The sequence below is a fragment of the Kineococcus anabasis genome, from assembly GCF_054590795.1.
The window spans coordinates 1-358495 of the sequence record NZ_BAAIHU010000002.1; the positions used below are offsets into that span (position 1 = coordinate 1).

290 protein-coding genes, 4 tRNA genes, 5 pseudogenes and 2 riboswitches are annotated in these 358495 nt (G+C 76.3%); of the genes and pseudogenes, 178 read left to right on the forward strand and 121 right to left on the reverse strand.

From position 1 onward, the window contains the following. Nucleotides 1-296, forward strand: a pseudogene (locus ACYQBY_RS03605) (C4-dicarboxylate transporter DctA); the annotation flags it as partial. 118 nt (nucleotides 297-414) lie between these two features. After that, nucleotides 415-1230: an HpcH/HpaI aldolase/citrate lyase family protein gene (locus ACYQBY_RS03610; protein WP_459643102.1), complete on the forward strand. Its 816-nt coding sequence runs from the start codon at nucleotides 415-417 to the stop codon at nucleotides 1228-1230. Between the two features lie 65 nt (nucleotides 1231-1295). On the opposite strand, the gene nicT is transcribed toward ACYQBY_RS03610, so the two are convergent. The 3 genes from nicT to xylA all read right to left on the reverse strand — a co-directional run bounded on the left by nicT (nucleotide 1296) and on the right by xylA (nucleotide 5330). Then, nucleotides 1296-2441: a Nickel transporter NicT gene (gene nicT / locus ACYQBY_RS03615; protein ID WP_459642468.1), complete on the reverse strand. Its 1146-nt coding sequence runs from the start codon at nucleotides 2439-2441 to the stop codon at nucleotides 1296-1298. Nucleotides 2442-2688: 247 nt separating this feature from the next. Then, nucleotides 2689-4101: a xylulokinase gene (locus tag ACYQBY_RS03620; RefSeq protein ID WP_459642469.1), complete on the reverse strand. Its 1413-nt coding sequence runs from the start codon at nucleotides 4099-4101 to the stop codon at nucleotides 2689-2691. Between the two features lie 41 nt (nucleotides 4102-4142). Next, entirely contained in the window at nucleotides 4143-5330 is a 1188-nt protein-coding gene (gene xylA / locus ACYQBY_RS03625) for a xylose isomerase (protein ID WP_459642470.1), read from the reverse strand. An 85-nt stretch (nucleotides 5331-5415) separates the two neighbouring features. Between xylA and ACYQBY_RS03630 the strand changes: the two genes are divergently transcribed. Further along, entirely contained in the window at nucleotides 5416-6666 is a 1251-nt protein-coding gene (locus tag ACYQBY_RS03630) for an ROK family protein (protein ID WP_459642471.1), read from the forward strand. A 157-nt stretch (nucleotides 6667-6823) separates the two neighbouring features. Continuing rightward, nucleotides 6824-8905, forward strand: coding sequence for a PQQ-dependent sugar dehydrogenase (locus ACYQBY_RS03635; protein WP_459642472.1), 2082 nt, complete (start codon nucleotides 6824-6826; stop codon nucleotides 8903-8905). Nucleotides 8906-8949: 44 nt separating this feature from the next. On the opposite strand, the gene ACYQBY_RS03640 is transcribed toward ACYQBY_RS03635, so the two are convergent. Together ACYQBY_RS03640 and ACYQBY_RS03645 are read right to left on the reverse strand one after the other, a co-directional pair. Then, on the reverse strand, nucleotides 8950-9852 hold the full coding sequence (locus ACYQBY_RS03640; protein WP_459642473.1) for an alpha/beta hydrolase: 903 nt from the start codon (nucleotides 9850-9852) through the stop codon (nucleotides 8950-8952). Nucleotides 9853-9857: 5 nt separating this feature from the next. Beyond that, nucleotides 9858-10244, reverse strand: coding sequence for a DUF2200 domain-containing protein (locus ACYQBY_RS03645; protein WP_459642474.1), 387 nt, complete (start codon nucleotides 10242-10244; stop codon nucleotides 9858-9860). A gap of 137 nt (nucleotides 10245-10381) precedes the next feature. Between ACYQBY_RS03645 and ACYQBY_RS03650 the strand changes: the two genes are divergently transcribed. Then, on the forward strand, nucleotides 10382-11233 hold the full coding sequence (locus tag ACYQBY_RS03650) for a phosphotransferase enzyme family protein (protein ID WP_459643103.1): 852 nt from the start codon (nucleotides 10382-10384) through the stop codon (nucleotides 11231-11233). 38 nt (nucleotides 11234-11271) lie between these two features. On the opposite strand, the gene ACYQBY_RS03655 is transcribed toward ACYQBY_RS03650, so the two are convergent. Together ACYQBY_RS03655 and ACYQBY_RS03660 are read right to left on the reverse strand one after the other, a co-directional pair. After that, on the reverse strand, nucleotides 11272-11910 hold the full coding sequence (locus tag ACYQBY_RS03655) for a cysteine hydrolase family protein (protein ID WP_459642475.1): 639 nt from the start codon (nucleotides 11908-11910) through the stop codon (nucleotides 11272-11274). 67 nt (nucleotides 11911-11977) lie between these two features. Beyond that, the gene (locus ACYQBY_RS03660) at nucleotides 11978-12838 is read right to left on the reverse strand and encodes an aldo/keto reductase (RefSeq protein ID WP_459642476.1); all 861 of its coding nucleotides are present in this window, start codon (nucleotides 12836-12838) and stop codon (nucleotides 11978-11980) included. Between the two features lie 75 nt (nucleotides 12839-12913). Here ACYQBY_RS03660 and ACYQBY_RS03665 point away from each other — a divergent pair, with 75 nt between their 5' ends. Continuing rightward, a complete protein-coding gene (locus ACYQBY_RS03665) occupies nucleotides 12914-13342 on the forward strand; it encodes a DUF1772 domain-containing protein (RefSeq protein WP_459642477.1) in 429 nt (142 codons plus the stop codon). Between the two features lie 3 nt (nucleotides 13343-13345). Here the strand turns inward: ACYQBY_RS03665 and ACYQBY_RS03670 are convergent, their stop codons facing one another. Further along, entirely contained in the window at nucleotides 13346-14470 is a 1125-nt protein-coding gene (locus tag ACYQBY_RS03670; RefSeq protein WP_459642478.1) for an oxygenase MpaB family protein, read from the reverse strand. 247 nt (nucleotides 14471-14717) lie between these two features. Between ACYQBY_RS03670 and ACYQBY_RS03675 the strand changes: the two genes are divergently transcribed. The 4 genes from ACYQBY_RS03675 to ACYQBY_RS03690 all read left to right on the forward strand — a co-directional run bounded on the left by ACYQBY_RS03675 (nucleotide 14718) and on the right by ACYQBY_RS03690 (nucleotide 19652). After that, entirely contained in the window at nucleotides 14718-15368 is a 651-nt protein-coding gene (locus ACYQBY_RS03675) for a hypothetical protein (RefSeq protein ID WP_459642479.1), read from the forward strand. Nucleotides 15369-15416: 48 nt separating this feature from the next. Next, nucleotides 15417-17786, forward strand: coding sequence for a protein translocase subunit SecD (secD, locus tag ACYQBY_RS03680; protein ID WP_459642480.1), 2370 nt, complete (start codon nucleotides 15417-15419; stop codon nucleotides 17784-17786). After that, complete coding sequence (locus tag ACYQBY_RS03685) at nucleotides 17783-18886, forward strand: calcium:cation antiporter (protein WP_459642481.1); 1104 nt, start codon at nucleotides 17783-17785, stop codon at nucleotides 18884-18886. Before secD ends, ACYQBY_RS03685 begins: the two co-directional genes overlap by 4 nt. A 97-nt stretch (nucleotides 18887-18983) precedes the next feature. Continuing rightward, on the forward strand, nucleotides 18984-19652 hold the full coding sequence (locus tag ACYQBY_RS03690) for an alpha/beta hydrolase (protein ID WP_459642482.1): 669 nt from the start codon (nucleotides 18984-18986) through the stop codon (nucleotides 19650-19652). A gap of 50 nt (nucleotides 19653-19702) precedes the next feature. On the opposite strand, the gene helR is transcribed toward ACYQBY_RS03690, so the two are convergent. The 4 genes and pseudogenes from helR to ACYQBY_RS03710 all read right to left on the reverse strand — a co-directional run. After that, entirely contained in the window at nucleotides 19703-21886 is a 2184-nt protein-coding gene (gene helR / locus ACYQBY_RS03695) for an RNA polymerase recycling motor ATPase HelR (protein ID WP_459642483.1), read from the reverse strand. A 174-nt stretch (nucleotides 21887-22060) separates the two neighbouring features. Then, on the reverse strand, nucleotides 22061-23374 hold the full coding sequence (locus ACYQBY_RS03700; RefSeq protein WP_459642484.1) for an FUSC family protein: 1314 nt from the start codon (nucleotides 23372-23374) through the stop codon (nucleotides 22061-22063). Between the two features lie 113 nt (nucleotides 23375-23487). After that, nucleotides 23488-24912 (reverse strand): ATP-binding protein, encoded by a 1425-nt coding sequence (locus ACYQBY_RS03705; protein WP_459643104.1) that lies wholly within the window; start codon nucleotides 24910-24912, stop codon nucleotides 23488-23490. A 120-nt stretch (nucleotides 24913-25032) separates the two neighbouring features. Beyond that, nucleotides 25033-25845: pseudogene (locus ACYQBY_RS03710) on the reverse strand (nucleotidyltransferase family protein); the annotation flags it as partial. A gap of 170 nt (nucleotides 25846-26015) precedes the next feature. On the opposite strand from ACYQBY_RS03710, the gene ACYQBY_RS03715 reads away from it, so the two are divergent. After that, nucleotides 26016-27023 (forward strand): phosphotransferase enzyme family protein, encoded by a 1008-nt coding sequence (locus tag ACYQBY_RS03715; RefSeq protein ID WP_459642485.1) that lies wholly within the window; start codon nucleotides 26016-26018, stop codon nucleotides 27021-27023. A 711-nt stretch (nucleotides 27024-27734) separates the two neighbouring features. Here ACYQBY_RS03715 and ACYQBY_RS03720 read toward each other — a convergent pair. Then, nucleotides 27735-28298, reverse strand: coding sequence for a hypothetical protein (locus tag ACYQBY_RS03720; RefSeq protein ID WP_459642486.1), 564 nt, complete (start codon nucleotides 28296-28298; stop codon nucleotides 27735-27737). Nucleotides 28299-28492: 194 nt separating this feature from the next. Here ACYQBY_RS03720 and ACYQBY_RS03725 point away from each other — a divergent pair, with 194 nt between their 5' ends. Further along, nucleotides 28493-28801, forward strand: coding sequence for a hypothetical protein (locus ACYQBY_RS03725; protein WP_459642487.1), 309 nt, complete (start codon nucleotides 28493-28495; stop codon nucleotides 28799-28801). Between the two features lie 24 nt (nucleotides 28802-28825). On the opposite strand, the gene ACYQBY_RS03730 is transcribed toward ACYQBY_RS03725, so the two are convergent. Further along, complete coding sequence (locus ACYQBY_RS03730; RefSeq protein WP_459642488.1) at nucleotides 28826-31801, reverse strand: AfsR/SARP family transcriptional regulator; 2976 nt, start codon at nucleotides 31799-31801, stop codon at nucleotides 28826-28828. Nucleotides 31802-32074: 273 nt separating this feature from the next. Here ACYQBY_RS03730 and ACYQBY_RS03735 point away from each other — a divergent pair, with 273 nt between their 5' ends. From ACYQBY_RS03735 to ACYQBY_RS03755, 5 genes and pseudogenes are all read left to right on the forward strand, one after another. Continuing rightward, nucleotides 32075-32224 (forward strand): hypothetical protein, encoded by a 150-nt coding sequence (locus ACYQBY_RS03735; RefSeq protein WP_459642489.1) that lies wholly within the window; start codon nucleotides 32075-32077, stop codon nucleotides 32222-32224. A 137-nt stretch (nucleotides 32225-32361) separates the two neighbouring features. After that, the gene (locus ACYQBY_RS03740; RefSeq protein ID WP_459642490.1) at nucleotides 32362-33393 is read left to right on the forward strand and encodes a hypothetical protein; all 1032 of its coding nucleotides are present in this window, start codon (nucleotides 32362-32364) and stop codon (nucleotides 33391-33393) included. Then, entirely contained in the window at nucleotides 33353-34438 is a 1086-nt protein-coding gene (locus ACYQBY_RS03745) for a TIGR04500 family putative peptide maturation system protein (RefSeq protein WP_459642491.1), read from the forward strand. The genes ACYQBY_RS03740 and ACYQBY_RS03745 overlap by 41 nt, the downstream gene beginning before the upstream one ends. A gap of 37 nt (nucleotides 34439-34475) precedes the next feature. After that, nucleotides 34476-35711 (forward strand): annotated as a pseudogene (locus ACYQBY_RS03750) (cysteine peptidase family C39 domain-containing protein); the annotation flags it as partial. Nucleotides 35712-35939: 228 nt separating this feature from the next. Then, nucleotides 35940-36378: pseudogene (locus ACYQBY_RS03755) on the forward strand (ATP-binding cassette domain-containing protein); the annotation flags it as partial. Nucleotides 36379-36609: 231 nt separating this feature from the next. Here the strand turns inward: ACYQBY_RS03755 and pdxH are convergent. Further along, nucleotides 36610-37290, reverse strand: a complete 681-nt coding sequence (pdxH, locus tag ACYQBY_RS03760) for a pyridoxamine 5'-phosphate oxidase (protein WP_459642492.1) — start codon at nucleotides 37288-37290, stop codon at nucleotides 36610-36612. 525 nt (nucleotides 37291-37815) lie between these two features. On the opposite strand from pdxH, the gene ACYQBY_RS03765 reads away from it, so the two are divergent. Next, nucleotides 37816-38655, forward strand: coding sequence for a nitroreductase/quinone reductase family protein (locus ACYQBY_RS03765; protein WP_459642493.1), 840 nt, complete (start codon nucleotides 37816-37818; stop codon nucleotides 38653-38655). A 57-nt stretch (nucleotides 38656-38712) separates the two neighbouring features. Then, nucleotides 38713-39747: an ion channel gene (locus tag ACYQBY_RS03770; RefSeq protein ID WP_459642494.1), complete on the forward strand. Its 1035-nt coding sequence runs from the start codon at nucleotides 38713-38715 to the stop codon at nucleotides 39745-39747. A 4-nt stretch (nucleotides 39748-39751) separates the two neighbouring features. Here ACYQBY_RS03770 and ACYQBY_RS03775 read toward each other — a convergent pair whose 3' ends face one another. After that, nucleotides 39752-41128, reverse strand: a complete 1377-nt coding sequence (locus ACYQBY_RS03775; protein WP_459642495.1) for an FAD-dependent oxidoreductase — start codon at nucleotides 41126-41128, stop codon at nucleotides 39752-39754. Between the two features lie 43 nt (nucleotides 41129-41171). Between ACYQBY_RS03775 and ACYQBY_RS03780 the strand changes: the two are divergent. Then, nucleotides 41172-41615, forward strand: a pseudogene (locus tag ACYQBY_RS03780) (formate/nitrite transporter family protein); the annotation flags it as partial. A 96-nt stretch (nucleotides 41616-41711) separates the two neighbouring features. On the opposite strand, the gene ACYQBY_RS03785 reads toward ACYQBY_RS03780, so the two are convergent. Together ACYQBY_RS03785 and ACYQBY_RS03790 are read right to left on the reverse strand one after the other, a co-directional pair. Further along, on the reverse strand, nucleotides 41712-42338 hold the full coding sequence (locus tag ACYQBY_RS03785) for an SRPBCC family protein (RefSeq protein ID WP_459642496.1): 627 nt from the start codon (nucleotides 42336-42338) through the stop codon (nucleotides 41712-41714). Nucleotides 42339-42453: 115 nt separating this feature from the next. Continuing rightward, complete coding sequence (locus ACYQBY_RS03790) at nucleotides 42454-43770, reverse strand: DUF2252 domain-containing protein (RefSeq protein ID WP_459642497.1); 1317 nt, start codon at nucleotides 43768-43770, stop codon at nucleotides 42454-42456. Between the two features lie 137 nt (nucleotides 43771-43907). Between ACYQBY_RS03790 and ACYQBY_RS03795 the strand changes: the two genes are divergently transcribed. Beyond that, nucleotides 43908-52586, forward strand: coding sequence for a DUF7507 domain-containing protein (locus ACYQBY_RS03795; protein ID WP_459642498.1), 8679 nt, complete (start codon nucleotides 43908-43910; stop codon nucleotides 52584-52586). Between the two features lie 28 nt (nucleotides 52587-52614). Here ACYQBY_RS03795 and ACYQBY_RS03800 read toward each other — a convergent pair whose 3' ends face one another. The 7 genes from ACYQBY_RS03800 to ACYQBY_RS03830 are packed head-to-tail and all read right to left on the reverse strand — an operon-like array spanning nucleotide 52615 to nucleotide 59492. Next, nucleotides 52615-53760, reverse strand: coding sequence for an ABC transporter substrate-binding protein (locus ACYQBY_RS03800; RefSeq protein ID WP_459642499.1), 1146 nt, complete (start codon nucleotides 53758-53760; stop codon nucleotides 52615-52617). Further along, entirely contained in the window at nucleotides 53757-54542 is a 786-nt protein-coding gene (locus ACYQBY_RS03805; protein WP_459642500.1) for an ABC transporter permease, read from the reverse strand. The genes ACYQBY_RS03800 and ACYQBY_RS03805 overlap by 4 nt, the downstream gene beginning before the upstream one ends. Continuing rightward, on the reverse strand, nucleotides 54539-55309 hold the full coding sequence (locus ACYQBY_RS03810) for an ABC transporter ATP-binding protein (RefSeq protein WP_459642501.1): 771 nt from the start codon (nucleotides 55307-55309) through the stop codon (nucleotides 54539-54541). The genes ACYQBY_RS03805 and ACYQBY_RS03810 overlap by 4 nt, the downstream gene beginning before the upstream one ends. Next, nucleotides 55306-56184: an ABC transporter permease subunit gene (locus ACYQBY_RS03815; RefSeq protein ID WP_459642502.1), complete on the reverse strand. Its 879-nt coding sequence runs from the start codon at nucleotides 56182-56184 to the stop codon at nucleotides 55306-55308. Before ACYQBY_RS03815 ends, ACYQBY_RS03810 begins: the two co-directional genes overlap by 4 nt. Beyond that, entirely contained in the window at nucleotides 56181-57215 is a 1035-nt protein-coding gene (locus ACYQBY_RS03820) for a TIGR03842 family LLM class F420-dependent oxidoreductase (RefSeq protein WP_459642503.1), read from the reverse strand. The genes ACYQBY_RS03815 and ACYQBY_RS03820 overlap by 4 nt, the downstream gene beginning before the upstream one ends. Before the next feature lie 22 nt (nucleotides 57216-57237). Next, nucleotides 57238-58659 carry a dihydropyrimidinase gene (gene hydA / locus ACYQBY_RS03825; protein WP_459642504.1) on the reverse strand — a complete coding sequence of 474 codons (1422 nt, stop codon included), beginning with the start codon at nucleotides 58657-58659 and terminating at the stop codon, nucleotides 57238-57240. Then, entirely contained in the window at nucleotides 58656-59492 is an 837-nt protein-coding gene (locus ACYQBY_RS03830; RefSeq protein WP_459642505.1) for a nitrilase-related carbon-nitrogen hydrolase, read from the reverse strand. The genes hydA and ACYQBY_RS03830 overlap by 4 nt, the downstream gene beginning before the upstream one ends. 175 nt (nucleotides 59493-59667) lie before the next feature. Between ACYQBY_RS03830 and ACYQBY_RS03835 the strand changes: the two genes are divergently transcribed. The 3 genes from ACYQBY_RS03835 (at nucleotide 59668) to ACYQBY_RS03845 (ending at nucleotide 62577) form a co-directional block, all read left to right on the forward strand. Next, on the forward strand, nucleotides 59668-60888 hold the full coding sequence (locus ACYQBY_RS03835; RefSeq protein ID WP_459642506.1) for a helix-turn-helix domain-containing protein: 1221 nt from the start codon (nucleotides 59668-59670) through the stop codon (nucleotides 60886-60888). 51 nt (nucleotides 60889-60939) lie between these two features. Then, the gene (serC, locus tag ACYQBY_RS03840) at nucleotides 60940-62097 is read left to right on the forward strand and encodes a phosphoserine transaminase (protein WP_459642507.1); all 1158 of its coding nucleotides are present in this window, start codon (nucleotides 60940-60942) and stop codon (nucleotides 62095-62097) included. Nucleotides 62098-62277: 180 nt separating this feature from the next. Beyond that, nucleotides 62278-62577: a DUF1540 domain-containing protein gene (locus ACYQBY_RS03845; RefSeq protein WP_459642508.1), complete on the forward strand. Its 300-nt coding sequence runs from the start codon at nucleotides 62278-62280 to the stop codon at nucleotides 62575-62577. A gap of 66 nt (nucleotides 62578-62643) precedes the next feature. Here ACYQBY_RS03845 and ACYQBY_RS03850 read toward each other — a convergent pair whose 3' ends face one another. The 4 genes from ACYQBY_RS03850 to ACYQBY_RS03865 all read right to left on the reverse strand — a co-directional run bounded on the left by ACYQBY_RS03850 (nucleotide 62644) and on the right by ACYQBY_RS03865 (nucleotide 67509). Beyond that, nucleotides 62644-63846: a class I SAM-dependent methyltransferase gene (locus ACYQBY_RS03850; protein ID WP_459642509.1), complete on the reverse strand. Its 1203-nt coding sequence runs from the start codon at nucleotides 63844-63846 to the stop codon at nucleotides 62644-62646. 250 nt (nucleotides 63847-64096) lie between these two features. Beyond that, a complete protein-coding gene (locus tag ACYQBY_RS03855; RefSeq protein ID WP_459642510.1) occupies nucleotides 64097-65404 on the reverse strand; it encodes an MFS transporter in 1308 nt (435 codons plus the stop codon). Further along, the gene (locus ACYQBY_RS03860; protein WP_459642511.1) at nucleotides 65401-65874 is read right to left on the reverse strand and encodes a MarR family transcriptional regulator; all 474 of its coding nucleotides are present in this window, start codon (nucleotides 65872-65874) and stop codon (nucleotides 65401-65403) included. The genes ACYQBY_RS03855 and ACYQBY_RS03860 overlap by 4 nt, the downstream gene beginning before the upstream one ends. 147 nt (nucleotides 65875-66021) lie before the next feature. Beyond that, the gene (locus ACYQBY_RS03865; RefSeq protein WP_459642512.1) at nucleotides 66022-67509 is read right to left on the reverse strand and encodes an NCS2 family permease; all 1488 of its coding nucleotides are present in this window, start codon (nucleotides 67507-67509) and stop codon (nucleotides 66022-66024) included. 224 nt (nucleotides 67510-67733) lie between these two features. Here ACYQBY_RS03865 and ACYQBY_RS03870 point away from each other — a divergent pair, with 224 nt between their 5' ends. After that, nucleotides 67734-69917, forward strand: a complete 2184-nt coding sequence (locus ACYQBY_RS03870) for a putative bifunctional diguanylate cyclase/phosphodiesterase (protein WP_459642513.1) — start codon at nucleotides 67734-67736, stop codon at nucleotides 69915-69917. A 37-nt stretch (nucleotides 69918-69954) separates the two neighbouring features. On the opposite strand, the gene ACYQBY_RS03875 is transcribed toward ACYQBY_RS03870, so the two are convergent. Further along, a complete protein-coding gene (locus ACYQBY_RS03875) occupies nucleotides 69955-70740 on the reverse strand; it encodes an SDR family NAD(P)-dependent oxidoreductase (RefSeq protein ID WP_459642514.1) in 786 nt (261 codons plus the stop codon). Between the two features lie 66 nt (nucleotides 70741-70806). Here ACYQBY_RS03875 and ACYQBY_RS03880 point away from each other — a divergent pair, with 66 nt between their 5' ends. Further along, nucleotides 70807-71043 (forward strand): DUF2530 domain-containing protein, encoded by a 237-nt coding sequence (locus ACYQBY_RS03880; protein ID WP_459642515.1) that lies wholly within the window; start codon nucleotides 70807-70809, stop codon nucleotides 71041-71043. A 56-nt stretch (nucleotides 71044-71099) separates the two neighbouring features. Here the strand turns inward: ACYQBY_RS03880 and ACYQBY_RS03885 are convergent, their stop codons facing one another. The 4 genes from ACYQBY_RS03885 to larE all read right to left on the reverse strand — a co-directional run bounded on the left by ACYQBY_RS03885 (nucleotide 71100) and on the right by larE (nucleotide 77489). After that, nucleotides 71100-74261, reverse strand: a complete 3162-nt coding sequence (locus tag ACYQBY_RS03885) for a sacsin N-terminal ATP-binding-like domain-containing protein (RefSeq protein ID WP_459642516.1) — start codon at nucleotides 74259-74261, stop codon at nucleotides 71100-71102. Nucleotides 74262-74413: 152 nt separating this feature from the next. Beyond that, the gene (locus ACYQBY_RS03890) at nucleotides 74414-75361 is read right to left on the reverse strand and encodes a DUF3027 domain-containing protein (protein WP_459642517.1); all 948 of its coding nucleotides are present in this window, start codon (nucleotides 75359-75361) and stop codon (nucleotides 74414-74416) included. Continuing rightward, the gene (locus ACYQBY_RS03895) at nucleotides 75361-75744 is read right to left on the reverse strand and encodes a cold-shock protein (protein WP_459642518.1); all 384 of its coding nucleotides are present in this window, start codon (nucleotides 75742-75744) and stop codon (nucleotides 75361-75363) included. Before ACYQBY_RS03895 ends, ACYQBY_RS03890 begins: the two co-directional genes overlap by 1 nt. A gap of 167 nt (nucleotides 75745-75911) precedes the next feature. Next, nucleotides 75912-77489 (reverse strand): ATP-dependent sacrificial sulfur transferase LarE, encoded by a 1578-nt coding sequence (gene larE, locus ACYQBY_RS03900; RefSeq protein WP_459642519.1) that lies wholly within the window; start codon nucleotides 77487-77489, stop codon nucleotides 75912-75914. Between the two features lie 206 nt (nucleotides 77490-77695). Here larE and ACYQBY_RS03905 point away from each other — a divergent pair, with 206 nt between their 5' ends. The 6 genes from ACYQBY_RS03905 (at nucleotide 77696) to ACYQBY_RS03930 (ending at nucleotide 87383) form a co-directional block, all read left to right on the forward strand. Then, entirely contained in the window at nucleotides 77696-78322 is a 627-nt protein-coding gene (locus ACYQBY_RS03905; RefSeq protein ID WP_459642520.1) for a superoxide dismutase, read from the forward strand. Between the two features lie 734 nt (nucleotides 78323-79056). Then, nucleotides 79057-81978, forward strand: a complete 2922-nt coding sequence (locus tag ACYQBY_RS03910; RefSeq protein WP_459642521.1) for a ribonucleoside-diphosphate reductase subunit alpha — start codon at nucleotides 79057-79059, stop codon at nucleotides 81976-81978. A gap of 95 nt (nucleotides 81979-82073) precedes the next feature. After that, the gene (locus tag ACYQBY_RS03915; RefSeq protein ID WP_459643105.1) at nucleotides 82074-83150 is read left to right on the forward strand and encodes a ribonucleotide-diphosphate reductase subunit beta; all 1077 of its coding nucleotides are present in this window, start codon (nucleotides 82074-82076) and stop codon (nucleotides 83148-83150) included. A 218-nt stretch (nucleotides 83151-83368) separates the two neighbouring features. Further along, entirely contained in the window at nucleotides 83369-86410 is a 3042-nt protein-coding gene (locus ACYQBY_RS03920) for a S8 family peptidase (protein WP_459642522.1), read from the forward strand. A gap of 111 nt (nucleotides 86411-86521) precedes the next feature. Then, a complete protein-coding gene (locus tag ACYQBY_RS03925) occupies nucleotides 86522-86845 on the forward strand; it encodes a hypothetical protein (protein WP_459642523.1) in 324 nt (107 codons plus the stop codon). Between the two features lies 1 nt (nucleotide 86846). Continuing rightward, complete coding sequence (locus tag ACYQBY_RS03930; protein WP_459642524.1) at nucleotides 86847-87383, forward strand: 2'-5' RNA ligase family protein; 537 nt, start codon at nucleotides 86847-86849, stop codon at nucleotides 87381-87383. A 75-nt stretch (nucleotides 87384-87458) separates the two neighbouring features. Here ACYQBY_RS03930 and ACYQBY_RS03935 read toward each other — a convergent pair whose 3' ends face one another. The 3 genes from ACYQBY_RS03935 to ACYQBY_RS03945 form a co-directional block, all read right to left on the reverse strand. Next, the gene (locus ACYQBY_RS03935) at nucleotides 87459-88871 is read right to left on the reverse strand and encodes a diguanylate cyclase domain-containing protein (RefSeq protein WP_459642525.1); all 1413 of its coding nucleotides are present in this window, start codon (nucleotides 88869-88871) and stop codon (nucleotides 87459-87461) included. Between the two features lie 16 nt (nucleotides 88872-88887). Beyond that, nucleotides 88888-90084, reverse strand: coding sequence for an FIST signal transduction protein (locus ACYQBY_RS03940; RefSeq protein ID WP_459642526.1), 1197 nt, complete (start codon nucleotides 90082-90084; stop codon nucleotides 88888-88890). A gap of 259 nt (nucleotides 90085-90343) precedes the next feature. Then, complete coding sequence (locus ACYQBY_RS03945; protein WP_459642527.1) at nucleotides 90344-90829, reverse strand: MarR family winged helix-turn-helix transcriptional regulator; 486 nt, start codon at nucleotides 90827-90829, stop codon at nucleotides 90344-90346. 119 nt (nucleotides 90830-90948) lie between these two features. Between ACYQBY_RS03945 and ACYQBY_RS03950 the strand changes: the two genes are divergently transcribed. Then, nucleotides 90949-91986, forward strand: coding sequence for an NADP-dependent oxidoreductase (locus ACYQBY_RS03950; protein WP_459642528.1), 1038 nt, complete (start codon nucleotides 90949-90951; stop codon nucleotides 91984-91986). After that, nucleotides 91983-92831: an NmrA family NAD(P)-binding protein gene (locus ACYQBY_RS03955; protein WP_459642529.1), complete on the forward strand. Its 849-nt coding sequence runs from the start codon at nucleotides 91983-91985 to the stop codon at nucleotides 92829-92831. The genes ACYQBY_RS03950 and ACYQBY_RS03955 overlap by 4 nt, the downstream gene beginning before the upstream one ends. Nucleotides 92832-92843: 12 nt before the next feature. On the opposite strand, the gene ACYQBY_RS03960 is transcribed toward ACYQBY_RS03955, so the two are convergent. The 7 genes from ACYQBY_RS03960 to ACYQBY_RS03990 all read right to left on the reverse strand — a co-directional run bounded on the left by ACYQBY_RS03960 (nucleotide 92844) and on the right by ACYQBY_RS03990 (nucleotide 101372). Next, nucleotides 92844-93974 carry a cysteine desulfurase family protein gene (locus ACYQBY_RS03960; RefSeq protein WP_459642530.1) on the reverse strand — a complete coding sequence of 377 codons (1131 nt, stop codon included), beginning with the start codon at nucleotides 93972-93974 and terminating at the stop codon, nucleotides 92844-92846. A gap of 3 nt (nucleotides 93975-93977) precedes the next feature. After that, the gene (gene nadC, locus ACYQBY_RS03965) at nucleotides 93978-94904 is read right to left on the reverse strand and encodes a carboxylating nicotinate-nucleotide diphosphorylase (protein WP_459642531.1); all 927 of its coding nucleotides are present in this window, start codon (nucleotides 94902-94904) and stop codon (nucleotides 93978-93980) included. Further along, the gene (nadB, locus tag ACYQBY_RS03970; protein ID WP_459642532.1) at nucleotides 94901-96484 is read right to left on the reverse strand and encodes an L-aspartate oxidase; all 1584 of its coding nucleotides are present in this window, start codon (nucleotides 96482-96484) and stop codon (nucleotides 94901-94903) included. The genes nadC and nadB overlap by 4 nt, the downstream gene beginning before the upstream one ends. Then, nucleotides 96481-97791 carry a quinolinate synthase NadA gene (nadA, locus tag ACYQBY_RS03975; RefSeq protein ID WP_459642533.1) on the reverse strand — a complete coding sequence of 437 codons (1311 nt, stop codon included), beginning with the start codon at nucleotides 97789-97791 and terminating at the stop codon, nucleotides 96481-96483. Before nadA ends, nadB begins: the two co-directional genes overlap by 4 nt. A 199-nt stretch (nucleotides 97792-97990) precedes the next feature. Beyond that, complete coding sequence (locus ACYQBY_RS03980; RefSeq protein ID WP_459642534.1) at nucleotides 97991-98689, reverse strand: NUDIX hydrolase; 699 nt, start codon at nucleotides 98687-98689, stop codon at nucleotides 97991-97993. 611 nt (nucleotides 98690-99300) lie between these two features. Then, on the reverse strand, nucleotides 99301-99927 hold the full coding sequence (locus ACYQBY_RS03985) for a malonic semialdehyde reductase (RefSeq protein ID WP_459642535.1): 627 nt from the start codon (nucleotides 99925-99927) through the stop codon (nucleotides 99301-99303). A gap of 68 nt (nucleotides 99928-99995) precedes the next feature. Then, complete coding sequence (locus ACYQBY_RS03990; protein ID WP_459642536.1) at nucleotides 99996-101372, reverse strand: cryptochrome/photolyase family protein; 1377 nt, start codon at nucleotides 101370-101372, stop codon at nucleotides 99996-99998. 89 nt (nucleotides 101373-101461) lie between these two features. Between ACYQBY_RS03990 and ACYQBY_RS03995 the strand changes: the two genes are divergently transcribed. The 7 genes from ACYQBY_RS03995 to ACYQBY_RS04025 all read left to right on the forward strand — a co-directional run bounded on the left by ACYQBY_RS03995 (nucleotide 101462) and on the right by ACYQBY_RS04025 (nucleotide 109119). Continuing rightward, nucleotides 101462-102154, forward strand: coding sequence for a metal-dependent transcriptional regulator (locus ACYQBY_RS03995; RefSeq protein WP_459642537.1), 693 nt, complete (start codon nucleotides 101462-101464; stop codon nucleotides 102152-102154). 206 nt (nucleotides 102155-102360) lie between these two features. After that, nucleotides 102361-102489: riboswitch (cyclic di-AMP (ydaO/yuaA leader) on the forward strand. Between the two features lie 5 nt (nucleotides 102490-102494). Beyond that, on the forward strand, nucleotides 102495-103391 hold the full coding sequence (locus ACYQBY_RS04000) for a C40 family peptidase (RefSeq protein WP_459642538.1): 897 nt from the start codon (nucleotides 102495-102497) through the stop codon (nucleotides 103389-103391). A gap of 386 nt (nucleotides 103392-103777) precedes the next feature. Beyond that, a complete protein-coding gene (locus tag ACYQBY_RS04005) occupies nucleotides 103778-104272 on the forward strand; it encodes an HNH endonuclease (RefSeq protein ID WP_459642539.1) in 495 nt (164 codons plus the stop codon). A 126-nt stretch (nucleotides 104273-104398) separates the two neighbouring features. Beyond that, a complete protein-coding gene (wrbA, locus tag ACYQBY_RS04010) occupies nucleotides 104399-105010 on the forward strand; it encodes an NAD(P)H:quinone oxidoreductase (protein ID WP_459642540.1) in 612 nt (203 codons plus the stop codon). Between the two features lie 116 nt (nucleotides 105011-105126). Continuing rightward, nucleotides 105127-106176 carry a LacI family DNA-binding transcriptional regulator gene (locus tag ACYQBY_RS04015; RefSeq protein WP_459642541.1) on the forward strand — a complete coding sequence of 350 codons (1050 nt, stop codon included), beginning with the start codon at nucleotides 105127-105129 and terminating at the stop codon, nucleotides 106174-106176. 138 nt (nucleotides 106177-106314) lie between these two features. Continuing rightward, nucleotides 106315-108210, forward strand: a complete 1896-nt coding sequence (locus ACYQBY_RS04020; protein ID WP_459642542.1) for an adenylyl cyclase — start codon at nucleotides 106315-106317, stop codon at nucleotides 108208-108210. A 336-nt stretch (nucleotides 108211-108546) separates the two neighbouring features. Then, entirely contained in the window at nucleotides 108547-109119 is a 573-nt protein-coding gene (locus ACYQBY_RS04025; RefSeq protein WP_459642543.1) for a hypothetical protein, read from the forward strand. Between the two features lie 51 nt (nucleotides 109120-109170). Here ACYQBY_RS04025 and ACYQBY_RS04030 read toward each other — a convergent pair whose 3' ends face one another. Further along, nucleotides 109171-109548 carry a GntR family transcriptional regulator gene (locus ACYQBY_RS04030; protein WP_459642544.1) on the reverse strand — a complete coding sequence of 126 codons (378 nt, stop codon included), beginning with the start codon at nucleotides 109546-109548 and terminating at the stop codon, nucleotides 109171-109173. A 128-nt stretch (nucleotides 109549-109676) separates the two neighbouring features. Between ACYQBY_RS04030 and ACYQBY_RS04035 the strand changes: the two genes are divergently transcribed. The 5 genes from ACYQBY_RS04035 (at nucleotide 109677) to ACYQBY_RS04055 (ending at nucleotide 113629) form a co-directional block, all read left to right on the forward strand. Continuing rightward, nucleotides 109677-110129, forward strand: coding sequence for a hypothetical protein (locus tag ACYQBY_RS04035; protein ID WP_459642545.1), 453 nt, complete (start codon nucleotides 109677-109679; stop codon nucleotides 110127-110129). A 79-nt stretch (nucleotides 110130-110208) separates the two neighbouring features. Further along, nucleotides 110209-110415, forward strand: a complete 207-nt coding sequence (locus tag ACYQBY_RS04040; protein ID WP_459642546.1) for an RNA-binding S4 domain-containing protein — start codon at nucleotides 110209-110211, stop codon at nucleotides 110413-110415. A gap of 193 nt (nucleotides 110416-110608) precedes the next feature. After that, entirely contained in the window at nucleotides 110609-112030 is a 1422-nt protein-coding gene (locus ACYQBY_RS04045; RefSeq protein ID WP_459643106.1) for a malate:quinone oxidoreductase, read from the forward strand. A gap of 158 nt (nucleotides 112031-112188) precedes the next feature. Beyond that, complete coding sequence (locus ACYQBY_RS04050; RefSeq protein WP_459642547.1) at nucleotides 112189-112815, forward strand: hypothetical protein; 627 nt, start codon at nucleotides 112189-112191, stop codon at nucleotides 112813-112815. A gap of 55 nt (nucleotides 112816-112870) precedes the next feature. Then, nucleotides 112871-113629, forward strand: a complete 759-nt coding sequence (locus ACYQBY_RS04055) for a TetR/AcrR family transcriptional regulator (RefSeq protein ID WP_459642548.1) — start codon at nucleotides 112871-112873, stop codon at nucleotides 113627-113629. A gap of 50 nt (nucleotides 113630-113679) precedes the next feature. On the opposite strand, the gene ACYQBY_RS04060 is transcribed toward ACYQBY_RS04055, so the two are convergent. Together ACYQBY_RS04060 and map are read right to left on the reverse strand one after the other, a co-directional pair. Next, nucleotides 113680-114882 (reverse strand): aminotransferase-like domain-containing protein, encoded by a 1203-nt coding sequence (locus tag ACYQBY_RS04060; RefSeq protein WP_459642549.1) that lies wholly within the window; start codon nucleotides 114880-114882, stop codon nucleotides 113680-113682. 121 nt (nucleotides 114883-115003) lie between these two features. Then, nucleotides 115004-115786, reverse strand: a complete 783-nt coding sequence (map, locus tag ACYQBY_RS04065) for a type I methionyl aminopeptidase (RefSeq protein WP_459642550.1) — start codon at nucleotides 115784-115786, stop codon at nucleotides 115004-115006. Nucleotides 115787-115891: 105 nt separating this feature from the next. Here map and ACYQBY_RS04070 point away from each other — a divergent pair, with 105 nt between their 5' ends. After that, a complete protein-coding gene (locus tag ACYQBY_RS04070) occupies nucleotides 115892-116617 on the forward strand; it encodes an alpha/beta fold hydrolase (protein ID WP_459642551.1) in 726 nt (241 codons plus the stop codon). A 31-nt stretch (nucleotides 116618-116648) separates the two neighbouring features. On the opposite strand, the gene ACYQBY_RS04075 is transcribed toward ACYQBY_RS04070, so the two are convergent. Then, nucleotides 116649-116987, reverse strand: a complete 339-nt coding sequence (locus tag ACYQBY_RS04075; RefSeq protein WP_459642552.1) for a hypothetical protein — start codon at nucleotides 116985-116987, stop codon at nucleotides 116649-116651. A gap of 340 nt (nucleotides 116988-117327) precedes the next feature. Here ACYQBY_RS04075 and ACYQBY_RS04080 point away from each other — a divergent pair, with 340 nt between their 5' ends. Beyond that, complete coding sequence (locus ACYQBY_RS04080; protein ID WP_459643107.1) at nucleotides 117328-118185, forward strand: MerR family transcriptional regulator; 858 nt, start codon at nucleotides 117328-117330, stop codon at nucleotides 118183-118185. A gap of 67 nt (nucleotides 118186-118252) precedes the next feature. On the opposite strand, the gene ACYQBY_RS04085 is transcribed toward ACYQBY_RS04080, so the two are convergent. Further along, nucleotides 118253-119890: a sensor histidine kinase gene (locus tag ACYQBY_RS04085; protein ID WP_459642553.1), complete on the reverse strand. Its 1638-nt coding sequence runs from the start codon at nucleotides 119888-119890 to the stop codon at nucleotides 118253-118255. Nucleotides 119891-119949: 59 nt separating this feature from the next. Here ACYQBY_RS04085 and ACYQBY_RS04090 point away from each other — a divergent pair, with 59 nt between their 5' ends. Next, on the forward strand, nucleotides 119950-120873 hold the full coding sequence (locus ACYQBY_RS04090; protein WP_459642554.1) for an EamA family transporter: 924 nt from the start codon (nucleotides 119950-119952) through the stop codon (nucleotides 120871-120873). A gap of 13 nt (nucleotides 120874-120886) precedes the next feature. Here the strand turns inward: ACYQBY_RS04090 and ACYQBY_RS04095 are convergent, their stop codons facing one another. Beyond that, complete coding sequence (locus ACYQBY_RS04095; RefSeq protein ID WP_459642555.1) at nucleotides 120887-121186, reverse strand: hypothetical protein; 300 nt, start codon at nucleotides 121184-121186, stop codon at nucleotides 120887-120889. 98 nt (nucleotides 121187-121284) lie between these two features. Between ACYQBY_RS04095 and ACYQBY_RS04100 the strand changes: the two genes are divergently transcribed. The 5 genes from ACYQBY_RS04100 (at nucleotide 121285) to ACYQBY_RS04120 (ending at nucleotide 127279) form a co-directional block, all read left to right on the forward strand. After that, complete coding sequence (locus ACYQBY_RS04100; protein WP_459642556.1) at nucleotides 121285-121746, forward strand: MarR family winged helix-turn-helix transcriptional regulator; 462 nt, start codon at nucleotides 121285-121287, stop codon at nucleotides 121744-121746. Between the two features lie 119 nt (nucleotides 121747-121865). Further along, complete coding sequence (locus ACYQBY_RS04105; RefSeq protein WP_459642557.1) at nucleotides 121866-123470, forward strand: methyl-accepting chemotaxis protein; 1605 nt, start codon at nucleotides 121866-121868, stop codon at nucleotides 123468-123470. A 275-nt stretch (nucleotides 123471-123745) separates the two neighbouring features. Beyond that, on the forward strand, nucleotides 123746-124165 hold the full coding sequence (locus ACYQBY_RS04110; RefSeq protein WP_459643108.1) for a nuclear transport factor 2 family protein: 420 nt from the start codon (nucleotides 123746-123748) through the stop codon (nucleotides 124163-124165). Between the two features lie 149 nt (nucleotides 124166-124314). After that, the gene (locus ACYQBY_RS04115) at nucleotides 124315-126207 is read left to right on the forward strand and encodes a putative bifunctional diguanylate cyclase/phosphodiesterase (RefSeq protein WP_459642558.1); all 1893 of its coding nucleotides are present in this window, start codon (nucleotides 124315-124317) and stop codon (nucleotides 126205-126207) included. A gap of 76 nt (nucleotides 126208-126283) precedes the next feature. Then, nucleotides 126284-127279: an NAD-dependent epimerase/dehydratase family protein gene (locus ACYQBY_RS04120; RefSeq protein ID WP_459642559.1), complete on the forward strand. Its 996-nt coding sequence runs from the start codon at nucleotides 126284-126286 to the stop codon at nucleotides 127277-127279. Nucleotides 127280-127317: 38 nt separating this feature from the next. On the opposite strand, the gene ACYQBY_RS04125 is transcribed toward ACYQBY_RS04120, so the two are convergent. After that, on the reverse strand, nucleotides 127318-128382 hold the full coding sequence (locus ACYQBY_RS04125; protein WP_459642560.1) for a LacI family DNA-binding transcriptional regulator: 1065 nt from the start codon (nucleotides 128380-128382) through the stop codon (nucleotides 127318-127320). Nucleotides 128383-128488: 106 nt separating this feature from the next. Here ACYQBY_RS04125 and ACYQBY_RS04130 point away from each other — a divergent pair, with 106 nt between their 5' ends. Then, nucleotides 128489-129631, forward strand: a complete 1143-nt coding sequence (locus tag ACYQBY_RS04130; RefSeq protein WP_459642561.1) for an MFS transporter — start codon at nucleotides 128489-128491, stop codon at nucleotides 129629-129631. Between the two features lie 104 nt (nucleotides 129632-129735). On the opposite strand, the gene ACYQBY_RS04135 is transcribed toward ACYQBY_RS04130, so the two are convergent. After that, entirely contained in the window at nucleotides 129736-130476 is a 741-nt protein-coding gene (locus ACYQBY_RS04135; protein ID WP_459642562.1) for a TSUP family transporter, read from the reverse strand. 507 nt (nucleotides 130477-130983) lie between these two features. Here ACYQBY_RS04135 and ACYQBY_RS04140 point away from each other — a divergent pair. Beyond that, nucleotides 130984-131757: an ANTAR domain-containing protein gene (locus ACYQBY_RS04140; protein WP_459642563.1), complete on the forward strand. Its 774-nt coding sequence runs from the start codon at nucleotides 130984-130986 to the stop codon at nucleotides 131755-131757. Between the two features lie 144 nt (nucleotides 131758-131901). After that, a complete protein-coding gene (locus tag ACYQBY_RS04145) occupies nucleotides 131902-134565 on the forward strand; it encodes a SpoIIE family protein phosphatase (RefSeq protein WP_459642564.1) in 2664 nt (887 codons plus the stop codon). 10 nt (nucleotides 134566-134575) lie between these two features. Here the strand turns inward: ACYQBY_RS04145 and ACYQBY_RS04150 are convergent, their stop codons facing one another. Next, nucleotides 134576-135337: an alpha/beta fold hydrolase gene (locus ACYQBY_RS04150; RefSeq protein WP_459642565.1), complete on the reverse strand. Its 762-nt coding sequence runs from the start codon at nucleotides 135335-135337 to the stop codon at nucleotides 134576-134578. A 67-nt stretch (nucleotides 135338-135404) separates the two neighbouring features. Between ACYQBY_RS04150 and ACYQBY_RS04155 the strand changes: the two genes are divergently transcribed. After that, complete coding sequence (locus ACYQBY_RS04155; protein ID WP_459642566.1) at nucleotides 135405-136415, forward strand: helix-turn-helix transcriptional regulator; 1011 nt, start codon at nucleotides 135405-135407, stop codon at nucleotides 136413-136415. Nucleotides 136416-136456: 41 nt separating this feature from the next. Here the strand turns inward: ACYQBY_RS04155 and ACYQBY_RS04160 are convergent. Both ACYQBY_RS04160 and ACYQBY_RS04165 read right to left on the reverse strand, forming a co-directional pair. Further along, nucleotides 136457-136529: transfer RNA gene (locus ACYQBY_RS04160), tRNA-Arg, on the reverse strand. Between the two features lie 100 nt (nucleotides 136530-136629). Then, nucleotides 136630-137910, reverse strand: a complete 1281-nt coding sequence (locus tag ACYQBY_RS04165) for a hypothetical protein (RefSeq protein ID WP_459642567.1) — start codon at nucleotides 137908-137910, stop codon at nucleotides 136630-136632. A 227-nt stretch (nucleotides 137911-138137) separates the two neighbouring features. Between ACYQBY_RS04165 and ACYQBY_RS04170 the strand changes: the two genes are divergently transcribed. Continuing rightward, the gene (locus tag ACYQBY_RS04170; RefSeq protein ID WP_459642568.1) at nucleotides 138138-138545 is read left to right on the forward strand and encodes a hypothetical protein; all 408 of its coding nucleotides are present in this window, start codon (nucleotides 138138-138140) and stop codon (nucleotides 138543-138545) included. Nucleotides 138546-138597: 52 nt separating this feature from the next. Here ACYQBY_RS04170 and ACYQBY_RS04175 read toward each other — a convergent pair whose 3' ends face one another. Then, the gene (locus ACYQBY_RS04175; protein ID WP_459642569.1) at nucleotides 138598-139512 is read right to left on the reverse strand and encodes an NAD(P)H-hydrate dehydratase; all 915 of its coding nucleotides are present in this window, start codon (nucleotides 139510-139512) and stop codon (nucleotides 138598-138600) included. Next, a complete protein-coding gene (locus ACYQBY_RS04180) occupies nucleotides 139509-140333 on the reverse strand; it encodes a histidine phosphatase family protein (RefSeq protein ID WP_459642570.1) in 825 nt (274 codons plus the stop codon). The genes ACYQBY_RS04175 and ACYQBY_RS04180 overlap by 4 nt, the downstream gene beginning before the upstream one ends. A 210-nt stretch (nucleotides 140334-140543) precedes the next feature. Between ACYQBY_RS04180 and ACYQBY_RS04185 the strand changes: the two genes are divergently transcribed. From ACYQBY_RS04185 to ACYQBY_RS04195, 3 genes are all read left to right on the forward strand, one after another. Then, the gene (locus ACYQBY_RS04185) at nucleotides 140544-142181 is read left to right on the forward strand and encodes a PP2C family protein-serine/threonine phosphatase (protein ID WP_459642571.1); all 1638 of its coding nucleotides are present in this window, start codon (nucleotides 140544-140546) and stop codon (nucleotides 142179-142181) included. A gap of 122 nt (nucleotides 142182-142303) precedes the next feature. Continuing rightward, a complete protein-coding gene (locus ACYQBY_RS04190) occupies nucleotides 142304-146134 on the forward strand; it encodes a hypothetical protein (RefSeq protein WP_459642572.1) in 3831 nt (1276 codons plus the stop codon). Further along, nucleotides 146131-146310 (forward strand): hypothetical protein, encoded by a 180-nt coding sequence (locus tag ACYQBY_RS04195; protein WP_459642573.1) that lies wholly within the window; start codon nucleotides 146131-146133, stop codon nucleotides 146308-146310. Before ACYQBY_RS04190 ends, ACYQBY_RS04195 begins: the two co-directional genes overlap by 4 nt. Nucleotides 146311-146349: 39 nt before the next feature. On the opposite strand, the gene ACYQBY_RS04200 is transcribed toward ACYQBY_RS04195, so the two are convergent. Both ACYQBY_RS04200 and ACYQBY_RS04205 read right to left on the reverse strand, forming a co-directional pair. Beyond that, nucleotides 146350-147024 carry an SAF domain-containing protein gene (locus tag ACYQBY_RS04200; RefSeq protein WP_459642574.1) on the reverse strand — a complete coding sequence of 225 codons (675 nt, stop codon included), beginning with the start codon at nucleotides 147022-147024 and terminating at the stop codon, nucleotides 146350-146352. 91 nt (nucleotides 147025-147115) lie between these two features. After that, on the reverse strand, nucleotides 147116-147502 hold the full coding sequence (locus ACYQBY_RS04205) for an FmdB family zinc ribbon protein (RefSeq protein ID WP_459642575.1): 387 nt from the start codon (nucleotides 147500-147502) through the stop codon (nucleotides 147116-147118). 138 nt (nucleotides 147503-147640) lie between these two features. Here ACYQBY_RS04205 and ACYQBY_RS04210 point away from each other — a divergent pair, with 138 nt between their 5' ends. Beyond that, nucleotides 147641-148603 (forward strand): glycosyltransferase family 2 protein, encoded by a 963-nt coding sequence (locus tag ACYQBY_RS04210; RefSeq protein ID WP_459642576.1) that lies wholly within the window; start codon nucleotides 147641-147643, stop codon nucleotides 148601-148603. 54 nt (nucleotides 148604-148657) lie between these two features. Here ACYQBY_RS04210 and ACYQBY_RS04215 read toward each other — a convergent pair whose 3' ends face one another. After that, a complete protein-coding gene (locus tag ACYQBY_RS04215; protein WP_459642577.1) occupies nucleotides 148658-150163 on the reverse strand; it encodes a potassium/proton antiporter in 1506 nt (501 codons plus the stop codon). A 98-nt stretch (nucleotides 150164-150261) separates the two neighbouring features. After that, complete coding sequence (locus tag ACYQBY_RS04220) at nucleotides 150262-151083, reverse strand: 5-formyltetrahydrofolate cyclo-ligase (RefSeq protein WP_459642578.1); 822 nt, start codon at nucleotides 151081-151083, stop codon at nucleotides 150262-150264. A gap of 203 nt (nucleotides 151084-151286) precedes the next feature. On the opposite strand from ACYQBY_RS04220, the gene galU reads away from it, so the two are divergent. The 8 genes from galU to ACYQBY_RS04260 all read left to right on the forward strand — a co-directional run bounded on the left by galU (nucleotide 151287) and on the right by ACYQBY_RS04260 (nucleotide 158028). Then, on the forward strand, nucleotides 151287-152213 hold the full coding sequence (galU, locus tag ACYQBY_RS04225; RefSeq protein WP_459642579.1) for a UTP--glucose-1-phosphate uridylyltransferase GalU: 927 nt from the start codon (nucleotides 151287-151289) through the stop codon (nucleotides 152211-152213). A 7-nt stretch (nucleotides 152214-152220) separates the two neighbouring features. After that, nucleotides 152221-153504: a molybdotransferase-like divisome protein Glp gene (gene glp, locus ACYQBY_RS04230; RefSeq protein ID WP_459642580.1), complete on the forward strand. Its 1284-nt coding sequence runs from the start codon at nucleotides 152221-152223 to the stop codon at nucleotides 153502-153504. Continuing rightward, complete coding sequence (moaC, locus tag ACYQBY_RS04235; protein ID WP_459642581.1) at nucleotides 153477-153998, forward strand: cyclic pyranopterin monophosphate synthase MoaC; 522 nt, start codon at nucleotides 153477-153479, stop codon at nucleotides 153996-153998. The genes glp and moaC overlap by 28 nt, the downstream gene beginning before the upstream one ends. After that, a complete protein-coding gene (locus ACYQBY_RS04240) occupies nucleotides 153973-154503 on the forward strand; it encodes a MogA/MoaB family molybdenum cofactor biosynthesis protein (RefSeq protein WP_459642582.1) in 531 nt (176 codons plus the stop codon). The genes moaC and ACYQBY_RS04240 overlap by 26 nt, the downstream gene beginning before the upstream one ends. 2 nt (nucleotides 154504-154505) lie before the next feature. Then, complete coding sequence (locus ACYQBY_RS04245; protein ID WP_459642583.1) at nucleotides 154506-155114, forward strand: GNAT family N-acetyltransferase; 609 nt, start codon at nucleotides 154506-154508, stop codon at nucleotides 155112-155114. Nucleotides 155115-155199: 85 nt separating this feature from the next. Beyond that, entirely contained in the window at nucleotides 155200-156114 is a 915-nt protein-coding gene (locus ACYQBY_RS04250; protein ID WP_459642584.1) for a hypothetical protein, read from the forward strand. Between the two features lie 74 nt (nucleotides 156115-156188). Beyond that, a tRNA-Ala gene (locus ACYQBY_RS04255) sits at nucleotides 156189-156261 on the forward strand. 204 nt (nucleotides 156262-156465) lie between these two features. After that, a complete protein-coding gene (locus ACYQBY_RS04260) occupies nucleotides 156466-158028 on the forward strand; it encodes a sugar transferase (protein ID WP_459642585.1) in 1563 nt (520 codons plus the stop codon). Nucleotides 158029-158117: 89 nt separating this feature from the next. On the opposite strand, the gene ACYQBY_RS04265 is transcribed toward ACYQBY_RS04260, so the two are convergent. From ACYQBY_RS04265 to ACYQBY_RS04280, 4 genes are all read right to left on the reverse strand, one after another. Next, on the reverse strand, nucleotides 158118-159323 hold the full coding sequence (locus ACYQBY_RS04265; protein ID WP_459642586.1) for a right-handed parallel beta-helix repeat-containing protein: 1206 nt from the start codon (nucleotides 159321-159323) through the stop codon (nucleotides 158118-158120). Nucleotides 159324-159567: 244 nt separating this feature from the next. After that, nucleotides 159568-160056, reverse strand: coding sequence for an acyltransferase (locus tag ACYQBY_RS04270; protein ID WP_459642587.1), 489 nt, complete (start codon nucleotides 160054-160056; stop codon nucleotides 159568-159570). A 39-nt stretch (nucleotides 160057-160095) separates the two neighbouring features. Beyond that, nucleotides 160096-160956 carry a glycosyltransferase family 2 protein gene (locus ACYQBY_RS04275; protein WP_459642588.1) on the reverse strand — a complete coding sequence of 287 codons (861 nt, stop codon included), beginning with the start codon at nucleotides 160954-160956 and terminating at the stop codon, nucleotides 160096-160098. Nucleotides 160957-161020: 64 nt separating this feature from the next. Beyond that, the gene (locus ACYQBY_RS04280; RefSeq protein ID WP_459642589.1) at nucleotides 161021-161971 is read right to left on the reverse strand and encodes a hypothetical protein; all 951 of its coding nucleotides are present in this window, start codon (nucleotides 161969-161971) and stop codon (nucleotides 161021-161023) included. Nucleotides 161972-162142: 171 nt separating this feature from the next. Between ACYQBY_RS04280 and ACYQBY_RS04285 the strand changes: the two genes are divergently transcribed. From ACYQBY_RS04285 to ACYQBY_RS04295, 3 genes are all read left to right on the forward strand, one after another. Continuing rightward, nucleotides 162143-162946 carry a hypothetical protein gene (locus ACYQBY_RS04285; protein WP_459642590.1) on the forward strand — a complete coding sequence of 268 codons (804 nt, stop codon included), beginning with the start codon at nucleotides 162143-162145 and terminating at the stop codon, nucleotides 162944-162946. A 2-nt stretch (nucleotides 162947-162948) separates the two neighbouring features. Then, on the forward strand, nucleotides 162949-164313 hold the full coding sequence (locus ACYQBY_RS04290; protein WP_459642591.1) for an O-antigen ligase family protein: 1365 nt from the start codon (nucleotides 162949-162951) through the stop codon (nucleotides 164311-164313). 149 nt (nucleotides 164314-164462) lie between these two features. Then, on the forward strand, nucleotides 164463-165962 hold the full coding sequence (locus tag ACYQBY_RS04295) for a glycosyltransferase family 39 protein (protein ID WP_459642592.1): 1500 nt from the start codon (nucleotides 164463-164465) through the stop codon (nucleotides 165960-165962). Between the two features lie 66 nt (nucleotides 165963-166028). Here the strand turns inward: ACYQBY_RS04295 and ACYQBY_RS04300 are convergent, their stop codons facing one another. The 4 genes from ACYQBY_RS04300 to ACYQBY_RS04315 form a co-directional block, all read right to left on the reverse strand. Continuing rightward, a complete protein-coding gene (locus ACYQBY_RS04300) occupies nucleotides 166029-167279 on the reverse strand; it encodes a glycosyltransferase (RefSeq protein WP_459642593.1) in 1251 nt (416 codons plus the stop codon). Next, nucleotides 167276-168901, reverse strand: coding sequence for a lipopolysaccharide biosynthesis protein (locus ACYQBY_RS04305; protein ID WP_459642594.1), 1626 nt, complete (start codon nucleotides 168899-168901; stop codon nucleotides 167276-167278). Before ACYQBY_RS04305 ends, ACYQBY_RS04300 begins: the two co-directional genes overlap by 4 nt. Before the next feature lie 186 nt (nucleotides 168902-169087). Next, nucleotides 169088-170200, reverse strand: a complete 1113-nt coding sequence (locus tag ACYQBY_RS04310; RefSeq protein ID WP_459642595.1) for a nucleotidyltransferase family protein — start codon at nucleotides 170198-170200, stop codon at nucleotides 169088-169090. Nucleotides 170201-170289: 89 nt separating this feature from the next. Then, complete coding sequence (locus ACYQBY_RS04315) at nucleotides 170290-170427, reverse strand: lasso RiPP family leader peptide-containing protein (RefSeq protein ID WP_459642596.1); 138 nt, start codon at nucleotides 170425-170427, stop codon at nucleotides 170290-170292. Nucleotides 170428-170619: 192 nt separating this feature from the next. Between ACYQBY_RS04315 and ACYQBY_RS04320 the strand changes: the two genes are divergently transcribed. After that, entirely contained in the window at nucleotides 170620-171534 is a 915-nt protein-coding gene (locus tag ACYQBY_RS04320; RefSeq protein ID WP_459642597.1) for a hypothetical protein, read from the forward strand. Here ACYQBY_RS04320 and ACYQBY_RS04325 read toward each other — a convergent pair. The 5 genes from ACYQBY_RS04325 to ACYQBY_RS04345 are packed head-to-tail and all read right to left on the reverse strand — an operon-like array spanning nucleotide 171419 to nucleotide 176266. After that, a complete protein-coding gene (locus ACYQBY_RS04325) occupies nucleotides 171419-172663 on the reverse strand; it encodes an asparagine synthase-related protein (RefSeq protein WP_459642598.1) in 1245 nt (414 codons plus the stop codon). The genes ACYQBY_RS04320 and ACYQBY_RS04325 overlap by 116 nt on opposite strands. Then, nucleotides 172660-173103: a lasso peptide biosynthesis protein gene (locus ACYQBY_RS04330; protein ID WP_459642599.1), complete on the reverse strand. Its 444-nt coding sequence runs from the start codon at nucleotides 173101-173103 to the stop codon at nucleotides 172660-172662. The genes ACYQBY_RS04325 and ACYQBY_RS04330 overlap by 4 nt, the downstream gene beginning before the upstream one ends. Next, nucleotides 173100-173375: a PqqD family protein gene (locus ACYQBY_RS04335; protein WP_459642600.1), complete on the reverse strand. Its 276-nt coding sequence runs from the start codon at nucleotides 173373-173375 to the stop codon at nucleotides 173100-173102. The genes ACYQBY_RS04330 and ACYQBY_RS04335 overlap by 4 nt, the downstream gene beginning before the upstream one ends. After that, entirely contained in the window at nucleotides 173356-175392 is a 2037-nt protein-coding gene (locus tag ACYQBY_RS04340; protein WP_459642601.1) for an ABC transporter ATP-binding protein, read from the reverse strand. The genes ACYQBY_RS04335 and ACYQBY_RS04340 overlap by 20 nt, the downstream gene beginning before the upstream one ends. Before the next feature lie 25 nt (nucleotides 175393-175417). Continuing rightward, nucleotides 175418-176266: a glycosyltransferase family 2 protein gene (locus ACYQBY_RS04345; RefSeq protein ID WP_459642602.1), complete on the reverse strand. Its 849-nt coding sequence runs from the start codon at nucleotides 176264-176266 to the stop codon at nucleotides 175418-175420. Between the two features lie 159 nt (nucleotides 176267-176425). Here ACYQBY_RS04345 and ACYQBY_RS04350 point away from each other — a divergent pair, with 159 nt between their 5' ends. Together ACYQBY_RS04350 and ACYQBY_RS04355 are read left to right on the forward strand one after the other, a co-directional pair. Then, on the forward strand, nucleotides 176426-177460 hold the full coding sequence (locus tag ACYQBY_RS04350) for a glycosyltransferase family 4 protein (protein WP_459642603.1): 1035 nt from the start codon (nucleotides 176426-176428) through the stop codon (nucleotides 177458-177460). Beyond that, complete coding sequence (locus ACYQBY_RS04355; protein WP_459642604.1) at nucleotides 177457-178641, forward strand: glycosyltransferase; 1185 nt, start codon at nucleotides 177457-177459, stop codon at nucleotides 178639-178641. Before ACYQBY_RS04350 ends, ACYQBY_RS04355 begins: the two co-directional genes overlap by 4 nt. Here ACYQBY_RS04355 and ACYQBY_RS04360 read toward each other — a convergent pair. Together ACYQBY_RS04360 and ACYQBY_RS04365 are read right to left on the reverse strand one after the other, a co-directional pair. Further along, on the reverse strand, nucleotides 178622-179734 hold the full coding sequence (locus ACYQBY_RS04360; protein WP_459642605.1) for a glycosyltransferase family 4 protein: 1113 nt from the start codon (nucleotides 179732-179734) through the stop codon (nucleotides 178622-178624). The two genes, ACYQBY_RS04355 and ACYQBY_RS04360, sit on opposite strands and share 20 nt — an antisense overlap. Nucleotides 179735-179789: 55 nt before the next feature. Next, nucleotides 179790-180428, reverse strand: coding sequence for a dTDP-4-dehydrorhamnose 3,5-epimerase family protein (locus ACYQBY_RS04365; protein WP_459642606.1), 639 nt, complete (start codon nucleotides 180426-180428; stop codon nucleotides 179790-179792). Between the two features lie 134 nt (nucleotides 180429-180562). Between ACYQBY_RS04365 and rfbD the strand changes: the two genes are divergently transcribed. Beyond that, nucleotides 180563-181423, forward strand: coding sequence for a dTDP-4-dehydrorhamnose reductase (rfbD, locus tag ACYQBY_RS04370; protein ID WP_459642607.1), 861 nt, complete (start codon nucleotides 180563-180565; stop codon nucleotides 181421-181423). Between the two features lie 84 nt (nucleotides 181424-181507). On the opposite strand, the gene rfbA is transcribed toward rfbD, so the two are convergent. Continuing rightward, nucleotides 181508-182380, reverse strand: a complete 873-nt coding sequence (rfbA, locus tag ACYQBY_RS04375) for a glucose-1-phosphate thymidylyltransferase RfbA (protein ID WP_459642608.1) — start codon at nucleotides 182378-182380, stop codon at nucleotides 181508-181510. A gap of 62 nt (nucleotides 182381-182442) precedes the next feature. On the opposite strand from rfbA, the gene rfbB reads away from it, so the two are divergent. Next, entirely contained in the window at nucleotides 182443-183426 is a 984-nt protein-coding gene (rfbB, locus tag ACYQBY_RS04380; RefSeq protein ID WP_459642609.1) for a dTDP-glucose 4,6-dehydratase, read from the forward strand. Between the two features lie 307 nt (nucleotides 183427-183733). Here the strand turns inward: rfbB and ACYQBY_RS04385 are convergent, their stop codons facing one another. Further along, complete coding sequence (locus tag ACYQBY_RS04385; RefSeq protein ID WP_459642610.1) at nucleotides 183734-184675, reverse strand: glycosyltransferase; 942 nt, start codon at nucleotides 184673-184675, stop codon at nucleotides 183734-183736. 125 nt (nucleotides 184676-184800) lie between these two features. Continuing rightward, the gene (locus ACYQBY_RS04390; protein ID WP_459642611.1) at nucleotides 184801-186501 is read right to left on the reverse strand and encodes a dolichyl-phosphate-mannose--protein mannosyltransferase; all 1701 of its coding nucleotides are present in this window, start codon (nucleotides 186499-186501) and stop codon (nucleotides 184801-184803) included. Between the two features lie 142 nt (nucleotides 186502-186643). Between ACYQBY_RS04390 and rsmI the strand changes: the two genes are divergently transcribed. Continuing rightward, a complete protein-coding gene (rsmI, locus tag ACYQBY_RS04395; protein ID WP_459642612.1) occupies nucleotides 186644-187522 on the forward strand; it encodes a 16S rRNA (cytidine(1402)-2'-O)-methyltransferase in 879 nt (292 codons plus the stop codon). 148 nt (nucleotides 187523-187670) lie between these two features. On the opposite strand, the gene ACYQBY_RS04400 is transcribed toward rsmI, so the two are convergent. Both ACYQBY_RS04400 and ACYQBY_RS04405 read right to left on the reverse strand, forming a co-directional pair. Continuing rightward, a complete protein-coding gene (locus ACYQBY_RS04400) occupies nucleotides 187671-189323 on the reverse strand; it encodes a solute symporter family protein (protein WP_459642613.1) in 1653 nt (550 codons plus the stop codon). After that, nucleotides 189323-189685, reverse strand: a complete 363-nt coding sequence (locus tag ACYQBY_RS04405; RefSeq protein WP_459643109.1) for a DUF485 domain-containing protein — start codon at nucleotides 189683-189685, stop codon at nucleotides 189323-189325. Before ACYQBY_RS04405 ends, ACYQBY_RS04400 begins: the two co-directional genes overlap by 1 nt. 328 nt (nucleotides 189686-190013) lie before the next feature. After that, nucleotides 190014-190108: riboswitch (SAM riboswitch) on the forward strand. A gap of 54 nt (nucleotides 190109-190162) precedes the next feature. Here ACYQBY_RS04405 and ACYQBY_RS04410 point away from each other — a divergent pair. From ACYQBY_RS04410 to ACYQBY_RS04420, 3 genes are all read left to right on the forward strand, one after another. Then, nucleotides 190163-191209, forward strand: coding sequence for a methylenetetrahydrofolate reductase (locus ACYQBY_RS04410; RefSeq protein ID WP_459642614.1), 1047 nt, complete (start codon nucleotides 190163-190165; stop codon nucleotides 191207-191209). A gap of 2 nt (nucleotides 191210-191211) precedes the next feature. Next, nucleotides 191212-193542 (forward strand): 5-methyltetrahydropteroyltriglutamate--homocysteine S-methyltransferase, encoded by a 2331-nt coding sequence (gene metE / locus ACYQBY_RS04415; RefSeq protein ID WP_459642615.1) that lies wholly within the window; start codon nucleotides 191212-191214, stop codon nucleotides 193540-193542. A gap of 120 nt (nucleotides 193543-193662) precedes the next feature. Then, on the forward strand, nucleotides 193663-193956 hold the full coding sequence (locus ACYQBY_RS04420; protein ID WP_459642616.1) for a hypothetical protein: 294 nt from the start codon (nucleotides 193663-193665) through the stop codon (nucleotides 193954-193956). A gap of 6 nt (nucleotides 193957-193962) precedes the next feature. Here the strand turns inward: ACYQBY_RS04420 and ACYQBY_RS04425 are convergent, their stop codons facing one another. From ACYQBY_RS04425 to ACYQBY_RS04440, 4 genes are read right to left on the reverse strand one after another with little or no spacing between them, the layout of a single operon-like run. Next, entirely contained in the window at nucleotides 193963-194721 is a 759-nt protein-coding gene (locus ACYQBY_RS04425; RefSeq protein ID WP_459642617.1) for a VOC family protein, read from the reverse strand. A gap of 8 nt (nucleotides 194722-194729) precedes the next feature. Further along, entirely contained in the window at nucleotides 194730-194987 is a 258-nt protein-coding gene (locus ACYQBY_RS04430; protein WP_459642618.1) for a DUF3072 domain-containing protein, read from the reverse strand. A gap of 59 nt (nucleotides 194988-195046) precedes the next feature. Next, nucleotides 195047-195592 carry a Uma2 family endonuclease gene (locus tag ACYQBY_RS04435; protein ID WP_459642619.1) on the reverse strand — a complete coding sequence of 182 codons (546 nt, stop codon included), beginning with the start codon at nucleotides 195590-195592 and terminating at the stop codon, nucleotides 195047-195049. Between the two features lie 5 nt (nucleotides 195593-195597). Continuing rightward, the gene (locus tag ACYQBY_RS04440) at nucleotides 195598-196335 is read right to left on the reverse strand and encodes a TetR/AcrR family transcriptional regulator (RefSeq protein WP_459642620.1); all 738 of its coding nucleotides are present in this window, start codon (nucleotides 196333-196335) and stop codon (nucleotides 195598-195600) included. Nucleotides 196336-196547: 212 nt separating this feature from the next. On the opposite strand from ACYQBY_RS04440, the gene ACYQBY_RS04445 reads away from it, so the two are divergent. From ACYQBY_RS04445 to ACYQBY_RS04475, 7 genes are all read left to right on the forward strand, one after another. Then, the gene (locus ACYQBY_RS04445; RefSeq protein WP_459642621.1) at nucleotides 196548-198104 is read left to right on the forward strand and encodes an amino acid permease; all 1557 of its coding nucleotides are present in this window, start codon (nucleotides 196548-196550) and stop codon (nucleotides 198102-198104) included. Then, nucleotides 198101-198883: a DUF1989 domain-containing protein gene (locus tag ACYQBY_RS04450; protein WP_459642622.1), complete on the forward strand. Its 783-nt coding sequence runs from the start codon at nucleotides 198101-198103 to the stop codon at nucleotides 198881-198883. Before ACYQBY_RS04445 ends, ACYQBY_RS04450 begins: the two co-directional genes overlap by 4 nt. After that, nucleotides 198880-199539, forward strand: a complete 660-nt coding sequence (locus ACYQBY_RS04455) for an urea amidolyase associated protein UAAP2 (protein ID WP_459642623.1) — start codon at nucleotides 198880-198882, stop codon at nucleotides 199537-199539. Before ACYQBY_RS04450 ends, ACYQBY_RS04455 begins: the two co-directional genes overlap by 4 nt. A gap of 41 nt (nucleotides 199540-199580) precedes the next feature. Further along, nucleotides 199581-203147, forward strand: a complete 3567-nt coding sequence (uca, locus tag ACYQBY_RS04460) for an urea carboxylase (protein WP_459642624.1) — start codon at nucleotides 199581-199583, stop codon at nucleotides 203145-203147. Further along, the gene (atzF, locus tag ACYQBY_RS04465; protein ID WP_459642625.1) at nucleotides 203144-204868 is read left to right on the forward strand and encodes an allophanate hydrolase; all 1725 of its coding nucleotides are present in this window, start codon (nucleotides 203144-203146) and stop codon (nucleotides 204866-204868) included. Before uca ends, atzF begins: the two co-directional genes overlap by 4 nt. Nucleotides 204869-205162: 294 nt before the next feature. Next, nucleotides 205163-206353 carry an aminotransferase class I/II-fold pyridoxal phosphate-dependent enzyme gene (locus tag ACYQBY_RS04470; RefSeq protein WP_459642626.1) on the forward strand — a complete coding sequence of 397 codons (1191 nt, stop codon included), beginning with the start codon at nucleotides 205163-205165 and terminating at the stop codon, nucleotides 206351-206353. Nucleotides 206354-206365: 12 nt separating this feature from the next. Further along, nucleotides 206366-207538, forward strand: a complete 1173-nt coding sequence (locus tag ACYQBY_RS04475; RefSeq protein WP_459642627.1) for an acyltransferase family protein — start codon at nucleotides 206366-206368, stop codon at nucleotides 207536-207538. A gap of 15 nt (nucleotides 207539-207553) precedes the next feature. Here the strand turns inward: ACYQBY_RS04475 and ACYQBY_RS04480 are convergent, their stop codons facing one another. Continuing rightward, the gene (locus tag ACYQBY_RS04480) at nucleotides 207554-208078 is read right to left on the reverse strand and encodes a hypothetical protein (protein ID WP_459642628.1); all 525 of its coding nucleotides are present in this window, start codon (nucleotides 208076-208078) and stop codon (nucleotides 207554-207556) included. A 164-nt stretch (nucleotides 208079-208242) separates the two neighbouring features. Further along, a complete protein-coding gene (locus tag ACYQBY_RS04485) occupies nucleotides 208243-209238 on the reverse strand; it encodes a DMT family transporter (RefSeq protein WP_459642629.1) in 996 nt (331 codons plus the stop codon). A 115-nt stretch (nucleotides 209239-209353) separates the two neighbouring features. Between ACYQBY_RS04485 and metG the strand changes: the two genes are divergently transcribed. From metG to ACYQBY_RS04520, 7 genes are all read left to right on the forward strand, one after another. After that, entirely contained in the window at nucleotides 209354-211174 is a 1821-nt protein-coding gene (gene metG, locus ACYQBY_RS04490) for a methionine--tRNA ligase (RefSeq protein ID WP_459642630.1), read from the forward strand. Next, entirely contained in the window at nucleotides 211171-212052 is an 882-nt protein-coding gene (locus ACYQBY_RS04495) for a TatD family hydrolase (protein ID WP_459642631.1), read from the forward strand. Before metG ends, ACYQBY_RS04495 begins: the two co-directional genes overlap by 4 nt. A 192-nt stretch (nucleotides 212053-212244) precedes the next feature. Beyond that, nucleotides 212245-213429 (forward strand): ubiquitin-like domain-containing protein, encoded by a 1185-nt coding sequence (locus tag ACYQBY_RS04500; protein WP_459642632.1) that lies wholly within the window; start codon nucleotides 212245-212247, stop codon nucleotides 213427-213429. Next, nucleotides 213402-214337, forward strand: coding sequence for a 16S rRNA (adenine(1518)-N(6)/adenine(1519)-N(6))-dimethyltransferase RsmA (gene rsmA / locus ACYQBY_RS04505; RefSeq protein WP_459642633.1), 936 nt, complete (start codon nucleotides 213402-213404; stop codon nucleotides 214335-214337). Before ACYQBY_RS04500 ends, rsmA begins: the two co-directional genes overlap by 28 nt. 136 nt (nucleotides 214338-214473) lie before the next feature. Continuing rightward, on the forward strand, nucleotides 214474-215496 hold the full coding sequence (locus tag ACYQBY_RS04510) for a 4-(cytidine 5'-diphospho)-2-C-methyl-D-erythritol kinase (protein WP_459642634.1): 1023 nt from the start codon (nucleotides 214474-214476) through the stop codon (nucleotides 215494-215496). Nucleotides 215497-215553: 57 nt separating this feature from the next. Continuing rightward, nucleotides 215554-217398 (forward strand): ABC-F family ATP-binding cassette domain-containing protein, encoded by a 1845-nt coding sequence (locus ACYQBY_RS04515; protein ID WP_459642635.1) that lies wholly within the window; start codon nucleotides 215554-215556, stop codon nucleotides 217396-217398. Nucleotides 217399-217646: 248 nt separating this feature from the next. Next, nucleotides 217647-219275 (forward strand): sugar transferase, encoded by a 1629-nt coding sequence (locus ACYQBY_RS04520; protein ID WP_459642636.1) that lies wholly within the window; start codon nucleotides 217647-217649, stop codon nucleotides 219273-219275. 108 nt (nucleotides 219276-219383) lie between these two features. Here the strand turns inward: ACYQBY_RS04520 and ACYQBY_RS04525 are convergent, their stop codons facing one another. Together ACYQBY_RS04525 and ACYQBY_RS04530 are read right to left on the reverse strand one after the other, a co-directional pair. Further along, entirely contained in the window at nucleotides 219384-219863 is a 480-nt protein-coding gene (locus ACYQBY_RS04525) for a MarR family winged helix-turn-helix transcriptional regulator (RefSeq protein WP_459643110.1), read from the reverse strand. Nucleotides 219864-219937: 74 nt separating this feature from the next. Next, nucleotides 219938-220648, reverse strand: a complete 711-nt coding sequence (locus ACYQBY_RS04530; protein WP_459642637.1) for a TetR/AcrR family transcriptional regulator — start codon at nucleotides 220646-220648, stop codon at nucleotides 219938-219940. Between the two features lie 95 nt (nucleotides 220649-220743). On the opposite strand from ACYQBY_RS04530, the gene ACYQBY_RS04535 reads away from it, so the two are divergent. The 5 genes from ACYQBY_RS04535 to pth all read left to right on the forward strand — a co-directional run bounded on the left by ACYQBY_RS04535 (nucleotide 220744) and on the right by pth (nucleotide 224963). Beyond that, nucleotides 220744-220815, forward strand: a tRNA-Gln gene (locus ACYQBY_RS04535). Between the two features lie 115 nt (nucleotides 220816-220930). After that, entirely contained in the window at nucleotides 220931-222454 is a 1524-nt protein-coding gene (gene glmU / locus ACYQBY_RS04540) for a bifunctional UDP-N-acetylglucosamine diphosphorylase/glucosamine-1-phosphate N-acetyltransferase GlmU (RefSeq protein WP_459642638.1), read from the forward strand. Continuing rightward, entirely contained in the window at nucleotides 222451-223428 is a 978-nt protein-coding gene (locus tag ACYQBY_RS04545; protein WP_459642639.1) for a ribose-phosphate diphosphokinase, read from the forward strand. Before glmU ends, ACYQBY_RS04545 begins: the two co-directional genes overlap by 4 nt. A gap of 244 nt (nucleotides 223429-223672) precedes the next feature. After that, nucleotides 223673-224335, forward strand: a complete 663-nt coding sequence (locus ACYQBY_RS04550) for a 50S ribosomal protein L25/general stress protein Ctc (RefSeq protein WP_459642640.1) — start codon at nucleotides 223673-223675, stop codon at nucleotides 224333-224335. Nucleotides 224336-224366: 31 nt separating this feature from the next. Then, a complete protein-coding gene (gene pth, locus ACYQBY_RS04555; RefSeq protein ID WP_459642641.1) occupies nucleotides 224367-224963 on the forward strand; it encodes an aminoacyl-tRNA hydrolase in 597 nt (198 codons plus the stop codon). A gap of 128 nt (nucleotides 224964-225091) precedes the next feature. On the opposite strand, the gene ACYQBY_RS04560 is transcribed toward pth, so the two are convergent. Both ACYQBY_RS04560 and ACYQBY_RS04565 read right to left on the reverse strand, forming a co-directional pair. Continuing rightward, a complete protein-coding gene (locus ACYQBY_RS04560) occupies nucleotides 225092-225454 on the reverse strand; it encodes a hypothetical protein (RefSeq protein WP_459642642.1) in 363 nt (120 codons plus the stop codon). Between the two features lie 174 nt (nucleotides 225455-225628). Further along, a complete protein-coding gene (locus tag ACYQBY_RS04565; protein WP_459642643.1) occupies nucleotides 225629-227434 on the reverse strand; it encodes a DUF4012 domain-containing protein in 1806 nt (601 codons plus the stop codon). 243 nt (nucleotides 227435-227677) lie between these two features. Between ACYQBY_RS04565 and mfd the strand changes: the two genes are divergently transcribed. The 6 genes from mfd to ACYQBY_RS04595 all read left to right on the forward strand — a co-directional run bounded on the left by mfd (nucleotide 227678) and on the right by ACYQBY_RS04595 (nucleotide 236221). Further along, nucleotides 227678-231262, forward strand: a complete 3585-nt coding sequence (mfd, locus tag ACYQBY_RS04570; protein WP_459642644.1) for a transcription-repair coupling factor — start codon at nucleotides 227678-227680, stop codon at nucleotides 231260-231262. Beyond that, entirely contained in the window at nucleotides 231259-231987 is a 729-nt protein-coding gene (locus tag ACYQBY_RS04575; protein WP_459642645.1) for a nucleoside triphosphate pyrophosphohydrolase, read from the forward strand. Before mfd ends, ACYQBY_RS04575 begins: the two co-directional genes overlap by 4 nt. Nucleotides 231988-232083: 96 nt before the next feature. Next, nucleotides 232084-233721 (forward strand): DUF885 family protein, encoded by a 1638-nt coding sequence (locus ACYQBY_RS04580; protein WP_459642646.1) that lies wholly within the window; start codon nucleotides 232084-232086, stop codon nucleotides 233719-233721. A gap of 81 nt (nucleotides 233722-233802) precedes the next feature. Beyond that, the gene (gene eno, locus ACYQBY_RS04585) at nucleotides 233803-235083 is read left to right on the forward strand and encodes a phosphopyruvate hydratase (RefSeq protein ID WP_459642647.1); all 1281 of its coding nucleotides are present in this window, start codon (nucleotides 233803-233805) and stop codon (nucleotides 235081-235083) included. A gap of 11 nt (nucleotides 235084-235094) precedes the next feature. Beyond that, nucleotides 235095-235721: an FtsB family cell division protein gene (locus ACYQBY_RS04590; RefSeq protein WP_459642648.1), complete on the forward strand. Its 627-nt coding sequence runs from the start codon at nucleotides 235095-235097 to the stop codon at nucleotides 235719-235721. Beyond that, entirely contained in the window at nucleotides 235721-236221 is a 501-nt protein-coding gene (locus tag ACYQBY_RS04595) for a DUF501 domain-containing protein (RefSeq protein WP_459643111.1), read from the forward strand. Before ACYQBY_RS04590 ends, ACYQBY_RS04595 begins: the two co-directional genes overlap by 1 nt. Nucleotides 236222-236508: 287 nt before the next feature. Here the strand turns inward: ACYQBY_RS04595 and ACYQBY_RS04600 are convergent, their stop codons facing one another. Then, on the reverse strand, nucleotides 236509-237999 hold the full coding sequence (locus ACYQBY_RS04600) for a phytoene desaturase family protein (RefSeq protein WP_459642649.1): 1491 nt from the start codon (nucleotides 237997-237999) through the stop codon (nucleotides 236509-236511). An 89-nt stretch (nucleotides 238000-238088) separates the two neighbouring features. On the opposite strand from ACYQBY_RS04600, the gene ACYQBY_RS04605 reads away from it, so the two are divergent. The 9 genes from ACYQBY_RS04605 (at nucleotide 238089) to ACYQBY_RS04645 (ending at nucleotide 245484) form a co-directional block, all read left to right on the forward strand. Beyond that, a complete protein-coding gene (locus tag ACYQBY_RS04605) occupies nucleotides 238089-239087 on the forward strand; it encodes a Ppx/GppA phosphatase family protein (RefSeq protein ID WP_459642650.1) in 999 nt (332 codons plus the stop codon). Nucleotides 239088-239184: 97 nt separating this feature from the next. Continuing rightward, a complete protein-coding gene (locus ACYQBY_RS04610; protein ID WP_459642651.1) occupies nucleotides 239185-239631 on the forward strand; it encodes an SRPBCC family protein in 447 nt (148 codons plus the stop codon). Further along, the gene (locus ACYQBY_RS04615) at nucleotides 239628-240470 is read left to right on the forward strand and encodes a uracil-DNA glycosylase (RefSeq protein ID WP_459642652.1); all 843 of its coding nucleotides are present in this window, start codon (nucleotides 239628-239630) and stop codon (nucleotides 240468-240470) included. The genes ACYQBY_RS04610 and ACYQBY_RS04615 overlap by 4 nt, the downstream gene beginning before the upstream one ends. Before the next feature lie 69 nt (nucleotides 240471-240539). Continuing rightward, complete coding sequence (locus tag ACYQBY_RS04620; RefSeq protein ID WP_459642653.1) at nucleotides 240540-241889, forward strand: NAD(P)/FAD-dependent oxidoreductase; 1350 nt, start codon at nucleotides 240540-240542, stop codon at nucleotides 241887-241889. A 59-nt stretch (nucleotides 241890-241948) separates the two neighbouring features. Beyond that, nucleotides 241949-242032: transfer RNA gene (locus ACYQBY_RS04625), tRNA-Leu, on the forward strand. A gap of 113 nt (nucleotides 242033-242145) precedes the next feature. Continuing rightward, nucleotides 242146-242943 (forward strand): Bax inhibitor-1/YccA family protein, encoded by a 798-nt coding sequence (locus ACYQBY_RS04630; RefSeq protein ID WP_459642654.1) that lies wholly within the window; start codon nucleotides 242146-242148, stop codon nucleotides 242941-242943. A 71-nt stretch (nucleotides 242944-243014) separates the two neighbouring features. Further along, complete coding sequence (locus ACYQBY_RS04635; protein WP_459642655.1) at nucleotides 243015-243290, forward strand: hypothetical protein; 276 nt, start codon at nucleotides 243015-243017, stop codon at nucleotides 243288-243290. Between the two features lie 347 nt (nucleotides 243291-243637). Then, the gene (locus ACYQBY_RS04640) at nucleotides 243638-245014 is read left to right on the forward strand and encodes a cystathionine beta-synthase (RefSeq protein ID WP_459642656.1); all 1377 of its coding nucleotides are present in this window, start codon (nucleotides 243638-243640) and stop codon (nucleotides 245012-245014) included. Continuing rightward, nucleotides 245011-245484 carry an anthrone oxygenase family protein gene (locus tag ACYQBY_RS04645; RefSeq protein ID WP_459642657.1) on the forward strand — a complete coding sequence of 158 codons (474 nt, stop codon included), beginning with the start codon at nucleotides 245011-245013 and terminating at the stop codon, nucleotides 245482-245484. The genes ACYQBY_RS04640 and ACYQBY_RS04645 overlap by 4 nt, the downstream gene beginning before the upstream one ends. Before the next feature lie 11 nt (nucleotides 245485-245495). Here ACYQBY_RS04645 and ACYQBY_RS04650 read toward each other — a convergent pair whose 3' ends face one another. The 6 genes from ACYQBY_RS04650 to ACYQBY_RS04675 form a co-directional block, all read right to left on the reverse strand. Then, nucleotides 245496-246143 (reverse strand): cyclase family protein, encoded by a 648-nt coding sequence (locus ACYQBY_RS04650; protein ID WP_459642658.1) that lies wholly within the window; start codon nucleotides 246141-246143, stop codon nucleotides 245496-245498. 21 nt (nucleotides 246144-246164) lie between these two features. After that, nucleotides 246165-246968, reverse strand: a complete 804-nt coding sequence (locus ACYQBY_RS04655; RefSeq protein WP_459642659.1) for an alpha/beta fold hydrolase — start codon at nucleotides 246966-246968, stop codon at nucleotides 246165-246167. 114 nt (nucleotides 246969-247082) lie between these two features. Next, the gene (locus ACYQBY_RS04660) at nucleotides 247083-248306 is read right to left on the reverse strand and encodes an ABC transporter permease (protein ID WP_459642660.1); all 1224 of its coding nucleotides are present in this window, start codon (nucleotides 248304-248306) and stop codon (nucleotides 247083-247085) included. Then, on the reverse strand, nucleotides 248303-249028 hold the full coding sequence (locus ACYQBY_RS04665; RefSeq protein WP_459642661.1) for an ABC transporter ATP-binding protein: 726 nt from the start codon (nucleotides 249026-249028) through the stop codon (nucleotides 248303-248305). Before ACYQBY_RS04665 ends, ACYQBY_RS04660 begins: the two co-directional genes overlap by 4 nt. Beyond that, nucleotides 249028-250089: a secretion protein HlyD gene (locus tag ACYQBY_RS04670; RefSeq protein WP_459642662.1), complete on the reverse strand. Its 1062-nt coding sequence runs from the start codon at nucleotides 250087-250089 to the stop codon at nucleotides 249028-249030. Before ACYQBY_RS04670 ends, ACYQBY_RS04665 begins: the two co-directional genes overlap by 1 nt. Before the next feature lie 170 nt (nucleotides 250090-250259). After that, a complete protein-coding gene (locus ACYQBY_RS04675) occupies nucleotides 250260-251294 on the reverse strand; it encodes a LacI family DNA-binding transcriptional regulator (RefSeq protein ID WP_459642663.1) in 1035 nt (344 codons plus the stop codon). Between the two features lie 268 nt (nucleotides 251295-251562). On the opposite strand from ACYQBY_RS04675, the gene ACYQBY_RS04680 reads away from it, so the two are divergent. Genes ACYQBY_RS04680 through ACYQBY_RS04690 form a run of 3 tightly spaced genes read left to right on the forward strand, consistent with a single transcriptional unit; the run spans nucleotide 251563 to nucleotide 254797 of the window. Beyond that, nucleotides 251563-252711, forward strand: a complete 1149-nt coding sequence (locus tag ACYQBY_RS04680) for a Gfo/Idh/MocA family protein (protein WP_459642664.1) — start codon at nucleotides 251563-251565, stop codon at nucleotides 252709-252711. Then, nucleotides 252708-253883 (forward strand): dihydrodipicolinate synthase family protein, encoded by a 1176-nt coding sequence (locus tag ACYQBY_RS04685; protein WP_459642665.1) that lies wholly within the window; start codon nucleotides 252708-252710, stop codon nucleotides 253881-253883. The genes ACYQBY_RS04680 and ACYQBY_RS04685 overlap by 4 nt, the downstream gene beginning before the upstream one ends. Continuing rightward, nucleotides 253880-254797, forward strand: coding sequence for a sugar phosphate isomerase/epimerase family protein (locus tag ACYQBY_RS04690; protein WP_459642666.1), 918 nt, complete (start codon nucleotides 253880-253882; stop codon nucleotides 254795-254797). The genes ACYQBY_RS04685 and ACYQBY_RS04690 overlap by 4 nt, the downstream gene beginning before the upstream one ends. A 141-nt stretch (nucleotides 254798-254938) precedes the next feature. On the opposite strand, the gene ACYQBY_RS04695 is transcribed toward ACYQBY_RS04690, so the two are convergent. Then, the gene (locus tag ACYQBY_RS04695; protein ID WP_459642667.1) at nucleotides 254939-255259 is read right to left on the reverse strand and encodes a hypothetical protein; all 321 of its coding nucleotides are present in this window, start codon (nucleotides 255257-255259) and stop codon (nucleotides 254939-254941) included. Nucleotides 255260-255561: 302 nt separating this feature from the next. Between ACYQBY_RS04695 and ACYQBY_RS04700 the strand changes: the two genes are divergently transcribed. Both ACYQBY_RS04700 and ACYQBY_RS04705 read left to right on the forward strand, forming a co-directional pair. Continuing rightward, nucleotides 255562-256530 (forward strand): HD domain-containing protein, encoded by a 969-nt coding sequence (locus ACYQBY_RS04700; RefSeq protein WP_459642668.1) that lies wholly within the window; start codon nucleotides 255562-255564, stop codon nucleotides 256528-256530. Between the two features lie 71 nt (nucleotides 256531-256601). After that, nucleotides 256602-258767, forward strand: coding sequence for a transglycosylase domain-containing protein (locus ACYQBY_RS04705; protein ID WP_459642669.1), 2166 nt, complete (start codon nucleotides 256602-256604; stop codon nucleotides 258765-258767). A gap of 51 nt (nucleotides 258768-258818) precedes the next feature. On the opposite strand, the gene msrA is transcribed toward ACYQBY_RS04705, so the two are convergent. Beyond that, on the reverse strand, nucleotides 258819-259487 hold the full coding sequence (msrA, locus tag ACYQBY_RS04710; protein WP_459642670.1) for a peptide-methionine (S)-S-oxide reductase MsrA: 669 nt from the start codon (nucleotides 259485-259487) through the stop codon (nucleotides 258819-258821). 74 nt (nucleotides 259488-259561) lie between these two features. Between msrA and ACYQBY_RS04715 the strand changes: the two genes are divergently transcribed. Continuing rightward, on the forward strand, nucleotides 259562-260779 hold the full coding sequence (locus ACYQBY_RS04715; RefSeq protein ID WP_459642671.1) for a cystathionine gamma-synthase: 1218 nt from the start codon (nucleotides 259562-259564) through the stop codon (nucleotides 260777-260779). A gap of 225 nt (nucleotides 260780-261004) precedes the next feature. Here the strand turns inward: ACYQBY_RS04715 and ACYQBY_RS04720 are convergent, their stop codons facing one another. Both ACYQBY_RS04720 and ACYQBY_RS04725 read right to left on the reverse strand, forming a co-directional pair. Further along, entirely contained in the window at nucleotides 261005-262999 is a 1995-nt protein-coding gene (locus ACYQBY_RS04720) for a hypothetical protein (RefSeq protein WP_459642672.1), read from the reverse strand. Nucleotides 263000-263330: 331 nt separating this feature from the next. Beyond that, complete coding sequence (locus ACYQBY_RS04725) at nucleotides 263331-265055, reverse strand: PucR family transcriptional regulator (RefSeq protein WP_459642673.1); 1725 nt, start codon at nucleotides 265053-265055, stop codon at nucleotides 263331-263333. 199 nt (nucleotides 265056-265254) lie between these two features. Here ACYQBY_RS04725 and ACYQBY_RS04730 point away from each other — a divergent pair, with 199 nt between their 5' ends. From ACYQBY_RS04730 to ACYQBY_RS04740, 3 genes are all read left to right on the forward strand, one after another. Further along, nucleotides 265255-266736: a CoA-acylating methylmalonate-semialdehyde dehydrogenase gene (locus tag ACYQBY_RS04730; protein ID WP_459643112.1), complete on the forward strand. Its 1482-nt coding sequence runs from the start codon at nucleotides 265255-265257 to the stop codon at nucleotides 266734-266736. A 51-nt stretch (nucleotides 266737-266787) separates the two neighbouring features. Then, complete coding sequence (locus ACYQBY_RS04735; protein ID WP_459642674.1) at nucleotides 266788-268137, forward strand: aminotransferase class III-fold pyridoxal phosphate-dependent enzyme; 1350 nt, start codon at nucleotides 266788-266790, stop codon at nucleotides 268135-268137. Nucleotides 268138-268219: 82 nt separating this feature from the next. Further along, nucleotides 268220-268555, forward strand: a complete 336-nt coding sequence (locus tag ACYQBY_RS04740) for a hypothetical protein (RefSeq protein WP_459642675.1) — start codon at nucleotides 268220-268222, stop codon at nucleotides 268553-268555. A gap of 30 nt (nucleotides 268556-268585) precedes the next feature. Here ACYQBY_RS04740 and ACYQBY_RS04745 read toward each other — a convergent pair whose 3' ends face one another. Then, on the reverse strand, nucleotides 268586-270031 hold the full coding sequence (locus ACYQBY_RS04745) for a sigma 54-interacting transcriptional regulator (RefSeq protein WP_459642676.1): 1446 nt from the start codon (nucleotides 270029-270031) through the stop codon (nucleotides 268586-268588). 107 nt (nucleotides 270032-270138) lie between these two features. On the opposite strand from ACYQBY_RS04745, the gene ACYQBY_RS04750 reads away from it, so the two are divergent. Both ACYQBY_RS04750 and ilvA read left to right on the forward strand, forming a co-directional pair. Next, entirely contained in the window at nucleotides 270139-271389 is a 1251-nt protein-coding gene (locus ACYQBY_RS04750) for an AI-2E family transporter (protein WP_459642677.1), read from the forward strand. Next, a complete protein-coding gene (ilvA, locus tag ACYQBY_RS04755; RefSeq protein ID WP_459642678.1) occupies nucleotides 271386-272606 on the forward strand; it encodes a threonine ammonia-lyase in 1221 nt (406 codons plus the stop codon). The genes ACYQBY_RS04750 and ilvA overlap by 4 nt, the downstream gene beginning before the upstream one ends. A 6-nt stretch (nucleotides 272607-272612) precedes the next feature. Here ilvA and greA read toward each other — a convergent pair whose 3' ends face one another. Together greA and ACYQBY_RS04765 are read right to left on the reverse strand one after the other, a co-directional pair. Beyond that, entirely contained in the window at nucleotides 272613-273110 is a 498-nt protein-coding gene (greA, locus tag ACYQBY_RS04760; RefSeq protein WP_459642679.1) for a transcription elongation factor GreA, read from the reverse strand. 203 nt (nucleotides 273111-273313) lie between these two features. Then, nucleotides 273314-273784, reverse strand: a complete 471-nt coding sequence (locus ACYQBY_RS04765; RefSeq protein ID WP_459642680.1) for a DUF4307 domain-containing protein — start codon at nucleotides 273782-273784, stop codon at nucleotides 273314-273316. 114 nt (nucleotides 273785-273898) lie between these two features. On the opposite strand from ACYQBY_RS04765, the gene mca reads away from it, so the two are divergent. Both mca and ACYQBY_RS04775 read left to right on the forward strand, forming a co-directional pair. After that, nucleotides 273899-274786, forward strand: a complete 888-nt coding sequence (gene mca, locus ACYQBY_RS04770; RefSeq protein WP_459642681.1) for a mycothiol conjugate amidase Mca — start codon at nucleotides 273899-273901, stop codon at nucleotides 274784-274786. Beyond that, nucleotides 274783-275034, forward strand: coding sequence for a hypothetical protein (locus tag ACYQBY_RS04775; protein WP_459642682.1), 252 nt, complete (start codon nucleotides 274783-274785; stop codon nucleotides 275032-275034). The genes mca and ACYQBY_RS04775 overlap by 4 nt, the downstream gene beginning before the upstream one ends. Nucleotides 275035-275038: 4 nt before the next feature. Here the strand turns inward: ACYQBY_RS04775 and ACYQBY_RS04780 are convergent, their stop codons facing one another. Next, nucleotides 275039-275968, reverse strand: a complete 930-nt coding sequence (locus ACYQBY_RS04780; RefSeq protein WP_459642683.1) for a Gfo/Idh/MocA family protein — start codon at nucleotides 275966-275968, stop codon at nucleotides 275039-275041. A gap of 323 nt (nucleotides 275969-276291) precedes the next feature. On the opposite strand from ACYQBY_RS04780, the gene ACYQBY_RS04785 reads away from it, so the two are divergent. The 8 genes from ACYQBY_RS04785 (at nucleotide 276292) to ACYQBY_RS04820 (ending at nucleotide 295080) form a co-directional block, all read left to right on the forward strand. Next, on the forward strand, nucleotides 276292-281493 hold the full coding sequence (locus ACYQBY_RS04785; RefSeq protein ID WP_459642684.1) for a DEAD/DEAH box helicase: 5202 nt from the start codon (nucleotides 276292-276294) through the stop codon (nucleotides 281491-281493). Beyond that, nucleotides 281490-284342: a helicase-related protein gene (locus ACYQBY_RS04790; protein ID WP_459642685.1), complete on the forward strand. Its 2853-nt coding sequence runs from the start codon at nucleotides 281490-281492 to the stop codon at nucleotides 284340-284342. The genes ACYQBY_RS04785 and ACYQBY_RS04790 overlap by 4 nt, the downstream gene beginning before the upstream one ends. Beyond that, nucleotides 284339-288334 carry an Eco57I restriction-modification methylase domain-containing protein gene (locus ACYQBY_RS04795; protein WP_459642686.1) on the forward strand — a complete coding sequence of 1332 codons (3996 nt, stop codon included), beginning with the start codon at nucleotides 284339-284341 and terminating at the stop codon, nucleotides 288332-288334. Before ACYQBY_RS04790 ends, ACYQBY_RS04795 begins: the two co-directional genes overlap by 4 nt. Continuing rightward, nucleotides 288331-290424 carry an AAA family ATPase gene (locus tag ACYQBY_RS04800; RefSeq protein ID WP_459642687.1) on the forward strand — a complete coding sequence of 698 codons (2094 nt, stop codon included), beginning with the start codon at nucleotides 288331-288333 and terminating at the stop codon, nucleotides 290422-290424. The genes ACYQBY_RS04795 and ACYQBY_RS04800 overlap by 4 nt, the downstream gene beginning before the upstream one ends. Further along, a complete protein-coding gene (locus ACYQBY_RS04805) occupies nucleotides 290421-291608 on the forward strand; it encodes an McrC family protein (protein WP_459642688.1) in 1188 nt (395 codons plus the stop codon). Before ACYQBY_RS04800 ends, ACYQBY_RS04805 begins: the two co-directional genes overlap by 4 nt. A 669-nt stretch (nucleotides 291609-292277) precedes the next feature. Beyond that, the gene (locus ACYQBY_RS04810) at nucleotides 292278-293462 is read left to right on the forward strand and encodes a hypothetical protein (RefSeq protein WP_459642689.1); all 1185 of its coding nucleotides are present in this window, start codon (nucleotides 292278-292280) and stop codon (nucleotides 293460-293462) included. 48 nt (nucleotides 293463-293510) lie between these two features. After that, nucleotides 293511-293891 carry a hypothetical protein gene (locus tag ACYQBY_RS04815; protein ID WP_459642690.1) on the forward strand — a complete coding sequence of 127 codons (381 nt, stop codon included), beginning with the start codon at nucleotides 293511-293513 and terminating at the stop codon, nucleotides 293889-293891. Nucleotides 293892-294459: 568 nt separating this feature from the next. Then, nucleotides 294460-295080 (forward strand): hypothetical protein, encoded by a 621-nt coding sequence (locus ACYQBY_RS04820; RefSeq protein ID WP_459642691.1) that lies wholly within the window; start codon nucleotides 294460-294462, stop codon nucleotides 295078-295080. Nucleotides 295081-295741: 661 nt separating this feature from the next. Here the strand turns inward: ACYQBY_RS04820 and trhA are convergent. Continuing rightward, nucleotides 295742-296431, reverse strand: coding sequence for a PAQR family membrane homeostasis protein TrhA (gene trhA, locus ACYQBY_RS04825; RefSeq protein WP_459642692.1), 690 nt, complete (start codon nucleotides 296429-296431; stop codon nucleotides 295742-295744). Between the two features lie 85 nt (nucleotides 296432-296516). Here trhA and ACYQBY_RS04830 point away from each other — a divergent pair, with 85 nt between their 5' ends. From ACYQBY_RS04830 to ACYQBY_RS04840, 3 genes are all read left to right on the forward strand, one after another. Then, on the forward strand, nucleotides 296517-297278 hold the full coding sequence (locus ACYQBY_RS04830; RefSeq protein ID WP_459642693.1) for an isoprenyl transferase: 762 nt from the start codon (nucleotides 296517-296519) through the stop codon (nucleotides 297276-297278). A 237-nt stretch (nucleotides 297279-297515) separates the two neighbouring features. Continuing rightward, the gene (locus ACYQBY_RS04835) at nucleotides 297516-298880 is read left to right on the forward strand and encodes a PhoH family protein (protein WP_459643113.1); all 1365 of its coding nucleotides are present in this window, start codon (nucleotides 297516-297518) and stop codon (nucleotides 298878-298880) included. 335 nt (nucleotides 298881-299215) lie between these two features. Further along, nucleotides 299216-299947 carry an aggregation-promoting factor C-terminal-like domain-containing protein gene (locus ACYQBY_RS04840; RefSeq protein WP_459642694.1) on the forward strand — a complete coding sequence of 244 codons (732 nt, stop codon included), beginning with the start codon at nucleotides 299216-299218 and terminating at the stop codon, nucleotides 299945-299947. Nucleotides 299948-300023: 76 nt separating this feature from the next. Here ACYQBY_RS04840 and ACYQBY_RS04845 read toward each other — a convergent pair whose 3' ends face one another. Next, entirely contained in the window at nucleotides 300024-300935 is a 912-nt protein-coding gene (locus ACYQBY_RS04845) for a DUF2470 domain-containing protein (RefSeq protein WP_459642695.1), read from the reverse strand. A gap of 118 nt (nucleotides 300936-301053) precedes the next feature. On the opposite strand from ACYQBY_RS04845, the gene rpsD reads away from it, so the two are divergent. Next, on the forward strand, nucleotides 301054-301662 hold the full coding sequence (gene rpsD / locus ACYQBY_RS04850) for a 30S ribosomal protein S4 (protein ID WP_459642696.1): 609 nt from the start codon (nucleotides 301054-301056) through the stop codon (nucleotides 301660-301662). After that, a complete protein-coding gene (locus ACYQBY_RS04855) occupies nucleotides 301662-302198 on the forward strand; it encodes a ferritin (protein ID WP_459642697.1) in 537 nt (178 codons plus the stop codon). The genes rpsD and ACYQBY_RS04855 overlap by 1 nt, the downstream gene beginning before the upstream one ends. A 92-nt stretch (nucleotides 302199-302290) precedes the next feature. Here ACYQBY_RS04855 and ACYQBY_RS04860 read toward each other — a convergent pair whose 3' ends face one another. Then, nucleotides 302291-303697, reverse strand: a complete 1407-nt coding sequence (locus tag ACYQBY_RS04860) for a class II fumarate hydratase (RefSeq protein WP_459643114.1) — start codon at nucleotides 303695-303697, stop codon at nucleotides 302291-302293. 1002 nt (nucleotides 303698-304699) lie between these two features. Between ACYQBY_RS04860 and ACYQBY_RS04865 the strand changes: the two genes are divergently transcribed. Continuing rightward, nucleotides 304700-306055 (forward strand): GNAT family N-acetyltransferase, encoded by a 1356-nt coding sequence (locus ACYQBY_RS04865; RefSeq protein ID WP_459642698.1) that lies wholly within the window; start codon nucleotides 304700-304702, stop codon nucleotides 306053-306055. A 97-nt stretch (nucleotides 306056-306152) separates the two neighbouring features. On the opposite strand, the gene ACYQBY_RS04870 is transcribed toward ACYQBY_RS04865, so the two are convergent. Both ACYQBY_RS04870 and glpX read right to left on the reverse strand, forming a co-directional pair. Next, nucleotides 306153-307133 (reverse strand): carbohydrate kinase family protein, encoded by a 981-nt coding sequence (locus ACYQBY_RS04870; RefSeq protein ID WP_459642699.1) that lies wholly within the window; start codon nucleotides 307131-307133, stop codon nucleotides 306153-306155. After that, nucleotides 307130-308167 (reverse strand): class II fructose-bisphosphatase, encoded by a 1038-nt coding sequence (glpX, locus tag ACYQBY_RS04875; protein WP_459642700.1) that lies wholly within the window; start codon nucleotides 308165-308167, stop codon nucleotides 307130-307132. Before glpX ends, ACYQBY_RS04870 begins: the two co-directional genes overlap by 4 nt. Nucleotides 308168-308323: 156 nt before the next feature. Here glpX and ACYQBY_RS04880 point away from each other — a divergent pair, with 156 nt between their 5' ends. After that, nucleotides 308324-309028, forward strand: a complete 705-nt coding sequence (locus ACYQBY_RS04880; protein WP_459642701.1) for a DUF4245 domain-containing protein — start codon at nucleotides 308324-308326, stop codon at nucleotides 309026-309028. Between the two features lie 46 nt (nucleotides 309029-309074). Here the strand turns inward: ACYQBY_RS04880 and ACYQBY_RS04885 are convergent, their stop codons facing one another. Both ACYQBY_RS04885 and xseA read right to left on the reverse strand, forming a co-directional pair. Next, nucleotides 309075-309323 carry an exodeoxyribonuclease VII small subunit gene (locus ACYQBY_RS04885; RefSeq protein WP_459642702.1) on the reverse strand — a complete coding sequence of 83 codons (249 nt, stop codon included), beginning with the start codon at nucleotides 309321-309323 and terminating at the stop codon, nucleotides 309075-309077. Between the two features lie 9 nt (nucleotides 309324-309332). Next, complete coding sequence (gene xseA / locus ACYQBY_RS04890; protein ID WP_459642703.1) at nucleotides 309333-310613, reverse strand: exodeoxyribonuclease VII large subunit; 1281 nt, start codon at nucleotides 310611-310613, stop codon at nucleotides 309333-309335. Between the two features lie 39 nt (nucleotides 310614-310652). Between xseA and ACYQBY_RS04895 the strand changes: the two genes are divergently transcribed. Next, nucleotides 310653-311714 carry a 4-hydroxy-3-methylbut-2-enyl diphosphate reductase gene (locus ACYQBY_RS04895; RefSeq protein ID WP_459642704.1) on the forward strand — a complete coding sequence of 354 codons (1062 nt, stop codon included), beginning with the start codon at nucleotides 310653-310655 and terminating at the stop codon, nucleotides 311712-311714. On the opposite strand, the gene ACYQBY_RS04900 is transcribed toward ACYQBY_RS04895, so the two are convergent. After that, nucleotides 311701-312861: a DNA recombination protein RmuC gene (locus ACYQBY_RS04900; RefSeq protein WP_459642705.1), complete on the reverse strand. Its 1161-nt coding sequence runs from the start codon at nucleotides 312859-312861 to the stop codon at nucleotides 311701-311703. The genes ACYQBY_RS04895 and ACYQBY_RS04900 overlap by 14 nt on opposite strands. Before the next feature lie 93 nt (nucleotides 312862-312954). On the opposite strand from ACYQBY_RS04900, the gene ychF reads away from it, so the two are divergent. Together ychF and ACYQBY_RS04910 are read left to right on the forward strand one after the other, a co-directional pair. Then, nucleotides 312955-314040, forward strand: coding sequence for a redox-regulated ATPase YchF (gene ychF / locus ACYQBY_RS04905; RefSeq protein ID WP_459642706.1), 1086 nt, complete (start codon nucleotides 312955-312957; stop codon nucleotides 314038-314040). Nucleotides 314041-314120: 80 nt separating this feature from the next. After that, complete coding sequence (locus ACYQBY_RS04910) at nucleotides 314121-314468, forward strand: hypothetical protein (RefSeq protein WP_459642707.1); 348 nt, start codon at nucleotides 314121-314123, stop codon at nucleotides 314466-314468. Between the two features lie 45 nt (nucleotides 314469-314513). On the opposite strand, the gene ACYQBY_RS04915 is transcribed toward ACYQBY_RS04910, so the two are convergent. After that, on the reverse strand, nucleotides 314514-315776 hold the full coding sequence (locus ACYQBY_RS04915) for a PP2C family protein-serine/threonine phosphatase (RefSeq protein WP_459642708.1): 1263 nt from the start codon (nucleotides 315774-315776) through the stop codon (nucleotides 314514-314516). After that, nucleotides 315763-316785, reverse strand: a complete 1023-nt coding sequence (locus ACYQBY_RS04920) for a TetR/AcrR family transcriptional regulator C-terminal domain-containing protein (RefSeq protein WP_459642709.1) — start codon at nucleotides 316783-316785, stop codon at nucleotides 315763-315765. Before ACYQBY_RS04920 ends, ACYQBY_RS04915 begins: the two co-directional genes overlap by 14 nt. A 180-nt stretch (nucleotides 316786-316965) precedes the next feature. Here ACYQBY_RS04920 and ACYQBY_RS04925 point away from each other — a divergent pair, with 180 nt between their 5' ends. Next, nucleotides 316966-318225 (forward strand): FAD-dependent monooxygenase, encoded by a 1260-nt coding sequence (locus ACYQBY_RS04925; RefSeq protein WP_459642710.1) that lies wholly within the window; start codon nucleotides 316966-316968, stop codon nucleotides 318223-318225. A 291-nt stretch (nucleotides 318226-318516) separates the two neighbouring features. Beyond that, a complete protein-coding gene (locus ACYQBY_RS04930; protein WP_459642711.1) occupies nucleotides 318517-319212 on the forward strand; it encodes a hypothetical protein in 696 nt (231 codons plus the stop codon). Between the two features lie 25 nt (nucleotides 319213-319237). Here the strand turns inward: ACYQBY_RS04930 and ACYQBY_RS04935 are convergent, their stop codons facing one another. Further along, complete coding sequence (locus tag ACYQBY_RS04935; RefSeq protein ID WP_459642712.1) at nucleotides 319238-321085, reverse strand: phosphoenolpyruvate carboxykinase (GTP); 1848 nt, start codon at nucleotides 321083-321085, stop codon at nucleotides 319238-319240. Nucleotides 321086-321296: 211 nt separating this feature from the next. On the opposite strand from ACYQBY_RS04935, the gene ACYQBY_RS04940 reads away from it, so the two are divergent. Genes ACYQBY_RS04940 through ACYQBY_RS04950 form a run of 3 tightly spaced genes read left to right on the forward strand, consistent with a single transcriptional unit; the run spans nucleotide 321297 to nucleotide 325336 of the window. Beyond that, complete coding sequence (locus ACYQBY_RS04940) at nucleotides 321297-322412, forward strand: PucR family transcriptional regulator (RefSeq protein ID WP_459642713.1); 1116 nt, start codon at nucleotides 321297-321299, stop codon at nucleotides 322410-322412. After that, a complete protein-coding gene (locus tag ACYQBY_RS04945; RefSeq protein WP_459642714.1) occupies nucleotides 322409-323968 on the forward strand; it encodes a PucR family transcriptional regulator in 1560 nt (519 codons plus the stop codon). The genes ACYQBY_RS04940 and ACYQBY_RS04945 overlap by 4 nt, the downstream gene beginning before the upstream one ends. A 30-nt stretch (nucleotides 323969-323998) precedes the next feature. Further along, nucleotides 323999-325336 (forward strand): M14 family zinc carboxypeptidase, encoded by a 1338-nt coding sequence (locus tag ACYQBY_RS04950; RefSeq protein WP_459642715.1) that lies wholly within the window; start codon nucleotides 323999-324001, stop codon nucleotides 325334-325336. A gap of 102 nt (nucleotides 325337-325438) precedes the next feature. Here the strand turns inward: ACYQBY_RS04950 and ACYQBY_RS04955 are convergent, their stop codons facing one another. After that, nucleotides 325439-326065 carry a rhamnogalacturonan acetylesterase gene (locus ACYQBY_RS04955; RefSeq protein WP_459642716.1) on the reverse strand — a complete coding sequence of 209 codons (627 nt, stop codon included), beginning with the start codon at nucleotides 326063-326065 and terminating at the stop codon, nucleotides 325439-325441. A gap of 162 nt (nucleotides 326066-326227) precedes the next feature. On the opposite strand from ACYQBY_RS04955, the gene ACYQBY_RS04960 reads away from it, so the two are divergent. From ACYQBY_RS04960 to ACYQBY_RS05020, 13 genes are all read left to right on the forward strand, one after another. After that, complete coding sequence (locus ACYQBY_RS04960) at nucleotides 326228-327538, forward strand: multidrug effflux MFS transporter (protein ID WP_459642717.1); 1311 nt, start codon at nucleotides 326228-326230, stop codon at nucleotides 327536-327538. 399 nt (nucleotides 327539-327937) lie between these two features. Then, nucleotides 327938-332644, forward strand: coding sequence for an OmpL47-type beta-barrel domain-containing protein (locus tag ACYQBY_RS04965; protein WP_459642718.1), 4707 nt, complete (start codon nucleotides 327938-327940; stop codon nucleotides 332642-332644). A gap of 455 nt (nucleotides 332645-333099) precedes the next feature. Then, nucleotides 333100-334767, forward strand: coding sequence for a peptide ABC transporter substrate-binding protein (locus ACYQBY_RS04970; RefSeq protein WP_459643115.1), 1668 nt, complete (start codon nucleotides 333100-333102; stop codon nucleotides 334765-334767). Between the two features lie 149 nt (nucleotides 334768-334916). Further along, complete coding sequence (locus ACYQBY_RS04975) at nucleotides 334917-335843, forward strand: ABC transporter permease (RefSeq protein WP_459642719.1); 927 nt, start codon at nucleotides 334917-334919, stop codon at nucleotides 335841-335843. Continuing rightward, a complete protein-coding gene (locus ACYQBY_RS04980) occupies nucleotides 335836-336807 on the forward strand; it encodes an ABC transporter permease (RefSeq protein ID WP_459642720.1) in 972 nt (323 codons plus the stop codon). Before ACYQBY_RS04975 ends, ACYQBY_RS04980 begins: the two co-directional genes overlap by 8 nt. Then, complete coding sequence (locus ACYQBY_RS04985; protein ID WP_459642721.1) at nucleotides 336804-338561, forward strand: dipeptide ABC transporter ATP-binding protein; 1758 nt, start codon at nucleotides 336804-336806, stop codon at nucleotides 338559-338561. Before ACYQBY_RS04980 ends, ACYQBY_RS04985 begins: the two co-directional genes overlap by 4 nt. 152 nt (nucleotides 338562-338713) lie before the next feature. Continuing rightward, on the forward strand, nucleotides 338714-339370 hold the full coding sequence (locus ACYQBY_RS04990) for a DUF3105 domain-containing protein (protein ID WP_459642722.1): 657 nt from the start codon (nucleotides 338714-338716) through the stop codon (nucleotides 339368-339370). Beyond that, nucleotides 339367-340008 carry a DUF305 domain-containing protein gene (locus tag ACYQBY_RS04995; protein WP_459642723.1) on the forward strand — a complete coding sequence of 214 codons (642 nt, stop codon included), beginning with the start codon at nucleotides 339367-339369 and terminating at the stop codon, nucleotides 340006-340008. Before ACYQBY_RS04990 ends, ACYQBY_RS04995 begins: the two co-directional genes overlap by 4 nt. Then, nucleotides 340005-340553, forward strand: a complete 549-nt coding sequence (locus ACYQBY_RS05000) for a (deoxy)nucleoside triphosphate pyrophosphohydrolase (protein ID WP_459642724.1) — start codon at nucleotides 340005-340007, stop codon at nucleotides 340551-340553. The genes ACYQBY_RS04995 and ACYQBY_RS05000 overlap by 4 nt, the downstream gene beginning before the upstream one ends. Beyond that, nucleotides 340550-342469, forward strand: a complete 1920-nt coding sequence (gene typA / locus ACYQBY_RS05005; RefSeq protein WP_459642725.1) for a translational GTPase TypA — start codon at nucleotides 340550-340552, stop codon at nucleotides 342467-342469. The genes ACYQBY_RS05000 and typA overlap by 4 nt, the downstream gene beginning before the upstream one ends. 55 nt (nucleotides 342470-342524) lie before the next feature. Then, nucleotides 342525-343076 (forward strand): Uma2 family endonuclease, encoded by a 552-nt coding sequence (locus ACYQBY_RS05010; RefSeq protein WP_459642726.1) that lies wholly within the window; start codon nucleotides 342525-342527, stop codon nucleotides 343074-343076. 165 nt (nucleotides 343077-343241) lie between these two features. Next, nucleotides 343242-344186, forward strand: coding sequence for an N-acetyl-1-D-myo-inositol-2-amino-2-deoxy-alpha-D-glucopyranoside deacetylase (gene mshB / locus ACYQBY_RS05015; RefSeq protein ID WP_459643116.1), 945 nt, complete (start codon nucleotides 343242-343244; stop codon nucleotides 344184-344186). A gap of 145 nt (nucleotides 344187-344331) precedes the next feature. Beyond that, nucleotides 344332-346362 (forward strand): AAA family ATPase, encoded by a 2031-nt coding sequence (locus ACYQBY_RS05020; RefSeq protein WP_459642727.1) that lies wholly within the window; start codon nucleotides 344332-344334, stop codon nucleotides 346360-346362. A gap of 49 nt (nucleotides 346363-346411) precedes the next feature. Here the strand turns inward: ACYQBY_RS05020 and ACYQBY_RS05025 are convergent, their stop codons facing one another. Further along, on the reverse strand, nucleotides 346412-347443 hold the full coding sequence (locus ACYQBY_RS05025; RefSeq protein WP_459642728.1) for a GNAT family N-acetyltransferase: 1032 nt from the start codon (nucleotides 347441-347443) through the stop codon (nucleotides 346412-346414). 221 nt (nucleotides 347444-347664) lie between these two features. On the opposite strand from ACYQBY_RS05025, the gene fdxA reads away from it, so the two are divergent. The 3 genes from fdxA to ACYQBY_RS05040 all read left to right on the forward strand — a co-directional run bounded on the left by fdxA (nucleotide 347665) and on the right by ACYQBY_RS05040 (nucleotide 350476). Next, nucleotides 347665-347991: a ferredoxin gene (gene fdxA / locus ACYQBY_RS05030; protein ID WP_459642729.1), complete on the forward strand. Its 327-nt coding sequence runs from the start codon at nucleotides 347665-347667 to the stop codon at nucleotides 347989-347991. 32 nt (nucleotides 347992-348023) lie between these two features. Beyond that, on the forward strand, nucleotides 348024-349112 hold the full coding sequence (gene dapC, locus ACYQBY_RS05035; protein WP_459642730.1) for a succinyldiaminopimelate transaminase: 1089 nt from the start codon (nucleotides 348024-348026) through the stop codon (nucleotides 349110-349112). Nucleotides 349113-349186: 74 nt separating this feature from the next. After that, nucleotides 349187-350476: a citrate synthase gene (locus tag ACYQBY_RS05040; protein ID WP_459642731.1), complete on the forward strand. Its 1290-nt coding sequence runs from the start codon at nucleotides 349187-349189 to the stop codon at nucleotides 350474-350476. Between the two features lie 56 nt (nucleotides 350477-350532). On the opposite strand, the gene ACYQBY_RS05045 is transcribed toward ACYQBY_RS05040, so the two are convergent. Both ACYQBY_RS05045 and dapD read right to left on the reverse strand, forming a co-directional pair. Beyond that, nucleotides 350533-351486 (reverse strand): hypothetical protein, encoded by a 954-nt coding sequence (locus ACYQBY_RS05045; RefSeq protein ID WP_459642732.1) that lies wholly within the window; start codon nucleotides 351484-351486, stop codon nucleotides 350533-350535. A gap of 8 nt (nucleotides 351487-351494) precedes the next feature. Next, nucleotides 351495-352484: a 2,3,4,5-tetrahydropyridine-2,6-dicarboxylate N-succinyltransferase gene (dapD, locus tag ACYQBY_RS05050; protein WP_459642733.1), complete on the reverse strand. Its 990-nt coding sequence runs from the start codon at nucleotides 352482-352484 to the stop codon at nucleotides 351495-351497. Between the two features lie 158 nt (nucleotides 352485-352642). On the opposite strand from dapD, the gene ACYQBY_RS05055 reads away from it, so the two are divergent. From ACYQBY_RS05055 to ACYQBY_RS05095, 9 genes are all read left to right on the forward strand, one after another. Continuing rightward, a complete protein-coding gene (locus ACYQBY_RS05055; protein WP_459642734.1) occupies nucleotides 352643-353404 on the forward strand; it encodes a CPBP family intramembrane glutamic endopeptidase in 762 nt (253 codons plus the stop codon). Beyond that, complete coding sequence (locus ACYQBY_RS05060) at nucleotides 353401-353604, forward strand: helix-turn-helix transcriptional regulator (protein WP_459642735.1); 204 nt, start codon at nucleotides 353401-353403, stop codon at nucleotides 353602-353604. The genes ACYQBY_RS05055 and ACYQBY_RS05060 overlap by 4 nt, the downstream gene beginning before the upstream one ends. Continuing rightward, a complete protein-coding gene (locus ACYQBY_RS05065; protein WP_459642736.1) occupies nucleotides 353601-354047 on the forward strand; it encodes a hypothetical protein in 447 nt (148 codons plus the stop codon). Before ACYQBY_RS05060 ends, ACYQBY_RS05065 begins: the two co-directional genes overlap by 4 nt. Before the next feature lie 192 nt (nucleotides 354048-354239). Beyond that, nucleotides 354240-355394, forward strand: coding sequence for a succinyl-diaminopimelate desuccinylase (dapE, locus tag ACYQBY_RS05070; protein ID WP_459642737.1), 1155 nt, complete (start codon nucleotides 354240-354242; stop codon nucleotides 355392-355394). Then, on the forward strand, nucleotides 355391-356002 hold the full coding sequence (locus ACYQBY_RS05075; RefSeq protein ID WP_459642738.1) for an LOG family protein: 612 nt from the start codon (nucleotides 355391-355393) through the stop codon (nucleotides 356000-356002). The genes dapE and ACYQBY_RS05075 overlap by 4 nt, the downstream gene beginning before the upstream one ends. After that, a complete protein-coding gene (locus tag ACYQBY_RS05080) occupies nucleotides 355999-356313 on the forward strand; it encodes a DivIVA domain-containing protein (RefSeq protein WP_459642739.1) in 315 nt (104 codons plus the stop codon). The genes ACYQBY_RS05075 and ACYQBY_RS05080 overlap by 4 nt, the downstream gene beginning before the upstream one ends. A gap of 7 nt (nucleotides 356314-356320) precedes the next feature. Beyond that, a complete protein-coding gene (locus ACYQBY_RS05085; protein WP_459642740.1) occupies nucleotides 356321-356815 on the forward strand; it encodes an SRPBCC family protein in 495 nt (164 codons plus the stop codon). Nucleotides 356816-356888: 73 nt separating this feature from the next. Beyond that, a complete protein-coding gene (locus ACYQBY_RS05090) occupies nucleotides 356889-358154 on the forward strand; it encodes a hypothetical protein (protein ID WP_459642741.1) in 1266 nt (421 codons plus the stop codon). A gap of 156 nt (nucleotides 358155-358310) precedes the next feature. Continuing rightward, nucleotides 358311-358478 carry a DUF3117 domain-containing protein gene (locus tag ACYQBY_RS05095; protein WP_345714375.1) on the forward strand — a complete coding sequence of 56 codons (168 nt, stop codon included), beginning with the start codon at nucleotides 358311-358313 and terminating at the stop codon, nucleotides 358476-358478. Nucleotides 358479-358495 lie beyond the last annotated feature (17 nt).

Below are 358495 nucleotides of genomic sequence, written 5' to 3' on the forward strand. Positions count from 1 at the left end.
CCGGGGGCCTGTCCAGCCACCGCCCGGACCTGCTGGACGGGGTCGGGCTCATCGTGGGCATCGACCGCTTCATGTCCGAGGCCCGCGCCGTCACCAACTTCACCGGCAACGCCGTGGCCACCCTCGTCATCGGCGCCTGGACGGGCCAGGTCGACGCCGGCCGCACCCGCCGCGTCCTGGCCGGGGAACTGCCCTTCGACGAGTCCACGATGAGCACCGACGCCCACGGCGCCCACGCCGGCGACGACGGGAGCGGTGCGCAGAGCCCGGCACCCGCGCGCGTCCCCGCGCACTGACCACCGCACACCGACGTCCCCGGAGGAACCGACCGTGACCTGGACCGCCCCGAACCCCCCGACGATCCCGGCCACCCGGCCGCTCGACGGCACCGCCGCGCGGCTCCCCGCAGCGGGGGTGGCCCCCCGCTACGGGCGCACGTGGCTGCTGGTGCCCGCCACGCAGCCGCAGCGTTTCGGCCCGGCGCTCTCCTCGCGCGCCGACCACGTCGTCCTGGACCTGGAGGACGCCGTCGACCCCCGGCGCAAGGCGGGGGCGCGCGAGGACGTCCTGGCGTGGTTCTCCGGCGGCGGGCGGGCGTGGGTGCGGATCAACGACCGCGGCACGCCGTACTGGGCGGACGACGTGGAGGCGCTGCGCGGGGTTCCCGGCCTGGCCGGGGTGGTGCTGGCGAAGACGGAGTCGGCGGGGCACGTCGAGGACACCGCCGCGGTGCTCGGGACCGGGACACCGGTCGTCGCCCTCGTGGAGTCCGCGCTCGGGATCGAGGAGGCGCGCGCCATCGCCTGCGCCCGCGGCACCTTCCGCCTCGCGTTCGGCTCCGGCGACTACCGCCGGGACACCGGCGCGAGCGCCGACGACCTCGCGATGGCCTACCCGCGCTCGCGCCTCGTCACCGCCAGCAGGATCGGCGGCCTGCCCGGCCCGGTCGACGGCCCCACCGTCGGCGGTGGCATGCCGGAGCTGCGCGAGCAGACCGCCGTGGCCGTCTCCCTCGGCATGACCGGCAAGCTCTGCCTCGACCCCGCCCACGCCCCCGTCGTGAACGAGGCGATGAGCCCGACCGGCACGGACGTGGCGTGGGCGCTGGACGTCCTCGCCGAGTTCGAGGCCTCGGGCGGGCTGGTGCGCGACGGCAGCGACCTGCCCCGCATCGGCCGCGCCCGCCGCATCCGGGAGCTCGCCGAGGCCCTCGGCGTCGAACCCGTCTGAGGGACCCGGCTCCGCCCCGGCGGGTGCACCCGCCGGGGCGGGGCAGTTCCCGGGAGGGGCCGCGCCTACTCCGCGACGGTCGCGGCCCCACCGCCCCCCGTGCCGCCCGACCACCGCTCCTCGACGCGGCCGAACCGCCACACCGCCAGGGCCGCGGCCCAGATGAGGACGAAGAGCCCGACGACACCGAACCCGACGAAGGTGAGGTCCAGGGACGCCACCCACGACAGCGGCCCGGTCCCGAGGGCGAGGCGCTCGGTGAGGAGCCCGAGGAGGACCACGACCCCGACGGCCAGGGCGACGACGACGGACAGGACGGTCACGGTGAGGCTGTAGAAGACCTTCCGGACCGGGTTCAGGAAGGCCCACCCGTAGGCCCTGGACATGAACACGCCGTCCGCGGCGTCGAACAGGCTCATGCCCGCGGCGAAGAGGACGGGCAGGACGAGGATGGCGTACCAGGGCAGGACGAAGGCCGCGGAGCCGGCGGCGAGCACGAGCAGCGCGACCTGCGTGGCGGTGTCGAAACCCAGGCCCATGAGCAGGCCGACGGGGTAGAGGTGCCACGCCCGGCTGACGCGCCTGGTCGCGCGCCGGAGCAGCCGGGCCAGGAACCCGCGGTTGTCGAGGTGCTGCTCCAGCTGGGCCTCGTCGTACTCACCGCTGCGCATCCGGCGGAAGACCCTCGCGATGCCGAAGACCGCGGCCAGGTTGGTGAGCCCGATGAGCACCAGGAAGGTGCCGGCGACGAACGTGCCGATCGTGCCGAGGAGCCGGCCGACCTCGGAGCCCTCGTCCTGCACGACCGCCGCGACCGAGCGGACCCCGATCGCGAGGAGCAGGCCGGCGGCGAAGACGACCGAGGAGTGGCCGAGGGAGAACCAGAAGCCGGCGCTGACCGACGGCTTGCCCTCGCCGACGAGCTTGCGCGTGGTGTTGTCGATGGAGGCGATGTGGTCGGCGTCGAAGGCGTGCCGCACGCCGAGCATGTAGGCGGTCAGGCCGACCCCGGCCCCCAGGACGCCCGTGCTCCCCAGCGAGTACTCGTGCGGTGCCACGACGAGGAGCAGCACCCCCCAGCCGAGGACGTGCAGGAGGAGGACGAAACCGGCCATCCCGGCGATCGAGCGCCGCTCGCGGGCGGTGAACGCCGTCCGGAACCCTCCCCCGGGAGGTCGTGCGGCGGCTCCTGACGATGTGTCGCAGACCATGGGTCCCCAGGGGTTCTCGTGGTGGTCCGGCCGGTCGGCGGCCGCGACGGGCCCGCGGACCGCCCCGGCCGGTGGCTTCGTTGTTGCAACCTAGTTGCAGCAAGGAAGGCCGGGCAACACACCACCCCCGGGGCCGCGACCCCGGCCCCGCGGCCCGACGCGACGGCCCCCCGCCGCCCGGTGTCCCGGGTGGTGGGGGGCCGTCTCACGGGGGCCGTCTCACGGGGGCCGTCTCACGCGGGCCGTCTCACGCGGGCCGGTCGAGCACCCTCTCGCGCGCCTCGGCGTACCGGCCGCGCACCGCCGGGGTGGCCGCGGCCTCGTACGTCTGCGCGCCGGCGGCCGACCACGCCGGCGGGGTGTCCCCACCGGAGAGCACCCACGCCGCCTGCCGGGCCGCGCCGTCCGCGACGTACTCACCCGGCGCGGGCACCACCACGGGCCGCCCGAGCACCGCCGGGGCGATGCGGCGCACGGCCTCGGAGCGGGCGCCGCCGCCGACGAGCAGGACGCGCCCGACGACCGCGCCGTGCGCCACGAGCGCGTCGATGCCGTCCACCAGGCCGCACAGCAGCCCCTCCACCGCCGCGCGCGCCAGGTGCGCGGGGGTGGCGTTGCCCAGGCGCAGCCCGTGCACGGCGCCGGTGGCGTCGGGCCGGTCCGGGGTGCGCTCGCCCTCCAGGTAGGGCACGAGGACGAGCCCGTCCGCGCCCGCCGGGGCCGACAGCGCCAGCCGGGAGAGCTCCGCGTGGTCCACCCCGAGCATCGCGGCCGCCGCGTCCAGCACCCGCGCGGCGTTCAGGGTGCAGACCAGCGGCAGGAACCGCCCGGTGGCGTCGGCGAAACCCGCCACGGTGCCCGAGGCGTCCTCCGCGGGGACGTCGGCCACGGCGCACGCCACGCCGGAGGTGCCGATGGAGACGACGACGTCACCGGGCCCGGCGCTCACCCCGAGCGTGGCGGCGGCGTTGTCCCCGGCCCCCGGGCCCAGCAGGGCGCCCGAGGGCGTGCTGCCGCCCGCCTCCGCCGGGCCCAGCACCCGCGGCAGCAGGGCCGGGTGGCCGAGCGCGAGCTCCAGCAGGTCCAGCCGGTAGCCGCCGGTGCGCGGGCACCAGTAGCCGGTGCCGCTGGCGTCGCTGCGGTCGGTGGTCAGCGCGTCCAGGTCCCGCGAGCCGGACAGCCGCCAGGTCAGCCAGTCGTGGGGGAGGGCCACCGCCGCCGTCCGCTTGGCGTGCAGCGGCTCGTGCTGCGCGAGCCAGCGCAGCTTCGTCACCGTGAACGAGGCCACCGGCACCGAGCCGACCGCCTCCGCCCACGCCCGCCGTCCGGCCTCGCCGCCGCCGAGGTCGGCGACGAGGTCGGCGGCGGCCCCGGCGGAGCGGGTGTCGTTCCACAGCAGGGCGGGGCGCACGACCTCCCCGTCCTCGTCGAGGCAGACCATGCCGTGCTGCTGGCCGCCGACGGCCACGGCCGCCACGTCGTCCAGCCCGCCGGCCGCGGCCACGGCGGCGTCGAGGGCCTCCTCCCACGCGGAGGGGTGCACCTCGGTGCCGTCGGGGTGCGACGCCCTGCCCTCGCGGACGAGGGCGCCGGACCCCGCGTCCCGGACGACGACCTTGCAGGACTGCGTCGAGGAGTCGACGCCCGCGACGAGCGGCATGGTCCGGACCTCCTTGTGCTGCGGTGGGCGGGGGCGGAGGGTCAGCGTGCGCCGGTGAGGTGCTGCACGACGAGCTGGTTGAGGCGGGTGTAGGGGTAGCCGCGGCGCGCCTCGCCCTCCACGTCGTAGTCCTCGAAGGCGCTGCGGTCGGCGAGCAGGTCCTGCCAGGTCTCGCCCTCGGACAGGGTGGGCTGCTTCAGCTGCGGGGCGCGCACGGCCTCCAGGGCCGCCTGCACCTCGGGGTCGGCGCGGAAGGCCGCGGCGCGCTCCTTGAGGAGCAGGTAGGTCTCCATGCAGGCCTTCGCGGAGTCCCACACGCCGTCGAGGTCCTCCACGCGCAGCGGCTTGTAGTCGAAGTGGCGCGGGCCGGTGTAGGCCTGGCCGCCGTCGGGGCCGCCGTTCTCCAGCAGGTCCACGAGCGCGAAGGCGTTGAGCAGGTCCCCGTGCCCGAAGACGAGGTCCTGGTCGAAGCGGGGGCCGTGCTGGCCGTTGAGGTCGATGTGGAACAGCTTGCCCTGCCAGATGGCCTGCGCGATGCCGTGGGCGAAGTCGAGGCCGGCCATCTGCTCGTGGCCGGTCTCGGGGTTGAGGCCCACGATGTCCTCGTTCTCCAGGGTGGAGATGAAGCCGAGGGCGTGCCCGACGGTCGGCAGCAGGATGTTGCCGCGGGGCTCGTTCGGCTTGGGCTCCAGGGCCAGGCGCAGGCCGAGGTCCTTGTCCTTGGAGTACTGCGCGAGCAGGTCGACGCCCTCGCGGTAGCGCTCCAGCGCGGCCTGCACGTCCTTGCCGGCCTCGGTCTCGGAGCCCTCGCGCCCGCCCCACAGCACGTACGTCTCGGCGCCGAGCTCCGCGGCGAGGTCCATGTTGCGCAGGGTCTTGCGCAGCGCGTAGCGGCGCACGGCGCGGTCGTTGCTGGTGAGCGCGCCGTCCTTGAAGATCGGGTGGCTGAAGAGGTTCGTGGTGACCATCGGGACCTTCATCCCGGTGGTCTCCAGGCCCTTGGTGAACCGCTCGATGATGGAGTCGCGGGTGTGCTCGTCGCTGCCGAAGGGCACGAGGTCGTCGTCGTGGAACGTGATGCCGTAGGCGCCGAGCTCGGCGAGCTTCTCCAGCGCGACGACGGGGTCGAGCTCGTCGCGGGTGCCGTCGCCGAACATGTCACGGGCCTGCCACCCGATCGTCCAGAGGCCGAAGGTGAACTTGTCTGCGGGGGTGGGCTGCGCTGCCACGGGTTCCTCCAGGAACGGCGGGGTGGGCCGGACGGGTTTGTTTGGTGATTGAACTTAGGGGGGCGGTGTGGCACTGTCAAGCGCCATGACGTCCTCCTCCGCCGCTGCGGTGCAGCCCCACCGCGCCGCCCGGGCGGCGGGCACCCCGGCGCGGCAGGGGAGCCTGCGCGACGCCAACCTGGCCCTGGCGCTCGGCCTCATCGCCGCTGCGCCGGAGGCGATCTCGCGCGCCGGCATCGCCGCCGCGACGGGTGTCACCCGCGCCACGGCCTCCACCCTCGTCGACGCCCTCGTCGCCGCCGGGCTCGTCACCGAGGTCGGCACCCGCCCGCGCGCCGGGGGAGGGCGCCCCGCCACCGGGCTGCGGCTGTCCCCCGACGGGCCCGCCGGTCTCGGCCTGGAGGTCGGCGTCGACTACGCCGCCGCGTGCGTCGTGGACCTCACCGGCGCCGTGCGTCACCTGCGCGTCGTCGCCCACGACTGCCGCGGCGGGCCCCCCGAGCAGGTGCTGCGCGCGCTGGCGCGGCTGGGCGCACAGGCCCTGGCCGCCACGGAGCTGCCCGTGCACGCCGCCACCCTCGCCGTCCCCGGCCTGGTGCGCGCCCCCTCCGGTCCCGTGCAGCTCGCCCCGAACCTCGGCTGGCGCGACCTCGACGTCCTGGCCCTGCTCGGCCGCGAGCCGGCGCTGGCCGCCCTCGAGCTCAGCGTCGGCAACGAGGCGGACCTCGCGGCCCTGGCCGAGCTGGACACCTCGCCCACCGACAGCTTCGTCCACGTCTCCGGCGAGACCGGTGTCGGCGCGGGCATCGTCCTGGACGGGCGGATCTTCCGCGGCCGGCACGGCTGGAGCGGGGAGCTCGGGCACGTGCCCGTCGACCCCGACGGCCCGCCCTGCAACTGCGGCTCGCGCGGCTGCCTGGAGCAGTTCGCCGGGCAGGAGGCCATCCTGCACGCCGCGGGCGTCCCCGCGCCCGTCAGCACCGCCCTGGGCGGCTCGCCCACCAGCGCCCGCCTCGTGGAGCTCGCCCGGCGCGGGGAGCCGCGCGTCGTGGCCGCCCTGGCGCGGGCCGGGACGGCGCTGGGCACCAGCCTCGCCGGGGCGATGAACCTCCTCGACGTGGACACCGTCGTCCTCGGCGGGGTCTACCGCGACCTCGCGCCGTGGATCGCCCCGGAGGTGGAGCGCGAGGTGCGCGAGCGCGTCGTCGCCGCCCCCTGGGCGCCGCCCGTGGTGCGGGTCTCCCTGCTGGGTGCCGAGGCCGCGGTCGTCGGGGCTGCCACGTCCGTGGTGCGCGACATCGTCGCCGCGCCCGCGCGGTGGGTCCCCGCCTCCTGAGGACCACCGGGTCCCGGCTCGACCTGTGCCTCGGCGGCGCGCCGGGTTACCGTGGCGGAGGGTGGTGTCGCGGGAGCATCCGGTGACCGGATGCGCCGCGACCGCGCGCCCGTGAGCGGCGCCGAGGCCGCCACCCCTCCGGCACGGGGAGCCCCGCATGTCCGCGTCCACGAGAGCGAACCCGCGCCGGCCCGCCGGCCTCCTCCCCGCGGCGGGAACCGCCCTGGTGCTCGCGGGCGCCGTCCTGGTCGCCGGGCAGCTCCCCGCGGCCGCGGCCACCGGCACACCCGTCGTCGGGGTCGCCTCCGGGCGCTGCCTGGACGTGGCGCGTGGGAGCACCGCCCCCAGGGCCGCCGTGATCGTCTACCGCTGCCACGGGGGCGACAACCAGGCGTGGACCCTCACCACCGCCGGTGAGCTGCGCGTCCACCCCGCGCCGCTGTGCCTCGACGTCACCGGCGCCGCCACGACGTCCCCGGCGGCCGTGCAGACCTACCCCTGCCACGGCGGCGCGAACCAGCGCTGGCGGGTCGGCGCCGACGAGTCGATCCGGGGCGCCGGCTCCGGCCTCTGCCTCGACGTGGCCGGCGGCGGCACCGCCGACAGGACCCCGGTCCTCGTCGCCACCTGCACCGGGAGCGTGAGCCAGCGCTGGCGCCGGTTCCGCCCACCGGGGGACACCCGCCCACCCGGCGTGCCGGGCAACCCCCGCGTCGACGAGCTGACCTGCACCTCCGCGCGGTTCTCCTGGGACGCCGCGGGCGACGACGTGGGGATCTCGGCCTACGACGTCTACCACGACGGCCAGCAGATGACGTCCGTGCCCGGGACCGCGCTGTCCGTGCGGCTCACCCTCGTCCCGGGCGCGGTGTGGGGGCTGTACGTCAACGCGCGCGACCCCGCGGGCAACGTCTCCCAGGCCAGCCGGACCGTGCCGGTCACCGTTCCGCAGTGCGGCACCGACACCACCGCGCCGAGCGTGCCGACGGGGCTGGCCGCCACCGCCTCCGGGACGACGGTGACCCTCACGTGGGACGCCTCCCGCGACGACACCGGCGTGCGCGGCTACGACGTCCTGCGCGACGGCGTGCGGATCACCACCCTCACCGGTTCCCCGCCGCCGACCCGTTTCACCGACGCCGGGCTGGCGGCCGGCACCGCCTACTCGTACTCGGTGGCGGCGCGGGACGCGCGGGGCAACACCTCGGCCCCGGCCCTCGCGCGCACCGCCACCACGGGGGCCTCCTGCACCACCGCGGTGTGCGGCGTGCGCCAGGTCGCCCGCGACACCGACGTCCCCTGGGGGCTGGCCACCCTGCCCGACGGCACCGTCCTGCACACCAGGCGCGACGCCCACGACGTCGTCCGCCTCGACCCGGCGACCGGCGTGCGGACGAGCGTGGGCAGGGTGCCCGGCGTGGCGAGCACCGACGGGGAGGGCGGCCTCATGGGGCTGGCCGTCTCACCCGGGTTCGCGGAGGACCGCTGGGTGTACCTCCTGCACACCTCGCCCACCGACAACCGCATCGTCCGCGTGCGGCTCGTCGGGAACCGGCTGGACACGGCGAGCCTGCAGGTCCTCGTGCAGGGCATCCGGCGCAACAAATACCACAACGGGGGCCGGCTGCGGTTCGGCCCCGACGGCAAGCTCTACGCCGCCACCGGCGACGCCCAGAACGGCAGCTGGGCGCAGGACGTGAACGCCCTGGAGGGCAAGGTCCTGCGGCTGAACCCCGACGGCACGGTCCCCGCCGACAACCCCTTCGGAAACCTCGTGTGGAGCTACGGCCACCGCAACCCCCAGGGCCTGGCGTTCGACTCCCGGGGCAGGCTGTGGGAGCAGGAGTTCGGCAACTCCCGGATGGACGAGACGAACCTGATCACCCGGGGCGGGAACTACGGCTGGCCCGCCTGCGAGGGGACGGCCGGCACCTGCGGAACCCCGGGGTTCATCGCGCCGAGGCGGACGTACTCCACCGCGGACGGGTCGTGCTCGGGGATCGCCGTCGTCCGGGACGCGCTCTACATCGCCTGCGCCCGCGGCGCGCGCATGTTCCGCGCGGTCATCAGCGGCAACGACCTCGTGGACCTGCAGACGTGGTTCCCCGGCCGGTACGGCCGGCTGCGCACGGTGGAACCCGCACCCGGCGGCCTGTGGCTGACCACCACCAACACCGGCGACAAGGACAGCGTGCCCGACAACAGCGACGAGCGGGTCCTGCACGTCACCCTGGGCTGAGCGCGCCGGGTGCGAGCGGTCCGCCCGGCCACCCCGGACCCGGGTCAGAGGCGCCGGAGCCAGGCCCTGATGTCGTCCACCGCGGCCGCCGCCATGGACGTGGGGTGGCCGGTGAAGGCGTGCGGTGAGGCCGGGTAGACGCGCAGGTCGACGTCGACACCGGCCGCCGAGAGCCGCGCGGCCATCTGCACGTTGTCCTCGAGCAGGATGTCGTCGGCACCGACGACGAGGAGGACCGGCGGCAGGCCCGCGAGGTCGGCGTGGACCGGCGAGAGGTCGGGATGGCTCCGGTCCACGGCCGCTCCGGCGTAGGCCTCGAGGAAGTACTCCCCGGCGATCAGGCGCCCCGCCGGGGTCTGCCCGCTGAGGTCGTACGTCCCGAACTGCAGGACGGCGCCGCCGTAGCCCCCGGTGCCCCGGTCGCGCAACCTCAGCAGCGTGCTCGCCGCCAGGGTCGCCCCCGCCGAGAACCCGCCGAGCGAGAGCCTCGTCGCACCGAAGCGCCGCTCGGCGTTCTCGGCGAGCCACAGGGCCGCCACCTCGCAGTCGTCGGGCGCGGCGGGCCAGGGGTTCTCGGGGGCGAGCCGGTACCCGGGGCTGACCACCACGAGGCCGAGGGCGTCCGCGAGGGCCCGGTTGCGCACGTCGTCCCCGGCCGCCGAGCCCAGGAAGAACCCGCCGCCGTGGATCTCCAGGTGTGCGCCGGTGACCGCGTCCTGGGCCGGTGCGTGGATGCGCACCGGGACGTCGCGACCGCCGGCGCGGACCACCTCGACGACGGCCGGCGGCTGCGACGGCACGGGCGCGGGCGCCGCGGCCCTGGCGGCCCGGAGCTCCGCGAGGTCCCCCGGGCCGCGCCGCACCGCGCGCCGGGCGTAGAAGGCGCGCGACTCCGCGACGAGCCCCGCCAGGCGGAGACCGGGGGATCGCACCTGCGCGGGCCCCACGGCCCTCAGGCGCCCGGCGCGACCGGGGTGCTGAGCGCTCCGCCGCCGCGCAGGATCGACGACATCTTCTTCCCCCTGGCCAGCTCGTCGACGAGCTTGTCCATCCAGCGGATCCGCTGCATCAGCGGGTCCCCGATCTCCTCCACGCGGTGCCCGCAGATCACCCCGCGGATCTCCGGCGCGTGCGGGTTCATGCGGGGGGCCTCGGCGAAGAAGGTCTCCAGGTCGACGCCGTCCGCCACGACCCTCTCCAGCCCGGCCGCGTCGTAGCCCGTGAGCCAGCAGATGACCTCGTCCACCTCCTCCCTGGTGCGGTTCTTCTTCTCCGCCTTGGTGAGGTAGTGCGGGTAGATGCTGGCGAAGCTCGTGCCGAAGATCCGGTGTCGTGTCACGGTGGGGCTCCAGGACGTCGTTCGGCGGGGCGTCGACCCGCCCCCGGGGGGAGGCTAACGCGTACGCTGCGCCGGGCGTGTGGGATCGGGCCGGGGATCGGGCTGGGTATCGGACGGGGGATCGGGGGCGGCCGGTGGTGCTGGGTCCGGAGCTCCCGCGCGCGGTGGCCGCGGCGAGGGCGGTCTGCGCCCCGCTCGGCCTGGCGGTCGAGGACGCGATCGTCCTGCACGCCTCGAACAAGCTCACCCTGCGCCTCCTCCCGTGCGACGTGGTGGCCCGGGTGGTGCCCCGGTCGCCCGAGGCGCACCGGGTCGCGGTGTTCGAGCTCGAGGTGGCCCGGCGGCTCGCGGAGCGCGGGAGCCCGGTGGCGCGGCCCGAGCCCCGGGTCGCGCCGGTCGCCCACGAGCACGACGGTCTCGTGGTCACGCTGTGGACCGCCTACGACCCCGCACCGAACCACGCGATCGACCCGGCCGGCTACGCCGCGGCGCTGCGGCGGCTGCACGCCGGCATGCGCGGGCTCGACGTGCCGGCGCCCGACGTCGCGGAGCGCACCGGGCAGGCCGCGCGGCTGCTCGCCGACCGGGAGCGCACCCCGGCGCTCGGCGACGCGGACCGGGAGGTCCTGAGCAGCACGGTGCGCAACCTGGGCCGGGTGGTGGCCGGGTCCGGCGGGCGGCAGTTCCTGCACGGTGAGCCGCACCCGGGGAACCTGCTCGCCACGGGGGAGGAACTGCTGTTCGTCGACTTCGAGACGTGCTGCCACGGGCCCGTCGAGTTCGACCTCGCCCACGCGCCCGACGACGTCGCCGCGCACTACCCCGGTGCCGACCCGGTCCTGCTGCGCCGGTGCCGGATGCTCGTGCTGGCGATGATCTGCACGTGGCGCTGGGACCGGGAGGACCGGTTCCCGGACGGGCGCCGGCTGGGGGAGGAGTGGCTGGGCGAGCTGCGGGCGATGCGGGAGCGCCACGGCCCCGACGGCTGAGCGCGGCCCCGCGCCCGCCCTCCGGTGCGCCGCCCCGGTCAGCCGCCGAAGGCGGCCACCACGTCCGCGGCGGAACCCCGGTAGGACGCGAACGTGTAGTCCAGGGCCTCCAGCGAGCGCTGCGCGGCCGCCTCGTCCACCACGCCGCAGGCGTCCTCCACGACGACGGGCAGGAACCCCAGGTCCGCGGCGTGCCGGGCCGTCGGCTCGATGCCGATCTCCAGCACCGCGCCCACCAGCACCACCGTGGTCACGCCCCGGTCGCGCAGCACCGCCTCCAGCGGGGTTCCCACGAACGCGGACATCCCCAGCTTGTCGAGCACCGGCTCCCCGCCCACCGGCGCCAGTTCCGCCACGAGCTGGGTGTGCGGGGCGTCCGGCGGGAAGACCGCGCGCACGTCGGCGGCCCGCTCGGTGCGCTGCCAGGCCATCGCCGTCCGCAGCCCCGCCACCCCCAGGTGCGACGGGGGCAGCGACACGTGCCGCACGTAGAGGACCGGCACCTGCGCGGCGCGGGCTGCGGCCAGGACCGCGCAGATGCGTTCCGTCAGCGCCTCGCGCTCCCGCACGTGGGCGAGGATGCCGGCCTGCGCGTCGTACACGAGGACCGCGCTCGTCGCGGGCCGGCACATCTCGGCGAGGTTCTCGGGCACCGCCAGCCCGTGGGCGTGCTGCACGCCGGCCAGCATGTCAGCCGGGTGCCGCCACGACCAGAGCCGCCGGTGAACTCCTGCGCCGGTGGTCTCAGCCCTGCGAGAGCTGCGCGACCTCCTCCGCGCTGAGCCGCAGCTCCGCCGCGCGGGCGGAGTCGGTGATGCTCTGCGGGCGCGAGGACCCGGGGATGGGGACGACCACGGGGGCCAGCGACAGCTCCCAGGCGAGGGCGACCTGCTGGACGCTGACGCCGTGGGCGTCGGCGACCTGCTGGAACGCGGCGTGCCGGCTGCCGAGCTCGGCGGCGTTGCTGATCCCGCCGAGCGGGCTCCACGGCAGGAAGGCGATGCCGAGCCGGGCGCAGTGCTCCAGCTCGCCGAGGCTGGAGCGGAACGCGGGGGAGAACTGGTTCTGCACGGAGACCAGGCGCCCGCCGAGGACCTCGTTCGCCTCGTCGATCTGCGCGACGTCGGCGTTGGAGATGCCGGCCAGCTCGATGACGCCCTCGTCGAGCAGTTCGCGCAGCGCGCCGACCGACTCCGCGTAGGGAACCTCCGGGTCCGGGCGGTGGAACTGGTACAGGCCGATCGCCTCCACCCCCAGGCGCTTCGCCGAGGCGCGGGCGGCCTCCTTGAGGTGCTCGGGGCGCCCGTTCTTCGTCCACGACCCGTCGCCGGGGCGCAGGTGGCCGCCCTTGGTGGCGACGAGCACCTGCGAGGCGTCCCCGCCCCAGCTGCGCAGGGCGCGCGCGACGAGCTCCTCGTTGTGGCCGACCTCGTCGGCGTGCTGGTGGTAGGCGTCGGCGGTGTCGATCAGCGTGACCCCGGCCTCCAGCGCCGCGTGGATCGTGGCGATGGACCTGTCCTCGTCGGGCCTGCCCTCGATGGACATGGGCATCGCGCCCAGTCCGATGGCCGAGACCGTGCGGTTGCCGATGCTGCGCTGCTCCATGGGAGCCGAGGGTAGGAACCCCTCGGGCCGACGGCCACCGGAGGAGTTCCGGAACACCGGCGGCACACTGGCGGCGTGGATGCCGTCCTGCTCGCACACCTGGCCGCCGCCTGCGCCTACGCGGGTTTCCAGTGGACGGTGCGGGTGGTGGTGTACCCGCAGCTCGGGGACGCCGGGCGCGCCGAGCCCTCCGGGTTCCCGGCGCTCTCCGCGGGGCACCGGCGGCGCGTCACCGGGCTGGTGGGGCCGCTGTTCGCGGCGCTGGTGGCCGCCACGGCCCTCCTCGTCGCCGCGGCGCCCGGCTCCGCCCTCGCGTGGGCGTGCGCGGGGGCCACCGCGGTCGTGCTCGGCGTCACCGCCGTCGGGGCCGTGCCGCAGCACCGGGTGCTCGCCGCGCGCTGGGACGCCGTCGCCCACCGCCGCCTGCTGGCCTGGGACGGGGTGCGCGTCGCCGCCGCGAGCGCCCAGGTGGCCGGCGCCGTGCTCCTCGCCGCCCGGGGGTAGCGGTCAGACCCGCACGCGAGGGTCCGCCGGAGCCGGGACGCGGGGGCGTGCGGCCCTGCCGCGCGGGGGTGGCGGCTGCCCGCCGGAGCGCACGAACTCCTCGCCGGCGGCGATGTTGCGGTCCACCGCCGCCCGCCACGCGACCGGGTCGCGCCGGCGCCACGCCCGGTGGGTGCGCAGGACCACCGCGACCAGCGGCACCAGCCGGTGCGCCCCGCCGGCGCGGGGGATGCCGAGGGCGTCGGAGACCTCCCGCCCGTGCATGGCGCGCGCCACCACCTGCACGGCGAGCAGGGATGCCCGGGGCGGCAGGCGCGTCATGTCGCCCAGGCCGGTGGCGACGGCCGTCAGCCCGGCCAGGGTGAGGCGCCGGGAGTCCTCCGACGGCGGCGGGTACAGGGCGACGACCCGCGCCTCCAGGTCCTCCGCGCTGCGGCGGTCCACCGCCTGCGCGAGCAGGTCGGGGTCCGCGCCCAGCAGCTCCCCGAGCAGGCGCCAGTACCGCAGCAGCGCGACGTGCTCCGCCTCGGTGAGACCCAGGCCGAGGCGCGCCGCGCAGCGCGGGGCGACGAGCGTGAAGTCCAGCCAGGTGCGGACCACGTCGAGCTGGGAGACCTCCAGGCGCCCGGGCGCGGAGGCCTGCCGCCGCACGACGGCGTGGGCGAGGCGGACGTGGCCGGTGGCGACGTAGCCGGGGCGGCCGGGGCGCAGCCAGCCCGGGACCGAGGCGGCGTTGAGCCAGCCGGCGGTGTCGAGCAGGCGCCGGTAGGTGTCGTCGAGGAGCCGGCCCGTCCCCACCAGCACGGCGGCCGCTCCGGGCGGGCGGTAGGAGTTCACGAGCGCCCCGGCGCCCACGTCGAAGGCGTGCGCGGCGATCGGGACCGTGTGGGCGGCGCGCGCGTCCTCCAGCACGACGCTGTCGGGTGCGCCGGCGGCGGCGCGCTCCATCTGCTCCACCAGCGCGCGCACCGCGGCCGAGGTGACGGCGGGCGCGTCGCTCCCCGCGGTCAGCGCGGCGGCGAACTGCCGGCGCACCGAGCGGTCCGCGAGGACCTCGGCCGCCACGGCGTCGGCGAGCGGGTCGCCCTCGGTCGAGGCGCGCAGCAGGGCGGGGTCGGGGGCGCTCACCACCGCAGTGTGCGGCGGCGCGGGCGGGAGCGCGCGGGCGGGCGGGCGCCCCCGGGGCGGCTGTTAGCGTGGTTCCCGGGTACCGGCGGTGCCCGCCCCGACCGATCCGGCCCTGGGAGCGACCGTGCCCGCGCGCCCCGCACGCGACACCGTGGCCCCCGCTGCGCTCCGCGCGGCCGTGGTTCCCGCTGCGCTCCGCGCGGCCGTGGCGCCCGGGCTGCCGGTGCGGCGCACGTGGCGTCCGCGGGTGCTGCTCACCGCCCTCTCCGTCGTGCCGGCGCTGGCGGCCCTGCTGCTCGCCGTCCTCGCCGGTGTCCCCTCCGGTTCCGCCGCCGCGGCGGGGCAGGGGGCGCTGTTCGTGCACACCGCACCGCAGGCGGCCGTGGCGGGGACCGACCCCCGCCGCGCCGGGTCCCCGGCACGGCCACCCGTCGAGCGCACCGAGCGCTCCGCCGCGCGGCAGGTCCACGCCGTCCGCCGGGACCGGGCGGCGGCGCTCGCGCGGGTGTGCGCGGCCCTGGCGCGCGCCGTCTGCTCCGCCGCGTCGAGCGGTGCCCTCGACGCGCGCGCCCGCTCCGCGGTGCGGTCCGGGGCCGCGCAGGACGAGGACCCCGCCCCGGCCGCTGCCGCGCTCACCTCCGCGCCCGCCGCCGCGGGCGACGACGGCTCCGGCGGTACCCCCGCGGCCGGCACCGCCGCCGGGGACGGCCCCACCGGGCACTGCGCCCTCCCGCGGTGGTGGAGCGCGCCGGCGCCCGTCCTGCGCGCCCACGGCTCGCGCCCCGTCCACCTCGCCGCGCCCTCCGGCGTGCCCGCGCCGCCGGCGGCGTGCGCCGCTCCCCGTGCTCCTCCCGTGGCGGCTGCTCCCTCACCGACGCAGCCCACCCGCACCGCCTGACGCCTCCGCGCGCTCCGGTGGTGCACACCCCACCGGAGGAGAACCCCGATGTTCCGCGCACCCCTGCTGCGGGCCCTGCTCGCGGCGGCAGTCCTGGCAGCCGCCCTGTTCTACGCCGTCACCACACCGGCCCGCCTCGGCCTCGACCTGCGCGGCGGCACGCAGATCGTGCTGGAGACCCGCTCCACCGACCGGGTCACCGCCGACGCCGAGACCACCGACCGGACGCTGGAGGTGCTGCGCGGGCGCGTCGACGCCCTCGGCGTCGCCGAGCCGACCCTGACCCGCGCCGGGGAGCGGCGCATCGTCGTCGAGCTGCCCGGGCTGCAGGACCCCCGGGAGGCCGCGGAGGTCATCGGCCGCACCGCCCAGCTCACCTTCCACCCCGTCACCGGCGCCCCCGACCCCGCCGCCCCGGCACCCACCGGGGAACCGGCCGGGGACGTGCCGCTGGAGGAGCGGGAGGACCTGCGCGACGAGGACGGGCGGCCCCTGGAGGTCGGCCCGGCCGCGATGACGGGCGAGGAGGTCACCGACGCCGCGGCGCTCATCGACACCGAGGGCGTCGGCGCCTGGTACGTCTCGCTGGAGTTCCGCAACGGCGGCCGCGCCTGGGAGGAGCTGACCGGTCAGGCCGCCTGCGCGCCGCCGGGGGACCCGGCCCGGCGGGTGGCGATCGCGCTGGACGGGCAGGTCATCACCTCGCCCCAGGTGGACGAGTCCCTGCCGTGCGGGGCGGGCATCGCCGGGGGCAGCACCCGCATCACCGGGCAGTTCACCCCCGAGGAGGCCCAGGACCTCGCCGCCCTCGTCAAGGGCGGCGCGCTGCCCGTGCCGGTGGAGGTGATCGAGCAGCGCACCGTCGGGCCCACGCTGGGCGCCGACGCCATCGACGCCTCCCTGCGGGCCGGGATCATCGGCCTGCTGCTCACCGGCGCCTTCATCACCGTCGTCTACCGCCTCGCCGGCTTCCTCGCGACCCTCGCGCTGGCCTGCTACGCGCTCATCTCCTACGCGGTGCTCGTCGCCCTGGGCGCCACCCTCACCCTGCCCGGGCTGGCCGGTTTCGTCCTCGCGGTCGGCATGGCGATCGACGCCAACGTCCTCGTGTTCGAGCGGGCCCGGGAACGCCACGCCTCGATGCCGCCCGCCTCCCGGGGCTCGCGGACGGCGCTGCCCGCGGCGCTGGCCACGGGTTTCTCCCGCGCGTGGAGCGCGATCCTCGACAGCAACGTCACCACCCTCATCGCGGCGGGGCTGCTGTTCCTCCTGGCCTCCGGCCCGGTCCGCGGTTTCGGGGTGACCCTGAGCATCGGGGTGCTGGCCTCGATGTTCTCCGCCCTGGTGATCGCCCGGGTGTTCACGGAGTGGGCGCTGCGGCGGCGGTCCGTGGCCCGGCACCCCGGCGTGAGCGGCATCTCGGGGATCGGCCGGCTGCGCACGTGGCTGGAGGCGGCCCGGCCGCAGCTCATGCGCCGCAGCCGCACCTGGCTCGCCCTCTCCGCCGCCGTCGTGGTCCTGGCCGGGACGGGCATCGCGGTGCGGGGGCTGAACCTGGGCGTGGAGTTCACCGGCGGCCGGCTCCTGCAGTACTCCACCAGCACCCCGCTCGGCGTGGAGGAGGCCCGCGCGGCCGTGGCCGCGGCCGGGGTGGAGGACGCGGTGGTGCAGACCTCCGGCGGTGCGGGGGGCGCCGAGGACATCAGCGTGCGCACCCCGCCGCTGAGCAACGAGGAGGCCTTCGCCGTCGAGGAGGCGCTGCGCGGGATCGGGGGGGAGGTCACCAAGGAGCGCGACGAGCTGATCGGGCCGAGCCTGGGCGCGGAGCTGAGCCGCAACGCCCTCATCGCCCTCGGGGTGGCGCTGGCGGCGCAGATGCTCTACCTGGCGGTCCGCTTCCGCTGGACGATGGGCCTGGCCGCGGTGCTGGCCATGTTCCACGACGTCCTCGCCGTCGTCGGTGTCTTCGCCTGGCTGGGCAAGCCCGTCGACGGGGTGTTCCTCGCCGCCGCGCTGACCGTCGTCGGCCTGTCCGTCAACGACACCGTCGTCGTCTTCGACCGCGTCCGCGAGCTGCGCCGGGCCCGTCCCGGCGACACCTGGCGCGACGTCGTGGACGACGCGGTCCTGCAGACCGTGCCGCGCACCGTGAACACCGGCCTCGGGTCCATGTTCGTCCTCGCCGCCCTGCTGGTCCTCGGCGGGGACACCCTCGCCGACTTCGCCCTGGCCCTGCTGCTGGGGCTGGTCGTGGGCACCTTCTCCTCCGTCTTCACCGCCTCGCCCCTGGCCATCGCCCTCGAGCAGCGCTGGCCCCGCCGGCACACCGCCGCGGGCGCGGGGACCGGCAGCGGTGACCCGGCCGACCCGTACGCCTTCGTCGACGCGTCCCCGCGCGGCGGGGAGGACCGGCCGTGACGGCGGAGGACCTCCGCCGGGTCGCGGGGAGCTGGACGGGCGTCGTGCCGCCGCTCGCCGTCGTGACCCTGGCCGCCGCCTGGGGGCGGGACCTGGGCACCGCGGCCGTGGTGCTCGTGGGCGTGGTGCTGGCCGCCGCGGTGCTCGCCGCGGTGCACCACGCGGAGGTGGTGGCCCACCGGGTCGGGGAACCCTTCGGGTCCCTGGTCCTCGCCGTCGCGGTCACCGTCATCGAGGTGGCCCTCATCGTGACGCTGATGGTCTCCGGCGGCCCGGGGACCGCCTCCCTCGCCCGGGACACCGTCTTCGCCGCCGTGATGATCACCTGCAACGGGATCCTGGGCCTGTCGCTGCTGGTGGCGGCGCGCCGGCACGGCATGGCGGTGTTCAACGCCGAGGGCACCGGTGCGGCGCTGGCCACCGTGGCGGCGCTGGCCACCCTGGCCCTGGTGCTGCCCACCTTCACCACCGCCCGCAGCGGCCCGGAGTTCTCCCCGGCCCAGCTGGCGTTCGCCGCGGCGGCGTCGCTGGCGCTGTACGCGATGTTCGTCGTGACGCAGACGGTGCGGCACCGCGACTTCTTCCTCCCCGTCCGCACCGCCGGCGCGGACGGGGAACCGGAGGAACACGCGCCCCCGCCGGGTTCCCGGGCCGCCTGGACGAGCCTGGCGCTGCTCGTGGTCGCCCTGGTGGCCGTCGTCGGCCTGGCGAAGGTGGAGTCCCCGGCGATCGAGGCGGGCGTCGGCCGGCTGGGTTTCCCGCACTCCTTCGTCGGGGTGGTGATCGCCCTGCTGGTGCTGCTGCCCGAGACGCTGGCCGCGGTGAACGCCGCGCGGCGCAACCGGACCCAGGTCAGCCTGAACCTGGCGCTGGGCTCGGCGATGGCCAGCATCGGGCTGACCATCCCGGCGATCGCGGTGGCCTCGGTGTGGCTGGAGGGGCCGCTGCTGCTGGGCCTGGGACCCACCCAGATCGTGCTGCTGGCGGTCACCGCCTTCGTGGGCGCCCTCACCGTCGTGCCCGGCCGGGCGACCCGGCTGCACGGGGGGGTGCACCTGGTGCTGCTCGCCGCGTTCCTGTTCCTCGCCGCCAGCCCCTGACCCGCCCGCACCCCGGGGACCCGGCGCCCCGGGGTGCGGGCGCGCGCGCCTGCGGCATGATCCTGCCGCTGGCCCACGACCGACAGGAGGCCCCTCCGTGAGCACGTTCGTCCTGGTCCCCGGCGCCTGGCACGGCGGCTGGTGGTACGACCCGGTCGTCGCCGGGCTCAGCGCCCGCGGGCACCGGGCCGTCGCGCTGACCCCGGCGGGACTCGGCCCGGACGACGACCTCACGCGCACGGTGGTCACCCTCGACACGCACATCGCGCAGGTCACCGCCGAGGTCGAGCGCCACACCGGTGCCGGACCGGTCGTCCTGGTGGGCCACAGCTACGGCGGCGCCCTCGTCACCGCCGCCGCCGACCGGGTCCCCGGGGCCGTCGCCGCCCTCGTGCACCTGGACTCCGACATCCCGGGGGACGGGCAGTCCCTGTGGGACATCACCCCCCAGCACAACCGGGAGTGGTTCATCGAGGGCGCCGCCGGGAACGGTGTCGGCGTCGCACCCCTGCCGTTCTTCGACGCCCGCGCCCGGCCGCACCCCCTGGCCACCTTCCTGCAGCGCTTCTCCCTCACGGGCGCGTGGCAGGAGGTGCCGGTCAAGCGCTACGCGGCGGCGCTGGAGACCCCGGGAGGGCTGCAGGCCCCGGCCACGATGGCCGCGGTCCGGGACGACCCGCGGTGGGAGTACCAGGAGTGGCCCACCACCCACGACGTCCTGCGCGACGGGCCGGAACGCGTCCTCGCCCTCCTCGGGGACCTCTGAGCGCAAACCCCCGCGCGGTGGGATCCCGCACCCGCCGCCGGGCCCGGGCGTCAGGAGCGGGTGAGCACGACGAGCTGCCTGGTCGCCCGGGTCATCGCGACGTAGCGGTCCACCGCTCCGGGGATCCCCCCGCCGAACGCCTCCGGCCCGACGAGGACGACCAGGTCGAACTCCAGCCCCTTCGTCAGCTCCGGGGGCAGCGAGCGGACGCGGGGCGTCTCGCGGAAACCGGGATCGCCGACGACGCAGACGGTGCCCTCGGCGTGCGCGGCCAGCCACCCCGCCACGATCCGGCCGAGTTCCGCGACGGAGCCGTGGACGACGGGGGCGCCGCTGCGGACGGAGACCGGCACGTCGGCGTCCGGGAGCACCGCCCGGATGACGGGTTCCGCCTCCGCCACCACCTCCCGGGGCGTCCGGTAGTTGACGCCCAGGGTCACCCGGCGCACCCGGCCGAGCCCGACCCGCGCGAGCCGTTCCTCCCACGGCTCCGGGAAACCGCGCCTGGCCTGGGCGCGGTCCCCGGCGACGGTGAGGCTGCGGGAGGGGCAGCGGCGCAGCACCATCCCCCACTCCGCGTCGGTCAGCTCCTGCGCCTCGTCCACGACGACGTGCGCGAACGGTCCCGCCAGCAGGTCCGGGCCGGCGGTGGGCAGCGCCGACCCGTCGACCAGGGCGTCGCGCAGGTCCTGGTGGAGCAGGCTGGTCAGCACGCCCTCGCCGTCGTCGTAGGTGTGGGCCTCGACCAGGTCGTCGAGGACCACGGCCATGCGCTCGCGCTCGGCGGCGAGGGCGGCGTCGCGCCGCTGCCGGCGGCGGAACGCGCCGGGGTCCCCGAGGCGGTGCCGCGCCGCGTCCAGGAACGGCAGGTCCGACACGGTCCACGCCCGCGGGTCCGCGCGCCGCAGCCGGCGGAGGTCCTGCGCGTCCAGCCAGGGGGCGCACCTGCGCAGGTAGGCGGGGACGGACCACAGGTCGCCGACGACGTCGGTCGCCTCGAGCACCGGCCACGCCCGGTCGAAGGCCCCGCGCAGCTCCGCGTCGCGCTGCAGCGACCTGCGCAGCGGGCCGGGCGGGGCGCCGCTGCCGTCGCCGTCCACCAGGACCGTCAGCAGTTCCTCCCACACCGCCTCGCGGGCCTCGTTGTGCGGGGTCCCGGGTTCCGCCGCGCTGAACGCCGCGGCCCACTCCGCGGGGCCCACGCGCACGTCGCACCAGTCGGTGCTGAGCGTCGTCACCCGCGCGGGTGGCTCCTCGTAGAACCGCACGGCGGCCTCGACGGCTCCCACGAGCCGCGCGGACGACTTCAGGCGGGCCACCTCCGGGTCCTCCTCGGCTCCCGCCGAGGCGCCCTCGGGAACCAGGTCGCGCAGGGTGCAGGTCCGCACCCCGTCCTCCCCGAGGCTCGGGAGGACGTCGGCGACGTAGGCCAGGTAGGGCCGGTGCGGACCGATGAACAGCACCCCACCGCGGCGGGGTGCCAGGCGCGGGTCGGAGTGCAGGAGATAGGCGGCGCGGTGCAGGGCGACGACGGTCTTGCCGGTGCCGGGGCCGCCGTCGACGACGAGGGTGCCGCGGGAACCCGCGCGCACGGCGGCGTCCTGGTCGGCCCGGATGGTCCCGAGCACGTCCCGCATCCGGGGCGAGCGACCGGCGGCCAGTTCGGCGAGGAACGCGGACTGGTCGTCCAGCGCGGCACGCCCCGCCGGCCCCCCGAGCCCGCCGGGGGTGAACACCTCGTCCCAGTAGTCGCTCACCCGGCCGCGGGTCCAGCGGTACCTGCGGCGGCTGAGGAGGCCCATCGGTTCCGCGTGGGTGGCGCCGAAGAACGGCGCCGCCGCGGGGGAGCGCCAGTCCAGCAGCAGCCTGCGGCCCGCACCGTCGGTGAGGCCGAGCCGCCCGACGTAGACGGGTGCGGGGCCGTCGGCGGCGACCATCCGCCCGAGGCACAGGTCGAGGCCGAACCGGCGCAGCACGCGCAGCCGGGCGGTCAGCCGGTGGACCTCCAGGTCGCGGTCCAGCGCCTCCTGCCCACCTCCGCCGGGTGCCCGCCGCGCGGCGTCGAGCCGCTCGCCCAGCGCGGCGACGGAACGCCGGAGGTTCTCCGCGACGGCCGCGAGGTGCCGCTCGTCGTCGGCGACCAGCGCCGGATCGGCCTTGGCGGCGAGGTGGGCGGGGAGGTCGAACACCGGGGACGGGTTCTGCCCGGGGGGCGCGGTGGTGAGGGGGTGCACGTCGTCAGCTCCGGTCCGTGGTCGCTCGTGGCGGGTACGTCGGGCCGTCGATCCTGCTGCGCGACAGGGGTCTTGCCGCAAGACCCGGGGTGCGCTATACGTTGGGGACGGCGAGGAGAGCGGTGCTCCCTCGCCGTCGTCATGTCCCGTGCCGCGGTTCCCGCGCAGCCGCGCTCAGCGCCGCAGCCACCGCCGGGCCCACCGGCGCACCGGGCGCCGGGCGCGCCGCCAGGTGCGCACCACGAGGTGGCGCAGCCCGGAACGGTCGCGGGGCAGCATCCGGCGCACGACGGGAACCAGGACCGCCGGGGGAGCGGGATCGCGGGTGCGCCGGAGCTCGCGGCGCTGCCGTGCCCGGTTCTCCAGGTCCAGCGGTTCGAGCACGTGCTCGACCGCCGCGAGGACCGAGCCGCGCAGCAGCCACAGGGAGGTCTCCGCGCGCGGGTCGACGAACATCAGCTCGGTGAGGATCGCGCGCGCCTCGCGGGCGTCCTCCAGGCTCTCCGCGAGGGTGGCCTCCACCTCCGCCTCCCGGCCCGCCGTCTCGGCCTCCACCAGGGCCCCGAACGCCTGCAGGCACGCAGCGACCTCGGTGAGCACCACGGAGAACGCCTCGCGGACCTCGTGGCCGTAGCCGTCGTCCGGCGTGGGGTGCTGCGGGGCCTCCCGCAGGACGAGGGCGAACAGGGTTCGGATGGCGAGCACCGAGCGGTCCAGGGCCTCCAGGCCGGTGCGCAGCGCCGGTTCCACGTCCGCGGTCCCCAGCGCCCGCGCGTTCAGGCGGCGCACGTCCTTGACGGTGCGGACGGTCTCCGCGGCCTGCTCGGCGAGCGCGGCGACCTCCCGCGCCTCCGCCAGCCACGTCGCCGCCTCCGCACGCGTGACCGGCCGCTGCGACATCGAGTCGGCGGCGGCGAGGAGGCACCCGGCCTGCGCGGCGGCGACGTCGCGGACCCCGGTGACCGCCGCCCGCGTCGGCACCGGCGGGGGCAGCAGCAGGTTGAACGCCACCCCCACCCCGGCACCGATGAGGGTCGTCACGACCCGCGTCTCCGCGGCGATCCCCTGACCACCCACCGCCAGGACCAGCATGGCGCTGATCGGGGTCTCCAGGGCCTGCTCGCCCAGGCGCAGCACGGCGGCCAGCAGCAGTGACGCCGCGACCGCCAGGGCCAGGCTCCACCAGGTCAGGCCCACCCAGGAGGACAGCACGACGGCGATGAGGACGCCGGTGAGGACGGCGCCGACGCGGACGAGGCCCATCCGCACGGTGGAGTACGCGGACGCCTGGATGACCAGCAGCGCCGTGAGCGCACCGGTCAGGTCCACCGGCCCGTCGGTGAGCCACAGCGTCAGCAGGTAGGCCGTGACGCTCGCCGAGGTCAGGCGGGCCGTGGTGGCCGCGGTCGGCAGCACCCGCGGCACGAGCCCTCGCCAGGTGGCGGGCGTGCGCAGGCGCTGCAGGGCGGAGCGGTGGGGAGGTGTCACCCGTCCTCCCGCCCCGGGGCGGCGGCCGGCGCGGTCGTGCGCGGTGGTCCCCCCGGTACCCGACGATCCCACCGCGGCCGCCGCAGCGCGAGGAGGAGGTTGCCGCTGTGGGATCAGGAACCCGCGTGCGCCTCGTCCGTGCCGCCGGTCACCGGCTCGATCCACGCCAGGTACAGCGAGCGCCCCGCCGGGGCCGGCCGGCGCTCGATCACGAACGAGCACGGCACCTCGGAGCCGTCCGCGTGCAGCACCGGCAGCGTCAGCGGGACACCGAGCACGTGCGCCTCGCCGGTGCTCAGGTGCCGGGAGAAACCCGCCACGTGGGCCTCGCGCAGGGCAGGGGGGATGAGGGCGACCAGGCGGCGGCCCGTGAGGTCCTCCACCGTCCAGCCCAGCGCCGCCGCCAGGGGTGCGCTGACGGCGAGGATGCGGTTGCCCTCGTCGGCGGCGACGACCCCGCGCCCGCTCGCCAGGGCCTCCGCCAGCGCCGGGGCCAGCTCGGCGTCCGTGGCGTGCTCACGTGCCGCGGCCCGCTCGAAGCGCGGCTGCGCCGCACCCGCCCACGGCCGCGGGGCGACCCCGGCGAGCTGGCTCTGCACCTGCTCGCACAGCCAGTCCCGCACCGCGACGACCTCCGGCTGGCCGGGGAAGGCGAGCAGCTCCCCGGCGGCGGCGAGGCGCTCGGCGGTGTCCAGGGCGTCCTGCAGCACCGCCGCCGCCTTGCCCACCTCCGCGCCCAGGAGCAGCACCAGCTCCAGGGAGCGCGGCACGCCCGGCAGCGCGCCCGGGTGCCCAGCCGGCAGCGGGGAGGTCGTGGTCCCCTCGCGCTGCGCCCGCTCCACGGCGGCGACGACCGGGTCGGAGAACGCCTGCCGGGCCCGGTCCGCGGTGGCCAGGTCGACGGCGGTGCCGGGGTGCCGCGCCGCGTAGAGCGCGAGCTCGCGCAGCAGCGCGTCGTGGTGCTGGCGGGCCGCGAGCCACAGGGACGCGGGGATCTCCGACAGGCGCACCTCGTGCAGCTCCGAGGGCCCACCTGCGCCCGCCGTGCCCGCGTCCCCGGCGAGCTCGTCGAGGTCCCACTCCCCGCCGAACGAGGCCAGCAGCTCGTCCTCGGAGGGTTCGGCACCGGGCAGCTCGAACCACACGACCTTGCCGTCGGGCAGGGGCGTCACACCGCACCCGGAGGTCAGGGCCGCCACCAGCGACATCCCGCGGCCGGTGGTGGCCTGGGCGCCGTACGCGCGCTGCTGCGGCAGGACGGTGCTGTAGTCGCGGACCTCCACGCGGGCCCGGTCCGGCCACGTGGTGACCGTCACCTCCACGTCGGTGTGGGCGTGCAGGGCGGCGTTGGTGACCAGCTCGCTGACGGCGAGCTCCGCGGCGTCGGCCCAGTCCTCACGTCCCGCGGCGGTCAGCGCCTCGCGCACGGTGCGCCGCGCGCGCCCGGCCGCGGTGGTGACGCCCTCCAGGCGCAGGTGCCGGCGGATGCCCTCCGCGGGCGCGTCGCCGGCCGCCACGGGCAGCGTGGTGCTGGTCATCCTGCGGCCCTCCTGTCGGCACGCGTGCGGAGCCGACCCCGTGCCGGCCCTCCCAGCCAGGATCGGTTGAGAGGACAAGGACCTTGAGGGCGGGGGAGGGACCGGCGGGCGGGCGCCCCGGCACGCCGCCGTCGTCTCGGCGACCAGCGCCGCGGCCGCGTCCACGGCGGCCCCCAGGGAGACCGCGTCCGTCCCCGGCCGCGCCAGGACGGCGTGCGCCCGCTCCGCGAACCCCTCCGGCGCGCCGGGCAGGCGGCCGGCGGTGGCGACCGCGCCCTTCTCGTTGACCACCCAGCGGCCCGCGGACGCACAGACCGCGTGCGCGCACAGCAGGACCGCGCGGAACAGGCAGCCCGCGACGTACGCGGTGTCCGCCCGGGGGACCGCCTTGCGGGCGCCGTCCACGGAGAACGACGCCTCCCACAGCGCGTCCACCACGGCTTCGCGCAGGCGCGGCGGGTAGCCGCTGGTCGCCCGCCGCAGCGCGGTCAGCTCCCCGGAGGGGTCGGCCAGCACCACCCCGAGCGCGACCTCCCCGGCGTAGGCGAAGTCCGGCACGCCCAGGGGGTGCCCGGCCTGGGTGTGGAACGCGAACCGTCCCTCCTGCGCGTCCCGCCAGCACCGGTGGACGCGGTCGAGGTCCCGGTAGACCCAGTCCACGGCGGTGCCGTCCACCCGCAGCCACGCGCCGCCGTCGACCCACGGGCCCCACCCGCCGGGGAGGGTGACCCGCGCCTCCCCGCCCGCGACCTGCCGCGCCAGGTCCCCGAGCGCGCCGACGTCCAGCGGGGGGCGGTAGTACAGGCCCAGGTCGACGTCGGAGTCCGGCGTGTGGTCACCGCGCGCCCTGCTGCCGCCGAGGAGCACCGCCCGCACACCGCCGACGGCGCACAGCCGCCCGGCCAGGTCCCGCAGACGTCCCTCGTCCAGCACCCTCCCATCCTGCGGCACGCCGCCCGGATCCGGCGGTCGGCGCCGGACGGTCCCCGCTCCGCGGAGGCCGTCGCCGGTGCCTGCGCCGCCCGGGACGGACGACGCGGTGCTCGCCGTCCGGCGCGGAAAACCGGTGGGCGGCGGTGCCCGGCTCCGCGAGACTCCGCGCGATGCTGCCGCTCGCCGAGATCCACCGCCTCGCCCGCACCGTCGACGACGACTGGCGCTCCCCGGTCGCGGACGCCGCCGCCGCGGCCTGGGGCCACCCGGCCGGGACCGCCCGCTGGTGGCGCTCCAGCGCCGGGCACGTCTTCGTGCTCCCCGAGCGGGAGGGCCGCCCGCGCGCCTACCTGCGCCTGCGACCGGCGGAGCGGGTGGGCGCGGGCCGGGTCCACGCCGTCGCCGCGCTCACCCGGGGTCTGCACGGGCGCGGGGTCCCCGTCGCGCCCCCTCTCCCCTCGCGGGGAGGCAACCTCGTGGAGACCGTCGCCACGGACCTCGGCGTCGTGCACGTGACCTGTGTCGAGGCCGCGCCCGGCGAGCAGCTCGACGCCGGCGGGATCTCCCCCGCGCAGGCGCACGCCTGGGGTGCCGCCCTGGCCACCGTGCACCGGGAGGCGGCCGGCGTCGTGGTGGAGCTGCCCCGGGCGCTCGCCGCGGAGCTGCCGCACGCCGGGGACCGGCTGCCCGCGGCGGTGACGTCGCTGCGCACGGACCCGCCCGCCGCGGCCGCCGCCCGCGAGGTGGCCGCCGCCCTCGCCGCCCTCCCGCGCGATCCCGGCCGCTACGGCGTGGTCCACGGCGACTTCGAGCCGGACAACCTGGCCTGGGTCGGCGACAGCCCCACCTCCTTCGACTACGACGAGGCGGCGCTGTCCTGGTACGTCGCGGACGTCGCGCACGCCGCCCGCGACCTCGTCTCCCGCGCGCAGCCCACGGCGGAGCACCGCGAGCGCTACGACGCCCTCCTGGCCGGGTACCTTTCCGTGCGGCCGGAGGCCGCACGGCACCTCGCGACCCTGCCGCTGTTCGCGCGGGCCCACGCCGCGGTGGGCCTCGCGCAGCTCCGCGACCTCCTGGCCGCGGCGGCGCCCCCGGAGCCGGACGTGCTCCCGGAACTGCGCTCCGACCTCACCGCCCTCGCCCGGCACCACCGCGAGCAGCTCCTCGCCCCCTGAGCGGAGGCCGGCCCTGGCCGGCGGGCCGGCCGGGGAGCATGCTGCGGGCAGCGCCGACGCCCGCAGGAGGACCACCGTGGACTTCTTCCCCGAACCGCCCGAGCCCTCCCGCGAGGAGCCCGAGGAACCGCCGCAGCCGGCGTGGCACGGGCCACCGGAGGACGTCCTGCCCGGGGTCGTCCCCGTCGAGCTCGTCCTCGGTCGCTCCGGCAGCGCCGTGGTGCTCCTCACCGGGATGCGCGCGTTCCCGACGGGCCTGGCCATGACCCTGGGGGTGCGGGTGCGCGGCCCGGTCGCGCGCGGCGACCTGCACGCCGAGGTGTTCGACGGGCCGTACGGGCACGCGGCGGACGCGGCGTGGCGGGCGGGGCGGCTGAAGTGGGGTTTCGAGCTCGCCGACGGCCGGCGGGTGACCAACGTCGACCCGAGCCCGTGGGAGGAGCACCCGGACCGCGAGCACTCCCGGCCGCACGGCCCCGAGGACCTGCTGTGGCAGCCCGACCACCCCGTGCTCACCGGTGGCGGCGGAGGAGGCGGCCCGCGCTCGGTGGACTGCGACCAGTGGCTCTGGCCGCTGCCGCCGCCCGGGCGGCTGCGGGTGGTCTGCCAGTGGCCGGACCAGGGATCGACACCACGGTGCACGACCTGGACGCCGGGCCCCTCCTCGCCGCCGCCGCCCGCGCACGCCCGGTCTGGGAGGGCTGAGACCGCTCACCGCGGTGTCAGCGCCGCCCCGGCCGCGTGCCCGGCGAGGAGCTTGGCGAAGAACACCGGCCCGAACCACGGCGCGCTGCGGGAACGCCCCAGCGACGCGTCCAGCGCCACCCCCGCGGCGGTCGCGGCGACCCCCGCGACCCGGCGCGCACGCCCGGTGCAGGCCCGCACCGCCAGCGTCGCGCCCTGCAGGTAGGCGTACCGCAGGGCGGCGGCGCGCCACGCACCGGGGACGCCCGCGCGGGCGTCGAGAGCCGCGACGGCGAACGGGTGCAGGTGCGCCAGGGAGAACACCAGGTGCTCGCGCGTCCCCTGGCCCGGCCGCTCGTACCAGCGGGCGCACGCCGCGGTGTTGTTGCACCACGCGCCGCCCCACAGGTCCAGCGCCAGGACGGACAGGACGGCCGCCGCGCCCCGGCCCGGCCGCCCGCGCGCGAGGCGGGGTGCGAGCACGGCACCCGCCGCGGCGCTCGCCAGCGTCCCCGCGGTCTCCGCCGCGCCCGCGCCCGGCCCGGTGAACTCGTCCCAGTGCCGCAGCATCCCGTCACGAGGTTCCACCACGGACGGCACGCTACCCACGGCCCCGTGTTTCGGGGAGGTTCCGTCCGCCGAACGTCCCGGCAACCGGACGCGGCCCCCCGGGAAGATCGGGTTTCGGTCCGCGCACGGTCCTGGCCGGGGGGCGCCCGGGCGTGGTCCGGTGGGAGGGCGCCGCTCCCGGCGTTCCGCAGACCGTCGCGCTCCCGGAGGTCCCCGTGCCCGAGTTCACCGCCACCGACCTCGACGTCCTGGCGCACGTCGCCGCCTGGTACCGCGACCACCGCGGCGCCCTCGGCGCGCAGGCGGTGTCCGACGCGACCGGCATCCCGTGCTCGCAGGTGTCGGCCAGCGCCGCGGTCCTGGCGGCGGCAGGCCGGGTCCGCACCTACAGCCCGCCCGGTCCCCAGGGGGCAGGGCGGGAGGTCGTCTTCGTCGGGCTGATGTCCGCCGAACCACGCGTGGTGGACCTCACCGCCCTGGCCTCCTGGGGCCCGCGCGCACGTCGGGTCACGGCGCGGGCCTGAGCGGGCGCAGGCGGACCCCCGCCCTCAGGGGCGCTCGCCGTGCGACTGCGACAGCGCGCCGCGGGCGCCCGCGGCCACCCACGCCGCGAGGTCGCCGGCGCTCGCGCCCCGGCCGCGCTCGGCGGCGGCCGCGTACTCGGCGGCAGGCAGGTCCGCCATGAGCGCGTCGGCGTACCCCGCGAGCTCCGGGTCCATCAGCTCGGGCACGAAACCGATGCGCCCGCCCTGCCACGCGACCGCGCCCGCCAGCTCGGCCGCCGTGTGCGGGTGGCCGCGCAGGTGCTCCACGCGGCTGAGCGTCGCCAGGCCCACCAGCCAGGACGTCGTCTCGCCCGTGGCGTGGCTGCGCTCCAGCGTCGCGAGCACCGCGGTGCGCGCGGCGTCGAGGCGGCCCCGGCCGATCTCCACCTTGCTGCGGATCCACTGCGCGGAGATCTCCGCCCACGTGTAGCCGCACCGCCGCGCCAGCGCGCAGGCCTGTTCGCAACGGGCCACCGCCTCGTCCGCGTTCCCGTCCTGGCGCTCCACCTCGCCGAGCACCATCGCGACCTCCGCCAGGGCCGGGGGTGAGCCCACGGCGGTCGCCAGCCGCAGCGCCTCCTCGACGTGGGCCCGGGCCTGCGCCACCTGCCCGGAGCGGGCCTCGAAGTAGGCCACCGTCGACAGCACGTTCGCCAGGACACCCGGGCGGCCGCTGGCCGATGCGTGCACGGCGGCCTGGCCCAGCGCGTCCCGCACCCGCGCCAGATCGCCCAGGAGGTAGCCGAGCAGCGCGACGCCCATGTGCGCCACCGCGCGCGTGGCGTGGTCCGCCTCGGCCGTCTCGTCGCCGTCCGTGGCCTCCAGCGCCGGCAGCAACCGGCTCAGGCCCTCCCCGACGAGCCCCTCGCGGTACCAGAACCAGTAGAAACCCGCGCAGATGCGCAGCACCGTCCACGGGTCGGCCGCATCCAGGGCGGCGCGGATGTTGCCCGCCTCCTCGTGCAGCCGTCGCGTCGCGGCGCTGCCGAGGTGGCCGCGCAGGGCGGCGTCGGAGGTGTCCGCGAGGGAGACCACCCACTCCAGGTGGCGACGGGTCCACCGCTCGCGCTGACCGGGGTCGGCGTGCTGGGCGGCATACTGCCGCAACGTCTCCAGCATCCGGTAGCGGCACGGGTCACCGCCGGCGACGACGACGAGGGACTTCGACACGAGCCGGGTGAGGACGTGCACGACGTCGCGCCGGCCGGTCACGGCCACCGCGGCGTCCAGGACGAAACCCCCCTCGAACACCGAGAGCGCGTCGAACACCTCCCGCTCCTCGGCGGACAGCCGCCGGCAGGACCAGTCCACGGCGGCGAGCAGCGTGGCGTGGCGCGAGTTCGTGCGGCGGCCGCCGTTCAGCAGGGCGAACCTGTCGTCCAGCATCTCGTGGATCTGCCGTGCCGACAGGGCCCGCATCTGGCCCGCGGCCAGCTCGATCGCGAGGGGCATCCCGTCGAGGTCGGCGCACAGCCGGGCGACCAGCGCGGCGTCCTCCTGCACCCCGCGCCCGGCCGCCGAGGCCGCGCGCTCCAGGAACAGCTGCACGGCCTCGCCGCCCGGCCCGCCGGACAGCGGCGGCACCTCGTAGCAGCGCTCGCCCTCCGCCCGCAGGGGCTCGCGGCTGGTCGCCAGGACCCGCAGCCCGGGGCACCTGCCGAGCAGCCCCTCCACCAGCGCGGCCACCTCGTCGAGGAGGTGCTCGCAGTTGTCCAGGACCAGCAGCGTCCGGCGGGCGCGCAGCGCGGCGACCAGGCCGGAGGTGCCCGTGCCGGGGGCCAGCGCCATCGTGGTCGCGACGGCCTCCGCGAGCCGCTCCCCGCTGCGCACCCCGGACAGCTCCACCCACCAGGGCCCGTCCTCGCCGGCGCGGCAGCGGGCGACCTCCTGGGCCAGGCGGGTCTTGCCCATGCCGCCCATACCCGTCAGGGTGACCAGCCGGTGCGCGCGCAGGAGCGCGGCCACGTCGTCCACCTGCTCCTGCCGGCCCACGAGGGAGGACGACGGGACCGGGACGTTGCAGGCGGGCGGAGCCGCCGGGATGGCCTGCGCCGCAGCGGTTCCCGGGGTCGGGACAGGTCCCGCGGCCGCAACGGGCCCCGGGGTCGCCACGGGTTCCGGGGCCGCGGGAGGGGTGTCCGGGGTCGCCGCGCGCCGGGCCGCCGCGCCGGCAGCCGGCCGGTCCGCGGGGACCGCCCGGGGCCGGGGCAGCAGGGCCGGGTCCTGCGTGAGGATCGCCCCGTGCAGGGCGGCCAGCGCGGGCCCCGGGTCCGCGCCCAGCTCCTCGGCGAGCACCTCCCGCACGGTGCGCAGCGACTCCAGCGCCTCCGCCTGGCGGCCCTGCCGGTACAGCGCGAGCGCCAGCAGCTCCCACGCCCGCTCCCGCAGCGGGTGGACGGCGGTGAACGCCTGCAGGGCGGCGACCGCGCTGCCGTCACCGAGCTCGACCCGCGCGCCGAGGTGCTGCTCGGTGACCGTCGCACGCAGCTCGTCCAGCCGGGACGCCTCGGCGACGGCGAAGTCCCGCTCGGCGCAGTCGGCGTACGCCCGGCCCCGCCACAGCTCCAGCGCGCGGCCCAGCAGGTCCGCGGCCCCCTCCGCGTCGCGGGCGGCCAGGGCGGCGGCACCCCGGCGGGCCAGGTCGGCGAACCGGTCGGCGTCCACCGCGCCGGCGGGCAGGCGCAGCGCGTAGCTGCCGGGCAGGCGCACCAGCACCTCCTCGCGGGCGGCCCGCGCGGGGGTCAGGGCGGAGCGCAGCCTGGAGACGTGCGCGTGCAGGGTGGTCGCCGCAGAAGCCGGCTGCGACGCGCCCCAGACGTCCTCCAGCAGCGTGTCCACCGCCACCGCCTGCCCGCCGGCGACGAGCAGGCGGCTCAGCAGCGCCCGCGGGACGGGGCCGCCCACGGGCCGTTCCACGCCGTCCACGCACACCAGCAGCGGCCCCAGCACGCTGATCCGCACGGATCTGTCCCCACCCATCGCCACTCCTCGCCCGCGGCGGGACCGGGACCGGGACCCGATCCGGTCCGTGCCTGCAGCAACCGCATCCTGCCAGCGCCACCCCGCCGCGCGCCGGGATTCCGCGGAGCAGGCCCGAACCCGCCGCAAGGGACCCGCAAGCGACCGGCAAGGGAACTGCAAGCCCTGCCCGCGATGGTCCTCCCACGCCGCAGGACAGCGGCGGCGGGACGGGGGGGACCGGCCGGCGGCCGGACGACCGTCCCGCACGACACAGGGGAAGAGGAAGACACCGTGAAGATCACCATCGAGAACCTGCCCGTCGACGCGATCGACCTGGCCGACGCCGAGCTCGACCTGCTGGGCGGCATCCGCGCCGAGATGAAGCCGGGCAGCGGCTACGTCTGCACCGCGTCGCAGGCCGGCGACTGCTGGATGTCCTGAGCCCGCAGTCCCGCACCGCGGCCGCCGCGTCCACACCCGGGGGGGAACAGGACGCGGCGGCACGGGCGGGAGGCGACGGGACGGGGCCCGCGACGCGGGCCCCGTCCCGTCCGGCGGGCCCGACGGAGGGAGCCGACGTGCACCTGCTCATCATCAGCTCCGCGCGCGACGACTCGGTGCGCACGCTCGTGCCGAAGCTGCACGAGCGGGGAGTTCCGTTCACGTGGTGGGACGAGGCCGACTACCCGGCCACGAGCACCCTCACCACCCGCTTCACGGGCGGGCGCCACCGGCAGGTCCTCCGCGGCGACGGGTGGTCCCTGGACCTGGGGACGGTCACGACGGTCTGGCACCGCCGGCCCGGGCGCCCGAGCAGCCCCGGCGTGGCCGACGCCGGCCAGCGCGCGTACGCGGAGTTCGTCGCCCAGCGCGTCCTGGAGGGCGCGTACGACCTCATGACCGGTGCGCGCTGGATGCCGGCACCGCCCCAGCACGCCCGCCGCGTGGACAACAAGCTGCTGCACCTGCGCACGGCGGCGGACCTCGGCCTGCGCATCCCCGAGACGCTCGTCGGCAACGACCCCGAGGCCCTCGTGGAGCTCTGGGGCGAGTTCCCCGGCGGCTGCATCACCAAGAACCCCGAGGTGCACCCGTTCGAGGTCGAGGGGGAGGCGCGGCACAGCTACACCACGCGCGTGCACCGGCGGCACCTCGCCGGGCGGCACCGGCTGCGGCACGCCCCGGTCATCGCCCAGCCGAACCTCGTCAAGGCCTACGAGGTCCGGGCCACCGTCGTGGGGGAGCGCGTGCTCGGCGCCCGGATCGACTCCCAGGGTTCCCGCCTCACCGCCCAGGACTGGCGCCACTACGACGACCACGGCGTGCGCTACGAGCCGCTGGAGCTGCCCGCCGACGTCGCCGCGCGGGTCGTGGCCCTCGTGCGGGCCCTCGGCCTCACCTTCGCCACCGTCGACCTCGTCGCCGACGGGGCCGGGGGCTTCACCTTCCTGGACCTGAACGTCAACGGGCAGTGGGCGTTCGTCGAGATGCTCTGCGGCCTGCCCATCGGCGACGCCATCGCGGACTGGCTCGCCCTCGACCCCGCGTCACGCACCCCGGAGGAGACCGATGAGCACCACCGTCCACGCCCCTGCGCCGTCCCCGCCTGACGCGGCGGGGTTCCCGGACGACCTCGCCGCGGCGGTGGCGCTGCTGCGGGCCCTGCCCACCGCCCGCAGGCGCGTCGAGGAGGCCCGGCGGCAGGTGCGCGCGTGGGCGCGGCAGCGCCCCCACCTGCGCGCCCAGCTCGTCGTCGACGCCGAGCCCGGCACCACCGAGGTCGGGTACGACCTGCTGCTGGAGCACCCCGGCGGGGGCACCGTCGCGCTGTCGGCGCAGGTCGAGGACGGCGTGCCGTGGACGGTCGACCACTCCACCCACTGGGCCGCCGGGCAGGTGCTCACCGTCGACGGCGCGGGGCTCTCCGTCGCCACCGCCCTCTACGCGCTGCGCTCCACCGGCGCCCGCGACCCGCGCCTGCTGGAGCAGCTCGTCGACCACCGCATCCTGCTCGACGAGGTCGCCGCCGACGAGGTCCCCGTCACGCCGGAGGAGCTGCAGCACGCGGCCGACGAGTTCCGCCGGCGCCGGGGCCTGCACAGCCGGGAGCGGTTCCTCGCCTGGACCCGGGAGATGGGCCTGGACGACGCCGCCCTCCAGGACCACCTGGAGGTGCAGGCGCGGACCGCCCGCCTGCGCGCCCGCTTCGCGGGGGAGCCCGCGCGCCGTTACCTCGCCGAGCACCCCGGGGAGTTCCGCAGCGCCCACGTCGTCGTCGTCACGGGCCACGACGGCGCGGCCCTGCGCGAGCTGGCGCGGCTGCCCGCCGCGGACCTGCCGGGCGCCGCGCTGGAGCGGCAGCGGGGCGGCGCCGCGCTCGGCGTCAGCAGCCGGTGGGTCCCGCTCGCCGAGCTTCCCGAACCCCTCGACCCCCCGGTCGCCGGTCTGGTCGTCGGTCCCGTCGGCATCGACGGGGAGCCCGCGGTCGCGGCGGTCACCGCCCTCACCGAGCCCCTCGCCGACCCCCTCGCCGACCTGGACCGGCTCCCCGCCCCGGAGGCCGGGCGCCTGCTCGCCGCCGCCGCGGACGCCGCCCACCGCGCCTGGCTCGCCTCCCGCCGCGCCGCCGCGGACGTGCGCTGGCACTGGCTGTGAGGACCGCGCCGTGAGGTTCCCGCTGCGGCACCCCCGCGTGCCCGTCGAGCTCCAGGTCACCCAGACCGACTGCGGCGCAGCGTGCCTGGCGATGCTGCTGAGCGCCCTGGGGCGGCGCACCCGGGCCGCGGAGATGCGGGCGGCGCTGCCGCCCTCGGTGGACGGCGTGAGCCTGCGCGACCTCGTCACGACCGCCGCCGGGTTCGGCCTGCCGCTGCGGGCGGTGCGGCTGCCCGCCGCCTCCCTCGCCGGCAGGAGGACCCCCGCCATCGCGTGGTGGCGGGGCAACCACTACGTGGTCGTCGAGCGCGCGGACGCCGCGCACGTCCACGTCGTGGACCCCGCCGAGGGCCGCCGCCGCCTCACCGCCGGGGAGTTCGCCGCGGGCTACTCCGGTGTCCTCCTCCTCCTCGCCGCGCCCCCGGACCTCGCCCCCGCCGCGCGGACGCCCTCGTCCTGGCAGCTCGTCCGGCCCCTCGTGCTGGACTCCCTGCGCCGGCCCCGCCTGCTCGCCGCGGTGCTCGTGGCCTCGCTCCTGGCCCAGCTCGTCGGCCTCGGCGTGCCCCTGCTCACCCGCGCCGTGGTGTCCGCGCCCCTGGAGGTGGACCTGCGGGGCCTGGGGGTGGCGGCGGTCCTCACCGCGGTGTTCGGTGCCGCCGTGTCCTGGGTGCGCTCGGCGGCGCTCGTGCGGTTGCAGACGCTGGCCGCGGGACGCGTCGTCGGTTCGCTGGTGGAGCGGACGCTGTCCCTGCCGTACGCCTTCTTCCAGCGCCGCCCCAGCGGTGACCTGCTGGCACGGCTCAGCGGGGTCGCGATGCTGCGCGAGCTGGTGACCGAGCGCTCGGCGGGTTTCGCCTTCGACCTCGTCACCGGGCTGTCGTACCTCGTGCTGCTCGCGCTCGCCTCCCCGCCCGTCGCGCTGGCGACCCTGCTGGCGGGCCTGCTGCAGGGCGCGGTGGTCGTGTTCACGGCGCGGCGGGGCCTCGCGCTGTCCCTCGCCGCGACCCAGGCCGGGGCCGCGGGCGGCTCCGCCCTCGTGGAGACCCTCACGGGCATCGAGGGCGTGAAGTCCACCGGCGGGGAGGACCTGGCCCTGCGCCGCTGGCGTGCCCGGCACCGCACCGAGCTGGCCCTGACCGCGCAGCGCGACCGGCACGTCGCCGCCGTGCAGGCCGTGACCGACGCGGTGCGGCTGCTGCTGTCGGCGGGGCTGCTGCTCGTGGTGGCCGCGCAGGTCCGCGACGGTGGACGGCTGGCGGACCTGCTCGCCCTCACCGCCCTCGCCGGTGCCGCCGTGGCGCCGCTGTCGTCCCTGCTCGGGATCGTCCACCAGGTGCACGCCGCCGCGGCGTACCTGGACCGCGTCGCCGACATCTGGTCCGCCGAACCGGAGCGGCGCGGGGCCGTACCCTCCCGGCCGCTGCGCGGGGCGGTGGAGCTGGTGGGTGTGAGCGCGGGCTACGACCCCCGCCGCCCGGTGCTGCGGGACGTGTCGCTGCGGGTGGCGCCGGGGCAGCGGGTCGCCGTCGTCGGGGCCTCCGGTTCCGGCAAGACCACCCTGGGCAGGGTCCTGCTCGGCCTCCTCGAACCCGCCGCGGGGGAGGTGCGCTACGACGGCGTCCCGCTGAGCGGGCTCGACGTGCGCTGGGTGCGCCGGCAGGTGGGGGTGGTCACCCAGCAGGCGCAGCTGCTGTCCGGGACGGTGCTGGAGGCCATCGCGGACGGCGACCCCTCCGTCGGTGTGGACGAGGCCCGCGAGGCGGCCGTCCTCGCCGGGCTCCACGAGGAGCTGGCGGCGCTGCCCATGGGGTACGCCACCGACATCGGCGAGGGCGGGGGGCGCCTCTCCGGCGGCCAGCGCCAGCGCCTCGCGCTGGCCCGTGCGCTGGCGCGCCGGCCGGCCCTGCTGCTGCTGGACGAGCCGACGGCGAACCTGGACCCGCTCGTGGAGGAACGCATCCGCCGCAACCTGCGGGATCTCGGCTGCGCGCAGATCGTCATCGCGCACCGGCTGAGCACCGTCCGCGACGCCGACCTCGTCGTGGTCCTCGACGCCGGCACCGTGGTCGAGGCGGGTGCACCCGACGAGCTGCTGGGCCGGGACGGGACCTTCCGGGCGCTGTGGGAGGCACAGATGGGCGCGCCGGTGCCGCGCTGAGCGGGCGCGGCCCTCAGGGCTGGCGGCGCTGCACCCGCCAGCCCGCGGGGTCGTCCAGCGCGGGGGCGGCGGACAGCGCCACGAACACGAGCCGGTCGTGCAGCCGCGAGGGGCGGCCCTGCCAGAACTCCACCTCGCGGGGGCGGACGAGGTAACCGCCCCAGTGCTCCGGCAGGGGCACGTCGTCCGGTGAGCCGGTGTCGGGCCAGCGCTGCGCCAGTTCCAGCCACCGCCGCCGCACCTGGTCGGCGTCCGCGGCCGGCGCGGACTGCGCGCTGGCCCACGCCCCGATCCGCGAGCCGTGCGGGCGGGCGGAGAAGTACGCCCACGACTCCTCGCGCGGGACCTCCTCCACGTCGCCCACCACGCCCACCTGCCGCTGCGCCGCGATCCACGGGAACACCAGTCCCACGCGCGGCTCGGCGGCCATCGCCCGCGCCTTGCGGGAGGTGCGGTTGGTGTAGAGGACGAACCCGCGGGCGTCGGCGCCCTTGAGCAGCACCGTCCGCGCGCTCGGGCCGTCCGGGCCGGCGGTGGCGAGGACCATCGCGTTCGGCTCGGGGATCCGCGCGGCGACGGCCTCGGTGTACCAGCGGTCGAACTGCGCCAGGGGCGTGGCCGCGAGGGCGTTCTCCAGCAGGGGTGTGTCGTCGTACGCGACGCGGCGCGCGGCGGGGTCCTCCACGCGGACCATCCTGCCCCCTGCCCCGCCCTGCTCCGGCCCGGCCCGGCCCGGCCCGGCCGGGGTGGGGACGTTCCGCGCGCGCCGCGCGGGCGTGTCGCGGCGCAACGTCCCCGCGGGGGCCCCGCCCGGCCGGGGGCGGGGACGTTCCGCGCGCGCCGCGCGGGCGTGTCGCGGCGCAACGTCCCCGCGCAGCGGGTGCGGCCGCGCCCGGCACGAGCACCCCGCGCGCCCCTTGCCACGGCGGGCGGGACGCCCCTAGCGTCGTCCCCGTGACTGCCGGGTCGGCCATGGGCCACGCACGAGGAAGTCGCCCGGCCGGAGCGTGAGAACCGGGTGGGCCCGCGGCCCACCCCCCACGGCACGGCACGGCACGGCACCGCTCCGCCCCACCGGGGCGTCGAGCACACCCCACCACCCGCGCCCACCGCGGGCGCCCACGAACCCGACGGGTTCCACCCCCGGCCCGCGCCCACCGCGCGGAACCCCTGCCTGCCCGCGCACGCCGCGCGGGCCACCGCACCCCTGGAGACGCCCGTGCCCCACCCCTTCAACCAGCAGGTCGTCGAGGAGTTCCGCGCCAACGCCGGCCGCGTCGGCGGGATGTTCGAGGACGCCCGCCTGCTCCTGCTCACCACCACCGGCGCCCGCACCGGCGCCCGCCACACCACCCCGCTCGCCTACCTGCCCGACGAGCAGGACCGCCTCCTCGTCATCGCCTCCGCCGGGGGCTCGCCGCGGCACCCGCAGTGGTTCCGCAACGTGCTGGCCGATCCGCGCGTCACCGTCGAGGACGGCGTCTTCACGTACCCCGCGCGCGCCGTCGTCCTGGCGGGCGCCGAGCGGGACGCCCTGTTCCGCCGCGCCGCCGAGGCCGAGCCCGGGTGGGCGCGGTACCAGGAGCAGGCGGGCCGCCTCCTGCCCGTCGTCGCCCTGCAGCGCACCGGCGTCCCGAGCCCGAACGCGACGTCGTGGGGCCAGGCCCTGCGGCTGGTCCACGACGCGTTCCGCCGGGAGCTGGCCCTGGTGCGCGCGGAGGTGGCGCGCTCGGGCCCGGGCCTCGGCGCCCAGCTGCGCGTCAACTGCCTCACCGTCTGCCAGGGGCTGGAGTTCCACCACTCGGTGGAGGACCGGGGCATGTTCCCCGCCCTCGCCCAGCAGCACCCGGAGCTGGCGGGGACCATCGACCGGCTGGGCGCGGAGCACGTTCGCGTCGCGGAGCTGCTGGCGCAGCTGCGGGCCGCCCTCGACGGCCCGGGTGGGCGGGAGGCCGTCCTGGCCTCCGTCGACCGCCTCGTGGAACAGCTGCTCACCCACCTGGCGTACGAGGAGGCGCAGCTCGTCCCCGTTCTCGACGCCGCCGGCGCGCACTTCTGAGAGGATGCGGGCAGGTGGGGCGAGGGGTCCCGCGACGGCGCGGAGGAGGCCGACGGCGTGCTGTTCCTCGTCCGCCGCCTCCAGTGCCTCCTGCGGGCCCGCCTGACCGGGTGGCGGCTGCCGCTGCTGATCGGCCTCGGGGTGTTCCTGACGAGCTGGGCCGCGATGGCGCTGCTGGAGCCCGGCGGCGACATCGCGCGGCCGGGGAACTTCTGGTGGTACTTCGTCGTGACCGCGGCGACCGTGGGCTACGGCGACCTGTTCCCGCAGACCACGGGCGGCCGCCTCGTCGGCGTCTACGTCATCGTGGGCGGCATCGTGACGCTCACGGTGCTGTTCACCCGGCTCGCGGAGCACATCACGACGTCGAGGGGGAGGCGCATGAGGGGTGTCCTGGACCTGGACCTGGCGGACCACGTCGTCCTGCTGGGGTACACCGCGGGGCGCAGCGAGCGCATCGTCGCCGAGCTGACCGCCGAGGGCCGCCTGCACGTGGCGCTGTGCGCGTGGGAGGACGACGTCGCCACGGACCCCCTGGCGGAGGACCCGGACGTGCACTTCGTGCGCGGGGAGCTCACCACCGCGGACGTCATGCGCCGCGCCTGCGTGGAGCGGGCGCGCACGGTCGTCGTCGACGGCCACGACGACAACGAGACCCTCGCGATCGCCGTGGCCGTCGACCACGCCAACCCGGACGTGCACCTGGTCGCCGCGCTGCGGGACATGGGCCGCAGCGAGCACTTCGGCTACGTCAACCCCGCCGTGCAGTGCGTGCAGTGGCACATGCCGTACCTCATCACGGAGGAGGCCCTGGACCCCGGGATCACGCAGGTGTACTCGGACCTGATGCGCAGCGGCGGGCACGGCAGCACCTACTCGCTGCGGCTGCCGGAGTCGTTCGCGCGCAGGGGGTTCGGGGACTGCCAGGTCCACGTCGGGCGGGGTTTCGGGGCGACGCTGCTGGCGCTGCGCACCCGCGGGGGCCTGCGGGTCAGCCCCGGCTGGGACACCCCGGTCAGCGGCGGGGACGTCCTCTACTACGTCGGCAGCCGGCGCCTGGCACCGCAGGACCTGGAGGGCCCGCGGGCCTGAGGGCTCACAGCTCCCGGACGTCGGCCTCCACGGCCTCGAACGCCTTGCGGGCGGTGATGAGGACCGGGTCCCACACGGGGGAGAACGGCGGCGCGTAGGCCAGGTCGAGGGAGAGGACCTCCTCGACGGTCATCCCGTTCCAGATGCACACCGCGAGGGTGTCGATCCGCTTTGCGGAGTTCTGCCGCCCGACGATCTGCGCGCCGAGCAGCCGCCCGCTGCGCCGCTCGGCGAGCATCTTGACGCGGATCGGCGCCGCCCCGGGGAAGTAGCCGGCGCGGGTGGTGGAGTCCACGGACGCGGTGACGAAGGAGAAACCGGCCCGTTCCGCCTCCGCGCTGGACAGCCCGGTGCGCGCGACCTCCAGGTCGCACACCTTCGTCACGGCGGTGCCGATGACCCCGGGGAACGTCGCGTACCCGCCGGCGATGTTGATGCCGGCGACGCGGCCCTGCTTGTTGGCGTGGGTGCCGAGCGCGATGACGGCCCGCTGCCCGGACAGGCGGTGCCAGGACTCCACGCAGTCCCCGGCCGCCCAGACGCCCTCCGCGCCGGTGCGCATGCGCGCGTCGACCGCGATGCCGCCGGAGGGTCCCAGCGGGATGCCGGCCTCCCGCGCCAGGGCCACGTCCGGCCGCACCCCCAGCCCCAGGACCACCAGGTCCGCCGGCAGCCGCCGCCCGCTCGCGGTGAGCACGGCGTCCGCCCACCCGTCCGGGCCGGTGCCGACGGCGGCCACCGCGTCCGACATCACCAGCTCGATGCCCATGTCCCGCACCGCCTCGGCGATGGCCTGCCCGACGTCGGGGTCGAAGGTGCCGACCGGGGTGGCGGAGCGGTCCACGACGGTGACCTCGAGGTCGCGTACCCGGCACGCCTCGGCGATCTCCAGGCCGATGTAGCCGCCGCCCACCACGACGACCCTGCGCACCTCCCGGCCGGTGAGCGCGGCGCGCAGCGCGGCCCCGTCGTCCAGGGTCTGCACGCCGTGCACGCCCGGCGCGTCGATCCCGGGCACCGGGGGGCGCATCGGCACGCTGCCGGTGGCGTACACGAGGTCGTCGAAGCCGTCGCTGCCCTCCTGCCCGTCGGTGAGGTCCCGCCAGGTGACCTCCCGCCGGTCCAGGTCGATCGAGGTCACCTCGGTGCGCATCCGCACGTCGATGCCGGCGGCCCGGTGCTCGTCGGGGGTGCGGGCGATCAGGGCGGACTCCTCGCCGACGGTGCCGGCGATCCAGTAGGGGATCCCACAGGCGGAGTAGGACGTGGCCCGGCCGCGCTCGAACACCACCACCTCGAGGTCGGGTGCCCGTTTCCTCGCCTGCGAGGCGGCGCTGGCGCCCGCCGCGTCGCCCCCGATCACGACCAGTCGCCGGCCCATGGAGCGACCGTAGACCACCCGGCCGGCACCCGGTCCTCACCCCCGCGACCCCGTGATCCGGGCCTGCACGGCGGGCGCCGTGCTCGCGCTGTCCGCGGCGTTCGCGGTCACCGTGACCGTCCGGACCGGGCAGCCGCTCCTGGGTGCCCTGCCCTTCCCGATCGGGTTCTCCCTGCCGCCGGACGAGGTGGGGCAGCGGCGCGGCGCGACCGGCGAGGGCCGCACCCCGGGTCACGTCGAGCACGGCGCCGCCGGGATGCTGACGCCGTTCGTGCGGGCGGTGCTGTGCAACCGGATGGTCTCCACGGGTTTCGAACACTCCATCGTGGACGTGTTCCTCTTCCCCTCCGGGCTGATCCTGGGCGGCGACTTCTCCGTCGTGGACCACCTGCTGTGGAACGAGATCCCCGCCGTCCCGGGCAACCTGGTGGGCGGCCTCGCGGTCGTCGGCCTCACCCTGTACGCCACGCACGCCCGCACCGGCGCCGGCCACCCCGACGGCGACCGGGTCGTGGTCACCTCCGGCGGCGAGTTCCTGGACCACCGCTGGTGGGGCGGGGGCCGGGCGCCGGGTGACCCCCGCTCAGCGGGCCGCGCCGCTGCGGCGCTCGGCCTCCGCCTCGAGGTTGTGCAGCCAGGCGTCGAGGGACTCGTCCAGCACGTGCTGGGCCCAGGCGACGTCGGCCTCGACGGGCGCCCCGCTCCAGGACTCCTCGGTGTGCACGTGGACGCCGTCGGGGCGGGGCGTGAACGTCCAGACGTGGACCGCGTCGATGCTGTTGCCCGGCCCGCCCCAGACGATCCGGCGGTTGGGGCGGACCTGCCGCACCGTGGAGGTGACGTCGAGGCCCTCGACGAGCCAGTGGAACCGCGATCCGGCGCGCAGCGGCCCGCCCGTGAGCTTCTCGAGCGCCGTGACGCCGGGTTGCCAGGAGGGCCAGCCCTCGACGTCGGTCTGCACCTCCCAGACGGTGTGCAGCGGGGCGTCGATGACGATGTCGTCGCGGGTGATGACGGGGGCCGAGGCGTCGATGCGGACGTCGCGCTGCGGCGGGGCCGCGGCCGCCGCCGTGGTGGGCAGGGCGACGGCGAGGGCGGTCGCCGCCGCCACGAGGGCGCCCCCGGTGCGGCGGACGGCGGTGCGGGAGGCAGCGGTGCGGCGGACGGCGGTGCGGGGGGCGGCGGTGCGGGGGGTGCTGGTGCGGGACACGGGGGGAACTCCTCGGCGGGTGCTGGACGGGCTCTTGTGAGTGAGTAGACAGTCACAAGCGATGGATGTCAACCCGCCCGGAGCCGGCCACCCGCGGGGCGCCGCGGGCGGAGGGCTACCCGATCCGCCCGGAGCGGAAGGCGTCCACGAACAGGACGTGGTCGGTCCGGGCCCGCAGGCCGTACTCGTGGGCGAACGCCACGACGTCCTCGACGAACTCGTCCTCCCGCCCGGAGACCGCCTCGACGACCGCGTCCTCCACCTGGAAGTCCACGAGCGGTGTGGTCGGGTCGTCCACGTCGGACACGCAGTGGGCCTTGGCCGTGGCCCGGCCCAGCTGCGCCAGCACCTCCGCCAGGTCCGCCACCTCCGTCAGCTGCGACCAGTCCAGGTCCGCCTCGTAGGGGGAGAACTCCGCCACCACGAAACCCACCCCGTCGTGCGGGCCGCCCTCCATGCGGCACCAGCCCGACCACGGGTCGGCGTGCGCCTGCAGCGCCCGCCGCGACACCGTCGTGCGGTGGCCCTGGTGCTCGAAGCACTCCGCGGGCCGCGGGTCGTCCACCACCCGGCTCGCCGCGGGCACACCGCCCTGCTTCACGGTGAGGACCACGTCGTTCTCCAGCGCCTCGCTGGCCCCCTCCACCAGCAGGCTGTACGCGGGCAGCCCCGCGCTGCCGATCCCGAACCCGCTCCTGCCGACGACGTCCTTGAGCGTGTAGGTGCCGCTGCGGAACCGCTTCGCCGCGGGGATGGTGTCGAGGTAGCGCCCGTAGGCGGCCTCCACCACGGCGCGCTCGCCGTCCTCCAGCGACCGCACGCCCGGGCCGTGCCGGAACCGGCGCTCGTAGTCGTCCACCACGGTCACCCTCTCCAGCAGTCCCACCCGCGTCGACAGCTGCGCCTCCAGCAGCGCGAGGCGCACCGCGCCGGTGGCGGTGCCCAGCCGCAGGGACCACTCCTCGTCCGGCTCGCCGGCGGCGTAGACGTGGACCTGGTCCAGGTAGGCGCGCACGTACACCTCGACGAGGCCGGTGATGACCAGGTCGGGCAGCGCCTTCGTCCAGCCCAGCAGGGCGACGCTGGCCGCCAGGCGCCGCAGGTCCCACGTGAAGTGCCCCAGGTAGGCCTCGTCGAAGTCGTTGACGTCGAACACCAGCCGGCCCGTGCCGTCCATCGCGGTGCCGAAGTTCTGCGCGTGCAGGTCGCCCTGGATCCACACCCTGCCGGTGCGGGCGTCCGCCCACGGGTCCTCGCGCGCCGCGACGTCCCGGAAGAACAGGCAGGCCGTGCCCCGGTAGAACGCGAACGGGTCGGCGGCCATCTTGCGGTACTTGTGCCGGAAGGCCGCGGGGTCGGCGGCCACCAGGTCCGCGAAGGCCTCGGTGAGGACGTCGACGATCACGGCGGTGCGCGCTTCGGCGGAGGTCACCCCGGCAGCCTGCCACCGGTCCGCCGGACCCGGCCAGGGACCGGCGCGGGGCCGCCACGCCCCGGTGTCTCAGGTCCCGCCCCCGGCCGCCGATGGGAGGGGCGACCTGGTCACGTCGCTGGAGCGGGGGAGTGCGCGTGGGGTCCGAGCCGCCGAGGAGCGGGGCCGCGAGGCTCCTCACCGCCGCGCTGCTGGTGACGCTGCTGACGAGCCTGCTGGTGGCGGTCCCCGCGGCCCCGGCGACGGCGGCGCAGAACCCGGCCTCCTGCCCCGTCGGCGCGACCCTGGTCAACGGCGGCTTCGAGCAGCCCGTCCTGCCGGGCAGCAGGAGCTACGGCACCCGCAGCCACGACGACGTCCCCGGCTGGCGCACCACCGCGGGCGACAAGCAGATCGAGATCTGGCAGGACGGCTTCAACAACGTCCCTGCGGGCTCGGGCGGGCAGTTCGTCGAGCTCAACGCCAACCAGGTCTCGACCCTCTACCAGGACGTCGCCACCGTACCGGGGCAGCCGCTGCGCTGGCAGCTGCAGCACCGCGGCCGCTCCGGCACCGACACCATGGCCCTGGAGATCGGCGCGCCGGGCGGGCTCGCCGTGCGACAGCGCCAGATGGCCACCGGTACCTCCGGCTGGGCCACGTACAGCGGCACCTACCTCGTCCCGCCGGGGCAGACGACCACCCGGTTCGCGTTCGTGTCCCTCAGCCCCGGCAGCAGCGCCACGGTCGGCAACTTCCTCGACGGCATCTCCTTCGGCACGAGCCCGTGCGTCATCACCTCGGCGACCGTCACCACGCCCTCGGGCACCGCGACCGCCGACGTGGGCGACGTGCTCACCTACACCGCCACCGCCACCAACCACGGCGGCAACCCCGCGAACGCCTCCGTGGTGAGCGACGTGCTGCCGCCCGGCACCACCTACGTGCCGAACTCGCTGCGGGTCACCAGCGGCTCGACGACCACGGCGCTCACCGACGGCGCGGGCAACGACGCCGGCGAGCACGACGCCGCGAACCGCACCGTGCGCGTGCGGATCGGCACCGGCGCCACGGCGAGCGCCGGGGGCTCGCTCGCGCCCGGGGAGAGCCGCACCGTGTCCTACAAGGTGCAGGTGGGTGCCTCCACCGCCGGGACGACGATCACCAACGACCTCACGACGACGTACACCGACCCCCTCACCGCCGCGTCCGCCACCTCCACGTCGCAGCCGCTGAGCACGGCCGTGAACCCCTCCGCCGACCTGGCCGTCACCGTCGCGCAGACCACCGCGCAGCTCCTCGCCGGCCGGCCGGTCCAGTACACCGCGACGGTCGCCAACACCGGCCCCAGCACGGCCACGGCCACGCGCCTGAGCGCGCAGCTGCCCGCCGGGCTCACGGGCGCCGCGGCGGGTGCGCCGGGCGGGACGTGCACCGTCTCCGGGACGGCGCTCACCTGCGACCTCGCCTCGCTGCCCGTGGGGGAGCAGCGCACCGTCACCGTCTCCGGCGCCGTCCCCGCCGGCGCGGCGGCGGGCACCCAGTACGCCTTCTCCGCCTCCGCGACGAGCGCGGCCCGCGACCCCGACCCCGCCGACAGCTCGGCCTCGCTGACCCGCGCGGTGACGACGTCCGCCGACCTCGGGGTCGTCCTGAGCCACGCCCCGGCGACCCCCGTGGCCGGGCAGGACGTCACCTACACCGCGCGGATCACCAACGCCGGCCCCTCCCTGGCGCGCGGCATCTCCCTGACCGACCCCATCGCCACCGGCGCGACCTTCCGCAGCGCCTCGGTGCCCGGGGGCACGTGCACGCTCGTGACCACCGGCGCCGGGACGGGGACGGTGAACCGCACGGTGGAGTGCACGGCGCCGGACCTCGCCCCGGGCGCCTCGACGGACGTGACGATCGTCGTGGGCCTGTCCCCGGACGGGGGCGGCGCGGTGAACAACGGCGTCGCCGTGGCGGCCTCGACCCCCGACCCGAGCAGCGCCGACAACACCTCCTCGGTGCAGTCCGGCGGCACCGCCGTGGCCGACGTGGGCGTCGACCTGGAGATCCCCCGGACGACCGCGCGGCCGGGGGAGTCCGTGCCGTTCACGCTCACCGTCGTCAACCGCGGCCCCTCCACGGCCAGGGACGTGTCCTTCCGCACCGTGGTGCCACCGGGCGTGACGATCGTGCGCTCACCCAGCCCGTTCTGCACCGCCACCGCCTGCACCCTGCCCTACCTGGCGCCGTACGACCCCACGAAGAGCGGCCTGGACGGCGGTGCGGTGCGGATCTCCGGCACGGCCGTGTTCGCGCCGGACGTGCAGGCCGGCCCCCAGCGGGCGAGCACGACCGTGGTGTCCCCGACGACGGACACGAACCCCGGCAACGACAGCGACGCGGTGGACTTCTCGATCGAGCTGGAGTCCGACCTGTCGCTCACCCAGACCACCACGGACCCCGACGCCGCCGACCCGACCGCCGAGGCGGTCGCCGGTGGCCGCGTCCGCCAGCGCCTGGTCGTGACCAACGCCGGCCCGACCCGCGCCGAGGGGGTCGTGCTGCGCTCGCCCGTGCCCGCCGGGCAGCCCGTGCCCACGATCACCACCGGCGCCGGCGCCTGCGCCTTCTCCGGGAACACCACCACCGGCGGCAGCGTCGTCTGCACGAGGGACCTCCTGGCCTCCGCCGCGACCTGGGAGGTGGTGCTGGACACCACCCTGCCGGCCTCCTACCGGGAGACGAGCTTCACCCGGACCGCGCGGGTCGGCGCCTCCTCGCCCGACCCGGTGGCGGGCGACGACGCGGTGACCACCGCCCTCGGCGTGGTCCAGCGGGCCGACCTCGGGGTGACGCTGGCGCGGACCACCGCGCAGGTCGTGGCCGGCCGGCCGGTGGAGTACACCGCGACGCTGCGCAACGCCGGCCCCAGCGACGCGCCCGCGGCCCGGCTGAGCCTGCGGCCGCCCGCGGCGCTCACCGGTGTCAGCGCCTCCTCGCCCGGCGGCACCTGCACCGTCAGCGGCCCCGACGTCGTGTGCGAGCACTCCTCGCTCGCGGCGGGGGAGAGCCGGACGGTCACCCTCTCCGGGGACGTTCCCGCCGACGCGGCGCCCGGCACGCAGTACGTGCTCTCGGCGACGGCGTCGAGCGCGGCGGGCGACCCGGCCACGGCCGACAACACGGCCTCGGTGTCCAGCTCGGTCTCCGCGTCGGCCGACCTGTCCGTGTCCCTCGCGCACTCCCCGCAGGCCCCCTCCGCGGGCCAGGACGTCACCTACACCGCGACGGTCACGAACACGGGTCCCTCGGTGTCGCGCGGCGTCGTCCTCACCGACCCCGTCGCCACGGGCTCGACGTTCCGCAGCGCCTCGGTGCCCGGGGGCACCTGCACCTGGTCGGGCACCACCCGCACCGTGCGCTGCGCCGTGCCCGACCTCGCACCCGGCGCCGCCACCGACGTCACGGTCGTGCTGCGGCTCGACCCCGCAGGCAGCGGGCAGCTCGCCAACGCCGTCTCGGTGACCGCCACGACACCGGACCCGCAGGCGGGGAACAACGGTGCCTCGGTCCACTCGGCCGGCAGCGCGGTGGCGGACCTGGCGGTGGACCTGGACATCCCCGCGGCGACGGCCCGCCCGGGGGACTCGGTGCCGTTCACGCTGACGGTGACCAACCGCGGCCCGTCCACGGCCACGGACGTCTCATTCGGCACGGTGGTCCCGGCCGGGGTGAGCATCGTGCGCCCGGCCAGCCCGTACTGCTCGGCCACCACGTGCACCCTGCCGGTCCTGCCGCCGCACGACCCCTCCGGCCCGGCCGAGCCCGCCAACGGCGTCGTCGTCATCACCGGCACCGCCGTGTTCGGGCAGGACGTGGAGGAGGGCCCCGCCCGGGCGAGCACCGCCGTCACGTCCCCGACCGCGGACGGCGAGCCGGCGGACAACTCCGACACCGTGGAGTTCACCGTCCTGCTGGAGGGCGACCTGTCCGTCGCGCAGACGCTCACGAACCCGGACACCGGCGGCAACGCCGTGCCCGGAGGACGCGTGCGCGACCGGCTCGTCGTCACCAACGCCGGCCCGACCCGCGCGGAGGGCGTCGTCCTGCGCTCGGCGGTACCCGCCGGCCAGCCGGTCCCCGAGGTCACGACCGGCGCCCAGCACTGCGCCTTCTCCGGCGCCACGACCCCCGACGGGCTGTCCGCCGACGGCGGCAGCGTCGTCTGCACCCTGGACTCCCTCGCCGCCGGCGCCGCGTGGGAGGTCGTCCTCGACACCACCCTGCCGGTCTCCTGGACCGGCTCGGCGTTCACCCGGACCGCGCGGGTGAGCGCCTCCTCACCCGACCCCGTGGCGGGCGGCGACGAGGTGACCACCTCCCTGCCGGTCGACGCGGCGGCGGACCTGGCCGTCGCCGTGGCCCGGGCCACGGCCCAGGTCGTGGCCGGCCGGCCGGTCGTGCACACCGTCACGGTCACCAACTCCGGGCCCGCCGCGGCCCCGGCCACCCGCGTCCGGGTGCGGCTGCCGGCGACGCTCACCGGTGCGGGCGCCACCTCGGCGGGCGGTACCTGCACCGTCACCGGCGCCGACGTGGTGTGCGACCACGCCTCCCTCGCGCCGGGGGAGGAGCGGACCGTGACCGTGACCGGCACCGTCGCCTCCTCCGCGACGCCCGGCGCGCAGCACACCGTGTCCGCGTCGGTCTCCAGCACCGTCCACGACCCGGACCCGTCGGACGACTCCGCCTCCGTCTCCGGGGCGGTCACCGCGTCCGCGGACCTGACGGTCGGCCTCACCAGCACCCCGGACCCGCCCGTGACGGGCCAGGACGTCACCTACACCGCCACCATCCGCAACGCCGGGCCCTCGGTGTCGCGCGGCATCGTGCTCACCGACACGATCCCCACCGGCTCCACGTTCCGCAGCGCCTCGGTGCCCGGCGGCACGTGCGCCTACACCGACGCCACCCGGACGGTGGAGTGCACCGTGCCGGACGTCGCCCCCGGCGCGGCGGCGGACGTGGCCGTCGTCGTGCGCCTCACCGCGAGCGGGTCCGGCGCGGTGAGCAACGCCGTCTCGGTGACCTCCACCACGCCCGACCCCCACGCCGGGGACAACAGCCGGGCGATCTCGGCCACGGGCAGCGCGGTGGCGGACCTGGCGGTGGACCTGGACATCCCCGCCACCACGGCCCGCCCGGGTCAGTCGGTGCCGTTCACGCTGACCGTGACCAACCACGGGCCCTCCACGGCCACGGACGTCTCCTTCGGCACGGTCGTCCCGGCCGGGGTGACGATCGTGCGTCCCGCCAGCCCGTACTGCTCGGCCACCACGTGCACCCTGCCGGTCCTGCCGCCGCACGACCCCTCCGGCCCGGCCGAGCCCGCCAACGGCGTCGTCGTCATCACCGGCACCGCCGTCATCGGCGCCGACGCCGCGGCGGGCCCCGCCCGCGCCAGCACCACCGTCGTCTCGCCCACCGCGGACCCGGACACGTCGGACAACTCCGACGCGGTGGACTTCACCATCGCGCTGGCCGCGGACCTCGCCGTCACCCAGACCGTCGTCAACCCCGACTCCGCCGACCCCGGCGCCGAGGCCGTCGCCGGCGGCCGGGTCCGCCAGCGCGTCGTCGTCACCAACACCGGTCCCACCCGCGCCGAGGGCGTCGTGCTGCGCCAGGTGGTGCCCGCGGGGCAGCCCGTCCCGCTCGTCACCACGGCCACCGGCACCTGCGCGTTCAGCGGTGCGGTGACCCCCGACGGGCGTTCCGCCGACGGCGGCAGCCTCGTGTGCGGCCGGGACGTCCTGGCCGACGGCGCGACGTGGGAGCTGACCCTCGACTCCACCCTGCCCACCTCCACCCTCGACGCGGCGTTCACCCGCACGGTGCGGGTGAGCGCCACCTCCCCCGACCCCGACCCGGCCGACGACCAGGCGGGCGGCTCCCTCGCCATCGGCCGCCGCGCCGACCTCGCCGTCACCGCCGCGCAGGTGGACCCGCGCCCGGTGGCGGGCCGCCCGGTGCGGTACGAGGCCACGGTCACGAACACCGGTCCGAGCGCGGCACCGGACGCGCGCGTGGTGGCGCAGGTCCCCGCGGCGCTCAGCGGCGTGAGCGCCACCTCCCCGGGCGGGACGTGCTCGGTCGCCGGGACGAGCGTGACCTGCGGCTACGGCTCCCTCGCCGTGGGAGAGGCCCGGACGGTGACGGTGACCGGGGACGTCCCCGCCGAGGCGGAGCCCGGCACCCGGTACGCCTTCTCCGCGGCGGCCGGCAGCGCGGTCGTCGACCCGGACCCCGCCGACAGCTCCGCCTCCGTGTCGGCGGCGGTGTCGGCCTCGGCCGGGCTCGGCGTCACCCTGGCGCACTCCCCGGCCACGCCCGTCGCCGGCGCCGAGGTCACGTACACCGCGCGGATCACGAACACCGGCCCGTCGTCGGCGCGGGGGATCTCCCTCACCGACCCGATCACCTCCGGTGCGACGTTCCGCAGCGCCTCGGTGCCCGGCGGGACGTGCGTCCTCGACCCCGGCGGCACCGGCATCCTGGAGTGCCGCGTCCCCGAGCTGGCACCAGGCGCGACCACGGACGTGACGATCGTCGTGGCCCTGTCCCCCTCCGGTGGCGGCGCGGTGAACAACACCGTCGCGGTGGCCGCGACCACGCCCGACCCGGACCCCGCGGACAACGTCGCGGCGGTGCGCTCCACCGGCACCGCCTCGGCGGACGTCGGTGTCACCCTCGCGCTGCCCACGACGACCGCGCGGCCGGGCGACTCCGTGCCGTTCACGCTCACGGTGGTGAACCAGGGGCCCTCGACCGCGACGGACGTGTCCTTCCGCACCGTGCTGCCCCCGGGCGTGACGATCGTGCGCACGGCGAACCCGTTCTGCACCCCGGCCGCGTGCCGGCTGCCCCACCTGGCGCCGTACGACCCGCTGGCGGTGCACCCGCCGACGGCCTCGCCGCTGGACCGCGGCGCCGTGCAGATCACCGGGACCGCCGTGATCTCGGCGGACGCGGAGGAGGGTCCCGCCCGCGCCAGCACGACGGCGGTCTCCGGGACCGCCGACGCCGACCCCTCCGACGACAGCGGCGTCGTGGACTTCACGATCGAGCTGGAGTCCGGCCTGTCGCTCACCCACACGATCACCAACCTCTCCGGCCCCGGTGCGGACGCGGAGGCCGGCGACCGGGTGCGCCAGCGCCTCGTCGTCGCCAACGCCGGCCCCACCCGCGCCGAGGGCGTCGTGCTGCGCTCCGCGGTGCCCGCCGGGCAGCCGGTCCCGGACACCGGGAGCGCGCCCGGCTGCGCGTTCTCCGGTGCGGTCGGCGCGGAGGGGCTGACCCCGGACGGCGGCGCGGTCGTCTGCGCCCGCGACACCCTGGCGCCCGGGGCCACGTGGGAGGTCGTGCTGGACTCCACCCTGCCGCTCACCTACGCCGCCACCACCTTCGCCCGCACCGCGCGGGTCGGGGCGTCCTCGCCGGACCCGCAGGCGGGCGACGACGAGGCGGGCGCGACGCTGCGCGTCGTCCCCGCCGCCCCGCGGCTCGGCCTCACGACGACGGCCACGCTGTCGGCCGGCGCGGGGCGGACCCCCGCGCGTCCCGCCGCCCTCGCGGCCCCGCGCGCCGTGCGGCCGCTCTCGGCGGCACCCGCCGCGGTGGTGGCGGCACCCGCGGCGGTGGTGGCGCTGTCCGGCGCCCGCGCCGGCGACGACGTGACGTTCACCTACGTGGTGACCAACACCGGCAACGTGCCGATGAGCGCCGTCGCCGTCGAGGACGACCTCGTGGGCACCGGCACCTGCCTGCGGACCACCCTCGCGCCGGGGGAGTCCACGACGTGCACCGCTCCCCGGATCCACCCGGTGACGCAGGCGGACGTGGACACCGGGCTCGGGATCGCCAACGCGGCGCGCGCCGTGGGCGTGTGGGCGCAGGCCGGTGTCCCGGTGACCTCCGCACCGGCCACGGACCGGGTGCCGGTGGTCGCCGCGGCACCGGCCCTGAGCGCGGCGCAGAGCACCGCCTGGGCCGACGCCGACGGGGACCGCGCGCTGGACGCCGGCGAGACGCTGCGCTGGACGGTCGTGGTGACCAACAGCGGCAACGTGACGGTCGCGGACGTGCAGGTCAGCGGCCTGCCGGCGCCCGTCACCTGCCCGCCGGGCCCGCTGGCCCCCGGTGCGCGGGCCACGTGCACCTCCGGGTTCTACGCGCTCACCGCCGCGGACGTGGCGGCCGGGGGCCGCACGGACACGGCCACCGCCTCGGCGGACCCGCCGCAGGGCAGCACCCGCACGACCGCCACCGCGACGACGACGGTCGCGGCGCCTCCCGCACCGCCACCGCCCGCGAACCCCGCGCCGACCACGGCCCCGACCACCGCGCCGACGACGGCCCCGACCACCGCGCCGACGACGGCCCCGACCACCGCGCCGACGACGGCCCCGACGACGGCGCCGACGACGGTTCCGACGACGGTTCCGACGACGGTTCCGACGACGGCGCCGACCACGGCGCCGGGTCGGCCCCCGGTGCCCACCGCAGCGCCGACGGCCCGTCCGACGACCGCGCCGACCGCCACCCCGAGCGCCGGACCGACCCGGGAGCGCACCCCCGGTCCGGTCCCCGCGCCCACGACGGGGCCGCGGACCGCCTCGCCGGGCACCCGCACGCCCGCGACCACCCCGGCCCCGGGCGCCGGGCGCCGCCTCGCGCGGACGGGCACCGACACCGCCCCCCTGCTCACCCTCGCGGCCCTGCTGCTGCTCACCGGTGGCGGCGCCCTGCTCGCCGGGCGCCGGCGCCGGGGGGCGCACCGGCCCTGACCCGGGTCCGCCCGGGCGCGTGCCGCGCTCACACCCCGCCCTCCGCGAGGGTCACGGTCAGCGGGGAGAACCTCTCGCCCGTCACGTCCACCCCGTCCGCCCGCAGCGCGTCCAGCGCCTTCTCCACGTACTCGGTGGTGAACGCGGAGCCGTCCGGCTCGGCCGTGATGACGCTCTGCCCGTCGGCGTTGCGGGTTCCCCGGGCCACCTCCACGGTCTGCCGCCACGCCGCCTCGTCGAGCACCCCCGCCCCCGCGGGCGCCGGCCAGATGAGCTTGTTGACCTCGTTGACCTGCCACAGCTGGTGGCTGGCGCCGAGGGTGGAGCCGCCCGCCACCACCACGTCGCGCGCGGCCTCGGGCTCGTCGCGGGCGTACGCCCAGCCGCGCAGGCTGGCCTTGACGAAGCGCACGGTGGTGTCCTGGTACGCGGCGTCGCCGAGGCGCTCGGTGTTCGCCCAGATCGCGTCCTGGAGCATGGCGGTGCCCAGGGTGTTCCAGTCCAGGACCGTGAAGTCGTCGGCGGTGTACAGCTCGCCGGTCGCGGGGTCCACCGCCTCCAGCAGCTGGGCGTACTCGTTGTACGTCATGGCCTGCGCCGCGTCGAGGTCGCCCTGCAGCAGGCCGAGCATGTCGAACTGCTGCTGCACGAGGGTCACGTCGCGCGCCGGGTCCAGCCCCGCCCGGGTCATCGCCGCGAACAGCTCGAACTCGTTGCCGTAACCCCAGTTCCCCACCTTCCTGCCGCGCAGGTCCGCCGGTGCGGTGATGCCCGCCTCCCTGGCGGACACCTGCAGGGTGCCGGAGCGCCGGAACACCTGGGCGACGTTCGTGATGCCCGCGCCCTGCTCCCGCGACGCCAGCGCCTTGGGCACCCACGCGATCGCGTAGTCCGCCTGCCCCTGCGCCAGGACGGTCTGCGGGACGATGTCCGTGCCGCCCTCCAGGATCTGCACGTCGAGGCCCTCGTCGCGGTAGAAACCCTGCGCGAGGGCCGCGAAGTACCCGGCGAACTGCCCCTGGGTGACCCACTGCAGCTGCAGCCGGACAGGGGTGAGGCCACCGCCTGCCGCGGTCGCGCCGGGTGCGGGTCCCCCGGCGGTGCCGCAGGCGGCGAGCAGGCCGGTGCCGGCGGCGGCGGACAGCAGGAGGCGGCGGGACACTGCTCTGCTCACGGGTTCTCCTTCACGAGGGGGTCCCGCCCGGACGGGGCGGGGGAGGGGGACAGCAGCCGCTCCAGCAGCAGCGCGGTCAGGTAGAACAGCAGGCCGAGCACGACGGCCCCCACCACGTACGCCCACGCCCGCGGGTAGGCGGTGCTGCTGGCGGCGGAGGTGATGGCCGAGCCCAGGCCGTCCTGCAGGCCGCCGAAGTACTCGGCGACGACCGCGGCGACCACCGCGACCGAGGAGGCCAGCCGCAGCCCGGTGAAGACGTGCGGCAGCGCCGAGGGCAGCCGCACGTGCCGGGTGAGGGCCCAGCCGCCCACCGCGTAGGAGCGCATCAGCTCCAGGTGGGTCGCGGACACCTGCCGCAGCCCGCGCGCGGTGTTGACGAAGACGGGGAAGAACACCGCCACGGCCACCACGAGGCGGCGCGGCACCGGGCTGGTGGAGCCGAACATCGCGTTGAACACCGGGGCCAGCGCGATGATCGGCATGGTGTTCGCCGCCGCCGCCAGCGGGGACAGCACCTCGTCCAGCAGCCGTGCCCGCACCGCCAGCACGGCCGCCGCCACCCCCGCCAGCGCCCCGGCCAGCAGGCCCACCAGCGCGGTGGTGCCGGCGGCGCCCGCGGCGGACACCACCTGCGCCGCCGAGCCGCCCAGCGCGCCCGCCACGGCCAGGGGGGCGGGCAGCACGAACGAGGCGACCCGCCCCAGCACCACCACCGCCTGCCAGGCCAGCAGCACCACGGCGCCGAACAGCAGCGGCGGCAGCACCGTGCGGGCGCTCACCGCTCCACCGCCGCCAGGCCCGGCCCGCGCAGCGCCTCGCGGACCTGCGTGACCGCGGCGAAGAACGCCGGGTCGCTGCGCACCGCCTCCCCGCGCCCCGGCAGGTCCACGTCCACCACCCGCACGACCCGTCCCGGCCGCGCCGACATCACCACCACCTGTGTGGACAGGAACACCGCCTCGGCGATGGAGTGCGTGACGAACACGACGGTGGTGGCGGTGCGGGCGCACAGGGCGAGCAGTTCCGCCTGCAGCCGCTCGCGGGTCATCTCGTCCAGCGCCCCGAACGGCTCGTCCATGAGCAGCAGCGGCGGTTCCTCCGCCAACGCCCGGGCGATCGCGACCCGCTGCTGCATCCCCCCGGACAGCTGCGAGGGCCGCATCCGCGCCATGTCCGCCAGGCCCACCAGCGCCAGCAGGTGCCGGGCGCGCTCGCGCCGCTCCCGGGCCGGCACCCCGTGCAGCTCCAGGGGCAGCTCCACGTTGCGCTGCACCGAGCGCCACTCCAGCAGCCCCGCCGCCTGGAACGCGATGCCGTAGGTGTGCGCCAGCCGCGCCTGACGGGCGCCGCGCCCCCCGACGAGGACCTCCCCGGCGGTCGGGGTCACCAGGTCCGCGATGCAGCGCAGCAGGGTCGACTTGCCGCAGCCGGAGGGCCCGATGAGGGACGTGAAACCTCCCGCGGGCACGTCCAGGTCGATCCCGGCGAGGGCCTGCACGGCCCCGAAGCGCTGCTCCAGCCCGCGCACGCGGACGGCGGCGCTCACGGGCGGGCCCCCGCGGGTAGGAACCCGTTGCGGCGCAGCGGCACGGCGAGCAGGGCCACCAACCCCGCCGCGGCCAGGCCGAGCAGCGCCGCACCCGCGATCGCCACGTACAGCCGCCCCGGCTGCGACGTCGACTGCTGCGCGTAGGTCAGCAGCAGGCGCCCGATGCCGCCGCGGGTCCCGGTGGCGATCTCCGCCACCACCGCGCCGACGACGGCCTGCGCGGCGGCCAGGCGCAGCGCCGGCAGCAGGAACGGCACGCTCGCGGGCAGCTGCAGCCCCAGCAGCGTCCGCGCCCGGCCCGCCGCGCAGGCGCGGAACAGCTCCACCGCGGCCGGCGCGGGGGAGTGCAGCCCGCGCAGCACCCCCACCGCGACCGGGCAGAACGCCAGGAACGCCGAGAGCACCACCACCGACATCCACGGCTGCCAGGCACCGCCACCGGGCAGCGGCAACCGCCCGCCCCACCCGGCCACCAGGGGCGCCACCGCCACGACCGGCACGGTCTGGCTCAGCACCACGTACGGCAGGACCGCCCGCTCCACGAACCGGGCGCGGTGCATCCCGACCGCCAGCGCCACCCCGAGCGCCGCGCCGAGCAGCCAGCCGCCCAGCGCGGTGCGCAGCGTCCCGGCGCAGGCCGCCAGGACGGCGGTGGTGACGCTGCGCGAGCCGGGCAGCGCCACCTCCGGGGCCGCGGCGGCGGCCAGCACGTCCGCCACGCCGGGCATGGAGCGCGGGTCCGCGCGCGGCAGCAGCCGTTCCCCGCCCACGAGGAGCCCGCCGGCCGGGCCCAGCGCCCGGTACGCCTCCCACGCCAGGACCAGCACCACCACGCCGGCCAGCGCCGCGCCGGTGCTGCGCGCGGCCCTCACGACAGCGCCCGCGCGGGTGCGGCCAGCGCCGGGATCACCACGTCGCCGTAGGCGCGCAGCGTGGCCTCCTTCGCGTCGTGCTGCAGGTACAGCGCGAACTGGTCCACGCCCAGGGACTGCAGGTCCCGCAGCCGCTCCACGTGCCTGCGCGGCGGGCCCAGCAGGCAGAACCGGTCCACGACCGCGTCGGGCACGAACGCCGCGTGCGAGTTGCCCGCCCGCCCGTGCTCGTTGTAGTCGTAGCCGGTGCGGCCGGCGATGTAGTCGGTGAGCGCCGCGGGCACCGCCCCGTCGCTGCCGTACCGGCCGACGAGGTCCGCGACGTGGTTGCCGACCATCCCGCCGAACCAGCGGCACTGCTCCCGCATGTGGGGCAGGTCCGCCTCGTCGCCGGTGTAGGCGGGTGCGGCGACGCAGATCCGCACGGACGCCGGGTCGCGCCCGGCCCGCTCGGCGGCCTCCCGCACCGCCTTGATGGTCCACGCCGCGATGTCGGGGTCCGCCAGCTGCAGGATGAACCCGTCGGCGACCTCACCGGTGAGCTGCAGCGCCTTCGGGCCGTACGCGGCGACCCAGACCTCGGTGCGGTTCCCCTCGTGCGTGACCGGCGCCCACGGCAGGCGCAGCCGCTGCCCGCGGTGCTCCACCTCGCGGCCGTTGGCGAGCTCGCGGATGACGTGGACGCTCTCGCGCAGGGTCGCCAGCGTCGTCGGCTCCCCGGCCAGGGTGCGCACGGCGGAGTCGCCCCGCCCGATCCCGCAGACGGTGCGGGGGCCGTACATCTCGTTGAGAGTGGCGAACGTGGACGCGGTCACCGACCACTCCCGCGTCGCGGGGTTCGTCACCATCGGCCCCACCACGACCTTGCGGGTCGCGCCGAGGATCGCGGAGTGCACCACGTACGGCTCCTCCCACAGCACGTGGGAGTCGAACGTCCAGACGTGGCTGAAACCGTGCAGCTCCGCCTGGCGGGCGAGCTCCACCACCCTCGCGGCCGGGGGCACGGTCTGGAAGACGGCACCGAACTGCACGGCAGCTCCTCTCGGTCGGCGCTCAGCGCAGGTACTGGGACGGGCCGCGGCGCAGGTAGCGCCCGTGCCCGGGGCGGCCGGAGTACACGCCGCGGTCGAGGACGACCGTGCCGCGCGAGAGCACCGTCCGGACCCCGCCGGTCAGCACGAACCCCTCGAACGCGGAGTGGTCGACCGCGCTGTGGTGCGTCGCGGCGCTGACCCGGGTGGTCGCGTGCGGGTCGTACACGACGATGTCGGCGTCCGAGCCGGGGGCGATCACCCCCTTCTGCGGGTACATCCCGAACATCCGCGCGGGTGTGGTGGAGCACGTCTCCACCCAGCGCTGGAGGCTGAGCCGGCCGTCCACGACACCCTGGTGGACCAGGTCCAGGCGGTGCTCCACACCGCCCGTGCCGTTGGGGATCCGCGCGAAGTTCCCCCGGCCCAGCTCCTTCTGGTCCTCGAAGCAGAACGGGCAGTGGTCGGTGGACACCACGGCCAGGTCGTCGGTGCGCAGGGCCTTCCACAGGTCGGCCCGGTGGTTCTCGTGCTTGCTGCGCAGCGGTGTGGAGAACACGTACTTGGCGCCCTCGAAGCCCGGGGCGGCCAGGTGGTCCTCCAGGGTGAGGTACAGGTACTGCGGGCACGTCTCGGCGAACACGTTGCGCCCCTCGCTGCGTGCCTCCGCGATCCGCCGCACCGCCTGGGAGGCGGAGACGTGCACGATGTACAGGGGGGTGTCGCCGGCGACCTCGGCCAGCGCGACGGCCCGGTTCACCGCCTCGCCCTCCAGCGCCGCCGGGCGGGTGAGGCCGTGGTGCACGGGGTCGACGTCCCCGCGCGCCAGGGCCTGCGCGACGAGCACGTCGATCGCCGAGCCGTTCTCCGCGTGCATCATGATCGTGGAGCCGCTGGCCGTGGCCTGCTGCATCGCGCGCAGGATCTGCCCGTCGTCGGAGAGGAACACCCCGGGGTAGGCCATGAACAGCTTGAAGCTGGAGATGCCCTCGTGCTCGGCGAGGTGGTCCATCGCCTTCAGGGCGTCGTCGTCCACCCCGCCGAGGATCATGTGGAAGCCGTAGTCGACGGCGCAGTTGCCCGCGGCCTTCTCGTGCCAGGCGGCCAGCGACTCCTGCACGACCTCCCCGGCGCGCTGCACCGCGAAGTCGACGATCGTCGTGGTGCCGCCCCACACCGCCGCGCGGGTCCCCGTCTCGAACGTGTCGGCGGACTCGGTGCCCCCGAAGGGGAGCTGCATGTGGGTGTGGACGTCCACCCCGCCGGGCACGACGTACATGCCGGTGGCGTCGACCGTGGCGTCGACCGTGAAACCCGCGGCCAGGCCGGGGGTGAGCAGCGCGGCGACCTTCTCCCCCTCCACCAGGACGTCCGCCGGCGCGGCCCCGGTGGCGGAGACCACGGTGCCGCCGGACACGAGGGTGCGCCGCGGCGCGAGGATCACGGCACCACCAGGTCGCCGTAGGCCTCCGGGCGGCGGTCGCGGTAGAACTGCCAGCGGTGGCGCACCTCCCGCAGCAGGTCCATGTCCAGCTCGCGCACCACGACCTCGTCCGAGCCGCGGGAGGCGGGTTCCCCGACCGTCCTGCCCTCCGGGTCGCAGAAGTACGACTGCCCGTAGAAGTCGTCGTCGCCGAGTTCCTCCACCCCGACGCGGTTGATGGTGCCCACGTAGTACTCGTTGGCCACCGCCGCGGCGCGCTGCTCCAGGTTCCACAGGTACTCCGACAGCCCCGCGCTGGTCGCGGAGGGGTTGAACACGATCTCCGCGCCGTTCAGGCCCAGCGCCCGCCAGCCCTCGGGGAAGTGCCGGTCGTAGCAGATGTAGACGCCGACCTTCCCGACGGCGGTGTCGAACACCGGGTAGCCGAGGTTCCCCGGGCGGAAGTAGAACTTCTCCCAGAACCCCTGCACGTGCGGGATCATCGTCTTGCGGTACTTGCCGAGGTACCGGCCGTCGGCGTCGATCACCGCGGCGGTGTTGTAGAGCACCCCGGGGCGCTCCTCCTCGTAGACCGGCAGCACCACGACCATGCCCGTCTCGGCGGCGACCGCCTGGAACCGCTCGACCGTCGGGCCGGGGACGGACTCGGCGTAGGCGTAGAACCGGGCGTCCTGCACCTGGCAGAAGTACGGCCCGTAGAACAGCTCCTGGAAGCACACGACCTGCGCGCCCATCCCGGCGGCCTGCCGGGCGTACTCCTCGTGGGCCTTGACCATGCTCTCCTTGTCGCCCGTCCAGGCGGCCTGCACCAGTGCCGCGCGCACGCTCGTCATGTGTTCCCCTCCCAGGGGTGCGTCGGTGGTCCCCGCGGACCCGGCCCGGCGGGGACCCGAGCCTCGCCCGGCCGGGCACCGTGCGGCAAGGCGCCCGCTGTACCGTTTCGGCCTCCCCCGGTGGGCATCGGCACAACGGGGGAAACCCGCGCGAAACACGGGAGGGAGGCGAAACGTGGGCGACACCGGACCGGCCCGTGCGGTGCTCGTGGAGCTGCTCGGCGACGTGGACGCGCTCGCCGCCGGCTTCGTCGCGGAACTGTCCACCACCGCCCCGTACAGCACCGGCGTGATCGACCGCGACACCCTCCTCGCCGACGCCGTCGGGAGCTACGAGCGCATCCTGCGCCGGATGCTCGGCATGCCGGTGCCCATCCGCCTCACCGAGCTGTCCCGCGACATCGGCCGGCGCCGTGCCGCCCTCGAGGTGCCGCTGGCCGCCGTCTCCCGCGGCACCCGCCTGCACTTCCGGATCGTCTGGTCCGCCCTGGCCGGGCACCGGCACCCGGGCAGGGACGGCAGGGACGGCGGGGACGGCGGGGACGGTGCGCAGGGCACGGGGGACGCGGCCTGGCACGACCTGCCCCTGGTGCTGTGGGAGGCGGTGGAGGAGCACTCCACCGACGTGCAGGCCGGTTACGCCGAGGCCGCCGCTGCCCTGGCGCACGAGCGCGAGCGCGACCGGCGCCGCACCGTGGAGCAGCTCCTGGACTCCGACGGCGGCGACGAGGTCCTCGTCGGGCAGGCCGCCGCCGTGCTCGGCGTGGACCGCGATGCCGACGTCGTCGTGGCGTTCGTGCCCGCCGCCGCGCAGGCGGCCCTCGCCGCGGCGCTGCGCGCGCGCCGCGGCGGACCCTCCGTCCACGTCCACGAGTGGCGCGGCGGCAGCGTGGTGCTGCTGCGGGCGGCGGGGTCGGCCGCGCGGGTCCCGCCGCCGGTGCCGCTGCTGCTGCGGGACGTGCCCTGCGCGCTCGTGCCCCTCGCCCGCGGCCTCGCACAGGTGCCGCCCGCCGCGCACGTCGCCGCCGAGGTCGCCGCCACCCTGCCGCGCACCGCCCGCGGCCCGCACACCCTGCCGGGTACCGCCCTGGACGTGGCGGCGGCCCGGCTGGGGGACGTGCGCGGCCAGCTCGTGCGGGAGGTCCTCGCCGGGCTGCACGCCCTGCCCGCGCCCGAGCGGCTGCGGGTCCTGGAGGTCGCCGACGCCTACGCGGCGACCGGGACCGTGGCGGGGGCCGCCGCGGGCGCCTACTGCCACCGCAACACCGTCCTCAACCGCCTGCGCCGGCTGCAGGAGGTGACCGGCCTGGACCTGACCGTCCCCGCGCAGGGGGCGGTGCTGCTGCTGGCGCTGGCCGCCGCGGGGCACCGGCTGCAGCGGCCCGCACCCCGCTGAGCCGCCGCCACGCCGGGCCCGCCGTCCCCGCCGGCCTGGGACGATGGGCCGGTGACCGCCCCCACCGCCGCCGACATCACCATCCCCGCGGACCTGCTGCCCGCCGACGGCCGCTTCGGCTCCGGCCCCAGCAAGGTCCGCCCCGAGCAGGTCGAGGCCGTCGCCCGCGGGGCGCGCACCCTGATGGGCACCTCCCACCGCCAGCAGCCCGTCAGGGACGTCGTCCGGCGCGTGCGGGAGGGGCTGGCGGAGCTGTTCTCCCTGCCCGCGGGCTACGAGGTGGCCCTCGGCAACGGCGGCAGCACCGCCTTCTGGGACGTCGCGGTGTGCGGGCTGGTGCGCCGCCGCGCGCAGCACCTGGTCCTGGGGGAGTTCTCCGCGAAGTTCGCCGCCGCCACGGCCGCCGCCCCGTTCCTCGACGAGCCGGTCGTGGTGCGCGGGGAGCCGGGGACCCTGCCGGAGCTGGGGGAGGTCGCCGAGGACGCCGACGTCGTGGCGTGGCCCCACAACGAGACGTCCACGGGGGTGATGGCCCCCGTGCGGCGCCCGGCGGGGGTGCCCTCCGCCGCCGACGGCGGGCCGCTGCTGCTCGTCGACGCCACCTCCGGTGCCGGGGGGCTGCCCGTGGACGTGGCGGAGGTGGACGCCTACTACTTCGCGCCGCAGAAGTCCTTCGGCGCCGACGGGGGCCTGTGGCTGGCGCTGCTGTCCCCGGCGGCCGTGGCGCGGGCGGAGGAGGTCGCCGCCTCGGGCCGGTGGATCCCGGAGTCGCTGAACCTGCTCACCGCGCTGGCGAACTCCCGCAAGGACCAGACGTACAACACCCCGGCGGTGGCGACCCTGGTGCTGCTGGCCGAGCAGGTGGAGTGGCTCCTCGCGCAGGGCGGTCTGGGCTGGGCGGTGCGCCGCACCGCGGAGTCCTCGGGCCGGCTCTACGCGTGGGCCGCCGAGCGCGACTGGGCGACGCCGTTCGTCGCGGACCCCGCCGCCCGCAGCCAGGTCGTCGGCACCGTCGACCTCGACACCTCCGTGCACGCCCCCACGGTCTCCGCCGTGCTGCGCCGGCACGGGGTCGTGGACGTCGACCCGTACCGCAGCCTGGGCCGCAACCAGCTGCGCGTGGGGATGTTCCCCGCCGTGGAGCCGGACGACGTGACGGCCCTGACCCGGTGCGTGGACCACGTCGCCGCACTGCTTCGGAAAGGCTAGCCTTCCTTTTCCCGGGAAATGAGGTTTGCCTTTCCTGATCCACCGCAAATGCTTGCAGCAGTAAGGGCTTCCTGCCTGGCGGGGATATCCGGGACGTGGCTACAGTGGTTTCAGCAGGTCGTTCCGCGAAATGCGGGACCACCCTTCCTGCCGATCTTCAGACCGAGAGGAGCCAGGACCATGGCGACCGTCCACCTCGACCTCGCACCCGTCCACACCTGTTCCGCCACCGGCTGCGCCTTCAACGAGGACGTCTCCTGCCACGCGCCCGCCATCACGGTCGGCGACCACGGGCAGAACCACTGCGGCACCTTCCTCGGGATGCCCACCAAGGCCCGCCACGGCAAGCCCGGCGGCCACGTCGGCGCCTGCCAGCTCGCCGACTGCGTGCACAACTCCGAGCTCACCTGCCACGCCGACTCCATCGAGGTCGCCTCGGAGTCCGACGGCTCGAAGTGCCTCACCTACTCGGCGGCCTGAGCCCTCTGCCGACGCCTCCCGGAGGTCCCCCGGACGCCCGACGCGGGTGACCGGGGGATCCTCGTCTCAGCGGCCCAGGACGCCGCGCAGCTCGGGCTCCAGCATCCGCGCCAGGGCCGGCTCCACCTGCCACGCGCCGGTCAGCTCCCGGTACTCCGCCACCAGCTCCGCGCTCGCCGGTGCCCCCGTGCGCACCGCCCGCAGCAGCGCGTTGCGCGGGGTGTGCCGGGAGTCCACGAACTCCACGACGTCCGTGCGGTAGCCCAGCAGGCGCAGCAGCAGCGCCCGCAGCGAGTCCGTCAGCACGTCCGCGAACCGCTCGCGCAGGATCGGGTGCCGCACCAGCGCCGGGGCGGGGGCCGAGCCCGCGGCCTTGAGCTGCTCCTGCACGTCGTGGTGGCAGCACGGCGCGGCCAGCACCACCGGCGCCCCCCAGCGCACCGCACGGGCCAGCGCCTCGTCCGTCGCCGTGTCGCACGCGTGCAGCGCCAGCACCACGTCCGGCGCCTCGTCCCCGAACGGGACGGCGCCCGCGATCGTGCCCGTCGCGAAGTCCAGCCCCTCCAGGCCCGCCTCCTGCGCCAGGCGGCGGCTGCGCGCGACCACGTCCTCGCGCACGTCCACCCCCACCGTGCGCAGCCCCGTGCCGGCCTCCGCGGCGCGCTCCCCGAGCCAGCGGTGCGCCGCGAACGTCAGGTAGGCGTTGCCGCAGCCCAGGTCCGTCATCCGCACCTCCCGGCCCGCCGCGTCCGCCACGAGCCGGCCGGACAGCGGGGCCAGCAGCCGCACGAAGGCGTCCACCTGGCGGCGCTTGTCCGCCCCCGCCCCCAGCACCGTGAACAGCGGGTCCGCCGGGTCGACGAGGCGCTGCTTGACCCGGTCGTGCGCCACGGGCCCGGCGGCGACGTCCCGCCTCGACGTGGCCGCCCGGTGCACCTGCGCCTCCCCGCGCTTGGTGACCCGCAGCTGCACGACCTCCGCGGCCGTCTCCACGTGCCAGTTGCCGAACGGCAGCGCCAGCAGCTCCTCCACCAGGGCCTGCGCCTCCGCACCCAGAGCCGCGTTGCGGGTGGAGACCCGCGGGCCCGAGCGCGCCACCGCCTGCAGGTGCACCCCGGAGCGCAGCGCCACCGGGCGCACCTCCACCCGCTCGTGCTCCGGCGGCTCCTGCCCGCGGCGGCGGCCCGAGGCGACCGCCCGCACGAGGGCGCCGGCGTCGAGCAGCAGGGGCCGCAGTTCCTCCAGGGCGGTGGTCAGGGGGTGCGGCACGGGCCCATCGTCCCACCGCGGCGCGGCACCCCCTCCCGCCCGTGCGGCGCCCCTCCCCCCGCCGCGCGACCCCGTCCTCCCGCCGCGCAACCCCGCCTCACCCGCCGCGCGACCCCGTCCTCCCGCCCATCTCCGGGTCCGGGTGATGAGCAACCGCTTGCCGGACGCCCGAACCCGGAGATGGGCAGGGGCGGGGGAGGCGCGGGCGCGGCGGGGGAGGCGCGGGCGCGGCGGGGGAGGGGGTGCGCCCTCAGGCCGCGGCGCTGTCCCGCTCGTCGCGGCCGGCGACGGGCACCACCACGAGGTGGGGGGAGCTGCGCAGGCGGTAGCGCACCCGCACCCCGCCCCGGCGCAGGGCGATCGCGGAGGCGACGACCGCGACGGCGAGCGCGGACAGCGAGCCGACGAGGATCGACCAGCGCGGCCCCACCGCCTCGCCGACCCAGCCCACGAGCGGCCCGCCGACGACGGTCCCGCCCTGGAAGAGCGCCATGTAGATGCCCATGACCCGCCCCCGCAGCGCCGGGTCCGTGCCGAGCTGGATCGTCGCGTTCGCCGCCGTCATGAGCGTCAGGGCCGTCAGCCCGACCGGCACGAGGGCGATGGCGAACAGGGTGTACGTCGGCATGAGCGCGGCCGCCGTGGCGGAGAGGCCGAACGCCACGGCGGCGCCGACGACGAGGCGCAGGCGCGGCCGGTCGCGGCGGGCGGCGAGCAGCGCCCCGGCGAGGGACCCGATCGCCATGATCGACCCGAGCAGCCCGTACTTCTCCGGGCCCTCCCCGAACTCGATGCGGGCCATCAGGGCGGTCGTGAGCTGGTAGTTGAGCCCGAGGGTGCCGACCACCCCGATGATCGTGAGGACGGCCAGCAGGTCGGGCCGGGTGCGCAGGTAGCGCAGGGCCTCGCGGGTGCCGCCGCTGCCGGGGGCGGGTGGCTCCCCGGCGGCGCGGGCGCGGGCCGCGGCCTCCCCGGCGGGGCGGATCCGCAGCAGCACCGCCACGGGCGCGGCGAACGTCAGGGCGTTGAGGAGGAACACCGGCCCGGTGCCCCACAGGGCGATGAGCAGCCCCGCGAGCCCGGGGCCGATGAGGCGGGCGGCGTTGAAGGAGGCGCTGTTGAGGCCGACGGCGTTGGGCAGGTCCTCGCGGGGGACGAGGTCGGCGACGAACGTCTGCCGCGCGGGGCCGTCGACGGCGGTGACGATGCCCAGCAGCAGCGCGAACCCGTAGACGTGCCAGAGCTGCGCGGCGCCCGAGAGGACGAGCGCGCCGAGGCCGAGCCCCAGCAGGGCCATGGCGGTCTGGGTGCACAGCAGCACCTTGCGCCGGGAGAAGCGGTCGGCGATGTTCCCCGCCAGCGGCGCGAGCAGCAGGATGGGCCCGAACTGCAGGCCGGTGGTGATCCCGACGGCGGTGCCGGACTCGTCGGTGAGCTCGGTGAGGACGAGCCAGTCCTGCGCGACGCGCTGCATCCAGGTGCCGACGTTGGAGACGATCGCCCCGCTCGCCCACAGCCGGTACGGCCGGTGTCCCAGCGAGCGGAACATCGCGGTCACGGGGCGACCACCCGCCGCAGGAGGGCGGCGGCCTCGGCCAGCACGGCGCGCTCGGCGGGGGTCAGCAGGGACAGGCGCCCGGCGAGCCAGGCGTCGCGGCGCCTGCGCGTCTCCTCGACGGTGCCGGTGCCCTCGGGGGTGAGCCGCACGAGGAGCTGGCGCCGGTCGGCCGGGTGGGCGGTGCGCTCCAGCAGGCCGCGCCGGGCGAGGCAGTCGAGGGTGCGGGTCATCGACGGGGGCTGCACGTGCTCGGCGTCGGCGAGCTCGCCCGGGGTGAGGGGGCCGCCGCGGTCGAGCAGGGCCAGGACGGAGAACTGGGCGTCGGAGAGGTCCTCGTCGCCGCGGGTGGCGCGCAGGCGGCGGGTGCTGCGCATGAGCGCCACGCGCAGCTCGGCGGCCAGGGCGGCGGGCTCGGCGGTGGGGCTCTCCTCCGGCGGGCGGTCGGGTGCGCTGGTGGGGGAGGGGTTCACGTGCCCAGGGTAAAAGTTAGCCTCGCTAACGACCAGTCGGTTCCCCGGGGCCGGCGACCGGTCGCTTCCCGGGAGCCGGCGACCGGCCGGTCCCCCGGACGCGGGGGGGGGGGGGGGGGGGGGNCCCCCGCGCCGGGCCGCGTCCGCTCAGGCCAGCGCCTCGCGGATCGGGTTCACCGCGAAGTACGCCACGAACAGGACGGCCACCCCCCACAGCAGCGGGTGCACCGCGGACGCCTTGCCGCGCACCACCTTGATGAGCACGTAGGAGACGAACCCCGCGCCGATGCCCGCGGTGATCGAGTACGAGAACGGCATGATGACGATCGTCAGGAACGCCGGCAGCGCGATCTCCACGTCCTTCCAGTCGATCTCCGCGACCTGCTGCATCATCAGGAAGCCGACGATGAGCAGGGCGGGGGTGGCCGCCTCGTAGGGCACCACCGTCACCAGGGGCGAGAGGAACATCGCGACGAGGAACAGCACCCCGGTGACCACGGACGCCAGGCCCGTGCGGGCGCCCTCGCCGACACCGGCGGCGGACTCGATGTAGGAGGTGTTGCTGGAGATCCCGGCGGCGCCGCCGGCGACCGCGGCCACGGAGTCCACCACGAGGATCCGCTGGGTGTTCGGCGGGTTGCCCTCCTCGTCGAGCAGGCCGGCCTCGGCCCCGATGGCGACCATCGTGCCCATCGTGTCGAAGAAGTCCGCCAGCAGCAGGGTGAAGACGAGCAGCACGACGCTCACGACGCCGATCGCCTGGAACGAGCCGAGCAGGTCGAACTCCCCGAGCAGCCCGAGGCGGGGCAGCGCCGCCACCTCCCCGGGGAGGGTGGGGACGTTCAGGCCCCAGCCGGTGGGGTTCACCGCGCCGTCCGCGCCGATCTTCGGGCCGATGCGCAGCAGCGCCTCCAGGGCGACCGCGAGCAGCGTGGCGGCGACGATGCCGATGAGCAGGGCGCCGCGCACCCGGCGCACCATGAGGGCGATCATCAGCGCGAGGCCCAGGACGAACACCACGGTCGGCCAGCCCCGCAGCGAACCGCCGACGCCCAGCTCCAGCGGGACCGCCGCGCCCGCCGGGGTGCGCACGATGCCGGCGTCGACCAGGCCGATGATGGTGATGAACAGGCCGATGCCGACGCTGATCGCGACCTTGAGCTGCGGCGGGATCGCGTGGAAAACCGCCTTGCGGAACCCGGTCAGGACGAGCACCAGGATGATGAGGCCCTCCAGCACCACCAGGCCCATCGCGTCGGCCCACGTCATCCCGGGCAGGGCGGCGATGCCGAAGGCGACCACCGCGTTGAGGCCGAGGCCGGTGGCCAGGGCCAGGGGGTAGTTGGCCACCACCCCCATGAGGATGGTGAGGACGCCCGCGACGAGGGCGGTGGCGGAGGCGATGAGCGCGAGGTCCGGTGCGGTGCCGCCGCCGAGGTAGGCGCCGCTGCCGTCCTTCGTGCCGCCGAGGATGAGCGGGTTGAGCACGACGATGTAGGCCATCGCGAAGAAGGTGACGAGCCCGCCGCGCACCTCGCGGCCGACGGTCGAGCCCCGGTCGCTGATGCGGAAGAAGCGGTCGAGGGCGGAACCCCCGCCGGGTCTGGTCGTGGTCTCGGGCGTGGTCTGGGCCACGGGGCGCCTCCGGGGGAGCGGGGATCGGGCAGGCCCACCGCCCCCGGCGCCAGGCCGTCGCGGAGCGGTGCGCGCCTGTACGCGGACGGATCCTCCCAGATGCCGCGGCGCCGGCACGGCACGTGCACGGTGGTGTCGTTGGGCCGAACGGGGGCTCCGGCTCGCCAGAAATCACTCTGCGGTTAACATCCCTCACGTTGAGTGAGACCTGGGGGAGGTGGCGCGTGGACGACCCCGTCGGCGTGCAGGAGAACGGCACCGGCGAGCTGCACGCGGCCCTCGCCGCGGCCGGCGCACCGGCTCCGTGGCCCGCGGCCGTCCCGCCCCCCGCCCCCGACCCCTGGGCGCTGCTCCAGCGCACCCAGGCCGCGCTCCTCGCCTGCCCCGACGCCCCCGCCGTCGCCGCCGCGCTCGCCGCCGCGCTCACCGCCACCGGCCTGGCGGACCTCCTGGTCCTGGCCCCGCCGACCGCGGGGCGGCGCCCCGTCCTCGCCGCCGCGGGCAGGGCCCTGCCCCCCGCCGGCACTGCTCTCAGCGCCGCCGACCTCGCCGCCCTGCGCCCCGCCCGCACCACACCCCTCGACCCGGCCGACCCCGACGGCGCCCTCCTCGTCCTGCTCGACGCCTCCCGCGCCGCCCGGCCCGTCGTCGCCGCCCTCTGCGCCGCCGCGGCCCTCGCCCTGACCCGCACCACCGAGGCCACCGCCCGGCGCGCCGCCGAGCGCGAGCGGGCCGCCACCTCCGCCCTCCTCGACGGTGCCCGCTCCCTCAGCGGCCTCGGCACCTGGCACGTCGAGCCCGCCACCGGGCGCGTCCACCTCGACGAGCGCCTGCGCGACATGCTCGGCCTGGGCGCCGGCACCACCTCCGTCGACCTCGACACCTGGTGCGGGTGGGTCCACGCCGACGACCGCGGGCGCTTCACCGCCGGGGCCGCCGCCGGCGGGCCCGCCACCTACCCGCTGCGCCTGCACACCCCCGACGGGCAGGAGCACACCCTCCTCGGCTGGAGCGCGGGCGAGAACCCGGCGACCGGCCCGGCGGCCGCCTGCACCGCGCCGCGCGGCCTGGCCCTCGACCTCACCGCCGACGGCGGCCGCACCGGCGAGCTCGTCCGGCTGGCCCACAGCGACAGCCTCACCGGCCTGCCCAACCGCACCCTCCTCGACACCCGCCTCGCCGCCGCCCTGCGCACCGCCGCCCCCGACCGTGCCGTCGTCCTCGTCATGCTGGACCTCGACCGCTTCAAGCTCGTCAACGACACCCTCGGCCACCAGGTCGGCGACGCACTCCTGCGCCAGGTCGCCGACCGCCTGCGGCACGCCGCCCCACCGGGCGCCACCCTCGCCCGCCTCGGCGGCGACGAGTTCGTCGTCTGCATCCCCGGCGTCGACCGGCCCGAGGCCGCCTACGCCCTCGCCCGCAACCTCGTCCGCAGCCTGCGCGCGCCCTACCAGCTGCCCGGCACCGCCGAGCCGCTCGTCTGCACCGCCAGCGCCGGGGTGGCCGTCGCCACGGGCGGCAGCACCGAGGACCTCCTGCGCTCCGCCGACATGGCCCTCTACCGGGCCAAGGACGACGGCCGCGACCGCTGCGCCCTCTACGACAGCGCCATGCGCGAGGACGCCCAGGCCCGGCTCGACTCCGAGCGCATGCTGCGCCGCGCCCTGCGGGAGGACGGGCTGCGGCTCGTGTGGCAGCCCATCGTGGACCTGCGCGACCGCCGCCTCGTCGCCGCCGAGTGCCTGGTGCGCCTGCAGGACCCCACCGAGGGCCTCCTGATGCCCGCCACGTTCGTCGACACCGCCGAGGACACCGGCCTCATCGTGGACGTGGACTCCTGGGTGCTCACCGCCGCCCTGGAGCAGCTGGAGCGCTGGCGCAGCACCGGCAGCGACGTGCAGGTCTCGGTCAACGTCTCCGGTCGCACCCTGGAGCACCCCGCCTTCGCGCACCGCCTCGCGCACAGCGTGCAGCGCAGCGGCGCCGCCGGCAGCAGCCTCCTCGCGGAGGTCACCGAGCGCACGCTCATCGACCTCACCGTCCCCACCCGCGCCAGCCTCCACGAGCTGCAGAGCTGCGGGGCGCGCGTCGGGCTCGACGACTTCGGCACCGGCTACTCGTCCCTGGCCTACCTGGAGCGCTTCCCGCTGAACTTCCTGAAGATCGACCGCTCGTTCGTCACGCCCCTGGGCACCAGCGAGCGGGCCGACGCCGTCGTGGAGGCCGTCATCGCCCTGGCCCACGCCCACGGGATGGTCGTCACCGCCGAGGGCGTGGAGACGGAGCTGCAGGCCGAGCGCCTCACGCAGATGGGCTGCGACCGGGCGCAGGGCTGGCTGTTCGGGCGGCCGGTGCCGGCCGAGCAGCTCGCGCTGCTGCCGCCGCCGCCGCTGCCGCTGCCCTGACGGCCCGGCCCGGCGCCGGTCCGGCCCGCCCGGTGGCTCAGCCCGCCCGGTGCACGTGTGCCGCGTCGGCCTGCGCCACCGGCCGCACCACGACGTGGTCCAGGTCCACGTGCGGCGGGCGGGTCACCGCGAAGGCGATGACGTCCGCGACGTCCTCCGCGCTCAGCGGCGTCAGGCCCCGGTACACGCCCGCCGCCGCGTCCGCGTCCCCGAGGCGGACCAGGGAGAACTCCGTCTCCACCATGCCCGGTGCCACCTCGGTGACCCGCACCGGCTCGCCCAGCAGCTCCAGCCGCAGCGTGCGGCACAGCGCGTGCACCCCGTGCTTCACGGCGGTGTACCCGCCACCGCCGGGGTAGACCTCGAAACCCGCGATCGAGCCCAGCACCACGACGTGGCCGTTGCCGCTGCGGCGCAGCGCCGGCAGCAGCGCCCGGTGCACCCGCGCGACGCCGAGGACGTTCGTCTCGTACATCCAGCGCCAGCCCTCCGGGTCGAGGTCCTCCACCCGGTCCACCCCGAGCGCGCCCCCGGCGCTGTGCACGACGACCGCCGCGTCCGGCACGGCCTCCGCCAGCGCCGCCACCGAGTCCGGGTCCGTCACGTCCAGCCGCACCGCGCGCCCGCCGACCTGCGCGGCCAGCTCCTCGCAGCGCTCCACCCGGCGCGCGGCCGCCACCGTCTCGAACCCCGCCGCCGCCAGCGCCCGCACCGTCGCCGCGCCGATACCGCTGCTGGCGCCGGTCACCACGGCCACCCGGCCCTGTGCGCCGCCCCCGCGGGCCCGCGCCGCCACCTGCTCCGCCGACTGTTCCTGAGGCATGGGCCCCATCCGACCAGACGCCGGCGCGGGCGGGCGCCAGGGGGGGCGCGCGCCTACCCTGGCGGGGTGCGCCTGTTCCTGCGCCCGTCCGAGGCCAAGCCCCCACCGGAGCCGCTGCGCACCGACGACCGCACCGCGGTGCTCGTGGGCACGGCCGTGTGGGCGGTGCTGCTCCTCGTCGCGCTGCTGGTGCCCGAGGCGCGGGCGTACGGCCGGGGCCGGTGGGTGGGGTCCTGCCTGGCGGGGCTGTGCCTGGGCGGGCTGGCCCTGCTGTACCTGCACCGGCGCGACCGCGCCCGCTGAGGTGACGGCGCGACCGCGCCCGCTGAGGTGACGGCGCGTCGGCGTCCGGCGGTGGCTCAGCCGGGGAGGGCGGCCGCGAGGACGGCCGCCCGCGCCGCCGCGTCCGGCGCCGCCAGCAGGGCCGCCACGTCGTGCCGCAGCTCCCAGCGGCCCGCGGCCAGGGCCAGCCCGCACGCCGCGCCGCCGGCCGCGGTCGCGCACACCGCCGCCGGGCCCCGCGCGGGGTCCGGCCCGACCCACCAGCCGACGTCCTCCCCGTCCACCCGCACCCGCGCGGCGCGCTGCCACGAGGACGGCGCACCCGGCAGCAGCACGCCCACCTCCGCCGGCACCGCGACCTCCTCGCCGCCCGTGGTGCGCACCGCCCCCTCGGCCCTCTCGGAGGCCAGGTCCAGCTCCAGCGCCTCCGCGACGTCCCCCGCCGAGGCGGCGGGCACCAGCAGCAGCGGACCGAGGCCGGAGCGCTGGGCCCACGCCGGGGAGTCCGCGACCGCCACGTCCTCCGCGGCCACCACGGCCGTGCCGCCGGAGGCCGCGTCCAGCACCCGCAGCCGCTCGGGCAGGCCGTCCGGCCACGCCAGGCGCCGCGCGTGTGCGGCGAGCAGCCGCCACAGCCACAGCAGCGCCGCGGGCGGCACCCGCCGGGCCTCCTCGGCGCTCAGCGCGAGCAGCGCCGTCACCGCCTCGGGGTCGGCGTCCGCGGGCTCGTCCAGCACCCCCAGCGCGTGCCGCACCTGCGGGTCCAGCTCCGCCACCCAGCCCGGCGCCGGGTCCAGCCAGCCCAGCAGCGCCCCGGCCGCGGGCCCCCGCGTGACCGGAGGCAGCGGACCCCGGCGGCGCAGCCACCACGCCGGGTGCCCCAGGACGTCCAGCACGACCCCGCCGCCCGAGGCGGGCCCGGCGCCGCGCAGCGCCCAGCGCTCCACCAGCGCCCGGCGCGTGGCCGGCCGCGCGCAGAGCACCGGCAGCACCCGCGGCCAGGCGTCCGGGCGCACGAGGTCCAGGTCCCGCACGAGCAGCACGTCCGCGGCGGCGAGCGGCACGGCCGGGCCCCCGGCCTCCGCCGCGGCCTCCACCACGGCGGCCAGCCCGGCCAGGTAGCGCGCCCACCCCGGCGGCCGCACACCCGTCCCGTCGACGCCCGTCCCGCCGTCCGCGGCGTCGTGGCCGGAAGTGTCGTGGCGGGCGTCGTGGCCGGGGTCGTCGCCGGTGTCGTGGGCGGTGTCGTGGGTGGGGTCCTCCGGGTCGACGAGCACCTCCGCCAGGCGCAGCGTGCCCGGCTCGTCCAGCACCCCGACGGCCACCAGCGGCGCCGCACCCCGCCCGGCCAGCAGCTCCGGGTGCACGAGACCCACCTCGGCCTCGTCCAGCACCTGCGCCGCCAGGCTCCCCGGCAGCGCCAGCGCCGACGCCGGGGCGAGCTCGTCGTCGGAGTCCGGCAGGGCCAGCTCGCCCAGCCACGGCAGGCGCTCGGCCAGCTCCCGCGCGGCGTCCACCGCGGCGGCGCCGTCCACCTCCGGCAGGCAGGCGGCCACCACCTCCAGCACCGCCTCCGCCAGCTCGTCCGGGTCCTCGGCGTCCGGTGAGGCCAGCACCGCCGCCCGCACCGCCGGGTCGCCCAGCAGCGCCGAGGCGGGGCCGCCGCGCGCGCCGAGCAGCTCCAGCAGTTCGTGCGCCGCGTCCGGGTGCACCACCCGCAGCCCGTACGGCGCGAGCACCGCCAGGGCGTCCGGTGCCACCCGCGAGCCCGCCGCGAGCTGCACCAGGCCGCGGGGCCCGCGCACCACCCGCCCGTCGGCCAGCGGCACCGGCAGCGCCGCCAGCGCCTCCCGGGCGGTGGGGTCGGCCGCCAGCGGGCGCAGCGCCGCGTACAGCCGCGCCCACCCGGCGGGCGTCGTGCCGTGGGTGGGCAGCTCCTCCACCACGTCGGCGAGCGGCACCCGCGTCACGTCGAGCAGCCGCAGCAGCGGCAGGTGCCGGCGCGGGGCCGCCACGAGGGTGGGCAGCACGGGCGCCAGCGCGCGCAGCACCGCCTCGTCCTCGCCCGCCGGGGCGTCCAGCACCACCGCGTCCCGGGGGCGCACCCGCGCCGGGGCGCCGTCGGCGTCCGCGACCGCGCGCAGCAGCGGCACCTCCGGCAGCAGCGCCAGCACCCGCGTGCGCAGGTCCGCGTCCACCTCCCCGGCGGCCAGGCCGTGCGGCACGAGGTCGAGCACGTCGGCGCCGAGCGCCGCACCCGGCACGGCGCCGCCCGACGCGCCCGGCTCGTCGGCGTCCGCGGCGACCTGCACGAGCAGGTCCACGTAGGCGTGCGCCGCGGCGTCGAGCACGGCGTCCCGGGCCGGCCCGGGGGCGGTGCGGCGCCGGTCGGGCTGCAGCGGCACCGTCGCCAGCAGCAGCGCCGGCCAGGGCAGCGGTTCCTCCGTGGGGGTGGGCGCGCACAGCACCCCCGGGCCGGCCACCGCGGGCCGCCCGGTGCCGGGCGCCGCGAGCCGCTCCGCGCCGTCCACCGGCCGGGGCAGCGCCCACGTCAGCTCCCACGCCCGCCGCGCGCGCTCCTCCACGCCGCGCCCGGCAAGGGCCTCCTCTGCGTGGGATCCGCTGCGGCGCAAGGTGTGCCAGCGCGAGGCCACGTCCGCCAGGCGCCGCGGCGGCCGCCCCGGCAGCTCCACCACGACCTCGGCGAGCGCGGGCAGGGCCAGCAGCAGGACGTCGTCCGCCGCGGCGAGCAGCTCCCGCGCCAGGTGCTCGGCGCCCGCGTCGCGCAGGGGCAGCTCCACGAGGGTGTCGTACCCCGCGGGCACGGCGGCGGTGTGCGGGAAGGGCAGCCGCAGGACGGGCACCGCGCCGTCGCGGCGGGCGACCTCGGCGGCCAGCCCTGGGGAGGACGCGGCGCGCCCGGCCAGGAGGTCCAGGGTGCCGGCGCGGCTGAAGCGCACTCCGCCGCCACGGCTGGCGACGGCCGGGGAGTCGGTGACGGCCAGCACGGCGGAGAACCCCAGGCCGAAGCGGCCCACGACCGCGCCGGTGTCGTCCCGCTTGCCGGAGGCGCGCAGGGTGGCCAGGCCCTGCACCCCGGCGGCGTCCAGGGGAGCGCCGGTGTTGGCGGCCAGCAGGGTGCCGGGCGCACCGCCGGTGCCGGGGAGCAGGCGCAGCAGCAGCCGGCCCCCGACCCCGGCGCGGGCGGCCGCGTCGGCGGCGTTCTGCGCCAGCTCCACGACGAGCCGGTCGCGGTACCCGCCGAGGGCCGCGTCCTCCTCGGCGTTGGCGTCCTCGCGCAGCCTCGACGGGGAGGCCGCCCAGGCGTCCAGGACGTGCGAGCGCAGCGCGGCGGTGCCGAAGGGGTCGGCGCCGCCGGGGTCGTGCGCTCTCAGGCGCCCGTCCCGTCCTCTGCGACGGGCTCCTCGGGAGCGTCGGCGGGGGCGTCGGCGGGAGCGGGCTCCTCGGGGGCGTCGGTGGGCGCGGGCTCCCCGGCGGTGACCGGCTCCCCGGGTGCCTCGGCGGCGGCGAGCTCGGCGGTGGGCACGAGCTCCAGCACACCGGGGGAGAGGTCGTCCACGACCAGCGGCACGACCTCCGCGGTGAACTGCTCCACGTCCGTCTCGCTGTGCGCGCCGCAGCCGTGGTCCAGGCTGACCACGCGCCCGTCGTCGGGGGACCACTCGTTGGCGCACACCCCGAACACCTGGCGCATCGACCCGGCCACCAGGAGCAGGTAGCCGCACGTGGAGCACGGGGCGGGTGCGTTCTCCGCGACCTCGCCGCGGGGGCCGCGGTCGCCCTCGTACCAGCGCGCGGCGGCCTCGGCGCGGCCGAGCTGGGACAGCACCCGGCGCCTGCCGAGGCCGAGCTCCCACAGCGCCAGGCGGTCGGTCTCCTCCTCGCCGGTGGCCTCGTACCCCTGGTCCAGCAGCGGGTCGTCCGCCTTGTAGGGCAGCACGTCCTGCGGCCCGACGTCGCCGGGCCGGATGCGCTGGTCCCAGGGCAGCCACTCCGGTGCCCGCAGCGCGCCGTCGCCGGGCAGCAGGCACGCCTCGCTGACCGTGACGTTGCGGGCGCGGGAGGCGCGGGTGACGGTGACGACCCACTGCCAGCCGCGGTAGCCGCGCAGCAGGCAGGCGAAGGAGTGCGCCACGATCCGGTCGCCCTCGACGGCCGCGCCGAGGTGCTCCCCGACGGAGCCCGGCTCCGCGACCTCCTCGGCCGCGGCCCGCGCGAGGTCGACGGCGGCGGCCGCGGCCGTGTCGAGGACGGGCTTGCGCGCCCGGCGTGCCCGGGCGGGGGCGGCGTCGTCCACCGCGGTCCGTGCTGCGGGCATCACGCCTCCAGGTCGTCGGCCACGGCGCGCAGCACGGTCGCGACCTTCTGCGCTGCGCCCTTCTCCGGGTAGCGCCCGCGCCGCAGCGAGCCGGAGACGCCGTCGAGGAGCTTGATGAGGTCCTCCACGATGACGACCATCTCGTCCGCAGGCTTGCGGGTGGCGCGCGCCACGGACGGCAGCGGGTCCAGGACGCGCACGGACAGCGCCTGCGCGCCGCGCTTGCCCTGCACGATGCCGAACTCCACGCGCCCGCCGGGCTTGAGGGCCGCCGTGCCCGCGGGCAGCGCGGAGGCGTGCACGAAGACCTCGCCGCCGTCCTCGTCTGCGAGGAAGCCGAAACCCTTCTCGGCGTCGAACCACTTGACCTTGCCAGTCGGCACGGGAACCTTCTCGGATGTCGGGGGGCCGCCGGGGGCGGCCTGTGTCGCTACGTCTCGTCCTGCTGCGTGCGGTGCTGCTGCGTGCGGTGTTCCTGCGTCCTGTGAGCGCTGCTCGGGTGGCGCTGCCTCCGTCGGGGGCGCCGCCCGGCGCGACTCGTGGGTCAAGGTTAGTCCCGTGGGGCGCTGCCCACGTGCCCAGCCGTGCCGCCGGGGGTGCGCGCGGGCGCTCCCGCGCCGGGCCGGGGCGCGGGGGCGGGCAGGGCGACGGGTGCGGGCGGGCCGGCGGACGCGGGGGCCGGGGCCTCGTTCATCGAGCCGGAGCGGAAGCCGCGCGGGTCGACGGCGACCTCGCCGAACCCGGCCGCCCGCACGGCCTGCGCGGCGGCGGGCAGCGACGCCACCCGCGCCACCGCGCCGGCGTCCACCTCCACGCGGGCGCGGCCGGCGCCCAGGTCGCGCACCCGCAGGTCCCGCACCGCCACCCCGGCCCCGGCCAGCGCCGCCCGCAGGGCCGTCTCGGCGGCCTCGACACGGGCGAGCGCGGCGGCGGTGACGGGCGTGCCGTAGGCGATGCGGCTGGCCAGGCAGGCCGCGGCGGGCTTGTCGGCGGTGGGCAGGCCGAGGCGGGCGGAGGCGGCGCGCACCTGGTCCTTGGTGAGGCCGGCGTCGAGCAGGGGGGTCACGGCACCGCGCTCGGCCGCCGCGCGGATGCCGGGGCGGAACCCGGCGACGGCGTCGTCGGCGTTGGTGCCGGTCGCCACGTGCGCCAGGCCCAGCTCCGCGGCCAGCGGCAGCAGCGTCTCCGTCAGCTCCGCCTTGCAGTGGTAGCAGCGGTCGGTGCCGTTGGCGGTGTACCCGGCGCGCGCCAGCTCGGCGGTGCGGGGCGTCAGGAGGCGCACCCCGAGGCGGCCGGCCAGCGCGCGGGCACCGTCCAGCTCCACCGCGGGCAGGGAGGCGGAGACGGCGGTGGCGGCGGCCACCCGCTCCGGCCCGAGGGTGCGCACGGCCTCGGCGAGCAGCAGCGCGGAGTCCGCCCCGCCGGAGAGGGCCACGAGCACGGAGCCCAGTTCGGCGAGGCGGTGCCGCAGGGCGGCGGTGCGCAGGTCCAGGACGTGCCCGGCCAGCCAGCCCGGCAGCTCCCGCAGGCCGGGCAGGACGACGTCGGCACCGGCGGCGCGCAGGGCGCCCGCGTCGTGCGCGCCCGTCGTGACGGCCACGGACACCGCCCCGGCGCGGCGGGCGGCGGCGACGTCCCCGGGGTGGTCGCCGACGTAGGCGGTCGCGCCGGCCGCGGCGAGGAAGGGGCCCTTGGCGTCGCCGAACAGCCCCCCGGCGACGTCCCGCGGGTCCAGGGCCGCGGCCAGCGACGTCGCGGCGAGGACGCGGTGGACGCTCGGGGTGTGCTTGGCGCTGACGACGACGCTGCGCCCGCCGTGCGCGGCCGGCGCCGCCAGGGCCTGCGCGGCACCGGGCAGCGGCACGACCGAGGCGACGCCGAGGTCGGGGTAGAGGGCGCGGTAGCGCTCGGCGACGGCCGGCACCCGCTCCGGCGGCAGGTCCGGGGCCAGGCCCGCCACGATCGTCTCCAGGGGCAGGCCCGCGAACGGCCAGGTGTCGGCCTCCGCGACGTGCACCCCGGCCTCGGCGAGCGCCGCGCGCAGGGTGGCCGCGATGCCGTCCCGGGAGTCCACGAGGGTCATGTCGAGGTCGAATCCGACGACGGGCGCGGTCGGGGGGGTCGGCACGCGGCCAGCGTAGGCGGGGGCGCCGACGGGTGCCCGCGGCGCGAGGGCGATCATGTGCGCACCGCACTCTTGCGGCGGGCCGTGGCCTGCGCGAGGGTCGCGGTGCACCCGGCGACGCGCCGACGCGACGCGCCACCGGCAGGAGGGGGTGGGTCGTCCCGCGACGGGCCGCCCCGACGGGCACGAACGATCTGACGAGGAGAGCCGTGGCGAACTACACGCTGCCGGACCTGCCCTACGACTACTCGGCGCTGGCGCCCCACATCTCGGGCGCGATCATGGAGCTGCACCACAGCAAGCACCACCAGGCCTACGTCACCGGCGCCAACACGGCGCTGGAGAAGCTGGCCGCGGCCCGCGACGCCGACGACCTGGCGGCGGTGAACCTGCACGAGAAGAACCTGGCGTTCAACCTCGGCGGGCACGTCAACCACTCGGCGTTCTGGACGAACCTGTCCCCGGACGGCGGGGACGCCCCGACCGGTGAGCTCGCCGCGGCCATCGACGAGGACTTCGGCTCCTTCGAGAAGTTCCGCGCGCACTTCGCCGCCGTGGCGGCGGGTGTGCAGGGCTCGGGCTGGGCGATCCTGGCCTGGGACTCCGTCGGCCAGCGGCTGATCATCGTCCAGCTGTACGACCAGCAGGGCAACATCGCGCTCGGCCTGGTGCCGATCGTGCTGCTGGACTGCTGGGAGCACGCGTACTACCTGGACTACAAGAACGTGCGCGCCGACTACGTCAAGGCGTGGTGGAACGTCGTGAACTGGGCGGACGCCGCGGAGCGCTTCCAGCGCGCCCGCACGCAGACCGCCGGGCTCATCGTGCCCGCCTGAGCACGTCCGCTCCCGCGAGGGGCGCCCCCGGCCGAGGCCGGGGGCGCCCCTCGTGCGTTGCGCAGGGTGCTCCGGCGGGTGCGTGTCCGAGGCCGGTGCGACCGTGGGGGGAGCGTGCGGGCGGTGGCGGGAGGTGGTCGGGGTGTGCCGGTGGGGGACGGGCGGCTGCCCGGGCGCGGCGCGACACGCCGGGGCGCGCGGCGGTCCGCGGAACTTCTCCCGCCCGTCCTCCACAGGCAGTGGAGGAGCCCGCGCACAGGGGTGCACAGCCCCTGACGTGCGGTTCTCCGCCGTCGTCCACAGATCGGCCGCGGGTGGTCCACACGTCCCGGGTGCAGCGGCGGCGGCGACACGGAAAACACAACATGTCGGAGCGCGCGACGTGCCGGTCCCTAGATGTAGTGTCGGGCCACTGGTTGACCACCGGGACGGACGGGGCTGGAGAGGCTCCGGCGCACCGGTGGGGACGGTTCCCGAGGACCGGGGGGAACCACTTCGGCAGAGGGTTGCGGCAACGACCGGCGTCCCGTGGGGAAGCGGGGAAGACGGCGGCCGCCGACGGGGAGCACGACGCCCCGGCGTGGCACCGCCATGCCCTCGACGAGCGAGCGCGCAGCTTCGGCGCGCCCGCAGCCGGACGACCTGTCGCCCACCCGCACCCGGTCGACGCAGCACGACGTGGCGAGGAGAGCGCAGTGACAGACCTTTCGACCGAAGCTCCTGACAGGCTGAGCGTGAACGGCGCACCCGGCCAGCGGCGGGCCGGCTCCGGGGGCACCCCCGAGGACCGGGCCCAGCTCGAGCTCACCGTCCTGCGGCGCGACGGGACCCCGGTGCCCTTCGACCAGTCCCGCATCGCGACCGCCCTGCACAAGGCGTTCATCGCAGTGGAGGGCGAGGCCTCCGGTGCCTCCGCCCGCGTCCGCGACCTCGTCTCGACCCTGACCGCCCAGGTCGTCGACGTCATCCGCCGCCGCGCGGTGGCCGACCGCCACATCGACGTCGAGGTCATCCAGGACCAGGTCGAGCTGGCCCTCATGCGCGGCGGGCACCGCGAGATCGCCCGCTCCTACATCCTCTACCGCGAGGAGCACGCCCGGGCCCGCGCCAGCCGCGGCGAGCTGCCCCCGCCGCCGGCGGCCCTGGAGCGCGCCGCCCGCACCACGGTCAAGCTGCCCGACGGCACCCGCCGGCCCCTGGACGTGGCCCGCCTGCAGCGCGTCGTGGTCGACGCCTGCACCGGGCTGGAGGGCGTGGACGCCGACGCGGTGCTCACCGAGACCGCCCGCAGCCTCTACGACGGCATGGGCCTGGACGAGCTGGACTCGGCGCCCGTCATGGCGGCGCGCACGCTCGTGGAGACCGAGCCGAACTACACCTACGTCGCCGCCCGGCTGCTGCTGGACGTCCTGCAGCGCGAGGTGTTCGAGGGCCTGGGCATGTCCGAGGACGGCCTGGACCGCCAGCGGGTCGCCGAGCTGTACCCGGCGTACTTCCGCCGCTACATCGAGCACGGCGTGTCCACCGGCGCCCTGGACCCGCGCCTGGCGGAGTTCGACCTGGAGCGCCTCGGCGCCTCGATCCGCCCCGAGCGGGACCTCGACTTCACCTTCCTGGGCCTGCAGACCCTCTTCGACCGCTACCTCCTGCACACCGACGGGGTGCGCTACGAGCTGCCGCAGGCGTTCTTCCTGCGCGTGGCGATGGGCCTGGCCCTGGCGGAGGAGCACCGCGACGAGCGCGCGCAGCAGTTCTACGACGCCATGTCGTCCTTCGACGTGATGGCCTCCACGCCGACCCTGTTCAACTCCGGCACCACCCGGCCGCAGATGTCGTCGTGCTTCCTGACGACCGTGCCGGACGACCTGGACGGCATCTTCTCCGCGATCCGCGACAACGCGCTCCTGGCGAAGTACTCCGGCGGCCTCGGCAACGACTGGACCCCGGTGCGCGGCCTCGGGGCCCACATCCGCGGCACCAACGGCACCTCCCAGGGCGTCGTGCCCTTCCTGAAGATCGCCAACGACACGGCCGTGGCGGTCAACCAGGGCGGCAAGCGCAAGGGCGCGGTCTGCGCGTACATCGAGACCTGGCACATCGACGTCGAGCAGTTCCTGGACCTGCGCAAGAACACCGGCGACGACCGCCGGCGCACCCACGACATGAACACCGCGAACTGGGTGCCGGACCTCTTCCTCCAGCGGGTGGAGGCCGACGGGCAGTGGACGCTGTTCTCCCCGGACGAGGTCGCCGACCTGCACGACCTCTACGGCACGGCGTTCGCCGAGCGCTACGCCGAGTACGAGGCGGCGGCCGACCGCGGCGAGATCCGCACGTTCCGCCGGGTGCGGGCGCTGGACCTGTGGCGCCGGATGCTCACGGTGCTCTTCGAGACCGGCCACCCGTGGATCACGTTCAAGGACGCGGCCAACGTCCGCTCCCCGCAGCGGCACGTGGGCGTCGTGCACTCCTCCAACCTGTGCACGGAGATCACCCTCAACACCTCCCGGGACGAGGTCGCGGTCTGCAACCTCGCCTCGGTCAACCTGGCCCGGCACGTCGGCCCCGACGGCCTCGACCACGCCAAGCTCGAGCGCACCGTCCGCACCGCGGTCCGGATGCTCGACGACGTGATCGACACGAACCTGTACACCATCCCGCAGGCGGAGCGCTCGAACCTGAAGCACCGCCCCGTGGGCCTGGGCCTCATGGGCTTCTCCGACGCCCTGTTCGCGCAGCGGATCCCGTACAGCAGCGACGCGGCCGTGGAGTTCGCGGACGTGAGCATGGAGGCCATCAGCTACCACGCGATCTCCGCCTCGGTGGACCTCGCGGCCGAGCGCGGCGCCTACGAGTCCTTCCCGGGCTCGCTGTGGAGCCAGGGCATCCTGCCCATCGACTCCGCCGCGCGGCAGTCCGCCGACCGCGGTGTGCAGTTCGACGTGGACCTCACCCAGCGCCTCGACTGGGACGCCCTGCGCGAGCGGGTCGTGGCCACGGGGATGCGCAACTCCAACGTCATGGCGATCGCGCCGACCGCGACGATCTCCAACATCTGCGGCGTGGGCCAGTCCATCGAGCCGCTGTACCGGAACCTGTTCGTCAAGGCGAACATGTCCGGCGACTTCACGGTCGTCAACGCACACCTGGTGCGCGACCTGAAGGCCCGCGGCCTGTGGGACGCGGTCATGGTGGCGGACCTGAAGCACTTCGACGGGGTGCTCGCGCCCATCGACCGCGTGCCCGAGGACCTCAAGGAGCTGTACGCCACCGCCTTCGAGGTGGACCACTCCTGGATCATCGCCGCGGCCGCGCGCCGGCAGAAGTGGATCGACCAGGCGCAGTCGCTCAACCTGTACGTCAACAAGCCCAGCGGCCGGGTCCTGGACCAGATGTACCGCAACGCGTGGCACTCGGGCCTGAAGACCACGTACTACCTGCGCTCGCAGAGCGCGACGCACGTGGAGAAGAGCACCCTGCGCGGCACGGACGGGCAGCTCAACGCCGTCTCGCCCGTGACCCTCCCGGCCGGCGCCCAGGCCCCGGCTCCCCAGGCCCCGGCGACCCCGGCCCCGCGCCAGGCCCCCGCCCCGGCCGCCCCCCAGGACGCCGCCGCCTGCTCCATCACCGACCCCGACTGCGAGGCCTGCCAGTGACCACGTTCGACGACACCCCCCTCACGAGCACCGCGGGCGAGGCCTCCACGGCGGTCCCGACGCAGCTCACCCCCGAGACGGTGGCCGCCGCCGCGGTGGACCACGCCGAGCCCGGTGCCGTCGCCACGGGCCTGGGTGACATCGACACCACCGGCAACCGCGTGCGCGTCGACCAGAAGGCGATGATCAACGCCCGCGCCGACGTCAACCAGCTCCTGCCGCTGAAGTACGAGTGGGCGTGGCAGAAGTACCTCTCCGCCTGCAACAACCACTGGATGCCCACCGAGGTGTCCATGCAGGCCGACATCGCCCTGTGGCAGTCCAAGGACGGCCTCACCGAGGACGAGCGCCTGATGCTCAAGCGCAACCTGGGTTTCTTCGCCACGGCGGAGTCCCTGGTCGCGAACAACATCGTCCTGGCGGTCTACCGGCAGCTGTCCAACCCGGAGTGCCGGCAGTACCTGCTGCGGCAGGCCTTCGAGGAGGCCGTGCACACGCACACCTTCCAGTACATCTGCACCAGCCTCGGCCTGGACGAGGGCGAGCTGTTCAACATGTACCGGGAGATCCCCTCCATCACGGCCAAGGACTCCTGGGCGCTGAGGTACACCAAGCACCTGGAGGACCCCGGCTTCCGCACCGGCACCCCGGAGGCGGACCAGGACTTCCTGCGCGACCTCGTGGCCTTCTACGTGATCTTCGAGGGCATGTGGTTCTACACGGGCTTCGCGCAGATCCTGTCGCTGGGCCGGCGCAACAAGATGGTCGGCATCGCGGAGCAGTACCAGTACATCCTCCGCGACGAGTCCATCCACCTGAACTTCGGCATCGACGCGATCAACCAGATCAAGATCGAGAACCCGCACCTGTGGACGCCGGAGTTCCAGGAGGAGGTCCGCGGCATGCTCCGCGAGGCCTGCGAGCTGGAGGTGGCCTACGGCCGGGAGACGATGCCGCGCGGCATCCTCGGCCTCAACGCCGACCTGTGCGAGCAGTACATGCACTTCATCACCAACCGCCGCTGCGCCCAGCTGGGCCTGGCGCCGGTCGTGGCGGAGGCGGAGAACCCGTTCCCGTGGATGAGCGAGGTCATGGACCTGGGCAAGGAGAAGAACTTCTTCGAGACCCGCGTGATCGAGTACCAGACCGGCAGCGGTCTCAGCTGGGACTGACCGCCGCACACCGGGCCCACGCCCGGACCGGGGCCCCGCTCCTCCCGTCGGGGAGGGGCGGGGCCCCGGTGCGTGCCCTGCTCCCGACGCGCTGGGGCCACGGCACGCGGTCGATGCTTGACGCAACGGTCGGTAGCAGGTTGGCTGCGCAGGGCCACCTGCGCCCGCACGCCGGAGGCAGCACCATCCGCCCCGTCGTCCGCTGAGGAGGCACGACGTTGGTCACCGACCACACCCCACCCGCTGCCGGGGGCAACCCCGGCGAACCGCGCCCCCGGCGCCCCCGGGGGGTGGTCGCCCTCGCCTGGGGGACCGGCGCCCTCCTGGCCCTCGTCCCCCTCACCGGTGCCTCCGCGGCACCGCGCGCCCAGGACCTGCCGCCGCTGTCGGACTTCGAGGCCGGTCGCTACGTCGTGACCCTCGCCCAGAAGCCCCTCGCGGACTACGACGGCACCGTCCCCGGCATCCCGAGGTTCAAGGCGCAGGCCGACGGCCGGCCCGACCTCGCCGGCGCCCCCGCCCAGCGCTACCGCCGCCACCTGGAGCAGCAGCAGTCCGACGTGGCGGCCGCGGTCGGCGCCCGCCCGGCGCAGCGCTACACCGTCGCCCTCAACGGCTTCGCCGCCGAGCTGAGCGCCGCGCAGGCGCAGAAGCTGGCCGGCACCCCCGGCGTCCTGTCCGTCGTGGAGGACGAGCTGCGCCAGCCGCAGACCACCGACACCCCCGCCTACCTCGGCCTCAGCGGGCCGGACGGCGTGTGGGCGGGTCTCGGCGGGGTCGAGAAGGCCGGTGCGGGCGTCGTCGTCGGCGTCCTCGACACCGGCGTGTGGCCGGAGAGCCCGTCCTTCCAGGGCGAGAAGCTCGGCACGAAGCCCGTCGCCGGCAAGCCCTACCTGGCGTACCGGCGCTCCGACGGGCGCATCGTGCAGACCAGGAACGACGGCGGCACGTTCACCGGCGTCTGCCAGACCGGGGAGCGCTGGACCGCCGCGCAGTGCAACACGAAGATCATCGGCGCCCGCTGGTTCGCCGAGGGCTTCTTCGCCGACGGCGACGAGGAGGACGCCGGGGAGCACGAGTTCCTCTCCCCGCGCGACGGCGACGGCCACGGCTCGCACACCGCCGGCACCGCCGTCGGGCGCACCGGCGTGGAGGCCGTCATCGACGGCGCCTCCTACGGCACCACCTCCGGCATGGCCCCGGCCGCGTCGCTGGCGGTCTACAAGGTCTGCTGGAGCTCCACCACCGACGCCGGCTGCGCCACCTCCGACCTCGTCGCCGCGATCGACGCGGCCGTCGAGGACGGCGTGGACGTCATCAACTACTCCATCGGCGGCGGCGCGGCCACCACCGTGGCCGACCCCGTCGAGCTCGCGTTCCTGTCCGCGGCCTCCGCGGGCATCTTCGTGGCCGCCTCCGCCGGCAACGACGGACCCGGTGAGTCCACCCTCGACCACGCCAGCCCGTGGGTCACCACGGTCGCCGCGTCGACGGCCGTGCCCCGCGAGGGCACCGTCGTCCTGGGCGACGGCCGGAAGTTCGTCGGCGCGCGGCTGACCCGCGAGCCCCTGCCCCGCACCCCGCTCGTGCTGTCCACCGCCGTGAGCTCGGGCGACGCCGAGAAGGCCAGGCTGTGCCTGGCCGGCTCGCTGGACCCCGCGAAGGCGAAGGGCAAGGTCGTCCTCTGCTACCGCGGGGAGAACCCGCGCGTGGAGAAGTCCGCCGAGGTGGAGCGCGCCGGCGGCGTCGGGATGGTCCTCGTGAACCCCACACCGAGCAGCGTCGACCCCGACCTGCACGCCGTCCCGACGGTCCACCTCGACACCACCGCCGGGCAGAAGGTCGCGGACTACGCCGGGCGCGCCGGTGCCACCGTCGCCTTCGAGGTGGGCAACACCACCGGCCGGCGCACGCCCACCCCGCAGGTCGCCGGGTTCTCCTCCCGCGGCCCCACCCTCGCCAGCGACGCCGACGTCCTCAAGCCGGACATCTCCGCCCCCGGCGTCGGCATCATCGCCGCCGTCGCCCCCGGCCCGAACGGCGGCAACGGCTTCTCCACCCTCTCGGGCACCTCGATGTCCGCCCCGCACATCGCCGGGCTCGCGGCCCTGTACCTCGGGGTGCACCCGAGGTGGTCCCCGATGGCCGTGAAGTCGGCGATGATGACGACCGCCCGCGACCACGTCGGCGGCAACGGCAGGCCCGCCCGCGACCCGTTCGCCGCCGGCGCCGGGTTCGTGGACCCGAGGCGGTTCTTCGACCCCGGCCTGGTCTACGACTCCGGGCCGCGGGACTGGCTGGCCTTCATCGAGGGTTCCGGCATCGACACCGGCACCGACGTGGCCGCCGTCGACCCCAGCGACCTGAACCAGCCGTCGATCGCCATCGGCTCGCTGGTCGGGACCCAGACGGTGCGGCGCTCGGTGACCGCCGTGAAGCCCGGCCTGTACCGGGCCGAGGTCTCCGTGCCCGGTGTGGACGTGCGCGTCACCCCCAGCGTGCTGAACTTCAACGCCGCCGGGGAGACGAAGTCGTTCACGGTCACCTTCACCGTCGGTGCCGCCGAGCTCGACAGCTACACCAGCGGTTTCCTCACCTGGAGGGGCGCGGACACGTCCGTGCGCAGCCCCCTCGCGGTGCGGCCCGTCGCCCTCGACGCGCCCGAGGAGGTCGCCGGCCGCCGCACCACCGGCTCCGTGACCGTCCCCGTGCGCGGGGGCACCGACGGCGTGGTCGACCTCGTCCCCGCCGGCCTGGCGCCCGGGAAGGCCACCACGGCCACCCTGGAGGAGGGCGACCTCGACGAGTACGTCGTCGAGGTCCCCGAGGACACCGCGTTCGCGCGCTTCGAGGTGATCGGGGCGGACGAGCGCGCCGACCTCGACCTCGGGGTGTTCCGCGTGGAGGAGGACGGGGAGATCGTCGACATCGGCCTGTCCGCGACGCTCGCCGCGGACGAGCGCGTGGACGTGCTGGCCCCGGAGCCGGGCACGTACGTGGCGGTCGTGCTCAACTTCGCCAACGCGCCGGGCACGTCCAGCACCGGCTACACGCACACCTCCTTCGTGGTGGAGCCGAAGACGTCGGTGGGCCGGTTCACGGTCACGCCGGACCCGCTGCCCCTGACCCTGGGGGAGACGTCCACGTACACCGCGTCCTGGAAGGGCCTGGAGCCCCGCAGGCGCTACCTGGGCGTGGTCGGCTACGGCTCGCTCGACGAGGAGGCCCTGGCCCCGCCCACCGTCGTGACGGTCGGCTGACCACCTCCACCGCGGCACCGCACCGCCCCGTCCCCGCACCGCGGGGGCGGGGCGGTGCGCGTGCGGGAGGGCCGTGCGGGTGGGAGGGGCGCGCGGTGGGAGGCTGGGCCCATGGCCCGCCGTCCCGCCCGCAACCCCGGCAAGCGCCCGGCCCGCCCCGCGCCCCGGCCGGTCCCCGCCCCGCAGGCCCCCCCGGAGGCGCCCCGCGCCTCCTCCGTCTCCGTCGCGGTGTTCCTCTCCGTGGTGGGGCTGCTGGCCTCGCTGGTCCTCTGGCCGCTGGGCCTCGTGCTCGGTGTGGCCGGGGTGGTCGTCGCGGGGCTGGCGCTGCGACGCGGCGAGGCTTCACGTGCCGGGCTGCTCGCCGCGCTGGTGGTCGGTGCGGTGGCGGTGCTGAGCTGCGCGCTCGGCATGTACCTCTACTTCTCCGGGTCCTGAGGTGCAGCGAGGAACCGCGGGTGGACCCGCCCCGCTGGTCGTCACGCTGCTGCTGGACCCGGCGAGCCAGGAGCACCTCGACGGGCTGCGGCGGCGGCACTTCCCGCCCGAGCGCAACCACCTCGCCGCGCACGTCACCCTCTTCCACGCCCTGCCCGGGGAGGAGCTGCCCACCGTGCTGGCCGACGTGCGGCGGGCTGCGGCCCGGCCCGCGTTCGCGGTGGAGGTGACCCGGGTCCGCTTCCTCGGCCGCGGCGTGGCCTACGACCTCGCCGCGCCCGAGCTGGACCGCCTCCACGCGGAGCTGGCCGGCGCGTGGCGGGCGTGGCTGACGCCGCAGGACTCCCAGCGCCTCACCCCGCACGTCACGGTGCAGAACAAGGTGGCCCCCGAGCGGGCGCGGGCGCTGCACGCGGACCTCGCGGCGCAGCCCCTGCCCACCGGCGTCACGGGCACCGGGGTGGGGGTGTGGCGCTACCTCGGCGGCCCGTGGGAGCAGGTCGAGGCGGTGCCGTTCACACCCGGCCGACCGGCCTGACCCGACCGGCCCGACCGATCCGACCCGACCGACCCGAGCGGCCTGACCCGACCGACCCGGGCGGCCGGCCCGCCGTCAGCGCGCCCGGCTGCGCAGGCGCGCGTCGGGCGGCGTGACGGGGGAGGGGATGCCGGTGAACCCGCCGGCGCGCTCGGGGTCGGTGTCCAGGACGCAGCGGCCGCGCCCGGCGCGCTTGGCGCGGTACATCGCCGCGTCGGCCCGCCGCAGCAGGTCCTGGGCGTCGTGCTCCTCCGGCGCGCCCAGCGCGACCCCGATGCTGGCGCCGACGTGGGCCGTCCCCCCGCCCAGGGGCACCGGCCGCGACAGCAGCTCCACGAGGCGCCGGCCGAGGGCGCGGATCTCCTCCTCCCCGGGCGCGTCGACGAGCAGGACCGCGAACTCGTCGCCCCCCAGCCGGGCGGGGACGTCCCCCGGCCGCAGCGCCGAGCGGATCCGGGCGGCGACGGCCAGCAGGAGCTGGTCCCCGGCGGCGTGCCCCAGGGAGTCGTTGACCTGCTTGAAGCGGTCGAGGTCGATGAACATCAGGGCGGTGCGCCCGCCCCGCTGCCCCGCGACGAGCAGCTCGTTGGCGAGCAGGCTGAGGAACAGCGCCCGGCTCGCCAGGCCGGTGAGGGAGTCGTGCATCGCGTCGCGCACGGCGCGCAGGGTCCTGGCGTCGGTGACGGCGAGGCTGACGTGCTCGGCGAAGGCGAGGAGGTCCTCCTCGTCCGTCGCGCTGAAGGGCCGCCCGGGCCGGACCACCTCCAGGGTCCCGACGGCGCTGCCGTCCTCGTGCACGGGCGCCCGGAGCCGGTGCTCCCCGGGGACGGGCTGCTGCGCGCCGGCCGGGGCACAGGCCGCCAGCCGCACCCCGTCCACCGCGTCGCCGTCGCGGAACCACAACCGCACCGCGGTGCCGCGGGGGCCGTCGGCGTCCTCGGGGTCCCCGGGGTCCAGGTGCTCCAGCACCCTCCCGACGATCATGTCGAGGACCTGGGCGTGCGGAACGCGGCGGGAGATGGCGCGCTGCACGGCGTACAGGTGCTGCACGAGGCGCTGCCGGGACCGCTCGGCCTCCAGGGTCCGCAGCATCCGCAGCGTCAGGCCCACCACGCGGGCCATGCCGCGGATGAGGTTGAACTCCTCCACGCTGAAGGGCTCCCCGCCGCAGCGCGCCACGACGAGGCGCCCGTCGGTGCCCTCGCCGAGCCGGGCCCCGCCGACGGCGCAGAGGCCGATCCCGGGGATCTCCGCGTGCCGGCGCCCGACACCGCCGGCGGCCAGCGCGTCGTGGTCGCGGGAGCCGGCGGGGAAACCCACGGAGGTGACGACGTCACCGCCGAGCACGAGGCAGGCCGCCTCGGCCTCCAGCGCCTGCGCGGCGCACTCGACCGCCGCCTGCACCGCCGTGGCCTCGTCCCGGCACGAGGAGACGACCGCCAGCAGCTCCACCAGCTGCTGGGCCTCGAAGCCCCTGCGGAAGCTCACCGCTCCACCGCCCGCGTCAGCTCAGCGCCAGCACGACGAGCGTCTGGTTGTGGAAGCCGTCGATGCCGCGGGTCCGGGCGATCTCCCCGTACGTGTGGAAACCGGCGAAGGGCACCCCGGCGGCCTGCTCGGCGAGTCGTTCGCCCTCCGCGGCGATGCCGTCCTCGCCCAGCACGGCCCGGCAGGCGGCGCAGCTGAACACCAGCATCCCCAGCACCGGGCGGTCCCCGAGCGGGCGCCTGGCCTCCGCGCAGGCCGCGGCCGTGGAGGCGAGGATGGAGTCCGCGTCCCCCTCCATCGCCCAGGTGAGGCAGCCGAGGGCGAGGTCGCCGCCGCCGCCGATGGAGCGTCCCTCCAGGTCCACCTCGGTGCTCATGTTGCGCACCTCCATCCCGCTGCGCCGCTGCACGCCCAGGGGACGGGACAGGACGTAGCGGCTGAGGAGGACCCGGTCGTCCCGGACGTCCTCGGGGGCGCCCAGCCGGCGCAGGTACGTGTCGAGGGCCGGCTCGTCGTCGAGCTCGAGGACGCGGCCCTCACCGCTGCGGGTGACGACCATCGGCTCGCCGGTGGGGCGCCAGCCGTGGCTGAGGCCGATGCCCACGGGGGCGTCGGAGGCGATGCACGCGGCGACGACGCCGTTGGTGAGGACCTGCGTGCCGTGCAGCTGGAAGGTGCCGCTCATCCGCCAGCCGTCCGCGGCGGCCCCGCCGACCAGCGGGACGGAGGCGCCCACGACGCCGTAGGCGCCGCGCAGCACGGACTCCTGGTCGCGGGCCAGGCCGTCGGTGAGCAGCAGCAGCACCCGGTGGGGGCGTTCCTCCACGGCCGCGACGCAGGCGGCGACCTCCGCCCCGGCCTCGCGCTGGCGGCCGGAGAGCACGGGGGAGGACGCGGTGGACACCGAGAAGCCGTCCCCGCCGAGCGCGGTGACGACCACGGAGCCGTCGGCGGGCCCGCCGGGGCCGATCTCGCCGTGGGTGGAGCAGCCGATGACGGGGACGCCGGGTGCGGCCTCGGCGACCCCGGCCGACAGGGCCGCGGGGTCGTGGTCGATGCCGGCGAGGACGACGAGCAGCCGGGGGCCCTCACCGGTCAGGGCTGCGCGGGTGGCCTGCAGCCCGGCGGTGCGCGAGTCCGCCGCCGCCGAGCGGCCGACACCCATCCACCGTCGCGCGCCGGGCGCGGTGGCCTCCACCGCTGCTCGCTCCATGTCGTCATCCCGTCTCAGGTCGTGAGGGGCCGCAGCGTATCCGCGCCCCCCGACCGGTGTGCCCGCTCCTGCGAACACGTCCAGCGAACGGGTGAACGCGCAGCGGCACCGTCCCGTGCCACTCGGTGTCGGAGGATCGGGACACCGACGTGGTCGGCGCGCCGCCGGCCCACGGCGGAGGGGCGCCGTGGTGTCGGAGCGCCCTCCGCCGCTGCGGACGCTGTCACGGCGCCCGACCGCCTCGCCGTCGTGAGGGGCGTCACGCCCTCGGGGACACCGGCCCGGTGGCCTCGGGTGCCGACCCCGGGGTCGGGTGCGCTGCGGCGCCGACCGCCTTCCGCAGGAGCGAGGCGAGCTGCCGCTGCTCCCGGTCGGAGAGCCGGGCGGTCACGTGGCGGGGAAAGCTGAACCGCTCCTCGAACCGGCCGTTCAGGGCTTCGCCCGCCGTGGTCCGGGCCACCAGCCGCGCACGGCGGTCCGCGGGGTCCTGGTCGCGCCGGACCAGGCCGCGGGCCTCCAGCCGCTGCACGATCTGCGTGACGTTGGAGGGGTCGCACTGCAGCTCCTCCGCGAGCGATCCCATCTGCCGGGGCCCGGAGATCCTGCCCAGGACGCAGGCGTGGGCGACGCTCAGCCCGAGTTCCCCGGCGGCCGCCTCGTACGCGCGGTCGTAGGTGTCGACGAACTCGAACATCGCCGCCTCGGCATCGCTGGAGGTCGACACCGGGCCGGAGGGCGCTGCCACGCCGCGGAGCCTACCCATGGAACTTGACCGCATCAAGCATCGTCAATCCCTTGATTGAATCAAGTAGGCGTGCCAGGGTCTGCTTGAGCCGATCAAGCATCTACCGGGAGGTCACCACCATGTCCGTCGCAACGCAGACCGCTCGCCGCGCGCGCGAGTGGCACCTCGTCCGCCGGCCGCAGGGTGCGGCGTCACCCGAGGACTTCGCCCTCGTCGAGGTCGACCTCCCCGAACTGCTGCCCGGGCAGGTGCTCGTGCGCAACACGCACCTGTCGGTCGACCCGTACATGCGCGCACGGATGGACGACGTCCCGTCCTACCTGCCGCCGTTCCCCCTGCACGCCCCCCTGGACGGAGGAGCGGTCGGGGTGGTGGTCGGGTCCCGGGCGGACGGGGTCGCCCCCGGCAGCGTCGTCGAGCACTTCGCCGGGCTGCGGGAGACGTCCGTGGTGGACGCCGCCCAGGTGGGGACGCTGCCCGTGACCGGGCTGCCCCCGCAGGTCTACCTGGGTGCGCTGGGAGCCACGGGCTTGACGGCCTGGCTCGGGATCACGCGGATGGCCGCGGTCGCCCCGGGGGACACCGTCTTCGTGTCGGGCGCCGCCGGTGCCGTCGGCAGCCTGGCCGGGCAGATCGCCCGGCTCCGCGGCGCGGCGCGCGTCGTGGGCAGCGTGGGCTCCGCCCCCAAGGCGCGCCACCTCGTGGACGAGCTCGGCTTCGACGAGGCCTTCGACCACCACGACGGGGACCTGCACGAGCACCTGACCAAAGCTGCGCCGGAGGGGATCGACGTGGTGTTCGACAACGTGGGCGGCGTTCAGCTCGAGGCCGCGATCGACCACCTGCGGACCGGCGCCAGGCTGGCGTTGTGCGGAATGGTCAGCCAGTACGACGGCCGGGCACCGCACGGGGTCAGGAACCTCTACGAACTCGTGACCAGGCGCGCGACCGCCCGTGGGTTCCTGGTCACCGACCACTACGGCGAGATGCCCGCCTTCCGCGCCGAGGTGGAGCCGTGGGTGCGGAGCGGTCAGGTCGCCCACACCGAGTCGGTGATCGACGGGATCGAGCGGGTGCGGGACGCGCTGATCGGGTTGCTGCGCAGCGGCACGTCGCTCCGCGGCAAGGTGCTCGTCCGGCTCGGGGAGGCGTCGTGAGGGGCACCGTGCTGGTGACCGGGGGGCGCGGCAAGACCGGTGGTGCCGTGGTCGACCTGCTGCGCGCCGCTGAGGGTGTGACGCTGCGGGCGGGCTCGAGCCGGCCCGACGCGCACCGCTCCACGTCGGTGGGGTACGTGTCCTTCGACTGGGAGGACCCGTCGACCTGGCCCGCCGCCGTCGACGGCGTCGACGCCGTCTACCTGATGCGACCCGACCTCCCCGACGCCCCCGACCGCGTGGGGCGGCTGGTGGACCTGAACCGGAGCGCGCACGTCGTCCTGCTGTCGGAGCAGGGAGCCGGCACGCTCCCCGCCGGGCACTGGGCCCGGGAGGTCGAGGACGCCGTGACCGCACGGGCCGGGACGTGGACGCTCCTGCGGCCGTCGTGGTTCCAGCAGGTGCTGACGGATCCGAGGTTCTACCGCGACTCCATCCGTTCCGGGCACCGCCTCGCCATGCCGTCGGGCGGCGCACCGCTGGCCTGGGTCGACGCCCGCGACATCGCGTCGGTCGTCGTGGCCGTGCTCGACCACCCGGCCCGTCACCACGGTCACGCCCTCACCCTGACCGGCCCGGAGCCCCTCTCCGTGGCGGCGGTCGCCGAGGAGCTCTCCGCGCACGTCGGGCACACCGTGCGAGCCGTCGACCAGCCGGCCGAGGACGCCATCGGGGAAGCCGACCCCTGGACCTCCGGAATCCTGGACGACCTCTACCGGAGGGTCCGTGCAGGCGGGTTCGCCGACGTCTCGACCGACGTCGAGCGGGTCACCGGCAGTCCGCCCGGCACGCTGCGACGCTTCCTCGAGGACCACCGGCACGAACTGCGCTCCGGTGCGGCGTGAAGGACCCGGCGCTCACCACCCGGCGGCGGCCACCGCCTCCGGCAGCAGCTCCAGCACCGCGTCCACGTCGTCCGCCGTGGTGCGCTCGCCCAGGGTGAAGCGGACCGCGGTGCGCGCCAGGTCCGCGTCCAGGCCCATCGCCAGCAGCACGTGCGAGGCGTCCTCGGAGTCCGCCGCGCACGCCGAGCCGCTGGAGCACACCACGCCCCGCGACTCCAGCTCCTGCAGCACCGTCTCCCCGCCCACCCCCGCGAAGCAGAACGAGGCGTGCCCCGGCAGGCGCCGGGTGCGGTGCCCCGTCAGGCGGGCCGTCGGCACCGCCTCCAGCACCCCCCCGACCAGCCGCTCCCGCAGCGCCGTCAGCCGCTCCGCCTCCGCGGGCAGCATCCCCTGCGCCCGCCGCAGGGCGGTGGCGGTGCCCACGGCCCCGGCCACGTCGACGGTGCCGGAGCGGCGGCCGCGCTCCTGCCCGCCGCCGTGCAGCACCGGCTCCAGCGGCACCACCCCGCGCACGTACAGGGCGCCGGCGCCGCGCGGCCCGCCGAGCTTGTGCGCCGAGACGGTCAGCGCGTCCACGCCCAGCGCGTCCACCCCCAGGGGCAGGTGCGAGGCCGCCTGCACCGCGTCGGTGTGCAGCGGCACCCCCCGCGCCCGGCACAGCGCCGAGACCTCCGCGAGCGGCTGCACCGTGCCCACCTCGTTGTTGGCGTACATCACCGAGCACAGCGCCGTGTCCTCGCGCAGCACCGCCGCCAGGGCGTCCAGGTCCAGCACGCCGTCGCCGTCGACGCCGACGACGTCCAGCTCGAACCCCTGCCGCGTCAGGGCGCGGCACGTCTCCAGCACCGCCGGGTGCTCCACCGCGGTCGTCACCAGGTGCCGCCCGCGGGTGGAGGCCGTCGCGATGCCGGTGACGGCGAGGTTGTCGGCCTCGGTGCCGCCGCCGGTGAAGACGACCTCCCCGGGACGGCAGCCCAGGACCGCCGCCACGCCCGCGCGGGCCGCGTCCAGCCCGGCCCTGGCGGCCCGGCCCACCTCGTGGGCGCTGGAGGGGTTGCCGAACACCTGCGTCAGGTACGGCCAGGTGGCCTCCAGCACCTCCCGCGTAGGCGGGGCCGTCGCCGCGTGGTCCAGGTAGATCACCGCTCAGGCCCCCGTGCCGGCGCGGTCGTCGGGGCGCACGTCCACGTCCAGGCCGAGGTCCAGGGCCGGCGCGGCCTGGGTGAGCGCGCCGACGGAGATGACGTCCACCCCGGTCTGCGCCACCGCGCGCACCGTCTCCGGTGTGATGCCGCCGCTGGCCTCCACGACCGCGCGCCCGGCGACCTGCGCCACCCCGGCGCGCAGGTCCGCGAGGGAGAAGTTGTCCAGCAGCACCACGTCCACGCCCGCGGCGAGCACGGCGTCGAGCTGGTCGAGGCGGTCCACCTCCACCACGACCCGCGTGGTGTGCCCGATGCGCGAGCGCAGCGCCCGCAGGCCGGTCGTCACGTCCACGCCCGCGGCGGTCAGCACCGCGAGGTGGTTGTCCTTGACCATGACCGCGTCGGACAGCGACCAGCGGTGGTTGCTGCCGCCGCCGCAGCGCACGGCGTGCCGCTCCAGCGCCCGCAGGCCCGGGGTGGTCTTGCGGGTGTCGGCGATGCGGGCGCCGGTGCCCTCGACGGCGGCCACGTAGCGGGCGGTGAGGGTGGCGATGCCGGACAGCCGCTGCACGAGGTTGAGGGCGACGCGCTCGGCGCGCAGCACCGCCCGCGCGCTGCCCTCCACCCGGGCCAGCACGTCCCCGGCCCGGAAGGCGGTGCCGTCGGGGAGCAGGGCCTCCACGCGGCCGGTGCCGCCGGTGGCCGCGGCGGCCAGCTCCACCGCGGCGGCCACGGCGTCGACGCCGGCGAGGACCCCGTCGACCCGCGCGCGCAGCACCGCCGCGGCGCGGGCGTCCGCGGGCAGCAGCGCCTCGGTGGTGACGTCCCCCCAGGGCGCGTCCTCGGCGAGGGCCGCGGCGACGACCGCGCCGAGGGCCGGCAGGGGGGCGGCGGGCGGCACGGCGGGGGCCGGCGCGGGCTGGGTCATCTGGTCTCGGTCCTCCGCAGGGTGGTGCGCCGGGCTGCGGCGCGCGGGGTGGGGAAGTCGCCGCGCCAGTGTGCTCCGCGGCTCTCCTCGCGGGCGAGGGCGGCCAGCACGAGCAGGCGCCCGGCGGTGCGCAGGTTCGCGTCCTCGTGCCCGGTGACGGTGGTGGGGGCGCTCCCGCCGGGCCGCGGGGCGAGCTCCTTGGCGGCCACGGCCAGGCCCGCGGCGTCGCGCACCACCCCGGCGTGCTCCCACATCAGGGCCTGCACGTCGGCGCGGGCGGGGCCGGCGTCCACGGGCGCCGCGAGGTCCGGCACGTCGAGCACGTCCTCCTCCGCGGGAGGGCGCAGCGGTTCCGCCCGCCCGGCGAGGCCGGCGGCCAGCACGTCCGCGGCGGCGCGCGAGGCGAGCACCAGGGCCTCCAGCAGGGAGTTCGAGGCGAGCCGGTTCGCGCCGTGCACGCCCGTGCAGGCGACCTCCCCGACGGCCCACAGCCCCGGCAGGCTCGTGCGGCCGGCGGCATCGGTGCGCACCCCGCCCATCCAGTAGTGCGCGGCGGGCGTGACGGGCACCGGGTCGCGCCCCGGGTCCAGGCCCTGCGCGCGGCACAGCGCGTCGATGCCGGGGAAGCGCGCCGCGAACGGGCGGCCCAGCAGCGCGGCGACGCCCGTGGCGTCGAGGAACGCCGGCCGGCCGTCCTGGCGGGCCATGACGGCGGCCGTGGCGCGGGCGACGACGTCGCGGGGGGCGAGTTCCGCGCGGGGGTCCACGGCGCTCATGTACCGGGTGCCGCGCTCGTCGCGCAGCACGGCACCCTCGCCCCGCACCGCTTCCGAGACCAGGAACGGGGAGGGCAGAGCCGCCGCCGTGGGGTGGAACTGGAAGAACTCCAGGTCCGTCACGAGCGCTCCGGCGCGCCACGCCACCGCCAGCCCGTCGCCGGTGGCGACCGCGGGGTTCGTGGTGTGCCGGAACAGCTGCCCGGCACCACCGGAGGCCAGGACCACGGCCCGCGCGCGGATCCGCGAGCGCCGCCCGTCCGCGCCCAGCAGTTCCGCGCCGGTGACCCGGCCGCCCTCCACGAGGAGTTCCACCACGGTCGTGGACGCGTGCACCTGCACGGGGGAGCTGCGCACGGCCGCGACGAGCGCGTCGCTGATGCGGGCGCCGGTCACGTCGCCGCCCGCGTGCAGGATGCGGTGCCGGCTGTGGGCGGCCTCCAGGCCGCGGGCCGGTGCACCGTCGGGGCCGGGGTCCCACGCGACGCCGCGGGCGGTGAGGCGCGCCACGGCCGCGGGGCCGCTCCCGCACAGCGCCCGCACCGCGACCACGTCGCACAGACCCGCACCGGCCGCGACGGTGTCGGCGGCGTGCAGGTCCGCGGAGTCGTCCGCGGAGGCGACGACGGCGATGCCGCCCTGGGCCCACCGGGTGCTGCCGGCGCCGGGGTCCGCCTTCGTGACGAGCGCGACGGTCGCGGCGCCGGCGCAGTCCAGCGCGGCGGTCAGGCCCGCGATCCCGCTGCCGACGACGAGGACGTCGACGGCGGGCAGTTCCCGCGGGGGTTCCGGCGCGGGGTTCACGGGTGGACGGCCAGCATCCGCTGCAGCGCGGTGCGGGCGGAGTCGGCCACGGCGGCGGGCACCCGCACCTGGTTGACGACCTCGCCGCGCACCAGCGACTCCAGCACCCAGGCCAGGTACGCGGGGTGGATGCGGTACATCGTCGAGCAGGGGCAGATCACCGGGTCCAGGCAGGTGATGGTGTGCTGCGGGTTCTGCGTCTGCAGGCGCCGCACCATGTTGATCTCGGTGCCGACCGCGAACGCGGTCCCGGCCGGGGCCTGCTCGACGGCCCGCTCGATGTAGCGGGTGGAGCCGGCCTCGTCGGCGGCGTCGACGACCTCCACGGGGCACTCGGGGTGCACGATGACGCGGACGTCGGGGTTCTCCGCGCGGGCGGCGGCGATCTGCTGCGGCGTGAACCGCTGGTGCACCGAGCACCAGCCCCGCCACAGGACGACGCGGGCGTCCCGCAGGGCGGCGGTGTCGTTGCCCCCCAGCGGCTTGCGCGGGTCCCACAGCGGCATCTCGTCGAGCCCGATGCCCATGGCCTTGGCGGTGTTGCGGCCGAGGTGCTGGTCGGGGAAGAACAGGACGCGCTGCCCGCGCCGGAACGCCCACTCCAGCACCGCCGCGGCGTTGGAGGACGTGCAGACGATGCCGCCGTGGTCGCCGCAGAACGCCTTCAGCGCCGCGGAGGAGTTCATGTACGTCACGGGGACGACGGGCACGCGGCCCTCGGCGTCGGGCTCGGTGCCGTAGATCGCGGTGAGCTGGTCCCAGCACGCCGAGACGGAGTCGATGTCGGCCATGTCCGCCATGGAGCAGCCGGCGGCGAGGTTGGGCAGGATGACGCTCTGGCCCGGGGAGGCGAGCAGGTCGGCGGTCTCGGCCATGAAGTGCACGCCGCAGAACACGATCGCCTCGGCTGCGGTGCGGCTGGCGGACTGCTGGGCGAGCTGGAAGGAGTCGCCGACGAAGTCCGCGAACTGCACGATCTCGTCGCGCTGGTAGTGGTGGCCGAGGACGACGACGCGGTCCCCGAGGGTGGCCTTCGCGGCGCGGATGCGCTCCTCGAGCTCGGGCACCGGGGTGCGGCGGTACTCGGCGGGGATCTGCTGCTGCACCGGGGTGGAGGCGGGCGCGGTGTCCACGATCGAGGCGCCGGGGCCGTACTCGGGCAGCGGCAGCGGCTCGCCGGGCACGGCGTCCAGGGCCCAGGGGCCCTCGGCGAGGCGGGGGTCGCAGACCTCGGTGGCGGTGCCGGCGCCCGTGCGGGGGCGCGGGGTGCGGGTGAGCTGCTCGACCTGGATGGTCACGGAGGTCATGGCGTTCCTTCCGGTGCCGCGCGTGTCGCGGGTTCGGGTCCGGGCCGGTGCCGGCTCGAGGTCCTGGTGCCGCCAGGCCGGGGGTCTGGGTCCTGCGGGGGGTCCGGGTGCTGCGGGGGGTCCGGGTGCTGCGGGGGGTCCGGGTGCTGCGGGGGGTCCGGGTGCTGCGGGGGGTCCGGGTGCTGCGGGGGGCCGTCGGTCAGGACTGCGGCCCGGCCACGGCGAGCGGGCCGGCGCTGCCCTCGGGGACCAGCGCCCGGTACAGCCGCGGCGGCCGGTGCCGCGTCCCGGTGAGGCGCTCCCCGGTCGGCACGATCGTCCCGGACGCCTCGACGTGGCGGCGGAAGTTGGCCGGGTCCAGGGGGCGCTGGAGGACCGCCTCGTACACCTCGCGCAGCTGGGCCATGGAGAACGTCTCGTCGAGGAAGTGCAGCGCGATGTGGGCGTACTCGACCTTCGTCCGCAGGCGCCACAGGGCGTACCTGACGATCTCGTCGTGGTCGAAGGCCAGGCCGGTGGCGTCGTCCGCGGGGCACCAGCGCACGTTCTCGCTCTCCTGCGCGGTGGCGGCCTCGTGGCTGCGCACGAGGGCGGAGTAGACGACGGACAGCACGCGGCCGGTGGGGGAGCGGTCGGGGCGGCCGAAGGTGTAGAGCTGCTCGAGGTAGCTGGGGCGCAGGCCGGTGGTCTCGGCGAGGGTGCGCCGCCCGGCGTCGGAGAGGCTCTCGTCCTCGCAGACCCAGCCGCCGGGCAGCGCCCAGGCTCCCTCGAAGGGTGCGCGGGTGCGGCGCACGAGCGGGAGCTGGACGCGCGGGGTGCCGTCGGCGCCGGGGCGCAGGGCGAGGATCACGGTCGACACGGCGACGGCGATCTCCTGCTGCTCGGACGGCTGGCACACGGGCGGGATCCGATCCTCGGGGCGTCTGCGCGGTCCACCGGCGGGGCGGCACCCGAGTAAAGGTGGCTCTGACCCGAAGATGGCTGGCATCAGGTTACGGGGACCAGAAGTCGCCGTGCAAGTCGCCCCGTCAGCCCCCGGCGCGCCCCCGTCCATCCCGCCCATCTCCGGGTTCGGGCGCTCAGGGGCCCCGCCCATCCCGCCCATCTCCGGGTTCGGGCGACCACGGGGCCTGCCTGGCGCGCCGAAACCCGGAGATGGGCGGCGGGGGGGAGGGCGCGGGGGGAGGGCGCGGGGGGCGGTGGGAGTCGCCGGGCACGTCGCCCCGTAATTCGACGTGACAGCGGCCCGGGAGCCGTCGTACCGTTTTCGTACACGGGAAGGAGGTGGTCCAGAGCATGCAGAACTCTCGGACACGTGAGGTGGCTGCCAGCTAGCAGCTGTGTGCAGGACGCTGACCGCTCTGGTCGCCCCGCGCAGCGCGGCGAATCCCAGGCAGTCACCGGGACCCCCGGGCGCCGGCCCGTCCAGCCGGCCCTCCACCAGGAGGAAGCGCCCGGGGGTTCTCCACGTCCGGACGCGGGAGCGCCGCGCCCCGCGCAGGCGGTGCCTCAGACGGTGGTGACGACCTCGTCGAAGTCCAGCCGCGGCGCCCGCGGGTAGGTGCCGGCCGGGTCCTCCACCCCCACGTTGACCACCGCGACCACGCGGTGACGCCCGTCGGGGAGGAACTCCCGCTCGATCGCGGGGGCGTCGATGCCGGTCATCGGCCCGGCCGCGAGGCCCAGGGCGCGGATCGCGAGGACCAGGTAGCCCAGCTGCAGGCCGGCGTTGAACACGGCCACGCCCTGCCGGGCCTCCTCGTCGGGGAAGAAGTCGCGCGCGCCGGGCACCGCGGGGGCCAGGCGCGGCAGGTCCTCGTGGAAGTCGACGTCGGCGGCCACGATCAGCGTCAGGGGCGCGGTGGCGGTCTTGGCGGCGTTGCCGCCGCTCATGTGCGGGACGAGCCGGGCGCGGGCCTCGGGGCTGCGCACGGCGAGGAGGCGCAGCGGCTGGGAGTTCAGCGCGGTGGGCGGCCACTTGGCGAGGTCGAGGACGGCGCGCAGCTGCTCGTCGCCGACCGGCGTGCCGAGCCAGCGGTTGGCGGTGCGGGCGTCGCGGAAGAGCAGGCGGGCGCCGGCCTCGTCCAGCGTGGCGGGACGCTGCTCGGTGCGGGGGGCGGGCAGGGACGTGGTCACGGGAACCTCCTCGACGGAATGCTTGAACCTGCAAACAGTCCGGGGGTCCCGGGATGTTCCCGCCTCCCTCAGCCCTTCACGCGCCGGTAGCCCTCCAGCGCCACCGCCCGCTCGGCGGCGTGGTCCACGACGCGCTCGGGGTAGCCGTGCGCGTAGCCGTCCGCCGCCTTCCACGGCTCGTGCACCGAGGCCCCCGGCAGGTGCCGCAGCTCGGGGACGAAGCGGCGCACGTAGTCCCCGTCGGGGTCGTAGCGCTGCCCCTGCGTCACCGGGTTGAAGACCCGGAAGAACGGCGCCGCGTCCGTCCCCGACCCCGCCACCCACTGCCAGCCGTGGGCGTTGCTCGCCAGGTCCCCGTCGCGCAGCCGGTGCATGAACTCCCGTGCGCCGTAGGTCCACTCCACGTGCAGGTCCTTGACGAGGAAGCTCGCCACGACCATCCGCACCCGGTTGTGCATCCAGCCCTCGGCGCGCATCTGCCGCATCCCGGCGTCGACGAAGGGGAAGCCGGTGCGCCCGGCGGCCCACGCCTCGAAGGCATCCCCGGGCTCGGAGTAGGCCAGGCGCTGCATCTCCGGCCGCAGGTACTCCCGCGCGCTCTCCGGCCGGTGCCACAGCACGTCGGCGTAGAACTCCCGCCAGGCCAGCTCCGTGCGGAACGCCTCCGCGCCCGGTGAGCCGGAGGAGGCCAGGTCCGCCAGGAGCGTGCGCGGGTGGACCTCGCCCCACTTCAGGGCGGCGGAGAGCTGGGAGGTGCCGTCGAGGTCGGGGCGGTCGCGGGAGGTGTCGTAGCCCGCGAGCACGGTGTCGCGGAACTCCCGCCAGCGCAGCAGCGCGAACTGCTCGCCCGGCGGGGGCAGCCTGAGGTCCCCCAGGTCCGGGGCGGCGGGCCAGTCCTCGCCGTCCACGCCGGGCGCGGCCCCGCGCAGCCACCGCGCCCGCGGGGGCGGCCCGGCGGGTGCGGGCCAGCCGTGGGCGCGCCAGGCACGGGCGAACGGCGTGAACACCTTGAAGGGCTCCCCGGCGCCGGTGCGCAGGGTGCCGGGGCCGACGGCGTAGGGGGTGCCGGTGCGCACCAGGGCGCGCCCGGCGGCCTCCAGGGCCGCGGCGACCGCCTCGTCGCGGCGGCGGCCGTAGACCCCGGTGTCGGCGCTGGCGTGGACGCTCGCGGCGCCGACCTGCGCCGCCAGGCGCGGCACGACCTCCACCGGGTCGCCCGCCACGACGGCGAGGGTCCCGCCGAGGTCGGCGTCGAGCGCGCGCAGAGAGGTGAGCAGGTAGGCGCGGCGGGCGTCGCCGGAGGGTCCCCACAGGGCGGGGTCGAGGACGAAGAGCGGCAGGACGGGCCCGCGCTCCGCCGCCTCGTGCAGGGCCGGCAGGTCGCCCAGGCGCAGGTCGCGGCGGAACCACAGCACGGCGGCCCGCCCGGGGCCCGGTGTCGTCACGGCGGGGACGCTAGCGGCGCGGGGAGCCGCCCGCGCGGGGAGCGCGGCGGGTGCGTGCACCGGTCGGGCCCATGCCCGAGAATGCGCGCGTGAGCGACCTCATCGACACCACCGAGATGTACCTCCGCACGATCTTCGAGCTCGAGGAGGAGGGCATCGTGCCGATGCGGGCCCGGATCGCCGAGCGCCTGCACCACAGCGGTCCCACGGTGTCGCAGACGGTCGCCCGCATGGAGCGCGACGGGCTCCTGCACGTCAGCGCGGAGCGCCACCTGGAGCTGACGGAGGAGGGGCGGGTCAAGGCCACGCGCGTCATGCGCAAGCACCGCCTGGCGGAGCGGCTGCTCACCGACGTCATCGGCCTGGACTGGGAGCTGGTCCACGAGGAGGCCTGCCGCTGGGAGCACGTCATCTCCGAGGACGTCGAACGCCGGCTCGTGGAGATCCTGGAGCACCCGCACTTCTCGCCGTACGGCAACCCGATCCCGGGCCTGGCGGAGCTGGGGGAGAGCGGTGAGGCGGAGGACTTCCGCGCGGGCGTGGCGCCCCTGACCACGGTGGAGGCGACCGGCCGGCCGGTGGTCGTGCGCCGCCTCGGCGAGCCGGTGCAGACGGACAAGGACCTGATGGGGCGCCTCGCCGCGGCGGGCCTGCGGCCCGGTACCGAGGTGGGGGTGCGGCGCGGGCCGCAGGGGCTGGCGCTGGTGCTGGACGGCCGGGAGGTGGACCTGACGGCGGCGCAGGCGTCCCACGTCTTCGTGGAGGTGCCCGCACCCCGGTGACCGGACTGACCGTGATCGGGTGGTGACGCAACGAAATTTTTCGCACGCTCCCGACACGAGTTCGTGACAGCGGCGTGACTTCCTCCGCCGGACTGGGTTAATGTCGCGCCGCTTCCCACCGTGCGGTGGGGAGTCCTGGTGCGGACGCCGAGCCCTGCCACCGCCCCAGGTCCCGCGAGAACGCATGGCAGGGGTGGGGGAACCACTTTTTCGGGCCGCTCGGTCCTGACTCCGGTCGGGTGCGGGTGGTCCTCGGGGTGAAGCCGGTGCGAACCGGCCGGGCGATACTCCCGTCCGAACCCGACAGCTCACCTCGCAGGCGTCGGAGAGGTTCACCACCTTGTCGACCCGCCATTCGGCGCGCCACCGTGCCGCCGCGCGCCCGCTCACCCCGCTGACGACCGCCTCCGAGAGCCTGCGCCGCAACGTCGGCGCCGTCGGCCGCGGCACGGCCGTCGTGGCCGCCTCCTCCGGCCTCGTCCTCTCCGTCGCCGTGTCCGCCGACGCGACGGTGCAGGCCGCTCCCGCAGCGGTCGCCACCACGGGGACGCTGCCCGCCGCCGGGATCGTCACCGCCCCGCTCCAGGCCGCCCCGGCGACCGTGCAGACCGCGTTCGCCACGCTCCCGGCCCCGGCTCCCGCCCCGGTCGTCGAGCAGGCCGCCCCCGCCGCGGTCGAGGCGCGCACGCACCGCGCCGCGATCCAGGGCGTCCTCGACGCCGGCCGCATCGCGCGCGCCTCCCGCAGCGGAGCCCGTGTCGCGCCGGCCCCGCGCGGCGACGTCGCACCGCAGGTCCTCGCGCCGCCGGCCCCCGCCGCGGTCGCGCCGCCGGCCCCCGCCCCGGCCCCGCCGCCCGCGCCGGCCCCCGCGCCGGCCCCGGTGGACCGCCGCGCGCAGGTGCTGGAGATCGCCGCCCGCTACATCGGCACGCCGTACGTCTACGGCGGCACGACCCCCCGCGGCTTCGACTGCTCCGGCTACACCGGGCACGTCTTCCGCGAGATCGGCGTGAACCTGCCGCGCGTCTCCCACGACCAGATGCTCGCCTCGCGGCGGGTCCCCGCCGCCGAGGCGCTGCCCGGCGACCTGGTCTTCATGGCCAACGGTGGTGGCCGCGTCTACCACGTCGGCATCTACGCCGGCGACGGGATGATGTTCGACTCCCCGCGGGCCGGCAAGACGGTCACCAAGCGCAAGATCTGGACGAGCTCGGCCTTCTTCGGCCGCGTCCTCTGAGCGGAGCCGGTGCGTCCTCCGGGCGCTCGGCACCACCCGCGGCGACGGCCCGCGCAGCCCCCCGGCGGGGCCGCGCGGGCCGTCGCCGTCCCCCCTGCGGGTGGGGCCGGGGTGAGCGGGACGCGGCCGGTCGGGCGTGGAGGGTGACGTGGGGCGGAGCCGGACGTACAGTGCGATCCACGACGACGGCACCACGGAGGCACAGTGCTCACCCCACCGACCCACCCGCTCGCGGGGACGGGTGCGCGCCCACGGCGCAGGAGAGGTGTGGGCGGATCGATCCACAGCCACCACCACCATTCGGTGCGCGTGCCGGTGCACGCCGTCCTCATCAGAGGCGCCCTCCCATCCCGGGACGGCGCCTCTTCTCGTCGGTGGAGGTGGATGTGCGCACCCTCGTGCTGAACGCAGGCTACGAACCGCTCGCCGTGGTGACCTTCCGCAGGGCGCTGGTCCTGGTCCTGTCGGGCAAGGCCTCGGTGGTCGTGGAGGACGGCGAGCCCGTCATCGGCGCCACCCTCACCCTGGCCAGGCCGTCGGTGATCCTCCTCGGGCGCTACGTCCGCGTGCCGCACGGGCGCACGGTGCCCGTGAGCCGGCGCGGGGTGCTGCGCCGCGACCACCACCGCTGCGCGTACTGCCGCGGCCCGGCCAGCACCGTCGACCACGTCCTGCCGCGCAGCCGCCGCGGCCCGGACTCGTGGGAGAACCTCGTGGCCTGCTGCGTGCGCTGCAACAACGCCAAGGGCGACCGGACGCCCGAGGAGATGGGCTGGAACCTGCCGTTCACGCCGATGGCGCCCCGCGGGGCGTCGTGGGTGGTGCGGGGCGCGGACCAGGCGGACCCGCGCTGGGAGGAGTTCCTCGCCGCGGCGGCCTGACCCGGTCCGGCGGTGCCCCCGCCGGGCGCCCCTGCGGCCGGGTGGCGTGCTCCGGGCGGGCGGCATAGCGTCGGGGATGAAGTTGAGCAGTCCACCACTTCGCCCCCGAGTTCTGGAGAGAACACAGTGAGTGACCCGGTTCGTCTCAGCGTCATCTACTACTCCTCGACCGGCACGAACTACGAGATCGCCCGCGCGATCGCCGAGGCCGCCGAGCAGGAGGGCGCCGAGGTGCGCCTGCGCAAGGTGCACGAGCTCGCGCCGAAGGAGGCCGTCGAGAGCAACCAGGGCTGGGCGCAGCACGCCGCCGCGACCCAGGACGTGCCCGAGGCGGACAAGGACGACATGACCTGGGCCGACGCCGTGATCTTCGGCTCGCCCACCCGCTACGGCAACATCGCCGCCCAGCTCAAGCAGTTCATCGACACCCTCGGCGGGCTCTGGGCCCAGGGGCTGCTCGCGGACAAGGTCTACAGCGGCTTCACGTCCTCCAGCACCCAGCACGGCGGGCAGGAGTCCACGCTCCTCGCGCTCTACAACACCATCCACCACTTCGGCGGCATCGTCGTGGCCCCCGGCTACACCGACCCCTCCAAGTTCGCCGACGGCAACCCCTACGGCACCTCCCACGTCGACGGCAACGGGGACAACCCCGTCGGCGACGTGACCCGCACGGCGGCCGCCGTCCAGGCCCGCCGCGTCGTGAAGATCACGAAGGCGCTCAAGGCCGGTCGCTGACCCCCGCCGCGCGGGCGCCCCGCCCGGGTGCCCGCGCGGTGTGCCCCGCTGCCCGTACCCTTCGCCCGGAAACCGGTCCACACCTGGCCGGCCCGTGCCGGGAGGGGAGGGGCAGCGTGGGGGTCGACATCCGGGACGTGGCCCGGCGCAGCGGCGTGTCCATCGCGACCGTCTCCCGGGCCCTCAACGACCGCCCCGACGTCAGCGAGAGCACCCGGGCGCGCGTGCGCGCCGTCGCCGCCGAGCTCGGCTACCTGCCGAACCAGCCGGCCCGCGCCCTCGTGCGCCGCCGCTCGGACACCGTGGGCCTGATCTGGGACACCGACTACGTCCGCACCAAGGGGCGCCAGCCGTTCCTGCAGGACCTGCTCGTCGCGCTGAAGATGGCGCTGTCCGAGACCGGCTACCACCTGCTGCTGCTCTCCCCGCAGAGCACCGACGCCTCCGAGGACGCGTTCGTGCGCATCGCCGCCCAGCACAGCCTGGAGGGCGTGGCGCTGATGGCGGTCAACGCGCACCTGCCCGCGGTCGACGCGCTGATCGCCTCCGGTCGTCCCTGCGTGGGGCTGGACCTGCCCGTGCGCGGGCCGCGCGCCTCCTACGTGGGGGTCCACCACCGGCAGGGCGCCCGGCTGGCCGTGGAGCACCTCGTGGCGCTGGGGCACCGCCGGATCGCGACCGTCACCGGCGGGCCCGGCATGCTCCCCGCCGACGAGCGCTGCGCAGGGTTCCTCGCCGCGATGGCCGAGGCCCGGCTGCCGGTGCCGGAGGGCTACGTCGTGCCGGGCGACTTCTTCGTGGAGTCCGGGCGCGCGGCGCTGGAGGCGCTGCTGCGGCTGCCGGAGCCGCCGACGGCCGTGTTCGCCGCGGGGGACCTCATGGCGATCGGCGTGGTGCAGGCCGCGGCGGAGGCGGGGCTGCGGGTGCCGCAGGACCTCTCGGTCGTCGGGTTCGACGACATCGAGGCTGCAGCGGTGGCCGGGCCGGGTCTGACGACGGTGGCGCAGGACTACCTCGCCGTGGGGACCGCTGCCGTGGGGATGCTCGCGCGGGTCATCGACGACGACCGCCCGGCCGGGCCGCGCGGCGGCGCCCGGCGCGGGCCCGCCCCGAAGCTGCTGCCGGGCCGGCTGGTCGTGCGGGGCTCGACGGCGCCTCCCGCCTGAGCGCGTCGTCCCGGGACCACCCTGACCGAACGCCGGACGTGCCGCCCGGCTCTGGACTCCTGACGTCCGGGTGATTACGCTCGGCATGCCGGAAACGTTTCCGGGCCGGTCGCCCAATGACGGACAGGACCTCGCCCCATGATTCCCACGCCCTCGCACGCCCCGCGGGTGCGCGGCCGCCGCACCCGCGGTCTCGCCGCCTCCGCAGCCCTCGCCACCGCCCTGGCCGCCGCCGTGGCCGGTGCCGCCCCCACGGCCTCCGCCGCACCGGCCACCGGTTCCGGCAGCGGGCTCGGCGTCAACGTCCGGGTCTTCGACCCCTCCATGCCCGTGAGCGCCATCCAGGCCGAGGTCGACGCGATCCACGCGAAGCAGGTGAACAACGAGATGGGCACGGAGCGCTACGCGCTGCTGTTCGCGCCCGGCTCGTACGGCACCGACGCCCAGCCGCTGCAGGTCAAGGTCGGGTACTACACCGAGGTCGCGGGCCTCGGTGACTCCCCGGACGACGTGCGCATCAACGGCAAGGTCGAGGTGTACAACCGCTGCCTCGCCGACGGTGGCACCTCGAACTGCATCGCGCTGGTCAACTTCTGGCGCACCATCTCCAACCTCACCATCGACGTCAACGGCGCAGGGCAGGACGGCTGCCGCGCCGGCCGGAACTTCTGGGCCGTCTCGCAGGCCGTCTCGATGCGCCGCGTCGACGTCGAGGGCGAGCTGACCCTCATGGACTACTGCACGGCCGGGCCGCACTTCGCCAGCGGGGGGTTCATCGCCGACAGCCGCGCCGGGGCCGTCATCAACGGCTCGCAGCAGCAGTGGCTCACCCGCAACAGCACGATCGGCAGCTGGTCCAACGGCGTCTGGAACCAGGTGTTCTCCGGTGTCGAGGGCGCACCGTCGGACGAGGGTTTCCCGAACCCGCCGTACACGACGCTGGACCGCACCCCGCTCAGTCGGGAGAAGCCGTACCTCTTCACCGACGGGGCGGGGAACCTGCAGGTCCGGGTGCCCTCGGCGCAGCGCGACTCCCGGGGCACCAGCTGGGCGCAGGGGCTCACCGCCGGGCGCACGATCCCGCTGTCGGAGTTCTACGTCGCGCGCCCGGGTGACTCCGTGCAGACCGTCAACGCCCAGCTCGCCCGCGGCAGGCACCTGCTCCTGACGCCCGGCGTGTACGACGTGGCGCGCAGCATCGAGGTCAAGCGGGCCGACACCGTCGTGCTCGGCATCGGCCACGCCACCCTCACGGCCGTCGGGGGAGCGGTGCCGCTGACGGTCGCCGACGTCCCCGGTGTCGTCGTCGCCGGCGTCACGGTCGACGCGGGCACCGTGGAGTCCCCGGTGCTGCTGCGGGTGGGGAAGAAGAACGGCAACAACGGCCGGCCGCACACCGACCCCGCGAACCCGACCACCCTGTCGGACGTGTACTTCCGCGTCGGCGGCCCGCACGTCGGCAAGGCGGACACCGCCCTGGAGGTCAACAGCGACGGCGTCCTCGTCGACCACACCTGGGTGTGGCGCGCCGACCACGGCATCGAGGGTTTCACCCAGGGGGTCAACGGTGACACCGACCGCTGGCGGACCAACACCGGCCGGTACGGCGCCGTCGTCAACGGCGACGACGTGACCGCGACGGGCCTGTTCGTCGAGCACTTCCAGCGCTACAACACCGTCTGGAACGGCGAGCGCGGACGCGTCGTCCTCTACCAGAACGAGCTGCCCTACGACCCGCCCACGCAGGCGGACTGGATGAACGGCACCACCGAGGGCTGGGCCGGGTACAAGGTCGGCGACTCCGTGCGGAACCACACCCTGCACGGCGGCGGGGTGTACGTGTTCAACCAGAACAACCCCTCGATCCACACGGAGAACGGCTTCGAGGTGCCGCAGACCCCCGGCGTGCGGCTGCACCACGTCATGACGGTGAACCTCACCGCCGGGACGATCGACCACGTCGTCAACGGCGTCGGCGACGCCGCCGACATGCAGCACGTCGGGCAGCCGCGGTACGTGGTGTCCTACCCCTGACGGGACGGCCCGAGAACGGCACCGGCCGGGCGGCGGCGGGCGCGGTCCGACCCTCTGCGTCCGGAGGAGGCCCCGAGGTTCTCCCCGGAACTCCTTCTCCCGCCCGCTCCGCAGCGGTAGCGTTGCGGCACGTGCGCGACGAGGCACGCGGTGTGGCCGGTGGACGTGACCGCGGTGCCGGCCCGGTCGGAAGGCGAGGCGGGGTTCCCGCCCGTGTTTCCTGCTGCAGCGGCTCTCCGGCCGATGGGCGCTGCCGCCCGAGGTCACCGGCGCGAGGTCTCCGCCGGGCCTGCTGCCGCTCCACCCACAGGAGATCTCCAGGAGTCAGGAGCTGGTATGGGACGCGTTCTCGCGGCGGTCGCGGTGGCCGCCGCATCGTTGCTCGCCCTGCCGTCGGCGCACGCCGCACCCGGTGCGGTGGCCCCGGCGACGTCGTGCCCGCCGGGGGGTTACAACCCGGAACCGTGGGGCAGCCTGCTCATCGTGCAGTCGACGCACTCGGTGAGCGACCTCGACACCAACCGCGACGGGTGGGTGTGCTGGGGACCCGCCTACTACGGGGACAACCTGCGCCCGCTGCCCGTGACGCCCCGCCCCGTCGAGAAGGTGTACGACGGCGACGTCATGGGCCCACCCCTGGGCGGAGGGCTGTGCTGCGACGGGGCGCGCGCCATCGACCGCAGGGCGGACACCTTCCACGCGGCCGGGTACACCGAGGCGACGGACTCCAGGTTCGACTCCTCCCGGATGTTCTCCTACGACCGCAACGACATCTTCTACGTCGACGGCACGCTCACCTCCTACGCCGAGGCGGAACGGGCCCTCAGCGAGGGTGACGTGTTCTCGGTGATCTACGCGCCCCGGAAGAGGCAGGTCAGCGTCTGGTCCTTCTACAGCCACGAGGTCTGAGCCCGGCGGCCACCGGACGTGTCGCCGGCCGCCCCGTCGCCGGTGGCGTCGTCAGCGGCCGCTGCGCCCGAGGGCCGCGCGGACCAGGGCGAGCGCGTCCTCGGCGCCGACGCCGAGGGCGGTGACGGCCCGGGCGTACTCCTGCGCGTGCCGGGCGCCCTCCTCCCGCAGCGCGTCGGCGCCGGCGGTGACGACGGTGCCGGCGCGCCCGGCGGTGCGGACCGTCCCGGAGCGCTCCAGCTCCCGGTAGGCGCGCGCGACCGTGTTCGCCGCGAGCCCCAGCTCCACCGCCAGCGTCCGCACGGGCGGGAGGCGGTCACCCGGGACGAGGCGCCCGGTGCGCACCGCGTCGAGGACCTGCGCCCGCACCTGCTCCCAGGGCGGGACGGTGCTGCCGGCGTCGAGGGTGATGAGCGGCTGCGCGGGCACCGCCCCACCCTAGGGCGGGCGGGCCCGGGGGCCCCTGGGGGAGATCCCCGATTGACCGCCCGGCTCGCGGGCACGGATGCTGCCCGTGCCGGTCGCCGACCACGCGGCGCCGCCGAGGAGGGGGAACGATGGGGACCGAGGACGACCGCGCCGCGTCTGCGCTCGACGACCTGCTGCAGCGGGCGGTGAAGCAGGGCTACCTGGACCCGATGGCCGGGCGTGCGGCCCGCAGCGGGGTGGACCGCCTGCGCGGGTTCCTCGCCAACGCGGGCGGGGAGGGGTGGCCGGGGCCGAAGGAGGACACCGCCGCGACGGGCGCCGGGGCGCAGGCCGCCCCGACCATCGCCGCGGAGGACCCCGAGGCGGAGACCGTGGCGGGGGCCGCGGCCGACGTGGAGGCCGGCGCACCCGGCACCACCCGCATCCCCGTGGCCCTGCGCGGTGGCCGCCGTGCCGAGCTGTTCCTGCCGGAGCGCTTCGACCGGCTCGACGCCGAGCGGATCGCCTCCGTGCTGCACGCCCTCGCCCTCGACGACGACCCCGGCGCCGCGGCGGACCCGCTGCGCAAGCCCGGCTCCTGAGCGGACCGCCCGGCCCGGCGGTCCCGGTCGGGCGGTCCGGTCGGGCGGTGCCGTCCCGCGCGGCTGGGAGGATGGGGACGTGCGCGACATCCAGATCACCGGTGACGTCCTCCGGCTCGGCCAGCTCCTCAAGCTCGTCGACGCCGTGGAGACCGGCGGGGACGCCCGCGCCCTGCTCGCCTCCGGCGCCGTGACGGTCAACGGGGAGCCGGAGGAGCGCCGCGGGCGGCAGCTGCGGCGCGGGGACGTCGTGGAGGTCGCCGGGCAGCGCCTCCGGCTGGTGTGACCTCGCGCACTTCCCGCCCGTTCCCGCCCCGGTGCGGGGCGCCCCGGGTACGCAGCCGGGGCCGGAGGTCGTAGCGTCTACCTGTCCACGTCTCCCGACGGGTCGGCACCTCGGCCCGCGCCCCCGACCTGCGAGGCAGCCCGCCGTGTCCGCACCCCAGAAGTACGACGCCGTCCTCATCGGGGGCGGCATCATGAGCGCCACGCTCGCCGCCCTGCTCACCGAGGTGCAGCCGGACTGGTCGGTCCTCGTCCTGGAGAAGCTCCCCACGCCGGGGCAGGAGAGCTCCGCGCCGTGGAACAACGCCGGCACCGGTCACGCCGCCCTGTGCGAGCTGAACTACACCCCCGCCCGGCCCGACGGCACCGTGGACGTCTCCAAGGCCGTCTCCATCAACGAGTCGTTCCAGGTGTCGCGGCAGTTCTGGGCGCACCTGGTCACCTCCGGCGCCCTGCCGGAGCCCCGGCGCTTCATCAACTCCGTGCCGCACATGAGCTTCGTGCGCGGGCAGGACAACGTCGCGTACCTGCGCGCCCGGTTCGACGCGCTCAGCGGGCACCCGCTGTTCCGGGGCATGGAGTGGGCCGACGAGCCCGGGCGGATCGGGGAGTGGGCGCCGCTGCTCGTCGCCGGCCGGGGGGCGGGGGACCCCGTCGCCGCGACCCGCGCCACGGCGGGCACCGACGTCGACTTCGGCGAGCTGACCCGCACGCTGCTCGGCATCGCCGAGGGGCGCGGCGCGCAGGTCCTCACCGGCCGCACCGTCCGCGACGTCCGCCGCTCCGGCCGGGGCTGGGAGCTGTCCGTGCGCGCCGACGACGGCAGCACGTCCACCTGCACCGCCCCGTTCGTGTTCGTCGGCTCCGGCGGGGGCGCGCTGCACCTGCTCCAGCGCTCCGGCATCCCCGAGGGCAAGGGCTTCGGCGGGTTCCCCGTGTCGGGGCAGTTCCTGCGCTGCACCAACGCGGAGGTGGTGGCCCGGCACAGCGCCAAGGTGTACGGGCAGGCCGACGTCGGCGCCCCGCCCATGTCGGTGCCGCACCTGGACACCCGCATCGTCGGCGGGGAGCGCTCGCTGCTGTTCGGCCCCTACGCCGGGTTCTCCCCGAAGTTCCTCAAGCAGGGCTCGCTGGGGGACCTGCCGTTCTCCATCCGCACCGACAACCTGCTGCCGATGCTGGCCGTGGCGCGGGACAACGTGCCGCTGACGACCTACCTGGTCAAGCAGGTCCTGCAGTCCCGCGACCAGCGCACCGCGGCCCTGAGGGTCTTCTACCCGGAGGCGCGCCCCGCCGACTGGGAGCTCATCACCGCCGGGCAGCGGGTGCAGGTCATCAAGAAGGGCCCGCGGGGCGGTGTGCTGCAGTTCGGGACGGAGCTCGTGCACGCCGCGGACGGCTCGATCGCGGCGCTGCTGGGTGCCTCCCCGGGTGCCTCCACCGCGGTCGACGTCATGCTCACGCTGCTGCGCAAGTGCTTCCCCACCCGCGTCGAGGGCTGGGAGCCGCGCCTGCGCGAGATCGTGCCCTCCTACGGCCGGAAGCTGTCCGACGACGAGGACCTGCTCGGGCGCACCCTGGCCGCCACCTCCGAGGCCCTGCAGCTCGCCGCCTGACCCGGGGCGGAACGCCGGCCGGCGCGGGGCGGCCCTCCGGCCGGTCCGGTCGCCCGCGCCCGGACGGAGGAGGTGGCGCCCGGCGGGTCAAGGACGCCCGTCCCCGGCCGATGGAAGGGGTGGGAGCGTGCCGACCGGCCGTCCCGGGTGGAGGTGCCGTGGACAAGCGCAAGGACGGGATCGCGCCCGTGGCGGCGGTGGAGCGCACCGCGCGCACGGCGCTGACGGCCCGGTGGCTGGACGCCTCCGTCGGCCGCGACGGGTACGGGCGCCACGGTGAGCGGGCCGCCGCCGTGGCCGACGCGCTCTGCGTGCCGCCGCCGCTGCTGACGGCGTTCCTGCAGGGGCAGGAGCGCCTGGCGCTCGTCGCCGCGCCCACCGGTGCGGTCCGGGGCGTGCCGGTCGCGGACCTGGGGTTCCCGGCCGGCCCGCACGGCTCCCCGGACGCGGTGGCGCTGCGGGCGGCCGGCTGCTGGGTGCGCGGGGCGATCCCGCCCTCGGGCATGGTGGAGCACCTCCACCTCGGCTCCCCGCAGGTCGCGTACTACGCCGCGGAGGTCGACCTGGAGGACGGCGCCGGGCCGCGCTTCCTCCGCGGCGCCGTCCTCGACGCCGGTGCGGTCGCCTACGGCGGTGTCCGGGACGTCGAGGCCTACCTGGCCGAGCTGCAGTCCGTGGCGGGTACGGTGCGGCGCCTGCCCTCGAGCATGGCGGAGTTCCGCGCCCGGCGGCGGGAGGAGTTCTTCGGCTCGCGCGCGGGTTCCCGCTTCGACGCCGACCTCTGACGGGACGCGCCGCCCCGTCCCGTACGGCGTACGGGGCGCGGGGGAGACTGGCGCCGTGCCCCGCACCCACGGCGACGTCAGCGACCCCGCCCGCCTCCTGACCCTGCTGTGGCGGCCGCACGAGGCGCGCGGCCGCTCCGGGCTGACCCCCGCCGCCGTCGCCGGTGCGGCCGTGGGCATCGCCGACGCCGAGGGCCTGGCCGCCGTGACCATGCGCCGCGTCGCCGACGCCCTGGGCACCGCACCCATGTCGCTGTACTCCCACGTGCCCGGCAAGGCGGAGCTCGTGGAGCTCATGCTCGACGCGGCCGCCGCGGAGGTCTACGCGGACGGGGAGCTGCCCGCCGCCCGGCCCGGCTGGCGCGAGGGCCTGCGCTTCGTCGCCGAGCGGAACCGGGCGAGCGCCCTGGCGCACCCGTGGGTCGCCGAGGTCCTGCCCGCCCGGCCCGTCCTCGGCCCCGGCGTCACCGCCAAGTACGACGCCGAGCTGGCCCCGCTGGACGGCATCGGCCTGAGCGACGCGCAGATGGACCACGCCCTGACGAGCCTGCTGGGCCTCGTGACCTCCGCCGCGCGGTGGCAGACGGGGCTGGAGCGGGTGCGCGCGGGGACCGGCCAGAGCGACACCGAGTGGTGGGACTCGGTCGGCCCGGTGCTGGCCGGGGTGATGCGCGGGCGGACCTTCCCCCTCGCCGAGCGCGTCGGCGCCGCCGCCGGGGCGCACGCCGACGCCGCGGGCGACCCGGCGGCGGTGCTGCGCTTCGGCGTGGAGGCGCTGCTCGACGGGATCGACGCCCTGCGCCGGCGGCGCTGACACCCGCCACCGGTGCCGAGCTGACACCTTCCACCGGTGCGGCGCCGGCGTCAGCCGCCGGGGCGCAGCACCGCCCGCAGGCGGCCCATCCCCTCGGTGATCTCCTCCGGGGTGTGCGCGGTGAACGACAGCCGCAGCGTGGAGCGGGAGGCGGCGTTCGACCCGGAGGCGTGGAACGGCGCCCCCGGCACGAACGCCACGTCGCGCTCCAGGGCCCGCCGCAGCAGCTCCGCGGTGTCCACCCCGCCCGGCAGGCTCAGCCAGGTGAACATCCCCCCGTCGGGGTCCGTCCAGGAACTGCCCTCCGGCACGGCCCCGGGGATCGCGGCGAGCATCGCGTCGCGCCGCTGCCGGTACGCCGCGCACAGCCGCGCCACCTGCGCGTCCAGGTCGGTCGCCGCCAGCCACGCCGCGGCCGCCGCCTGGTCGACGGTGGAGGTGTGCAGGTCCGCGGCCTGCTTCACCACCGTCAGGGTGCGCAGCAGCGCCGCCGGTGCCCGCAGCCAGCCCAGGCGCAGGCCCGGGGCGGCGATCTTGGAGAAGCTGCCCAGGTGGACCACGCGGTCCGCGGCCTCGGGGCGGGCCGCCAGGGGCGCCAGGGCCTCGCCCCGGTAGCGCAGCTCCGCGTACGGGTCGTCCTCCACGACCCAGAACCCGTACCGGGCGGCGAGCCGGGCCACCTCGGCACGGCGCGCGGCGCCCAGGGTGCGCCCCGTCGGGTTGGCGAACGTGGGCACCACGTACAGCAGGGTGGGCGCCTCCCGCGCGGCGACCTGCTCCAGCGCGGCGGGGACGATCCCCTCCTCGTCGCCCGCGACCGGCACGACGCGCGCCCCGGCGAGGGAGAAGCACTGCAGTGCAGCCAGATACGTCGGTTCCTCCACGGCGACCACGGCGCCGGGCTCCAGCAGCGCCGTCGTCACCAGCGTCAGGCCCTGCTGCGAGCCGGTCGTCACGAGCAGGTCCCCGGCGCCTGTGGGCAGGCCGCGGGCGCTCAGCCGCCCCGCGACGGCCGCGCGCAGCGCCGGGTCGCCCTCCGTGGGCGCGTACTGCAGGGAGCGGCGCGCGGCGGGACCGGACAGCGCCGTCGCGAACGCCTCCCGCAGCCCGCCGGTGTCGAACAGCTCCGGGGCGGGCAGGCCCCCGGCGAAGGAGATCACCTCAGGGCGCGAGACGAGGGCCAGCAGGTCCCGCACGGGGGAGCTGCCCAGGCCGCGGGAACGGGCGGCGAGCGGAGGTGGGGGCAGGGGCACCGGAACTCCTGGACGTCACGGCTGGGCGGCGGGGACGGGCGCGCACGCGGGCGGGAGGTGTGCCGCCGCGGGACCGCCGGGGGTCCTGGTCCAGGAACCGCGCCAGCCTAGCCGGGCGTCCTCACGGTGCGGTGAGGACCACGGGGCCGTCCTCGGTGACGGCGACGGTGTGCTCGGCGTGCGCGGCGCGCTTGCGGTCCAGGGTCACCACCGACCAGCCGTCCCTGGCGGTGCGGTAGCGGCTGTCCCCGGTGAGCAGCATCGGCTCGATGGCCAGGGTGTTGCCCGGCCGCAGCCGGTGGCGCCCCGCCGCCGCGGTGGGCTGGTTCGGCACGAACGGCGGCTCGTGCATGCTGCGGCCGATGCCGTGCCCGCCGTGGTCGGGCAGGTGGGCGTAGCCGTGCCGCCGGGCGACGGCGTCGACCGCCGCCGCGACGTCCGCGAGGGTGGCGCCGGGCCTGGCCGCGGCGATCCCCGCGGCGAGGGCCTCCTCGGTGGCCGCCACGAGGGGCACGTCCTCCTCGCGGACCTGCCCCACGTGCAGGGTGAGCGCGGAGTCCCCGTGCCAGCCGTCCAGGATCGCGCCGCAGTCCACGCTCAGCAGGTCGCCGTCGTCGAGGCGGCGGCCGGTGGGGCGACCGTGGACGACGACCTCGTTGACGGACAGGCACAGCACGCCGTTGTAGGGGCGCGGCGCCCACGACGGGGCGTACCCCAGGAACGACGGCAGGGCCCCGGCCTCGCGCATGCAGGTCTGGGCGATGTCGTCGAGCTGGCGCAGCTTCACCCCCGGCACCGCGGCCTCGCGCACCGCCCGCAGGGTGCCGGCCACGATCCGCCCGGCCTCGCGCATGGCGTCCAGCTCGGCGGCGGTGCGGACGGGGAACGGCGGCTCGTCGGTCACGCCACCCAGTATCGCCGCCGCCGGGGCGGCCCCTCCCCGGCGAGGACACCGCCCGCCGCCACCCGGGCCGGTGACGGGGCGGGTGCCCATCGGCAGGATGGGGGCATGACCCCGCAGACGGACGCCGTCGCCCGTTTCGTCCTCGTCCCCGGTTTCTGGCTCGGCGCCTGGGCCTGGGACCGCGTCACCCCCGTCCTCACCGCCGCCGGCCACGACGTGCGGGCCCTGACGCTGCCGGGCCTGCAGGGCCCCGCCGCCGTGCGCGCCGGTGTGACGCTGGAGGACCACGTGCTCGCCGTGCTGCGGGCGCTGGAGGAGGAACCGGGGCGTCCCGCCGTGCTCGTGGCGCACAGCGGCGCCGGGGCGCCCGCCCACATGGCCGTGGACCGGGCACCGCACCTGGTGCGCCGCGTCGTCTACGTGGACAGCGGCCCCGTGCCCGACGGCGTGACGGTGAACCCGGACCTGCCCGCGGACGCCGTGGAGGACCCGCTGCCGTCGTGGGAGGAGATGCAGGCGGCCGGCAACAGCCTGGAGGGCCTGTCCGCCGCCGACCTGGCGGAGTTCCGCGAGCGCGCCGTGCCGCACCCCGCCGGGCCCGCCCGCGAGCCGGTGCGCGTGTCGGACCCACGGCGCCGGGAGGTTCCCGTGACGGTCGTCGCGTCCTCCGTGCGGCCCGCGCAGGTCCGGGAGTGGGCCGCGGCCGGCCACCCGTTCTTCACGGAGCTGGCGCACCTGGACGCGACGTACGTGGACCTGCCGACGGGGCACTGGCCCATGTGGTCGCGCCCCGGCGACCTGGCCGGCGTGCTGCTCCAGGCCGCGCGCTGAGCCCCGCGCGCGGCCGGGTGGTGCTCGCGCCCTACCTGCGCCGGCTGCTGCTGCGCCGGGCGGACCACGTCCGGCGGCTCGCGGAGGGCTGAGCCGCGGAGGGCCGGGCCGCGGCCGCGACGCCCGCGCGGCGCTGGCGGTCGCGCTCGCGCAGCAGCACCGCGGCCAGCAGCTCCACCCAGACGGCGACCGCGAGCGCGGCGGTCAGGACCACGGCGGGCTGCCCGGCCCGCCAGACGTGCACGAGCGCCGCGGCGCAGACCGCGACGAGCACGGCGGTGACGACGGTGAGACCCCGGCGGGTGCCCGGGGGCAGCGGCGACCCGAGCGCCACGCGACCCCGTCCCGGTGCGGCGAGCTCCGCGTGCACGTGCGACCCCTCCTCGCGTCGGCCGTGCGCGGCTACCGGCGGTCCGGGGCGGTGCGCACCGCGGTCGATGCTGCCCGCGGCCGCGCCGGGCGCCACCCGGGGTGCGGGGGGCGTGCGCCATCCGGGTGAGCGGTGCGGGGCGGGGCTGTGCTCGGTCATGGCGACGCCTCCCTGCCCCGCTGCGGTGGACCCCCTGTGTATCCCCGGCCGGGTGCCGGGCGGCGGGTGCGGCCCGTCCGCCGCCCGAACAGTGCGTGAACCCCTGCGCGACAGGCCGTCCGGGGTCCCGGATCCCGCCCCTTGACCCTGACACCGTGTGAGGCTCGACCGTGGGGGTGCCATGTTCAGCATCGGGGAGTTCGCCACCATCGCCCGGGTGTCGGTGCGCATGCTGCGCCACTACGACGCCCTGGGGTTGCTGCCGCCCGCGGCCGTCGACCCCGCCAGCGGCTACCGCTCCTACAGCGCCGGCCAGCTCGGCCGGCTCAACCGCCTGCTCGCGCTGAAGGACCTGGGGCTCACGCTCCAGCAGGTCCGGACCGTCCTCGACGAGGAGGTCGGCGCGGCGGAGCTGCACGGGATGCTCCGGCTGCGGCGGGCGGAGCTGTCGGCGCAGGTCGCGGCCGACACCGCGCGCCTGCGGGCGGTGGAGGCGAGGCTCCGCGTCATCGAGGAGGAGGGCACCATGGGAACCCAGGACGTCGTCGTGAAGACGAGCGACCCCGTGCGCGTCGCGGAGCTGTCCGCGGTCGCGGCGAGTTTCGAGCCGGACGACATCGGCCCCGTCATCCAGCCCCTGTACGGGGAGCTGCACCGCAGGCTCGCGGAGGCGGGCATCCGCCCCGCCGGGCCGGGCGTCTCCTGGTACGAGCCCGCCGGGGACGGCGGTGCGGTGCGGGTGCACGCCGGGGTCGTCGTGGGCCCGCACGAGAGCGCCCGCGGGGGCGTGGACGTCGTCGACCGGCCCGCCGTGCGGGTCGCCACCATCGTCCACCACGGCGCGATGGACGGCGTGGACGCCACCTGGCAGGTCCTCGCCCGCTGGATGGAGGACACCGGCCACCGCCCGCTCGGCCTCGGCGGCGAGGTGTACCTGGACTACTGCCCCGAGGACCCCTCGAGCGGGGTCACGGAGCTGCAGATCCCCGTCGCACCCGTCGGCGGGGACGTGCCGCGGGAGGCCGCGGTGGCCGGCTGACCCGCCCCGGCGGGGGTGTCCGGGCGGCGTCCGGGCACCCCCGGCCGGTGCGCGCGCCGCACGGCGGTCAGGGCCGGCCCGGCCGCTGCGGCAGGGTGAAGCGCACCGTGGTGCCGCCGCCGGGGGTCTCCTCCACCCAGATGCGTCCGCCGTGGCGCTCCACGATCCGCTGGCAGGTGGCCAGGCCGATGCCGTGGCCCGTGCGCGCCGAGGGGTCGACCTGCACGAACATGCCGAACACCTCCTCGCGCAGCTCCGCGGGGATCCCCGTGCCGTTGTCGGCGACGCTGAACGTCCACTCCTCCCCGCCGGCGCGGGCGGTGACGAGGACCTGGCAGGGACGTCCCGGGTCGCGGTACTTCACGGCGTTGCCGATGAGGTTCTGCAGGAGCTGGCGCAGCAGCACCGGGTCCGCGAACAGCTCCGGCAGGTCGCGCACGACGACCTGCGCACCCGCCTCCCGGATCGCGGCGCGCAGGTCCAGCACCGCCTGGCTGCACACCTCCCCGGAGTCGGTGCGCTTGCGCCGGCAGCCGCTGCCGCCGGCCTGGGCGTACGCGAGCAGCGCGGTGATGAGCTCGTGCATCCGGGCGGTGCCCTTGAGGGCGGTGGCGATCCAGTCCCGCCCCTGCTCGTCGAGGAGGTGGCCGTACTCCTCGGCGAGCATCTCCACGTAGCCGGTGACCACCATGAGCGGTGAGCGCAGGTCGTGGCTGGCGATGCCCGCGAACTGCCCGAGCTCGGCGTTGGAGCGCTCCAGCTCCGAGACCGCGGCGGCCAGCAGCTCGCTGCGCTCGGCGAGCTCGGCGTGCGCGGCGGCCAGGCCCGCGTGGGCCGCGGCGAGCCCGGCGTGGGCGCGGTCGGCGGTGACGTCCGCCATCGCGACGACGGCTCCCAGGGATGTGCCGTCGATGCGGCTCATCGCCCGCGCCGAGCAGATGACGGTGCGGGGTGCGCGCCCCGGCGGGGCCAGGACGATCTCCAGCCCGTCGACGCTGCCCTCCCGCAGCGCGCGCTGCAGGGGGGTGGCCCGGGCGGGCATCGGCGTGACGCCGTCCAGCTGGAACATGCCGTGGACCTCGGGGTGGCGCTCCGGGTCCAGCTCCGGGTCGGCGTCCCGGCCGTGCCAGATGCGGGCGGTGCGGTTGAAGTTGGTGAGCCGTCCGTCCGGTCCGGCCACGACCACGGCGACGTCGATGGTGTCGGTGACGACCTCGTTGAGCTCCCCGCGCGCCTCGGCCTCGGCCATCACGATCTCCGCGAGGTCGCGCAGCTCCTCGGCTTCCGCGGCGTGCCGGTCGCTGAGCCGGGCCCGGTGCCGCTGCTCGAGGAGGGTCACGACGAGACGCGCGAGGTCCTCCAGGGCGAGCAGCTGCGCGGGCTGCGGCCGGGCGGGGCCCGGGGCGGACACGCAGAGGCTGCCGAGGACGCGGCCGCCCGAGCCGGTGAGCGGGACGGCGGCGTGGAAGCCCGCCAGGTAGGCGCCGGGGAGGGCGCCGGGCGCGAGGTGCGGCAGGGTGCAGGGAGGCGAGCCGGCCGTGGCCACGCGGTGCGGGCCCTCGTTCCGCAGGAGGGTCAGGGTGGCGTGCGGGACCCCGGCGACGGCGGCGGCGACGCGCACGGTGCCGGTCAGCTCGTCGTCGGCGCGCAGCTCGAGCGCGGCCGTCGCCAGCACCGCCGCGGAGGGTCCGGTCGTCGAGCTCACCGTTCCCACATCGGCAGGCGGGCGCCGGGGCTGAGCGATGCGCGCCTAGCATCCGCAGGGTGCCACCGCCGAACGGCGGGCGTCCGGACGCCCGCGCCCGCGCCGCAGCCGCACCGCCGGGGGCGGCGGGGCGCGGCGGGGCCGTCGCGATGGTCCTCGGCTCGTGCGTGTCGCTGCAGGTGGGCGCGGCCTGCGCGGCGCTGCTGTTCCCCGTCACCGGCAGCGGCGGGGCGACCCTGCTGCGCCTGGGGCTGGCCGCCGTGGTGCTCCTCGCCCTGGCCAGACCCCGGCTGCGCTCGTGGACGCGGCCGCAGTGGACCTCGGCCGTCCTGCTCGGGGGCTCCCTGGCCGCGATGAACACCGCGTTCTACGGGGCGATCGCGCGCATCCCCCTGGGCACCGCGGTGACCGTGGAGTTCCTCGGGCCGCTGGCGCTGGCCGCGGTCATGTCCCGCCGAGCCCGGGACCTGCTGTGGGTGGCGCTGGCGCTGGCGGGCGTGGTGCTGCTGTGGTCCGCCGGTGACGGCTCCGGCGGGGGCCCCGGTGCGGGCCTGGACGGGACCGGGGTGGCGCTGGCGCTGGTGGCGGGGGCGTTCTGGGCGCTGTACATCCTCGCCGGGGCCCGTGCCGGGGCGGTGGCCCCGGGGCTCGGCGGGCTGGCCATCGCCACCGCGGCCGGGGCGCTGGCGGTGCTGCCGCTGGGCGCGGGTGCGCTGGGGCTGCTGGCGCGGCCGGAGCTGCTGCCGGCCGCCGCGGGCATGGCGGTGCTGGCGTCGGTGGTGCCGTACTCGCTGGAGATCGCGGCGCTGCGCCGCCTGCCGCCGGCGGTGTTCGGGGTGCTGCTCAGCCTGGAGCCGGCGGTGGCGGCGCTGGCGGGGTGGCTGCTGCTGGGCCAGCACCTCGGCCCGGCCGCGGTGCTGGCGGTGGGGGTGGTGGTGGCCGCCAGCGCGGGGTCCACCCTGGCGGGGCGGCGCGGCTCCTGAGGGGGCGGCCGACTCAGCGCTCCCGCTGCTCGTGCCCGTGCTGCTCCCGGCCGTGCTGTTCCCTGCCGCGCTGCACGAGGAACGTCCGGCCGTCCGGGGCGGTCACCCGGTCCCAGTCGCCGTACCCCGCCGCGGCCTCCTCGGCGGTGCGGGGACCGCGCTGGGGTGTGCGGTCCACGACGCCCTGGGCGGGGCCGACGAAGGAGAACCAGCCCTCCAGGACCGCGTCGACCCAGCGGTACCTCGACCGGGGGCGCCGGTAGTAGTAGGGCACGTCCCGGTCGTCGTTCTGCCGGTAGGGGTTCTCGGTCATGTCCGCCTCCACGACGGGTGTGCTGCCAGGTCGGTTGGTCCACAGATGTTTGGGGCACCAACAGTGTATCCTTCGGACACGGAGAGGTGGTGGTTGAGGTGACGCCGGTCACGAGCGAGGACCCGCTGGAGCTGGAGCACCAGGTGTGCTTCGCGATGGTGCTGGCCTCCCGCGGCATCGTCGCCGCCTACCGGCCCGTCCTGGAACCCCTGGGCCTGACCCACCCGCAGTACCTCGTGATGCTCGCGCTGTGGCAGCACGCCCCGCTGTCCCTCACCGACATCAGCCGCCTGCTGCAGCTCGACCCCGGCACCGTCTCCCCGCTGCTCAAGCGCCTGGAGAGCGCCGGGCTCCTCGCCCGGACCCGCGTGCCCGGCAACGAGCGGGCCCTCAGCGTCACCCTCACCGACGCGGGCCGGGCGCTGCGGGAGCGGGCCGAGCAGGTCCCGGCGACGATGACGGCCCGCCTCGGGCTGAGCGCCGAGGACCTGCGGCAGATCCACGACCTCATGCTGCGGGTCGTCGCCGCCACCGAGCGCGCCGAGCGGCACGAGGGCTGACACCCCGGGGCTTCAGGGCGGCACAGGTCCTGCCGAAGGACAGGACAGTGCCGGCGCTGCCCGCCGGCGGTCCCCTGAACGACGTCGCCGCCCGGGCGCCGAGGAACCGGAGAACCACCGTGGAGTCCACCCCGTTGTTCCGCTGGGTCGCCAACCGCAAGGTCGGCACCCGCATCCTCGCCGTCCTCGTCCTGCTGGCGCTCGTCGCGGTCGTCGTCGGCGTGGTGGGCCTGCGCTCCATGGCCGCCAGCAACGACGGCACCGAGAAGCTCTACCAGGACAACGTCACCGGGCTCGTCCAGCGCGGCCACGTCCACCAGGAGCAGATCAAGTCCCGGATGCTCATCGCCAACCACGCCGTCTCCCAGACCCCGGAGACGATGGCGGAGTACGAGGAGAAGATCGAGGGCACCGACGCCGACCTCGACGCCGCCGCCGCCGCGTACGAGGCCCTCGGCCTGGACGGGCAGCGGGCCGACTGGGAGGAGTTCCAGGACGCCCTCGCGGAGTTCCGCGAGATCCGCGACGAGCAGATGATCCCCCTCAGCCGCGCCAACGACCTCGTCGCCTACCAGCAGGTCCGCGACGACGTCGCCCAGCCGGTCATCAGCCGCATGGCCGACGCCCTGGACCGCGTGGAGGAGTACGAGCTCGGCCAGGCCGCCGCCACCGTCGCCGCCGGCGAGGAGAACTTCTCCGCCGCCCGCACCACCGTCCTGCTCGTGCTCGTCCTCGGGGTCGGCATGGCCCTGCTGCTCGGCGTCCTCGTCTCCAAGATGATCGTCACCGCGCTGCGCCGCGTCGCGCACGCCGTGGAGGGCATGGGCGAGGGCGACCTGACCCGCGCCATCGAGGTGCACTCCTCGTGCGAGCTCGGCCAGATGGCCGGTGCGCTGCGCACCGCGCAGCAGGGCGTCGGCAACGCCGTGCGGGCCATCGCGGAGTCCTCCGGCACCCTCGCCGCCGCCTCCGAGCAGCTCACCGGCGTCTCCGCGCAGATCGCCGCCTCCGCCGAGGTCGCCTCCACCCAGGCGCAGGTCGTCTCCGCCGCCGCGGCCGAGATCTCCGGCAACGTCCAGACCGTGGCCGCCGGCAGCGAGGAGATGGGCGTCTCCATCGCCGAGATCGCCCAGAGCGCCGGCCAGGCCGCCGAGGTCGCCGCCGCCGCCGTCGGCGAGGCCCAGGCCACCAACGCCACCGTCGCCCGCCTCGGCCAGTCCTCCGCGGAGATCGGTGACGTCGTCAAGGCCATCACCGCGATCGCGGAGCAGACGAACCTGCTGGCGCTCAACGCCACCATCGAGGCGGCGCGTGCCGGGGAGATGGGCAAGGGTTTCGCGGTCGTCGCCGGTGAGGTGAAGGAGCTGGCGCAGCAGACCGCCCGCGCCACGGAGGACATCGCCCGCCGGGTGCAGGCCATCCAGTCCGACGCCGGTGGCGCGGTCACCGCCATCGGGCACATCTCCGAGACCATCGAGCGCATCAACAGCTTCCAGGTCACCATCGCCGCCGCGGTGGAGGAGCAGACCGCCACGACCGGCGAGATGAACCGCAACGTCGGGGACGTCGCCAGCGGCGCCGGCGAGATCGCCGAGCGCATCAACGGTGTGGCCGACGCCGCCCGGGTCACCACCGAGGGTGTCGAGCAGTCCCGGCAGGCCGCGTCCGAGCTCTCCGCCATGGCCGCGAACCTGCAGTCGATCGTCGCCGGCTTCCGCTACTGAGAGACGCCGTGCGCTGCTGAGAGACGCAGTCCGCCGCTGACGGACCCGCTGCGACGACAGGCCCCCGCCCGGGAACGGGCGGGGGCCTGTCGCGGTGCTCCGGGAGCACCGCGCCGCGGTGGGTGCGGCGCCCCGGCCGGGCCGTCCTCGTCGTCGGAGGACGTGACCTGCCGGGTGTCGAGGACGACGTCGCACCCGCCTCCGCGGGCGACCTCCGCCAGCAGGCGCAGCCGCAGGCCGGGGGCCTGCGCGCCGCCCACCGGCACCGCGTCAGGATGGCGGCCGTGGACGACGACGTGGACGACGACGAGCCGCCACCGGTGACGGAACCCGCCCTGCTGCCGGTGCTGGCGGAGCTGCGCGCGCGGGAGCCGCTCTTCCACCGCCCCGAGCTCGGGACGGGCCCGGAGGACCTGGAGGAGCAGATGGCCCCGGACTTCTGGGAGATCGGCGCCTCGGGGCGCCGCTACGGCCGCGAGGTCGTCAAGGACGCCCTGCTGCGCCGCTGGGCCGAGGGCGGGGACGACCCGTGGGAGACGACCGGCTTCTCCTGCCGCGCCCTGGGCCCGGACACCTACCTGCTCACCTACACGCTGCGCCAGGAGCAGCGCCGCACCCGGCGCGCCACCGTCTGGCGCCGTGCGGGGCAGGGATGGCAGGTCCTGTACCACCAGGGCACAGTCGTCACCGGCTGACGCGCCGCCGGGGCTGCGCCGCGAACCAGGGACATCACCCCCGTGCGAGCTGTGGCGACCCGCGGTGACCGGCGGGATGCTGGAGCGAGGTGCGGCCCCCGCCGGGGCCGCCGACGAGAACGACGGCGTCCTCGGGAACAGGGGATCTCATGGCAGCGCGTCAGGCCCGCCCGCGCGGCGCACCACCCACCGGGAACGGCGTGCCGGACCAGATCCTCGCCGCGGCGCTGCTGGGCACCCTGGTCGTCCAGCTCGCCGTCGCGTACACGCAGGGGCCCGCCGGGTGGTCGCCGCACCTCGTCGTGGCGGAGCTGGCAGGCGCCCTCTGGCGGGCCTTCTTCGGCAGCTGGTTCGCGCTGACCGCCGGGCGGCCGCGCCGGCGCTGGACCTGGGCGGCCGTCCTCGTCGTCGACTGCCTGCTGCTGACGCTGAGCATGGCGGCCATCCCCGGTCCCGCGCCCACGATCCTGATCCTGCTGCTGGCGCGCCTGCCGTTCGCCTGCTCCGCCCTGCCGGTACGGCAGCTGCCGGTGGCCGGGGCGGCGGCCGTCGGTGCGCCGGCCCTCGTCGTGCTGCACCGCGCGCTGACGCAGGACCCGCTGGAGTGGGGGACGCTGTGGGTGTTCCTCGTGGCCGCCGCGCTCGTCGGCGGCAGCACCGTGCGCGTCACCCGGGCGCTGGCCGCCGCCGAGGCCCGCGCCCGCGAGCTCGCCGCGCAGGCCGGGGAGCTGGCCGAGCGACGGCAGCACGACGCGATGCACGACGCGCTCACCGGCCTGGCGAACCGCAGCCTGTACGCCGACCGCCTCGCCGCCGCGGTGGCCCACGCGGAACGCACCGGGACGGACGTGGCGGTGCTGCTCATCGACCTCGACCGCTTCAAGCTGGTCAACGACAGCCGCGGCCACCACGCCGGGGACGAGCTGCTGCTGGGCATCGGGCAGCGGCTGTGCGACAGCCTGCGCTCCAGCGACACCCTGGCCCGCCTCGGCGGGGACGAGTTCGCCGCGATCGTCCAGGACGTCGGCTCACCCGCCGACGCCCTCACCGCCGCCGCCCACCTGCGCGACGCGCTGCGGACCCCGTTCCGGCTGCGCACGGCGGGCGGGGAGCAGGCCGTGTACGTGACCGCCAGCATCGGGATCGCCTTCGCCCGGGGCCGCGCCGGCGACCTGGGCGCGGTGCTGCGCGAGGCCGACACCGCGATGTACCGGGCCAAGGCGCGCGGGCGCGGCCTGGTGGAGGTCTTCGACGAGAGCACCGGGCACCTGGCCCAGCGCCGTCTGGACCTGGAGACCCGGCTGCGCCAGGACCTCGACGGCCCCCCGGGCGAGCTGTCCGTCGCCTACCAGCCGATCGTCGACCCCGTCAGCGGCCGCGCGCTCGGGCTGGAGGCCCTGGCCCGGTGGACGTGCGCCGGGTACGGGCCGGTGGCGCCGGACGAGTTCATCGCCATCGCCGAGGACTCCGGGCTGATCCACGAGCTGGGCCGGGAGGTGCTGCGCACGGCGCTGGCGGACGCGGTCCGCTGGCACCGGCTGCACCCGGACCTGGAGGTCGCCGTGAACGTCTCCCCGGTCCAGCTGCACCGCGCGGGGTTCGCCGAGGAGGTGGCGGGCCTGCTCGCGCAGGTGCCGGTCCCCGCGCACCGGCTCTGCCTGGAGGTGACGGAGGGAGCCCTCCTGGAGCGCCACGGGGCGAGCAGCGCCAACCTGCGCGCCCTGGACGAGCTGGGGGTCGTCCTGGCCGTCGACGACTTCGGCAGCGGCTACTCCTCCCTCGCCCAGCTCCGCCGCTTCCCCGTGGGCAAGCTGAAGGCCGACCGCTCCTTCGTCGACGACCCCCCGATCCTGGGCGCGGTCGCCGACCTGGGGGCCGCCCTGGGCTGTCCCGTCCTCGCCGAGGGGGTGGAGACCCCCCGGCAGCGGGAGGTCGTCGTCGAGCGCGGGTACACCCAGGCCCAGGGGTTCCTGTGGGCCCGGCCGCAGCCGGCCGGCGCCATCAGCGACCTGCTGCGCGCCCAGCGGGCCGCGGCGGGCTGAACGTCCCGCACCGGCCCGCGTTCGCCGGTGGGAGAAACGCGTGACCCGCCGCCCGCGCGGCGGTCAGGATCGGTCCATGAGGCTCCTGGTGCTCGGGGGAACGCGTTTCGTCGGCCGCGCCGTCGTGGGCGAGGCGCTGGAGCACGGGTGGGACGTCACCGCGCTGCACCGCGGCCGCACGGGGGAACCCCCTGCGGGGGTTCGCGTCCTGCACGCCGACCGCACCGATCCGGCGGAACTGGCGGCGGTGCTGGGCGGCCCCCTCGCCGGTGCCGGGTGGGACCTCGTCGTGGACACCTGGGCCGGTGCCCCGCGGGTGGCCACCGACGCCGCGCGGCTCCTCGCGGGCCGGGCCGGCCGCTACGGCTACGTCTCCAGCGGCTCGGTGTACGTGTGGGGCCGGCACACCGACGAGAACTCCCCCGTGGTGGACGGCGACCCCCGCGCCGGCGAGGGCGACTACGCCGCCTGCAAGCGCGGCGCGGAACTGGGCGTCCTCGCGTCGTTCCCCGACGCCGTGCTCGCCCGGGCGGGGCTGGTCCTCGGGCCGCACGAGGACATCGGGCGGCTGCCGTGGTGGCTGCTGCGCACCGCTCGCGGTGGGCGCGTCGTGGCTCCCGGGTACCCGGGACGCCCGCTGCAGTACGTCGACGCCCGCGACCTGGCGGCGTGGCTGCTCTCCGCCCTGGCCGGTGGGGTGGGCGGGCCGGTCGACGTCGCCGGCCGCTCCGGGCACGCCACGACGGCGGAACTGCTCGGCGCCTGCGCGCGCGTCACGGGCTCGGCGGTGGAGTTCGTGTGGACCGACGAGGAGCGCCTCGCCGCCGCCGGGGCCCGGCCGTGGGTGCACCTGCCGTGCTGGGTTCCCGAGCGCGGCGAGTTCGCCGGTTTCCTGGAGGCCGACACCGCACTGGCCGCGCGGACCGGGCTGGTGTGCCGGCCGGTGGGGGAGACCGTCGCGGACACGTGGGCGTGGATGCAGCGCGAACCCCTGCCGCCGCAGCGCCCCGACCGCGACGTGCACGGCCTGCCCCGGGAACTGGAGGAGCTGCTGCTGTCCTCCGCGGGGTGAGGGGTTCCCCGCGCGCTCCTCCTGCGCCCGGCCGCCGGTCAGCGCGGCGGACGCGTGGTGGTGCGCTCCACGACCCGCCACCCGTGCGGTGCCGCGGTCCCGCCCGCGCGCCCGAGCACCGCGCGGGCGCAGTGGGCTCCCTGCTCGCGCAGGGACTGCGCGAGGGACGTCAGCCCGGCGGGTGCGGCGGCGTCGCTGTCGTCCCAGCCGGTGACGGCCACGTCGCCGGGAACGCGCAGGCCGGCGCTCGCGGCGGCCCGCAGGGCACCGAGGGCGAGTTCGTCGCTCATCGCGGCGATCGCGTCCGGCGGGTCGGTTCCCCGGAGCAGTTCCAGGGCGAACGCCTCGCCCTCGGTGACGTGGTTCACGGGGCACACGGCCAGCCGCAGGCCGGCCGCCGGGTGGCCCGCGCGTGTCCAGGCGTCGCGGAAACCCTCCCACCGGTGGCGCGTCACGGGGAACCTCACCTCCACCGCCTCGTCCCCCGTGAGCAGCCGGCGGGCGCGGCGGCGGTCGAGCGGGAAACCCAGCACGAGCGGGCGGCGGGCCCGCGCGAACGCCACCGGCCCGATCGCGGCCGCCGCGGCGCGGTCGTCGATGCCGACGACCGGCATCCCCCGCCCGTGCGGCCCGGCGTGGACGACCGCGGGCAGGCCCGTGCCGGCGACGGCGTCCAGGACGGGGTCGTCGTCGCTGGTGGTCCACACGACGAAACCGTCCACGGCCGACTGCGCGACGCGCTGGGCGTCGGAGGGGGCGCCGGTGATCGGCACCAGGGTGAGACCCACGCCCTCGGCGGCGCACACGTCGGAGACCCCCGCCAGGAAACGCGCCGCCTGCGGGTCCTCGAAGGCGTAGCTCAGCCGCTCGCCGAGGACGACGCCGAGCGAGCCCACCCGTCCGCGGCGCAGGGAGCGGGCGGCCGGGTTCGGCCCGGGGTAGCCCAGTTCCCCGGCCGCCGCGCGCACCCTCGCCGCGGCCTCGGCCGAGACCCGCTCGGGCTGGGAGTACGTGTAGGAGACCGTCATCGGCGAGACGCCCGCGGCCCGGGCCACCTCGCGCATCGTCGGTCGCCGCGCGGGGTTGCCGACGGCGGGGTCCATGGCGCAGACTCTAGCTGTGTACCGTTACACAACGCAGCGGAAACGCTCGGGGACCGCGGCCTCCCGGCCGGCAGCACCGGCGGAGCCGGCCGGGACCGGTCCGTTCGTGCGGGACGCGCCCACCGTGCTGTCCTACGCCGCACTGGGCTGCTTCACCTTCTGGCTGTACGCGTTCGGGCCCGCGGTGACCCTGCTGCGCGAGGAGCTGCGGTTCTCCTACACGCTGCTCGGGCTGTACTCCGTGTCGTGGTCGGTGGGCGCGGTCCTCACCGGGCTCGGGTTCGCCTGGGCGGCCCGGCACCTGTCCAGGGGTGCGCTGCTGTGGGGCTCGGCGGCGGGGACCACCGCCGGCGCGGCACTGTTCACCCTCGGGACGGGCGTCCCGGCCACCCTGCTCGGGGCCGCGGTGTTCGGCCTGGCCGGCACCACGCTGCTCACCGTGGTCCAGGCGGTCCTGTCCGACCGGCACGGCAGCCGGCGGGACCGGGCCCTGGCCGAGGCCAACATCGGCGCAGGTGCCTCCGCGGTGCTCGCCCCGCTCGTCCTCGGTGCGCTCGCGGCCGGCGCGGTGGGCTGGCGCGCCGCGTTCGCGCTGCCGGCCGCGGTCCTCCTCGTGCTCTACCTGCGCAACCGCCGCCGGCCGCTGCCCGCGGCACCGCGACGTCACGTCACCGGTGGCCCCGGCGGGCTGCCGCTCGCCTGCTGGCTGTTCGCCGTGCTGACCGCGATCAGCTCTGCCGTCGAGTTCTGCCTGGTGTACTTCGGCCCCCAGATGCTGCTCGGCACCGGCCTGTCCGCCGCCGCCGCGGGAACCGCCCTGAGCGCGAACTTCCTCGGCATCCTCCTCGGGCGCGTGTTCGGTGCGAGGCTCACCCGCCGCCCGGGTCGCGGCACCGCCCTGCTGTACGCCTCGCTGGCGCTCACCGGCGCCGCCTTCCTGCTGTTCTGGCTGAGCGACCGGCCCGGCCCGGCCGTCCTGGGGTTGTTCCTGTGCGGGGTGGGGATCGCGAACCTCTACCCGCTCGCGCTCGCGCTCACCCTCGACGCCGCCCGCGGGCACGAGGACCGGGCCAACGCCCGCTCGCAGCTCGTCCTCGGCCTGGTCGCCGCCGCCTCCCCGTACCTGCTCGGCAGCCTCGCGGACCGCTACGGCCTCGCCGCCGCGTTCGCCCTGGAACCGGTGCTGATCGGCCTCAGCGTCCTGCTGCTGTGGGGCGGGCTCCGCGCCCACCGCGGCGCCGCCCGCTAGGACTCCGGCGCCCCGGCGGGCGGTGCGCCGCCACACCGTGTGGACCTCGCGCCTCGGCTGCCCGCTCAGCGGGCGGGGCCCGGGCGCCGGTCCCGGACCGCCTCTCAGGGCACCACGCCGGACGCCTTCGCGAGCAGCAGCAGGGCGCCGAGGGCCGCGAGGACCAGCACGAGGGTCCGCACGCCGGCGGGGCTGGTGCGCCGCACCAGGGGCCGGGCCGCCGCCGCGCCGAGGAGCAGGCCCAGCCCCGCCTGCAGCAGCCGTGACGGCTCGGCTGCCGGCAGCCCCAGCACCGCCAGGGTCACCGCGTTGAGGGGCAGGGCGTAGGCCTGCAGGGTGGCCGTGGCCACCGGTGGGGCCCAGCCGCGGTGGGCCACGAACAGCGCCACCGGCGGCCCGCTCACCCCGCCGAGGACGTTGAGCACCCCGCTGCCCGCACCGGCGGCCACCGCGCCCGCGGGGCCGTCCACCCAGCCGGCCCGCCGGCCGGAGGCGACGAGCCCGACCCCGAGGAGGACCGCCGCCCCCGCGGCGGCCGAGACCCAGGCGCTGCTCACGCGCTCGGTCACCAGGGACGTCGGCACCACCAGGAGCGCGGCGGGCACCAGCAGGCGCAGCGCGTCGCCCCAGCGCACGAGGCGGTGGACGCGGGCGAGCAGGACCACGTTGAGCAGCAACGACATCGCCACGCTCAGCCGCACCCCGTCGGCGGGGCCGAGGGCGAGGGCGAGCAGGGGTCCGGCGACCAGCGCGAAACCCGTCCCGCTGAGGACCTGTGCCGCGGTCGCGACCCCCACCGCCGCCACCACGGCCACCGCCAGCCACGACACGTCCCCGGGGATCACCGCGGGATCGTTCCAGAGGTCCGGCCGGTGCCCGTGCGTGCAGCGGGTGGGTGGACGGCGAGCGGGTGCGGCCCGGCCTGCGGGCTCGTGCGCGGAGCGGGTCCCAGGACTCGAACCTGGCTCTCCCCGGTGGTGCCGGAGCGCGTCGCCACGGACGCCTGACCCGCGCGGCACGCGGCCTCGACAGCTGCGTGCGCGGGACCCAGCTTGCCGCCCGGCACCTCCCGCCCGCGCCGGTTCACAGATTCTTCACAGCTTCCGCGGAACACGACCGCGTTCGCCGCCGCACCGGGCCACCCGCCGGTCCCCACGGCACGGCAAGGGCTTCTCCCGCCATCCGGCGTACGATGGGGGTAACTGCGCGACTACAGCGCCCCGTTCGGCGGTGCGTGGTGGGGAGAGCCGGGACACGGCTCCCGCGGTGACCGCCGGCGACCTGCCGTCCGGTCCCACCGCAGACGGACCGCGCAGCTCCGGCGTCCGCGTGCAGAGCGGACGGATCCCGCCGTGAGCAAGACCACCGCCCCCCCGGTGCGCACCCGCGACGGGTCCGCACCGGCCACCGGCACCACGTCCTCCCCGCGGACCCTCGCGGACCCGCGGGACGCCTTCGTCGAGCTCGGGCGCATCGTCCTGGGCCAGCAGCCGCTCAGCGAGGTCCTGCAGCGCGTGGCCGAGCTGGCCCGGTCCTGCGTCCCCGGCGCGGAGGAGATCTCCGTCACCCTCCTCGAGGGGTCCACGGCCCGCAGCGCCGCCTTCACGGGCAGGCTGGCCGCCACCCTGGACGAGCGGCAGTACGAGACCGGCTTCGGCCCCTGCCTGGACGCCGCGCAGTCCGGGCACACCGTCCGCATCGACGACACCGCCGACGAGCCCGTCTACCCCGGCTTCGCCGCCACCGCCCGCCGCCAGGGCGTGTGCAGCGTCGTCTCCGTCGGGATGCCCGCGACCCAGCGCGTCCTGGGCGGCCTCAACGTCTACCGCTTCGACGGCGGAGCGCTGGACGCCGAGGCCGTGGAGGTGCTGCAGACCTTCGCCTCCTACGCCTCCGTCTGCCTCGCCAACGCCGCCCTCCTCGACGCCACCGCCGCCCGGGCCGGGCAGCTGCAGCTGGCCATGCGCTCCCGCGCGGTCATCGACCAGGCGCAGGGGGTCCTCATCGCCCAGCTGCGCTGCACGCCCGAGGAGGCCTTCCAGCACCTGGCGAAGCTCTCGCAGAACACCAACCGCAAGCTGCGCGACCTCGCCGCCGACGTCGTCGAGCAGGCCGCGCGGGGCTGAACCCCGCGCCGCGGCGAGCTGTGGTGCGCCGGGCGCTCACCTACCCTGGAGCCGGTGGTGTGCGGCGACGACGTCGCCGCGGGACGCCCGGCGCCGTCGGCCGGCGCCGGCGCCGGCCGCGAGGTAGTCAGGAGTGCGTGCCCAGTGAGCGACGTGGCGCCCCACCACGGTGACGGCACCGGCGGCCCGGCCGGAGAAGACGCGCGGCGGCGGGCCGTCCGGCGGCTGGTGACCACCGGCACCAACCCCGCCCTGGACCGGTTGGTGGAGCTGGCCGCCCGGCTGCTGGGGGCACCCTCGGCGCAGGTGTCCCTCCTGTCCGACGTGCAGACCATCAGCGCCGCCGCGGGCCTCGACGTCGACGCGGTGGGCAGGACCAGCCCGCTCGCGGAGTCGCTGTGCACGCTGACCGCCGAGGCGGGGACGGCCCTGGTCGTCGAGGACGCCGCCGCCGACGAGCGCGTGGCGGCCCTGCCGCCGGTGGCCGCGGGAGCCGTCGGCGCCTACCTCGGCGTGCCGATGACCGGTCTGGACGGCCACGTCGTCGGTGCGCTGTGCGTCTACACCCGCACCCCGCGGCGCTGGAGCCAGACCGACGTCGCGCTGCTCACCGACCTGGCCACCGCCGCGGTGACCGAGCTGGAGCTGTCCGCGCTGTCGGTGGAGTACGAGGCAGACCGGCTGCGCTGGCAGCTGTCCATCACCGCCGGTGGCGTCGGCAGCTTCGACTGGGACCTGACGACCGGCCGGCTGAGCTGGGACGACCAGCTCGTCGAGCTGTTCGGGTACGAGCGGCACACCTTCGACCAGAGCATCGAGGCGTTCAACGCGCGGCTGCACCCCGACGACCTGCCGCGGGTCGGCGAGGCGCTCGGCAAGGCCGTCGAGGAGTGCGGGGACTACGAGGCCGAGTACCGCGTCGTGCTGCCCGACGGCAGGACCCGGTGGGTGCAGGCCCGCGGCAAGGCCCTGGGCGACGAGACCGGCAAGGCGGTCCGGGTGCTCGGCGCGGCCTACGACACCACCGCCTCCCGCGAGGCCGACGCGCGGGTCTCCCGGGTCCTGGAGTCCATGCCGGCGGCGTTCTACTCCCTCGACCCCGGGTGGCGCTTCAGCTACGTCAACGCCGAGGCCGAGCGCCTGCTGGGCCGCCCGCGGCAGGAACTCCTCGGCGGGGTCGTGTGGGAGCTGTTCCCGCACGCCGTCGGTGCCGCCTTCGACACCCAGTACCACCGCGCGGTCGTGACCGGTGAGCCGGTGGCCTTCGAGGCGTACTACCCACCACCCCTGGACGGCTGGTACGAGCTGCGCGCCTGGCCCGGCCCGGACGGGCTGTCGGTGTACTTCCTGGAGATCACCGACCGCAAGCGGGCCCAGGAGGAGGCCGAGCAGGCCCGGGAGGCCGCCGAGGCCGCCCAGCGGCGCGCGGAGGCGGCGCAGCAGCGGGCCGAGGCCAGCCGGGCCGGTGCCGAGCGCACCGCCGGGCGGCTGCGGCTCGTCGCCGAGGTCGGCAGGGACCTCGCCGCGACCCTGGACACCGAGGAGTCCGTGGCCCGCCTGGCCCAGCACCTCGTGCCCGCCCTGGCGGACTGGTGCGTCGTCACCCTCGCCGACGAGCACGGTGGCATGCGCGACATCGGCTCCTGGCACGCCGAGGAGGCCATGCGCCCGGTGATGTCGAGGTACCGGCAGATCCGCCTGGCCGCGCTGGACCCGTCGTCGCACCTGCACGACGCGCTGCGCACGGGCCGCCCGGTGCTGGTGGAGCGGGACGCCACCACCGAGATCTCCGGGTTCCTGGCTCCCGGCGAGGCGCGGGACCTGCTGCGGCGGCTGGCCCCCGACTCCGCCCTGCTGCTCCCGCTGCGCGCCCGCGAGCGCACCGTGGGGCTGGTCACGATGTGCCGCGGCCCCGAGCGCGGGCCCTGGACGGCCGAGGACCGGCTGACCCTCGAGGAGGTCGCGGACCGCGCCGCCCTCGCGCTGGACAACGCCCGCCTCTACGGCCAGCAGCACCGCATGGCCGAGGGCCTGCAGCGCAGCCTGCTCACCGCGCCCGTGCAGCCGGACCACCTGCAGGTCGTCGTGCGCTACCAGCCGGCCGCCGAGGCCGCCCAAGTCGGCGGAGACTGGTACGACGCCTTCCTGCAGCCGGACGGCGCCACGGTCCTCGTCATCGGCGACGTCATGGGTCACGACATCGACGCCGCGGCGGCCATGAGCCAGGTCCGCAGCCTGCTGCGCGGCATCGCCTACGCCACCGGCGCCGGCCCCGCCGTCGTCCTGTCCGGCCTCGACGCGGCCATGCACGGCTTCCGGATGGAGCCCACCGCCACCGCGGTCGTGGCCCGCATCGAGCAGACGCAGGACGAGCGGGAGCGGGACGTCACCCGGCTGCGCTGGTCGAACGCGGGGCACCCCCCGCCGATGCTGCTGACCCCGGACGGCACCGTCACCGCCCTCGCCGGCCTCGGGCCGGACCTGCTGCTGGGCATCGTCCCGGAGCACCCCCGGGCGGACTCGGCCATCGCCGTGGACCGCGGCTCCACCGTGCTCATGTACACCGACGGCCTCGTCGAGCGGCGCGACCAGGGCCTCGACGAGGGGCTGGCCCGGCTGCGCCAGGTGGTCGCGGACCTGGCGGGGGAGGACCTCGACGGGCTCGTCGACGGGATCCTGACCCGCATGCTGCCCGAGCGCCCCGAGGACGACGTCGCCCTCGTCGCCGTGCGCCTGCACCCCCACGACCGGCCCCGCCCGCCCGAGGCCGGCCCGAACGTCGAGCCGGAGACCCCGCCCGTGGGGTGAGGGCGCCGGGTCAGACCTCCGCGAGCAGCGCCGCCAGTTCGCGGGGGGCCGTGAACATCGGCCAGTGGCCCGCGTCCAGCTCGTGCCACGTCAGGTCGGGGGCGAGCAGGTCGGCGAAGACCGGGTTGCCCGGCTGCGCGCGGGCCAGGGCGAGGACCTGCTGCGCGTCGCGGCAGGCGATGCCGACCCGTCGGGGCCCGTGCCCGCTGCCGAGGCCACCGCCCGGGTACCGCACCGGCTGCGTGTAGGTGCCGAAGGGGTGCGGCGTGGCGAGGCGCCGCAGGCGTTCCCAGACCTCGCCGTCGACCCCGGTGGCGTCGCCGCCGAGCTCCTCGCGCCGGGGGAGGGGCAGCCGCCAGCCGTCGCCGACCCGCGCGCGGAGGCGCTCCTGTTCCTGCGGCGGGGAGTAGTCCAGCACCGACATGCCCTCCGGCAGCGCGGCCGTGTCGACGTGGACGAGCGCGGCCACGAGTTCCGGCACCCGGTCCGCGGCCGCCGTCACGACCGTGCCGGCGTAGCTGTGCCCGACGAGGACGACGCCGTCCGCGTCGATGTGCCGCAGCGCGGCCACGACGTCGGCGACGTGCGTGTCGAGGTCCACGTCCGGCCCGCCGAGGTGGGCCCGCTCGGCCAGGCCGGTCAGCGTGAGGGGGTGGACGTCGTGGCCGCGCGCCCGCAGGTCCGCCGCCACCTCCCGCCACGCCCATGCCCCGAGCCACGCGCCACCGACCAGTACACAGGTGCTCATCGCCATCTCCTCCTGCTCGTCCACCGACGGGTCGAGGCTAGGGAGGGGTACCTGACAGATCCTGTCAGTTGTCCGACGTAGTCTCGCGGGCATGAAGGCGGCCCGGCTCGTGAGCGTCCTGCTCTCCCTCCAGGCGCGCGGCACGGCCACCGCGGAGCAGCTCGCCGAGGAGTTCGACGTCTCCGTCCGCACGGTCTACCGCGACCTCGCCGAGCTGCAGGCCGCGGGCGTCCCCGTCTACGGCGAGCGGGGGGAGGGCGGCGGGTACCGCCTCGTCGGCGGCTACCGCACCACCCTCACCGGCCTCACCACCGAGGAGGCCGGCGCGGTGCTGCTGACGGGCGCGCCCGGCCCCGCCGCCCAGCTCGGCCTCGGCGGGGTGCTGGCCAGCACCCGCCTGAAACTCCTCGCGGCCGTCCCCCCGGCCCTGCGGGAGACCGCCGCACGCGGCGAGCAGCGCTTCCACCTCGACCCCGGCGGCTGGGCGCACGCGGGGGAGCGGGAGACGCCCCACCTCGCGGACGTGGCCGCCGCCGTGTGGAACGACCGGCGCCTGCGCATCGTGCACCGCCGCCCCGGCGGGGAGGAGCGGACCAGCGAGGTGGAACCCCTGGGCCTCGTCCACAAGACCGGGACGTGGTACCTCGTCGCGACCCGCGGCGGGGAACCCGTGGTCTTCCGCGCCGACCGCATCACCGCGGCCGACGTCCTGGACGTCCCCGCCCACCGCCCCGAGGGGTTCTCCCTCCAGCGGTTCTGGCGGGACTGGGAGGACGGCTACGCCCGCACGCTGCCGCGGTTCGTCGCCCACGTGCGCCTCGGTCCCCGGGCGCAGCGCTTCCGCGCCCGGCTGGGACCCCTCGCCCCGCGAGCCGTGGAGGAGGACGCCGCCGGCTCCGACGGCTGGACCCGCCAGCGGCTCGTCTTCGACGACGCCGAGGTCGCCACGGCCGCCCTCCTGGCGCTCGCCCCGGACGTCGAGGTCCTCGCCCCGGTGGAGCTCGTGCGCTCCGTCGGGTCGACGGCGCGGGCGGTGGCGGAGCGGCACGGCGGGAGCGGTGTGCTGGGGGTGACGAGGGGGACACGGACCCCGGGAGGCTGACCGGACGCCCCGCAGGGCGTTCGGCCCGTGGCGACGCGAGGTGCCCCCGGCAGGATTCGAACCTGCGACACACGGTTTAGGAAACCGATGCTCTATCCCCTGAGCTACGGGGGCGCACGCCGTCGGGACCGCAGGCCGGAGCCCGCCGGGCCGCCGGCGCCGCAAGTCTAGCGGGCGGTGCCCCGGGGGCGTCCCGGCCGGCCGCCCCCGCGGCTCAGGCGGGCGGCGGCGCGGGATCCGGCGCGACGTCCACCGCGATGTCCACCGCGACGTCCGCCTCGGCGTCGAGCCCGGCGTCCACCTCGGCGTCCAGCCCGGCGTCGGGCGCCGGCCCGTCGAGCACCTCGCACGGCTCGGGGGAACCGATCTGGTTGCGGGAGGAGTCCACCCTCCAGAAGCCCCCCTCCAGCACCAGGCCGTAGCGCACCGTCCACACCGAGCAGGTCTGCCCGTCCGGGCCCAGGGCCGCGTCCTGCGTGGTGCGCGAGAGGGCCAGCACCTCCACGGCGCCCGGCCCGGTGCCCGCCACGTCCAGCACGTCCAGCTCCAGGTGCGACGTGCTGGCCAGGTCCCCGGCGAAGGTCTCCAGGTCCACGTGCTGCGCCTGCATCCGGGGCGTCAGCAGGTTCCACGCCACGCCGGGCGAGCCGCTGCTCACCGCTCCCGCCAGCAGGTGCAGGGCCTGCGCCGCGGACGCCGCGTCGGGCGTCTGGGTGGACACCCGCACCGCCGGGCGCGCCGCGTCCCCCGCGCGCCGGGCCCCGCACGCCACCGGCGGCGGGGGCGGGGGGACGTCCCGCCACGCCGCGACGGCCTGCGCGACGGCGTCCCGCTGCGCCCAGGGGTCGCCCCCGGCGCCCGCCACGCCGACGACGCCGACGACGTGCCCGTCGATCCCCACGACCGGCCCGCCCGTCGCGCCCGTGTCCGGCAGCACCCCGCGGCCCGGCCCGAGGACCCCCGCGAACGTGTAGCCGAGGGTGGCGACCTCCGCGCCGGGCGGCGCCGGGGCGGCGGCCACCGGCAGGACGGGCCCGGCCGGGGGCTCGCCCAGCACCCGCACCGCCGCCAGGCCCGTGTGCCCGTCGACCCCCGCCACCACGCCCGAGTGCACGGTGTGCCCCAGCCGCACCGACACCGCCGCCGCACCCGCCACCACCTCCGCGGCGGTCAGCACGACACCCGGCGCGACCAGGAACCCCGAGCCGGCGCGGCCGCCGCCGCAGGTGCTCACCGCCAGGCGCGCCACCCCCGGGCCCGCCGCTGCGAGGGTGCCCTCCCAGGTGGGGACCGGCGGGGGAGGCGGCGGTGCGGGGGAGGGCGGGGGCGGCGGCACGGTGGGGGAGGGCGTGGCGGGAGCCGCGAGCGCGGCCTGCGCCCGCCGCTCCGCGGGGGAGCGCACCGGCTCCACCAGGGCGCACCCCGCCGCGGTGCCCGGCAGCAGCAGCAGGCCCAGCGCCCGCAGCACCCACGTGCGGGAGGGTGCTCGCCCCATGTGCCGCCCTCCTCGCCGGCCGCACCCCGGTGGGCGGCCGAGCCGAAGGGTAGGGGGCCGCCGGGTGCATGTCAGGCGAACGTCCGCCTCCCCACCCGGGAGGCGCAGCGCGGGAGCGGCCCGCGGCTCCTTAGACTCAGGCGCCAGGCGACACCCGCAGGGGGCACCCGCCCGCTCGCGGACCGGCCCGGCACCGCACGAGTTCCCGCACAGGAAGCCCCGAGGTCATGTCCGTCAGCGCCACCCCCGCGACCGTCCCGTCGCCCCGCACCACCGCCCGCCGCGCCTCCGCGTCCTGCGCTGTGCTCACCGCGGCCCTCGCGGACTCCGGCTGCATCGTCACCAGCACGGAGGTCTCCGGCGCGGGCTGCGTCGTCGACCTCTACGACGCGCGCTCCCTCAGCCTCGCCGTCGACGTCATCTCCGCCGCGGCCCGCGCCGCCGGGCGTCCCGAGCTCGCCGCGCGCGCGGCGCAGAGCGGCCCCGGCGCCTGGACCGTCACCGCCGCGCCGCAGACCTGGCACGGCAGCTCCGACAAGCCGCTGCCCGCGGTCTCCCGGTCCCAGACGTCGTGGCGCCTCGGCATCCCCGGCGAGGACCTGCCCGCCGTGGCGGCCTGCCTCATCGCCGCCTGAGGACCGCGCCGCCCGCGCCGTGCCCGGCGGGTCACCCACCGGGCACGGCACCTCACAGCTCGATCTCCGCCAGCACCCGGGGCACCTGCCCGGGCAGCTCCCGCGCCAGGAAACCCAGCCGGCCCACGTCCGCCGCCAGCCGGTCACCGGCCCGCCCGTGCAGGTGCGCGGCCCACACCGCGGCCTGCGCGGGGTCCGCGCCGCGGGCGGCCAGGCCCGCCACCAGCCCCGCGAACACGTCACCGGAGCCGGACACCCCCAGGCCTGCGCCGCCCGAGGCGTCCCGCCACAGCCGCCCGTCCGGCGCCGCGATCCACGACTCCGCACCGCCCGCCGCGACCGTGGCGCCCGTGCGGCGCGACAGCTCCACCGCCGCCGCACCCAGGTCAGCGGCCACCTCGTCCTGGTCCTGCCGCAGCGTCAGCGCCAGCTCCGACGGGTTGGGGGTGAGCACCGTGCGCCCCGCGCGCTCCCCCAGGGCCGAGGGGTCCTCCGTGAGCGCCGCCAGCGCCAGCGCGTCCAGCACCAGCGCGCCCCGCACCGCCGGCAGCACCGCCCGCACCAGCTCCCGCGTCGCCCCCACGTCGATCGCGCCGGGCCCCAGCAGCACCGCGTCGGCGCCGCCCACCAGCTCCAGCAGCTCCGCCAGATCCTCCCCGGCCGCGCCGTCCACCGCGCCGCCCGCCGTCTGCGGCAGCGGCAGCACCATCGACTCCGGCAGCGCCACCGCCACGGCCGTCGCGGTGCCTGCCGCGGTGGCCACCTGCATCTTCCCCGCGCCGCAGCGCACCGCCGCCTCCGCCGCCAGCAGCACCGCCCCGGGGGTGCGGGTGCTGCCGCCCACGACGAGGACGCGGCCGCGCTGCTCCTTGACGCTGGCGCCCGGCTCCGCGGTGGGCAGCCGCCACTCCCGCAGCACCGCCGACGTCACCGTCACCGCCCCGCGCTCCCCGCTCCCGGCGCTCACCGCGCGCTCCCCGCCGGTGCCGTGGCCGCGTCCCCGCCGAGGCGGTCGTCGTCCACGCGGTCGTCCGTGACGGGCTGGTCCAGGTCCTCCAGCGCCGAGGTGTCCCCGGCCAGGCGCAGCTCCAGCCCGCCCGCCGAGGCCGCGAACGACGTCACCGAGCAGTTCGCCAGCGGCGCCTCGCGGTCCAGCGTCATCAGCCGCTCCTCGTCCAGCGCCTCCAGCACGAAGCGGAAGTTCATGATCACCGCCTGGTGGCTGACGACGAGGACGTGCCGGCCGGCGTGCTCGGAGCGCAGGTCCGCCAGCAGGCTGCGCACCCGCAGCGCCACGTCGCACCAGCTCTCCCCGCCCGGCGGCCGGTAGTACAGCTTCCCCAGCCGCGCCCGCCGCGCGGACTCCTCCGGGTAGCGCGCGCGCACCCCCGCGCCCGTCAGGCCGTCCCACCAGCCCAGGTCCCGCTCGCGCAGGCGCTCGTCCGTGCGCAGCGGGACGTCCAGGCCCGCCCCGGCCAGCAGCTCCTCCGCGGTCTGCCGGGCGCGCAGGTAGGGGGAGGCCAGCACCACCTCCGGCACCGGCACCCACGAGGCGGTCGTCGCGCTCGTGCCGAGCCGGCGGCCCACGGCGCGCGCCTGCCGCCGGCCCAGCGGCGACAGGGTCACGTCGGCGTCGCGGTCGGCCAGGTCGAGGACCTCCGCGCCCGCCTCCCGGGCGGCGCGGTCGGCGAGGTTGCCGGTGCTCTCCCCGTGCCGCACGAGGGTCAGGCTGGCCGGCTGCCCGAGGGAGGGCGGGGGGACGGGAGGTGTCGCGGGTCCAGGGTCCACCCGACCGTTCCTAGTGCACCGGCACCCACCCCGCACGCCGCCCGGCGGCACAGCGCACGCGGGCGCGGCGCGGACCTGCCACCATGGGCGACCCATCTCGTAGCGGATCGTCGACCCTGCGTGACGGCGGGCGTCCGGTGGTCGACACTGGACCGGGAGGGTCGGGGACGGCACGCTTGCCGCCCGCGGACCAGGGCGGCAGGAGGACGGGTGCGACGGGTGCGACCGGTGCCGCAGCGCGTGACGCTGCAGGTCCGCGTCGGCGCCCTCGGTGCCGTGGTGCTCCTGCTGGCAGCCGTCCTGCTCGGCGTCCTCGTCTCCGGCCACACCCGCGCCGAGCGGCTCCAGGAGCGGCTGGACTCCTGGCGGGTGCTGCTCCAGCTGGAGGACGCCGTGGGCGACGGCCTCGTCGGCTGGCACCACGCGACCCGCGACTACGTCCTCACCGGCAACGCCCGGCGCCTGGCCGACAGCGAGCGCCGCCACGCCGAGCTCGACGGCGCCCTCGACCGGCTCAGCGCGGCCATGCCCGCCGGGGACCCGGAGGTCCGCGTCGCCACCGGCCACATGATCGCCGAGATCCTCGCGCTGCGGGCCACCACCGCTCCGGAGGTCGAGGCCCGCCAGCGCGGTGACCGGGTGCGCGCCAGCGCCCTCGTCGAGCGGCGCTTCGACGCCCCGGGCCTCGACCGGGCGCTGGAGGCGGTGGAGCGGGTGCAGACCCTCACGGAGGACCGGCGGACCGCCGCCGAGAGCGCCAGCCGGGACGCCACGGGGGCCATGCAGGTCCAGCAGGCGGTCGTCGGCCTGCTCGCCCTGCTGCTCGTGCCGACCGTCCTGCTGCTCGTGCGCCGCTGGGTGCTGCTCCCGCTCGCCCGGATCCGCGAACGCCTCCTCGCCGTCAGCGGCGGCGACCTGCACGTGCCCGTGGAGGTGCACGGCCCGCCCGAGCTCGCCGACGTGGCCACGGCCGCCGAGGCCATGCGCCGGCGCATCCTCGACGAGCTGGAGGCCTCCGTGGCGGCCCGCGAGGCCCTGGAGCAGGGCCAGCCGCTCGTCGTGGAGGTCCGGGCGCAGCTGGAGCCGCACCCCCTGCCCGCCGTGCCCGGCTGGTCGGCGGCCGCCGCGCTGCGCCCCGCCGAGGGCGTCCTGGCGGGGGACTGGTACGACGTGGTGTCCCTCGCCGACGGCTCCGTCGCGGTCCTCGTCACGGACGTCTCCGGGCACGGGGCGCGCGCCGGCATCGTCGCCATGCAGGTCAAGCGGGTCCTGGAGAGCAGCCTGCACCTGGACCCCCGGCCCGACGCGGCCCTGGCCCTGGCGGTCCGGGTCTTCGCCGACGAGGCCGAGCGCTTCGCCTCCTGCCTCGTGGCGGTCGTGGAGCCCTCGACGGGAACCGTGCGCTACGCCAACGCCGGGCACCCCCCGCCCCTGGTCCTGCGTCCCCTCGAGGGCGGCGGCGTGCAGGTCGTGGACTCCCTCGACGTCACCGGGCCGCTGCTGTCGTGGCTGCACGTGGCGGAGCCCTCGGCGTGGCACGCGCGGACCCTGACCGTGCCGCCGGGCGCGGCGCTGTTCGCGTTCACCGACGGGCTGCTGGAGGCCCGGGCCGGCTCCGGCGGGGAGGAGCTGGGGGTGGAGGGCGTGCTCGCCGCGCTCGGCGCCCTGCCCGCCCTGGTGCCGCAGGCGGTGGTGGACGCGGCGCTGGAGGCGGCGCGCCGGCACAGCGGCGGCCGGGTCCGCGACGACGTCACCCTCGTGGCCCTGGCCCGGGCGCCCGTGGCCCCCCAGCCGGGCCCCGTCCCACCCGCCCCGCGGGTCCGCAGCGGCAGCAGGCCGCAGCGCTGACGGGCCGCCTCCCGGCGCCTCCCGCGAGAGGCGGTCCGGGGCGCGCGGGGAACCCCCCGGGCCGGTGCGCCGGCCCGCGCGCACGTCCCCTGCGCGCGCCGCGCACGCCCTAGGGTGTCCCGGTGAGCAGCCACGACACCCCCGGAGCGGACCACGTCGCCGGGGTGCTGCCGGGCTGGCTGGAGGAGCTGGCCGCTGCCGGCGGCCCGACGGGCCTGCTGCACTGCCCCGACGCCGGTGGCGGTGTCCTGGAGCTGACGACCGCCCACCCCTCGGGCCTGGCGCAGCTGCTCGCCGGCCGTCCCGCGCGCCTGTCGAGCCTCGTGCGCGAGGCCGCCGCCTTCGCCGACGCCCGCCGGCGCGCGCGGGAGGTCCACGTGCGCGCCGAGGAGCTGCGCGAGCAGCAGGGCCTGCAGAGCGCGCACCTGGCCGTGGGGGTCGCCACCTGGAGCTCCGCGGCCGCGCCCTCGCCGGTGCGGGCGCCGGTGCTGCTGCGCCGCTGCGGGCTGCGCCCGGTGGGCACCGCCCACGACGACTACGAGATCCAGCTGACCACCGGGGTGAGCCTGAACCCGGTGCTGCTGCGCCACCTGCACGCCGAGCACGGCATCGTGCTGGACGCGGCGGCCATCGCGGCCTCCGCGGTCGGCGGGCGCGGCTTCGACCCCGTCCCGGCGTACACCACCCTCGGCTCCAGGCTGGGCCGGGTCCCCGGGTTCCGCATCGAGCGCCGGCTGCTGCTGGGGACCTTCGCCGACCCCGGCGCGGGCGCCGCCCGGGACGTCGCGGCCCTCGCGCCCCGCCTGGGCGGGCACCGCGCCCTGCGGCGCCTGCTCACCGGCACCGCCGACGGACCCGCCCCCCGCCCCGCTCCCCGCGCCGCGCCGGACGGCGACCCGGCGCCCGCCCTGCCGCTGGACCTGGACCCCGAGCAGCGCGACGCCGTCGAGGCCGTCCTCGCCGGGGACGACGTCGCCGTGCAGGCCCCTCCCGGCACGGGCGCCACCCAGGTGGCCGCCGCCGTCGTCGCCTCCCTCGCCGCGCGCGGGCGCAGCGTCCTGCTCGTCTCCGGTACCGCCGCGGAGCTGCGCGACGTCGACGAGCGCCTCACCGGCGCCGGGGCGGGCCGGCTCGTGCTGCACGTGCGCGACGCCACCGGCGGGGCGGAGGACGTGGAGGAGCAGCTCGCCGGGGCCGCCGCCCGCCTGCACGGGGCCGCCGCCCGGCAGGACGCGGTGCCCGGGGCGCTGGCCTCCGGTGCCGTCGCCGCCCAGCAGCACGGCCGCGAGCTCGCCGCCCACGCCCACGCCGAGCACCGCCCGCGCGAGCCGTGGGGCGTCAGCGCCGCGCAGGCCCGCGAGGCCCTCGCCGAGCTCGCCGAGCGGCCCCTCGGCCCGCGCACCACGCGGCGGCTGCGCGGCGACGCCCTCACCTCGTGCCGGCGCGAGGACCTGCCCGGCTGGTCCCGGCGCCTGGCGGAGGCCGCGGAGCTCGGCGCCTTCACCGTCACCCCGGCCACCACGCCCTGGGCGGGGGCCCGGCTCACCACCGACGAGCACGCGCAGGCCGTCGCCGGCTCCGTGCGGCGCCTCGTGGAGGACCTGCTCCCCACCGCCCGCGCCCGCATGGCCGTGCTCGTGGAGCAGGCCGGCCTGCGCGGTGCCGACACCGTGGCGGCCTGGCTGGAGCAGCTGGAGCTGCTGCGCGGGGTCCGCCGCAGCGTGGAGCGCTTCGGGGCCGACGTGTTCCACGAGCCCCTGGCGGACGTGGCGCTGGCGACGGGCCGGCCGCAGCACCGCCGCGAGCGGGGTGTGCGGATGGGCTGGTGGCGGCGCTGGCGCCTGCGGCGGCAGGCCCGCGCGCTGCTGGCCGCGGGTGTCAGCCCCGCCGGCACCGACGAGCTGCACCGCTGGGTGCAGGAGGCGCGCGCCCAGCGCATGGGGTGGCAGCGCGCGAGCGGGCGCGGCGGCACCCCCCACCTGCCGGCCGGCCTGGCCGACGCCGAGGCCGCGCTGGAGGCCCTGACCGGGGAGCTGGAGGCGGTGGCCGAGGTGCTGCCGGAGCACGCCACCGGCTCGGTGGGCCTGCGGGAGCTGCCGCTGCCGGAGCTGGCGGTGCTGCTGCGCTCGCTGCGCTCGGACACCGCCGCGCTGGAGCCGCTGCCGCGCCGCACCGTCCTGCTCGCCGAGCTGGCCGCGGGCGGGTGGCAGCCGCTGCTGGAGGACCTCGGCGCCCGCTGGAGCGGGCCGGGCAGCGTGGACCTCGCCGCGGAGGTGGAGACCGCCTGGTGGGCCGGGGTGCTGGAGGCCGTCTGCCTGGACGACCCGCTGGTCGGCGCGGTCGACGCCGCGCACCTGCGGCAGGTCCGCGCCGACTTCGCCCTGGCCGACCGCGCCGCGGCGGCCGCGGCGGCCGGGCAGGTCCGCGCCGAGGTGGACCGCCGCGCCGCGGAGGTCCTGCGCGCCGCCGTCCCCGAACAGCCCGTGCCGCGGATGCGCTCCCCGCAGCCGCGCCCGGTGGTGGACGTCCTGCGGGCGGCGGGGGAGCGGGCCGCGGCGCTGCTGCCGTGCTGGGCGATGAGCCCCCTGGCGGTGCCGGACGCCGTGCCGCAGGAGGTCGTCGCGGACGTGCTGGTGGTGCTGGGGGCCGAGCGCACGGGGCTGGCGGCGGTCCTGCCGGCCCTGGCGCGGGCGCGGCAGCTCGTGGTGGTGGGGGACCCGCGGGGCCTGCCGCCGCAACCGTTCGCGACGGTCGCCGCGGCACCGCCCGACGGGGTGCCCGCGCAGGGCGGTGCGGCGCTGCGCGCGGCGCGGCCCGCGCAGGCCGTGACGCCCGCACCGCGCACACCCCCCGCGGGGGAGGTCCTCGCCGAGGGTGGTGCGGCGCGCTCCCTGGCCTCCCTCGCCGAGGCCGCCCTGCCCTCCTTCCCGCTGCGCACGCAGCACGCGTGCCGCGACGAGCGGCTGCTGCGGCCGCTGCTGGGCCCGGGAGGGCCGGCCGAGGGGCAGCTCGTCCCCCCCGGTGCCGCCGGCGACGTCGTGCGGGTGCTCGACGTGCCGCAGGGGGCGCGGCGCGGCGGGGTGCCGCTGCTGGAGGCGGTGGCCGCCGCGGTCGTGGAGCAGGTGCGCCACCACCCGCACGAGTCGGTGGGGGTCGTGGCCCCGGACGCGGACACCGCGCGCGACCTCGACGAGCTGGTGCGGCGGCGCCTCGCGGAGGCCCTGGGGCTGCCGGTGCGCACCGCCGCGGGACCGGAGACGCCGCCGCCGTGGCCGCTGCCGGGCACGGATCCCCTGCACGTGGCGGAGGTGGAGCGCTGGCGCGGTGTGCGGCGGGACGCGGTGGTGCTGGTGGTGCCGGCCGGTGCCGCGGCGACGGACCCCTCGGCCTCCTCGCCGCTCGCCGCGACGCCCACCGGCGTGCAGCGGGTGGCGCTGGCGCTGGGCCGCTGCCGGGTGCGGGTGCGGGCCGTGGTGGAGGAGCTGCCGCCGGCGTCGGCCGCGGCGGGTGCGGGGGAGCGGCTGCTGCGGGAGGCGCTCGGGACGTGGCGCCGGGCCGCGCAGCACCCCGCTCCCGCGGGCGGCGCGCCGGTCGACGCGCTGGTGCGCAGGCTGGCCGCGGCGTGCGCGGAGCGGGGCCTGCCCGTCGTGACGGGTGCTGGCGCGGGGCACCCCGTGGACCTGCTCGTGGGCGAGGCCGAGCCCGGTGCCGTGGCGGGCGCCGGCTGGCGCAGGGGTGTGCTGGCGGTGGAGCTGGACGGGCCGCGCTGGGCCGCGGTGCGGGGGGTGCGCGAGCGCGAGCGCGGCCGCCCGGAGCAGCTGGAGCGGGCCGGGTGGCGGTACGTGCGCTGTCTGGGCGGGGACGCGCTGGCCGACGCGGACGGCGAGGCCCGCCGCCTGGCCGGGCTGTGGCGGGAGTGCGTCGGCGACGGGGTGCGGGAGGCGGGGCGGTGAGCGGGCGCGAACGCGCGGCGGGTGCCGGCGGCGCCGGCGGCCTGGACGCCGAGCGGGAGGTGGCGCTGGAGGACGAGCGCAGCGCCGACGACGCCGACCTCGGCTGGGGCGAGGGGAGCGGGACGCACGGTGAGGACGAGCGGTACCTGCGTGACGTCCCCCCGCACTGGCAGTGAGCGCACCACCCCGGTCCACCGGCGCGTCGGGACCGGGGCTCAGGAGCGCAGCACGACCCCGGTCCACCCGCCGGCGGCCCCGGCCAGGCGCCGGGCGGTCTCCTCGTCGACGGCCAGCAGCAGCGTCGTCCCCGCCGGGGCGGGTGCCGGGCCCAGCAGCCCCGTCGCGGCGCCCGCCGCGGTGGGGACCGCGAGCACGACGACGTCCCGCGCCAGCCGCTCGGCCTGCCCGGGCTGGCCGGTGACGGCGTCGGGGGTGCGGGCCAGGACGTCGACGCGCCGCCCGGGGGTGAGCGCGGTGAGGGCGCCGGCGTCGCTGAGGGTCACCGGCGCCACGACCGTGCCCGGCGGCTGCCCGGCCAGCAGCCCCGGGCCGAGACGGCGGGCGTCGGTGAGCGGCTCGCCCCGGCGCACACCGGAGGCGAGCACCGCCCCCACCGCCTCGCCCGGTGTGCCGGCGGCGCCGTCGGGGCGGCTGCCCCGCGGCCAGGCCGCGACGGTGACGTCCGGGCCGGTCACGACGGTCCCGGCGGGCAGGTCCCGCGCCGCGACCACGAGCGGGTCGGCCGGCGCCTGCGGTGGGGCGGCCACCCGGGTGGCGGTCGCGGCGGCGAGGGCGAGCAGGAGCGCGGCGAGCACGCGCCGCGAGCGGCGGCGCAGCAGCCGCAGACGGGCGGGGGAGGCCGGGCGGCCGGGGAGTCGCAGTGCGGGCACGCCGCGACGCTAGGTGCGGGCGCGGCCCGCCGGGCCGGCCCGGCGCGGGGCNCCCGGCGCGCGCCGGGGGCTGTGGACGGGGCGGGTGGGCTCAGGCGGCGGGCGTGGAGGAGCTGGAGCTGCCGGCGCCGGAGGAACCGGAGCTGGAGCTGCCGGAACCCGAGCTGCCGGAACCCGAGCTGCCGGAACCCGAGCTGCCGGAACCCGAGCTGCCGGAACCGGACGAGCCCGAGGCGGCGGCGGTGTCCTTCTTGCCGCCCGCGGCCGGGGTGCTCGCGGAGGAGCCGCCCTTGTCGGCGGACCCGCGCGAGTCGGTGCGGTAGAAGCCGGAGCCCTTGAACACCACCCCCACCGAGTTGAACACCTTGCGCAGGGTGCCGGAGCACTCGGGGCAGTCGGTCAGCGCGTCGTCGGTGAACGACTGGTGCACCTCGAAGCGGTGCTGGCACGAGCTGCACGCGTAGGCGTAGGTGGGCACGACGATCTCCTCTGTGGCACTCGCTGCTGGCACTCCGTGGAGCCGAGTGCCAATGATACGCGGTCGGCGGGCGCCGGGCGGGGAGCTCACCCGACCGGCTGTGCTTGACTGCTCGCTCACCGCGAGGGGAGCTCAACCGTGAGTGTCGACCTGTCCGTGATCGTCGTGACGTACAACGCCCCGGAGTGGGTGGAGCGCTGCCTCACCGCGCTCACCGGGCCCGGGGCGCCCCGCTGCTCCGCCGAGGTCGTCGTCGTCGACAACGCCTCCGCCGAGCCCACCCGCCAGGTGCTGGCCCGCTGGTCCGACCGCGGCGACACCCCCGTGCGCGTGCACCTGTCCGAGGAGAACATCGGCTTCGGCCGGGCCTGCAACCTCGGCGTGCGCCTCAGCTCCGGCGAGCACGTCGTCCTGCTCAACCCCGACGCGGAGGTCCTGCCCGGCAGCCTCGACGCCCTGCTCGCCTTCCACCGCGAGGACCCCCGCCGCGGTCTCGTCGGGGGGCGCACCCTCAACCCCGACGGCACCGCCGACAGCCGCTCCTGCTGGGGCGAGCCCACCCTGTGGAGCTGGTTCTGCTCCGCCACCGGCCTGTCCGCGGTGTTCCGCCGCAGCACCCTGTTCGACCCGGAGTCCCTCGGGTCCTGGCAGCGCGACAGCGTCCGGGAGGTCGACGTCGTCACCGGCTGCCTGCTGCTGACCAGCCGGCGCACCTGGGACGAGCTGGGCGGCTTCGACCCCGACTACTTCATGTACTCCGAGGACGCGGACCTGTCCCGGCGCGCCCGCGACCTCGGCTACCACCCGGCCATCACCCCGGAGGCGGCGATCATCCACGAGTGGGGGGCCTCCAGCACCCGGCTCGGGCGTCAGCGCCTCATCCTGCGGGGCAAGGCCACCTACGCGCGCAAGCGCTGGGCGGGGGCGCGCGGGCGCCTCGGGGTGGTGCTGCTGCAGTGCGGGGTCGGCGTGCGGGCCGCGGCCGAGGCGGTGCGCTCCCGGGGCGGGGAGCCCGTCTGGCGGGAGCTGTGGGTGCAGCGGCGCGACTGGAGCGCCGGCTGGCCGCCCGCGCAGGAGCCGGCGGGCGCACCCGTCCGCTGACCCGCGCGCCGTCCGGCCGGGGGCGCGCGCCGGGGGCGCTCGTCGGGGTGCTCCTCAGGGGCGGTCGTCGGGGGAGTGCCAGCCCGCGAGCTTGCCCGTGCTGGAGATCGCCTGCAGGCGCCGCTCGACCGCCTCCCGCTCCTCCGCCGACGTCACCACGAGGATCTCGTCGCCGTGGCGCAGCGAGGTCCGCCGGTCCGGCACGAACGTGCGCCCCTCGCGCGCCACGAGGGTCACGTTGGCCCCCGCGGGCAGGCGCAGCTCGAACACCTCCACCCCGTGCAGCCGGGAGCGCGGGCCCACCCGCACCCGCACCACGTCCGCGGCGAGCGTCCCCAGCGGGGAGACCTCCACGTCGAGGTCCTCCGCCGAGGTGTCCGTCTGCAGGCGCAGCGCCCGCGCCACCCACGGCAGGGTCGGGCCCTGCACGAGGGTCTGCACGGTCACCAGCACCAGCACGAGGTCGAAGATGCGCTCGGAGTCCGGCACGCCCGCCACCACCGGCACCGTGGCCAGCACGATCGGCACCGCGCCGCGCAGCCCCGCCCAGGACAGGAACGCGCACTCCGCGAGCCGCACCCGGAACGGCAGCAGGCTCACCAGCACCGAGGCCGGGCGCGCCAGCAGCGTCAGCACCACGCCGATGCCGAGGGCGGGCAGCACCTGCGCGGGCAGCTGCGAGGGGCTCGCGAGCAGCCCCAACAGCACGAACAGCCCGATCTGCGCGAGCCAGCCGAAGGCCTCGGCGACACCGCGGGTGGCGGCGCGGTGCGGCAGGCGGGCGTTGCCCAGGTGCAGGGCGCAGACGTAGGTGGCGAGGAACCCGGAGGCCTGCAGCAGGTCGGCGACGGCGTAGGCGCCCACCGCGATGCCGAGCACCGCGATGGGGTACAGGCCGGGGGAGGGCAGGGCGGTGCGGCGCAGGCCCGCGGCACCAGCGGCGCCCAGCACGATCCCCGCGGCCGCACCGACGGCGAGCTCGTAGCCGGCCTCGGCGAGGAAGAACCACCACGCGTGCTCCTCGCCCTCGCCGGAGAGCACGGACGTCAGGGCGACGACGGCGATGACGACGGGCGCGTCGTTGAGGCCGGACTCCGCCTCCAGCAGGCCGACGAGCCGGCGCGGCAGCGGCACGGAGCGCAGCACGGAGAACACCGCCGCGGCGTCGGTGGAGGACACCGCGGCCGCGATGAGCACCGCCATCGCCCAGTCCACGTCGAGGATCCAGTGCACCGCCACGCCCACGACCGCGATGGACACGGCGGTGCCGACGGTGGCCAGGACCGCCGCGGGGGCCATCACGGGGCGCACCGCGGACCAGCGCGTCGTCAGCCCGCCCTCGGCGAGGATGAGGATGAGCGCGCTGTAGCCGAGGACCTGTGTCAGCCCGGCGTCGTCGAAGCGGATGCCCAGGCCGCTCTCGCCGAGCAGCAGCCCCAGCCCCAGGTACAGCAGCAGCGACGGCAGGCCCGTGCGCGCGGACAGGCGCACGGCGACCACGGCGACCAGGACGACGCTGGCGCCGACGAGCAGCACCACGCTCAGGTCGGCCAAGGTCATGCGTCACGGTACCGAGAGCCCCGGCCCGCCCCGCGGTGACGGTCGATGCACGTTCGGTGCACCGTCCGTGCGCGCCCGGCGCACGGACGGCGCGGTCGTCAGCTGCGCAGCCAGAGCCACCGGGTCGGTGTGATCACCGCGTCCACCCGCCGGTCGTGCGCCAGGGTCGGCACGGGGGAGACGGCGGCGTCGAGCAGCTCGTCGTCGTGCACGAGCGCGACGACGGGGACGCGCGGCGGGACCCGCCGCAGGGCCCGGTCGTAGCTGCCGCCGCCCTGGCCCAGCCGGTGCCCCTCGGTGTCCACGGCCAGCGCCGGGACCAGCACCAGGTCGACCTCGGCGACGGCCCCGGTGCCGAGCAGCTCGGGGGTGCCCCCGACGCAGCGCGGCGCGGGGTCCGAGCGCGGCGTCCAGTCCAGGTCCGCGTCGGGCAGCAGGACGGGCAGCACGACCTCCACGCCCTCGCGCTGCAGCGCCTCCAGCGCCGAGTGGGTGCCCGGCTCCCCGGGCAGGGAGGTGTAGCAGGCCACGCGGCGCACCGCCCGCAGCAGCGGGCAGGTGGTCAGGGTGCGGCCCAGGTCCCGGTCGACCGCCTCCGCCGCGCCCGCCTCGCGCGCGCGGCGGCGGGCGCGCACGGTGCGGCGCAGCGCGGACTTGCGTGCCTCGACGTCGCGCACGGCCTGGGTGGGGCCGGCGAGGACCTCCAGGCGGTGCGGGACCGCGGCCAGGGCGGGGCCGTCGTCGGCGACGGGCGGGTGGCCGGGGGCGTGCCCGGGGAGGCGGAGGCCGTGGTGGTGGACCCGCAGGTCGTGCTGCACGGAGAGCTCGTGCTGCACCGAGAGGTCGGGGCGGGCCAGGGCGGTCCGTCCGCCCGGATCGGACGTGCCGGCGTCGTCGGCGGCAGCTGATCCTGGGGTCATCCGGGCTCCTCCGGCTCAGGGGCGGTGTGCGTCCACACCGCTCTCGACGGTGTGCGTTCACACCGTGACGAACAGTGTGCGCTAGGCAACCCCTCTTGCGCCAGGGGACGACCCCGTCAGGAGCAGTCCGCGCGCACCGCGCCGGGCGCGCCCGGGTGGTGCCGTGACCGCCGGGCGGGCGCTCGCCGGTAGCCTCCGGCGCCATGAGCGAACGCAACGAGCGCAGCGCCCGGACTGTCCGCAAGGCGGTGATCCCCGCCGCCGGGCAGGGGACGCGCTTCCTGCCCGCCACCAAGGCGGTGCCCAAGGAGATGCTGCCCGTCGTCGACACGCCCGCCATCCAGTACATCGTCGAGGAGGCCGTCCGCGCCGGCCTCAGCGACGTCCTGATGATCACCGGGCGCAACAAGCGGCCCCTGGAGGACCACTTCGACCGCAACGTCGAGCTCGAGGCCGGCCTGGAGGCCAAGGGGGACCAGGCCAAGCTCGCCCGCGTCACCGCCTCCACCGACCTGGCCCGCGTGCACTACGTCCGCCAGGGCGACCCCAAGGGCCTGGGCCACGCCGTGCTCGTCGCCGAGGACCACGTCGGCGACGAGCCGTTCGTGGTGCTCCTCGGCGACGACATCGTCGACGCCCGCGACCCCCTGCTCGAGCGGATGCTCGAGGTGCACGAGCGCTTCGGCGGCAGCGTCGTGGCGTTCATGGAGGTCCCCGAGGACCAGATCCACCTCTACGGCTGCGCCGTGGCCGAGCCCACCGACACCGAGGACGTCGTCACCGTCACCGGCCTGGTGGAGAAGCCGAAGCGCGAGGAGGCCCCCAGCAACCTCGCCATCATCGGCCGCTACCTGCTCGACCCGGCCGTCTTCGCCGTGCTGCACGAGACCCCGCCGGGCAAGGGCGGGGAGATCCAGCTCACCGACGCCCTGCAGACCCTCGCCCAGCCCGGTGCCCCCGGTGGCGGGGTGCGCGGTGTCGTCTTCCGCGGCCGCCGCTACGACACCGGCGACAAGCTCGACTACATCAAGGCCGTCGTGCGCCTGGCCAGCGAGCGCGACGACATCGGCGCGGAGCTGCGCTCCTGGCTCGCGGAGTTCGTCGCGGCCGGCCCCACCGGGCAGGGCTGAGCGCGCCGTGACGACGGGCGCGAGGTCCCCCCGGCCGGGGCACGGGCCGGCGGAGCTGGTGACGGTGGCCGAGCACCGGCGCGCGTGCCTGGACCTCGTGCGCCCCCTCGCGCCCCTGGAGGTGTCCCTGCTCGACGCCCTCGGCTGCGTGCTGGCCGAGGACGTCGTCGCCGCGCGGGCGCTGCCGGCGTTCGACAACTCCGGCATGGACGGCTACGCGGTCCGCGTGCGCGACGTGGCCGGTGCCTCGCCCGGCGCCCCGGTGCGCCTGCCCGTCGTGGCCGACCTCGCCGCGGGCAGCGCCGAGTCGCTGCGCCTGGCGCCCGGCACCGCCGTGCGGATCATGACGGGCGCGCCCGTGCCGCCGAACACGGGCGCGGTGGTGCCCGTGGAGTGGACCGACGGCGGGGTCGCGCACGTGCAGGTGCGGCACGAGCCCGACGAGGGCCAGCACATCCGGCGCGCCGGGGAGGACGTGGGCGCCGGGGTCGTCGTCGTGGAGGCCGGCACCCGGCTGGAGCCGCGGCACGTCGCGGTGCTCGCGGCGGTGGGCCGGGCACGGGTGCGGGTGCGCCCCCGCCCGCGCGTCGTGGTGATCTCCACCGGCAGCGAGGTCGTCGAGCCCGGCTCCGCGCTGCGGCACGGGCAGCTGCACGACGCCAACGGTTTCGCCCTCACGGCGGCGGCGCTGGAGGTGGGCGCCCAGGCGTACCGCGTCGGCGTCGTGCCGGACGACCCCGCGCTGCTGCGGCGCACCCTGGAGGACCAGCTGGTGCGCGCCGACGTCCTCGTCACCTCCGGCGGGGTCAGCGCCGGGGCGTTCGACGTCGTCAAGGACGTCCTGCGCGGCGACGGCTCGATGTGGTTCGGCGGGGTCGCGGTGCAGCCCGGCATGCCGCAGGGGGCGGGCACCCTCGGGGAGGACCGCACGCCCCTGTTCGCCCTGCCCGGCAACCCGGTCAGCGCGTTCGTCTCCTTCGAGGTGTTCGTGCGGCCGGCGCTGCGCCGGATGCTGGGCGAGGACGCCTCGGCCCCCGACCCCCGCCGGCCCCGGGTGCGGGCCGTGGCCGCGAGCGCGTGGGGCTCACCGCCCGCCAAGGAGCAGTACGTGCGCGCCCGCACCTGGCGCGAGGCCGACGGCACCCTGCGCGTGGAGCCGGTCAGCGGGGCCGGCTCGCACCTGGTGACCGCCCTGGCGCGCGCCACCTGCCTGGCGGTCGTGCCCGCCGGGGTCGGGCGCGTGGAGGAGGGCGACGAGGTGGAATGCGTGCTGCTGGGGCCGGCCACGTGAGCGGGCCGGAGGAGGGCGCGGCGCGCCTGACGCACCTGGACGAGGCCGGCCGCGCCCGCGTGGTCGACGTCTCCGCGAAGCCGGTCACCGTGCGCGAGGCCCGCGCGGAGGGCCGGGTGCTGTGCTCCCCGCAGGTCCTGGCGCTGCTGACGTCCGGCGGGCTGCCCAAGGGCGACGCGCTGACGGTGGCCCGCATCGCCGGGCTGCAGGCCGCCAAGCGCACCCCCGACCTGGTGCCGCTGGCGCACCCGGTGGCGGTCCACGCCGTCGTGGTGGACCTTGAACCGGAGCACGACGGGGTGCGGATCCGCGCGGCGGTGCGGACGGCGGACCGGACGGGTGTGGAGATGGAGGCGCTGACGTGCGTGACGGTGGCGGCGCTGACGTTCGTGGACATGGTCAAGGCCGTGGACCGGCACACCCGCATCACCGACGTGCGGGTGGTGGCCAAGAGCGGGGGGAGGTCCGGTGACTGGACGGCGGACGAGGGCTGAGACGGCGGCGCGGCGCTCGGCGCTGGTGGTGACGGTGTCCAACCGCGCCTCGGCGGGCGTCTACGAGGACACCTCCGGCCCCGTGGTCGTCGAGGGCCTGGTGGCGGCCGGTTTCCAGGTGGACGGCCCGCAGGTCGTGCCCGACGGCGACGCCGTGGAGGAGGCGCTGCGCACCGCGGTCTCGGCCGGGTACGACGTGGTCGTCACCAACGGCGGCACGGGCCTGTCGACGACGGACCTGACCCCGGAGATGACCCGGCGGGTGCTGGACTACGAGGTGCCCGGGGTGCAGGAGGCGGTGCGCGCGGCGGGCACCGCGAAGGGCGTGGCCACGGCGGCGCTCTCGCGGGGCCTGGCCGGGGTCGCGGGCCGCACGTTCGTGGTGAACCTGCCGGGTTCCCCGGGCGGGGCGCGCGACGGGGTGGAGGTGATCCTGCCGCTGCTGCCGCACGCGGTGGACCAGCTGCACGGCGGCGACCACCCGCGGCCCGGCGCCGGCCGCTGAGCGTGCCGGAGGTCCCGGCCGGCACCTGGCCGGTCCGCCTGCAGGAGGGCGCCCTGGTGCTGCGGCCGCTGCGCCGGCGCGACGGCGCGCGCTGGCGCGAGGTGCGGCTGGCGAACGCCGCGTGGCTGCGGCCGTGGGAGGCAACCAGCCCGGAGGGCGCCGAGCCGCCGCCGACGTTCGGGCAGATGGTGCGGGCGTTCACGCGGGAGGCGCGGGCCGGCCGGATGCTGCCGCTGGTGGTGGAGGTCGACGGGCAGCTCGCCGGGCAGGTCACCGTCTCCGGCATCACGTGGGGTTCCCTGCGCTCGGCGCACGTGGGGTACTGGATCGACCGCCGGTTCGCGGGGCGCGGGCTGATCCCGCTGGCGCTGGCGCTGGTGGGGGACCACTGCTTCCGCGCGATGGGGTTGCACCGCCTGGAGCTGAACATCCGCCCGGAGAACGCGGCGAGCCTGCGGGTGGTGGAGAAACTCGGCCTGCGCGACGAGGGGTTGCGGGAACGCCTGCTGCACATCGACGGCCGCTGGCGGGACCACCGCACGTTCGCGGTGACGGCGGAGGAGGTCCCGCTGGGGTTGCGGACCCGGCTGCGCGAACGCGCCGGTTCCTGACGGCCGGACCAGGATCGCGCGACACACCCCGCGCCGCGGCGCAGTTGCGTGGTGTGGCGGGAGCCGACCCCTAGCGTTGTGCCTCGTGCACGCGAGCAGCCTCGTCTTCGTGGTCATCATCGCCCTGTGGGCGGTGTACCTGCTGCCCGACAACCTGCGGCGACGGCGCCGGCTGGGGTCGGCGCGGACGGCTGACCGGAACTCCGCGCAGATGCGGGTCCTGGTGCGCAGGGTTCCGGAGGAGGGCGCGGCCGAAACCCCCGCGGCGGGGGCCCCGGCGCTGCCGGCCGCCGCCTCCCGGGCCGCCCTGCCGCCCGCCCCGGTGGTTCCCGCGCCGCGCGACGGCACCGCCGACCCGGTGGGCGCCGCCGCACCGGAACCCGCCGCGATCCCCGCCCCCGCCCCCGGTGCCGCCTCCCGTGCCGCTCTCCCCGGTGGGGCCGCGGTGCGCGGCGCGCAGGTGCTCCGCCGGCGCCGCCGGCTCGTGGCGGCGCTCGGGGTGCTGGCCGCCGCCGGCTGGTCCGCGGTCGCGGCCCTGCCCGTGACGTGGGTCGCCGGTGCCGCCCCGACGCTGCTGCTGCTGCTCGTGCTCGCCGCCCTCGCCCGGCACGCCGCGCCCGCCCGGCCCGCCGGTGCCGTCGTCTCCGGCACGGTCGACACCTCCCCGCGCGAGCGCGCCGCGGCCACCGCGCCCGCCGCCGGGGAGCACGCGGCGGTCGTCGTCGGCGAGGTGGTGCCGCCGCAGGGCGGTGGTGCGCGGGAGCCGGAGGCCGGTGGCGCCGCGCAGACGCCGCCCGAGGCGGAGGCGGACCCCGCCCCGGTGGCGCCGGGCCAGTGGGAGCCCGTTCCCGTGCCGCTGCCGACGTACCTGCTCAAGCCGAAGGCGCCCGCCGCCGCGGCACCCGCCCCGGCCCGCCGGCGCGTGGTCGTCGACGTGCGCCCCTTCGACCAGGAGCGCGTGGTGGACCTGCGCGAGGAGCGCCGCGTCGTCAGCCTGTGACCGCCGGCGCGGACCGCACGGGCCCGCCCCGGGGCGGGTCCTCTCCGCACACCTGGTAGTGTTCGTGGTGCTTCGGGGCTGTGGCGCAGCTGGTAGCGCACCTCGTTCGCAACGAGGGGGTCAGGGGTTCGAATCCCCTCAGCTCCACCGAGGAAGGGCCTGCCGGATCACCCGGCGGGCCCTTCCGGTGTTCCGGCGGCGGACCGCCCCTGGTGGCCCGTTCCGGAGCGCCCCGCTACAGTTCGCTGTCGTTCGCCCACCAGGGTGCGACCGTCGCGGTCACCTCCCCCGCGCCGGGGCGATGCTCGTCCACGACGTCGTGGCCTCAGGGAACGACGACCAGGGAGTGGCATGTCCGCTGAAGACCTCGGAACGCCGCCCGTCGGGAGTCCCGGGCCCCGAGGACAGCGGCCCGCCGCGGCCCGCCCGTTCCTGCCGGTCCCGCGCAACCAGCGCGTCCCCGCCCACCGCGCCGAGCGCCCGCCGCGGCTGCTGGAGGCCAGGCGCCCGGCGTGGCAGCGCGAGTACGTCCTCACCATCGCCGCCCTCGACGGGCTCGCGGCGCTCCTGGGGGCGCTGACCGGCTACCTCGTGCGCTTCGGCGGCTCCCTCGTGCCGGGTGCCCCGGGCGCCTCGGTCGCGTGGACGATGGTCCTGCTGCCCCCCGTGTGGGTCTTCGCCATGCTCCTGTCGCGCTCCTACGAGCCGCGGTTCCTCGGCGTCGGCTCGGAGGAGTTCCAGCGGGTGCTGCTCGCCGGCACGACCGTCGTGGCGCTCGTGGGCACCCTGTCCTGGGCCCTGGCGCTGGAGCTCGCCCGCGGGTTCGTCGTCGTCGCCCTGCCCGTGGCCGGTGTGCTCACCGTCCTGGCGCGGCTCGCGGCCCGCGGGTACCTGCACCGGCGGCGGGCCCGCGGGGACTGCATGCAGACGGTCGTGGCGGCCGGGCACCCGGCGGCGGTGGCCTCCCTCGTCAGCCAGGTGCGCCGGGAGACCTCGCACGGCCTGCGCGTCGTGGCGGCCTGCACGCCCGCAGGGCGCACCTCCGAGCAGCTGCAGGCGCTCGGCGTGCCCGTCCTCGGCTCCCTGGAGGAGATCGCGCCGGTCGCCCGCCGGGTCGACGCGGACGTCGTGGCGACGCTGACCTGCCCCGAGCTCGACGGCCCCGTCCTGCGGCGCCTCGGCTGGGAGCTGGAGGACACCCGCGCCGACCTGGTGGTGGCGCCCGCGCTCACGGACATCGTGGGGCCCCGCGTCGTGATCAGGCCCGTCTCCGGGCTGCCGCTGCTGCACGTGGAGCGCCCCGAGCTGACAGGGGCACGGCACCTGGGCAAGGCCCTGTTCGACCGCTCCGCGGCACTGGCGGCGCTGCTGCTGCTCGGCCCGGTGCTCCTGGCGATCGCCGCGGCCGTGCGGCTGGACTCCCCGGGACCGGTGCTGTTCCGCCAGCAGCGCGTGGGCCGCGGTGGGCGGCCGTTCACGATGTACAAGTTCCGCTCGATGGTGGTGGACGCCGAGCGGCTCCTCATCGACCTGCGCGAGCGCGACGAGGGCAACGGCCTGCTGTTCAAGATGCGCCGCGACCCGCGGGTGACGCGGGTGGGGACGTGGTTGCGCCGGTACTCCCTGGACGAGCTGCCCCAGCTGCTCAACGTCCTGCTGGGCCACATGTCCCTCGTGGGGCCCCGTCCGCCGTTGCAGCGGGAGGTGGACGCCTACGGCGACGAGATGCTCCGCCGGCTGCTGGTCAAGCCGGGTCTGACGGGGCTGTGGCAGGTGTCCGGCCGCTCGGACCTGGACCTGGACGAGTCCGTGCGCCTGGACCTGACATACGTGGAGAACTGGTCCCCGGCCTTCGACGTGATGATCCTCGCCAAGACGCTCGGCGCGGTCCTGAAGGGGCGCGGGGCGTACTGAGCGCGGGGGCGGGGCACCGGGCAGGGCACCGGGAACACGGGCGGGCCGGGAGGGGGAACCCCTCCCGGCCCGCCGCCGTCGTGCGCGGCTCAGCAGTTCTTGACGTCCGCGGGCCTGCCCGTCCAGCCGACGGTGTTCCCCTCGAACCGGATCTTCGAGACCGGCGCGAGGACCGAGCCGAACTTGCTCTTGTCGCCGAACGTGTTGTTGCGGAAGACGACGTTCTCGGCGTTGATGTCGCAGCGGACGTTGACGCTGAAGGTGCCGCCGTTGAAGAAGTTCCCCTCGAACAGCGCGTTCCTCAGCAGCTTCTGCCCGGTCTCCGAGCCGAGCTGCACGGCGGCGTTGAGGAAGTCCCCGCGGCCGCCGCTCGGGTCGAGGTGGTTGCGGCGCACGACGATGTTCTGCCCGGACGTCGACTGCGAGGCGTCGCTGTGGTAGTTGTCGCGGCGGACCATGTCGTGGATCCAGCTGTCCTCGATGAGGACGTCGTTGCCGAGGCGCGGGCCGTCCACGGTGTCGTGGACGTTGACGCGGCGCAGGGTGTAGCCGCCCCAGCCGATGGCGACGACGGCGCCGCCGCCGCCGTCGATCTCGCTGTCCTCGATCACGACGTTGCGCGCCTTGTCGGTGAGCTGCACCGCGAGGGCCTGGCCCTTCTTCGTGCAGGCGATGCGGGTGTTGCGGATCGTCACGTCCGGGGCGTCGATCTTGACGCAGCCGCGGACGTCGAGGTTCTCCACGACCGCGCCGGCGCGGGTGACGGTGAGGTCCCCGGAGGGGGTGAGCCGCGCGTCGGGCCGCACACCGGTGGTGGCGGGGCCGGGGAAGGCGCGGGCGACGTCGTCGCGGGAGCGGGTGGTGCGGGCCCCGCCCTTGGCGGAGTCGGTGCGGATCGAGCCCTTGTCGGCGGCGGAGGGCTGCACCACGCGCAGCGTCTTGCGGACGGTGGAGGTCCGCTTGCCGGCGGTGAGGCTGGCGACGACGGGCACCTCGCCGGACAGCCCGGCCAGGTCGGCGCGCACGGTGGCGCTCCAGCCGTCGGCGAGGCGGGTCACGGCGGTGGTGGAGCCGCGCTCCACCCCGGCGACGCTGAGGCTGAGGCGCTCGAAGGCACCGGGGGAGTTCACGGTGAGGTCCACGGTGACGGCGGGGACCCGGGCGTGCTGGATGGTGGCGCCGTTCCAGGCGATCCAGGGGCTGGACGCCGCCTGTGCGGGCGCGGTCACCGCGCCGGTCGCGAGCACCACCGCCGCCGCCGCGAGAGCGGACCACCTGGTCGTCGGGCGAGCCATCGTTTCCTCCAGTGCAGAAGCGTTCTTGTCACTGGAGGTATCGCCGTGCGGGCGGGGGGTACTGCATGGGCCGTTGGCGTGCGGCAGACAGGGGACCGGGGCGCCCCTCGGGTCACGCGGAGTGAGGATCGGGGGCCCGGACGGCGGTGCCGTCCCCCGGTCGGGCGATCCTGGCGGGTGAGGCGGGCAGTGCCGGGGGAGGGCCGCGGGGGCGGCGCAATAGCCCGTCCGGGCCGCCCCGGGCTCAGCGGGACGCCGGTTCGGCCGAGCCGTGGCCCCCGCCGGGGGAGGCCCCGGGCGGCGTGTCGGCGCTGAGCAGGCGCCCGTACGGGCCCACCTCGACGTCCGATCGGACCACCCGGGCGGGGGAGCCGGCCACGATGGAGCGGGGCGGCACGTCCCTGGTGACGACCGCGCCGGCCGCGACGATGCTGCCGTCGCCGACCGTGACCCCCGGCAGGATGATCGACCCGGCGCCGATGAAGCAGTGCCGCCCGATGCGGGTGTCGAGGTACAGCCCCCGTGTCATGTCGTGGCACAGGATGATCGACTCCAGGGCGACGTAGGTCTCCGCGCCCACGTGCACCCCGCGCGGGTAGGTGCGGTCGAAGCGCGCCGAGAGGCTGAACGTCGCGCTCGGGTGGATGTCCATCCCCCACACGCGGGTGTAGACGAGCCGTCGTGCGCCGACGATCCCGCGGCGCAGCAGCCGCAGCTGGTTCAGGGAGGGCATGGCGGGCCTGGCTCCTCGGGCCGGTGGGCGGGTGGTCGGTCAGCGGGCGGCGGGGGAGCGGGAGGTGGTGTCGCGGTCCCACGCCACGGGCGCGGCGGTGCGGGCGCGCAGCCGGGCCCGTACGCCGGTGAGGGCGTAGACGGCGGCGTACACCGGCAGCGACGGCCACAGCCGGGGGCTGCCCAGCAGCACCCGCGCGCTCGACGGCGCGGCCGGGCCGGTGCCCCGGGAGGGGTCCTGAGCGGCGGGGCGTGCGGCGCGGTGCTCGACGTTGCCGTGCGCGGCCCGGGTCTTGATCGCCACGAGGGCGCGCAGCGAGCGCGGCGGGTGCACCGTGAAGCGCGTGCCGGGGACCGAGAGCCGCTCCTGCGGGGTGAACGCGCCGCGCACGAACGTGTCGTCGCCGATGGCCTCGGGGAAGCGGTCGAAGCGGGCGCGGCCGGCGGCGCTGAGGACGTACACGCCGGAGCCGACCATGCCGTGCGTCACGTACGGCAGCGCCGTCCACACCCGGTACCAGGCCCGCACGGCCCACGGGGCACCCGTCAGGTCCACGTGCAGGGCGGGAGCGGCGGCGAGGGCGCCGCCGGAGCGCAGGGCGGCCACCACCGCGCGCAGGTCCGCGCCCGTCAGCTCCACGTCGGCGTCGAGGTAGGCGCGGGGGAAGACCGTGCAGGCGGCGTCGCCGAGGTTCAGCGCGTGCGCCTTGCCGGGCACGGCCGTCTCCACGACCCGCACCCCGTGGCGGCGGGCGCGCCCGGCGGTGTCGTCGGTGCAGCCGTTGGCCACGACGACGACCTCGAGCGCGGGATCGGGCACCCCCAGGGTCCGCAGGCAGCGGTCGATCACCGCGCCCTCGTCGTGCGCGGGGATCACCACGCTCGCGATGGGAGCTGACACGCGCGAACCGTAGCAGCCCCGTCGCGCTCCGTCGTGGACCGCGGGCGCCGCCCGGGGAGGCCGGTCAGGGGCGCACGACCTCCACCCGCCCGCCCGTCCGCCGGTCGGTGTTGTCCTGCTCCACCTCCACCGACTCCGGCACCAGCAGCGGGCCGTAGCGGGCGCCGTCGCCGAAGACGTTGCCGCGGATGCGGACCCCGTCGACCTCCGCGTCGCCGCGGACGTTGACCGTGTAGTTCCCGCCGTCGAGGTAGTTGCCCTCGATCAGCACGTCGCTCAGGCCGGTCCCGCGGTTCTCGCTGCCGAGCTGGACGGCGGCGTTGAGCGGGTCGTCGGTGCGGGTGTTCGTGGGGTTCATCGAGTTGCCGCGCACCAGGACCCCCTCGGCGCCCGTCGACTGCGCCGCGTCGCCGTGGACGTCGTCGCGGCGCACGATGTCGTGGATCCAGCTGTCCTCGATCGTCACGCCGCTGCCCAGGCGCGGGCCGTCGAAGGTGGAGTGGACGTTCACCCGGCGCAGCGTGTACCCGCCCCAGCCGATCGCGACCTCGGTGCTGCCCCTGCCGTCGATCTCGCTGTCCTCCACGAGCAGGTTCTCGCGCTCGCCCTCGATGGTGATGGCGCGCTCCTTCTCCGCGCAGCGGACCCGCACGCGCCGGATCACCACGTCGTCGGCCTTGACCGAGATGCAGCCGTCGACGTCGAGGTCCTCCAGGACCTGCCCGTCGGTGGTGGCGGAGACGGACCCGGAGGGTTCCAGCTCCGTGCCGAGGGGGACGCCCGTGTCGTGGGGCCCGGGGAAACCGGCGGGGATGCCGCGGGCGTCGGCCTCCTGCCGGCGCTCGGCGCGCTCGGCGGCGTAGGGGTCCGCGGGCCGTTGCGGCGCACCGGAACACCCGGCGAGCAGGAGTGCCAGGACGGACAGGCCCGCCGCCCCGGCCGCGCGGGGCCGGGGTCGCCGGGAGGCGGGGAGCGGGGTCGGGGAGGAGGCGTCGGTGGGCAATCTGTCTCGCATCGTCACCTCGGGTGGGTCCGGGCCGGGGGCCGCATCTTGCTACGCCCGATCGGCGTACAGCCGAACGGGCTACTAGGTGACGGGAAGTCACTGTGCCATGCTGCGCGTCAACAATGGCGCGCACCGGCACCTCGCCGGCGCGCGGCCACGCCCCGAACCGAGGAGCGCCCCATGACCGTCGGATCGTTGCTGCGGGTCCTGGCCCGCCGCTGGTACCTGACCGTGCCGCTGCTCGTCCTCGTCGCGCTGGCCGGCCAGCGCGCGTGGGCCGGTGCCCGTCCCCTCTACCAGGCCAGCGCCAACGTCCTCGTCATGCCCAGCGTCGCGCTGTCCACACCCCTGCCCGAGCAGCTCCCCGGCACCCAGCCCGGCAGCCGCAACCCGTTCTCCCTCGCGGGCGGCGCCGGCACCCTCGCCGCGAACGTCGCGGACTCCCTCAACACCAGCCGGGTCCGGGAGATCCTGCTGTCCGGCACACCCGGCGCCGAGCTGGCGGTCACGCCCCCGGCCTCGGCCGCGCAGTCGCGCAACTACTTCCCGGTCACCGTGCTCACCCCCACCCCCGAGGCGGCCGAGCCCCTGCTGGAGCAGGTCGTGCAGCAGGCCAACCAGCAGCTCCTCGACCTCCAGCGCCGCGTGCAGGCCCCCGACAACGGCCTGTTCATCGCCGTGCGCTCCACCCCCGTCGACGGGCCCACCGAGCTGTACCCGCAGCGTGCCCGCGCCACCGGCGCCATCCTCCTCGGTGGCCTCGCCCTGACCACCCTGCTCGTCGTCGCCCTCGACGCCCTCCTCCTCGGTCTCGCCCGCCGCCGCCGCGACCGCCGCGGCCACCACCACGCGCCCCAGGCCGAGGGCCCCGACGTCGACCTGCGCGCGCGCAACGGCACCGGCGCCGCGGCCGGCGTGCAGGGCGGCGACGGTCTCGCCGGCTCGATCTTCGGCCAGCCGCAGCCGGGCAACCGGGACCACTGAGCGTGCCCGCGACCCCGGCGCGCACCGCGCGGCCCGTGGCGGGCGCCTCCCCTGCGGCCGCGGCGCCGCGCACCTGGGCGCTGCCCGGCGCGGTGCTCCTGCTGGCCTTCGCCGTGCCCGGCAACATGGTGCTGCCCGGGCCGCTGCGCTCCAACGGCAGCCCCAGCCGGCTCCTCGCCCTGGGCTGCTTCGTCCTCGCCGTCCTGGCCCTCCTCGCCCACCGCGAGCGCACCCGCGCCGAGCGGGAGGTCGTGCGCGTCCCCGTGCCCGCCGCGGGCCTGCTGGTGCACGTCGCCGTCGCCGTCCTCCTGTACGGCGTCGCGATGCTCGCCCCCCTCGGTGCCGCGCAGTCCGCCGGCGCGCTGCGCGCGCTGCTGGGCACCCTGGGCACCGCCGGGCTCGGGTTCCTGGTCTGGGCGCTCGTGCGGGACCGCGCCGACCGCGACCGCGTCCTGGCGTGCATCGTCGCCGGGGCCTGCCTGTCCGCGCTCGTCGCCGTGGGCACCATGGCGGGCCTGCCCCGCTGGGCGGACCTGGCGCAGTCCGCCGGGCTGGTGGAGAACACCCGCACGCTGCGGGAGGTCTCCCGCGGCGACCTCGTGCGCGCCCGCGGCAGCGCCGAGCACCCCATCGAGTACTCCCTGGGCCTGGCCGCGGCCCTGCCGGTCGCCCTGTACCTGGCCCGGCACGCGGTGCTCGCCCGGCGCCGGCACCTGGCCGCCCTCGGCTGCGCCGTCATCGTCGCCGGCCTGCCCCTGGCGGTCTCCCGCACCGGCCTGCTCGGCCTGGCGGTCGCCCTGCTCGTCGCGGTGTCGTCGTGGTCCCTGGCCGACCGCGCCAAGGCGCTGGCGGCGACCCTGCTCGCCTCGGCGGTGGCGGTGCTGGCGCTGCCGCGGCTCGTGCAGACCCTCGTCGACGTCTTCGCCCGCGCCCAGGAGGACAACAGCGTCACCGGGCGGCTGGAGGACTACCCCCTGGTGCTGGAGATGGTGCGCGAGCACCCCTGGCTCGGCGTCGGGTACGGCACCTACCGGCCCGAGACGGGCGGCGTCTTCCTCGACAACATGTGGCTCGGCGCGCTCGTCGGCGGAGGGGTGCTCGGCATCGCCGGCCTGGCGGTGCTGTTCCTGCTGCCGATGGCCTCGGCGTGGGACCGCAGCGTGCTCGCCCCCGACCAGGCCGACCGGGACCTGAACCGGGCGCTGCTGGCGACGCTCGCGGTGATGCTCGTGGGCAGCGTCACCAGCGACCTGACCTCCTTCCAGCAGCCCACGATGGTCCTCGTGGCGGTGATCGGCCTGCTCGCCGCCGCCCCGGCCGCGGCGGTGGTGCCGGCGCAGCGGGGCCGCGGGCGCCCGGCGCGCTGACGTCCGGCGGGCACCGGCGCCACGGGCGGCACGGCCGCCCGCGTGGACGGCGACGGCCCTCCCGCACGGCATGATGCGCTCGCCGTGCGGGAACGCCGGCGGGAGCCGCCGGCGGCAGCGCCGGCCCCTGGGGTGGACGGGAGGAACCGGTGGCGGGCGGAACCACGGGTGAGAGGGTCCGGCCGGCCGGCCCGCGGGCCCCGGAGCGGGCGCTGCCCGTGCGCGGGCCGTGGGTGTGGCTGCTGCCCGTCCTCGTCGCCGTGCCGGTCACGGCGTGGCGCTACGACACCAAGCCCCTGTGGCGCGACGAGTTCTACTCCCTGGCCACGGCGGCGCGGGAGTACCCGGTCATGCTGCGCGGCCTGCTCGTGACGGACGCCGGGATGGGGCCGTGGTACGCGCTGCTGCGCCCGTGGGTCCTCCTGTCGCAGGACGAGGCGTGGCTGCGGCTGCCGGGCGCGCTGGCCGGGGTGCTGGCGTGCGCCCTCACCGCCCTCGTGGCCGCCCGGCTCGCCGGGCCGGTGGCCGGTGCCGCCGCCGGCGTCCTGCTCGCCGTCGTGCCGCTGGTGGCGCAGCACACCCAGGAGGCGCGCCCCTACCCCGTGGTCCTCGCGTGCCTGGCGGCCACGGCGTACGGGCTGCTGCGCGACCGGGACACCCCGCGCACCCGCTGGCTGCTGCTGTGGACGGCCGGTGCGACGGGAGCGGCCGCGCTGCACGTGCTCACCGGTGGCCCGGCCGCCGTGGCGCTCGTGGGGTGGGCGCTGCTGTTCCCCGGCCGCGCCCGGCGGGTGCGCCTCGCCCTCGCCGGGGCGCTGCCCGCCGCGGTGTGCGCGGGCATGGTGGCGGTGGGCGTGTGGCAGGCGCCGGACCGCATCCCGGAGGGCTTCCCCCTGCTGGCCCGCACCGCGGGGCTGTGGCACGCCTTCGCCGGCACCCCGCCCGCGCTGCTCGCGCTCGCCGTGCTGTGCGCCGCGGGCGCCGCCGCCCTGCGCCGCGACCCGCCCGCGCTGGTGCTGGTGCTGACGTGGGCGCTGGTCCCCGTCGCCGCCGTCGTCGCCTCGGCCGCTGCGGGGCAGCTCTTCGACAGCCGGTACACGGTGGGCGCGGCGCCCGGGCTCGCCGTGCTCGCGGGGGTGGGCGCGGCGGCCCTGGCGCGGAGGAGGGCGCACGGCCCGGGGGCGCGGCGGGCGCGGCCCGCGGTGGCCGCCCTCCTGGTCGCGGCGGTGGTGGCGTGCCAGGTCCCGAGGATCGCGGTGATCCGGCACCGGCCCTTCTCCACGGACGACGTGCGCTCGGCGGCGGCGGTCGTCGCCGGCAACGCCCGCCCCGGCGACGCGGTGGTGCACCTGGGCAACACCAGCCGCCCCATGCTGCGGTACTACCTGCCCGCCGGGGTGTCCCTCGACGACGTGCTCCTCGTCCGCGATCCGCTGCGGGCGGTCTCCGTCGGCGGCGACGAGCTGCCCGAGCAGGCCCGTGCCGCCGCCCTCGCCGGGCGCGGGCGCGTGTGGCTGGTCGGCGTGGAGCTGGGCGAGCCGTGGGAGCAGGTCTTCGCGGCCTCGGTGCGGCCGGCCCGTCAGGGGCGTGTGCTGGAGCTCGGCGGCAGCCACGGCCGCTACCGCGTGGAGCTCTGGACGGTGCGCTGAGGTGCCCGCGCGGCCGGCCGGGGGAGGCGGTGGGCCTCGGCGGCGGGGGCCTCGGCGGCGGGGGCCTCAGCGGCGGTGGGCCGCGCCCGCCAGTTCGGCGTGCAGGAGCTCGGCGCAGCGCCGCAGGGTGAAGCGTTCCGCGGTGAGCCGGCGCGCGGCCTCCCCGCGGCGGCGGCGCTCGGCGTCGTCGGTGAGGGCGTGCACGAGGGCCGCGGCCAGGGCACCGGCGTCCCCGGGGGCGACCACCCAGCCCGTCGTGGCGTCGACGTTCTCGGGGATCCCCGCGATCGCGGTCGTCACGACACCGCGAGCCCGCGCCATCGCCTCGCGCAGCACCACCGGCACGGCGTCGGTGTCCCCGGCGGCGTCGGCCCGGCACGCCAGGGCGAACACCGCCGCCGACCCGATGCGCTCCAGCGACTCCGCGTGCGAGCGGGCCCCGGCCCAGTCGACGGCGTGCGCGACGCCGAGCTCGGCCGCCAGCCGCCACAGCTCCGCCCCGAGCGGGCCGTCCCCGACGATCTCCAGCCGGGCGCCCGGTACCTCGCGCAGCACGGCGGGCAGGGCGCGCAGCAGGACGTCGAAGCCCTTCTTCTCCACCAGCCGGCCCACCGAGACGATGCGCTCCGGCGCGCCCTCCGGGACGTCGCCGGGCACCTCGACGCCGCAGGGCACGACGGCCACCGGGGTGCGACCGCCCAGCCCCGCCCGGCGCAGGAAGTCCACGTTGTGGCGGCACACCGTCACGACGAGGTCGAGGGCCGCCAGCCGGCGCACCAGGTGCGGCCAGGGGACGTAGATGTCGGCGGCGTGCACGGTCGTGGACACCGGGACCCCGAGGAGGGGGCCCACGTACAGGGCGACGAGCATCCCCTCCCACGCGAAGTGCGCGTGCACGGCGCCCACACCCCCGCCGTGCAGCGCCCGGGCCGCGCCCAGCGCCCGCCGCAACCCGCAGGCGCGCAGCCCCTGACCGCGCAGGCGCGCGGCCCGCCGGGCCATCCGCAGCAGCGCGGCCGGGTCGTGCGCCAGCCACCACCGCAGGTCGGCGGCCACCTGCGCGGCGCCCGCGACGGGCAGGACGGCGAAGTCCCCGCCCCAGCCGGCGGGCACGTCGGGGTCGGGCCGGCTGCCCAGGGGCCGCACGTCGACGCGGACACCGAGCTCGCGCAGCGCCACCACCTCGTTGCGCACGAACGTCTGCGACAGCTGCGGGTAGTTGCGCAGGACGTAGACCACCCGCAGCGCGCCGCCGCCGGGGTCCGGGGAGGTGGGGGCGGGACGGGTCCCCGCGCCCACCGCGGGCTCGCCGCTCACGGCGCCTCCCCCCGCCCGGCGCCGGCGGAGGCCCGGGGGAGCGCCGGGTCGTCGGCCGGGTCCGCCACCCCGCCCGCCGCGGCGGGGGTCGCCGCCCCGGTCGCCGCGGCGGTGCCCGCCGCGTCGGCCCCGGCCGCCGTCCTCGCGGGTGCCCCGCGCCGCCGCAGCGAGCGCACGTCGCCCAGCACGCTGCGCACGACGGGCCGGGCGAACAGCCACAGCAGCGGCGGGTACGTCAGCGCCGCCACGAGAGCGGCCAGCAGCAGCCGCGCCCACACCGCCGCGTCGTCCAGGGCCCACACCGCCCCCTGCACGCACGCCGCCATGAGCAGCGCGGCGACGAGCACCCGGCCCGAGCCCAGCAGCGCCCCGTACGGCATGCCGGTCACCCGGTGCAGCACGACCTGGCGCACCGGCAGGGTCAGCAGCGCCCGCACCAGCAGCGCCAGGGCCAGCGGCACCAGGCCGCGCGGGGCGAAGACCACGACGAGCGCGAGGTGCACCACCACGGTGCCGCCCACGATCAGCAGCTCCGGCCGCAACCGGTCCAGTGCCATGAACACCGGCCGGTCGAAGTGCGACAGGACGCCCACCAGGGCCGTCAGCGCCACGACCTGCGCCACGACCGCCGTGCCCGCCCACTGCCGGCCGAGGAGGAAGGGCACCAGGTCCGGGCTGGTCACGGCCAGCAGCAGGAACGCGGGGAACATGGCCAGGGCCGTGGTGCTCAGGCTCGTCGCGTACGCCCGGTGCAGCCGGGGCAGGTCGTCCTGCAGCCGCGCGAAGGCGGGGGTCGCCACGGAGGAGACGACGGAGGAGCCGGTCTCCTGGATGATCCTCACCAGGCGGGTGGCGACCGTCCACAACCCGAGCGTGGTCGCGGTGGAGATCGCGCCGAGCACGAACTCCTCGCCGCGGTCCCGCGCCTGCATCAGCAGGTCGATGCCCAGCAGCTTGCTGCCGAAGGTGAGCATGCGCCGGGCCTCGGCGCGGTCGAGGAGGAACCGGGGCCGCCAGCGGGCCGCCGCCCACACCACGGCCCCGCCCACGACGGCGCGCACCAGGTACTGCGCGACCAGGGCCCACACCCCGGCGCCCGCGACGGCCGCCGTGATGGCGACCGCCGAGCCGACGAAGGTCGCCACGGTGCCGCGGATGGCGAGGGAGCGGAACTCCAGGCGGCGGCGCAGCAGCGCGGAGGGCACGCTCGCCAGGCCGGTGAGGACCAGGCCGAGGCTCAGCCAGCGCAGCACCGGGGCGAGGTCCGGCTCGCCGAACAGGGCCGCGGTGGGGCGGGCGAGCAGGGCCAGCGCGCCCGCCAGGGTCCCGGCCAGGAGCATGCCGGTCCAGAAGGCGGTGCTCCGGACGCGCTCGTCGAGCTCCTCCGTGCGGATGATGTAGTTGGTCATCCCGGAGTCGCCGAGGAGCATCAGAACCCCGATGACGGCCATCCCGAGCGCGATGAGGCCGAACTCCGACGGCTGCAGGTGGCGGCTGATCACGATGAACGCGGCGACGGTGGTCAGCCGCACGATCCACATCTGCAGCGCGTTCCACAGGACGCCGGCGGCCGCGCGGCCGCGCAGCGACGCCTGGGCGGGTGGGCTCGCCGGGGCGCTCACGGCGACACCTCCGCGGGTGCGCCCGCCATCGCCTCGTCGGGCACGAGAGCCCCTTCCTCCCCAGCGCTGCCGCCGGGTCGCTCGTTCCAGTCACGACCTCGCCGTCACGCAGCGGCGACCTTACTGACCGTAGATAGGTGGTGCCAAACAGCAGCGCCCGTTGCGCCGCCCGGGGGACAGGTGGGGTCAGCCCGCCGGGAAGCGGGCCACCTCGCGCAGGTACGCCTCCCGCGCCAGGCGGGCGTCGGCCTCCGCGACCGGGCCCGCCGGCCGCGGTGGCGCCGCCCAGCGGCCCAGCAGCGCCCCGGCGAGCGCCCGCGCGCTGGTGGCCGTGGAGGTGCGCGCGGAGGAGAAGACGACGTGGCCGTTGCGCCGCGCCGCGACCAGGTGCTGCGGCGGCGCCGCCCGGGTCACGAGCCCGCCGGCGGCCCGCCACGCCGCCCCGCCCGGGCGCCCCGGCACCGGGGGCGGGTCCCCGTCCGCGCCGAGCACCCGGCGGCTGCGGTCCAGGGCCATGGCCACCGGCAGCGCGGTGCGGGCGGCCAGCACCCGCTCCACGAGGGCGTCCCGGTCGGTGAGGGCGCGGGCCGCCAGGGCGACGTCGAGCAGCCACAGCAGCCGCCACGCCCCGCTGAGGCAGGCGTGCAGCGCCAGGTGGTGCAGCTGGTCGGCGGCGTCCGGCACCGGGCAGGCGACACCGCCCAGGTCCCGGCGCGTGGTGCGGCCGAGGATCCCGGGGACGTCGAGCCGGAACGCGGCGCGCCGCTCGGGCCGGTTCAGCAGGTGCCAGTGCAGGTCGAGGAACGTGCCGGCGGGCAGGCGCAGCGCCAGCTCCCCCTGCTCCCGGGCACGCACCCCCGCCCAGTCGGGGTCCAGCACGCGGGCCCCCGCGGCCTCCAGCGCCGGCAGGGCCGCGCGGGCGTCGCGGCCGTCGACGAGGACGTCGAGGTCGTGCCACTCCCGGGCGCCCGGGTCGGGGTAGAGGGAGGCCGCGACGGCCGGTCCCTTCAGCACCGCCCACCGCGCGCCCACGCCGTCCAGCGCCGCCGCCACCCGCTCCAGGTCCGGGCCCAGGGCCAGGCGGCGGGCCGTCTGGGCGCGCAGCGTCCCCCGCGCCGCCCGGAGCAGCTCCGCCGGCACGCCCGGTGTGCGGGCCAGGACGTGGTGCGCGGTGGGCCCGACCCGGTGGTGGTGCAGCGCCCGCGCCAGCCCGGCGGCCGGGACCCCGGCGGCGAGGCGGAGGTCGGGGGAGCCCCCGGACAGGTGGGCGCGCAGGCAGGAGACGAGGAAGTCCCCCACGACCCGGGGCTGGCGGGTGCGGGGGACTCCTGCGCTGCGGACCTCGCGGTCCGGGGCGCTCCGCGGCGACGGCCCGGCGGACCGGGTGGTCAGGAGACCGTGTACAGGGACTGGCCGCGGAAGCTGAAGCCGTCGTTGGGGTTGCCGAGGTCCTTGGGCGTGATGAGGGTGAGCTCCTCGAAGGAGCCGATCGTCGTGAGGCGCGGTGCCTCGTACTCCTGCGGCATGGGGGCCTCCACCGGTCCGTCTCGAGCACGTCACCGCGGCGGAACCCGCTGCCGGCGACGCTGGGTGCGGCGAAGACTACGCCACGTGGGAGGAGGTGTCACCGGCTGCTCCGCCCGGGTGACCCGGGCCCCCGGCCGGTGGGGGAGCCGGGAGGCCGGCTGGTGGGATGGCGCCGTGGCGGGGACGGCCCGGTGACCGGGGACACGACAGCGGGCGGTGCTCCCGCCGGCACGCCCCGCGCCGCCTACGGCCTGCTGCTGCCCGACCTGCCCGGTGCCGCCCACCTGCTGCGCGGGTCCCGCGGCGGTGAGGTGGAGTGGCGCGTCGAGCGCCGGGTCGCCGACGTGCCCACCCCCGCCGGGCCGCTGCTGACGGCCGAGCGGGCCGAGCTGCCCCTGCCGCGCGGCGGGCGCGTGGAGATCTCCCGCGCCGGGCGGCGCACCGTCATCACCTCCCCGGTCCCCGTGCCCGACACCGAGGTCGTGCACCCGCACCTGGCCTCCACCGCCGTCACCGTCGCGCACTGGCAGGGGCGGCTGGCCCTGCACGCGGCGGCCGTCGTCGCCGGCGGCTCCGTGTGGGCGGTGCTGGGGGACCGCGGCGCCGGCAAGAGCACCACGGTGCTCGCGCTGGCCCGCGCCGGCTGCCCCGTCGTCACCGACGACGTGCTCGTCCTCGACGGCACCCGCGCCCTGCCCGGTCCGCGCTGCATCGACCTGCGCGCCCCCGCGGCCGCCCACTACGGCACCGGCGAGGAGCTCGGCCGGGTGGGCTCGCGGGAGCGCTGGCGGGTCGGGCCGGCCGGCGGGGAGCCGCCCGCGGACCTGCACCTGGCCGGGTTCGTCGAGCTGGCCTTCGGCGGGCGCGCCCGGGTGGAGGCCGTGCCGGGGCACGCGCGGGTGCCGCTGCTGCTGCGGGGGCTGGCGCTGAAGGTGCCGCCCGCCGACCCGGGGGCGCTGCTGCGGCTGGCGGCCCTGCCGGTGGTGCGCTTCACCCGGCCGCGGGACCTCGGTTCCCTCGACGCGTCGGTGCGGCTGCTCCTGGCGGAGCTGACGGGGGGGCCGGCGGGTCCTGCGACGCCAGCCACGCGTGCTGCAGCAGGCTGAAGGAGTGCGCGTCCGGCGCCGCGGTGAGCCAGTGCTCCCGCAGCGCCGCCACGTCCACCAGCCCGGCCACCGCCTCCAGGCCGCGCCCGTCCCAGGCGGCCGCGAACTCCCGGCCCGCCGCGTGCCAGAACGCCCCGTCGAACGTGGACTTCGACTCCCGCGCGGCCAGCTGCGGCGGCAGGTCCCCGGCGAGCAGGTCGGCCAGCTCCGCGGCGCGGCTGCGCGGCCCGGCCCACCCCCACCGCGCGGCGGCGGCGGCCAGCACCCCCGGCGCGCAGAACGGGCTCTCCACGAGCACCCCGTGGTGCGCGCCGAGCGCCTCCAGGCCCGCGCGGTGCAGCTGCAGGCGCCGGCCCGGCCACACGTGGGTGCGGGCGGCGGTGTCCCAGCGCAGCGGCTCCCGCGCGGCCTGCGCACCCAGGGCCCGGCGCAGCGCGCGCTCCCCGCGGGCCGTCAGCCACGGGTAGCCGACGGCCAGCTCCCGCGCCAGGCGGGCGGCCCGCACCGGTGCCGGCAGGGCCGCGCCCGCCAGCATCCGCGGCAGCTCCGCCACCCGCAGCGGCCGGCGCCCGGCCAGCGTGCGCGGCAGCGGGTGGCGCGCGACGGGCGCGAACAGCTCGTCACCGCCCACGCCGGTCAGGACCGACCCGCCCGCGGCGGCCGCCAGCACCGGCTCGTGGAAGTGCAGGTTGAACGGCGGCAGGACGCCGTGGCGGGTGAGCACCCGGCGCGCCACCGGGCCCAGCACGTCCAGGTCCCCGGCCCGCTCCCCGTCCCACGCGGTGCGCTGCCACTCCCGGAGCCCGAGGGAGCGCACCACCAGCTCCTGCCAGCCGTCCTCCACGGACTCCGCGAGCCAGCCGAAGCGGTGCGTCACCGGCACCGGCGCGGGCAGGCCCTCCCGGCGGGCGAGCACGGTGGCCACCGCCAGGACCGCGGAGGAGTCCCGGCCGCCGGAGAAGCTCACCGCGCACGGCGGGCGCCGCAGGGCGGGCAGCACCGCGGCCTCCAGCGCGGCGCGCAGCGGCGGGGCCGGGCCGCGGGGCAGCGGCGCGACGCCGGCGGCGGGCCCGAACGGCACCGACCACAGCAGCTCCAGCGGCGTCAGCGGCGTGCGCGGCGGGCTCACGGGCAGGCGGGCAGCCGGGTCAGCTCCCGGTAGCGGCCGGACTCGTCGGGGTCGTACCCGTCGACCCAGGCGTGCGCGGCGAAACCGCCCTCGGTGCTCACCGCCACGACCGTGTCGTGCTCCTCGCCCTGCCCGAGCAGCCAGGCCTGCACCACCAGGGAGCGCTGCAGGCAGGTGGCCCGCCCCAGCCGCAGCGCGGCCTCCACCCCGCCCCGGCCGCTCGCGGGCAGCGCCGGCGGCAGCGGGGCGCGCACCCGCACGCCCCCGGCGGGCAGCTCGGCCCGCACCCGCGCCAGGCTGCGCCAGGCCCACCGCGCGGCGGGCAGCGCCCCCGGCGCGAGCAGCCCGCGCAGCAGCCCCCGCACCCGGTGCAGGCGGCGCAGCGCCCGCCGCCCCCGGCGCCGCACCCCCCGCGGGGACCACGGGCGGGGGAGGCTCACCCGTCCTCCAGCAGCGGGGCGCAGTCGGCGAGGAACACCGCCACGTCCGCCTCGGCGGCCTGCCGGGAGACGCCGTACGTCTCCTCCAGGTGATCGACGAGCTCGGCGGCGGTGGTGCCGGCCACGAGCATCGGCCACAGGCCCACGCCCGCACCGGTCACGCAGTGGTACGTCGCGGTGCGGGTGTCGAGGACGACGACCTCGCCGGCGACCTCGTTCCAGGCGAGGTCGCCGGAACGCAGCCGCACGGCCTCATCTCTCGTGGTGTCCATCGTGGCTCCCGTCGGGGCGGCGGTCCGGGCCGGCGCCCGGCCGGCGTCCCGGGCAGGTTACGTCGGCGGCGGTGCCCGCACCCGGGCGGTGCCCCCGCCCCCGCCAGTCCGGCTGCCCCCCGTCCGGCTGCCCCCTGCCCGGCGTGTCCTGCGCGTACGCCCGCGCCTGCAGCCGGTACAGCTCCGCGTAGTGCCCGCCGCGGGCCAGCAGCTCCTCGTGGGTGCCGGTGTCGTCGAGGCGGCCGCCGCGCAGGACGTAGATGCGGTCCGCCTCGCGGACGCTGGAGAAGCGGTGCGAGATCAGCAGCACGCTGCGCCCCGCCATCAGCCCGCGCACCTGCGCGAACAGCTCCGCCTCGGCGCGCGCGTCCAGCGCGGCGGTGGGCTCGTCGAGGATCACGAACGGCGCGCCGCGGTGGAAGGCCCGGGCGAGGGCCACCCGCTGCCACTGCCCCCCGGACAGCTCCACCCCGCCGCGCAGTTCCGTGCCCAGCGGGGTGGCGTACCCCTGGGGCAGGGCGCGGAGGAACCCGTCGGCCCCGGCGCGGCGGGCGGCGTCCTCCACCCGGGCGGGCAGGCCGGGGTCGGCGGCGGCGTCGAGGGTGTCGGCCCGCCCCAGGGCGATGTTCTCGAACGCCGTGAGCCGGAAGCGCGCGAAGTCCTGGAAGACGACGGCCACGTGCTCGCGCACCGCCTCCCGCTCCACCCAGGCCAGGTCCGCGCCGTCCCAGCGCAGGGTGCCCGACGTCGGCGCGTACAGCCCCGCGAGCACCTTCGCCAGGGTCGTCTTGCCGGAGCCGTTCTCCCCGACGAGCGCGACGACCTCCCCGCGGCGGATGCGCAGGCTCACGCCCTGCAGGGCGGGGGCGCCGGCCTGCGGGTAGGTGAAGCCGACGTCGTCGGCGCGCAGCTCCGCGAACGGCGGCAGGGGGCGCGCCGGGCGCGCGGCGGGGCGCGGGCGCGGGGCCAGGGCGAGGAAGCCGCGCAGGTCGTCGAGGAACAGCCCGGACTCCAGCAGCCCCGCGGCCCCCGAGGCGAGCTGCTGCAGGCGCCCGCCCAGCAGCGGCACCGCCACCGCGGCGGCGCCCGCGTCCGCCAGGGACAGCCGCCCGGAGTCCACCAGCCACAGCAGCGCCACGAGCGTGGCCAGCACCGCCACGGCGGTCAGGGCGCTGCCCGCCAGGGCCAGGACCACCCGCCGGCGCACCTGCCGGGCCAGGGCCGCCAGGTAGCGGCCGTAGAGGTCCTCGTAGCGGCCCCGCAGCGCCCCGGCCAGGCCGTAGGCGCGGATCTCCTTGGCGTCCGCGCGACCGGTCATCGTCACCCGCAGGTGGTCCCGCTGCCGGAACGCCGGGGTCTGGGCCACCGCGAAGTCGAACTCCGAGCGCCCCCCGCGCCGCTGCAGCAGGAACAGCGGCACCCCGGCCAGCAGCAGCAGCGGCACCAGCAACGGGTGCACGACGAGCAGGGAGAGCGCCAGGCCGGCGGCGCCGACGAGGCCGCCGAGGACGCCGACGAGCCCCTGCGCCACCGCCAGCGGCCGGGACAGCGCGTTGGCGCTGACGCGCTCGAGCCGGTCGGCGAAGGCGGGGTCGTCGAAGGAGACCAGCTCCACGCCCGTGGTGACGTCGAGCACCCGCGACCAGACCGAGCGCTGCACCAGCTCCCCGAGCAGCCGCATCCGCTGGGCCCGCACCGCCGCCGAGGCGGTGGCCACGAGCGTCACGGCGGCCAGCACCAGCAGCGGCCCGGCCGCCGCGGCGAGCCTGCCGCCCGGCTGCGGGGCGAGCACGGCCTGCAGCGCCTCGCGGCCCAGCAGGACCTGCGCCCCCAGCAGCGCCGAGCCCAGCAGCTGCACCCCGAAGGTGAGGACGACGTCGCGGGGGCTCGCCCGCCAGCACAGCAGCAGCGCCTCGGCCAGCAGCGACGGCAGGGCCCGCAGGTTCCGGCGCCGGCGCCGCTGCTCGCGCGCGAGGTCCAGCAGGTCCACCCGCCGTCCCGGCCCGGGGGAGCTCACCGCGTCCCTTGCGCCCGGGTGCCGCTCAGCGGTACTTCCAGGCGGCGGCGGCACGCCCGTAGCGGATGAGCAGCTCCCCGGCGACGTAGGCGGCGCGGGCGCGCGGGCCGCGCAGCTGCGGGGAGCGGACGGCGCGCACGAGGGCGCCGGGCGGGGGCAGCAGGGCGCGCGCGGAGAACCCGCCGGGGGGCTGCTCGCCGCGGCGGACCCGGAGCCGGCGGCCGTGCTGGACGCGGCACAGCTTCGTCCACGCCTCGGCCCAGGACTCCCGGGCGGGGTGGCGCACGGCGGCGTCGGCCACGTAGGTGGGGCGGAAGCCGAGGGCCACGGCCCGCCCGCACCACTCGGCGTCGCCGCCGGAGGGCAGGTCGGCGGCGAAGGCGCCCACGGCGTCGAAGGTGGAGCGGGCGACGACGAGGTTGGCGGTGACGCACCAGCCGAGGGCGGCGGTGCGGTCCTGCCGGAAGGCGTTGACCATCTCGTACGCCTCCACGGGGGAGGGGCGGCGCGGGTCGCGGGCGTAGACCTCGACGCGGCCGGCGACCACGTCGGCGCCGGAGTCCAGCGCGCGCACGGCGGCGGAGAGCCAGGAGGGGCCGGGCAGGCAGTCGGAGTCGGTGAAGGCGAGCACGTCGCCGGTGGCGGCGCGCACGGCGGTGTTGCGGGCGGCGTAGGAACCGGGCCTGGGCTCGGTGAGGACGCTGACGCGGGGGTCGAGGTCGGCCAGGTGCACGGGCGGCTCGGCGGAGCCGTTGTCCACGACGAGGACCCGGACGAGGTCGGCGGGGTGGTCCTGCGCGAGCAGCGCCCGCACGCAGTCCCCGACGCGCGGGTCGTCCTTCACGGGGACGATGACGTCCACGGAACGCGCCATGCGCGACCCCTTCCTCGTGCGGCGGTGCGCGCATCGTCGCACACGGGACGTGTCCGCCCGCGGCTGCCGCGGGGAGGGCGCAGGCCCCGGCACCGGTCGCGGCTGGGTGATCGTGCGGCGACTTGACGTGACGGCTGAGCGCCCGTCAGGGTGACGCCCGTGATCTCCGTGGACGTGGCGGTGGCCTCGTCCCACACCGCCGGCTGGGCCGGGCGGCACGCCGCGGGGCTCGTTCCCGACCGCATGCCCTACGGCCTGGACCACCTCGCCGGCGCCGGGGTGGAGCCGCACCTGCTGCCCTGCCCGGCGCCGGGGCTGCCCGGCCGGGTCGCCGCGCGCCTGCTCGGCGGGGTGCGGGTCGCCGTCCCCGGCGGGGCCGGGCGCGGTGCGGGCCGGCCGCTGCTGACGTGGGACGAGCGGCTCGGCATCCCGGCCCTGGCCCGGGGCGGGCGCCCGGTCGTCACCGGCACCGTGTGGGCCACCGACGCCGACGCCCCCGCCGTGACCCGGGCGCTGGCCCGCCGCTACCTGCCGCGGGCGCACCGGGTGTTCGTGAACTCCTCCGCCCAGCTGGAGGTGCTGCAGCGCTGGGGCGCGGGGCGCCTGCCCCCGGTGTTCGTGCCGCTGGGCGTGGACCCGGTGTTCTGGCGGCAGGCACCGCCGCAGGCCCGCGTCCCGGGCGCGGTCGTGTCCGTCGGCAACGACCGGCACCGCGACTTCGGGGTGCTGGAGGCCGCCTGGCCCCGCATCCGCGCCGGGTGCCCGGCGGCCACGCTGACCCTCGCCACCCGCCGCGAGGTGCGGGCCGGGGAGGGGAGCCGCGTCGTCGACGTCGACCACGTGCGGCTGCGGGAGGAGGTGTACGCCCGCGCGGACGTGGCCGTGGTGCCCGTGGGCCACAACATCCACGCCTCGGGGCTGACGGCGACGCTGGAGGCGATGTCCTCGGGCCTGCCCGTCGTGGTGAGCGACAACCCGGGCATGGCCGACTACGTGGAGCACGGCCGCACGGGCTTCCTGGTGCGCCCGGGGGACCCGCAGGCGCTGGCCGCGCAGGTGCTGGAGCTGCTGGCGGAGCCGGCAGCGGCGCGGGCGGTGGGCGCGGCGGCGGCGGAGGCGGTGCGCTCGCGCTTCACGAGCGCGCACACCGCCGCGCGGCTGGCGGAGCTGCTGCGCGAGGCGGCGGGCCGGTGAGCGGCGGGCCCCGCACCCGGGGCGCCCGCCCGCTCGTGGCGGTGCTGGCGAGCACGGCGTACGAGGGTCACCAGCTGTACGAGCAGCGCCTGGCGCGGGAGCTGGCGCGCGACTGCGACGTCGTCTACGTGCAGCCCCCGACGGCGCTGTGGACGCGCTCGGGGGGTCTGGCCTCCCGCCCCGTCGCCCGGCCGGAGCCGTCGGTGCGGGTCGTCACGCCGTGGGTGGCCCCGGGTGCCCGCCGCCGCGGCCTGCACCGGCTGAACACGGCGGCCTCGGCGCTGGCGCTGCTGCGGGCGGCGGCGCGCGCGGGGCGGCGGCCGGTGGCGGTGGTGTCCGCGCAGGACGTGGACGCGGTGCTGGGGGCGGTGGCACGGCGCCTGGGCGCGCGGCTGGTGGTGCTGGTGAAGGACGACTACTCCGCCGGCGCGGACCTCATCTCCGTGCCCGCCGAGCGGCTGCGCGCGGCGCGGGAGCGGACGCTGCGGCAGGTGGACGACGTGGTGGTGGTCTCCCCGCGCCTGCGGGAGCTGTGCGCGCGGTGGGGCCACCGCGCGCACCTGGTGCCGCCGGGCGCGGAGCCGCTCCCCGCGGCCGCGCCGCCCGCCGCGGCCGGTGCGGGCCCGCGGCCGGCGGTGTTCATCGGCATGGTCTCCGACCGCATCGACCTGGGCTGGCTGCGGGCGTTCGCCGGGACGGGCCGCCCGCTGGTGCTGGTGGGCCGGCGGCAGCCGACGTTCACCCACGACCGGGAGTGGGCGGAGCTGCTGGCGCTGCCGGGGGTGACGTGGACGGGCCCGCTGCCGCGCGAGGAGGTGGCGCGGCACCTGGCCTCGGCGTCGGTGGGCCTCATGCCGTACGTGCTGAGCGACTTCAACCAGGCCAGCTTCCCGCTGAAGCTGCTGGAGTACGTGGCGGCGGGGCTGCCGGTGGTGTCGAGCCGGCTGTCGGCGGTGGAGTGGCTCGACGCGCCCGGGGTGTCGGTCGTGGACTCGGTGGACGGCTTCGCGGCGCACGCGGCGGCGCTGGTGGACGCCGGTGGCGCCGACCCGGAGCTGGCCGGGCGGATGCGGGGGTGGATCGGCGCGCACACGTGGGCCGAGCGCGGCCGGGTGTGGCGGCAGGTGCTGGGCATCGGCGCCGGGGACCGCGCGGAGGCGGTCAGCGCCGCTCCGGGCTGAGCTCCCCGCCCACCCCGTGGCGGGCCCGGTCGCGCAGGTCCAGCACCGTGCGCGCGGGCCGGCCGTGCGCACGGCCGAGCTCCTCCCCGTACAGGGCGAGCAGCGCGCGGACGTGGTCGTCGTGGTCGAACCGCTCGCGCTGCAGGCGCCGCAGCCGCTCGCCGAGGCGGGCGCGCAGGCCGGCGTCGGCGCACACCCGCCGCAGCGCCGCGGCGCAGGCCCCGGCGTCCCCGGCCGCGAAGAGGGGGGCGTCGGGCAGCAGGCCGACGGTCTCCAGGTGGCCGGGGGCGGTGCTGGCCACGACGGGCAGGGCGCGGGCCATGGCCTCCAGCACGGACAGCCCGAGGGGCTCCACCCGCGCGGAGGCGAGGAACACGTCGGCGGCGTCCATGAGGTCGTGCACGTCGGCCCGCCACCCCAGCAGCTCCACGGAGCCGGCGATGCCGAGGTCGGCGACGAGACCGGCCACGAGCTGCGCCTGGGGGCCGTCGCCGGCCACCCGCAGCCGCCAGCCCTGCTCCCCGAGGCCGCAGCGGGCCCAGGCGTGCAGGGCGGTGGCGGTGTCCTTGGCGTGGTGCAGGCGCTGGGCGAGCAGCACGGTGGGCGGGCCGGGCGGCCGGGGCGCGGTGCGCGCGGGCAGGCTGCGCACGCCGTTGCGCAGGACGGTCGCGGGGCGGGGCATGCCCGCGGCGATCGCGGAGCTGACCGCGACGAAGCGGTGGGTGCTGCGGCTGAGGAGGCGCTCCTGCGCCCGCTGGGCGGCGGTGCGCGCGGGGATGTGGTCCAGGTGCTGGGTGGCGAAGCGCCGGGCGCGGTTGGCGGGTGCGGCCAGGGCGGCGACGCGCTCGGAGCGCAGCAGGTGCGCGTGCACGACGTCCTGCCTGCCGAGGCGCACGAGCGCCGGGAGGGCCTGCCGGCCGTGGGTGCCCTCGACGCGGCGCACGGCGGGGTCCAGGAGGGACGCCACCACCTCGGGGGCGCCGCCGACGACGGTGACGTCGTGGCCGAGGGCCGCCTGCCCGTTGGCCACCTCGACCACGTAGCGCTCGGTGCCGTGGAAGAGGGGGGACACGACCAGGTGCGTGATGCGCATCGGGGCTCCGGTGGTCGGGTTCGCGGCGGGGGGCGCCGGGCGGGCTGCCGCCGGGTCAGGAGGCCTGGTGGCGGCCGGGGGCGCGGAAGCTGCGCCGGTACGCCAGGCACGCCTGGTACGACGGCAGCAGGCCGCTGTCGAGCGCGCGGGCCAGGGAGGGGGCGGCCGCGTCCTTGGGGGACAGCAACGGCTCCAGCGGCCGGCCGTCGCGGCCGGTGGTGGGCCAGTCGATGCCGAGGTCGGGGTCGAGGGGGTGGATGCCGTGCTCGCGCTGCGGGGCGTACCCCTCGGAGCACAGGTACACGACGGTGGACCCCTCGGCGAGGGACATGAACGCGTGGCCGAGACCCTCGGACAGGTACACGGCGTGGCGGCCCACGTCGTCGAGGAGGACGGTCTCCCAGCGGCCGAACGTGGGGGAGCCGACCCGCAGGTCGACGACGGCGTCGAGCACGGCGCCGCTCACGCAGGTGACGTACTTGGCCTGCCCGGGCGGGACGTCCGCGAAGTGCACGCCGCGCAGGACCCCCGCGGCGGAGACCGAGCAGTTGGCCTGCCGCAGGGACAGCGAGTGCCCGGCGGCGGCGGTGAAGTCGGGTTCGCGGAACCACTCGAGGAACGTGCCGCGGTCGTCGCCGAACTGCTGTGGCACGACCTCGAAGGCGCCTTCGATCGTCAGTTCGTGCGTCTCCACGCGTGTGTCTCCCTCGTCAGCGGCGAGTGCAGTCGTCCCGGCGGGGTGTGTTGCAGAGCGTAGCGAACACCCTGCCGAAATGTATGCAGCCGGTCACCGTAAGCTTTCGCGCGTCGAGCGGGAGGAGTTCATCGGTGCGCTGGACCGTCACCGGGGCGAGCGGGATGCTCGGCGCCGACCTCGTCGCGGAACTGACCCGCCGCGGCGCCGAGGTCGACGCCCTCGGCCGCGCGGACCTCGACGTCACCTCACCGCAGGAGTGCGCCCAGCGGCTCTCGGGTGCGCACGTGGTGGTGAACTGCGCCGCGCACACGGCGGTCGACGCCGCGGAGAGCGAGGAGGCGGCGGCGTTCGCCGTGAACGCCCTCGGCGCCGCGAACGTCGCGCGGGCCTGCGCGGCGACGGGCGCGCGCCTGGTGCACCTGTCCACCGACTACGTCGTCGGGGGGGACGTGCCGGCCGGCGACGGCGAGCCCGCCCCGTACCCGGCCGACGTGCCCGTGGCACCGCGCAGCGCCTACGGCCGCACCAAGGCGGCGGGGGAGTGGGCGGTGCGGGCCTCGGGTGCCGACGCCCTCGTGGTGCGCACCGCGTGGCTGTACGGCGCGCGGGGCCCGTGCTTCCCGCGCACCATCGCCCGGCTGGGGGCGGAGCGGGAGCGGCTGAGCGTCGTGGCGGACCAGGTGGGCCAGCCGACGTGGACGGTGGACGTGGTGCGGCTGCTGCTCGACCTCGTCGGGGCGGGCGCGCCGGCGGGGACGTACCACGCGACCTCCTCGGGCCGCTGCTCCTGGTACGAGTTCGCCGGCGAGGTGCTCGCCGCGGCGGGTTCGGCGGCGCGCGTGGAGCCGGTGACGAGCGCGGAGTTCGTGCGTCCCGCGCCGCGCCCGGCGTTCTCCGTGCTGGACCACGCGACGGTGCGCGCCGCCGGCGTGCAGCCGATCGGGCACTGGCGCGAGCGCTGGCACGAGGCGGCGCCGCTCGTGCTGGGGTGAGCCCGGGAAGCCCCTCCGCCGCAACCGCTCCGCCGTGGCCCCTCCGCCGTGGCCCCTCCGCCGTGGCCCCTCCGCCGTGGCCGCTCAGCCGCGGCCGCGCTCGAGGAGCTCCAGCAGGTAGGCGCCGTAGCCGCTCTTGGCCAGCTCCGCCGCGCGGGCGCGCAACGCCTCGTCGTCGAGCCAGCCCTGACGCCACGCCACCTCCTCGGGGCAGCCGATCTTCAGTCCCTGCCGCGCCTCCAGGGTGCTGACGTAGTTGCCCGCCGCGAGCATCTGGTCGAAGGTGCCGGTGTCCAGCCACGCCGTGCCGCGCGGCAGCACCTCCACGTGCAGCCTGCCCTGCTCCAGGTACGTCCGGTTGACGTCGGTGATCTCCAGCTCGCCGCGCGCCGACGGGGTGAGCCCGCGGGCGATGTCGACGACGGCGTTGTCGTAGAAGTACAGCCCGGGCACGGCGTAGTTGCTGCGCGGTGCGGAGGGCTTCTCCTCCAGGGACAGCGCGCGCCCGGAGGGGTCGAACTCGACGACGCCGTAGTCACCGGGGTTGCTCACCCAGTAGGCGAAGACGGCGCCGCCGTCCAGGTCGCGGAACCGTGCGAGCTGGGTGCCGAGGCCGGGGCCGTAGAAGATGTTGTCGCCCAGCACCAGTGCGACGGAGTCGCCGCCGATGAAGTCCGCGCCGAGCAGGAACGCCTGCGCCAGGCCCTCCGGCGCCGGCTGCTGCGTGTAGCTGAGGGACATGCCGAACGCGGAGCCGTCCCCGAGCAGGCGCTGGAACTGCGGCGCGTCGTGGGGGGTGGTGATGACGAGGACGTCGCGGATGCCGGCGAGCATCAGCGTGGACAGCGGGTAGTAGACCATCGGCTTGTCGTAGACGGGGACCAGCTGCTTGCTGGTGCCGCGGGTGATGGGGTGCAGTCGCGTGCCGGAACCTCCGGCGAGGATGATCCCGCGCATGGTCGCAGTATGCCGCCCGCTCGTGCGCGGACCGTAGCGGCCGTGCCGTAGGGTGCGGCGCCATGGACGTCCTGGTGACCGGCGGAGCGGGTTTCATCGGCAGTTGCTACGTCCGCACGGCCCTGTCCGGGGGCTACCCGGGGTTCGACCCGGACCGGGTGGTGGTGCTGGACAAGCTGACCTACGCGGGCAACCGGGAGAACCTGGCGCCCGTGGCGGCCGATGCGCGCCTGGAGTTCGTCCAGGGCGACATCTGCGACGCCGCGCTGGTCTCGGACCTCCTCGCGGGCGTGGACGCGGTGGTGCACTTCGCGGCGGAGAGCCACGTGGACCGCTCGATCCTCGGGGCGTCGGAGTTCGTGCGCACCAACGTCCTGGGCACCCAGACGCTGCTCGACGCGGCGCTGCGGCACGGCGTGGAGCGGTTCGTGCACGTCTCCACCGACGAGGTCTACGGCTCGATCGGGTCGGGTTCGTGGGCGGAGGACCACCCGCTGGAGCCGAACAGCCCGTACTCGGCGAGCAAGGCGTCCAGCGACCTCGTCGCCCGCTCCTACTTCCGCACCCACGGGGTGCCGGTGTGCGTGACGCGCTGCTCGAACAACTACGGGCCCTACCAGTTCCCGGAGAAGGTCATCCCCCTGTTCGTGACGAGCCTCATGCGCGGGGGCACCGTCCCGCTGTACGGGGACGGGCTGAACGTGCGGGACTGGCTGCACGTGGAGGACCACTGCCGCGGCATCCAGCTCGTCCTGGAGGGCGGGCGGCCGGGGGAGGTCTACAACATCGGCGGCGGCACGGAGCTGACGAACCGGGAGCTGACGGAGCGCATCCTGGCGGCGTTCGGGGTGGGCTGGGAGCGGGTGCGGCAGGTCGAGGACCGCAAGGGGCACGACCGGCGCTACTCGGTGGACATCACGAAGATCCGCACGGAGCTGGGCTACGAGCCGGCGCGCTCCTTCGAGGAGGGCTTGGCGGAGACCGTCCGCTGGTACCGGGAGAACGAGTCCTGGTGGGCGCCGCTGCGGGAGCACGCGGGCGTCTGACCCGGCGCCCCCCGAGCCCGCCCATCTCCGGGTTCGGGCGCACCTGAGCCACCCCGAGCCCGCCCATCTCCGGGTATGGGCGGACCTGAGCCACCCCCAGCCCGCCCATCTCCGGGTTCGGGCGCACCCGAGTCACCCCTTGCCCGCCCATCTCCGGGTATGGGCGCACCCGAGCCACCCCCAGCCCGCCCATCTCCGGGTATGGGCGGACCTGAGCCACCCCTTGCCCGCCCGAACCCGGAGATGGGCGGGCGGAGCCGAGCCGAGGGCGGAGCCGCCGTGGCCCGGCGGCCCGTCCGGCGCGTCCTCAGAGCCGCAGGGGCTCGGTCTGCGCGGCGAGGTCGACGGTGCTGGCGGCGGCCAGCTCCAGGTCGCGCAGGTCGACGGCGCCGGCCTCGCGCACGATGGCCAGGCGCCGCTCGGCGAGCATCGTGGCGATCTGCTCCTGGTGGTCGTCGACGTGCTCGTGGAACTCGGCGCGCCGGGGCACGAGGATGGGCAGCTTCCCGGCCTGCAGGGCCTCCAGCGCGGCGCCGGTGCCGGCGTGGGCGATGACGACGTCGGCCTCCCGCATGGCGGCGGCCATCTCCACGGCGGGCACGGCCCTGCGGGGGTCGCGCACGGGCAGCCCGGTGACGTCGGTGGTGCCGGTCTGCCACAGGACCTCCGCGCCGGTGGCCGCGAGCAGCGGGGCGAGGTGCTCCACGAGCCGGCGGAACCCGAAGGTGCGGGAGGTGCCGAGCGTGACGACGATCCGGGACACCGGCCGGGGCCCGGTGCCGGTGCGGGCCTGCCAGCCGTCGAAGACGGAGCCGGCGTACTTCCAGCGCCGCGAGGCCCAGGCGGGGTTCTGCGTGTAGAGCTCGATGCCGGGGATGGTGGCGAGCAGCCGCCCGCTGAGGGAGGGGCCCTGGGTGCGGGTGGCGCTCTCGATGTAGTAGGCGGGGGTGCCGCGCAGGCGGGCCTGGGGCAGCGTGGAGACGGCGAGGCTGGAGCCGGTGCTGACGACGGCCGAGACGTCGCCGCTGCGGAAGAGCGAGGAGGTGAGGACGGCGTTGCCGAGCGCGGCGCGCAGGTCCCGCGTGGGCGCGGGCCTGACCCACAGGACGTCCTCGTCGGCGAGGAGCGACTCGGTCTGGGGGGTCGGGACCGTGACCCACTTGAACGGCTCGGTGAGCGGCAGGCGGCGCGCGAGGGTTCGCAGCTGCATGAGGTGGCCCCCGTCGTTGGCGACGAGCAGAGCGGTCATGAGGCTTTCCGTCCGTTCGAGGTCACCCGTGAGGAGTAGCTCCGGATCGGGCCGTAGCCTAACGGCAGCGGCGAGTGAGTGTCACCCGACGTGTGTTACATCTGCGCATAGAGTGACAGGTCCTGTCACACCCAGCTCGGCAGCCACATCCGCGCGCGCCACGAGTCGTACGGGATGACCTCGGCCGTGTACACCGGCCAGAAGAACGCGAAGCACGCCACGCACGCCACGACCACCGTGCCCGCCACCACCGCGCCCCACTGCCGCCGCCACCTCGCGGCCCCCGGGTCCCCGCCGGCCACCCCGTCGGCAGCGTCGCCGGCAGCGCCGCCGGCCGCCCCGCCCGCCGGGTCGGGGGCCCGCCGCGGGTCCGGGCCCAGCAGCATCCCGAGCACGAACACCACGGCCAGCACCACCCACGGCGTGAGCACCACCGCGTAGAACGTGAAGATCGTCCGGTGCTGGTACTGGAACCACGGCAGGTACCCCGCGGCGAAGCCGGCCAGCACCGCTCCCGCCCGCCAGTCCCGCCGCAGCGCCCACACCGCCACCAGCGCCACGACGGCCAGCGTCGCCGACCACCACAGCACCGGCGTGCCCAGCGACGTGATCGCCCGCGAGCACTGCGCCACCTCGCAGCCGTACTCGCCCAGCGCCGGGTCCTCGTAGAAGAACGACGTCGGCCGCCCCTGCACCAGCCACGACCAGGGGTTGGCCATGTAGGGGTGCGGCGAGCTGAGCCCGATGTGGAACGTGTACGCGTCCTGGTGGTACCTCCACAGGCTCCGCAGCGCGTCCGGCACCAGTCCGGCGGCGCCCGTCGCGGGGTTCTGCGCCGCCCACTGCCGCTGGTAGCCGTCGTCGCTGGCGAACCAGCCCGCCCACGTCGCCGTGTACGTCAGCACGGCCACCGGCACCAGCGAGACGAACGCCGGCACGCCGTCGCGCAGGGCCGCCGCGGGCAGCCAGGCCCGCAGGCCCACCGCCCGCCGGGCCCCGGCGTCCCACAGCACCGTCATCAGGCCGAAGACGGCCAGGAAGTACAGCCCCGACCACTTCACCCCGCACGCCAGCCCCAGGCTCACCCCGGCGGCCAGCCGCCACGGCCGCAGCCCCAGCCCGGGCCCGGCCCACGCGAGCCGCCCCGCCGCCCGCCCGCCCGCCGGCAGGGCGCCCACCCGCTCCGCCAGCCGTGCGCGCGCGGCGTCCCGGTCGACGAGCAGGCAGGCGAAGGCCACGAGCACCCAGAACATCAGGAAGACGTCGAGCAGGCTGGTGCGGCTGAGGACGAAGTGCAGCCCGTCCGTGGCCAGCAGCACCGCCGCCGTCACCCCCAGCAGCGTCGAGCGGAACAGCCGCCGCGCCACCCGGCCCAGGACGAGGATCGACAGCGTCCCGACGACCGCCGCCGAGAGCCGCCAGCCCGTGGAGCTGTCGATCCCCAGCAGCCACTCCCCGGCCGCGATCATCCACTTGCCCACCGGGGGGTGGACCACGAAGTCGGCGGTCTCCCCGAAGACGTCCGGGGTGCCCGCCGTGAACAGCTCGTCCGGTTTCTCGATGCCGGGGTCGTTGCGCAGCTCGTAGCCCCGCAGCAGCATCGACCAGCCCTGCTTGACGTAGTACGTCTCGTCGAACACGAGCTGGTGGGGGGTGCCGAGCCTCCAGAACCGCAGCAGCCCGCCGATGGCCGTGACGACCAGCAGCGGCAGCCACGCGCGCCGCCACGACTCCCCGTCGATCTCCGAGGGGCCGCCCAGCAGGCGCCTGCGCAGCTCCTGGCTGCCGGGCCCGCCCCGGGGCGCCACCGGTGCTGCGGTGCTCACGGGCGGCCCAGGGGTCCGCGGTGCTGCGTCACCTCGCCATCGTAGGAGGGGCCGCCCGCGCGCCCCCGGCACGCGTGGCCGCGCGCACCCACCCACCCGCCGCGCGCGCCCGACCACCGGCGGCGGGTGGGAGGATCGCGCCGTGGGAAGCGGAGCGGGTGAGCGCCCCGGTGGGCGCCTGGTGCTGGCGGCGACCCCGATCGGCAACGTCCTGGACGCCTCACCGCGCCTGGCGCGCCTGCTCGCGGACGCCGACGTGGTCGCCGCGGAGGACACCCGGCGGCTGCGGCGGCTGTGCGCGGAGCTGGGCGTGGAGCCGGCCGGGCGGGTGCTGAGCTACCACGAGCACAACGAGTCCACCCGCACCCCTGAGCTGCTGGAGGCCGTCGCCGCCGGTGCCGTCGTGGCGCTCGTCACCGATGCGGGCATGCCCTCGGTCTCGGACCCCGGCTACCGCCTGACGGTGGCCTGCGCCGGGGCCGGCCTGCCGGTGAGCGTGGTCCCCGGTCCCTCGGCGGTCCTGGCCGCCCTCGCCGTCTCGGGTCTGCCCGTGGACCGGTTCGCCTTCGAGGGCTTCTGCCCGCGCAAACCCGGGGAGCGGGCCCGGGCGCTGGCGGCCCTGGCGCACGAGCAGCGCACGCTGGTGTTCTTCGAGGCGCCGCACCGCACCGCCGCGACCCTGGAGGCGATGGCGGCGGCGTTCGGCCCCGGGCGTCCCGCGGCGGTGTGCCGGGAGCTGACGAAGACCTACGAGGAGGTCGTCCGGCTGCCGCTGGGGGAGCTGGCCGCGTGGGCCGCCGCGGGGGAGGTGCGGGGGGAGGTGTGCCTGGTGGTCGGCCCGGCGCCCACCGCGCCCGAGGACGTGGGCGTGGACGTGCTCGTGGCCCGGGTGCTGGACCTCGTCGCCGCCGGTGAGCGGCTGAAGGACGCGGCCGCGGCGGTGGCGGAGGGCACCACGGTCGCCAAGCGGGAGCTGTACGACGCCGCCGCGCGGGCGCGCCGCCCCGCCCCCCGGTCCTGAGCCGGTCCCGAGCCGGTCCCGAGCCGGTCCTGCCCCGGTCCCGAGCCGGTCCGCACCTGCTCCGGCCCCGCTCCTGGTACCCGCCCACGCGACGGGGCCCCCGGCGGCTCGTGCCGCCGGGGGCCCCGTCGTGCTCAGGGGGTGGTGCTCAGTGGGAGACGGCCTTCTCCGCGCCGGCACCGGTGAGGGAGCGCACCTCCATCTCGGCGGCGCGCACCTCCGCCCCGCGCTCCTTGCTGGTGACCGAGCCCAGCCAGCCGAGGAAGAAGCCCAGCGGGATGCTGATGATGCCGGGGTTGTCCAGCGGGAACCAGGAGAAGTCGATGCCCGTGTCGCGGATCATCGACAGGCTCGCGCCGGTCTGCGGGTCCACCTTGCCGGAGACGACCGGCGAGAAGATGATCAGCCCGATGCAGCTGATGAGACCGCCGTAGATGCTCCACAGGGCGCCACGGGTGGTGAAGCGCGGCCAGAAGAGCGAGTAGATGATCGTGGGCAGGTTCGCGCTCGCGGCGACCGCGAAGGCCAGCGCCACGAGGAAGGCGATGTTCTGGCCGTTGGCGAAGATGCCGCCGACGATCGAGATGGCGCCGATGACGACCACGCTGAGCCGCGCCACCCGCACCTCCGCGTCCGGGCTCACCTGGCCGCGCTTGATGACGCTGGCGTAGATGTCGTGGGCGAAGGAGGCGCTGGCGGTGATGGCCAGGCCGGCGACCACGGCGAGGATCGTCGCGAAGGCGACGGCCGCGATGATGCCGAGCAGGATCTCCCCGCCGAGCTGGTAGGCCAGCAGCGGCGCCGCCGAGTTCGCCTTGCCGGGCGCGGCGAGGATCGTCGTCTTGCCCACCAGGGCGCCGGCGCCGTAGCCCAGGACCAGGGTGAACAGGTAGAAGAAGCCGATGATCCAGATCGCCCAGACGACGCTCTTGCGGGCCTCGCGGGAGGTGGGGACCGTGTAGAAGCGCATGAGGACGTGCGGCAGGCCGGCGGTGCCGAACACCAGGGCCATCGACAGCGAGATGAAGTTGAGCTTCGTCAGGCCGCTCGCGCCGTACTGGGCGCCCGGCCCGAGCAGCGCCTCACCGGCGTTGCCCTCCTTGGCCACGGCCGCACCGAGCAGCTCGGAAAGGTTGAAGCCGTACAGCGCGAGCACCCAGATCGTCATCACGCCGGCGCCCACGACGAGCAGGATCGCCTTGATGATCTGGACCCAGGTGGTGCCCTTCATGCCGCCGATGAGCACGTAGGCGATCATCAGCGCGCCGACGACGGTGATGACGACGTTCTGCCCGGCGGTGCTGGTGATGCCCAGCAGCAGGGCGACGAGGCCGCCCGCGCCGGCCATCTGCGCCAGCAGGTAGAAGAAGCAGACGATGAGCGTGGAGCACGCCGCCGCCATGCGCACCGGGCGCTCCTGCAGGCGGAAGCTCAGCACGTCCGCCATCGTGAAGCGGCCCGTGTTGCGCAGCAGCTCCGCGACGAGCAGGAGCGCGACCAGCCAGGCCACCAGGAAGCCGATGGAGTACAGGAAGCCGTCGTAGCCGTAGATGGCGATGGCCCCGGCGATGCCGAGGAAGCTGGCGGCCGAGAGGTAGTCACCGGCGATGGCGGTGCCGTTCTGGCCGCCGGTGAAGGAGCGGCCGCCGGCGTAGAAGTCGGCGGCGCTGCGATTGTTGCGGCTGGCCTTGATGACGATGGCCATCGTCACCGCGACGAAGACGCCGAAGATGGCGATGTTGACGACCGGGTTGCCGATGTCCGTGGTGGGTGCGGCGGCCGTCGCGAGGGCGGTGAGCATCAGTGTCCTCCTGCCTGGTGGCCGGGAGCGTCCGGCCCCTCGATGCGCTCGCGCAGGCTCGTCGCGTGCGGGTCGAAGTCCTTGTTGGCCCAGCGCACGTAGGCGGTGGTGATCGCGAAGGTCGTGACGAACTGCCCGAGCCCGAACAGCAGGCCGATCGTGATGTTCCCCAGCACCTTGGTCCCCATGAAGCCCGGCGCGTAGGCGGCCAGGAGCACGTAGGTGAAGTACCAGACGAGGAAGAACGCCGCGGCGGGGAAGACGAAACGCCGGAAGCGGCTGCGCAGCGCGGCGAACTCCGGGCTGTCCTGAACGTTCTGGTAGGGGGTGCGGCCCCCGGTTGCCGGTGCGTCCCCGTGCAGGGCACCGGTCGCAGCCCTGCTGCCGTGCGGGTCCGGTTCCCCGGTCGCCGGCGTGCTGCCGTACGTACTCATGCAGACCTCCTCGTCCGCTCGCCGGCCGCGTGGTGCCGCGGTCGCGGTTCTGTGGCTGGCACACCCTAGCCACGCGATCCCCGCCGCACGCCGCTTCCGGAAAGTTGCGGCGTGGCGTGTCGCGCGGTGCTGACGGCACCCTCGCCGTCCCACCAGGCTAGGCGGTGGACGGGCGGGAACGCGGGGGAGAACCCCCGGCGCTGCGCCGGGCGGGGGACGGATTTGGACGACCTCCGCGGCGGCGGCTACTCTGCGGGCACCATCCAGAGCGGCCGAGAGTCCTGGCTCGTCGACGCCGCAGCAACCCCCCGGACATCGGGTGCAGGGTGCTACCGCCAGGTGCGATGGAGTTGAGATGCGCTGTACCCGCCCCACCGTCACCGCGCCCTGTCCGGGAGCCCTCACGTGAGCATCGCGCGCCTGCTGGCCCCTGGGTCCCGCCCCACGGTGTCCTTCGAGCTCTTCCCGCCGCGCACGCCGGCCTCGCGGGAGTCCGTGCTGGAGACGGTCGACGTCCTGGCCGGTGCGGGCGCGGACTTCTTCTCCGTGACCTACGGCGCCTCCGGTTCCACCCGCGAGACCAGCCGCGACCTCGTGGCCCACATCCTCTCCGCCACCCCGGTGCCCGTGGTGGCGCACCTGACGTGCGTGGGGGCCTCCCGCGCCGAGGTCATCGAGACCGTCACCCGCTACCTCGACGTCGGCGTGCGCAGCTTCCTCGCGGTGCGCGGGGACCCCCCGGCGGGGGAGCCGGACTGGTGCCCGCACCCGGACGGCCTCGCCCGCGCCTGCGACCTCGTCGAGCTGCTGCAGGTCGTCGACCGCTGCCACCGCGCCCGCCGCGGGGTCCTGGCGCCGGTCGACGAGGAGCCGCTGAGCGTGGCGGTCGCGGCGTTCCCCGCGGCCCGGCAGGCCGGCTCCGACGCCTGCGACGTCGACGTGCTGCTCGCCAAGCAGCGTGCGGGCGCCGACTTCGCGATCACCCAGGTGTTCTACGAGGCGGACGACTACACCCGCCTCGTGGAGCGGGCGCGCGCCGCCGGGGTCACCATCCCCCTGGTGCCGGGCGTCATCCCGATGACCGACCCCGCCCGGCTGCTGCGCCTGCAGCAGCTGACGGGGGTGCCCGTGCCGCGCGCGCTGCTGGCGCGGCTGGAGCAGGCGGCCGCCGGGGGCCGCGCCGCCGTCCACGCCGAGGGGATCCGGGCCAGCGTCGAGCTGGTGCGGCGCGTCCTCGACGCGGGGGCGCCCGGCCTGCACGTGTACACGTTCAACAAGCACCACGCCGCACTTGACCTGCTCGAGGGCGTACACCTCGACGGCGGGGCCCCGACGGCTCCCGACCTGGCCAGCGGGCCGTGGGTCACGGCTCCTCACCACGACACGCTGCGCCCGGCGCAGCAGGACACCGCGTCCGACCTGGCGAGCGCCAGGCCGGACGGGAGGGGATGACCATGACGCACGACGCCACCCGTCTGCCCACCACGATCCTCGGCTACCCGCGGATCGGGCCGCGCCGCGAGCTGAAGAAGGCGCTGGAGGCCCTGTGGGCCGGCCGCGCCGGTCTGGAGGAGACGGAGGCCGCCGCGGCCGCGCTGCGCGCCCGCACCCGCCGCCGCCTCAAGACCCTGGGCCTGGCCGCCCACGACGCCTCCATCCCGTCGGCGGCCTCGCACTACGACCACGTCCTCGACGCGGCCGTCACCGTGGGGGCCGTGCCCCCGCGCTTCGCGGACGTCGTCGGCGCCGACGGCTCGGTCGACCTCGTGGGCTACTCCACGATCGCCCGCGGCCGCGGTGAGGACGCGCCGCTGGAGATGACCAAGTGGTTCGACACCAACTACCACTACCTCGTCCCCGAGATCGGGCCGGACACCGCGTTCCGCTTCGCCGACGACCGCAAGGTGCGCGAGTTCGCCGAGGCCCTGGAGGACGGCTTCCTCACCCGCCCGGTGCTCGTCGGGCCGGTGACGTTCCTGCTGCTCAGCAAGCCCGCCGAGGGCAGCCCGGAGGGCTTCTCCCCGCTGGGACGCCTGGCGGACCTGGTGCCCGTCTACGCGGAGGTGCTGCGCGCCTTCGCCGCCGCCGGGGCCACCTGGGTGCAGCTCGAGGAGCCCGCGCTCGTCTCGGACACCCTGACCGCGGACGCCGACGCCGTGCACGCCGCGGTGCGCGAGGCGTACGCCGCGCTCACCGCCGTCGAGGGGCGTCCCTCCCTGCTGGTGGCCGCCCCCTACGGCGACCTCGGCGACCTCCTCCCGACCCTGGCCGCCACCGACGTCGAGGCCCTGGCCCTCGACCTCGTCAAGGGCTCCGTGCCCGCCGGCCCGGTCCCCGGCCTGGAGACCAAGGCCGTCCTCGGCGGCGTCATCGACGGGCACAACATCTGGCGCGCCGACCTCGCCGCCGCCCTGGAGAAGCTGGAGCGGCTGCGCCCGCTGGCCGCCTCGGTGGCCGCCGGCACCTCCACCTCCCTGCTCCACGTCCCCCACGACGTGGAGGACGAGCCGCAGCTGCCGGCGGAGCTGCGCGGCTGGCTGGCCTTCGCGGACCAGAAGGTCGCCGAGGTCGTGACCCTGGCCGCCGCGCTGGAGGACCGCGCGGGCGTCGCCGACGTGCTGGAGGCCTCCGCGCAGGCCCGCCGCGAGCGCGTGCAGGCCCCGGGCGTCGTGCGCCCGGAGGTCCGCGAGCGCCTCGCGGGCCTGACCCCGGCCGACGCGCGCCGCAGCGAGTACGACGCCCGGCGCGCCGCGCAGGACGCCGTGCTCGGCCTGCCGCCGCTGCCGACGACCACCATCGGCTCGTTCCCGCAGACCGGCGACATCCGCCGGGCGCGCGCGGCGTGGGCCAAGGGCGAGCTGTCCGACGCCGACTACACCGCGGCGATGCGCGCGGAGATCGACCGCGTCGTGGCGCTGCAGGAGGAGCTCGGCTTCGACGTCCTCGTGCACGGCGAGCCCGAGCGCAACGACATGGTGCAGTACTTCGCGGAGCTGCTCGACGGTTTCGCGGTGACGCAGAACGGCTGGGTGCAGTCCTACGGCTCGCGCTGCGTGCGCCCGCCGATCCTGTGGGGCGACGTGGCGCGCCCCGCCGCGATGACCGTGGAGTGGGCGGCGTACGCGGCCTCCCGCACCACCAAGCCCGTCAAGGGCATGCTCACCGGCCCGGTCACGATCCTCGCCTGGTCCTTCGTCCGCGACGACCAGCCCCTGGGCGACACCGCCCGGCAGGTGGCCCTCGCGCTGCGCGACGAGATCGCCGACCTGGAGGCCGCCGGGATCGGCATCATCCAGGTCGACGAGCCGGCGCTGCGGGAGCTGCTGCCGCTCAAGGCGGAGGAGCAGAAGTCGTACCTCGACTGGTCGGTGGAGTCCTTCCGCCTGGCCACGGCGGGCGCGGCGGACGCCACGCAGATCCACACCCACCTGTGCTACTCGGAGTTCGGCGAGGTCATCGGGGCGATCGACGGCCTCGATGCCGACGTCACGAGCATCGAGGCCGCCCGCTCGCGGATGGAGGTCGTCCCGGACATCGCCGCGGCCGGTTTCTCCCGCGGCATCGGCCCGGGCGTGTACGACATCCACTCCCCGCGCGTTCCCGGCGCCGAGGAGATCGAGGAGCTGCTCCGCCTCGCGGCGGCGTCCATCTCCCCGCGCCACCTGTGGGTGAACCCGGACTGCGGCCTGAAGACCCGTGGCTACGCCGAGACCGAGGCGTCGCTGCGCAACCTGCTCACCGCGACCCGCGCCGTGCGCGCGGACCTGGCGGACAGCGCCTCCTGACGCATCCGCCTGCACGCACGACGCCCCGGCCGCGGATCCCGCGGCCGGGGCGTCGTGCGTGGGGGAGCGGTCACGCGACCGGCGGTGCGGGCGGGGCCGGCCGGCCGTACCGTCGGGCGGGTGGCACACGTCGGGGGCAGCGGGCGGTACGTGGAGGGCGAGCGCGTGTTCGCCCCGCCGGCGGGGGTGTTCGACGCCGACTGGGTGGCGGGCATCGTGTGCGAGCGGCTGGGGCAGGGCGCCCCGGACCGCGTGGAGCTGGCGGGTGCCGCACAGCTGGCCTGGTCCGCACGCCGCCGGGGTGAGGACCCGTCCGGGGCGCTGGCCGGGCACCCGCTGAGCGGGCCGGTCGTGACCGCGGTGCTGCGCGCCCTCGACGACTGGGTGGACGCCGGCGGCTCCGCGCCGGTCTGAGGGCGTTCAGCGCCGGGGCTCGGACAGCACGCAGAACTCGTTGCCCTCCGGGTCGGCCAGCACCACCCACGGGCGCCTGCCCTGCCCGACGTCGGCGGGGCGGGCGCCGGACTCCCGCAGCGCCGTCACCACCGCGTGCTGGGCGCCGCCGCGCCGGGCGGGGGCCGTGGCGTGCGGCACGACGTCGAGGTGCAGGCGGTTCTTGGTGGTGTGCGGGGTGGTGGTCCGCACGAACTCCAGCCACGGGCCGCCGCCCCCGGCGCGCAGGGACGCCAGTTCCGCGGAGGAGCGCACGAGGTCCCACCCGCTCGCCTGCGCCCAGAAGCGGCCGAGGCGGCGCGGGTCGAGGGCCTGCACGACGATCGCGGCGACCGCGCCCGTGCCCTCGTACTGCGGTCGCGGCTCCAGCACGCAGAACTCGTTGCCCTCGGGGTCGGCCAGCACCTCCCACGGTGTGCGGCCCTGACCGACGTCCGCCCGCGTGGCCCCGGCGTGCAGCAGCATCGCCACCGTCTCCCGCTGCATCGCGGGGGAGTCGGAGTCGAGGTCGAGGTGGACGCGGTTCGGGCCCCGCCTGTCGTCCCGCACGGGCACGAACACCAGCGGCACGCCCGGTCGGCCCTCCTGGGGGGCGATCTCCACCTCCTCGTCGGAGGCGAGGACCACCCGCCAGGACAGGGCCTGCGCCCACCACCGCGCCAGGCCGCGGAAGTCCGCGGCGTCGACCACGACCTGCCGCAGCTCGGAGCGGGCGTCGGCGGGCACGGGTGGGCTCAGGCGCCGCGGCCGGTCTGCTGCTGCAGCTCGTCGATCAGCTTGGAGGCGTCGGCCTTGTTCAGCTCGCCCGGCAGCTCGCGGCCGGCCTCGCGGGCCAGGGTCTCCAGGTAGCTGCGCTGCGGGCCGGTCATCGGCTCCCCGCCGGTCGCCCAGTCGTCGGGGTTCTTCTCCGCGTTCGTGGTGTCGGGGGTGTTCTGGTCTGGAGCGCCCTGGTCGCTGGTGTCCTGGGCGTTGCTGGTGTCTGCGTCGGCCATGGGCGCGACGCTACGGGGGACCTCCGACACCCGCACCCGCGCGGCGGCCACGGGCTCGCTCAGGCGAGCAGCGCCGCCGCCGTCAGGCCGGGCAGGCCCTCCAGCGGCTCGGCCCCGGACCACCGACGCACGGAGCGGTAGCCCTCCGCCGGGCTCGGGTCGGAGTGGACCGTCACGGTGCCCTGCTCCGGGTCGAGCAGCCAGTACTCCCCGATGCCGAGGTCGGCGTACAGGCCGCGCTTGGTGTGCCGGTCCCGCACCCGGGAGCCGGGGGAGACGACCTCGGCGGCGACGAGGACGTCGGTGGGCTCGAAGTGGTCGCCCGTCGCGTCAGCCCGCACCAGGAGCACGTCGGGGATGAGGAACTGCTCCCGCGTCGCGGCGTTCGCGGGCAGCCGGACGCCCGCGGCGTGCGTGGCCCGGTACCCCGCGGGCACCTGTGGCCACCAGGCCACGAGCAGACGTGAGGCGATGTCCTGGTGCCGGTTGGTCGGCGGGGGCGTCACCGTCAGTCCTCCGTCGATGATCTCGTACCGGTGGCCGTCGTCCGGCAGCGTCTGCAGGTCGTCGACGGTCCACGACTCGTGGGCCAGCTCCGCCGTCATGCCGGTCAGGGTAGCCGCGCCGCCGGCGCCGCGTCCGGCTCCGCCGGCACCCCGTCCGCCTCCGCCGCGAGCACCGCGTCCGACCCGGCCGCCAGCGCCGGGACCTGCGCGGCGGGCACGCCGACGGCGCGCAGGCACGCGTCCGCCAGGGTCAGGGCGGTGGCCGCGGCGTCGGTGACCTGCGCCCGCAGGTGGATGACGCTCTCCACGATCGCCATCGGCACGGCCGCGGCGACGGGGTCGGCCAGGGCCGCCCGCGCGGGTTCCGGTGCCGCCGCCCGGGCGAGGGCGCGGTAGGCGTCGACGAGCCGCTCGCGCCGCGACCAGAACCCGCGGTGCGCCTCGCCGCGCGCCTCGGGCAGCAGGTACAGGGCGCCGACGTTCCAGCGGCTGCCGGCCAGCAGCCCGGCGTCGAAGCGGGCCAGGGCGTGCAGGTGCACCGCGGGCGGGCCCTCCCGCGCGACGAGGCGCTCGGCGAGCTCCAGGGAGGGCCGCACGGTGGCGTCGAGGAGCTCGGCGAGCACCTCGTCCTTGCCGGCGAAGTGGTAGTAGAGCGTCGCCTGGCGCACCCCGGCCGCCTCGCCGAGCGCACGGGTGGAGGTCCGGGTGAAGCCGTGTGCCGTGAACAGCTCCGCGGCGGCGTCGAGGATGTCGCCGCGGGTGGAGCCGGTGCTGCCGGGGCGCCCGGCGGCCGCGGCGCGGGGCCTCCCGGTGCGCCCGGGGCTGCGCGGCGTCGGCGTCACCGCCGCATCCTCGCACCGGGGGCGGGCCGGGCGGGCGGCGGGTGTTACCGCGGTGTTTCGGCTGCGCGGTCCCGGACACGCGAAGTTCACGGACGCGGAACTGTTGGGACACAGCGCGGGACGAGCCTGGACGCACTTCCTGTCACCCGACAGGAAGCGACCCGCGGAGCGACGACGGAGCGCTCCGGCCGGTCCGCCCCCGAGGAGCCGCCATGACCACCACCCCCGCTCCGCCGCCGGCCGCGACCCGCGCACCCGCCGCCGACGACCACCACCTCACCGGGTTCGGCTACCGGCCCCAGCTGCGCCGCGACGTCGGCAGCTACGCCTCCTTCGCCGCCGGGTTCTCCTTCGTCTCCATCCTCACCACCGTCTTCCAGCTCTTCGCCTTCGGCTACGGCTTCGCCGGTCCGATCGTGTCCTGGACGTGGCTGATCGTCCTCGGCGGCCAGCTCGCCGTGGCCCTCACCTTCGCCGAGCTCGTCGCCCGCTACCCGCTCTCCGGCGCCATCTACCAGTGGTCCACGCGCCTGGCCGGTGCCCGCACCGGCTGGTACACGGGCTGGACGATGATCATCGCCCAGGTCATCACGTTCGCCGCGGCGGCCGTCGCGCTGCAGGGCGTGCTGCCCGCGATCTGGGGGGGTTTCCAGCTCGTCGGCGGCGACCCCGCCCTCGGCACCCCCAGCGGCGCCACGAACGCGGTGGTGCTCGCCAGCATCCTCATCGTCGTCACCACCGCCATCAACGTCATCGGCGTGCGGCTCACCGCCATCGTCTCCAGCGTCGGGGTGACGCTGGAGCTGATCGGCGTGGCCGCGGTCGTGGTGCTGCTGCTGTTCAACGTCGAGCGCGGCCCGGGGGTCGTCCTCGACGTCGGCGGCGCCGGGTTCGACCCGACGTTCGGGGCCTTCCTGGCCTCCGGCCTGATGGCCGCCTACGTCCTCGTCGGGTTCAACAGCGCCGCGGAGCTGGCGGAGGAGACCACCGACCCGCGCCGCACCGCACCGCGCACCATCCTGCGCGCGGTGCTGGTCTCCGGCCTCGGCGGCGGGCTGCTCCTGCTCGTGGGCCTGATGGCCGCCCCCAGCCTCGACGACGGGCGCCTGGCCACCGAGGGCCTGCCGTACGTGCTGACCAGCCAGCTCGGCCCGGTCGGCGGGCGGATCCTGCTGGTGGACGTGGCGATCGCGGTGCTGGTCTGCGCCCTGGCCATCCAGACCGCCGCCGCGCGCATGGTGTTCTCGATGGCCCGCGACGGGCAGCTGCCCGCCGCGCGGGTGCTCGGCGGGGTCTCCCGCCGCACCGGCACCCCGGTCGTGGCCTCGCTGCTCATCGGTGCCGGCGGGATCGCGGTGCTCGCCGTGAACATCGGCCAGCCGGGGCTGTTCACCGCCCTCACCAGCGTCTGCATCGTCATGATCTACCTGGCGTACCTCATGGTGACCGCGCCCATGCTGGTGCACCGGCTGCGCCGCAACGGCTTCCGCCACGAGGCGGACGGGTACTTCACCCTCGGCCGGTGGGGCCTGCCCGTCAACGTCGTCGCCGTCGTCTACGGCGCCGCGATGGTCGTCAACCTCGCCTGGCCCCGTGCGGCCGTCTACGACCCCGCCGGGGAGAACCCCGTGCTGAGGTTCTCCGCCGTCCTCGTCGTCCTCGTCGTCCTCGCCGCCGGTGCCGTGGCCCGCGCCGCGGTCCTGCGCCGCCGCGCCGCCGCGGTTCCCGCCGCCCCCTCGATCCCCGCCCAGGAAGGCGCCGCCCGATGAGCTCCACCGCAACCACCGCCGCCGCCCGGGCGCACGCCCGCGCCCAGGAGGCCGCGGCCACCGCGACCGCGCGCCCGTTCGTGCCGGCGTCCACGTGGCCGCACCCGCGCACCGGCGCCGCGGCCGCCACCGCCGAACCCCTGGTGTGGGCCGAGGCCCTCGCCACCGGGACCGCCACCGGCGCCGTCCTGGCAGCGGGCACCACCGTGCAGCTCACCGACGTGGACGGCGGGGCGTGCGCGCACGTCGTCCTCCTGCGGGCCGACGCCCCCTGGGAGCGGCTGAACGTCGCCGACACCGTGAAGGTGCTGTGGCAGGCGTACCTCACCACCGGGCACGTCCTGCTGAGCGACCAGGGCCGGGCGCTGGCGAGCGTCGTGGAGGACACCTCCGGCAGGCACGACGCCCTCTGCGGCGCCTCGGCCGCGGGGCTGTTCACCACCACCGCCGCCAAGCACGGCCTCGACGCCCGCGACGTCCCGCCCGCCCTGACGTTCTTCCAGGGCGTGCGCGTCGCGGCCGACGGCACCCTGGGCGACCCCGTGAACGCCGGGGCCGGGCGCAGCGTCAGCCTGCTCCTGGAGCTGCCCGCCGTGGTGCTCGTCGCGAACTCCCCGCACCCCCTCCAGCCCGCCGGTGCGCCCGGTGGCCCGCTGCACGTCATCGCCTGGCCGGGGCGGCCCACCCGGCCGGAGGACGGACGCTGGACCTCCGGCCCCGAGGCGCGCCGCGCCTACGAGAACACCCGCGCCGACCGCCTCGCCAGGGGGACCGCATGACCGCCACCGACACCCGCACCGCCGACGCCGCCGAGGTCGCCCTCGTGCCCGGCGCCGTCGTCCTCGACGAGGTCGTGCCCGCCCGCGTCGGCTGGTCCACCGTCGTCACCGCCGGCGACGTGCTGACCATCGTGGACCTCGCGGGCAACCAGGCCGTCGACTGCCTCCTCTACAGCGCCGCCGACACCGCCGAGCGCTACAGCGCACCGGACACGATCGTGGCGCAGCGCAACGCGTTCCTGACCACCGGCAGCGTCCTGCGCTCCACCCGCGGCCGGCCGCTGATGACCGTGGTGGCCGACGAGGTGGGCCGGCACGACACCCTCGGCGGGGCGTGCAGCCGCGAGTCGAACTCCCTGCGCTACGGGCACCACACCGGCCACCAGCACGCCTGCGTGGAGAACTTCCTCGCCGAGGGCGCCAGGTGGGGCCTGGGCAAGCGCGACCTCGTCAGCAACATCAACTGGTACATGAACGTGCCCGTCGACCCCGACGGCAGCCTCGGCATCGTCGACGGGATCTCCGCCCCCGGCCTGCGGGTGGCCCTGCGCGCCGAGGTCGACGTCCTCGTGCTGGTCTCGAACTGCCCGCAGGTCAACAACCCCTGCAACGGCTTCGACCCCACGCCCGTGCGCATGGTCGTCACCCGCCCCTGAGCCTGCCGGCACCCCGTCACCGGAAACCCTGGAGCCCCGACGTGTTCGACACCCTGCTGGTCGCCAACCGCGGCGAGATCGCCTGCCGCATCCTCCGCACCGCCCGCCGGATGGGCCTGCGGACCGTCGCGGTGTTCTCCGACGCCGACCGCGGCGCCCCGCACGTGCGGGAGGCCGACACCGCGTTCCGGCTCGGCCCGGCGCCGGCGCGGGAGAGCTACCTCGCCACCGACCGGCTCCTCGCCGCGATCGCGGAGACCGGGGCGGGCGCGGTCCACCCCGGCTACGGGTTCCTCTCCGAGGACGCCGCGTTCGCCCGCGCGGTGGAGGCGGCCGGCGCCCGGTTCGTCGGGCCCACCCCGGAGCAGCTGGAGGCGTTCGGCGCCAAGCACACCGCGCGCCGGCTCGCCCGCGCCGCGGGGCTGCCCATGTCGGCGGGCACGGAACTGCTCGCCGACCTCGACGAGGCCCTGTCCGCGGCGGAGGGCATCGGCTACCCCGTCATCCTCAAGGCCACCGGCGGCGGCGGCGGGATCGGCATGCGGGCCTGCTGGGACCCGGCGGAGCTGCGCGAGGCGTTCGAGTCGGTGCAGCGCGTGGCCAGCGCCAGCTTCGCCACCACCGGGGTGTTCCTGGAGCGCTTCGTCGAGCACGCCCGGCACCTGGAGGTGCAGGTGTTCGGGGACGGCGCCGGGCGCGTGCACGTCCTCGGCGACCGCGACTGCACCCTGCAGCGGCGCAACCAGAAGGTCGTGGAGGAGGCCCCCGCCCCCAACCTGCCCGCGGAGCTGCGCGCCCGGGTGCACGCCGCCGCCCGCGCCCTGGGGGAGTCGGTGTCCTACCGCTCGGCGGGCACCGTGGAGCTCGTCTACGACGCCGACCGCGCCGAGACCTCGTTCCTGGAGGTCAACGCCCGCCTGCAGGTGGAGCACCCCGTCACCGAGGCCACCTTCGGCGTGGACCTCGTGGAGTGGATGCTGCGCCTGGCCCGGGGCGACACCTCGATGTTCGACGCGCCCGTGCCCACCCCGTCCGGGCACGCCGTGGAGGCCCGCGTCTACGCCGAGGACCCCGCCCGCGGCTACCGCCCCGGCACCGGCATCGTGACCTCGGTGACGTGGCCTCAGGGGGAGGGCGTGCGCGTCGACACCTGGGTCGAGACCGGCACCGAGGTCGGCGGGTCCTACGACCCGATGCTCGCCAAGGTCGTCGTGCACGCCGGCACCCGCGAGGCCGCGTTCGCCCGCCTCGCGCAGGCGCTGGCCGCCACCCGCCTCGACGGGGTGGACACCAACCTCGGGCAGCTGCGCGCCCTGCACACCGCCCCCGAGATCGCGGCCGCCGAGCACACCACGAAGACCCTGGAGCACGTCCTCGACACCGAACCCCGGATCGAGGTGCTGCGCGCCGGGACCCTCACCACCGTGCAGGACTGGCCCGGGCGCCTGTCCCTGTGGCAGGTGGGCGTGCCACCGTCCGGCCCGATGGACGACCGCTCCTTCCGCCTGGGCAACCTCGCCCTCGGCAACCCCGAGGGCGCGCCCGGCCTGGAGTGCACCGTCGCCGGGCCCGCGCTGCGCTTCTCCGCCGACGCGCTCGTGTGCGTCAGCGGCGCCCCCGCGCACGTCACCGTGGACGGGGAGCCGGTGCCGATGTGGGAGCCGGTGCCCGTCGCCGCCGGGCAGGTCCTCGACGTCGGCACCGCCCTCGGGCCGGGCCTGCGCACCTACGTCCTGCTCGCCGGCGGCCTCGACGTGCCGCAGTACCTGGGCAGCGCCGCCACCTTCACCCTCGGCGGTTTCGGCGGCGCCACCGGACGCGCCCTCGTCACCGGCGACGTCCTGCGGCCGGCGACCCCCGAGGGCGCACCGCGCGGGCCCGTCCCCGCCGCCGACCGCCCGGAACTGGGCACCGAGTGGGAGCTGCGCGTCACCGAGGGCCCGCACGCCGCGCCGGAGTTCTTCACCCGCGAGGACGTCGACACCCTCTGCGCCGCCGAGTACCTCGTCCACTTCAACTCCTCCCGCACCGGCGTGCGCCTCGTCGGCCCGAAACCCCGCTGGGCGCGCGGCGACGGCGGAGAGGCCGGGCTCCACCCCAGCAACATCCACGACACCCCCTACTCCGTCGGCGCGCTGGACTTCACCGGCGACACCCCGATCCTGCTCGGCCCCGACGGCCCGAGCCTGGGCGGTTTCGTCTGCCCCGTCACCGTCGTCACCGGCGAGCGCTGGAAGCTGGGGCAGCTGCGCCCCGGCGACGCCGTGCGGTTCGTCCCCGTGCGCTCCGACGACGCCCCGGCGCTGCGGCCCCTGACCGGGCGGCGTGCGCCGCAGCGCCTCGGGGACGGCGACGATGGCGTGCTGGCCCGCCGCGAGGGGACCGGCGACGCCCCGGACGTGACGTACCGGCGCTCCGGCGACGACAACGTCCTCGTCGAGTACGGCCCGATGGTCCTCGACCTGGGCCTGCGCGCCCGCGTGCACGCCCTCTCCGAGCGCCTCGCCGAGCGGGGCCTGGCGGGCATCGTCGACGTCACCCCCGGGGTGCGCTCCCTGCAGGTCCACGCCGACCCGGACGTGCTGGACCAGCGCCGGCTGCTCGCGGTGCTGCGGGAGGTGGAGGACTCCCTGCCCGCCGTCAGCGACCTGGTGGTCCCCAGCCGGAGCGTGCGCCTGCCCCTGTCGTGGGACGACCCCGCCACCCGCGAGGCGATCGAGCGGTACATGGCGGGCGTGCGCGACGACGCGCCCTGGTGCCCGTGGAACATCGAGTTCATCCGCCGCGCCAACGGACTGGCCTCCGTGGACGACGTGCACCGCACCGTGTTCGACGCGGAGTACCTCGTCCTCGGCCTCGGCGACGTGTACCTCGGTGCGCCCGTGGCCACGCCCCTGGACCCGCGGCACCGGCTGCGCACCACCAAGTACAACCCCGCCCGCACCTGGACCCCGGAGAACGCCGTCGGCCTCGGCGGGGCGTACCTGTGCATCTACGGGATGGAGGGCCCCGGCGGCTACCAGTTCGTGGGCCGCACCACCCAGGTCTGGTCGCGCTACCCGAAGGACGGTGTACCGCTGCCGTGGCACCTGCGCTTCTTCGACCGCATCTCCTGGTACCCCGTGAGCGCGGAGGAGCTGCTCGACCTGCGCGCCGACGTCGCCGCCGGGCGCGGGCGCCCCGACGTGACGGACGGGGTGTTCCGGCTCGGGGAGTACCAGGAGTTCCTGCGCACCCACGCCGCCTCCATCGCGGAGTTCCAGGCGCACCAGGACGCGGCGTTCGGCGTCGAGCGCGCCGCGTGGGAGGCCGCGGGGGAGTTCGACCCGAGGCCGGAGCCGGAGGTGGCGGCCGCCGACGGCGCCTACGACCTGCCCGACGGTGCCGTGCTGCTGGAGGCGCCGTTCACCTCCAGCGTGTGGCGCGTCGACGTCCGCCCCGGGGACCGCGTCCGGGCGGGTGCCTCGCTGCTCGCGCTGGAGGCCATGAAGATGGAGACGGTGCTCTCGGCGCACGCCGAGGTCGAGGTGCACGACGTGCTCGTCACCCCCGGCCGCCAGGTCGCACCGGGCACCCCGCTCATGGTGCTGCGGGAGGTGCCCGCGTGACCGCCACCGCCCGGGTCGCCGCCGCCCACGAGCGGCTGCACGCCGTCGCCCGGCCCGAGGTGTGGATCGGCCTGCGCGAGCGCGCGCAGGTCCTCGCCGAGGCCGCAGCCGTCGACGCGCGGGTCGCGGCCGGGGAGGACCTGCCGCTGGCGGGCACCGTGTTCGCGGTGAAGGGGAACATCGACGTCGCGGGGCTGCCCACGACCGCCGCCTGCCCGGGGTTCGCGTACACCCCGGAGGTCTCCGCCACGGCGGTCCGGCGGCTCACCGGCGCCGGGGCCGTGGTGCTGGGCACCACGAACCTCGACCAGTTCGCCACCGGCCTCGTCGGCACCCGCAGCCCCTGGGGTGCCGTCCGCGACGCCGAGCGCCCCGAGCGGATCTCCGGCGGCTCCAGCTCCGGCTCCGCCGTGGCCGTCGCCCTCGGCGTCGTGGACTTCGCCCTCGGCACCGACACCGCCGGCTCCGGCCGCGTCCCCGCCGCGCTCCAGGGCGTCGTGGGGGTCAAGCCCACCGTCGGCCTCGTGCCCGTCACCGGTGTCGTGCCCGCCTGCCGCTCCTTCGACTGCGTCACGGCGTTCACCCCCGACGTGGCGCTGGCCCGGCGGGTGCTGGCCGTCATGGCGGGGCCGGACCCGGCCGACGCCACCGGCCGGGCCTGGCCGGCGGAGGCGCCCCTGGCCGCCCCGGCGGACGTGCGCGTCGGGATCGCCGCGGACGCCGACCTCGCGGCGCTGTCCCCGGACCGCCGCGCCGCGTACGCCGCCGCCGCCGCCCGGGCCGCCGCGAGCGGGGCGCGCCTCGTGGACGTTGACCTCGCCCCGTTCCTGGAGGCGGGACGGCTGCTCTACGGCGGGGCGTTCGTCGCCGAGCGGTACGCCGCCGTCGGGCACGCCGTCGACGCGGGGGTGTCGGGGCTCGACCCCGTCGTCGCGGGCATCGTCTCCGCAGCCCGGGAGGTCGGCGCGGCGGACTACGTCCGCGACCGGGCGCGGCTCGACGGGCTGCGGGCGCGCGCCGCGCAGACCTTCACCGCGATCGACGTGCTGCTGCTGCCCACCACGACCGGGCACCCGACGATCGCGGAGGTCGCCGCGGACCCGGTGGGCGCCAACACCGCGCTCGGCACCTTCACCACGTTCACCAACCTGCTGGACCTCGCCGCGGTCGCCGTCCCCGCCGGCCGCGCCGACGGCGGGCACACCGGCGTCACCGTCATGGCGCCCGCGTTCGGGGACGCCGTCGCCGCCGACGTCGCCGAGCGCATCGCCTGCGGCGGGGTGGCGGACCTGCGCCCCGCCGACCCCTCCGCCCCGGCGGTGCGCACCGGCGCCGGGGTGGAGCTGCTCGTCGTGGGCGCGCACCTGCGGGGGCAGCCGCTGGAGCACCAGCTCTCCGGCGCGGGGGCCCGCTGGCTCGGCCCCGCCGCGACCGCCGCGGTGTACGAGCTGCACGACCTGGGCACCGCCCCGCCCAAGCCGGGCCTGCGCCGCGTCGCCGCCGGCGGGACCGCGGTCCCGGGGGAGCTGTGGCAGGTGCCGGCCGCGGTCCTCGGGCGGTTCCTCGCGGCGCTGCCCACGCCGATGGCGCTGGGGCCCGTGCGGCTCGCGGACGGGCGCACGGTCACGGGGTTCCTCGCCGAGCCGGTCGCGTTCGAGGGCGCCCGGGACATCTCCGCCGCCGGCGGCTGGCGCGAGCACCTGCGCTCGCTGCCGGTGTGATCCCCGCCCCGCCCTCTCCCCGCCCCACCTCCTCCCCGCCCCCACCTCCTCCCCGCCCCCACTGCCCGCCCGTCTCCGGGTTCTGGCGTCGGAACGACCCGTCCCCGCCGCCCATCTCCGGAGATGGGCGGGCGAGGGGGGTGCCGGTGCGCCCGGACCCGGAGACGGGCGGGCGAGGGGGGGTGCCGGTGCGCCCGGACCCGGAGATGGGCGGGCGAGGAGGGGTGCCGGTGCGCCCGGACCCGGAGACGGGCGCACCGGGAGGTCGGGCGACCCGCCGGATAGGCTCGGCCGATGGAGTTCCGCCGCATCCCGGGTCTGCCGCCGTACGTCTTCACCATCATCGACGGGCTCAAGCGCGAGGCCCGCCGGGCCGGGCGCGACGTGGTGGACCTGGGCTTCGGCAACCCCGACATCCCCTCCCCGGACATCGCGGTGGAGAAGCTCGCCGAGGCCGCGCACAACTCCCGCAACCACCGCTACTCCGCCTCCCGCGGCATCCCCAAGCTGCGCGAGGCCGCCGCGAACCTCTACCGCCGCCAGTGGGGCGTGGAGCTGGACCCCGAGACGGAGATCATCTCCACCATCGGCGCCAAGGAGGGGTTCAGCCACCTCATGTGGGTGCTGCTGCAGCCCGGCGACGCGGCGCTCGTGCCGTCCCCGTCGTACCCCATCCACATCTGGGGCCCCTACTTCGCCGGCGCCGACGCCCGGCAGGTGCCCATCGGCCCCGGCGAGGACGGCGGGGCCGCGTACATCGACGGCGTCATCGACGCCTGGGAGCGCGGCTGGCCCCGCCCCCGCGTCGTCGTCTGCTCCTTCCCGCACAACCCGACCACGGCCACGGTGGAGCTCGCCGACCTGCAGCGCCTGGTGGACTGGGCCCGCGAGCGCGACGTGGTGCTCGTCCACGACTTCGCCTACGCCGACGTCGCCTTCGACGGGTGGCGCCCGCCCTCGATCCTGCAGTGCGAGGGGGCCAAGGAGTGCGCCGTGGAGCTGTACTCCATGACGAAGTCCTTCTCCATGGCGGGCTGGCGGGTGGCGTTCCTCGCCGGCAACCGGGAGGTCGTCGCGGCCCTGGCGAAGCTCAAGAGCTACCTGGACTACGGCACGTTCCAGCCGGTGCAGATCGCCGCGACCGTCACCCTGAACGAGGCCGCGGACTACCCGGCGGAGGTCAACGCGATCTACGAGTCGCGGCGCAACGCCCTCGTCGACGGCCTGGCCCGCATCGGCTGGGAGGTGCAGCGCCCGAGGGGCACGATGTTCGTCTGGGCGCCCATCCCGGAGCCGTACCGCCACCTCGGCTCCATCGACTTCGCCACCATGCTCGTGCGCGACGCCGACGTGGCCGTCTCCCCCGGGGTGGGTTTCGGCCCGGAGGGGGACCGCTTCGTGCGCTTCGCGCTCATCGAGAACGAGCAGCGCATCGCCCAGGGCATCCGCCACGTCCGCGCCGGGCTGCCGCTGCTGCGGGGCTGAGGGCCCGGCGCGGTGACGCGGGGCGGGGGCCGGCTGCTGTGGGCGGACGCGGCCCGTGGTGCCTGCGCCGTCCTGGTCGTCCTGCTGCACGTCACCACCGTGCACGTGGCGGTCCTGGTGGACGGCCCCTGGCCGGAGGCGGCCGGCGCCCACCGGGCCTGGGTCGCCGCCTCGCGGCTGCTGCAGCCCGTGCGCATGCCGCTGTTCTTCGCGGTGGCGGGCTGGCTGGCCGTCGGGGCGCTGCGGCGCCCCCGGCGCGCGGTGCTGGTGTCCCGGGCCGGGACCTGCGCCTACCTGTACGGGGTGTGGCTGCTGCTGTGGCTCCTCGCCGCCGCCGCCGTCGGCGCCGCCACCGGGACCGGGGCCCGGGAGGCGGGTCTGGGGCTGGTGCAGCCGGCCGACGCCCCGGCCCTGCTGCCCGCCGCGCTGCTCGGGAGTGCCGGCCCCTGGTTCCTGCACGCCCTGGCGCTGTACGCCGCCGTCGGCCGCCTCACCCGGCGCCTGCCCGCGGCGCTCGTGGTGGGGGTCGCGGCCGCCGTCGCCGTGGCGTCCACCGCGGGGTGGCTGCCCGCCCCGCAGGGCACGGGGGAGGTGCAGCAGCACGCCGTCTGGTACCTCGCCGCGCTGCGCTGCCCGGGGGCGGTGGGCCGCCTCGTGGCGCGTCCCCGGCCGCGGTGGGCGGCGCTCGCCGCCGTGCTGTTCTGCGCGGCGGGTGCGGCGTGGCGGCTGCTGGAGCCGCCCGCGGTCCTCGTCGAGCCGCCGCTGCGGCTGCTCGCCGTGGTGGCCGGGCTGCTCCTCGCCACCTGGGGTGCCGCCGCCGCGCCCCGCACCGCCGCCGCCCTGGCCGGCCTCGGCCGGCGGACCCTGGCGCTGTACGTGCTGCACCCGGTGCTGCTCCTCGCCCTGCACCCGGTGCTGGTGGCGGTGTGCGCCCGCCTCGCCGGGGCCCTGCCGGCGGGCTCGCCGTCCTCCTCCGCGGCGGCGTCGGTGGTGGCGCTGGCCTACCCGGTGGCCGTGACCGCGCTGCTCGTGGCGGGCGCCCTGCTCGCACACGCCCTGCTTCGGCACCCCGTGGCCCTGCGCCTCGGCGCGGGAGCGCTGTTCGCCCTCCCGGAGCACGGGGCCGGGGCGCGCCGGGCCGGGCGGGAGGTGTCGCCGCGGCGAGGTGGGTCTGGAACCCGATGACGCCGGGCCGGGTGGTCAGTGCAGAGGTGGGCAGGGGGTCGTGAGGACGTTGCTGAAGACGTAGCCGTCGGCGGGGGTGTGGGTCACGGCCTGGTAGGGCTGCCCGCAACGCAGGGGGTTGTCGTCGGCCCAGTGCGGGCCGATGAGGCCGCTGCCGGGGAACCAGTGCTGCCTGCCCCGGGCGGCGAGGGTGCCGCCGCGGAAGGTGAAGTACGGGGAGATGACGCTGCGCGTGACCTGGATGCCGCTCTGGTGCTCGTGCCGGGTCCAGGTGTCGGCGAGCATCACCCACACCTGGGCGCTGGCGGGGCCGGGGGTGAACCCGGCGCCGGTCAGCGTCCACCTGCCGCCCTGGTCCTGCAACGTCAGGCGTCCCGCGGCGTGTGCCGGTGCGGCGGTCAGCGTGCCGAGGGTCGAGGCGGCCAGCACGGCACCGGCGACGGAGGCCAGCCGGCGGTGGACGCGTCGAGGGTCGTGGTGCGGCGCCGCGGTGGTGCGGTGCGGGGTGCCGTGCATCTCGTCGAGGGCGGCAACGGTCATGGCGTCATGCCTCCGGTCCAGGGGTGGTGCGCCGCTCGGAGGCGCTCGGCGCTGCCACACGGGGGAAGAGCCACGAACCCGGCCACGGATACCGCGCCCAGCGGTGGGGACGTCGCGACCCGCCGACGAGGTGGCCCGTGCGCCGCCGCACCCGGGGCGGGAGGTCAGGGCGCGGCGGGCCGGCGCGGCAGCCCCGCCGCCACGGCGACCCCGAGCAGGGTGAGCGCCGCGCCCAGCACCGTCACCGGGCCGACGTCGGCCGCCGGGGAGAGCACGTCCAGGGCGGTCGCGGCGAGGACCTGCCCGGCGACGAGGCCGAGGCCGAGCAGCAGCACCCCGAGAACCCGCACGACGAGCACGCTCGTCGCCACGATCACCACCCCCAGGACGCCACCGGTGTACAGCCACCACGACCCGCCCAGCGGCGAGGGCAGCCGCACCCCCTGCCCCGGCACCAGCGCCAGCACCGCGACGACGGCCGCGACGACCACGGTGCCGCCGAGGAAGTTCACCCAGGCCGCGGCGACCGGCCCGCCCACGGCCCCGACGCGGCCGTTGACGGCCTGCTGCCACGCGACCGCCGCGCCGCCCACCAGCGGCAGCAGCACCAGCGCGAGCGTCGCCCCCCGCGGCGCCCCGGTCGCGGCACCGCCTCCCGCGACGGCGAGCACGACCGCGGCCACCGTCAGCAGCGTGCCCACGGCGCGGTGCGCCGAGATGTGCTGCACCCCGGCGGGACCCAGGCCCGCGCGGTCGACGGCGAGCGCGCTGCCGGACTGCCCGGCCACGAGGGCGACCGTGAACAGGGCCACCCCGAGGGTCCCGACGGTGATGCCCTGCCCGAGCAGCACCAGCGCACCCGCCACCCCGCCCGCGACGTGCCACGGGCGCAGGGCCCGCGAGCGCAGCGCCGAGCCGATGCGGCGCACCCCCGGGCCGACCCCGCGGTGCAGGCACAGGACGCTGAGGACGAGCAGGCCGGAGCCCAGGCTCACCAGGGCCGCGGCGGCGCCGGCGTGCACGTCGGACCCGGCGCGCTCCGCCAGGGTGCCGTTGACACCGGCCTGCACCGCGGCGAGCGCACCGGCGGCGACGCTCGCCAGGAGCGCCGGCGCCCCCCTGCGGGTGGGGCGGACCGGGGCGGGGGGAGGGGAGGGCACCGGCCCATCCTGCGGCCTCCCGCCGCCCCCGGCCTCCCGCCCCCCGTCCCCGGTCCGCGCGGGCGGCCGCGCCCGCCGGGAGCACCCCCGCCGCGGGGATCCCTAGGATCGGTGCATGACCTCCGTCCTGTCCGCGGTCGCCTGGCCCTACGCCAACGGCCCGCGCCACATCGGCCACGTCGCCGGCTTCGGCGTCCCCTCCGACGTGTTCAGCCGGTACATGCGGATGGCGGGTCACGACGTCCTCATGGTCTCCGGCACCGACGAGCACGGCACCCCGATCCTCGTGCAGGCCGACGCCGAGGGCGTCACGCCCCAGCAGCTCGTCGACCGGTACAACCGGATCATCGTCGAGGACCTGCACGGCCTCGGGCTGTCCTACGACCTGTTCACGCGCACCACGACGCGCAACCACCACGCCGTCGTGCAGGAGATGTTCCGCACCGTCCACCGCAACGGCTACATGGTCGCGCAGAAGGGCATGGGCGCGATCTCCCCGTCGACCGGCCGCACCCTGCCCGACCGGTACGTGGAGGGCACCTGCCCGATCTGCGGTTTCGACGGCGCCCGCGGCGACCAGTGCGACAACTGCGGCAACCAGCTCGACGCCATCGAGCTGCGCAACCCCCGCAGCCGCATCAACGGCGAGGTGCCGCAGTTCGTCGAGACCGAGCACTTCTACCTCGACCTGCCCGCGATCGCCGACGCCCTCGGCGGCTGGCTGCAGGGCCGCGCGGAGTCCGGCACGTGGCGCCCGAACGTCCTGAAGTTCTCGATGAACCTCCTGGACGACCTCAAGCCGCGCGCGATGACCCGCGACATCGACTGGGGCATCAAGGTGCCGCTGCCGGGCTGGGAGGACAACCCCGCCAAGCGGCTGTACGTGTGGTTCGACGCCGTCATCGGGTACCTCTCGGCGTCGGTGGAGTGGGCGCGCCGCACCGGCGACGACGACGCCTGGCGCAGGTGGTGGACCGACCCGGCCGCGGAGTCGTACTACTTCATGGGCAAGGACAACATCACCTTCCACTCCCAGATCTGGCCCGCGGAGCTGCTCGCCTACGCCGGGCGGGGGACGAAGGGCGGCGAGCCCGGCCCGTACGGGCGGCTGAACCTGCCCACCGAGGTCGTCTCCAGCGAGTTCCTCACCATGGAGGGCAAGCAGTTCTCCTCCAGCCGCGGCGTGGTCATCCACGTGCGCGACGTGCTGGCCCGCTACCAGCCGGACGCGTTGCGCTACTTCATCTCCGCGGCCGGGCCGGAGAGCTCCGACACGGACTTCACCTGGGCGGAGTTCGCGCGGCGCACCAACGACGAGCTCGTCGCCGGCTGGGGCAACCTCGTCAACCGCACCGCCTCGCTCATCGCGAAGAACGTCGGCTCCATCCCCGCGGCCGGGGAGCTGACGGACGCCGACCGCGACCTGCTGGCCACCACGGGCGCCGGTTTCGGCTCGGTGGGCGCGCTCATCGGCTCCCACCGGCAGAAGCAGGGCCTCGGGGAGGCGATGCGCGTGGTGGGGGAGGCCAACCGGTACCTGTCCGACCAGGCGCCGTGGAAGCTGAAGAACTCCGACCCCGACCGCATGCGCACAGTGCTGCACGTCGCGGCGCAGGCCATCAGCGACTGCCGCACCCTGCTCTCGCCGTACCTGCCGCACTCGGCGCAGGCGGTGCACGAGGTGTTCGGCGGCAGCGGGACGGTCTCCCCGATGCCCGAGATCCGCGAGGTCGCCGACCTCGACGGCGGCGCGGGCTACCCCGTCCTCACGGGGGAGTACCACCGCGGTCCCGGGGAGGGCGCGACCCTGCCGGAGTGGGGCCCGCGCCCGGTCGTGCCGGGGACCCCGGTCGCCGCGCCGACGCCGGTGTTCCGCAAGCTCGACGCGGAGGCCGTCGTGGCGGAGGAGCTGGCCCGCCTGCGGGGCGAGGGGTGAGCCGGGCGCCCCGCGCGCGCTCGACGTCGGGGGAGGACGGCCGCAGCCGCGACCTGCGCCGTCCTCCCGCGCCCGAGCCGCTGCCGCTGCCCGTGGTGGACAACCACACCCACCTCGACATCGCCGACGGCGAGGGAGCGCACGACGTCGAGGAGCTGCTCGCCCTCGCCGCGGCCGCCGGTGTGCCGCGCGCCGTGCAGATCGGCTGCGACCTGCCCGCCGCGCGCTGGACCGTGCAGGCGGTGGAGCGCCACCCGGAGCTGCTCGGCGGGGTCGCGGTCCACCCCAACGAGGCGCCGCTGCTCGCGGCCCGCGGGGAGCTGGACGCCGCGCTGGAGGAGATCGCCGCCCTGGCCCGCCACCCGCGCATCCGCGTGGTGGGCGAGACCGGCCTGGACTACTTCCGCACCGGGCCGGAAGGTGTGGCGGCGCAGCAGGAGTCGTTCCGCCGGCACATCCACCTGGCCAAGGAGCTCGGGCTGGCGCTGCAGATCCACGACCGGGACGCCCACGAGGACGTCCTGCGGATCCTGCGCGAGGAGGGCGCCCCCGAGCGCACGGTGTTCCACTGCTTCTCCGGGGACGCGCAGATGGCGCGGGTCTGCGGGGACGCCGGGTACTGGCTGTCCTTCGCGGGGACGGTGACGTTCCGCAACGCCGACCCCCTGCGGGAGGCGCTGCGGGCCGCGCCGCGCGAGCGCCTGCTCGTGGAGACCGACGCGCCGTACCTGACGCCGGCGCCGCACCGGGGGCGCCCCAACGCCGGCTACCTGGTGCCGCACACCGTGCGCGCGATGGCGGAGGTGACGGGCGCGGACCTGGCGGAGCTGTGCGACACGCTGAACCGGGCCGCCGAGGAGGTCTACGGCCCCTGGTGAGCGGAACCCGGGGTCCCGGCGAGCACGGGAGTTGTCGGGGGCGTGAGGGTCGGGCTACGGTCCGCACCGACAGCCGGGGTCGGGGAAGGCCCGGGTGATGCGCTGCCCACCGCACGACGCCGGCCGCTCCGCGGGCCCGGCCGGGCCGCCGCGCCCGCACCCGTGCCCGGACCCAGCGACGTCTGGAACGCCGTGCCCGCTGCGAGCCCCGTCCCCGCCGACGCCACCCCCGCAACCCCCCGGAGCACCGCGACCCCCCGCACGTCCCGCCGCCCCCGCCTCCTCGCCGCCGCCACCTGCGCCGCGGCCCTCGCGCTCCTCGGCGGCGGCACCCTCACCTGGACCGTCCTGGAGAAGGACGTGCGGCTCGACGTGGACGGCTCCCCCCGCGAGGTCAGCACCTTCGGCCGCACCGTCGCCGACGTGCTGCGCGCCGAGGGCGTCGCGGTGGGCGCGCACGACGTCGTCGCCCCCGCCCCGGGCGCCGAGCTGCGCGACGGGCAGGACGTCGTCGTGCGCTACGGCCGGGAGCTGGAGCTCACCCTGGACGGCGAGCGGCGCACCTACTGGACCACCGCGCGCACCGTGGACGCCGCGCTCGCCGACCTCGGCGTGCGCGCCGACGGGGCCCGCCTGTCCGCCTCCCGCTCCGCGCCCCTGGGCCGGGAGGGCCTCGCGGTGCAGGTGGAGACCCCCAAGGACGTCGTGGTCGTCGCCGACGGCGCCGAGCGCCCCCGCACCACCACCGCCCCCGACGTCGCCGGGCTCCTCGCCGAGGCAGGCGCCGTGCCCCGCCCGCAGGACCTCGTCTCCGTGCCCCCCGCCGCACGGGTCACCCCCGGCCTGCGGGTGCAGGTGGTGCGGGTGGAGCGCACCACCGGCACCGAGGTCCACCCCGTCCCGCACGGCACCCGCACCGAGCGCACCGCGGAGCTGTTCGCCGGGGAGCGCCGCGTCGTGCAGCCCGGCCGGGACGGCTCGAAGACCCTCACCTTCGCGGACGAGACCCACGACGGCGTGCGGGTGCGCCACGACCTGACCGGCGAGGTCCTGGACGTGCCGCCCGTCGAGGAGGTCGTCCAGGAGGGCACGAGGCCGAAACCGCCGCCCGAGCCCGCCGGCGGCGGGTCCGTGGCAGGCGCCGACGGGCGCAACTGGGCGGCGCTGGCGGCCTGCGAGTCCGGTGGCGACCCCGGTGCCGTCTCCGCCAGCGGCACCTACCACGGCCTCTACCAGTTCAGCGTCTCCACGTGGCGGGCCGTCGGCGGCAGCGGCCTGCCCAGCCAGGCGTCCCCCGGGGAGCAGACCTACCGGGCCAAGCTCCTGTACGCCCGCGCCGGTGCCGGACAATGGCCCGTGTGCGGGAAGAGGCTCTGAGCTCGGCAGGAACCCCGGCGCCCGGAGCGGGGGCCGGCTCGCTGCTGGGTCCCGCGGACGTCCGCTCGCTCGCGGAGCGGCTGGGGGTGCGCCCCACCAAGACCCTCGGGCAGAACTTCGTCCACGACGGCAACACGGTCCGCCGCATCGTGCGCGCCGCGGGCCTGCGCCCGGACGACGTCGTGGTGGAGGTCGGCCCCGGGCTGGGGTCGCTGACCCTGGCGCTGCTGGAGGTCGTGCGGCGGGTCGTGGCGGTGGAGATCGACCCCGTCCTGGCCGCGGAGCTGCCCGCGACCGTGGCGGCCCGGGCCCGGCCGGGCGCGGAGTTCGAGGTGGTGCTCTCCGACGCCCTGAAGGTCGAGGAGCTGCCGGGCCCGCCGCCCACCGCGCTCGTGGCGAACCTGCCCTACAACGTGGCCGTGCCGGTGCTGCTGACGATGCTGGAGCGCTTCCCCACGCTGCGCTCCACGCTCGTCATGGTGCAGGCCGAGGTCGCCGACCGGCTCGTGGCGCCGCCGGGCAGCCGCACGTACGGCGTGCCGTCGGTCAAGGCCGCCTGGTACGGCGAGGCGCGGCGTGCCGGTGCGGTGCCCCCGGCGGTGTTCTGGCCGGTGCCGCGGGTGGACTCCGGGCTGGTGGCGCTGCGCCGGCGGGAGCCCCCGGCCACCCCCGCCACCCGCGAGGAGGTGTTCGCGGTGGTCGACGCCGCCTTCGCCCAGCGGCGCAAGACCCTGCGCGCCGCGCTCGCGGGGTGGGCGGGTTCGGCCGCGGCGGCCGAGGAGCTGCTGCGCCGGGCCGGTGTCGACCCGGCCGCGCGCGGCGAGGTGCTGGAGGTCGCCGACTTCGCGCGCATCGCCGGGGCCGCGCGGGAGAGCGGCACCCTCCCCGGCGCCGGGCCCGGGGCCTGACCCGGGGGCCGGTGCGGGCCGCGGGGCGGGAGGACCCGGCGGCCCCGGGCGGCGGCTAGGCTCGACGCTCGTGTCCCGCGACCGATCGCACCCCTCCGGAGGAGGTGCCCCCACCGCCCGGGGACGGGCCCGGCCGGTGACCGCCCGGGCCCCCGCCAAGGTCAACCTGCTCCTGCAGAGCGGGCCCCGGCGCGCCGACGGCTACCACGAGCTGCTCACCGTCTTCCAGGCGCTGTCCCTGGCCGACGACGTGACCGCGACCCCGGCCCCGCGGTGGGGGGTGAGCGTCCGGGCGGCCGTGCGCCCCGACGTCTCCGCCGAGGGGCACCACGGCGAGGCCTCCTCCGGCGAGGCCTCCTCCGGGGGGAGCCGGCCCGGTGGCGTCGACGTCTCCGCGGTGCCGCTGGACGAGGGGAACATCGCGCTGCAGGCCGCCCTGCTGCTGGCCCGCGAGACGGGCGCGGGCGGGCCGGTGCACCTGTCCATCCGCAAGGGCGTCCCGGTCGCCGGGGGCATGGCCGGCGGCTCGGCCGACGCCGCCGCCGCCCTCGTCGCCTGCGACGCGCTCTGGGGGACCGGCCTGGGCCTGGACGGGCTCGCGGAGCTGGGCGCCGAGCTCGGCTCCGACGTGCCCTTCGCCGTGCACGGCCGCACCGCCGTGGGCACCGGTCGCGGGGAGCGGCTCGTGCCGGTGCTGACGGCCTCGACGTGGGCCTGGGTGCTCCTGCCCGCCGGGCACGGGCTGTCCACCCCGCGCGTGTACGCCGAGTTCGACGCCCTCGTGGAGGCCGGCCGGCTCGCGCCGGACGCCGCACCGGGCGAGCGGCTGCGCGCGGTGGAGGCGGCCCTGCGCTCCGGCGACCCGCACGCCCTGGGGGCGGCGCTGGGCAACGACCTGGAGCCGGCCGCGCTGTCCCTGGCGCCGGAGCTGGCGGGCACCCTGGAGGCGGGCCGTGCCGCGGGCGCGGTCGGCGCCCTGGTGTCGGGCTCCGGGCCGACCGTGGCGCTGCTGGCCACCTCGCCCCGCTCCGCCCGCGAGATTGCGGCCCGGCTGCGGGCGCAGGGCAGGACGGCGCTGACGGCGATGGCCCCGGCGCCGGGCGCGCACGTGCTGGAGCCGGTGCTGGCCAGCGCGGGCCCGGCGCGCACCGACGACTGACCGCGAGGCGTCCCGCACGGCGGGCGCGGGGCGGACGAGCACGAGCGAAGGACGACAGTGGCGAACCTGGTCAACGCCGAGGCCATCCGCGTGGTGCACGGCTCCCGGCTGCTGCTGGGCGACGTCTCCCTCGGGGTGGCCGAGGGCGAGCGCATCGGTGTCGTGGGGCGCAACGGCGACGGCAAGTCGACGCTGTTGCGGGTGCTGGCGCGCCGGCAGGAGCCGGACGGCGGGCGCGTGACGCACACCGGCGGCCTGCGCCTGGGCATGCTGGACCAGTCCGACGTCTCCCCGCCGGGCGCCACGGTCCGCCAGGCCGTCGTGGGGGACGCGCCCGAGCACGCGTGGGCCTCCAAGGCCGCGGTGCGCGACGTGCTGACCGGCCTGCTCGGCGGCCTCGACGCGCGCGACGTGGGCGGCCTGGACGCGCCGCTGACCTCCCTGTCCGGCGGACAGCGGCGCCGGGTGGCGCTGGCGGGGCTGCTGGCCGGCGACGACGACCTCGTGGTCCTCGACGAGCCGACCAACCACCTCGACGTGGAGGGGGTGGCCTGGCTCGCCGAGCACATCCGCGGGCGCTGGCCGGCCGGGCAGGGCGCCCTGGTGGTCGTGACGCACGACCGCTGGTTCCTGGACGCGGTCTGCACGCGCGTGTGGGAGGTCCACGACGGCGTCGTCGACCCCTACGACGGCGGGTACGCCGCCTACGTGCTCACCCGCGCGGAGCGGTCCCGGGTGGCCGCGGTGACGGAGGAGCGGCGGCAGAACCTGCTGCGCAAGGAGCTGGCCTGGCTGCGACGGGGGGCACCCGCCCGCACGAGCAAGCCGCGGTTCCGGATCGACGCGGCGAACGCCCTCATCGCCGACGAGCCGCCGCCGCGCGACAGCGTGGAGCTGGCCCGGATGGCCACGACCCGCCTGGGCCGGCAGGTGCTGGACCTGGAGGACGTCGACATCGCCCGCGAGGTCGGCGGGCGGCCCAAGGTGCTGCTGGAGCGGGTGACGTGGCGCCTGGGCCCGGGCGAGCGCATCGGCGTCGTAGGTGTGAACGGCGCGGGCAAGTCGACGCTGCTGGACCTGCTGACGGGTGCGCTGGCGCCGGACTCGGGCACCGTGAAGCGGGGCTCCACGGTGGTCGTGGCGGAGCTGTCCCAGGAGGTCCGCGAGCTCGACGAGGTGGCCGACCTGCGGGCGCTGGAGGCGGTGCAGGAGGTGGCCCGGCACGTGCGCCTGGGGGACCGGGACGTGCCGGCCGGGCAGATGCTGGAGCGGCTGGGTTTCACGACCCAGCGGCAGTGGACGCTGGTGTCGGACCTCTCGGGCGGGGAGCGCCGCCGCCTGCAGCTGCTGCGGCTGCTGATGTCCGAGCCGAACGTGCTGCTGCTGGACGAGCCCACGAACGACCTGGACACCGACACCCTCGCCGCCGTGGAGGACGTGCTCGACGGCTGGCCGGGCACCCTCGTCGTCGTCAGCCACGACCGCTACCTGCTGGAGCGGGTGACCGACCGGCAGGTGGCGCTGCTGGGCGACGGGAAGCTGCGGGACCTGCCGAACGGGGTGGAGGAGTACCTGCGGCTGCGTGCCGAGCGGGCCGCGGCGTCCGCGGCGGCCCCGTCGGCGGCGCAGCAGGCGGCCCGCACCTCGGCCGTGCCCGCTCCCGCGGGGACCGGTGGGGCGGGCGCGGCCGAGGTGCGCGCCGCGCGCAAGGAGATGGCGCGGGTGGAGAAGCAGCTGGCCCGCGTCGCGGAGCAGGAGGGGCGCCTGCACGCCGAGATGGTCGAGCGGGCGACGGACCACGAGGCGGTGACGGCCCTGGACGCGCGGCTGCGGGAGCTGACGGCCCAGCGCGAGGAGCTGGAGCTGCTGTGGCTGGAGGCCGCCGAGGTGGTCGAGCAGTAGTCATCACTTTGAGTAGCGATAGTTGAGCGTTACGTGATGTGACGGTTGCGAACGGGTGAGCTACGCCGTCCGGATTAGTCACACCGTCCCATCAGCTTGCAACGTTCGGGTGAGCACCCCCTACGCTGTGACGCACAGCGGCGGGCCTTCGGGGGGTCGTGCTCGTCGCTACCACCACCGGCTGCCTCCGGGTCGCCTCGGGTGGCTGGTGAACTGCGTCCCAGGGGGGGACTTTGACTGTCAGCAACATGTCCGAGCGGAGCGTGGTGACCTCCGCGGCCGACCCGGTCGCGCCGTCGCCCGTCCGCCCGGCACCCCGCCGCGCCTCCGCGCCGCAGGCGGGAGCCACCGGCTCCGTGCCCCAGCAGCTGACGCCGGCTCCGTCGTCCGGCGCCGCGGCACCGTCCGGCGCCACCCGGCTGCGCGTCCCCGGCCGCGGGGGTGAGCGGCAGTCACCGTGGCAGCGCGACTACGTGCAGCACATCGTGACCGCCGACGCCGCCGCCGCCGCCTTCGCCGCCTTCGCGGGCTTCTTCGTCCGCTTCAGCGACGTCCCCGCCGACACCCGCAGCCTGCCCGGTCAGGCCGTGGTGGTCTGCGCCGTGCTGCTGCCCGTGCTGTGGGTGTTCAGCATGTACGTCTTCCGCACGTACGAGCACCGCTTCCTCGGGGTCGGCTCGGAGGAGTTCCAGCGGGTGCTCAGCGCCGCGCTGGCCGTGGTGGCCTTCGTCGGGTCCACCTCCTGGCTCTTCGACCTCGACATCGCCCGCGGTTACGTCGTCGTCGCGCTGCCCCTGGCCGCTGCCCTGACGCTCGTCGGCCGCTACGCGATCCGCCGCAAGCTGCACGCCCGCCGCGTGCGCGGCGAGGCCGTCCAGACGGTCGTCGCCGTCGGCCACCGCGCCGCCGTCGCCGGCATGGCCCGCCAGATCCACCGCGCCTCCTACCACGGCATGCGCATCGTGGGGGCCTGTGTGCCCGGCGGCCGGGGCACGGCCGAGGAGGACGCGGAGCTGCAGGCGCTCGGCGTGCCGGTCCTCGGCAGCCTCGACGAGGTCGGCGCCGCCACCGCCGCGGTGGACGCCGACGTGGTGGCCGTCACGAGCTGCCCCGAGCTGGACGGTCCCGCCCTGCGCCGCCTGGGCTGGGAGCTGGAGGACACCCGCGCCGACCTCGTGGTGGCGCCCGCGCTCACCGAGGTCATCGGCCCGCGCGTCGCCATCCGCCCCGTCTGCGGCCTGCCGCTGCTGCACGTGGAGCGGCCCGAGCTGCAGGGCATCCGGCGCCTGGCCAAGACCACCGTCGACCGCGTGGCCGCCCTGGGCGCCCTCGCGGTGCTCAGCCCCGTCCTGCTCGCCGTCGCGGCCCTCGTCAAGCTCGACTCCCGCGGCCCGGTGCTCTTCCGCCAGGAGCGCGTCGGCAAGGACGGCAAGCCGTTCACCATGTACAAGTTCCGCTCCATGGTGGTCGACGCCGAGCAGCGCCTCATCGACCTGCGCGACAGGAGCGAGGGCAACGGCCTGCTCTTCAAGATGAAGGTCGACCCCCGCATCACCCGGGTGGGGCGCGTCCTGCGCCGCTACTCCCTCGACGAGCTGCCCCAGCTCCTCAACGTCCTCGACGGGACGATGTCCCTCGTCGGGCCGCGCCCGCCGCTGCAGCGCGAGGTCGACGCCTACGGCCTCGACATGCGCCGCCGCCTGCTGGTCAAGCCCGGCCTGACGGGGCTGTGGCAGATCAACGGCCGCTCCGACCTCGGCCTCGACGAGTCGGTGCGCCTGGACGTGCGCTACGTCGAGAACTGGTCCTTCATGTTCGACTTCATGATCCTCTGGAAGACCGTCGGCGCCGTCCTGCGCGGCCGCGGCGCCTACTGAGGAACCCGCACCACCGCCGCGGGCCCCGCACCCACGAGGGTGCGGGGCCCGCGTGCGTGCGCTCCCCGGCGGGCCGCGCTCCCGGGAGCCGCCCGGGCCGGGCCGTCCTCAGGTGCCGGGCGCGGCCTCGAAGGGGGTGCTGACCCGGCGCAGCAGCGCGGCCAGCGCCCGCCGCTCCGCCGCGGGGAGCACGGCGAGCATCCGGTGCTCCGCCCGCACCAGGTCCGCCAGCGCCGCGTCCACCGCGCTCACCCCGGCCGGCGTCAGCCGCACCAGGACGCTGCGCCCGTCGTCGGGCGCCGGGCGGCGCTGCACCAGACCGCGCCCCTCGAGGCGGTCCACCCGGTTCGTCATGGTCCCGCTGGTCACGAGGGTCTGGACCACCAGCTGCCCGGGGGACAGCTCGTGCGGTGCGCCGGCGCGGCGCAGCGCGGCCAGCACGTCGAACTCCCAGGTCTCCAGCTCGTGCGCGGCGAACGCCGAGCGGCGCAGCCGGTCCAGGTGGTGGGCCAGCCGTGCCACCCGCGAGAGCACCTCCAGGGGCTCCACGTCCACGTCGGGGGCGACGCGGCGCCACGCGGCGACGATGCGGTCGACCTCGTCCGCCCCCGGTGCCGCCCCCGGTGCCGCCCCGGCGCCGGGAGGGGCGCCGTCGCCGGGGCTCACGACCGCGGGGACCCGGACGGCCCGTCGCCCGCCTCGCCCGGGGAGGCGTGCCGCCGGGCCCCGGCGCGGGAGAGGGCGGGGGAGCGCTCCAGGCCGGACAGGCCGTTCCAGGCGAGGTTCACGATGTGCGCGGCGACCTCGTCCCGGGACGGCTCGCGGACGTCCAGCCACCACTGGCCCGTCATCGCGATCATCCCGACGAGCATCTGCGCGTGCATGGGCGCCGTCTCGGCGGGGAAGCCGCGCGCCGCGAAGGCGTCCTCGAGCAGGTGCTCCACCTGCCCGGCGATGTCGGAGATGAGGCTGGCGAAGCTGCCGGTGGCCTGCGCGACGGGGGAGTCCCGCACCAGGATGCGGAAACCGTCGCTGGAGTTCTCCACGTAGTCCAGCAGTGCCAGCGTCGCCCGCTCCAGCAGGACGCGGGGGCCGCCGCGGCCGTTGAGCGCACCGGTGATGGCGGACAGCAGCGTCTGCATCTCGCGGTCGACGACGACGGCGTAGAGACCCTCCTTGCCGCCGAAGTGCTCGTAGACCACCGGCTTGGACACGCCCGCGGTCGCGGCGATCTCCTCCACGCTCGTGCCCTCCACCCCGCGCAGGGCGAAGAGGCTGCGGCCGACGCCGACGAGCTGCTCGCGCCGCTCGCTGCCCGTCATCCGGGCCCTGGCGCGCGGCGCCGGTGTCGGCCGGGTGTCCACGCGCCTCATCATGCCCCCCCGGCCGCGGCCCGCCGCGGGCGGAGGGTCCGGGTGCCACCTGGCAGGATGGTCGCGGCCGGCCGGGTACCGGCGGCCGCGCGCGGTCCCGGGTGGTGTAACGGCAGCACGGCGGGTTTTGGTCCCGTCAGGTAGGGGTTCGAATCCTCTCCCGGGAGCGGTGGACCGATCGGGTGGGGCGCGCCGAGGGGCACGGGTGCCGCGGACCGAGGGGGCCCGCGGGGCCGTTATCCTCACAGCGACGCCCGCCCCACTGCGAGGAGCGCCGCTCGCGTGAGCAGCCCGGAGACCACCCAGCCCCCGACGACCGACTCCCCGCCCGCAGCCGGCCCCGCCGCCGTGCTGGTGCTGGCCGCGGGGGAGGGCACCCGCATGCGCTCGGCCCTGCCGAAGGTGCTGCACCCCCTGGGCGGCCGCGCCCTCGTGGACCACGCCCTGGCCGCCGCGGAGGGGACCGCGCCCGGGCACCTCGTGCTCGTGGTGCGGCACGAGGCCGAGCGCGTCGCCGCGCACGCCACCGCCACCCGCCCGCAGCTGCGCACCGCGCTGCAGGACGACGTGCCGGGCACGGGCCGCGCGGTGGCCTGCGCCCTGGCGGAGCTGCCGCAGGACCTGGCCGGCACGGTGCTGGTGACCTACGGCGACGTGCCGCTGCTGAGCAGCGCGACGCTGCTGGACCTGGTGTCCGGGCACGAGGCCGGGGGCAACGCGGTGACCGTGCTGACCGCCGAGCTGGCCGACCCGACGGGCTACGGCCGCGTGCTGCGCGCGGCCGACGGCACGGTGACGGGCATCGTGGAGCAGAAGGACGCCACGCCGGAGCAGCGGGCGGTGCGGGAGGTCAACTCGGGCGTCTACGCCTTCGACGCCGCGGCCCTGCGCTCGGCGCTGCCGCGGCTCGGGCGGGACAACGCCGCCGGGGAGGTCTACCTGACGGACGTGCTCGCCCTCGTGCGCGCCGACGGCGGCCGGGTCGCGGCGCTGCCGGTGCCCGACGTCGTGGAGATCCAGGGCGTCAACGACCGGGCGCAGCTGGCGGAGCTGGCCGCCGAGGCCAACCGCCGGAGGCTGCGGCGGTGGATGCTCGCGGGCGTCACCGTCGTCGACCCCGCCACGACGTGGGTGGACTGCGACGTGGAGCTCGAGCAGGACGTGACCCTGCTGCCCGGCGTGCAGCTGCACGGCTCCACGCGGGTGGCCGGCGGCGCGGTCGTCGGGCCGGACACCACCCTCACCGACGTCGAGGTCGGCCCGGGCGCGAAGGTCGTGCGCACCCACGGCAGCGGCGCCGTGATCGGCGCGGGTGCCGACGTCGGGCCGTTCGCCTACCTGCGCCCGGGGACGCGACTGGGCGCCCAGGGCAAGATCGGCACGTTCGTGGAGACGAAGAACGCCGAGATCGGCACCGGCTCGAAGGTGCCGCACCTGTCCTACGTGGGCGACGCGACCATCGGGGAGCACACGAACATCGGCGCCGCGTCGGTGTTCGTGAACTACGACGGCGTCCACAAGGCCCACACCACGGTCGGCGACCACTGCCGCACCGGCTCCGGCGGCAAGTTCGTCGCACCGGTGACGGTGGGGGACGGCGCCTACACGGGCGCGGGCACCGTGGTCCGCAAGGACGTGCCGCCCGGGGCGCTGGCGATCAGCGTCGCCCCGCAGCGGAACCTGCAAGGCTGGACCCTGGCCAACCGCGCCGGCACGCCCTCCGCGGCGGCGGCGGAGCGGGCACTGGCGGCCGGCGACGAGCGAACCACCACAGCCACCACCCACGGCGAGGGAGCCCCCGCATGACCGGCATCACGACGACGGGCGAGAAGCGCATGGTCCTCATCTCGGGCCGCGCACACCCGGAGCTGGCGAAGGAGGTCTCCCACGCGCTGGGCGCCGAGATGGTGCCGACGAGCTCCTACCAGTTCGCGAACTCGGAGCTGTACGTGCGCTTCGAGGAGAGCGTCCGCGGCTGCGACGCCTTCGTGATCCAGAGCCACACGGCTCCGGTCAACGAGTGGATCATGGAGCAGCTCATCATGGTCGACGCCCTGAAGCGGGCCTCGGCCAAGCGCATCACGGTGGTGGCCCCGTTCTACGGCTACGCCCGCCAGGACAAGAAGGGCCGCGGGCGCGAGCCCATCTCCGCGCGGCTGGTGGCGGACCTGTTCAAGACCGCGGGGGCGCACCGCCTGATGTCCGTGGACCTGCACACCGCGCAGATCCAGGGCTTCTTCGACGGGCCGGTGGACCACCTGTGGGCGCTGCCGCTGCTGGCGGACTACGTGGGCAAGCGGGTGGACCGCTCCAACATCACGATCGTCTCCCCGGACGCCGGCCGGGTGCGGGTGGCGGACCTGTGGTCCGACCGGCTCGGCGCGCCGCTGGCGATCATCCACAAGCGCCGCGACCCCAACGTGCCCAACCAGGTGAAGGTCCACGAGGTCGTCGGCGACGTCCGCGGGCGCACCTGCGTGCTGGTGGACGACCTCATCGACACCGCCGGCACGATCGTGCAGGCCGCGGAGGCTCTCAAGGCCAACGGTGCGGCGGACGTCATCGCCACCGCGACGCACGCGGTGCTCTCCGGCCCCGCCGTGGACCGGCTGAAGAACTCCCCGATCTCCGAGCTGGTCGTCACCAACACGCTGCCCATCAACGAGGCGCAGCGCTTCCCGCAGCTGACGGTGCTCTCCATCGCCCCGCTGCTGGCCCGGGCGATCCGCGAGGTCTTCGACGACGGTTCCGTCACCAGCCTCTTCGACGGCCAGAGCTGACGGCCGGCGCCGCCCGTCCCCGGGCGGCGCCGTCCGGGCCGGGCCGTCCGCTGCCGGGCGGCGCCGGTGGGGGCGGAGCTGTGCCCGCCGGCGGTTAGACTCGTACGCGAACCTCGGCGAGGGAGGCCGGTCCACCGACCGGAGCTCCGTGATCGACGCGGTGCTCGACGTGCGCGCCCGAGGGTGCGGGCGGACGGCGCCCCCGCCGTGCCCGCACCGTCCAGCACACGAGGAGAGCACCGCCATGGCCGCCATCCGCATCAGCGCCGAGCTCCGCACCGAGTTCGGCAAGGGCGCCGCCCGCCGCATCCGCCGCGACGACAAGGTCCCCGCCGTGCTCTACGGCCACGGCGGGGAGCCCGTCCACCTGACCCTCCCGGGCCACGCCACGATGCTGGCCCTCAAGGCGTCCAACGCGCTGCTCGACATCGACGTCAACGGCGAGCGCCACCTGGCCCTCGCCAAGGAGGTCCAGCGCGACGTCGTCCGGCGCTTCATCGAGCACATCGACCTGCTGACCGTCACCAGCGGCGAGCAGGTCACCGTCGACGTCCCGCTGCACATCACGGGCGAGCCGGCCCCCGGCGTGATCGTCCAGCAGGAGCTGACGACCGTCTCCGTGGAGGCCGAGGCCACCCACCTGCCGGCCGCGCTGGAGGTCTCCGTCGCGGGCGCCCGCGCCGGCACGCACATCACCGCCGCCGACGTCACCCTGCCCGCCGGCACCACCCTCGCGGGCGACCCCACCCAGATCGTCGTCCTGGTCAGCGGCGCGCCCACCGCCGAGGAGGTCGAGGCCGAGCTCGCCGCCGCCGAGGAGGAGGCCGGCATCGTGCACGAGGCCCCGGCCTCCGCCGAGGACTCCTCCGACGACGCCGCCGAGGCGCCCGCGGACGAGCAGGCCTGAGCGGGTAGCTCCGGACGGGCAGGGGTACGGCGTGGACGACACCTGGCTGGTCGTGGGCCTGGGCAACCCCGGGCCGCAGTACGCGGGCAACCGCCACAACGTCGGGCAGATGGTGCTCGAGGAGCTGGCGGGCCGGGCCGGGGCGTCGTTCAAGAAGCACCGCACGGGTGCCCGGGTGGCCGAGTGCCGCCTGGGCACCCTGCCCGGGGGCCGGCCGGGCCCGCGGGTGGTCCTGGCGGCGCCGACGTCGTACATGAACGTCTCGGGCGGGCAGGTCAGCGGCCTGGCGCGCTACTACGGCGTGGAGCCTGGCGCCCTCGTGGTCGTCCACGACGAGCTGGACATCCCCTTCGCCCGCGTCCGCCTGAAGCAGGGCGGCGGGGAGGGCGGGCACAACGGGCTCCGCTCGATCAGCACCTCGACCGGGTCGAAGGACTACGTGCGGGTGCGCGTCGGGGTGGGGCGCCCGCCGGGCCGGCAGGACCCGGCGGACTTCGTCCTGAAGGACTTCTCCGCCGCCGAGCGCAAGGAGCTGCCGCTGCTGCTGGTGGACGCGGCGGACGCGGTGGAGGCGGTCGTCACCGAGGGCCTGCTGACGGCCCAGCAGCGCTTCCACGCACCCGCCTGAGCTGCACCCGCAACACCCGGGGCGCCGCACGACCGCCCTGCACGACCACTACGCACGAGGGCCGAACCGGACGTCCGGTTCGGCCCTCGTCGTGTCCGGCCTCGGCCGGGGTGCTGTGGTGCGGTGTCTCAGTGCTCGCGGGCGGGGCGGCGGCGGCCGGCGACGACCAGGGCCGCACCACCGGCGACGAGCACGGCGCCCGCGGTGGCCCAGGGCAGGACGTCGGTGCCGGTGTAGGCGAGCTGCTCGCCGGCGGCGGCCACGGCGGCCGGGGTCTGGGTGCGGCGGGCGGTGGGCGTCGTCGTCGCGCCCGGGGTCGCGCCGGGGCTCTCGGAGACCGACGGCGTGGCCGACGGCGTCGGCACCACGGAGGCGGACGGGGTGGGGGTCGGGGGCGCGTAGGCGGAAGCCGCCAGGGCCGGGCCGACGAAGGCTGCGGTGGACAGGGCTCCGACTGCGGCGAGTCGAGCGGTGGCGGTGGTGATGCGCACGGTGAAATCCCCCCGGATCTTGACCTGGATCTTCCAGGCTGGCTCAGGATGACGCACGGTCACGCGCTCGTCCAGCGGGTGCTCCTGATCGGCCCCAAACCTGCACGAAGCGTCACCGTGCGGCGATCGGCTCGTGATCTTAGCGGGCCGCCGTCGGCCTGCCGCGACCCGCGGTCACGGCGCCGCGGTGCACGCGGCCTCGCGCACGACGGGTTCGGCGACCGTCGGCGGGGGCTGCACCTCGCGCGGCAGGAGCCGCGCGGGGCCGCTCAGCCGCCACCGCACCACCACGGGCTCGCCCGGCGGTACGTCGACCGTCAGCCGCAGCAGCCGCCACCCGCGCTCGACGTCGGCGGCCACCGGCACCCCGGTCCCGTCCACGCTCGCCCCGTCCAGGCCGACGGCCGTGGGCACGTGCAGCGAGACGATGGTCCGGGCGGTGCGGCGCAGCACGGCCGTTCGCGCCCCGGAGTGCTGCATGTACCGGGGGATCTCCTCCGGGACGGGGTTCTCCAGGGTCAGCGTCAGCTCGGCCACCCCGGGCCCGGCGGCGTCCGCCCGGCACGGGGCCGACAGCTCCACCGTCGGGCGCATCCAGAAGTTCAGCTTGGAGGGGGCGGCGTTCGTCAGCCCGATGCGGGCCCGGGGGCGCTGCGGGCCGAGGTCCCCCGCCAGCCCCGCGCCCACCAGCGCGCGCTGCTCCTCGGGGTGGCTGCTCCACACGGCCAGGTGACCGCTGTCCACGGCGTCCACCGCCCCGCGCAGCGTCGACTCCCCGAGGCCGTCGGACAGCACCGCCTGGAAGGCGGCCGCCGAGGCCGTGGTGAGGAACAGCTTGCGCGCCGAGACGTCCTCGTCGTCGTAGCGGACGTACGCCTGGTACATGAGGACCTCCGGCAGCTGCTCCACCGGCACCTGCCCGAACGGGCCCAGGTCCAGCGGCTCGTGGCCGGCCAGGAGCTTCGCCAGGCCCACGGGGTCCACGAACACGACCGCGTCGGGACGCTGCCCGCCGGAGGCGACCCACAGGTCCGACGTGAGCCGCCCGGCGTCGGCGGCCTCCGCGCCCAGCGTGACGTTCTGCACCATCCCGGCCTTCTCGCCGTGCAGGGCGATGAACTCCTCGCCCAGCACGCGGGGGTCGGCGCGGTAGGCGTACAGGTCGCCGTCGGTGCCGGTGCGCTCCAGCGACAGCTGCCCCTGGGCCAGGCGCAGCACCGCGTAGGCGCCGACGATGCCATGGGTGGGACGGATCTCGGCGGGGTTGGTGAAGGCCACCAGGTAGGTGCGCGGCTCCGGGTCGCCCAGCATCCCGGGCAGCCGGGGCAGCACCTGCGCCACCGTCCGCAGGGCCGGGGCGGCCTGCCCGAGCTGCTCGGCGGCGGGGTCCAGCCGGCTGGCCAGCGGCTCGACGAGGGCGTCGCTGCGCGCGGCCTGCAGGGCGGAGGCCGCGGCGTCGGTGCGCCGGGACAGGTCGGTCACGAGCGGCACGAGGCGGCGCACGGCGGCCACGTCGACGCGCTGCTCGGGGGAGACGACCTCACCGGTGAGGACCTCCTGCGCGGCGGGCAGCAGCTCGGGCAGCGGTTCGGCCAGCAGCGCCGCGGCGGTGCTCGCGGCCTCCACGGCGCGCAGCTGCTCGCCCACCCACGGCACGTGGGTGGCGAGGCGGTAGGGCCACTGGCGGGTGGCGCGGGCGGCGTCCACGGCGTCCTCGCGCATCGAGCGGGCCGTGGGCAGGGCCTGCTCGAAGCGGCGCCCGCGCAGGTCGTCCACGAGGTGGGGGGCGCTGTCGGCGACGCGCTGCAGCGCGCGGGCCGCCTGCGCACCGGAGACGGCCACGGCGGCGGTCTCCGCGAGCAGCAGCAGCCCGAGGACGCCGAGGCCGAGGCCGACGGCGCGCCGGGCCCGCCGGGGACGGCGGGGCGCGGGGGTGGCGGGGTCGTCGGACGGGGTCGGCTGGTCCGGGGCGGTGGCCACCGGCGAGAGTGTAGGGACCGCCCCCACCGGTGCCGGGTGCACCGGCGGGCCGGGGTGTGCGGGTCCGGTGCCCGTCCGGTGCGCGTCCGCGCCCCGACGTAGGGTGGGACCGCCGCCGTCCGCCCCAGGGCACCGCGCCGGGCGGAGCGCAGGTCAGAACGTCACCTCCCGCTCCCACGGAGATCCAGTGCACCTCGCCGCACGCCCGCTGCACCGCCCCGCCCGCTCCGGCCGGAGCGCCCGATGAGCCTCACCGGCCTGCTGCAGGTCCTGGGCTCCGACCCCGCCGTCGCCGCCGCCGCCGAGGCGGCCCGCGAGGGCACCACCGCCGCCCTCGACGTGGTGGCCCCCCTGGGAGCGCGCCCGGCGGTGCTGGCGGCGCTGGCCGCCGAGCGCCCCCTGCTCGTGGTCACCGCCACCGGCCGGGAGTGCGAGGACCTCGCCACCTGGCTGCGCTGCTACCTGCCCGGCGGCCAGGTGGGGGAGTTCCCGGCGTGGGAGACGCTGCCGCACGAGCGGCTCTCCCCCCGCAGCGACACCGTGGCCCAGCGCCTGGCGGTGCTGCGCCGCCTGGTGCACCCGCGGGACGACGACCCCACCGCCGGCCCGCTGCGCGTGGTGGTGGCGCCGGTGCGGGCGGTGCTGCAGCCCCTGGTGCGGGGCCTGGCGGACCTGGAGCCGGTGCGGCTGCGGCCCGGTGACGAGACCGGCCTGGACGAGGCCGCGCGGGCGCTGCTGGCCGCGGCGTACACGCGCGTGGACATGGTGGAGCGGCGCGGGGAGTTCGCCGTGCGCGGCGGCATCCTCGACGTCTTCCCGCCCACCTCCGCGCACCCGGTGCGGGTGGAGTTCTTCGGCGACGAGGTGGACGAGGTCCGCTCGTTCGCCGTGGCCGACCAGCGCTCCCTGGAGAAGCTGCCCGACGGCGTGTGGGCGCTGCCGTGCCGGGAGCTGCTGCTGACCGACGCGGTGCGCGGGCGTGCCGCGGCGCTGGTGCCGCAGCTGCCCGGTGCGGCGGAGATGCTGACGAAGCTGTCCGAGGGCATCGCGGTGGAGGGCATGGAGTCCCTCGCCCCCGTGCTCGCCGACGGCATGGAGCCGCTGCTGGACGTCCTGCCCGCCGGCACCCACGTGGTCCTCGCCGAGCCGGAGAAGGTCCGCGCCCGCGCCCACGACCTCGTCGCCACCGGCGCGGAGTTCCTGGAGGCGGCGTGGGCGAACGCCGCCGCCGGCAACGAGGTCCCGCTCGACCTGGGCGCCGCGTCGTTCTGGACGCTGGCGGAGGTGCGCGGGTACGCCGCGGACAGGAGCGTGCCGTGGTGGTCGGTGACGACCCTCACCGCCGACGCGGAGCTGCGGGACCTGGAGGACACCCGCGTCCTGCGCGTCGGCGCCCGCGACGTCGTGAGCTACCGCGGGGAGACGGAGCGGGCGCTGGCGGACCTGCGGGCGATGGCCCGCGACGGCTGGCGCCTCGTGCTGACCACCGAGGGGCACGGGCCCGCGCAGCGGCTCGTGGAGCTGCTGTCCGGGGAGGACGTGCCGGCCCGCCTCACCCCCGACCTCGACGCCGCCCCCGAGCCCGCCGTCGTCCACGTCACCACCGCCTCCGTCGAGCACGGCTTCGTCGCCGAGGGCCTGCGCGCGGCGCTGCTGACGGAGACGGACCTCACCGGCCAGGCCGGGCAGTCCACCAAGGACATGCGCCGCATGCCCGCCCGCCGGCGCAACGCGGTGGACCCGCTCACCCTGCGCCCCGGCGACTTCGTCGTGCACGAGCAGCACGGCATCGGGAAGTTCGTGGAGATGGTGCAGCGCACCGTGCAGGGCGCCACCCGCGAGTACCTCGTCCTGGAGTACGCCGCGAGCAAGCGCGGCCAGCCCGGCGACCGGCTGTTCGTCCCCACCGACACCCTGGACCAGGTCTCCCGCTACACCGGCGGGGAGGCGCCCGTCCTGAACAAGATGGGCGGCTCGGACTGGTCGAAGACGAAGAGCCGCGCCCGCAAGGCGGTCAAGGAGATCGCCGGGGAGCTCATCCGCCTCTACTCCGCGCGCATGGCCACCGAGGGCCACCGCTTCGGCCCCGACACCCCGTGGCAGCGGGAGCTGGAGGACGCCTTCCCGTACGTGGAGACGCCCGACCAGCTCGCCAGCATCGAGGAGGTGAAGGCGGACATGGAGAAGTCCGTGCCCATGGACCGCCTCATCTGCGGCGACGTCGGCTACGGCAAGACGGAGATCGCCCTGCGCGCGGCGTTCAAGGCCGTGCAGGACGGCAAGCAGGTCGCCGTCCTCGTGCCCACCACGCTGCTCGTGCAGCAGCACCACAAGACGTTCTCCGAGCGCTACGCCAGCTTCCCCGTCACCGTGCGGGCGCTGTCGCGGTTCACCCCGCCCGCCGACGCGCGCGCCACCCTCGCCGGGCTCGCCGACGGCAGCGTGGACGTCGTCATCGGCACCCACCGCCTGCTCTCGGGGGAGGTGCGCTTCAAGGACCTCGGGCTCGTCGTCGTCGACGAGGAGCAGCGCTTCGGCGTGGAGCACAAGGAGGCGCTGAAGAAGCTGCGCACGAACGTGGACGTGCTCGCGATGAGCGCCACGCCCATCCCGCGCACCCTGGAGATGGCGGTCACCGGCATCCGGGAGATGTCGACGCTGGCCACGCCGCCGGAGGAGCGCCACCCGATCCTCACCTACGTCGGCGGGTACGAGGAGAAGCAGATCACCGCCGCGATCCGCCGGGAGCTGCTGCGCGAGGGGCAGGTCTTCTACATCCACAACCGGGTCTCCACCATCGACCGGGCCGCGGCGAAGCTGCGCGAGCTGGTCCCCGAGGCGCGCATCGCCACCGCCCACGGGCGCATGGGGGAGCACCGGCTGGAGCAGGTCGTCGTGGACTTCTGGGAGAAGAGGTTCGACGTCCTCGTCTGCACCACGATCGTGGAGACGGGGCTGGACATCTCCAACGCCAACACCCTCATCGTCGAGCGCGCCGACATGATGGGCCTGTCCCAGCTGCACCAGCTGCGCGGGCGCGTCGGCCGCGGCCGGGAGCGGGCCTACGCCTACTTCCTCTTCCCGGCGGAGAAGCCGATGACGGAGACCGCCCACGACCGCCTCGGCACGATCGCGCAGTTCACCGACCTCGGCGCGGGCATGCAGGTCGCCATGAAGGACCTGGAGATCCGCGGCGCCGGCAACCTGCTCGGCGGGGAGCAGTCCGGGCACATCCAGGGCGTGGGTTTCGACCTGTACATGCGGATGGTGGCCGACGCGGTGGCGGACGTCCGCAACCAGGTGCCGGGCGCGGCGGTGGACGACGACGCCGAGCCGGAGCCGACCGACGTGAAGATCGAGCTGCCGGTCGACGCGCACCTGCCGCACGACTACATCCCCTCGGAGCGGCTGCGGCTGGAGGCCTACCGGCGCCTCGCCTCCGTCGACGGCGACGAGGGCCTCGCGGAGCTGCGGGCGGAGCTCACCGACCGCTACGGCGAGCCGCCGCAGCCGGTGCTGAACCTGCTGGAGGTCGCCCGCTTCCGCACCGCCGCGCGCCGGGGCGGCCTGCGGGAGGTCGCCCTGATGGGCAGGCAGGTGCGCTTCGCGCCGGTGGAGCTGCCGGAGTCGCGGGAGCTGCGGCTGAAGCGGCTCTACCCGGGGACGGTCCTGAAGCCGCAGGCGAGGACGGCCCTGGTGCCCGCGCCGATGACCGCGAGGGTCGGGGGCCAGCCGCTGCGCGACGCGGCGGTCCTGCAGTGGGTGCACGAGTTCGTCGCGGCGGTCCTGCTGGACCAGCCGGCCTCGGTGGCGGCGGGGGCGCGGTGACGCGCGGCGGCGGGGTCACCCCGCCCGGCTCCGCCCTGCTCGACCTCGTCGCCGTCATGGACAGGCTGCGCTCCCCGGGCGGGTGCCCCTGGGACGCGGAGCAGACGCACACCTCGCTGCTGCGCTACCTGCTGGAGGAGACGTACGAGGTCGTCGACGCGGTGGAGAGCGGCGACCGCGACCACCTGCGCGAGGAGCTCGGCGACCTGCTGCTGCAGGTGGTCTTCCACGCCCGCATCGCCACCGAGCACCCCGACGCGCCGTTCGGCGTCGACGACGTGGCCGCCGACCTCGTCGCCAAGCTCGTCCGGCGCCACCCGCACGTCTTCGCGGGCGAGCGGGCCGGCGCGGACCTGCAGCAGCGGTGGGACGAGATCAAGGCCGCGGAGAAGCCCCGCGGCAGCGTCCTGGACGGCATCCCGCCCGCGCTGCCCGCCCTGGCGCGCGCGGACAAGGTCCTGGGACGCCTGCGACGCGCCGGCCTGGAGCCGGCGGAACCCGGCGCCGACGGGCGGCCGGCGGCGGACGGGGCCGACGGGCGGCCGGCGGCGGACGGGGCCGACGACGAGCACGGGGTGGGGCAGGCGCTGCTGGCCGTGGTGCGCCGCGCCGGCGCCGCCGGCGTTGACCCCGAGGCGGCGCTGCGACGGGCGCTGCGCGGGCTGGAGCGGGACGCCCGCGAGCGGGAGCGCCGGAGGACTGCGAGCGCGGCCCCGCAGGACTAGGGTCACGCCAGGGCGGCGCAGGGCCCGCCGCGACGGTGCGGCCGGGGCGGTCGCCGCGTGCGACGGCGGGTGCGGCGTGGGACGGGGGGTGGCCTGATGGCCGGTGGCGGAGCACCGGAGTACCCGCGGGACCCGGTGGCGCGCAGGCGCTTCCGCGAGACCACCGCCTCGGTGCTGCGGGCCCTGATCGACGGGGACCTGACCCGCCGCGCCCGGCCCGCGGGCGGTCCCGAGCAGGCCGCCCGGCTGCTCGTCCTGCCCCTGCCGGACACGAGCCCCGCCGGGCTCGCCGAGCGCGAGCGGGTCCTCGTCGACGCCCTGGAGGTCCTCGACGGCATCGACGACGCCGGTCTGGACGTCGACGAGGCGGTGGACCTGGAGGTGCTGCGCTCCGACGTCGCGCGGCAGCTGTGGCAGGTCTCGGAGCTGCGGCCCGCCGCCTGGGACGCGCGGGTGCACGTCCCCGGTGCCGCGCTGCGCGCCGTGCTGACCGCGGACGCCCCCGCCGCCGAGCGCGCCGAGGCCCTGCTCGCCCGGCTGGGGGAGCTGCCCGGCGCCCTGCTCTCCTCCCGCGACGCGCTGGAGCTGCCCAGCACCGCGCACGCCCTCGCCGCCCTCGACGACGTCACCGCCCTGCGGGCCGACCTCGCCTCGGCCGCGGTGCGCGGCCTCCTGCGGCCCGCCGACGGGCACGCCGCCGCGTCGCTGGCCGCCGCCGACGCCGCCCTGGACGCGCACGCCGGCTGGCTCGGCGGCCTGATGGCGCTGACCCGCAGCACCGGCGCGCCCGACCCGCGCCTCGGCGCCCAGCGCTACGCCGCGCAGCTGTGGTACTGCCTCGACGCGGAGCTGGACCCCGAGACGCTCCTGACCCGCGCGGAGTGCGACCTGATGGAGCGGGAGGAGGAGCTGGCGGCCGAGGCGGCGCGCTACCTCGACGAGCCCGCCCGGTACGGGCAGGTCCCCCGGGCCCTGGCCGCCGCCGCCGCCGAGCACGCCCTGCCCGCCTCCGGTGTCGCGCGCGCGGCGGGGGAGGAGTGGCGCAGGCTCCTCGCCGCCACCCGCACCGCCCGCTGGGTGGGGGTCCCGGCCGAGGCCGAGCGCGCCGGCGAGGCGGAGCTGGTGGACCTGCTCGGCGGGGCCCCCGGGCCGGTGCCCGACCGGGCCCGCCTGCGCCTGGAGCTGGCGCGCGCGGGGGTGCCCGGCCGGCTCGTGCAGCGGGCGCACACCGCCGCCGGCCGCTCCGCCACCAGGGTGACCCTGGCCAGCGCCTGCTCCACCGCCGGCTGGGCCGAGTGCGCCGTGGACCTCGTCAGCGGCTGGGTGGACGACGGGGAGCCGGCCGTCGCCGCGCGCCTGGCCGCCGCGCTGCGCCTGCTGCGCTGCGTGGACCGGGTGCGCGGCGCCGTGGACGCCGTGGTGGACGTGCGGGTGCACTGCGACGGCGCCGACGCCGACGACGTGCGCGACCTCCTGGTCGGGCGCGCCCACCTGGGCGAGCGGGAGGCCGTGGCCCGCTGGCGCACCAGCGTCCTCGACAGCGCCGTGCTGCCGGTCGCGCACGTCGGGCACGCGCAGGTCGCCAAGGTGCTGCGGGACCTCGCCGACGCCCGCCCGGCGTGGAGCGCGGCCCGGCGGCACGAGGCGCTGCTGCACACCGGGGCCCCGCCGCCCCGGCACCTGCCCGCTCTCCTGGACCTGCCGCCCGACCCGCCGGACAGCTCCCTCCTCTGAGCGCGCGGCCACCGTTAGGCTCGGGCGCGCCCGGCGGCCGGGTCCCCGGCCGCCGCACCCGCACACTGAGGAGGAGCACGAGTGGCCACCATCGAGGCCGTCGGCGCTCGCGAGATCCTGGACTCGCGCGGCAACCCCACTGTCGAGGTCGAGGTTCTCCTCGACGACGGGACGTTCGCGCGCGCCGCGGTGCCCTCGGGCGCCTCCACCGGTGCCTTCGAGGCGTCCGAGCGCCGCGACGGCGACGCCGGCCGCTACAACGGCAAGGGCGTCGAGGGGGCCGTGGAGGCCGTCATCGAGGAGGTCGGCCCGGCCCTCGTCGGGTTCGACGCCCACGAGCAGCGCCTGGTCGACCAGACGCTCATCGACCTCGACGGCACCCCGAACAAGAGCCGCCTGGGCGCCAACGCGATCCTCGGCGTCTCCCTCGCGGTCGCCAAGGGCGCCGCGGCGTCGGCCGACCTGCCCCTGTTCCGCTACGTCGGCGGGCCCAACGCCCACGTCCTGCCGGTGCCGATGCTGAACATCATCAACGGTGGCGCGCACGCCGACTCCGGCGTGGACGTGCAGGAGTTCATGATCGCCCCCATCGGCGCCGCCTCGTTCCGCGAGGCCCTGCGCTGGGGTGCGGAGACGTACCACGCGCTGAAGTCCGTGCTGAAGTCGCGCGGCCTGGCGACCGGCCTGGGCGACGAGGGCGGTTTCGCCCCCGACCTGCCCAGCACCAAGGACGCCCTCGACCTGATCGCCGAGGCCGTGCAGAAGGCCGGGTTCAGCCTCGGCAGCGACATCGCGCTCGCGCTCGACGTGGCCGCCACGGAGTTCCACTCCGAGGAGGGCTACCGCTTCGAGGGCGAGACCCGCACCGCGCAGTGGCTGACGGAGTTCTACCAGGGCCTCGTCGGCGAGTACCCCCTCGTCTCGATCGAGGACCCGCTGTCGGAGGACGACTGGGAGGGCTGGACGAACCTGACCTCCACCCTGGGCTCCCGCGTCCAGATCGTCGGCGACGACCTGTTCGTGACCAACCCCGAGCGGCTGCAGCGCGGCATCGAGGCGGGCGCCGGCAACGCGCTGCTCGTCAAGGTCAACCAGATCGGCACCCTGACCGAGACCCTGGACGCCGTGGACCTGGCGCACCGCGCCGGTTTCCGCACGATGATGAGCCACCGCTCCGGCGAGACCGAGGACACCACCATCGCGGACCTCGCCGTCGCCGTGGGCTCCGGCCAGATCAAGACCGGCGCCCCGGCCCGCTCCGAGCGCGTCGCGAAGTACAACCAGCTCCTGCGAATCGAGGAGGAGCTCGACGACGCCGCCCGCTACGCGGGCCCGTCCGCGTTCCCCCGCGCGCGCGGCTGACGGGGGCGGACATGGCGACCCGCCGGCCCACGTCCCCCCGCACCGCGGGGGGCGACGGGGCGCGCCGCGGCGCCGCCCGGCCGGCGGACGCCGCCCGCCCCCCCAAGCCCGGTGCGGCACCGGCGGCCGGGGCGACCCGGCCGCCGGCTGCGGCACGGGGACGGCGCACCCCCTCGCCCGCCGAGCGGCGCCGCGCCCGCGGCCCGCGCACCCTGGTGCTCGTGACGCTCCTCGTCGTCCTCGGCGTCTTCCTGGTGCCGTCGCTGCAGAAGTGGCTGGAGCAGCGCTCGCAGATCGCCGCGCTGCGGGCCGGCCTCGTCGTCCAGCAGGCCGAGCTGGAGCGCTCGCGCGCCGAGGAGGCGCGCTGGGACGACCCCGCCCACGTCATGGCCCAGGCCCGCGCCCGGCTCCAGTACGTCGTGCCGGGGGAGGTGCCCTACGTCGTGGACGGGCCCAGCTCCGCCGACGACGTGGACCCCGCCGACGCCGCCGCGGCCGTGCCGCAGCCCAGCGCGGCCTGGTACGCCAACGTGTGGGAGTCGCTGCGGGTCGCCGGGGTGGCCCCGGAGGACGAGCTCACCGGGTCCGTGCCCGCACCCGGCGCCCGTCCCGCGCCGGCCACCACGGGGGCCCGGTGATGCCCGGCCCGGTGGCGCAGGAGGACCTGCGGGCGGTGGCCGAGCTGCTCGGCCGCGAGCCGCGCGGGGTGCTGGCCGTGGCGCACCGGTGCACCTGCGGGCGCCCGGACGTCGTGGAGACGGCGCCCCGGCTGCCCGACGGCACGCCGTTCCCCACGACGTTCTACCTCGTCGACCCGCACGCCGCCTCCGTCATCAGCACGCTGGAGACGTCGGGGCTGATGCGGGAGATGACCGAGCGCCTCGCGGCGGACCCGGACCTCGCCGGCCGCTACGCCGCCGCCCACGAGGACTACCTGCGCCGCCGCGCGGTGCACGGGGAGGTGCCGGAGATCGAGGGCGTCTCCGCCGGGGGGATGCCCACGCGGGTCAAGTGCCTGCACGCCCTCGTGGGGCACGCCCTCGCCGCCGGCCCGGGGGTCAACCCGTTCGGGGACGAGGCGCTGGAGCTGCTGCGCGCCGAGGGCTCCGGCTGGCCCACCCGCTGCCCGCACGGCTGAGCCCCGCCCGCCCCCGCCTGCCCGCCTGTTCCCCGCCCATCTCCGGGTTCGGGCGCTCCGAGCCCCGGCCGTTCCCGCCCTTCTCCAGGTTCGGGCGCTCCGAGGGCCGCCTGTTCCCGCCCTTCTCCGGGTTCGGGCGCTCCAGCGGGTGTCTGTGCCCGCCCATCTCCGGGTTCGGGCGCTCCGAGGGCGACCTGCTCCCGCCCTTCTCCGGGTTCGGGCGCTCCGAGGGCCCCTGCGGAGGCGCCCGAACCCGGAGAAGGGCGGGGCCGCGCAGGGGTGGCGGCTCAGGCGGCGGGGCGCACCGGGCTCAGGTCGGGCTCCGCGGTGATGCCGAACGTGCGCCGCAGCGCCGTGCGCGCCGCCCACCAGCCGCACATGCCGTGCACCCCCGGCCCGGGCGCCGTGGAGGAGGAGCACAGGTACAGCCCCGGCAGCGGGGTGGCGTGCACGTCCCAGCGCGGCACCGGCCGGGCCAGCACCTGGCGCAGCGTCGTCGCGCCGTGGGCGAAGTCCCCGCCGGAGTCCGCGGGGTTCTCCTCGCCGAGCTGCGCGGCGGTCTGGGTGTGCCGCGCCAGCACCAGGTCCCGGAACCCGGGGGCGAACCGCTCGATCTGCGCCTCGACCTGTGCGCTCACGTCCACGGTGGAGCCGTTCGGGACGTGGCAGTACGCCCACAGGACGGAGTGGCCCGCGGGGGCGCGGCCGGGGTCCACCACGGACTGCTGGGCGATCAGGACGTAGGGCCGCTCGGGGTGCCGGCCTGCGGCGACCTCCGCCTCCGCCGCGGCGATCTCGCGCCAGGTCCCGCCCAGGTGCAGCGTGCCCGCCCGCCGCGCCTCGGGGTCGCGCCAGGGCACGGGAGCGGACAGGGCGTAGTCCACCTTGAACGCCCCGGGCCCGTAGCGGTAGCGGCGCAGGGCGGCGGCGTACCGGGCGGGCAGCCGGTCGCCGGCGATCCGCAGGACCTCCGCGGGGGAGACGTCGAGCAGCACGGCGCGCGCGGGGGGCAGCTCGTCGAGGCTGCGGACCCACGTCCCGGTCGTCACGGTGCCACCGCGGGCGCGCAGGTCCGCGACCAGCGCGTCCGCCAGCGCCTGGGAGCCGCCGCGCGGGATCACCCAGCCGTGGCTGTGCGCGAGGGTGGTGAGCACGAGGGCGACCGCGGCGGGCGGGATGCCCGACTGCCGCCCGGGGGCGTGGGCGGCGACCCCGGCCAGCAGCCCCGCCGCCCGCGGCTCGCGCAGCGCGGTGAGCAGCGCGGGCAGGCCCACCGCGGCGCGCGCCCCGAACTCCGCGGCCACCCGCAGCGCCCGGGCCCCGGCCGGCGCCGAGCGCATCGGCGACAGGAACGTCGGCACCAGGTCGGCCGCGCCCTCCACGAGGGGGCGCAGCAGCCGCGCGTAGCGGGCGCCGTCGGGCCCGAGGCGCTCGGCGGTGGCGTCGAGGTCGCGCAGCGCGATGCCCCACGGCCCGTCGTCGAGGGGGTGGGCGAACTGCACGTCCGGCTCCAGCAGCTCCACGCCCCGCGCGCGGGGGTCGAACCGCTGGAAGAACGGTGAGGCGGCGGCCATCGGGTGCACCGCGGAGCAGACGTCGGACAGGTGGCCGGGCAGCGTCAGCTCCCGGCTGCGCGAGCCCCCGCCGGCGGTGGGCGCGCCCTCGACGACCTCCACGTCGAGCCCGGCGGCGGCCAGCGTGACCGCCGCCGCGAGGCCGTTGGGCCCCGAGCCGACCACGACGGCGTCGCGGGTGGGTGAGGTGCGCTCCCTGCTCACCGCGCCACCCTCGCAGAGCGCTGGGGCTGCGCACCCTGGAACGGCGGCACCGGCGAGGATGGGGCCCCGCACCCGACCCGAGGAGCGCCGTGACCTCCGCAGGACCCCTGGCCGCGAACCCCGCCCCCGGCGCCCGCCGGGTGGCCGCCGTCGACTGCGGCACGAACTCCCTGCGCCTGCTCGTGGCGGACGTCACCGGCGGCGCGGGGGACGCCGGGAGCGCGGCGACGAGCCGGGAGGTGCTGCGGTGGATGCGCATCGTGCGGCTCGGCGAGGGCGTGGACCGCACCGGCGCCTTCGCCCCGGAGGCGTTGCGCCGCACGCTGTCCGCCGTCGACGAGGTCGCCGCCCTGTGCCGGGCGCACGGGGTGGGGGCGGTGCGCTTCGTCGCCACCTCCGCCTCCCGGGACGTGTCCAACCGCGAGGAGCTGGTGGCGGGGGTGGCCGCGCGGCTCGGGGTGGAGCCGGAGGTGGTGAGCGGCGAGGAGGAGGCCGCGCTGTCCTTCGCCGGTGCCACCGCGGGCCTGGCCGGCCGGCACCCGGGACCCTTCCTCGTCGTGGACCTCGGCGGCGGCTCGACGGAGCTGGTGCTGGGCGGGGCCCGGGTGGAGGCGGCGCGCTCGGTGGACGTGGGCTCGGTGCGCCTGACCGAGCGGCACTTCCGCGACGACCCGCCCACCGCGGCGCAGGTCGCGGCGGCCCGCGCCGACGTGGCGGCCGCGCTGGACGAGGTCGCGGCCGTCGTGCCGCTGGAGCGGACCCGCACCCTGGTGGGCGTGGCGGGGACGGTCACGACCCTGACGGCCCTCGCCCTCGGCCTGCCGGGGTACGACCCCGCCCGCATCCACGGCGCGGTGCTGCCGGTGGGCGAGGTCCGGGCGGCGTGCGAGGCGCTGCTGGCGATGCCGCGCGCGCAGCGGGCCGCGCTGGCGTGCCTGCACCCGGGGCGGGTCGACGTCATCGCCGCCGGGGCCCTGGTGTGGCGCACGGTGCTGGAGCGGGTGGGGGCCGCGAGCGGGGTGGTGGAGGTCGTCACCAGCGAGCACGACATCCTCGACGGCGTCGCGCTGTCCCTGGCGCGGCCCTGACCGCACCGGCCCCGCACCGCGCGGGGACGTCCCGCACCCGGCGCGCAGCCGCCGCGGCCGGACGTCCCCGCCGACCGAGAGAACCCGAGGAGAACCCGTGGGCACCGTCACCGCCACCACCACCCGCCGCATCGAGGCCCCCGCCGGGCGCGTCGCCGAGGCCGTCGCCGACTACGCCGGGGTGCGCCCGCGGATCCTGCCGGAGCAGTTCACCGGCTACGAGGTCCTCTCCGGCGGCCGGGGCGCCGGCACCGTGGCGCGCTGGGACCTGCACGCCACGAAGAAGCGCACCCGCTCCGTCGTCGCGGACGTCACCACCCCCGACGAGCACACCGTCGTCGAGGACGACCGCGGCTCCACCCTCGTCACGACGTGGCGGGTGCAGCCCGCCGGGGCGCAGGCCAGCACCGTCACGGTCACCACGACGTGGCAGGGGGCCGGGGGCGTCGGCGGGTTCTTCGAGCGCACCTTCGCCCCGCGCGGCCTGGACCGGATCTACTCCGCGGTCCTCGACGGCCTGGCCCGCGAGCTCGGCGGGCGGTGAGCGCCCTCCTGCCGCACCCGGCCACGGGTGCGGTGTTCCCCTCGCCGGTGGAGCCGGGCAGCGGCTGGCCCGGCGACCCCTCGGGGCCGGGCAGCCCCGTGGCGCGCACGCCGGGCGAGGTGGCGGGGCTGGCGGCGGGCGCGGCCTCGGCCGGTGAGCTGCTGGCCCGCGCCTGCGTGTGCCGGGCCTGCCCGCGCCTCGTGGCGTGGCGGGAGGAGGTGGCCCGCACCCGGCGGCGGGCGTACGCCGGCGAGCCGTACTGGGGCCGCCCGGTGCCGAGCCTGGGCGTGGAGCGCCCGCGCGTGCTCGTCGTGGGTCTCGCCCCGGCCGCGCACGGCGGCAACCGCACCGGGCGGATGTTCACGGGCGACAGCTCCGGGGACTGGATCATCGCGGCGCTGCACCGGGCGGGGCTGGCCTCCCAGCCGTCCTCGGTCCACGCCGCCGACGGCCTGCACCTGCTCGGCACCCGCATCGTGGCCCCCGTGCGGTGCGCCCCGCCGGACAACAGGCCCACCCCGGACGAGCGCGACACGTGCGCGGGGTGGCTGGACGCCGAGCTGGACCTGGTGGCGCCTCAGCTGCGGGTGGTGCTGGCGCTGGGCGCCTTCGCGTGGGCCTCGGCGCTGGGTGCCGCGCGGCGGGCGGGCTGGTCCGTGCCGCGCCCGCAGCCGCGCTTCGGCCACGGCGCGCAGGCCGTGCTGGGCCGGCCCGGCGGGGCGGGTGTGCGGCTGCTGGGCAGCTACCACGTGAGCCGGCAGAACACCTCCACGGGCCGGCTGACGCAGGTGATGCTGGACGACGTGGTGGGCCGGGCGGCGGCCCTCGCGGCGGGCTGAGGAGGGCCGGCGGGACCGCTGCGTGTGGCCCGTGTCACGCCTCGTCCGCGGCGTCAGTAGTGTGGGTGCATGCCCGGGACCTCCACCGCTCCGCGGATCCTCATCGTCGGCGGCGGCTACGTCGGCCTCTACACCTCGCTGCAGCTGCTGAAGAAGCTGCAGAAGGGCGAGGCGGCGGTGACCGTCGTCGAGCCGCGCTCCTACATGACGTACCAGCCGTTCCTGCCGGAAGCCGCCGCGGGGTCCATCGACCCGCGGCACGTCGTCGTCCCGCTGCGCCGCACCCTCAAGGGCGCCGAGGTCATCGGCGGCGAGGTCGTCTCCGTCAACCACGCCGAGCGCACCGCCCGCGTGCAGCCGGTCGACGGCGAGGAGTACGACCTCGAGTACGACATCCTCGTGATGGCGCCGGGCTCGGTGGCGCGCACGCTGCCGATCCCCGGGGTGGCCGAGCACGCCATCGGCTTCAAGACCGTCGAGGAGGCGATCTTCCTCCGCGACAAGCTCCTGCAGGCGCTGGAGCAGGCCGAGGCGAGCAAGGACGAGGCGTTCCGCCGCCGGGTCCTGACCTTCACCTTCGTCGGCGGCGGCTACGCCGGCATCGAGGCCCTCGCCGAGCTGGAGGACCTCGCCCGCTACACCACCCGCTCGATGCGCACCGTCCGGCACAGCGACGTCCGCTTCGTGCTGGTCGAGGCCCTGGACCGGATCCTGCCCGAGGTGGGCCCGGAGATGGGCCGCTACGCGGTCGAGGAGCTGCGCTCGCGCGGCATCGAGGTCAACCTCAAGACCACCCTGCAGTCCTGCGAGGGCGGCCTGGTCAAGCTCAGCGACGGCCAGGAGTTCGAGAGCGGCACGATCGTGTGGACCGCGGGCGTGAAGTCGCACCCCGTCCTCATGGCCACCGACCTGCCGCTGGACGAGCGCAAGCGCCTGCGCGTCGGCGCGGACCTGCGCGTCACGAACGAGGACGGCTCGGTCGTCGAGGGCGCCTGGGGCGCCGGTGACGCCTGCGCGGTGCCGGACCTGACCAACCCCGGTGCGTTCTGCGCCCCCAACGCGCAGCACGCCGTGCGCGAGGCCAGGCAGCTCGGCGACAACCTCGTCGCGGTGCTGCGCGGTGGCCAGCCCACCCCGTACCGCCACGCCTACGTCGGCTCCGTGGCCTCCCTGGGCCTGCACAAGGGCGTCGCGCAGGTCTACGGCGTGAAGCTCAAGGGCTACCCGGCCTGGCTGATGCACCGCGTCTACCACTTGTCCCGCGTCCCCACGACGAGCCGCAAGGTCGGCGTCCTGCTCGACTGGGCGCAGGCGGCGGTCTTCCGCCGGGAGATCGTGTCCCTGAGCGCGCAGAGCACCCCGTTCGCGGAGTTCGAGCGCGCCGCGGGCGTCAAGCAGATCACCTCCACGCGCGGCTGATCCGCAGCACCCGGCGCCGCCTGCCCACCCCCGAGGGGGAGGGCGGGCGGCGCCGCACCGCCCGGGTGGCGTAACTGGTAGGCGCACGGGGCTTAAACCCCCGGGCCGTTCGCGGCGTGCGGGTTCGACTCCCGTCCCGGGTACCCCGGCCCGCTCCTCCACGAGGGTGAGCGGGCTCACCCGTCCGCGCGCCCGCAGGCGGGAACGCCCCGGCCACCCGTACCGTTCGTACAGGTACAGGTCGTCTGGAGGATCGATGCAGAGCAAGAACCCCGTCTTCGCCAAGAACTCACAGTGGCGTGGTAACGGCTACGCCGGCTTCAACGACGTGGCGACCCCGAGCGCGGACCAGCTGTCGGGCATGTACGGCGCCCCGCCGGCCTCCCCGTCGCAGATGGGGCGCATGACGCTGGACGACGTGGTCGTCCGCACCGGCGCCCTGTTCGCGGTGCTGGTCGCCACCGCCGCCTACTCCTTCTTCTTCATGCAGCCCAGCCTGCTCACCGTCCTGGGCGCGGGCCTCGTCGGCTTCGGCCTGGCGATGTGGGCGCAGCTGTCCCGCACGGTCCGCCCGGGCGTGATGTTCGCCTACGCAGCCGTCGAGGGCGTCTTCGTCGGCTCGATCAGCGGTCTCTACGAGGCCCGTTTCGACGGCATCATCAGCTCCGCCGTCATCGGCACCCTGTGCGCGTTCGGCGCGATGCTCCTCGCCTACAAGACGCGCTTCATCCGCGTCACCCCGAAGTTCACCAAGGTCCTCGTCATCGCGGGCCTGGGCTACCTGGTCTTCGGCCTGGTGAACCTGGTGCTGTCGATGACCACCGGCTTCAGCGTCTACGCCGGTGGCGGCGTGCTCGCCCTGGGCATCAGCGCGATCGGCGTCGTCCTGGCCTCGCTGTTCCTGGTGCTGGACTTCGACCACATCGAGCGCGGCATCCGCCAGGGCCTGCCCCAGCGCGAGGCGTGGCGCGCGGGCTTCGGCCTCCTCGTCACCCTGGTGTGGCTGTACCTGGAGATCCTGCGCTTCCTGGCGATCCTGCGGGGCAACGACTGACCGCCGGCCCGACCCGTCCACAGCTCGGCCCGGCCCCCGACGAGGGGGTCCGCGCCGAGCTGTGGCGCGTCGTGGACCGGTTGCGCTCCGCGTCGCTGAGCCGGCTGGACCGGCCCGCCGAGGGGCAGGAGCGCACCCGGGCCGACGTGGCGCGCGCGGCCGCGCAGGCGCTGGCGGACCTGGCCGCCGACGCCGAGGGCCGGCCGCGCCGCACGCTGCCGCGCCTCGCGGTGCACGGGGTGGGGGACCAGCTCGCCGTGGTGGGCGCCGACGCCCTCGCCGTGTGCGGGCCGGACGCCCTGCGGGCCGCGGAGCGCCACCTCGTGGAGCTGCGCCGGGCCCTCTGAGCCCCGCCCCACCCCGCCCTTCTCCGGGTTTCGGCGCGCTGGGACCGGTCTGTGTCCGCCCTTCTCCGGGTCTGGGCGCGCTGGGACCGGTCTGTGTCCGCCCTTCTCCGGGTCTGGGCGCGCTGGGACCGGTCTGTGTCCGCCCTTCTCCGGGTTCGGGCGCGACCGAGGCCGCCCCGGACCACCCAGACCCGGAGACGGGCGGGCAGCGGGGGACGGGCGGGTAGCGGGGGACGGGCGGGCAGGGAGGACGGGCGGGCAGGGAGGACGGGCGGGCAGGGAGGACGGGCGGGCAGGGGGGACGGGCGGGCAGGGAGGGTCCGGCCCCTCTCTGGGACGATGAGCCCATGCGCTACGCCGAATCCGTCGTCGACCTCGTCGGCGGCACGCCGCTCGTCAAGCTCAACCGGGTCACCGAGGGCCTGGCGTGCACGGTGCTCGCGAAGGTCGAGTACCTCAACCCCGGTGGGTCCGTGAAGGACCGCATCGCCGTGCGGATGATCGACGCCGCCGAGCGCGACGGGCTGCTGGAGCCGGGCGGGACCATCGTGGAGCCCACGAGCGGCAACACCGGGGTGGGCCTGGCCCTCGTCGCGCAGCAGCGCGGCTACCGGTGCGTGTTCGTCTGCCCCGACAAGGTGGGGGTCGACAAGCGCAACGTGCTCCAGGCGTACGGGGCGGAGGTCGTCGTCTGCCCCACCGCCGTGGCACCGGAGGACCCCAGCTCCTACTACTCCGTCTCCGACCGGCTGGCCCGGGAGATCCCCGGGGCGTGGAAGCCGAACCAGTACGCCAACCCGGAGGGGCCGGCGAGCCACTACGCCACCACGGGCCCGGAGATCTGGAACGACACCGACGGGCGCGTCACGCACTTCGTGACGGGCGTCGGCACCGGCGGCACGATCTCCGGGACGGGCAACTACCTCAAGGACGCCTCGGCGGACCGCCCCGGCGGGCCGGTGCGGGTCGTCGGCGCGGACCCCGAGGGCTCGGTGTACTCCGGCGGCACGGGCCGCCCGTACCTCGTGGAGGGTGTCGGGGAGGACTTCTGGCCGGACGCCTACGACCGCGCCGTCGCCGACGAGATCGTGGCAGTCTCCGACGCGGACTCCTTCGCGATGACCCGCCGCCTGGCGCGCGAGGAGGGGCTGCTCGTGGGTGGCTCCTGCGGGATGGCGGTCGTGGCGGCCCTGCGCGTGGCGGAGGGGCTCGGGCCCGACGACGTGGTGGTGGTGCTCCTGCCGGACGGCGGGCGCGGCTACCTCGGCAAGATCTTCAGCGACACGTGGATGTCGTCCTACGGGTTCCTGAGCCAGGACGGCACGAGCACCGCGGGGGACGTGCTGCGGTCCAAGACGGGCGGCATCCCCGCCCTGGTGCACACCCACCCCAACGAGACCGTCCACGACGCCATCTCGATCCTGCGCGAGTACGGCGTCTCGCAGATGCCGGTGGTGGGTGCCGAGCCGCCGGTGATGGCCGGGGAGGTGGCCGGGGCGGTGAGCGAGCGGGAGCTGCTGGACGCGGTGTTCTCCGGCCGCGCCAGCCTGGCCGACCCGGTCGCCAAGCACATGGGGCAGGGGCTGCCGCTGATCGGTGCGGGGCAGTCGCTGGAGGAGACGCGGGCGGTGCTGGAGAAGGCCGACGCGGTGCTGGTGGTGGAGGAGGGCAAGCCGGTGGGCGTGGTGACGCGCCACGACCTGCTGGGCTTCATCGCCTCGTGAGCGCCGCACCGCGCACGTCCCGGCGCGCCGCCGCCGTCCACACCGCGGCGACCGCCGTGCTGTTCGCGGCGATCGTCCCGGACCCCTTCACCCGGCGGCGCACGGGCAGCGGCTACCGCGACTACGTGACGCACCAGGTGCGCGTGGACGCGGTGATGCGGCGGCTGGCCCCGGCCCTGTCGGTCCTCAGCGCCGCCACGGGCGCCGCCGCCGTCGCGACCTCCCGCGGCGGCGCGCCGGCCCTGCTGCGGGCTGCGGCCGTCGGCGCCGTCGCGGTCGCCGTCGCGGTCACGGTGCGGGAGAACGTGCCGGTCAACCGCCGGCTGCGGTCCTGGTCGCCGGACGTCGAGCCCGCCGGGTGGCGCGAGGACCGGGCGGCCTGGGAGCGGGCCCACACCCGGCGGCGCCTGGCCGTGGCGGCGGCGCTGGCGTGCACGCTCGCCGCCCCGCGGAGCGCCCGCTCCGGCTGACGGCCCGGTCCTCACCGCCCGGGCGTGCGGCCCGCCCACGCCACGGCCCGCACCGGTGCCCCGTCCGCCCCGGCCAGCGGCAGGGGGAAGAACGCCACGTGCGGATCGGCCAGGCAGTCGAGCCGCTCCAGCCCGGTGAGGTTCTCCACGAGGATCCCCCCGGCGCCCAGGACGGCCGTGTGCACGCCGAGGGATCCGGGCGGGTCCGGGCTGAGGCAGTCCACGCCGAGCGAGCGCACCCCCGCGGCCACGAGGCGGGCGGCCGCGCCGGGCTCCAGCCACGGGTGCGCCCCGTAGCCGGGAGCCCCCCAGTGCCGCGACCAGCCGGTGTGCAGCAGCACCACCGCGCCGGGCCGGAAGCGGGCGGCGTGCGGGGCCAGGCGCTCCCAGCCGATGCCCTCCCGCGCGGCGGTGTCGCGCACGTCCACCACGACCGCCGGGCCGCCCAGGCGCTCCAGGGGGACCTCGTCGAGCCGGGCGCCGTCGGCCCGCACGTGGAACGGCACGTCGACGTGGGTGCCGGTGTGCGAGCCGAGGTGCAGGGCGAGGACGTTGCACCCGTCCCGTTGCAGGGTGGCGGCCGGGGTGGAGCGGAACTCCGGGTCGCCCGGGTACACGGGCATGCCCGGGGTCATCGGCTGGGTCAGGTCGAGGAACACCCGTGCATCCTGGCGCGGCGCTCACCCGCGCAGCAGGAACTCCCGCAGCACGGGCGCCAGGTCCTCGTCGGCGACGCGGTGCCACTGCCCGCGGAGGCTGCGGTGCTCCCCGTGCGGCAGGGCGCCGACCACCGTCGCGAACCAGCCGGTGAGCCCCGCGCCGCTGCCGGCGCTGTCGAGGACGAGCGCGGGGACGGGCACGCGCCGCACGACGCCGGTGGAGGTGGCCTCGCACACGGCCAGGTCGTAGGGGATGGTGTGCGCCACGGCCTCCGCCGGTCCCCGGGAGGGGGCGTACTGCTGCACGACCTCCTCGGGAACGCCGCAGGCGCGCTGGAACGTCGCGACGGCCTCGCCGCGGCGCCCGGCGGCCGCGAGGTCCGCGATCGTGGTGCGCAGGGCGTGGTCCGCCACCGGGTCGCGCGCGTCGTCCACGGGTGCCTCGAACACCGCGAGGCGCCGCACGGGTAGGCCCGCGGCGGCGGCCAGCAGCGACAGGCAGCCGCCGGAGGAGATGCCGTAGAGGAACGCCTCCCCGCCCACGGCGCCGATCAGCGCGGCGAGGTCCTCCACCTCCCGCTGCACCGCGTACGGCGCGGTGTCCGAGGAGCCGCCCCGGCCGCGCCGGTCGTACGCGACGACGGTGAGGTCCGCCGCCAGGTGCGGGGCCAGGCCCCGGCCGCCGCCGCAGGCCCGGTGGCCGGTGGCGCCGTCCACGACCACCAGGACCGGACCGCTGCCGCAGCTCTCGTAGGCGAGGGTGGTGCCGTCCACCGAGCGCACGGTGCCGGGCGTGGTGGCGGGCGTGGTGTGGAGCGTGGTCATGGGGTTCCTCCCGCGTCGGTGCCCGGGCCCCGCCGGTGGCCGGGCCTCGTGCAGGGGTGGACGCACGCCGGCCCCGGAACTCATCGCTCCGGGGCCGGCGGGTCCTGCGGGTGCTCAGTAGCGGATGGCGTCGATGACCTTCGCCCGGACGGCCACCACGGCCGGGACGACCCCGGCGAGGGCGCCGATGGCGGTGGCGGCGAGGAACCCCTCCAGCGCGGCGCTGAACGGGAAGGAGGGCACGTCGGTCAGGGAGAGCTGCCCCTGGGTGAGCAGGTCGATCGGCAGGTTCTCCACGAGCGCCACGGACAGCGCGACGGCGAGGGCGCCGGTGAGCGCGGTGGCGCAGACGCTCTCCAGCAGCACCGCGGTGAACACCCGCCCGGAGGTGGCCCCGAAGCTGCGGCGCACGCCGATCTCCCGGATGCGCTGGCGCACGGTGACCAGACCGACGTTGAGGACGCCGAGGCCGCCGAGGACCAGCGCGAAGATCCCGACGCCGCGCACCCCGTAGTCGAGGATGTAGCCGAGGATCTTCGCCTCCTCGGCGCTGTCCTGCCGGTAGGCGTCCACCTGGTAGCCGGGCAGCGCCGCCTTGAGGTCGCGCACCAGCAGGCCCTGCAGCTCCTCGGCGTCCGCGTCCGGGACCCACACCTCCAGGGTGGGGGTCTGCTGCGCCAGCACCTCGGGGCTGAAGAGGCGGGGGGCGGCGGCGTTGAGCACATAGGCCGCCGGCTGCTCGGGGCCCGTCCACGGGACGTCGGCGACGCCGACGACGGTGGCCGTCAGGGGCCCGGTCCCGCCGCTGAGGACGACCGTCGGCGGGCTCACCGGGTCGAAGCCGCCGAGGGTGGCGGCCATGACCTCGTTGACGACGACCGCGGGGGACAGCAGGTCCGCGTCCGCCTCGGTGAACCAGCGCCCGGCGTCGGGCACGAGCCGGTGCATCGTGCCGTAGGAGGGGTCGACGGTCCACACCGAGAGGTGCTGCGCGCCCTGCGGGAGGCGGGCCACGAGCTGGCGCTGCTGGCCGACGAGGCCGGCCCAGCGGATGTCGTAGCGGTCCACGGTCTGCCGCGCCGCCTCCTCCATCCGCACGGCGGCGCGCGCGTCGGGCTGCCCGGACATCGAGTACATCGACACCTGGAGGCTGGCGGGGCGGCCGCCGGTGCGCTCGCCCTCCTCCAGGATCATCTGGCGGGCCATGTTGCCGACGGCCGTGATGGTCGTCATGGCGAACACGGCGAGGAACACCCCGACGAGGGCGAGGACCACCCGGACGCGGTGGACGCGCAGCTCGCCCCAGGCCTCGGTGAGGGCCGCGAGGACGCCGGTCACGTGCCGCTCCGGGAGGCCGTGAGCGCCGGCATGCTCGAGGCGGGCACCTCGCTGAGCACGCCGTGGTCGAGGCGGAACTGCCGGTCGGCGCGCGCGGCGACGGACAGGTCGTGGGTGATGGTGACCAGGGTGGTGCCGTGCTCGGTGACGAGGGACTCCAGCACGTCCATCACGGCGCTGCCGGTGTCGACGTCGAGGGCGCCGGTGGGCTCGTCCGCGAGCAGGACGCGCGGGCGGCGCACGAGGCTGCGGGCGAGGGCGACGCGCTGCTGCTCACCGCCGGAGAGCTTCTCCGGCATGGTGTCGAGGCGGTGGCCGAGGCCGACGCGCTCCAGCATCTCCCGCGCGATCCGCCTGCGGCCGAAGAACTCCCGCGCGGAGCCGTACAGCAGCGGGGAGGCCACGTTCTCCGTCGCCGTGCGCCCGGGCAGCAGGTTGAACTGCTGGAACACGAACCCGAAGGTGGCGCCGCGCAGGCGCGCCATCGCGCGCTGCCCGAGCCCCTCGACGGGGCGGCCGTCGAGCAGGTACGTGCCGGAGGTGGGGGAGTCCAGCAGGCCCATGAGGTTGAGCAGCGTGGACTTGCCCGACCCCGAGCGGCCGACGATGGCGATGTGCTCGCCGGGTTCCACGTCGAGGTCCACGCCCGTGAGGATGTGCAGGGTGGTGCCGTCGGGCAGCGGCACCGAGCGGCTGACGTCCTGCAGGTGCAGCAGGCCCATCAGTAGCCCATCCCGGGGCCCATGCCCCCGTCGGGGCCCATCGGCACCTCGTCGGAGTTCGGGACGAACTGCAGGATGCGCGCGCCCTCGGCGAGGCCCGCGCGGACCTCGACGTTCTGCCCGTCGGTGAGGCCCAGGGTGACGGGCGTCTCCAGGCCCTCGGTGTCGGCGGGGTCGTCGCCGAGCACCCAGACGGTGCCGGTGCCGGTGGTGCCCTTGACCGCGGTCACCGGGACGACGAGGACGCCGCGCGCCTCGCCGGCGGTGACCTCCACGCTGGCGGTGGCGCCGGCGAACACCGGCACGGTGTCCGGCACCCGGCAGGTGAGGGTGGCGCCGGTGGGGGTGGCGGCGGGGTCCATCCCCGTGTCCATCCCGGGCGGCACCGAGGGGTCCTGCGGTGCCGGGGCCGCGCCGGCGGGGCGGCCGGTGCGCAGCTCGCCGCAGTCGAAGGAACCGGGCCCGCCGGGCACGGTGACCTTGGCCAGGGTGGGCGGCTGGAGGAGGCGGTACTGGTCCTGCTGCGTCAGCGGGGCGCTGATCCTCAGGACGCCGGGGCTGAGGGTGGCGACCGCGGTCCCGATCTCGACGGACTGCTGGGGGAGGACGTCGAGGGTGGCGACGGTGCCCGCGGCGGTGGCGGTCACGGTGACGGTCTTCGTCCTCGGCTTCGGCGCGGGGGCCGGGGGCGCCGCGGGGTCTGCGGGCGGGGGCACCGGCGCCGCCGTCTCCTCCACCGGCACGACGACGGTGAACAGCGGGTCGCCCTTGTCGACCGCGTCGCCGACCTCCACCCGCAGCTTGCCGACGGTGCCGGCCGCGGTGGACTTCACCGTCGTGGCGGGGTCCTCGGTGACGGTCCCGCTGAGGGTGACGAGGTTGACGACGTCGCCGCGGGCCACCGTCGTCTCCGGGGCGGTGATGGTGGCCGACGGGCGGGCCGGGTCGCTGCTGGCGTCCGGGGCGCCGCGGAAGAAGGCGATGTAGACGAGGCAGACGGCGATGACGAACCACACGAGCAGTCGCAGTGCCGGGAAGACGATGGTGCGGACGGTGCCCACGGTTCACCTCAGGTCGGGTCCCGGGTGTCGGCGCACCCGGCGGTTGAGACGGGTTCGCAAGCTAGCAGCGGCCGTGGGGCCTCCCCGGCGCTTTCACCAAGTCGTCACCGGGCGGTCGCTCGCGGTGAAACCGCTTGCGCGCTCAACGGATCGGGCGCCGCGGGGGGTCGTCAGGACGGGCGCGGCGGGGCGGTGCTGGCGCGCAGGACGACCTCGGCGGGGACCACCAGGTGCCGGCCCGGCTCGGCGCCGTCCAGGGCCAGGCGCGCGGCCTGCTCCCCGATCTCCTCCAGCGGGATGCGCACGGTCGACAGCGACGGCACGGTGTCGCGCAGGGTGGGGACGTCGTCGAAGCCGGCCACGGACACGTCGTGCGGCACCGAGACCCCGCGCTCGCGCAGCGCCGCCACCGCGCCGAGCGCCATGACGTCGCTGAGGGCGAAGACGCACGTCGTCCGCCCGAGGTCGGCGGCCAGCTCCGCCCCGGCGGCGTACCCGCCGTCGCGGTCGAACCGCCCCCGCAGGACGCGCACGCCCGCGGGGTCGACGCCCGCGGCGGCCATCCCCTCGCGGAAGCCGGCCAGCCGGTCCTCGGAGGTCGCCACGCCCTCCGGCCCGGCGATCACCGCGGCGTGCCGGTGCCCGAGCCCGGCGAGGGCCGCGGCGAGCTGGCGGGCGCCGCCGCGGTTGTCCGGCTGCACGACGTCCCCGGGCAGGCCCGGCTGGCGCACGGAGCAGACGCGCCCACCGCCGGCGGCGAAGGAGCGCAGCTCCTCGGCGAGCCGCTCCTCGGCGCCGGGGTCACCGGTGAGGCGGCTGCCGACCAGGACCAGGGCCCGCGCCCGCTGCAGCCGCATCGTCGTGACGAGGGCGAGCTCGCGGCGCGGGTCGCGGCCGGTGGCGCCCAGGGTCAGGACGAGGTCCTGCTCGTCGGCGACGCGCATCGCGCCGGCGGCGATGGAGCTGAAGAACGGGTCGGCGATGTCGTGGACGATCAGCCCGACCAGGTTGCTGGACTTGCGCGCCAGGGACTGCGCGACGGGGTCGGGCACGTAGCCGAGCTCGGCGGCGGCCGCGGTGACGCGCTCGGCGAGGTCGGGGCGCACGACGCGCGCACTGCCGTTGAGGGCCCGGGAGGCGGTCGCGAGGGAGACCCCCGCGCTGCGGGCCACGTCGGCCAGGGTGATCGGCCTCCGGGTCGTCATGGCGGGCCTCCGGGCGGTTCGGGTCGGGTGGGTGGGAGCCGTCGGCGGCGGTCGTGCCACCGGTCACCGGAGGTGCGCGCACATGGTGGCACGGGAGCCGTCGGCGCGGTGGCGGGTATGCGCTTGCCCATGATCCCCCACGGAGCGCTCCCCGAACAGGGGCAAGTGCTTGCGCCGTCGTGCCGAACCGGCCTAACGTGGCCGGGCAAACGCTTTCCAACCATCCGTGCCGCACGGCCGTGCCGCACGAGCACACACGGAGGCCGCGATGACGCAGCAGCTCGGGATCGTGATGAACGGGGTCACCGGGAGGATGGGGTACCGCCAGCACCTGGTGCGCTCGGTCCTCGCCATCCGGGAGCAGGGCGGGGTGGAGCTGTCCGACGGCAGCCGCGTCCAGCTCGAGCCCGTCCTCGTCGGCCGCAACGCCGCGAAGCTGGCCGAGATCGCCGAGCGCCACGGCCTCACGAACTGGACCACCGACCTCGACTCGGTGCTCGGCGACGAGTCCTACCCGGTCTACTTCGACGCGCAGCTCACCGCCGTGCGCAAGGAGTCCATCACCCGCGCCATCGCCGCGGGCAAGCACGTCTACACCGAGAAGCCGACCGCCGAGACCCTCGAGGAGGCCGTCGAGCTGGCCCGCCTCGCCACCGCCGCCGGGGTCAAGAACGGCGTCGTGCACGACAAGCTCTTCCTGCCCGGCCTGGTCAAGCTCAAGCGGCTGGTGGACTCCGGCTTCTTCGGGCAGATCCTCTCCGTGCGCGGTGAGTTCGGGTACTGGGTGTTCGAGGGCGACTGGCAGCCGGCGCAGCGGCCGAGCTGGAACTACCGCGCCGAGGACGGCGGCGGGATCGTCGCGGACATGTTCTGCCACTGGAACTACGTCCTGGAGCAGATCCTCGCCCCGGTCGAGGCCGTCACCGCCCGCGCCGTCACCCACGTCCCCGTGCGGTACGACGAGAGGGGCGAGGAGTACAAGGCCACCGCCGACGACGCGGCCTACGCCATCTTCGAGCTCGAGGGCGGCATCATCGCCCAGCTCAACTCCTCCTGGACCGTGCGCGTCGACCGCGACGAGCTCGTGGAGTTCCAGGTGGACGGCACCCACGGCAGCGCCGTCGCCGGGCTGTGGGGCTGCCGCGTCCAGCCGCGCAGCGCCACCCCGAAGGCCGTGTGGAACCCCGACCTGCCCGAGCAGCACGACTACCGCGGCGACTGGCTGACGGTGCCGGACAACACCGAGTTCGACAACGGGTTCAAGGTCCAGTGGGAGCAGTTCGTCCGCCACGTCGTGGAGGACGCGCCGCACCCGTACGACTTCCTCGCCGGTGCCCGCGGCGTGCGCCTGGCCGAGACCGGTCTGGCCTCCTCCGCGCAGGGCCGCCGCCTCACGCTGCCGGGGATCGAGCTGTGAGCCCCGCGCTGAGGCTCCCGCAGCGCGCCGCGGACGGGTCGCTCACCCTGCGGGAGCACACCCTGCGCACCCCGGGTACGTGGGAGCGGCCCACCGGCCCGATCCGCAGCCGCCGCGCCTTCGCCGCCGCCCACGTCGTGCCGCGGGCCGGCGCCGAGAACGTCCCCGGCGCCCCGGCCGACGTCGACTGGGACTCCACCCTCGCCTTCCGCCGCGAGCTGTGGTCCTGGGGCCTGGGCGTCGCCGAGGCCATGGACACCGCCCAGCGCGGCATGGGCCTGGACTGGCCCGCCACGCAGGAGCTGATCCGCCGCAGCGCCGCCGAGGCGAACGCCGCCGGCGGCCGCATCGCCGCGGGCGCCGGCACCGACCACCTGCCCGCCGGCCCGTCCACCCTCGCGACCGTGCAGGCCGCCTACGAGGAGCAGCTCGCCGTGGTCGAGGGCGCCGGCGCGCAGGTCATCCTCATGGCCAGCCGCCAGCTCGCCGCCACCGCCACGAGCGCCGAGGAGTACGCCTCGGTGTACTCGGCCCTGCTGCGCCAGGCGTCGGGGAAGGTGATCCTGCACTGGCTCGGGCCGATGTTCGACCCGGCGCTGGCGGGCTACTGGGGCGCCGACGACGTGGCCACCGCGACGGAGTCGTTCGTCCGCCTCGTGCGGGAGAACGCGGACAAGGTCGACGGGGTGAAGGTGTCCCTGCTCGACGCCCAGCACGAGGCCGGCCTGCGCCGACTGCTGCCCGCGGGCGTCCGCGTCTACACGGGCGACGACTTCAACTACCCCGAGCTGATCCTGGGCGACGGCGAGCACGACTCCGACGCCCTGCTCGGCATCTTCGCCGCGATCGCCCCGGCCGCCTCCACCGCCCTGCAGGCCCTGGACCGCGACGACACCGCCGGGTACGAGGCGGCGCTGAAGCCGACGCTGGAGCTGGCCCGCCACGTCTTCGGCGCGCCGACGTACTACTACAAGTCCGGCATCGCGTTCCTGGCCTGGCTCAACGGCCTGCAGCCCGGTTACGCGATGGTCGGCGGCCTGCACAGCGCCCGCAGCGCCGTGCACCAGGCCGAGACGTTCCGGCTGGCCGACGAGGCGGGGCTGCTCGCCGACCCGCAGCTGGCCACCGAGCGGATGCGCCGGTACCTGTCCGTGCACGGGTTCGACGCGTGACCGCCGTGCAGGAGGGTGCGCAGGTCGCGGCCGTGGACGTCCCCTCCGGGCTGCCGGCCGCGGTGCCCACGCCGCGGCCGGGGGACCCCCGCCTCGCGCGGTTCTCGCTGAACCAGGCCACCACCAAGCACATCGGCCTGGCGGACGCGGTGGACGTCTGCCGCCGCGCGGGCGTCCCGGCGATCGGGGTGTGGCGCGACCGGCTCCACGAGGTCGGGCTGGAGAGCGCCGTGCGGCTCGTGCGGGACGCGGGCCTGCGGGTGTCCTCGCTGTGCCGGGGGGGTTTCCTGACCGCCTCCGGCGCCGAGGAGCGCGCCGAGGCGCTGCGGGACAACCGCCTGGCCGTCGACGAGGCCGCGGCGCTGGGCACGGACTGCCTCGTCATGGTCGTCGGCGGGCTGCCCGCCGGGTCCAAGGACCTGCCCGCCGCCCGGCAGCGGGTGGCCGACGCGATCGGCGAGCTCGCCCCCTACGCGGGGGAGCGGGGCGTGCGCCTGGCCCTGGAGCCCCTGCACCCCATGTACGTCGCGGACCGCGCGGTGATCTCCACGCTCGGGCAGGCCGTGGACATGGCGGCGCAGTTCCCCGTCGAGCAGGTCGGCGTCGTGGTCGACACCTTCCACGTCTTCTGGGACCCGGACCTGCCGCGGCAGATCGCCCGCGCGGGCGAGCGCATCGCCAGCTACCAGGTGTGCGACTGGATCACGCCGCTGCCCGCGGACACGCTGCTCGCGCGGGGGATGATGGGCGACGGCCACATCGACTTCCCCGCGATCTCCGCGGCGGTGCACGCCGCTGGCTACCGCGGGGACGTGGAGACGGAGATCTTCCACGCCGACGTGTGGGCCGCCGACCCCGACGAGGTCGTCGCCACGGTCCTGCGCCGCTACGTGGAGCTGGTGCACCTCGGCTGACCGCACGACGACGGCGCCCCGGTCCACCTGGACCGGGGCGCCGTCGTCGTGCGCCGCGCCGGACGGGCAGGCCGTGGGCCGGGCAGGACGCGGTACCCGCGGAGGAGCGCCCCGGTCAGGCGCCCCGGTCAGGCGCCCCGGTCAGGCGTCCCGGTCCACCCCGGTGAGGTCGAGGACGTGCCGGGCGTGGGGCGGGGCGTCAATGAAGAGCACGTCGCACGCGCCGCCGTGGTAGCGGGCGGGGGAGATGCGCAGGCCCGCCGCGAGGGCCAGGACGCCGGCGGCCGCGCGGACCGTCTCGCACGGCAGGCCGGTCGCCTCGGCCACCCGGCTGGCCGGGAGGGCACCGCGGTGGTCCTCGTACCAGGCGGTGACGTACTCGAGGACCACGCGGTCCTCCTCGGTGACCCAGGGCATGCGGACCTCCACGACCAGTAGCACCAAGTAGTCGAACGACTGCATCAAGTAAACAGCCTCCTGAGCTTACCTGGAGGTAGGTCGGCATGTGCCGCCCTCCGGTCGTCCACGCGCTGAGGTACCTGCGCCCGGGGTTGCCCGGCCCGGTCGAGCCCCGGCTGCCGGTCTTCCGCGCCCGGTCGCTCCCCGACCGGTGCCCGCCGCGCTCCAGTCGTGAAGGCCGCCGGACCACCGGGAACTCACCCACCGTGAGTGCGGTTCGACGGTGCGCCGACGAGGCCTCGCGCAGGGGCGACACCCCCCGGTGAAGGGCTGCGCAGGACCGCCGGACACGCCACCATGCGTTCATGTCCGCGTCCACCACGGTCCAGACGGCGTGCCCGCCCGCTCCCGCGCACCGTCCTCCCGAGCGGCGCGACCTGGTGCTCTGGGCCGCGGGCGAGGCCGGCCGGCTGCTCGCCGACCTGCCCGTGCGCTGGGACCACACCCAGGAGGTCGCCATCCACGCCTGGTGGGCCGCCCCGGGGTTCTCCCCCCGGGAGGCGGAGCTGCTCGTCGCCGCGGCCTACCTGCACGACATCGGCTACTCACCGGCCCTCGTGGACACCGGGTTCCACCCGCTCGACGGCGCCCGGCACCTGCTGCGCCTCGGCGAGCCGGAGCTGGCCGCCCTCGTCGCCCACCACTCCGGCGCCGCCGTCGAGGCGCGGCACCGGGGCCTGGACGCCGAACTGGCCGGGCTGGGCGTGCCGGACGGGGCCGTGGCCGACGCGCTGACCTACTGCGACATCACCACGGGCCCGCGCGGGGAGACCGTCGACCCCGGCCCCCGCCTGCGGGAAATCATCAGCCGGCACGGTGCGGACAGCGTCGTCGCCCGGGCCCGCACCGAGGCGCGCGCCGACATCTTCGCCGCCGTACTGCGCACCCTGCGGCGCGTCTCGCGGGGCCGCCCGCACCCCGAGCCGCTGCACGTCACCCCCGTCCGGCTCTCCTGCACGACCGTGCTGCGCTTCGAGGGTGCCCTGGACACCGGCGCCACCCTCACCGCGGCGCGCGAGGCCCTCGCCGACGCGCTCGCGGACGGCGCGCACACCCTCGTCTGCGATCTCGCGCTGCTGCGCGCCGTGGACCGGGAGGGCGCCGCGCACCTCGCCGAGGCCGCACGCTCGTGCTTCCCGCGCGTGCTGCTGCTCGACCCCGCGCCGGGGGTCCTCGCGTGCCTGCGGGCCGTGGCCCCGGACGTGGCGGACTCCCCCGAGGCGGTGCTCACCAGCATCCCCGCGGCGCTGGCCCTGGAGTGCGGCTGCAGCTGAGCGGACACCGTGCGGACACCCCCGCGGGCGCTCGGGGAGCGGGTTCGGCGACTTGGTGATTGGCTTGTCCCGTGGACGCCCCCGGCCCGGAACCAGAGCCCGGGGAGGCGGTCGCCGACCCCCCGGCGGCCCGCCGTTCCAGCCTCCGGCTCCTGGCCGCCTTCGCCGCGGTGAGCACCGCGGCGGGCGTGGTGGCCGCCGGTCTGGCCGTGCCCACGGCGGCGGCCGCAGGGCTGCTGACCCGCCGCGGCGTGGACGTCTTCGAGTCCCTGCCCGTGGCCATGGACGACACCGCGGTCCCCGAGCCCACGAGCATCCTCTACGCCGACGGCTCCCTCATGGCGCGCGTCTACGAGCAGGACCGCATCGTCGTCCCCCTGCAGGACATCGCCCCCGCGATGCGCGAGGCCATCCTCGCCATCGAGGACGACCGGTTCTACGAGCACGGGCCCGTCGACGTGCGCGGCATCGGGCGGGCCCTGGTGAACAACGTCGCCGGGGGCGGCGAGACGCAGGGCGCCTCCACCATCACGCAGCAGTACGTCAAGAACGTCCTCGTGCAGGAGGCCGTGGCGCGCGAGGACCGGGAGTCCGCCCAGGACGCCGTGGCCGCCGAGGGCAGCGAGGGGTACGCCCGCAAGCTCCGCGAGATGAAGCTCGCGGTGGGGGTGGAGCGCAGGATGTCCAAGGACGACATCCTCGCCGGCTACCTCAACATCGTGTTCTTCTCCAACAACGTCTACGGCGTCGAGGCCGCCTCGCGCTTCTACTTCGGCAGGCCCGCGCGGGAGCTGGCCCTGCCGGAGGCCGCCCTCCTCGCCGGGATGGTGCAGAACCCCGCGCAGTTCGACCCGATCGCCGAGCCCGAGGCGGCGAAGGAGCGCCGCGACGTGGTGCTGACGCGCATGCGCGACCTCGGCCGCATCGACGAGGCCGAGCACGCCGCGGCCGTCGCCGCGCCCGTCGTCCTCAACGTCCAGCGCGACCGGCGCGGCTGCATCGGCGCGGGTGCCGCGGCGTACTTCTGCGACTACGTGACCCGCATCCTGCTGGCCGACCCCGCCTTCGGCGCCACCGAGGAGGACCGGCGCAAGACCCTGCGCACCGGCGGGCTGGAGGTCACCACCACCCTGGACCCCAGGGTGCAGCAGATCACCTCCGACGCCGTGAACCGCGGTGTCGCGCCGGGACAGCCGGTGCGGGCGGCGTCCTCCGTCGTCGAGGCCGGGACCGGCCGCATCCTCGCCATGGCGCAGGACACCACGTTCTCGCCGGACGAGTCGAAGGTCGGCGTGACGATGGTGAACTACAACGTCGAGCGCGCCCGCGGCGGTGGCAGCGGTTTCCAGACCGGCTCCTCGTTCAAGGTCTTCACCCTCGCCGAGTGGCTGCAGACGGGCCGGTCGCTGGAGGACGTCATCGTCGCCCCCGAGCGCGGGGAGGACCCGTTCAGCGCGTTCCGCGCCTGCGGGCGCCCGATGCGCGGGGAGACCTACCGCTACGGCAACGCCGAGAGCGGCGAGTCCGGGCCGATGACGGTCCGGGAGGCCACCCGGCTGTCGGTGAACACGGCGTACGTGGCGATGGAGAAGCAGCTCGACCTGTGCAGCATCGCCAGGACGGCGCAGGCGCTCGGGGTCACGCTCGCCGCACCCGACGTGAAGGTCGAGGGGCAGCCGCCCACCACCGACCTGCACGTCTTCCCGGCCCTGACCCTGGGCGTGAACCCCGTCTCCCCGCTGAGCATGGCGGGGGCGTACGCGGCCTTCGCCGCCGACGGCAGGTTCTGCCGGCCGGTCGCCATCGACCGGGTGCTCGACCGCGACGGTAAGCCGCTGCCGGTGCCGGGCGCGGAGTGCGCCCAGGTCCTCGACCCGGGCGTGGCGCGGGCGGTGACCTCCGCGCTGCAGGACGTCGTGGCCGGCGGGACCGGCCAGGCGGCCCGGCTCGACCGGCCCGTCGCGGGCAAGACCGGCACCACGAACAACAGCACCGACGTGTGGTTCGCGGGCTACACCGCGCAGCTGGCCTCGGCGGTCTGGGTGGGGCACGCCTCCGGCAGCAAGAGCCTCAACGGGGTGCCCATCAACGGCGTCTCCCGCGACCCCGTCTACGGCGGCACGGTGGCGGCGCCGATCTGGCGCGAGAGCGTCGGCGGCGCCTCCGCGGCCCTCGGCCTGCCGGTGCAGCCGTTCCCCGGCGCGGCACCGCCCCCGCCGCCCGCACCGGGGGGCTGACACCGGGCGCGACGCGCGCGGGGTGGCACCCCGCACGCGCCGCGGTCCCGCTCAGCCCTCGACGGTGGCCACGCCGATCTGGCACGTCATGCCGTTGGGGCCGTGGTTGCAGTAGCCGGACGGGTTCTTCGCCAGGTACTGCTGGTGGTACTCCTCCGCGTACCAGAACGGCCCCGCCTCCGCCGCCGGGCGCAGCTCCGCGGTGATCCGCCCGAGGCCGTTCTGCGTCAGGGTCCGCTGGAAGGACTCCCGCGTCGCCTCCACGGCGGCGGCCTGCGCGTCCGTCGTCCAGTACACCGCCGAGCGGTACTCGGTGCCCCGGTCGTTGCCCTGGCGGAAGCCCTGCGTCGGGTCGTGGTTCTCCCAGAACACCTTCAGCAGCTGCTCCGGGCCGGTGACCGCGGGGTCGTAGGCGATCAGGACGGCCTCGGCGTGGCCGGTGCGCCCCGTGCAGGACTCCTCGTACGTCGGGTTGGGGGTGAAACCGCCCATGTAGCCGGCGGCGGTGGTGACGACCCCGGGGAGCTGCCAGAAGATGCGCTCGGCACCCCAGAAGCAGCCCATCGCCACGTGGAGCACCTCGGTGCCCTCCGGCCACGGGCCCTCCAGCGGGGTGCCCAGGACGAGGTGGTCCCGCGGGACGGTGAACGGGCGGGTGGCCCGGCCCGGCAGGGCCTCCTCCGCGGTCACCAGACGGGTCTTGAACGGGTTGCCGAACACGGTGCTCCTCTCGCTGCCTGCCTGCTCCAACCACGCGGAGGGCCAGGTCGTTCCCGGCGGTTAGGCTCGTCCGCGTGACCGCTGACACCCCGACGCCCGCGTCCCAGGCCCCCGACGGCGCCCGGCTGCCCGGCTTCTCCACCCGCGCCATCCACGCCGGGCAGGAGGCCGACCCCGCCACCGGCGCGGTCGTCACCCCGATCTACCAGGTCTCCACCTACAAGCAGGACGGCGTGGGCGGCCTGCGGACCGGCCTGGGCACCGGGTACGAGTACTCCCGCTCCGGCAACCCCACGCGCAGCGCGCTGGAGGAGCAGATCGCCTCCCTGGAGCAGGGCGACGCCGGGTACGCCTTCGCCTCCGGCCTGGCCGCCGAGGACACCCTCCTGCGGGCGCTGTGCCGCCCCGGGGACCACGTCGTCGTCCCCAACGACGCCTACGGCGGCACCTACCGGCTGATCCACAAGGTCGCCGGGCCGTGGGGCGTGGAGCACACCCCGGCCAACATCGCCGACCTCGACACCGTGCGCGCCGCCGTGCGGCCCGGTCGCACCCGGCTGCTGTGGGTGGAGACGCCCACGAACCCGCTGCTGACGATCGGCGACATCGCCGCCCTCGCCGAGATCGCCCACGACGCCGGCGCGCTGCTCGTCGTGGACAACACCTTCGCCACGCCCTACCTGCAGACCCCGCTCGTCCTGGGCGCCGACGTCGTCGTGCACTCCACGACGAAGTACGCCGGCGGGCACTCCGACGTCGTCGGCGGCGCGGTGGTCCTGCGCGACGGCGACGACGGCCGCGGCTCCACCCTCGCCGAGCGGGTCGGCTTCCACCAGAACGCGATGGGCGCCGTGCCGGGGCCGTTCGACTCCTGGCTCGTGCAGCGCGGCCTGAAGACCCTCAGCGTCCGCATGGAGCGGCACAGCGACAACGCCGAGAAGATCGTGGAGTTCCTCGCCGCCCACCCCCGGGTGACGCAGATCCTCTACCCGGGCCTGGCCTCGCACCCCAACCACGAGGTCGCGGCGAAGCAGATGCGCCGCTTCGGCGGCATGGTGAGCTTCCGCACGCGCAGCGCCGAGGACGCCCTGCAGGTCTGCAAGGGCGCGGAACTGTTCACCCTGGGGGAGTCCCTCGGCGGGGTCGAGTCCCTCATCGAGCACCCCGGGCGCATGACGCACGCCTCCACCGCGGGCTCCCCGCTGGAGGTGCCGGACGACCTGGTGCGCCTGTCCGTGGGCATCGAGGACGCCGACGACCTCATCGCGGACCTCGAGCGCGCCCTGGGCTGAGGGCCGGGGCCCTGGGCGGGCGCGGCTGCGCCCGGGGCGGGGCGCGGCTGCGCCCGGGGCGGGGACGTTCCGCTGCGACACGCCCGCGTGTCGCGCGCGGGAGGTCCCCCTCCACGTGACGCGCGCCCGGGGCGGGGACGTTCCGCGGGGACAGGCCCGCGTGTCGCGCGCGCAACGTCTCCACGACCCGGGCGGCTCAGTGCAGGGCAGGACCCGCCGCGCAGGTCAGGAGGCGCGGCGTCCCCGCCGGCCCGAGCGGGCCCGCAGGTAGTCGTCCACCACGTACTCCCCGAGCCGCTCCGGGCTCGGGGTCAGGACCCGCCCACCGTTGCGCCGCGCGACCGCGTCCACGAACCGGCGCAGACCCACGTCCTCGCCCAGCATGAAGAAGTTCACCGTCGCCCCGAACCGGGTCAGCTGGTCCACCTCCGCCAGCGTCGCCCGCACCGTGTGCGGCGTCGGCGGCCACGCGAACGTCGCCTCCCCGCCGACCAGGTGCGCGGTCGGCTCACCGTCGGTGACGACCAGCACCACCGGCTCGGAGTCCGCGTGCCGCCGCAGGTGCCGCCGGGCCAGGCTGAGCGCGTGCTGCAGGTTCGTGCCCTGCACGTAGTCCGGCTCGACCGCCGCCAGCTCCGCCAGGTTCATCGGCATCGCGTGCAGCCCGAAACCCACGATCTGCAGGGCGTCCTGCGGGAACCTCGTGCTCAGCAGGTGCGACAGCGCCAGCGCCGTCTCCTTCATCGGGCCCCAGCGACCCTCCACCGCCATCGAGTACGACAGGTCCACGCACAGGGCGACCGCCGCGGAGGCGCGCCGCTCCGTCTCGACGACCTCGAAGTCCTCCCACGACAGCCGCACCCCGCCCGCGCCCGTCGTCCCGCTGCGGCGCACGGCGTTCGACACCGTCCGCACCACGTCCAGGGGCTGCTCGTCGCCGAAGCGCCACTGCCGCGACGCGCCCGTCGGCTCGCCCGAGGCGCCTGCGTCGCGGTCGTCGTGGTCCCCGCGCCGGCCGGTCAGCGCCCGGGAGAACACCCGCTGCAGCGCCGTCTGCCCCAGTCGCCGCAGCGCCTTCGGCGAGAGCGTCAGGCCCTGCGCCGACGGCGTGACCCAGCCCTGCCGCTGCAGCTCCCGCTCCAGCTCCCGCAGCCGCCGCACGTCGTCCGCCGCGGCCCGCCCCAGCTGGCGCTCCACCGCGTCCACGTCCACGTCGTCCAGCGTCGCGCCCGGGTGCTCCTGCCCGAGGGCGTCGACCAGCTCGTCCAGCTCCGCGAGCTCCTCCAGCGCCCCGGCGGCGTCGGCGTAGCCCAGCGGTTCCGAGCCCGGCGGCCCCTGCACCCGCTGCCGCCGGGACCAGTCCAGGTCCGGGCGCAGCGCGCGCAGGTTGTCGCCCAGCGCCATCAGCTGGGCCTGCAGGTCCGGGTCGCCCATCGCCTGTGCCATGAGCGAGCCCAGCTCCTCGCGCTGCTGCGGGGAGAGCGACTGCATCAGCCGCTGCGCCGCCGCGGCCCTGCGCGCCAGGGAGTCCACCAGCTCGTCGACGTCCTGCGGGTCGTCCCCGAAGAGGTCGCCGTGCTCCTCTTTGAACCGCGCGAACTCCTCGGCGGTGTCCTCCCCGCGGGCGTGCCGGTCCAGCAGCCGGTTCAGGTCCGCGAGCATGTCCTTCACCCGCTCCTGACCGCCGCCGTTCTCCAGGGCGTCGCGCAGGCCGCGGAACTGGTGGTCCAGCACGTCCGAGCGCAACCCGTCGAGGATCTGCTGGTACGCGGCGCGGGCCTCCTCCGAGGCCCACTCGTAGTCGGCGAGCTCCCGCACGGCCTGCGAGGTGGAGCGGGGCAGGGCGTCGAGGCGGGCCTCGGCGAAGCGGGCGTCGTCGTCCTCGCGCCCGGCCAGCTCCGCCCGCTCCGCCGCCAGCGCCTGGTCCAGCTGCGCGCGGGCCCGGGTCACCGCGCCGTCGAGGTCGCCGCGGCGCTGGGCCTCGCGCCGCAGCCGCTGGGCCCGGGCGCGCAGCTCCTCCAGGCCGCGCCCGCCGTCGGGGCCGCGGCGCACCATCTCGCGCAGGGCGTCGCGCAGGCTGCCGCCGCCGAGGACCTCCCGGCCCACCCGGTCCAGTGCGGCGCGCACGTCGTAGGGCGGGGCGAGGGGGTCGGGGCCGCCGTGCCAGGCGCCGTAGCGGTACCGGCCGGCGCGGCGCCGTCCCGGGCGGGGCTCGGTCATGCCCGCACGCTACGCCGCCTCCCCGCCCCGCGCGCCCGGGTGCCCGGGTGCCCGGGTGCGCACCGCCCTTCTCCGGGTTCGGGCGCCAGGAGGGGTCCCGATCCCCGCCCATCTCCGGAGATGGGCGGGATCGGGGGTCCCCGGGTGCGCCGAGACCCGGAGACGGGCGGGAGGGAGGGGTCCCGGGTGCGCCGAAACCCGGAGATGGGCGGGAGGGAGGGGTCCCGGGTGCGCCGAGACCCGGAGATGGGCGGGAAGGAGGGGTCCCGGGTGCGCCGAAACCCGGAGAGGGGCGGGGGCGGGAGAGGGGCGGGGGCGGGGGAGGGGGGCCTCACGGGCGCCGGGCGGCGCGCACGTCCCGCAGGAGGAGGGCCACGTGCAGGGAGGCGCGGGACTCCCCGTCGTCCAGGTCGACGCCGAGGACGCGCCGCAGCACCGCCAGCCGGTCGTACAGCGCCGGGCGGCTCAGGTGGCTGCGCCGCGCCAGCTCGCTGCGGTTGCCCGCGCACTCCAGGAACGCCCGCAGCAGCGGCAGCAGCCGTGCGGCGTCCTCGTGCACGAGCAGCCGCCCGAGCTCCGCCTCGGCGAACGAGAGCAGCCGCGGCTCCTCCCGCAGCAGCGTCAGCACCCCCCGCAGGCGCAGGTCCGTGCCGCGGTACCAGCGCCGCCGCGCGCCGGGGGCCGCCACCGCCCCGGCCGCCGGCATCGTGGCCGCCGCGACCTCGGCGACGTGCCGGGCCTCGGCCAGCGCCGCGCCCGCGGACACCAGCGAGGAGGCCACCGCGCCCACCCCCACCGCCCGCGAGGTCAGCACCGCCCCCGGCTCCAGGGCGTCCAGCAGCCCGGTGAGGACCCGCTCGGCCACCTCCTGCCGCGCGGTCGTCAGCGCCACCAGGGCCGTGACGACACCGGCGTCGACGGGGGAGACGAGGGCCGCGGCGCGCTGGGTGCGCACGGCGGCGGAGACCCGCTCGGCCAGCGCGGCGTCGCGGCGGTGCACGGCGAGGGCGTCCGCGCCGCGCCCCCGGCTCCCCGGCACGGGGCCCGGCGCGGCACCGGGCGCGGGGGTGTCGGCGAACGCCACCGCCAGCCAGGCGCGGGCGGCCGGCACCCCGAGCGCGCCGGCCCGGGCGGCGAGCTCCGCGGCGTCCGCGGTGCCGCGCACCAGGTCGGCCAGCAGTTCCCCCTCCGCGCGGTGGCGCAGCCCCACCTGGTCGCGCTCGACGAGCCGGTCGACGGTCAGGGCCTCCGCGGCGCGCTCCAGGACCATGCCCGCCGAGGGGTCGTCGAGGGTGCCGGCGCCCGGCAGCACGAGGCGGCCCCAGCGCTGCCGGCGGGGCCCGACGGGGGTCGTCAGCCAGCGCTCCGGCCCGCGGCGGCCGGTGGCGGCGGTGTCCCCGGCGTGCGGCGCACCGGGCCCGGTGGCCGGTCCCACGGCGAGGCGGGAGCGGTGCTCCCAGTCGCGCAGCAGCCCGGCCGCGGCCTCGCCGTGCGCGGCGAACGCGACGACGTGGTGGGACAGGTCCTCCAGGACGACGGCGCCCCCGGCCAGGCCGGCGGTGCGGGCCACGATCTCCTCGGCACCGGCCCCCTCGGTGCTCAGGGGGGACAGGACGTCGTGCGCCTGCTGGGACAGCCGCAGCAGGGCGGCTTGCTCGTCGAGGAGGCGGGCGTGCACGGCCTCGGTGACGGCGACGAAGCGGACCCGGCGGTGCAGGGCGACGACGGGCAGCCCCAGGCGCCGGGCCGCGCGCACCAGCCCGGCGGGCAGCGCGGGCAGGGCGGGGCCGAGCTCCACGACCAGGCCGCACGCCCCGGCGGCGTGCAGGTTGGCGACGTACCCAGCCAGGTCGGCGGCCGCGGCGCCGCCGTCGGCCAGGGCCATGCCCGTGCTGAGGATGAGCTCCCCGCCCTGCAGGAGGCCGGTGAGGTCGGCGACCTCCCCGACGTGCACCCACCGCACGGGGACGTCGAGCCGGTCGGCGCCGGTGACGACCTCGGGGGCCCCGGTGCGCAGCACGTCGAGGCCGAGCACGTCGGCGAGGGTCGTCGGCACCGGGGGAGTCTAGGAGGCCGCCACCCGACGGCCTGTCGGCCGGAGCGTCGTTCGGCTGACACGGTGTCGGTTCCGCGGGAGCGCCCGGGGTGCCACGCTCGGCGCGCCGGGGCGGGCGTCCCGGCACATCCGAGGAGGCCTCGTGACCACGACCGCCGACCAGCCCACCGTCGTGCAGGACGCCACCGCTCCGCCGCTCGTGCGGCACTGGGTCGCCGGTGCCCCCACCGCCGGCACGGGCGGGCGCACCGGTGACGTGCACGACCCGGCCACGGGGCGGGTGACCCGGCGGGTGGTGCTCGCCGGTGCCGCCGACGTGGACGCCGCGGTCGCCGCCGCGAAGGCCGCGTTCCCCGGCTGGCGCGACACCTCCCTGGCGCGGCGCACGCAGGTCCTCTTCGCCTTCCGCGAGCTGCTCTCCGCGCACCGCGACGAGCTCGCCGCGATCATCACCGCCGAGCACGGCAAGGTCCTGGCCGACGCCGCCGGGGAGGTCGCCCGCGGCCTGGAGGTCGTCGAGTTCGCCTGCGGTGTCCCGCACCTGCTCAAGGGGGGTTTCAGCGAGAACGCCTCCACGGGCGTCGACGTGTTCTCCATCCGCCAGCCGCTCGGCGTCGTCGCCGTGGTCAGCCCCTTCAACTTCCCCGCCATGGTCCCGATGTGGTTCTTCCCCGTCGCCATCGCCGCGGGCGACACCGTCGTCCTCAAGCCCAGCGAGAAGGACCCCTCGGCCGCGGTGTTCCTCGCGGAGCTGTGGCAGCGGGCCGGCCTGCCCGACGGGGTCTTCAACGTCGTCCACGGCGACGAGGCGGCCGTGGGCGCCCTGCTGGAGCACCCCGACGTGAAGGCGGTCTCCTTCGTCGGCTCCACGCCCGTCGCCCGCTCCGTGTACGAGCGCGGCACCGCCGCCGGCAAGCGGGTGCAGGCCCTGGGCGGGGCGAAGAACCACATGCTCGTCCTGCCCGACGCCGACCTCGACCTCGCCGCCGACGCCGCCGTGAACGCGGGGTTCGGCTCGGCGGGGGAGCGGTGCATGGCCGTCAGCGCCCTCGTGGTCGTCGAACCGGTCGCCGACGAGCTCGTCGCCAGGATCCGCGCCCGCACGGCGACCCTGCGCACCGGCGACGGCCGCCGCGGCTGCGACATGGGGCCGCTGGTCACCGGCGCCCACCGCGACCGGGTCCGCTCCTACGTCGACGCCGGCGAGGCCGCGGGGGCCGAGCTGGTCGTCGACGGGCGCACCGTGGTGCCCGACGGGGACCGGCGGGGTTTCTGGCTCGGGCCGACCCTGTTCGACCGGGTGACGCCCGACATGCCCGTCTACACCGACGAGATCTTCGGGCCGGTCCTGTCGGTGCTGCGCGTCGCGTCCTACGCCGAGGGGCTGGACCTCATCAACGCCAACCCCTACGGCAACGGCGTCGCGGTGTTCACCAACGACGGCGGCGCGGCCCGCCGCTTCCGCAACGAGGTCGAGGTCGGCATGGTCGGCGTCAACGTGCCCGTCCCCGTGCCGGTGGCCTACTACTCCTTCGGCGGCTGGAAGAACTCCCTGTTCGGGGACAGCCACGCCCACGGCACCGAGGGCGTGCACTTCTTCACCCGCGGCAAGGTGGTCACCGAGCGCTGGCCCGGCCCGTCCCACGGCGGGCTGAACCTAGGCTTCCCGCAGAACACCTGAGCGCCCCGAACCGGCACCCCAGCCGGCACCCCAGCCCGCCGAGGAGAGAACGTGCCCGTCCCCACCGAGCCGTCCGCCCGCCGCACCTACGAGCTGGACCGCCGGCACGTCTTCCACTCCTGGTCGGCGCAGGGCTCCCTGGACCCGCTCGTCATCACCCGCGCGCAGGGCCGCCACGTCTGGGACGGGCACGGCCGGCGCCTGCTCGACCTGTCCTCGCAGCTCGTGAACACCAACATCGGCCACCAGCACCCGACGGTGGTCGCCGCGATCAGGGCGCAGGCGGAGGTGCTGTGCACCATCGCCCCGCAGCACGCCAACGACCAGCGCAGCGAGGCCGCGCGGCTGATCGCGGAGCGCACCCCCGGCGAGCTGGACAAGGTGTTCTTCACCAACGCCGGCGCCGAGGCCAACGAGTACGCCGTCCGCATGGCGCGGCTGCACACCGGCCGGCACAAGGTGCTGGCGCAGTACCGCTCGTACCACGGCGGCACCACCACCGCGGTCAACCTCACGGGCGACCCGCGCCGCTGGCCCAGCGACACCGGCAGCGCCGGCGTCGTGCACTTCTCCGGCCCGTTCCCGTACCGCTCGCCGTTCTGGGCCACCACCGAGGAGGAGGAGCGGGAGAGGGCGCTGGCGCACCTGGAGCAGGTCGTCGCGTTCGAGGGCCCCGGGACGATCGCCGCGATCGTGCTGGAGCCCGTGCCCGGCACCGCGGGCATCATGGTGCCGCCGCCGGGCTACCTCGCCGGGGTCCGCGAGCTCTGCGACCGGCACGGCATCGTCCTGGTCGCCGACGAGGTCATGTGCGGTTTCGGTCGCACCGGCCGCTGGTTCGCGATCGAGCACGACGGCGTCGTCCCCGACCTGCTGACCTTCGCCAAGGGCGTCACCTCCGGGTACGTGCCGCTGGGCGGGGTCGCCATCTCCCCGCACATCGCCGCGACGTTCGAGGACCGGCCCTTCCCCGGCGGCCTCACCTACTCGGGGCACCCCCTGGCGTGCGCGGCGGCCGTGGCCACCCTCACCGCCATGGCCGAGGAGGGGATCGTGGAGAACGCCGCCGCCATCGGGGAGGACCACCTCGGCCCCGGCCTGCGCGCCCTGGCGGAGCGGCACCCCAGCATCGGGGAGGTCCGCGGGCGCGGGGTGTTCTGGGCGCTGGAGCTGGTGCGCGACAGGGGGACCCGCGAACCGCTCGCCCCCTACGGCGGCACCAGCGAGGCCATGGGGCAGCTCACCGCGGCCCTGCTGGACGGCGGGGTGCTGCCCTTCACGAACTTCAACCGCCTGCACGTGGTCCCGCCGTGCACCATCACCCCCGAGGAGGTCGCGGAGGGCCTCGCGGTGCTCGACGCGGCCCTCGCCGTCGCGGACCGGCACACCACCTCCGGCTGAGCACCTCCGGGCGGGCGGGTCACCCGCGCGCCGTGCCGCGCCGGTGGGCCCCCGCCGCCCGGCGCGGCCTACGCTGCCTGCCATGCGCTCCACCGCAGCGGCGGCCGGCCCCGCGGGCGGCACCCACACCGCCCCCGCCCCCGCCGAGGCGGCGCCCGCGCCCTCCGAGGACGACGTCCTGCACATCGGCTGCTGCGACGCGCTGCTGGCCGCCGCCACCGACGGGCCCCTGTACGCCCTGTGCGGGGTGGACTGCCGCGACCAGCGCATCCACCTCGCCCTGCCCCCCGAGACCGAGGTCTGCCCGCTGTGCGTGGAGCGCGCCGAGGCGGCCACCCGCCAGGCCGAGGCCGCCGGCGTCAGCGCCTGCGACCTCGTCTGCCCGAACCGGACGTTCGGCGGCTGGGGCGAGGGCTGAGGCCCGCACCCCGCCCCGCCGGGGAGGGGTTCAGCGCTCCGCCGGGCCGCCCGCCCCGTACACGCTGCGCCCGTCGTCCAGCTCGTCCTTCGCCAGGCGCCGCGTCAGGTGCAGCGACTCCAGCACGAACTCCACCCCCGACGCGGCCTGACCGGCGGTGGCGTCCTGCAGGCCGAGGCGCTCCAGCACCCGCCCCAGGCCGCTGACGGGGCCGACCTGCTCCAGCAGCCGCTTGGCGGGCACCAGGTCGCCCGTCTCCACCGTCCGCCCGTCGCGCATCAGCTCGGTGAACCCCGACAGGTCCGCACCGGCCAGGCGCGCGCGGAACGTCTCCGCCACCGCCGAGCGCAGCAGGTGCGCCAGGACCTCGACCTCGCGGCCCTCCTCGCCCTGCTCGAACTCCACCTTGCCGCCGAGGACCGTCACCACCGTCAGCAGGTCCCCCACCCGCGCCACGGCCTCGTCCTCCCCGGCCAGCGCCGAGCGGCGCAGCGCCGCCGCCGCCGCCGTCTCGGCCGCGGCGATGGAGAAGCGCGCCGAGACCCCCGAGGCCGGGTCCACCGCAGGGGACTCGCGCACCCCGCGGGTGAAGCGGGCCAGGACCTCCACCAGGTGGTCGGGGACCTCCGCGACGAGCCGGGCCTCCTGCCGCACCAGCGCCACCTCCAGGTCCACCTCCAGCGGGTAGTGCGTGCGCACCTCCGCCCCGAAGCGGTCCTTCAGCGGCGTGATGATCCGGCCGCGGTTGGTGTAGTCCTCCGGGTTGGCGCTGGCCACCAGCAACAGGTCCAGCGGCAGGCGCAGCTGGTAGCCGCGGACCTGCACGTCGCGCTCCTCCAGCACGTTGAGCAGCGAGACCTGGATGCGCTCGGCGAGGTCGGGCAGCTCGTTCACCGCGAAGATCCCGCGGTTGGTGCGCGGCACGAGCCCGAAGTGGATGGTCTCCGGGTCCCCGAGGGTCCGGCCCTCCGCGACCTTCACCGGGTCCACGTCGCCGATGAGGTCGCCCACGGAGGTGTCCGGCGTGGCGAGCTTCTCCCCGTAGCGCAGGCTGCGGTGCAGCCACGTCACGGGCAGGTCCTCGCCCAGCTCCGCGGCCCGCCGGCGCGAGGCCGCCGTCAGCGGCGCGTACGGGTGCTCGTTGAGCTCGCTGCCGGCGAGCACGGGGGTCCACTCGTCCAGCAGCCCCACCAGGGAGCGCAGCAGGCGCGTCTTGCCCTGGCCGCGCTCGCCCAGCAGGACGACGTCGTGGCCGGCGAGCAGGGCGCGCTCCAGCTCCGGCAGCACCGTCTCGTCGAAGCCGACGACGCCGGGGAAGCGCGTCTCGCCCGAGCGCATCCGGGCGAGGAGGTTGCGGCGCAGCTCCTCCTTGACGCTGACGTGCTGGTGGCCGGAGGCGCGCAGCGCGCCGAGCGTCGTGGGCAGGGAGGCGGGCGGAACGGGCGGGGTGAGCGTGGCGGCGGCACCGGGGGTCACGGAAGCGACCGTACGTCGGCACCGGCTCCACGGCGAGTACGGGCCCGCCGCGGCGCGCCCCCGCCCCCGGGATGGGCACCGGGCGGGGGCGGGGCCAGAATCCGTGCATGGCGAAACCCGGCGCGTCCCCAGGCCCGCCCACCAGCCCGTCCGCGACCCAGGCCGCCGGCGCCCGGCCCGCGGCGGCGGTGAGCCGCGTCGTGTGGCGGCCGGTGCAGCGCGACTCCGACGTCACCCCCGCCCTGCGCATCGCCTCGGAGTGGTCGTGGCGCTTCATCGTCGTCGTGGCGGGCGTGGCCCTGCTCGGCTACGGGCTGAGCAAGGTCTCCGAGGTCCTCATCCCCGTCCTCGTCGCGGTCCTCGTGGCCGCGCTGCTCGGCCCGGTCGTCTCCTTCGCCGCCGAGCGGGGGGTGCCCCGCCCCGTCGCCGCCGTCGTCACGCTGCTCGGCGCCCTCGCCCTCGTCGGCGCCCTCATCACGATGGTCGGGCAGCAGGTCGCCGACGGCTTCACCCAGCTGCAGGCGCAGGCGGTGGAGGGTGTGAACGAGGTGGAGCGCTGGCTCGCCACCGGCCCCCTGCAGCTGTCCAACCAGGCGGTCTCCGAGTACGTCGGCCGCGCCCAGGACGCGCTGCGCAACAACCAGGGCACCATCGTCTCCGGCGCCCTCGGCTTCGCGGTGACCGCCGGCCACGTGGTCGCGGGCTTCTTCATCGCCCTGTTCACCGCGTTCTTCTTCCTGCTCGACGGGCGGCGGATCTGGGCCTGGTGCCTGCACCTGCTCCCGCAGGCGGCGCAGGAGCCGCTCGACGCGGGCGCCCGCGCGTCCTGGCTGACCCTCATCCACTACATGCGCGCCACGATCGTCGTGGCCCTCGTCGACGGCATCGGCGTGGGGATCGGCGCCCTCGCCCTGCAGGTGCCGCTCGCGGTGCCGCTGGCGGTGCTGGTGTTCCTCGGCGCCTTCGTGCCCATCGTCGGGGCGCTGCTGGCGGGCACCGTGGCCGTCCTCGTCGCCTTCGTCGCGCACGGCCCGTTCGTGGCCCTCGCCATGCTGGCCGTGGTGATCGGGGTGCAGCAGGTCGAGGGCCACGTCCTGCAGCCCTTCCTGATGGGGCACGCCGTGGCGGTCCACCCGCTCGCGGTGATCCTCGCGGTGGCCTCCGGGGCCACCCTCGTCGGCATCGTCGGCGCCCTGTTCGCGGTGCCGCTCGTGGCGATGGCCAACACCCTCGTGAGCACCGTCGTGCGCGGCGGGCGGGAGCCCGAGGAGGTCCGCGACATCGAGCGCAGCGACGCGCCCCTGGCACCGGACCAGCCGGCGCCCACGCCCGTGGGGGAACCGGGGAACACGCCGTGAACCCACCCCGGGTGGCGCGCGCGGACGTCCTCGCCGCCCGGCCCCTCGTCGAGGAGGTCGTGCGCCGCACCCCGCTGGTGCGCAGCCGGCTGCTCTCCGAGCGTCTCGGCGGGGAGGTGCTGCTGAAGTGCGAGAACCTCCAGCGCGCCGGCTCCTTCAAGATCCGCGGTGCGTACGTGCGGATCGCTCGGCTGCCCGCCGACGAGCGGGCCCGCGGCGTCGTGGCGGCCAGCGCCGGCAACCACGCCCAGGGCGTCGCCCTCGCCGCGCGCCTGCTCGGCACCCGCGCGACCGTCTTCATGCCCGAGGGCGCCAGCATCCCCAAGGTGCAGGCCACCCGCGGCTACGGCGCCGAGGTCCGCTTCGCCGGGCGCAGCCTCGACGACGCCCTGCCCGCCGCGCTGCGCTTCGGCGCGCAGACCGGCGCGGCCTTCATCCACCCCTTCGACCACCCCGACGTCGTCGCCGGGCAGGGCAGCGTCGGGCTGGAGGTCCTCGAGCAGTGCCCCGACGTGCGCACCGTGCTCGTCTGCACCGGCGGCGGCGGGCTCGTCGCCGGGGTCGCCGCCGCGCTGGAGGGGCAGGTCAACGCCCGCGGGGAGCGCGTGCGCGTCGTCGGGGTGCAGGCCGAGCAGGCCGCGGCGTGGCCCCGCTCGCTGCGCGCCGGGCACCCCGTGCTGCTGGGGGACATGCGGACCATGGCCGACGGGATCGCCGTCGGGCGCCCCGGCGACGTGCCGTTCGCGGTGGTGCGCGACCTCGTCGACGACGTGGTCACCGTCTCCGAGGAGGCGCTGTCCCGGGCGATCGTCGTGCTGCTGGAGCGCTCCAAGCTCGTGGTCGAGCCCGCCGGCGCCGCGGCCGTGGCGGCCCTGCTCGACGGGGTGGTCGAGGTGGCGACCCCGGCGGTGGCGGTGCTGTCCGGGGGCAACGTGGACCCGCTGCTGCTGCACCGGGTCCTCCAGCACGGCCTGGCCGCGGCCGGCAGGTACGTGACCTTCCACGTCACCCTGCCCGACCGCCCCGGCAGCCTCGTCGGGCTGCTGCAGGACGTGGCGGGCGCCGACGCGAACGTCGTCACCGTCTCCCACGTGCGCACCGACCCGCACCTGCAGGTCGGTCAGGTCGAGGTCGTCCTGGAGGTGGAGACCCGCGGCGCGGAGCACCGCGACCTCATCGCCGGGCGCCTGCGCGCCGCGGGCTTCGGCGTCTCCTGACGGCTCTCAGCCCGAGTAGGGCCTCGCGTCCTTGATCTTCACGGGGAACGTCTTCCCGCTCGGCGCGGTGTACGCCACCTCGTCGCCCGGCTTGTGCCCGAGGATCGCCGAGCCCAGCGGGGAGCGCTCGGAGTACACGTCGATGTCGGAGTCGCCGGCGCCCTCGCGGCTGCCCAGCAGGAACGTCACGTCGTCCCCCGCCAGGTCCACGGTCACGACCATGCCCACGCCGATCGCCCCGGACGCGTCGACCTGCGCCTCGCCCACGCGCGCGTTCTCCAGCAGGTGCCGCAGCTGGCGGATGCGCAGCTCCTGCTTGCCCTGCTCCTCCTTCGCCGCGTGGTAGCCGGCGTTCTCCTTCAGGTCGCCCTCCTCGCGGGCGGACTCGATGCGCTTGGCGAGCTCCGTGCGGCCAGGTCCCGAGAGGTGCTCGAACTCCTCCTTCAGCCGGTCGTAGGCGTCCTGGGTGAGCCAGGTGACGCTGCCGCTGGTGGTGTCGCTCACGATCGCTCCTGTTGCTCGCTGGCCCGGACGTCCGCCGGGTTCCTGACGGGGTGCTGCGGGGGCCCGGTGTCTGCCGGGCCCGGTGGCGTCGCCTCTCACGCCGAGCGCCCGGCCCGTGGGAACGGGACCGGGCGGCTCTGAGCCGTCCAGGTTACTGCCCGCGAGGGAGTGGCTCCACCGCGCGTTCCCGGCGGCCGGTGCGCCTAGGGGGTCAGCACCCCGCAGGAGCGGACCACGGCGGTCACCGCGCGCCCCGTGGTGCGCACCACCGTCGTGCGGTCCACGAGCTCCGCGGGCCCCGGGCCGAACTCGTCCTCCACGACGCCGACCTCCCCGTGGGCGGCGTCCAGCGCCTGCAGCACGCAGCGCACCGTCGTCGACGGCTCCTTGGCCACGGTGTAGCGCAGCTCGATGCGGCTGTCGTCCAGCACCCGGTAGGAGATCACGGTCGGCTCGGCCCGCTCGGCGGTGCTCGCCAGCACCACCCACACCATCCACGCCAGCAGCCCGCCCACCGCCAGGACCGCCGCCACCAGCGGCACCGGCCGGCGCCACCACGGGCGGGAGTGCGTGCGGCCGTAGCGCTCCGCCAGGCGGTCCGCCCTGGCACCGGCAGCGGCGTCGGCGTCGGCGGCGGCGTCGGCGGGGCCGCGCGTGGGCGGTGGCGTCGGCACGGGTGCTCCCGGTGGTCGGTGTCGTGTCGCGATCGGCGAGGATGGGTGCCATCGTCGCACCGCCGGGAGGAACCGGGTCCCGGGACCGGTGCGGCGGGAGCGAGAGGAGCACCGGTGACGGAGAGGCTGCGGCTGATGGCCGTGCACGCCCACCCCGACGACGAGTCCAGCAAGGGCGCGGCGTCGATGGCGAGGTACGCCGCCGAGGGTGTGGACGTCCTCGTCGTCACCTGCACCGGCGGGGAGCGCGGCGACATCCTCAACCCGCGGCTGCAGGGCAAGCCCGAACTGCTGCGCGACATGGTGGAGTACCGCCGCCGCGAGATGGCCGAGGCCGCCCGCGTCCTCGGGGTCCGGCAGACGTGGCTCGGGTTCGTCGACTCCGGCCTGCCCGAGGGCGACCCCCTGCCGCCGCTGCCGCCGGGCTGCTTCGCGCTGGAACCGCTGGACGTGCCCACCGAGGCCCTCGTGCGCGTCGTGCGGGAGTTCCGGCCCCACGTCATGACCACGTACGACCCCACCGGGGGGTACCCGCACCCCGACCACATCCGCTGCCACGAGATCAGCTACGCGGCGTTCACCGCGGCGGCCGACCCCGCGCGCTTCCCCGCCGAGGGCCCCGCGTGGCAGACCTCGAAGCTCTACTACCACGCCACGTTCTCCCGCAACCGGATCCTCGCCTTCCACGAGGCGCTGCTGGAGCGGGACCTGGAGTCGCCGTTCGGGGAGTGGATCCAGCGGATGGACGAGGGCGGCGTCGGCCGCCCCGACCTGGAGATCACCACCCGGGTGGAGTGCGCCGACTTCTTCGAGACCCGCGACCGCGCACTGCTGGCGCACGCCACGCAGATCGACCCCGACGGCTTCTTCTTCAAGGTGCCGCTGGAGCTGCAGCGGGAGGTGTGGCCCACCGAGGACTACTCCCTGGCGCTCTCGCACGTGGACTCCCCGCTCCCGGAGGACGACCTGTTCGCCGGCCTGCGCGGGCGGGTGGACGCGTGATCGCCGCCCACCTCGCGGCCGTCCTGCTCGCCGCCACCCCGACGCCCACCCCGACGAGGCAGACCCCGCCGGAGGAGCTCGTCACCCCCGGCGTGCCCGGGTTCCTCGCCCTGTTCTTCCTGGCCGTCGCGGTGATCCTGCTCGCCACGAGCATGGTGCGCCGGGTGCGCCGGGTGAACTACGAGGGCCGCCGCCGCGAGGCCGAGGAGCGGGCGGCCCGGCGGCAGGAGCCCCCGCCGGGTTCCTGAGCCCTCAGGCCACGGGGGTGCTGCGCTCGGCCACCGGCAGGTCCAGGTGCCGCTGCGCCGCGGCCAGCACCGCCACCACGTCCCGCGCGTAGACCGCGTCCAACCGGTGCGGCGCCCCCTGCGCGGCGGAGGCGCGGAGCTGGTCCACCGCCCGCGCGAAGCCCTCCTGCGGGGTGCCCGTGAAGCGGGGCAGCTCGTGCCGGCCGCCCGGCCCCCACACGCTCGCGAACGAGCCGCCCGCACCCGCCGGCGCCGTCAGCGTCAGCGACAGCGCGCTGCCCGCCCCGCCGGAGTGCTCCAGCGCCACGTTCACCGCGTCGCGCACCCCCCGCGCGGCGGTCACCCGCTCCACCGGCGGCAGCAGCGACAGCAGCACCGACAGCGCGTGCGGCCCGCAGTCCCACAGGCCCCCCCACTCCCGGCGCCAGCGCGAGGAGCCGAACGGGCTGTCCGGGGCGTCGATCGTGCCGCCCCAGCGGGCCAGCGCCCCCTCCCACGGGCCGTGCTCCGCGGCCAGCCGCGCCATCTCCTCCAGCCACGAGGTGATGTCCGGCTGGAACAGGTAGGTGACGTAGACGACGGACGCCACACCGGACTCCCGCGTCGCGGCCACCACGTCGTCGGCGGCGGCCACGTCCAGGGCCAGCGGCTTGTCCAGGAGCAGGTGCCGGCCCGCGCGCGCGGCCCGGGCGGCCAGCGGGGCCTGCACGTCCGGCGGCAGCGCGACGGCCACGGCGTCCACCTCGGCCAGCAGTTCGTCCACGTCCGCGAACGCCCGCCCACCGGTGCGGCCCGCCACCGCCGCCGCCTTCAGCGGGTCCCGGCCCCAGAAGCCGACCAGCTCCACGTCGGGGTGCGCGGCCAGCGCGCGGCCGTGGCACTCCTCGGCCCAGAAACCCGTGCCCAGGACGCCGAACCTGCGGGGTGGCTGCATGGGCACATCCTGCCGGGCGGGGCCGGGGACGGCGGGGTGGGCTGGAGGGGGGGCTGGCTGGAGGGGGGGCTGGCTGGAGGGGGGGCTGGCTGGAGGGGGGGCTGGCTGGAGGGGGGGACGTTGTGTCGTGACACGCCCGCGCGCCGCCCGCACAACGTCCCCACGCGGGAGAGGCGGGCACCCTTACGGTGCTCGCCGGCTCGTAGCCGATGAGTCCTCAGATGCACCATGCGCCTCGTTCGTCGTATTGCTTGCGGCTACGCTGAGATGCGGTCGGTGCGGCGGGGCAACCGTCGTCGTCGCGGGGACGGGGGAGCGCGGACGTGGACGTCTTCGCGGTGCGCGAGCAGCTCGTCGAGGACTACCGGGCGTTCACCTCGGGCTTCGTCGAGATCCGTGATCCGCGGGTCGCCGCGCACGTGCAGACCGCACTCGACGCCGGAGACCAGTGGCCGGCTCCGTGGCTGTCACTCAACCCGAGCTTCGAGTCGGGTGGCAGCATCAGCGACCTCATACGGGAAGGGCTCCTGCACCCGGAGTGCGAGCGCATCTTCCGGATCAAAGCCTCCGCCGACGACCCAGGCCGGGCGGGGCTGACCCTGCACCGGCACCAGCGCGACGCCGTCGAGGTCGCGCAATCGGGCGGGTCGTACGTCCTGACGACGGGTACCGGGTCGGGTAAGTCGCTGTCCTACATCCTGCCGATCGTCGACCGGGTGCTGCGGGCCCGGCAGGACGGCGGAGGCCGCCAGCCGGGTGTCAAGGCGATCGTCGTCTACCCGATGAACGCGCTGGCCAACTCGCAGCTGCACGAGCTCACGAAGTTCCTGCATTTCGGGTACCCCAAGGGCGGTGAGCCGGTCACCTTCGACCGCTACACGGGCCAGGAGTCCGACGAGGAGCGCCGTCGGATCCTCGCGAACCCACCGGACGTGCTCCTGACCAACTACGTCATGCTCGAGCTGGTCCTCACCCGCCCCGACGAGCGCAAGCACCTGATCCGCGCAGCCCACGGCCTGCAGTTCCTCGTCCTGGACGAGCTGCACACCTACCGCGGCAGGCAGGGTGCGGACGTCGCCCTGCTCGTGCGCCGGCTGCGGGACGTGTGCGCGAGCCCGCACCTGCAGGTCGTCGGCACGTCGGCGACGATGGCGTCGGGCGGCTCGACGGCCGATCAGAAGCGCACGGTGGCGGAGGTCGCGACGCTCCTCTTCGGCGCGGAGGTGACGCCCGAGCGGGTCATCGGGGAGACGCTGCGGCGCGCGACCCGGCCCGCAGACCACCGGCCGGAGGACCTCTGGAGCGCCGTCCGGGCGGCGCGCGGGGGAGGTGCCCGGACGTACGCCGACCTGGCGGAGGACCCGCTGGCGTCGTGGGCCGAGAGCACTTTCGGTCTCACGACCGAGGAGCCGACCGGCCGCCTCGTCCGGCGTGCGCCGACGACCCTCGAGGCGGCCGCTGCGGAGCTGGCGGAGGCGACCGCGCTTCCCCCGGACGAGTGCGCCGCGGCGATCCGGGCGGTGCTCCTGGAGGGCAGCCAGGCGCGGGAGCCGGCGTCGGGGCGCCCGCTGTTCGCCTTCCGGCTGCACCAGTTCCTGTCCAAGGGGGACAGCGTCTACGTCAGCCTGGAGCCGGAGGACGTCCGGCACCTCACGAGCAGCTACCAGTTGCGCGTGCCGGGGGAGCCGGACAAGGCCCTGCTGCCGCTGGGTTTCTGTCGGGAGTGCGGCCAGGAGTATCTGGTGGTGGCCCGGACGTCCCGCTCAGGGACGCGCGGGTACGTCCCGCGCAGCGACGTCGACGCCTCCGGCGGGGACTCCGTCACGGGATACCTGTACGTCTCCTCTGACCTGCCGTGGCCCGCCGACCCGGTGCAGGAGGGCCGCCTCCCGGACCAGTGGCTCACGGTGGACGAGAGCGGTTCTCCGGTGGTCCTGGCCACCAAGGAGAAGTACCTGCCGGAGCGGGTCTGGGTCCTCCCCGACGGGACGGAGGCGCCGTCCGGGCAGGGCCTGCAGGCGTGGTTCATGTCGACACCGTTCGCCTTCTGCCTGCGCTGCCGGGTCTCGTACGAGCAGGTCCGGGGCAACGACTACGCGAAGCTCGCGACCCTGGACCGGGAGGGCCGCTCGTCCGCGGTCACCGTCGTCGCGGCGAGCGTCGTGCGGTCGCTGCGGGCCGTCTCCGAGGGGGAGCTCGGGGCGGACGCCCGCAAGCTGCTCACGTTCGTCGACAACCGCCAGGACGCGGCCCTGCAGAGCGGCCACTTCAACGACTTCGTCCAGGTCACCCAGTTGCGCGGTGCGCTGCTGCGAGCCATGCAGGCGCAGCCGGGCGGGCTGACGCACGAGTCCGTCGCTGAGCACGTCGCCGCCGCGCTCGGCCTGGACATGGGGGACTACGCCGCGAATCCCCAGGCGCGGTTCTCGGCACGCGAGCAGGCGCAGCGGGCGTTCCGGGAGGTGCTGGAGTACCGCCTGTACACGGACCTCCAGCGCGGCTGGCGGGTGACGATGCCGAACCTGGAGCAGACCGGGCTGCTTCAGGTCCGCTACGCCGACGTGCCGGACATCGCGGCCGCGGAGGACGTCTGGCGGGGTCGGCACACGGTGCTCGAGCGGGCGGAGGCCGGTCAGCGGTCGGAACTCGTGACGATCCTGCTCGACGAGCTGCGGCGCGTGCTCGCGATCGACGTCGACTGCCTGACGCAGACCGGCTTCGACCGCCTGGTGCGGGACTCACGCCAGCAGCTCACCGGGCCGTGGGCCCTGGCGGACAACGAGCGGCTCGCCGCCGCCGGTACCGCCTTCCCGCGCAGCGGCCGGCCCGGCGGTTTCCGTGGTGACCTCAACGTGTCGGGCCGGACGGCGTACGGGCGCTACGTCCGGCGGGTGGCGAAGCAGCTCGAGGTGGACCTCGGGACCGACGAGGCGCAGCAGCTGGTCGTCGACCTCTTCGACGTGCTCGAGGAGTGCGGCGTACTGGCGCAGGTGGTCGTCGTGGACGGTGTGCCCGGCTACCGGGTCAAGGCGTCGGCATTGCGCTGGATCGCGGGTGACGGGACCCGCGGTGCGCAGGACCCGCTCCGCAAGTCCCTCGACGCCGACGTCGACGCCCGCGTCAACCCCTTCTTCCGCAGCCTCTACTCCGAGATCGCCGGAACGCTCGCCGGGCTCCACGCCAAGGAGCACACGGCGCAGGTCCCGTCACTGACCCGGGAGGAGAGGGAGCGGGACTTCCGCTCCGGGCACCTCCCGCTGCTGTTCTGCTCCCCGACGATGGAACTCGGCGTCGACATCGCCAGCCTGAACGCCGTGGGGTTGCGCAACGTGCCGCCGACTCCGGCGAACTACGCGCAGCGATCGGGTCGCGCGGGTCGCTCAGGGCAGCCGGCCCTCGTCGTGACGTACTGCGCCACGGGCAACGCGCACGACAGCTACTACTTCCGGCACTCCCGGCAGATGGTCGCGGGGTCGGTCGCGGCTCCCCGGCTGGACCTGGCGAACGAGGACCTCGTGCGCAGCCACGTCCACGCGGTCTGGCTGGCGGAGACCGACCAGTCGCTGCGCTCGAAGATCACCGACATCGTCGAGGCGGACGGTGAACAGCCCACCCTGCGGATCCTTCCCGAGGTGTGGCGGGCGCTGACCGATGCCGATGCGCAGCGGCGCGCCACCGTCCGCGCGGAGCACGTCGTCCACGCACTCGCCGAGAGGTGGCGGCAGGGCGCCGAGCCGGTCGCCTGGTGGTACGACGGGTGGGTCGCCGACCAGGTCACGAGGGCACCGCAGAACCTCGACGCCGCGTTCGAGCGCTGGCGAGTTCTGTACCGGTCCGCCTTGCAGGAGTACCAGGTGCAGAACCGGACGGCCGTCGACCCGCGTGCACCCGGCAAGCTGCGCGAGGCCGCCACGCGGCGCGCGGCGGAGGCCCGGAACCAGCTCGGGCTGCTGCGCAACGAGGACTCCGACCGCGGGCAGAGCGACTTCTACTCCTACCGGTACCTGGCGAGCGAAGGGTTCCTCCCCGGCTACAGCTTCCCCCGCCTGCCCCTGGCGGCGTACGTCCCCGGCGCCCGCGGGTTCCGGGACGGGAACTACCTGCAGCGGCCCCGTTTCCTGGCGATCCGCGAGTTCGGTCCCGGTGCCCTCATCTACCACGAAGGTGCCCGGTACGAGGTGACGCGCGTGCAGTTGCCGCGGGTCGCGGGCAGCGAGGCGCACGCCGACACGGAGGAGGCACGACGCTGCCACGCGTGTGGGTACCACCACCCCGTGCAGGTCGGCGCCGACGTGTGCGACGGCTGCGGGGAGCGCCTCGGCGCGAAGACCTACGGGCTGCTGCGCCTGCAGACGGTGTTCACCCGCCGGCGCGAGCGGATCTCCAGCGACGAGGAGGAGCGCCGCCGCTCGGGGTACGAGATCGAGACCTCGTACCGCTTCCACGACCACGGGGACCGGCCCGGCCGGGTTGACGCGACCGCATCAAGGGCGGACAGCGAGCCGCTGCTGCTGCTCACCTACGGCGACGGCGCGACCGTGCGGGTCGCCAACGTCGGCCGGCGCCGGAGGAAGGAGCCGCAGGACCGTGGCTTCTGGCTGGATCTGGTCGAGGGCAGGTGGCTGGCGGAGAAGCAGCGGGCGGACTCACCGGTGGACGCGGATGCGCTCGACGCCGCGGAGGACGTGCAGCGCAAGGCGAAGGTGATCCCGTACGTCGAGGACCGGCGCAACGTCCTGCTGCTCAGGCTGCCCTACGAGGTCGACGACGTCACGGCGACGACCCTGCGCTACGCGCTGGAGCGGGGCGCGGAGACCTGCTTCCAGCTGGAGGACTCGGAACTGGACAGCCAGGAGCTGCCGGATCCGGACGACCGCGCCCGCATGCTGCTCACGGAGTCCGCGGAGGGTGGTGCGGGCGCGTTGCGCCGTCTCGTCGCGGAACCGGACGCCGTGGCCAGGATCGCCCGGGCCGCGCTGGAGGTTGCGCACTTCGACCCGGCGACGGGCGATGACCGGCAGCACGCGCCCGGGGCGCGGGAGCGGTGCGAGCACGCCTGCTACGACTGCCTGCTCTCCTACGGCAACCAGCTCGACCACGCGCTCGTCGACCGGCACGCGGTCCGCGACGTGCTGCTCGGCCTCGCGGGCAGCGTGGTGCGCGCCGGGGCGGGCGGCCGCACGCGGGAGGAACAGCGAGCCGGCCTCGCGGGACTGGCCGACTCCGGCCTGGAACGGCTGTTCGTCGGCTGGCTCGACGAGCACGGGTTCCGGCTGCCGGACCGGGCGCAGGTGACGGTGCCCGAGGCGGGGGCGCGGGTCGACCTGGTCTACGACCTGCCGACCGGCCCGGTCGCGGTGTTCGTCGACGGCCCCGTGCACGACGCGGCCTTCCTGGCGGCGCGCGACGCGGACGTGGAGGACAGGTTGTTCGACGAGGGGTGGATGGTGGTCCGCGTGCGTCACGACGGCGACTGGAACGACACGGTGGCGGCGTACCCGTCGGTGTTCGGGGCGCTGCGGTGACGACGTACGCCGTGGGCTCGCTGGTCCGCGCGCGGGGACGGGAGTGGGTCGTCCTCCCCGACAGCGGGAGCGACTTCCTCGTCCTGCAGCCCCTGGGCGGGGGAGCGGACGACGTCGCGGGGGTCTTTCCCGCCCTGGAGCCGGTGACCGACGCCACGTTCCCGGCGCCGACCGCGGACGACCTCGGTGACGCGTCGAGCGCCGCGCTGCTGAGGACCGCGCTCCGGGTGGGCTTCCGGGCGTCGGCCGGCCCGTTCCGGTCGCTGGCGAGCGTGGCGGTCGAGCCGCGCGCGTACCAGTTCGTGCCCTTGATGCTCGCGCTGCGGCAGGACGTCGTGCGGTTGCTCATCGCCGACGACGTCGGGGTCGGCAAGACCATCGAGTCCGGTCTGATCGCCGCCGAGCTCCTCGCGCAGGGCGACGCCCGCCGGCTCGCGGTGCTGTGCAGCCCCGCGCTGGCGGAGCAGTGGCAGCGCGAGCTGCGGGAGAAGTTCGGCATCGACGCCGAGCTGGTCCTCACCTCGACTGCCCGCCGCCTCGAACGCGGCCTGATGATGAACGAGTCCCTCTTCGACCGCTACCCGCACGTCGTGGTGTCGACGGACTTCATCAAGTCGCCCGCTCGGCGCTTCGAGTTCCTCAACCACGCTCCCGAGCTCGTCATCGTCGACGAGGCGCACACCGTCGTGAGCGATGACACGACCGGGGGCCGGCGAGCCCGTCACCAGCGCTACGAGCTGCTCCAGGAGCTGGCGGCCGATCGCAGCAGGCACCTGCTCCTGGTCACCGCGACACCCCACTCGGGGAAGGAGGAGGCGTTCCGCAACCTCCTCGGCCTCCTCGACCCCGATCTCGCCGGGCTCGACCTGGACCGCACGGAGGACCGCGCCCGCCTCGCCCAGCACTTCGTGCAGCGCCGGCGGGCGGACATCCGGCGGTACATCGACGAGGAGACGGCCTTCCCCGGCGACCGGGAGAGCCGGGAAGCGCCCTACACGCTGAGCCCCGCCTACCGGGCGCTGTTCGACCGGGTGCTGGACTTCGTCCGCGAGCAGGTGCGCGACGCGGAGCACGGCTCGCTGCACCAGCGGGTCCGGTGGTGGTCCGCCCTGGCGTTGCTGCGGACGCTGGCGTCGTCGCCGCGTGCTGCGGCGGCCACGCTGCGGACCCGCGCCGCGGCGGCGGGGGCCGTCGACGCCACGGAGGCGGATGCCCTGGGTCGCGCGAGCGTTCTCGACACGGGCGACGACGAGGGGCTGGAGTCGGCCGACGCCACCCCCGGCGCGGACGTGGACCCGGAGGGCGCCGAGGAGGACCAGCGTCCTCCGTCGGCGCTGCGGCGGCGCCTGCTCGCCCTCGCCCGGGAGGCGGAGGCGCTGGAGGGACCGAAGAGCGACCGCAAGCTCGCCACCGTCATCACGCAGGTCAAGGCGCTGCTCGCCGACGGTTTCGACCCGATCGTGTTCTGCCGCTTCATCGACACCGCCGAGTACGTCGCCCACCACCTCGAGGCCGCGCTGGGGGTGGGCGTGGAGGTCGCCCACGTCACCGGCACGCTGCCGCCCACGGAGCGGCAGCAGCGCGTGCGGGACCTCGCGGCCACGCCGGGCCGGCGCGTCCTCGTGGCCACCGACTGCCTCTCCGAGGGCGTGAACCTCCAGGACGCCTTCCAGGCCGTCGTCCACGCGGATCTCGCGTGGAACCCGGCGCGCCACGACCAGCGCGAGGGGCGCGTCGACCGTTTCGGGCAGCGAGCCCAGGTCGTGCGCGCCGTCACCGTGTACGGCACCGACAACCGCATCGACGGCATCGTCCTGGACGTCCTCATCCGCAAGCACCAGGCGATCAGCCGGGCGACGGGCGTGTCGGTGCCGGTGCCGGACAGTTCCGACAGCGTCGTGGAGGCGTTGCTGGAGGGCCTGCTCCTGCGCGGGCAGGATCCGAACCAGCTCACGCTCGACCTCGGCCTGACGGCGAAGACCGACGAGCTGCACCGCGCGTGGCAGTCCGCGGCGGAACGGGAGAAGGTGTCCCGCACGCGGTTCGCCCAGCGCGCGATCCACCCCGACGAGGTCGCGTCCGAGGTGGCCGCCGTGCGCGCCGCGCTGGGCGGCTCCGAGGAGGTGGAGCACTTCGTGGCCGAGTCCCTGCGGGCGCTCGGGGCGTCCGTCACGGCGACCGGCGACGGGTTCAGCGCGGTCACCGCGACCCTCACCGCGGGGGTCCGCAACGCCCTGCCACCCGGGCACGCGGAGCCGCTGCCGTTTCACCGCTCCCTGCCGGCGCCGCGCGGGCACGCGCTCCTCGCGCGGACCGACCCGCACGTCGAGGCGCTCGCCCGCCACGTCCTGGACGCGGCCCTCGACCCGGCCCTGGACGCCGGGGCCCGTCCGGCCCGCCGGGCCGGGGTCGTGCGAACCTCCGCTGTCACGACGCGCACGACCCTGCTGCTGGTGCGTTACCGCTTCCACCTGGACCTTCCCGGCCGGCGCGAGGTCCGCTCCGTCGTCGCCGAGGAGGCCGACGTCCTGGGGTTCCGCGGCCCACCCGGCACGCCGGTCTGGCTGGCGGACGACGAGGTGCGCAACTTGCTGGGCGCCGCCCCCGACGGGAACGTGCCGGCCGACCAGGCGCGCGCCCAAGCCAGTCGGGTCCTCGACGGCCTCCCCGCCCTCATCCCCGAGCTGGAGGCGCGGGCCGATGCCCACGCCGAGCGCCTGCTGGCCGCGCACCGCCGGGTGCGCAGCGGCGCGGGGGCCACCCGCCGGGGTCTGCGGGTCGTCGCGGAGAAGCCCGTCGACGTGCTCGGCGTCTACCTGTACGTGCCGGTCCCCGGGAGCAGCGCGTGAGCGACACCTTCACCACCGTCCGCACCGCGGGGAGCCTGCTGCCGCCGGACCTGCTCGCCAGGGTCGTCGCCGGGGACCCGGACCTCGGGGGGCTGACGCCGTCGGACTACCACCTGGGGGCGGGGGAGAACCCGCGGGAGGCCGCGAACCGGGCGTGGTCGTACCTGACGGGGGTGTGGCAGTCGTACCGGCAGGTGCGTGAGCGCCTGCCGGCGGGGGATCCCGCGCTGGGGGCGACGCGGGAGCGCTGGCTGCTGGTCCTGCTGCGGGAGCTGGGGTACGGCCGCGTTCCCGCCACTCCGGCCGGGGGTCTGCCGGTGGGGGACCGGGCGTTCGCGGTGTCGCACCGGTGGGAGCAGGTGCCCGTCCACCTCCTCGGCTGGGGAGTGGACCTGGACCGGCGCACGAAGGGGGTGCCGGGAGCGGCGGAGCGGGCACCGCACGCGATGGTGCAGGAGCTGCTGAACCGCGCGGACGAGTACCTGTGGGCCCTGCTGTCGAACGGCCGGGTGCTGCGGCTGCTGCGGGACTCCAGTTCGCTGACGGGGCAGTCGTACGTCGAGTTCGACCTGGAGGCAATGTTCGACGGGGAGGTGTTCAGCGACTTCGCGCTGATGTTCCTGCTGCTGCACCAGTCCCGCGTCGAGGTCCGCACCCCCGATGGCCCGGCGTCGGACTGCTGGCTGGAGCGGTGGCGGACCGTGGCGGTCCAGTCGGGGACCCGTGCGCTAGGCCTGCTGCGTGACGGGGTGGCCTCCGCCCTGGAGGCGCTCGGGACGGGGTTCCTGCAGGGGGCCGACGGTGCGGAGCTGAGCCGGGCGCTGACGGAGGGTGAGATCCGGCTGGAGGACTACCACCGGGCGCTACTGCGGCTGGTGTACCGGCTGCTGTTCCTCTTCGTCGCGGAGGACCGGGAGGCGCTCCTGTCGCCGGACGCGGACCCGGTCGCCGCGGACCGGTACGCCCGGTTCTTCTCCACGGCGCGGCTGCGGCGGTTGTCATTGCGTCGTCGCGGCACCCGGCACGGCGACCTGTGGGCGGGCCTGTCCGTCGTGCTCGACGCGCTGGGCCGGGAGGGAGGCCGCCCCGAGCTCGGGCTGCCCGGCGTCGGTGGCCTGTTCGATGCCGGGCCGCTGGACGGCCTGCTCGCGGGCCGCGTCCTGCCGAACGACGCGCTGCTCACGGCGGTGCGGCACTTGCACGTGGTGTCACCGAAGGGTCAGCAGCGGCGGACGGTGGACTACCGCCACCTCGGCGCCGAGGAACTGGGCTCGATCTACGAGAGCCTGCTGGAACTCGTGCCCCGGCACGACGCGCTGACGCGGACGTTCACCTTGGAGACGCTCGCCGGGAACGACCGCAAGACGACCGGTTCTTATTACACGCCGTCGAGCCTCATCGACCTCGTGCTCGACGAGGCGCTGGACCCGGTGCTCGACGACGCAGAGAAGTCCGCCGACCCGGTCGCGGCGCTCCTGGCAATGACGGTGTGCGACCCCGCCTGCGGCAGCGGGCACTTCCTCGTCGCCGCCGCCCGGCGGATCGCCGCGCGCCTGGCGGTGGCCCGCAGCGGCGAGGTGGACCCGACGCCCGTCTCGCTGCGGGAGGCGCTGCACGACGTCGTCGCCCGGTGCATCTACGGCGTGGACGTGAACCCGATGGCGGCGGAGCTGGCGAAGGTCAGCCTGTGGCTGGAGGCGTTGCAGCCGGGCCGCCCGCTGGCATTCCTCGACGCCCACGTCAAGGTCGGCAACGCCCTCCTCGGTGCGACCCCGGCGCTCGTGGCGCGGGGCATCCCGGACGCGGCGTTCGACCCCATCGAGGGGGACGACCGGGGCCACGCAGGGATCCTCAAGAAGCGCAACCGCCTGGAGCGCGACGCCGGGCAGGAGGACCTCTTCGCGCCCGAGACGATCGACGTGTCGAACCGCGCGCTGCGGGAACGGCTTGGAGCCTCCGCCCCGGTGGCGCAGCGCACGCTGGAGGACCTGCACGTCGCGCAGCAGCGGTACCAGGCCTACGCGGACTCCCCGGAGCTGCGGCACGCCCGCCGCGTCGCGGACACGTGGTGCGCGGCGTTCGTGGCACCGAAGGCGCTCGCGTTCCCCGCCGTGACGCAGTCCGTGCTCGACGCCCTCGCGCGCGGCGACGAGGACCAGGCCCGGCAGGTGGCGGAGGTGGGCGCGCTCGTCGACTCCCTCGCGGAGGACTACCGGTTTTTCCACTGGCACCTGGAGTTCCCCGAGGTGTTCGACGTGCCCGCGGGGGGCGCCGGGACCGCGACGGGGTGGACCGGGGGGTTCAGCGTGTGCGTGGGGAATCCGCCGTGGGAGCGGGTGAAGCTTCAGGAGCAGGAGTTCTTCGCCTCTCGGTCCCCCCAGATCGCGGGCGCCGCGAACGCCGCCGCGCGCAAGAAGCTTATCGCGGCCCTGCCCGAGACGGACCCCGCGCTGCACGCGGAGTGGTCCGCGGCTCGTCGCCGCTCGGAGGGTGCGAGCAGCCTGTTGCGGAACTCCGGGCGCTATCCGCTGTGCGGGGTGGGGGACGTCAATACATACAGCGTCTTCGCCGAGCACTTCCGCACGGTCATCGCGCCGTCTGGGCGTATGGGCATCGTCACACCAACGGGGCTCGCCACCGACGCCACGACGGCGGCATTCTTCGCGGACACGGTGCGGGGCGGTCGCCTGGCGGCGTTCTACGACTTCGAGAACGAGGCGAAGATCTTCGCCGGGGTGCACAACCAGTTCCGGTTCGCCGTCACTTCGATGACCGGTGGTGAGCGAGTCCCGGACGTGCGCTTCGCCTTCTACACCCGCTACCTCGCTGACGTGCCTCACCGGCGGTACCTCCTCGCCCCTGATGAGGTACTGCTGCTCAACCCCAATACGGGCACCCTGCCGCTCTTCCGTAGCCGTGTCGACGCGGAGATCACCCTGGGCGTGTATCGGCGCCATCCGGTGCTCTGGGCGGATGACGGTACTCGAGGCAACCTGTGGGAGTTGCGGTTCCAGCGCATGCTGGACATGGCCAACGATTCCGGCCTCTTCCGCACGGACGATCAACTGCGGCACAATGGGTTGCAGTACGACGGGTGGGGTTGGGGTGGCGAAGCCAAGTTGCTTCCACTGTACGAGGCAAAGTTGCTCGGTCACTTCGACCACCGCTACGCCACCTATGCAGAGGCGACGCAGGCGCAGCTCAACAAGGGAACGCTTCCGCGCTTGACCGAGCAACAGCACGACGACCCGGATTGCGAGCCGCTGGCACACTACTGGGTCGCGGCGGCTGAGGTGGGCGAGGCTCTTGCCGGGCGGTGGGACCGCGGCTGGCTGCTCGGCTGGCGGGACATCGCCCGGGCCAGCGATGCGCGCACCTTCGTCCCCAGCGTGCTGCCCCGCAGCGCTGTGGGGAACAAGTTCCCGGTCGCCTTCCCCGGTCAGCCGCGGAACGCGGTGCTGCTCCATGCCGTGTGGTCCTCGCTGGTCTTCGACTACGTCGCCCGGCAGAAGCTCAGCGGTACGGGCATGACCTACTTCATCGTCAAGCAGCTCGCCATGCCCGCTCCCGCCACCTTCGAGCACAGCCCCGTCTGGGCGGGGAAGCGCCTCGACGACTGGCTCATCGACCGGGTGCTGGAGCTGGCCTACACCTCCTGGCGCCTGCAGCCTTACGCCCTCGACCTCTACGACGACGGCCCGCCGTACCGGTGGATCCCCGCGCGGCGGGAGCAGCTGCGCGCAGAGCTGGACGGGGCGATATTCCACGTCTACGGCCTGGAGCGCGGCGAGGTGGCGCACGTCCTCGACTCCTTCGCCGTCGTGCGCAAGTACGAGGAGCGCGATCACGGCGAGTTCCGCACCCGCCGGCTCGTGCTTGAGGCGTACGACGCCATCGCCGCCGCGCAGGCCGCCGGTACGGCCTACGTCTCCTCGCTCGACCCGCCGCCCGGCGAGGGCCCGCGCCACCCCGAGAGGAAGGCTGAGCCGTGAGCGAGCTGCGCCGTGATCTGCTGGTACGCACCGCCCTGGAGGTCCTCGCGGAGGCCGACGGCCCCATCCCCGCTGGTGAGGTCGTCGCCGCCGTCGCCGCCCGGGTCGACCTCAACGATCATGAGCTGAGCCACAACAAGAGCGGTAACCCGCGGTACGACACCTACGTTCGTTTCGCCTCCGGGTGGATGGCGGCCATCGGCTGGATCGAGAAAGCCTACGAGGGGTGGCGCATCACCCCGGAAGGCCGCGCGGCGCTCACCTCCCTCCCGCTGGCGGGGATCGCGCTTGAGCTGTCCCGCCGGTACCGCCGGGGGCGTCCGACCGCGGCCACGCCCAGCGGCTACACCGACCCGCGCTGGCAGGTCGTCCGAGCCGCGGTGGACGCCGTGCCCGTCGGGTACTGGACGACGTACGGCGACCTCGCCGAGCTCACCGGGTTGTCGGCGCAGTCGGTGGGCAACTTCATGCGCGCCGTCGCGCAGGAAGGTGCGCACCGCGTCCTCAACGCCGGTGGAGCCTTCTCGCCGGACTTCCGGTGGGCCGACCCCGACCGGCAGGACGACCCGCGGGAGCTGCTCGAGGGCGAGGGGATCGAGTTCGACGCCTACGGGCGTGCCTCGCAGGAGCAGCGCGTCACGGCCGACGAGCTGCGCGAGGCCGTCGGTGGCGCGCCCGCAGGATCCCGCGCCTGGCTCGTCCGCGGCTCCGCCGTCGCCGGGGTCAACGTCGTCGGCCGCTGGGTCGACGAGGGGTTTACCAGCCTCGCCGCCCAGCACCTGCACCCCGTCGAGCCCGGCCTGCCCCTCGACGACCTGCGCGCCGTGGTGGACCGCGACTACGCCCACCTCAGCTACAACCAGCGCAAGGCCAAGCTCGCCGAGCTGCACGCCTTCCTCACCCGCATGGAGCCCGGCGACGCCGTGCTCACCACGGCGGAGGGCCGCGTCTACGCCGGCCGCGTGGCCGGGGAGACGACGTGGAACGCCGAGGACCCGCTCACCACCGTCCGTCGGCCCGTGACCTGGCAGACCCCCGGGCACGACTTCTCCGAGCTGCCGGAAACCCTCCAGGCACGGTTGCGGTCCTCGGCGACGGTCGTCGACCTCACCGACGTCACCGACGCCGTCGAGGCACTCCTCGGCGCGGAGGGCGGCACCACCCCGCCCGCTCCGCCGGTCGTCGCCGAGCTGCGCGACCTGCCCGCCGACGTGCGGGACCGCCTGCTCGTCGGCACGGACTGGCTGGAGGAGTTCGTGGAGCTGCTCCGCGAGCGCCGCCAGGTGATCCTCTCCGGGCCACCCGGGACGGGTAAGACGTACCTCGCCCTGGAGGTCGCCTCCGCGCTGACCGACCCGGCGAACGTCACTCTCGTGCAGTTCCACCCCGCGTACTCCTACGAGGACTTCTTTGAGGGGTACCGCCCCACCGCCGCCGATGACAGCGGCCGCGTCGGCTTCGCCCTCACCCCCGGGCCGCTGCGCAAGGTCGTCGACCAGGCGCGGGAGAACCCTGGCCGCCCCTACGTCCTCGTCATCGACGAGATCAACCGCGCGAACCTCGCCAAGGTGTTCGGCGAGCTCTACTTCCTGCTGGAGTACCGCGAGCGCTCGATTGACCTCATGTACGCGTCCGGCGACGAGGGCAAGGACTTCACGCTGCCGAAGAACGTCTACCTCATCGGCACGATGAACACCGCGGACCGCTCCATCAGCAGCATCGACGCGGCGATGCGGCGGCGCTTCGCCTTCCTGTCGCTGCACCCCGACGACGCGCACCTGCGGACCGTGCTGCGCCGCTGGCTGGAGCGGGAGGGACACCCCCCGCTGGGTGCCGACCTGCTCGACCAGCTCAACACCCGCATCCCCGACCGGGACGCGAAGATCGGGCCCTCGTACCTCATGCGGTCCGGCGCCGCGGACGAGGCGGGTCTGCGCCGCATCTGGCGCACGAGCATCCTGCCGCAGCTGGAAGAACTGCACGTCGGCGACGGGACCGACGTCGAGAGCAGGTACGGCGTCAGTGCCCTGCTCCGTGCCCTGCCCCAGCCCGCTGCTGAGGAGGGCGGCGACGCGGGCGCGCAGGCATGACCCGCCGGCGCGTCGACCTCCTGGAGAACGGCCCCGCCGTCGAGGTGGACCTGGTCGCCGGCACCGGGCTCGCCCTGGCCGCGACCCGGTTCGTCGACGCACGCCCGCGGCCCGGGACCCGCACCTGGTCGCTCGTCCCGCTGTCGAAGGTCGGTGCCCTGGCGGTGGGCGAGGTGGAGGTGCACGTCGAACCCAAGGTGCCCGTCGCCCGCCTCGTCCGGCTGCTGGAGCACAGCCCCCGCGGGGTGACCTGGCAAGGGCACTACGTGGACGTCGCACCCGCCCCCGACCTGCTCACGGCCGTCGCGGAGGTGTACGAGCGGCGGCTGCGGCACGCCCTGCGGCCGGGGCTCCTCCAGGGCTACCGCACCGTCGAGGACGCCCTGCCCGTCGTGCGGGGCCGGATCCGCGAGACCGACCAGCTGCGCCGGCGGTTCGGGCTGCCGGTGCCGGTCGAGGTCCGCTACGACGACTACACCGTCGACACCGCCGAGAACCGGCTGCTGCGCGCCGCCGTCACCGTGTGCCGGCGGATGCCCGCCCTGCCCGGATCGCTCGCGACGAGGCTGGCGCACCTCGACCGGGAGCTCGACGACGTCGCCCGCGTGCGGCCCGCGGTTCTCGAATCCTGGCTGCCGTCACGGCTAAACCTTCGGCTGCAGCCGGTGCTGCGCCTGGCGGAGGCGATCGTGTCCGGAACGTCCTTCGAGCCCGGAGGCACTGGCCTGGACGTCGCGGGGTTCGTCGTCAACATGGCCAAGGTCTTCGAGGACGTCGTCTGCGCCGGCCTGGGCGTCAGACTCATCGCCCGGACCGGCACGACGCGGACCCAGGAGAAGGTCCCGCTCGACGTGGACGGCGCGGTCGTGATGAAACCGGACTTGGTCTGGCGCGGAGACTCCGGCGGTGCCGTAGGGGTGGTCGACGCCAAGTACAAGGCCGAGAAGCCCGGCGGGTTCCCGGACGCGGACCTCTACCAAATGCTCGCCTACTGCACCGCGCTCGGACTGGGGCACGGGCACCTCGTGTACGCCAAGGGCGAGGAGGTGGAGCACCGCCACGAGGTCTGCGGCAGCGGCGTCGTCGTGCACACCCACGTCCTCGACCTCGGCCTGCCGCCGAGGCCGTTCGAGGCGGCGCTCGACGGGATCGCGCAGGCGATGGCGAGCACCGCCGGCATTTGAGGCCGCGTTCGTATCGGCGTCTGCGGGCCCTCCTTGCGGCTCCGGTTCCCGGTCGGGGAAGATGCGTCCCCGCCCCGTCAGGAAGTGCGCCGCGGAGCCGCGCGCCGTGAGGAGTTCGCATGTTCCCGCCCGGGGAGGTCCTCGCCGCCGAGATGCAGTTCTACGAACTGCTCGGCATCGGAGGCCAGATCGACACCGCCCTCGCCGAGCACGGCCGAGCGCTCCGGTCGACCGTTCGGCAGACCGAAGCCGGCACGTCGTACCTGCTCGTCCCGCTCGACCCGGACGCCGACCGACCCGCGGTCGCGGTCGCGGTCCTCGGCGGCAACTGGACCGTGACCGGCCCGCTCCCGGGAGGCGAGGAGCCGGTGACGCTGACCTGCTGGTCGCGCTCCCTCTCCCACGGGGAACTCGTCACCGCGATCGTCCAGTTCGTGCTGGCCTGCCGCGAGGACCGGGCCCTCGCGAGCCCCTGGCGCTGGGGACGGACATCGCCGACGCCCGTCACCGACATCGCCGACGCCCGTCACCGACATCGCCGACGCGCTTCTGTCCCTGGGCGCCCCGGCCGCCGATGTCCGGCTGCCGCCGCCCCTGGTGTTCGACGGGGACGCGGAGCGGGTGGTGCGCTCGCCACGGCCGGACGTCCTGTGCCTGAACTCGTTCGGCGTGGAGCTCGAGGTCGCCTGCCGGCCGCACGTCGGGTGGACGGTGGACTACGGGGACTTCGATGCGGGCTCCCGGGGACGGCTGAACCTGCGGCAGGCGCTGCTGGGCATCGACGACGGGCGACCCGACGTTCCCGCCGACGCCGTCGACCTTTCGCGTCTCGCCGCAGTCCTCGCCCGGCACATGGACCTGTCCGACGAGGACCTCGCCGACCTACCCCGTGTCCACCCTGCTCCCCCCGGGTTGTCCCGCCTGGGGCCCACCCCCCGCGTCGACGCCTACGAGTGGGTGAGGGAGCGGGACGGCCGCCGCGCTTACCTCGTGAACTGGGTGGCGGCATGGCTGCGGTGGCGCGGGTTCACCGAGTGCACGACGGTCATGCGCGGTAGCCGGGAGGTCGTCAGCGATCCGTGGCTGGTGGTCTCTGTGCACGCCGGGGAGGCCCAGGTGGCACTGGCTCTCGTGCAACGCGCCCACGCCCAGGCGGCGCTCGCCGGAAAGCGCGCGGTCGTCGTCACCGGCAGCTCCCTGTCGGAGCCCGCCCGGAGGTGGGCCGACCAGGCCGGTGTCATGGTCCTCGGGTGCGCCAACGGTGTCCCACAGGCTCTGAACAGCGTGGCAGCCGCCTACCTGACCGAGCCGGATCCACTGCCCGCCCGGTGCGACGAGCAGCGGTGCCAGTGGTTCGGCCGTCAGCGCGATTCGTACATGCCGCCCTGCCCCGACGACGAGGGGCGGGACTGGGAACGCTTCGACCCGCCCCGACTCACAGGCGACGGCGAGGCCTTGGTGGGGCCGGCCGGAGGCGACAGGGGTTCTCTGCACTCTGATCCCACTGATCCGGAGCCGACGTTCGAAACTGCTCGCGAGGGGTCAGGAGGCGACGTGATCGAGGAGAACCAGGACGCCGGTGCCCGCGCGGCCGGCGTAGAGTCTGAGGACCCGTGGCCGACTCTTTTCGACGACCCAGTTGCACCGGCGCTGGATCCTCCGCGCCTCGGGACGGACGAGGACCACGACGGCGACGAGGACGACGAGGACGACGAGCCGGGACCACAGGAAGGATGCCTTGGCGACCTCGACGACCTGGCGCGCGACCTGTTCAGCTTCTGGGTGGGTGGTGCCGAGTTCGAGTGGGCCGAGTACGCGTGGTGGGCGCTGACCGAGAAGGGGCTCGCAACGTAGGAGAGCGAGGTCGACCGGGTCTACGCCTGCGCGCGGCTGGGCGTCCTCGTGGCCCTGAACATCGAGTTCGCCGCCCGGGCCTTCGACGAGGGCAGCCCCGGTGACTGGTGCCACCAGGGCTGGTCCTTCGAGGTGGACCCCGTCGCCCTCGGCCGGGTCGCAGAACGGGAGGGAGTCTGGTGCGAGTGGGAGCCCGAGGAGCCGGGTGACCTCATGGGGCAGCTGATCCGCGCCCAGCACGGGACGGTCGTCAGGGCCCTGGTCGACGTCCTTGGCGAGAACCTCCTCTTCGCCTCTCTGTGGGCGTCGCGGTCGTCACGGACGAGGTACCCCCTCTCCGACGAGCGGTACTTCGACGCCGTGAACGGCGAGGACATGGGTGGGAAGTCGGATGCGTACATGTGGCTGTCCGACGGAATGGAGCTGTAGGCGTCACCCGCCACAGCCAGCGATCCCCGGCGGTGTCGCGACGATGCCCTCGCGCGAGAACCTGTCGTGGGTGCCCGCCGTGGTGCCCTCCCGGGAGGCCACCGTCGAGCTCGCCGCCTGGGTGCTCGCAGACCCCGCCGCCCTCACCTCGGTCGCTTGTCGTGGAGCGGTTGCTGCGCAGTACGACGGACGTGCTGCGCGTCCTCGTGGTCCGCTCCGGGGCGGCGCAGGCACGTGGACGTGCCGCGCCTGCGCAGCGTCCCACGCCCGGTGCGCCGCGTCCTCCTCAATGCCCTCGACCGGCTCGACCGGCCATCGCGGCGGAGGATATGCGCCGCCGCCGGCTGTGGTTGCACGCCCGGGAGGTACTGCACCCCTTCGAGCGCGCCGCCGCCCGCGCACGGCCGCGGCCGTCGCGGCACCGACGTGCGCGCCCTGCCCTCGCTCGCTCGGGTTCCCACCGCGGCGGGAACCGCTGCCGCTGCTGCTGCGCGGCGGCCGGCTCGTGCTGCAGCCGGCCGCCGCCCTCACCGAGGGGTGCCTCGCCGCTGGCGACGTGCCCCGGGCGGTGGCGACCCTCGCGACCCGCTTCGGAGAGCTCCTGCGCCGCCTCGACCACCTGCTGCGCCTGGCCACCGAGGGGGCGGAGGAGGACACCGCCGCGGCGGTCCCGGCGGCGCTGCGGAAGGCGGTCCCGCACGTCTCGCCGGCCGTCCTGATTGCCGCGCTCGGGCCGGTCCGCGCCCGCGCGGCGGAAGGACTCCACACCCGCGCCTTCTTCCCGAAGGTCGGCGCCGCCCGTGTGCAATATCGTGCCCGAGAAGCGCGCCGCACTCCCTGCTCCGGTGGTCGCGCGGGCTGTGGACCTCCTGCAGGAGGTGGCGCTGCGCCGTGCGGCTCGCCCGGCCCGGTGGCCGTGGCGCTTCTCGAGGAGGACCTCGCCGGGCTCGTCGCGCCCTTCACAACGCGCACCGCCTTCCGAGCGCTGCCCATCCTGGGATGCGGCTCCGAGCGCCCACTTCCGGCGAGCCGCACCGTGCGGCTGGTCCTGTTCTGGACGCTGTCCACCCGCCCGGTCGACATCGACCTGCCCGCGGCGTTCTCCGACGTGGACTGGTGGCACATCGGCACTTGCGGTTTCGCCCGGCTGCCGTTCGCTCGCGGGCGGCCGTTCACTTTGGCGACCTGATCGATGCACTGCCGCTCGACGGCGCTTTGAAGTTCGTCGACCTGGACCCGGTGGCGCGGCGCAGGGCGGGTATGCGCCATGTCGTGGTCGTTGTCCCCAACTACAACGACGTGCCGTTCACCCGTATGGCGGAAGCACTCACGGGAGGGATGAGCCGGACGGGCGTAGGTGCCGTCTTCAACTCCCGGTCGGTCGAGCAGCGCTTCGACTTGACGGCGCAGGAACAGGCCATCGCACCGCTGGTACTGGACCTGCGGAGCGGTTCACTGTGCTGGCTCGACGTCTCACAGAGCGTCACAGGCATCACAGCGAGACCTTGCCCTGCTGCCGGCCGGCCTGGCGTTTTGCGTGCGCAGGGATGTGGACCTCGAGCTGTGCGCGGAGGTGTTCGCTCTATACCCCAGCGCGCTGGACGCCTCGGCGCTATGGCTGCTTGCGGGAGTGGACCTTGCAGGGTGCTCATATCGGGGACGGGCTGAGCCGCCCCGGCGGGGACGTTCGGCCGCGCCACGCCCGCGTGCCGCCCGCACAACGTCCCCACCTCGCGGCACCTGGTTGGGGGTGGGGACGTCGTGTCGCGACACGCCCGCGCGCCGCGCGCAGAACGTCCCCACCCCCGGCCGCGCCTGGGCTCCCCGGGCGCCCCGGGCGCCCCGGGGGCTCAGGTCGTCGGGGAGGCGGCGTAGGTGGCGAGGGAGACCCCGGCGTAGTGGGCGGCGAAGCCCACGACGGTCAGGGCGTGGAACACCTCGTGGAAGCCGAACCAGCGCGGGGACGGGTTGGGCCGCTTCAGGCCGTAGACGACCGCCCCGGCGGTGTAGGCCAGGCCACCGGCCAGCAGCAGGACCGTCGGGGCGAGGCCGCCGGTGCGCAGGAAGTCCCCGACGTACCCCACCGCCACCCACCCGAGGGCCGCGTAGACGGGGGTGTACAGCCAGCGGGGCGCGCCGACCCAGAAGACGCGGAACGCGATGCCCGCCAGCGCCCCGGCCCACACGAACACCAGCAGCGTGCGCGCCTTCCCCTCCGGCAGCATCGTCACGCTGAACGGCGTGTACGTCCCCGCGATGATCAGGAAGATGTTGCTGTGGTCGAGGCGCCGCAGGACGGCCGCGGCGCGCGGGGACCACGTGCCGCGGTGGTAGAGGGCGCTGGTGCCGAACAGCAGCGCGGCGGTGACGGCGAAGACGAGGGCGGCGCGGCGCGGGTCGCCCGCCGGGGCCAGCCACACCAGGACGGCGCCGGCGACGACGGCCGCGGGGAACGTCCCGGCGTGCAGCCAGCCGCGCAGCTTCGGCTTCACGGCGTCGACGGCGGCTGCTGCGGACTCCGCCGCGGACTCCAGGCTCATGGCCCGAGGCTACGTTACGGAACCGTAGGTTCGGGCCGGGCGGCGCTGCCCGGCCCGCGGCAGGAGCGCTGTAGCGTGAGCGGCGATGGGCCTCCGCGATCTGCTCTACGGCGCGTACGGGCGACGCCTCGAGGCCTCGCTCGACCGGTCCGTCCTGCCCCGGCACGTGGCGATCATCCTGGACGGCAACCGGCGCTGGGCCAAGGCGTTCGGCGCGCCGACCGCGGACGGGCACCGCGCGGGCGCGGACAAGGTGCTGGAGTTCCTCGGCTGGTGCGACGCCGTGGGCGTCGAGGTCGTGACGCTGTACCTGCTGTCCACGGACAACCTCAACCGCCCGCCGGCGGAGCTGGCCCCCCTCCTCGACATCATCTCGGACACGGTCTCGCGGGTGGCGGCGACGGGCCGCTGGCGGGTGCACCCGGTGGGGGCGCTGGACCTGCTGCCGCCGGGGATGGCCGCGCACCTGGCGCAGGTGCAGCGCGCGACCGCCGGCAACGACGGCTACCTCGTCAACGTGGCCATCGGCTACGGCGGCCGCCGCGAGATCGCCGACGCGGTGCGGTCCCTGCTGGTGGAGCACGCCGCCAGGGGCACGTCGATCGAGCAGCTGGCGGAGGTGCTGGACGTGGACCACATCGCCGCGCACCTGTACACCCGCGGGCAGCCGGACCCGGACCTGGTGATCCGCACGTCGGGGGAGCAGCGGCTGTCGGGCTTCCTGCTGTGGCAGAGCGCGCACAGCGAGTTCCACTTCTGCGAGGTCCTGTGGCCGGACTTCCGGCGGGTGGACTTCCTGCGGGCGTTGCGCTCCTACGCCCAGCGCGAGCGCCGCTACGGCAGCTGAGCGGCTCCCCGCGACGCGCGCCCGCCCGGCTGGTGCGCGCGGCGGCGTGCTCCCGTAGCGTCGGGCCCGCCGGGCGGCGCGGGCCGCCGGCTCGGGAGGGTCGTGTGGTGGCAACGGTGCGGGGCCGCAGGTGCTCCTCGTGCCGGCGACACCGTCCGGCCGCGGTCCCGGTCCACCGCTGAGGGGGCCGGGCTGGGCCCGGTCCCGGGACGGGAGACGCTCGTGCAGATCGACCCCATGCCCGGCGCCCACGTGAGCGCAGCCCCGCAGGACACCCTCCCCGGCCCCGCCGCCACGCCCGGGGCGGCACGCCGCACGTTCGTGCTGGACACCTCCGTGCTGCTGGCCGACCCGGACGCGCTGACGCGGTTCGCCGAGCACGAGGTGGTGCTGCCGGTGGTCGTCATCGGCGAGCTGGAGGGCAAGCGGCACCACCCGGAGCTGGGCTACTTCGCCCGGGAGTCCCTGCGCAGGCTGGACGACCTGCGGGTGCTGCACGGGCGGCTGGACGCGCCGGTGCCCGTGGGGCAGGTGGGCGGCAGCCTGCGGGTGGAGCTGAACCACTCGGACCCGTCCTCGCTGCCGGCGGGGCTGCGCCTCGGCAGCGGCACGAACGACACGCGCATCCTCGCGGTGGCCCGCTCCCTGGCCGACGAGGGCGCGGACGTGACGGTGGTGTCGAAGGACCTGCCGCTGCGGGTGAAGGCGGCGGCGGTGGGCCTGGCGGCGGAGGAGTACCGGGTGGGCCCGGCGGTGGACTCCGGCTGGACGGGTGTGGTGGAGCTGGGCGCGACGGCGGAGCAGGTGGGGGAGCTGTACGAGTCCCAGCGCCTGGACCTGGACGAGGCGCGGGAGCTGCCGTGCAACGCGGGCGTGGTGCTGGTGTCCTCGCGCGGCTCGGCGCTGGCGCGGGTGACGCCGGGCAAGGAGCTGCGGCTGGTGCGCGGGGACCGGGAGGCGTTCGGCCTGCACGGGCGCAGCGCGGAGCAGCGGATCGCCCTGGAGCTGCTGCTGGACCCCGAGGTGGGGATCGTCTCCCTCGGCGGGCGGGCCGGGACGGGCAAGTCGGCGCTGGCGCTGTGCGCGGGGCTGGAGGCGGTGCTGGAGCGGCGCCAGCACCGCAAGGTGGTGGTGTTCCGGCCGCTGTACGCGGTGGGCGGGCAGGAGCTGGGGTACCTGCCGGGCGGTGAGGCCGAGAAGATGAACCCCTGGGCGCAGGCGGTGTTCGACACCCTCGAGGCGGTGGTGAGCCCGGAGGTGGTGGCGGAGGTGCTGCGCCGGGAGATGCTGGAGGTCCTGCCGCTGACGCACATCCGGGGCCGGTCGCTGCACGACGCGTTCGTCATCGTGGACGAGGCGCAGTCCCTGGAGCGCAACGTGCTGCTGACGGTGCTCTCGCGGGTGGGGCAGGGCAGCCGGGTGGTGCTGACGCACGACGTGGCGCAGCGGGACAACCTGCGGGTGGGGCGGCACGACGGGATCGCCGCGGTCATCGAGGCCCTGCGGGGGCACCCCCTGTTCGCGCACGTGACGCTGACCCGCTCGGAGCGCTCCCCGGTGGCCGCGCTGGTGACGGAGCTGCTGGGCGGTCTGGAGGTCTGAGGAGGCAGGTTGCTCCGCGGCCGGGTGCGACACGTGTGAGATACCGCACAAAAATCGACAGTCTGTAGTTGATATCCGATCAGATCGTGACCAAACGGGGGCCCTCGGTTTGAGGACGCCGGGGTCGGTTGGCACGGTGAGGCCGACAGCACCCCGTCCCGACGGGCCGTCGTGTCCCCCGCGAGGGGGTCGGCGGCCCGTCGTGCGGGTGCCACGGGCACGCCCGCGGTCCCCGCACCCGGCCCCACGACCGCCACGCCCCGGCGTGGTGGGGGCCCGGGACGGCGGTGGCGACACGCGCCCGGACGTGGCCGGGCGGTCGAGGAAGGCACTCCTTGGCGCTCCGCGCTCGCTCCGCCCGCAGGTACGTCCCCAGCCACCGCGCCGCCGCGGCCCCGCCGCCGCTGGCGCGCACGGCCCGTCGCGCTCTCGGCCCCGTCCTGGTGCTGTGCACGACCGCGGGCCTGGTCGGGGCCGCGTCCGGAACCGCCGCCGGGGGTCAGCCCCGCGACCGCGTCGCGGGGCACCGGGCCCAGGCGCAGGCCTTCCAGGAGGACCTGGAGCGCGCGGCGCGGGAGGGGCGGGTGGCCGCCCAGCAGGACGCCGCGGCACGGCTGTGGTCGCGGGAGGCCGGGCGCAGGGCCGCCCGCGACGCCCGGCTCGCCGAGCAGGCCCGGCTGGAGGAGGAGGCCCGCCGCGCCGAGGCCGCCCGCCTGGCCGAGGAGGCCCGCCGCGCCGACGCCGCCGAGGCCGCCCGCTCCGCCGAGCGCGACCCGCGCGGCGCCGCCCGCATCCTGGCCGCCGAGCGCGGCTGGGGCGAGGAGCAGTTCTCCTGCCTCGACAAGCTGTGGACCAAGGAGAGCGGCTGGGACCCGTCGGCGGACAACCCGACCTCCAGCGCCTACGGCATCCCGCAGGCGCTGCCCGGCAAGAAGATGGCCTCCGAGGGCGAGGACTGGGAGACGAACCCGCTCACCCAGATCCGCTGGGGGCTCGGCTACATCGAGGGCCGCTACGGCAGCCCGTGCGCCGCGTGGGGACACAGCCGCTCGCACAACTGGTACTGACGGACCGGGCCCGCGGGCCCGGTCCGTCACCGCGCCCCCGGCGGCCCCGCAGCGTGGCGGGGCCGCCGGGGGCGCCTCAGCCCCCGTCGCCGCAGCGGCAGTCGAACAGGGTGCACAGGGCGCCGCGCAGCTGCCCCTCGCCGGCCAGCGGCGCCGCGAAGGACCCGCGCAGCTGGACCGTCGAGCCGGTGAGCGTGCAGAGCACGTCCACGCCGTGGCGGTCCAGGCCCGTGACGGCCACCTCGCGCACCTGCCGGGCCTGCTCCAGCGGCAGCTGCCGCAGCACCCAGGTGATGAGCCGGTCGCGGTGGTGGGCCTCCAGGTGCGCGACCGTGCCGTGCTCCTCCGCGTAGAAGGGGTCCGGCAGGGCGGCGGCGTAGGCCTCGTCGGGGACCAGGTGCACGCCCGAGGACGTCGTGACGCGCAGGTCCGCGACGTCGAGGCGGACCAGGCGCCGGCCCGACCCGATGTCCAGCAGGGCCGCGGTGGGCTGCGCGGCGCCGGCCGCGAGGCGGCGCTGCTCGGCGAGCGGCACCACGTCCACCCAGCCGGTGGCGCAGAGCCGGGCGCGGGGGATGCCGGACAGGCCCGGCGGCACGTCGAGGACGTCGAGGACCGCGGGCACGTCGTGGCCGGGGCCGGCCGCCGCGACGAGCTCGTCGAGCCGGCCGGCGAGGGGGCCGCCCTCGTCGACGAGCAGGAGCACCTCGCCGCGGCTGCCGGTGAGGTGGCGCACGGCGAAGGGCTCGGTGCGGGAGGCCGCCGCGCAGGTGGTGTCGTCGCCGGCGTGCGGGCTGCGGGGCAGGTGCAGGGTGCCGGCCACGGAGCCGCAGGCGAGGGTGCGGGCCCACTCGGCGGGCGACAGGCGGGGCGCCGGGGGGGCCTCCGGCTCGCGGGTTCGGGGAACCTCGGCGGAGCAAGTACGATGGTCTGTGGCGTGGACCGAGCCGGTGCTCATGCCGGTAGTCGTGGTGATCCGTGGGGACATGGTGAGACCTCGGGGCTCGGAGAAGCGTCGACCTGGACGTTGTCGGGGTACTCGGACATCTCCTGACTGGAGACCTCCTCGGCTAAGGTCAGGGTAACCTAACCGATCTGGAGGTGTTGTGAACAACGCTCGACCGAAGGTGCGGATCAGTCGCGCACTGGGTGTGGCCCTCACGCCCAAGGCGGCTCGCTTCATGGACCGTCGTCCGTACCCGCCGGGCATGCACGGCCGCAAGCAGCGCAAGCAGTCCGACTACGCGATGCAGCTGCGCGAGAAGCAGCGGCTCCGCTACCAGTACGACATCAGCGAGACCCAGCTGCGTCGTGCGTACGACCTCGCCAAGCGCAAGGCCGGCAAGACCGGTGCGAACCTGGTGACCCTGCTGGAGACCCGCCTCGACGCGGTGATCTGGCGCTCCGGTTTCGCCCGCACGATCTACCAGGCCCGCCAGATGGTCGTGCACCGCCACGTCATCGTCGACGGCCGCCGGGTGGACCGCCCGTCCTACCGGGTCGTGCCCGGCCAGGTCGTCGAGATCGCCCCCCGCAGCAGGACGAAGACGCCGTTCATCGTCGCCGCCGAGGGTGGCTGGTCGGACAACGAGATCCCCGGCTGGCTCGACGTCAAGCGCCAGGAGCTGTCGGCGACGATCCTCGCCCAGCCCGTGCGCGAGCAGATCCCCGTGACCTGCGACGAGCAGCTCGTCGTGGAGTACTACTCCCGGTGATGCAGTCGGGGGGGAAGAGCTTCGTGGACCTGCTCGCCGAGCAGGTCGTGTCGGAGTTCTTCGCGCACCAGCAGTACGTCGCGCTCGCCGTGTGGTTCGACTCGCACGACCTCAAGCAACTGGCGAAGCACTTCTACGCGCAGGCGCTGGAGGAGCGGAACCACGGGATGATGTTCGTCCAGTTCATGCTGGACAGGGGCATCCCCGTGACCGTCCCCGGTGTCGCCCCCGTGCGCAACGACTTCGGCCAGGTGCGGGAGCTCATCGCCCTCGCCCTGGAGCAGGAACAGCTGGTGACCCGTCAGATCGAGGGCCTGTTCGCCGCAGCGCGGCGCGACGGGGACTTCATCGGCGAGCAGTTCACCCTCTGGTTCCTCAAGGAGCAGGTCGAGGAGGTCGCCTCGATGACGACCCTCCTCGCGATCGTCGACCGTGCGGGCGACGACCTGTTCAAGGTGGAGGACTGGCTGGCGCGCGAGAGCGTCGCCGAGACAGCCGACCCGTCCGCGCCCACCGTGGCGGGCGGGGCCGCCTGAGGGCGGAACAACTCCACACGAGAGGGGGGGGGGGGGGGGGGGGNCCCCTCTCGCGTCCCCGCGCCCGCCCGCAGCCGGGGCGGGCGTGCCCGTCAGGCCTTCGGCGCCGTCATCGACATCACGTCCAGGGCGGCGTCGAGCTGCTCCTCGGTGACCTCCCCGCGCTCCACGAACCCCAGGGCCACCACCGCCTCGCGGACCGTGGTGCCCTCCGCCACGGCGTGTTTGGCGACCTTCGCCGCCGCCTCGTACCCGATGGCGCGGTTCAGGGGCGTCACGATCGACGGGGAGGACTCCGCGTACCGGCGGCAGCGCTCCACGTCCGCCTCCAGGCCGTCCACGCAGCGGTCCGCCAGCAGCCGCGCCGCGTTGCCCAGCAGGCGCGTGGACTCCAGCACGTTGCGCGCCATCACCGGGATCATCACGTTCAGCTCGAAGTTCCCGCTCGCCCCGGCCCACGCCACGGTCGCGTCGTTGCCCACGACCTGCGCGCACACCATGAGCACGGCCTCGGGCACCACCGGGTTCACCTTGCCCGGCATGATCGACGAGCCCGGCTGCAGGTCCGGCAGGCGCAGCTCCGCCAGGCCCGTGCGGGGGCCGGAGCCCATCCAGCGCAGGTCGTTGGAGATCTTCGTGATGCTCACCGCGACCGTCCGCAGGGCCCCGGACAGCTCCACCAGCCCGTCCCGGGCGCCCTGCGCCTCGAAGTGGTCCACCGCCTCCGTCAGGGGCAGGCCGGTGTCCTGCGCGAGCAGGGCGATGACCCGCTGCGGGAAGCCCTTCGGCGTGTTGATGCCCGTGCCCACGGCGGTGCCGCCCAGGGGGACCTCCGCCACCCGCGGCAGGGTCGACCGCACCCGCTCGACCCCGCGGCGGACCTGCGCGGCGTAGCCGGCGAACTCCTGGCCCAGCGTCACGGGGGTGGCGTCCATCAGGTGGGTCCGCCCGGACTTCACGACCTGCGCGAGCTCGTCCCGCTTGCGCTCCAGGGACGCCGCCAGGTGCTCCAGCGCCGGCACGAGGTCCTGCACCACCGCCGCCGTCGCCGCGACGTGCACCGAGGTGGGGAAGACGTCGTTGGAGGACTGCGAGGCGTTGACGTGGTCGTTGGGGTGCACGGGGCGGCCGAGGCGCTCGCTCGCCAGCGTCGCGATGACCTCGTTGGCGTTCATGTTCGACGACGTGCCCGAGCCGGTCTGGAAGATGTCGACGGGGAACTCGCCGTCGTGCGCCCCGCCCGCCACCTCCTCGGCCGCGGCGGCGATCGCGTCCGCGACGTCCTGCTCCAGCACGCCCAGCTCCGCGTTCGCGACCGCGGCGGCCTTCTTGATGCGCGCCAGGGCCGCGATGTGCGCCTTCTCCAGGCCCGTGCCGCTGAGGGGGAAGTTCTCCACCGCGCGCTGGGTCTGCGCCCGCCACCTCGCGGCGGCGGGGACGCGGACCTCGCCCATCGTGTCGTGCTCGATCCGGTACTCCTGCTGAGCGTCATCGGCCATGCCGCTCATCCTGCCAAGGGTCCGCACGAGCGCGTACAGGTGGTAGTCGAGGTCCCGCCCCGCGCGGGTCACGACGACCTCCTCGTGCAGGGTGCGCCCGCCGCCCGCGGCCACCGCGGCCGAGCCCAGCGCCGCCGCCAGGGCGGGGGAGGGGTGCGCCGACCACACCGACAGCACCCCGCCGGGGCGCAGCCTGCGCGCGGCGGCCGCCAGGAAGGCCCCCCCGTACAGCGGGGCGTTGTGCTCGTGGACGAGGAAGTCCGGGCCGTTGTCCACGTCCAGCAGGACCGCGTCCACCGACCCCCCGGGCAGCTCCCGCACGGTGCGGGCGACGTCCCCGACGGTCACGGCGGTCCGGGGGTCGGCGAGCACGGCGGCCACGGTGGGCAGCAGGCCGCGCCCGGCCCACTCCAGCAGGACGGGCTCGATCTCCACGACGTCGAGGTGGTCCACGCGCGCGTCGGCCAGCACCTCGGCGGCGGTGAAACCGAGGCCGAGGCCGCCCACCAGCACCCGCAGGGGCCCCGCGGGCAGCAGCCGCAGCGCCCGGGAGGCCAGGGCCCGCTCGGTGCTGGCGTCCCCGGTGTCCATGAGGAGCACGCCGTTGACGAGGAGCTCGCGGCCCTGCGGGTCGGGCGGACCGTCCCCGGCGGGCAGATCCCGCAGCACCACCTCACCGAGCACCCCGCGGGCGCGTGCCAGGACGGCCACCGTCTCCTCCTCGTCGTCGCGTGCCACGGCACCCGCGCCGGTGCGCGGGAGCCGGGACCACCCTCCCGCGGCCCGCGGCCGGTCCCGACCGCACCCCCTGCCGCACCCCTTCTCGCACCCCGTGTCGCACACTGAGAGTGCTGCTCCGGGTGCGGTGGGTCGCGTGAGCGGGAACACGCCCCGACCGGGTGCCTTCCCCGGCCGCGCACGGGCCGGTGCCTCGCTATCGTGCGCAGGTGCGGCGCCGGGAGGGGCCGCGTCTGCGGGCACCGGAGCGGCGGAGGGCGGAACGTGGTGGGTGACGCGCTGCTGCAGGTGCGTGGGCACCACGACGGCCGCTGTGCGCTCGCCGACCCCACCGCCTCCCCGGCCGTCGACGTCGGCCCGCCGCGCCCGGCGGAGACGGCACCGCTGCCGGCCGTGGGGCCGGCGCTGCGCACCACCGTCCACCGGGACCTCGCGGCCGTCGACGTCGCGCAGTGGCGGGAGCTCCTCACCGCCGCGGGTGCCTCCTTCTTCTCGGGGCCGGACTGGCTCGGCGCCGTCGACGAGCACCTCGGTGGGGGAGCTCCGCTGCTGGTCGCGGTCCGCTCCCGCGGCCGGCTCCTGGCCCTGGGCGCCTTCACCCTCGCCGGCACGGCACGGCGCCCGGTCGTGACGTTCCTCGGCAGCGGCGCGAGCGACTACGGCACCGTCCTGGTCGCCGGGCCCCGGGTGGTGCAGGGCGGTTCCGTCGTCGACGCCGTCCTCGACGCCGTGGTCGCCGCCCTGCCCGAGGCGCTGTTCGACCTGGAGCAGGTGCGCTCCGACGACCCGCTGCTGCCGGACCTGCTGTCCTGGGCGCTGCGCCGCGGGTACGGCCTGCGCACCCTGCAGCAGGCGGTGTGCACGTCCGTGACCCTGCCCCCGACGGTGGCCCGGCACGACGAGACCCTCCCCGCGGCGGTGCGCCGCGGGGAGCGCAGGCAGCGCCGCCGTCTCGCGGAGCGCGGGCCCGTGCGCCTGGTCCCCGACCTGCTGGCCGGCGCCGACCCGGACGCGCTCGTGGCCGAGCTGGCCGCCGTGGACGAGGCGCACCCGCACGCCGAGCGACGCCACCGGCCCTGGTGCGGGAACTCGGGGGCGCTGCTGGCCCGGGTGTGCGCCACGACCCCGCGCGAGCAGGTGTGGCTCAGCGGACTGCGCGTCGGCTCCGAGCTCGTCGCGTACAACCTGGCCTTCGCCGGTGAGGGCGTCGTGTACGGCTACCTGCAGTCCTACCGGGCGGGTTACGCCTCCTGCGGTCCCGGGTCGCTGCTCCTGCTGCACCTGCGCCGGCGCAGCATCGCCTCGGACCGCACCGAGCTGGACATGCTGCGCGGCGAGGAGGACTACAAGCGCCGCCTCGCCCCGGGCGCCGTGCGCGAGCGGGCCAACGTCCGCGTCGTGCTGACGCCGGGGGGCCGGCCGCCGCTGCCCGCGGTCCTCGACCGCCTCAGCCTGCTGCGGCGCACGTTCCGCGACGAGGTGCGCTCCAGCCCGCTGCTGACCCGCTGCGCGGACGGGGTGGCGGTGGGCTCCGCGGGGGTGGAGCGCGCCCTGGCGGCCACCGGCCGGGTGGGCCGCCGCCTGCGCTCCGCGGCCCTGGCACACCGCCCCGGGCGCTGAGCCGGCCCCTCCGCGCCGCGGTCCGGCAGCGGGCGCGGCGGCCCGCACCCACCGGCACGGTGCCCGGGAGCGCGGGCGCTCCCGGGCACCGGCACCCTCAGGCCCCGAAGGCGTCCAGCTGCTCCCTGGTGGGCGGCACCGCCCCGGCGCGGGTGCAGGTGGACGACGCCGAGCGCACCGCCCGCGCCAGCACCCGCCGCAGCGCCGGTCCGCCCAGCTCCCGCAGCCGCCCGGCGGCGTCCGCGCCGAGCAGGCCCTCCAGCGCCAGGCCGTCCAGCAGGCCGGAGGAGAACGCGTCACCCGCGCCCACGGTGTCGACCACCGCCGTCGCGGGGGCCGGCTCCGTGACGACCTCACCGGAGGCCGTCACGGCGACCGCGCCGTCCCCGCCGCGGGTCACCACGACCAGGGACGGGCCGAGCGCCACCCACGCGCGGGCGACCTCCACGACGTCCTCGCCCGGCGCCAGCCACGCCAGGTCCTCGTCGCTGGCCTTGACGACGTCCGCGAGGGCGACGATCTCCTCGACCTGCGTGCGGGCCCGCTCCGGCGCGGGCAGGAACGCGGGCCGCACGTTGGGGTCGTAGCTGACCGTCACCCGTCCCCGTGCGGCGCCCAGCAGGTCCCGCACCGCGGCCGCACCGGGCTCCAGCGCCGTGGCGATGGAACCCGTGTGCAGGACGTGGGCGTCCGCCGGCAGCTCCACCGGCGCCAGCTCCCACCGCACGTCGAACTCGTACGCCGCCCTGCCCTCGGCGTCCAGGCGGGCCAGCGCCACGGACGTGGGCAGGGCGTCCACGGCGCCGGGGGACAGCCGGACCCCCGCGCCCGCCAGGTGCTCGCGGACCGCGGCGCCGTGCGCGTCATCCCCGAGGCGGGTGACGAGCAGCGCGTCGGCGCCCAGGCGTGCCAGGCCGTACGCGACGTTCAGCGGGCTGCCGCCGACGTGCTCGGAGACGCCCCCGCCGGCGCCGTGCACCACGTCGACGAGGGCCTCCCCGACGACGACGGCGCGCAGCCGGGCGGGGTCCTGCCCCGCCCCCGGCCCGGCCACCCGTTCCGCCACCCCTCCGGTCACCGCGCGGCGGTGAAGTCGACGGAGGCGTAGGCGCGCAGCTTCGAGAGGCGGTGCTCGGACTCCACCCGGCGGATCGTGCCGGACTTGGAGCGCATCACGAAGCTGGAGGTGTGGATGGTGTCGCCGTCGTAGCGCACCCCGTTGACCAGCTCGCCGTCGGTGATGCCGGTGAGGACGAAGTAGCAGTTGTCGCTGCGCACGAGGTCGTGCGTGTCGAGGACCGCCTGCAGGTCGTGGCCGGCGTCGAGGGCCTTCTGCCGCTCGTCGTCGTCGCGGGGGGCCAGGCGGCCCTGGATGGTGCCGCCCAGGCAGTGCACCGCGCAGGCGGTGATGATGCCCTCCGGGGTGCCGCCGATGCCGAGGAGCAGGTCCACCCCGGTGCCCTCGCGGGCCGCCATCACCGCGCCGGCGACGTCGCCGTCGGAGATGAACTTGATGCGGGCGCCGGCGTCGCGGATCTCCCGGGCGAGGTCCTGGTGGCGGGGGCGGTCGAGGATGCAGACGGTGATGTCCTCCACCCAGCGGCGCTTGGCCTTGGCGAGGCGGCGGACGTTCTCCTTGACGGGCAGGCGGATGTCGACGTGCTCGGCGCCCTCGGGGCCGGTGACGAGCTTCTCCATGTAGAAAACCGCCGAGGGGTCGTACATGGTGCCGCGCTCGGCGACGGCCATGACGGAGACGGCGTTGCTCATGCCGCGCGCGGTGAGGGTGGTGCCGTCGATGGGGTCGACCGCGACGTCGCACTCGGGGCCGTTGCCGTCACCGACCCGCTCGCCGTTGAACAGCATGGGGGCGTCGTCCTTCTCGCCCTCCCCGATGACGACGACGCCGTTCATGCTGACGGTGCCGATGAGGGTGCGCATGGCGTTGACGGCCGCCCCGTCCGCGCGGTTCTTGTCGCCGCGCCCGACCCAGCGTCCGGCGGCCATGGCGGCGGCCTCGGTGACGCGGACGAGCTCGAGGGCGAGGTTGCGGTCGGGCGCCTCGCGTCCGACGGCGAGCTGCGGGGGGAGGAGCTGGGGGCTGCTGGTCATCGGTGTGTCTCCCGGTTCGGCGGCGGCCCGCCCGATCGTAGCCACCGCACGCGTCTGAAATGTTTCAGGCGGCGGCTTGACCGGTTGAGCCGCCGTCGGGAGCGGGGACGTGCCGGACCACCCCGGCGGGGCGTGGAAGATGGGGAGGTGGAATCCGTGCGTCCCGACAGGTCCCCGCAGCCCGACCACGAGGTGGCCGGGGCCCCGGCTGCCGGCGACGCCGCGCAGGGCGCCGCGGCGGACGCCGCGCAGGGCGCCGCGGCGGACGCCGCGCAGGGCGCCGGGACGGCGGGGGAGCAGCAGGTCGCCCCCCGCCGCCGCGGCGGCGGCACCGCGCGGGACATGGTGCTGTCGATGCTGGTGATCCTCGCGCTCGTCGCCGTGGTCCTGCTGCTCCTGCCGCGGCCCAACGCGGTGGAGCAGCCGCCGGTGGACGTGCGCTCGGCGGCGGTGGCGGAGGCGCGCAGGCTCCCCTTCGACCCGGTGGTGCCCGCCGCGCTGCCCGAGGGGTGGAAGCCCACGTCGGCGGACTCCCGGCGCTCCACCGACGACGTCCTCGCCTGGCACATCGGCTACGTGACGCCGCAGGGGAAGTACGCCGCGGTGGAGGTGGCGGTGGACGCCACACCGGGCTGGGTGAAGGCGCAGACCTCCAGCGGGGGCCCCACGCAGGCGCAGCAGCGCACCGTGGGCGGCGTGCCGTGGCGGGAGCTGTACCGCGAGGACCGCGACCGCAGCACCCTGCTGCGAGAGGACGGCGGGACCACCACGCTCGTGACGGGCGGCGCGGACTTCGAGGAGCTGGCGGTGCTGGCCGGTGCCGTGCTGGCGGGGGAGCGGGTGCCGCGGCCGGTGCGCTGACCGGCGCGGCGCAGACCTCGCGGGCCGACCCGCGCGACCCGCCGGCTCAGCCCTCCCCGCCCTCCGCGCCCGTGCGTGCGGCCTCCAGCCGGGCCCGCGCACCGTCCAGCCACCGCTGGCAGCGGTCGGCGAGGGCCTCCCCGCGCTCCCACAGGCGCAGGGACTCCTCCAGCCCGGTGCCCCCGGTCTCCAGCCTGCGCACCAGCGCGACGAGCTCGTCGCGGGCCTCCTCGTAGCTGAGGGCCTCCAGCGAGGGGTCGGGGGTCGCGGCGGGCGGGGTGTCGGGGGTGCTCACGCGGGGAGCCTAGGCGCGCGGCCCGACAGCGGTGGCGGCCAGGTCGCCGCCGGCCAGGCGCACCCGCAGCGCCTCACCGGCGCGCACGGCGGCCGGGTCCAGCACGACGGCGCCGTCCTCGCCCTGCACGACGGCGTAGCCGCGGGCCAGCGTGGCGGCCGGGGACAGGGCCGTGACCTGCCGGCGCAGGTGCTCCACCTCGTCGGCGCCGCGGTGCAGGCGGGCCGCCAGCGCGGTGCGGGCGCGCTCGCGGGCCTGCCCGACCTCCGCGGCGTGCTGGTCCAGCCGCTGCCCCGGCTGCGCGAGCGCCGGGCGGCTGCGCAGGGCGGCCAGCCCGGCCTGCTCGGCGTCCAGCCGGTTCAGCACCGCCGCGCGGGCGCGCTCGCGGGCCTGCCGCAGCCGGGTCAGCTCCTCCGCCATGTCGGGCACGACCCGGCGGGCGGCGTCGGTGGGGGTGGAGGCCCGCACGTCCGCCACGAGGTCCAGCAGCGGGGTGTCGACCTCGTGCCCGATGGCGCTGACGACGGGGGTGCGGGCCGCGGCGACCGCCCGCACGAGCGTCTCGTTGCTGAAGGGCAGCAGCTCCTCCACGCTGCCGCCGCCGCGGGCGATGACGATGACGTCGACCTCCTCCACCGCGTCCAGCTCCCGCAGCGCGGCGGTGACCTCGGCGACGGCGTTCACGCCCTGCACGGCGACCCCGCGCAGCTCGAAGCGCACGCCCGGCCAGCGCAGCCGCGCGTTCTCCAGGACGTCGCGCTCGGCGGCGCTGCCGCGCCCGCACACCAGCCCGACGACGCGGGGCAGGAACGGCAGGCGCTGCTTGCGCGCGGTGGCGAAGAGGCCCTCGGCGTCGAGCTGCCTGCGCAGGGCCTCCAGCCGCGCCAGCAGCTCCCCGACGCCCACGGGGCGGATCTCGCGGGCCTGGAGGTTCAGGCTGCCCCGCTTGGGCCAGAACGTCGGCCTGGCGTGCAGCACGACGCGGGCGCCCTCGCCCAGGCCGTCGGGAAGCGACGCGCGCAGCGAGCGCAGCACGTTCTTGGGCACGAGCGCCGACATGGACATCTCCACGTCGGCGTCCCGCAGCGTGAAGTAGGCCATGGTGCCGGCGGAGGAGTCCTTCAGGCCGACGACCTGCCCCTCCACCCAGACCGGGGACATCTTCGCCACGTAGGCCTCGACCTTCGTCGCCAGCAGCCGCAGCGGCCAGGGGCGCTCGGCGGTGGTGTCCGCCGCCTTCTCCGGCAGGGGCTCCGGCTGTGCAGGTCCCGTGCCGTTGTGGGTGCTCACGCGCCGATCGTAGGAGGGCCGTCCGACGGCCCACCTACCATGGGAGGCGTGACGACCCCCGTGCCGCCCGCCGCCGCGCAGTCCGCCGAGCCCGCCGCCCGCGCCGCCGGCGCCTCCCCGGCGCCCGCCCCCGGCCGGGTGCTGCTGGCCGCCCCGCGCGGCTACTGCGCCGGTGTCGACCGCGCCGTCGTGGCCGTCGAGCAGGCGCTGGAGCTGTACGGCGCCCCCGTCTACGTGCGCAAGGAGATCGTGCACAACAAGCACGTCGTGCAGACGCTGCAGAAGCGCGGCGCGATCTTCGTGGGGGAGACCGACGAGGTGCCCGAGGGGGAGACCGTCGTCTTCTCCGCCCACGGGGTGTCCCCGGCGGTGCACGCGCAGGCCGCGGAGCGCTCCCTGAAGACCATCGACGCCACCTGCCCGCTGGTGACGAAGGTGCACAAGGAGGCCGTCCGCTTCGCCTCCGACGACTTCGACATCCTGCTCGTCGGCCACGCCGGGCACGAGGAGGTCGAGGGCACCGCCGGGGAGGCGCCGGAGCACATCCAGCTCGTCGACGGCCCCGACGGCGTGGACGCGGTGCAGGTGCGCGACCCCGAGAAGGTCGTGTGGCTCTCCCAGACCACCCTGAGCGTGGACGAGACGATGGAGACCGTGCGCCGGCTGCGCGAGCGCTTCCCCGCGCTGCAGGACCCGCCGAGCGACGACATCTGCTACGCCACGCAGAACCGGCAGGTGGCGGTGAAGAAGATCGCCCCCGAGGCGGACCTCGTGATCGTCGTGGGCTCGGCGAACTCCTCCAACTCGGTGCGCCTCGTGGAGGTCGCGCTGGAGGCCGGGGCCCGGTCCTCCTACCGGGTCGACAACGCCGGGGAGATCGACGAGGCGTGGCTGGCGGGGGTGGGCACCGTCGGTGTCACCTCGGGCGCCTCGGTCCCGGAGATCCTCGTGCGGGAGGTCCTGGAGTGGCTCGCCGAGCGCGGCTACGGCGACCTGCAGGAGGTCACCACCGCGCAGGAGGACCTGATGTTCTCCCTGCCCAAGGAGCTGCGGAAGGACCTGAAGCAGCACCGCCGCCAGCTGCCCCTCACGCCCGCCTGAGGTCCTCCTCCGCCGCGGCGGCGTCGTCCAGCAGCTCCGGCGCCGCCAGGGGCCGCACCGCGTCCTCCAGCGGCTGCGGGGCGGGTAGGTCCGCGTCGGACAGGTCCAGGTCGCGGATGCGGCGCGCGGAGACCAGCACCCGGCGCTCCAGCGTGCCCACCAGCCGGTTGTAGTCCTCCACCGCCCGGTGCAGCGTGCGGCCCAGGGCCGAGGTGTTCCCGCCGAGGGTGCCGAGGCGGTCGTACAGCTCCCGGCCCACCTCGAACAGCTCCCGCGCGCTGCCCGCGACGGCCTCCTGCTGCCACGTCAGCGCCACCGTGCGCAGCAGCGCCAGCAGCGTCGTCGGGGTCGCGAGGACCACCCGCCGGCCCATCGCGTACTCCAGCAGCGACGGGTCCGCCTCGCACGCAGCGGCGAGGAACGCCTCCCCGGGGATGAAGCACACGACGAACTCCGGCGACAGCTCGCACGCCGTCCAGTACTCCTTCGACGCGAGCGAGTCCACGTGCCCCCGCAGGACCCTCGCGTGCGCGGCCATCTTCGCGCTGCGCTGCCGCACGTCGGAGGTCTCGCCCGCCTCCAGGTACGCCGCGAGCGGGGCCTTGGCGTCCACGACGACCTGCTTGCCGCCGGGCAGGTGCACCAGCAGGTCCGGCCGCACGGGGCGCCCGTCCCGGTTCCTGCCGGTGGTCTGCTCCGTGAAGTCCACCCGGTCGAGCATCCCGGCGTGCTCCACGACGCGGCGCAGCTGCACCTCCCCCCACGTGCCGCGCGAGCTGGAGGAGCGCAGCGCCCCGGCGAGCTGCGCCGTCTGCTCGTGCAGCGCCGCCGAGCCCGCCTGCACCGCCGCGAGCTGCTCGGCGAGGCGGGCGTACTGCTCCACCCGGTCCCGCTCCAGCACGCGGACCTGCTCCTCCACCCGGCCGAGCGAGGAGGCCACGGGGGAGAGCACGGACTCCAGCTCCCGGCGGCCCTCCGCGCCGGCCTCCAGGTCCGTCACCCGCCGGGCGAGGAGGTCCCGCTCCACCCGCAGCGCGGCCTGCTGCGGGGCCGTGCGGGCCCGCAGCGCCAGCCAGCACAGCAGCGCGCCGAGCAGGACGCCCAGCAGCAGCGTCAGGAGCAGGGTGGTCGGGTCGGCCTCGGGCACGCAGGGCACTGTGCCAGGCCGGCCGGACAGGGGGCCCGGCGGAGGCGGCGCGGCGACGCACCGGGTGCGCCCGGACGGTAGGCTCCTGCTCCCGTGGCCCTCACCATCGGCATCGTCGGACTCCCCAACGTCGGCAAGTCCACGCTCTTCAACGCGCTGACGAAGAACAACGTGCTCGCGGCGAACTACCCGTTCGCGACGATCGAGCCCAACGAGGGCGTCGTGCCGCTGCCCGACCCCCGGCTGGAGAAGCTCGCCGGGATCTTCGGCAGCGCCCGGGTCCTGCCCGCCACCGTCACGTTCGTCGACATCGCCGGCATCGTGCGCGGCGCCAGCGAGGGCGAGGGCCTGGGCAACAAGTTCCTCGCCCACATCCGCGAGGCCGACGCCATCTGCCAGGTCACCCGCGCCTTCGCCGACCCCGACGTCGTGCACGTCGCCGGCACCGTGGACCCCGCCGACGACATCTCCACCATCCACACCGAGCTGATCCTCGCGGACATGCAGACCCTGGAGCGGGCGGTGCCGCGGCTGGAGAAGGAGGTCCGCGGCAAGAAGGCCGACCCGGCCGTCCTCGCCGCCGCGAAGGCCGCGCAGGCCGTGCTGGACTCCGGCCGCACCCTGCGCGCCGCCACCGCCGCCGACGGCATCGAGGCCGAGCACCTGAAGGAGCTCGGCCTGCTCACCACGAAGCCGTTCATCTACGTCTTCAACCTCGACGAGGCCGCCCTCGTCGACGGGGCCCGCAAGGCCGAGCTGTCCGCGCTCGTCGCCCCCGCCGAGGCGGTGTTCCTCGATGCGAAGCTGGAGTCGGAACTGGCGGAGCTGGATGCCGAGGAGGCCGCGGAACTCCTCGCCAGCGTGGGGCAGGAGGAGTCCGGCCTCGACCAGCTCGCCCGCGTGGGTTTCGCCACCCTGGGGCTGCAGACGTACCTGACGGCAGGGCCGAAGGAGTCGCGCGCCTGGACGATCCGCACGGGCTGGACCGCCCCGCAGGCCGCCGGTGTCATCCACACCGACTTCCAGCGCGGGTTCATCAAGGCCGAGGTCGTGAGCTTCGAGGACCTCGTGGACGCCGGTTCGATGGCCGAGGCCAAGTCCCGCGGCAAGGTCCGCATCGAGGGCAAGGACTACGTCATGGCCGACGGCGACGTCGTGGAGTTCCGTTTCAACGTCTGATCCCGGAGGTCCTCGACCGGGCCGCGGTCCGGTCGAGGACGTTCCCGGGCGCCCCCGCAGCGACCCCTACGATGCCTCGCGTGGGAACCGGGCGGTCCGAGGACGGCGGTGACCGTGAGCTGCTCGCCATGTCCCTGCTGGTGGTGGCATGGCTGCTGCTGCCGTCCTACCTGATGCTGGAGTCCATCACCGCGACGGTGCTCCCCGAACCACCGGGTTCCGCCGCGCGGGCCGACGACTTCGCCTGGTGGTCCATCGTCCTGGGCGTCGGTCTCCCCGTGACCGGCGCAGCGATCGGCCGGCTCCACCGCGTCGGCTGGACGGTCTGCTTCTCCCTCGCCGCTGCGGTCTACCTCGGGTGGGCCGCTCTGTTCGCCGTCAGCGCCCACGGGATCCCCGCCCCGCCGTGGCGCGGCCCGTCCACCTGACGGAACCCTTCCCGTCCGCCGCCCGCGGGCGCGGCCCGCGGTGGGTCAGCCGTCCGTGACCGTCTGAGGCACCAGGCGCTGCTCGGTGCCGCGGCGCCACTCCACCAGCAGGGCGGTGGCGTCGTCCTGCAGCACCCCGTGCTGGTGGTCCAGGACGGCGCGGCGCATCCGGCGCAGGGTCTCGGGTGCCGGCTGCGCGGCGGCGGCCTCCTGTTCCAGGAAACCCGCCAGCCCGTCGATGCCGAGCAGGGTGCGGTCGGCGCGGCGGGCCTCGATGAGACCGTCGGTGTAGAACAGCACCGCGTCGTCGGCCTGCAGGACCTCCCCGGTCACGCTCGGCTCGCCGCCGAAGTCCCAGCCGAGGGGGAAGGACGGGGCGGCGTCCAGGGTCTTGACCACCGTCGCGTCGCGCAGCAGCAGCGGCGGCGGGTGCCCGGCGCTGATCCAGGACAGCCGGCCCGTGGGCAGGTCCAGTTCCGCGACCACGGCGGTGACGTGCCGCTCACCGCCGAACATGCCCAGCACGGCCTCGTCCATCGCCGCGTACGTGGCGGGCAGGTCCGCCCCGTCGATGCGGGCGTGGCGGTAGGCGGCCAGCGCGACGGTGGTCACCGTGGAGGCGGACAGGCCGTGCCCCATGCCGTCGAACACCGCCAGGTGCACGAGGGAGTCGTTCACGGCGTAGTCGAAGGCGTCGCCGCCGTTGTCGTAGGCCGGCTCCAGCATCGCGGCCACCACCAGCCCGTCGGTGGCGTACAGCAGGGGCGGCAGCATCGAGCGCATCAGCTGGCTGCCCACCGTCATCGAGCGGGTGCGCTGCACCCGCTCGAAGACGTCGCCGTACAGGCCCTTGGACACGATCGACTGCGCGACGAGGTGGGCGTAGCGCTCGCAGACGGCCACCAGGTCCACGTCCACCTCCCCCTGCGGGGCGGGCAGCGTCATCTCCAGGACCCCGAGGCGGTCCGTGCCGTCCAGCAGCGGCAACCACACCCGCCGCTGCGACCGCCCCCGGGCGTCGGGTCCGGCGTCGGCGGTGACGACGCTCGTGGTGATGAAGCAGCGCCCGGCCATCGACCCGTCCAGCGGCTGCGGCGGGCGCCGCGGGGAGTGCCGGCTGGGCACCGGCATCAGCGCGGTGAACTCGTGGTTGACCAGCGACATGACCACGTCGCCGGCGCCCAGGCACGACTCGGCCTCCTCCACCACCACGTCGGGCAGGTCGGAGGGCTGGGAGAGGTGGGTGCGGCGCAGCAGACCGGAGAAGAGCCGGGCCGCGGCGACGTCGGCGTCCTCACGTCCTGGCACGTCGCTCATCCTCACACGCTGTAGAGGTGTCGCGACCGGGAACGGGTGAGGTGCCCGCCGCCCGGCCGAGGACGCCCTCGAACCCGTCGAGGAGCCGTCGGACCCCGAACCCCACGAGGGCGTCGAGGTCGAGGTCGAACGTGTCGTCGGCCGCCATGCGCCGCACCGTCGGGTGGGTTCCGGCGGGAGCGGCCTCGTGCAGCCGGCCGAGGTGGGCGCGCACCCACTCCTCGCTGGTGACGCCGGTGTCCGCCTCGGCGAGGGTCTCCGCGTCGAGGTCCACGGCGGCGCCCCGCAGGAAGGTGAACAGCGTCACGTGCACGGTCATCGCCGTGGCCGTGTCGGCGCCGTCCCCGCAGAGCGCGGCCAGGACCCGCTCGGTGTGCGCCAGCGCGCTGGGCACCATCTGCGGCCTGGTCACGGACATGGCCGCGGCCAGCCACGGGTGGCGGCGGAAGCTCGCCCAGGTGACGTGGGCCGCGGCCTCCAGCGCGGCCCGCCACCCACCGGGGCGGTGTTCGGGCAGCTCGACCTCCCCGAACGCCGCGTCGACCATGAGCCACAGGAGGTCCTGCTTGCCGCCGAGGTGCTGGTAGAGGGACATGGGCGCGACACCCAGCTCGGCGGCGACGCGGCGCATGGAGACCGCGGCGAGGCCCTCGGTGTCGGCCACCGCCACCGCGGCCCAGGCGATGCGCTCGCGCCACGCGGGAACCCGGCCCGGGCGGTGCCGGGCGGCGCTCCCCCGTGCCTGCGGGTGGGGGAGCGCCGCGGCGGGCAGGGCCGCGGGCGGGGCGGGGGCCACGACGACGGTGCCGACGCCCGGTACCGGCCGCGCGAGCCCCTCGGCCCGCAGCAGCGCCAGCACCCGCGTCGCCGTCGCCATCGCCACGCCCCACCGGCGGGTGATCTCCCGGGTGGAGGGCAGGCGCCCGCCGGGGGCCAGGCGCCCGGCGGCGATGTCCGCCCGGAGCTCGGCGGCGATGCGCGCGGACGCGGTCTCGGCCACGGGACCTCCGGTGCACCAGTGCGGGGACGGGTGTGCGGCGCACGCCCGCGCCGACCGTACCGCGTGCACTAGTGCGCCACGCCCCTGATCGGCTCGAACCGTTGTGCCGCAACCCTGTACGCCGTACGTTCCGGGCGAGGTGGAGGGCGCCGGCGGGCGGCGCCGGGGGAGGGGGGGACCGTGGACGGTCGGGACGTGCTCGTCCAGGGCGCGGGCGTCGCGGGGTGCGTGCTCGCCCACTGGCTGCGGCGTGCGGGATGGCGGCCGGTGCTGGTGGAGCGGGCTGCGGCGCTGCGCGACTCCGGGCAGACGGTGGACCTGCGCGGCGCCGCGCGGGAGGTGGTGCGCCGCACCGGCGTGCTGGAGGAGGTGCGGGAGGTGCGCTCCCGGGAGCGCGGCATCGCGTGGGTGGACACCACCGGCAGACGCCTGGCGCAGCTCCCGGCCGACGCCTTCGGCGGGGAGGGGATCGTCTCGGAGCTGGAGGTCCAGCGCGGCGACCTGGTGCGGATCCTGTCGGCGGCCGCCGGGGAGGGCGTCGAGAGGTCGTTCGGGAACTCCGCCGTGTCCCTGGCGGAGGACGCGGACGGGGTGGACGTGGGTTTCGCCGACGGGTCCTCCCGGCGCTTCGACCTCGTCGTCGGTGCCGACGGGGTCCGCTCCGGGGTGCGGGCGCTGGCCTTCCCCGGCGCGGGCCGGGTGCACCGACTGGGGTGCGTGGTGGGTTTCGCGGACGTCCCCGACCGCTACGACCTCGACGGGTGGATGCTCATGCACAACGAGCCGGGCACCGTCCTGGCCCTGCGCCCGGGCCGCGAGCACGGCCGGGTCCAGGCGCTGTTCGGTGCCGCCGCCACGGCGGAGGCCGCGCGGGAGGCCGCCGGGGACCCGCTCGGCTGGGTGCGCGGCAGGTTCGCCGGAGCGGGCTGGGTGACGGCGCAGGTCCTGGTGGACCTGGCGGAGCGCGCCCGGGCGGGGGAGGGCGGCCCGCCCGCGGACCTGCTGTACCTGGACGACGCGGCGCAGGTGCGCATGCCCCGGTGGTCGACGCGCCGGGTCGTGCTGGTCGGCGACGCCGCCGCCTGCCCGTCGCCCCTGACGGGCCTGGGCACGAGCGTCGCGGTCGTCGGGGCGTACGTGCTCGCCGCCTGCCTGGCCGCCTCGCCGGGCGACCCGGTCGCGGCGCTGCGCGACTACGAGGCGCGTGTGCGCCCCTTCGCGGACCGTGCGCAGCACCTGCCTCCCGGGGGCGTGCGCGGGTTCGTCCCGCGCACGCGCTGGGAGATCGCCCTGCGCGCCGCCGCGGTGCGCGGGATGACGCGCTGGCCCCTGCGGAGCCTGTCCGCCCGCCAGTTCGCCAAGGCCGGCGGCGTCGACCTGGAGGTGCCGCCGACCCCTCCGTTCGTACACCAGTTCGACGCCGGGAGCCGGGTCCGCTAGCGTCCCGGGCGCTGGGTGCGGTGCCGACGGAGGGGAAGCCCGAGGTGCCCGCACGCAGCGAGGGGGGCGTCGATGCGGCCGGTCGGCGTCCCCCGCCCCGTCCTCCCGGCGGTGCGGCCGCCGCTCCACAGCCGGTCCACAGCGCACACCTGGGTCCACCCCAGGTGCGGGGGCGATACCTGGAGCACCGGCCGCCCGGGGTGGCCGGACGGGGAGGGCCCGGTGCGGGCGCCGCCCGGTGGCGGTGCACGCGGACGGGTGCCTCCGGGCGGCCCGGGTGAGGAGGCAGGGGTGCGGGAACGGCCGGACGGAGCGGGGCGCGGGTACTGCCACGACCACGGGTTCGGCCCGGGTCCCGGGACCCACGGGTTCGGCCCGGGCTTCGACGACCCGGGGCACGCCGCCGCCTGGCCGCTGCTCGCGGTGCTGCTGGGCCTGGCGCTGCTGGCGGTCGTGCTCGCCTCCGTCGTCGCGCACCGCCGCGGCGTCGACGTGCGCGCCTGGCTCGCCGGGATCCTGCGGCGCGTGCGCGAGGCCGTGGCGGGCCCGCGGCCGACGGCCCCCGCCGCGGCGGCCGTCCTGCCGGTGCACCCCCGCGTCGACCTCGGCGCGCTCGGCTCCCACCCACCGGTGGTGCGGGAGCGCTTCGCGCGGCTGGCCGCCCTGGTGGAGGAGCTGCAGACCCACCTCGACACGGGCGGGCGGCCGGCCGACGCCCTGCACCAGCACCGCCTGACGGCGCTGCGCCAGGGGCTGCAGGAGCTCGCGGACACCCTGGGCGGGCTGCCGCCGGACGTGGCGCAGGCCCCCGCCCGGCACGGCGGCCCCTCACCGCTGGAGGCGGCCGCGGGCACCGTGGCGCTGCTGGAGGCCGAGGCGCTCGCGCTGCGCGGGGACGTCCACGCGCTCACCGTCTCCCGCCTGCAGCAGCAGCACCGCTTCGCCGTGGCCAAGTACGGGCGCACCGGCTCCGCCCTCGACCTCTGAACCCCGGGAGGCGCGGGCGGGTTCCTCAGAGCCGGGAGAGCCGGTACCGCAGCGACTCCAGCTCGTCGTGGACCTCCTCCGGAACCCGCGGGGCGAAACCCTCCAGCCAGCGCTCGGTCGCGTCGCACTCGGCGCGCCAGGCGTCCCCGTCCACGGCGAACAGCTCCCGCAGCGCGGCCGGGGGGAGGTCCAGCCCGTCCACGTCCAGCGCGCCGGCGGCGGGAACCCAGCCCGCGGGGGAGGGGGCCGCCGCCGCGGTGCCCTCCAGGCGCCCGCAGATCCACGCGAGGACCCGGATGTTCTCCCCGAAACCCGGCCACAGGAAACCCCCGTCCGCGTCGCGGCGGAACCAGTTCACCGCGAAGAACCGCGGGCGCGTCGCGGCGGGCAGGGAGCGGCCCACCGCCAGCCAGTGCCGCCAGTGGTCCGCGGCGTGGTAGCCGGTGAACGGCGCCATGGCGAACGGGTCGCGGCGCAGCTCCCCGACGGTCCCCTCGGCCGCGGCGGTGCGCTCGGAGGCCGTCGTGGCGCCGAGGAACACCCCGTGCTCCCAGCTCAGCGCCTCCGCGACGAGCGGGACGTTCGTGGCGCGCCGCCCGCCGAGGAGGACCGCGTCCAGCGGGACCCCGCGCGGGTCGTCCCAGTCGGGGGCCATCGTCGGGCACTGCGAGACGGGCACGGTGAAACGGGCGTTGGGGTGCGCCGCGGGGGTTCCGGAGGCGGGCGTCCAGTCCTCACCCCGCCAGTCGGTCAGGTGCGCGGGAGGCTCCGCGGTGAGGCCCTCCCACCACACGTCGCCGTCGTCGGTGAGGGCGACGTTCGTGAAGACGGTGTTGCCGCGCAGCATCTCCACGGCCGCGGGGTTCGTGGCGGGGCCGGTTCCCGGTGCCACGCCGAAGAAACCCGTCTCCGGGTTCACCGCCCACAGCCGCCCGTCCGCACCGGGGCGCATCCACGTGATGTCGTCGCCGATCGTCTCCACCCGCCAGCCGGGCAGGGCCGGGCGCAGCATCGCGAGGTTCGTCTTCCCGCACGCCGACGGGAACGCCGCCGCGACGTGGAACGCGCGCCCGGCGGGGGAGGTGAGGCGGACCAGGAGCATGTGCTCGGCCAGCCAGCCGGAGTCGCGGGCCACGACCGAGGCGATGCGCAGGCCCAGGCACTTCTTGCCGAGCAGGGCGTTGCCGCCGTACCCGGACCCGAACGACCACACCTCCCGCGTCTCGGGGAAGTGGGCGACGTACTTGGCGTCGTTGCACGGCCACGCCACGTCCGGGCGCGCCCTGCCCAGCACGTCGACGAGGGGGTGGCCGACGCTGTGCACGGCCGGGGCGAAGGGCTCCCCGGCGTCGAGGAGGTCGAGCGCCTCCTTCCCCACCCGCGTCATGACGCGCATGCCGACGACGACGTAAGGGGAGTCGGTGAGCTGCACGCCGACCTGGGAGAGCGGGCTGCCGGGGCTGCCGAGGCAGAACGGGACGACGTACATCGTGCGCCCGCGCATGCAGCCCTCGAACACGCCCGCGAGTTCCTCGCGCAGCGCGGTGGGCTCGCGCCAGTTGTTCAGCGGGCCCGCGTCCTCCTGCCGGGCGCAGGCGATGAACGTCCTGCCCTCCAGCCGGGCGACGTCCCCGGGGTCGGTGCGGGCGAGGAAGCTGTTCGGCCGCTTGGCCGGGTCGAGGCGGATCAGCGTGCCGGCGTCGACCATCTCGTCGGTGAGGCGGTCGGCCTCCTCCTGGGAGCCGTCGCACCAGAGGACCCGGTCGGGCCGGGTGAGCGCGACGACCTCCTGTACCCAGGCCTGCAGGAGGGGGTTGCGGGTGGGAGTGGCGGTCAGTTCCAGGGTCCCGGTCGGGTGTGCGGTGGTGGTCACGGCTCGGCTCCTCGGGGAAATGGTGGCTGTGGGCCCATCCTGGTCACCATGGGGCCGACTTGCAGGCGTTGAACCCAGGCAAGAATCGAGGATCTTGTCGTCTGGTCAACGATGCGGGGGATTGTGGTGGTGCGCGCCACCAGCAGGGGCGATCCGCTCCCGGGGACCTCCGTATGCTCCGGCGCACGCGACCCGACCCCCCGGAGAGCACGTGAGCCCGCCAGGCAGCGCCCGCACCACGCCACCGGGCCCCGGCACGCCACCGTGGCCGGGCCCCGCGGCGGGCGGTCCCCCGCCGGGCGACCTCGACGGCTCCCGCGAGGAGGGCCTGCACCTCGCCGTGCAGGCCGCCGCCGACCTGCTCGACGCCGCGGTCCTCGTCACCTCCCCGCAGGGCCACGTCCTCGCCGGCGCCGCACCCCGCGGGCGGGCGCACGGGCCCACCGTGCCGCGGGTGCCCGGTGTCCCGCTGCGGCACGCCGGCCTCGACGTCGGGGAGCTGCGGTGCTCCGTCCCGCTGGACGCCGAGGACCCCGCCGTCGGCGTCGCCGCCCGCGCCCTCGCCCGCGAGGTGGCGGTCCTCACCGAGCCGGTGCACGCGGACCGGTCGCGCCGCAGCGAGATCCTGCTGCTGCTGCTGGCGCGGCAGGCCCCGCCCGCGCTCGCCGCGGAGCTCCTCGGCCTGCGCGCGGACGCCGACGCCGTCGTCTGCGCGGTCCGGTTCCCGGCGGGACCGGCGGAGCGGGCCGCGGAACTCGTGCAGGGCAGGGCCCGCACCCTGCTGCCGGCCGCCACGTGGGCCCGCGACGGGCAGCACGGCTACCTCCTGCTGCCGGGGGAGGACGTGCCGGGCGTGGCCGCCTTCGCGCGGGCGGTGTCGCAGGAGGCGCACGCGCGGGGAACGGAGCTCCTCCTCGGCGTCGGCGGTGCGGGCCCGGCCCCCGGTTCCGCGGACCAGGCCCGCACCGCCCTGCGCGTCCTCGCCGCCCGCGGCGCGCGCCACGGGGTCGCCGTCCACGACGAGCTGCGCGAGGCCGTGGCGCTGCAGCGGGTCGGGGACGCGTTGACCCGCCACGGCCTCCCCGGCGGCGCCCTGCCCGCGGTGGCCGAGCACGACCGCCGGCACGGCACCGCGTACCTGCCGACCCTGCGGGCGTGGTTCGACGCGGCAGGTGACGTCCGTGCCGCCGCCGCGGCCGTCCGCGTCCACCCGAACTCGCTGCGGCACCGCGTGCGCCGCGCCGTGGAGCTCTTCGGCCTCGACCTCGACGACCCCGACTCCCGCCTGGCGCTGGAGGTGGCGGTGCGCGCGTGGCGGCGGCCGTGAGCGGCGCCCGCCTCGGAGACCTCCTCGCGGCGCTGGAACCCTCGCCGCTGTGGCTGCTGCACGGGCCCGCCGACACCGGCCGGCCCCTCGGGCGGGTGCTGCTCCTGGACGCGACCGGCCCGCGCGGACCCGCGGAGGTGGCAGCCGGCGACGTGGTCCTGCTGCCCGGTGTGCGCGCCGACACCCCCGACGGCACCGGCGTCCTCGACGGGTGCCGGGCCGCGGGGGCCGCCGCGCTCGTCCTGCGCACCGAGGCCCCCGACGGCCCGCCCGGCACCCCGCCCGCCGACGTCCCGCCCGCCGACGTCCCGCCCGGCCGGGCCGGCGCGGCCGTTCTGCTGAGCCCGCCCGCGCTGGGCTGGGACACCGTGCTGGCCCTGGTGCAGGCCGCCGCACGCGTCGCCGGGACCCGCCCGCGCCCCCCGCACCCGTCCCCGGCCGCGCACCACGTCGCCGCGTGGCTGGCCCGCGCGTGCGGGTCCCCCGTCCTCGTCACCTCGCGGGAGGGCCGGCCGGCGGGGGCGTCGGCCGGCTGGGACGGGCCGCGCCCCGACGACGTCGTGGTGCCCGTGGAGGTGTCGGGGGAGCCGTGCGGGGAACTGCGGATCGCCACGGGCGGCCGGCCCCTCGACGACCCCGGGCGCCGCCACGCCGACGCCGCCGCCGCGGCCGCGGCCCTCTCGTCGATGCTGGCCGCGGCGGCCGCGCAGCGGGAACGCGCCCGCCGGCACGGCCTCGTCGCGCAGCTGTTCGGAGGGGACGGCGCCGCGCCCGTGTGGGCGGCGCACCTCGCCGGCGGGCACGCCCGCTCCCTCGTCGCCGCCCTCGGTCCCACCGGCTCCCCGGTGCCGCGGGAGGTGCGGGCCGCGGGGGACCTCGTGCGGCTGTGGCTGGCCGGGACGTTCCCCACCGCCGTGTACGCCGCCCGGGGCGGCACCGGGTACGCAATCCTGCCCGGTGCGGACCCCCACGCCGCACGCGTTGCGCTGGAGGAGATGTGCCGCGCGGTCCGGCGGCGGACGGGCGTGCTCCTGCTGGCCGGCCTCGGGGATGCCGTCGAGCGGCCCGAGCACCTGCCGCACGCACGCGCCACGGCCGAGGAGGCGCTGCGGCTGCTGGCCGATCCTCTCCTCACGCCCCGGCGCGGCGGCGGACCGGCCCGCGGGGAGGGCCCGCTCGTCGCCGGGCTGGAGCACCTGTGGACCGCGCGGACCCTCGACGTGGCGCGCGGGGCGGTGGGGGCGGGCCCCTCGCTCGCGGACGACATCGCCGCGCACGACCGCGTCCACGGCACCGGCTACACCCGCACGCTGCGGGTCCACCTCCTCGACTGCGCCGGTTCCGCCGCCCGCACCGCGCGGGCCCTGGGGCTGCACGAGAACACCCTGCGCCACCGGCTGCGGCGCGCGCAGGAGCTGTTCGGGCTCGACCTCGCGGACCGCGACCGGTGCCTGGCCCTAGCGCTCCAGCTCCGCCTGCGCGTCGTGGAACCGGACGACACCGGGTCCCGGGACGGTGACGCCGCACCGAAGCGGCCGCCCGGGCCGGGTTCCTAGCCTCGGGGGATCCGACCCGAGGAGTTCCCCGTGCACCAGCCCGCGACGCCCACCCGCAGCGTCCCGCCACCGACCACCGCGCCCGCGGCCCCGGTCGCCACCGGCTGGGAGCGCGCCCTGCCCCGGTTCCGGTCCTACCCGACCCACCAGCAGCTCGTGGCGGACGTGCGGGCCGTCGCCGCGGAGCACCCCGGTCGCGCCGTCCTGCGGAGCCTCGGCTCCTCCCGGGAGGGCAGGGACATCCCGGTGCTCACCGTGGGGACCGGCGCGCGCGACGTCTTCGTGCTCGCTGGGCCACACCCGAACGAGCCGGTCGGTTTCCTCACCGCCGTCCAGCTGGTGCGGCTCGCCGCGACGGACCCCGGGCTCGCCGAGGAGCTCGACGTCACCTGGCACGTGGTCCCCTGCATGGACCCGGACGCGATGGTCCTCGGGCAGGGCTGGTACGGCCGGCCCCTCACCGTCGAGACGTACCACCGGCACTTCTACCGCCCGCGCTTCGCGGAGCAGGTGGAGTGGACGTTCCCGCACGAGGGCTGCGCGGGCGGGCCGCTGCCGGAGACGCTGCTGCTGGCCGCCCTCGTCGACGAGCTGCGCCCGGCGCTGGTGTGCTCGCTGCACAACGCCGACTTCTCCGGCGCGTTCACGCTCCTGACTCAGCCGCGCCCGGACCTGGCCCCCGCCCTGGAGCGGTCCCTCGGCGACCGCGGGCTGCCTCTGCAGGCCGCACCCGCCGACGGCGCCGGGGAACCCTGCGGCCGCGCCACGTTCCAGGCCCTGGCGCCCTCGCCGGCCGGTACGAGCAGCGTGCACCACGCCGCCCGGCACGGTGCGCTCGGCGTCGTGACGGAGGTGCCGCTGTGGAACGCCCCCGAGACCGGGGACGCCGGTTCCTGCGGGCAGCAGCACGGCCCGCTGCTGGAGGCCGCCGCCGGGCTCCTCGAGCGCGACGCGGCCCTGCTGGCGGAACTGCACGACGATGTGGCCCGCCTGGAGCCGGAGGGTTCCCCGCTGCTGCGCGCCGCGGAGGAGACGTCGCGGTCCGCCGGGTTCGCGCCGGGGGCCTACCGGCGCCTGGCCGCCTCGCCGGAGGGGGCGCGGGAGGCGAGCGTCGCCGAGCGGCACCAGCTCCTGACCACGCGGGACCAGTTGTTCCTGCGGGCCGCGGGCATGCTGCTGCGGGTCGCCGAGGGGGCCCGGCGGCGAGGGGTTCCCGGCGGGGAGGGCCCGGCGCGGCGACTCGACGGGGAACTGCGGACGCGCTCGGCCCGGCTCGAGGCGCTGGTCGGCCTCCCCGTCGAGCCCCGCGTCCTCGTCGCCGCGCAGCTCGCCGTGGGGTTCGCCGCGGCCCGCTCGCTGCGGGGCTGACGCGGGGCGGGGTGACCGGCGCGGCGCCGCCGGGCGCACGACGGCCCCGGAGCGCACCTGCGCTCCGGGGCCGTCGCGGTACCCGCCGTCGGGGACCCTCCGTCAGACGGGCCGCCTGGCGGGCCAGACGATCGCCGTGACCGGGTCGATCGCGTCGTCGCCGAGGTCGCGGGTGTAGTCCCCGCCCGCGGGCAGGACGCGCTGGTCGACGAGCGCCCGCGCCACCACCCGCGCCAGCTCCAGGGCGCCCCGCGCCTGGAAGTGGGTGTTGTCCACGACGCCGTTCGGGTAGTTCGGGGACTGCCCCGGGGCCAGGTGCAGGAAGTACCCCTTCGTGCCCTCCGGGCCGAGCGCGGTCCACATCGCGAGGCTGGCCGCGGTGAGGTCCACGACCGGCACGTCGAGCCTGCCGCCCAGGGCACGCATCGCCGCGGGGTGGTCCCCCAGGGTGGCGGTGGCGGTGGTCCCGGAGAACTGCCGGCGCTCCACCGACGTGACGAGCACGGGGTTGGCGCCCCTGGCCCGCGCCCCGTCGACGAACCTGCGCAGGTTCTCCTGGTACGTCGACCACGGCAGGGTGCCGCGGGTGGGGTCGTCCACCTTCTGGTCGTTGTGCCCGAAGGAGACGAGCAGGTAGTCGCCCGGCCTGATCTCACGCAGGATCCGGTCCAGCAGGCCGACGTCGAGGTAGCTCTTCGTGCTGGCGCCGGAGAGGGCGTAGTCGACCACCCTGGCGTTCTCCGTGGTGAACCGGCTCAGGGCCTGGCCCCACCCGGCGCGCGGTGCCGCGGCCCCTCGGTAGCCTGGTTGCCCCGCCGAACGGTCCGTCACCCCGCCGTCCAGCCCGGCTCCCCGCCCCGCCGGGCGCCCTCCCGAGGAGCCCGCCTCCGCATGTCCTCGTGCCCGCCTGCCTCGCAGCCCGTTCCCGACCCCTCCACCGCCGCGGCGCACCCCGGGGCCCCCCTCCCGCAGGCCCCCGCCCCCGCCGTGGCCGCACCCCGCCCCGGGACGGTGGGCCTGGTGGTGCTGCTGGGCTCCCTCACCGCGCTCGGGGCGGTCAACACCGACCTGTACCTGCCGTCGCTGCCGCAGGTGGCGCGCGACCTGTCCGGCTCCGCGGCCTCGGCGCAGCTGACCATCACGAGCGTCCTGATCGGCATGGCGCTCGGGCAGCTCGTCGTCGGCCCGGCCGGTGACCGCTTCGGGCGCCGCCCGCCGGTGGTCGTGGGCCTGGTCGTGTTCGTGGTGGCGTCGCTGCTGTGCCTGGTGGCCCCCAGCCTGCCCGTGCTGGTGGCGCTGCGCTTCCTGCAGGGCGTGGGGGTCTCCGCCGGTGCGGTGACCGGCATGGCGGTCGTGCGGGACCTGTTCACGGGGGCCGTCGCGTCGCGGATGATGTCGCGCCTGGTGCTGGTCATCGGGGTGGCGCCGCTGTTCGCGCCCACGGTGGGCGGGGCGCTGGCCGCCGTGGCGGGGTGGCGGTCGGTCTTCGCGCTGCTGGCTGCGGCGGGGGTGGTGCTGCTCCTCGCGGTCCGCCGCCGCCTGCCCGAGACGCGGCCGCCCGCGGGGGCGGGTGCGGCGGGGGGCCACCGGCTGCGGGCGGCGTTCACCTCCTACGGCAGGTTGCTGCGCGACACCCGGTTCGTGCCGTTCGCCCTCATGCCGGGGCTCTTCATGGCGGTCATCGTCAGCTACGTCGCGGTGTCGCCGTTCGTGCTGCAGGAGGTGCACGGCCTGTCGCCGACGGAGTTCGCCCTGGTGTTCGCCCTCAACGGCGTCGCGCTCGTCGGCGGGGCGCAGGTCAACGCGGCGCTCGTCCCGCGGTTCAGCCCGCTGGCGCTCGTGCGGGTGGCCGTCCCCGCGACCGTGGTGCTCTCGGGGGTGCTGCTGGTGGTGGTGCTGACGGGGGCGGGCGGCCTGCCCGGCCTGCTCGTGCCGCTGTGGCTGCTGCTGGGCTGTGGTGGGCTGGTGCCGCCGAACGCCGTGACCCTGGCGCTGGCCGAGCACGGTGAGCGGGCCGGTGCGGCGTCGGCCCTCGTCACCGCCACACAGTCCGGCCTCGGCGGCGGGGTGGGGATCCTCGCGGGCGTGCTCGGCGGGGACGCACCCGCGATGGCCACGGTGATGCTCGGGGCGACGGGCGCCTCGGCGGTGCTGCTGGCCCTCGGGCTCCTGGCGCGCAGAGGACGTCCCGGGGTGGTGTGAGGGCGGGAGGACAGCGGCGTCGCCCAGGTCTTGTGGCGCCGCGTACTTATCGTCATGGCATTAGTCCGTACGGGTGATAGCCCGGTCGGGAGATCCGGGGCCGGGTGGTCCGGGCACTGGTCATTCCGAACGGGGGGACTGGTCAGGGGGGCGGGTGGCCCACGGCCCGAACCTGCTCCGCATCTGTTCCGCCGAGGCGCTCGCACGGCCTGTTGTCACTGTGCGTATCCGTCGCGGAGCATGACGTCACGACTTGTCGCAGCGATGCAGCGGGCGTTGCGCGCAAGGGGTGTTGCCGCCATCGGAGGCACTAGCCCGCTGTAGTCATGTGCAACTTTCAACGAGTTCCTACCTTCCTCCTCGTACCCCTGAGGGCATCGCCCGACATCGAGGAGACCCATGATCAGCAGGCCCGCGCCCGGCGCCCCGGCTCGCACCTCCCGCTCCCGTCGCACCCTCGCCGGCGTCGTCTGCCTGTCGACCGTGCTCGCCCCGTCCCTCACCACCCTGACCGCGACGACGGCGTCGGCGGCCAGCGCGAGCTCGGCGGTGTTCTCCGGCGGCACCGGCACCGTGAGCGCCGGCGGCACCCTCTACGCGAAGCAGGGCGCGGCCCTGACCCTCACCGTCGTCACCTCCAGCGACACCAAGTGCGTCGCGGTCACCGGCGCCGCAACCCTCCCGCGGCAGACGTCCAACACCGCGAAGTCCAGTTGGACGTTCACGACGACGGCCCCCGCCGGGAACGGTGTGCAGGCCTTCACCGTCGCCGCCTCCGCGGACTTCAACAAGAATGGCGAGTGCACCGGCAGGACGGGCTCCCTCCAGGCGTCGTACACGCTCGACAACACCGGGCCGGTCGTGTCCGCAGCTCTCACCTCCGCCCCCAACGGCGCGGGCTGGAACAACTCCGACGTCTCCGTGGCGTGGACCGCCACCGACGCGGGTTCCGGTATCTCGGCCTCGCAGCCCTTCAAGACCGGCTCGGTGACCAGCAACGGCATCGTCACCCTCAGCGCCCCCGCGCAGTCCGACCGGCTCGGCAACACCGGCGCCGCCGGTTCCGTGACCGTGCGCGTCGACAAAGCCTCGCCGACGATCAGCTCGACGCAGGTCAAGAACGCCGACGGCACCACGACCGTCACGTTCACCTGCGACGACTCCAGCTCCGGCGGTCACGAGTCCTCCGGCATCGCCGCCTGCGTCGTCGAGGGCACGAACTCCAACACGATCACGTTCTCGGGAGGCAGGACCGTCTACGGCGTCGCCACCGACAGGGCCGGCAACACGACGCGCAGCGCCCCGGTCGAGGTCAAGAGCGACTCGACGCCGCCGGTCCTCGCCGGCGTCCCGCAGGACGTCCCGGCGTCGGGCTGGTACAAGGACGACGTCACGGTCAGGTGGTCCGCCAGCGACCCCGAGTCCGGCGTTCCCACCGCGCCCGCCGACACCAAGATCACTGGCGAGGGCTCCGGCCTCGTCAGCACCCAGACCGTGAGGAACGGTGCGGGCCTGGAGACCACCGCCCAGAGCAGCCCCGCCGTCAGCATCGACCGCACGGCTCCCAGCACCGGCATCGACGGTGCGCCGAACGCCTGGGTCAACGGCCAGGTCAACATCACGCTGAAGCCGGCGGACAACCTCTCCGGCGTCGCCTCGACCACGTACTCCGTGAACGGCGGCGCCCAGCGGACGGGCACCACCCTCTCCCTCTCCGCCGAGGGCGAGCACAAGGTCACGTACTCCAGCACCGACAAGGCCGGCAACGTCGAGGCCGCTCAGACCGCCACGGTCCGCATCGACACGTCCGCCCCCACCATCGAGCACCGCTTCACCGCCCCCACGGGCCACACGGCCGGTACGTGGACCAACCAGGACGTCACCGTCACCTTCGACGGCGCGGACACCGGCGGCTCGGGCCTCGCGTCGGTCACCGGTCCGGTCACCACCACCACCGAGGGCGAGCACGACGTCGTCGGTACCGCCACCGACAACGCCGGGAACTCCGCCACCAGCACCGCCCGCGTGCACATCGACAAGAGCGCCCCCGTCGTCACCGCCACGGCGGACCGCGCTCCGAACTCCGCGAAGTGGTACGACGACGACGTCACCGTCTCCTTCTCCGCCACCGACGCGCTGTCGGGCGTCAAGAGCACCGACCCCGCCAAGGTGCTCGGTGAGGGGGACAGCCAGTCCGCGACCGGGGGTGCCATCGACACCGCCGGCAACGCCGGCAGCGCGAGCGTCACCGGTATCAAGGTCGACAAGACGGCCCCCGCGCTCGAGGGCTCCTTCGCCGCCGGCTGGAGCAAGGGCGACGTCACGGTCAGGTGGACCGCGTCGGACGTGCTGTCCGGCCTCGCGGCCGGCGTCCCCGCGCCGAGCGTGGTCGCGGGCGAGGGTGCGAACCTCACCGCCACCGCCTCCGTCACCGACAAGGCGGGCAACGCCACGACGAAGACCGTCTCGGGGATCCAGATCGACCGCACCGCTCCGACCACGACGTCGAACGTTCCGGCTGCCCCCGAGCGCGGCTGGTACGGCAGCCCGGTCGAGGTCACCCTGACCGGCAGCGACAACCTCTCCGGCGCCACGACGTACTACACCGTCGACGGTGGGGCGCAGCAGACGTACACCAAGCCGCTCAGCGTCTCCGGTGACGGCACCCACACCATCCGCTTCCACAGCGTGGACGGCGCGGGCAACGTCGAGCAGGCCGGCGCGCCGCTGGTCGTCCAGATCGACGGCACCGCCCCGGTGACCAAGCTCATCGACCCGATCTCCCCGGACTCCGGCTGGTTCGTCACCAGTGGCATCCCCGTCGCGTTCGACGCCAGCGACGCCACCTCCGGTCTCGCGGCGACGTACTACTCGATCGACGGTGGCGCGGCCCTCACCTACGGCAAGGCCTTCACCGAGGACCTGTCCACCGGCAAGCACACGCTCACCTACTGGAGCGTCGACGCCGCCGGCAACGCCGAGGCCAAGCGCACGATCGACCTGAACGTCGACACGATCGCGCCGACCATCACCGGCAAGCAGAGCCCGGCCGCGAACAGTGCCGGCTGGAACAACACCGACGTCGACGTGACGTTCAGCTGCACCGACGAGGACTCCGGTGTCGGCGGTGTCGCCGGCTGCGCCGGCGACACCAAGCTGACCAACGAGGGAGGCGGTCAGGAGGTCGCGGGCGACGCGGTCGACGTGGCCGGCAACAAGAGCTCGAAGGTCTACGGCCCGGTCAGCATCGACAAGACCAAGCCGACCCTCTGGGGTGCCGCCACCACCAACCCCAACGCCGCCGACTGGTACAGGGGCGACGTCACGGTGAAGTGGAACGGCTTCGACGGCCTCTCGGGCATCGACGCCGCCACCCAGCCCGCGAACTCGGTCATCACCGGCGAGGGCGACAACCTGAGCGCCGGCCCGGTGACCGTCAAGGACGAGGCGGGCAACGTCTCCGACGCGGCCTCGGTGTCCGGCATCAAGATCGACCGCACCGCCCCGACCATCTCGGGCGCCACGGTCGACGACGGCGGCACGGCGCGCGCCGCCAACGCCGACAAGTGGTTCAACAGCGCGGTCCGCGTGCGCTTCACCGCGACGGACGGCCTGTCCGGCATCCAGGACCGGCCGAGCGACGTCGTCCTCGACGGGAACGGCGCCAACCAGTCCGCCACGGGCCGCACCACCGACACGGCCGACAACGTCGCCAGCACCACGGTGACCGGCATCAACATCGACGCCGCGGCGCCGGTGTCCGAGGCCGACCTCCGGTGCGAGGGCAAGAACGGGTACTGCCGCGGCGCCAAGGCCACGGTCGTCCTCACGGCCGAGGACCAGTCGGGTCTGTCCGGGGTCAGGGAACTCCGCTACAGCACCGACGCCGGCAAGACCTGGACGACGGCGCCGGGCGCCACGGCGACCGTCGACATCACCCTCAACGGCTCCGGCAAGGCGGGCCTGCAGTACCGCGCCGTCGACAAAGCCGGCAACATCGAGACGCTCAACGCGGTCGAGATCAAGCACGACACGATCGCCCCGACCCTCACCCACAAGCTCAGCCCGGCCGCCAACGCCGCGGGCTGGAACAAGGCCGACACCACCGTCACCTTCACCGCCGAGGACGACAGCGACGGCTCCGGCGTCGACACCGCCACGGTGACCAAGCCGCTCACGGTGAGCGCGGAGACCGCCGGCCAGCTCGTCAACGGCGAGGCGTTCGACCTCGCCGGCAACCGCGGTACCGACTCCGCGACCGTCAAGCTCGACAAGACCGCTCCCGCCATCACGGGGGCCGCTACGGGCACCAAGGGCGCCAACGGCTGGTACACCGGCCCGGTCACGGTGGACTTCACCTGCACCGACACCCTCTCCAAGGTCGCCAGCTGCACCGCCCAGCAGAAGGTCACCTCCGACGGCGCCGGCCAGTCCGTGACCGGCAAGGCCGTGGATGCGGCCGACAACGAGGCCAGCGCGCCCGTCGGCGGCATCAACATCGACAGCGTCGAGCCGACGATCACGGTCAACGGCCTCAAGGCGATCTACACCCTCGGTGAGACCGCCAGCCTGGCCTGCACCGCGACCGACGCAACCTCCGGGGTCGACGCGAACGGCTGCAAGATCACGGTCACCGGCGGCACCGCGGCCGGGGTCGGTGGCTTCACCTGGATCGCGACGGCGAAGGACGAGGCCGGCAACACCACGACCCGGTCCGGCACCTACAAGGTGGTCTACGGCTGGACCGGCTTCCTGCAGCCGATCAACGACACCGCCCACCAGGTCGGCGTCTCCACGAGCATCTTCAAGGGCGGCAGCACCGTCCCCGCGAAGTTCCAGCTCAGGGACGCCAAGGGCACGGTCGTGCAGGCCGCCGCCGCTCCGCAGTGGCTGATCCCCGCCAGGAGCACCGGGACCATGGCGGCGGTCGACGAGCCGGTGTACTCGGACGCGCCGACGACCGGTTCCACCTACCGCTACGACGCCACCGCCGGCCAGTACGTCTACAACTGGTCCACCAAGGGCTCGGCCACCGGCTTCTACCACCGGATCGGCGTCAGGCTCGACGACGGCCAGACCTACTACGTGAACATCGGCCTCCGCTGATCACGAGGTAGCTGCACCACCCCGCGCCACAGCACGAGGCCCCGTCCGGCACCGCCGGGCGGGGCCTCCGTGCGTCCGGGGGCGGCAAGCCGGCCCAGGCCCGGGCCCGCGGCCCCGTCCCGCCGCCCCGCCGGCCGGTAACCGCTTGCGCACACCCGCCGAGGCGGTACTGCTGCGCCGGGGCAACGACTCGGTCACGGTCCGGTCACCGTTCGTGTCGCGAAGAGCGGGGAGGTTCTCCATGCTGCTGGGGTGACAGATCATGGCAAGAGGGGCGCTCGAAGGGGAGTGCTGAAGGTGTTAGCGTCCTCCGCACCAACAGGAGGAAAACGTCCTGCCGTGGACGTCCCCAGGCCGGGCGGTGCGCCCGGAAGGCCGTGCTCACCGAAGAGAGGTTCACTGTGAACATCTTCAGGAAGGACGTGGCTCAGGCCGCGTCCACCCCGACCGCGGGGATGCCCGAGACCGGCCCGGCAGGGCGCCGCCGCGTCACCAGGCGGGGCTTCGCGCTGCTCACCGCCGCGACCCTGGCCCTGGCCGGCTGCAGCGGCGACAGCGGCAACGAGCCCACCACGTCGAACACCTCCTCGGGCGGGTCGACCGCCGGTGGGGTCGTCGTCGCCAACGGCACCGAGCCGGAGAACAAGCTGCTGCCGTCCAACACCAACGAGGTGGGCGGCGGGCGCATCCTCGACGCGATCTTCGCGGGCCTGGTGTACTACGAGGCCGACGGCTCGGCCAAGAACGACCTCGCCGAGTCCATCGAGACCACCGACTCCCAGAACTACACGATCAAGATCAAGTCGGAGCAGAAGTTCTCCGACGGCAGCCCCGTCACGGCCAAGTCCTTCGTGGACGCCTGGAACTACGCCGCCGCGATCAAGAACGACCAGCTCCAGTCGTACTTCTTCGAGCCGATCGCCGGCTACACCGAGGTGCACGCCGAGGGCTCCACGCTCGACCAGATGAGCGGCCTGAAGGTCGTCGACGACACCACCTTCACCGTGGCGCTGGCCCAGCCCGAGTCCGACTTCCCGCTGCGCCTGGGCTACTCCGCCTACTACCCGCTGCCCGAGTCCGCCTACGCCGACATGGAGAAGTTCGGGGAGAACCCCGTCGGCAACGGCCCGTACAAGCTCAAGGCCGAGGGCGCCTGGAAGCACAACGAGCGCATCGACCTGGTTCCCAACGAGGAGTACGAGGGCCCGCGCAAGCCGAAGAACGGCGGGCTCAGCTTCGTCTTCTACGAGACGTACGACGCTGCGTACACCGAGCTGCAGGACGGCAAGCTGGACGTGCTGGACCAGATCCCCGACGCGGCGCTGACGACCTACGAGCAGGACCTCATGGGCCGCTCCGTCAACCAGCCGGCGGCGATCTTCCAGGCCTTCACCATCCCGGCCTCCCTGCCGCACTTCTCCGGCGAGGAGGGCAAGCTGCGCCGCCAGGCGATCTCCCACGCGATCGACCGGCCCAGCATCACCAAGGCCATCTTCCAGGGCACCCGCACCCCGGCCGAGGACTTCACCTCCCCGGTGATCGACGGGCACAGCACCGAGATCCCGGGCAACGAGGTCGTCACCTACGACCCGGCCAAGGCGAAGCAGCTGTGGGAGCAGGCCAACGCCATCGCCCCCTGGGACGGCACCTTCCAGATCTCCTACAACGCGGACGGCCCGCACGCCGGCTGGGTGGACGCGGTCACCAACAACCTGCGCCAGAACCTCGGCATCCAGGCCGAGGGCAAGGCCTTCCCGACCTTCCAGCAGCTGCGCAGCTCCATCAACGACCGCACCATCGGCACCGCCTTCCGGGCCGGCTGGCAGGCCGACTACCCGAGCCTGTACAACTTCCTCGCCCCGAACTTCGCCACGGGCGGCAGCTCCAACGACGGTGACTACTCCAACCCGCAGTTCGACGACCTGCTGAAGCAGGCGGCCGGCACGGCGGACCGCGACCAGGCCACCAAGCTGCTCAACGAGTCGCAGAGCGTCCTCTTCCAGGACCTGCCCGGCATCCCGCTGTGGTACCAGAACGTCTCCGGCGGCTGGAGCGAGAGCGTCGAGAACGTCCAGTTCGGCTGGAACAGCGTCCCGCTGTACGAGCAGATCACCAAGGGCTGACCCGCCCGACCCGTGGCTGCGGGGCGGTGGCACACAGGTGCCGCCGCCCCGCAGCCGCACCCGGGCGCGTCCCGCGCACGGGCCCCGGCCGGTTGTAGGGTCCGCCCGGGTGAGCGCCACGGCGCTGTCCGTCCTGGAGGAGGCACGAGATGGTCTGGTACGTGGGGCGCCGTCTGCTGCAGATGGTGCCCGTGTTCTTCGGCGCGACCCTGCTCATCTACGCGATGGTGTTCGCGCTCCCCGGCGACCCGGTCGCCGCCCTCTTCGGGGACCGGCCTGTCGACCCCGTGGTCGCCGAGAACATCCGGGCCGAGTACAACCTCGACAAGCCGTTCCTCGTCCAGTACGTGCTCTACCTGCAGGGCGTCCTGAGCCTCGACTTCGGCACCTCCTTCTCCGGCCGCCCGGTGGCCGACGTCATGCGCGAGGCCTTCCCGGTGACCATCCGCCTCGCGCTGGTGGCGCTCGCCTTCGAGGCCGTGCTCGGCATCGGCGCCGGCCTCCTCGCCGGGCTGCGCCGCGGGGGCCTGTTCGACTCCACCGTCCTCGTCGCCAGCCTCGTCGTCATCGCCGTGCCGATCTTCGTCATCGGCTTCGTCGCCCAGTTCGTCATCGGCCTGAAGCTTGGGTGGCTGCCCGCGACCGTCGGGCAGGACGAGTCCTGGCGCGAGCTGCTCCTGCCGGGCATGGTCCTCGGCTCCACGTCGTTCGCCTACGTGCTGCGCCTCACCCGCAACTCCGTCGCGGAGAACCTCACCGCCGACCACGTGCGCACCGCGACCGCCAAGGGCCTCTCACGCCCCCGGGTCGTGTCGGTGCACGTGCTGCGCAACTCCCTGATCCCCGTCGTGACCTTCCTCGGCGCCGACCTGGGCACGCTCATGGGCGGCGCCATCATCACCGAGGGGATCTTCAACATCCGCGGTGTCGGGGGGACGCTCTACCAGGCCGTCATCCGCAGCGAGGGGACCACCGTCGTCTCCTTCGTCACCGTCCTGGTGATGGTCTACCTGCTCTCCAACCTCATCGTGGACCTGCTCTACGCCGTCCTGGACCCGAGGATCCGCTATGTCTGAGCCGACCCCCCGGCAGGGCCGCGCCGTGCGCACCCGGCCGGGCCAGGAGCACGTCGTCGCCGACCCCGACAGCGCCCCGCTGGCCGGGCCCGACGCCGTCGACGAGTCCGCACCGCCGACGAGCCTGTGGGCCGACGCCTGGCGCCGGCTGCGCCGCCGGCCCCTGTTCCTCGTCTCCAGCGCGCTGATCGTCGTGATCGTCGCCGTCGCGCTCTTCCCGGGTCTGTTCACCTCCACCGAGCCCCGCGTGTGCGACCTGGCGAACTCCCTCGCCGACCCGCGCGCGGGGCACCCCTTCGGCTTCACCCAGCAGGGCTGCGACATCTACTCCCGCGTCGTCCACGGCGCGCGCGCCTCCGTCCTCGTCGGCGTGCTCTCCACCCTCGGGGTCGTCGTCATCGGCGGGATCGTCGGCGCCCTCGCCGGCTTCTACGGGGGGCTGATCGACTCGGTCCTGTCCAGGGTCGCGGACGTCTTCTTCGCCGTGCCGCTCATCCTGGGCGCCATCGTCCTCATGCAGGCCTTCCCCGACCGCACCAGCTCGACCGTCGCGCTGGCCCTCGTCGTGTTCGCGTGGCCGCAGGTGGCCCGCATCATGCGCGGCGCGGTGCTGGAGGTGCGGCAGTCGGAGTTCATCACCGCCTCGCGCGCGCTGGGCTCCTCGAAGCTGTCCACCCTCGTGCGGCACGCGGTGCCCAACGCGCTCGGCCCGGTCATCGTCATGGCCACGATCCTGCTGGGCGTCTTCATCGCCACCGAGGCGGCGCTGTCCTTCCTGGGCATCGGGCTGCCCCCGACCGTCGTGTCCTGGGGCGGGGACATCAGCACCGCCCGCGTGCAGCTGCGCAGCAACCCGCAGATCCTCATGTACCCCGCCGCGGCCCTGTCGCTGACCGTCCTCAGCTTCATCATGCTCGGCGACGCCGTGCGCGACGCCCTGGACCCGAAGGGGCGCACCCGATGAGCCACGCCGCCTCCGACGCGCAGTGGGCCCCCCACCCCGCCTCCCGGGAGGAGCCGCTGCTGCAGGTGCGCGACCTGCACGTCGCGTTCCGCTCGGGCGGGCGCGACGTGCCCGCCGTGCAGGGCGTCAGCTTCTCCGTGTACCCGGGGCAGACCGTCGCCGTGGTGGGGGAGTCCGGCTCCGGCAAGTCCACCTCCGCGGCCGCCGTGATCGGGCTGCTGCCCGGCACCGGGCGCGTCACCGGCGGGCAGATCCTCTTCGAGGGCCGCGACATCACCCGCGCCGGCAGGCGCGAGCTCGTCGGCCTGCGCGGGCGCTCCATCGGCCTGGTGCCCCAGGACCCGATGTCCAACCTGAACCCCGTCTGGACGGTCGGCCACCAGGTCCGCGAGGCCCTGACCGCCAACGGGCTGGGCGGTCCGGGGTCGAAGCAGCGTGCCGCCGAGCTGCTCGCCGAGGCGGGCCTCGCCGACGCCGAGCGGCGCGTCAGGCAGTACCCGCACGAGTTCTCCGGCGGCATGCGCCAGCGCGCCCTCATCGCCATCGGCCTCGCCGCCCGCCCGAAGCTGCTCATCGCCGACGAGCCCACCTCGGCCCTCGACGTCACCGTGCAGCGGCAGATCCTCGACCACCTCGAGGAGCTGACCGACGAGCTCGGCACCGCCGTGCTGCTCATCACCCACGACCTCGGCCTGGCCGCCGAGCGCGCCGAGCACCTCGTCGTGATGTACAAGGGCCGCGTCGTGGAGTCCGGTCCCGCCCTGGAGGTCCTGCAGGACCCCGGGCACCCCTACACCCGCCGCCTCGTGCACGCCGCCCCGTCGCTGGCCTCGCGCCGCATCGGCGGCTCCGCGGCCCGCGCCGAGGTCCTCCAGCGCGCCGGGCAGGCCGCCGAGCAGGTCCACGCCCAGGTCGTCGCCCAGAGCGACGACGTCCCCGCGCCCGTGCAGGACACCGGCGCCGACGTCATCCGCGTGGAGAACCTCACCAAGGTGTTCACCCTGCGCGGCGCCGGCGTGCGGGGGGAGAAGCTCACCGCCGTCGACGACGTCAGCTTCGCCGTGCGGCGCGGCACCACCACCGCCGTCGTGGGGGAGTCCGGCTCCGGCAAGTCCACCGTCGCGCAGATGGTCCTCGGCCTGCTGCCGCCCACCTCCGGGCGCGTCCTCTTCGACGGGGTCGACACCACCACCCTGGACCGGCGCCAGCAGTTCGGCTTCCGGCGCCGGGTGCAGCCGATCTTCCAGAACCCCTACGGGTCCCTGGACCCCACGTACAGCATCTTCCGCTGCGTCGAGGAGCCCCTGCGGGTGCACAAGGTGGGTGACGCGAAGTCCCGCGAGGCCCGGGTGCGGGACCTGCTGGAGAAGGTGTCCCTGCCCACCTCGACGATGCGCCGCTTCCCCAACGAGCTCTCCGGCGGGCAGCGCCAGCGCGTCGCGATCGCCCGCGCCCTCGCCCTGCAGCCGGAGGTCCTCGTCTGCGACGAGGCGGTCTCCGCCCTCGACGTCCTCGTGCAGGCACAGATCCTCACGCTGCTGGCCGAGCTGCAGGCCGAGCTGGGGCTGACGTACCTGTTCATCACGCACGACCTCGGCGTCGTCCGGCAGATCGCCGACGACGTGTGCGTCATGCAGCGCGGCAGGCTGGTCGAGTCCGCCACGACCGACCAGGTGTTCGACTCCCCGCGGCAGGCGTACACCCGCCAGCTCCTCGAGGCGATCCCCGGCGGCAACATCGCGCTCGGCGCCTGACACCTGCCCCCGGGGCGCGGCGGCCGCCGCGGCGGCGTGCGAGGCTGGAGGACCACGGACGCGGGCACCCGCGGACGGGCGCGCGCGTTCAGCGGTGGACGGCGTGCACAGGCACGGGACGAGCCCACGGGTTCCAGGAGGAGCGGCAGCACATGGCGGGAACGGCGCAGGACCGGGGACCGGAGACCGGCGGCGGGGGCACCGAGGAGGCCCGCGCCCGCCGCGCCGAACGGGTCGCCGCGATGCAGAAGGAGCAGCGGCGCAAGGAGCGCGCCCGGCGCCTGGCGGCCGTCGCCGTCGTCGTGGGCGTCCTCGTGGCCGCGGGCGCGGTCGTGGCCGGCGTCATCCTCAACCGCCCCGCGCCCCCCAGCCTGGCGGCGGCGAAGACCTTCCAGTACACCGCCGGCGACCACACCGCCGACGACGTCGCCTACACCGAGAACCCGCCCGTCGGCGGTGAGCACGACCCAGTCTGGCAGAACTGCGGGATCTACGACGAGCCCGTCCGCGACGAGAACGCCGTCCACAGCATGGAGCACGGCGCCGTCTGGATCACCTACCGGCCCGACCTGCCCGCCGAGCAGGTCGAGCAGCTCCGGGAGCGCGTCGGCACCCGGCAGTACGTCCTGCTCAGCCCCCGCGCGGACCTGCCCTCGCCCGTCGTGGCCTCCGCGTGGAACAACCAGATCGAGCTCACCGGCGCCGACGACCCCCGCCTGCCGGCGTTCATGACCAAGTTCGTCCAGGGCCCGCAGACCCCCGAGGTGGGAGCCTCCTGCTCCGGTGGCGAGGGGACGCCCACGTCGTGACCGCGCGCCGCGCCGCCCTCGCGGCCGCCGCGCTCCTGGTCGCCCTCCTCGCCGGGGTCCTCGCCGGCCGGGCGCTGCCCACCGCGCCCGGCGAGGCCTCCGTCGACGTCGGCTTCTGCCGCGACATGGCCGACCACCACGCCCAGGCGGTCGCGATGGCGCTGGAGGCGGTGCGGCGCACCGGGGACGGGGAGGTGCGCACCCTCGCCGTGGACGTGCTGCTCACCCAGCAGAACCAGATCGGCCGGATGCAGGCGCTGCTCGGCGCCTGGGAGCGGCCGATCGCCTCGGCCGGGCCGCCGATGGCCTGGATGGGGGGTCCCGGCGGCCACGGCGGGCACGAGGGCGCCGCCGGGTCCGCGGTGCCGGGGATGATGCCGGGGATGGCGAGCGCCGCCGAGATGGCGGAGCTGGGGCGCCTCGGCGGGCGCGAGCTCGAGGTGCGGTTCCTGCAGCTGATGCTGCGCCACCACGAGGGGGGGTTCGACATGGCGGCCCACGCCCGCGAGCACGCCACCACCGCGCAGGTCCGCGACCTGGCCCGCAGCATCGCCGACGGCCAGCGCCAGGAGGCGGAGGTCCTCACCGACCTGCTGCGGGAGCGCGGCGGGGAGCCGCTGCCCCTGGTGGTGCCGTGAGCACCGAGGCCCCCGGCACGGGCGGCACGCTCCCCGGCGCCGAGGCGGCGCGGGCGCGCCGCCTCGTCGTGGCCGCCGCGCTCGTCGACGACCTCGCCGCCCCCCGCCTGCTGCTCGCCGCCCGCCGCAGCTCCCCGCCCGCGCTCGCCGGGCGCTGGGAGCTGCCCGGCGGCAAGGCGGAGCCGGGGGAGGAGCCGCTGGCCGCGCTGCGGCGCGAGCTGCGCGAGGAGCTCGGCGTGGAGGTGCGCCCCGGGGCGGAGGTGCCCGCCGCGGACCCGGCCGGCTGGCCCCTGACCCCGGCCCTGGTGCTGCGGGTGTGGTGGGCCACCGTCGCCGCCGGCGAGGCGCAGCCCCTGGAGGACCACGACGAGCTTCGCTGGCTGCCCCGGCGGGAGTGGGAGTCCGTCGACTGGCTCGACGGCGACCTGCCCGTCGTGCGGGCCCTGCTCGCGCTCTCCGGCGGCCCCCGGACCCCCGGGCTGCCGCGGTCCGGGGCGCTCGCGGCGCACGGAGGGCCTCCCGGGTGCGAGGATGGACCACCGTGACCACTGCCCCCACCGCCACCTCCTCCGGCACCGCCATCCGCGAGGACCTGCGCAACGTCGCGATCGTCGCCCACGTCGACCACGGCAAGACGACCCTCGTCGACGCGATGCTCTGGCAGTCCGGCGCGTTCCGCGCCAACGCCGACGTCGCCGACCGGGTCATGGACTCCGGTGATCTCGAGCGCGAGAAGGGCATCACGATCCTCGCGAAGAACACCGCGGTGCACTACTCCGGCCCCGGTGCCCCCGAGGGCGGCATGACCATCAACATCATCGACACCCCCGGCCACGCCGACTTCGGCGGCGAGGTCGAGCGCGGCCTGTCGATGGTCGACGGCGTCGTCCTCCTCGTCGACGCCAGCGAGGGGCCCCTCCCGCAGACCCGCTTCGTGCTCCGCAAGGCGCTGCAGGCGAACCTGCCCGTCGTCATCGTCGTGAACAAGGTCGACCGTCCCGACGCGCGCATCGAGGCCGTCGTCAACGAGACCTACGACCTGCTCCTCGACGTCGCCGACGACGCCGCGGGCATCGAGCCCGAGTCCCTGCTCGACGTGCCGGTCGTCTACGCCTCCGCCAAGAACGGCCGGGCCTCGAAGAACCGCCCCGCCGACGGTGGCCTGCCGGACTCCGAGACGCTCGTGCCCCTGTTCCAGACGATCATCGAGGCCGTCCCCGCGCCCTCCTACGACCCGCAGATGCCGCTGCAGGCGCACGTCACCAACCTCGACGCCTCCCCGTTCCTCGGCCGCCTCGCGCTGTGCCGCATCCGCTCGGGCACCCTCCTGAAGGGCCAGCAGGCGGCGTGGTGCAAGCAGGACGGCACCATCGAGCGGGTCAAGATCACCGAGCTGCTCGTCACCCAGGCCCTGCAGCGCGTCCCCGGTGAGTCCGCGGGCCCCGGTGACATCGTCGCCGTCGCGGGCATCCCCGAGATCACCATCGGCGAGACCCTCGCCGACCCCGAGGACCCCCGCCCGCTGCCGCTCATCACGGTCGACGAGCCCGCGATCTCCATGACCATCGGCACGAACACCTCGCCGCTGGCCGGTCGCGTCAAGGGCGCCAAGGTCACCGCCCGGCAGGTCCTGGACCGCCTCGACCGCGAGCTCGTCGGCAACGTCTCCGTGCGCGTCCTGCCCACCGAGCGCCCCGATGCCTGGGAGGTGCAGGGCCGCGGCGAGCTGGCCCTGGCCATCCTCGTCGAGCAGATGCGCCGCGAGGGCTACGAGCTGACCGTCGGCAAGCCGCAGGTCGTCACCCGCAAGGACGAGAACGGCAAGGTGCAGGAGCCCTTCGAGCGCCTCACCATCGACTCCCCCGAGGAGTACCTCGGCGCCATCACCCAGCTCCTCGCCGTGCGCAAGGGCCGCATGGAGAACATGTCCAACCACGGCACCGGCTGGGTGCGCATGGAGTTCGTCGTGCCCTCCCGCGGCCTCATCGGCTTCCGCACCGAGTTCCTCACCGAGACCCGCGGCACCGGCATCGCCCACCACGTGTTCGACCACTACGGCCCCTGGGTCGGGGAGCTGCGCACCCGCGCCTCCGGCTCCCTCGTCGCCGACCGCGCCGGACCCGCCACGGCGTTCGCCATGACGAACCTGCAGGAGCGCGGGCAGATGTTCATCGAGCCCACCACCGAGGTGTACGAGGGCATGATCGTCGGGGAGAACTCCCGCGCCGACGACATGGACGTCAACATCACCAAGGAGAAGAAGCTCTCGAACATGCGCTCCTCCACCAGCGACGAGTTCGAGCGCCTCGTGCCCCCGCGCAAGCTGTCCCTGGAGCAGGCGCTGGAGTTCTGCCGCGAGGACGAGTGCGTCGAGGTGACCCCCGAGGCGGTGCGCATCCGCAAGGTCGAGCTCGACCAGACCGCCCGCGCCCGCTCCACCGCCCGCGCCAAGCGCGCCTGACCCGCCGGGCCGGTCGTCCTCCCGCCGGGGGACGGCCGGCTCGTACAGTGGGGGCATGACGGCGGAGGTGACGCGAGCGCAGCCGTGGTCCGAGGCGTGGGACCACGAGACGCCGATGTCCTGGGAGGAGTACGAGGCGCTCGATGGTGACGTCCCCGGTGAGTACCTCGACGGCAAGCTCGTCGTGAGCCCGCGTCCGACCCTCGTGCACCAGCGTGCCGTCCGCCGGCTGGCCAACCTGCTCGACGGCGTGCTGCCGGAGGCCGAGGTCATCGCGGAAGGCGCGTGGAAGCCCCGCGCCGACGAGTTCGCGCCCGATGTCATGGTCATCCCGCGCACCGACGAGGTGCTGCGCTTCACCGGCACGCCGCTGCTCGTGGTGGAGGTCTTGTCCTCCAACCGCACCCACGACCTCGTGCGGAAGGCCGCCAAGTACGCCCGCGCGGGCCTGCCCCGGTACTGGGTGCTCGACCCCGTGGAGCACGTCCTGCACGACTTCGAGCTGCAGGAGGGCGTCTTCGAGCGGGTCGCCGCCGTGCGCGGGCGGGGCCGCACGGCGTTCCTGCCGGACCTCGACGTCGACGTCGAGGCGCTGCTGCGCGCCTGAGCCCGGGCGCCGCCGGCCCGGCTGGCAGGATGCCGCCCCATGACCACCACGCCGGAGGAAGCCGCGGGCGGAGCGGGCACGGCCGACGACAGCGGCGTGCTGGAGCAGGCCGCCGACCTCGTCGACGACATCGCCCGCCACCTCGCACCCGCCGAGCAGGCCGCCATGGACCACCTGGACTCCCCGCGGCGGCTGCTCCTCGTGCACGCCCACCCCGACGACGAGACCATCGGCAACGGCGCCACCATGGCCCGCTACGCCGCCTCCGGGGCCTCCGTCACCCTCGTGACCTGCACCCGCGGCGAGCTCGGCGAGATCATCCCCGCCGAGCTCGCCCACCTGGACGCCGACGCACTCGGCCTGCACCGCGTCCAGGAGCTGGCCACCGCCATGGAGGCCCTGGGCGTGCGGGACCACCGCTTCCTCGCCGGCCCCGACGGCAGCGGCTACCGCGACTCCGGCATGGTCTGGGCCGAGCCCGGCCGCGCCGCCGCGGGCCCCGACGTCGACCCGCGCTCCCTGGTGGCCGCCGACCCCGAGCAGGTGGCCGCCGAGCTGGCCCGCGTGATCCGCGAGGTGCGCCCGCAGGTCGTCGTCACCTACGAGCCCGGCGGCGGGTACGGCCACCCCGACCACGTCCGCACCCACGAGGTCACGCACCGGGCCGTCGAGCTCGCCGCGGCCGACGAGGGCACCGGCCACGCCGCCTGGGAGGTCGCCAAGGTCTACTGGACGGTGCAGGCGGACTCCGAGCACCGCGCCGACCTGGAGCGGCTGCGCGCCGCCGGCGTCGAGGGCGTCCCCGACCCCGCCGGCCCCCAGCACAGCGCCGTGCGCCCCGACGGCGAGGTCACCACCACCGTCGACGCCCGCGCCTTCGCCGCCGCCAAGGCCGCCGCGCTGCGGGCCCACGCCACGCAGGCGCTCGTCGAGGACGACGGGCGCGGGGCGGTGTTCCGGCTCAGCAACGGCATGGCGCAGCCGCTGGTCGCCGTGGAGCACTACCACCTCGCCCGGGGCGTCCCCGCGGGGCCGTTCGACGCGCGGGGACGGGAGAGCGACCTCTTCGCCGGGATCGCCCGGCCCGACGGGGTCGACCCGGCCGGCTGAGCCGCTGGGCCGGGTGGGTGAACCGGCTCACCCGATGCGCCGGGGACGGGGCACCGGGCCGTGCTCCGCACCCGTCCCGGGGCGATGGTGGTGCGGATCGTGTGCCGGTCGCCGGCCGCGCACGCACCGCAGAGAGGAGCCCCGGGTGAGCCCGACGCCGGGACACAGCGACCCGTTCAGCCCGCCCGGCTCCCGCGCCGGCCTGCCGCGCCCCGCGCGCCGCGACAGCGCGGACGTCGGGCGCGCCCGGGAGGTCGTGCGCCGCAGGCGGCTGGCGAGGGTCGCGGCGGTGCTGCTCCTGCTCGCGGGCTGGACCTGCTGGCGGCTCGCGACGGGCCGCGGTGTCCTGCCGCAGCCGCCGGCGGTGGACCCGATGTACCTCATCACCGGCGTGTTCTTCGCCCTCCTCGTCGTCCTGCTCGTCGGGCAGACCGTCGTCGCGGGCCGCTCCCCGCACGTGCTGTACCGCCCCGAGCAGATCGACGTGACCATGGACGACGTCAAGGGCCTCGGGCCGCTGAAGGAGGACGTGGCCCGCAGCCTCGACCTCTTCCTCGCCGCCCGCACCTTCCGCGAGCGCATGGGCGGGCGGCCCCGCCGCGGCCTGCTGTTCGAGGGCCTGCCCGGCACCGGCAAGACGCACATGGCCAAGGCGATGGCCTCCGAGGCGGGCGTGCCGTTCCTGTTCGTCTCCGCGACCTCCTTCCAGTCCATGTGGTACGGCGCGACCGCGCGCAAGATCCGCTCCTACTTCCGGGCCCTGCGCAAGGCGGCCCGCGCCGAGGGCGGCGCCATCGGCTTCATCGAGGAGATCGACGCCATCGCGACCGCCCGCGGCGGCCTGAGCGCGGCGGTGCCGCTGCCCGCGCACCGCGCGGTGGTGCAGTCCTGTGGCGGCCTCACCGGGCTGCCCGACCCCGGTGCACCGGCCGGGGCGGCACGGTTCACCGGCGGCGCGTCCACCGCCCTGCCGCTCGCCGCGCCGGGGCTGCGCACCGAGCGGCTGGCCTCCAGCGAGGGCACCGGCGGCGTCGTCAACGAGCTCCTCGTGCAGATGCAGTCCTTCGACGAGCCCACCGGCGCGGAGAAGGTGCTCAGCCGGCTCGTCGACCTCGTCAACACGCTGCTGCCCGCCGGCCGGCAGCTCCGCCGCCCCCGCACCGAGCCGGTGGAGATCCTGCTCATCGCCGCCACGAACCGCGCCGACGCCCTCGACCCGGCGCTGCTGCGGCCCGGCCGCTTCGACCGGCGCCTGACGTTCGGCCTGCCCGACAAGGCGGCCCGGCGCGAGCTCGTGGACCACTTCCTGGCCCGCAAGGCCCACGAGGAGCAGCTCGACGCCGACGAGCGCCGCGACGCCCTCGCCGGCATCACCAACGGCTACAGCCCCGTCATGATCGAGAGCCTGCTCGACGAGGCCCTGGTCAACGCGGTGCGCCGCGACGCCGACGGGATGTCGTGGGCCGACGTCGAGCACGCCCGGCTCGTCACCGAGGTCGGCCTCGGCCAGCCCGTGGGGTACACCGCGCACGAGGCCCGGCTCATCGCCACCCACGAGGCGGGTCACGCGGTCGTCGCGTGGCTGGTGGCCCCGCAGCGGCGCCTGGAGATCCTCACGATCGTCAAGCGGGCCGGGTCCCTCGGCCTGCTCGCCCACGGCGACGCCGAGGACGTCTACACCCGCTCCCGCACCGAGCTGCAGGGCATGATCCAGATCGCGTTCGGCGGGCAGGTCGCGGAGGAGCTGTTCTTCGGCGACGTCTCCACCGGCCCCAGCGGTGACCTCGTGCACGCCACGTCCACCGCGGCGCAGATGGTCGGCGCGGCCGGCATGGGGGGCACGCTGGTGTCCTTCGCGGCCGTGCAGGGCTCCGCCCTCGCAGGCGGCAACCTCGTCTCCCGCGTCCTCGGCGACGGCGAGGGCCGCCGGCTCGTGGAGGAGCTGCTCGTCGCGCAGAAGGCCGCGGTGACGCAGCTGCTGTCCGCCCACCGCCACCTCGTCGAGGCCCTGCGCGACGCCCTCCTGGAGCGCCACGAGCTCATCGGCTCGCAGATCACCGACGTGCTGGAGCGGGCCCGGGCCGCCGGGCGGGTCGTGGACCTGCGCGACGACGCGCCCGGGGAGAGGGCCGGGGAGAGCGTCGCCGGGGGCACCGGGGAGCGGCCCGCCGGCTGAGGGCACGCCCCCGGGCGCGGCGCTCAGGCGCGGCGCCCGGGGACGGCGCTCAGGGGGCGACGCGGTAGCGGTAGCCGTGGTGCGGTGTGAAGCCCGTCGCGGCGTACAGCTCCCGCGCCGCGGTGTTGTCCCCGGCGACCTGCAGGTACGCCGAGACGGCGCCGCGCTCCAGCGCCCAGCGCACCACGGCCGCCAGCAGGTGCCCGGCCAGCCCGCGGCGGCGGTGCTCCGGCACCACCTCCACGGCCGCCAGACCCGCCCAGCCGGGCGAGGCCGACCCGCGCGCCACCGCCACCGCCCGCCCGCCCTCGCGCACGGACACGAACACCCGTGCCGGCGCGCTCACCAGGACCGCCGGCCCGGCCGGGTGCAGGGGCTGCCCGCGGTAGCGGTACGCCTCCAGCCACGCGGCGTCCGGTGCGTCCGCCACGTCGAGGACCAGCCCGTCCGGCAGCGGCCGCGGCGCCCGGTCCGGCAGCCGCCGGGTCGCCGCCGTCAGCACCAGCGTCGGGGTCCGCAGGGACCAGCCCGCCCCCGCCAGCGCCGCGTCGAGCCCCGGGACCGGCTCGGGGCAGGAGCCGTCCGCCTCCACCGGGTGCGGCACCGCCACCACCGCCGGCAGCCCCCGGGCGGCGTAGAAGCGCCGCACCGCGGCCAGCGCCTCCTCCAGCGGCACGCCGGGCGAGCCCACCGCCAGCGCCGAGTTCGCCCGGCCCGTGAAGCCCTGCGCGGCCCGCAGCACCCACTCCCCGAGCGGCTCGGCCTCCAGGGGCCGCCAGTGCGCCGCCATCACCCGCTCCAGGTCCTCCACGCCCACCGCGGCGTGCGGCGCCCCCCGCCTGCGCGGCGGCGGCGGGACCCCCTTGGCGGCCAGCACGTCGGCGCGGGCGATGCGGACCTCACCGCGCCGCGTGGCCACCACCAGCGAGGACGCGTCCGCCGCCGTCAGCTCCCCGAGCGCGTCGGAGGCCGAGCCGTCCGCGAGCCGGTGGCGCACCACCACCCGCGCGCCCGGCACCAGCTCCGCCGTGCGCACCTCGTGCCGCGGGCCGGGCGCCGCGGCCCCGTCGCCGACCACCACCGCCGCCTCCTCCGCCGAACTTCTCGCCCCGGGCGGTCGCACGCCCGGGTGTCCGCGATACTAGGCAGGCGAGCCGGTCCACCGGACGAGCGCGGGGGCAGCGGCCCCGGCGCCCTGACGGCACCCGGCGAGCGACACCCGACGAGCAGTTCCCGCGAAGCACCGTCCCGACCGCACCGCCGGCAGCGCGCCGAGGCGGGGAGCGGAGGAGGAGGAGACCCGTGACCTACGTCATCGCCCAGCCCTGCGTGGACGTCAAGGACAAGGCCTGCATCGAGGAGTGCCCCGTCGACTGCATCTACGAGGGCAAGCGCGCGCTGTACATCCAGCCCGACGAGTGCGTCGACTGCGGCGCCTGCGAGCCCGTCTGCCCGGTGGAGGCGATCTACTACGAGGACGACGTCCCCGAGGAGTGGGCTCCGTACACCGCGGCCAACGTGGAGTTCTTCGACCAGATCGGCTCCCCGGGCGGCGCCGCGAAGATGGGTGTCATCGACGACGACCACCCCCTGGTCAAGGCCCTGCCGCCGCAGGGCGAGGGGCACTGAGCACCACCGCCGCCGCGGGCGGGCGGCGGCCGGTGAGCACCGGCCGCCGCCTCCCCGACTTCCCCTGGGACCGGCTCGCCGCCGCCGCCGCCCGGGCGAGGTCGCACCCCGGCGGCATCGTGGACCTCTCCGTCGGGACCCCCGTCGACCCCACCCCCGAGGTGGTGACCGACGCGCTGCGCGCCGCCGCGGACGCCCCCGGCTACCCGCAGACCTGGGGCACCCCCGCCCTGCGGGAGGCCGTCGCCGCGTGGTTCGCCCGCCGCCGCGGCGTGCCGGGCCTGGACCCGGACGGCGTGCTGCCCACGGTCGGCTCCAAGGAGCTCGTCGCGTGGCTGCCGACGCTGCTGGGCCTCGGGCCGGGCGACGCCGTCGTCCACCCGCGCGTGGCCTACCCCACGTACGACGTCGGCGCGCGCCTGGCCGGTGCCCGCCCCGTGCCCGCCGACGGCCCCGGCGACATCCCCGCCGACGCCCGGCTCGTGTGGCTGAACTCCCCGTCCAACCCCACCGGGCGCGTCCTGGACGCCGCCGCGATGGCCGCGACGGTGGCCCGGGCCCGCGAGGTCGGCGCCGTCGTCGCCAGCGACGAGTGCTACGCGGAGCTGTCCTGGACGGGGGAGCCCGTGCCCTGCGTGCTCGACGAGCGCGTCAGCGGCGGCGACGTCACCGGCCTGCTCGCCGTGTACTCCCTCTCCAAGCAGTCCAACCTCGCCGGGTACCGGGCGGCGTTCGTCGCCGGGGACCCCGCCCTCGTGCGGGAGCTGCTGGAGGTCCGCAAGCACGCCGGGATGATCGTGCCCGCCCCGGTGCAGGCCGCGCTCACCGCGGCCCTCGGGGACGACGCGCACGTCGCGGAGCAGCGCGAGCGGTACCGCGCCCGCCGCGGGGTGCTGCTGGAGGCCGTGCGGCGCGCCGGGTTCCGCGTGGAGGGCTCCGAGGCCGGGCTGTACCTGTGGGCCACCCGCGACGAGCCGTGCGCGGAGTCGGTGGCGTGGTTCGCCGAGCGCGGCGTCCTGGTGGCGCCGGGCGACTTCTACGGGACCGCCGGTGCACGCCACGTGCGCATCGCGCTCACGGCCGGCGACGAGCGGATCGGGGCCGCCGCGGCCCGCTGGTGATCTCCGCCACCCGGGGCCGGGGGCCGGTCCCTCCGGTTGGTGGGCCTTCCCACCGGGCGGGTACGGTCAGCCTCATGGCGGACTCCGTATCCCTCAAGCACCCGGGTGGCGAGGCGACCCTGCCGGTGGTCCCCGCCACCGTCGGCCAGCCCGGCATCGAGGTCTCCTCGCTGCTGAAGGAGACCGGGATGGTGACGCTCGACCCGGGATTCACCAACACCGCCTCCACGACCTCCGCCATCACGTACATCGACGGCGAGGCGGGGATCCTGCGGTACCGCGGCTACCCGATCGAGCAGCTGGCGGAGCAGTCCAGCTTCCTCGAGGTCAGCTACCTGCTCATCTACGGCGAGCTGCCCACCGCCGAGCAGCTCACGGCCTTCACCTCCCGCGTGCAGCGCCACACCCTCCTGCACGAGGACCTCAAGCGCTTCTTCGACGGCTTCCCCCGCGACGCCCACCCCATGCCGGTGCTGTCCTCCGCGGTCAGCGCCCTCTCCACCTTCTACCAGGACAGCCTCTCGCCGTTCGACGAGCAGCAGGTGGAGCTGTCCACCATCCGGCTGCTGGCCAAGCTGCCCACCATCGCGGCCTACGCCCACAAGAAGAGCATCGGCCAGCCCCTGCTGTACCCCGACAACCGCCTCGGCCTGCTGGAGAACTTCCTGCGGCTGTCCTTCGGCCTGCCCGCGGAGGACTACGAGATCGACCCCGCCATGGTCAAGGCGCTGGACCTGCTGTTCATCCTGCACGCCGACCACGAGCAGAACTGCTCCACCTCCACCGTGCGCCTCGTCGGCTCCGGCCAGGCGAACCTCTTCGCGTCCGTCTCCGCGGGCATCCACGCCCTCTCCGGCCCGCTGCACGGCGGCGCGAACAGCGCGGTCCTCACCATGCTCGACGACATCCGCAAGAGCGACGACGACGTCGACACGTTCATGACGCGGGTGAAGAACAAGGAGAAGGGCGTGCGCCTGATGGGCTTCGGCCACCGGGTGTACAAGAACTACGACCCCCGCGCGGCCATCATCAAGAAGACCGCGGACGAGGTCCTGCAGAAGCTCGGCAAGCGCGACGAGATGCTGGACATCGCGATGCGCCTGGAGGAGATCGCCCTCAGCGACGACTACTTCATCTCCCGCAAGCTCTACCCGAACGTGGACTTCTACACGGGCCTCATCTACAAGGCGATGGGTTTCCCCACGAAGATGTTCACGGTGCTGTTCGCCCTGGGCCGCCTGCCCGGCTGGATCGCGCAGTGGCGGGAGATGATGAACGACCCGCAGACCAAGATCGGGCGCCCGCGCCAGATCTACACCGGTGTCGCCGAGCGGGACTACGTCCCCGTCCCCGACCGCTCCTGACCGGCGGGCGCGGGCACGTCGCCGCGCCCGCCCCGCACCGCCACGTCGCCCGCGGCTCACCCGCCGCGGGCGACGTGCACGTCGACCCCCGTGGCCGGCAGCGCCGGATCCAGCGGCGCCCACCCCGCGTCCGGCTCCGAGCGCTGCCAGCGGCGCCCGCCCACGCTGACCTCCTCGACGTCGAGGACGTCCGCGCGCGCCACGGCCCAGTGCGCCACCGCCCACGCGAGGCGCTCGCCGTCCGCGCCCCCACCGCCGTCGAAGCGCCACGCGGTGCCACCGGTGCCGTCCACGGCGCGCACCCCCCGGTCGCTGACCTGCTCGGCGAGCTCGTCGGCGGCCCGCCGCGCGCGGGGCGTCAGCCCGGCGTCTCCCGCCGCCTCCAGCGCGACCTCCGCCGGGCGCAGCCGGCACGTCAGCGCCGCGGGGGAGTACCCCGTGAGCGCGGAGGCCAGGATGCGGCCCTCCTGCTCGTGGTCCCCGTACGCGAGGGGGTAGGCGCTGCGCTGCACCCGCTGCGCGGCGTCCGTGACCGGCAGGTCCCGGTAGCCGTCGATCTTCTCCAGTCCGTCGTAGAAGGCGTTCGTCGAGTAGACGGGGTCCTGCACCTGCTCCTCCGTGCCCCAGTCCTGCGAGGGCCGCTGCTGGAACAGCCCGAGGGAGTCGCGGTCCCCGTGGTCGAGGTTGCGCAGGGTGGACTCCTGGATGGCCGTGGCGATGGCGATGGTCGCCGCCCGCGCCGGCATGCCCCGCTTCACGGACAGCCCCACGATCGTGGCGGCGTGGCCCGTCTGCTCCGGCGACCAGTCGGTGCTCTCGCCGTCCACCGTCGCCACGCACCGCTCCCGCAGGACGGGGACCGGATCGGGGGAGCGCCACAGCCACACCGCCGTGCCCGTCAGCGCCAGGGCCACCACGCCCACGAGCAGCCGCCGCCTGCGCCGCGGCGCGGGCAGGGGCGCCGGCCGCGGCGGGGTGGGGCGACGGCGCGGGACCCGACCGGAGGGCACGTGCCCGCTCAGTTGGCGTGCAGGGCGGCGTTGAGCTCGAACGTCACGCCCTTGCGGGGCAGCGCCTCCACCGCCCCCGTCTGGGAGTGGCGGCGGAACAGCAGCCCCGAGGCCCCGGACAGCTCCCGCGCCGCCAGGACCTGCTGCGGCCGGCCGTCCTCGCCCAGCAGCGACACCTTCGTGCCGGCGGTGACGTAGCAGCCGGCCTCCACGACGCAGTCGTCGCCGAGGGCGATGCCCAGGCCGGAGTTCGCCCCCAGCAGGGTGCGCCGCCCGATGGAGACGACCTGCCTGCCGCCGCCGGACAGCGTGCCCATGATGGAGGCGCCGCCGCCGATGTCGGAGCCGTCGCCGACGACGACACCCGCGGAGATGCGGCCCTCCACCATCGACGTGCCGAGCGTGCCGGCGTTGAAGTTCACGAAGCCCTCGTGCATGACGGTCGTGCCCGGCGCCAGGTGCGCGCCCAGGCGGACCCGGTCGGCGTCGGCGATGCGCACCCCGGCGGGGACGACGTAGTCCGTCATGCGGGGGAACTTGTCCACCCCGAGCACCTGCACCGGGCCGACGTTGGCGCGCAGCGCCAGGCGGGTGCGCTCGAAACCGTCCACCGCGCAGGGCCCGTGGTTGGTCCACACCACGTTCGCCAGGACCCCGAAGATGCCCGTGACGTCCAGGCCGTGGGGTGCGACGAGGCGGTGCGAGAGCAGGTGCAGGCGCAGGTAGGCGTCGGCGGCGTCGGCGGGCGGGGCGTCCAGGTCGATCTCGGTGGTGACGACCGTGCGGCTGACGCGGCGGTGCGGGTCCCTGCCCTCGCAGGCGGCCAGCTCCGCGGGCACCCCGTGCGGGCCCGTGTGCGGGGAGGGGCCGAGCGAGGGGGCGGGGTACCAGACGTCCAGGACGGCACCGTCCTCGGTCACGGTGGCCAGCCCGTGGCCCCAGGCCCGGCGGGGGGCGTCCTGCTGCTGTCCGCTGTCGGGTGCCTGCTGCGCGCTCACGAGGGGCAACCCTAAGCGCTCCGCGCCGGCCGGGTGCGCGGACCCGGGCGTCGCCGCCCCCCCGGCACGTCAAGGGTCCTTGTCGTCAAGGACCCTTGACATCGGTGCGGCTGCCCGGCACCGTGGACCCACCACCCCTGTCAAGGAGGCTTGACCCCGTGGACGTGACCGCCCTGGGCCCCGGCCTGCCCACCGCCGCCGCCGGCGCCCTGCTCGCCCACCTGCTCCTCGCCGAGCCCCTGCTCGGCCGCCGCAGCCACCGCCGGCTCACCGCGGCCCTGGCGCGCGGCGAGACCGGCGCGCGCACCCGCTTCTACCGCACCTGGACCCTCTGGGGCTGGGCCGTGGCCGTCGTCGCGCTCGCCGTCTGCCTCCTCGGCGGCCTGGCCCCCGCCCAGCTGGGACTGCGCGCCCCCACCGGTGCCGCCGGTGACGCGGGCGGCCTGACCGGTTTCCTCGTCGGTGCGCTCGCCGCCACGACCGTCGTCACCCTCGTCCTGCGCCGCAGCGGCGGGCCGCGCGTGCCCGGTGGCTCCGCGATCGCCGCCCTGCTGCCCCGGACCGGGCGCGAGCGGGCAGGCTTCGCGGGCCTGTCCGTCACCGCCGGGGTCGGCGAGGAGGTCGTCTACCGCGCGTTCCTGCCCGCCGCCGTCGTCACCCTCGTGCCGGGACTGCACGGCTGGGCGCTGGTCGCCGTGTGCGCCGCGACCTTCGGCGCCGCCCACGCCTACCAGGGCTGGGGCGGGGTGCTGTCCACCGGGCTGTTCGGCGCGGCCATGCTCGTGCTGTACCTGGAGACCGGCAGCCTCCTGCTGCCCGTGCTGGTGCACACCCTCGTCGACCTGCGCGCCCTGCTCCTCCTGCCCCCGGAGGAGGAGCGGGCGCCGGAGCACGGGCCCGCCGCGGTCCCGGCGGCGTGAGGAACGACGTGCGCGACCTGCGGCAGGCGGCCGGGCTGTCGCAGGCGGCCCTCGGCGCGGCCCTCGGCGTCTCCCGCCAGACGGTCATCGCCATCGAGACCGGCCGCTACGACCCCTCCCTGCCGCTGGCGATCCGCATCGCCCGGAACTTCGGCAGGACCGTCGAGGAGGTCTTCCACGTGGACGAGGAGGACGAGTGAGCAGTCGCACGGCACGACAGGCGCGGCACGCCCGGCGGGCCCTGGTGGGCGCGGCGCTGGCCGCGGTCGTCATGGCCTCGGTCCTCGCCCTCGCCGGACAGGGCGACTCCGCGCTCGGTGTGCTCACCGGTGCGGCGGCGGTGCTGGTCGCGGTCCTCCTGGCCGACGCCGTCGCCCGGGCCCTGCAGCGGCGCCGCGGCCAGGAGGACGACGGCACCTCCACCCCCGGACGCCTCCTGCTCGGGCGCGGCCCCGACGAGCGCGACCGCACGATCGCGACGGCCGCCCTGGCCGTCACCGGGCTCGCCGGTATCGCCGCCACCTCCCTCGGCAGCTTCGCCGTGCTCCTGGGCGCCGACGCCCGCACGGTGCTGACGTCCCTGCCCCTGGTGCTCGTCGCCTGCTACGCACTGGCCCTGGTCGTGGCCGCCCGGCGGCTGTGAGACCCGGGCCCCCCGGCGGCCGTGACACCGGGCCGCCCGGCGGCCGTGAGACGCGGGCCCCCCGGCGGCCGTGAGACCCGGGCCGCCCGGCGGCTGTGAGACCCGGGCCGCCCGGCGGCCGTGAGACCCGGGCCGCCCGGCGGCCGTGACGCCGGAGCGGGCGGCGGCGCCCCCGCTGGCTAGGGTGCTGTCGTGACCTCCGCGAGCACCTCCGCGAGCACCTCCGCCCGCACCCGGCTCGACCCCGCGGCCGACGTCGTGGAGCTGACCCGGCAGGTCTGCGACACCGAGTCCGTCAGCGGCGGCGAGCGCGCCCTGGCCGACGCCGTCGAGACGTTCCTGCACGAGCTGGGGGCCTACGAGGTCCTGCGCGACGGCGACGCCGTGGTGGCCCGCACCGACCTCGGCCGCGCCGAGCGCATCGTCCTGGCCGGGCACCTCGACACCGTGCCCCTGACCGACCCGCCCAACCTGCCCGTGCGGCGCGAGGTGCACCCCGACGACGGCGACGTGCTCGTCGGGCGCGGCACCGCCGACATGAAGGGCGGTGTCGCCGTGCAGCTCGCGGTGGCCCGCGCCGCAGCGGCCACCGCCCCCTCCCGCGACCTCACGTTCGTCTTCTACGACCACGAGGAGGTCGCCTCCTCCCTGTCCGGCCTGGGGCGACTGGCGCGCCACCACCCCGGCCGGCTCGCCGGGGACTTCGCGATCCTGCTGGAGCCGACGGCCGCCGCGGTCGAGGGCGGCTGCAACGGCACCCTGCGCGCGGAGATCACCACCCGCGGCCGCGCGGCCCACACCGCCCGCGCCTGGCGCGGCGTCAACGCCGTCCACGCCGCGGCGCCCGTGCTGGCCCGCCTCGCCGCCTACACCCCCGCGCAGGTGGAGGTGGAGGGGCTCGTCTTCCGCGAGGGCCTCAACGCCGTCGCGATCTCCGGGGGCATCGCCGGCAACGTCGTGCCCGACCGCTGCACGGTCACCGTCAACTACCGCTTCGCCCCCGCCCGCACGGCCGCCGAGGCGGAGCAGCACGTGCGCGAGGTCTTCGACGGCTTCGACGTGGAGGTCACCGACGCCGCCGAGGGCGCCCGGCCGGGGCTGGAGCGCCCGGCGGCGGCCGCGTTCCTCGCCGTCGTCGGCGCCGAGCCGGGGCCCAAGTACGGCTGGACGGACGTGGCCCGCTTCTCCGCCCTCGGCGTGCCGGCCGTCAACTACGGCCCCGGCGACCCCCTGCTCGCGCACGCGGACGACGAGCGCTGCCCCGTCGCCCAGCTCCTGGAGTGCGAGCGCGTGCTCACGTCCTGGCTGCTCGCACCGGCAGCGCCCACCCCCGAGGAGGTCCGTTGAGCACCATCTGCCTGTACGGCAGCGCCAGCGGGGCGATCGCCCCCGCCCACGTCGACCTCGCGCGGCGGGTGGGCACCGCCATCGGCAAGCGCGGCCACGACCTCGTCTACGGCGGCGGCGGAACCTCCGTCATGGGGGCCGCCGAGGCCGCCGCCCGGGCCGCCGGGGCCCGCACCATCGGGGTCATCCCGCAGGCGCTGCTGGACGTCGAGCAGCCCCCCGAGGGCATCGGCGAGCTCGTCGTGACGGAGGACATGCGCCGGCGCAAGGCGGAGATGGAGCTGCGCGCCGACGCCTTCATCGTCCTGCCCGGCGGGCTCGGCACCCTGGAGGAGCTCTTCGAGATCTGGGTGGCGCGCACCATCGGCCTGCACACCAAGCCCCTGGCGGTGCTGGACTCCGACGGGCACTACGCGGGCCTGCGGGTGTGGCTGGAGGACCTCGTCGAGCGCGGTTTCGCCCGGCCCCTGGTGTGGGACGTCGTGCGCTGGACGGACGACCCCGACGAGGCGCTGGACTTCCTGGAGCAGGCCCCGCGCGAGAAGGTCATGCTGCCCTCCTCCGAGGCGGTGGGGAAGTTCAGCGACTGGCCCCGGGACCGGGCGTGACCGTCTTCCTCGTCCTGCTGGTGCTGGCGGTGGTGGTGGGGGCCGTCGCCGTCGCCACCGGCCGCGTCGGCGGCGGCATGGGCCCGGTGGTGAGCACCTCCGCGCACGTGGGTCTGCCGCCGGGCCCGGTGCGGCCGCAGGACGTGGACGCCGTCCGCTTCTCCGTGGGGCTGCGCGGCTACCGGATGGACGAGGTGGACGCGGTGCTGGCACGGCTGCGGGAGGAGCTCCACGAGCGCGACGAGGAGCTCCAGGCCTGGCGGGCCGACCCCGGCGACGACGACGAGTTCACGGCCCCCGGGTCCCGGTGAGGGCGCCGTGAGCACCGGTGCGTGGCCGGGCGGTCCCGGCGGGGCCGCCACCGCGACCGTGCGGGTGCTCGTGGCCGCCCCCGCCGAGGTGGTCTGGGAGCGCCTGACGGACTGGCCCGCGCACAGCCGCTGGGTGCCGCTGACGCGGGTGCGCAGGCTGCCCGGGCCGCAGCGGGCGGTGGGCGAGCGCTTCTCCGGCCGCACGGGGCTGGGTCCGCTCGCGTTCGAGGACCCGATGGAGGTCGTGCGCTGGGAACCGCCGCGCCCGGGGCGCGCGGGGGTGTGCGACCTCGTCAAGCACCACCGCGTCGTGCTCGGCGGCGCCTCGCTGGTGGTGCGCGGGACGGGGGGCGGCACGAGCGCCGTGGAGTGGACGGAGAGCGTCTCCGTCGTCTCGCACCGGCTCAGCCGCCTGGTGGCGCCGCCCCTGCGGTGGGTGACGGGCCTGGCGTTCCGGCGCGTGCTGCTGGCGATGGCGCGGGAGGTCGAGGCTGAGCGCTGACCGGCGCCGGTGGCTCCCCGGGGCGGGTGGCGGGAGCGGGGGTGCGGCGCGGGCGCGCGGCCGGCCCGCGTGGGTGGACGTGCTGCTGGTCTACGCCGCCGCCCGCGCCTTCTCCGCCGCGGTGCTGGACCGGGTCGCCCGCTTCCAGGAGCCCGCCGTCTGGACCGGTGCGGACCCGGGCTTCGGGGACATGCTGGTGCTCTGGGACGCGCAGTGGTACCGGCAGATCGCCGAGGAGGGGTACCCGCGGGCGGTCGTGCGCGGTCCCGACGGGCTGCCGCGGCAGTCCGCGCTGGCGTTCTACCCGCTCTTCCCCCTGCTGGTGCGGGCCGCGACGGGCCTGACGGGGCTGCCGTTCGCGGTGGCCGGGCCGGTGCTGGCCCTGGTGCTCGGCGCGGCGGCGGCCGTCGTCGTGCACCGGCTGGTCCTGGAGGCGGTGCTGGCCTCGGGCGCGGGGGCGCAGGCCGCCGGGCGGGGCGCGTGGGCCGCCGTGGTGCTGCTGTCGGTGTACCCGGCCTCCCCGGTGCTGCAGGTGGCCTACACCGAGAGCCTCGCCCTGCTGCTGCTGGCGGTGTTCCTCCTGCTGCTGGTGCGCCGGTGCTACCTGGCGGCGGCGGTGCCGGCGCTGCTGCTGGGGCTGACCCGGCCGGTCGCGCTGCCCCTGACGGGGGTGGTGCTCGTGCACCTGGCCGCGCGGCTGGTGCGCCGGTGGCGGGCCGGGCACCCGGTCGCCGCGCTGGGGCGGGGGACCGCCGTGCGCGCGCTGGTGCTGCTGGCCGCCTCGGTCGCGGCCGGGGTGCTGTGGCCGCTGCTGGCGTGGCGGCTCACCGGGGAGCGGGACGCGTACCTGGCCACCATGGGCACGTGGCGCAGCCGGGGGGAGGTGGTCCTGCTGCGCCCCTGGTGGGAGATCCCCCGCTGGGTGCTGGGCGAGGTGGCCGGGCCCGTCCTGGTGGTGGCCGCCCTGGCCGCGTACGCGTGGCTGCTGCTCTCGCGCCGCTCGGCGCCGCTGGGCCCGGAGCTGCGCGCGTGGTGCCTGTGCTACCTGGCCTACCTGGTGCTGGTGCAGGACCCGTTCACGAACCTGGTGCGCTACCTGCTGCTGCTGTTCCCGCTGGGGGCGCTGGTGGCGGTGGGCGGGCGCGGGGTGGCGCCCGCCCCCGGGGAGGCGCCCCGGGGCCCCGCCGCACCCGCCGGGCCCGGGGCGGTTCCCGGGGGCGGCGCGGGGCCCGCGGGGGTGGGGGGCCTGGCCGCCTGCACGGCGGCCTCGCTCCTGCTGCAGGTGGTCTGGGTGGCGTGGCTGTGGCGCTTCTCCGCGCCCTCGGACTGGTCGCCGTGAGGGCCGCCGGCGCGTGGCGGGCACCCCCGGGGGCGGCGCGCCGCCCGGGTGGCCGTCCGCCCGGTGCCGGTGCGGGGATAATGGTTCCGATCACGTCTGGTGGGCTCGCACCTCGGGCCTGCGCCGGGCGCGCGCCGAGAGAAGGGGTTCACGCCGATGGCGGCCATGAAGCCGAGGACCGGGGACGGTCCGCTGGAGGTCACCAAGGAGGGGCGCGGCATCGTGCTGCGCATGCCGCTGGAGGGCGGTGGACGCCTCGTGGTGGAGATGTCGCCCGACGAGGCCTCCGCCCTCGGGGACGCGATCACCTCGGTGGTCGGCTGACCGCAACCGGAGGCGGG

What these genes read in the sequence shown, in the direction of transcription:
- nicT (WP_459642468.1), bottom strand. Translation starts at nt 2,441, where the DNA reads ATGGTCTGCGACACATCGTCAGGAGCCGCCGCACGACCTCCCGGGGGA.
- ACYQBY_RS03620 (WP_459642469.1), bottom strand. Translation starts at nt 4,101, where the DNA reads ATGCCGCTCGTCGCGGGCGTCGACTCCTCGACGCAGTCCTGCAAGGTC.
- ACYQBY_RS03630 (WP_459642471.1), top strand. Translation starts at nt 5,416, where the DNA reads ATGACGTCCTCCTCCGCCGCTGCGGTGCAGCCCCACCGCGCCGCCCGG.
- ACYQBY_RS03635 (WP_459642472.1), top strand. Translation starts at nt 6,824, where the DNA reads ATGTCCGCGTCCACGAGAGCGAACCCGCGCCGGCCCGCCGGCCTCCTC.
- ACYQBY_RS03660 (WP_459642476.1), bottom strand. Translation starts at nt 12,838, where the DNA reads ATGGAGCAGCGCAGCATCGGCAACCGCACGGTCTCGGCCATCGGACTG.
- secD (WP_459642480.1), top strand. Translation starts at nt 15,417, where the DNA reads ATGTTCCGCGCACCCCTGCTGCGGGCCCTGCTCGCGGCGGCAGTCCTG.
- ACYQBY_RS03705 (WP_459643104.1), bottom strand. Translation starts at nt 24,912, where the DNA reads ATGACCAGCACCACGCTGCCCGTGGCGGCCGGCGACGCGCCCGCGGAG.
- ACYQBY_RS03715 (WP_459642485.1), top strand. Translation starts at nt 26,016, where the DNA reads ATGCTGCCGCTCGCCGAGATCCACCGCCTCGCCCGCACCGTCGACGAC.
- ACYQBY_RS03730 (WP_459642488.1), bottom strand. Translation starts at nt 31,801, where the DNA reads ATGGGTGGGGACAGATCCGTGCGGATCAGCGTGCTGGGGCCGCTGCTG.
- ACYQBY_RS03745 (WP_459642491.1), top strand. Translation starts at nt 33,353, where the DNA reads ATGAGCACCACCGTCCACGCCCCTGCGCCGTCCCCGCCTGACGCGGCG.
- pdxH (WP_459642492.1), bottom strand. Translation starts at nt 37,290, where the DNA reads ATGGTCCGCGTGGAGGACCCCGCCGCGCGCCGCGTCGCGTACGACGAC.
- ACYQBY_RS03775 (WP_459642495.1), bottom strand. Translation starts at nt 41,128, where the DNA reads ATGGGCCGGCGACTGGTCGTGATCGGGGGCGACGCGGCGGGCGCCAGC.
- ACYQBY_RS03830 (WP_459642505.1), bottom strand. Translation starts at nt 59,492, where the DNA reads ATGACGAGCGTGCGCGCGGCACTGGTGCAGGCCGCCTGGACGGGCGAC.
- ACYQBY_RS03845 (WP_459642508.1), top strand. Translation starts at nt 62,278, where the DNA reads ATGGCGACCGTCCACCTCGACCTCGCACCCGTCCACACCTGTTCCGCC.
- ACYQBY_RS03875 (WP_459642514.1), bottom strand. Translation starts at nt 70,740, where the DNA reads ATGCCTCAGGAACAGTCGGCGGAGCAGGTGGCGGCGCGGGCCCGCGGG.
- ACYQBY_RS03890 (WP_459642517.1), bottom strand. Translation starts at nt 75,361, where the DNA reads ATGCCCGCAGCACGGACCGCGGTGGACGACGCCGCCCCCGCCCGGGCA.
- ACYQBY_RS03925 (WP_459642523.1), top strand. Translation starts at nt 86,522, where the DNA reads ATGGCCCGCCGTCCCGCCCGCAACCCCGGCAAGCGCCCGGCCCGCCCC.
- ACYQBY_RS03940 (WP_459642526.1), bottom strand. Translation starts at nt 90,084, where the DNA reads ATGGAGCGAGCAGCGGTGGAGGCCACCGCGCCCGGCGCGCGACGGTGG.
- ACYQBY_RS03950 (WP_459642528.1), top strand. Translation starts at nt 90,949, where the DNA reads ATGTCCGTCGCAACGCAGACCGCTCGCCGCGCGCGCGAGTGGCACCTC.
- nadC (WP_459642531.1), bottom strand. Translation starts at nt 94,904, where the DNA reads ATGACCCAGCCCGCGCCGGCCCCCGCCGTGCCGCCCGCCGCCCCCCTG.
- nadA (WP_459642533.1), bottom strand. Translation starts at nt 97,791, where the DNA reads ATGACCTCCGTGACCATCCAGGTCGAGCAGCTCACCCGCACCCCGCGC.
- ACYQBY_RS04020 (WP_459642542.1), top strand. Translation starts at nt 106,315, where the DNA reads ATGATTCCCACGCCCTCGCACGCCCCGCGGGTGCGCGGCCGCCGCACC.
- ACYQBY_RS04025 (WP_459642543.1), top strand. Translation starts at nt 108,547, where the DNA reads ATGGGACGCGTTCTCGCGGCGGTCGCGGTGGCCGCCGCATCGTTGCTC.
- ACYQBY_RS04035 (WP_459642545.1), top strand. Translation starts at nt 109,677, where the DNA reads ATGGGGACCGAGGACGACCGCGCCGCGTCTGCGCTCGACGACCTGCTG.
- ACYQBY_RS04045 (WP_459643106.1), top strand. Translation starts at nt 110,609, where the DNA reads ATGAGCGCCACGCTCGCCGCCCTGCTCACCGAGGTGCAGCCGGACTGG.
- ACYQBY_RS04070 (WP_459642551.1), top strand. Translation starts at nt 115,892, where the DNA reads ATGACCCCGCAGACGGACGCCGTCGCCCGTTTCGTCCTCGTCCCCGGT.
- ACYQBY_RS04080 (WP_459643107.1), top strand. Translation starts at nt 117,328, where the DNA reads ATGTTCAGCATCGGGGAGTTCGCCACCATCGCCCGGGTGTCGGTGCGC.
- ACYQBY_RS04095 (WP_459642555.1), bottom strand. Translation starts at nt 121,186, where the DNA reads ATGACCGAGAACCCCTACCGGCAGAACGACGACCGGGACGTGCCCTAC.
- ACYQBY_RS04110 (WP_459643108.1), top strand. Translation starts at nt 123,746, where the DNA reads ATGGCGGCCGTGGACGACGACGTGGACGACGACGAGCCGCCACCGGTG.
- ACYQBY_RS04115 (WP_459642558.1), top strand. Translation starts at nt 124,315, where the DNA reads ATGGCAGCGCGTCAGGCCCGCCCGCGCGGCGCACCACCCACCGGGAAC.
- ACYQBY_RS04120 (WP_459642559.1), top strand. Translation starts at nt 126,284, where the DNA reads ATGAGGCTCCTGGTGCTCGGGGGAACGCGTTTCGTCGGCCGCGCCGTC.
- ACYQBY_RS04125 (WP_459642560.1), bottom strand. Translation starts at nt 128,382, where the DNA reads ATGGACCCCGCCGTCGGCAACCCCGCGCGGCGACCGACGATGCGCGAG.
- ACYQBY_RS04155 (WP_459642566.1), top strand. Translation starts at nt 135,405, where the DNA reads ATGAAGGCGGCCCGGCTCGTGAGCGTCCTGCTCTCCCTCCAGGCGCGC.
- ACYQBY_RS04165 (WP_459642567.1), bottom strand. Translation starts at nt 137,910, where the DNA reads ATGGGGCGAGCACCCTCCCGCACGTGGGTGCTGCGGGCGCTGGGCCTG.
- ACYQBY_RS04170 (WP_459642568.1), top strand. Translation starts at nt 138,138, where the DNA reads ATGTCCGTCAGCGCCACCCCCGCGACCGTCCCGTCGCCCCGCACCACC.
- ACYQBY_RS04215 (WP_459642577.1), bottom strand. Translation starts at nt 150,163, where the DNA reads ATGACCTTGGCCGACCTGAGCGTGGTGCTGCTCGTCGGCGCCAGCGTC.
- ACYQBY_RS04220 (WP_459642578.1), bottom strand. Translation starts at nt 151,083, where the DNA reads ATGACCCCAGGATCAGCTGCCGCCGACGACGCCGGCACGTCCGATCCG.
- galU (WP_459642579.1), top strand. Translation starts at nt 151,287, where the DNA reads ATGAGCGAACGCAACGAGCGCAGCGCCCGGACTGTCCGCAAGGCGGTG.
- moaC (WP_459642581.1), top strand. Translation starts at nt 153,477, where the DNA reads ATGCGTGCTGCTGGGGCCGGCCACGTGAGCGGGCCGGAGGAGGGCGCG.
- ACYQBY_RS04260 (WP_459642585.1), top strand. Translation starts at nt 156,466, where the DNA reads ATGTCCGCTGAAGACCTCGGAACGCCGCCCGTCGGGAGTCCCGGGCCC.
- ACYQBY_RS04265 (WP_459642586.1), bottom strand. Translation starts at nt 159,323, where the DNA reads ATGGCTCGCCCGACGACCAGGTGGTCCGCTCTCGCGGCGGCGGCGGTG.
- ACYQBY_RS04270 (WP_459642587.1), bottom strand. Translation starts at nt 160,056, where the DNA reads ATGCCCTCCCTGAACCAGCTGCGGCTGCTGCGCCGCGGGATCGTCGGC.
- ACYQBY_RS04280 (WP_459642589.1), bottom strand. Translation starts at nt 161,971, where the DNA reads ATGCGAGACAGATTGCCCACCGACGCCTCCTCCCCGACCCCGCTCCCC.
- ACYQBY_RS04285 (WP_459642590.1), top strand. Translation starts at nt 162,143, where the DNA reads ATGACCGTCGGATCGTTGCTGCGGGTCCTGGCCCGCCGCTGGTACCTG.
- ACYQBY_RS04315 (WP_459642596.1), bottom strand. Translation starts at nt 170,427, where the DNA reads ATGCCGCAGGAGTACGAGGCACCGCGCCTCACGACGATCGGCTCCTTC.
- ACYQBY_RS04335 (WP_459642600.1), bottom strand. Translation starts at nt 173,375, where the DNA reads ATGGACACCACGAGAGATGAGGCCGTGCGGCTGCGTTCCGGCGACCTC.
- ACYQBY_RS04345 (WP_459642602.1), bottom strand. Translation starts at nt 176,266, where the DNA reads ATGGCGCGTTCCGTGGACGTCATCGTCCCCGTGAAGGACGACCCGCGC.
- ACYQBY_RS04360 (WP_459642605.1), bottom strand. Translation starts at nt 179,734, where the DNA reads ATGCGCATCACGCACCTGGTCGTGTCCCCCCTCTTCCACGGCACCGAG.
- rfbA (WP_459642608.1), bottom strand. Translation starts at nt 182,380, where the DNA reads ATGCGCGGGATCATCCTCGCCGGAGGTTCCGGCACGCGACTGCACCCC.
- rfbB (WP_459642609.1), top strand. Translation starts at nt 182,443, where the DNA reads ATGGACGTCCTGGTGACCGGCGGAGCGGGTTTCATCGGCAGTTGCTAC.
- ACYQBY_RS04385 (WP_459642610.1), bottom strand. Translation starts at nt 184,675, where the DNA reads ATGACCGCTCTGCTCGTCGCCAACGACGGGGGCCACCTCATGCAGCTG.
- ACYQBY_RS04400 (WP_459642613.1), bottom strand. Translation starts at nt 189,323, where the DNA reads ATGCTCACCGCCCTCGCGACGGCCGCCGCACCCACCACGGACATCGGC.
- metE (WP_459642615.1), top strand. Translation starts at nt 191,212, where the DNA reads ATGACGCACGACGCCACCCGTCTGCCCACCACGATCCTCGGCTACCCG.
- ACYQBY_RS04430 (WP_459642618.1), bottom strand. Translation starts at nt 194,987, where the DNA reads ATGGCCGACGCAGACACCAGCAACGCCCAGGACACCAGCGACCAGGGC.
- ACYQBY_RS04435 (WP_459642619.1), bottom strand. Translation starts at nt 195,592, where the DNA reads ATGACGGCGGAGCTGGCCCACGAGTCGTGGACCGTCGACGACCTGCAG.
- ACYQBY_RS04445 (WP_459642621.1), top strand. Translation starts at nt 196,548, where the DNA reads ATGACCACCACCCCCGCTCCGCCGCCGGCCGCGACCCGCGCACCCGCC.
- ACYQBY_RS04450 (WP_459642622.1), top strand. Translation starts at nt 198,101, where the DNA reads ATGAGCTCCACCGCAACCACCGCCGCCGCCCGGGCGCACGCCCGCGCC.
- ACYQBY_RS04455 (WP_459642623.1), top strand. Translation starts at nt 198,880, where the DNA reads ATGACCGCCACCGACACCCGCACCGCCGACGCCGCCGAGGTCGCCCTC.
- ACYQBY_RS04470 (WP_459642626.1), top strand. Translation starts at nt 205,163, where the DNA reads ATGGAGTTCCGCCGCATCCCGGGTCTGCCGCCGTACGTCTTCACCATC.
- ACYQBY_RS04480 (WP_459642628.1), bottom strand. Translation starts at nt 208,078, where the DNA reads ATGACCGTTGCCGCCCTCGACGAGATGCACGGCACCCCGCACCGCACC.
- metG (WP_459642630.1), top strand. Translation starts at nt 209,354, where the DNA reads ATGACCTCCGTCCTGTCCGCGGTCGCCTGGCCCTACGCCAACGGCCCG.
- rsmA (WP_459642633.1), top strand. Translation starts at nt 213,402, where the DNA reads ATGGCCCGTGTGCGGGAAGAGGCTCTGAGCTCGGCAGGAACCCCGGCG.
- ACYQBY_RS04520 (WP_459642636.1), top strand. Translation starts at nt 217,647, where the DNA reads ATGTCCGAGCGGAGCGTGGTGACCTCCGCGGCCGACCCGGTCGCGCCG.
- ACYQBY_RS04530 (WP_459642637.1), bottom strand. Translation starts at nt 220,648, where the DNA reads ATGAGGCGCGTGGACACCCGGCCGACACCGGCGCCGCGCGCCAGGGCC.
- ACYQBY_RS04545 (WP_459642639.1), top strand. Translation starts at nt 222,451, where the DNA reads ATGACCGGCATCACGACGACGGGCGAGAAGCGCATGGTCCTCATCTCG.
- ACYQBY_RS04550 (WP_459642640.1), top strand. Translation starts at nt 223,673, where the DNA reads ATGGCCGCCATCCGCATCAGCGCCGAGCTCCGCACCGAGTTCGGCAAG.
- mfd (WP_459642644.1), top strand. Translation starts at nt 227,678, where the DNA reads ATGAGCCTCACCGGCCTGCTGCAGGTCCTGGGCTCCGACCCCGCCGTC.
- ACYQBY_RS04580 (WP_459642646.1), top strand. Translation starts at nt 232,084, where the DNA reads ATGGCCGGTGGCGGAGCACCGGAGTACCCGCGGGACCCGGTGGCGCGC.
- ACYQBY_RS04590 (WP_459642648.1), top strand. Translation starts at nt 235,095, where the DNA reads ATGGCGACCCGCCGGCCCACGTCCCCCCGCACCGCGGGGGGCGACGGG.
- ACYQBY_RS04595 (WP_459643111.1), top strand. Translation starts at nt 235,721, where the DNA reads ATGCCCGGCCCGGTGGCGCAGGAGGACCTGCGGGCGGTGGCCGAGCTG.
- ACYQBY_RS04620 (WP_459642653.1), top strand. Translation starts at nt 240,540, where the DNA reads ATGCCCGGGACCTCCACCGCTCCGCGGATCCTCATCGTCGGCGGCGGC.
- ACYQBY_RS04630 (WP_459642654.1), top strand. Translation starts at nt 242,146, where the DNA reads ATGCAGAGCAAGAACCCCGTCTTCGCCAAGAACTCACAGTGGCGTGGT.
- ACYQBY_RS04640 (WP_459642656.1), top strand. Translation starts at nt 243,638, where the DNA reads ATGCGCTACGCCGAATCCGTCGTCGACCTCGTCGGCGGCACGCCGCTC.
- ACYQBY_RS04655 (WP_459642659.1), bottom strand. Translation starts at nt 246,968, where the DNA reads ATGACCACGCTCCACACCACGCCCGCCACCACGCCCGGCACCGTGCGC.
- ACYQBY_RS04665 (WP_459642661.1), bottom strand. Translation starts at nt 249,028, where the DNA reads ATGGGCCTGCTGCACCTGCAGGACGTCAGCCGCTCGGTGCCGCTGCCC.
- ACYQBY_RS04675 (WP_459642663.1), bottom strand. Translation starts at nt 251,294, where the DNA reads ATGACGACCCGGAGGCCGATCACCCTGGCCGACGTGGCCCGCAGCGCG.
- ACYQBY_RS04680 (WP_459642664.1), top strand. Translation starts at nt 251,563, where the DNA reads ATGACGCAGCAGCTCGGGATCGTGATGAACGGGGTCACCGGGAGGATG.
- ACYQBY_RS04695 (WP_459642667.1), bottom strand. Translation starts at nt 255,259, where the DNA reads ATGCAGTCGTTCGACTACTTGGTGCTACTGGTCGTGGAGGTCCGCATG.
- ACYQBY_RS04700 (WP_459642668.1), top strand. Translation starts at nt 255,562, where the DNA reads ATGTCCGCGTCCACCACGGTCCAGACGGCGTGCCCGCCCGCTCCCGCG.
- ACYQBY_RS04720 (WP_459642672.1), bottom strand. Translation starts at nt 262,999, where the DNA reads ATGACCGAGCCCCGCCCGGGACGGCGCCGCGCCGGCCGGTACCGCTAC.
- ACYQBY_RS04740 (WP_459642675.1), top strand. Translation starts at nt 268,220, where the DNA reads ATGCGCTCCACCGCAGCGGCGGCCGGCCCCGCGGGCGGCACCCACACC.
- ACYQBY_RS04750 (WP_459642677.1), top strand. Translation starts at nt 270,139, where the DNA reads ATGGCGAAACCCGGCGCGTCCCCAGGCCCGCCCACCAGCCCGTCCGCG.
- ACYQBY_RS04780 (WP_459642683.1), bottom strand. Translation starts at nt 275,968, where the DNA reads ATGCAGCCACCCCGCAGGTTCGGCGTCCTGGGCACGGGTTTCTGGGCC.
- ACYQBY_RS04805 (WP_459642688.1), top strand. Translation starts at nt 290,421, where the DNA reads ATGACCCGCCGGCGCGTCGACCTCCTGGAGAACGGCCCCGCCGTCGAG.
- trhA (WP_459642692.1), bottom strand. Translation starts at nt 296,431, where the DNA reads ATGAGCCTGGAGTCCGCGGCGGAGTCCGCAGCAGCCGCCGTCGACGCC.
- ACYQBY_RS04830 (WP_459642693.1), top strand. Translation starts at nt 296,517, where the DNA reads ATGGGCCTCCGCGATCTGCTCTACGGCGCGTACGGGCGACGCCTCGAG.
- ACYQBY_RS04835 (WP_459643113.1), top strand. Translation starts at nt 297,516, where the DNA reads ATGCCCGGCGCCCACGTGAGCGCAGCCCCGCAGGACACCCTCCCCGGC.
- ACYQBY_RS04845 (WP_459642695.1), bottom strand. Translation starts at nt 300,935, where the DNA reads ATGTCCCCACGGATCACCACGACTACCGGCATGAGCACCGGCTCGGTC.
- ACYQBY_RS04855 (WP_459642697.1), top strand. Translation starts at nt 301,662, where the DNA reads ATGCAGTCGGGGGGGAAGAGCTTCGTGGACCTGCTCGCCGAGCAGGTC.
- ACYQBY_RS04860 (WP_459643114.1), bottom strand. Translation starts at nt 303,697, where the DNA reads ATGGCCGATGACGCTCAGCAGGAGTACCGGATCGAGCACGACACGATG.
- glpX (WP_459642700.1), bottom strand. Translation starts at nt 308,167, where the DNA reads ATGACCAGCAGCCCCCAGCTCCTCCCCCCGCAGCTCGCCGTCGGACGC.
- ACYQBY_RS04895 (WP_459642704.1), top strand. Translation starts at nt 310,653, where the DNA reads ATGGGAGGCGTGACGACCCCCGTGCCGCCCGCCGCCGCGCAGTCCGCC.
- ACYQBY_RS04960 (WP_459642717.1), top strand. Translation starts at nt 326,228, where the DNA reads ATGTCCTCGTGCCCGCCTGCCTCGCAGCCCGTTCCCGACCCCTCCACC.
- ACYQBY_RS04965 (WP_459642718.1), top strand. Translation starts at nt 327,938, where the DNA reads ATGATCAGCAGGCCCGCGCCCGGCGCCCCGGCTCGCACCTCCCGCTCC.
- ACYQBY_RS04970 (WP_459643115.1), top strand. Translation starts at nt 333,100, where the DNA reads ATGCCCGAGACCGGCCCGGCAGGGCGCCGCCGCGTCACCAGGCGGGGC.
- ACYQBY_RS04975 (WP_459642719.1), top strand. Translation starts at nt 334,917, where the DNA reads ATGGTCTGGTACGTGGGGCGCCGTCTGCTGCAGATGGTGCCCGTGTTC.
- ACYQBY_RS04980 (WP_459642720.1), top strand. Translation starts at nt 335,836, where the DNA reads ATGTCTGAGCCGACCCCCCGGCAGGGCCGCGCCGTGCGCACCCGGCCG.
- ACYQBY_RS04985 (WP_459642721.1), top strand. Translation starts at nt 336,804, where the DNA reads ATGAGCCACGCCGCCTCCGACGCGCAGTGGGCCCCCCACCCCGCCTCC.
- ACYQBY_RS04990 (WP_459642722.1), top strand. Translation starts at nt 338,714, where the DNA reads ATGGCGGGAACGGCGCAGGACCGGGGACCGGAGACCGGCGGCGGGGGC.
- ACYQBY_RS05010 (WP_459642726.1), top strand. Translation starts at nt 342,525, where the DNA reads ATGACGGCGGAGGTGACGCGAGCGCAGCCGTGGTCCGAGGCGTGGGAC.
- mshB (WP_459643116.1), top strand. Translation starts at nt 343,242, where the DNA reads ATGGACCACCTGGACTCCCCGCGGCGGCTGCTCCTCGTGCACGCCCAC.
- ACYQBY_RS05040 (WP_459642731.1), top strand. Translation starts at nt 349,187, where the DNA reads ATGGCGGACTCCGTATCCCTCAAGCACCCGGGTGGCGAGGCGACCCTG.
- ACYQBY_RS05095 (WP_345714375.1), top strand. Translation starts at nt 358,311, where the DNA reads ATGGCGGCCATGAAGCCGAGGACCGGGGACGGTCCGCTGGAGGTCACC.